Origin of the sequence: Bradyrhizobium sp. 521_C7_N1_3, from assembly GCF_052075975.1 — a bacterium.
Lineage (GTDB): Bacteria > Pseudomonadota > Alphaproteobacteria > Rhizobiales > Xanthobacteraceae > Bradyrhizobium > Bradyrhizobium japonicum.
The window spans coordinates 2803698-3250546 of sequence record NZ_CP197232.1 but is presented as its reverse complement, the minus strand read 5'-3'; the positions used below and the strand labels follow the sequence as shown (position 1 = coordinate 3250546).

Genomic DNA, 446849 nt, shown 5'->3' with positions numbered 1-446849 from the left:
TCGCGCCCCATTCCGGATTCAACTCGCAGTGCTTGCGGAACGCATCCGCCGAGCAAATCGGCGGTTCGCCGGCGCCGCCTGTGAGCATCCGAAGCGAATGCCCGGTTTCTAGCCTCGCCATAAACGTGTCAGCTTCGGTCGGGTTCATGGTGAACACTTCACCATTCACTATTGCGGAAAAGCAGCCGTGACAGAACCTGCGAGGACGAGAACGGCCTCCATAACCGAAGCTCGACAGCGGCAGGTTCTGCTCGCATCGACGACACTGCTGCATCATGACTGTCTCCATTTTTTTGACAGGAAGCGCGGAATGCGCGTCGCGAAGCCGAATCCTGAATCGCGGCGAGGCAGCGACAGCAAGAGCCATCGGGATTTCACATTGAGAGAGTAGGCGCCGAGTGAGTCGTAGGGCTGCTTAGCCAACTCACCGGCGGCCGGCGCCGCGCGTTAAGCATCAACCGACGTGGGTGATTTAACGATGCTAAATACGGGCGCGGTTCTTGGGGCTTCATCTGGTTCGGCCAGAAAGCCCGTCACTAGCTGAGTTGCCAACCGCAAGACGGTCAAGGCATCCTCTGTCTCTTCCGGAAGGCAGGCCACTACCTGAACCGCATGGCGGCGATGCCAGTTTTCCGGCCTCATGCCATCGCCCCGTGCCGCCAATCCTGCGTACCGACCTGTTCAAGCAGGCCGTCGTGGTCGACAATGCCGCTCTCCGAGGGATCCTGCTCTTTGTCGAGGAAGGCCTGCAAAGCGTTGGTGGTCCAAGCGACATCCTGGTCGTGGTGTCCCTCGAAAGCCCCGAGCGACGGCTCCTCGTCTTCGCCGGGCTCTCGCCCGTCGTGCTCGTCCTCCAGGTCTTCGGTGCCGCCGCCCGCCCACACGGTCTGATCGCCCGACCAGTTGCGGCCATCCGGTTCGTAGCAGCTCGGGTGACGCTCGATCGCGCCAAGCGACGGTTCGGCGTCGCTTGTATCGGCCCCCTCGTCCTCGCAGCCTTCCTCCCCGCCGCCCCCCTCGCACTGGCCTCCTTCGTCCTCGCACGCTTCCTCGAGCTCAGTGGTGACGTAGGGATCTGACTGGTCAAGAAACAGGATCAGCCGGGTAATCTCGTCACGAGCCTCACGCCGTAACCTTTGAAGAGTGGCTATCGTTTCTTGGCGGCTTCGCTCTTGAGCAATCAGATTTGCGTTCAGCATGACCGCACTCCCGATCGCGTGACGACAACGCCGACGGCAACGGCAAGGAGATCTTTCTCAACGTCATCGCGATCGATCAAGATCGAGATTTCGATTGTCAGACCGGCACCGCGCTCGGTGTCGTTATAAAGGGTGATGGAGTTCACGGGCGAACCAGGCACGCACGCCCGTTGCCTCGCGATTGATACCGCGTTGCTCATATCGTCTCTCAATGTTGATGGGAGTTGGATCACTTCGCGAACGACCGAGCGGTAGGTTCCGCCCTCGCTCAGCCTTCGCGCTGTTCAGGCGGTCTAGGGTTGCTTCACCTCCTTTTGAGCTTGCCAACCAAACAGTTGGGGCCAAATGGGGTCGAAGTGATCGCACAAATTCTGAAATGCGGACTGCGCTGCACTCGCGACCAGTTGGATATGCAGGCGCGGCCAGACTGCCGTTGCCTGAACCTGAGGAGTCCAATGGCTAGAAGCGAAGCCGTTGCGAACGTCCTCAATGGTTTCGTGGAAATACTCATCGCACTGCCCGACAGTGCCGAACCTGAGCGCGAGCACGCCAATTTCGCGCTGCTGTTCGGGCGATAACTGGTCCCATGCTCTGCCGGCGTCGAAGCGGGCCAGCTCATGAAATGTGGGCAGCCGGTCAGAGAGGGGAATTTCGGCGGTATCGTCGACCACCCCAGGGGCGGCAGCCCCGGGAGTATCGCGGCGCACGACGATGATTGTCCCGGCGTTCCAGACCGCCACGCGGCCGAAATGGCCCTTGCTCAGAGAAACCTCGACCTTGCCGCGCGGCGTAGCAACGCCAGTGCTCACACCAAGGACGGTTTCGCCCGAGCTGGTGACGTCGCCGCTCATGAGGGCACGGGCCGGTACGCGGACACGCCGGGCATTTGGGGTGATGGACAGCATGGGTTGCTCCTCAGAAGGCCGAGCGACGCACGCCATCGGCAGGGGCACCGAAGGCAGAGACGAGCGAGGTCTCGATGGTCAGGCCGTTGCGCTGGCGCCAAGCAAGGCGCTGCTGGGCGACGTGGTCGCGGTAGAGCTTGGAGGCCTCGCGAAGGTATCGGGGGGCAGTGCTGCCAAATGTCCGCATCGCCTCGCGGCGCACCAGCCCCTCATAGACCGCACGATTAAGCTTGCCGGTTTGGGGATCGGTGAGGTTGGCAACGCCGAGGATGGCTGAAGACATAGCTCCGCCGTTCACCGGAAAGGTGTTTTTGCTCACTGGGGTTGCTCTCGCCTTGTCTATTTGATAGAAATTCTATTATCATGCTGCGACGATGCAATCAATAGAAATTCTATCAATGGAGTCGAAAGTGTTTTCCGTCCGTCAAATGAAGGCCGCCCGAGCGCTGCTCGCCTGGTCTCAAGGCGATCTAGCAAAAGCGTCTGGCGTGTCGGAGCCGACCATCGCGCGATTGGAATCTGAGGATGGAGAGGTAGGCGGCCGTGCAGAAACAGGCGACAGGTTACGCGCCGCTCTTGAGAAAGCCGGTGTAGAGTTTATCCCCGAGAACGGGGGTGGCGCTGGCGTCAGAATGAAGAAACGAAAGCGGTAGGCCGGAAGGCACCAGGAGGTTTCAAGGTGAAGAGCCGACCTACAAAGCCGACTAAGGCAAAGAAGCGATTTAAGAAGCTCAAGCAGTTGTCAGGGGAGAGTGCCGAGCTTTCGCAAATCTTCAACGCTGCCTGCGAAGCGGTTTTTCCGATCCTGAAGAAGATTGATGGTCGGGACGCCATCATTGGAACGGGCTTCTTCATTGCGCAAAACATCTTTGTCACAGCGCGACATGTGCTGGAGGATGAGTTTGCGGAAGGCAGACTAAAACACCCAATAGGAGCCATCCACATCCACTCTGGAGGGTGGGCCACAAGATGGATGACGAGAGGGGCTTGGGACGCGAACTCTGACGTGGCGGTGTGCGTTTTGCAGCCGATGCATAAAGATGGCGACCCGCTAACGAACAAAGTGCTGCCTCTACGAGCTTCTATTCCCGAGATAGGAGCTTTTGCGACAGCTTTTGCATACCCGAATCACGACTACTTCGATGGTGCCATCAGCCTTTGGCCGTCCGCTTACCCTGGGAAGCTCTTAGAGGTGCACGCTGATCGGGGTCCTTCCGTCAAGTTGAAGCCGCCCTATTTCCAGACAGACATGCATCTGCATCCCACGGCTAGCGGAGCACCTGTTTTTGATGATCACGGCCGGGTATGGGGCGTTTGCTCCTGCAGTTACGATGGCGCGACCGACGTAAGCTTTGTCACTGCAATCGCTCCCATATTAGGCTTGTTGGTGGACGACGTCGTTCTCCCACCGGAGAGCTCCCCTAGAAGCGTCACAGTGGCAGAACTTGCACATCGTGGACACATCACGATCCACGACTTCGTGGCGCCCGAGGCCGAGCAGGGGTAAGAGGGGGGCGAGCATGGTCCGAACGCGAAGCCGCTTCCTATGTCTTAGCGTATGAAGTCGCCCGGCTTGAATATCGGAAACTTGTCGACATGATCTTCAAGCCAAATGGAGCAGTCTTGTGCTGTAACTCCGGCCACCGCAAACGACTTGTTGAACGAGGCGAAGTAGAGCAGATGATCTCGTTCGCCATGGGCGAATGAATATTGGAACTGCTCACCCGAGCTCTTCCTGCCTTGCTGCAGCATCGAGGGGCTCGGCAGCAAGCTAAATAGCTCCTGTGGAATTTGATCGTTCATAGCCTGAACGTTGGAGAACCACATGACCTGCGCCCCTCCCCTCGCAGGGATAAGTCCTCCGTGTACTTCGTAGTGGAGCGCAAATCCGAGTTTTGCAGCGAATGTCAAAATGTGACCGCTCAAAATCGGACCATCGGCACGAAGCGGATGCATGTCATCAGGTATTCCGAGCCTCTTGCGAGCGAGCTTTTCAGCTCCGCGCCCGATATTCATCTCGTGCAGCAGGCCGGCTACATTGTTTGAAACAGCCGAAAGTATCTTGGTGAGGTCTTTTCGATGCAGGTCCGTGTCCGCATGAGGCATCACCCTCGCAAGCATCGAGGCTACTAGATCGGAGTGGCCAGTACCACTATTGCACCGGTGACAGGCCGGAAACTCAAAGCCGCCTGGCCGCTGCCTCCCCTCGAACATCTGAATGGGGGGCATGTGTTCAATCGTGGTCGCGACGTTAGCTCCGGCGCAGTAGATACATCCTGGCGAGCCCGCCAAAATGTGCCGGTGAGCCCGCTGCCTGCGCTTCGCCTCACCCACGAGACCCTCCCCCAGCGATCCACTTAATCTTCTCGCAGATTAGCGCTGATGACCCAAGCCGATTCCAAGGTTGCGGGCCTTTTGTCTCAATGAGCCCTCGGACCATTTCATCAGCTTCGCAAGCTTTGCCACTGGGGTGCGAGCCTTGGAATGTGCCTTGAGCAGCTTGACGCCGTCTTTGGTATACTCTTTGCGCTTGCTCTTCGTCTTTTTTGCCACTTGGTCTTCTCCACGTGATCACGCTCCGAGTTAAAGTGGTCATGCGAATGGGTCAAGCGCATGTCCCATTGGATGGGGCGTTTCAGAGAAGCTGCGAAGATATGTGCGCGCCAAGCCGACGCTGCCTGCTGTAATCTTATTCGGTCAAATGGGCCGGGCCACCTCGACCCTCGCGTTTACATTTCATTTCCAGTCGTGCCGCTGATTGGTCGCACTTGAACAGCGGTGCCGCCGATCGAACGAGTGAAGCATGGGCGGCTGAGACTGCCAATGTTCGGCGAGTAGAGTAAGGCGCGCAGAGCCTCAATCTGTTTTCGGGGTGATGTCCGACTAGCATCAAAGGTCCCGCGGGAGCCAAAATCCCGCTTTCGCGCGGCGCCACGACATGGCGCTAAGGTCCACGGAGCCTAAATCCGTTTTCGACTGGCGCCCGATACAGCGCCACGCCTGCACTGGGGCGGAAAAACTTCGGTGTTGAGCTCGATCGCGGCGGTTCGCGGCCAAATCGTCATGAGTTGAAAAACCGCGCCACTCGTTGCGCGCGCACAAGGACGCATGCCCGTAATTGACCTCCATGGAAACGTTCGCCAGAGATACTGCAGACGAACAATCCACAAAAAAATATGCTGGGATCCTATCCGTCTGAGACAGCGGGTGTTTTTGGATTTTCGGCTCCAATTTTTTGGATGTTCGGCGCCTTCATCCACAGCTGCCCCGCGAAATCCTCGGCCCCAGGAAGAATCACTAGTTAGCGAGGCGTAACCCGTGTGTGCCCGCGCACGTTCGCGCAAACCACAGCGGAGCCTACGGATGTTGAAAGCCGCACTTAGCATTGATGATTTTTGCCGGTCATACGGCGTCGGCAAAACGACTGCTTACGAGGAAATAAACGCAGGCCGGCTTCGCGCGGTAAAGGCGGGCCGGCGCACTCTCATTCCAGAGCAGTCCGCCGCCGATTGGCTCAAGTCTCTTGAGCCTGTTGCTGGTGGCGCTGAGCGCGCTGCTTAAGCCTCAATGAAAAACCCGGCGGCACGATTCCTTGGCGGGATCAGCGTGCGCACCGGGCTTCACGAACAGGCAAGATACCGTGAAATCACATAATCGAGTTGGCTCCGGAAGCCAAGCCCAAGACGCGCTTTGGGATGAATTTTGCCGACTGCGATCGCAGTCTAGTGCCTATCGAGCCGTTGACGACCCGTTGGTGGCCCGCGCGCATGCTGAGTGGCTCGCTAGCTATTTGGCGGACAGTGAAGCCCCCTCCCATGCATCAAACGTCGTCCCGTTTCGCAGATCGGGGGTGCGCGCATGAACGCCCCCGTAAAGATCGATAACGGAGCGCTGTGCAGCATTGAACTTGAGCAAGAGGTCCTGGGCGCGGCGCTTGTCACTAACTCCGCCTTCGATGTTATCGAAGGCGCGGTTTCCTCTGACGACTTTTCCGAACCGCTGCACTCGCAGCTTTTTGAAACATTCGGCAAGGTCCGCGACGCCCACGGAATCATCACGCCCGCGCTTGTCATTGCCTCAATGGGTGGTGACGCCAGCGTAATGGTTGTTGAGGGGACAACCCTTAGACAGTACGTCGCGCGGATTGCCGCGGCGGCCTCAATCCCTCGAAACGTCGCCGCCTATGCCAAACAAATCCGCGAGTTTAGCGCCCGTCGGAAGATATTGGCGATGGCGGAAACAATGTCGATGGGGGTTCATAGCAACCAGCGAGCCGCAGACATCGCGGGCGGTGCAATCGAGTTGCTGGACGAGATCGCTACGACAGCGTCTGCCGGCTCAACGCCGCAAATTTCGATCCGCGAAGCGGGCGAAAAGGCGATTGAGCGGATGCAGTACGGAATGCAGAACCCGGGGAAGTTGGCGGGCATGAGTTGGGGTCTTAAGGGCCTCGACATCAAAACCGGCGGCCTAAAGCGCGGCGAACTGTTCATTCTTGCCGGACGTCCCGGCATGGGCAAAACGGCGCTTGCCATCTGCATTGCCCGCGCAACCGCCTCGGCTGGCGAACCAACCTTTCTTTCGTCATTGGAAATGGGTGGCGTCAGCGTGGCGGACCGCAGCCTAGCCGATCTTGCTTATGATCAGCGCGACCGTATCCCGTACTACGACATTGCGAACGGCACGCTCAGCGACGCCCAAGCAAGGCGAGTTATTGAGGCGGCACGGTTGCAACGTGAATGGCCGTTGCAGATCGATCCGGCGCCGGGCCTCACTGTCTCGCAGATCGCGGCGCGAGCTCGCAGGCATAAGCAGGCCTTGGAACGTCAAGGGCGCCGGCTGGGCCCCGTGATTGTCGATCATATGCACATAGTGAAACCGTCAAACCGCTACTCAGGGGCGCGCGTCAATGAGGTTGGCGAAATTTCCGCCGCATTGAAGGGCCTTGCTAAGGAGCTGGACGTGCCCGTCATTGCCCTGGCGCAATTGTCCCGCGCTCTCGAAAGCCGCGATGACAAGCGGCCGACCATGTCGGACTTGCGAGATTCCGGCACGATTGAGCAAGATGCGGACGCGATCATTTTTGTGTATCGCGAGGCTTATTATCTTGAACGATCGACCGGCGCCAACGCGGAGCAAGAAAGCGCCAGAGTTGACCGGCTGGTGGACGTAAAAGATCAGCTAGAGGCCATTGTAGCCAAGCAACGCAACGGCCCGACTGGCACGGTGCACTTATTCTGTGACATCGCTTGCAATGCCGTCCGCGATTTGGGGGGCGAGCGATGAGAAAGGGCTATCTTCTAATTGCGCGGGGGCTTTTGAAGCATCCGAGATTTAAGCCGCAGGGACCTCTAACTCAATTCGAGGCTTGGTATTGGCTCATTGAGTCCGCCGCGTATGCGCCGCACGATGTCACCATTACCAGCGGACGAAACAGGCTCACGGTTTGCCTGGAGCCCGGGCAATTGACCCATTCAATCCGCTATCTCGCGAAGGCTTGGCAGTGGTCGGACAAGCGCGTTCAACGGTTTTTGAGCGCCCTTCAACTTGACCAGTCAGTGACTACACAAACGACTACAGGTCAAACCGTCATAACCCTTTGTAATTGGGCCAAATATCAGAGGCCAGATTTCGAGGCGACTACGCAAACCGCCACGGCAACGACTACAGCAACGACTACAAAGAAGAAAGAAAGGAAAGAAAGAAAGGATATATCGCCCTCAGGTTCTGGCGAACCTGAGGACTTTGCAGCCTGGTATGCGATCTATCCGAGAAAGAAACAGCCGCAAGACGCAAAGCGGGCTTTCGCCAAGGCGATCGGATCGGGGGCGATAACCCTTGAAGCCTTGATGGCAAAAACCCGGACGTTTGCTGCGAGCTGGGCTAACGAACCGAAGGACAGGCGGAAATTTATTCCGTATCCGGCGAGTTGGCTTAACGCTGGCGGCTATGACGATGAACCGGACGGCGGCGACGGCGAACCCGCGCGAGCTGTCCGCGACCCCCGGTCATTCACTGACGCCGATTGGCAAAAGCGTCTGACGTATTTGCAGGACAGCGAAACATGGCTTGAAGCCTGGGGGCCAAAGCCCGGCGAACCCGGCTGCCTTGTCCCCTCGCATTTGCTCCTAACTCCCGTTTCAAGCGCCAAAGGTGCAGCATGAGCAGAATGTCAGAGCTGATTTATCCTGACGCGCCAGGCTTCAAAGTCTCGGGGCCTTCCGAACAAGCCGCGGAGGCCATGGGCAGCGCAGCAAACAAAATGCAGGCTGCGGTACTCGAACAGTTCGCCCAGTATCCCGGCGGCGCTACTGCGGATGAAATCGCCAAGGATCTCAACCTTTCGATTTTGAGCGTTCGGCCGCGCGTTAGCGAACTGCACCGGCGCGGCGCCCTCGCCAAAACAAGCCAGCGACGCAAGAACGCCAGCGGCATGAGCGCCACGGTCTGGTGCTTCGTGGCGCGGCCGGCGGGGGCGGTTTGAACCGAATGAGCAAACCAGCATCTATTCCGATTGGGGCTTGGCCCAGGCGTATGCCGGTCGATCTGGCAGCGGGGTACTGCGGCGAACGGACAACTGACGACTTCCTAAAGCGGGTCGGCAAAGAGTATCCTCTGCCAAGAGTCAGCGAGGGACGGCGGCGGCTATGGCTGAGGGACGACCTGGACAGGGCGATAGCGCCGGACGGCGGACACGGCGACCTCGCAGAGGAGCTGTGATGATCGAGCTCCCGCGCCACGTTATCCCGAAGAAGCTCGCGAGCGGCGCGACGGCCTACTATTACAATCTGCCGACGAAGTACCGAAAGCTTAAGTGTCCAGTTGGGAACGAGCCGCTAGGCACCGATTTCGCCAAGATGAAAACGCGCGCTGACGTGCTGAATGGTCAGTTCGATGAATGGGACCAACAGCGCAAAGGGCTCCCTGTCAGCGCACCCAACGCGCCGAAGTACGGTACGGTCGACTGGCTGTTCCGGGAGTACAAGGCCAGCAAGGCTTATCTCGAGAAGGTCGCGCAGCGCTCGCGCCGCGACTACGAGTGGGCGATGGATCAGATTTGCGACATCAAAACCAAGGCTGGCGATCGCGTAGGCTCGCGGCCGGTCAAATCGATCAGTCCGCGCGCGGCCGATAAGCTCTACGACAAATTCCTCGCTGGCGAGGTCAAGGAGGACGGTGACAAGAAGGACGGTGCGCCAGAAAAGCTTCGGTTACGTACCGGCGAAAAGCTGGTCGGTCTTTGCCGTAAGGCGTGGCGCGTCGTACACCGGTTGTTCCCGGACGAGTTCGACAAGGCTATTTCAAATCCATGGACCGGCGTCACACTGAAGGTTCGCACAAAAAAGAAGAAGGCGGCGGTGACGCGCGATGAGGTTTACGTCTTCGCTGAGGGCGCCATTGAGCTGGGCGAGATCGAGGCTGCGGCGGTCGCGGTGATCTGCTTTGAGTGGCTGCAGCGTCCGGAAAACGTGGTCGCGGGCCATATCAAGTGGAGCGGGTATCGCACCGGTCCAAGGCCGACCATCCGCATCGAGCATCACAAGACCGGCGAGATCGTCGACCACCCGCTCGAAGCCGACGGTGTGAAGTTTTACGAAGAGGCCGAGGAGGTGCTATCGCGCCTGTCCCGCCTCGGCACGCCGATGATCCTCTATGAGGTCGGGCCCGGAAAGGCAAAGACCTTTGGCATGAGCACGATGCAGCACAAGGTGCAGCGCATCCGTAAGGCGCTCAACCTGCCGAAGCACTTCACTTTCGATGCCTGTCGGCATGGCGGCATGACCGAACTCGAAGAGGCGGAGCTGACTGACGGCCAGGGGCGCGCGCTGTCAGCCCATCGCACGCAGCAGAGCTACGCCGGCTACGCCAAGCGCACAGAGAAGCGCATGCTGGCGGCGACGAGGAAACGGCACGCGCATAGGCTGGCGAACGAAACGGCGACAGACGTTCAGAATGAGCAGCAGAAAAGCGTTCAGAATGAGCACCCTGAACAAAGCGCGATTGGTGAGTGATCTCAATTGGCTGGGGCGGGAGGGATCGAACCTCCGAATGGCGGAATCAAAATCCGCTGCCTTACCGCTTGGCTACGCCCCAACAGGCGACCAGGGAACGGGCGGAAGAACCGGCTACCGCAGATTCCCGCTGGTCGCAGCCGGTCTATAGGGAGCGGCGCGGCATTTCAACCGCCTGGAGGGGCAAAATACCACGGGTCCAGGACCGGACCCGGCGCTCGCGGCGCCACCCTTTATTATACGCCCGGCGGCGGCGCCGTTCCCGGCCGGTGCTGTCCCGGCGTTCCGGCCATTGAGACCTCACCCGTTTCATGGGAATACGGCGCCAATAGCTGTCCATGGGAGTGAGTCATGACCTACCGCGCGCCGATCTCAGACATGCTGCTGTCGCTCAACCATGGCGCGGGCCTGAAGGCTGCCGTGGAGGCCGGGCATTACGGCGATTTCGACGGCGACATCGTGAGCGCCGTGCTGGAGGAAGCCGGCAAGTTCGCAACCGACGTGCTGGCGCCGCTCAACCGTATCGGCGACGAGCACGGCATCAAGCTCGGCGATGGCAAGGTCACGACTGCGCCGGGCTGGCCGGACGCCTACAAGCGCTGGACCGAGGGCGGCTGGAATGCGGTCTCCGGCCCGGAGGATTTCGGCGGCCAGGGTCTGCCGCTCGCCATCAATGCCGCCTGCACCGAGATCTGGAGCGCCTCGAATCTCGCCTTCGGCCTCTGCCCGCTGCTCACGGCGTCGGCGATGGAAGCGCTGGATGCGCATGGCAGCGACGAGCTGAAGAAAATCTATCTGGAAAAGCTCGTCTCCGGCGAATGGACCGGCACGATGCAGCTCACCGAGCCGCAGGCCGGCTCCGACGTCGGCGCGCTGCGCACCCGCGCCGACCGGCAGGCCGATGGTACCTATCGCATCAAGGGGACGAAGATCTTCATCACCTATGGCGAGCACGACATGACCGACAACATCGTGCATTTCGTGCTGGCACGCCTGCCCGATGCGCCCGCCGGCACCAAGGGGATCTCGCTGTTCCTCGTGCCCAAATTCATGGTCAATGCCGACGGCTCGCTCGGCGCGCGCAATGACATCTACGCGTCGGGCGTCGAGCACAAGCTCGGCATGCATGCCTCCCCCACCTGCACCATGACCATGGGCGATCATGGCGGCGCGATCGGCTTCCTCGTCGGCGAAGAGAACCAGGGCATGCGCTGCATGTTCACGATGATGAACCAGGCCCGCCTCGGCGTCGGGCTGGAGGGCGTCGGCGTCGCCGATCGCGCCTACCAGCAGGCGCTGGCCTATGCGCAGGAGCGCAAGCAGGGCCGCGCCATCGGCAAGACGGGCGACGGCTCGGACGCGATCTTCGTGCATCCCGACGTCAAGCGCATGCTGATGCGGATGCGGGCGCAGACCGCGGCCGCACGCACCATCTGCTATGCGACCGCGGTCGCGATCGACGTCTCCACGCGCGCCAGGGATCCGAAGGTCCGCGCGGACGCCGCCGCGCGCGCGGCGCTGCTGACGCCGATGGCCAAGGGCTATTCCACCGATATCGGCAACGAGGTCGCCTATCTCGGCGTGCAGGTGCACGGCGGCATGGGCTTCATCGAGGAGACCGGCGCCGCGCAGCACTATCGCGATGCGCGCATCACCGCGATCTACGAGGGCACCAACGGCATCCAGGCGATCGATCTCGTCACGCGCAAGCTCGCGGCCAATGGCGGCGCTGCGGTGTGGGCGCTGCTCGACGAGCTCTCGGCGACCGTGAAGCAGGTCGAAGCCTCCAACGATCCCGCTTTCGGCACCACGGGTACCAAGCTGCGCGAGGCGCTGGAGGCGCTGACGCGCACCAGCAAGTGGCTTCTGGAGCGCGTGACCTCCGCGCCGAACGAGGCGCTCGCCGGCGCGACGCCGTATCTGCAGCAGTTCGGCTCGACGCTCGGCGGCTGCATGCTGGCGTCCGAGGCGCTCGCCGCCAAGTCCGACGGCAACACCGACGCCGCGCGCTACGTCTCGCTCGCGCGCTTCTTCGCCGAGAACATCACGGTGCAGGCCGGCGCGCTCGAGCGCACGGTGACGGAGAGCGCGGAGTCGGTCGCGGCGGCGGATGCGGTGTTGCTGTAGCCCGGACGCTACCGCGATGTGAGGCGAAGCGTCTCCTCCCCTCCGCCATCATTCCCCGCGAGAGCGGGGAATCCAGTACGCCGCGGCCTCTCGATAAGACAACAGGCGTCTCGGAGTACTGGATCGCCCGGTCAAGCCGGGCGATGACACCGAGTGTGACGGCTACGACGCCGCAAGCTTCGCCCTTCTCCCCGGCCGCCACAGCACGATTCCCGCCGCCACGAGATCGAGCATCACGCACATCGCAAACGCGCTCGTGTAGTTGCCGGTGAAACTCCGCACGAGGCCGATGATGCCGGGGCCGAAGGCGCTGACGACGCCGCTGATCGACGTGCCCAGTCCCATTGCGGCTGCAAAGGCGGCAGCACCGATCTCGCGCTGGATGATCAAGGGCGGGAACGTGATCATGTTACCGATCGAGAAGCCGTAGACGGCGCAGCAGACGAGCAGCACGGTCGGGCTCGTGCTTTGGAGAAGCACGAACAGCGCCGCCGCCTGGCTCGTCATCGACGCCGCGCAGGCGAGCCGCGGATCGAGCCGGTCGACGAACAGGCCGAGCGACAGGCGGCCGACCACCGCCATCGCCGCCATGATGGTGACCGCAAGGCCTGCGGCATAACGCCCGATCAGCGGCTCGAGGAACGTCACCTGGTGGATGATGAATCCCATCTGCGCCAGCAGCGCGATCGCGATCGGCAGCACCATGGTCCAGAACGCCGCGTTGGCGAGCAGCGTCTTGCGGGAATGGGCCGGTGCGGACATGCCACCGGACGAACGGCCGCCCGACGCCGGCGACATCTGCGTCGGCCAGCCGATGAAGACGACGACCACCGGCAGCACCAGCACCACCATCGCCATCGTGGCGGCGAGCATGGCGGACCGGAAGCCGATGCTGCCGGTCAGCGACAGCAACAGCGGAACGAGGACGATGCCGCCGCAGGTCGCGCCGTTGAAGGCGAGGCTGAGCGCGAGCCCGCGGCGCCGCTCGAACCAGGCGTTCAGCACGGTGGCGATCACCACGGTGCCCATGCCGGTCCAGCCGACCGACATCAGCGCATAGGCGAGATAAAGCTGCCAGGGCGTCTGCATCAGCGCCAGCAGCACGGTCGAAGCGCCGAGCGCCGACAGCCCGCACAGAATCAGCGCGCGCAGCCCGATGCGGGCGAGCAGATCGTCGGTGAAGATGACGAGCACGGAGGTGAGGAGAAACGAGAAGGTGCTGGCCGCGGAGACCAGCGTGCCCGGCCAGCCATGGGCGCGCTGGAGCTCGGCGAGATAGACGCCCTGGCCATAGAGGCCGAAGCCGAACATGAAGAAGGCCATCAGGAAACAGGCCAGCACGACGCGCCAGCCGCGATAACGCAGCGAGGATTCGTCAACGCCCGCTGCGGCAATCATCAAACGAACAATCGGCCAAAGGAACCGGCATCGGGCAATCGTGCCCTACAACCCCCGGTTTTTCAAATGAAACATTGTAGCCATTTGTTGCAATGCGCAACTGCATGTGCGAAGCAATGCAACCGGCATAATCCGGTGCGGTGCGGTTCCCGATCAGAAAAACGACAACGCGCCATGCGGCGGACTCACGGGGACGTTTTCGAAAAGGTCGAGCGGGCGGATTGGCACGCCTGCAAGATAATGTAGGCTGAGGCTTGCGAGGCTCGCCAAGGCAAGCGTCGCGGCGACCGCAGGGGGCTCTCATGCCGAATGGCAACATCATCGTCACCGAAGAGCGCGGAACGCGCGTCATCACCCTGCGCCGTCCAAGCAAGAAGAACGCGATCACGCAGGACATGTATCGCGAGATGAGCCGCGCGATCGACACCGCACAGAACAACCCCGACATCCGCTGCATGATCATCACCGGCGGCTCCGGCGTGTTCACCGCCGGCGACGATATCGACGACTTCATGCAGGCCGAACCGAATTCCGAGACGCTGTCGGACGGCGCAAAATTTCTCTATTCGCTCGCCCTCAACGTCAAGCCCATCATCGCGGCCGTCGATGGCGCCTCGATCGGCATGGGCACCGTGATGCTGTTTCATTGCGACTATGTGCTCGCCTCGAACGCCGCGACCTTCTCCGCGCCCTATATCCATCTCGGGCTCGTTCCGGTCGGCGCGGCCAGCCTCCTGATGCCGAACACGATGGGCTACCAGCGCGCCTTCGCGATGCTGGTGATGGGGCGGACTTTCACCGCCGCAGAGGCGCACGCGGCAGGCTTCGTCAACACCGTGGTCTCGCCGGGACATACCGAGGTCGAGGCGCGCAAGGTGGCGCGCGATATCTGCCGGCTGCCGGCCGAGGCGGTCGCGGCCTCGCGCAAGCTGCTGCGCGCCGCACCCGAGGAGCTCACCCGCCGCATCGACCAGGAGGCTCATCTGTTCGGCGAGCGGCTGAAGTCGGGCGAGGCGATTGCCGCGTTCAAGGCGTTTGCAAACCGGAAGAAGCGGTAGGGGCTCTTCCCCTCGCCCCTTGTGGCAGAGGGTGTCTCGCCGCGTAGCGGCGAGACGGGTGAGGGGTCTCTCTCTGCACGTTCTCCTCTCGCAGCATGACTCGCTGAGACAACCCCTCATCCGGCGCTTCGCGCCACCTTCTCCCACAGGGGGAGAAGGGAAGAACGGCGGCGCGTTCACGACAATGCTTCGTGAAATCTTCGCGCGGACCGTTTACTCTGGTTCCATGCGACATCTTTTCCGCCTGACTGCCTTCACACTCGCCCTTGCCACCCACCCCGCCTCGGCCCAGACCGCCGCGCCCGTCGAGCTGCGCATTCTCGCGATCAACGATTTCCACGGCAATCTGCGTCCGCCGCCGGGCGGCATCCGGATCGGGGATCCCGAGGACAAGAGCAAGAAGGTGACGGTCGCGGCCGGCGGCGCGGAGTACATGGCGACGCTGGTCAAGCAGCTGCGCGAGGGGCACACAAACACGATCTTCGTTGCCGCCGGCGACCTGATCGGCGCGAGCCCGTTCCTGTCGGCAATGTTTCACGACGAGCCCTCGGTCGAGGCGCTCTCGATGATGGGACTTGCGATCACCTCGGTCGGCAATCACGAGTTCGACGAGGGCAAGACCGAGCTCTTGCGGATGCAGAACGGCGGCTGTCATCCGGTCGACGGCTGCCAGGGGCCGCATCCCTTCACGGGCGCCAAATTCCATTATCTCGCGGCTTCCACCATCGAGACCGCGACCGGCAAGAGCGTACTGCCGCCCTACGAGATCAGGGAGTTCGAGGGCATCCCCGTCGCCTTCATCGGCCTCACCTTGAAAGAGACCGCGGGCATCGTCTCGCCCTCAGGCATTGCCGGGCTCGAATTCCGCGACGAGGCCGAGACGGTGAACGCGCTGGTGCCGCAGCTGAAGGCGCGTGGCGTCGAGGCGATCGTGGTGCTGATCCACCAGGGCGGCGAGCCCTCGGGCGACTACAATGAATGCCCTGCCATTACGGGGCCGATCGTCGACATCGTCAAGAAATTCGACCGTGCCGTCGACGTCGTCGTCAGCGGCCACACCCACCGCGCCTATGTCTGCGACATCGACGGGCGGCTCGTCACCAGCGGCGACAAATACGGCACGCTGGTCACCGCGATCGACCTCAAGCTCGATCCTGCAACCCGCGACATCGTCAGCGCCAAAGCCGAGAACGTCATCGTCGCCAATGCCTCGCTGGCGAAGGATCCCGAACAGACCGCCCTGATCGAAGCCTATGACAAGCTGTCGGCACCGATTGCGAATCGCCCGGCCGGATCGGTGACGCAGACGCTGTCGCGTGTGCCGAACGAGGCCGGCGAGAGCGCGCTCGGCGACGTCATCGCGGACGCGCAGCTCGCCGCGACGAAGGACGCCAAGGATGGCAGCGCTGTCATCGCGCTCACCAATCCCGGCGGCATCCGCACCGACATTGTCCCGAAGGAGAACGGCGCGGTGTCGTTCGGTGAACTGTTCGCGAGCCAGCCGTTCCGCAATCGCCTCGTTACGATGACGCTCACGGGCAGCCAGCTCAAGGACATGCTGGAGCAGCAATGGCTCGATCCGAAGCGCCCGCGGATTCTCCAGGTCTCGAACGGGTTCAGCTACAGCTGGGATGCGACGAAACCGTTCGGCGAGCGAATCAGCCTTGAGAAGATGACGCTCAACGGCAAGCCGATCGAGCCCGGAAGCGGCTACCGCGTCACCGTCAACGATTACCTCGCCGTCGGCGGCGACGGTTTTACGGCCGCCAAACAAGGCACAGCGCAGCAATATGGCGGCTACGACGCGGACGCGCTGTTCGCCTTCTTCAGGGCACACGGACCGATCGGTCCGCTGCCACCCACCCGCATCCTGCGCGTGAATTGATCCGGATCAAACGGACTTGTCCGGAACCACCCTTTGCCATCCCCGCCCAAGCGCCTAGATTGCGTTTTGCATTTGCGTTTTGGCTCGGGATGCGCCAAGCGACGTCAAGAGCCCGTTCCCTGTGAGGCCGACCTGATGAGCACGCTTCTCCTCTCCCACAAGGCCTGCCTCGACCACGTCACGCCGCCGGGACACCCTGAAAGGCCCGACCGCCTGCGGGCGGTGGAGGAAGCGCTGTCGCAGGAGCGCTTCCAGTTCCTGGCGCGCGACCTGGCACCGGAAGGCGATCTCGATCTCGTGACGCTGTGCCACAACGAGCACTACGTCACCGAGCTGCGCCACATCGCGCCGAACAGCGGTCAGGTCTATATCGACGGCGACACCTCGATGTCTCCAGGCACGTGGGAAGCGGTGATGCGCGGCGTCGGCGGCGCAGTGGCTGCGACCGAAGCGGTGATGAATGGCGAGCATCGCAACGCCTTCGTCGCGGTGCGCCCGCCCGGACATCACGCCGAGATCGGCAAGCCGATGGGCTTCTGCTTCTTCGACAATGCCGCGATCGCCGCGCGTCATGCGCAGCGCAAATACGGCATCCAGCGCGCCGCCATCATCGATTTCGACGTGCATCACGGCAACGGCACGCAGGACATCTTCTGGTCCGATCCGACCGTGATGTACTGCTCGACGCATCAGATGCCGCTGTTTCCGGGTACCGGCGCGAAGGGTGAGCGCGGCGACCACGACACCATCGTCAATGCGCCGCTCGCTTCCGAAGACGGCGGCCCCGAATTCCGCGCCGCGTTCGAGCATCTGATCCTGCCGCGCCTCGAAAAATTCAGCCCCGAGCTCCTCGTCATCTCCGCGGGCTTCGATGCGCATTACCGCGATCCGCTGGCCTCGCTGAATTTGCGCGCGGAGGACTACACCTGGGTCACGCGCAAGCTGATGGACCTTGCCGACAAGTCCGCAGGGGGCCGCATTGTTTCGGTGCTCGAGGGCGGCTATGACCTGCAAGGATTGAAAGAATCTGTTACGGCGCATGTCGGCGCCCTGATGGGCGCTTGACGCACCCGCCACATTAGGCCCGCAAAACTGAGCTTTTTCTCACGCGAAGCGAACCGGGCAATCGGAAACGGATATGGCCGAAAATACCCAAGTCGACGTCTCCAGGCTCACCTTCGAACGCGCCATCGAGGAGCTCGAAACCATCGTGAAGCGGCTCGAGGACGGCAAGGTACCGCTCGAGGAATCCGTGACGATCTACGAGCGCGGCGAGGCGCTGAAGCGCCGCTGCGAGGAATTGCTGCGCCAGGCCGAGGCACGCGTCGACAAGATCACCACCGATGCCAGCGGCCAAGCCACCGGCACCGCACCGCTTGACGTGCAGTAAGGTCCCCGTTTCAAGCCGCCCGCCTCAAGCATCGGCCACCTGCAATTTTTCATGATCGCACGCCGCTGTTTGGGCTTACATCCCTCGGCGGCCAGGTAATGACATCGACGAGTTCCCCGGCCGGGGCCGCTCGGGCTCGCGAATCTGGCCAAAACGGCCTTGCTCTTGCCCAAAATGCAGCCGAGGAACCGGGCAAGACTGGAACCCATCCGCCGGCGCCAGGATTAACCAAGCTGGCCCGCGGGTTGCAGGTGCATACCCCTAAACGACCCTGCGGGTTGGCTTTGGCCCAAGCTTTGGTGTAAAGCTGCGCGGAGTGTGGCTTTTTGCAAGCCTTGCGTGGGCACAAATTACCGACGACAAGCGCTTCAAACTGCTAATGAAATTGGCTGGGACGGACGAAGCCGATCTAAGTGACAGGGATCACAGAGACTGAACCGGAGCGCACCTAAGCTCACCTAAGCTTGAATACGGGGCCCTGCCCCATGCAGGTGGCTCCGACGGTTTAAGGACTCGCGCTGCGCCGATATTGTGCAAACCCATCGCGCACCGGAACGATCTTCCGGCGCTGACAAATTGGAAATCGCCGTGAACGCATACAGTAAAACGCCGCTTCTCGACACCATCCATACGCCGGATGACCTGCGCAAGCTCAAGATTGAGCAGGTTCGCCAGGTCGCCGACGAGCTGCGGCAAGAGACCATCGACGCCGTCTCGGTGACCGGGGGTCACTTCGGCGCGGGCCTCGGCGTGGTCGAGCTCACCACCGCGATCCATTACGTCTTCGACACGCCGCGCGACCGGCTGATCTGGGACGTCGGCCATCAGGCCTATCCGCACAAGATCCTCACCGGCCGGCGCGACCGCATCCGCACGCTGCGCACCGGCGGCGGCCTGTCCGGCTTCACCAAGCGCAGCGAGAGCGATTACGATCCGTTCGGCGCAGCGCATTCCTCGACCTCGATTTCCGCCGGCCTCGGCATGGCGGTCGCGCGCGACCTCTCCGGCGGCAAGAACAACGTTATCGCGGTCATCGGTGACGGCGCGATGTCAGCCGGCATGGCCTATGAAGCCATGAACAACGCCGGCGCCATGAACTCGCGCCTGATCGTGATCCTCAACGACAACGACATGTCGATCGCGCCGCCGGTCGGCGCCATGAGCGCCTATCTGTCGCGCCTCTACTCCGGCAAGACCTATCGCACGCTGCGCGATGCGGCCAAGCAGATCAACAAGCGCCTGCCCAAGATCATCGCCAACCGCGCCAACCGCGTCGAGGAATATTCGCGCGGCTTCATGATGGACGGCGGCACGCTGTTCGAGGAGCTCGGCTTCTATTATGTCGGCCCGATCGATGGTCATAACCTCGACCATCTGCTGCCCGTGTTGAAGAACGTGCGCGACATGGAGACCGGCCCGATCCTGGTCCACGTCGTGACGCAGAAGGGCAAGGGCTATGGCCCGGCGGAAGCTTCCGCCGACAAGTATCACGCAGTCGTCAAGTTCGACGTCGCGACCGGCACCCAGGCCAAGGCCAAGCCGAATGCGCCGGCTTACCAGAACGTGTTCGGCCAGAGCCTCGTCAAGGAAGCGCAGAAGGACGACAAGATCGTCGCCATCACCGCGGCGATGCCATCGGGCACCGGCGTCGACATCTTCAACAAGGCGTTCCCGGACCGCACCTTCGACGTCGGCATCGCCGAGCAGCACGCGGTGACGTTCGCCGCCGGTCTTGCGAGCGAAGGCTACAAGCCGTTCTGCGCGATCTACTCGACCTTCCTGCAGCGCGGCTACGACCAGATCGTGCATGACGTCGCGATCCAGAACCTGCCCGTCCGCTTCGCCATCGACCGCGCCGGTCTCGTCGGCGCCGATGGCGCGACGCATGCCGGCTCGTTCGACAACGCCTATCTCGGCTGTCTGCCGAACATGGTGATCATGGCGGCGGCCGACGAAGCCGAGCTCGTGCACATGGTGGCGACCCAGGTCGCGATCGACGACCGTCCGAGCTCGCTGCGCTATCCGCGCGGCGAAGGCCGCGGCATCGAGATGCCCGAAGTCGGCGTTCCGCTCGAGGTCGGCAAGGGCCGCATGATTCGCCAGGGCAGCAAGATCGCCTTGCTCTCCTTCGGTACGCGCCTCGCCGAATGCGAGAAGGCGGCCGACGAGCTCGCCGCCCACGGCCTCTCCACCTCGATCGCCGATGCGCGCTTCATGAAGCCGCTCGACACCGAGCTGGTTCTCAAGCTCGCCCGCGACCACGAGATCCTGATCACGATCGAGGAAGGCTCGGTCGGCGGCTTCGGCTCGCATGTCGCGCAGTATCTGACCGATCAGGGCGCGCTCGACAGCGGCATGGTCAAGTTCCGCTCGATGGTGCTGCCCGACGTGTTCCAGGACCACGACACGCCGGCCGCGATGTACGGCCGCGCCGGTCTCGACGCCAAGGGCATCGTCGCCAAGGTGTTCGAGGCACTGGGCAAGGACGTCAAGGCCGAGACGGTCAAGCTGGCCTGAGGTTGATTCACCTCTCCCGCTCGCGGGAGAGGTGGGATCGCGCATGCGATCCGGGTTAGGGTTCTCTCCTCTCGGGGGTTCTCGATTGAGGAGGCACCCTCTCCCCGGCCCTCCCCCGCAAGCGGGGGAGGGAGCAGAGCGTGCGCTGCGGCTCACACCTCGATCCAAACTTTCGGCTTTGGCGCCATGAAAATCTATCTGGCAGGCCCCGACGTGTTCCTGCCGGATGCGGTTGAGATCGGCCGGCAAAAGGCTGCGATCTGCGCTCGCTACGGGCTCACCGGCCTCTATCCCCTCGACAACGCCATCGATCTCACCTCGCCCGACGCCTCGCGGCAGATCTTTTGCGGCAACGAGGTGATGATGGACGAAGCTGATGCCATCATCGCCAACCTCACCCCGTTCCGCGGTGCCGGCGCCGACCCAGGCACCGTCTACGAGCTCGGCTACATGGCCGGCCGCCGCAAGTTTTGCCTGGCCTATTCCAACGACGGCGCCGTCTATGCCGACCGCGTCGGCCGCTTCATGGACGTGACCTCCGAGGACGGGCGGCTGGTCGATGCACAGGGGCTGACGGTCGAGGATTTTGGCCTCGTCGACAACCTCATGATGATCCATGCGCTGGAGCTGCACGGCTGCCCGCTGGTGACGCCGGCGCAGATGCCGATCGACGTCTGGCACGATCTGGCCGCGTTCGAGGCTTGCGTCCGGATGGCGGCCGCGCGATTGATCGCACCATAGACGTTTCAGTCGCCTTTCGGAGATCCGATGTCCCCTGCCCGCAAGCGTGCGGATGTTCTGCTGGTCGAGCGCGGCTTGTTCGAGAGCCGGGCGCGGGCGCGCGCGGCGATCGAGGCCGGGCTCGTCACCGCCGACGACAAGCAGGTCGCCAAACCCTCGGAGACGATCGCCGAGGACGCGGTGATCGTGGCCGAGCCTGCGCATCCCTATGTGTCGCGCGGCGGCGTCAAGCTCGCCGGCGCGCTGGAGCGCTACCCCATCGAGATCGAGGACCATGTCTGCCTCGATGTCGGCGCCTCCACCGGCGGTTTCACCGAGGTGCTGCTGGCGAACGGCGCCAGCCTCGTGTTCGCCATCGATGTCGGCACCAGCCAGCTGCATGCCTCGCTGCGCGACCATCCCAAGATCGTGTCGATGGAAGAGACCGACATCCGCAGCTATGACGGCAAACGGCTGCCGGCGCGGCCCGACGTCGTCGTCATCGACGTCAGCTTCATCTCGCTCAAGACGGTGCTGCCCGTGGCGCTGTCACTGGCAGCGGCACCGATGAGCCTGCTGGCGCTGATCAAGCCGCAGTTCGAGGCTGAGCGAAAGCACAACAAGAAGGGCATTATCCGCGACGCCGCTGTGCATCAGGAGATCTGCGACGACATCGCGGCCTTTGCCGCTTCGCTCGGCTGCACCGGCATCGAGGTGTTCCCCTCCCAGATCACGGGCGGTGACGGCAATATCGAATTCTTCCTGGGCGCGCGCCGTGGTTGAGCGCGTGAGGATCGATCACGTCGGCCATCGCGGCGACGGCGTCTCGCTCGCAGCGGGCGATGCCGTCTACGTGCCCTACGCGCTTGGCGGCGAGACCGTCGAGGTCGACCACGTCGCCGGCAACCATCCCGACCGCCGCAAGCTGCTCGCGGTCGATGTCGCCAGCCCCGATCGCATCGCGCCGTTCTGTCCGCATTTCGGCATCTGCGGCGGCTGCGCCATCCAGCACTGGGCGCCCGCGCCGTACCACGCCTGGAAGCGCGGCATCGTGGTCGAGACGCTGGCCCAGGCCGGCATCGATTGCGGGGTGGCGCCGCTGGTCGATGCCCATGGTGCCGGCCGCCGGCGCGTCACGCTGCACGGCCGGTTCGGCACGCATGACGTCCTCAAGGTCGGCTTCTCGGCGGCGAGCTCGCACGACGTGATCCCGATCCATCGCTGCCCGATCCTCGATCCCGGGCTCGAGCGCGCGCTCGATGCCGCCTGGGCGCTTGCCGAATCCCTGACGTCCAGAATGTCGGTGACGAAGCCGCTGGACATCCAGGTCACCGCGACCGCCAACGGCCTCGATGTCGACGTGCGCGGCTCCGGCCCGCTGCCGACGCCGCTGGTCACGGCGCTCTCGCGCGTCGCCGAGCAGCATCGGCTGGCGCGGCTAACGCGTCATGGCGAGCTGGTGCTGCAACGCCTGCCGCCGACGGTGCGGATGGGCCGCGCCGAGGTGACGCTGCCGCCGGGCTCGTTCCTGCAGGCAACGGTCGCGGGTGAGGAGACGCTGGCGTCGCTCGTCGCCGAGCGTGTCGGCAAGGCCAAGGAGGTTCTCGACCTCTTCTGCGGCGTCGGGCCGTTCGCTCTCCGGCTCGCGGAAAAGGCGCGCGTCACCGCCTATGACAACGACGCCGGCGCCGTCGCGGCGCTCGTGAAGGCTGCGCGCACACCAGGGCTGAAGCCGATCAAGGCCGAACCGCGCGACCTGTTCCGCCGCCCGCTGGTGCCGCCGGAGCTGCGCGACTTCGACGCTGTCGTGTTCGATCCCCCGCGCCAGGGCGCGCAGGCGCAGGCGCTGAAACTCGCTGCGAGCAAGGTCCCTGTCGTGATCGCGGTGTCCTGCAACGCCGCAACCTTCGCCCGCGACGCCCGGCTCCTCATCGACGGCGGCTACAGGATCGAGACCGTGGTCCCGGTCGACCAGTTCCGCCACACGCCGCACGTGGAATTGGTGGCGCGGTTCACGCGCTGAGGCCGTGCTTCCAGACTGCTATGCCGACGGCCCGAATTGCGGCTGCCATCGCAGCAGGTAGGACTGCAGCGAGCGGACCGCGATCGCCAGCAGGATTCCGACGAACATCATGACGAAGATGGCAACCATCATCTCGCTGGCATTGGCGCGCGCCTCGGCTTCGATGATGAGCTTGCCGAGCCCGCGCTCCGCGCCGATGAACTCGCCGACGATGACGCCGATCAGCGCGAAAGACACCGCCGGCAACAGCGACGCGAACACCCAGGCCAGTGCGGAAGGGATCACGACCGTGCGCAGCACGGTGAATTCGCTGGCGCCGAGCAGACGGGCAGCGGCGATCTGGTCGCGGTCGACCGCACGCGTTCCCTCGAAGGTGTTGAAGAACACCACGAAGAACACGACGAGCCATGCCGTGGCGATCTTGGAGAGATCGCCGAGGCCGAAGATCAGGATGACGAGCGGCACCAGCGCGATGCGCGGTATGGAGTTGAGCGCCACGACGTAGGGCCCGAACACGCGGGCCAGGAAGTCCGAACGGCCGAGGACCAGGCCGGCCGCTACTCCGCTCGCGGAGCCGAAAAGAAATCCCCACCAGGTGTTCTTCAGCGTGACGAGCGTGGCGAGCCACAAATTGTTGTCGTTGCCGTTGATGCAGGCGGCGAAGCCGGCGGGATCGGCAAAGCAGCCAAGCCGCAGGAAGCTCTGCCAGATCAACGACGGCTTGGCGACGAAATACGGATCGAGGATTTTCGGCACATAGGCCTTCGGCAACAGCGCCTTGCTCCATTCGAAGCCCCACTGCCAGACGACGAGAACCACCACGAGAATAGCCACTTGCCAGAACAGGACGGCGCTACGGCTGTTGGACATGATCATTCGGCCCTGGTGCGGCGGAATTCTTCGCCGAGCGAATGCCAGATGTGAGAGTAGAGGCGGCCGAATTCGGCGGTCTCGCGCACGGCCACGGGGTCGCGCGGCCGCGGGATGGCGACGTCGAAATCTTCCTTGAGCCGCCCGGGCCGGGCCGAGAGCAGGATGATGCGGCTCGCCAGCGTCAAGGCCTCGCCGAGATCGTGGGTCACGAACAGCACGGTCTGCCGCTCGCGTTCCCAGATCTCCAGCAGCGTCTTGTGCATCTCGAGCTTGGTGTGGGTGTCGAGCGCGCCGAACGGCTCGTCCATCAGCAGGATCTCGGGCTCCATGATCAGCGTGCGCATCAAGGCGACGCGCTGGCGCATGCCGCCGGACAGCGTGCTGGGGAAGCTCTGTGCAAAGCCGGAGAGCCCGGCCTTCTCGACGGCCGAAGCGACGCGCCCGGCGCGCTCGGTCCTTCGCAGCCCCGCGATCTCCAGCCCATAGCCGATGTTCTGCTCCACGGTTCGCCAGGGAAACAGCGTGTCGCGCTGGAAGACATAGCCGACCCTGGGGTTGACCTTGCCGGTCTCAACCATGTCCTCATCGATCAGGATGCGTCCGCCCGAGCGCGGCAATAGCCCCGCGACCATGTTGAGAATGGTGCTCTTGCCGCAGCCGGATGGACCGAGCAGCGCGACGAACTCGCCCTGCTTGACCTCGAAGGAAACGTCATCGACCGCCACGAACTCGCGGCCGGATGCGTTGAAGCGCTTGGCGAGACCTCGCACCGCGATGCGGGTTCGCGTCTCCGCTCTCTCAACCTCGCCTCGCGCGAGCGCGAATCCCGGGCCTGGCGCGGCGATCATTTGTATTTCACCCTCGCCGCCTGGAGGAAGCTCATGTCGACGACGTCCTCGTATCTCGTCTCGGGAATATCCGTTCCCTTGCGGTACCAGGGCTTGGCGCCGCGTTCGAACGAGGACTTGTCGATGACGCCGTCATAGGCCCAGGTCGACTTGTCGAAGCCGAGCTCGGCGCTGACCGCATCGGGATCGATGCCCGAGAAATATTTCGGCGTGACCAGTGCTTGCACGTCGGCGAGCGGCGTCGCCTTCACGAAGGCCATCGCGCGGTGGATCGCGTTCACGTAGGCCTGCACCATCGCCTTGTCCTGCTCGATCGTGTCCTGGAGCGTGTAGATCACCAGCACGGGCAGCGTCCCGCCGAAATCCTTCTCGAATACGCCGGGCTTGGAGGTGTCGTAGATCGTCCTGCCGAAGCCCTTCTTCTCGACCTCGACGATCCAGCTTGGCGGCGCCATGATGGCGTCGAACTGCTTGGTCTGCAGCGATGGAAACATCGTGTTGGGCCCGCCGCCAGCGACCCAGTTCGCCCTGTCGCCGAGCCCGCGCGTTTCGAACACATAGGTGCCGAACACCCAGGTGCCCGACCCGATCGCGGTGGCAGCTACGATCGGCTTGGCGCCATCGGGCCGCTTGTACTCGGCGAGCTTCTCGACTGAATTGATACCGCCGTCGTAAAGGTCCTGCCGGACCACGATGTTGGCGTAGGAGCACACCATCTCGGTTGCGAGCAGAATCTTGCAGGGCTTGCCGCGCGCACTGAGCTGCAGCGGGTGGCTGGCATCGCCATGCGCGAACACGGCTTGTCCCGCCGCCAGCGTCTGACGGCCGAACGTGCCGGCGTTACCGGTGACGAGCTTGGAGTCGAGACCTTCGTCCCTGAAGTAACCCTTCAGCTCGGCAATCATGCCGATGGCGTAGACCGGCGACACCGGCCCGAAGGCGAGCGATACCTGCTTGGTCTCGGCGCGGAGCCGCCCGGGCAGCATCGATGCGCCGGCCAATGTGGAGCCCGCGATCAGCGCCTGGCGCCTGGTGATGTTCATGTGCTCCTCCCCTGATTCTTGTTTGATCGATCGGTCGTCAGGACGGCCCAGGCGCGATCCGGATCGTTCCTGCCTTTTGCAGCGTCTCGATTTCGCTCGACGAAACGCCGATCTCACCCAGGATCTCGCGCGTCTGCTCGCCGATCTGCGGCGGATCGTAGCGGTTGGGCAGGCGGCGGCCGTCCATGGAGATCGGCAACAGCGGCGTTTTTGCCTCGCCGCCATCAGGCAGGTGAATGTTGGTCAGCCCGCCCGACTGGTTCAGATGCGGGTCGTCGAAGAGATCGCCGGGCTTGTTGACCGGCGCGTAGGGCAGATCGAGCTGCTCGAGGCGTGCCGCGAGATCGGCCTTGTCCCATTGCTTGAATATCTTCGCGATCTCGGGGATCAGCCAGCCGCGATGGTCGACGCGGTCGTTGCTCGTCGCAAAGCGCGGATCGGCAAGCCAGGATTCGCGATCGAAGGCGCGGCAGAACGCCTCCCACTGCTCTTCGCCGACGATGGTGACGAACAACTTCGAGCCGTCCCCGGTGTCGAAGAGATCGTAGACTGGCCAGGGGCTGTCCTTGATCGAATAAGGGATCGAGGGCTGGCCGCTGACCACTTCGCACATCATGGCCTGCGCCATCAGGAAAACGTTGTTCTCGTAGAGCGCGCTCTGGATGTAGCGGCCGCGGCCGGTGCGCTGCCGCTCGGCCAGCGCAGCCTGGATCGCGATCACACCGAACATGCCGCCCATGATGTCGTTGACCGAGGCGCCGGCGCGCATCGGCCGGTCCGGCAGGCCGGTCATGTAGGCAAGGCCGCCCATCATCTGCACGACCTCGTCGAGCGCGAGGCGATTCTCGTACGGGCCGGGCAAGTAGCCCTTGAGCGAACAGTAGATCAGGCGTGGCGCAAAAGCGGCAACCGACTCGTAGTCGAGACCGATCCGCTTCAGCAGGCCGGGTCGGAAATTCTCGATCAGGACGTCGCTGCTCTCGATGAGCCGCCGCGCGACGTTCTGGCCTTCCGCGGTCGACGTATCCAGCGCGATGCTGCGCTTGTTGCGGCTGTAGGTGGCGAAGAAGCCGGCAGCCGGCCCCTTGAAATAGCGGGTGCGGTCGCCCTTGGGCGGCTCGACCTTGATCACGTCGGCGCCGAGATCGGCGAGGATCAAGCCGCAGCTCGGCCCCATCACCATCTGGCTGAACTCGATGACACGAAGGCCGGCGAGCGGACGGAGCTCCGATGCCGCCTCGGGCGCGGCCGCCGTCATGCCGCCCTCCGCAGCACCTTGGGAATTCCGGCCTCGTGCAGGTGCCCGGTCAGATGTTGTGCCGGGATATGGCGGGCCAGAATCTCGCGCGTTTGCATCAGGCGATCGAGGTCGATGCCGGTCGAAAGTCCCATCCGTTCCAGCATGAACACGAGATCCTCGGTGACGATGTTGCCGCGGGCACCGGGCGCGAACGGACAGCCGCCAAGTCCTGATACTGCGGCGTCGAAACGCCGGATCCCGGCGTCGAGGCCGGCGACGGCATTGGCGAGGCCCGCACCGAGCGTGTCGTGCAGATGCAGCCGCAGCGTCATCTGCGATCCGACTTCGCGCCGGACGGCTTCGACGATCTGCCTGACCAGTTTCGGGGTGGCATAGCCGACGGTGTCGGCGAGGCCGATCTCGTCGGCACCGGCCTCGCCAAAGGCGCGCGCGACCCGGCACACGGCCGCTTCGCTCACCTCGCCTTCCAGCGAGCAGCCGAAGGAGGTGGCGATCGCGCCCATCAAATGCGGCCGCTGGTCCGCCGGACTGGCGTCGATCGCGGCGCGGACCGCGCGAAACCCGTCGAGCTGCTCTTCAATCGAGCGGCGCACATTGGCGCGGTTGTGCGTCTCGCTGGCGGAGATGACGAAATATATGGCGTCGACGCCGGCGGCGATGGCGCGCTCGGCGCCCTTCACGTTCGGCACAAGTGCACCGATGGTCGCGGTCTTGTGCGCAAGTGCGTGCGCAATCACCGCGTCGACATCGGCGAATTGCGGCACGACCTTCGCCGGCACGAAGGATCCCGCGTCGATCTCGCGCATGCCGGCGGCGGCGATCGTATCGATCAGCGCGCATTTGGCTTCGGTGGGAACGAACACGTCCAGGTTTTGCAGCCCATCGCGGGGGCCGACCTCGCAAATCAGGACATCCGGCGCATGCGCCATCGGGCTCTCCCTGGCTTGATTGTATATTATTGCATTAAAGAACAATCCGTGGGACAGTCTGTCAAGTTCAAAATCTGCGTGCACCGCAATGACCGCTTCCGACAGTTCTCGACCGCCCGCTTCGAGCAAAGGCGGTTCCGAGCGCGCCGAGCACCTCGCCGGGCTGATCATGGCGCTCGCCCGACGCGAAGGCATGAAGGCTGGCGATCGCTTGATCGAACAAAGGCTTGCCGATGCGCTCGATCTCTCACGCGCACCGATCCGGCTCGGCCTCAAGGCTCTCGAAGCGGCAGGGCTCGCGCGCGGCGAGCCGCATCGCGGGTTTGTGCTGGCCAAGCATCCGACCAGCGGCGCCGCCCAGCCGGCCCTCGCGGCAGTCAGGCGCAGCGAACAGGTTTATACGTCCATCGCAGGCGACGTGCTCGCAAGCCGGCTGCCGGCCGACGTCACCGAGGCGGAGCTGATGCGCCGCTATGGCCTCAGCCGGGCCGAGCTGCAGCGGCTGCTTGACCGGATCGCTGCCGAGGGCTGGATTGCACGCCTGCCGGGTTATGGCTGGCGCTTCGCGGAGACGGTCTCTAGCCCCGAGGCTCAGGCCAAGGCCATGGCGTTTCGCGCGGTGATCGAGCCCGCGGCGATCGCGCAGCCCGGCTTTGCGCTGCCGCAGGAGGTGATTGCACGCTTGCGCGAGCGCCAACTGCGCGTGTTCGAAGGCGAGCTCGAGAAGATGACGATCGGCGAGGTCTTTCTTTCCGGTTGCGAATTCCATGAGGAGATCATTCGCGGCGCCGGCAATCCCTTCTTTCTTGAATCGCTCAAGCGCGTGAATTCGATCAGACGCCTGTTCGCCTATCGCAGCTTCGCCGACCGCGACGGCATGCGGCGGCACGTGCGCGAGCATCTGCGCCTGCTCGAGGTTCTGGAGACGCGGCGTTACGCCGAAGCGGCAGAGCTGATGGCGAAGCACCTGCAACGCCCGCTGGTGGCGGGCTTGTCGTAGGCGGCCGTGGTCAAGCGGGCGGTGAAAGCGACGCGTGAACGCTCAGCGACGCAAGCCGCCCAACGCCGGTGACTCGCCGGGCAGCATTGACGAATTGATGTCGCTGTCCATGCGCCCCGATTGCTGCTGGGTGAAACCGGCGCCGAACGACAGGCTGAGGTTGGAGGTCGGCTTGAACTCGACACCCGCGAACGCGCCGTAGCCGGGCGAGGCGCTGGAGGTGAGCGGGGCGAGCGAGCTGCCGATGCCGTCGCCGTATTTCTGCGCGTTGAAGCCGGCAAAGAACGTGACGGGCATGCCGCCCGCGGTCTTGGTGTTGTAGCCGAACTGCGTGCTGTCATAGGACAGCGCGCTGAAATTGCCGGCAATGCCGGTCTGGCCGAGGCCGCTCCAATTCACATTGCCGCGCTGATTGCCGACGAAGAAGCCGTTGGCAAAATTGGTGCGCGCTGCATCGCCGGCATTGAAGCTCGGGAAATTGCCGTAAGCGTCGGAGGTCTGGCCTGCATCGCCGGCGAAGCCGAAAGGTCCGCCAGGGATCCAATATTGCAAGGGCGCGACTTGCGCATGAGCCGGTGCTCCGCCGAGGCAGAGCACGACAAGAAGAGGTGCAAGACCGCAAGAACGTGCAAGGATGGGCATTCGGAAACCGTCAAAAAGGTCACAAATCATACCCTCAGGACGCCGCGAATGCCAGCCGACCGATACCGGCGATCACGCCATCCGGTTCCCCGATCACCTCTTCCTGACGCGTTGAACCTCCCCCGTGGCGGCTGGACCCACATTGGGGGCACCTCAGCATGGAGGCTGTCATGGAGGTCAATTCCGACAGGTTGAATGCCTTTATGGGCAAGATGATCACCGAGGTCGGGGCCGCGATGAATGCATCGCTGGTCCTGCTGGGCGACAAGCTCGGCCTCTACCGCGCCCTCGCCGCCAAGGGACCCATGAACTCTGCCGAACTCGCAAGCGCCACCGGAACGAACGAACGCTACGTCCGCGAGTGGCTGGCGAGCCAGGCGGCTTCTGGCTACGTCGAATACGACTCCGCTTCCGGCAAGTTCTCGATGCTGCCGGAGCAGGCGATGGCGCTTGCCGATGACGACAGCCCGGTCTTCCTCGGCGCGGTCGGCAATGTCATTGCCGCGGCGTTCCTCGACGAGCCGAAAATTACGGATGCATTCAAGTCCGGCAAGGGCGTCGGCTGGAATCGTCGCAGCGAGTGTCTGTTCTGCGGCACCGCCCGGTTCTTCCGTACCGGCTACATGCATCATCTGGTGCAGGAGTGGCTGCCCGCGCTCGAAGGCGTCGTGGACAAGCTGAAGCGCGGCGCCAAGGTCGCCGATGTCGGCTGCGGGCACGGCGTCTCGACACGGCTGATGGCCGAGGCCTTCCCGAACTCCCGCTTCTACGGCTTCGACTATCACGAGGGCTCGATCGCGGCCGCACGAAAGGCGGCCACTGAGGCAAAGCTGGGCGATCGTGTCAGCTTCGCGGTTCACTCGGCGAAGACCTATCCCGCCGAGGGCTATGATCTCGTCTGCTTCTTCGATTGCCTGCACGACATGGGCGATCCCGTCGGCGCCATCAGCCACGTGCGCAAGACCATGGCCAAGGACGGCACCTGCATGCTGGTCGAGCCGTTCGCAGGCGACCGCCTCGAAGACAATCTCAACCCGGTCGGGCGCGTCTACTATGCGGCGTCCACCATGATCTGCACGCCGGCCTCGCTCGATCAGGAGGTCGGCCTCGCGCTCGGCGCTCAAGCCGGGGAGGCAAGGCTGCGCAAGGTTGCCAGCGAAGGCGGCTTGTCGCGCTTCCGCCGCGCCGCCGAAACACCCTTCAACCTGATCCTGGAGGCCCGGATCTGATGCAACGGCGGACGCGCGCGGCCGGCGATGTCAGGCCGCGTCGTCCGTTCCCATGCCGAACGTGAGCTGATTGCCGTCGGCATCGACGACGTCGAAATCGCGCATGCTATAGTCACGGTCCTCCGGCCGGTTGAGCAGCCTGGCGCCGCGTCCCGATAGTTCGGCATAGACCTGATCGACGTCCGTGACGAAGATGCAGATGCCGCCGTGCCCGGGCATCCGCTTCGTTGCCGCCGCCGCAAGCAGATGCAGGCCGACCTCGTCACGACACAGGCAGGCGTAGGACGGAGGCTGACCGTATTCGAAGGTGACCTCGAAGCCGAGCACATCGCGATAATAGGCGAGGCTGGCTGTGATGTCGGACACGACGAAGACGGTGGCGGAGCCGGCCATCATCGGGTGTTCGTCGGTCATTGGTCCCTCCATCCGGCAAGCAATCTCGTGCACGCAGTCTAGCATGCGCGCCGGAGGTCTTGCACGGCCCAAGCTGCACCGTAAGCTGTCGCCCGAACAAGGCGGAAGCGCCGAACGACAGCGTGCCGCCACCGCTCGCCGCGAAATAACCGCGCCACCACCGCGATCGATGCCGCACGTTTCCTGAAAGCATGGAGAACCCGGTGACATCTGACAATCCCGTCGCCTACGAACGCGCAGGCAGCATCGCCCGCATCACGCTGCGCCGCCCGCCCGTCAATGCCCTGAACCTCGAGGTCATCCGTGCGGTGGTCGCGGCCCTGCGTCGCGCAGCGAACGATCCGGAAGCGCGCGTTGTCGTGCTGGCGAGCGCGATCGCCAAGCGCTTTTCAGCCGGCCTCGACCTCGACATCCTGCTGGGCAAGTCCGGCGCCGAGATCCGCGAATTCCTCCAGGCGCTCTATATCGACCTTTACGACGCCCAGTATGGGCTCGGAAAGCCGTCGATCGCCGCGGTCGGAGGCGCAGCGCGCGGCGGCGGCATGACCATGGCGGTGTCCTGCGACGTGGTGCTGGCGGCCGAGAGCGCGACGTTCGGCTATCCCGAGATCGACGTCGGCGTCATTCCCGCGATCCACTACGCACACCTGCCGCGCATCGTCGGACGTCATCGCGCGTTCGAGCTGCTGTTCACCGGCCGCGTCTTCAAAGCTGCGGAGGCGCGCGAGCTCGGCGTGGTGAACCGCGTCGTCGACGATGCCGCGCTCGAGGCTGAGGTGTTGAAGCTCGCGGCGCAATTCGCCGGCAAGTCGGCCGCCGTGCTGCGGATGGGTCGCGCCGCCTTCATGCGCCAGATCGATCTCGACTACCGGCGCAGCATCGCAAGTGCAGTGGACGATTTCTGCAATGTCGCGACGTCGGACGAAGCCCAGGAGGGTTTGAGGGCGTTCATCGAGAAGCGGGCGCCGAAATGGTGAGGGGCCGCAGGCCGCCCAGGGCGGCTGAGGTTCAGGCCGTCTTGTCCACCGAGGATGACGAATCCGCAGGCGGATATTTCGTCACCGGCACAGTGAAGGATTTGGAGCCGACCTGGTAGATGATCTTGCCGCTTTGTCCGTCGTCGGTCGAAATCTGCGACTGCCCGAACATGATGACGTTCCTGTAGACGTAGCCGGTGCCCTGGCGGGTGATACCGTCGGTGGTGACGCTGACCGTCGCCTCCTTGCCGTTGATGGCCAGCACGCGAAAGCTCGCGCTCTTGCCGATGTCGGCAGAATAGCCGCCCCAGCTTCCCATGAGGATGCTGTCGGAACCCGGCGCCGCCTGTTTCTGCAAAGTTGCGCTCTGCTTGCCAACGCCCGAGGAGAACAGGAGCACCAGGTTCTTGCCGTCCTTGGTGCCGACCGTGACGTTGCCGTAGCTTATGGTTGCACCATTGACCTCGCCGATACCGCGCTCGGTGTACCCGTTATGGGTGTACTCGATCTGGGCCCTGGCCCCGCGGATGTTCACGACCTTGAAGCCGACGGCCTGGTTGTTGCCTGCCCAATTGCCCTTCCAGTCACCTATCAGACCGCTCTGGTGATACACCCGCTCGTTTGCGGGCGAAATCTGGCTGGTGCTCGATGTGACGATGGCCATTGGATTGCTCGGCGGATTTGTCTGACAGACCCGCTTCTGTTCGCGCGCCGGACGGCGAAGTCAGAACTTTATCCGGAAACAACGGGAAGCAAGCCGATTAGGGCCACGCAGCAGTTAACGCGTGGTTAAATTCGACCGCGCGCGGGACAGGGCAAAAGGTCTCATTCGGGGAGCGCGGATCAGCGCCCCCAGCGGTCCGACCAGATCTTCTCGCCGATCAAGCAGCTGACCCGTGGCTCCTTGTCGGCAACGCGCCTCACGGGGCGCTCTGGCACGCGGCCGGCGACTTCCATCAGGAGCTTGGTGCGGATCGCTTCCTTGAACTTGTCGCGATCCTTGATGGTGATGACGAAGGAGCCGGGACCGCCGATGACGCAGTCCTCGTAGTAGTAGTCGAGATTGTCGATATCCATGGTCGAATAGGACGGCTCCTTGACCATGATCGGCAGGCCGTTGATGACGATGCCCTTCTCGAGCGCGGCGTCGCGCGCCGCCGTCACCGGGCCGCCATTGTTGTTGGGACCGTCACCGGAAATGTCGATAACGCGGCGCAAGCCGCGATAGGGATCCTCGTCGAACAACGGCATCGCGAACGTGATCGCTCCGGAGATCGAGGTGCGCGAGGCGCGCCGGATCGGGGTCTTCAAGATCTCGGCGGCGACCGCGTCCGCCGTCTCCGGTCCGTCGACCAGCCGCCACGGGATGATGATCTTCTGATCGCTGGATGCGGCCCATTCGAAGTAAGTCACCGCGATCCGGCCATTGGGCCCGAGCTTCAGCGCCTGGAGGAATTCCTTCGACTGGATCGCCTGCGCATAGCCTTCGCGCTGGATCGCGAGCTCGTCCATGTCCATGGAGTAGGAGACGTCGACCGCGAGGATCAGCTCGACATCGACCGTCTGCGCGTCCCGGTCGGCCGCAAGCCGTTGTGACGGATTCCTAGCCGGTTCAAATTTGGGCCCTGGTGCCGCGATGCCCGCGACGTCCCCTCCGGCGAGCACGCCGGCCACCAGCACAGCCCCGATCGAGAACAGCATGCGCATCGCAGTCTCCCGTCGTATGACGCGATGGTGACATGCAATCGCCTTGCCGCAAAGTGCGAAGATCGCTTGCGCTTCACATTCCGGTTAGGAATTCGCGAGTTGGGAATACGCACGTCACGCAAAGCTGCCGCCGTGTTGCCGCGCTTGCGCCACGGGGACACTCGCGATCGCTCACACCATCATTCCGGGGCGTCCAGCACCATCGAGCCGAGGACAGACCTTCCCCGCCCACTTGTCCGGTGCGATTTCCATGCTAGGCTGACCATACAGATGGGGATGGAGTCCCCCGACAACCGCCCGTCGGCCTGTAACCGTAGTGGGCTGATGACTCCTGCTCGAGGAGGGGCAATCTCAAAGCCTCGGCCTTTGGCGGGAGCATGGACAAACCCGCCGATGGCGGGTTTTTTGTTGCCTGAAGGCGAAGGTCAGGGCGTGACGACGACGACACCGAATGCTGCGCGTGCGGGGCTGCCCAGGGGGATCTGGGTGCTCGGCTTCGTCTCGATGCTGATGGACGTCTCCTCCGAGATGATCCACGCGCTGCTGCCGGTCTATCTCGTCACCGTGCTCGGGGCCTCCACGCTCACGGTCGGCTTCATCGAGGGCATTGCCGAAGCGACCGCCTCGATCACGAAGATCTTCTCCGGTGCATTGTCCGACTGGCTCGGCCGGCGCAAGCTCCTCGCGGCGCTCGGCTACGGGCTGGCCGCGCTGACAAAGCCGCTGTTCCCGCTTGCCCCCAGCGTCGGTTGGCTGATTGCCGCGCGCTTCATCGACCGCGTCGGCAAGGGTATTCGCGGCGCACCGCGCGATGCGCTGATCGCCGATATCGCACCTGCGGGTCTGCGCGGCGCGAGCTTCGGCCTGCGGCAGTCGCTCGACACCATCGGCGCCTTCGTCGGACCGCTCGTGGCGATCGGCCTGATGTGGTGGACGGCGGATAATTTTGCCCTTGTCTTCTGGGTAGCAGTGCTGCCGGCCTTCCTGTCTTTCGGCCTGATCGCATTCGCGGTGAGCGAGCCGGAGCCGGACCCCAGCCGGGAGCCCGTGAAGAATCCGCTGAACACCTCCGCCATGCGGCAGCTCGGATCCGTGTACTGGCGCGTCGTCGCGGTCGGCGTGGTGTTCACGCTCGCGCGCTTCAGCGAGGCCTTTTTGATCCTTCGCGCGCAGAACATCGGTCTCTCGGCGATGTGGGTACCGGCGGTGCTGGTGCTGATGAACGTGGTCTATGCGCTGTCGGCCTATCCGGCCGGCGTGCTGTCGGACCGGATCAACCGGACCGGCCTGCTCGCGCTCGGCCTCGTCTTCCTCGCGGCCGCCGACCTCGCGCTCGCGCTGCTGCCGAGCCTCACGGGCCTCGCGCTCGGCGTCGTGCTGTGGGGGCTGCATATGGGATTGACCCAGGGCCTGCTGTCGGCCCTCGTCGCCGACGCCGCGCCGCCGAGCCTGCGCGGCACCGCATTCGGCTATTTCAACCTGTTCACCGGGCTTGCCTTGCTGGCCGCAAGCGTGATCGCCGGCGCGCTGTGGGATGCCTACGGTCCGGCAGGCACGTTTTTGGCGGGGCTCGGCTTCGCGCTGGTCGCGCTCGCAGGGCTGCTCGCCGTCGGCAATGGCCTGGCAGCGGAGGACAAATGATGATGGGGGGTCGTTCGTCGTGTTGAGCGGAGTGATCGCAATCGTGGTCGGCAGCGTTCTCGGCGGCTGCGCGCGCTATTTCGTCTCGGGCGCGATCGCGCGGCGACTGGGCGAGACCTTTCCCTGGGGCACCATGACCATCAACATCACCGGCGCCTTCCTGATCGGCATTTTCGGCGCGCTGGCAACCCATCCCGGCTCGCTCTTCGCCGCGCCCAATCCATGGCTGTTCGCGGTGACCGGGTTCCTCGGCTGCTACACCACGGTGTCCTCGTTCAGCCTGCAGACGCTGACGCTCGCCCGCAACGGCGAGCCGCTGCATGCGCTCGGCAATGTCGTGTTCTCGGTCGGTCTGTGCCTTGCCGCCGTCAGTTGCGGCTTTGTCCTGGCTGACGGCCTTGGAGGCTAGACGGATGGCTGTTCCCTCCTCCACCGACCGCTGGCGCAGCGCGATGCTCTATGCCTGGGTCTCCTTCGGCAGCATCCTTGGCGGCCTCGCGCGCTATTTCGTCTCCCTCGCGCTCGACACCGGCCCGGGCTTCCCCGTCGCGACGCTGTTCATCAATGCCACGGGATCGCTGATCATCGGCTTCTACGCAACGCTGACCGGCCCCGACGGCCGCGTGCTGGCGCGGCCCGAGCACCGGCAGTTCATTATGACCGGGTTTTGCGGCGGCTACACCACCTTCTCGGCCTTCAGCCTGGAGACCTTCCGCCTGTTCCACGGGGGCATGAAATACACGGCACTCGCCTATATCGCGGCATCCGTCATCTGCTGGCTGGTGTCCGTGTGGCTCGGCCATATGATGGCAAGCCGCTACAACCGCTTGACGAGGAGCTGACCATGCAAATCCCCAATCAGGCTGTTTCGCTCCGGATCTTCATCGGCGAGAGCGACCATTTCGGCGGCAAGCCGCTTTACGAAGCGATCGTCACGACGGCGCGCGAGCGGCATCTCGCGGGCGCCACCGTGCTGCGCGGCCCGATGGGGTTCGGCAAGTCGAGCCGGCTGCACACCTCTAAGATCCTGCGGCTGTCGGAAGACCTGCCGCTGCTGATCGAGATCGTCGACAGCGAGGACAGCATCAACGCATTCCTGCCCATCCTGGATGGCATGATGTCGAGCGGCCTGATCACCTTGGAGAAGGTGCAGGTCCTGCAATATGGTGAGAGGGCCGCACACTGAGCACCGCGGCTGGACCGAGCCCGCCGTTTCCGGGAGGCGGAATGAACGACACCGTTACCAAGCCGAAAACCAGGACGAAGACCAAGGTCGAGCGGCCCAAGCTGCACAAGGTCATCCTGATCAACGACGACTTCACGCCACGCGAATTCGTCACGATGATCCTCAAGGCCGAGTTCCGCATGACCGAGGATCAGGCCTACAAGGTCATGATCACCGCGCACAAGCTGGGAGCCTGCGTGGTCGCCGTGTTCACCAGGGACGTCGCCGAAACCAAGGCCACCCGCGCCACCGACGCCGGCCGCGCCAAGGGCTATCCGCTACTGTTCACGACGGAGCCCGAGGAATAGGGCTTCATCTTGCGGCGATGAATGATCTTGACCTCATCGCGCATCAGGCCATCACCACCGGCGTCTCTTCGGCAAGCCCATACACGCGCTGCGCCTTGGAAAACCCCGCGATCGGAAATTCGCCGAGCTCGCGCCAATCATGGCGACAGGCGTTCGCAAAGCCTTCCGAGGCGACGACAGTCCGCCCCAGCCGGCCCGTGATCTTCTCCAGTCGCGCCGCGAGATTGACGGCGGGGCCGATGCAGGTGAAGTCGAGGCGATTGCCGCCGCCGATATTGCCGTAGAGGATGTTGCCAACGTGGAGTGCGACGCCGAAGCGGAAGCGCTCGACGACATCGCCGACCGGAAAGGCGAGCGCCTCGACGCTGGCGCGGGACTCGCGCGCGGCCTCCAGCACGCGCGCGCAGACATGCGCGGCATCGCCGATATATTCGTCGATCGGGAACACCGCGAGCAGGCCATCGCCCATGAATTTCAGCACCTCGCCGCCATGGCCCCGGATCGCGGTGACCTGGCAGTCGAAATACTGGTTGAGGATCTCGACCACGGTCTCGGCCGGCAGCCGGTCCGACAGCGCGGTGAAGCCGCGCAGATCCGAGAGCCAGATCGCCGCCTGCATGGTGTCGTTGTGGCCGCGGCGGATCTGGCCGCCGAGGATGCGCGCGCCGGCACGGTTGCCGACATAAGTGTCGAGCAGCATCTCGGCGGTGCGGCGCAGGCTGATGATCTCGCTGACGCGTGCAAGCGGTGCCACGAGGGTCCGGATCGCTGTGATGTCGTCGTCGCTGAAGCCGCCGGGCTGCCGCGTGACCCAGCTCGTCGCGTGGATCGAGCCGTCGAGATAGGGCATCGGCATCGCGAGGTAATCAGTCACGCCTTCGGCGCGCATGTCGTCGAGGAACGGAAACCGCTTGCTGTCCGGATCGTCCATCCGTCCCCGGACCTCAAGCCCCTCCTCGAACACGATCCGGAGCGGGCTCCGGGCGAATTCGGGCGTGTCCAGGATCTCGAAATCGACGGTGCCGATCTCGACCTTCTGGCCCTGCCGCCAGATGAAGTTGCGGCCGAAGATTTCCGGATGCAGCGTGCGAATGAAGATGCCGAACCGCGACAGCGGCAGGCCGGCCGCGACCAGATGCTCGCAGACCTCGGCAATCATCTCGGAAGGGGTCCCGGACGACCTCGCACCGTCGATCAGCCAGTTGGTGATGCGCTGGATCTCGGAGTTTTGCATGTCCGCATTTGCGGACGAAGTTGTGGGGACGTCAAGCTGCGCGGTGGACCAGTACCGCGACACGAACGCCCTGCTCGGAGCTAGCGCCCCACCTGCCCGCGATCCCGAATGAAATGATCGGCGAGCACACAGGCCATCATGGCTTCGCCGACGGGGACGGCGCGGATGCCGACGCAGGGGTCGTGGCGGCCCTTGGTGAAGATCTCGGTGTCGGCGCCCTTGCGATCGACAGTGAGGCGCGGCTGGAGGATCGACGAGGTCGGCTTCACCGCGAAGCGCACCACCACCGGCTGTCCCGTGGAGATGCCGCCCAGAACACCGCCGGCATGGTTGGAGAGGAAGCGCGTGCCGTCATTGCCGGTGCGCATCTCGTCGGCGTTCTCCTCGCCGGTGAGCTCCGCCGCGCCAAAGCCGGCGCCGATCTCGACGCCCTTCACGGCGTTGATGGTCATCATCGCAGCAGCGATATCAGAATCGAGTTTTGCGTAGATTGGCGCGCCGAGGCCTGCCGGCACGCCTTCGGCGACGACCTCGATCACCGCGCCGATCGACGAGCCGCTCTTGCGAATGCCGTCGAGATAGGTCTCGAAGAACGCGGCCTTGTCCTTGTCCGGACAGAAGAACGGATTTTTCGCAATCTCGTCCCAGTCCCATTTGTCGCGGTCGATCTTGTGCGGGCCAATCTGCACCAGCGCGCCGCGGACCTTGACGTCGGGCAGCACTTTTCGCGCGATCGCACCGGCGGCGACGCGCATCGCGGTCTCGCGCGCCGAGGAGCGGCCGCCGCCACGATAGTCGCGCAGGCCGTACTTGGCCTCGTAGGTGAAGTCGGCGTGGCCGGGCCGAAACTTGTCCTTGATCTCGGAATAGTCCTTCGAGCGCTGGTCGGTGTTCTCGATCAGGAGCCCGATCGGGGTGCCCGTCGTCACCTGCACGCCGGTCTCCGGATGCGCCATCACGCCGGACAGGATTTTCACCTGGTCCGGCTCTTGGCGCTGGGTGGTGAAGCGCGATTGGCCGGGCCGGCGGCGGTCGAGATCCTGCTGGATATCGGCCTCGGTGAGCGGGATCATGGGCGGGCAGCCGTCGACCACGCAGCCGATCGCTACCCCATGGCTCTCGCCGAAGGTGGTGACGCGGAACATGTGGCCGAAGGTGTTGAAGGACATTCTTGGCTGTCGCCTGTGCTTACTTTTTACATAAACGTTGTATGTCAACGTCGTAGCCCCGAGGGCCGCGGCATTCAACCCTGTTCCCGTCATTCCGGGGCGATGCGCAGCATCGAACCCGGAATCTCGAGATTCCGGGTTCGCCCTTCGGGCGCCCCGGAATGACGGTGGGTGGGCTTAACTAAACTTCTCAAGCCGCCCGTCGCGGAAGACGTAGACGGCGCCCTGCTCGATATAGAGCTCGGCAGCGCTGGCGGGTGTCTCCAGGCCGAGCGAAACCATCAGGGCCCGGCAAGTCCCGCCATGGGCAACCGCAACGGTGTCGGTCCGGAGCTCATCGTACCAGGCCCGCACGCGGACCTGCACATCGGCGTAGGTCTCCCCGTCCGCGGGGCCGACCGTCCATTTGTCGGCGAGGCGCCGGGCGTAGACGTCCGGATCGGCCGCCTCGCTCTCGGCCAGCGTCAGCCCTTCCCAGCTGCCGTAGCCGATCTCGCGCAGGCGATCGTCGAGCGCGTAGTCGGCCGGCGGCAGCTCGAGCTTGCCGCGCGCGAGTTCCATGGTCTGGCGTGCACGCCCGAGCGGGCTCGACACGTAGGGTAACGTCGCCTTGTCCTTGCCGTCGCGCTTGAAGAGATCCGCCAGCACGCCGCCGGCCTGCACGGCCTGACCGCGTCCACGCGCGTTCAGCGGAACGTCCTTGGTGCCCTGAAGCCTCCCGAGCGCATTCCACTCGGTCTCACCGTGGCGAAGATAATAGATCGTGGGCACCGGCATTCCAGATTTATAAGCTAGTCCTTGCCGCCGAACGAGATGTCCGGCGCGTCCGGGCGCTTCATGCCGAGCACGTGATAGCCCGAATCGACGTGATGCACCTCGCCGGTGACGCCGCGCGACAGGTCGGAGAGGAAATACAGCGCGCTGCCGCCGACGTCGTCGATCGAGACGTTGCGCCGCATCGGCGCGTTGTTCTCGTTCCACTTCAGGATATAGCGGAAGTCGCCGATGCCGGATGCCGCGAGCGTCTTGATCGGGCCGGCCGAGATCGCGTTGACGCGGATGTTCTTCTCGCCGAGATCGGCCGCGAGATAGCGCACGCTGGCCTCCAGCGCTGCCTTCGCCACGCCCATCACGTTGTAGTGCGGCATCCACTTCTCGGCGCCGTAATAGCTGAGCGTGATGAGCGAGCCGCCATCGGTCATCAGCTTCTCGGCGCGCTGCGCCACGGCCGTGAACGAGTAGCAGGAGATCAGCATCGACTTGGAGAAATTCTCCGGCGTGGTGTCGACGTAGCGGCCGTCGAGCTGCTCGCCGTAGGCGATCGCATGCACCAGGAAGTCGATCTTGCCCCACTTCTCCTTCAGCACTGCGAAGGCGGCGTCGATGGTCGCGGCATCGGTGACGTCGCAATGGCCGAGCACGAGGCCGCCGATCTCGGCGGCGAGCGGCTCGACGCGCTTCTTGAGCGCATCGCCCTGATAGGTGAAGGCGAGCTCGGCGCCGGCTGCGTGGCATGCCTTGGCGATGCCCCAGGCGATCGAGCGGTTGTTGGCAAGGCCGAGGATCACCCCGCGCTTGCCCTGCATCAGTCCCTGCATCAGACCTGAATCCTGCGACATTTTTGAGCGTCCCGTCGAGCTCTCGTTGAGGTCTGGAGGTACACCAGCCCTCCTTCCCGGTACAGTCCTAATACGCGGCGTTAACGCTGTTTCGAGCGCCGGAATAGCCGTTCCGTTCGGGTGTTATGATGATTGAGGCGCTCGCGCCGGACACCAGGACGTCAAGACGGCATGAGTGCGTTTCGCCAGAGTGTGGAAGCCATGATCCCGGCGTTGCGCCGCTACGCCCGCGCGCTCACGCGCGATGCGGATGCGGCCGACGACCTGGTGCAGGATACGCTGGTGCGGGCGCTGCGTTCGGAGCGCCTGTTCCTCGGAGGCGATGTCAGGAGCTGGCTCTATACGATCCTGACCAACCTCAACAAGAACCGGCGGCGCTCGCTGGCAAGACGCCCGCAATTCACGCAGCTGACGGAGAACAATCCGGATGCCAGCGGGACCGAAGCCGAAGGGCGCGACATCGAGAAGGCGCTGGCGACGCTGGTCGAGGAGCAGCGCTCGGTGCTTCTGCTGGTGATGCTGGAGGGCATGAGCTACCGCGAGGTCGCCGACATCCAGGGCGTGCCGATCGGCACCGTGATGTCACGCCTGGCGCGGGCGAGAGCCCACGTCAAAGCCTCGCTGGAAGGTGAGCGGCCGGCGCTCAAGCGGGTGAAGTGATGGCAGTGTTGATGCATCGCGCAGGTCGCTTCGCCTGCATGGAGCGGGAAGCAGCGCAGTTGAACTGCGAAAGACATTTTGGGCCGCAGAGCCAGAGACGATCGATATGAACGACCATAATATTCCCATTACCGAAGACGAGCTGCACGCCTATGTCGACGGCGAGCTGCCGGCCGAGCGCCGCGCCGATGTCGAGGCCTGGCTTGCCGCGCACCCTGACGATGCTGGGCGCGTGCAGTCCTGGCGCGCCATGGCCGAGATGCTGCACGCGCGTTACGACTCTGTCGTCCAGGAGCCGGTGCCGGCCCGGCTGGAGCTCGAGCGGCTGGAGCGCCGTCCCCGGCAATGGCTCTATGGCGCCGCGGCGGCTGTGCTGGTCGCCTTCGTGGCGGGCGGCACCGCCGGCTGGGTGGCGCATGGCGCCGCCAACGCCCCCTCGACCTTCCAGAGCTTTACGGCGGACGCGCTCGACGCCCACCGGCTCTATGTCGTCGAGGTTCGCCACCCCGTCGAGGTCGGCGGCAACGAGCGCGACCATCTCCAGGCCTGGCTGACCAGGCGCTGCGGCTGGACCGTGTTCGCGCCGAACCTGGAGGCGAGCGGGCTGAAGCTCGTCGGCGGCCGGCTCTTGCCGGGGCCGAACGGTCCGGCGTCGTTCCTGATGTATGAGGGCGCCTCGGGCGAGCGGTACACGATCTACACCGCCAAGACCGAGACCGGCGCGACTCAGATGCGCTACGCCAAAGCCGACAAGGACGGCGCGCTGTTCTGGGCCGAGCGCGGCGTCGGCTACGTCGTCAGCGGCGGCAGCGATCGCGATCGCCTGACCAAGGTCGCGCAGGCGGTCTACGACCAGGCCGAGAAAAACGGTACCTGAGCAACCGCTTGAAGGCGGTGCCTCGATTCCGACATTGAAAATTTGGAATCAAGACATGGGTGCGTCTCATTATCGCACCGGATGCTCACGAGAAAATGAGTAGCGTTCGATCCGCCGATCGACGCGGGCGGCCTCGATTGGGGTTTTTGGTACCGCGCTGGTCCCCCTCTCGAGGCCGCACCTATTTGTCGACTGCCCCGCCGGACAGCCGACACGTCGAACCACATAGGCCGAGAGGCGCTATCACGCCTCAGGTGTATGACGAGCATCATCCGCCGAGAGATGCTCTGGTCGTTTGGGAGAACCCCCTTTAGTTGCGATCTCGCCCTAAAGCGCGATGACTCGCGCTTCAGCAGTTTTCTCTGCAGCGGTTTTCTCTGCGGATGATCTTTCGGAGAATCGCTGAACGCCCAATGAACGCCTCGCGCTCACGCGGCCCCCCGGGTCCGGATCATGCCTTAGCCAAGCCCGCTACGTGGATTGTAGGGGTGTTGGTCCCGCCACTTCTCCATCAATGCCTCAAGCTCGGCGTCGTTCCCGTCCGGTAGCATAATCCTGATCGTGACGAAGAGATCCCCGGTTCCGCCAGTTTTTGGCAATCCCTTGCCCTTGAGGCGGAAGGTCCGGCCGCTGGAGGTGTTTTTCGGGACCGACAGTTCCACGGCATTGCCGAGGGTCGGCACGCGGACCTTGCCGCCGAGCACCGCCTCGTAGAGCGTGACCGGCAGGTCGATCCTGAGGTCGGCACCCTCGATCTTGAAGAAGGGGTGCGGCGCGATGCTGATCGTGATCAGGAGATCGCCCGGCGGATGGCCTTGAGCGCTCTCGCCCTGCCCCCGCAACCGGATCTGCTGGCCCTCGGTGACGCCGGCCGGAATCTTGACGTTGAGCTCCTTGCCCGTCGGCAGCCGGACGCGCTTCTCGCCGCCCTTGACCGATTCTTCCAGCGAGACGGACATCGCGACATTGACGTCGAGATCGAGGCCGATCCCGCCGGTGTCGAATTCGAACTGCCCGGCGCCGCCAGCCCCGGGCCGCGCACCACGCGTCCCGCCGCCGAACATGCTGTTGAGGATGTCCTCGAACGCGCCGCCGCCCTGACCGGGGCCCGCGCCGCCACTGCGGAACGTATAGCTTTCGAACCCGCCGGGACCCGCACGGCCGCGCGGCCCGCCGCCGCCCGGAAAACCCTGAAAGCGCGGCTTGCCGTCGGCATCGATCTCGCCGCGGTCGAACTGCTTGCGCTTGTCCTCGTCGCCGATGATCTCGTTCGCCGAATTGATCTCGGAGAAGCGCTCGGCGGCCTTGGGGTCATCCTTGTTGCTGTCGGGATGGTGCTTCTTGGCAAGCTTGCGATAGGCGCTCTTGATCGCGGCAGCGTTGGCGCTCCGCGGCACCCCCAAGACCTCATAGGGGTCGCGCATCCGTCACGTCTCCTTCAAGAAATCGAATTGTTCAAAGGGCTCCCCGCCCCATCTGCTGGTCATGTGGGAGGCGAGTGGCATTTTTGCAACTAGCCGCAGAGCCGATTCCTAGCTCCGCCACGGCTTTAGCGTATGAATCTCCCAACGGCCACGGCTGCTTTGGCAGCCGGCGCCCTGGAGCCAGCTTTCGGTGCTCCCGTTGACGTAGCTCGCCAGGAAGTCCCGGCACTTCCGGCCGTCCTCGGCGGCGTAGGACTGCGCGATCGGCGTCACCGAGCCGCGCGCTCCGGTTTCCGGATTCTCCCAGTGCTGGCTGGAATCCTTGTCGCCCTTGCTCAGGACGTCGGAGGCGGCGTTACGGGCGAAGGCAAGATCGGTGTCAGTCGGCGGGGCGTCCTTTGCCGGCCGTGCGATCGAGCCGGTCAGGTCGCTGTCGTCGGCCTTGGCGTAGGCGCTGGTGTCGTTGCGGGAAAAGCTGCAGCCGCCGGAGCCGAGCCCAATCAGAATCATTGTCATGACAAAGCCGGACGGCCGGATCGCCGATAGGCCAACGCGTCCCCATGCCCTATATAGGGCGGTAGCGGACAACAACGCGTTTTGGGCCGCGGGACGCAATTCGGACTCCAGACATGACCGACACGACCTCGATGAAACACCAGACACCCTTAACATCCGGTGATTTCACCGCCGCCGACGAGCCATTTGCGTTGTTCGAGGCCTGGCTGAACGAGGCGATCAAGAGCGAGCCGAACGATCCGAACGCCATGGCGCTCGCAACCGTCGATCGCGACGGGCTGCCAGACGTGCGCATGGTGCTGATGAAGGGCTTCGACACCGACGGTTTCGTCTTCTACAGCCACATCGCGAGCCAGAAGGGCCGCGAACTCGCCGCAAATCCTAAGGCGGCGTTACTTTTTCACTGGAAGTCACTGCGCCGTCAGGTCCGAATCCGCGGCAACGTGACGCCGGTGACCGACGCCGAGGCCGACGCTTACTTCGCCACCCGCCCCAAGCAGGCGCAGATCGGCGCCTGGGCGAGCAAGCAGTCCGAGGCGCTGGAAAGCCGCTTCGCCTTCGAACAAGCCATCGCCAAAGTCGCGGCCAAGCACATCATCGGCGAGGTGCCGCGGCCGCCGGGCTGGAGCGGCTGGCGCATCACGCCCTCGCGTATCGAGTTCTGGCACGACCGCCCGTTCCGCCTGCACGACCGTATCGAATTTCGCCGTGACGCGGCCGGCCAGCCATGGTCCAAGACGCGGATGTATCCCTGAGCTTAGGCCGACCTGAAAGATGTCCATGCCGCATTCGTCCAATGCGCCCCGCCGCACGCTGCTCCTGACCGGAGCGAGCCGCGGCATCGGCCACGCCACCGTGATCCGCTTCTCGTCGGCGGGCTGGCGCGTCATCACCTGCTCGCGGCATCCCTTCCCCGAGGACTGTCCGTGGGACGCCGGGCCCGAGGATCACATCCAGGTCGACCTCGGCAACCCCCAGGACACCGCGCGCGCGATCACCGAAATCCGCAACCGGCTCGAAGGCGGCATGCTGCATGCACTCGTCAACAACGCCGCGATCTCGCCGAAGGGTCCGGGCGGCTCGCGGCTTGGCTCGGTCGACACCGACCTCGACACCTGGACGCACGTCTTCCACGTCAATTTCTTCGCGCCGATCATGATCGCGCGGGGATTGATCGAGGAGTTGAAGGCGGCCAGGGGCTCGGTCGTGAACGTCACCTCGATCGCGGGCTCGCGCGTGCACCCCTTTGCGGGCGCCGCCTATGCCACATCGAAAGCCGCGCTTGCATCCCTGACGCGCGAAATGGCCTCCGATTTCGGCCGCGTCGGCGTCCGCGTCAACGCGATCGCACCGGGCGAGATCGACACCTCGATCCTGTCGCCGGGCACCGAGAAGATCGTCGACCAGCAGATCCCGATGCACCGGCTCGGCACGCCCGACGAGGTCGCCAAGATCATCTACGTGCTGTGCACGGACACCAGTTCCTACGTCAACGGCGCCGAGATCCACATCAACGGCGGCCAGCACGTGTAAGGCCAGGCAGGCGAAGCATGGGCCGGTTCGCGAGCACAGCCTCACTCTACGAGCATTTGCGGCCGCCCTACCCGAGCGAATTCTTTCGCAGCGTCGCGCACACGCTTGGTCTCACCAAACAGAGCAGCCTGATAGACCTCGGCACCGGACCCGGACTCCTGGCGCTCGGGTTCGGTCCTTACGTCGGCCGCATTGTCGGCGTCGATCCCGAGCCCGAGATGATCGAGGCGGCGCGACGCGCCGCAGCGGGCGCAGGGCGGGATATCACGCTGATCGAAGGCAAGGCCGAAACGCTTGCTCCCGATATCGGCAGCTTCGATGTCGTGACGATCGGGCGCGCCCTGCATTGGATGGATCGCGACCTGACGCTTGCTCTGCTCGACCGGCTGGTCGCGCACGACGGCGCAATTGCCATCTGCGCCTCGTTCTCGGCCACCGACGGCCGCAACCCGTGGCTTGACGGTTACAATGAAGCGCGCCGCCGATGGTCACCAGCCAAGCTGTGGGAGGAGGCCGGTCGGGGCACGCGGACTCACCGCGACCTCCCGGCATTCTTTCGCGGCAGTTCGTTTCAGCCCGCTGAACTCGTCTCAATCGAGACCAGCCATCTGGTCGGCCTGCACGACCTGGCGGAACGCACGCTCACCTACTCGTCGTCATCGCCGGAAGCGCTTGGCGAAAATGCCGACGCGATGCTGCGCGATGTCGGGCAGCATCTCGCTCCCTTCAGTCGCGACGGTGCCATCGCCGAGACCGTCGTCTCGACGGCCCAGATCGTGAAGCGCTAGATGATTTTCCCGCTCGAAGGGCGGGAAGCAAGGCGATCCAGACAACGCCGCCGCAGGACCTGGATCGCCTTTACCCTTCCGTTCCTCAATCGACTCGAATCCGACGCGACCGATCGCGCAGCCGCGGAGCGGCCGTGCTGAACGCAGTCGAGCAGTCGTCGTCGTTCTCACCGTCGAGCAGCGGAGCACCACAGTGCCGGCACATGCGTGCCGACATCGACGACGCCTTGCCGCTCGCCAGGACCTGACGATAATTCGCCAGATCGATGACGTTGCGGGGCGACGTTATGTGTTTTTCAACCATGGCTGTTCCTCGCGGCTAACACGCTGCTTATCGCAGACAAGTTTCGCGCAAACGTTCAGCCCACTGCTCAAATTTTACCGGAGGAATTGGGGCGGCGGGCACACATCACCGCGTGGCCTCAATCCCGCTCTATTCTGCGACACCAACCACCGTGTCTCGTTGAACGGCGTAAGGTCTCGGTAGGTATCAAAGCCACTTCTTCCACTTGAAGAGCCAGTACGGGACGATCGCGGCGGCGAGCATCATCACCAGCGCCATCGGATAGCCGTGGACCCATTCGAGTTCCGGCATCGCCTTGAAATTCATGCCGTAGATCGAGGCGATCAGCGTCGGCGGCATCAGGACAACGGCCATGACCGAAAACAGCTTGATGATGTTGTTCTGCTCGAGATTGACGACGCCGAGCATGGCATCGAGTACGAAGGTGATCTTGCTGGAGAGATAGGAGGCGTGGTCGGTCAGCGAGGCGACGTCGCGCTGCATGGTCTTGAGCTGCTCGCGCATGTCCTTCGACCATTTCACACCCTCCACCACCGCGGAGAGGAAGGTGACGACGCGCCCGATCGACACCAGGCTTTCGCGAACCTTCGAGGTCAGATCGCCCTTGCGGCCGATCGAGATCAGGATCTGGGAATATTGCTTGGCGTGGCCGTGGCGCTCGCTCTCGGGCTCGAAGATGTCGTGCGAGACCTGGTCGATCTCCGCGCCGCAGCGCTCAAGGATGTCGGCGCAGCGGTCGATCACGGCGTCCAGCAGTTCCATCAGCACCATCTCGCCGGTGATCGCGGGCGCACAGAACCGGGCCAGCTTGGCCTCGACCAGCGCAAACGGCTTGGGCTGGTCGTAGCGCACCGTCACCAGGCGATGGTCGCCGAGAATGAAGGTCACGGCCGTGGTCCGGGGCATGTCGGTGTCGGACTGGCACATCAGCGTCGCCGTCATGTAGCGCGCGCTGTTCTCGATATAGAGGCGGCTGGAGATCTCGATCTCCTGCATGTCCTCCCGGGTCGGGATCGCAATGCCCGAGAGCCGCTCCACCGCCTTGTCCTCAGCCGCGGTCGGGTTGACCAGGTCGATCCACACGGCGTGCTCGGGAACTGCCGCGAGGTCCTCGACGACCGCTTTCTTGAGGGAGGAGTCGGAGGGAACGAACACAGAAAACATGCACAACTCCAGCAGGGGCCTGCGACAGACTGACAGCCCTTAGCGCGATTCTGACAAGTTCATGATGACAAGCACATTAACGGGGCGTTTGCATTTGTGGCGACGCCGAGGCCCAACCGTGACACGGAATCGACAGTTCGGCGTTCTTTGCCCAAAAACCAGCACAGGAGCGCAAAACTTGCGGCAAAAAAGCCACAGCTTGGCTCTTGCAGCGCGGGAAAAGGTCCGAAACGCTGGAATTGTGGCAGATTTCAACGATAATAGGGCCCAACGGAGTCGTGGTTTGGGCGTGTCTCAAGCCCCGCGAAAGCTTGTTGTTGTCGATTGGAACCGAAACATGTCGTCGCTGAAAGTTATGCTGGGTATTTTGGCCGCTGGCCTGATGCTGTCGGGCTGCATGCAGGCCACACATTTTGAAGCGACCGACACCAAGGCCTTCAAGCCGAAGGACAAGGAACTCCTCGCCAAGGTCCGGTATGAGAACACCCCGGTCGCCGAGCCGTTCCGCCGCGCCATCGTCGATTACCATCGCAAGGAATCGCCGGGCTCGATCGTGGTCGATTCCGACAACCATTACCTCTACTGGGTGATGGATGGCGGTAAGGCGATCCGCTACGGCATCACCGTCGGCGAAGAAGCCATGGCCTGGTCGGGCATTGCCAAGGTTGGCAGCATGACCGAGTGGCCGGCCTGGCATCCGACCCCGGGCGAGATTTCGCGACTGGGCGTGCCGACCTATGTTGCACCGGGTCCGGACAATCCGATGGGCTCCCGCGCGATGTATCTCTACTCCGGCGGCAAGGACACGCTGTTCCGCATTCACGGCACCAACCAGCCGGAATACATCGGCGCCTCGATCTCGTCGGGCTGCATCCGCTTGACCAACGAGGATGCCATCGACCTCTATAACCGTGTCAAGGTTGGCACCATTGTCGTGGTGCTTGAGCCCAAGCACGGCGACTCGCCCTACAATTCGCGCCTCGCGCTCGGCGGCAGCCAGACGGGCCAGGCGGGCAGCTACTGATCGCCTCCTGCTCTCGGACATTCAAAAGCGCCGGTTTTACCGGCGCTTTTTTGTTGCCGGCTTGTGCGGCTCGGCTTTGGTGCCATTGGCGGCCGACTTGTCCGCGGGCGCAGGGGACTTCTGCACCGCCTCGTCATCAGCTCCATCCTTGGCTTCATCCTTGGCCTCAGGCCTGGCCGCGACTTCGCGCGGCGGCGCCTCCTCGGGCCGTCCCGCCGGCAGCAACGGGGCGACCTGCGGCAGGGGATCCCAGACGTTCCACTGACAAATCCGGTAGTCATTGCGCCGCTGCGCCAGGTCGAGATGGATGTGGTCCTCGTGATACCAGTCCGAGCCCGGACCGAGCACGGTGGAAAAGCGCGCGCAGACCGAATGCAGCACGCGCTCGCGCACATCGCGCGGCATGCTGCGGTCGGTCAGGCCGATCGACTGCCCGTTGGCGAGCTTGATGGCGCGGACGTCGAGCGCGTTGGCCTTGCCGTGCTCGGACAGCATCGCGCCGGCGATGCGGTTACGGCCTCTGCATTCGAAGCTGTCGAAATTGTCGAGGTCGCTGATGGTCGAGCCGAGGCTCGCCGCCAGCGGCACCATGTCCTTGCGCACCCAATCGGCGATCGCGGAGGCCATGGTGCAGCGGAGGATGGCCGCCGGCTTGACCGCCACCTTGCGCTTGTCCGGCAGCACAATCGCCTCCAGCCGTACCAGATCCTCGCCGCCGCAGGCGCCGGGGCCGCGGATATCGGGAATGGACGGCGCGATGGCGATCTGCTCGGTCAAGGCGAGCCGGCAGGCCGAGAGCTGCTTCTCGGGAGAAGGCTTACCTTCCGCCTCCGGCGCGGCCTCGTCCGTTGCTTGGGGGGCCTCCTCCGGGCGGGGTTTTGGTAGCGGTATCCTGACGGAGTGCACCTTCGCACGTGGCCGTAGTGTCCCGAGGCCAAAGATATCCAGCGGCGCAGCATATTTTCGCGCTTCTGCCCGCTCCGCCAGCACAAGCGACAGCCCGAGCGCAGCGGTAACCATTGCCGCGCCTGCGGACATATAGCCGCGACAAGACCATTTGCGGCGAAAGTCCGGCAGGCTAAAACTCATGACAATTCTTTGGCCCAGCGCTGAGAGCTATAAAAAGTCCAGCCCACCTCGGAGGAATGTCTGAATGCTTGGTTTGATGCAAGATTGGCCCCTGCTCTGCCACCGGATCATCGAACACGCCGCCAAGATTCATGGCAAGCAGGAGGTCGTTACGCGATCGGTCGAGGGACCGATCCATCGCACCACCTACGGCGAAATCCACAAGCGGGCGCTCAAGGTCTCGCAGGTGCTGGAGCGAGACGGCATCAAGCTCGGCGACCGCGTCGCAACGATCGCCTGGAACACCTGGCGCCATCTCGAGGTCTGGTACGGCATCATGGGGATCGGCGCCATCTGCCATACCGTCAATCCCCGCCTTTTCCCCGAGCAGATCGCCTGGATCATCAACCATGCGCAGGATCGCATCGTGATGACCGATCGCACCTTCGTTCCGGTCCTGGAGAAGATCGCCGACAAGCTGCCAAGCGTGGAACGCTACGTCGTGCTCACCGACAAGGCGCATCTGCCTGAGACCACGCTGAAGAACGTGGTCGCCTACGAAGACTGGATCGCGGAGGCCGACGGCAAATTCGAATGGAAGGACTTTGACGAGAACACGGCCGCCGCGATGTGCTACACATCCGGCACCACGGGCGATCCGAAGGGTGTTCTGTATTCGCATCGCTCCAACGTGCTGCACGCGCTGATGGCTAACAATGTCGATGCGCTCGGCACCAGCGCGTCCGAGACAATGCTGCCGGTGGTGCCGCTGTTCCATGCCAATAGCTGGGGCATCGCCTTCTCGGCCCCGTCGCAAGGCACCAAGCTGGTCATGCCCGGCGCCAAGCTCGACGGCGCCTCCGTCTACGAGCTGCTCTCGGCCGAGAAGGTGACGCACACGGCGGGCGTGCCCACGGTGTGGCTGATGCTGCTGCAGCACATGGCCGCCAACAATCTGAAGCTGCCGGACTTGAAGATGGTGATCTGCGGCGGCTCGGCGATGCCGCGCTCGATGATCAAGGCCTTCCTCGACATGGGCTCGAACGTGCGCCACGCCTGGGGCATGACCGAGATGAGCCCGATCGGCAGCGTCGCGGCGCTGAAGCCACCGTTCCAGAATGCGACCGGCGAGGCGCGGCTCGACGTGCTGCAGATGCAGGGCTATGCGCCCTTCGCGGTGGAGATGAAGATCACCGACGATGCCGGCAAGGAGCTGCCCTGGGACGGCAAGACCTTCGGCCGTCTCAAGGTCTCCGGCCCCGCCGTTGCCAAGGCCTATTACCGCGTCGACAGCAACATCCTCGACGAGGAAGGCTTCTTCGACACCGGCGACGTCGCGACCATCGACGAGGCCGGCTACATGCGGATCACCGACCGCTCCAAGGACGTGATCAAGTCCGGCGGAGAGTGGATCTCCTCGATCGACCTCGAAAACCTCGCGGTCGGCCATCCGGCCGTGGCGGAGGCCGCCGTCATCGGCATCTATCATCCCAAATGGGACGAGCGTCCGCTGCTGATCGTGCAGCTCAAGCAGGGCCAGCAGGCCAGCCGCGAGGACATCCTGAAGTTCATGGACGGCAAGATCGCCAAATGGTGGATGCCCGACGACGTCGCCTTCGTCGACGGCATTCCGCACACCGCGACCGGAAAGATCCTGAAGACCGCACTACGCGACCAGTTCAAGGATTACCGTTTCCCGAACGCGGCGGCGTAAGGCGGTGCCCCCTCCCCTGGTGGCGCGGGGCGCTTAGTGCACTGAAGCTTCCACAACGTCATGGCCGGGCTTGTCCCGGCCATCCACGCCTTGCCCCGCGGCACGGAGAACGTGGATGCCCGGGCATGACGGTGTGGGCGCATGCGGAACCCTTGAATTTGCCCCCGGGCCGTGGTCTCAACGGCCCATCGTCGCGCCAAAATCGGCCGATACCGCCCCCAACACCCCGGCAGAGCTTCACCCAATGGCCCGCAGGTTTTCCGCTCCCTATCAATCGGAGCCCGTGTCCAGCCTCGCGAGCTGGGCGCGTAATCTGGCCGTGTTCGCGGTGGTGGCGGTGGTGGTCTCGATCATCATCGTCCGCTTCGACTTCCTGGAGATGAAACCGGCGCTGATGACGTTCTTCGGCGGGCTCGCGATCGCCGGCCTCTCGATCCTCTTTGGGCTCGCGGGCTTTGCCGCGATCTGGCAGAACGGCTCGCGCGGCATGGGGCGCATCCTGCTCGCCTTCCTCATCAATGGCGCGATCCTCGCTTATCCCGCTTATCTCGCCCTGCAATACCGCAAGCTGCCGCCGATCTACGACATCACCACCAACCCGATCGACCCGCCGCGCTTCGACGCGCTCGCGCACCTGCGCACCGGCGATGGCACCAACACCGCGGTCTATGCCGGCCTCTATTCGGCCGAGCAGCAGCGCCAATTCTACCCGGACATCGAGCCGATCGAGCTGGAGATCCCGGTCGATCGGGCCTATGCGATCGCGCGCCAGCTCGTCATCAAGCGCAAATGGCTCGTCATCGACGAGCGTGAGCCGCAGCCGCCGCGCCGCATCGGCCGCATCGAGGCGGTGGCGCGGACGCCGATCATGGGGTTCCGCGAGGACATCTCGATCCGGGTCGTGCCCGACGGTGACGATTCCCGCGTCGATATCCGCTCGGCGTCGCGCTATTTCGACAGTGATCTCGGCAGCAACGCCGCGCGCATCAAAAAATTCATCGACGATCTCAACACCGCCGCCGACGCCGACGCGCTGAAACCGGTAAAGAAGACGCCGGTCGCGCCGCCGAAGGCACCGGCGAAGACGGTGAAGAAGTAGCCCCGCTGTCATTCCGGGGCGATGCGCAGCATCCAGCCCGGAATGACGAGAAGCTAGGCCCCCGCCATTCGATACGTTCCACCGATCACGGGATCGCCGTCCGTCGCCACCACGCCGCGCGCGACCAGATCTTCCAGATGCGCCAGAACGGAATAGCCGGCGGCCGTCGTCAGCCTGGGATCGATGCCGATATAGATCGCGCGCACCATGGTCGGGATATCGGCCTCGCCCTTGGCCAGGCGGTGCAGGATCGATGCTTCGCGCGCCTTGCGGTGGCGGATCAGGAAGCGCACGAAGCGCTGGCCGTCCGGGATCTCCGGGCCGTGGCCGGAGAAATACAGATCCTCCTCGCGCGCGGCGAGACGGTCGAGCGACTCCATGTAGTCGATCATCGAGCCGTCGGGCGGCGCCACGATCGAGGTCGACCAGCCCATCACGTGATCGCCGACGAAGTTGAATTTCCGTTCGGGCCAGGCGAAGGCGAGATGATTGGCGGTGTGGCCGGGCGTCGCCACGGCCTCCAGACGCCAGCCGGCACCCTCGACGACATCGCCATGGGCGATCCTGATATCGGGCGCGAAATCGCGGTCGGCGCCGGACTCCGGATTGTGCTTCTCGCTCTCGAAGCGCGGTCGCGAGGCACGGTGTGGGCCCTCGGCATAGACAGGAGCGCCGGTCGCCTGCTTGATCCGCGCGGTGTTCGGCGAATGGTCGCGATGGGTGTGGGTGACGAAGATATGGCTCACCGTCTCGCCCCTGACGGCATCGAGCAGCGCCGCCGCATGCGCCTCGTCGTCCGGACCGGGATCGATGATCGCGACGTTGCCTTGGCCTACGATGTAGCTGACCGTGCCGGTGAAGGTGAACGGGCTCGGATTGTTACAGAGCACGCGCCGCACGTCGGGACGGACTTCCTCGACGACACCGGCTTTGAGCGGAAAGTTGCGGTTGAACGGGATGTCGTCGTTGTCGGACATGGGACTTCCTGTGCACTGCAGCCCCAACCCTCGCCGTCATACCCCGCGAAAGCGGGGTATCCAGTACGCCGCGGCGCCTGAGGCGAAGGCGAGGTCTCTGGGATACTGGATCGCCCGCCTTCGCGGGCGATGACAGCGGAGCAAACTAACCGCGGCCGAAGAACGCTGCGACTAGAAAAACGCCTGGATGCCCGTGATCGCACGTCCCAGGATCAGGGCGTGGACGTCGTGAGTCCCCTCGTAGGTGTTGACGGTCTCGAGGTTATGGACGTGGCGCATCACGTGGTACTCGGCCGAGATGCCGTTGCCGCCGTGCATGTCGCGCGCTACGCGGGCGATATCGAGGGCCTTGCCGCAATTGTTGCGCTTCATGATCGAGATCATCTCGGGGGCAAACTTGCCTTCGTCCATCAGACGGCCGACGCGAAGCGAACCCTGGAGGCCCAGCGCGATCTCGGTTTCCATGTCCGCCAGCTTCTTCTGCACGAGCTGGGTCGCGGCCAGCGGCTTGCCGAACTGCTTGCGATCGAGCGTGTACTGGCGGGCGCGGTGCATGCAGTCCTCGGCGGCGCCGAGCGCACCCCAGGAGATGCCGTAGCGGGCGCGGTTGAGGCAGCCGAACGGGCCCTTGAGGCCAGACACGTTGGGCAGCAGCGCGTCCTCGGGAACCACGACGCCGTCCATCACGACTTCACCGGTGATCGAGGCGCGCAGCGACAGCTTGCCGCCGATCTTCGGCGCGGAGAGCCCCTTCATGCCCTTTTCCAGCACGAAGCCGCGGATCTGGTTGTCGTGCTCGGCCGACTTGGCCCAGACCACGAACACGTCGGCGATCGGCGCGTTCGATATCCACATCTTGCTGCCGGTCAGGCGGTAGCCGTCCGAGACCTTCTCGGCGCGGGTCTTCATGCCGGCCGGATCGGAGCCGGCGTCGGGCTCGGTGAGACCGAAGCAGCCGACCCATTCGCCGCTGGCGAGCTTCGGCAGGTACTTCTTGCGCTGGTTCTCGTCGCCATAGGCGTAGATCGGGTACATCACCAGAGAGGACTGCACCGAGTTCATCGAGCGATAGCCGGAATCCACCCGCTCGATCTCGCGCGCGACGAGGCCGTAGGCGACGTAGCTCGCATTGGCACAGCCATATTCCTCAGGCAGCGTAATGCCGATCAGGCCGAGCTCGCCCATCTCGTTGAAGATCTCGCGGTCGGTCTTCTCCTCGAGATAGGCCTTGGTGACGCGCGGCAGCAGCTTGTCCTGGGCATAGGCGCGCGCGGTGTCGCGCACCATGCGCTCGTCTTCGGTGAGCTGCTCGTCGAGCAGGAACGGATCGTCCCATTGGAAAGAAGCCGCAGCCGGCTTGTCCTTGGCCTGAGGGCGCACGCTCATGAAACGTCCTTTCGTCTGGTTCCGTCAAAATTTGCCCGACAAAGTAAAGCGCCGCGGCAACAAGTGCAATTGCATCCTGGTTTCGGTCATTCCGGGGCGATGCGGAGCATCGAACCCGGAATCTCTTTATCCAACACTTCGCGATTCCGGGTCTGGCGCCTTCAGCGCCATCCCGGAATGACACTACGTGTCAGCTTTCAAGCTGCTCGTTGGCGACGATCTCGATGCCGAAGCCTGACAGGCCCTTGTAGTCATGCACCGATGAGGTGAGGTGGCGGATCGAGGTGACGCCGAGATCGCGCAGGATCTGTGCGCCGACACCGACCTCGCGCCACTGGCGGTTGCGGTCCGCCTCGGTCGCGCTCTCATCGGGCAGCGGGGCAACGGGGACACCGGCGGCGCCGTCGCGCAGGTAAACCAAGACGCCACGGCCGGACTTCTTGAAGTGCTCGAGCACCGCCGCCATGCGCTTGTGGCCGGTGAAGATGTCCTTGACGATGTTGGGCTTGTGGAAGCGCGTCAGCACGTTCTTGCCGTCACCGACGCCGTTATAGACGAACGCGACGTGCGCGATGGAATCGAACGGCGAGCGGTAGGCATAGCCCTGGAGCGGCCCGATCGGGCTGTCGGTGACGAAGGTCGAGACCCGCTCGATCAGCTTCTCGCGCACCTGGCGATAGGCGATCATGTCGGCGATGGTGACGTGCTTGAGCTTGTGCTGGGCCGCGAAGCGGGCGACCTGCTCGCCCTTCATCACGCTGCCGTCGTCGTTCATCAGTTCGCTGATGACGCCGACCGGCGGCAGGCCGGAGAGCTTGCACAGATCGACCGCGGCCTCGGTATGGCCGGAGCGCAAGAGCACGCCGCCGTCCTTGGCGATCAGCGGGAAGATGTGGCCCGGACGGGCGAAATCGTTGGCGCCGACATTGGGATTGGACAGCGCGCGGCAGCACGAGGCGCGCTCCTCGGCCGAGATGCCGGTGCCGCCGTCGGGCTTGTAGTCGATCGAGACCGTGAACGCGGTGGTGTGCGCGGAATCGTTGTGGGCCACCATCGGATCGAGCCGGAGGCGGCGCGCGTCCTCGGTGGTCACGGGCGCGCAGACGATGCCGGAAGTATGGCGGATGATGAACGCCATCTTCTCGGCGGTGCAGAGCGAGGCGGCGACGATCAGATCGCCCTCGCCCTCGCGGTCCTCGTCGTCGGTGACGACCACGAGCTCACCCCGGGCAAAGGCCTGCAAGACTTCCTGAACGTTATCGGGCATTTCCCAATCTCTATCGGTTATGGCCGGGAGGCTTAGCCGGACGCCTTAGCCGGACTTGGCCCCAAGCGCTAGTGTCCTGGACGCAACCGCATATGCCTGACGGCGGGCCGGCCCGCGGGTCTAAGGCTTGCACCGAAGATACCAGGGATATAGGCGCACACGGCCCGGACGGAAAGCGGCCGCGCCGCCTTCAGGGCAGCACTTCGCGCCGCTCGCCGAGCCGGACATCGAGCTCGGTCCGCTTGTCGGCCAGCAGCCCGGCCTGGGCCGCTTCGATCACGGTAAACAGCTCATGAGCGTCGCTGAGCCGGGTCACCGTGACGTAGCTGGCGCCGGCCGCGTAGAGCTCGCCCACATCCGACAAAAGATCGGCCGTGGCGACGATCATGGCGGTCGGGTTGAGGGTGCGGACATGGCGGACCAGCTTCTCGTTGCTGGCGCCCTTGAGAAGGGCGTCCGGCACGCTGAGGATGATCATCTCGGACTTGCCGACGCCGGCATGGAGCAGCGTGTCGGCGCTGCTGATGTCGCCATAGATCACGTGCAGGCCGCGCGACAGCAGCGTCTTGTACACATTGGGGTTGAAGTCGATCACGGTGATCTGCTCGAGCAGCACCGGCGCCTGCCGTTCGATCTCGGCCAGCAGCGCGCTCGCCGCACGGAAAAAGCCGAGAATGACGATGCGGCGGGCCTCGCCATGGCCGCCCTCGTGCCCCTCCTCGGCATGGCCGTTGCCATGGTCGAGGTCGCGCAGGCCGATCCGCTTCAGGGGGCCGATCGCCCAGCGGGTGATCTCGTCGCTGCGGGTCATCACGAAGGTCGAGAGCACCGCCAGCACCACGAAGGCGAAGGAGGCTGCGTTCGCCGTTTCGGCCGCGATGTGATGGTCGGCAACGCCGGTCTGGATCACCACCAGCGAGAACTCGGAGATCTGCGCGAGGTTAAGGGCCGGCAGCAGGCTGGCGCGCAGGCCCTGCTTCATCAGGTAGAGCGGGGCGAAGGTGGTGACGAGGCGGCTCACCACCGTGAACGCCGCGATCATCAAGGCAAGCCCGATCACGGAGAGGCCCGGCACGGGAATGGTCATGCCGAGCGCGACAAAGAACAACGTGATGAAGAAGTCGCGGAGCGTGGTGACCTTGGCGGTGACGTCGAGGGCGTAAGGGAAGGTCGACAGCGAGACGCCGGCGATCAACGCCCCCATCTCGCGCGAGAGTGAGAGCCGCTCCGCGGTCTCGGCGACGAGGAAGCACCAGGCGAGCGCGCCAAGCAGGATCAGCTCGGGGCGGCGGGCAATCTGATGGAATAGGCGCGGCAGCACGTAGCGGCTGACCAGCAGCGCGGCGGCGACCAGCACCGCGACGCGGCCGATCGACAGCAGGATGACGCTGACCTCGAGATTGGCGAGGCTCGGCTGCACCGCCAGGAACAGGATGGCGAAGATGTCCTGGAGCACCAGCACACCGAGCGTGATGCGGCCGGGCAGCGTGTCGAGCTCGCGTTTCTCGTAGAGCACCTTGACGATGATCACGGTGCTCGACAGCGCGCAGGCGACGCAGAGATAGACCGCATCGAAATGCCCACCGCCGAGCGACAAGCCGATGCCGACGAAGAACAGCACCCCGAGCAGGCAGCCGCCGATGAGCTGGCCGCCCGCCGCGAACAGGATCACCTTTCCCGCCCGCACGATCTTCTTCAGGTCGATCTCGAGCCCGATCATGAACAGCATGAAGATCAGGCCGAGCTCGGAAATGACGCTGATCGATTCCTGTGATTTGACCCAGCCGGCACCGAATGGACCTATGCAGAAGCCGGCGATAAGGTAGGCCAGGATCAGCGGCTGCCGGGAGAAATGGGCGAGCAGGCCCAGCATCCAGGCAAACAGAATACAGAGAGTGATGTCGCGAATGAGTTCGTGCATACCAAATTGGTCCGTTTTGCCGCACCCTAGAGCCAGGTTGCGGCGCGGCAAGCGAGCAATTCGTCACATGCGAGCAGGGCTTTTCGCAGCAATGCTGCTATGTCCCCTCGCCTCTGCGGCGCCCGCAGCCGCGCAATCCAAGGTCAATATCGAACAAAACTTTGCCGATTCGCTCACCACACTGCCGAAGGAGGAACTCGCCGTCTCCGGCGGGTTCTACGTGCCCGCCTATTCCAGCGTCGCGATGAGCCTTGGCAAACTACGTGTCGACTTCTCGGTGACGCTGAGCGTTCACAACGCCTCCGAGACCCAGCCGCTGGTGGTCAAACGCATCGCCTATTTCGACACCGCAGGCAAGCAGGTCGAGACCTACCTGAAGGGTCAGGTGGCGCTGAAGCCTCTGGCCACCGTCTCGATCTTCATTCCGACCGACGACGTGCGCGGGGGGACCGGGGCCAACTTTCTCGTCGACTGGGCCGCAACAGGCGAGATCGCCGAGCCAGTGGTCGAGGCCTTGATGGTTGGCGGCGTCGCCAATGCGCATTACGCTTTCATCAGCCAGGGTCGTCCGACGAGGACGGCCGGCAAGAAGTAAGGCAGGCCGGCGCAAGGCCGGCTGCTCAACAAGAACAAAACGAGGAACGCTCCCATGACGTCCAGCTTCGATTTCGCGCCCCTGTTTCCCGCAGGGCTGCCGGCCCCTTCCGCGCGCTGGACGGGCCTCGCCAAGTACAGTTTCGTCGGCGGCAACAACGACTCCGAGCAGTTGCCGCTCGACGGCCTGATCGAGGCGACCAATTCCGCCCTGCAAAAGGAAGGCCGCTCGCTCGCGACCTACGGCCTGGCGCACGGGCCGCAGGGCTACCTGCCCTTGCGCGAATTCCTGGTGACAAAACTGAAGCGCGACGCCGGCATCAACTGCACGGTCGACGATCTCCTGATCGTCTCCGGCTCGCTCCAGGCGCTCGACCTCGTCAACGCGACGCTGCTGACGCGCGGCGATACCGTGATCTTCGAGCAGGACAGCTATCAGGGCTCGTTGACCCGACTGGCACGGCTCGGGGTCAACGTCGTCGGCATCCCCCTCGACAAGGACGGCATGCGTATGGACGTGCTGGCCTCGACGCTGGCCGATTTGAAGAGCCGCGGCATCCGGCCCAAGTACATTTACACCATCCCGACCGTGCAGAATCCGACCGGCAGCATCATGCCGGAAAGTCGTCGCGCCGAACTGGTGCGGCTCGCGGCCGAATATGGCGTGCCCATCTTCGAGGACGATTGCTACGCCGATCTCGTCTGGTCGGGGCAGCGGCCACCGGCCATCCACGCGATGAGCCCGAACGGCGGCGTGATCCATATCGGCTCGTTCTCGAAATCGATCGCACCGGCGCTGCGCGTCGGCTTCATCGTCGCGCCCTGGGATGTGATGTCGCGGATGCTGGCGCTGAAGACGGATGCAGGCTCCGGCGCGCTGGAGCAGATGGTGCTGGCCGCCTATTGCAAGCCGCATTTCTCGACCCACGTGCCCGCGTTGACGAAGGCGCTGCGCACCAAGCTCGATACGCTGATGGAGGCCCTCAACGAGCAGTTCGGGACGGCGGCGGAGTTCGAGGAGCCCAAGGGCGGCATCTTCCTATGGGTGAAGCTGCCCGACCAGGTCGACACGCTAAAACTCTATCAGGCCGCGCTCGCCGCCGGTGTCTCGATCAATCCGGGGCCGGAATGGTCGACCAACAAGCCCCATTCCAGCTCGCGCCTTAGACTCTGCTTTGCGAGCCCCTCGCATCAGCAGATCCGTGAAGGCGTCGCCGTGCTCGCCGAGGTGTGCCGCAAGGAGTTCGGCGTGCCGGCCCGCAGCGCCAACGTGGAGAAGCGGGCCTAAGGCTCGCTTCAAGCCACCTGAGGCTGGCTGCCGTGGATCGCGGAGGCCAGCCGCAGCAGCAGGACGATCGAGACATTGCCCTTGCCGGCCTCGATCTGGGCGATGTAGCGCTCGGAAATCCCGGAGCGGCGAGCCAGCTCCCGGCGCGACAGCTCGCACCGCGCGCGCGAGGACCTCAAGCGCTCGCCCAGCTCGGCCAGGAACGCGGTCTCGGAATAAGGCGGCACGGCACAGCTCCCCGGCAGTACCTCGCCCGCGAAATCCACGACTTGATTCAGCATCGCTCTCACCAACTTCGCCTTCGGGAGCGCCATCCTACCCTTGATACGGCCGGCCTCATTGACGCGGATCAAATTCGTGAGTGATTGCCGGCTCGCGTGGACGATCGCGCGCGGGATGCTACACTTGGACTCGTTCGAGGCGGGGTTTTTCAGGACATGACGCGTTGTCTAGGCTGCTGGATCGCGGCGGCGATGCTGTGGATTGCGTTCACGCCAGCGGCCGGCGCCGAGACGCTTGCGGCAACGGTCGAGCAATGGGGCCTGCTCGGCTCATGGGCCGTCGATTGCGCGGCCCCGCCCGACCGCGACAAGGGCACGCTGTTGACTTACGAGATCAGGAAGGACGGCCGGGTGATGTACCGGCGCGATTTCGGCGAGGCCAGGGACGAGAACGAAGTGGTGTCCGCCACGGCCGACGCCGAGGGCCTGCTCAATGTGATGGTTTACTTCCCCTCGCTGCACCAGGCGCGTGAATTCGGGCTGCTGCTGGCGAAGGATGGCAGCCTGCGTGCGATCTACAATCGCAGCGAGCGCGGTGTGTACACGATCAGGGACGGCAAATACGTTGCGACAGGCGCGCCGACACCAGCGCAGCAACGCTGCGATTGAGCATCACGTTTGAGCATGATCGCTCCGAAAACCGCGTCGCACTTTTCCGGATCATGCTCCGTCTGAACATCCATTCAGAATTCTCTTCCAGTTTCTCCGGAACGTTCGCACAGATGCGCCGTTCTCATGTGCATTGGAGGAGAACATCATGAAGAAGCTTGGTTATGTGGTTGCGGCTCTCGGCGCGCTCGCGATCGTTGCACCGACGATGGCGAATGCCGAAACGGTGGTGATCAAGAACGGCTACCATCATGGCTACGGCGCCCGCGCCGAAATGCGCGAGCATCGCGACCACGGCTGGCATCGCGGCTGGCACCATCGCGACCGGGTCGTCGTGGTCAAGCGCGGTCACCATCACCATTGGGATTGATGCGCAACGCATCATGGGAAATGGCCCCTTGCGGGGCCATTTCTTTGCGTGTTCGAAGCGTTCGGCGAGACTAATCCCACACCGGCGCAAAGCCTGGATTGACGCAACGCCTGTCCTTGGGCAACGCCGCGATCTTCTTGCGGTCGGCATCGTCGAGCGTGATCCTCAGCGCATCGAGATTGGCCTGCTGGCTCTCGCGGCGCGAGGCCTTCGGGATCGCAGCGACACCGTCCTGGTCGAGCAGCCATTTCAGCGCGACCTGCGCGGCGGTCGCGTTGTGCCTGGCGCCGATTTCGGCCAGCACCGGATCTGACGCGATGCGTCCTTGCGCGAGCGGACAATAGGCGACCAGCGGGATCGACCTGGCGTTGAGATAGGTCAGCACCTTCGATTGATCGAGCATGGCGTGATATTCGACCTGGTTGCAGGCGATCGGCGCCTTGATGTCCTCGACCGCGATCTTGAGCAGCGCCGTGGTGAAATTGGCAACGCCGATCGCTCGCGTACGCCCCTCCTCCTTCAGCTTCATCAGCGTCTCGAACACCGCGCCCCAGTTCGCGGATTTCGAGGGCCAGTGCACGAGGTAGAGATCGACATGGTCGAGCCGGAGCTTGGTCAGGCTGGCGTCGAAGGCGCGGCGGATCGCATCGGGGCTGAGATTCTCGTGCCAGACCTTGGTCGTGACATGCAGCTCGCCGCGCGGCAGCCGGGCCGCAGCGAGCGCGGCACCGATCGGTTCTTCATTGGCGTACATCTCGGCAGTGTCGATGTGGCGATAGCCGATCGACAGCGCGCTCTCGACCGCCGCGCGACAGGCATCGCCCTGCATGCGGAAGGTGCCGAGGCCGAGCTTGGGCATGCTGATGCCCTGTGTCTTCAGATTATCCATGAGCTAACTCCTGACGTATTTCAGCCGCCGAACACGCGGTGGGGCCGCGAGGGAAGACTCTTCGGTGATGGAAAAGAGGTGGCGGGAATGAAGACTATAGCGCATGAGACGCGAGGCGGCCAATCAAGATCGGATTAGTGCTGGGATGCGCGATCCCTCCCCCACCGTCATGCCCGGGCATAGCCGTCCGAAGGACGGCGTCGCTTCCGCTCGCCTATGCCCGGGCATCCACGTTCTCAGGGCCGAGCAGCAGAGCGTGGATGGCCGGGTCAAGCCCGGCCATGACGACGGAGAGCGTTGCCCACTCACGAATGCTGCGCGACCACGGCCGGGCGCGCCTGCGGCTGCGGCATGATGTCGACCGACCAGAGGTCGCGGTTGTCGACGTCTTTCAAGGTCACGGTCATCACGCCGCTCGCACCGTCGATATCGACCCTGCCGAAGAACTGCAGGCCGAAACACGGCGCGAGGTTCTCCCCCTGCGCCTCGCTGCAGCCGTTCTGATACATCGCGACGGGCCCAAACGTATTGTCGAGCTCGCCCGGCCCCCAGGTGCCGGCATGGAGCGGGCCGGAGACGAACTCCCAGAACGGCTCAAAATCCTGGAATTGCGCCTTGTTCGGATCGTAATAATGCGCGGCGGTGTAGTGCATGTCGGCGGTGAGCCAGACGATGTTGCGCACGCTTGCGCGCTTGATGGAGCCGAGGAGATCAGCGATTTCGTGCTCACGCCGATCGGGCGCTCCGTTGCCGAGCGCGACGGCATCGAGACTGACGAGGCCGATCGGCAGGTCGGCCGCGATCACCTTCCAGGTCGCACGCGACGCGGCGAGCTCCCGCTTCAGCCATGCGAGCTGCTCGGCACCGAGAATCCAGCCGCGATGGTCCTCGCCCTTGTTCCAGCTGTCGTCACGGTAGCTGCGCATGTCGATCATGAAGACGTCGAGCAGCGGACCGTAAGCGATCTTGCGATAGACCCGGCCCTGTCGCGTGCCGACGTCGCGGATCGGCATGAAATCGAAGAAGGCGCGGCGGGCGCGCGAAACCAGGCGCGGCGTGCCGTCGTCCTCATAGCCGGCGTCGTCATAGCTGCCGGTCGGCGACCAGTCGTTGGTGACCTCGTGGTCGTCCCACTGCGCGAACATCGGCACCTCCGCGTGGAAAGCGCGAAAATGCTCGTCGAGATGGTTGTATTTGTAGTTGCCGCGGAATTGCGCCAGCGTGTGCGCGGCCTCGGCTTTCTCCTCGGTCACCAGATTGCGCCAGGTCTCGCCGTTCGGCAGCTTCTGCTCGGAGGGAATCGTGCAGTCGGCGTAGATGTGATCGCCGGAGTGAATGAAGAAGTCCGGGCGGTTCTCGAGCATGGTGCGATAGCTGCGATAGCCGCCGCGCGAGATATCGATGCCCCAACCCTGCCCCGCGACGTCGCCCGACCACACGAACGAGATCGACTGCCCCGCCGCCGGCGCGGTACGGAAATGGCCGACGCGGCTTTCGCCGGCAATGCCGGTCGCGATGTCGTCGAAGCGCACGCGATAGAAGATGTCCTGCCCGGACGGCAGATCGTTCAGCAGCAGTTTTGCGGTGAAGTCGGCATCAGGCAGCGCGTCGCGCGAAGCTGACGCCATGATCGTCTTGAAACTCTCGACGGTCGCGCATTCCACCTGCATTCGCGCGGGCCGGTCGGCGCGCGCCCAGATCACGGCGGAGCCATCCGAGACATCGCCGGACTGAATGCCGCCCGCGATTTGCGGGCGATCGGCGGCGCGACTGATGGATGGCTTTGCGAGTGTGCCGAGCGCGGCAACGGCGAGGCTTGAAGTCGAGCGGACCAGGAACTGCCGCCGGGTCCATGCGCGCGAGGCGCGGAGCGTTGCCATTCAGGAAACCTTCGTCGAATCGCGACGGAAGGTGCCTGCGCCGTTTGACTCCTATCCTGACGGTTTCTTGACTCCAGGCCTACGGTTTTACGACGCCCGGATGACGCGACAGACCCGGCTAACGCTTCCAGTTGCAAATGCCGCCGGTGCGGCACGGCCAGGTCTGGATGCGGGTGTCCATCGCCTGCGCATCCAGCGGATTGCCGCGACGATGTGCGAGCTTGGCGCGCGCTGCGCCGCGTGGCTGAGCACTCCTGGCATGAACAACCTTCGGCTCGGCCACGTGCACGCGTTCGGCCGCGACTTTCTTCGGTACGTCCATCGGCTCGGCGCGCGCCTGCGCCTCGTTGCCACCCTTTGCCTCCAACGCGACCGGGGCAAATTGCGTCTCGGGCCCGAGCCGCTTCGGCGACAGCACCGCCTTGGAGAGATCGAGACCGAAATATTCGTCAGGCTTGTAGTCGTCAGCGCGTGCGATGCCACCCCATGCGAGCACGAGGGCAATGGCAACTGCAAAAGGAACGCTCTTCAGGACCACGGACGCCTCCTGAAATTGCTTATTTCAAGGGTAATTTACCCCTATTTAGGAGGCGTCACGCGTAATTCCAGCGGCCAAGTGCCGCCTTGGTTAAGAAGTTTGGAGCTGTCAGGCGACCTTTCGCGCCGCCCCCGTCCCGTCCAGGAATCCCATCAGGCGGCTGCGGATGATCCGTTCCGCCTCATCCATGATGCGATCGACGAGTTCCTTGCAGGAGGGGATGTCGCGGATCAGCCCTGCAACCATGCCGCAGCTCCAGGCGCCCGCGTCCATCTGGCCGTCCAGCATGATCTTGGGATAGACGCCCGCGACCTGGTCGTGGATATCGTCGATGCTCAGCTTGGCGCCCTTCTCGCGCTCGATATCGAGCAGACGATCGACGTTGGCGTTCTTCAGCACGCGCTCGGTGTTGCGCAGAGCGCGCATGATCAGGCGGGTGTCGAGCTCGGTTGCCGCAACAAGCGCGTTCTTCACGTTCTGATGCACCGGTGCTTCCCTGGTGGCGATAAAGCGCGTGCCCATGTTCATGCCGGCCGCGCCCAGCGACAGCGCCGCCACGAGGCTGCGCCCGTCGGCCATGCCGCCGGAGGCCACGAACGGAATCTTCAACTCCTCCGCCGCGCGCGGCAGCAGGATCATGTTGGGGATGTCGTCTTCACCGGGATGGCCGCCGCACTCAAAGCCGTCGACGCTGACGGCGTCGCAGCCGATGCGCTCGGCCTTCAGGGAGTGGCGCACGGACGTGCATTTGTGGATCACCTTGATGCCGGCGGCCTTCAGCGCAGGCATGTATTGCTCCGGGCTGCGCCCCGCCGTCTCCACCGCCTTGATGCCGCCTTCGACGATGGCCGCGATGTATTCCGGATAAGGCGGCGCCGAGAAGGTCGGCAGGAAGGTGAGATTCACGCCGAACGGCTTGTCGGTCATGTCGCGGCAGCGCGCGATTTCTTTCGCGAGCAATTCCGGCGTCTTCTGCGTGAGGCCCGTGATGATGCCGAGCCCCCCGGCATTGGAGACGGCAGCGGCGAGCTCGGCAAAGCCGACGAAATGCATGCCGCCCTGGATGATCGGGTGCTCGATGCCGAACAGTTCGGTGATCGCGGTCTTCACGTAGGGGCCTCCCGGATTTCAGTTTGTATTGGGATCAGTCTAGCCGCAGTCTTGCGCCGCGGTCACCATTTCTCTCCGAACGGGCGGATCTCCATCTCGAAGGTCCAGGCGCTCTTCGGCTGCTGATAGAGCTGCCAATAGGCATCCGCGACAGATGACGGCGGCATCAGAAGATCGGGATTATCAAGCGCATTCGCCCCGAGCGCTTCAAGCCGGCGCTGCCGCACCCACTCGGTGTCGACGCCGGAATCGATGATGAGATGGGCGACGTGGATGTTCTTCGGCCCGAGCTCGCGCGCCATCGCCTGCGCCACCGCGCGCAGTCCGAATTTTGCGCTGGCAAAGGCAGCAAAGCCGCTGCCGCCGCGCAAGCTCGCCGTCGCGCCGGTGAAGAAGATGTTGCCGCCACCGCGCGGCAGCATCAGCCGCGCCGCTTCCCGGCCGGCGAGGAAGCCGGAATAGCAGGCCATCTCCCACACCTTCCGGAACACGCGCTCGGTGGTGTCGAGGATCGGGAAATTGACGTTGGCACCGACGTTGAAGATGCAGACGTCGAGCGGCGCGTGCTGGTCGGCGTCATTGAGGAAGGAGATGACCTCCTCCTCTTTGCGTGCATCGAGCGAGCGCGCGTGAATCTCGCCGCCGGCGGCCTCGATGTCCTTCACCAGCGGCGCCAGCTTGTCGCCGTTGCGGCGCCCGGCGAAGACCGTGAAACCTTCGGCGGCAAATTTCTTGGCGATCTCGGAGCCGATGAAATCGCCGGCCCCGATGACGGCGGCTGTCGCGTTTCGCTTGGGCAAGGTCACCTCCTCCGGTGAGAACGGCATGTGATTGGGCCGGAGGCTATAGTTCTAAAATAGAACTGTCAAACTACAGGGGTGAATGATATTCTTCAGTAGAAATAGCGCTGATCATTCAAGTCAGTTCCTTTTTCTGACTTACTATCCTTTGCCGGAGATCGCTACATGAAGTGGGACACGCTGGACGAAGAGCCCTGCTCGCTCTCCCGCACCGTCGCCGTGGTCGGCGACCGCTGGACGCTGCTGATCCTGCGCGAATGTTTCTTACGCGTGCGCCGGTTCGAGGCGTTTCAGTCATCGCTCCAGATCACGCGGCACCTGCTCTCGGAGCGTCTGAAGAAGCTGGTGCGGTTCGGCATCCTGCGCCGCGTCCCCTATTCCGAAGCGCCCAAGCGCTACGAATACATCCTCACGCAGAAGGGCCTCGACCTCTATCCGATCATCATGGCGATGGTGCATTGGGGCGACACCCACATGGGCGACGAACGCGGCCGCCCGCTGCTGCACCAGCACAAGACTTGCGGCAAGGAGTTCGACCCCGTGATGGTCTGCTCGGAATGCGGTGAGCCGCTGCATGCGAAACAGGTACATGTGCATGCGGGGCCGGGGCGGAAGGAGGCGGTGGGGTAGAGTGGCGCGAGGCGCATCCTTCAACCGCCACTGCTCAGTGCGTCCTAGTCTCTTGCCACGTCTCGAGGTCAGGCTTTGTCTCGCCCGACTTCTGCTCCTTCTCCGGATTGCCCTTCCAGGGCTTGTCGGTCTGGGCGTGCGATCCCCAGTCGTTCTGACGCCGGGAATCGTCGGTGGGCCGCTCCTTGCTCATCGGATCATCGGATCTCGCTTTCCATGGGAGCTTACGCGAAGGGAACGCCGTAATAGGAGTTGATGCCGCGTACTGCCGCGTCGTCACCCCAGTTCCAGTCGCTGCGTTCGCCGTATTTCGGCGCGCCTTCGAGCGTCTTGGCGGTGATCCCGGTGACATAGCCGCCGAGCTCCGTATCGTATTTCAGCGACTGCCAGGGCAGCGGATAGTGGTCGTTGCCGAGGCCCAAGAGACCGCCGAAGCCGAGCACGGCGTAGGACACCTTGCCGCTGACCTTGTCGATCATCACGCGTTCGATCGAACCGATCTTGTTGCGATCGGCGCCAAAGACCGACGTTCCCTCGACCTTGTCGCTGCCGATCAACCTGCCCATCTCGCTGCGGTCCAATTCGCCTTGTTTCAGCATTCCAATTCTCCACTCAGCCCAATTCTCCACTCAGCCAACGTGTGAACCAACCGGGTCGGCGAGCGAACGTTCCGACGCATGCTCCATGCGGTCGCGTCAGACACGGAGCGCGGACGCCAGGGGCGATCAGCGCGCGGCCGCGGCCTCCCGTAGCATCAGGAACTCATGCATCGCGGCAGCGGTCTGAAGCTGATCGATGCGCGCCATAATAGAATCGCGCTGCTGTCCATCCGGCAAGCCCGACAGTTCGTGCTCGAGCCGCAGCTGCTCTGCCTTGAGACGTTGTTCGAACGTGTGGGGCTCAGATCGTCTTCGCATCTTCCGTCCTCGGTGGTTGCAGCCCCGAGCTGTTGGCCCAGCGCTCGACTTGCTCGATGACCTTCTGGTGACTCGGACGCACCGGCTTGGGCGCCTCGGGCTCCTCGGAAAGCTTGCGAGGTAACCTGACTTGCTCCGTCATGGCCTGTTCTCCCTCTCTTCCGAAAGAATGCGCCATAGCCAGAGTTGTTTCAATAATAACTTATTGATTTTGTTGATTATTTTTACTCATCTGGCGATTTTTCCGACTCTTGTGGAACTCGCGCCAAACTCGTTCGTTGAGCAAACTACTCAACTTACTCACTTTGCGTGATCGACCATGAATGACCTTCGCGCCGAGCGCCTCCAGGTCATGCTCTCCCCGGAAGAGCTGGCCGCCATCGACGATTTCCGGTTCAAACATCGCATGCCGACGCGAGCGGCAGCGGTCCGCGAGCTCCTGAAGTTCGGACTGGCATCCGTGGGCGTGGATGCGAAAGCCGGTGTGAAATCGAGCAGCTTCGGCGTGTTCGGCCGTGGCCCTGAGGGACACACCCAGGGCGATCCTGAAAACGGCAACGAATCTGATCTGTAGAAGCCATCCTTAAGCAGAGGCCATCCATAAGCAAACGACCCCGGCACGGTGGTGCCAGGGTCGTCCTTGGAGATTGCTTCCGGCTCACCGGGGGTATGACAACCGGAAGCACATCCTGTCGACGCTTCGCGCGGGGATTCGTTCCTCGCGAGAAATCTTCTACCTTTCGAGCACGCTCTACCCACTCGGCGCTGCGCCGGAATCATCCGGCGTCATGCCGGAGCCCGGCGTCTTGCTATCGTCGTTGAGCTTGGGATCGCGCGTCGCTTCGCGCGACGGCGAGCCCTTCGAATCCGTCTTGTGCACGGTTTGCGCGCGCTGCTTGTCGCGCGGTTGATCTTCCGCCCGCTTGTCCTTGACGATGCCGTGGTCGGAATGCGCCATGATGTCCTCTCGCTTCTCCAGATGTCCTGAAGCGCTTACGCGCCGGCACAACGAATGTTCCAGCGTGCGAGGCCCGCAGCGCTAACTATGCGTGGCGTGGATCGCCGCCGATGCATTCTCCAGATGCACCTGCCGCACTGTCGTCACTGTCGCGAACGCGACCGAAACGCCAAAGGCGAGAATGAGCGAAAGAAGAGCCAGACGTGGAGCCATCGCAAAACCTCCTTCTGGAATCAAAATCAGCGCGATCGACTGTTCGTGGATGATCCTGGATTGGTTGCTTGCATTCCGTGAGCGGTCTCACACGCAGATTCACGAAGATGAGAGCGTTCACGCATCCTGCGTTCGAAGGACGCGGACCTTTACGGGCGGGATTTCACCGTCCAGCCAGTCCTGCTCGTTCGCCAATGCCGTCCAGGCATCCGCCATACGCAAATAGCGCTTGTGGGCGGGCTGCCCTTCCGCACGCTCGGCGAGCTGAAGGCAGTTGTCGGCGTTATCCCTGAAGATGTCAGACTGTTTCATGCAGAAGATCTGGGAACGGAACTCCCGCTCCGCAACCGCCCTTACCGGATGGTAACGCCGGGGAACTTCGCGCGCCATCGGTCATTGGAGATACATGAGGATTCTCGTCGCGATCATCCTGGCTCTCGTCAGCACCTCGGCGTTCGCCGACAGTACGGGCGAGCGAACGACCGGCGACCACGTGCCCACCGCAACCGATGTCATCACCGGCCTCTACAGCTTCAGCCGTTTCCAGCAGGGCCTGCTGGAGAGCACCGACCTGAAAGGCAATGCGGAGGTGAAAAATCTCGCGGCCCTGCGCGCCGAGGAGGCAGGCAAGCGCGACAAGACCCTGAAGCAGATTCAGGACGCGATCGGCGCGGAGCCGCACGCCGGCAAGACGACGTCGGTGAGCGCAAGCCTCGTCGAACCCGAAAACGCGGATGGACCAACCTACGTCAGAAGCTTCTATGCCGCGCAAATCCCCGAATACGACTCCGCCATCAGCCTGCTCGAGCGCTATCTGAAAGCGCCCGACAATCCTGCCCTCGCCGCCTTCGCGCGCGAGCAATTGCCGATGCTGCGCACGCAGGTGAAAGATGCGGAGCGCACCATGGCGGACAAATAGCAGCCCTATTTGTCCTCCGGGTGATGCTGTTCGCTCTCCGGCCGCACCGTACGGTTACTCTCGGGCATCTTGTCCCCGCCGGCGTCGCCGTTGTCGTCCTTGCCGCCCGAGGTCGAGGTGCCGCTGCCGCCGGGGTTCGATCTGGTCGCGGTCCCCGTGGTCAGCGAATCAGCGCGTGACGTGGCGGAGCTTGCTGCGGGGTCGCCGGTCATCGCGCCGCGCCCGCTAGGCGCGCCAGCCTCCCTCTCCTGGGACGGCTGGGAGCTCTGGCGCCGGCCACAAGGCCAGCATCCGGCCGGCTTTTTCCTGACCGGGATGGAACCATCGTCACTCCTCACCGTTATTTTGGCCGGGCTGAGCACGGCAGGTTCCAATTCCAAGCGCTGCAGCGTTGGCGCTTGATTTCGAATTTGGCTGACGCTCTATTTTGACAACTGCGTCACGCCTTGGATTCGGCCGACGCTGCGGGGGAATCAGTATGAGCGACCTCGATCCCGGAACTGCATCACGCTCCGGTCGTCGCGTCCCAAAGCCAAAAACCAACGGTATGTCGGACCCGGATTCGCGGCCGGAATTGCTGCTCGCCTTGCAGGCCATGCGGAGCGGCGATTTTTCGGTGCGGATGAGCGGGGACTATCTCGGCATCGACGGCAAAATCGCCGACACTTTTAATGAAATCATCGCTGCCAACCAGCGCATGGCGCAGCAGCTCGAGCTGGTCGGTCAGGTCGTGGGACGCGAGGGCAAAACCCGCCAGCGCGTGAAGTTCGGCCTCGCCAGCGGCTCCTGGGCCGACATGGAAGGCTCCGTCAACACGCTGATCGACGACCTCCTGTGGCCGACGCGCGAAGTGACGCGCGCGGTGGCCGCGGTGGCGCAAGGCGACCTGCTCCAGACCGTCAAGCTCGACGTCGACGGCCGCCCGTTACGCGGCGAATTCCTGCAGTCGGCGACCATCGTCAACACCATGATCAAGCAGCTCGGCGTGTTCACCTCCGAGGTGACGCGCGTGGCGCGCGAGGTCGGCACCGAAGGCAAGCTCGGCGGCCAGGCCCAGGTGCCGGAAGTGACCGGCGTCTGGAAGGATCTGACCGAGAGCGTCAACTCGATGGCGAACAACCTGACCAACCAGGTTCGCAACATCGCCGAGGTCACGATCGCGGTCGCCAACGGCGACTTGTCCAAGAAGATCACCGTCGACGTCCGCGGCGAGATCCTTCAGCTCAAGGAAGCCATCAACACGATGGTGGACCAGCTGCGCTCCTTCGCCTCCGAAGTGACGCGCGTGGCGCGCGAGGTCGGCACCGACGGCAAGCTCGGCGGCCAGGCGATCGTGCCCGGCGTCGCCGGCACCTGGAAGGACCTGACCGACTCCGTGAACGCGATGTGCGGCAACCTCACCGCCCAGGTCCGCAACATCGCCAACGTGACGACCGCCGTGGCGCGCGGCGACCTGTCGCGCAAGATCACGGTGGACGTGCGCGGCGAGATCCTGGAGCTGAAGGACACCATCAACACCATGGTGGACCAGCTCAACTCCTTCGCCTCGGAAGTGACGCGCGTGGCGCGCGAGGTCGGCACCGAGGGCAAGCTCGGCGGCCAGGCCCAGGTGCCCGGTGTCGCCGGCACCTGGAAGGACCTCACCGACAACGTCAACTTCATGGCGTCGAACCTGACCGCGCAGGTCCGCAACATCGCCGACGTCGCGACCGCGATCGCCGGCGGCGACCTGTCGAAGAAGATCACGGTGAATGTCTCGGGCGAGATCCTTCAGCTGAAGGAAACGCTCAACACCTGCGTGGACCAGCTCAATGCCTTCGCCGGCGAAGTCACGCGCGTGGCGCGCGAAGTCGGCACCGAGGGACGGCTCGGCGGCCAGGCCAACGTGCTCGGCGTCGCCGGCACCTGGAAGGACCTGACGGAAAGCGTCAACTCGATGGCGTCGAACCTGACCGCGCAGGTCCGCAACATCGCCGAGGTGACGACGGCGGTCGCCGGCGGCGACTTGTCGAAGAAGATCACCGTGGACGTGCGCGGCGAAATCCTGGAGCTGAAGGACACCATCAACACCATGGTGGACCAGCTCAACGCCTTCGCCGGCGAAGTCACGCGCGTCGCGCGCGAGGTCGGTACCGAAGGCAAGCTCGGCGGTCAGGCCGTCGTGCGCGGCGTCGGCGGCACCTGGAAAGATCTCACTGACTCCGTCAACTCGATGGCCTCGAACCTCACCGGCCAGGTCCGCAATATCGCCGAAGTCGCAACCGCGGTCGCCAAGGGCGACCTGTCCAAGAAGATCACCGTGAACGTGTCGGGCGAAATCCTTCAGCTGAAGGAAACGCTCAACACCATGGTGGACCAGCTCAACGCCTTCGCCGGCGAAGTCACGCGCGTCGCGCGCGAGGTCGGCACCGACGGCAAGCTCGGCGGCCAGGCCGACGTGCCCGGCGTCGCCGGTACCTGGAAGGACCTGACCGACTCCGTGAACTCGATGGCGGGCAACCTCACCGCGCAGGTTCGCAACATCGCCGAGGTCGCGACCGCCATCGCCGGCGGTGACCTGTCACGCAAGATCACGGTGGACGTCCGCGGCGAGATCCTTCAGCTCAAGGACACGCTGAACACGATGGTCGACCAGCTCAACCGCTTCGCGGGCGAGGTGACGCGCGTGGCGCGCGAGGTCGGCACCGAAGGCCGCCTCGGCGGCCAGGCCAACGTGCCCGGCGTCGCCGGCACCTGGAAGGATTTGACCGACAGCGTGAACTCGATGGCGGGCAACCTCACCGCCCAGGTCCGCAACATCGCCGAAGTGACCACCGCCGTGGCGCGCGGTGACCTCTCGCGCAAGATCACCGTTGACGTGAAGGGTGAAATCCTCGAGCTCAAGAACACCATCAACACCATGGTGGACCAGCTCAACGCCTTCGCCGGCGAAGTCACGCGCGTGGCCCGCGAGGTCGGCACCGAAGGCAAGCTCGGCGGTCAGGCCGAGGTGTCCGGCGTCGCCGGCACCTGGAAAGACCTCACCGACAACGTCAACTTCATGGCCTCCAACCTGACGGCCCAGGTCCGCAACATCGCCGAGGTCGCGACCGCGATCGCCGGCGGCGACCTGTCGAAGAAGATCACGGTGGACGTGCGCGGCGAGATCTTGCTGCTCAAGGACACCTTGAACACGATGGTGGAGCAGCTCCGCTCCTTCGCCGCCGAAGTGACCCGCGTCGCGCGCGAGGTCGGCACCGAAGGCCGGCTCGGCGGTCAGGCCGTCGTGCCCGGCGTCGGCGGCACCTGGAAGGACCTCACCGACAACGTCAATTTGCTCGCGGCGAACCTCACGACGCAGGTCCGCAACATCGCCGAGGTCACCACCGCGGTCGCGCGCGGCGACTTGTCCCGCAAGATCACCGTGGACGTGAAGGGCGAAATCCTCGAGCTCAAGAACACCATCAACACCATGGTGGATCAGCTCAACGCGTTTGCCGGCGAAGTCACCCGCGTCGCGCGCGAAGTCGGCACCGAAGGCGAGCTCGGCGGCCAGGCCCAGGTGCCCGGTGTGGCCGGCACCTGGAAGGACCTCACCGACACCGTCAACTTCATGGCGGCGAACCTCACCGAGCAGGTCCGCGGCATCGTCAAGGTGGTGACCGCGGTCGCCAACGGCGACCTCAAGCAGAACCTCACCGTGAAGTCGAAGGGCGAGGTCGCCGCGCTCGCCGACACCATCAACAACATGACCGAGACGCTCGCGACCTTCGCCGACCAGGTGTCGTCGGTGGCGCGCGAGGTCGGCGTCGAAGGACGGCTGGGCGGTCAGGCCGATGTGCCCGGCGCGGCCGGTACCTGGAAGGACCTCACCGGGAACGTCAACCTGCTCGCGGCCAACCTCACCTCGCAGGTGCGCGCGATCGCGGAAGTCGCGACCGCGGTGACCAAGGGCGACCTCACCCCGTCGATCCAGGTCGATGCTCGCGGCGAGCTCGCCGAGCTCAAAGACAACATCAACACGATGATCACGAACCTCCGTCTGACGACGGACGTGAACACCGAGCAGGACTGGCTGAAGACCAACCTCGCCAAGTTCACCAACATGCTCCAGGGCCAGCGCGATCTCACCACCGTCGGCCGGCTGCTGCTGACCGAGCTGTCGCCGCTGGTGAACGCCCATACCGGCGTGATCTACCAGGTCGAGAACGAGGACAATCCGCGGCTCCTGCTGCTCGCCTCCTATGCCGGCGACGGCGTCTATCCCTATCAGCGCGTGCTCCCGCTCGGCGACGGCCTGATCGGCCAATGCGCCCTCGATAGACGGCCGCGCGTCATCGCCGATATTCCACCCGACGTGGTGCCGATCAACTCGGCGCTGTTCCGCGTCGCGCCAAAGAACCTCGTCGTTCTGCCCGTGCTGTTCGAAGGCCAGGTCAAGGCGGTGATCGAGCTCGCCTCGCTGACCTTCTTCACGACCTCGCAGATGACGTTCCTCGAGCAGCTTACCGACTCCATCGGCATCGTGCTCAACTCGATCGAGGCGACGATGCAGACCGAAGGCCTGCTCAAGCAGTCGCAGCAGCTTGCCGGGGAGCTTCAGACCCAGCAGCGCGAATTGCAGCAGACCAACGACCAGCTCGAGCAGAAGGCGCAGCAGCTCGCCGAGCGCAACGTCGAGGTCGAGCGCAAGAACCAGGAAATCGAGCAGGCCCGCCGCGCGCTGGAGGAAAAGGCGACCGAGCTCGCGCTGACCTCGAAGTACAAGTCCGAATTCCTCGCCAATATGAGCCACGAGCTGCGCACGCCGCTGAATTCGATCCTGATCCTGGGACAGCAGCTCACCGACAATCCGGATGGCAACCTCTCGGCCAAGCAGGTCGAGTTCGCCCGCACCATCCATGGCGCCGGCACCGACCTGCTCAACCTCATCAGCGACATCCTGGATCTCTCCAAGATCGAATCCGGCACGGTGACGGTCGACGCCGAGGAGATTTTGACCGCGAACCTGCTCGAAACCGTCGGGCGGCCGTTCCGGCACGAGGCGGAAAACCGCAACCTGTCGTTCAAGATCGACGTCGACCCGAACCTTGCACGCAGCATCGTCACCGACTCCAAGCGCCTGCAGCAGGTCCTCAAGAACCTGCTTTCCAACGCCTTCAAGTTCACCGCCGAGGGCGAGGTGCGCCTGAAGGTCGTCGCCGCGGTCGGTGGCTGGGGCACTGATCACCCCGTGCTGAACTCCGCGCCGGCCGTGATCGCGTTCGAGGTGACGGACACCGGCATCGGCATTCCCCTGGAGAAGCAGAAGCTGATCTTCGAGGCGTTCCAGCAGGCGGACGCCGGCACCAGCCGCAAATACGGCGGCACCGGTCTCGGACTTGCGATCAGCCGCGAGCTCGCGAGCCTGCTCGGCGGCGAGATCCATCTGCGCAGCGCGCCCGGCAAGGGCTCGTCCTTCACGCTCTATCTGCCGCTGAAATATTCCGGCCCGACGCTTGCGCCGCGTGCGCCCGCGCCGCAGCAGTACAGTCAGCCACCGGCGTTGCAAGCGGCTGCACCGGAACAGCAGCGCGTCATCGAGCAGATTGCCGACGACCGGCTCGATCTCGAGCCCGGCGATACCATCCTGCTCATCGTCGAGGACGATCCGCATTATGCGCGCGTGCTGGTCGATCTCGCCCGCGACAAGGGCTTCAAGGTTCTGGTCGCCGCGCGTGGCGCGGAGGCGCTGGAGCTTGCGAAGCAGTACCAGCCGCGGGCCGTTTCGCTCGACGTGTTCCTGCCTGATATGCTGGGCTGGACGGTGCTGAGCCAGCTCAAGCACAATCCGCTGACCCGCCACATCCCCGTGCAGATCATCACGCTCGACGAGGACCGGCAGCATGCGCTGGCCCGCGGCGCCTTCTCCTTCGTCAACAAGCCGACCACGACCGAGGGCGTCTCAGCCGCGCTGACGCAGATCAAGGAATATGCGCGTCCCAGGCGCAAGCGGCTCCTGATCGTCGAGGACAACGAGGCCGAGCAGCTTTCGATCCGCGAACTGCTGCATCACGACGACATCGAGATCGTGACGACGGATACCGGCGCCGGCGCGCTCTCGACGCTGCGCGAGGCGCCCTGCGATTGCGTGGTGCTCGACCTGCGGCTTCCCGACATGAGCGGCTTCGAAGTTCTGGACCAGATCCGCAACGACGAGAGCCTGTCGAACGTTCCGGTGGTGGTCTTCACCGGCCGCGAGCTCTCGGCGGAGGAAGATGCGGAACTCCACACCATGGCGCGCAGCATCGTGGTCAAGGGCGTGGAATCGCCGGAGCGCCTGCTCGACGAGACCGCCTTGTTCCTGCATCGCGTGATCACGGAACTGCCGATCGAGAAGCAGCGCATGCTGGAGAAGCTGAACAGTTCCGACGAAGACCTGATCGGCAAGACCGCCCTGCTCGTCGACGACGACGCCCGCAACATCTTCGCGCTGTCGAGCGTCCTGGAACGGCGGGGCATGAAGGTGCTGACGGCCACGACCGGTCGCGAGGCGGTGACGCTGGTCGAATCCAATCCGGAGATTGCCATCGTTCTGATGGACATCATGATGCCGCAGATGGATGGCTATCAGACCATCGGCGTCATTCGCGAAAATCCGGCCTTCGCCCGCCTTCCGATCATCGCGCTGACAGCCAAGGCGATGAAGGGCGACCGTGAGAAATGCCTGGAAGCCGGTGCGTCCGACTACCTCGCCAAACCCGTCAACACCGATCAATTGCTGCTTGCAATCCGCATGTGGCTGCATCGTTGAGTTTGGATCCGCGAATGGACCACGAAAAGGTCAACATCCTCCTCGTCGACGACCAGCCGGCCAAGCTGCTCGCCTACGAGGTGATCCTGAAGGAACTCGGCGAGAACCTCGTGATCGCATCATCGGGCCGCGAGGCGCTGGAGGTGCTGCTCAAGACCGAGATCGCGGTGATCCTGGTCGACGTCTGCATGCCCGAGCTCGACGGCTTTGAGCTGGCCGCGATGATCAGGGAGCATCCGCGCTTCCAGAAGACCGCGATGATCTTCATCTCGGCCATTCAGGTAAGCGACATTGACCGCCTGCGCGGCTACGAGATGGGCGCGGTCGACTACGTGCCGGTGCCTGTGGTGCCGGAGGTGCTGCGCGCCAAGATCAAGGTGTTTGCCGAACTCTACCGCAAGACGCGCGAGCTCGAACGCCTGAACCAGGAGCTCGAGGACCGCGTTCGCGCGCGCACGGCCGAGCTGGAGAATTCCACCGCGAAGCTGCGCGAGAGCGAAGAGCGACGCAGCATGGCGATCGCCGCCGGCAAGATGGGATCCTGGGACTGGGACTGGGTCAACGGCGACTGGATGTGGGACGAAGGCCAGTACCGCATCTTCGGCGTGACGCCGGAGACCTTCAATGTCACCTCGGCCAACATCCAGGCGCTGCTGCACCCCAATGACGTCGACCAGTTCAGCAAGGCGATTGCCGCGTTCAATACCGGCGCGCACGCCTATGAAGGCGAGTTTCGCGTCAGCCGGCCCGATGGCGAGGTGCGCTGGTGCGTCGGCACGGCAGCCGCGACGGTGGACCAAAGCGGCCGCGTGGTGCGCGTCAGCGGCGTCACCGTGGACATTACCGAGCGCAAACGCGCGGAAGAGAGACAAAACCTGCTAGCCCGTGAGGTGGATCATCGCGCCAAGAACGCGCTGGCGCTGGCGCAATCGATCGTGCGCCTCACCCGCGCCGACGAGGTCAAGGCTTACGTCAACGCCGTCGAGGGGCGCATCAACGCGCTGGCGCGCGTGCACACGATCCTGTCGCTGTCGAGCTGGCAGGGCGCCGAGCTCTCGAGGCTGATCGACGAGGAGCTCGCGCCCTACTCGCTCGGCGGCCAGATCAAACTGGCCGGTCCGGAAGTTCAGCTGGCGCCGGCGACAGCGCAGACACTGGCGCTGGCGCTGCATGAGCTCTTCACCAACTCGGCGAAATATGGCGCGCTCTCGACGCGGTCGGGGCGGCTCGCGATCGGCTGGCAGGTCGAGGACGACCACCTCACACTGACCTGGGACGAAACCGGCGGTCCGCTGGTGAGGACGCCGAAATCCCGTGGCTTCGGCACGCGGAGCCTGCTTGCCAGTGTGGAATCGCAACTCGGCGGACAGGCGGAGTTCGACTGGCGTGCCGAAGGGCTGTTGTGCCGGCTCGAGGTGCCGCTGACGCGGAAGACCGTAGCGCCGTCGGCCGCGAGCAAGTTCGACGCGGCTCCGTCCGGCCCCCTTCAACGGGCCTCAGGCTAGAGCGCTTGCGCGCGAGGTGGGCTCCGGTTCGCGCGTAACGACAAGAATCTGGAGCTTCGGCCCTGATTCACTCAGAACCGATACTGCTCTAGCGCGCCGCAGCGACCCTCATGCGCGGCATCGCCTGCGGTTCGTCAGCGACCCGTCCTTCCAGCCAGGCTTCCGTTTGCGAAAGCTCGCGCAGCGCCCGCGCGTAACGGCGGGCTGCGCTCCGCTCGGCGCCGCGCGGCAGCTTGCGCGCCTTGCGCAGCATGTCCGCAGCCGCGTTGCGATAGGCCAGTGAGCGATAGAGAAAGACGACCTTACCCATATCGAATGTTCCCGTGTTGATGGCATTCATCCTCGCAAGACCGCCATGAACGTCGGATGAAGCGGGGAATGACAAAATCGTCATGACAATGGAACCCGCAATCGTCGCGCGCGTTTTATGCCACACCGCGAGGCGGTTCCATGCGCGGGAAAAAGTCGCCGAGCCTCATCTCCCCGACCGGCGCCATCAAGTTGATGACGCATGCGATGATGGGCGCGGCCCTCGGCCTTGCCTTCGGTCTCGCCCTCGTCCTGTTCAATCCGACGGTCGCAAATCTGCTGAACCACGGCGGACATTCGGCCGCCATGGTCTTCATCATCACACTGGTGACGACGTTCGCGATCGGCGCAACGCTCACGGGCCTCGTGTTCATCCTCGCCGAGGACAAGGAATTTTGAAGCGCGCGTGATGCACACCGGACGCTTTCGTTCGGAACTCCTGCGGCAAATGACGGTTGGCTGCCTGCGTCAATTTAGCTCAGGGAGTTCCCGCGCATGAAAACCACCAAGCTCGCTCTCACCGTGATGTTGGCAACCGGCCTCGCCGCCGCTCCGTTCGCCGCGCAGGCCAAGTCGCATAAGGCCAAGCATGGATCCGCGATGTCCTCGTCGCAAACCACGGGCGCCAACACCAAGTCCTCAAAGGGCGCTGATCCCTCCGGTCAAGGTGGTTCTGGCCCGGGCTCCGACCAAGGCGGCACCATGACGAACAACAAGGGCGGCATGAGCAACACCAAGTGAGCTCCGGCGCCGATAATCAAAGGCCTCGCGGCAACGCGGGGCCTCTCACTTTGGAGCTGGAGCCTGGAGCTGGATTGGGAGTCCTTCCAGCGTCACATCGCTAGAGCGGCCGTCCCGCAGCATTCGCCTTCACGAGATGCTCGAGCTGTGCACGTTTGCGTGCAATCAGGAGCTGGGCTGCGGCATCGTCGAGACCCTCGCGCTGCAATTGCCGGATGGCGGAGCCGAGTTCGAGAATTTCGGCGCGCAGTTTTAGAATCCGGTACGTGTCCGGGTCTTCCTCCACTGCACGCTCCCAAAATTCTCAGCGGCGCGCGATCACGCGCAGCGGATTGCCGGATGTCGTTGCAGGACGAAGGCGTACCCGCTCGCGGACGTCAGGCAAGACATCGCCTCCACCTGCCGCCTTCCATTCGCCGATCAGCAGGTTGATTTTCCGGCGCAGATCCATCTGCGCCAGGGCCTTTTCTGTGCAGTCACGGTCGCGATCGACGAGGTCGCGCACAGACACCTCGATGTCTGCCATTTCGAGCCTCAAGGCGCTGATTTTGCGTCGAATTTCATTAATTCTGTTGTCCATGGCTTGTTAGAACAAAATAAGAACATATAGTCAAGTCACGATTTGGGAACGGAGAGGCCAGATGCAGGTTCAGGGTAAATACGACGCCAGGGTTTTCCTCACGGAGCAGATGACGCGCGCGCAGGGGCTAAGGCTGAAGCGTCTGAGCGAGGAGGCCTATCAGCCCGCTCAATACGATCGGGCTCTGTCCTCCACTGAGGCTGCGCGCCGCATTCGAGCGCTGGAAGACGAGATCGAGTTGGCGAACTCCTTCTGAGGAGCGCGGCCAGCGCCGTTGGAACGTTGGGTCAGTGATGCGGTTCTTTCCCCCGGGCCGAGGGAGAGAGTTGATGGCACGCAAGGCAAAGAAACGCCGCTACTCACGCAGCGCCAGCAGTGATGTCGAGCGCGAGATGCGCCGGTACAAGAAGGGCACCGCGAAAAGCGGCCCCGGCGGTCGTGGCGGACGCGTGAAGAGTCGCAAGCAGGCGATAGCAATCGGCCTGTCGGAAGCGCGCGCAAAGGGTAAGAAGGTCCCGAAGAAGGCCTCGAAGCGGAAAACGTCCAAGAAGAAGACGGCCGAGAAAACGACCAAGGCAACGAAGAAGACCTCGAAGCGCAAATCCAGCAAGCGGTAACGCCGATCCGGGTCAGATCATGCTGCCCGGCATGAAGCAGCGGATCGAAATCCCGAACGCAGTCTTCACCGGCCATACCATGGTGTGGCCAGCCCGGTTTGGCTCGGTGATGACGGCCTCGTCAGGCACGTCCACCCACTGCCCGTCGAGCCGCACGCGATAGTGCCCATCGTGCGATTCCCAATCGGGGTCGGATACAGCAAAGCCATCTGCATCCGAGCAGCAGGGCCCGAGATGGCTGCGCAGACTGTCGAACCATGGTTTCAGGGGCGAGTTTGCGTAGCGGCCATCGTCGCGCCCCAGGGCGCTTCCGGTCGTCAGGACAAGCGGCGCCACAAGCAGCGCACACCTCAGCGAGAGCTTCAATCGATCCATGTCGGCACCGATCAAATGCGAACCACCGGTTCCACAAGAAGGCCGGGCGTTCGAAGTTATACTCCTGCAATTCGCTCGGGCGTCTTCATTGACGCCCAAGCCCAACACGCGATTCTGAACTGTGACGAGCGAACGCGGCTTTTTCGGACGAACCCGTCATCAACGCTGCCGTTAACGAGAATGTTATCGACACCTGTGGGAATCTTCCAGACGCGCACGAAAAAGGCGGCCCGCAGGCCGCCTTTTGAGTTTGCCGCCGGAAGCGCGAGGCTACGCCAGCGGCACCGCGACGAACCGCGTCGCTTCCGCGCCCTTCACCTGCAACAGCACGCTGTTCTTGCCGGACGATTTGGCCTGCGCCAGCTCGGAACGGACGTCGCCGACATTGGCGACGGCCTTACCGCCGACGTTGAGGATGACGTCGCCGGTCTGGATGCCGCGCTGCGCGGCGGGTCCCTGCGGATCGACATCGGTCACGACGACGCCCTTCTGGCCCGCGCCCTGAACGTCGCCGGCCGGCGCCAGGCTGAGACCGAGGCGCGGCGTGCCGGTGTTCGGCTGCGCCTTGCCCTCGCCGGCCTTGGCCTGCCGCTCGTTCGGCAACTCACCGAGGGCGAGTGTCACCGTCTTGCTCTCGCCTTTGTGGAAGACGTCGAGCTTTACGGAGGTGCCCGGCGCCAGGGTGGCAATGGTGCGGGCGAGATCGCGGGAGTCCTTGATCGCGGTACCGTTGACGGCGGTGATGACATCGCCAGCCTCGATGCCGGCCTTCGCCGCAGGGCTGCCGTCCTGCGGGTTGTCGACGATCGCGCCGCGCGCCTCCTTGAGGCCAAGGCTGTCGGCGATCTCGGCGCTCACCGGCTGCACCTGCACACCCAGCCAGCCGCGGGTGACCGAGCCCTTGTCCTTCAGCTGCGCAACGACGAGCTTCGCGGTCGAAGCCGGAATGTCGAAGCCGATACCGACCGAACCGCCGGAGGGTGAGAAGATCGCTGTGTTCACGCCGATCACGTTGCCGTTCATGTCGAAGGCCGGACCGCCGGAATTGCCCTTGTTGATCGGCGCGTCGATCTGGATGAAGTCGTCATAGGGACCGTTGCCGATGTCGCGACCGCTGGCCGAGACGATGCCGGCGGTCACGGTGCCGCCGAGGCCGAAGGGATTGCCGACCGCGACCACCCAGTCGCCGATCCGCGGCTTCTGGTCGGAGAATTTGACGAACGGAAAGTCCTTCTTGCCATCGACCTTGATCAGCGCGAGATCGGTCTTCGGATCGGTGCCGACCACCTTCGCGGTGTAGCTCGTGCCGTCGTCCATGGTCACCTGCACCGACTCGGCGTGATCGACGACGTGGTTGTTGGTCACGGCATAGCCGTCGGCGGAGATGAAGAAGCCGGAACCCTCGCCCGTGATCACCTGGTGGCGCTGGCGCGGCATGCCGTTCATGCCACCCGGGCCGCGGAAGCCGAACTGCCGCGAAAACTGGTCGAACGGCGAATCCTCGTCCGAATCCATCCGGTTCTGCTGCAGCATTGCGCTCTTGTCATTGTCCCGGTCGATCTTGACCCGCACCGAGATGACGGCGGGTTTGACCTTGCTGACGAGATCGCCGAAGCCCGGCGGGGTCGCGGCGGCTTCCGCGGCCTGGGCCGGCGCGACGAAGGAGTTCAGACCGAACTGCGACGAAGCGGGAGAGGCAGCCAGCACGGCCACGCCAAGCGCGGCCACGGTGCCCAGCAGCGCAAGCCGGCGCGGCTTCAAGATCTTGCGGGACGTGGTGGTGTCGGAATTGACGCGGTCGTTCATGTCGAAATGTCCATGTTGGGTAAGTCGCCTTGCACCCAACATGGACATCGTCACCTTACGGCGTCCCGTCCGCCCGATTAAATCTTGGCAAAGGTGCAGCGAAAATCAGGGCTGCATATTTGATGCGGCTCAACACGGGCCACGTGCGCCGTGATAGACTGCCGCCACTGGATGATGTCCATTGGAGGCACGCCATGTACAAAGACATTCTCGTCCACATCCCGACCGAGCGCCCGATGCACGCGGTGATCGACGGCGCGATCGCGCTCGCGGCGAAACTCAACTCACACGTCGACGCCGTCGCTGTCGGGTACATCGCCAGCAGCACTGCCTACGTCCTGGATGGCGGAGCCGCCGTAGCGGCCGTGTTCGAGATGGAGCGCGAGCGCGCGGTGGAGCGCGCCGAGGCCGCCTTGGCGATATTTCAGAGCGAAGCCAGGAACGCCGGCATCTCCTGCACCTGCCACCCGCTCGGCGCAATCCCGGCGGATGCAGCCGGCTCGCTCGGCGAGATGGCGCGGCTCCACGATCTCAGCATCGTGCTGCAGCCCGATCCGGCGCAAGGCTCATTCGACAATGATATGCCCGGCGAGATCCTGTTCCAGGCAGGCGGACCGGTGCTGTTCCTGCCCTACACCTTTCGCGGTTCATTCAAGGCGAACCGGATCGGCATCTGCTGGGATGGCAGCCGCCTCGCCGCCCGCGCGATGCGCGACGCCGCTCCCCTCCTGGCCCGCGCGGAGGAGATCGTGATCATCACGATCAACGAAGCCGACGCCGTTCGCGACGAGGTCTCGGCAAGCCATCTGGCAAGACACCTCGGCCGGCGCGGGTTGTCGACCCGCACGGTCAGCCTGTCGGCAGCGCGCGCCGACATCCAGCCGACCATCCTGTCGCTGGCCGCCGACGAGGGCCTCGATCTCCTGGTCATGGGCGGCTACGGCCACTCACGGTTGCAGGAACGCTTCCTCGGCGGCGTCACCCGCGCCATGCTGGAAGCCATGACGGTCCCGACGCTGATGTCGCATTGATCGGCGACGGACCGATCACACGCCCCTGTCGTTGGGATTGGCGACCGCATCCTTGAGCGGCGCCGGCATCGGGAAGTTCAGGTTCACGTTCTTCGGCGGAATGGGCTTCGTGAACCATTTCGCATAGAGTTCAGCAAACTGACCGTTCTTCATCATCGCGCCGAGCGTTTTGTCCACCAGCGCCTTGAAGTCCGGATCGCCCTTGCGGATGATCAGCCCGTAGGGCTCGGTCCGCAGACTGTCATCGATGATCCGCCAATTATCCGGCGTCTGGCTGCTCGCGATCAGCCCCGCGAGCAGGATGTCGTCCATCACGAAGGCGTCACTGCGGCCGGTGGTGAGCGCGAGGAACGACGCGGCGTGGTCCGGCGACAGCACTTGCTTGACTTCAAACCTCTTCTCCTGGCTGCGTGCCAGCAGCAAGGTGATCGACGTCGAGCCGGTGGTCAGCGCAACCGGCTTGTCCTTGAGATCCTCGAACGTCTTGATCGGTGCGTCTTTCCGGACGACAGCGCGGATGCTCGAAACGAAAATGGTGTTGCTGAACGCCACCACCTTCTGGCGCTCCAGCGTGTTGGTGGCGGGACCGCAGACGATGTCGATGGTTCCGTTCTCGATCAGCGGGATCTGCGTGCTGAGCTGGATCGGCTGCAGCCTGGTCTGAAGCGTCGGGAGCTTCAGTTCGTCCTTCACCGCATCGACGATCCGCGCGCACAGATCCATCGCGAAGCCGACCGGCTTCTGGTTGTCGTCGAGATAAGAGAAGGGGACCGAGACGTCGCGATGGCCGAGCCGGATCTCACCAACACCCTTGATCTTGGCCAGCGTCCCGCCAGGCGTCTGGGCCAGCGCGGGCGCCACGACCGCGGTCAAAAACATCAGCGAAGACAACAGCCTCTTCATGGTCTTCATGGCCCTACTCCTGCAATGGATACAATCACGCGATATTTTATACATGTGATTGCATAATCTACAAAATGATTTTATACAATCCAGCTTGAGGCCAACCGCAACGAGATGCCGGATGAAATCGGGAGCAGTGGCAAAGCAACGCAGTGGCAGCAGTCACGGCTCGACGCCCGACACGGTGCGCGAGGCGCTGCGGCGCGCGATCAGCGCGGGCGAACTGGCGCCCGGCATTCAGCTCCGGCAGGACGAGCTCGCCGAGAAATTCGGGACCAGCCGCATCCCCGTCAGGGAAGCGCTCCGGCAGCTCGAAGCCGAAGGCTTCGTGACATTCCTGCCCAACCGCGGCGCGGTCGTCTCCGATCTCTCCATCGACGAGGTCGTGGAGCTGCTCGAGATCCGCATTGCGCTCGAATGCCACGCGCTGCGCCTCGCCATCCCGGCAATGGGCGAGGTCGATCTCGACGACGCCAGGACAATTCTGCGCTCATACGACGAGGAGCCTGATCCGGAAAAATGGGGCGCTTTCAACTGGCGCTTCCACAAGGCGCTCTACGCACCCTGCAATCGCCCCCGTCTGCTTGCGATGATCGAGGCGAACTACGGCCATGTCGGCCGCTTCACCCGCGCCCTCGTGTCGCGCGCGACCGGAAAGGATCGGCCGCAGCGCGAGCACTATCAGCTGCTCGAATATTGCCGCGACGGCGAAGTCGAGAGGGCCGTGCGCCTGCTGCGCGAGCACATCGTGCAGACGCAAAAGACGCTGCGATCGGCACAGCGCCAAGCATCACGGAACAAGATGGATTGATCCCAAGACGGATCGTCTCGCCGAGTTGAGGAGAGTACGTTGAAGACGAATGACGTCGAAATCCTGGTCATTGGCGCCGGCATGGCAGGCCTTGCCACGGCCTATTACCTCGCCGTCGAGCACAAGCGCTCGCGCCTGCTGATCGTCGACGAAGGCCAGCCGATGGCGCTGACATCTGCGCAATCCGGCGAAAACTATCGCAACTGGTGGCCGCATCCGACCATGGCCGCGTTTACCGACCACAGCACCGATTTGATGGAGGACATCGCGCGCCGCACTGACAACCGCATCCACATGACGCGGCGCGGCTACCTCCTCGTGACGCGCGATGACCAACCGGACGAGCTGCTGCGGCAATTGCATGCCGGCTACGGTGCTTCGGCCTCAAAACTGATCCGTGAGCACGAGGGCACGAGCCAGACCTATCTACCTCCGCTGTCGGCGGACTGGCAGACCGCACCCGACGGCGTCGATGTGCTGCGCGGCCACGATCTCATTCAGCGTTACTACCCGGCGTTCGACAAGGAGGTTGCGACCGCGCTTCACATCCGCCGGGCCGGCGACATCAGCGGCCAGCAACTTGGCCAGTACATGCTGGAGACGATGCGCCCGCTGGGAGCGCAGTTTCAGCAGGCGCGCGTGGTCGGCATCGCCAGGACCGACCGGTTTCTGGTCGACGTCATCGCCGACGGCGAGCGCCAGACCATCAAGGCCGATATCATCGTCAATGCGGCGGGCCCGTTTGCCGCGAATATCTCGGCGATGCATGGCGAGAAGCTCCCGATGCACAACGTGCTTCAGCAGAAGATCGCCTTCGTCGACCGCAATCGTGCCGTCGACCGCAAGATGCCCTTTGCAATCGATCTCGACGGCCAGACGCTCGCCTGGTCACCGGAAGAACGCGAGGTGCTGGCGGCCGCGCCGGAACTGGCCCGGCTGCTGGAGCCAATGCCGGGCAGCATTCATTGCCGCCCCGACGGCGGCGATCACGGCCAATGGATCAAGCTCGGCTGGGCCTTCAACTCAGACCCGTCCGAGCCGACCCGCGAACCCGAGCTCAATCCCTATTTCCCGGAGATCGTGCTCCGCGCCGCAAGCCGGCTGCAGCCTGCGCTCCGGCAATACCTCGGCGCCCTGCCCCGCGACCGGGTGCATTACGGCGGCTTCTATCCGATGACGAAGGAAAACTGGCCGCTGATCGGCGCCGCCAGGACGTCGAGCGTGTTCCTGACGGCGGCGCTGTCGGGTTACGGGACGATGTCTGCCTGCGCAGCCGGCGATCTATGCGCGCGGGCTGTGGTCGGCGCCCCCTCGCCCGCTTTCGCAGGTGTTCTTTCGCTCGCGCGTTACGAAAACACGGGACTCATGGACGAATTGGAGAGCGCCGAAAGCCGCGGCCTGCTCTGATCGCCGGACACCCTCACGCCGCGGCGGGGGTCTCAAATGGCGCGGTGGCGATGGCGTCGTCCTCGGGCTGCGCATTGCACGCATCGAAATGCGCCTTCAGCGCAATCTCGGCGAGATATTCGAAATGTTCGGCTTGGCCAAGGAGTTGCCAGTTCTGAAGCGGCCGATAGGCCGCCTGCTGACGACAGAGAGACGCCAGCGCCCGGTAGCGACGTACGTTCTCCATGAGACTCTCCCTCGCATTCACTGAGCTTATTGCCCTGATTTACGTCAGGCCGATGGCGGTTATGCAAAACATTTACTGCGTGCGAGGCACCCCGCGCAACCTGGGTTAACGTCTGGGAAACGCGCAGGCCCCCATTGGTTCCTATCGGAGAACTCCACGTGGAACTCATTGGCGAGGCTTAGCGCCGGCGCGCGACGGAGATGCCGATCAGATCAAGATACCGTTCGATCGATTCCGGCCACCCGATGAGATTGTCCTCTCGCGCGAGGAAGGCCCGCTGCTCTGTGCGGCATGCCCTGTAGAACCTCGGACGGAACGGCGCGCCATGGCACAACCAGCGCGACGCCGGCTCTGCCATGCCTGTCTGCCGTATTCTACCGGGCGAGCGCGGTCTCGCCGGCCCGGATCGTCTGCGCCGAACCATGTTGCAGCTTCGGAACCCTGCCGGCTTCCGCAGCAGCGCGGATGGCGGCGATGTTGCCCGCATAGTCGGCGCTGCTCTTGCCGCGGAACACGGCCGATCCGGCCACGAGGGTGTCGGCGCCCGCGGCAGCCACGGCGGCGGCATTGTCGCGCGTGATGCCGCCATCGACCTCGAGCCGGATCGGCTGGCCGCCGATCATGCTTCGAATGCGCCTGATCTTCTCGATCTGGGAGTCGAGGAAGGACTGGCCGCCGAAGCCGGGATTGACCGTCATCACCAGCACGAGGTCGAGACGATCAAGCACGTATTCGATTGTAGCTTCCGGCGTAGCCGGACACAGGCTGACACCAGCCTTCTTGCCGAGCGCGCGGATGGCCTGGAGCGAGCGGTCCAGATGCGGGCCGGCCTCGGCATGAACCGTGATGACGTCGGCGCCTGCCTTTGCGAACGCCTCCAGATAGGGATCGGTCGGCGCGATCATCAGATGCACGTCAAAGATCTTCGCCGTCGCCGGCCGGATCGCCTTGATGACGTCGGCGCCAAAGCTGATGTTCGGCACAAAATGTCCGTCCATGACGTCGCAGTGGATCCAGTCGGCGCCGGCAGCATCAATAGCCCTGATCTCCTCACCGAGGCGCGCGAAATCTGCGGCCAGGATCGAAGGCGCGATGAGGATTTCTCCCGTCATGGCTTCGCACTCCTCTGCGCGTCCGCACCGCCGCTGAAAACGCGGCTCGCAAGGACATCCGTCGGATCGATCGTTTCGAGATCGACGACATCGAGCATCCGGTTGAGATCAGACACGAGGCGATCGGCCTGCCGAAGGCGGATGCGGTCGACCGCGTTGCGGATCGAACGCGCATTGGAGAAGAACGGCTGGGTCCGGCGCAGTTCGATGTATTTCTCGAAGGCCTCGCGTGCCGCAACCGAGAAGCGATAGCCGCGCTCCTTCAGCATCAGCTCGGCGATGACCAGCAGCTCGGCTTCGGCATAATCCGGAAATTCGATGTGATGGGCGATGCGCGAACGAAAGCCCGGGTTGGAGGCAAAGAAGCTCGTCATCCGCTCGCCATAGCCGGCAAGGATCACGACCAGGTCCTCGCGCTGGTTCTCCATCACCTGGAGCAGGATCTCGATCGCCTCCTGGCCGTAATCGCGCTCGTTGTCGGGCCGGTGCAGATAGTAGGCCTCGTCGATGAACAACACGCCGCCCATCGCCTTCTTCAAGATCTCCTTCGTCTTCGGCGCGGTATGGCCGATATACTGGCCGACGAGATCGTCGCGCGTCACCGAGATCACCTGCCCGCGCCGCACGAAACCGAGACCATGCAGGATCTTCGCCATGCGCAGCGCCACCGTGGTCTTGCCCGTGCCGGGATTACCGGTGAACGACATGTGCAGCGTCGGTGGCGACGATGCCAGGCCTGCACGCTGGCGGATGCGCTCGATCAGCAGCAGTGACGCGATCTGGCGCACGCGGTTCTTGACCGGCCGGAGGCCGATCAGCTCCTGCTCGAGCTGCTGCAGCGTGTCGGTGATCCCGGCCGCCTCGGCCTCCTTGCGGAGATCGAAACTGGTCTCGCTCGTTTCAGCGGTCGTCGCATGAGGGACATCAAGCATCGGCACCTCGAAGAAAAGGGCTTCGCCGCGGGGGGAGCGGCGAAGCAGTGGTCCGCCAAGGAAACGGAGCAGGGAGTGCTCCGCGCGGAGAGGAGTGACTACGTCGACGCGTGCGCTGCCGGCCGGCGCACGGTGGTGTAGCGGATCGCACGTCCGCCCACCTCCTGCCGCACGAGCTCGAACTCGGCTTCCTGCGGCGGGCGGTTGACGAGGAACGAGATCCGCACCGATTCCCAGCCATGGCTGGAGTCGAATCCACTGATGCGGATGTAGCGGTCGCCGTAAACCCTGCGGCATTCAGCGAGCTCCATCATCACGCCGGCAGCGTCCTGGAGGTCGAACATCGGCAGGCCCCACATCTCCCAATAGGTACTGCGAGGATGCGGATCGTCGGTGAACTCGATATTCACCGCCCAGCCGTTGGTCAGGCAATACTGCACCTGCTTATAGATCTGGTCGTCGGTCAGATCAGGCAGGAACGAGAAGCAGCCCTGGGTCAGTTTCATGTCAATACTCCTCAAACGGTTTCCAGCACGGTCGGCACGAAGTCCGGCGTGTCGGTGGATTCATAGTTGAAGGTGACGTCCTTCCAGACCTCGAGCGCGGCCTTCAGCGGTGTGCAGGTCTCGGCCGCCCTGGCCAGGATCTCCGGACCTTCATGGACGTAGTCGCGCCCCTCGTTGCGGGCGAGGATCATCGCTTCGAGCGCCACGCGGTTGGCGATCGCACCAGCCGCAATGCCCATGGGATGGCCGATGGTGCCGCCGCCGAATTGCAGCACGACGTCCTCGCCGAGGAGGTCGAGCAGCTGGTGCATCTGGCCGGCATGGATGCCGCCGGAGGCGACCGGCATCATCTTGTTCAGGCTCGCCCAGGACTGGTCGAAGAACAGGCCATGCTCGAGCTTGGTCGGGTTGAAGTCTTCGCGGCAGACGTCGTAATAGCCGCGCGTCGTGTTGGGATCGCCTTCGAGCTTGCCGACCACCGTGCCGGCATGGATGTGGTCGACGCCGGCGAGCCGCATCCACTTCGCGATGACGCGGAACGACACGCCGTGGCTCTTCTGCCGCGTATAGGTCGAGTGACCGGCGCGATGCAGATGCAGGATCATGTCGTTGCGACGCGCCCATTTGGCCATAGACTGGATCGCCGTGTAGCCGATCACGAGGTCGATCATGACGATGACCGACCCGAGCTCCTTGGCGAACTCCGCGCGCTCGTACATGTCCTCCATCGTGCCCGCGGTGACGTTCAGATACGTGCCCTTCACCTCGCCGGAAGCTGCCTGCGCCCGGTTCACGGCCTCCATGCAATAGAGGAAGCGGTCACGCCAATGCATGAAGGGCTGCGAGTTGATGTTCTCGTCGTCCTTGGTGAAGTCGAGCCCGCCCTTGAGTGCCTCGTAGACCACGCGGCCATAGTTGCGCCCGGACAAGCCGAGCTTCGGCTTCACCGTCGCGCCCAGCAGCGGCCGGCCGAACTTATCGAGCCGCTCACGCTCGACCACGATGCCGGTCGCCGGCCCCTGGAACGTCTTCACATAGGCGACCGGGAAGCGCATGTCCTCCAGACGCAGCGCCTTCAGCGGCTTGAAGCCGAACACGTTGCCGATGATCGAGGCAGACAGGTTGGCGATCGAGCCCGGCTCGAACAGATCGAGGTCGTAGGCGATGTAAGCGAAATATGAGCCCGGCGTGCCGGGCACCGGATCGACGCGGTAGCACTTCGCACGATACTTCTCCGCTGCGGTCAGGCGATCGGTCCACACCACCGTCCAGGTCGCGGTCGAGGATTCGCCGGCAACAGCCGCTGACGCCTCGATGGGGTCCACGCCCTCCTGTGGCGTCACGCGGAACAGCGCGATGACGTCGGTGTCCTTCGGCGTGTAATCAGGCTCCCAATAGCCCATGCGCTTGTATTCCATCACGCCTGATCGATAGCGCTCTTTGCCCCGGACGGTTCCTGCGTGTGCATTCATGGCTCTCTCTCCTGCTCTTCTCTCTCTGAATGATTAGGCGGCGACCGGTTCGCGGGTGCCGATACGCGGGTCGAGATCGCCGGCGCGATAGCGCCGCGCCATCTCGCTCAAGGGAATGACCTTGATCTTGCTGGCGTGGCCCGCGGTGCCGAACTGCTCGAAGCGATCGCGGCAGAGCTCGCGCATCGCATCCATCGCAGGCTTGAGGAATTTGCGCGGATCGAACTCCGAGCGCGTTTGCGCGGCGACCTTGCGGAACACCGCGGTCATCGCCAGGCGACAATCGGTGTCGATGTTGACCTTTCGCACGCCGCTCTTGATGCCGCGGACGATCTCCTCCACCGGCACGCCCCAGGTCTGCGGCATCTCACCGCCGAACTGGTTGAACATGTCCTGGAGCGGCTGCGGCACCGAAGAGGAGCCGTGCATCACGAGATGCGTGTTCGGCAGGCGGCGGTGAATCTCCTCGACAACCCGCATCGCCAGGATGTCGCCATCAGGCTTGCGGCTGAACTTGTAGGCGCCGTGGGACGTGCCCATCGCGATCGCGAGCGCATCGACGTTGGTGGCGCGGACGAAGTCGACGGCCTGGTCGGGATCGGTGAGGAGCTGGTCGTGGCTGACCTTGCCCTCAACACCGTGGCCGTCCTCCTGCTCGCCGCCACCATGCTCGAGCGAGCCGAGCACGCCGAGCTCACCTTCGACGGAGGCGCCCACCCAGTGCGCGAGATCGACGACGCGGCGGGTGATCGCGACATTGTAGTCGTAATCGGCGGCGGTCTTGGCGTCGGCCTTGAGCGAGCCGTCCATCATGACCGAGGTGAAGCCGTGGGCGATGGCGGAGGCGCAGGTCGCCTCGTCATTGCCGTGGTCCTGGTGCATGCAGAGCGGAATGTCCGGATAGGTCCGCTCCAGCGCGTCGATCATGTGCGAGAGCATGAGATCGCCGGCATAGCTGCGCGCGCCGCGCGAGGCCTGGATGATCACGGGCGCATCGACCTCGGCGGCGGCCTGCATGATCGCAATACCCTGCTCCATGTTGTTGATGTTGAACGCCGGCACCGCGTAGCCGTGGCTGGCGGCGTGATCGAGCAGCTGACGAAGGGTGATACGGGCCACGAAAGTTCCTCCTGTTATGGCTTGCCGGCGCGGGTGATCGCCCGCCGGGCGGCTTCGGCAACGCTTTGCGGCGTGATGCCGAATTCGCGGTAGAGCACGGGCGCAGGCGCAGAGGCGCCGAAGCCGCGCATGCCGACGAACTCGCCGTCAGTGCCGATCCAGCGATGCCAATCGCCGGCGACTGCGGCCTCGATGCCGACGCGCGGAGCGGTGCCGAGCACGCAGGCGCGGTAGTCCTCCGGCTGTTCCTCGAACAGCGCGAAGCATGGCGCGGAGACCACGGCGGCGCGGATATGTTCCGTCGCGAGCAGGCGAGCGGCTTCCAGTGCGATCGAGACTTCGGAGCCGGTCGCCATCAACGTGACGTCGCGACCGCCGTCCGGCGAGACGATGAGGTAGGCGCCGCGCGCGACACGGTTCCTGCCGCGCACGTCGCTGCGGAATGTCGGCAGCGCCTGACGCGACAGACACAGCACGGAGGGGCGATCTTCCGCTTCGAGCGCGCATCCCCAGGCTTCCAGCGTCTCGACCGCGTCGGCGGGGCGGAAGACCAGAAGATTCGGGATGACGCGCAGGGCCGCGAGATGCTCGACGGGCTGATGCGTGGGACCGTCCTCGCCAAGACCGATGGAGTCGTGGGTCATCACATGGATGACGCGCAGCCGCATCAAGGCCGCAAGACGGATCGCCGGCCGGCTGTAGTCGGAGAAGGCGAGAAAGGTGCCGCCATAGGGGATGAATCCGCCGTGCAACGCGAGGCCATTCATCGCGGCGGCCATGCCGTGCTCGCGAATGCCGTAGTGGATGTAGCCGCCGGCGAACGTCCCACGCGTCACCGGAGTCTGCGCTTTGGCGTGCGTGAGGTTCGAATGCGTCAGGTCCGCCGAGCCGCCGACCAGTCCGGGAATTGTCCCGGCGATGCCGTCGAGCACCTGTTGCGAGGCTTGCCGCGTCGCCAGCTTCGGACGCTCGCTGGCGAAGCGCTCGCGCAATTTCGCCGAGGCCTGGGCATAGGCCTCCGGCAGGGCAACGGCCTTGCCCTCGATGAACAGCTCGCGCTGCGCGGCCGTCGCGCATTCGTAGCGGTCGAGCCAGGCAAGTCGCTCGACCTGCCCGCGCTGTCCGATCATCCGCCATGCCTTGAGGATCGGGATCGGGACCACGAAGGGCTGATAGTCCCAGCCGAGCGTCCGCCGCGCCGCCGCCGTTTGCTCGGTCCCCAGCGGCGCACCATGCGCCTTCTCGGTGCCCTGACGGTCCGGTGCGCCATAGCCGATGATGGTGCGGCAGGCGATCAGCGACGGTTTTGCGCTTTCACGCTCTTCGGCAATCGCCCGCGCAACCGCTTCGGGGTCGTGGCCGTCGACACTGCGGACCGACCAGCCGGACGCCGCAAAGCGCGCGAGCTGATCATCGGAAGTGGCCAGCGACGTCGGCCCGTCGATGGAGATGCCGTTGTCGTCGAACAGCACGACCAGCCGGCCGAGCTGGAGATGGCCGGCGAGCGAGATCGCCTCCTGGCTGATGCCTTCCATCAGGCAGCCGTCGCCCGCGATCACATAGGTGAAGTGATCGACCAGGCCGTCGCCGTGCCGTGCATTGGCCATGCGCTCGGCGAGCGCCATGCCGACCGCGGTCGCGATCCCCTGCCCCAGCGGGCCGGTCGTGGTCTCGACACCGGGCGTGTGGCCGTATTCCGGATGGCCCGGCGTCTTCGAGCCCCACTGCCGGAACGCCTTGATGTCGTCCAGGCTGACATCGCCGCCGGTGAGATGCAGCAACGCATAAAGCAACATCGAACCGTGGCCCGCCGACAGCACGAAGCGGTCGCGATCCGGCCAGTTGGGATGCGCGGAGTCGAATTTGAGGAACCGCGAGAACAGCACGGTTGCGACGTCGGCCATGCCCATGGGCAGGCCGGGATGGCCGGACTGCGAGGTCTCGATGGCGTCAACCGCGAGGAAACGGACTGCGTTGGCGAGATCGTTGTGTGTGACTGCCGTGATGTCGGCTTCGGCGTGGACGGAGATGTTCATCGGATTCTCTCCCTGTTCACTTCAGATTTCGCTTGCGCTCGATCAGCTGCATGATCAGCGGCGTCAGGATCAGCTGCATCGCCAGATCGAGCTTCGCGCCGGGACACACGATGGAATTCGCGCGGGACATCCAGCTGTGGGGAAGCATCGACAGCAGATAGGGAAAGTCGATGCCGCGCGGATTCTTGAAGCGGATCACGACCATCGATTCGTCGGGCGTCGGGATCCAGCGCGCGATGAACGGATTGGAGGTATCCACCGTCGGCACGCGCTGGAAGTTGATGTCGGTCTCGGTGAATTGCGGGCAGATGTAGTGGATGTAGTCGGGCATCCGCCGCAGGATGGTGTCGGTGACGGCCTCGGTCGAATAGCCGCGGGCGCTGCGGTCGCGGTGCAGCTTTTGGATCCATTCGAGATTGATGACCGGCACGACGCCGATCTTGAGATCGGCGTAGCGCGCGACATTGACCTTGTCGGTGACGACGGCGCCGTGCAGGCCCTCGTAGAACAACAGGTCCGAGTTTTCCGGCAGCCGCTCCCATTCGGTGAAGGTCCCGGGCGCCGCACCGTGCAGTGCGGACTCCTCGGCATCGTGGACATAGTGCCGCGTCGTCGCGGTGCCGGTCTCGCCATAGTCGCGGAAGGCACGCTCCAGCTCCTCGAACAGGTTGGTCTCGGGGCTGAAATGGCTGAAATGCTTGTTGCCGCGTTCGGCTTCCTTCGCCATCTGCGTTCGCATCTCGGCACGGTCATAGCGATGGAAGGCGTCACCCTCGATGTAGACGGCGTTGACCTTCTCGCGGAAGAAGATCTGCTCGAACGTCTTCTTGACCGAGGTGGTGCCGGCGCCGGAGGAGCCGGTGATGGAGATGATCGGATGCTTCCTGGACATGGGTCGCCTCGCTCACAGCCGGAAGAAGCCGCGCCGCGCGAACAGCGGTGCGGAGATGCTGGCGACCAGCAACGGATCGCAATGCAGTTCCTCGACGCGACGCACCTCGTTGCTCGAGCCCATGATCAGCGGCACGCGCTGGTGCAGGCTCTGCGCCGATAGCTCGAGGATGCGCTCGCGCCCGGTCGTGGCGGAGCCGCCGGCCTGCTCGATGATCATGGCCATCGGGTGCGCCTCGTAGGTGAGGCGCAGGCGGCCGTCGCCATAGCCGGGGCGCGCGTCCGAGGGATAGAGGAACACGCCGCCGCGGGTGAGGATTCGGTAGGCCTCCGCAACCAGCGAACCGATCCAGCGCATGTTGAAATTGTGGTTGGCGGGCCCTTCGACGCCGGCAAGACATTCGTCGACGAAGGCACGGATCGGCGAATCCCAGTGGCGGCGGTTCGACGCATTGATCGCGAATTCTTCGCAGGTCTCGGAGATCTGCACGGCGCTGCGCGCGAGGCGGAAGCAGCCCGCCTTGCGGTCGAGCGTGAAGATGTCGACGCCGTCGCCGAGCGTCAGCACCAGCGAGGTCTGCGGCCCATACGTGACGAACCCCGCAGCAAGCTGCGCCGAGCCGCGCTGGTGGAAGGCGAGAGCCAGGTCATCCGGGGCGGGCAGGATCGAGAAGATCGTGCCGACGGTCATGTTGATGTCGATGTTGGAGGAGCCGTCGAGCGGATCGATCGCGACGCAGATTTTTGCCTCGCGGTCGCCGATTTGCGGCTCGCGCATCTCCTCCGACGCGAGCGCCGCGATCGGCAGTCTGCTGAGACAGCGGCGCAGGATCGCATCGGCCTGGAGGTCGAGGTCGCGCTGGAGATCGCCGTCGCTGTTGCGGCCGGTGGTCAGGCCCGATGCGTCCGCGAGATCGCCGGTGGCAATGAGGTCGGCGATCTCGATCGCCGCCGCTGCGATGGCGTCGACTGCGGCGGCCACGGCCAGCGCGTGCGGCGCCGTCTCGGAATACCGTTGAAGGTGGTCGTCCAACCTGAGTTGCCCGGTCATCTGCGTCCATCCCCTTGCGGGCGCCGCATCCAGTTCCCTCCCCGCTGGAGGTCGGTGCAGTCGGTCCCAACACGAGGAGATTGACAGGGGCGGCTTAATAAGGAAAATTTCTATTCATAATGAGCGCCAAAGAATTTTCTTATAATGGCCCCGGGCACGCAGCGGCCCAGCTCCGGCATCTGACGATCCGGCAGCTGCGCTCGCTTGCGGCGCTCTCGGCGAAAGGCAGCGTCACCGCGGCCTCGGGCCAGCTCGGCCTGACCCAACCTGCGGTCACCCAGCAGCTCCGGCAGCTTCAGGACCTCGCCGGCCTGCCGCTGGTGCAGCGGACCGGCGACGGCATGCTGCTGACGGAGGCAGGCAGGGAGGTGCTGGCGCTCGCCGAGCGCGTCGAGGCCGCGATCATGGACTGCCAGGGCGCGCTCGATCTGCTCGCTGGACGGACCGGCGGCACGGTGCATCTCGGCGCGGTCTCGACCGCGAAATATTTCGTGCCGCATGCGATCGCGGCGTTCTCGAAGCGGCATCCGAAGATCGAGATCAAGCTCACGATCGGCAATCGCGAGGAGATCCGCGAGGCCATGCACGGCTACGATCTCGATTTCGCCGTGATGGGTCGGCCACCGGCCGACGTCAGCGTCGACGTGCGTCAGCTCGGGCGCAATCCGCACATCATCGTCGCACGCAAGGGACACTGGCTGGGGAAGGATTCCGGCCTCAACCTGACCGACCTCGTGCACGAGACCTTCCTCACCCGCGAGCCGGGGTCAGGGACGCGCACGCTGATGGAAGGCATGTTCCAGAGATCCGATCTCGAGCCGATCATCGGCATGGAGATGAGCAGCAACGAGACCATCAAGCAGGCCGTCATCGCCGGGCTCGGCATCGCCTTCATCTCGGCCCACACGGTGGCGCATGAGCTCGCCGAAGGTCGCCTCATCGTGCTCGATGTCGCCGGCTTGCCGATCGTCCGGCAATGGTACGTGATCCGCCGCAGCGACAAGGTGTTGCTGCCACCGGCGCAGGCGATGTTCGATTTCCTGGGCTCCGAGGGCTCGAACTATTTGCCCGACGTGCCCGAGTTCGGCGGGCAATAGTCCGCCAATACTCACCCCATCAGCTTCATCGCAATCGTCGCGGCCAGAATGACGATGATCTGGAGCAGACGCTCCGTCGTGAAGATACGGTTGAAGGTGGTCATCGCTTGCCCGGCCGACGCAGGAGATCTCGATCGGTCCGGTGCTAGCACACGCGGGCGCCGAGATAACTCCGTAGTCGCCACGGATCCTGCCGGCGCGCCGAAACATGTGATCGCTTGGAACCCGACGAGTTTCGAACGATTCAAATCATCCTGCGCGGAATGGCCGCGGGGTCACCGTGTTCATGCACACAGTGACTTCGCGTGCACGGATGCGCCTTGCCCCGCATCCGGCCGCGCAATGGGGAATTCGGGTGAGTTTTGCAGAGTGAGGGGGGGCGCGATGAGCCACATCGCCGCCGCGGGAGAGCTGTTGCCTGCCGCAAGCTACATGTCCAAGCGCAATTTTTCGGGTATCGGAGGCGTGTTGACCGCGCTGATGACGTCAGTTGCGTTCTTCGCCAGTCCGCAGGCCCTTGCGCAATCCACGCCCGCACAGGGCGTGACGATTCCCTCCGTCACCGTGACCGCGCCGGAAACACAGCGCCGTACCAATCCCGCTTCGGCCGCACGCCGGTCGAGCGGTACGCGGACGCGCCGGACGCAAACGGCACGGCGGCCGGAGACGACCGCCGCGCCACAGCCCTTCGCGCCATCGCAGGACGCGCGCACCGGCACGGTCGGCTATTTCGCCAACAGCACCTCCGTCGCCACCAAGTCCAACACGCCCATCGTCGACATCCCGCAATCCCTGTCCGTCATTACCCAACAGCAGATCCGCGACCAGAACTACCAGGGCCTGACCGATGTCACCCGCTACGTTCCGAGCGTTGCCGTCCACCAGGGCGAAGGCAATCGCGACGAGCTCGTCATCCGCGGCGTCGATTCCAGCGCGAACTTCTTCGTCAACGGCTTCCGCGATGACGTGCAGTATTTCCGCGACATGTACAACGCGCAGAGCATCGAGGTGCTGAAGGGCCCGAGCGCGCTGACCTTCGGCCGCGGCGCCGGCGGTGGCGTGCTCAATCGTACCCTCAAGGAGGCCGACGGCAACCGCATCTACCAGGCCACTGCACAGACGGGATCATGGGGCGACCGCCGCGTCACGCTCGATGCCGGCCAGGCCATCAACGAGAACGTCGCGGCGCGGCTGAACGTATTCTACGAGGGCAGCGACGCCTTCCGCGACTTCAATCATCTCGAGCGCTACGGCATCAACCCGACCGTCACGCTGAAGCCTGATGATTTCACCAAGATCAAGCTGTCTTACGAATATTACCACGACGGCCGCACCGCAGATCGCGGCAATCCCTCGCAGAGCCTTCCCGGCGGTGTCACGCGCTTCAATCCGACGACGCCGTTTGCGCCGAACGGCAATCTCCAGACGTTCTTCGGCAGCCCCAGCCTCAATACCGCGCAAGCGACGGTGCAGACCGGCATGGCGATCATCGAGCACGATTTCCAGAACGGACTATCGGTGCGCAACGGCACGTTCGCGGCCGACTACCAGAAGTTCTATCAGAACGTCTATCCGACCGGCGGGCCGCTCGCCGGCGCCGTCAATGCGGCCGACACCGCAGTCAACCTTGGCGCCTATCAGCACACGACCAACCGCGACAATTTCTTCAACCAGACCGACTTCACCTACAAGGGCTGGACCGGCCCGATCGCGCACACGGTGGGCTTCGGCACCGAGTTCGGCCGCCAGACCGGTGTCGACATCCGCAACACCGGCGTCTTCCCGAACGGCACCAGCACCATCGTTCAGAACCCGTTCGCGCCGACCTATTTCGGGCCGGTCAACTTCGTTCACCACTTCACTGGTACCAACACCGACGGCGTCACGACACCGGATTCGAACAGCAAATATGCGTTGAACGTCGAGTCCGGCTACCTGCGCGATACCATCGAGTTCTCGCGCGCGCTCCAGCTCATCGTGGGCACGCGGTTCGACCGCTTCGAGATGTCGGCACTGGACATGAACACCAACCTCAACCGCAATCGCACCGACAATTTGGTGTCGCCGCAGGCGGCCGTGCTCCTCAAGCCGATGGAGACGATGTCGGTCTACACCGCCTACAGCATCTCGTATTTGCCCGCCTCCGGCGACCAGTTCTCCTCGCTCAACGACGGCACGCTGATCCTGCAGCCGCAGAAGTTCGAGAACACCGAGGTCGGGATGAAGTGGAACATCAACCCGAAGCTGTTGTTCTCGACGGCGATCTACAACCTCAACCGCACCAACCAGCCGATCGCGGACGGCAACAATCCCGGCTTCTTCCTGCCCTCCGGCAGCACGCTGACGCGCGGCTTCGAGGCGAGCCTCGTCGGCTACGTCACCGAGCAATGGCAGTCCGTGCTCGGCTACGCCTATACCGATGCGAAGATCACCAGCGCGACGTCGGCGACCGTGGTGCCGGGCAATCGCGTGCAGCTCGTGCCGTACAATCAGTTCGCCTGGTGGAACAAGTACCAGTTCACGCCGATGTGGGCGGCCGCGCTCGGCATCATCTATTTCGGCGATTCCTTTGCGTCGTCGGATGACACGGTGAGACTGCCGGGCTTCGTGCGCTTCGATGCCGGCGTCTACGCCACGATCGATGCCAACTGGCGGGCGCAACTCACGGTCGAGAACATCTTCAACCGCGGCTATTGGGCGTCCGCCGACGGCAACAACAACATCTCGCCCGGCCAGGGCCGCACCGTGAGGGTTCAGGCGAGCTACCGGTTCTGACGGCCATGGCGCGAACGTCTGCGTCCCATCGCGTGTCGTTCGCGCCGTTCGTCATCGATACGAATACCTGTGATGGTTAACGATCAGGCAGCGCGCTGGACGGCGGCGTAATCCGCGCGCGCGGCGAAATAGGCTTCCAGCTCCGACAGCGCCCGCGCTTCCCACTCGCTCGCCTGCTCCAGAAGCGACCAGCTCTGGCCCGGGCGGAATGCAGCGGTCTGGCGATAGAGCGATGCGATGCCGCGATAGCGGCGCACGTTCTCAAAGATGGCGTGACCGTTCATGTTCAAAAACTCCCTCGTCATTCCCGGGGGAGAAATTGCGGCTAAATCTTTTTCGAAAAGTTAGCGGCGCGGACCAAGCTCGCGGATGGTTGCCGGACTGTTGCGCCGGCGCAACGCGCCGCTTCCGCGCGAAGCGGATTTATTGCGAGTTCGTTGCCGTGCTCTCGCCCGAGGGCTTCAACCCGCCGCGGCTGATCATTGCCATCGTCTCGCGGCAGAGATCGGCAAGGCCGATCAAGAGCGCCGCGAGCAGGCAGAACAGGTTGATGGAATCCGCGCCCGCGCTGGAGAGCGGCATGAACTGGAAGAATGGCGGGATGAACGCCCACCATACCAGCGGAACGGTGAGCAGCGCGGCGAACGCCGCTGCCGGCGCGCCCGCGATGATTCCGAGCACGAACAGGCTGGGCAGGAACGCCGCGAAATAGAGCTTGGCGCCGAGCGCGACGCAGACGCCTTGAAGCGCGGCCGACATGGCGACGACGACAAATCCGAGCAGAAACGCCTGCCATGACCATGGCCGTACTCGCGGTACGCCAACCAGTCCCGCACGCCTCATCAGCCTCCCCCTGCCGCCCGTTAACCGGGCTCGCTTGCGACCAAAGTACTACAGCCGCAGGGAAACCGCGAGACGGAAATCGCACGGTGTTGGGCTGCGTATCCAGGGCTTGGTAAACGGCCGCGGGCACGATCGTACCGCTACTCTGTCGCCGCATAGAGCAAGCCTGCGACGGGCAGAGCAAGGCCAATGGCCGACGCCAGCGTCCAGCCGCCTTGCGCGAAGGCCCAGGCGCCGACCGCAGAACCGGCAGCGCCGGCGGCGAAGAACGTCGCCATATAGAGGCCGTTGAGGCGGCTGCGGTGCTCATGCCCGAGCACGAAAATGGCGCGGAAGCCGAGCACGACGTTCCCCTGGACACCGATATCGATGGCGATCGCGGCCACGACCAGGCAGGCGAGATTCAGCGTCGAGCCGGCCGCGCCGACATAGGTCACCAGGAAGCCGGCGGCCGCCAGCAGCATGGCGACCAGCGTCGCGATGCGGCTATGGCCGCGGTCGGCGAGCCGTCCCGCGATTGGCGCGGCGAACACGCCGGCGACGCCGGCGAGCGCGAACAGCGCGATGCCGCGCTGGGAGAAGCCGAATTCGCTGGCGAGCTGGAGTGGCGCCACCGTCCAGAACAGGGTGAAGGCACCGAACAGGCTCGCCTGATAGAGCGCGCGGCGCCGGAGCAGCGGCGTGGTCCGGGCCAGATGCGGCATCGACAGCAGCAGCGTGCCGTAATGCATGCGCGCGACCGGCTTGCGCCTGGGCAGCGTCGTCCATAGCACCGCCGCGAGCACGATCATCAGCGCGGCGGAGATGAAGAACACCGCGTGCCATGACAGCGCTGCCGTGACGAAGCTCGACACCGGCCGTGCCAGCATGATGCCCAGCATCAATCCGGTCGAGACGTTGCCGACGACGCGGCCGCGAATGGCTTCCGGCGCAAGGTGCGCCGCGTAGGGAATGATGATCTGCACGGCGACCGAGCCGAGGCCGATGAATAGCGCGGCGATCAGGAACGGCAACGCGTGGGTGGCGAACGCGGCGGCGAGCAGTGAAGCCGCGCCGAGCGTGATGACGGAGCAGATCAGCGCGCGGTTCTCGACGAGGTCACCGAGCGGCACGATGAAGAGGAGCCCCACGCCGTAGCCGATCTGCGTCATGGTGACGATCAGTCCGGCCGCCGCGTGCGAGAGGCCGAGCGCGGCGCTGATCGGGGCGATCAGCGGCTGGGCGTAGTAGATGTTGGCGGCGACCATGCCACAGGCCGCGGCCAGCACGAAGGTCAGTCGCTGCGACACCGCATCCGGCCCGGGCGCGGTCTCGATCGTGGCATTCATCGTCATTCCAACAGACTCCAGATATCGGGAATGATCATTCCCTAATAGGACATGAATTCAGGCGAGCAGTTTCATCGCGACGCCGACCAGGCGCTCGCCGTCGAGCGGCAGGCGCGCCTTGCCGACGACGCGCATTCCCTGCGTGATGCAGATCATCAGCCGCGCGGTGTCGTCGGTCGCAACATGGGCGGGAATCGAGCCATCGGCCTGGCCCTCGCGGATGAGGCCGGCGATGAAGGCCTCGTTGGTCTCGAGCTGGGCGTTGACGCGGGCACGGACGCCCGGATCGAGCGCGGCGAGCTCGACCGCGCCGCCGACCACGATGCAGCCGCGACGGCCCTCGATCCCCTGGGAGTGCTCGACATAGGACAGCAACATATGGCGCAGTCGCTCGCGACCATTGGTGCCGCGCGCGGCCGCGCTGCGGGTCTGCTCCCGGCGCACCGTGGCATAGCGCTCGAAAGCGGCCAGGAACACGGCCTGCTTGTCGCGAAACGCCTTGTAGACGCTGCCGGTGGCAAGCCGCATCGCGGCGGTCAGGTCGCCGATCGAGGTGGCATGATAGCCCCGCTCGCAAAATACGCGTACGGCGCGGTCGAGCGCGGTGTCCATGTCGAATTCCCGGGGACGGCCGGGTGGACGGGCGGCAGGCTCGGGACGGCGCGCGGCTTTTTGCATTGCGGTGTAATAGGGAATGATTGTTCCCGAATCAAGGCACGGAGTTGTGATGGGGACGGATGGAGGGCACGCTCTCTTCCCATCGTCATTGCGAGCGCAGCGAAGCAATCCAGAATCCCTCCGCGGAAAGCCTCTGGATTGCTTCGCTGTGCTCGCAATGACGGAGCAAGGGGCATCGGCGTCGTCCTCTCAGTACCACTGTCATTCCCCGCTAAAGCGGGGAATCCAGTACGCCGCGGCCTCTCGGCTCAATCGCAGCCGTCTCTGGAATACTGGATCGTCCGGTCAAGGCCGGGCGATGAAAGCGAGTGTTACAGACACACCATCGCCTTCTCGCGGCGCATTTCGCCCGAGCTTTGCCTGGTCACTCCACCCTCGAAGCCAAGAGGGCGCAGGGAAGGCCGGGTGCTGACCTCGCACCCGCGGTCCGCTGCGCGAAAGGTAGCGCAAGGAAACCGCACAGCAGCATACAGGTGGCGCCAATCACTCGGCCTTCCCTGCGCGATGGTTGGACGGCTTATGCCGTGCTCTCCCGGGAGCCGAATTCCTTCTGGCCTCCCTCACGCTTGCGAAAGTCGCCGACAGCGCGCCGGTTGACGCGACTGCCGCATCCGCAAAGCACTTGACCGTAGCAACGACGGCCAGGACCACACGGTTTTGCCGTACGCACGGCCCGCCATGTCGCCGCAGTTTTTCCAGCCCTGTCGACGGAGCCGGAAACTTACAGACGAGACGAACCTGGCAGCGCCGCTCATCCGGCACGAAGTCTTGGGCTCACGGAGAGCAATCCGCCCTGCCTAGCCTCTCGCGCCCAACGCTGCCGCGTCCACCGCAACCCGGCTCGCGTATCGTGACGACACAAGATCGCCCCTCTTGGTGAGCCGGGATGCGCGACACATACGCCGTTTCCGAATTTCGGTAAAGCGGAATATTCTTGCAGGCGCGGCTTGACACCGGCGCAGCTCGGAATGCCCCGGTGTTTTGCCCGACGGCCGGGGCCGGCGGCACGCCTGTGCGGAGTGGCGGCGGCATGCCCCACCGCATCAACACCATCCTGCGTCTGCGTTGCCGACGACCGGCGCAGGATAGTCGGGAAACACGTCGGCCATCGATGCGAGGTTGCCGACGTATCGGTTGGCGACGCGAAACACTGCGGCGATCGCTACCTCGCGCACCGGGCAGGATAGATGCCATCAAAACGGTGTCAGCAATGCCGCTTTAGCCACACTTACCCGTAAGGACCTGATCTTGAAACATAGGAGAGTACGTCATGCCGTCGAGCGTTCAGCCGCGAAAGCATGTTGGCGAACTGAACGAGAGAAAAAATTGCGAGGAATTCCAAAATCATTTCGAAAAGCCTCCGGGTTCGAAAATTAGCTGTCGTAAAACACGCCCCAGCCCGGAGACCGCAAATCTAAAACTGTTTGTTGCGGCGTAAACGTAAAATGGAACAGTTCAACGATGAAACAATAAATCAGTTGCTTTTCGGCAACAGCATGAGGAGATTGCAGTGTTCTCGAAAACACGCTGTCATTGCCGCCGATCGCCACCGTCGCGCCAGCATCATCCGTACGGTTCATCGAGTGGCGGCTCGCCGCACTTGTCGGCCATCTCCTGACCGACGCGAGCGATTTCGGTGCGCACCTCGAACACGACGCGCTCGATGCTGCGACGGATAGCAAGATCGCCGCGCGGCGCACACCGCGAAGGCATGCTCGACAACGCGGTCAGGGTGACGCCAGCGATGTCGTCGACCAGGGCGTCGACATCGATCCGACGCACAAGTTCGCGCTTCTTCTCCATCAGCCGGAGTTGCAGCATCTCGGTCTTGACCCTGACGTGATCGGCATCAGCCTCACTGCGCGGCGATTGCCGCCGCTCGCGCCGCAAGTAGCGGGGGTAGGCAACGCGGCTCTGGTCGAGCGGGAAGCCGTCACCTTGCCGCTGTATCACGCCTTCGGCTTCGAGCTTGTCGATGTAGGCCCGGCTGCAATCGAGGTGCAGCGCCAGTGCCGACGCGCTGACGATCTCGGTCTTTCTGGGTCGCGGTCGAGGGACAGGCTTGGTGGCGAGCGCGACGGTCTCGGTCATCAGCGTCATTCCTATTGCGTCGCGGTAGGATAGCTCACTTCCGCTTTCGGCGGCAGAGCAGACCATGCCCGGACTTGCCGCTGGCCAACCCGGTCGCGAATGACCAAAACGGAGGCTGGGCTCCGCTGCATCACATGAGATGCCACGGCTCAAACCCGTTCAACCATCGGTTTACATGTTTCATGCCAGCGGCTTATCCTTTGGGTGCGCAAAGATGCCTTCCTGCGAAGGGAGGACACCGTAAGGGGTTCGCAACTTGCGCTATCGCTTCGAGGAATTCGCATTTGACATCGACCGACGCGAACTGCATCGCGGGGCAGAGGTCGTTTCCATTACACCGCAGGTGTTCGATCTGCTCGAATACCTGCTCCGAAACAGGGAGCGCGTCGTCAGCAAGGACGACCTTATCAACGCCGTCTGGAGCGGCCGCATCGTATCCGATGCCGCACTTACGACACGCTTGAATGCCGCGCGAAGTGCAATTGGCGACAGTGGAGAGGAGCAGCGCCTCATCAAGACGCTTCCGCGCAAGGGCTTCCGTTTCGTCGGACAGGTGCAGGAGACGCGAGAAGTTGCGGCCTCAAATCCGGGTGAAGTCGCGCCCGAGAGCGCTCCTGCGCTTCCCGACAGGCCCTCCATCGCCGTGCTGCCGTTCGAGAACATGAGCGACGATCCCGAACAGGAGTATTTTGCGGACGGAATGGTTGAGGAGATCATCACCGCGCTTTCGCGGTTCAAATGGCTGTTCGTGATCGCCCGCAATTCCAGCTTTACCTACAAGAGCAAGGCGGTGAACGTGAAGCAGGTCGGGCACGAGCTTGGCGTGCGCTATATCCTTGAGGGGTCTGTGCGCAAGGCAGCGGGGAAAGTTCGCATCGCAGGGCAGTTGATTGACGCGGTGACCGGCGCACACATCTGGGCGGATCGGTTCGAGCGCGACCTGACAGACGTTTTCGCGCTTCAGGACGAAGTGACGGTCGCCGTTGTCTCAGCTATCGAGCCAAAATTGGTTCAAACGGAAATCGCAATGGCGGCGCGGCGCCGACCGGAGAGCCTCACCGCCTATGATTTTTATCTCCGCGCTCTGCCGCAGTCTTACCTGGCGACCCGCGAAGGGTTGGCCGACGCGATCAGGTTGGCTCACCGCGCCTTGGAACTGCACCCTCGGTTCAGCGGTGCCGCGGCTCTCGCAGGTCTCTGTCACATGCGAAACGTCCTTTTCGGCTATGCTGACGATCCCCAATTCGGCCGCAGGGAAGCCGTTCGGCTTTCTCGCTTGGCATTGAGCGTCGACGATAGTGATCCAGATACGTTAGCAGCGGCTGCTGTAATCTCGGCGTTCATGATTGGCGATTGTGAAAGTGAGATCGAACTGGCTGACCGGGCAGTTGCGCTCAATCCCAATTCATTTGGCGCATGGTCCGCCAGAGGCTGGGTCTGTAGAACTGCGGGGCTACCGCAGGAAGCTGTCCAGAGCTTCGAACGTGCCATTCGCGTGAACCCGATAGACCCGCTGCTACATTCGTCGTTTGTCGGGATGGGCATAGCTTTGATCGAGCTTCGTCGCTTTGACGAGGCCATCGTCGCAGGCAAGAAAGCCCAACGCCAGAGATCCTCCTATTGGCCGGCTTACTGCTGTCTCGCGTCCGCTTTCGCCCATCTCGGGCGCGAGGCTGAGGCCCGTGAGTTGGTGGCGCGTCTGCTTGAGTTCGATCCCGCCTTTACAATATCAGCGTTCATCGTGCGGGGCGGGCAATCAAACGCGAAGCTGTTGATCGAGGGCCTTCGGAAAGCGGGCTTGCCCGAATGAACCTTGCTCGCGGCATCACGAATTAGAATGCAACTGCAACCACGGGTTTTCTCGAGCGAGATTGCCTCGAGGGGAGCGGTCGCGCGGTCCCCGCGCTTTGGGGCGCTCTCCAAAGGACCCTGCCGACCGATTGCGGAGGGACCGCTACAACTTCACACGCCCGGATAGCGTCACGCGCCGCACGTCATCACGATCACGAAAACTGCCAAGTTTACCTGTTCCGTTAATTTTTCATTAACCGGGTCCGCGCACCATCGATCCCGTTCTGAGGGGACACTGCGTCGCTTCTTGTCTTGTCGCCACGCATCGTCACCACGACGCGACCGTGCGTCAGCATCAAGCGCACGACCCTCACCAATCCCTCCCGCTGGTTTCCGGCGCGGACTTTGGCCGCCATGGACGCATAGCGGACCATGCCCGGACGAGCCGCTGGCCATCCCGCTCGCGAGTGCCCCATCTTCGAGCGGCCTGCACATTCACCGACAAACCAGTACGGGGGTTTTCGCGTAGGTCAGCACCTTGTTTGTCACACTGCCGATCAGAAGCATGGGAAGTCCGCTGAGCCCATGCGATGACATTACAATGAGATCGCAGCCTTTTTCCTCGGCTGTTGCGATGATGGCTTCATGAGGTGGCACGTTCTCCAGCTGAATTGTCTCGCAGGAAACGCCAGCCTCCTTGGCCGCATTTGCCGCGCAATCCAACACGCTCGCAAAGTCGCCCGTCACTGCAAGAAGCGAGTCCACAGCGTAGATTACGGAGACCTTGGCTCCAACGGATTTCGCCAACGCCAACCCATGCGCAACCCCACGCCCCGCTAGCTTCGACCCATCTGTCGGAATGAGAATATGCCGGTACATGCTTCACCTCCCGATTGTCTGGACGTATCGCTGAGCCCGTCACATCGGCGTTGTGCGAGCCACCGCGCGGGCGTGTCACCATTACACCGGGCAGAGCGGCGAACCCCGTGCGCTCCTCGATCTCAGAACGAGAACACCACGATTGCCGCGAGCACCGTCGAGCCGATGCCAGACAGCACGATCAGAGTCACAAACAACCGGTCAGCCACAACACCACGCTACCACTTGCGCGTTTTGCGAGCATACATCCCCTGCGTGAGGCCTGCACTGTCACGAACTGGAACACGGTCGTCAGATCGTGGGGCGGATGTTCCTAAGGAGTGGGCCGCCGATAACTCCCTGCAATTCCCGGCGGCCCCTGTCGGTCACTCCCAATGCCTCTGCCCAATGACAGTAGGCGTGACCGCCCACTGAGGCTCAGCATACCGAGCGAGTATGACGGGTGAAATTGATCTCGATCAATTGTCCCCCGGAGGCGGCAGACGTCAGCACCAAGCAGCCCGGCAGGCCTTCGCCCTCAGCCGGCGCGCTGGCACTCTCCTTGCTGCTCGTCCGCCAATCCCTCAGACCCGCAGTGGGTCTGTTTCATAGTGAGGCGATCCCATGCAATCGACGTCCCGTTTCGAAGCGACCATCCCGGCACAGCTCCACGTCCTGATCTCCGATCTGCGTTGGCGGACGCAAATGCTCGACGCCGACATTCTGGAGGAAGAGCGGAGGGCCGGGATCTCCGATCCAAACAATCTCGCCTACCCGATGCTCGCGCAGAACCTGAGAGCCCGGCGCGACAATCTCCAGGTGAGCATCGCGATCCTGGAAAACCGCATTGAAAAGCGATCAACCGAGTGGCCGAGCGCCGCCTGACGCGGATCGTGCCGGGCCCGACCAGGCAACGCGACGGCATATGCATAAGGGCGCGGGCGATGGGCGATAGCCCTGTCCGCGCCGGTCAGCGCGCGGGAACCCGCGTTGCCGTTTTGCAACGGTTCCCCACCGTCTGAAGCCGGACAAAAGAAACTCCCATTCCAGCCACGAACCCCGCTCACAACGCCGTGAGACTAGCAGGGGAACTACGATGCGTGCACAGCGCGTTTGGAAAGTGAATGGGGCCGCCAGCATCGGGCAGCTCCAATCGAGACTGGATGACCTGAACAAGCGTCTCGGTCAGCTCGAAAGCCAGCATCCGGAGAGTTGGAAGCTCGAAGAACTGAGATCCAGCGCGCTCAACCTGTCGCGCGAGATCGACGACATCCGCTGCGCCGAGGCGACGGCGGCCTTGAGCGAGCTGCTGCGGAAATAGCCAGGCGTGCGGTGCGCAGAACGCGACGATTCGCGAGCGACGCGAGGAACCAACGCCGCGCACCGCCATTGCCATGCAGAGCATGGAGCAAAATCATGACCAGGCACCTGACGCGAGCCCATCTCGCGCGCGGGGTGGCCGGCGCTGTGTCCACGCTGGTCCTGTGCGCGACGGCGGCATTCACCATCGCGCACCACTTCGCGCTGTGAGGGATTTCGCATGACGTCCGATCCCGAGGAGTCGGTAAGGCTGCTAGGTTTTGGCGAGATGACGTTGCGCACCGCCGTCGCGACGCTGATGGCGCTCGCGCCGCGCGAGCGATCCGACGCCGCCATCTTCCGCGTCCGCGACGGCGTGCGTTTGGCCTCGAGCGAGATCGCCGAGCTTGCCTCCGACTGGGGCATGACACCAATGGCTGAAGTCAGGTCTCCAAGCCTCGTCCCGGACCAGCACTGGCCGGACATCGTTCGCGGCATGGTGCGCGAGGCGCCACTGCCGGCACTGATGGTGGCGTTCCTGGTGGGCGTGCTGGTGGCGCGGCGGTAGGCAATACTACGGGCGCGCCGACAGCCTGCTCCAGATTCCGATCGCTTCGAGCGTGTAGCTGTCCTTGATCTCACGCAACAGGATTTTCGACCAGATTGCATCGGCCGGCATCAACAGGGTCCGGGTGATGACCTCGCGTATCTCGGGTAACCGCTCCCGATGGCCGATCACCGACGCATGCACGATGTGGACTTCGTTGTCCATCAGGCCGGTATCCGTCAAGACGGTTCCGATCAGCCGCGGCTCGACGCCGACGTACCCGGTCTCCTCCTCCAATTCCTTCAAGGCATTTGCTTCCAGCCCGATGCCCGGTTCGGCGAATCCGCGCGGCAGTTCCAGCATAAGCCGCCCGATCGCATGCCGCTCCTGCTCGACCATCACGATGTCGCCGACGTTCCCCAACTTCGGATCGGCGATCGTGGCAACGACCACGACATTGTGCCCACCCAGCAATTGACCGCGCGAGACGACCCGAAAATAGGGATGGACGATCGTGGCCGGGCCCTCGCCCACCTCGACCAGGTCGACGAGCACGAGCACGTAGTCATTGGAGAAGGCAAGCCCGAGCGCGACGCCATGCTCGCGCGCGTAGTTCTCCAGGCGAGCACGGTCGAGCACAAGCCGGCGATAGCGGCGCGGCTCGAACAATTGGGGGTATTTGGCGAGCACGTCGAGATAGGCCTCGATGCCGGCTGCTGGATCGACCATGATTTTCCCTGGTCAGAGATGAAGAGACGTGGGCCTGCGAAGATTGGCATGGGCTGTGAAGATTGACATGGCCTGTGAAGATTGACATGAGCCTGCCGCTGCCACCAGCAGGCCAGTGAGCCACGATCACGGTCGAGCGGCTTCTTGTCGTTTTGGCGGCGATGCCTTGCGGTGCCGCCCGGTTTTGGCAGGGGTACACCGCAGTTCAATTGTCCCGATCCTTGACCTCGAGCCCGCCGCCCTGCTGATCCGGACGCAATTGATCCCTCGACGGCGCTATCTCGGTGCCCTCGAACGACAGGCGGCTACGAACCTCCCGAGCAATCTTTGCGGCGGTTTCCGCCCAGATTTTGCCCTGGAAGACGGGCTGCTTCATTTCATATTTCAACCCGCCTCCCTCGAGATAGACGACTGCGTGAGCGACGAGAGGCACCATTCCTCGCGACAGCGAGTGTTCGCTGACCGGATCCTCGGGCAGATGCGGCAAGCCGAACGCGTGCCCAGCTTCCGAGGCGACCATCTCGAAAATGCCCAACGCACTCAGCCGAACCTCCCAACGCTCGGTGGCTTCGCGGAGGCGAGTGTCGCGCTGGATCTGGCCCAGACGCTCAACCACGTTTCCCAGCGAACCGGAGACGCGCCGAATGGACTCCAATGGATCCTGAACGAATTTCTGCTCCGACATCGGCCGCTTGTTGTCCGGCAGATTCTCGACGGCGATCTCATGATGCAACGCCCATATCGGATCGTTCCTGACCGCTATGATGTCGTCCAGGCTGACCGAACCGATATCGGTCAATTGAACGGCCTGACTGGCGATGTCCAGACCGACCCCGGCAACAGCCATCATGAGATCGTGCAACTCCTTCTCGTCCACCTCCTTGATGCCTTCCGTGAGTTCCTTGATCTCCTGCAAACACTCACGACTGGTCGATCCCTGGGACGTGACGACATATCGGTTGAGAACATCGGGCAGATTGACGTTGTACTTGAGGTCCGCGAGCGCCTTGATCTGCATCGCCAGCGGTTTCTTGAGATCAAAAACCAGGTGATCCTTGTGCAGGCCGTCCACGCAGACGAACTTTTGGTAGATTTCCTTGCGTTTGACCGGACGACCGGTCTCGTCCTGCACCCGATTGGCAAAATCGCGAACGTCCTTGAGCATCTGCTTGATGCTCTCGTCATCGAACGTTGAAAGCGAGAAATCCTTGCGAAGGAGATCGGGCCTCAGATCGTCGATCGTCTTGAAGAAACCTCCGAAGCGCTTGGAAATGTGGTCCGTGATCAGGGTTCCGTTTCGCCTGTCGTCCCAGCTCAATCTCAGCTTGTTCGTGTTTTTTGACTCGGCCCTGGTCCAGTAATCCTCGACGTCGCGCGACAGGTCCGTGCCCTTGAAGTCCGAGAGTTGCCGCTCGTCGTAGAGGAAAGGGACGATCGCGCGATCCTGCACGAGTCTTTCAAATGACTCCGGCTGCGAACCTGCGCCGAGATAGAGTGCCTTGACCGCCTCGTTGTGGAGGAGGTACGCGCGATTGACCACCACCGAACGCAGCGTCAGCAGCGCCTTGAAGAACTCCGTCTTCATCGCCGGCTGAATCCGCTCGGCGTAGGCGGACAGCGGCTTGGCGCTCTCCGCAGCTTCCTGGGCGATGTCAGGCGGGGCCCATTGGTCATCGAGACATTGGGCAATCCCGGAAAGCTGGTCCAAATTGTTCGGGGTCAATTCCATGGCGCAAGGCCTTAAGAAGAAAAAAACAATGCGTCATTGTGTATTACAAAATGAATGCGAGCTTAAGTTGAAATTGCCGACCGCCCGAAAAATTGAAGCGAACCCGAATCCAACGACTGTATTCGAACCCGGTGCCCCCGCACCGCACGTCACGCCATCAAAGCGCTGCTCGAAGGGATGAGCGTTGCGAGCCATGCCGCTTGAACTTTAGGAGTGACGCGACCGGCTTACCGCACTTTCCGCCACCACAGGCGGTTCGCTGGAACCGCCAGCGCACCCAGCAGCCTTCATGCGACCTCTCCGGTTTCGGTGCGGATCAATCCGAGATGATGAACCGGCTTTGGCGCGGCCACACCGTTCCGATTCGAAGCGCCTCTCAGCAGAAGCAGACAAACGGCCGTTCTCAGGAGATAGCCGATGGCTCCGCCAGCAGACATTGCGTAGATGATATGCAGCGGATCCCATTTGTCGTAAACGCCGAGCAGGATAGGCGCGAACACAAGGAAGGTTCGCACCGAGTCGATTATGAGCCCGAGACCTTGCCGACGCAGCAGGCTCGGCACCTCCTGTACCGGAGTTGACAGGGCCTGTGCGGCGCCCGTCAGCGCCAGCGCTGTCATCAGGTTTCCTGTCAAAATCCAATCGGGGCCCAGTAGCGGACCGACAAAATAAGGCGCCGCGGCTCCGATCGCCAATGCCGGCAAAGTTATGAGAGCGCCGGCGAGCAAGACAAGAAATACTCCACTCTTGTAGGAATGTTCACTTTTGCAGCGCTCGTTTCCCTTGGTTGCCTCGCTGACAAATACATTGCTAAGCGGCAGCGCAACCAGGCTGATGGGACTCGAAAACAACCGCGCGGCGACACCGAAGTGTCCTGCCATGGATGTACCGAACAGCGACCCGATGAGAATGGCCGGGAGGTTGATTATCCCGAAGTTCAGGATTGTCCCAGGCAAGTCGAACAGAGGAAATTTGTATTCGCCTCTGGCGACGGCCATCAAGTCCTTCCATGGAACTCGCGTCACGCGACACACCTCGTTCCATGTGAACACGCGGATGCTGAGAAAACCGATCAGCACCAGCTGGCTCAGTATGTGTGCCAGCACCATTGAATCGCCGCCCCACTGAAGGAGACCAAAGCTCACTTGCGATAACGCCATGAAAACCGGAGCGACAAGTTTGCCAATGGCAAAATCGCGAAGTCGACCGCGGCTGAGGCTCCAGCAGTTCAAGGCCTCGACGATGCCCGTTGTTGCCATGCCAATTGGCACAAGATAGACGAGCGCAAGCAGCCGCTCCGGCGCTGACGGCGCCAACAGAACGCCTGCCCCGGCGGTGAGCAGGCTCGTCGAAGCGATTGTCACAATTACAAGCTTGAACGCGGCATATGCCTGCTCCCCTATCGCGACCACATAGAGCGATACGTTAAGCCGGAGTGCAGCGGCTGCCGCCAGGATATTCACGATCCCGAGATAGATGGTGAAAACGCCAAAATCCGACGGTGAATAGAGCCTCGTCAGGAGCGGAATGCTTGCAACTACCGTGAGCTGGCCGATGATGGAGAGAAGGGAGACACCGGATGCGGCATAGACAAGTCGTCCCATCAACTGACGAGTCGGACTCATTTCGGCATTGCTTTCATCGGTTGTGGGCATCGAAAGACTATCGCGGGCGCACTCCTCGCTGGCATCATTCATTCGCATGAGGCGTCGATATCGGGATACCCCATAATCTTGGGGCGGTCGGGCAGTGTGCTTGTCCCGTACCGCATTGGAAATTTGCGGCCGGAACCATGTGGCGCCCGCTTGTGCCGGTTACTTCGTGTATGCACTTGCGACCCGTCTGACTGAGAAGGATTGGCGACGATGATCAACGTCCAACTTCGGGGATTGCTCAAGCGGACAGTCAGACTGTGCGGCTACGACGTTCACCGCTTTGACCCGGTACGATACGAGCCATACGATCAGTCGAGTGTTACCGAGGGCAAGATCGTTCGATGTGCCATTGACGGGAGCGAGGTGTTTTTTTTCGTGGTCGATGAGCAAGACACAATACAGCAAGAGCACCTGCATCAACGGTTCTATGAACCGGAAGAACTCGAGATCATCAAAGGCGCGTTTCGTGGCGGGGTCTTCCTGGACGTTGGAGCCAATGTGGGAAACCATTCACTGTTTGCGGCAATGTACCTTGGCGCATCCAAGGTGATCTCCGTCGAACCAAACCCTATTGCCCACGGCATTCTTCGCGCAAACATCGGTCTCAACGGCCAACACGACAAAGTCACCCTTCTCCCCGTTGGCTTGTCGGACGAGCGCTGCCTTGCGTCCATAAATATTCCACTCCACAATCTCGGTGGCGGAATGCTCGCTCCAGGCGCTGCCGATGCACGCATTCAGGTTTACACTGGAGACGAATTGCTGAGCGGATCAACTGTCGATTTCATCAAGATCGATACAGAGGGGATGGAACTGAACGTTATCAGGGGATTGGCAAATACGATCAGACGCGACCGTCCAAGTTTGTTTGTCGAAGTTGAAGACAAAAACGTCGATGCGTTTCTGCAACTGATGAAGACATTTGAATACACGATTAAAGGTCGGTATCGCCGCTACAACACCAACGAGAATTTCCTCGCTGTTGCCTGAGCAGGGCTTGCTGAACAGGTCTTGACCGACAGGTGTTGCTAAACAGGTGTTGGGGCATGCCGCCCGAGGTGGCGGAGATCCTCCACAAGACCGTCGACAAGGCGGGGAGCAACCGAAGCTGACGGCGCCGCTGTACGGCGGCATCGAGGGCTGACGACCCGGGCCGAGTTCGGCAAGCTGGTCGCGGACGGGACCGAAAAGTGGCGCAGGCTGGCGGTTCGCCAGTAAGTCGGTCGACCAGGCAGGCCCCCGCGGGGCGGGTAATTCGCCAACGAGACATCGACGGACGGCCAGTCCCTTCCAATCGAAAATCTCGAAAAACCCCGTTCACAGGTGAAATGACGGCTTTGGCACTGTTGGCGGCACCGCGAGAAACAGACAATTCATTCGGGGCTATCAAAGGGAGACCCGGTAGCCACAAGCCGGAGACCTCTGCGTCATATCGCGCGGTTCATCCTGATCGGCCTGTATACGGGCACTCGGGCAGGCGCGATCGCATCTGCGTCGCCATATGCGGTAACTGGGCGCTCCTACGTGGATCTGGAGCGCGGAATCTTTTGTCGCAAGGCCATTGGCAAGCGCACGACCAACAAGAAGCGCCAGACGCCAGCACCGATACCGCCACGGCTGCTCGCCCACCTTCGGCGCTGGTGGAACCGTAAGCTGCTCGCGGAGTGCTTCGTTGAATTCAACGGCAAGCCGGTCGCCTCCGTGAAAAAGGGCTTTAAGACCGCCGTAGGCTTGCCGGCCTACCCGGGAAGGTGCCCCCCCCACACCCAGCGCCATACCGCTGCGACATGGCTCATGCAGCGGGGTGTGTACCCATCTGGGAGGCGGCAGGGTTCCTGGGCATGTCTCCCGAAGTCCTGCAGGACACCTACGGGCACCACCACCCAGACTTTCTGCAGGGGGCGGCCACGGCCATTGGCCAAAAAGGCCGATATGTTCGGTGGTTGAAACGATGGTTGACTCGGGAACGACCAACGATCAGAAGGAAAAACCTAATGATTTCTGGTCGGAGTGGCAGGATTCGAACCTGCGACCCCTGCGTCCCGAACGTAAGTAGCAATCAGAAAATCCAACAAAAACAAACAAGTTCGATCCTGATCGACCACCTTTACCGCCGTTTGTTCACGGGGTTTCGGTGGTCAATCGGTGGTCAGCCTACGGCGTGATTCGACAGGCGGGCCACGCCGAACGTGGAGAGCACTCCATTGGTAATGGAGAGGTCGACAGTTCAATCCTGTCTGGCAGCACCATCAAATTCAAATACTTAGCCTGATCGTGCTCTGCTCGAAAATTGAGCCGGAAGCACACCGGAAGCACGGTGGACGGTTTGGCCGCCCACCGGCATACATCGTTCAGTGAAGCTGCAAGCGAGCTTCCATCTCGTCTTTCGCCTTGAGCATTCGCATCGCCATCGGCAGCGTCACTGCGGCGTCGACCTCAACCAGGTTGCCTGCCAAGGGACGAAATTGGCCGGCGGCCTTGCCTTTGAGAGGGCCTAACATCGCCGCGGCTACTGCGGAGCTCACCTGGCACTCAATGAGGGCGTACGGCCCATCGATGGTAAGAAGAATATCCACTTTCCTGCAGCGAGCGTGCGGCCGATATAGGTTTCGCAAGGGGTAACCGAGCAGCAACCGCTGCACATCCATCATTGCAATATCGCGAGCTAGTCCTGCAGCTCGCGTCTCGACTTGCCCGCCAGCGTTCCAACTGGCGGGTTTTCTTTTGGGATTGTGCCGATCACTTCAGGCGCTTCATTGTCGGCAGTGCCGGCTTGGGCGGCCGCTTCTTCGGATTCTTGTGGTTGAAGTGCCCGCGGGCGGGAAGCGGGATCAGATAGCGCTTGCAGATCTTGCGGAGCGTGAACTCTGACATGCCGAGGTCGGCGGCCGCCCGGATCATCGTCTTGCTCCAGACGAGATCACGGAGCTCAGTGCGGCTTAGCTCCCTTCGAAACACTCCTCTGCCGAGCCGAAGCTTCTATTCCCGCGCTTGCGCGGCCGCTTGATTCCGTGCGCTCTCTCGAACGCTTTGGTGGCTTTGTCCTCCATCCTCGACCGATAGCGCGCTAGCCGCTCCGGATACGGATAGGGAAACGGCGCACACGCGTTCCTGAGCTTGTAATACCGCCTCACCCAAGACTGCTGCTCCTCGTTGTCGAACGGGTAGAAGGAGACGTCCGGCGATGTCACGGGAGATGCGTCGGGAGGAAGCCCGGTCGTTTGAGATCAAAGTCCCACCAAATCGCACAGCCCATCCGAGTGTGATGGTAATCAGTCGCCAGAGCATCGATCGTCCCCGCGCAATACATCGGATCGCTGCCTCGACGCGCGACCGGCGCGATCATGCCGATGTTCTGGAGGTCGTGTAGTTCCGATGCTCTGAGCTTCAGACGCTTGAGCACCTGATATTCTTCGTAGAGCGGTGGCCCGGACATGACGCTCCCCCTGTTTCGGAAGAAGCCGGCCATGAGCCAACGTTGTCTGTCAAATTGTGAGAGTTGCGATTTTCTATCGCAGGAAAATAGACGTCAGTTCAATAAGTCGCGGCAGTTGTCGGGTTTGTTGAGCTCTCCTTGCGAAACCCCTTGGCTTTCTGATTCGCCCCTCTACCCCCCAACCGGCCCCGACAGCGTCTGCAGCCCCGCCTCGATGGCCGCGATGTCCTGCTCGACCAGAGCGATCGACGACCGGCAGTCGAAACCCTCCCTGGCCTTCAGGTCGACCGCCAAGCGCCGCCGGTGCATCCGTAGATCCTCGAGCGACTGGCGATCCTTCAGTCGGGCATAGCCGTCCACAATCAACTCAATCGCACTCGACATAACGCTACCCCACAATGAAATTCGCATTTGCAATGCGGACAGGCTAGCGGGAAACGGGACCGGAGTAAATCGACAGCGAGACATCAGCCGAGGCACACGGTGATCTGGCAGATAGACCGCAGACGATCGGCATCCGCGCTGGCGTGCCGATAAGCGCTGATCAATGGGGCTGGAGCCTTGTGTTTATCTAGGCATGGAACCCAGCACCCAGCGCTCAGGCTCGGCTCCAACATTCGACCAAGCCCGCGCCGTATTCGAGCGGCAGCAGGTGGAGCCGACGCTTCGCGAGGACGATTGAAGTTTGGCGGCGCGACCGCGATTTCCACGCATGGAAGTGCCGCATGCAAGCTGAGGGGTCCCGGATGCCGACGCAAAACTCCAACGGCTGGTCGAGGTGCTTCTGCGGCGAGCCGATCCCGATTGCGTACGAGGTGCACATCTCACCGTTCACCGGGGGATCGGCGCATGAACAAACACGTCGAGAAACGCCCCTTCGCCGAGCCCGAAACCGCCGCGCGCAAACTTAGTTCCGTCAGCTCTCTCCGGGAAAACTCGGCAGTCGGCTGTAGAAAAATCCAGGCAGCTCGACCAGAGGCATTGCCAAGCCTCCGGGAAAACTAGGAACCCGGCCCGGCAGTGCAAGTTGGTGCGGCATGCCAAGGTTTTACTTCGACTACCGCAGTCCGGCCGTCGTTATTGATCATGAGGGTATCGATCTTGCGGACCTTAAGGCCGTCGAACGGTTAGCGCGCGAATTATTAGGAGAAACCATCATTTGTGGTGCTGGCACAGGACCTATCGAAGTCGAGGCAAGAGACGAGTTTGGTCCAATACTGCGCGTGACCGCTACGATAGAGGTCAAAAGGCGCACCGAACACGGCGGCCGAGCGTGATCGCGCTTCGGAAGCGACCATTGTTTTTCCTGATAGGTGCGGGAACATAGCGTAGGCGCAGCAGTGCGCAGGTTCGATTGATCTACATCAACCTCCTGCGCGGAGAGAGCCGCAATCTCGCGAGCGGGGCTTAAGGACTTCATAGAAGGGTTTCGGTCATGCTCCGCTATATTCTCGCTCCTCTTGCCGCTTTCGTTTTGCTCATCGCCTGCCTGATCCCCGATGATGCTGAGGCTCGGCGCGGCGGAGGTGCCTATCGGGGTGGCGGCGGTTACCGCGGCGGTGCGGTCGCAGTTCGAGGACCGCGGGGCGGCGGCGCTGTTGCAGTGCGCGGCGCAGGCTATCGCGGCTACGGCTATCGGGGCTACGGTGTCGGAGCGGCAGCGGTAGGCGCTGCTGCCGTCGGCGCCGCTGCGTACCGCCGCAGTTGCTACGATGCGTACGGAAACTATATTTGCGCCTATTAATACGTGGCGACGCCTGATAGCGCGGCTTGGCCCTCTGCGGGTCTTCTGAGGGCGCGGGTTTATGCGGGGACCGCGCGACCGTGATTGTCGAGAATATCTGCTGCTAGAGAATCCGTGGTTGCAGTTGCAGGACCGGCCGGACGTGACAGCTACGGACAGTACATTTGTCCGGAGCAATACCCTTACTGGTATTGATGCAGCCGAAGTTCAGGACGGCGGTTCGCAGCCGCCGTTCTCCCTATGCTTCGGCCAAGCATGCAGCTCGTCAACGGCCGTAGTGAATTTGTAAGATGGCCAAGACGCCCACTGCGCGGCGGCTTCTGCAATTTCAGACTGGGAACTGATTTGCAGTTTCTGCAGCAGGCGTTTCCGCTATTCGCCAACTTGTTCTGGTCTTCCGCCGATCTGAACCGCAATGGCACGATCAGAGTAGCCTCGGGCTAGACGCCGCAAGATGCGCTTCTCACGCGGGCTCAAAATAGGAACGCTACCGTTGATCACTTTGACCTCTACAATGCACGGGATCGAGCATATCCCAGTGGGCCACCGGCAGTCACTGAAATTCCGGTGGCCGGTCGAACCCGCTCCCAATTTCCCCTGTTTGGTAGAGACCCGAACCGACAAGCATACCAGTGCAGGCCGCCCCTCCGAAATTGACGCAGATCAATTGCAACGTGGCAGACCTCCCGCTTTAGTGGGCGATCAAAGTGCCAGCATGGACGAATGGTGATTGTGCCCCAGCGAAGTTGAAGCACGGGGGTCGTCATGAACGTACGAGAATTAATTGAGACGTTGAAGGCACTCCCAAATCAAGATGCGATGGTGGTCATTGGCGAAGGCCAAATGCCCGAGGTTTGGCTTATTGTTTCAGGTGTGGTGGAGCGTCGCATTCATGTAAGTGAGACCACACTCGATTGTGTGGGGCCGGGCAACGATATCGCTATCGAAATTGTCTGATCGCGCCGACCGGACGACCGGCGTACGGGCTGCATGAGCGCGCCTTGGCCGTCGGCCCGCCTCACTGCCGCAAATCCTCGCAGAGCTTGATCAGGATCATGACCGTCGAGCCGACTGCAACCACCACGGCGCAGACAAACGGCAACTCCAGGCCGACAAGGACCGCTCGAACACGGAGCGATCTTTTCAATTGCGCGAAGCGCAAGCCTGCCACACCCATCGGACATCTCCGTTTGGCCCCCAGCAGCAGCGGTCTATACTCAGCGCGCGAAATGAGGCCCGGCTATTGCCGCTTCGGCTGTTCCCTACATCAAGGTGAACAAACCGTAGCGAAGCCGTGGCTCGGTTCACTTTTGAACTTAGGTGATCCACACCTCGCGCATTTCGCGCATGCGACCCGAACGATGTCGAACAGGCAGAATTGCTATACGTGACGGCAGCAATCTCGCTTTCGTCACGGATATTCCAAAGCAGCGCGGAGCGCACCAACGCTGGGCGAAGATACGTGCCGCGCTCGGCATTCTTCGACTGAGGTTACCTAGCACCTATGTGCGCCTGCTGACGTCGAGCGAAGAGCTGCTCGCCGGACATAGGAACGACGGATGACAGGGCGCGTTTGCATCCGCTGGCCGCTGCATGGGCCAGCAAAGGGCGGCCCCGACCCACATTTTCTTCAGCCCTTGTGGGCGGGGCCGTTCCAATCCATTGCGCATAACGCCCATCACCGCAGCCGATCTTGACGCCCTTGCTGCGCCCCGGTTGGATTGATGCTCCGGCTCGGTGGAGAGTGTTATGCGTTCTTCCCCGTCATGGATCGCGAAGACATCACGGCGCCGCCGATGCCGAAGCCGGGCATCGTGCAGCACGAGGAGAGCTTCGAGGTCGTGAAGGCCGACGGCTCGGTCGAGTTCGTCTATTTCGATGAGAACCCCGGCCGCCGCGTAATCAACGGTCGGCTGTCGAAAGAGGCCGCGTTCGCCAGGGCGCAGGAACTGCTCAAGGTCGTGGACGATCCGCATTTGCGTCCATCCCTTTGCCGGAGCGGCCTGCAGTTATCGTCCCGGCAGAGTCGTGGGCTGCCCGGGCGGCTCGATGCGCCAGAACGGATATGCCGCCAGTTCTCTCGAATGCTGCCCGAACATATCGACCCGTCTACTTGTAAACTCCGTAAATGACGCCGAAAAATTCAGTTGGTGACCTGATCGTCGCAAGTCTTAGGCCGAATTCAAGCGCAAATTGCGCGTTGGCCCCGGCCATCTCAAGTAGCTTCGCTTGATACGCCTGCATGTTTGCCGTCGCTAAAGCAAAGCCTTTCGTTGGATCGCTACCCGTCATTCTCTGACTGACGTCATCTGGTAAGGCATTCACCCGAGGCTCAATGACAGGAACCTCGTGTTTACGATCATCATGAAGCTCAGGAGGCGGTTCAATAGAGACTGCCGCAACAGAGCGAAGTAAATTCTCTTTCGGGCTTCTGACAATGGCCTGCTTGTTCCGTTGGGCCCGCGCGGCCATTTTCGGATTGCGGGCGCGCTTTGGTACTGTCGCCGGTTTGCGCTTGCTCATCTGACGCTCCAAAAAAAATGGGGGGGGTGCGACCACAACGGTCATTTCTGGAAGGACAACAGGCTTTGTGACGTGGTCGTTCCAAACCCGTGCATTGTTGCGGTCCGGGATGAACTGGAGATCAATCGCACGTTCTGCGATGTCGACGATGAGTTTAGGTAGCAACTTCAACCAACAAACGTCTAACTGGCGATCCCCAACGACCAAACTTGACGCCCCCCGGCACGACCCGCTTGGATTAGCGGGTTGATGGAGCAAGCGTCATGCGTATCTCGCCGTCGATCGTGCCCGGTTCCGAGCGGGACATCTATCTGGTGCTGGATGATTTCGGCGGCCGTCTTGGCCGGGCCTGGACCGAGACCGACGAGGAGCACACTGACCGCGAGACACTTCTGCGCCACCTGATGGAGGGGCAATACAGCAACCCGGCCCGCATCGTGAGCTTCAACACTGGTGAGGGCTGGTCGCGGGATGCCTCCGAGGACATTACCGAGGCGCTGCAACAGCGATGCGCCGTGCGCGGCGAGGTTCCGCCATCCCTTGAGGCGTTCCTCGAAATCCACGGGCCCGGGGCCACCGTCCAACTATCCCTGCTTTGAGCAGCCATGACCCCTTTCGGCCTGGTCATCGTCGCGGTCATCGTCACGCTGTTTGTCGTCGCGCTGGCGACGCCCGCCGGACGAGTCGCCTTAATCGGACGCGCCCGCGGGATGGTCCTCACGCTGGTCTGGCTCGCCCTGCTCGTGCTGCTCGGTACCATGTGGGCGCGGCTCGGCTGGTGATTGGTGGCCCCACCTCCTATTCTGGTGGACTTGCGCACCGCCTTGATGGTCCGCACCGTAACTGGAACGACGAGACGGCGCGTGCATTGGCGTCCATGGATGATAGGAAGTGGATCGCCATCATGGTCTCGTCGATGCTGCTGCTAGTTGGTGCGGCCGCAGTGCTGGTGTCACGGCCCGAGCTGCTCGGCGCGGTGAGGTGAAGAGCGGGTTCGCGCGCGGCATAGTCGTCATGCTGGGCTGGCTCGCCCTGCTCGTGCTGCTCGGCGCCCTGTGGGCGCGGCTCGGCTGGTAGTGGCCTACTTCCTATTCTGCTAACTGGTCTGGCCCGCCCGATGCAAGAATGCCAGCCCGTCCGAAAGAGAAACAAGTTCCGGCAACGACCGAACCTGCATTTTCGTCATCACGTGAGAGCGATGCGCCTTGATCGTGCGCTCGGTCGTGCCCAGAGCGCTGGCGATCTGCTTGTTGATTTGGCCGCGAATGACCAGTTCAAAGACTTGCCGCTCGCGTGGGGTCAAGGTCGCAAGATGAGAAAGAAAGGCTTCGCGCATGCTCTTCAGGGGACGCGCCGCGTCGTGTTGCTCTAAGGCTCGGTCGACCGCTTGAAGAAGCTGGTCCGAAGATATCGGCTTGATCAGAAAATCTTGCGCACCTGCCTTGATGGTCCGCACCGTAGCTGGAAAATCAGCGTATCCAGTCAGGAATATAATGGGCAGCGTTGAGCCTAGTTCGATTAAGCGCTCTTGCAGCTCTGGACCGCTCATTCCCGGCAACCGCACGTCAAGAAGGATGCAACTCGGCACCTCGTTGCTCGGCAAGCGATCCAATAAATGCTGTGCCGAAGGATAGGTCGAAACCTCGTAACCGAAATCCTTTAGGCGATCTCCTATCGTTTTGCAGAAGGTCGCATTGTCATCGACAATATGCACGAACCTCGGACCGAGCTTCACCTCCACTGCTTCCGACCTCCGGCTTTAGGAAAATGTTGCACGTGCCACCATAAGTGTTCGTTCAATACAACGTTAGCGCGAGCTCGCCAAGAGCTTGAAATCACGCCTCATTAAATGAGACCCCAGTCCAAATGGGGCGATGAGCTGGGGCCCTTGAATTTGCCCTAAAAGTTTGAGGGCGTTGGGAAAACTTGGCAAAAGCCGCGGTGTTCCTGTGCGCGTCAGAACAGCGCACGCGGTGCCCTGGGGCGGTGCGGGAAACGCCATGGCGGGCTCTAACCAGCTCTTTCAACTTGCGACTTTCTGCCCTGGTACATAGATCGCGGCTCATGGCACCGCGTATTGAGTTCGCCATCCCGGTCAAAGGCATCAAGGTTCCGACCGGCCCCGATTGGCTCCACGATCAAGCATGACGGTTACCGCATCCGACTGCTGCGGGAGGGCAAGCGCGTGCGCCTCATCACCAAGGGCGGCCACAACACGCGCGGCTCTGGCATCCCTTCCGCCCAAGTCGAAGAGAGCAACGCAGACCCGAACCAATGGGGTCAACGGCCCGGCGCTGATCCGGCTGCTGAAGGTCGACGCTTTGGCATGGCGTGGTATCGCAAAGAGATACCGAGCTGATGCGCTTTGACAGCCACCGACGAGACGCCTCGGTTCAAGTCAGCGGCTATCGTTTCGCGGCGGTGATTCCCGGCCATCGCCTTGAGCTTCTCAAGGTCTTCTGAGGTCCATGGGTGGCGAACAGAATTGGCCATATGCTGATCCTCCGAAACGAAAGATTTGGCCCGTATAATTTCCGCTAGGACCAAAAGTTTCATTGGATCGGCCCGCGGACCGTGCGCAATGGCCGCGCCTAGCGCGATGCGCTCGAGATCCCGTGCGCCATCGAGATCCTGCTGCCGCTGCTGACGCAGACGAAAGCGCGGCGCCTGGTCGCCGAGGCCGGACTAGGGCACAACTGGCATCTGCGCGCCGCAGCACCATCTAGCCGGCATGTCACCGCCGCCTTGCCGTTGCTGGTCCAAACTCACTGGTTCTTAAGCGCGCCAAGGGATGTGCTGGCAACCTTCGCTTGGTAGAAATAGCCCAAGCTGGACACTGCAATGAGCACCATCCACGGGAACCAATATCCTTTGATGAACACGCGTTCGCGGATGACGAACGACAAGCGATAGCGAGGACTCAAAGCGATCAGAATCGCTGTGCACCGGTACGGCGGCTCCTGGTCTATTGACCAACCTCTTGGGCTCGGCCTAAGACCACGCGCAAGCACCAGCGGCTGGCTCAAGGCTCGGCTAGCCCCTATCCTGTCGCCATGATTAACACCGCCCTCACCCGCCGCCGCGCGTAAGCTCGTCGAGATCGCAGCGAGCGTCGAAGCTGTCCAGGACGGCCGCATCTATATCGAGCGGATCAATGCGCCCTTCTTGTTCAAGCTGACGGGCAGCGGCAGCGAATTCGGCGCCGGGCTCAAACACGCGATCGAGCGCGGCTGGCTACAGCTGCACGAGAGCGGGACTTACGTGAAGCTGATGCCGTCCAGTGAAGACCTGCTGGCCCGCAAATAAAAGCATTCTGAACCTGCGGCACGCATCTGCGCGATCGTCACGGACGCGGCGCCTGGCCGATGGCGGCTGGCGTCTTTTTCGCGTAGATCTTCCATGGAATGGCGAAGTCGTTCGCCGACCGGATGACCGACGACTAGACCGAACTGACCTAAGCTTCCCTGAAAATCCCCGCTCTCCATGTACAGCCCCGAAAAACGACCAGCAAGGGCGCTGTGCGGCGCTGGGACGCACCCGAACCTGAGCTGCGGATCGCTGACGCCATGAACGGCGGGAAGTGGAGCGCCCGCCATCTTCAGGAGCGGGCCAGCAAGTCGTGGGGTTGTTGTGTTTCCAGTAAAATGAGTAGTTAGCACAATTGAGTAGTTCTCAAGATAAATCAGTGAGTTAACGCAGATATAGAAACCAACCACGACTCTGGTCAGTTTAGACGTCATCACCGCGCGGATTGTGGCAAACATCGGTGATGAGAACGCGACAATGCGCTCCCGCCTTCCTCTGACGGCAAAGGCGCAGCGCATGATCAAGCGTCGCAACCGAACCAAGCACACGAAAACATTTGAAGAGCGATTGGCTGAAGAGGCTGCGCGCTTCAAGGAGGCCGCAGCACAGTTGCCGCCAGGCACCCAGCGCGAGCTATATCTCCGGCGAGCCCGCCAGGCCGAAACGGCCTCACACATCAACGAATGGTTGACGTCGCCGGGGCTACAATCGCCGACCGCGTTGGAGAGTTTGCAGGCAGGAAGACAGGCGAAGCGAGATCGAGGCGCATCGGACTAGAATCCGGGTGCAAGTTGCCGCATTGAAAGAAAATGGCGGAATCCTTCGGTAATAGCTTCACCGTCGTTCAAGTGACTGCGGACGACACAACAACGCAAATTTGGATCGCGCTCGCTAAACCGAGCCAAGCGCTGACGTTGGTGCTCGCCGCCGTTCCTGAGGGATGGACTGCGGAAGTATTGAGTGTCGCGATAACTTCCAAGCAGCAGCGACTGTTCGAAGGGCTTAAACTACAGCCCGGGGATGTTCATAGAGTTGGATAAGCGAGGCTCGACGATGACACGGCGGTCGTTCACGACCGCGTAGCGATACTCGGTGTAGTTCGGCACCGGGCGCAAGACCACGGTCGGGGGCAAGGGCTCGCCGACGACGACGCGCTCGTGGATCACGACGGAGGAGGCATCTACTTCCGCTACGTTGGTGAGACCCGCCTGATCAAGCCGGGCGAGCTTCGGCAGATCATCGCCGGGCGGGAGCAGCGGGCGATTGCGGAGTTCAGCGCTCGCATGGGCCGCGTCGCAATTGGCAAGGAGGCCACGATAGATCTCGACTCCGGCGAGGTAGCCGGCACCAGCGGCAAATTCGTCATCGACAAGGCTTTGCTGCCGAACATCCAGTTCGTGCGAGAGGGTGACTTCAGCCAGACGACCGGTGCGCCTGCGCTCAGGCTTATCGGCGACGTCGAGTCGGTGTCGGAAGCGGAACGAGAGCGGACGAGAGTCATCCGCGAGAACGTGACGCCCGACGCTGTCGTCCGCAACTTTCTACGCAACGAAAAGGTCGCCGAACCCATGCAGTACATCCACTTCCAGGCGCACGCCCAGCGGAAGTGGTTTCCCGTCTGGTTCTACGTCGATCAGACCAAGCTGACCGTCAACGGAGTCGTCGAAGATCTTCGCGGGCAAGTCGCGACCTACCCGTCGTCCCGAGATGCACTGGTCAACCGGCTCGCCGGGAAGGACGCAGCGTTCCGTCAGTCGACCGGCAAGGCCGAGGCCCTGCGCGCAAAGCTTGTTCGCGGCGAAATAACCGCGCCGACCGACATCGATCAGGACGTCGTCTTTGCGGCAGCCGTACAGGCGCTACCCACGACGGTCAAACCGAAGGATCTCGAAACCATCCGAAAAACGCTTCTGCACTGTCTCGATCGGGCGCAAGGCGCTGACGCTCGAAGCAGCAATCGACGGGGCTCAATCTATCGCGCCGCTTGCCGCCTTGACGAGTTGCTGTACGCGAAGAAAACGTAGCGACACGATCCGATGTGACGGCGAGCTCAGCGACGTTGCGCGATAGATCATCGCGCAAACGCCTAGCGCCCGAGGCGCTTCTCCACGCGCTTGCGGCTGTTGCCGACTTTCTTGACCGCCTTCTTCACGGCTGGGACCGAGCGGCCGGTCTTCTTGGCCTCATATCCCACTTCGTATTTCTGTCCGCCGGCTACGCGGGCCCGATCATGCCGTGCAGGCAGGACCAGCAGTGGCGCACGCCTAGGCGGCGAACCGATCGTGAAGGTTTCCGCGCAGCTCATTGAGCAGCCACTGCTCCCGCTCGATCCGACTTCGACAGAGTTCGCGCTCCTTCTCACGCTTTGCGCTCGCCAGCAGCAGCCGGTAGTGCCCGATGACCTTCTCGCTGCCGCGGATGAGGAGGTCGCGGACGTCTCTCATGGCTCGGCCCCCACTCCTTCGGAGCCAGCCGAATCATTCGGCACGGCATGACGGAGAACGACGTCCAGATCGAAATCGCGAACGGGGTGCTGACCATCCGCGGCGAGAAGAAGAGCGAGCACAAGGACGAAGACAAATACTTCACCGAGCGCTACTACGGCTCGTTCCAGCGGCAGATCGCGCTACAGGACGTCGAGGAGGACAAGGCCGAGGCCTCGTTCAAGAACGGCGTCCTGACCATCTCGCTGCCGAAGTCGGAGAATCCGCGAGCGGGCGTCAAGCGCATCGCCATCAACACGAAGTAAAGACCGTCACGGGCGGCGGTCGCCGCCGCCCGTGCTCACCGAATCCGTCCCGAGGAAAGGAGCGTAAAGGGAGGCAATCGATGACCAACGCCAACACGAACGCAGGTAATCTCAATCCCCTGTTCCATCCGGCCGCATACTATGCGTCTCCGGAGGATGTCCTGAACGACAATGAGCTATCCGCGCCGGAGAAACGGATCATTCTGTCGTCTTGGGCGTCCGACATGTTCGCGGTCGAATCCTGTCCCGCTTTGCGCGAGATCCCAGGCATGGGCCAACCCATCCCGCTCGCCGATATCCTTGCGGCCTTGCGCAAGCTCGATGGCGACGACGACCCGCCGCCCGGTGGAGGGGTGCCCATGCGGCTGCGGCGGTCCTGGGCCGCCGCGCCGGCGAGGCGCCCGTGATGCTCACGCAACGGCAACGTGCTAGGTTTTTCGTGCGAGCACATTTTTGAGAGCTCAGAGGGTGGGTTCGGTCATGCGGCAAGTCGATACGGCAAAGCTGACCGTAGCTGTCGATTCAGCTTTGGCGCGTCTGCGCGGATACATTCCTCCCGGGTCCTTGCAAGCCTACGCGTTCGCTGCCGTCTGCGCCCTCGGCGCCGGACTGTTCGAAGTCTGGCTGAAGTGGCTCGACCAGAATGCGTCTCCACTCATCGCATATTACCCGGCCGTGGCCTTCACCGCTCTACTCGGCGGTATCGGCCCGGCGGCTCTGGTTGCAATCTTCGGCGGCGTGACCGCCTGGTGGGCCTTCATGCCGCCCGCCTTCAGCCTTTCCCTGGAACGCCATGGCGACCAAATTAACCTCATCACGTTCGCCTTTGTGTCGATGCTTCTGGTGTTGGCGGCCGACCATTTCCGTCGGGTGGCGAAGCGCCTCGAGGACGAGGAGCAGCTTCGGCAATTAGCCGTGCAGGAACTGGCTCACCGGCTCAAGAACAAGATTGCAACCATACAGGCGATCATCAGCGTCCAATTGCGCGATCAGCCACAGGTCCGCGACGGCATCCTGAGCCGCCTCGCAGCCCTGACAGCGACGGATCACCTGGTCGAGGAAGCGAATGGACGCGGCGCATTCGCTCATGACATCGCGAGGACCGAGCTCGGTCCGTACGCCGCTTCGCGGGTCGTGATCCAAGGTCCGAACGTACTGCTTCCGCCCAAGTACGCTTTGACCGTTGCGCTGCTCGTTCACGAACTGGCGACCAACTCGGCAAAATACGGCTCACTGTCTGTACCTGACGGCATCGTGATGCTGACCTTGAGAATGACGGACGCACTTCTCGAAGTCGACTGGCAAGAGAAAGGTGGACCAACAGTAAGCGCTCCCCAAAGACAAGGCTTCGGACTGCGGCTCTTGTCGCGAGCACTCGAACAGTTCGGTGGCGGCACCGATATCCTGTTCGAGCCATCAGGGGTGATCTGCAAGATGAAGATCAAACTACCCGTTGGCACCACGTCTGAGCCGGTCGACGAAGATGGCAAGCCACTCACTGTGACTGCAATGTAGCGGTGCCGCGGGAATAGGTAGGAGCGAGATGCCTTGGCGTCCGGCTTCGCTTCGGCGACTGAGTACGCCGCCGCCGAGATCCTGCTGCCGGCGCTAAGCTCCTGCCGAAGTACCCCGACATCCACGTCGAGGTGATCATCGACTACGGCCTTACCAACATAGTGGCGCAGCAGGTCGACGCCGGCATACAACCGGGCGAGCTCGTCGCCAAGGACATGATCGCCGTGCGCATCAGTCCCGATCTTCGGATGGCCGTGGTCGGCTCGCCCTCCTACTTCGCCAATCGCAAACGGCCGAAGACACCGCAGGATCTGACACAGCACAACTGTTTTAACCTTCGCTTGTCAACGCATGGCGGCAGCCTCTACGTATGGGAGTTCGAGAAGAACGGGCGCGAACTCAACGTGCGGGTCGACGGGCAGTTTGTGTTCAACAGCGCTGGCATTCTTCTGGATGGAGCACTGAAAGGTCTGGGCCTCGCCTACCTTACCGAGGGACACGTCCGGCCGCACGTCTCGGAAGGTCGGCTCGTTCGCGTGCTGGCGGATTGGTGTCCGCCGTTCTCGGGCTATCACCTCTACTATCCTAGCCGGCGGCAACCCTCGCCGGCGTTCACACTACTGGTGGAGGCTCTAAGATACCGCGGCAAGTAGGACAACATTTCGTCCTCTGCCGCAAAATTGCAATCGAAAGGCTGCGACGTCCGCTTCTAAGACGACATGAGCAGACGAAAGACGACCAGCCTGCCTGGGGCAGCTTGTAACCCCATAGCGGGCGTCACGACCGTACGGCATTATCTGTGAAAAATGCTATGCCTAAAGCCCGCTGGCTGATGGAGCCGACGATGTCCTTGAAAACGGAATTCTCTGATCTGCGCCTGTCGTTCGAGCCGCTGACGCTCTACCAAAAATTCGAGCAAGTCTGCATCCTGATGCTGACCACGCTGATCGCCATCATCATTGCCCTCGCGCTGTGGAATCTGACGCTGAAAATCCTGCTCAGCATCTGGGCAACCAATTTCGATCCGACCGATTATGGTGTGTTCCAGACGGTGTTCGGTATGATCTTTACCGTCCTCATTGCACTTGAGTTCAAGCGCTCCCTGCTGGTGGTGGCGGAACGGCGCGACAGTGTTGTGCAAGTACGCTCTGTCATCCTGATTGCGTTGCTGGCCGTGGTACGCAAATTGATTATTCTCGATCTGTCGAGCACGGAGGCCTTCCATCTGCTGGCGCTCGCCGCAGCCATCCTTGCGCTGGGCGCCGTCTATTGGCTGGTGCGCGACCAAGGGCAGCCGCGCGAAATCATCGCGGCGGGAGACGGATGAGATTGCATTGCAAGCGGTCGCACAAAAGCTGACAAAATGGGTTCAAAATCGAAGTTCCTGGCCTGACGCGAGGAAACAGGTTGCCAGCAAACCGACCTGCACTTCTGTTGTTGGCCCGTTTGAGATCTCACGATGGGCACCGAAGATGTCCGCTCGCCGAGGTTGACCGGAAGTCATCGCGGCAGAAGCAAATCGACGCGATTGATTCCAAGCGGTCATCGAGCGCAGCGAAGCGCTGCGATCCGAAATATCCCCAATCGATCAGCGATGACGTGGCGCGGGCGCCCCAGCCGCGAATGACGGCGGCGATCGATAGGCGAAGAACACCGTCGGAGTCCGCCGTCAGGGCGCTAAAATTTTTCGCCGCCCTCTTGAAACTTTTTTGCTCGTTGCAGATTTTTTGGTCGCTGCAGACATGGCGGCCGGGGCGCCTTCGGGCCCCGAAATCAAGGCGGGCGCCGGAAGGTGTCCGGTGCCAGCTCGTACCCAACTTGCTCTTTGGAGGATTTGGCTATGAGGTATGATTGGACTCCCCTATGGAGGTCGACCATTGGATTCGACCACCTGTTTGACGTGCTCGACGAGGTCCAGCGGACCGCCGAAGAGACCTATCCCCCCTATAACATCGAGCGGCTCGACGAGAACCGCTTTCAAATTTCGGTGGCACTCGCCGGATTCACACCGGACGAGGTGACCCTTACGGTGGAGCAGAATGTCCTGACGTTGGAAGGCCAGAAGGCCGAGAAGGACGAGAAGACCTTTTTGCATCGCGGAATGTCGACACGCTCGTTCAAACGGCAGTTCACCCTGGCTGACCACGTCGAGGTCAAGGGCGCCCACTTCGAGAATGGTCTGTTGGTCATCGAGCTCCAACGCGAGATTCCCGAGGCCATGAAGCCGCGGCGCATCGCCATCGCGGGCGCAAGTGCCGGGCAGGTCAAGCAGATCGAGGGCAAGGCCGCCTGACCAACCCGCGGCTTGGTTCCGATCGCCGCCGCGCGGGTTCTCCCGCGCGGCCACCTTAATGCGTCTTATGATGGGAGGTTAGCCATGCGGACGACGCCCGCACACGACAACGTCTTCGATTTCAATGCTCTTCTTCACCCCGGCACGGTGTTCTCGCATCCGCGCGATGTCGTCGCCGACCCGAATTTCAGTCTGGCCGAGAAGCGCGCCATCCTCGCGTCATGGGCCTCTGATGCTTCGGTGATCGCGTCCTGTCCAGCGTTACGCGCGCCGGACCGACTAAAGGCGCCTGTCCATATCGATGAAATTATGGAAGCGCTACGCGCGTTGGATGGGAACGGTCCGCGCAACCCGCCGGGCGGCAAGCCCATGCGTCTGCGCTCGACCGACCGTCGGGCGGCGGCGCGAGCGAGGGTCTGCGAACGATTGCATGACTGACGTCACACAGTTGATTCCAGGTTGCTTCTATTGGGTCCTGGTGCGCTCAAGCACGAAACATCCCGAGTGGCAGCCGGCGCGCTTCACCGGCGTATCCTGCCAAAGCGCCAGCGCGAAGTGGGACTTCATCGGCTTCAATAGCGACGTCGGTCATTATTTCGTCGAGGTCGTCGACATCGGCCCAGAACTAGTGTCCTAAACGCTCTTTGGGGGCGCACCGCAAGTGTCGCTGTTGCGTGTATTGGAAAGCGCGCCAACCCCTGCCACCTTCCAAATTGCTCGCTCATTGGCGGTGAGAACACGAGGACGCGTTAAGATGCCTAGGAAGCCTAGAGACAGCGCAGCTATCGATCCACTGCGCGGATTCCCTGTTTCTGTACAACCGCCGCGGCCCTGTCCTTTCTGCGGCGGTTCGGAGGTTTGGATCAACAGCGACGTCGATCCGAAATTCGTAGTATGTAAGGAATGTTTAGCTTTCGGCCCCAATGCGCCCACCGTTAAGCAGGCGGTCGAGCGCTGGAACAAACGCACCACGCCTCCTAGAGCGAACACAGCTGCAGCGACCTCTGGCTAATTCAGCGGTCGAACGACCTGGCTCGGAGCGTGCCGGTCGCCGCTGCCGCACCGCTGCGCCGAGAGGATCTCGGGCATCGCCTGCTTGCCCACGCGCAATTTCGCGATACATGCCTGCACCGCGCCGCTCGATCTCCGCATAGATTTGTTTGCAGTTTTTGAAATGGCGCAAACGCGCCGCAGCACGGCCGTTCGTGGCCCACAGCCGGCCTCACATCGTGCTCGCCCTTGGTCTGTTTTTGAGCCAAAAGGAGAAAGTGCCCACGCCTGCTAGGCCGCGCAATTCCAACATGACGACCTCGCGCCGAATGTGGTAATCCTTATCGCGCAGCGCCCCTCAAGAGTGCCACACAAAAACAGATCGCCGGACCGAAAAGTACAATAAAATCAACGAGATGCGGGATTGCTACATCAGTTCAACCCTGTCGGACAGCGGTTGACTTGCTCCCCTCTCTCCGCCTTCGAGTTTGCTGTGTATGGCGGTGATGCTTCCATCCCCAAAACTCGCGATCGCCGCAGTTGGCGAGCCTAATTGTGGATTTGTACGCGATGCGCCACATCCGACGATTCTTGCGCGCCTGGCGAGTCAGCCCGGCTGCATCAAGTACGCCGAACCAATCGCCGATCCTCGAAGGCGATGCCAGTGACCATCACGACGCCCGACGAGGTCGACCGGATGACCGCTCCTACGGACGAAGCCCACTGCACATACACAACAAGTGAACAAGCCCTAGCCCTGACGATTGCGAATCCCTGCTCTGTGCTAACCGCTCGGAACGAGCAGGCGGGTGAAAGGATTCGTCCTGGCAGGGAGTGATTTCGATGCTGATGACGAAGGAACGACGGCCGGCGATCCGCACGCTGCGCGGCTGGGCCATCTCAGTGTTGAACGAGGCCGGCGCCATCCGAGAATGCGAGGAGCACGGTTGGGCGCAGGACCGGGCCGACCCGCACGCCCGCGATCGCGCCATCGATCTTGCCCGGCAGGACCCGCCGACCGGCATCTCCGCGGAAGGAGCCGTGGCGGAGGTCCGCGACGTCCTTGATTCGATCGGCGACACCTGCCCGGAGTGCCGGCCAGACGAAGGCTAGGTCGCTTCTTTCACCCGCAACTCGCTCTTGCGCCGAGACGCGTCTTCGCCAGACGCGGATGCTTTAGGCCCGAGCGCGGCGCAGCGCGGCCGTCAGCCTTTCCCTTTCCTTCTCCCACCGCTCGTCTTCGGACCGGACCCGCTTCTCGATCGCGGCCCGTTCGGCGTGGAGGGTCTCCGACCGTTCTTCGTGCTCCCGCTGCGCCGCGTCCAGCGTCGCCTGCGCTTTCGCGACCAGCTTCTCGCGCTTGGCCCGCTCCTTCTCCCTCTCCGCCTCTTCCCTACGACGCTCGGCCTCCCGCCGCTTCTGCTCTCGCTCGAACTCCGCAGCGGCCTTGCGTGCATCCTTGTCGCTGATCTTGGGGGGGGCGTGCACCTTGGGCTCAGGACGACGGCTCTTCTTCCGCCCGCCCGCTTCGTCCTTCAGATCCGGCAACTCGGCCTGTTCGGCGAAGCGTCCGTTCGATCCCGCCGGCCGCTTGAGAACCATGCCCGGCTTCGACATGGTCGCGGCAACCACCTCGGGATCGTCGGTCTCCCTGGCGGCGCCCTGGTGGAAAAGGTTGCTGCCGGCACCCCATGCCTCCAGCGCCGCCTTCATCGACGGCGCCGCAATCGCGAGATCGTAGAAACCGAGCGAGGTCTGAAAGGTCTTGAGCTTTCTGGCCATGTCGCGCGCCGGCTCGCGGATCTCCTAGCCTCGTCGCGCGACCCAGATGCCGAGCAGGAAGGCGACGAAGAGCGACTGCAGCGGCGCCTCAATGGTTACCTTGCGCAGCCGCTCGGCGCAGCGGATCGCGAAATCTTGCGAAGCGGACTCGATCGGTCGCGCATCGGAGGCTTGCTCGCTGATTAGTCCGGATGCCTCCGTCATCGCTGAGGCTTCTTTCATATCCATCTGGCTCTCCTGTTCTCGCGTCAGGCCGACTTCCGCTGCCTGGCCGTGGGCTTCTTCGCCGACGTTTCCTTCGCCTGTTTCTTGCCCGCGATAGGCATCAGCATCTCCTACTGACCGGAGGAGGCCTTCTTCGCCTTTTTCGCGGGCTTCTTCGGCGCAGGCGCCGTTTCCGTGGACCTCGCGCCGCCGACACTGCGGCGCAGCGCTTCCATCAGATCGACGACATTCTCGCCACGGGGGCGTCCCTTCCGCACGATCGGCTTGCCGGCCCGCTTCTGGTTGATGAGATCGACGAGAGCGGTTTCGTACTGATCCTCGAACTTGTCGGGCTCGAAGTTGCCGGACTTCTGATCGACGATGTGCCGAGCCAGGTCCAGCATGTCCTTCGTGACCTTCACGTCCTGGATCTCGTCGAAGTATTCGGCCGGGTCGCGGACCTCATACGGATAGCGCAGCAGCGTGCCCATCAGGCCCTTATCCAAGGGCTCCAGCGCGATGATGTGCTGGCGGTTCGTCAGCACGACGCGCCCGATCGCGACCTTGTCCATCTCGCGGATGGTCTCGGGGATTACAGTGAAGGCGTCGTGGCCGACCTTGCCATCCGGACGCAGATAGTAGGGGCGGATAAGGTACCGCGGATCGATCTCGCTGCGGTCGACGAACTCGTCGATCTCGATCGTCCGGGTGGATTCCAGGGCGACATTCTCGAGCTCTTCCTTGGTGACCTCTATGAAAGTGTCCGTGTCGACCTTGTAGCCCTTGACGATGTCCTCGTTGGCCACCTCCTCGCCAGTGTCCGCGTCGACCTTCAGATACTTGATCCGGTGGCCAGTCGCCCGGTTCAGCTGGTTGAAGCTGATCTTCTCTGAGTCGGACGTCGCCGGGTATAAGGCCACCGGACAGGTGACGAGGGACAGCCGAAGGAAGCCTTTCCAATTGGCGCGTGGGGCCATGTACGCGGAACTCCGAAACGGTTAATGCGGATTCAAGACGAACGTCGCCCCTCGGTTCCGACAGGCGCCGGGCGCCGGGCCGCAGAAAAGTCGGCCGGCCGCCGCCCGCGCAGCGTCACCTGACCGGATCACGACCGGCTTGGACAAAATTTCCCGAAAAGGCCGTGAATCGCTCGTTTTCCCAGTACCTCCTCGCCGGCACCGCCGGTATTGTGTCCCGGCATGACCGCATCAACCCAACCCTACCGAGACGAGATTATTCAGGACGCGGCGGACCTGGCGGCGATGGCGGAGGCGCTGGGGCGGTCGACGGACTACCGGGTTCTGCGGCGCCTGGTACCGCGAACCGCGTTCGCCGTGACCAACGGGCAGACAACCAAGACCGGGGTCCTGCTTGACACCGAGACGACCGGTCTCGATCACAGCAAGGATGAGATCATCGAACTGAGGATGGTCAAGTTCGATTATCTGCCGGATGGCCGGATCGCCGGCGTCAGGGACACGTTCTCCGCCTTCAAAGAGCCATCGATCCCGATCCCGGTCGAGATCACCGCGCTCACCGGCATCACCGACGACCTGGTGGCCGGTCACAGGATCGACGAGGCTGCCGTCACTGCGTTCGTCGACGACGGGGTGATCATCATCGCGCACAATAGCGGATTCGACCGGAAGTTCGCGGAACGGTACTGGCCGATTTTCGAACGGAAGGCTTGGGGTGTTCTGCGACCGAGGTTCAATGGCGCCAGCACGGCTTCGAGGGCTCTCGTCTCGACTATCTGCTGCACGGTGCCGGCTTCTTCCACCAGGCCCACAGGGCCGTCGACGATTGCCACGCACTGCTCGAGATACTGGCGCTAGACCTACCGGCGACGGGGGCGCCGGCGCTCGGCGCGCTGCTTGAGCAAGCGCGGAAAAAGACGATGAGGGTGTGGGCAGAGCAATCGCCATTCGATATGAAGGACGCTTTGAAGCGTCGCGGCTACCGTTGGTCGGACGGAAGCGACGGCCGACCCCGGTCTTGGTACGTCGACGTCGAGGAGAGCGCGCTGGCGGATGAGATCGCGTTCCTCAAGACCGAGATCTACCTTCGAGACGTCGAACCCCGGCTTCAGACCTTGACCGCTTTCACCCGCTTTTCCGTCCGGGCCTGAAGCGGTCGGCCGACGCCCTTGGCCCGCAACCTAGCGGGCAAGCCGCTTCTCCACGCGCTTGCGCGCGTTGCCGATGACGGCCTTCTTCACGGCCGACGCCGAGCGGCCGGGCGCCGGCTTTCACCTAATCTTGTTTCCAAGTCTCGACCAACAATCGCTTCAGCTCCAGACCTATGCGAACCCTGCTAGTTGATGGATGATGTTACAACCGCGGGCGGAGGCGTGTACGTTTCCGGTGGATCGGGCCGCGTCACAAGATAGAGTTCGCCCGCCACCAGCATGACAGCAGCGATCGCCGCCGCAAACATGCCCAGCACCAGATCGTGTGGATCATCCATCGCTCTCGATCGCAAGGTTCTATTCGAACCTAAAGGCATCCGCAGCGCGACGCGCGCGTCTGATAATCGCAGGTATGTCTCTCTGACCGGAGAACTGCACATGGCGCCGGCTGACAGATCTACCCTTCTCGCCGGTCCATGCTTTAGCGTCCTGTTGCAGTCGGTTCGCCCAGCGATGCTCTAAACGATCGATCACGTGGCGAGGTAAACGGATGTCGTCCATTCGTCCCTCCTCAAGCTGCCAGCGCTCGCGATACGGAAAAGCGGCGCTTCGGCTTGCCGCCCGGCGGATGTCGGGGGCCGCCGTCGAGCTCGCACAAGGCTTCCAGGATGGCGTCGATGCTGACGGGTCCCTTGAGTCTTTCCGGGGCCCGCAGTGCCGGACATGAAGCGATCGCCGAAGCATCGGATGCCCAGGAGGCGAGGATCGCCCGTTTCTCGGCAAGGGTAAGTGACGGGTGCGTCACCACGTCCTTGGGATGCTCGAAGACGGTGCCAGGATGCAGGAGCGCTTGAAAATCGAAGACGTTGTCGGTCGCGGTCGTCGGCCGCATGTTTTCCTCCATTCGAAGACGGTGAAGCGGCAGCCCGTCACAACGGGGGCCGGGTTGCCGCAGGCGTATTCGCTCAAGCCGCCTTGGCTTCGAGCTGGTGCAGGTTGTCCGGCGCGGTGCCGTTGATCGCGATCCGCCGCGGCTTCATGGCCTCGGGAATCTCGCGGACCAGTTCTATCTTGAGCAGTCCGTTGTCGAAGGACGCGGTCTTGACCTGGACGTAGTCGGCCAGGTTGAACTGACGCTTGAACCCTCGGGTCGAGATGCCGCGGTAGAGGTATTCGCGTTCGGTCTTTTCGGCCTTGTTGCCTTCGATTGTCACGACGTTCTGCTCGGCCGTCACCGAGATCTCGTCGGGCGAGAAACCGGCCACCGCGAGCGAGATCTGGTAGCGGTCATCGCCGAGCCGTTCGATGTTGTAGGGGGGATAGTGGTCCTCGCTCGTCCGCTGGGCGGATTCCGCGAGGTCGAAAAGGCGGTCGAAGCCGATGGTCGAACGCCAAAGCGGTGAAAAGTCGTAACTGCGCATAGCCAGATCCTCCAAAGAGCAAAATGGTTACGAGCGGCACCGGACACGACCGGTGCCCGTCTCTGGTCCCGGGCCCATGAGGCGCCCGGAAGCCACCCTCCGGTGGCGATTGGAAAATTAGAAAAGCCGGATTTGGTTTCAAGGACCTACCGAAAAAATTTTGGGCCGGCCAGATCGGGGACCGGTCCTCTCGCAGGTGCGGCCCCCCGCAGGAGCAATGAGCCCATTCGGCTAGGTGACGAGCATCATCCGGACGCGCACTCCATACGCGAACTGGACAACATGAACTTGGGGGGCGAGATGGCGCGCGAAGTCGGCGTGCCGGTGACCGCTCCTGAATGCAACGATGCTGTCGAGATCCAGCAACCTTTCAGGCGTTGGCGAAGTGCGCTGGCCCGGGCAGCCTGTCATGGACTCGGTGGCGATCGGCGAGCAGTCTTCGCAGTGGCCGCGGACGGACACCTCGCCCGCACTTGGCCACGAAGGATAAGCTATCGGCGGCAGGCGCCGCATGAACGGCCAGTCTCCGCAACCAACGGGCATCGACCACGTTTCCTTGCCTGTTGGCAGCGCCGCACATCACCGCAAACAAGAGGGGCGTGGGGTTTTCAGTCCCCCGCTACAAGCCGAGCGCCCCTAATGCCGTCAAATATGAACTGGACAGCGAGGGTCGCCAAGATAACGCCGGCGAGTCTCGCCAACACGTTGGAGCCGGTGGCCTCCAGCATTCGGTGCAAGACGTCGGTGAAGATCATCCCGAAATACGTCAGTAGAAGGCAAAGCAGCATAGCTGCCAATACTATCATCGCGCCGATCGGATCACCGGCGGCTTGCCCCATAAGCAGAACGACCGCAGTGAGGCCGGCGGGTCCGGCGATGACCGGAAACGCCAGGGGGAAAATCGCGATGTCGCCCGGCTCCATGGCCTCGCGCCGTTCCAGGGCAGTAAGCGAGGAAAGGCCCGAGGGATGGGCGAAGATCATCTGGATGGCCTGCAACAACAGCAGGATGCCGCCCGCAACTCGAAAGGCGTCCAGAGAAACCCGAAGTGCGGCCAGCAGCCGGTTGCCGAAGAGGGCAAAACCCAACAGGACGATTCCGGCGATCAGCACGGCCTGCCAGGCCAAGCGAAACCGCTCCGGCCGGTGAACACCCGCCGTCAGGCCACCGAACACGATTGCCGTATCGATCGGTCCAATCGCCACGAACAGAGTTGCAAAGGCGGTGATGGTAAAATCAGAGAGCATGACGGGCGCATCCCGCGATTTTTGCGGAGAATCCGGCCATTGAGCAGGCTTGCGGAGAAAGAGAGCCAGTCCAGCGGATCAAGGGACAAGGGAGGCCAGCGGAGCCTCCCTTGCCGAGTATCAGGCCGTCACGCGGGGATAGCTCCGGTGCAGATACCACAGTCGCCAAGCCGCAACAGCCGCCACCAGGATTCCGGCGATGACGTAAAGCGATGCAACGGTTCTCGTAGCCGAGAAATGCAGCACCCACGGTGACAGCGCCACCCAAACGCCAGCGGCAAGAGCCATCCATTCATGCCATTCGGCGAAAATCGCCAGCGCTGCTACCGCAAGCGCAGCGATCAGGATGCCAGTCAACCAGGCATTCCAGTTTGTGGGACTTTCGGCGGCGAACCCGAAGGCCCATGGCGACGCGAACAAGCCCAGGCCGATCACAAGGTTGACCGCATCGGCGATCATGTCCTTTTTCCAGTCGGTGTTCATGGTTTCAACTCCTCACATTGACTCCTTTCATTCACTCGCTGCACAAACGGTCCGCCCCAGGTCGATCGACCCCTCGACGGTTGATCGGCACCGCCTCCGGCGCAGGCGGGAGCAAGGCTCCCGCCCGCCCCGTGGTTACTTGCCGTTGATGGCGATCCGTTTCACCTTATGCTGCGCGGCGGGTAACTTCGGCAGCGTCACGGTGAGAACGCCATTCTTGAACGACGCCTCGACCTTGTCCTGATCGACATCCTCGACCGGGACCGCTCGCTCGAAGCGCCCATAGTAGCGATCGCTGAAGCGGCGCTCCTTGTCTTCGGTCTCGCTCCTCTTCTCCCCGCTGATGGTCAACCAGCCGTCTCTCAGTTCGAGTTGGACGTCCTTTTCTTCGAGACCGGGGAGTTCAGCGATGACCTTGACTTCGCTCGCGGTCTCGTTGACCTCGACGTTCGGCCAGCCCATCGCCTGGGAGCTGAACGGGGCGATATCGAACGAGCGGAACGCATCGTCGAATAGCCGATTCATCTCGCGATGAAGGGCCAGGAACGGACTGGGTTGATTGCGGTGCAGGCTCACGTCGCGAGAGCCGTTGTTCAACGGAATGAGATCGCGTGGTGCCATGACTATCTCCTTTCTGTTCTTCATGTTCACTGGACAGGACTCCTCGCGCGCGGCCAAGCCGCGCACGGGAGCGGTCCGACGGCTCGACGAAGCTCCGTCAGGCCGTCTGTTTCCGTTCGATTTGCTGGTTGTCGTTGCCGGCGGTTTCGATCGCGATGCGACGCGGCTTCATCGCCTCCGGCAGTTCCCGAACCAGAGCGATCTTCAGCATGCCGTTTTCGAAAGTCGCATCCTTGACCTGGACATAGTCCGCCAGGTTGAAAACGCGGCGGAACGGCCGCAGGGAGATTCCCTGGTACAGGTAGTCGAGATCACCCTTGTTGCCCTCGCGGCCCTCGACGGTCAGCATCGATTGCCGCGGTGATGGTGATCTCCTCGGGGCTGAAGCCGGCCAGCGCCAGTGTGATCTGGTACCGGTTCTCGCCGGTGCGCGCGATGTCGTACGGCGGATAACTATCGATGTCGTTCATCGTGCCGTCGGCGAGGTCGAACAGGCGATCGAAGCCGACGCTCGAACGCCAAAACGGGGACATTTCGTAGTTTCTCATAACCACATCCTCCCTTGAGCAACATGGATAGGAGCAACGCCGGGAGATTGCCGGCGGCCTTGGCCGGACCCGGATGGCGTCCGGCGCCACGCACGGTGGCACCACAAGAACTAGAAGGGTCCGGCACGCTTTCAAGAGTGCCACCCGCATCAGAATCACATTTTCCCATGCGCAACCACTCGCGCGCGCGCCGTCGCGCACCACCTCTTGACCCGGCGCGGGGCTTCCCTAGATCGACCGCTGCCAAAGCCTTCGTAGGATTCGCCCGGGATCCGGAAGGCGAAGGCGATTGAGAGTCCGACAGGCTTTCTCCTAACGGTCAAGAGCGATGCGTGCCTTACTCGCAGCTTTGGTCGTGTTCGCCGTGCTCCGCGGTGCGTGCGAAGCGACCGGTGCTGAGCGCCTCAAACCGAAGCGGCATGGCAGTGCGAACGCGGCCGTTCAGACGGCAGCACCGAAGCAGATGGTGCCCGGTCGGGGTAAGAGGTCCAATCCCGCTACCAGGACGGACCCGACTTTCCGCACCGATGACATTGTCCCGGATATCTGCAACGGGTGCTCTTCCTGACCGGGCGCGGCCTGGTCGCAGATACGGATGAATCACACGGGCGCGGCTTGACGAGCGCGCATGGTCCTCCTTCGCCAGAACGGGAAGTACAAGATGGATATGGTCACAATCGGCGAAAGGACATCGACGCCACCGGAGGCGGCATTCTCCGCGAACGACGCTCATCGGCCGGACCGGCGCTTGACCCCCTCCCCCTTCCCAACGGATGCGGTAGCCCGCATCTTCCGGGCGGGACGATCAGCCATGACCTCGGGAAAGGCCGGCGGCAAGGATTGGCGGCTCATCTTCGAACGGCGAAGCGCACCGTATGTCGAGCCGCTGATGGGATGGACCGGCGACGATGATCCGTTCGCTACGGTCGAGCTCAGCTTTCCGACGCTGAGGGCGGCGGTCGATTACGCCGAGCGGCAGGGACTTCCGTATGTTGTTCAGGCCGGTCGGGAACCGAACGCAAGCCAGCTACAGGCGACGCCCCGTAGGATGACCCGCGCCTTCTCCGACGAGACCCTCGAACGCCTTGGACTTGGTCCCCTTCAGGAGAGCTATGACAAGGCCGTTGCCGGTGCGGAAGCCCGCACGATCGCCGGGGCGAGGAAGGTTGGACTTCGCCGATGGCGGTGGTGCGCAAAGGGAGCCTGTCGCTGGATGCGAAGCGCGCGATCCTGATCGACTGGGCCTGGACGGTATCTGATCGATCAGGCAATCAGCACTCGAACGTGGCAACGCTCCGGCGGGGAGCCACACGCTGCGCCATTACAGACTTCAAGTCGTCGCGGCGTGAGCGCTTCCGACGTCCTTCCCCGATGCCGCTCTGACGCGCGGCCTTGGAGGGCCTAGGCCGAACTCCGCTCGATATCGGCCGGGCTATTGACCCCGACGGGTTTTCTCAGGGGCCGTGCTCCCGGTCATCTGGTTCGACGGCTTTCAAATCTCGAAGGAACAATTCGCCGGCTTAGACATTTTGTGGGCGCCGCCGGCATGACGCGCATGGGCGCCGTTTCCGGGCCCAGGCGCATGCTCGGTAGCTCAAACCCACTTTGCTCTGAGGAGGAATTGGATATGAGCACCCTGTCAGTTCTATCGAACCTGCCCGCGATCCGCTCGGACGGCGGGCTCTCCCGCTACCTGACCACCATTCGCAAATTTCCGCTGCTGAGTGCGGCCGACGAGGCCATGTACGCGCAGCGCTGGCACGAACACGGGGATCGCGACGCGGCCTATCGCTTGGTCACAAGTCACCTCCGGCTGGCTGCGAAGCTGGCGCTGCGGTACCGCGGCTACGGCCTTCCCGTCGCCGACCTGATCTCGGAAGCCAACGTCGGCCTGATGCAGGCGGTGAAGCGGTTCAAACCGGAAAAAGGCGTTCGGCTCGCGACCTATGCGATGTGGTGGATCAAGGCGACGGTCCATGAGTACATTCTGAGGTCGTGGTCCCTGGTGAAGATAGGCACCACGGCCGCCCAGAAGAAGCTGTTCTTCAACCTTCGGAAACTCAAGAGCCGGATTTCTGCAGGCGAGGATTTCGACCTTTCGCCGGAGCAGGCCAAATACATCGCCGACGAACTGAAGGTGGCCCCCCGCGAAGTCGTCGAGATGAACGGGAGAATCCGGGGTGACACTTCCCTCAACCTGACCATGACTCGGGAGGAAGGTTCGGAGGAAGTACAAGACTGGCTGGTCGATCCGGCGCCCGACCCGGAAACACGGCTGGCTGAATTGGAGGATCGCCACCGGCTAGGCAGCGCGCTGAATGACGCGCTCGCTCTCCTTAGCCACCGCGAGCGCCATATCGTCGGAGCGCGATTCCTGGCCGAACCGCCGAAGACCTTGGAGGAGCTTGGTGCCACCTTCGGCGTGTCGCGCGAGCGGGTCCGCCAGATCGAAGTTCGCGCCCTGCAAAAGATCAGGAGCGCGCTGGGCGCTCGCTTGGATGGATCTGCGCGCCTTCCGACGGCGGCCAATGGAGGCTCCAGCCCAGCGAAGAGGCTGTAGCGGAGCGACAGACATGAGGATTGCGCAGATTGCTCCGCTATTCGAGAGCGTTCCGCCCCGGCTCTATGGAGGAACGGAGCGAGTCGTTTCCTGGCTGACCGAGGAGCTGGTGCGACAGGGGCACCAGTTGACGCTGTTCGCGAGCGGGGACTCCATCACCTCCGCCGAACTGGTGCCCTGCACGGCTCGCGCCTTGCGGCTCGATCCTGATGTGCGCGATGCGATTCCGCACCAGATGATCACGCTCGACGAGGTGCGCGAGCGCGCGGACGAGTTCGACATCCTGCATTTCCACACCGACTATCTGCACTTTCCGCTGTTCCGATCCGAGCGCAGGCGGACGCTAACTACGCTCCACGGCAGGCAGGATCTTCCGGATCATATGCTGTTCTACCGGCGGTTTTCGGACATGCCCCTGGTTTCGATTTCGAACGCGCAACGGTCGCCGCTTCCAGGCGCGAACTTCGTGGCGACGGTCCACCATGGCCTTCCGCTCGACCTGCACGCCCCGAGCTTCAATCCGCAAGGCAGCTATCTTGCGTTTCTCGGCCGCATCTCGCCGGAGAAACGTCCCGACCGAGCCATCGCGATCGCGCGGGCGGCCGGCCTTCCGCTCAAGATAGCGGCGAAGGTCGACAAGGCGGATCACGCCTATTTTCGTGACGTCATCGCCCCGATGCTGAACGGGCCGGAAATTGAGTTCATCGGCGAGATCAACGAGAATGCCAAGAGCGAGTTTCTCGGCCAGGCCGCAGCGCTGGTCTTCCCGATCGACTGGCCGGAGCCCTTCGGCCTGGTCATGATCGAAGCCATGGCCTGCGGCACGCCGGTGCTTGCCTTCGGCTGCGGCTCGGTCCCGGAAATCGTCGAGGACGGACTGACCGGACGCATCGTGTCCGACGTCGATGAGGCGGTGCGGGCTCTTCCCGGATTGCTGAAGCTCGACCGCAAGGCCGTCCGCTCCCGGTTCGAAGAACGTTTCTGCTCCGCCCGCATGGCGGCGGAGTATGGGCGGATCTACCAGAGGATGCTTCGCAGGCTTCCCGCGCCGGACTCCGGCTATCGGCACCCGCCGCGCGTTCGGCCGCCGTCCATGGACAGGGCTCCGGAAGCACCACCCACGGCCGCCTGATTGAAAGACTGGGCCGCTTCGCTGGCAATCCGCGCGGAAAGCAATTTGTGCTTGCGAGGCCGGCATGGGCGCCGCGCCTCCCGCCGGAGAGCCGTAAACCAGGGGGCGCAGAGCTTCTGCCGGCGGCTGCGAAAATTTTTCGTTAGCCCCTCTTGACCGCATCTTCGCTGCGCCTAGGTCGATTTTGCCGGGGGCCGGTTACGGCCCCGGTCCTACGACATCGCTGAATTGCAGGGAGGATGTGCATGCATTTTCGTCCATTGCACGACCGCGTGCTGGTGCGACGCATCGACGCCGAGGAGAAGACCGCCGGCGGCATCATCATTCCGGACACCGCAAAGGAAAAGCCGCAGGAGGGCGAAGTGATCGCCGCCGGGCCGGGTGGCCGTAACCAACAGGGCCAGCTGGTGCCGCTCGACGTAAAGCCTGGCGACCGGGTGCTGTTCGGCAAATGGTCCGGCACCGAGGTCAAGATCGACGGCAAAGAACTTCTCATCATGAAGGAGAGCGACCTGCTGGGCGTCGTCGAGAACACCTCTGCGGCGAAGAAGGCCGCTTGAAGCGCTGACAGTCATTGAAAGGGCTGACAGTCATTGAAAGGGGAAAGGAGACAACGTCATGGCTGCCAAGGACGTAAAATTCTCGACGGAAGCCCGCGACCGCATGCTGCGCGGCGTCGATACGCTGGCAAACGCCGTCAAGGTGACGCTCGGACCGAAAGGCCGCAACGTGGTACTGGATAAATCGTTCGGCGCGCCGCGCATCACCAAGGACGGTGTCACGGTCGCCAAGGAAATCGAACTCGAGGACAAATTCGAGAACATGGGCGCTCAGATGGTCCGCGAGGTCGCGTCCAAGACCAGCGACATCGCCGGCGACGGCACGACGACCGCGACCGTGCTGGCGCAAGCGATCGTCAAGGAAGGCGCGAAATCGGTTGCGGCGGGCATGAACCCGATGGACCTCAAGCGCGGCATCGACCTCGCAGTCGAGGCGATCGTCGACGACCTCAGATCGCACGCCAAGAAGATCACCGCGAACGACGAGATCGCCCAGGTCGCCACGATTTCTGCGAACGGCGACACCGAGATCGGCCGATTCCTCGCCGAAGCCATGCAGAAGGTCGGCAATGAGGGCGTCATCACCGTCGAGGAGGCAAAGAGCCTCAACACCGAATTGGAGGTGGTCGAGGGCATGCAGTTCGACCGCGGCTATATCTCGCCCTATTTCGTCACCAATACTGAGAAGATGCGGGCCGAGCTCGAAGACCCTTACATCCTGATCCATGAGAAGAAGCTGTCCGGGCTGCAATCGATGCTTCCGCTGCTCGAGTCGGTGGTGCAGTCGGCCAAGCCGCTGCTGATCATCGCCGAGGACATCGAAGGCGAGGCTTTGGCGACGCTGGTCGTCAACAAGCTGCGTGGCGGCCTGAAGATCGCAGCCGTCAAGGCGCCGGGCTTCGGCGATCGCCGCAAGGCGATGCTGGAGGACATCGCGATCCTCACCGGCGGAACGATGATCGCCGAAGATCTCGGCATCAAGCTCGAGAACGTCACGCTCAACATGCTCGGCCGGGCCAAGAAGGTGGTGATCGACAAGGAGAATACGACCATCGTCAATGGCGCCGGCGCCAAGAAAGGCATCGAGGCGCGCGTCGCGCAGATCAAGCTGCAGATCGAGGAGACCACCTCGGATTACGATCGCGAGAAGCTGCAGGAGCGGCTTGCCAAACTCGCCGGCGGCGTGGCCGTGATTCGTGTTGGCGGCGCCACCGAAGTCGAGGTCAAGGAGCGCAAGGATCGCGTCGACGACGCGATGCATGCGACCCGCGCAGCGGTGGAAGAAGGCATCCTACCGGGCGGCGGGGTGGCACTTTTGCGCGCGCTTAAGGCGCTTGAACGCGTCGAGACCGCCAACGCCGACCAAAAAGCCGGCGTCGACATCGTACGGCGCGCGATTCAGATGCCGGCCCGCCAGATCGTCGAGAATGCCGGCGAAGACGGCTCGCTGGTGGTCGGCAAGCTGATCGAGAAGCGCGACTACAATTGGGGCTTCAACGCCGCGACCGGCGAGTACCAGGATCTGGTGCGGGCCGGCGTGATCGACCCGGCCAAGGTCGTTCGCACAGCCTTGCAGGATGCCGCGTCTATCGCTGCCCTCCTGATCACTACCGAAGCGCTCGTCGCCGAGAAAGCTAAGAAGTCGGAAGCCCCGGCCGCGCCACCCATGGACTTTTAGTTTGGCGCAACGGGACCCACGCCTCGAACCCAGGAAAGGACACATCGACTGTTTGGAGGTTTCAGATGAGCAGGAATCTTCAGCGAAGGCTGCGTAGAAATGGAGCGGCGGTCGTGCACCGGCTGATGTTCACGATGAGCTGCGCCACGATCGCCTGGATCAGTCTTTTTCGAACGATAGGAGGATGAGATGATCGCCGATCACACCATTATCTCCGCTCGGGCGGAGAAATCCCGGCGGGTCCCCGCGCAACGCCTGCTCCGACGGATACTCACGCCGCACATGGCTGCGATACTTCTGCTGCCGTCGCTGGCAGCTTGGGGAATGGATCGTGTGCCGGGCAAACCTGTTTCGGCCGACGCCTTCGAAAAGAAGATCGCCCTTCCGCCGATTCCCCATCTCGACTCGATGCCATGGATGAAATGGAACGCCGGCCTCAGCGCGCCGAAGGTCGATACGCTGATGCCGCAGAAGCCGTCATACTGGCTCGCGCCGGCACCACGCGTGCTACCGTCGGTCGGCTCTTGACTCCGATCACCGCGAGGGCCAACGGCTCGCCGACATTCTCGCAGCGTGGCGCAAGCTCGATGGCGACAGGGCTCCGCCCCCGGGGCATTTCGATGCGGATGAGGCGGCCCTGGCCGGTGGGCGATCTCACCCAACGTGGAGGGTCGTTTGCACGCTATGCAGAGCAGCAACTATTCGAGCGTCTGGATCGTAAGCCGGGAGAGCGGGAGGAGATTGAGCGGCTGCTAGATCAGGTCAATAAGGCGGTTGACCTGCGTGAAAAGATGGAAGTCCCGTGCCAAGCGTCGGGAAGTTGATGCTGAGCTCTGCAGGAACATCGGGACTTCCGTGGGGCTCGTGCGCGGTGTTGATGAAGAAGGTCAGATTTCTATAACGGCGGCATTTCAGCCCGGCGGATCTGTTCGTGAACCAACGATCGCTCTTGCCGTTTGTGCTGCATCCGCGATGGGGCCCGCCCATGGCAACCATGAGGACCAATTCGCGCCAGCAACTCGATTTAATAAGCGAGCTCGATCCGACTTACCTCGAGTCGCTGATCCGCGAGGATTTCGAGCGGTGCCATCCTGGCGAGACGCTGGAGGATCTCCAGCGTCGCGCTTCCTTTTCGAAAGAGGACAGAGGCCTACTGCGGGACTGGATGGCGGTAGCGGCCGTTCGCGCCGCAGCCGCATGCAAGGCGAAGGCATTACCACCGCACCCGACGATCTCATCCGGAACGAAGTCGATCCCGGCGCTGGATCTGACTTTGCCTCCGGATGAGAATGGCCACTTGATGGAGTGCAGCGACCTCACGTAGGCTACCCATGCGGGATCAAGCAGACTCCCGGCGAGACTTCGGTCCAAGTTCTGCGCAGCACGCAACAGTGGAGCTTGCGCATGGATACCGAAAGACAACCCTCTCCCCGACGTACCGTCGCCATCCTCTCGCGAGGAGATGCCGCCACGCGTCGAGATGCGACCCCGAAAAACGGCCGCTTTGTCGACGTTTTCGAAGCGCTCGCGGCCGTCGGCGTCGATGGGCGCCCCGCGATCTACGACGAAAGCTTCGCCGACGCCGCCCGCGAACAACTGCTCGCGGTGGACGGCGTGCTCGTCTGGGTCAACCCGATTCAAGACGGCCGAAACCGCGCCGGACTTGACACCCTGCTGCGCGACGTCGCCGCGCAGGGCGTATGGGTGAGCGCCCATCCCGAGGTCATCCTCAAGATGGGCACCAAGGAGGTCCTCTATCGCACCCGCTCGATGGGCTGGGGATCGGAGACGGCGCTGTATCGAACCGCCGAGGCGATGCGTGCCGAGCTACCGACCCGGCTCGCCGCCGGTCCGCGCGTGATCAAACGCAACCGGGGCAACGGCGGCCAAGGCGTCTGGAAGGTCGAGAAGCTGCCGACTTCTTCCATGATTAAAGTGCTGGACGCGACCAAGGACGCGCCCGAGGAGGTGACGCTGGATGATTTTCTCCGTCGCTGCGCGGAGTATTTCGAGAACGGCAGCGTGATCGATCAAGCGTTCCAGTCTCGCCTGAGCGAGGGCGTGGTGCGGTGCTACATGGCAGGCGATCGCTGCGCCGGCTTCGGCTATCACAAAGTCAAAGCCCTGGTCGACTCGCCGGCGCGTTCCGAGGCCGGGCCGCGGCTCTACACGTCGAACGCGGACCCCCGCTTCCAGCGGCTGCGTCGGTTGATGGAGGACGAGTGGACGCCCCAGCTAACCTCGCTGCTGGACATCGCGCGAGGTGACCTGCCCGCGATCTGGGACGCCGACTTCATGCTCGGCCCCGTCAAGGCCGACGGGAGCGACAGCTACGTGCTCGGCGAGATCAATGTCAGCTCGGTACATCCCTACCCGAACGAGGCGCCGGCGGAGATTGCCCGGCGGGTTGCCGATCGGCTGCAGCTTAAGCTCTGACGCATGCTGTCGGTCAGCGGGCTCAAACGCCTGCACATCTCCGTGTCATTCGACTTGCAGGACGGCGAATGCATCGCCCTGCAAGGGCCTTCCGGGGCCGGGAAGACCTTGCTGCTGCGCTCCATCGCGGACCTCGATCCCAACGAAGGAACGGTCAAGCTTGACGGAATGCTGAGGGAGGCGATGCCCGCCCCTGCCTGGCGAAAACGAGTGACTTACCTCGCCGCCGAGCCCTGCTGGTGGTCCGACACCGTGCAGGAACACTTCACGGTCTGGATTGATGCTCTTCCCCTGGTCACGCGCTTGGGGCTGCCGGACGACTGCGGACCGTGGCCGATCCAGAGACTTTCGACCGGCGAGAGGCAGCGATTGGGGATAGTTCGGGCGCTCATGCTGCGATCGCGGGTGCTTCTGCTGGACAAGCCGACCTCGGCACTCGACTCGGCATCCGCTGCGGCCGTGGAATCCTTGATCGCCGAACGCATTGCGAATGGGACGAGCGTCGTCTGGAGTACCCACGACGACGCTCAAGCCCGCCGCGTCGGGTCAAGGATATTCGCGATGGGCCCAGATTGGTGGCATCCAGGAAAGCCAGCCATGACCTACATCCAGCTTTCGTACGGTGATCTGGCCCTACCCGCTCTCCTTGTCGTCATGGACGGCGTTCTCTCGCTGGTTCTCCGCCTCAAGCTAGAAAAGCAACTCGCCATCGCGACCGTCCGGATGGTGGTTCAGCTCGTCCTCGTTGGATACGTGCTGACGTTCCTGTTTGCCGCGGTGTCGCCGCTCTGGACCGCCCTCGCCGCCTTCATCATGGTTCTCTTCGCCTCGCGGGAGATCGTCGCCCGGCAGAAGCGGCGCCTACCGGGTGTTTGGCGCTACGGCCTGGGCGCGGGATGCACGCTACTCGCCGCCGGTACGGTCACGATGTTCGCGCTCCTGACTGAGCTACGCCCCGATCCGTGGTATCACCCGCGCTACTCGCTGCCTTTGCTGGGCATGATCCTGGGCAACACCATGACCGGGATAAGCCTCGGCTTGGACGTGCTGACGAATAGCCTGGTGCGTGAACGCGCCGCCGTAGAAGCTTGTCTCGCACTCGGCGGCACCCGATACCAAGCCCTGCTGCCAATCATACGGGACGCGCTGAGAAGCGGCTTCATGCCGATCATGAACAGCATGGCAGCGATCGGCCTTGTTTCCCTGCCGGGCATGATGACTGGACAGATTCTTGCCGGCGTCGAACCGGTTGATGCGGTAAAATACCAATTGCTGATTATGTTCCTGATCGCAGGCGGCACCGGGCTCGGAACGCTGGCCGCTGTCTTGGGTGGCGCACACCTGCTAACCGATCATCGACACCGGCTACGTCTCGACCGAATTTTGAGCGAAGAGTAGGAGTGCTGCTCCCACCTCTCGAACCAGGTGGCAGATTGAGCGAGATCTATGGAGATCGCCGCGAACGCGACCTCCATCAACGGATCTGTCAATTCCGCTCGTGATGCTGTGGACGGCTCCTCCACCGGCACAGGAGTGCCAAGGAGTGGGCGCCGTTTTGAAGCTCCCACGATTCGGAGGAGCATCCTATGCAGTCAATTTCGACAAACGGTCTGGATATCGCGAAGTCGGTCTTTCAAGTGCATGGCGTTGATGCAGCCGGCCAGGTGGTCATACGCCGTCGCTTGAGGCGCCAGCACGTCCTGGCATTTTTCCGGAAACTGCCGCCATGCCTGGTGGGGATCGAGGCTTGTGCATCATCGCACCATTGGTCCCGTGAGCTGGAGACATTGGGGCATACGGTGCGGTTGATGCCTCCGGCCTATGTGAAGCCCTATGTCAAGCGGCAGAAGAACGACACCACGGACGCGGAGGCGATTTGCGAGGCGGTCACGAGACCCAACATGCGGTTCGTGCCGACCAAGACGGTCGAGCAGCAGAGCTGTCTGATGCTTCATCGAGCGCCATCTGTTCATCCGCCAGCAGACTGCCGTCATCAATTCAATCCGCGCCTATCTTGCCGAGTTCGGGATTGTCGCCCCCGTCGGGCGCAGGGGTGTCGAGCAGTTGCTGGAAGTCGTGGCCGATACAGCTGATCCCGCGCGTGTCTTGCGGCTCTCGGCAGCCAATTGCGGGTCCTGAAGGTCCAAATCCTGGAGTTCGACCGACGCATCATCGCCTGGCATCGATCAAGTGCGACGAGCAAACGGCTGGACGCTATCCCGGGCGTCGGGCCGGCGCTGGCAACAGCGCTGGTCGCGAGCGTTGCGGATGCCAACGCCTTCCGATCGGGACGGGACTTCTCGGCCTGGGTTGGGCTCGTGCCGAAGCAGAACTCGAGCGGGGGCAAGGACAAGCTTGGCAGTATCAGCAAGCAAGGCGATCGCTATTTGCGCAGCCTGTTCACGGCAGGCGCACTCGCCGTGATCCGCTATGCTAAAATCCATGGCACGGGCCATCGGCCCTGGCTCACCTCGTTGTTGGCGCGGCGCCCCACCAAGGTCGCTGCCATCGCACTCGCCAACAAGCTCGCCAGGATGGCATGGGCGATGATGGCCAGGAACGAATGCTACAAGAACCCGCCGCTCTTACGGCGTGAACGAGATCACAGCCGGTCATCCGGGTGTGACGTAACGGTTGGAAGGGTGAACAGCACTAATGCAGCGCCGGGTCGATCCGGCGATCAGGACAACCCACTTGGGCCACAGCATCGTCGAATGCGTGCTATTGACCGGGACCTGATCCGCGGAGGGCATTATGGCCAGCGGTCACGTGAACCGCGCTAACAGGCCGAACACATGGCTGCTCCGACCAATGCTGCAAAGTGAAGTTTCTTCTTGCCAACCCGGAGCCGTCCACACATGGCCCATCGCGACCTATTGCGATGCCACACGAACTTAGTCGCTATAGGGGCAAAGCAGACGTAATCTTCGTCACGTCACGCCCGGTGGGTCTACCCCTCCTCCGCAGTTGCATCTGAATCCCCAGCACGCCTTCCACCGGCTCGGTGTCGCATCCGATTAGCGATTGCGGATTGCTATCGAGTGAGCGCTATGCGTTGCGCTCGTGATCGTCGGAACTTTCGCGCTCATTTTTCTCAGCTTTGATTTTCCGGACGAGCCTAAGGGTTAAGTTTGGCAGTGAGGTGCGTTAAAATGGTCGTTGGGCAATGAATCTCCTCACGCGGGTTTGCACGCCACGCCTCATGTGTTAGACGGCGCCCTTCAACATTGAAGGAGCGCCGAAGTGGCCAAGAAGAAGAAGAAAACTGTTCGTCGCGAATGGACGAAAGATGATGTGAAAGCACTGAAGTCGCTGGCCAAACAAAAGGCTGGTGCCACAAAAATTGCAAAAGCGCTGAAGCGGACGCCAGGCGCGACGATGGTGAAGGCCTCATTGCTGGGCGTTTCGCTCAGCAGGCGATAGCGCTCCCCCCTTGCGCTCCACTTGCATGCTGGCGCCTTCGGCCAGGCTCAGCCAATCCGCCGCCAGGCTCAGCCAGGCTTTGTTGTCGTCCGGCTGTCTCATTGCTCTATCGGCCAAACGGCGGCATTCCTCAGCTTCGATAGCGATCGGCTTCTTCCTCGCTCATCATTCTGACTCCGCAGCGAACCATGCGCGGATGGCCGACGGGGAAACCGAACGGAATTCAACGATAGGCCATGACGAGCTATCCAAGTGATTTGGAATCGTCAGCTGCTATGTCACCAGTGCGCAGCGGGGGCGAGATACGTTCGGTTGACCGCAATGAAGTCCGACGAACTGTGGCCGACGTTCGCAGCAATCTCAGCAAGAGCCGGACGGTTGGCTATGCGCGTTTCTGATTGACGCGACGATTCGCCAAGCAAACTTCCTGTGGCACCGGACGAAGTATGACCGGTATCCCGGCATGGGCCAAGCACCGTGCAAGCGTCTGTCGATCCCGCTGCCGACCCGTGGTCACTTCAATCAAATAGAGCCGAAGCAGCGGCCGGCCAAGCCGGCGCTAACACCACTCGTGCTGGCGCACCCCGATGGACGCAGACGATTAATCGGCGCCGCGGAATTGGTATCTTCCTAGTGCCCCTCTGATCTTTCTGACCGCGCAGCGGCCGTTGCAGGTCTAGCGCATGCGCCCTTAACCCTTGACGGCCCGGCGCCGCGCTGGGACCTGCCCGTGTCCCGAACGGTCCCGCTGAGCCCTGAAGCCGTGAAGCTAATCAAGCAAGCGCTTGTGGAGCGACTATAGGACGATAGCCCCTACGCTTTTCCGTCTACTCGTGGCAAAGGCTACAAGCCTATTGACCGTCCCGCCCTTTCGCAGACTGTCCGCCGATCTGCTAAAGCTAAAATGGCCGAGTGGTTCCCGCACGACGCGCGCCGGTCAGCCACGACCTGGGCGGGGGCTACGGGTATCCCGCGCGACACGACGGAGGCCGCTGACCCATCACGCCATCGTCGGCAGCGGGAAGACCTATGACCGCTACGACTTGAGAGCAGCGATGCGCCAAGCTGTCGACGCGATTGCTAACTATATCTCACGATGTTCGACAACGTGAAGCCGCCCAAGATGCTGCTTGATCGGTTGGCCAAGCAGCTAAGCGTCAGGCCGCGGTGCGGGCCAAAAACTCATTCAGCAGATGCGCTTCTGATCGCACCAGGCTCCCATTCCCCTTGCGAAGCAAGCCAGAGAATGCGCTCCGCAACTTCAACCGCTGGACGATTTCGCTGCCTGGTGAAGATGGGGCTAGGAGCACTTCATCGAGAACGGTGCGGAGCACCTGCACTGTAGGTGTGTCGTACGACATTGCGGAATATCCCAAGCACTGATGCAAGTTATACGATAGCCCGCCAACGTAATATGTATTGCAGTCGCATTGGTAACCTGGCTAGCAATCTGCCGGAATGGCGACATCTACAATGGTTAGTTTGCGATTTTGTGACGGACCTCCCGTTCGGCCTGAAGCCAGAATTCAAGCTCCCTGCCCTCCGGGCGCCCGGCGTTCTCCCAAAGCTCGTACGCCCGCCGTCTCGTCTCCTCCACCAAGCTTGCGGCTTTCGGTCTGCGGAGCCTATCGCTGATCTCCCGGGCGAATGCTTCGAGTCGCTCTACGGTCGCCCCGTCGGAGATGAGCGAGACAGCCCGACGAGTCAATTCGAGCTGATGCTCAAGCCGCCGAAGTTCGGGCAGATAGTCCATCAACGCCACTCCACACCGACCGGCCCGGGCGTCAGAGAGTGTCTGGCGTCTTAAGCTCGCGGCGGATTGTTTCTTCCTTCAACTGTCGCTCCGCCTCGTGCCAAAACTCATCTAGTCGACCTTGAGGCTTTCCGGCCTCCTTTCAAAGTTTGGAAGCGCGAGCGCGTCTCTCGTTTAAATCCGCCACGGACATGGACCGAGGGTCCGCCTCAGGGCCTGGAGACTTTGGGCCCACTGTTCGCTGCGAGTAACTCGACTGGATCACGGAAGGTTCCAAATTCCCGAAAACGCTACACTTGCAATGCCACATATGGCCTTCACGCATTGCCGGGCAGGCTGAGGAACACTGGGCGGAGTTTCGTCCTTCTTGTTAGCGCTGAGCAAATTGCCTCTTTTCAAATCACCTCACGGCATAACCACCATCAGCCATCGTTCTTCGGCGGAGAGACGGTGCTTGCGCAGTCGGCCGCGACTCAGGCGCCCTCCGCCGCGCAATCTGCGCCAAGCGGGTGACCTGCTTCGGGCAAGAAACGGGACTGAACGGTGCAGCCGGCGGCCGTAATATCAAAACATCGGCTTGCTTGAGGGAGAACTAAGCCATACCAGCGCGGTTTTCCTCACTCGCTTCCGCGAGGCAGTCGGTATACTGTGATTTGCAGATGCGGATCTCGAAGCTATAGTCCTGATGTCGATGGTTTGCGCACCATAGCCGTTTTCGCTGTGGTCCTATTTCATGCTTTTCCCGAGTACATACCCGGTGGCTTTATCGGGGTTGACGTCTTCTTTGTGATCTCTGGATATCTAATTTCCGGGATTATTTTTGACGAAGTCGGGAATGGCACATTCACGCTCTCCCGGTTTTACGCGAGGCGGATAAAGCGGATCTTCCCCGCTTTGATGCTCGTGATCTCTATAGTGATCGCGGCCTCCTGGTTCATACTGCTCCCAGACACCTTCGCCCGACTCGGAAAACAGGTGGCATCGAGCGCCGTCTTTGGCGTTTCTTGACTCAGACATCATCGCAAATGCGGCAATGCCAGTAATTCATAGCCAGAAAAAAGCCCCGGCGAGCCGGGGCTTTGGTTTGCGCAGACTGAAGCGATTAGTATCTGGCCGGAGAGTAACCGCCGAAGCGATAGTTCAACCGGACGGTGACCATGTCGACATCCTGACTGAACCTTTCGCCAACGAGAGTGACACCACCGGGCGTGACCAAGCCTGCACCCACAAAGGTGCGGGTGTCATTCCCCATCCAGAGGTGGTCGTATTCAACACCAACCGTCCAGTTCGGCGTGAAGCCATATTCCCAGCCGACTCCCAAGGCGCCGCCCCAGCGCGTATGACTCGCCGAGTCCAGACCCACGCCGGTGAAGTTGTTGAAGACATCAAGACGATTGTGCGTCACAGCCGCACCACCCTTCACGTAGAGCAGCGAGGCGTTCCACGCCCAACCGAGTTGAGCCGTGAAGAGACCAATAGCGTCGGTTTTCCCTGTGGTCGAAATGAGTGGATCGACTAGGCTGACGCGCGTGTTGTTGATGTCGGCCCAATCGCCCTGCGCTTCCAATCCGAAGACGAACTGGTTGGTTTGCCAGCGATACCCGATCTGTCCGCCGACAAGGCCGCCGGAGCGATCCGCGCAACCACCTGCGACTGTTCCAAGAGCAGTTACGAAATCCACGCAACCGCGACTTTGGCCCCATCCGCCGTTGGCGCCAATGTAGAAGCCAGTCCAGTCATAGACCGGAGAGACAATCGGGGGCGGCGCCTTGGTGTACGGACGTGCCGCCATATCAGCCGCCGACGCAGGAGCAGATAGACCCATGGCCGTCATCCCGGCCGCGATAATTAGAAGCTTTTTCATTACGAGAAATCTCCCCAGAAAGAAGTTCAAAAAGGCACGACGTCCACTTAAGGCGATGCTATCCCGTTCGCCCGCAGGTTGATGTAGCCTAGCCGCAACACTGGGCTCAGATGTTTAGCGGGATTTCTTGAATCTTGTTAAGGACTTACAAGGAACCAAATGCTCGGCAACGTGCATATATTAAATGTGCGGAGTCTTGTGCCCGCTACAAGCCGAAGATTATTCTGTAGCGGTCATGCGGGCGTGTTCGGCCGGTTGAATGCCCCTTGGTGCAATAACCTAAGAGACAATCCCCAATTTTGGTCTTAGGAGCTATCGCCGCAATCTGGGACGACTTAGGGGGAGTTCACCAATGTTAGCGCGCGTACCGGATCGACGAAAGACCAGCACACTCGGTGATCTCGGCTTTGATAGTGCCTCCAACCCAATTCTCAGTTTGCTCGAGGTTGAATACCGCAAGGAAGCCGAAATCTTTCGTGAAAAGGACCCCGCCGAGCATGTCTATCAAGTAAAGTGGGGCGCCGTTCGCAGTTACAGGCTGCTCCTGGATGGTCGCCGACAGATCGGGGTGTTCCATCTGATGGGCGACATCTTTGGCCTCGAAAATGGGGAACGGCACAGGTTCACGGCCGAGGCTGTCGTAGACACCGGTGTGCGCATGATCAAGCGAGAAAGCCTGCGAGCGGTGGCCGAAACAGACGCTGTGGTCGCGCGCAACCTGCTTACATGACCACCAGCAACCTTGAGCATGCGGAAAATCACATGCTGCTTTTGGGACGCAAGTCCGCAGTGGAACGGGTAGCCGCCTTCATAGCCGAAATGGATAACCGAACCGGCGCAAACACCATGTCTCTGCCAATGTCTCGGCGCGACATTGCCGATTATCTGGGCTTATGCATCGAGACCGTTTCGCGAGAATTGTCGCGGCTTCATTGTGAAGGTGTTATCGCCTTTGTAGGCAATCAGACGACGCACCGCGAAATTGTTGTCCTCAATAGGCAAAAGCTCCATAGTTTCGATCTGCCAAGCTAGGTGCGCAAGAGCGCATTCCCGTCGAAAGGTGCCACAGGGTGCCCAGCGCTGACGGCGCAACAATGCTCGTGGCCCTTTGCGGACCTTAGCGCCCTCTCCTGCCATGTCTGCAAAGTGCCCCGAACCAGACAATCGACGGGGACGAGTGTTTGGCTCGAGCCTCTTCAAAGGCCTCGTTATGCGTCCTATCTGAGCTCTCCCGACCCGTTCACTGGCTCTCTTTGCCGTGCTCGGGCGTCGCCTCACAGATGCGTCTTACGAGCGATCGAGACAGGTCCGCTCTACGCGCCCCCAATCTACGGTCTTACGGTGCGGCGGTACCCCGTAGTGGCGGAGGCGCTTTGACGCAGCGGGAATTTTCAGCAATACTCGCCGCATGGTTGCTCTTGATGAGATTGCGGATGCCCGTCGCCGCGAAGTTGATCGCGCGCATCGACTGCGATTGGAGGGCCTCGTCGACGATACCCGGAAGGCCATCGAGGGACCGAGCAGCGCCAAAGAGAAGGTAACATTGATCAGAGCGTTGCTCGCCGTCCAGGGCTAACGCACTCAAGGGTAAGCCATTGAGGTGGCCTAGTCTGGTTACGCCCTCCCAAAGCTCAACCGCGTGCTCGTCTACAATCAATTTGGCTCGCTCCCGAGCCTCCTCCGGGTCATGCACGTCAAGGTCGATTCGAAACGTTATGTGCCCCTCGCCATCGATCAAGTATGCGCGAAACTCTCGCATGATCCCGCTCCAAAACACCGCCTCGCTCAGAAGCAGAACCGAGTTTAGAGCCGATCTAAAGTCACGTCACTAATTAGGCCCGCCAGCGTGAACCGGCGGGCGTTGTCGACACCCACGTAGCTCGCGCGCTACCTGTCGATAATTTGACGCAGATTTTGCCGAGTGGCTTCGGAACGCTTAGGTGGTCCGACATTTGGAGAGCGATGACGAGCACAACCGTAGTTCTCATTCCCGGCATGCTGAAAACGCTTCGTCTGGTGCGCATCTACGGCTTTATAGTCGAGCGCAGAGACGGCCTGTATTACCCCGGCAGCAACCAGCCGGCATGCCCGAAGGCCTTGGCAGAGAAGATGGTTGAAGGAGGCTGGCTGATGAAACAGGGGGAGCGTTATCAGCCTACAGAGAAGGGTTGGAAAGCAGGGGAAGCCGGTTGAGAAGTTTGGCTGCTCGTTAACTCCTCGCGTACAGGAATACGCCCTCAAGCGTCCCGATTGTAGCGAAACGTGCAGCCGTGGGCGCGAGCGAAAGCTTCGAGCTCGGCAATTGCGATTGCGCCGGCACCGCCGAAGGCTCGCTCGATGTAGCGCTTTTTCAGTCTCAACGCTTGATCCAGCCTAAGGTCATCCAAGACAGCCGCTAGCCGGATCAAATACTCTGCCGGTAACTCCAGAAGGGCAAGGTGCGCTTGTAATAATGAACAGTGGTTGACGGTGGCGAACTTCCGCTCCAGACAGAAAGGCAACGCAGGCTCGAAACAATCAAGTTAGCGGCCCGGCGCTGACTGAGTTGTCGACGCTTTGGCGTCGGCGTGGTATCGCAAAGAGATACCAAGCTGATGCGCTTTGAGGGCCACCGCCGGGGCGCCTCGGTTTAATTCAGCGGCTATCTTTTCGCGCCGGTGATTCCCGGCCATCGCCTTGAGCTTCTCAATCTCTTCTGAGGTCCACGGGCGGCGAACAGGATCCGACATGGCGGCCTCCCAAGTAGTTGGCTCCTCAGCACAATATCCTCCCTGACCAAAAGTTTCATTCCGCCATCTTGGTTCGGCTCGGGCCGGTGTCATTTTGTCCCGATCTTTGACCGTGAAATGGCGGCTTCTGCAGCGCTGTTCGCGAGGATCTCGGATTTATCGTACCGCCCTAAGAAGCAGGCCTGCCGCACTTTCCTACCCGCGTGAGAGCTTAGAAGACGGGAGTGTTCGCTCGACAGCGTTGCGAGGTTACTTTGGCTTCTCAGCTTGAATGTGCAGCGCGTAGAGCGTGTTCTGAAACTCGTCCGTTACTTCCATGCGCCAATCGTGCCCCGGCCTCAGCTTTCCGTCCATGTCCTGAAGCATCTGCCCGGCCGCGATGGTGGCCTCCTTCCAGGCGGCGTGCTTGTCCGGGAGCTCCTCTCCCACGTCATCGATCTCGGTGTGCTCGTGCGTAATGTGGAAGAAGTACTTGGGCATGACCAATAATGCGTTATGGCAGGTTAGCGTTCGGCTCGGCTGAGTCTGATTGCCGCAACCCTGGGAGACGTCAGCCAATCACCCAGGTGAGCGCCGGTCTCAGCGATCCGTGCTCGCTTAAGCAGCGCTTCACGTTCCGCCCCGGCGGGCTGGCTGGCCAGTTCTTTAAGCTTAGCGGCCTGCTCGGCCATTCGTTCGTCAAACGAGCGGGTCTGCTTCACTCTGCGGCGCATGGCGCACCTTTGAATTTGTTAAAAAACGAATCCTCAACTGCTGCAGCCGGATTGAGTTCCTAAAATTGAACTCTGGTCGCCGCCGGGGCCCGCGTGGCCTCAGTGCACGGAAAGCCTTTGTCGTTGAGCTCTGCGCGCCATCTCCATCCATTCTTCCCCAAGCCTCAGCCACGCCTCCCTGTCGACCTCGCGCGTCGCCTTCTCAGCATCATCCAGGCAATTCCGCGCTTGATGCAAGTATCTGACAAAATCAGCGTCGACCATCGCGTCCAACGTGGCGGCGAAAAGAACGTGCCAAATGAGGGCCGCAGGCCGCCGCTTGCCCCCCTTTGAGCTCGGGCCTTCTCTTGCGGGACGAGGGATCAGGGGGAACGGAGCGGCTCCGACCTAGCCGCAGCCTCTTTGGCCCACGTATCATCGCAAATTTACCGCCCGAGACCACCGGCGGCGAATGGCGTATTGACGCCACGCGGCAGAGGGTTCCATATTGCCGGTAGTTCCCGTTACCTGCCGGAGATGTCGGATGGAGCTGTCCGACCGCATCAAGTCAAACATGGAAGTAGTGCTGGAAGAAGCCTGCTGCGAGCTGCCAAATGGCGGCGACCATGAAAGCCGGAGGCTGATCGCCGAACAGCTTTTGGAAGCGGCAGAATCGGGCCACACGACTTTGAACGAGTTACGGAGCGCGGCGCTAAGAGCGTTTGCGAAGGCTGTGCTCATCAATCGCCAATAGGCTGACCTTGTGGCTTCAGTATTGCTTGTAGAGGACGAAGCATTGATCCGCATGATGGTGGCGGACATGCTCGAGGAGCTTGGCCATACAGTGTCGGCTGAAGCCGCGAATTTGGCGCAGGCTCTTGCGTTGGCATCCAGCGCAGAGTTTGATTTTGCCATCCTTGACTTTAGCCTCGGTGCGGAAACGAGCGTGTCCGTCGCCGACGCTTTACAGGTCCGCAATATCCCATTCGCCTTCGCAAGCGGCTATGGCAGCGATGGCGTACCCGAGAAATTCCTGTCCCGGCCTAGGCTTAGAAAGCCTTTTCAGATCGACCAACTTCGAACCTGCATCACCGACTTACTGAACGTGCCCTAATCGCTCGGCCCGGGCGCGGGCAAACCGTAACGTGGATTATCAAGTATGAGGTCCTATGAGCGGTTCGCTCGACTTAATCGATAATGCGCAATCTCGGAGCGGCTTGGCGCAGGTAGTCCGTAATCCTTTGGCTCGTTTGGCGGCGAGCCCTCGATAAGCCGATGCCTGTGAAAGTAGCTGACTTTTAAAATTTGTATCGCGCTCGCTTGACGCTAATCGCTCAAGTTGCACCGCGCGATCTAGGTATTCCACCAACATTTCATGAAACCGATCTCCCAACGCGGCGCTAACGACCACCTCGTGCGGGAGTTCCTACAGGGAGCGCGCCTCGTCTCCACGTTGTGCTTGGTGCGCCACCTTTCCGCTGCGCTGCAAGGTTCGCATCGCTCAATTTGCTGAGACACTAACATTGGCGGAAACTCGTAAGATTTCACCGCGTCGCGGATTCTGACGGACTTTAGTCCGTACTGATCTTCGAAGCCATTATCGATGATGATCTGCCCTAGTGCTTCGGTCGCCAAACGACGCGCCGACGTCAAATCATGGAGCTCGATTCCTTCGTCATCGCGAAGCTCCCCGTCACTACCATGAAGATCAACGTAAAACACCGCCATGGCGGGAAAAACCAGCAGTCGCGCTCTAACAGCGTCATTGAGGTGCGATATCAGGGCTGCAGCCTTAACAGGAGACGTTGTCGATCCAGCTCCCGAAGTCGCTGATCTGCGCGCATCCGTTCAAGTTCGGCCTCAGCTTTGGTCGTCTCTTGGCGCTGACGCTTTAGTTCGACAATAAGCGCCTCTTGCTTTGCGAGCTGTCGTTCTCCCTCGACGACATCGCGCTCTATCTGTCGCAGCTCATCGAACGTCACAGTCGTGTCCATCAGGATACTCTCGCGGCCATGCTGGCAATTCACGGGACTGGTTTGCCGCCTCTCCAGGCTACGCGCTCGGCGCCGATTACCGGGGCGCGAGGTTCATAATTCAACTCCGCCAACTTCTTGTGCGTTCCGCGCCGGTGCCATTTTTTCCCGATCTTGCGGGCTCTCAGGAACCACAAGGGCAGGCGACTATTTGTGCCGTCGCTGGCTCTTGCCAAAGCCGGCGGAGCGGTCCTGGCCTAACCCCCTTGTCCCCTAGCCGGGGCCGCGCTCTTATCTGCTGGTGCAATTTGCCCAGGCCAGGGCCGCCAAGGATTACCGCGTACCGGAGTATTGGGTGCGTACCTCGCCCTCAATCGCGCCGCTCGACCGACTTAATCGTCATCTCTATTTGGTGCTGGAAGACTTTGGATCTCGCGCCGGCTTTAATAGAGAGCGAACTCGGCACCGTCAGCCGCCAGCAGAGAGCTGGCTCTTTTTGAACGCCGGCAACACGAACTGAGGCTACCTACCGCAACGCGCATCCACGAAGTCAAGGACACATCCGTGCATCGATCGATCGCAATCGCTTTCGCGCTGACCTTGTTCTGCATCGCCGCCACCGCGTCGGCCGAGCAATGCGAGGACAAGCTCCAGCAGGACAAATCCCAGCAGAACTCAGCCGACGAGGCTCAAGTGAGGGGCGATCTCAAAGCCGGTTCGCAATGCGCCACTCCAGGCGATAAGGAGGAGTCAGCCAAGAAGAACGATGACAGAGCTGCAAAGCTCAAGAGCGAAGGCAAGGTGAAAGACCACACCCCACGGGCCAGGCACATACCAAGGATAGAAGTCACCCCGTTACCGCGTGCAACCGCAATTTGTGAAGCGAGGCGCGAGCTCTCGCTCTTGCCCGATCACCGGACATAGCCGACCGGGTGCATCAGGCCGGACGCGCTGAGCTACCTATACAGGAACGACCCGAGCAGCATGACCAAGGTCAACGTGCTCAGCGCGACAGTCACCAGCGCACGCTCAGACTTGCGAGAAAGCTCGTCCTCGGTCATTTCACCCTGCTCCATGGGAGTATCAAGTTGTTCCGTGGCCTCAAACAAATCAATCGCCGGTGCCTGGTTGGGGGAATCAGGCGTTGCGAGAAACCCGCCACAGGCAACGGTGCCGAGTTCGCACCAATTCGCCCCTGACGAACTAGGGCCCCGCGGAGTGACGCTCCGCAGGGCCCGGCTGTCAAAGCCTTCGCGCTCTGACCGATCAGTCGATGATCTTGACCACGCGGCGCGTGCGCGGTTCGACGATGACGCGGCGATCGTTCACGACCGCGTAGCGATACTCGGTGTAGTTCGGCACGGGGCGCAGCACCACGGTCGGGGGCAGTGGCTCGCCGACGACGACGCGCTCGTGGATCACGACGGAATCGTCGCGCGGGATTCCGCCGAGCACGGCATTCGGAATTTCGAGGCCGGCGCCGACGGCCGCACCGACCGTGCCGCCGACCATCGCGCCGATCGGTCCGCCGATGTCGCCACCCGCGCGCGCGCCGTCCCTGGCGCCCTGTTCGGTCGTCGACTGGGCAAAGGCTGCACTCGACGCCAGCAGCGACACGGCAGCCCCGCACGACGAAAGACAGGCCAAGTCTGGAGAGTGTTACCGCGTAACACTTACGCTGCGGCGATCTCGTGCCCCGCCATCAGTTCCAGTGCCCGCACCATCGCGGAATGATCCCAGGCTTTGCCGCCATGCGCGCCGAGCGTGCGTGCGCGCCTACCGGGCCGACAGTGCAACGCCGCCCGCTAGATCAATTCCGCCCGACCAGCGAGCCGGGTCTCGACAGCCCAAGGCCGGTGCAAGTTGGCGGCTGTCCCACTAGTCTCGAAATTAAACGCTGCCGGGCTCGAAATACATGTCCCGGCGGCGTCTCATTCTCAAACTGAGCTCTGAAATCCCAGTTATGTTTTGGTTTGCAATGGCTGTGCCACAGGTTTGTGACACGAGACAGCAAAACGGCCTCAAGCAGTTTCCGGGGCTGGCCGGAGGCTTAGGCCGTTCGGCGCAGCCCTCAAATAGGCGCGCATTGCAAATTTTTCCCGATCGCGCCAGATTCGCAAGGAACACTTGGACTAGCTGTACAATAATAGGCTTTTTACTGACCGCGTGGCGGATAGCTGGCGATCTTGCGCGCCAATTGCCGCATAGGTCTCGGCTGGCTGCTCCGCTCGCTCTTTGGCGGCGTCCACATCCGCGCAAATAAGACTTACGCGTTGCACAATATGCCCATCGGGCCCGAACAAGTAGGCCGTAAATTCTTCCATCGAAAGGCGTCCCCGCTGCTCGGCTTACGGCCAAGCAACATCGATTTAGAGCAAGTCGGAACGGGATGTCACCGGGAAAAACATGCAATCCTGCATTGAGGCCGCACCCGGTCGGATGGCAGCCTCTCAGTGACCCCGCCGGTTGACGCCGGCGGCCCCCTTGCACCAAAGAAGAAGACCCCGGCCATGGGACAGCATCCAACGGCCCCCTTGCGAGAGCAGGGCCGGCCTCGGTTGGCGACCTCTGCTCACCGCCGATCCAAGCGGGCGGGCGTCGTTACCGGCCCTAATTTCAAAAATGCAGTGCCCTAAATGTTTAGGGAACGATTGGTCATGGTAGTGGTTCGGCATTGGATGAACGTGAACGTGCAGATCTACTGATGACAGACGCTGACAAAGAAGCTCCTCCCGAACCGCAAGACAGAGGCCCATATCCTTCATGCCCCCATTGCCATGGGGAGCTGGCTCTTGCTTTTTCGACATCGATCCCCGCGCGAACCAAAACGTTCGGGTGTTCGAATGTCAGAGGTGCCACTGGCAAGTTTGGGAAGACGAGATAGCGTGAGGCCGCCTGGGTAGGAGCTATAAATTCTCGGCGTTAGCTCTTCGGCAAGGGCTCCTTGTGTTCGACTTGGATCTATTTTCCAAACGCGCCGTCGTTCGGCTATGCTCTCATAAGCGAATAAGTGGCTGCAAGTTCCTGACGGGGGGAGCCGTGCCTGCGGTCCAGCTCCGTTGACCATGGTTTCTCGGGGGCGGGCCTTTACTAGGAACAAGTGGCAAATGACCGGTTTGTTGCTGTGCTCTGGATGTTTGGTCCCCTGCCAGCTCTGAGCGAACCCAACGGCCCCAGCCGCCCGGCAGCAGCTGGGGCCGTCTCTTTTGTGCTGGTGAGTGCAAAAAAAGCCGCCCCCAGGCGGCCTTAGTTTTGAAGCGCCGATCTAAACTCTCTGCTGAAATATGCCGCCGCCAAACTTGCAGGTGCGAGCCGCCCCGGGTGCGCAATAGATCCGAAATCAAAGAACCAGCCCGGCTTCCGGAGGCTATCAAGGCGCCGCTCGAAAGTTAATAACATATGTAAGCTGATCCGGGAAAAATAGGCAATTTTTTTTGGCTGCGCAATGTGCTCAAACGAACAGATACATTGCATGCACCTAGTAATCTGGAAACCGCTTGGTCTTGCCAAGGGCCAAGCATCCCCAAGCGGCCCCGGCCTTCACACACCCCAAAAGCCCCACGGCCGGGGCCGTCTTGGCAACTGGCCTGTTCGCGACCTAAGTGATCTACTTTGATTTTCCCAGTGGCCTAGGATAGTGACGTGATTTTAGATCAGCTCTAAAATTGTCCCCGCTTTGGAACGAGGCGGGGTTTTGGAGTTGGATCATGCGAGGATTTCGGGCTTACCTCATCGGGGAAGACGAGTACATAGCTCTGCGAGTTGACATTGAGGCGTCGGACGAAACGGCCGCAAGGGAGCGAGCCAAGCAGCTTGTAGACGGGCACGCAGTAGAGCTTTGGGAAGGGGCAACCAAGATCGCTAGGTTCGAACCCATCCGGAGGCACTAATGGCAGGTAAGGCGCCTTCTCATCGCTGGCGCATTGTTCGCGATGGGCGAAGATGACGCTACATTCGGGAGGGCGAGGCCCGGCGGTAACGCCAACCGCCAACCCTAGCGGGCTCGCTTGGCGGTTTTCTTAGCTTTCTTCTCGATCCGGACACCTTTGAATTTTTTCGCGGCCTTCTTCGCCGCGCTCGGCTTCTTCACAGCCATGAACTCGCCGGATGTCCTGTCGCGCTTCGTGAAGCCGGTAGCGCCGCCGATCGTCGTTTTGGTCTGCGAGCGTTTCTTCACGGCGCCCTTGCGGGCGTTATCGCCGGTCGGTTTGTTGACTGCCATGTTTCCTCCGCTGATTGCCCTCGCTATAAGGCGCAGCTGTAACAAGCAGTTCCGAGCCGGAACGAATCCTCTCAATTCCAATTGAATCCCGGTCTGTTGCGTGGAGTTGCGTATGCGTCAGTCCGGATGGACTCCTTCCATCGTGCCGGCCGATGAGCCGACCGTGTATCTGGTGGCGGATGATTTTGGGCGCGCAGGCAGCGCCTGGCGCGAAGCCGACATGGAAACGGCAGACCTCGAAACCGTCATTCAGGACCTGCTCACAGGCGAGTATCGCAGGTCAAGGTCATCGCGTTCAACACGTCAGAGCGCTGGTCTGAAGACGTCTCTGAGGACATTGCGCGCGAGATCCAGCACCGCTGTAACCTGCAACTGAGCGACGTCCCCTCGCACCTGCAGGAGTTCGTCCATCGCTACGCTGCCCAGGACACCCGGCAGTACAGCTTGCGCCTGGTGTAGACCATGGCGTTTCAACGAAAGAAGCCTGAAGCGCTCGGCGTCAAGGCGCCCTTCCCCGGCTTCGTTGAACCGGCGCTGGCGTCCTCGATCGACCGCGTGCCGGCAGGCGGGCGATGGATTCACGAGATCAAGTTCGACGGGTATCGCGTCCAGGTTCATCTCGCCAACGAAGCAGTGAAGGTTTTCACCCGCCGCGGTCACGACTGGACCCGCCGCTTCAAGAAGGTCGCCGACGACGCCTGGCACATCAAGGCGAGCTCGGCCATCATCGACGGCGAGATCGTGGTGCCGGCCGCCGATGGCAGCACCGATTTCTCCGTCTTGCAGAACGAGCTAAAGGGCACCTCGACCAAGATCGTGCTCGTCGCCTTCGACTTGCTGTAACTACGGCAGCGACATCCGGAAGGTGCCGCTATTCGAGCGCAAGGCGGCGCTGAAGAAGATCATCACCGGCAGCGACGTCCAGTTCAGCGAGAGTTTTGAGATCGACGGGGGCGAGATCTTTGCCCATGCCTGCAAGGTTGGGCTCGAAGGCGTCGTCTCCATCCATTCTTCAAGGGGCTTCGGGAGGACCTGTGATGGATGCCTGGCCGGCGCCGGAGTAGCTGAATGCCGCCTTACGCCGCGAACCGTTCCGAGAAGCCGCCGCCCGTGAGATCACCCGGTAGCCGCCGCTCCCGCTCAATCCGGCTTCAGAACTCGCGCTCAGGTTCGGTTTTTGCGCTTGCGAGGGAAGCGCCATGCGCAAAGGACGTCTTGAAATCGCGCGTGTTCCTCATTGTTACTTTTCTTTATAGTTTGGAGCAGCGAAGGGCTGGCGGACGGCTTCGAAGTGGGATCAGACGTACATCGCGGCACGGCCGTTCCGACCGATAACGAGAAATTCACGTTGTTGAGGGGCTGCAGGTTCAGGTGCGAAATCGACGTCCTGATCCGGGTCCGTTCCTGGTCGTTGACGTTCACAAACGCATTCACGTTCGTGTTCGACGAGCGATCGGCCGTGGTCTGCTGGCTGTTCGGCTGCTGGGCCGTGGTGGTTCCTACCCGTCGGGGACTGGGCCTGATTGGTGCCCGAAGCCGGAGCGTCCGGTTGTTCGCAGGCGCGTTGGTCTGCGCCTGGTTCGAAGGCGGATTGGTCTGGTTGGAGGGCTCCTCGTCTGCACCTTCTGGTCAAGTTGTTTCGAAGTCGGCGCCTGCGTGGTGTTGGTGCCGGAGTTGGACGTCTGGCCCGCAGCGCTCTGGCCGGCCGATGACGGAGGCTGCGTCTGGGCCGATTTCGTCGGAGGATTGGTCTGCGCGGATCCCGAAGAGGAGCTGGACGACGGTGTCGACGTCAAAGAGCACGGCGGCGGTGCCGATGTGGAATCCTGCTGACGCTGCGTAACCGACGGATTGGAGCTCGACGTGCTCGGAGAATATTGCGCGAGCGCCGAAGTCGCGAGCGCGACTGCGGCGGTCCCGAACAACACTGGACGAAGAGTCAGGTTCCAGAACGGGAAGTTTCGGCAAATGGGCTGAGACCGCGCTGCCGAAAATTCTTCAGTTTTCGGCGGAATCAGTCCGCGACGGAGCGGCGTCCCCTTCCAACTATCGGGAATAAACGGAACTTCGCGCGAGCCCCCTCGTTGGCAGTGACTACTTAAAAGCCATTGGAGGAAAACCATGAAGAAGCTCATCGTGTGCGGCGCTCTCGCTGCCTTCGCCCTCGGCACCCAGGCCGCCAGCGCCGCCGAGTTCTATATCGTTCGCGACGCGACCACCAAGAAGTGCACCGTCGTTGACACCAAGCCGACGACGACCACCACGACGGTCGTTGGCGACGGCGTCTTCAAGACCAAGACGGAAGCCGAGTCCGCCGTGAAGACCACTAAGGTCTGCACCGAGCAGTAAACGGCTATCGCAGGGCCAAAGCCGGCCTCGCGAAAACGTTCTGACAGCAATTGGAGGAGAGGATGCCTGTGCTAATTTTGTGGGCGTTCCCGCCGTGCTCGTTGTTGGCGGCGTCGGCTATTGGATAGTTCACAGGCACTGAGCGAACAGCAGCTGAAGGCTCGCCCGCACACCGGGCGAGCCTTTTTTGGGACCCTCTAGGCCGCTGGCCGCGACAGGCAGAAAACAGGGCCCCAGCATGGGGCCCTTTTTTCCGTAAGCTCTTGTTGCACTAATTGTAGTCCGAGTATTTGAACTGCGGGAGCGCCTTCAATTGCTCCTTGTTGCCGCTCATGACGGCGTGGTCGGGGACCCAATCGTTCGCATTGCGGTTCGTGGTGGTCGAAGCGGCGCCGGTGGTGGTGTCGCGCGAGGTGGTCGAAGTGCTGCTCGAGCTGGTCCGGACCGGCTCTTCGACGAACTTCAGCTTGTCCATTGATACGGCGATGTCGTGCTCGCCCATGCCGAGGAAGCCGCCGACGCCAATCACGACCGCGTTGATCTTGCCGCTCTTGTCGACGAGCAGTTCATTGATGTCGCCGAGCTTCTCGTTGGTCTCGTTGTAGACGTTCAGGCCCATCAGCTTCGAAGCGCGCCAATTTCCCTTGAGCGCCATCTTCGCATCGGCCGACTGGGCGCTGGCCGCCGCCGGCACGCCGCGATCGGCCGGCTGAGTGGACTGCGCGAACGCGGCGCCGCCGATCACGGCAGTGCCAAGCAGAGCGACGGCAAGAAAGTTTTTCATCGATTATCTCCTCAAACGTGAGCCGCACCCGTTCAGATGCCGAGCTCCCAACGTCCGCGATTGCCACTTGTTCCCAATCGCTATTTCAGTCGGAATATGTCCCCAAGGCTTCGATCCTGACCCAACCATTAGCGACGTTCGGTGGTCACGAGCCGGACGGAAGTTCCCTTGCCTTCAGAGCGGAGGCAAGCCTGCGAGAAATGCGGCCAAACCTGCTTCGAACAGTCTTCCGCGGGCTTCGCGGAGTCGCCGACCTGCTGGATCTTCGGCTGCGGAGGAGGCACCTCGTCCGCAAGAGCCGCCGTCGCGAGAAGAACAAAAGCCGCCGTCGCGGAAAGAATGGTTTTCATGCGAGCCTCCTGATCGGCAACTCAACGAAGAGACTCCGAAGCCGTTCCGACTGCGGGGCGAGATATGGCTGACCCTTTCTCGAATTCTTCGCGTCCGCCGCGAGCGAGCATCTCGCGATATCGGCTTTCGTACAGCTTCGCCATTCGGTTTGCGGCGAAACGCTCCTCGAACCGGGCGCGGACCACTCTTCTGTCCAGCCGGCCCAGTTCGTACACCGCCCTGATCGCCTGCTCCTCGTTATCCACGATAAAGCCAGTGACACCGTCTTCCACTACTTCGGGCACCGAACCCGCTCGGTAGGCAATCACAGGCGTCCCGCACGCCATCGCTTCGATCATGACGAGCCCGAACGGCTCGGGCCAATTGATCGGAAACAGCAAGGCAGCGGCCTCGGCAAGGAACGGCTGCTTCCTGATTTCGTCCACCTCGCCCACAAGTTGGATCTCCCCGCCATCGATGTCCGGCTCGAGCTTCTTCTTGAAGTAGGCCGTCTCTGCGCGAGGTATCTTGGCCGCGCCCTGGTTCAGAAAATGCGCGCTCTGAAAAATGAGATATTCGAAGCCTATATTACAGATAAAGCTCGAGCACTTTTCCAATGATTGGCCTTGCACCGGCAGAATTGCCTCCCCAGGCGGTCGCCCCGGCTCGCTCGCGCGGCCAGGATGTCACCCATACGCGCGGTTTCAGCAAGAGCTCGTCTGCGCTCGAAGAGCGCCTCAAGGGACTTCATCGCTCGTCGCCTTCGGCCACGTCGACGCGAGCAGCACCGAAATCGGTGGAGGAGCAGCTCTTCGATAGTCTTGCTTCGTTCAAGCTCCAGACGGCGGCTGTGGCGAGCCGTGTCAGCACTGGTCTCAGACTTCAGCGCGCCATCCTGTAAATAAGCGCCGAACTTTGACCCTAGGGGCTTGATCTTGGCCGCTATGTCCGCGTCCGTCTCGATGTCGAGCTGCGACATCTCGAGCATGGTCTTGGACGTGAAATTCTCCGACATGATCTCGGCGGCAAGCCTCGTCTATTCTGCGCTTCCCGGTGTGCGGGCTGACTGCCGTCCACACTGCCTTGCGGGCCTGCGTGAACTCGGGCAGGCAATGCCAGTACGACGCGACCCGCTCATGCGCGGCAATGGCGGTGCGATGCAAGGCCACATCGTCTTTGCCCCAGCGCGATGAGCGATCTCGATAGCCCGCTTGCCGCCCCTCTCCAGGTAATTCCACAGTGGCCGCTGGTACCGCCGAGGCTCCCAGCCGTTCGGCAGGCTAATCCGCAAAGCGCTTGATCTCGACGACCACAGCGCCGCCATTCTCGCCCGTCACCTGCATGGGCAGCACCTTACCCACCAAGGCCAAGAACGGGGCGTTGTTCTCTTTCTTCGCCTGCTTTTCCAAGAAGGCGACCAAACCGCCCTTCCCTCCAGCCTTCGTAGCGGCCTCGAGAATGGCATCCTTGAGCAGGGCCGTGGTCTTGTTTACCGAGCCCTTCGGGCGACCTGGGCCAGGCCCTGATAGGTTTTTGGCGCTTTCTTTATTCACATCGGCTCAGGCGGTTTGAGCGCCTGCCTCCGGTTACTTGATGATGGTGTCCCGCAGAGTGTCGATCGCGAGTTGCTGTTCCGGCGTCCGCGGCGTGTCGTCGATGATGGTGTAGGGCAGGATGACGAACCGGTCCGGCCCACGGTCGGCGACCGGGCCCTCTTGAGGCTGCCGCTCCACGACCATGGCAACGACGCTAGGAGCGACGGGAGCCGGCTTTCCAGGTCTCCCCATCATGTGGGCTTCCAGCGCATCACGGTAGGCCGTGACGGCCTTCGCGAAGACTTCCGGGATTCCTGTGAGGCTGAGCGGCACTTGGACAATCAGGTAATCGCCCGCGCTGAGCGCATCCTCCGGCAATGTAGCCGAGACCGAAAGCAGCCCCGACCATCATGACCGGCCGAAACGACAAAGCCCGCCGCGGAGGTCCGGGCGGGCGCAGTTCGGCATTCAATGTGATTTGCAGGTCAATAATAGCCGCGCGGCTGCAAAGGTCAAGATGGCGTTTAAGTTGTTGCCATATCGACTATCCCCGAGCGAGCGCCGATAGGCATGCGAAGATGGCCGCCCACATAGTCCATGCGCCCGCTAAGGCGTCAGCGCCAACGGCCGACCGGCCATTTGCTCTCGTATTGATTGGACGATCAAGCCTACAGCTTGCGGGTCGTCATAGATCTTCACGTGATTGAACAGCGCCCGCCCTTCGATCAGTTCAGAACGGGCACCTCCATCCGGAATCATCGAAATGGCAACACCGCCTACTGCAGCATTGAAGAACTCGCTCCGATTCCGCACCTGATCTAGCACACCCATTGCGACGAATATTGCAACGCGAATTGCGCCGACGACCATCAAGCTAATGAATACTGTTTCGATCAGTATCGCGACGATGAACATACTGGCGATCAGCAACGATACCGAAAATTCGAACGCGACCCAGACGTAGTGATCAAACTCTCTGAGAGCGGCGAAAAGAATCGATTCGCGTACGCCGAGGCTTGGCCAAATGGCATTGACGATCCCCAAGAGCGTTCCTGCTCCCACCCGTATTGCAAGCATTGCAAGAATTGCAAACCGGACAACCAGACCAAGCCCGATTAAAAGCCAATCGATAGGCTTGGCCTTCGAAAGAGCCCATGTAAATCCCAAGACGCACATAAAGAACGTTTGATGGACCAAGGACATAAGGTTAACGACAATCGATAGGGCTTGGAAGGCCTCATCCTGCGAGTATGCAAGTACGAGGGTCATCTGTTGGCCAGCGCGATGCTTCCTATCGTCCTCCACACCGGAAGCTAGGAGATCAACAAGAATGCGCCAGAGACGCTTGAAAAGGACGAACGGCGCAACCCAAATCAACACCAAGATTGGAAATTGCCAAAAGTGGAAAGTCCCACCCATCAGCGGGATCTGATAATCTCTTGGGACGAACTTTTCCTGGAGCAGCGAGACCAATAGGAAATAGGTTATCAAGAAGCCGAGCAGGCAAAAGCTGGGGAAACTCGACTGAATATCTGCCGGCAACAACCTGAAGATTTCCCTGACGTCAAACCGACGTACCGTGTTCAAAAACGGCGTTGCCATTAGGATCGGTCTAACAGACCTTCTATGATCATCGGAAAGACCCTCGAGAGCCCTCATGGCGACATTGCCGCCATGGCTGTGCGCTAGGAGAAACACTAAGCGCCCCGGCGCTTCCAATTCACGCTGAATAAGCCGGGTAAGACGATTGGCCGCTTCGATTCGATCGCGAACACGGTTACGACCCGACCAGCAATATCGATGAAATGCAACCACGCCAGGAATTTCCCGCGTAATAGCTGCTACGAGCGTGGACCTGTCCGGCATTGTCCAAGAAGACTTTGTTGCCCAGGTCCCGTGAATCAAGATGATCAGCGGCTCCTGCGCACGCGGAAACTGATCTTCGACGTTCGCCACTTGCCTACTCGCGCGACAATATTACGAACCGCAAATTCGCCACTCATGCGGTCTCGCTTTTCGTCTATGGCTATTGACGAATGACAGTCCAATCGACTGTCACGCGATGACCCGCGAGAATTCCATGCTCGTTGAAGTAGCGACTATAGAAATGACAATTGTACGCAATCAAGATGCCTTACCGCTTCTGCGTTCATCCGTCGCAGTTACGTAAGAATCGATGGCTGACCTACCTCTTCGCGGTCCAAAACGTCGCACCAAGGTAGACTTGGAAAGACCGAAGTTCGAGCCCACATCGATCCAGCTCACCAGGAGGTTGGCAATGGGTGACAAGCGCGACAAGGACGCCGAGGCCGACGCGAACTTTCTCAAGGAGCTCACGTCCAACGATGAAGCCTTGGCAAAACGCTGGGAGAAGGCGACGGGCGGAAAACTTAGCAAAATTATCACGGCGAAGACCCTCGACGATATTGTTTTTCCGACTGTAAGCGCAGAGGAAGGAATCACGGGAAAGCAGGGAAAGGCCCTGGCTATGCTGTTCAGGGCTAAGTTGAGCGAACAGGCAAATGCTGACCTGCAAGCATGGGCCAGAATCGCTTACAAAAGGGATCTCTTTTTCAAGTCCTCAGCAAGAGCGTTAGTTAAAGCCGAAGACCTGAAGCTATTCAACGCCGCCTTAGGAATGGGAAATGTGGGTAAGATCAATTTCACCAGCCCTAAAACACACCTGGAATATACGCCTGATCTGTACGGCGCGATCAAGCTGCTCGTGAAAGACAGAAAGATCGATGTCTTCGAGGTAGACGCCGGACTCCTGTCAAATTTAGGTGGCCACTATCGCAGCGACATCGATCGTCTGATCTTGTATAAGGGATTTGCGCCTGACATGGCTATGATGCACGCAGTGCATGAATCCACGCATGCGATCCAGGACTGGCGGAACCTCTCCTGCGACGAAAATAACTTCATCGAAGCCGACGCCTTTATTGCAGGGGCTGTTGCTGCCCTGAGCGCAAATAAGAATTTCGTAGGGTTGGAGTATGAGGCCGCGCAAAAAAAAGCCGCGAACTTGGTCATGGACGGACAAGCCACCCGAATGAGCAAGGACTGGAGCAAGGCTTACGATGGTGTGTTGAAAGCGGTGAACGCGGACCCCACCTATAAAGGCACGATAGGAGTTAGGTACGAGGGATCTGACCAAGAGAAGTCTAAAGACGAGGAAGCAGCTTTGAAAGATGCCTCCCTCTACTTCCAAACGAAGCAACTTTTGAGAGGTCGTCGGCCTCGATAACATCAGTCAAGCCGCGCCGCGGGCCCGCCATTGGTCAATAAGCTGATTATGCCACACCATGATTGCGCTCGGATATATGCGGAACGCAGCGATGCCGAGCGCGACAGTTGCGCGATCCGCCGTTGTATCGAACCAGCCTCCCGGTTTTTGATGTGGAGCCAAATCACATTGGACCGCTCTGGCCACCACCATTGCTATTCCCTTATCGGGCACCCATAGCGCGCTGTCCACCGTCACAGGCGAAGGTGACGAGCGCTGAAGTCTGGGGACCGCTGCGATCAGATCTTCCGCATAACCGATCCTGCAAAACGATTCGACCGCCGCCACGTAGACGCAGCAGAACCTGCCGCGCTTCAGAGTGTCACGGATCAGCCTGGTGTAGTCAGCTAGATCAACCGGCATGCGCAATCCCTGCCACCTTGTCATAACCGTTGCGCCAGCGCTTGCCAGCTTTCATGTAGCCGAGCCCGTCAAGCCACACTTTGCCATGCTGATTGATAGGCACTGCTGGGCCGGGCGTCGGCCGCTCTGTGAGGAAATTCGGCGGGTGGGCGCGCTCCGGCTTTTCGTCAACGGTCTCCAGCTCGAGTTCGACGCCGCCGAACTCCGGCGTGACTAGATGCTGCAGGCCCGGCATCAGATGAAGGGCTTCCCTCCGGTCACCGCGACCGTGGTGCCGGAGGTGTAGCTCGATAGGGGATCGGCAAGCATCACATAGGCCGTCGCCAGCTCGGCCGGCTGCCCGGCCCGCTTCATCGGCACCTGCTTGCCGAAATTCTTCACGGTATCCTCGGGCATGGTCGATGGGATCAGCGGCGTCCAGATCGGCCCGGGCGCCACCGCGTTCACACGGATGCCTTTGTCCGCCAGCATCTGGGCCAACCCGCCTGTGAAGTTCTGGATAGCGCCCTTGGTTGTCGCATAGGCTAGGAGCGTGGGGTTGGGCATGTCCGAGTTCACGGAAGCCGTATTGATGATCGCGCCACCCGGCTCCATGTGCGGCACGGCGGCCTTCGCGAGGAAGAACATGGCGTGGATGTTGACGTCGAACGTCATTCGCCATTCCTCGTCGCTGATGTCGCCGAGATCCTTGAATGTCGCTTGATGCGCGGCATTGTTGACGAGAATGTCGACGCCGCCGAGATCCCGGACCGCCCGATCGACGACCTTCCTGCAATGGTCCGCAGACCTCAGATCGCCTTCGACTAGAACGGCCTTGTGTCCCTCCGCCTCGACGAGGGCCGCAACTTCCTTGGCGTCGTCGTGCTCATCGAGATAGGCGATCAGAATATCTGCGCCCTCGCGGGCGAAGGCGATAGCGACCGCCCTTCCTATTCCGCTGTCGCCACCGGTGATGATGGCCCGCTTGCCGTTCAGGCGGCCCGCCCCCTTGTAGCTGGTCTCTCCGTGATCGGGGCGCGGGTCCATTTGCGCGGTCGACCCGGGCATCGGCTGCTTCTGACTGGGGTAAGGCGGCTTCGGATAGTCAGGCATCGGAATCGGTCTCCGCGGGTCGAGAACCCGACAACCGGCTGACGACAACCAAGGTTCCTAGCCGGTTGCCCGTCATCCTCCTCCGGCCGCCGCCCGCGACGCGCTTGCGCAAAGCAGAAGAAAGAGAGCGCGCTCGGCCCTGTACCTCGCGCCTGCGCGACTGCACTCCGAGCCGGACATGACGACCTCGCCCGCGGCGGTGGAAACGGCCCACTTCCATCGGCTCCGCCCGCGCCGCTTCAGCACGACGTCGAACCCCGCAAATCGATCCTCGCCGTCCGGAGAAGTCACGCCGCCACCCTGTTCGGCACCCCACCCTGGAGCTGACCCAGAAGCCGTTCCTCGCGCTCGATCCGACCCAGGTAGAGCTGGCGCTCCCGCTCCGTCTTCGCGCTCGCCAGCAGCAGTCGATAGTGGTCGATCACCTTCTCGCTGCCGCGGATCAGCAGGTCCCCTGACATCGGTCATGACGCCACCCCCGCGCTCGGCCTTTGAGGCGGGACAAATGCGATCGGGAAGGTTTCGGAAGTCAGCGCCTCGAGCGAGGCAGTCTCCTCGGCCAGGCGCCGTTCGATGAACCGGCGCTCTAGGTCCGACAGCTTCGTCTTCAGCAGGCTGCGATAGCGGTGGATGTTGTTGCGGTGCGCACGGATACGGGCAAAATCTTCGTCGAGCATCGTCGCCTCTCCTGACGGTCTTCCATGTCCTTTGCGGTTCGAGAAATGGGAAAGCGAGCTCCCCGCGGCAGAAAATATTCGGTGCGGAAAACCTGTCAAGACAGTAGTGGTGCAGCCGATCCTTCGGGCCACCGCGCGTTAACCATCGGCACCGCCGGACCTCCGGACGCAAGAAATTTTCAGCCGACCTCTTGAACCATTCTTGCGTTTTTCTAGGTCATTTTTCGCCGCGAGAGCGGTGTGCCGGACGCCTTCCAGGGTCCGCCACGGGCGCGGCCGGCGTGTCTCGGACAGCCGTCCCTGCGCTTCTTGTAACCATCTTGCTCCTAGGAGGACTTGGATATGAGGACCACCTTCGACTTCGCGCCCCTCTGGCGCTCCACCATGCTTTGACCATTTGGCCGCCCTCGTCGACAGCGCGTTGCGCCAGGCGACCGAAGACAACTATCCGCCCTACAACATCGAACGCTCTGGCGAGGACAACTACCGGATCACGCTCGCGGTGGCCGGCTTCGGCTCCGACCACATCACGGTCACCGCCGAGCAGAACGCGCTGACGATCGAGGGCAGGAAGCCCGACAGGCCGGCCGGCGAATTCCTGTATCAGGGCATCGCCGCGCGACCGTTCCGGCGCGTCTTCAACCTCGCCGACTATGTCCAAGTGAAGCAGGCCTCTTTCCAGGATGGGCTGCTGATCATCGACCCGGTCCGCGATGTGCCCGAGGCCATGAAGCCGCGAAGGATTCAGATCGCGCGCGCCTTCTCGACGCAGATCGAGCAGAAGAAGGCGGCCTGACCGCTTCCGGATCGAAGTCCAGCGACGGCGGGTTCGCGCCCGCCGTCCATCACACCTACCCATTGAAAGGAGCGTAAGGGAGGCCGGCGATGACCAATGCCAGAACGAATTCCGGCGATCTCAATCCCTTCTTCCACCCCGCCGTGCACTATGCGTCTCCGGACGACGTGCTGAACGACGAGACCCTCTCGGCACCCGAGGAGCGCGTCATCCTGTCGTCCTGGGCGTCCGATATGCGGCCGCCTCGATCGCAAGGATGCGGGTGCGCTCGCCAGTCGCGCCCTCGACGCGCAGCTGCGTGCAGAGATCGCGGTACGCAGCCGCAAGCTCGGCGAGTGTGGTCGTCGCTGCCGCGGCGGCCGGCGCCGTGGACGTTTGCACCGGAGCCGGCGGAGGCGCGGGCGGGACTTGCAGGGCAGTCGTCGTCGCGGCCGCAGCGAGATGCACGGCCGCCAGTCCAGAAGTGATCATGGCTTCTTCTTGTGATGGCCGTTTGGCGAAGGGCCGATTCCGCTCGCGATCAAGCGGTATCGGCTGAGCACCGCGTGTAGGCGCCGATTTGGTCCTACCCAATCAGGACTGGGCAGCAGGATTGCGGCGCCTGTTCGGTTCGCACTTCAAGGTTGGTCGGGACGTTACTCTCTCGATCTGTCGTCCCTATCTTTAGTCTATGCACCGATGAAGGCTCGCAGTTGGGGGCTGTGCTTGCCCTGCCAGAGGGAAGCTACATGCACCGACGTTAGGACCGTCGAGAGCTTTCGTCGGATCGACACAACCCTGTGACGGGTCAGCCCGGGCTACGTTGTGGGCTTTACGTGCGCTTGCCGTCGCAGCGGCAGACATCGCTCCAAACCGATCCGACAGTGGGGAGCCGTCCTGCAGGTCACGCGAGGTGCCTGCATCCTGGCCGCGCAGTGAATGCCGATCCTACGGCATCCTGGACGACGCGTCCTTCAGTTCTTCGCCGGCGCGAGCCGGGTTGATCCTCCCAGGTCCGCCCCCGGGTTCGGCCTTTGATTGCAGGCGGATCTATCGCGGTGAACAGCGCGACGACCTATGCCCGCCCGCGATAGGCGTGTGAGTGCCTGCCGCGTGCGAGTAACACGCGACTTCAGCGCGGTGCGCTGGCCGCCCCTCTCCTTTGAGCCGGGATTAGCGAGGCCGTCCACTTAGTCACGGCCGCCTTGGCTTCGCGCCCGCGAACGTCGAGCATCTGCGTCGGCTTGCGCGGCTTGCCGCGGTCACATTTTATGCAGACACCGCTCATGACAGCCCCCGTGCTCGGGTGCGTCGTTTTATGTCTCGCCGGTCAGGATCGTCCGGGGGCCCCGCAGGAGAGTTTGCGAGGCCGGCGGCTAGGGATATAGCGGCCCCATCGGAAAAACGTACAGAAGCGCAGAGCGCCGACGAAGAAAAGGCCTTCCAACGAGCGAACAGGTCTTAGTCTCATCCACCGTCAGCTTGGCGGCTTCTCCGAGCGTCGCTCTAAGCGCCCAGTTGGCGCTGCCTCTCCGCCAACCGATCAGCACCGAGTCGGGGGCGAAGCCGGCTGTCCCAATAGTCCTCGTTGTCATTCGCGACTGATACACAATCGAACAGGCGGTCGAGGTCGTTTCGGTCCCACAGCACCACGCCGAGCATCTGCTTCGGCGCCGGAATATTGCCGGCTTTGCGCTGGGCATCGAAATGGCTGGGGGACATTCCCAAATACCGCGCGGCATCGGCACGGCGTAGGCCGCGCGGATGTAGTACGCGCTGGTTGTCGTTTGCTGGATTGGGCAGGAGCGCGCCCCTGAGAAGGATTGCTCTGCTTACCTCGCCGGCCGACGCCGACGGCCGTGGCGAATCAACTGCCTGATAAGACTATTCCACACACCGCACGGGCCCTTGGGCCGGGTAATGTTGTGTTTCCAGTAAAATGAGTAGTTAGCACAGTTGAGTAGTTCTCAGAATAAATCAATGACTTAACAAAGGATATAGAAACCAATCATGACCCTGATTAGTTTAATGCCATCACCCATCACCGCGCGGTATTGTGGCAAACATCGGTGATGAGAACGCGACAATGCGCTCCCGCCTTCCTCTGACGGAAAGGTGCAGCGCATGATCAAGCGTCGCAACCGAACCAAGCATACGAAAACATTTGAAGAGAGATTGGCCGAGGAGGCTGCGCGGTTCAGGGAGGCTGCAGCCCAATTGCCGCCCGGCACCCAGCGGGAGCTCTACCTCAGGCGAGCTCGCCAGGCCGAAACGGCCTCGCACATCAATGAATGGTTGACCTCTCCCGGTCTGCAGCCGCCGACGGCGCTGGAGAATATACAGTCCGGCCAAACGGAAAAACGGGGCCCGGGGGGCGGTGCTTCCGGTCAGCGTTAGACGAGCTACGGAAGAATCCTGCCGAGCGACCTTACTCGTCCATCTCGCGGAGCTTGCGGTCTAGCCGCTCTATCTCTGCGCGTAGCCGTTCGGTCTGTTCCACGTCCCAGCCAACCCGCCGCAACTTTTGGCGACACGCCAGAATCTTCATCGCGAGTTCTACGCGCTCGTTCTGGTTGGGCACGGCGGACATTCCGATGGTCTTTTCTATAAGTCCATCGAAAGCTCGATTCGTTCAACGGGCTACTCTCACTCAATAGCCCAATCGGCCATGCTGCGGTTTCTTATCTGCGCAAGTAGAAACGAGTAGCGAGCTGTTGAATTGGGGGTGGATGGCGGAGTCGTTCGGCAAAAGTTTTACTGTCGTTGAGGTAGCCTCGGACGACGCAAAAACTGAGATCTGGATTGCGCTGGCCAAGCCGAGCCAGGCGCCGACCCTGGTTCTCGCTGCCGTTCCAGAAGGCTGGACCGCGGAAGTGTTGGATATCCCAATCACCGCAGAGCAGCAGCGAATGTTCGAAGAACTCAACCTAGAGCCCGGCGATGTCCGCAGGTTGGACAGAGCCTACATAGGCTGACGTCGCTCGCTTTCAGCCCTGTTGACCGCCCTCAGAAGCTCTTCGATATAGGCGGCGATGTCGCCAATCGCGGCCCGCAGGTCGGCCTCTGAAATGCCCTGCCCCTTGGCAGCCTCGATGAGACGCCGCGAGAGTTCCGGCAAATCCTGCGACGCGCCCGCAGTATGGTCCTGTTCGACTGCATGTATGCAGTTCTCTACCCAGAAATCGATAAACTCGCGGGCCCTGTCTGACATGTGACGTCCCCTGCTGGGACACGCTTAGCGCGCCCTTCTCAAAAGGGACAATCGAAATCACGGTTCCCGTGTGACTAAATGAAAGGCTCTTGGGAAAGCGGCAGCCCGCCCCCGGAAGCGGACTCGGTTCGTTGCGCAGGATAGCTACCGGCGGGCGCCGAGCAGGATGATCTCGTCGTCCGCCCGGGCGTGCTCTAGCCGCAGCGTACCCTTCGGGTCGTGGCGCGCGGCCCAGTCGCCCGCACCAATAATGGGATCGCAACCCTCGGCTCGGAGATGGACGTAATAGGTTTGGGCGCAAAAAGGCGTGGAGAGGTCAATTTTGATGGTGGCGGCATCGCTGAGATTAGTCATTGGTATTATTTCCTCACAAAAGCGTCCTAGCGTGACCGGGGACCCGGTTATGGTTCGTATCCAGCCCGACATGGCCAAAGAACTATACGACTGGCGCCGCAAGCAAATCCACATCACCACGTAGACCCTTTGACTTTGCTGATGATCTAACGGTGTTTCTCCGACGTTCGAAGAAAAAGATCGAGGCTGGCGCGGCTGAAATGGCGCTATTAATCAAGATCGAAAGACTGCTGGACGAATGGTCCCGCCGATTCTAGCGCGCCCTGGTCTCGCCAACCTAAAACTGGAGTGAAGCGATGCGTTGCGCAGTCTGCGCGAAACCTGCTGAGCCGCTGCCGAAAACTCATGACGGCGATGGTTTTCACTGCGCTGCATGCGGCGATTATGTAGTCTCTGGGACCGTCATCACTTCCAGATGGCTGGAGGGGCGGTCACCCACCGAGCGGCTGAAAGCGCTAGAGAATGCGAAGCGGCAAGCCCAAACCGGCAAGCTTCCAGTGATTACCACCTACTCGCTTTGACCTTAGGCGATCGCGCGTTTAGCCGTACGCGTTATGCAAGAGCAAGCCGCGTGAGCCGATCAATGATATGCCGCTCTAACCCACGGGCGACTCGGACTGAAGGCCAAGAAATAGATGCCAGCGCGTGCCAGCCATCTGCCGACCAGCTCGGAGCGAGATGCATTGCAAAAACTGCGGGCGGGTCGCGAGCTGACGCTGAGAGCCCTTGAGCCCACCGGCCAGCGCACCATCGTAAATATGCTGTCCAAGGTCTGGATTGAGCGTGGGAGCACGGCAGGGACGTACCGAATCACGCCAGCGGGCCTCGCTGCCTTGCGCGTCAAGATACCCTAACGCCGAGAGCTGATTCGCATTTCGCCGTCAAAGGCAGGAACCATCCTGCGGGCCAGAGATTTCTCTCTAGCTTCAGGTTTCCCCGGCCTGAGGCGCCTCAACAGCAGCCTCCGCGTTGCCCCCGCGGGGGCCGTCCTGTATGCGAGGTACCATGGACGAGAGCTTGAGGGTGATGCTTGCGATCGACGCGGCGGCACGCGCGGCCTGCTGAACTACTGTGCCGACTATCGCTGCGGCCACCACATCACCCTGGCGCCGGAGACGGTCGACCAATGGCCTGACGACGTTCGGTTGTCAGATCTCGAGCCGAAGTTTATCTGCAGCAAGTGTGCGGTTGGACGTCCAGGCCGGATTTCGATGCCCCATGGGCGGGAAAGGTTTAGCTCCACGACCGGAAAGGCCCTGGTCTCTACGTCAGCATCACCGCGGTGGTGTCGCCACGTTCTTGTTCAAGTTAACGGACAGGTTGACCGGGGAAGCAGCGCACTGGCTGGCTCGGCATCTATAATCCCGAAACCTTCACCGTCGAGGACGCCCGCAGCAAGGTTTACGGCCTCAAGGCCATGGGTGGCGGCGCCCTCGTCGAGACCTTCCGTGACCGGAAAGTCGCAAAAGCCAAGCGTGGCAAGACCGTCTCCGAGATCATCGACGAGCGAATGACGTGGATGAAGACGCCGGTCAAGAAGCCCGACGGCGAGATGCGGCCCCGACTGGAGAACTGGGAGAACACGGCAAGCCACCTCAAGGCAATCCTTCATTAACGAGCTCAAGTGTTGCCCTTAGGAACGGAGCCAAATCTTCCGAGTTCGACCTGTCTAATACTATCACGGAGTTCCAGGATGAACCGCGGAATGCCGTCCATGACTGCCCTTCTCGGACTGCTCGCCATCGCCGGGTATCAGCATCGAGACAAGCTGGCAGAGTTTCTCAGAGGTCCCGGCGCTGGATCTCTCGAGCCAGCCAATGCCCAACAACCGCTGGGCGGCCTGCTAAGCAATCTATTGGGCTTGCTGAGCGGAGCAGGCGTCGGAGGGCTGCTGCAGGGCGGTATCGGCGAGCTGCTGGAGAAGTTCGACGAAAATGGCCACGGGGACGCGGCGCGGTCTTGGGTCAGCTCGGGTCCCAACAAGGAAATCTCGCCCTTGCAACTGCGGCAAGCAATCGGCCCCGACATGTTGGACAAGCTTGAGAAGGAAACCGGTCTTTCTCAAGAGGAGATTCTCGCCAGGTTGTCGCGCGAGCTTCCCCAGGCAATCGACAGGTACACGCCTGAGGGGGGTCTATCCGCCTCCTAGCTAGTGTCGTGGTCATCGATTCAGGAGAAACGCAGAATGAGCATTATCTGGACCATTATTATCGGCTTTATCGCCGGGGTGATCGCCAAGTTCATCATGCCAGGCGACAACGAACCCTCCGGATTCATCCTTACGACCATCCTCGGGATCATTGGTGCCTTCGTCGCCACTTACCTTGGCCAAGCTCTCGGCTGGTACCGTCCTGGAGAAGGCGCGGGACTCATCGGTGCAGTGGTTGGCGCTATCATCGTGCTCTTTGTTTATGGTTTCGTCGCCGGCAGGCACCGGCGCGCAATCTGAAGAGCAAAAGGCAACCGAGCGGGAAGCATCCCGCCTGACCACGTCCATGAAGGGGGCACGCGGTTGATGCTTAGCACGCCCCTCGCGTTGTTCGTCTCATCAAGGAGACTTCACCTCCGCACGGGCGGCTGCCATGGCGTCCATGCCGGTCTGCTTCACCCGATCTAAAACTTCGGCACTGGTGTCGCTGATTTCTGCAACAACCGTGTCCGAGGCTTCACGTAGGGCCTGCGAGATCGCACCGGCGCGCCTATTCAGATCAGCCTTCACGTCGTCGCTGACTTCCCCGACATACTTGTTCTCGATCTCGGACGCGCGAAACGCGCCCGCAACCGCTGCACCGATCGCGATCCCCACGACCCCAAGCACGAGGGGTTGCCGTTCAAGCATATCTGCGAGTGACGATTTCGCGCTGTTTATAGCTTCTCTGTCCGGAAACGTTTTGCCTAGCTTGCTGAAGGTCTCCTGCGCGAAGGCGACGCCCTCGCCCAAACTATCTCGGACGCTGTCGGCAGCTCCCGAAACCGCATCGGAAGCGGCAGCGGCCGCGCCTTGAAAAGTTTCTCCGGCGTCGAACGACCTCTCGTCCTCCATTTCAGGTGCGGTCGGAGGCGCGACGGCCTGCTTGACGGCGGATGCCGCCGCCCTCAGACCGCTTGTCCCAATACCGGCGTTGGGTGCGACGGCCTCCGCGGCCGAAGGTGCCGTCGTCTTTACCTTCTGATCGCCGGCCAACAGCCAGAGTGCTCCGCCTCCGATCAGGGCGGCGGCAAGCGGGTTTTCCCGGGCAGCGGCCACCAGATTGTCCATAAAACTAGTATTTGTGCTGCTCATCGCACCATTCCCTTCATAGTGTCCTTATCTTTCTCCAACTGGCCAATCGTTTCCCGGGGGGCCAGATGCCGCACGTCAAGCTGGTTGATGCCGACGGCGACGAGCACGGCGGCGATGGCCGCCGCGATAACTGCCGAGATCAGATATGAGACCGGCTGCGACCATCCCCCGGAGATCAATGCGGCGGATAGGGCGAACAGAGCCATCACGATCGCCGGGATGACCAGAACGGCGCCGCCGACGATCAAGCCCAGGGCGCCGCCGATCTTCTGAAGCTTGTCGCCAAGCTCCGCCTTTGCGAGGTCTATCTCATTCTGGAACAGCTTGGCGAACTGCGACATAGCATCACCAACCAGGGTCGAGATCGCTTTAAACTCGGTTTGGGTAGTTTTAATATCACGCTCGATGCTCATGGTACCGTGCTGCCCTGTGAGGTTGGGTTTTGCTGGGTATTAGGGTCGCGCCGCACGGACTCCGGGGCCCGGGCTTGTCCTCCCGCCGAGAACGAGGTTCCCCCCGTCTTTTGACTGCTTCCCGACGACGATCTGCCCTTTGTCTCGCGCTGCCCTGCGGATGAGGACTGTCCGCCGGATGCCTTCAAGAAGCGGACGGCAGCAAACCCTGCCAGCACTGAAATCCCGAGAAAGGCCGCAGGCTGACGCTTGGCGAAATCAGTCGCGCCTTCGACGAGATCTCGGAAGCTGCCTTCCCGAATCTTCTGGGCGGCATCCTCGACATAGTCGGCGGCGGAATCGATGCCACGTGCGGCGAACGGCACGTCAGTTTCAAAGGCTCGGCCGGCATCGCGGATGTTGCCTGCGAGGCGCTCGATGAAGTCGGCGCCCGATCGTTGCTGCTCGCGCGCCTGACTCTGGATCTGATCCACAGTTCCCTCAGCGACACCCTTTGCTGCATCCGCAGCCTCGCCGAACTTCTCTTGCGCAAGATCGGCCGAGGCTTGGAAGGCATCGCCCGTACGCTGCTTCACCTCTGCTCCAGCATCGCCGATCTGCTCTTTCAGGTCTTTCGCGGGGCCTTTGTTCTGATTTTTTGCAAACTGCGTCACGTTGTGCGGGTCTAAATCGCTCATGATATTTTCCTTTAACTGTTGGTCGGAGAGGGACTAAAGGCGGCTTTGACCACGTCGTCGGCAGCCTCTTTCAGTGTGTCCGCCATGTTTTGCGTCATACGGCTGGCGTGGCTGCCGAGATCAGCATCGGCGACCTTTTGCGCCGCAGCATCGGCTGCCGAACTGGTTGCGTCTTTCGCTGCCTCGAAACCGGATTGCGCCGCTGCGGCCGCGGCCTGCTTCACTTCGTCGCTTGCCGCTCCCATCACCTTGGCCTCAGCCTTGGTTTCGGGAAGAGCGGCGGCAACGATGGCACCGATCGCGATGCCCAGACCTGCGATGAGTGCGGCATTGTCGCCAACGACCTGTCGCGCCTGATCAGGCGCCTTCGCAGCGGCATCCTTGGCTGCATCCATGCCGCTCTTGAGCTTTTCACTTGCGAAATCGGCGCCCCCCGAGGCACTCGCCCGGAGATCAGCGGCGAGACCAGCGGCCTTCTCCTGCGCTTCACCAGCCATGCCGGCGGCTCGGGCTTGAGCGGAGGATAGCGTCTCCTTGGCGTCACTCCGCATGTCCAGGGCGCCTTCCGTCGTCTCCTCAAGCATCCGACCGGCTTTGTCCATGATCGGATCGGCGGCATCGGCAGCGCGATCCCGCACCGTCTTCGAAGTCAGGGCAAGTCCGGCGCCGATCATAAGAAGGGGCAACGGCGCACCCCGCACCAAACGCAGCAACGGAACGCCCAATGCAGTGCCGGCGGCCACTGCCCGCATCGGATTGTCCATGATCTGTTGCTTGAGCCCGTCGAGCCAGCTCTGGGTCTTGTGGCTGACGTATTCGGTGACTTCGGCTTTAATGTGCGCTGGCGAGACTTTATGGCGAAGGTCGTCGGCGGTGTCCGACATCTGATCCTTCAATTGACTTACCGTCGCCGCCAGCTCCGCGCGGCTGCGCTCGGACTCGCGTCTCAACTCCACCACAGATCGTGTCATCGATTCATCCTCTTGCTTTCTTCCTTAATTTTATGACGAACTCACGCTTTGTTGAATCGTTCCTCGCGCGGCCTTGCGGTTGCTAGTCACGACAAGAAGGAGTGCGACAGCGCAACGGAGAGCGGCGATTGACCACCGTAAATTGCTGGCCTGGAAGCCACCCCCGCTGCGACGGGTCTGGTGGTGCGGTTGGCTTGACGTCGGTTAGATGTCCAGCATCCGATTACAGGCGTGCTCGGCTTCACCGAAGGTCTTTGAATGGGTGATCCGCCGATCTTGATCGCGGGACTAACGGCGCCCGCGTTGCTCTCATAGCTGATCACGAACGCGAAGCCGCCGCTTCTCGCGCTCATATTTCCTTTCAACCGCACCGAGATGTAGGGACCGTCGTTCTTCCCTTCGCTTACAGGGAATGGGAAGATCGCCAACTGGGGCCGCTCTTCACTTCGGAACGTCCCGGCGAGACCAGGCAGTCTCTCAGGTGAGAAGCGGCCTTAGCTCGTCGTGTTGGGCGGACCAATCGGCCCCTGCCGGACGAAATTCCTGTCCGCTCCCGCAGACGCTGCCCCGCCACGAGCAGCTCTTCCAAAGTTGTATTTTTGAAACGAAGCCGTCTCAGCATTGTGTTGCTCCCTAAGGAGCGCGATCGCTCTCTCAGCCACCTTAGCTACCGAAAGTCAGCCTTAGCCGGTGATCTGAGGCAACTGTCTGCAGGAGCGAAAGTTGCTAAGCTGAGCTCACGAAGCAGCTTAAGAGCCCCGCTCCCACTCAGTTACCTCATCTCGAGTTGTTCGATAGCCAGACGCGCAATCTCTGCCGGATCATGGACGCCGCTTTGGGCGATCTTGATGATCTTGTTTGCAATCATTTCCGTCAGCGGGTCGTCGCGATCCTTGACACAAAGCGCGTGCAACGCTTGCTCATAAGCCGCGTTGATGCGGTTGACTTTCGGATGCAAATTGAGTTTGTGTAAACGTAGGTAGGTAGACATTTTGATATCTCCCCAGCCAGGGGGAAAGTATCATATCGCGGAAAACCATTCGCAGTCGGAGAACCACGGGGCTGTTTGCGCCGGGCGGATGAGATTACGCGAAATAATGGTGGCTTGGTCGGAGCTAGGACTAGTCTCGCGCGTTAAAGACCGCAGAGTGCCATGCATCAACGGACAGCGGTGGCAGCCATGGCCGACCTCCGTCCCTCCCGTCTGCAAGATCCCTCTCCGAGCCGGGCGATCTGCGAGGAGATTGGTGAGCGCCTTCGCGATAGGCTGGCGGACGATACTCCCCCACTACGTAACAGATAGTCGCGCCGTCATCGCTCGGCCGTAGGTCATCGAGATCCGGACATCCGCAAGCGGCACCTACCTTTGCTCGTTCCGCGCAAGGGACGCCAGTCTATCGAGTTGGCCGGCCAAACCGACATAGGTTCGGGCAATGTTTCTCAGAGCGGTGGCGCGGTCCTTGGAGATGCCGCTCGCGGAAGAAAGTCTCTTGTAATGGTCAGAAAGTCTCTTGTAGTGCTCAGCATGTTCGCGGCACTCAGCAATGTTGCGGTCGAGGCGGTCGGCCGGCGGGATCGAGGGCAAGGAACGCATACGCTTCTCCGATATGACAACGGTAGAGATACGGCCCCGGCTCCAGGGGGGCTCCGGCAATTCAACAGGCGCCTCGCTACCCGCGTGGGAACCGCAGGCCGTTCGCCGCCGCCCAGTTAACAATCTCGTTAACGTCCGCCGGCCAACGCCCACGAGCATAAAGAGGTCGCGCTGCGTCAGCGACTGGACGTTATCCCGCGTGGCCGTGCGGCCCGCCAAGGCGCGGCGCAAGGCAGCCTGCGGTCGGGGGCTCAATTCAGCAATCGACACGTCCTGCCGGGACGCATCCATCGCTAATCCCGGCGGAAAATCTGGCCCCGCTCGGCAGCGAGCGCGAGCTCCGTCCATTCGTGCGCAAGCTTCAACCAGCCTTCTCGATCGACCTGGTCTAGGCACCGAGTCGCTTCCTCGCGGCAGGCCGTCGCCTCCTTGAAAAATTGCTGAGCGGAGGCGTCCATCTTAGCGTGGTGTGACAACTTCCCGGATAGCTTGGTCTTCATCGTTGCCTCGGCGCATAACCATGCAACACGAACGGATCGAAAACCCGTGGAATTGCCACTTGTTCCCGCATCAATCGCCACGAGATTTTCATTTTCGTCGGACTGAACTTGAGCCGTTCCGTTACTTCATTTTGAGGATCTCCTGCGCGGAGAAGCCTCCCGCATCGCAAAGGACAGCGATCGCCGCTCATTGCACGCTCACCTTGGCCGAGCACTTCCTGCAAGCGCTGCTCCTGAATGCTGCTGCTGGTCGCAGTGGCAGCGCTCCTGGTGCGCCGGACCGCCAGGCGAAGCCACAGCGCGCCAGAGCTGCACGTAGGCCCTACTCTCTTAGGTCTTCAACACCATGGCGAGATACCACACCGCTCTGGCGGCGCAACTCAGCCCGGCGGCGCCATTTCAGCCAGGTCATGATCCGGCGCGGCCTATCGTGCCGGCGCTGCTGTAGCAGACGGTCGACCTCGGCGCGCAACTCGATCAGCCTGTGCAGCTCCTCCAGATCGAAGCCTGCGATCTCCATGGGGCCCTCCCGTCGAGGTAGTTAGTCAGCGCGGAGCGCTCGCTGCAATTGCCTTTGTAGGTTCGCCACTTCGACATCTGTCGATGCTTGCGAGCTGCAGTGAGTTTGCACAATCCTGCCAGATTGCTCCGGCAGGTCCCTGCTAGTTCAAAATGGAGACGACAATTGCTACCTAAGAAGAAGCAGACCCAAATTCGCAGGGCCTACACCCGCGACGATCTCAAAGCTCTGAAGCAGTACTCGAAGGCGCGCACGCCGATCGGCAAGGTGGCGAAGACGATGAAGCGCAGCGTCCCCGCATTGCGGGCGAAAGCGCATCAGCTGGGCATTGGACTGGGCGAAGCCCACCGCGGCTAATTTGCATTTTCTGCAACGGAGTGGTCCCAAGATCCTCTTCCAAGACCCGTTGCATTTCCACAAAATCGATGTGTCCTACTAAGGAGAGCCCCCCGAAAAGGGGGTCTTTTGTTTCAGGGGGCGGGACGATGCGGCTCTGGCTGTCGATCATTGCGATCTGCTTTGCGAGTCCGGCTCTCGCTGGCCAGGCCGGAGTCATGACGCTCGGGGTCGGGCAGAGATCCTGCGGCCAGTTCATCGCCGCCGTGGGCCAGGCTCCACTTGGCGCAACCGTTCAGCGGAAGTCACAAGATGGCTGCACGTTCTACGCCGAGCTGATCCTACCACGAATGGATCATGGGCTTCGTGACCGGCTACAACCCGGCCTACGAGGAGAACACCGATACCCAGATCAGGGTCGACATATCAGCCCTGGATCTCTGGATGCGGAAGTGGTGCAACGACCACCCAACGAAGATGTTCGTCGAGGGCGCCCAGTCCGTCCGCGACGAGAACGCCCCCAAGAGATAGAGTCAGCGCGTAGCGCTCGCCACGCACGTCCGGTGTGGTACGATGGTCTCGGCTTAACCGAGGACATGACGATGAGCGAAAGCTCCGCCGAGACGGCCAGGCTAATGAACGTGGTCGAGGCGATCGTCGCAGAGCTGGAGCGCCAGGGCGTCGCGCAACGCTCGACGATCTGGGCTTCGACGTGATGGCGATGGCCAGGGCCGTCATCCGCGCGGCCGATGGCGACGTCGTCCCCCTTTTCCCGAACCAGAGGAGGCCGGAATGACAACGTTCATTGCACTCACCGACTCTAACGACGTCACATGCGAGATCAAAAGGTACGTTAACACGGACAACATCACGTTTATCAGCCGCGCGGCGACTGACAGGGACACAACGATCCATTTCTCTGCAAGTAGTGGAATGGACAGCATCTCAGTCAAGGAAACGCCGGATGAAATCTTCCAGTTGATTGCGTCTTAGCTCGTGCCGCGACGCACCCCGCGCCCGCAGGACTGAAATCTTCACCGACCAAGCCGCTGGCGCGGCAGGAATACGCCGGTGAAAACTGAAGAGGAGCAAGCACAGTGACTGACCGCTACAAAGAACTTAAGCACGAAATGATCGGCGAGATCGTCAGTTTGATGAACACCGTCGAGGCGCATGCCACCGTAGACGAGCTTCGCGAGATGCTGGCCTTACAACGCACCGGCATCATCCAGATCATCGAAAAGCTGGCGACATCCCCAGAGCACGGTCATGCCTTGGTCGACCAAGTAACCAAGGAACTCAGGGACGAATGGGAGGAAGTGATCAACGAGGGTTTTGAGGTGGCCGAGGTGACCAAGGTGTGATCACCGAAATCCTCGCCCAACTTCACCGCCGGCATCGTGCTGTTCGATGACAAGGTGGTCGAGGCCGCGCCGATCGTGCGGCGAAGCCCTCGCCGGCCTCGGCCCTTCACGATCAGCCCAGCGACGCAGAAGCTCTCCTGAGCGCTCGCTACACTTGGCCGCTGCGGCCCACCTACCAGCGTTCGACCAGGATGTTGCTGTAAGTCTCTGTCAGGCGCAAATCCCAGCCAGCGGCTCCGGCGCTTGCGCTGACGCAGTGGAGACGGAAGGCCCTGCCGCGGCCATCCAGCCTCGAAGGTGATGGGCCCCAAAACAGGGTGGGGTCTTTCAGCTTGGCCACCCCCCGTCCGAAATTTGTGCCTTTTTCCGACAGGAGCCCAGGGAGCGGCCTACAATCCAGGTCCGGGCGGGCCGTTTATTCTTGGGCGAATTAACATAGATTGAGGACGGAACCGGCTTACTTCACCAACCTGATCGTGTCCGGTAAGCTCCCCAGCTTCCTGACGCGCCGAAATGGAACAGCCTTCCAAAGCCCCGCTTAGGCGGGGTTTTTTGCGCTCTGCGCTCCGCGTCCGGTGATCCTGCGCGGGGCGCTTGGTCGTTTGTGGTGAATTGCGCGGCGGGGCTGGATTGTGCGGTGGGCGCGCATATCGCCGATCGCGCCTATGATCCGATCGCATCGGCGCCGGCGCGGCCGAGATCGACGCGGCGCAGCCCGGGTACGCTCCAGACGTCGCCCTGGAGCACGCCGGCCTGGATCGGCGAGCAGCTCGGCGCCTTTCTTGACGCTGCTGGTCGCAGTGTGACAGATGCGCGAGCACTCCCTGCAGGCGCTGCTCCTGCTCGGTAACATCCCGGTCGTCGCGACTGTCGAACCAGGTCTCGACCGCTCAGGGCCCGTGCAAATTGGCGGCTGTCCCACTAGTCTCGAAATAGAACGCTGCCGGGCTCGAAATACATGTCCCGGCAGCGTCTCATTCTCAAACTGAGCTATGAAATCCCAGTTAGCTTGAATTGTGCAATGGCCGTGCCACACGTCTGTGACGCTTGCGAAGTGCCGGTTCACGCTGGCCCGCTCACTAGGCGCACCGTGCATCACGTTCACCGGTCGTGATCCTCTTGCTGGGTCTCGGTGTCATCTTATTCTTCCGGCTCCAGCAACCGGTCCGCCCCAGTTCGGAGCGATCTGCGTCAGCGGCATCGTGCCTGCCAACGTCCTAAGCTTTTCGATTTCCTCTGCGGTCCAATCCTGCTTCCAGCGCGCCATTTTTTCCGACCTACGAATTTCGCGGTTCCAGTGAATTCACCATCGGCACACGGCTTTCCGTGAGCGCAACATCGCTTGGCACAAACTGCACTTGCCCCGGAGCGCGATGTCTCCACCATCAGTGAGCTTGCCGCCACGATGTTCTATCTCCGATAGCACGATTCGACGGGCGAGAGCGCTGGCCCCGGCGTACAAACAACCCCCTATATCCCCGGCGCCGGGGCCAGTTTCCGCGAGCGAAATTTCGCTCGTGTCCGCCACCAAAGTTGAGGCATCGGCGGAGTAAGATTATGAGAAAGGCTCCGCTATTCACCTGCGCGCACTGCCGAGTGCAAGACGCGGGTGTGGTCAGCATTACCGTCTCCTACAAGAAGGGAGAGTCGGTCCATGGCGAGTGGCACCCGGCATGCTTCGAGCAGGTCAGGCCGACGCTGATACGCAAGGGCGACCCCATGGTCGCCATCAGCAGCAACGCACCGCCGAGCGACCCGCGTAGTCTTGATCATCCTAGCCACCGTGAACAATGGTCGGCGCTGGCCAGGGCAATCGGGCAGCATATCGCGAGAGATGAACGTAATGGCGTCAGCGGGCCGCTCATAGGAGACGCGGACCTCGACGAGGACAAGTCATGACATTGCCAGCCCCGAAGCCTGATGAGGGCACGACCCTCGGCCTCGCCATGGGCGTCGTCGAAGAATGGAAGAAGCCAACAGGTTGACCTACCTGCCGCCGCGCCTCTCGCCCGATCTTGCCAAGCGGATCGAGCGCGCCATCCTAAAGTCCGCTTAGACCCGTAGCGGGCCACACGAGGGGCCCGCTTACGGCGAGCCCTTTCCTTTGCGACGGAAGTTCCATGAAAAACTGCCCAGTCACCCCGGTGCTTTCAAGGCAGGTTTTAACAAACTCGACGCTACGGTCGATGATGCGTGGCAGGTTGATAATGATACCCCGGCCGCGATGGGCAAATTCCACGTCACCGGCAGAAACGACAAAGGTGACGCGCTGGATGCATCGGGTATTTGGACCGCCGTCTACGTCAAAGTAGACGACAAATGGAAGATCCGAATGCTGGCACATCGCCAGCTCCACCCAAGAAAGACTGATCGTTAAAGCGGAGCGCCCATCTACCCGATACGAAAGAGGCCGCCTGGTTGCGACACCATGTCGGCCTCTCGCGCGGGCACGGCGAGGCTGCACCTTCAATCGCACACGACGTCGAACACCAAGTCGGCCCGATGCACCGGCTTCCGCAAGCCATGACTAAAGACGCGGCACAGCTACACCGCGGCGGGGCGATTGCGGAACTTAGCACCAGCGGCACCGTCCCCAGCGCGCGCAGCAGCCGCCGCATCCCCCGCAACCGCGCCAAGCTCGGCAACCACGGCAACCACCGCAACCTCGGCACCCGCGAACAACAACCGCCATTTGCACGTTGCTGCCAACGTCCTCCTTATCGAAGAGATGGAACGTGGCGAGACTGACGTCCGCCATCTCCTCTTCGCTAAGAACGAAGCGCTGGTTGGGCGCGAAGTCGTCAAAATGTGGAGTAGCGGCCGGGATCGTGGTTGCGGATGCATTTCCCGCCAGCGAAAGACCCTGGCTGTGTGAAAAGGCTGCTGGTTTGCTAAGATTCTCTCGTGATTCTGCGGGGGAAGCTGATGAGACGCTTCGTTGAGCAGGTGGACCGTGGGCAATCGGCGCTATTGCCCGAATGCCTCGATGATTTCATTGACGAGAACAACCCTGTTCGGGTGCCCGAGATCACGACGGGGGCGCCAGCGAGACCAAAAACACGCTGACGCGCTGCGTCTGCGGGACCACGTTCGACAGCTGGAAGCCGGCGGGGAGTTACCTGCACCGCGCGCACTTCGCCGCCGCGCACGCGCCGCCGTGGGGACTGTCCAGGACGGCCGCATCTACATTGAGCGGATCAACGCGCCTTTCATGTTCAATCTGAAGGGCAGCGGCAGCGAGTTCGGCGCCGGGCTCAAATGCGCGATCGAGCGCGGCGGGACGTATGTAAAGCTGATGCCACCCGGTGAAGATCTGCTGAGTCGCAAACAGGAACATACCAGCTGAAAGGACCGCCAACTGAGGCTGAACCAAAGCTGCCAACTGAGGCCCCTCCCGACGACAACTCATTGAAGCCCCGCTCTAATTCCATCGAACTTGGCTGTAAGCCGATGGGTGGTAATCGCTTCGATGGAGAGTTCACGGCCTATTTGTTCGGGCTCGACGGGCAAATTGTGCAGCGGGTAAGGCTCAATTGCGCCGATGAGGAAGCCGCTAAGCAGCGAGCACAGCATTTAGCTGAGACCCATACAGGATTTAGCTGAGACCCATGTAGTCGAACTTTGGCAGCTCACGCGCAAGATCGCGAGCTTTCCGTCACGCGCAAACTGAGGCGTTACGGAGTTGCTCACGTTTGAGCGCGTGGTATCGATCGATCTGGCCGGCGACTCTCATCCAACTGTTGGCGAGTTCTTTAAGATTTTTGGCCTCAATCTCACTCTGGGCTGATTTTACCAAGCGATGGCATTCGCTGGCTTGATCTTGGCAGTGCTGCGCGCTGTCCATACGTAAGTTCCTACGGCCAGGAACGGCCCCAAGTGGGCCCGCCAACCCCTCTGATGCGGGCTTTCCTCCGGCGGTTGGCGGTCGACCTTTTTGGCTCGCCACAAATCGACGCGGCAATGCGCTGATCGTTCCTACCGTTGCCAAGTTTTCCCGATGCCCTTCCCCAAGGGTAACTCTGGTTGGCCCCGCTCCAATGTCCCCAATACTGGCCTTAATTCAGCTTCCGGCGTAGCTTCTGCATGATCTCGCGAAGATCGGCCGCATATTCTTCGATGGTGCGGTAGCTCTCGTCCGAGTGTGACGGCTTGAAGATGCCGAGTACCTCGCCGTCTACGTTTCGGACCGTCACCCTTCGACCGGTCTCGGCCGCAACCTTCTCGCCGACCACGAGGGCCCGTTTGTCGTTGTCGGGGGCGAGAGCAATCAACGTGTATTCGACCGCACCATGGGCCGCGTCATTCTCGGTTTTGGTCATGGCGCATCACTTCGGCGGCTGTAAGCCTGGCGATCTCAGCCATTCGCTCACGTGCGCGCCAGACTCGCACTGGCGGGCTCTGCGCAGCAGGTGCTCACGCTCAATGCCTCGCGGGAGAGCCGCAGCCTCTTGACGGAGCCGTTCCGCTTCCTGACCCAATCGCACTTCTAGTGTTTCTGTTTGCTTGAAGCGGTGCGTTTAACGCTCATTGGAACCTCCCGATTTTTCGCCAGAACCCGCGGGATAGACGGTCCGTTCCTAAGGTTCTTATTTTCCCGTCCCTCTCCTTGGTTTCCAATCCGACACTGCCGCTCAATTTGCAGGAAAGAAGGCGCTGGCCGATTTTCCTTCTGTCTGCCGAGAAAGTAAGGCCTAGCGTGAGGCTGCCTCGGTAGGAAACGGCTATACATTTTCGGCGTTAGCTCTTCGACAAGGGCTCCTTATGTTCGACTTCGATTTATTTTCCAAACGCGAATGGGCGACGATGATTGTCGCTTTCGTGGCTGAACCGCTCTTGCGCTCTACGGTTTTTTCAAGGCGACTACCTGGCGCCGCACCTGTAAGGCCGCCTCAGTTGGCGGCTTCCTCTCGGCGGGAAGATGACCCCACTCGCGCCGGGCCCATCACATCATACTCGAATGCTACCCCCTCGGGATCGTTCTCATCGAGCCAATCCTTGGCAGCGTCTTCGGTCGCGAAGACCTTCAGATGCTCGACGTCACCGGCCTGCCTAGCGGTGTTCACGCAGATGAAAACCTTCATTGATCTTTTTTACCTTTCGGCGTGCCAAAGGCGGAGAGTCGGCCCCGACTTCAGGGGAGATTGCGGGATAGGTCGGGGCCGCTCCGTCAGCTCGGCGGCGAGCCAGCAAAGCCGTAACAGTGTCTGAGGTCGCTGGTTCCTGAGCGGCCATACTCCGCCGCGAAACTGTGAGAACACTGGCGCGATTCACCGGCCCTGCACGGTAAGCAAACGTGCGGATAGCAACCCCATGGTTTGCCGGCAGTTGACCGTCATCACCGAGCGGACCGTGGCAGATATCGGTGTGAGATTGCGCGTAGCGCTTCCCGCCAAACCCAGGGGAGCGGCTATGTCTGACAGCAAGGCAAATATTGCGATCATCGGGACCGGTCCCCGAACCTGCTCCTTGATCTCGCTCGACCTCCCGGACGTTAAGACCGCGCTGTCGCTCGGTCGGAAGCTCGCTAGCGATACTGGTCGCAAAGTGATAGTCCACGATCAAGACGGCGCTGTGCTGGACGAGTTCGAGCCGCCCCCGACGAATTGATCAACGTCAAACTATCACCAATCGGCAGCGCGACGTTCTTACCATCCCACATTATCGCGCCTTCATCGCGTCGCTAGTCTGGCTCGTAGTCGTTCGCGGGCTACTGCCGGTCGCGGGTGTGGGAAAAGCTACGGCGCGTCGGTCACTCCGAGACCGCGACCAATGGCGCCGCTTATGTCCGAAGGCATACAGACCCCATTGCCGAATCTTCCTAGACCTTAGCCATGCCTTGGCGGCTCCCCATTACCGTCGAGGCCTCCAACGGCTCCGGCGGGTTGTGCCGGGGCCGTTTTTTGCGACCTGCAACATTGCGTGCGCGCGTCGTGGGGCGTGGAAAACCTTTGGTTCAGCTCCTATTCCATCCAATCCTTGCGCCTTTCGGGTGGAGGTCGATAAGAACGGCTGGCGGCACTGACGGCGTTTCAGAGCCTTAACCCCGCCATGATCCCTCGGTTGAGCCATATCCAAACAACTTACCTGCCACGAAGAGCACGCGCCCGACTTACCTGCCGCTCAGCGAGAGGCTGATGCGCGTAACGATGTCATCCCAGTCGCGCTCTTCGCTGGCCGGATAATTGATCAGGACGCAGTGAACCAATCCCCTCGAGAAGTTGCAGCGATCGTACCAGACCTTGTCGCCCTTGTAGCTCGACACCGCAAAAAACCCAGGCGTCACGCGCTTATATTGAATGCGCGGAGGCGGATGCTTTTTCGCGAGAAAAGCAGCGGGTGAATCGTTCGAGACATTGGGTACCGCCTGTATTGTGAGGTCGGCTCGGCCGTCAGCGGTTTGGAATCGCTGTCCGTAGCCGTCCGGCCGGCCCGCTTCTTCGGAAAAGATCGAGGCGGGAAAATCGACCGAGGTACCGGTCTCCGGGATTGAGTATGTCGACCATCCCGCGGGTTGCGCCGAGACCATGGATGTCACGGCAGCTAGTCCAAGACCAAGAGCCGGCACTGTCGATTTCATCCGATCTCCTCAGTCGCGCATGGAGGCATAGACCCTGCGTTCGCGTTCTTCGGTCAATGGAAAAAGCGGCAGGGCAAACTACGTTCCTCAAAGAAGCCCTCCGCCGAGAGATTTTTGGCTTCCAAGGCGGCCCGCGCCCTCAGACCATCGGATCAGCGTTCTCTCCGACGGGATCAGGGTCGATGCAGTCGACCAGTCCTGGCCGGCGGTTTTAGTGGTGTCAAACGTGCAGCGGATCCCGTCGCAACGAGGGTAGACACGGTGCTCGCGATCCGCCTCTTCGCGGGCGAGCCTGATCGGCTGACGGCACCGTCAAATCTCAGCCTCTCTCCGCGGACCGCTCCTAGACTGCCGTGCCGCCGACAGGAACATGCCGCCAAAACAGTTCGTTGCCTTCCATGGACCGTTTCCTGCTTCGCTTCATGACCGTTACACCCAAATACCCTGTGTGGGCGCGATACCTTTTGACCCTGGGGTTGGTTGGCCTGGCCTTCGTGGTCACCCTTTTGTTGGATGACCAGTTGAGGCCCTATCCTCTGGCGCTTTTCATCCCCGCGATTTCCCTCGCCTCAGTCATCTTCGATCGCGGCTCCGGGTTTCTGGCCACCGGCGCGAGTGCGGCGCTGGCCGCGCGATACTTCATGCCACCGCCTCCGATCGCCGCTATCCTGCCCCTCCTAATTTTCCTGGCGAGCGGACTGTGCATTTGCCGCGGTAACGGAAGCTTTGCGCACGACGCTGGAGAAGCACTCAGAGGCGAAGGCGTACGCGGACGTGCTAATGATGGAGCTTGCCCACCGGACCAGAAACGACCTGGCGACGATCATCTCGATCCTACGGCTGCAGGCGCGCTCGGACGCTAATCCCGCCGTGCAGGCGGCGATCGCGTCCGCCCTAGCCCGGATCGAGGGTGGTCGCGAAGGTCCACGACAGGCTGCGCGACACGGCGGTCAACAGCACAGTCGATCTTGCGGCCTACCTGGAGACATTGTGCGGGAGCCTTTCCGACTTTCACCGTGGCGTGCTGTCGATTGCGATACGGGTTTCGTGCGACGAGATTACCGTGAAGAGCTCGCAAGCGGCATCGATCGGCTTGATTGTCAACGAGCTCGTGACGAACGCCTTCAAGTACGCGTTTCCGGAGGGACGATCCGCTACCGTGGAAAGTCGACGTGCCGTCGAGAAGCGAGAAAGTGGTGATCACGGTACGAGACGACGGCATCGGATGCCCGGCCGAAACGAAAAGCGGCCTGGGGACGCGCCTGGTCAATCTGATGACGGCGGAGATGCACGCTGTCTTCGTCATTTCTGCACCAGCTTGATCGTTGAGACAGGCCACTTCCCAGGATGGCCAGCGATGGAAAGCCGCAAGCCGTGCGCTTCGTCCAAATATAGTCCCTCGACGGTCCCGGCCTTCCGTCCGTAAGCACGACAGCCCTGCCGATCAATTCCGTCTCGGCCTTGTGATATTCTCGCATAATCGCGGCGGCATGCTCTTTAGCTCGGGGCATTGCCTCTCAATCGCATTAGAGCGACGGTGCAGATGCAAACTTGGAAAATTAAGCAGCGTTCCCTCTGAGCACCCTCGGCCAACGGAGCCAGCTCTTTTACCGGGTTCGACGGCGGCCCCGGCGCCGCTTCGGCAGCGGAACACAACGAGGAGGGCTGACTGTTCTCAGGCCAAGCGCCGTCAAACATTGATCTCTCGGATTGCAAGTTCGGCGTTCGTGGTTCGGAGTGCTACCTAAAATATCATATGTGCGATTGAGCTGGGACATGCGGGACTGGCATGCGCCTTTGGAACGCCGTCTTCCAAAGCCTGTTGTCTTTTACAGAAAGGACCCCATCCCTTGGAGCGTCAGATGAGCAAACGCAAGCTGGCAACAGGATCGAAGCGCGGCCGCAACCCGAAAAAGGCTGCGCGGGCACAACGAAACAAGCAAGCCGTTGTTAGAAGTCCGAGAGACGATCTGCACTCTGTGGCTGCAGCCGCAATTGGACGGCCTCCTAAGCTACATGACGATCCAAAACGCGATGCTCCCCTCATCGAGACTGTTAGAAGTCCAAAAGACGATGTTCTGCACTCTGTGGTTGCAGCCGCGATTGAACGGCCTCTTATGCTTCATAACGACCCAAAGCCCGACGCTCCACTCAGGGAGCCTCGGGTGGAGGCGTCACCAGCTGACCTCAGTGAGAGGATGAGAGATAGCGATTCAACGGCAGGCCTCGCGTTGGCGACGGCAAACCTGCAGGCTTATCAGGCGAAGCTTCTTGAGATGGCCCAAGACAACGGGCAATTTGCTTTTGAATTCGGCCTGAGGCTTGCCGCGATCAGGTCGCCAATTGAATTCTTCGCCGTTATTACCGAATTTTCAAGAAGACGGATCGACATGTTCGGGCAGCATTCGAGAGAAATTGCCGCATATCCGTTCTGGTCCGGAAGCTGATGACTCTGCCGGGTCGATGACGGCAAGCCGCAGCGCTGCGGCAAACGGACGGACGCAAGCGGATCGCGCACACCACGACGGTTTGCTTGCTTCCGCTGAAGGGCTATTCGCTTCGACGTGAGCTTACGCGCGACCATAGTGAGCTCTCCGGTGTCAAGGGTCCTCGTTTGTTCCGCCCATTCGATGTACCGCGCCAGCGCGGACGATCTAAGGATTGACCAATGTCCACAACTGAAACGGTCCTGCTGATCGCTTTGGCCGGACTTGTCATTCTGATACTCGGCAATATCGCGTTTCAGATGGCCGCGGAGCGAAAAAATCCGCCAATCGGCATCTTCATCGAGTGCGACGGAGTGCGCCTGCACTATATCGATTGCGGTGATGCCGGCGCGCCTTGCGTGGTCCTGTTCCACGGGAATGGCACCATGATTCAGGATCTCATCCTAAGCGGTCTGGTCGACCGCCTGGCGCACAACTTTCGCGTCATTTGCTTCGACCGGCCCGGTTTTGGCTACAGCGACCGTCCGCGGACGCGCATCTGGACGGCCACAACGCAAGCTTCCTTGTTCGCTAAGGCTCTTGATCAGCTTGGAGTGCGCAAACCCGTGGTGCTCGGCCACTCCTGGGGAACGCTAGTGGCGATCGCGCTATCGCTGAGAAGCGGCTACGCTGTAAGCGGGCTCGTGCTTGTGTCCGGTTATTATTTTCCAACCTCTCGGATGGACTTTTGGCTCATGTCGGTTCCGGCATTGCCACTGCTCGGCGATCTGATGCGCTACACCATCTCACCGATCATATCGTGGGCCATTATGCCGAAGCTGATGCGCACGCTGTTCGCGCCGCGCGCTGTTCCGCGGGAATTCAAGAACGAATTTCCGATCTCGATGGCTCTGCGGCCCAAGCAGTTGAGGGCGGCCGCCGAGGAGAGCGCGTTCCTCATCTCAGCTGCCGCGCAGTTGCAGCGTCAATATCAGGACATACGGTGCCCCGTTAGGATCGTGCATGGAAAGGCTGACCGGCTCATCGAGGCCGACCAGTCGCGCCGCCTGCACGAGGCGTTGCCCCGTTCCCTGCTACATCTGGTCGAGAATGCCGGTCACATGGTTACCTATGCAGATCCGCCGGCAATAGCGGATGCCGTGGCGACGCTAGCGCTCACCGCACCGACGAGGATCGCGTAAGGCTTTCCGGTTGCAAAGCCGCCCTCATGGGGCTCCGCCACATTTGGCGGAGCCTTTGCGACCCGCTGAAGCCCTTTGCGACTCCCGTTACTGGTGTTCGAGGACGCGGAGATCGTCCAGCAGCTCGGCCTCCTGCTCCTTGATGTGCTGAGCTTGTCGGACCTTCCGGAAACTCCTTGGCGAACGGCAGGCAACGCTCCAGTCGCTCCTGCAGAACCGGCTTGTCTCGGTCCCGATTAAAAGAACGCTGCTGAAGGGCGATAAGGATAGGCATGCTTTTCCGCAATTTTTTCCCTCCCCTACCCCGCCCAAGATTTCACTGCGCTGGCTTGCGGATTGAGGCACGCGGCAACGCACCCACTGCGGCAAACCGTTGACTTGCAGCATACGCAAAATGAATTTGTCCGTCTCAAAGAAAGTGAATTTTTCATCAGCGGACTGATGGTGCGGCGTATTCATTCATCGTACCGAGCTCGGTCCCGACGTGGAGCCGTTCACGCTGCATATTATTCATAGCCGAGAAGAGTGCGAAGGCATCGCTCAACGCACCACCTCGCAGGGGCCGAGGCGCGAGGTCAGAAGCTCGGTGATTCTGAGATCGGCAGCGCGACCAGCGGCGTCGTGAAGTCCGACTATTCACCAAGCGAATGCTTGAGGAAGAAGCGCAGCATTTCCCTCGTCGCATCCGGCCCTTGAGGGTCGGTGTAGGAACCTGCGGGGCTGCCGCCCGACCACGCGTGCCCGGCGCCATTGATATTCCAGTGTTCGGAGATTTCCCGACCGCCCGCGTCGCTCAGGACGGTGCGAGTATAGGCATGACCGTTGGGTACGCGTCCGCGAAGTACCTTCGTTGTCAGTCTCGTCGCGCTGGCGGACTGCTCGATGATCTGATCGCCATTCTTTGGATGCACCGTAGTGTCCCGATCGCCGTGGAAAACGATGGTCGGCACAAAAGTTTTGCCGTCCGCAATTGCCTTGGAGCCGCCTCCCTGCCGCATGGCGACGAACGCGGAGGGAAGATCGCTCGCGGCTCCACACGCGAGACCTGAATGAACACCGACGGCCGCGTACAGGTCGCTATACGTTGAGCCCATGATGGCGGCGGCGGCCCCGCCGGCCGACAGACCCGCGACGTATACGCGCTTCGGATCGATCGCATGGTCACGCATGATCTGGCGGGTAATGCCGGCGATCATCGAGGGCTCGCCCCCGCCGCGGCGCTGGTCGCCCGTGCGAAACCAGTTCCAGCACTTCGAATGGTTGGCTCCGCTCGGCTGCTCAGGATAGACCACGAAGCAATTCTGCTCTTCCGCCAGGAAGTTCATCCGGGTACCGGCCGCGAAATCGTCCGGCGACTGGGTGCAGCCATGAAGCATGACGATCAGGGGAAGCCGTTGTCCCCGGCAGCGGCTTGGGATGAACAGCTTATAGGTCCGGCCTCCCGCGGCGTTACTGAAGGTACCGGCGATAAACCGTGTGCCCTCGGGCACGATGTCCGATGGCGACAGAGGAGCGCGCGTAATTGGACTTCGCAGGCCGAGCCCGGAAAAATCCCGAATGCCGTCGAGCGGTAAGGAGAGTCTGCGTCCCTGAGCAGAGCGGGCCGGCGCAATCTGCGGAGCTTCCCGCTCCTCGACAACGTCGGCCGTGGCGTCGATGGTAAGCGGATCGAGCCGCGGCAGCCGAGCCTGAGAGGCGCTGCGAGACTCCGGTCTTGGAGCGCTACCGCCCTGGAGCATGCGCTGCAGCAGCGCGGTGGCCTCGACCAGTTGGCCGGCACGCGTGAGGCGGGTCGCTTCGCGGACTATGTCTTGATTCAACATCGTTCACCTTGTTCTGTCGGCGAGAGCGGCCTTGACCGCGGGAGTGGCATGAAGGGCCCCCAGCACCGAAACCGACCCGATGGCAGCGCGGGCCAACTCGGGAGTGACGTCCCGGGCGATGGTGGCCAGGCCCAAAACGTTGATCTGAAGCATCTCGCCGGTCCGCCGCGCCGCTTCGAGATCATCGCGGGTATAGTTGCGCAGCCCGAGGTCCATGCTTTTCCGAGCCGTGGATTGCCTCACGACGTCTGCATGGCGTTCTAGCTGGTTCCGTATCGCCGTCCGGATGAAATCGGTGCGGTTCGAATAGAACCCTTCCTGCACCATGAGATCGACGTGACCGAGGTCCACATAGCCAAGGTTGATCGTGAATGATCTTCTCCGTGTCGGGGGTCTTCGGCCGCAGCTCGCGCACGTTACCGGTCATTATTCCTTTCTCCATCCATGTGGATGGTATACGGATGTTACATGGATGTTGCAGAGCTGAGTTCAAGGGCATGAGCGCGGTTGCGGAACCCGCCGCCATCACCGATGATTTTGAGATGCCCATCAATCAGCATCGGTAGGTGCCTTTTTCGGGACACCGGCATCGCCGGCATGTCGGAGGGAGTGGAGCGCCCTGACGAGCGTCGGCGGCAGGGGCACCTCGACGCTGTCGATCTTCGAACGTTCGGGCTGCAGCAGCCGGCCCTGACCTGCAGGTGCCGGAATTCGTGGCAAGGATCGATCAGCTTACGCTCCGTCTTGAGCGCAAACGCATAGCCCCGACGTTGTAGTGGATGACCCCTCGGTCGGCTCGCGTTGTGAGTTCTCGCTCGCCTGACCGGCTTCGGATCGACAGCCATGAGAGAATCCCCACCTCTCGGAGAAGCCTGTCCGTTTTTAGCAACCAATTTATCGACGAGGCTCAGTCACATAAGCATGCTTCTTGGCGAGACTTTTTCCCTCCCCCTACCCTCGGCCAAAAATCCCTGGTCGAACTTCTGGATGACGCTCGCCGACCACCACTCATCTTTGTCAAATCACAAGCTTGGGTGCAGCGTCCCTGTGCCGGGCAAGTCTTGCTCGATCCCCTGGTAGCTTCTTCCTCCTATTTGAAGAGGCTATCATGAACACACATCGCATACGTGGCTTTCGCAACAGTCCCCTTCCTCGTCGGCTATTTTGCGACCGCGCTTGTCATCGGCGCCTACGTCCCTCAGATCTGGCGCCGCTGGAGTGAGCAATGCTCCGCCGGAATCAGCGTGCGCGCCTACGCACTACGGATGTTGTCGTCTGCGCTCTTTCTGCTCGGGGTTATCCTGGTGCTTGCGCGGCGTTTCCGCAACTAGATCTGCGCCGCACATGCGCGCCAGCTTCAGTCATACGAGAGTAGTTTCTGGACAACGCACAAGCCGCGACACTGGCTTCCAGCGCACCAAGCGGCCGAGCCGCAAGCTGGATATGGTGCCTAGCGCTTAGTCGAGAAAATCACCGATTGGTCATCGAATTCACTAGTCGGGAGCTGGCCTGCAGCGACTGTTAGCTCTCCGATCAGCATCGAGTTCGTCGCCACTACGGCGCGGTGGGCAGAGGGCCTGACTATTGCTGCGGTCGTGGCGGCAGCAACGAGAGCAACAGCGACAAATCCAGTGATCGTACGATGCTTCGTCATAGGAAAAGCTCCGTTTCCACCCCTCGGACGTAGGTCACGAGAGTCCTGCAAAGGTTCAACAACGCCGGACGGATCACGAGTTTTATAAGCTTCAGAGTGACTGACTAGGGCAATTGCGGTAATGAACTGGTGGGCGTGCGGCACGTTTGCCATTACCGGCCGCCCGCGAACGGCTCGTCGAGAACGTTGGGCTTATTCCCCCATTGATCAGCGAGAAAGGGAGGACACCATGGTCCGTGACCTTTTGCTCCTCGTCGCCGTTTCGATTGTTATCTGGAGCGTCTTTGGAAATTCACCACCGAGGCCCGCGCACCCGCGTGTTGGCGCAATACTCTCCTTGAATGCCGCTCCGGAGCCGGCGCCTGAGTTCAGTCCGTATATGAGGACAGAGCGCTGATAGGTTTCCCCTGTGCCCACTTCAGCACCGGCAGGCCGGTCTTAAATCGCCGTCGCGCGCTCTCATGAGCCCAGCAGGTTGCGCACAGGGTCAGCGGTGGATGTGTGCCGCGGTAGGTCCTGACCTCGCCTCGGGAGTAGCGGCACCTGTCACTGTCGCAATCGGGGTTTTTGTTCGGATTGTTCACCTCGGGCGAATGCGAGTGCACGCTCGGGTGACTGGCAAAACGGCCTCACAGCGCGCCGTTGCCGGACAGTGCGCTGTGAGGCCAGTCACGACGGGTCGCCCTCGTGGGGGGCTCGGGAAAACTCGGCAATCGGCCGGTCGTTCCTAAACGAGGGCACTCCTTAAACGAGGCGCTCGGCTCGCAGCTTCGCAGGTGCCGCGCGCTCGAAAAGCTCTGCGCTCACTCGTGGCTTCGACGGCCACCGCCGCCGGCCTTGCCGAAGGCAACCCTGCGGCTCTAGGGGCGGGCGTCCGTAGTGGCACGTCCGCCCCGACCCATTTGAAACAGAACCCGGCGTAATCCGTTAGGGTCGCGCCTCCACGGCCGCCTTGCCCCCAAGCTTCCGGCGCCGTTGGAGGGGCGGCTGCGCTCAAGGGCGTGCCCGTCTTATCAATCTGGTTTTGCTCTACGCGCCCGGTCCCGAAGCCCCACTCAAATGAAACGGAGGCGACCATATGGAGAATCCCGATCTCAAAGCGTGGGTCGATGGCTGGATGGAGAAAATGAAGCAAGGCGCTGGAGTCCATCGCCAGCAAGGTCTGTCGCCGGAGGGCGCCGAAGCGCGCGACTATGCCCCCGCTGACGTCAAGATCCTCACCATCGCCCACGTCCCGGAATCCCTGCAACAGGCGTGGCTGCAATTCTGCGCGACTTCGACGTCGCGCATCCCGGCTGCCATTTTGAGGTGATGGTAGATGCGCCCGAGATGCCGCTGCCCGACATCATCAATATGCTGGCGATCAATCCGGGGCTGACCTTCACCAAACTGCTCGAACGCAAATGAGCTGGCCCGACCGGTTCCCCCTTCAACCTCCACCCCTGCAGGTGTAGCCTGCCAGCGCGTCCCTCTTCCGTGTGAGGCGATTGCAGTGCCTAGGCCGGGGCCGGTTGGACCACGGTGTGCTCCCGGCCTCGGTGCCGCCCATGCGCCCGCCGTCCGCTCCGGCCCCAACAGCCCGCCCCAACCGCCGACGCGCCAGCGGCCTCCGCAAGCCCGTTTCAAAATCCTGCGGCGTGCAATCGGGGTAAAATTTTTTTGAGGAATTCCACCAGCTTGCATCTGGAGACGCCGCAGGATTGTCTCCGAGGGAGATCATTTTCGCATCGTGCCGCTGAACTAGTCGCCGAACGCCAGATTAATTGATAGCCGGCCAACTGAGCCAAGGCTTACGTTCGCTTCTCGGCATTAATACGCAGGACATAGAGCGTGTTTCGGGACTCATCCACGACTTCCATCCGCCATTCGCGGTCGGGCGTTAACTTCCCATGGAGGCCTTGGAGTATCTGCCCAGCCGTTACCGTGGCTTCCATCCAAGCGGCGTGCTCGTCAGGTAGCTCATAGCCTTCGCGGTCGAGTTCGCGGCGTTTGTGGATGACGTGGAAGAAATAGCGCGGCATGGTGCTGTCCTGCCCACAACGAATTCGCGGCGAATTGGCATCTAAGACGTTGATTTGGATCAACCATCCCGTGAATAAGCGGGACGCCTAGGGTATACAAGTGAACAGATGGAACAGGCGGTAGTGGGACATGCTCGCTTCGGTGCGCTGGGCACTCTCGGCGCGCTCGCGGCCCCGGCGCCCCGCCTCCCTCAACCGGCCCACGGCGTTGGGGCCGTCGCGCGTTAGCAGTGGCCGGAACGATGCGCAACTTGCTCAGTCCGCGTGAGAAGCGATTATTGAGGCGCTTGGCCGCTGGGAAGACTGACGCCGAGATCGCGGAGCGACTCGGCGGCACCGCCAAGCAAGTCCCAGAGCAGAAAGCCCGGCTGCTTGCGCGATGGCAGATCAAATCGCCCGACGAGATCGCCTATGCGGCAGAGCGGTGGGCGACTGGCCGGGCTATGTCGGCGCACAGGGGACGATTCATTGGGCTAGGATCGAAGATCATCTGCGCCGCTGCCACTGGTCCAGGGTTAACGAATGGTTAGGCCCAGTCTGAGAGATTGCAATGGGGGTGACCTAAAACGAGGTCCACCATGTTGAGGCTGAAGGAAGCTGCCCCGGTTTCTCGCGAGTTGAACATCGGCCAGATCGACACCGCCGAGTTGCTGCTGCACCACGTGTACGCCTTTGGAGCGGCCGAGGGAAACGCCCCCGGCGAGTCGGTGGCGCAAGACCCGGCGGGCTGGGAACGGGCAGAAATGGCTCTGCTACAGGCGGAGATCGACACCCAGCGCCAAATTCTCAAGCTGCTCCGCAACGAATTGTCAGACATGAAGAAGGAACGGGACGCTTGGCGCAGCCGGGCTCACAGGCTTTGTCGATCAGCTTCGACTGACCTCACAGCCGCCCCGCGCCCCGGATCGTTTGCGGCATCTCTCCAGCAACGTCGAATACATTTCCGGCGGCATTGACTCAAACATCGGGGACGGAGGATGCGTCGCGGCCCTTTGCTAAGCGGCCGCGACGAGCAGGACGTTGGTTGCGCCGTGGGTTTACTTCCCGCCGGATCCGCCCGCTCCCCCGGCCCCACCGCCCGCTTGGCTGCCCATATTGTTGGTGTTGGACCCGCCGCCCGTTGGCTGCCGTCCCATGCTGTCTCCAGCTTGGTTCTTCGTACTCGAAGCGCCGGTCGTTATCTTCTTCTTGCCGGCGGACGATGGGCCGACTTCACCCTGCCCGGAGGCGCCCGGCGCGGGCTGGTTGGATTGCGCATATGCGCCCGTTGTTGCGAGCGCGAAAATGCAGGCGGAGGCCATAGCAATTTTCTTCATGAACGTCGTCTCCCTTTGGTTTCTAAGTTCTCGACAACGGCATAAAGGATGGCGGCGTTCCTATTGACATCGCGACGCGGCCGATTGAGACGAGTGCATGGGTGACCGAGAAAGCACCTTAGCGCGCCCTTGCCTGAAGCGCGCTGAGGCGTGGTCGAGCCGCCCCTTGTGTGGGGCTCGGGGAAACCCTGCACCAGGCCGGACGTTAAAGATGGGCAAGTGAGCGACCGTAGAACGAAGGGAGCGTCCCATATACGGAGCGCTGACTGAAGGGAATTGAGCTAATATAGCGATTCTGGAGGACGCCCCATGGACACCGAAAAGCACCCCCCTCAAGGTCAGGCCAAAAACTCTTCTGAGCAGAAGCCGATCATCGACCAGATGACCGACCTTGCTGCCAACGCGGCCGGAGTGCTGGCCGAGACCGCCGTGAAAACGGTGGCGGACAAAGCAAAAAAGGCGGCGGCTAGACGCATCCCCAAGTCAGTCAAGAAGGTGGCGACAACAGTCGCCAACGCTGCCGCGAAGAAGAAAGCAGTCAACAAAGCCACCAAAAAGAAATCTACCAAGAAGTCCGCCAAGAACGCCGCGCCCAGGAAATCAAAGAAGGTCGCTAAAAAGAAGGTCGCGAAGAAGACCTCGAAAACATCAGCAAAAAAGAAGACCGCGAAATCGAGGCGCTGATCACCAGCGGCATCCGCAACCAAGCGCTGGTCGTCAGAGCGTGCGCCCGCGCACCGACGACAGATTGCTTCAGACGGGTGTCTGAGACATTTCCTCGGCTTCTTGTTTTGCCAACACTCTAAGCATTTCGATGCCGATCTCGCCTTCCTGCGGCGACCTGATGAAGTCGAGCTTGCCCATGGACTGTTCGACGGTTGCGATGACTGCAAGCGCATGGTTGGCCGTCGGCACTTCGGTGGTTAAAACCGCGACATTGCTTCGCTTCCGAATTCCGATGGTGTAAGTCATCTCTGCTTCCGAAGTTTCGGGACGGTCATGACGTCCGCCTGCTGAAACGGCGGCCCCAGCCTACGGTGCCTGCTGCTCGCTGGAGCCGCACTTCGAGCAAAGGTTGTGATACTGGCCCGAAGCGCGATGCCAATCCTGGTCGAGAGCCAGCGTTCCTACTGAAGACGTGTTGGAGGCAGGCTACCCGGGAATTTAATGTGGCGACGTATCATTTGTTAGCGCGCGAGCGCGCCGAAAGCAGAGCATGGCGTCAGTGCGCTTGACAAGCCGCGCGCTCGCGACCCCACCGTCCCGGCCTCCTTTGTCCCAAAAGCCCCCGGAGACGCGTGGGGCCGTCGCGCTTCGTTAGCGATAGCTCGTTCACGGCGGCCGTCGCCGGATGAGAATCGACTTGGGGCGGGACGCCTTGAGTACACAAGTGAACAGATGGAACAGGCGGTGGTGCGACATGCTCGCTTCGGTGCGCTGGGTAAGCGGCGCGCTCGCGGCCCCAGCGTTCCGGCTCCTGTCCCAGCCTCCCGGATGCGGGGCCGTCGCGCGCTGATTATGTACGTGGCGCGAAACAGCGCGACAAATGCGCGTGGTTATCGGCAGTGGAGATGTTCCGATGCGCGACCTGCTTAGTCCGCGAAGCGACTTATTGAGGCGCTTGGCTGCGGGGAAGACTGACGCGGAGATCGCGGTACGACTGGGCGGTACCGCCAAGCAAATCTTAGAGCAGAAAGCCCGGTTGCTTGCGCGATTGCAGATTAATTCGCCCGACCAGATCGCCGATGCAGCCAAGCGATGGACGAATTGGCCCCGCTATCGAGGCATCACGTAGAAATCTCGCAGGCGAAACCAAAGCGCAGGATTACGGGTCACGGAGGTCGTCAATTTCCTTGTGCCGAAGTGCTTTTCGCTTTTTTCTCTGATGTACCACAACCACAAAAAACCAATGGCGGTGAGCACCATCGCGTAAAAAAAATCTCTTCAATCATCACCAGAGGGCCCCGAGTTGAGAATAGTTTTCAGTCACACTCGGTGCCGTTGATCCACATCAAGTGTCGAGTAAACGATAGCGGTGGGTCTCCCTTCAGCACACCCCACTATGGGGGGACAGGGGTGAAGCTCGGTAAAGGCTGTTGCAACAGCTCTTGCTCTCCGCCCTGCGAACTTTTTGAGATTTGCGCTGACCAGGGCCGTGACCCCAGAGCGAACTTCCTGAATTGGCGGTGACGTCGAGGCGTCCTGGCTGAGGCCGCCGCGGCAGGCTTGGTGCATTGCGGTGCGAATTCTCGACAGCTTACGCGAGCGCGGTCGAATGCCTGCAGGGTGTCATCGACACGCCAGCGGCTGCCGTCAAAAACGAACCAGCGTCCCGACGCGGCAATGTATTGGGAATCGGCGGCGTGCCGCTCCGCGTAGACGAGCGCGAGTGCGTCCTCCGAGCTGGCTGGCGGCCCCTCAGCATCCTGGAGCGCGGCCAGCTTGAAGATGTTGTTAACCATTTCCGCGCCTCCGCAGCTCCCTGCCGGCGATGCTCTAAACGATGCTCTCGACCTCACCGGACGGCAGCGGGGGCGTACAGTGCGTGGCGTTCCACGACTGCAGCAGACCAACGACGACGAAAGGGTTGATGTTATGACGCAGGAGATGGCCGGCAAGCTCCGCAACGCCGCAGTCGCGGGCACCCTCACTAACCCCATAAACCAGGGTGCGCCATTCCGAGGATGACGTTGCGCTGGCAGTCGCACCTTTTTGTTTGGACAACAGCCAGCCGGGCGCGTCCGCGATTTGAGTTGCGCTATTCACGCTCCAGCAATAGGGACGGCCGGTGGGGCGGATCGACGGTGGGCTCAACACATAACCACCCTCCCCACGCATATCGATATGCCGGGCAATCTTGCCCGCCGAGTTGCGCACGGGATCATGCGGCCATCTGAAGTAGATGTGACGCCCGCGAGCAGTGATGACCTCAACGCCCCGGCAAGGGCCAAGCTCCACCTCAAGCTGTCGCAGCAGGGCCTCGGCATCGAGACCATCCACATCGACTACGAAAATGCCGGACGCCGCGCCGGTTGCGATGGCAATGTTGTTGTCGGGCTGTTGTCGCCACCATTCTGAGATGATGTTGGGATCCGTGGTAGCCTCCTTGAGACCGTTCGCCGTTGCCGGCCGCTTGTCGCGCGGCCGGCACGGGAGGATGTAAAGTCCCGGCGCCGCGGGTGGCAAGCGGTTTGGATCACGGCGCGTCTCCTTTGAAGGGGTCTTTTCGTCGGGCTCCGCAGCCGGCGGTGCCTTTGGGCTTAGTGCGCGGATGCGGATGCAATCGACGGTGATACCGCGCAGCGTCGTCGTGGTCGGGTAGAGCTCGACGCGATGGCCGGGCCAGTAGTCGGTGTCGTCACCCAAGGCGATGGAGCGTGATCTCGATCATTTCCGCAATGAAGGTGTGAAGCTCGTACCGGAGCCGACCGATGATGATCCCTACGAGGACCAAGCCGACCGGCTCTGGGCGCTCAACCAGCAAGGCAAGTAGTACATCTTTGCCTTCACATGGTAGCTGTCTGTGCCGAGGGGCGTCGCATGAAGTATAGGTCGGGAACGACTACTAGCGGGAGGCATTGAGCATAGGCGCTACGAGCATTAAGCGCGGCGCGGGCGGCGTGTCAGAGCAGCTTGTGCTCGGGGCTGCGAAGCGCCCGGTGAGTGCCCATGGATCGCATTTTCCTCGCCATCATCGCTTCGGCGTTGATACTACTTCTCGGTGCAACCGGCCTGTCCGTGATCAAGTATGCTGACCTGTCTCACGACCGCACCGTCGGTTTCGTCGGCTCACGATAGAATAGCCGCGAGAGCCCTCTGCTCAGAGCACCGCACGTCGCGGCGGGAACGAGCTGCAGTAGACACTAGACGTCTCGCTTATAGGTCCTTAGTGACATCGGCCCAAGTGGAAAGAGAGTGGGTAGGCTCAGGAACGGTCTCATCAGGATCGCGTTTCTGCACAATAGGCTGAGGGCAGTCATCTACACAATCATTGGAGAACTAAAGATGGCAAACCCGCGTCCGGAAGAGAGATCGACACAAAACATGGAAGACGCAGCCCGCCGTACAGGCGAGAGGGCTGCGGAGCAGACTACGCGCATCGGGCAAGCTGCGGCTGAAGCCGGCGAGGAAGTGGCACGGGCCAGCGCTGATATGCTCAGGCAAAATGTTGAGACGTTACAGCAGACCTGGCGCTCCGGCCTCGAAGCGGCGACCTCGGTAATGGGACGGTCAAGCGAGCAGTTTAGTCGCACGCTTGGCTTCTCTGAAGAAGATGCGCAAAAGGCAACGGCGGCAACCGAACGGTCAGCTCGCAACGCGCAGACGCTCCTTTACAGTGGTACAGCCGCCGCCAAAGTGATGGGGGGAATATCCCAAGAGTACCTCCAGATGGTTCGGCAACAATTTGAGAAGCACATCGACCACTTGAATAGGTTGTGGACGTGCCGAACTCCACAGGACTTTGCAGCGGTGCAGAGTGACATGGTGCGGGAGACCGTGGAAACGGCTCTGGAAAGCAGCCGTCGTATCGCCGACTTGTCGCTCAAAATGGCCGACGATACCGGGAAGCAAATTAAAAAAACCATGGATCAGATCCCACGCTAAGCGGGGCGGACTTGTTCAACGGAGAGCGGCTAAGGCAAGCCGCTCTTGCCGCACCGACGAATTCACGGGATTTTGCGTTTGCCGCCACCTTTCTTCGATATTGCTCAACAATCTCGTCGCCGGAAGCGCCCGCCATCAGGCTGGTGCCCACCTTCGCGTCCGCAAGCATTTTTTCACTGACCTTGCGGTGGGCTTCACGTTGGGCGCCTTTGCCGCCGCGCATGAGCTTCGCAATCCGCAGCTCGATTACGCGATTGCTTTCTAGCGCCAGGAGCATCCAGTTCAACATTGCAGTGATCCCACCTTGGTGACGTGACCTTCTCCTTCAGCAGCCCACAATGCTTGAAGAAGTGACCAAGCTCCACAGGTTCGCCGGTATCTCGCCAGAACAGTCTTTTACCCGTGCTGCCCGCCACCGCGAGGCGAGCAGCGGCGTTGTCAGGGCGCCGCACACAAGCACCGCTTTGCTCATGCCTCTACCTATATTCCTGCCGGGCCGCGATCGGCCTCGCAGGATCGCCACGGAAGAAAACGCTCGGCCTCGCGCAGGCTGCGCAGCATGTATTACTTCTTGAGAATGCCGATGTCGGTGTTGCCCAGGTTCTTTATGGCGCGTTCGGCGGCGGGCGTATCCACCGCGTTGTCGTGAGAAGTTGGAGCCGGACTAACCGAGGAAGCATCCACGTCGCCGGTTGCTGCGTGGCTGAGCGCGTTGCCCACGTTGGGACTGGAGTAGCCCCCAGTGCCGCTTATGGTATGCCCGGTCGATAGGGTGCCGCCCGCATAACCTTTCGAGCCGTTGGCCGCAGTTCCACTCGCCGCCGAGCCGCCACTGCTCGATCCACCTGTACTCTGGGCCAAGGCGAGCGAAGAGCCGCCAACGAGCAAGATCAAGATAGCGGCGATGTGGTTCAAGAGCGGTCCTCTACTCGAATGACCGCTCAATGGGTTGCACCTCCGAAAGTTCCTAGGGACCTCCCGCTCTCCAAGCCACCACGTTGACGGTGGATCGCTCGCCGAAATCTTGCTGCGCCGGAGCGCCAAGAGGTGGCCTCGCATGCACGGATAGCCCCACCGCCGAGCAATCCTTCCGTCGTGAACCGGCCGCCTCAGGATGTTCAGACCCTGCAGTGCCGCCGGTGGCCAAGCCGAACAAGGCGGTCTCCGCTCAAGAATAGAGGGCGCTGATTCACATAGGTTAGGGAAAGGATTTGTTAACCGGGACAAAATGACATGCCGGGGCTGGTTAAGCCATTTCATTTCGGAATTATTTAAACCCCGAAAGCGTGAGGGCCGCTGTGGACGACAGCGGTCCTTTGCCTTGTTGTGCGAGCTACTTCGGGGCCTGCGAGCCCGGGAATCGCAACCCCTCGCTCACATGCAATCCAGTCTCGGCTTGTCTGGCTTTGCGGAGGATCGTTTCGCGCTCGTATCTCGCAAAATCTGCGTCGGCCATCGCTAACAATCCGGCGGCGAGCCCCGCGCGAACCAAAACGTTCGGGTGTTCGAATGTCAGAGGTGCCACAGGTAAGTTTGGGAAGATGAGATAGCGTGAGGCCGCCTCGGTAGGAAACGGACATTCTCGACGTTAGCTCTTCGGCAAGGCTCCTTATGTTCGACTTCGATCTATTTTCCAAACGCGAGTGGCGACGATGATTGTCGCTTTCGTGGCTGTAACCGTTCTCGCCCTCTACGGTTTTTCAACTTTCTCGACTACCCGGCGCCGCGCCTGTAGGGCCGCCTCACTCGGCGGCCTCTCGGCTGCCGGTGGCGGACCCTAACACCTCGTACTCGAAGGCCACCCCCTCGGGGTCGTTCTCATCAAGCCAATCCTTGGCAGCGTCTTCGGTCTGAAAGATCTTGAGGTGCTCAACATCGCCGATCTGTTTCGCGGTGTTCACGTAAACGAAGACGCTCATTGATCTCTCTTCAGCTTGCGCCGGTCTCAACGCCGTTTCTTTGCCCTTCGGATTGAACTCTGAGACAAAGTGACGGTTCAACGCGCGCATGACGCCGATCCGCGCAAACATCGTCGTGCCGCCAGTCGACCCCCGTTTCGTTCGGTCATTCCTTCCGCTTCAGCTCATGTCACGCAGCTACTCCGTTCTCGCCGATGGAACCTGTAACTAATGCACAACAGTGACGATTGCCGAATTTTCCTAGGCTTGCGGCGCTTGGCCTTCCCCAAGGTGCAAGCACCTCCAACGGCCCCGGCCCCACACCTCAAAAGCCCCATGGCCGGGGGCCGTCTTTAAGTGGCGACCGATAGCCCGGCGCAGGCGAGCTACTGAGCGTCGTGGGTGTGGAAAAGCTCAGCTTCAATCACCCAGAGAGCGCAACCAGTGGCGCCGCCTATGTCGGAAGGCATACAGACCCGATTGCCGAATCTTCCTAGACCTCAGTAAACCTCGGCGACCCCATTACCGCCGAGGTCCAACGGTCCCGGCATGTAGGGGTGCTGGGACCGTTTTTTTGCGGACGCTCATCATGGTAAGGCCGCCTCACTGGCGGCCTTAGCCGAACACCGAGCCCGCGCGGTAACGCCGTCAATCCTAGCGGGCTCGCTTGGCGGTTTTCTTAGCTTTCTTTTCGATCCGCACGCCCTTGAATTTTTTCGCGGCTTTCTTCGCCGTGCTCGGCTTCTTGACAGCCATGATCTCGCCGGACGTCCTGTCGCGTTTGGTATAGCCGGTAGCGCCCCCGATCGTCGTTTTGGTCTGCGAGCGTTTCTTCACCGCGCCCTTGCGGGCGTTGTCGCCAGTCGGTTATTGACTGCCATGTTACCTCCGCTGACTGCCCTCACTATAAGGCGCAGCTGTGACAAGCAGTTCCAAGAGCTGGAACGAATTGGCCCAGTTCAAATTGAATCCCGGTTGTTGCGTGAGTTGCTTATGCGTCAATTCCGATGGCTTTTGTCGATCGCTCCGAACAGCGACGAGACTATCTACCTGGTCGCAGACAACTCCGGCCGCAATGGCAGCGCATGGTGCAAAGCAGACTTGGAGCGGGCGGTGGAAATCGTCATCCAGGATCTGCTTACCGGAAAATATCGCCAGCCGATCCGGGTAGTCGCCTTCAACACGGCCGAACGCTGGTCGGAAGATGTTTCCGAGGACATTGCCCGCGAGATCCGGCGTCGTTGCAATCTTCAACTGACCGATGTGCCGTCGAATCTGCGCGAGTTTGTGGATCGCTACTCACCACAAGACCTGCAGCAATTCAGTCTTCGCCTGGTGTAACCGTGGCGTTTCAACGAAAAAAGCCGGAAGCGCTGGGCGTCAAGGCGCCGTTCCCCGGCTTCATCGAGCCGGCCCTGGCAGCCTCGATCGACCGCGTGCCATCCGGCGAACGTTGGATTCACGAGATCAAGTTCGACGGATATCGCTTCCAGGTGCATCTCGCCAACGAAGCAGTGAAGATTTTCACCCGCCGCGGTCACGATTGGACCCGCCGCTTCAAGAAGGTCGCCGACGACGCCTGGCACATTAAGGCGAGCTCGGCCATCATCGACGGCGAGGTCGTGGTGCCGGCCGCCGATGGCAGCACCGATTTCTCCGTATTGCAGAACGAGCTAAAGGGCACCTCGACCAAGATCGTACTCGTCGCCTTCGACCTGCTTTATCTCAACAGCAGGGACCTCCGGAAGGTGCCGCTATTCCAGCGCAAGGCCGCACTGAAGAAGATCATCACTGGCAGCGACATGCAGTTCAGCGAGAGCTTCGAGATCGACGGCCGCGAGATGTTCACCCATGCCTGCAAGGTCGGGCTCGAAGGCGTCGTCTCGAAGGTCCGTGACAGTGTCTACGCGAGCGGCCGGGGCAACAATTGGGTCAAGAAGACGTGCGACCGAGACGCTGAGGATTGCCGGCTTCGCGCTCGATGATGGCAAATGGGACGGCATTTATCTCGCGCGGCGCAAGGGCAACGACCTCATCTATGCCGGCAAGGTCGACCACGGCTTCGACAAGACATCGGCGGCCGAGCTGCGGCGGCGCCTCGAGCCGCTGGTTCGGAAGACACAGCCCTATGCCAAGAGGATTGCGCACAAAGGCATCTGGGTCGAACCGAAGCTGCTTGCTGAGATCGAGTACCGAGCGAAGTCGGCCGAGGGCAAGGTGCGGCATCCGTTCTTCAAGGGGTTGCGCGACGACCTGTAACGGCTGCCCTCGGCCGCGAAATTTTTTCAGCCCCCTCTTGAAACCAAAACCGGCTTTGCTAATTTTTTTGTCGCCATCTGACGATGGCGTCCGGGCGCCTGACGGGCCCGGGCCAAGAGACGGGCACCGGTGGTGTCCGGTGCCGCTCGTAGACATCTTGCTCTTAGGAGGATTTGGCTATGCGCACCTACGATTTTGCCCCGCTCTGGCGCTCGACCATTGGTTTCGACCGCCTTTTCGACCTCGCAGAAGTGGCTCAACGGGCCAGCGAGGACAACTATCCACCCTATAACATCGAACGTATGGGCGACGACCGCTATCAAATCTCATTGGCGGTTGCGGGTTTTGCGCCCGAGGATATCGTCATCACCGCCGAGCAGAACGTGGTGACGGTCGAAGGCAGCAAATCCGACAAGAACGAGCGTGATTTCCTCTATCGCGGTATCTCGCACCGCGGTTTCAAGCGGCAGTTCAACCTCGCAGAATATGTTCAGGTGAAAGGCGCCGCGTTCGACAACGGCTTGCTGACCATCGAACTCGTTCGCGAGGTCCCGGAAGCCATGAGGCCCCGCCAGATTGCGATCGGCGATGTCTCGGCCGGCAACATGCGTAAGCTGGAAGCCAAAGCTGCCGCATAGTGCTGACGCCCTTGGAGCCGTGCGACGCATCGTGCGGCTCCCATCCATTCGTCAATGAAAAGGAGAGGACCATGCGGCCGACGACCGCTGACGAAAATGTTTTCGACTTCAACGCTCTGCTTCATCCCGGCACGGTGTTTGAAGCACCGAGAGACGTGCTGGATCATCCGGCCCTCACGTTGGCCGAGAAGCGCGCAATTCTGGCATCATGGGCGTCCAAGGCGTCCGCGATCGCCTCTTGCCCGTCGATGCGCCCCTGCCGGCCTCAAGAAGCCGGTGTCGATCGACGAGATCTTGGACGCCTTGTGCGCCCTGGACGGTGGCCCCGAACGCCACCCGGCGGGAAGCCTTACCGTCTCCATTCGACCGAACGAGCGGCGCCGCGGCGTAGTTTAGGAGGCCCAGATGATGATGGACGAGAACCTGGTGCCCATCACAACAACATCAGCCGCTACCGCCGGCTCCTGCGTACCAAGCTTTCGCCTTTGGAGCGCCAGTTCATCGAGCGGCGACTTTCCGAGGAGGAGGCTGCTCTGCAAAGCCTTTCCGCTTCGACCTTCCCAATCGTCCTCAAGGAGCCACGGCCTGGTCGACCACTGCCAACGAGAGGTTTGTTGCTCGTGCCGCAGGATGACTTCACGCTCTAAATGAACGAGGTCGCCAACTGAGGGGTCTTATTCACGTCCATCGGGTGTGCGGGCGCTTCTTGACGCGCCAGTACCCGACCAACGCGCGCCACTCGAAGGCGATGACTATGATGCCCATCAGAGCTGCACCGAGCCCTGCCATTATCAAAATCATTTGGAGCATCGAACCACCCGCGTGACATGTCGATGTTCCTAAGTATCAAAGTGAACAAATGTTCCGAAGTCTCATCTGGGCGGCTGCAACCGGGGCCGTCTCTCCGCCCTTGTCGTATCGGAGTAGCGTACGCGTTCGTCGCCCTCGATCGTGCCGGCCGACCGCCTCAATCGCGACATCTCGAAGACTTCGGCGCGCGCGCCGGTTGCGCCTGGCGGGAGACGGAATGAGGCGGACACGGGCCTCGAGGGCGTCCTCCGATCTCCTGTCCGCCCAGTACGCTTAAACGAGCATGCTCACAGGGAAGAGCAGGACCGCTAGTCGGCTTGAGAAGTGGGCGACCTTCCGATCGGAGACCGCCGACGTCGAGCGAAATCGTGCGAGGTCGCCTTTTGCCCTGAGCGGTCTTCTGCTGGCCGGCCCAAGGATCGGGGCCTCAGACAACGGTCGCGTAGCGACACTCGCATCGGGTCACCGGCTCCCAACTTGCTTGGATCATTCGCTACCCGATTTGCGGTCAGAGGCTTGCCCCGCTTGGTCGCATGCTCGACGGAATTAAGGAGCTTAGGCACCATACGGCAAGCAAGAAGTTAAAGGCTAATGAAAGACCGCTCGATCGAAGCGACTAAAGGCGACGCCCTGGATAAACTCCGGCGCCACATCCGCATTTTGGTCGATATTGGTCGTCTTTCGATGGAAGACGCCGATATCGAGCGCTTTTTGGACCAAGCTGTGCTCCAAATTGCCCGAGCCGTGGAAATCCACCACGTAAAGGTTCTTCAATATCGTCCAGACTCGTCCGACCTACTGGTGATTGCGGGTGTCGGCTGGAAGGAGGGTGTCGTCCGCACCGCCGCGCTCTCGGCTGACCTTCGGTCGCCACCTGGCCGCGCATTCCAAACGGCCGAGCCTGTCAGCATCAGAGATTTCGCCGAGCAGGAGGAGTTCGTTCGCTCCGAGCTTTTGGCGGAGCATGGCATTGTCGCCGTCAGCAATGTTCCGGTGCTGATTGGCGGGGCGGCCTGGGGCGTGTTGGAAGTGGATAGCACCACACCGAGAGACTTCTCGCAGGATACGACCGAGTTTCTGACCGCCGCCGCCGCGCTGATAGGAGCAGCGCTGCGCCACGACGCGCGGCCGGATGAACATGCGCGCCTAATGGCCGCGATCGCCGCAGCTCAAAAGGGGCAGATTCTGCTTCGGGAAATGCAACATCGGGTCAAGAACAACTTTCAGCTCGTTCTATCGTCGATCTCCATTCAAAAGCGCCGCTATCTTGATCCAGAATCTCACCGCGCTCTGGACCACGTGGCGAGCCGCATCAACGCCATCTCGTTGGCACATGATCAGCTTGCTCCTCGTCAAGAAGGCCAGATTGTCAGACTCTCCCATTACATCCGGGCTTTGTGCAGCGCAATCCGCAATCAAGTTGAGGAAATCGAAGTCGATGTCGAGTGCGACGAACTCGAATTGACCATCGACCGGGCCTTGCCGGTTGGCCTCATCTTGAATGAGACCGCCATGAACAGCATCAAGCATGCGTTCGGCGCAAAGGGCGGCAGGATCAAAGTGAATTTGGTAGGAGGCGTCGGCTTTGGCGAGGCCCGTTTGACGGTGTCCGACAACGGACGCGGCATTCAAAACCCTAACAAAAATGGGTCGGGCCTCAAGTTGATTGCCTCTCTTGCGAGACAGATTGGTGGCACCGTCGATCAGGAAAGCGGTGACGCGGGCACAACAACCAGGCTCACATTTCCTCTGATTGCGTGATAAAGGGGGACTGCTGGAAGCCGGCTACGCGCGGCGCCCGTTCTAGAGCGTCGACTTTTTTGCAACTACCTGAGCTGAAAGCCCATGGCGGGATCAGCCGAACTTCATGGCCAAGCTGGGCGAGCTGCCGGGCCCAGTAATGAGCTCCGCCACATGCCTCCAGAGCAACCGCGCAACTCGGCTGGTCGCGCGATGCGACTTCCTAGGTCACCGACGCACTGGCCCAGCGAGCAGCCGATACCGACGCTGATGTCCCTTCTGCACAGCAAGACTTCATCGCTACCAACGCCACAAGGTGCTTCGACTACCGCTGCATTTGTGCGGAGTCGCCTGATGCCCAACAATTGAAATCACGGGTTGGTGCAACGACCACGAAATGCGTCAACTGAGACGATTTCGGCTGGGTGCGAGAACCATCCGGCCCCCGGGGGCGCTGTCGCACCCTGCCCGGCCTGCAACGCTGCTGGCGAAGGTGAATGCCGCGCATGCCGGAAGGTTTTCGGGTGGAGTCGACAGGGACGACTGGCGGCACTGCGGTGCCTCTATCGCACCGATGTGCTGAACCGTCTGGAGTACCTCTTGAGAACGGCATCGCGGAGCTAGGAAACGTCGGACAGCTCGTGCGTGTTAAAAGGATTGGGGCGACGCAGTGGAGAAGAAGCATGCGAATCGCAACTCTCGCGATGATTTTAGTTGCCCGAAGCGCGGCTACCTTCCAAGCAACGCGAGCAGACCAACGAGGAAATTCACCGTGATGTAGACAAAGGGCTCAAGCTAGCGAGCCGAATGAGCAGATGCAGCGTGATAGACCAAGGAGTAAAGACACGCAATTCTGGAGAGTCCGGATATGTGGCGGATCGAGACAAGCCGGGTGCTTCGACCTATCCTCCGGGCCGACCGGGGGTGAGCGGACCACGGGTTCGAGTAGCCAGACCGGCGCTCCGAAATAGGGCCGTTAGCAACACGCTACGTCGATGGCAGCTGGTCACCCCCGGGTCCGCGCGACGTTTAGGTGATGATCCCAGGGCTTTAACTGTGGGCTCTAACTTTGCCGCAAACTCGACGAAAGAGTTCCTGTTGCTCGCTTCTGACCGGCGTCATGACTTTGGACAGGCTGCCTCACAAGCGACCCTTTCTTCTGCGGGCTTCACACCACATCTGCGGCGTATGCGTACCGCGTTCGACCGCTATGCCGCGCCTTCGGCAGTTCAAGCCTCACTTCCCGCGCGGAAACCGAAGGCCCTTTGCCGCCGCCCAGCTAACTATTTCCTTCAAGGTCCGCGGGCCAACGCCCGCGCATAAAGAGGTCGCGCTGCGTCAGCGACTGGACGTTTCCCCGCGTGGCCGGGCCGCCCGCCAAGGCGCGGCCTAGCGCAGCCTGCGCTCGGGGGCAATCCGCAAGCGGCACCTCCTGATGGGACGCATTCACCGCTAACCCCGGCGGAAAATCGTGCCCCGCTCGGCTGCGAGCGCAAGCTCCGTCCATTCGCGAGCAAGCTTCAACCAGCCTTCCTGATCGGCCTGGTCGAGGCTGCGAGCCGCCTCCTCCCGGCACGCCGCCGCCTCCCTGTAAAATCGCTGAGCGGAGGAGGTCATCTTTGGCATAGTGTGACAACTTCCCAGGTAGCTCGGTCTTCATCGCAATCGGTGTCATTCTGTTGGTGTTGGGGCCGGCCTCTAGCCTCAGCCACCCACCGAGCTGCCCGCCTGGATGATAAGTTGGTATCGACGTTTCAGCAGATGGCTTGTGGTAGTAGCGGCGTTTTGGAGGCGATCAAGGTCCGCACCGTCTTTAGCAATCACGAGCAGTCGCCAATTCAGACCATCGGGTTCCGCGTCCCCGTGTTCAATCTCGACTGAGATAACGAGCTCCCCGCCGGAAACGTGCCGGATCTCCTGAAGAGCGATCAATTCGAGATCGGACTTAGACACTAACGTTCTTGCCACCGGTCTCCCCTCGTTTCGGGCTGCTCGACGCCCCTTGACCGCTGGTCGCGGCTGGAGAATTGCCGCCGCCCCCAGATCCCGCACCTGCGCCGCCGGCTCCGCCCGATCCAGCGCCCGCGCCTGCCCCTGCTCCGCCTGCATCACCCGCACCGCCGGCCCCGCCTCCAGCGCCACCCTGCCCCGAGGCAGCAGCGATCGATCCGAGTACAAGGGCAGGTGCAATGACCATCTTACCAAACTTCATTTGTTTGCAACCGACCCTCCCGTGCATCGTTCCAATGCGGTGCAGACGCGTCGAGGTGCCACACGGCCACGGACACTTCTTCTCAAACCGGACGATTTCCTCTTGAGGTTGAAGACTAAAAGCTGAGAAAGGGCGATCCGGTCGCAACGGCTTCGTCGAATAAGCTCGCTGACCAGATTGCCGAACTGTTAAACGAGCATGCCCACCGGGAAGAGCAGGATCGCTGGTCGGTTTGAAACGCTTCGTTGCCCTAGCGCGGCCGTCGCTGGGAGCGGTTTTCTTCATGCAAGAGAGCTAGGGATAGCGCTTCTGCGGATCGTCGCGCCTTTTGCGCAGCTTGGGTGTTGCGATCCAGCTGCGCTCGCTCGCCGCGGCGCAAGAAGGCCAGACTTCATCACACCGTACAGAATCGCGCCGCCTAATACGAAAGCGCCAATAAACCACACCCACAAAAGCGTGGCCGAAGTGTCGCCGAGCAGCATACCGACGCCGCTATTGCCCATCTGATTACTCCCTGGCTTCGCGCGAGAGTAATAATGCGCCAGGGCGGATGTTCCTAACGCAACGCATGAGATGAGGCGAGCGTCAATATTGCCTATCGGTCTGGTCTAGCGGCTTCAGGCTGAATTCGAGCAATGGTCGCCGCGCGGCGCTCTCTCGGACGACGGTCTCGGAGATCCACCCGATTGCGATATACTTCGCGCCGGCGGCGCAGGTTTGATAACGGCTTCCTCAGAGGTGCCCTGGTTGCGACGTCGTCGCCCGGCAGTACCGGCGTGGTCGGCCACGCCATGCGAGCGGCGGCCGCTTCCTCACCTCTTGGGATAAGACGCGCCCTTGACGAAGCGGTCGGCGAATATCTTGACGACCGATGACGTAGCGAAGCTGGAGCGGAATAGTCGCGCAGCGCGGCTCAGTGGCCATCATCGCTGGCGAGCCTTGCATAGCTCGACCGCAGCGTTCTCGGCGCCGTTGAAGAAGCGGCCGGCGGTCTCGCCCGGGGTCGTGGCGCCGCAACTAAGCTCGCCGGCGGCATTCTGACCGCCACCATCGATCGCCTTAGTGAACTTGGCGGCTCCAAACGGAAAACGTTCCGCATACTTGCCGTAATTGGCGTTGACCACCGCGTAGCCGGGGGACTTCTTCGATCGTGCGAATGACCGCGCGCCGGAGCGCTTACAGGTGGGCCAGATCGAAGTTGCCGCAAGTCTGCGCGCGTTCCTGAGCCGGCCCGATAAACTTCCGAGATCTGCCAGATCGCCCAACGCGGTACCGGACCGACGATATTGGCGCCGGTATCAGTGTCGATCCGAAGCCGCAGCAGCATGCGGCAGTGTCCTCCGCGCTAATCGTTCGCGCTGGCTAAAGTTGTGAAGCGGTTCCTTTCAGCATATCAAGCATAAGGCGCGTAGGCTGCAGTCGCGCTGCCCTTTCTGAGTGATCTCCATTCCATAGGCCCTGACTCGAAACCTCTCCTAAGCGCCAAGCATCCGGTCTAGCGGGTTCGGCGCGTTTTCTACGTCCGGAAGATCGGTAAACGCCGCCTCGACGCGCAGCCGATCCCAAATCACTCGCCCATCGATTTTCTTCGGCTTTGGCATGCGGCCGTCGGAAACCATCTCGTCGAACTTGGTCGTGCCGACGCCAACATTGCGGGCCGCCTCGTCACGGGACATGCCGCGCGGGGCATAGGAGAAAGCGTCTTGCTGGCGGGTGATCAACCGCCTCTTTGCCTGTGCTTCAATATCGAGGGCGTCGGCTTGCGCGGCGCACGGCCCGCGGCGGAAATCGGGGTAGACCACAAGACGGTTTCGAAGGCCCGAAAGTGAACCGGGGACCAGTTGAGAAGCGCACCGGTCGCGCCGCAAGAGGCGAAAGGCAACTGGTTGTCTTTAGGTGGCTGGGCTTACAAGTGCATACCCATGCTTGATCGCAGCTTGGAACACTCGCTTCAGGTCTGCATCGCGCAAAACTTCATCTGCTGGGCTGAAGTCGCGTACGGGCCGCCAATCGAGACCCTTCGTTGCTTCGGGTAGAGTTGTTACATCGAAGGCGTAGGCGGTGCGCCCCGGTCGTTCGCCATATGCACCCTGCTCGATGAACTTCTGCAATCGGTTCATATTCGCCCCACTACTCCGCGCATCCCTGATAGCGGGAATTTAAGCTCAAAAGTTCAATTGAGACAACTGGCGACTTGGATCAAGGCGCCGAACTTGCGTCCAGTTCGGCGCCCTTCTCCAGCGATGTCCGGCGACGCGGTCTAGATCGGAGCCCAGCGCTTTCGCGCCGGTCGCGTCGCGTTGGATCGTCCTTTCTGGCTTGCCAGTCTTGGCTGCCGTGTCGGCGGTGAAGCGGGCGACATCGTCGCCACCTTGGCGACGATTGCGACCACCCGCCTTCGTCGGCTTCGTCTCCGGATGCACCGGTTCATAAGCCGCCTTCCGCTTCGCGATAAGCTTCGCGCGCTGGGCCGGCGTCAGATCGCGGCGGATAAGGTCTCGATTTCGAGCGTCGCCAGACGAATTGACAGTTACCCGAAAGGCACGCCGAATTTAGGAACACTTTTTAGCGCCGCGAGGTTTCTTACCTCATCAGAGGCTAGGCATTGCGGAGTTCTCTTCCATGGCTTCCCAAATCGTGATGAACGGCAGAGGCGACAGCAGACATTTTTTTGAGCAGAAAGACCCCAAGCGGCTGGCCGAAGCTGAGCGACGCTTCAAGAAGCTGACCAGTCAGGGATTTACCGCTGCCGCTCGCACGGTGGGGGGCGACCTCAAGGTTGTGCGGATATTTGATCCGATTGCGGATGAAACGTTGTTCTATCCGCGCCTCGTCGGCGGTTAGACGACTTCGCGGCGCGGCAAATGTTTCTGTTCAGACGCAGCGGCGCGAGCAGCACCCGGGCGAGCTTGCACGCCTTGCGCGCACTCTATCGAAGCTTCGTCGAAGAAAATGGGCCGGAAGCGCGCTCGTGTCGTCTTCTCCGGGATTGGTTGTCGCCAGATCAGCGCGCACAGTTTGACGCGGAAGGCTGTTTCGAAGTCACTGGCTCTCACACTGGCCGCCGATATCGCGTTCATTATGGCACCGTCAGTAATGTTGTGCGACTTGATGAAGCCGGACAGCCCGAGACCGGCTGGTGCTTCATTCCGCAAGGCGCTTTAGCGGCCGGCGATGTGATGCTCGCCCAGAAAATCGCGCTCGAAACCGACGAAATGGCCGCCCTCGCGCTTGCCAACAGGTTCTCTCCGAAGGTCCCGCGGCCTAGAGTAGTGCGCAGGGCCTACTGATGGTAGCTCACGCGGGAGCCCCCTCGCCGCGAGGCGCCAGTACTCGAAACAAGGACGACCTCGCGACTGCATTGAGCATCGACGCCGCCAATGAGCGCAAGGAGACACGATCGTTAGCGTTACTTTGATGGCTTAGTGACGGCTGCCCCCCTTCGCAGGTGGCGACGTGATCGCCTGAACCTTCTTAATGGTCTCCGCAAACTCGGATCGGAGATACTGTTCATGTTTCCGGTCTTCGGGCTCCGAGAGGAACGCGACCTTCACCAGGAAGCGGTTCAATAGCGATGCTATCAAAAGGTTGTCCGAGTATTGCGATCCAGGGCTGTGAGCTGCCGACGCATCTCGATCAGATCAAGCGTTCCGTCGTACGTCTGCTGCTTCAAATGAATGATCTGCAATAAAACGAAGCCGCCGCGTCGAATATGATGGCGCGACGGCTTCGCCACTTGGGGACCCGGACTAGGGGCAATGTCCGCGTAGGTAAGCTAGCGCTCCGTAGCTGCGATGCAATCGAAGACGCGGACTAAGCTTGATGTCGTCGCGCTGGGTTAATTCAGGAACTAAGCTGCGATCCTTGGCATCCTACTTGCTCAGTCCCACGACCGGCTTAAACTTCGCCAACCTCCCCTGACTTCTCAAGGAAGTCCCAAGCGATGTTGAACGAGTCCTCAATAGTGCTGCCTATATATATATATATATGACGAGACAACGTAGTCCGGCGGTCGTGTTCCTGTTTGCGAGTGAGGCCTTTGAAGGAGCTGGCCCGTAACAGCCCTTCTGACGTGATGTCCCGGTACTCCACCTCCGCATAAGACTTCGGCTCGACCCATATGGCCTTGGGCTTCTTGACAGGCTTAGTGAGTTTCGTTTTCGGGCTGACTACAGTGTCGAGCGCCTTGCGGATCTTTGCAGATTTGATTCGGCTCCTGTCCCAACCTTCCCCATGTACAGCAGATCTTTCCCGTCCTGCTTGCCCAGAGCGCGGCAACGCCGGTAGGATCTTTGGTGAAACCGACAACGGGGAATTTGTCGCGCTGGACCGTCTTCACCTTCCACCAAGCTTCGGTCCGCTCCGATCGATACGGTGCGTCAACACGTTTTTGTGGCCGGGTTGGATGTATTTGTCCGTGGAACGCCATGGCAGCGTGGTTCTGTTCGGCCCGATGCTGTGCGGCTTGTTGAGGAACAACTCCCGATTGCCGGGGGCCGCTTCCGCGTACTGATCGATCGCTCAATGTGCCCGCAGGAACTATAAGTGGCAACCATGGTTCTCCGGGTGACGCAACGTAATGGCTGTCTCGATGTTCAAGGATGTCGCGGGCGCGTATGTGACGCAGGCCTCCTCGCCCGCTCAAGTGCGGCACCTGATCGACCGCGCGGTGCGCATCGCGCTCGCACGCCGGGCCCCGACCGCGATCATCCTGCCCAGCGACCTTCAGGAAGAGCCTTACGAAGGACCGCCCCGCGCGCACGGGACCCTGCATTCCGGTGTCGGCTATAGCGCCCCACGCGTGATACCGCGCGAGCCCGAGCTCGATCATGCGGCGGCGGTGCTCAACGCCGGCAAGAAGGTCGCGATGCTGATCGGCGCCGGCGCGCTGCACGCCACCGACGAGGTGATCGCGGTCGCCAACCGCCTCTCCGCCGGCTGCGCCAAGGCGCTGCTCGGCAAGGCGGCCCTGCCCGACGATCTTACATGGGTGACGGGCTCCATCGGCCTGCTCGGCACCGAGCCAAGCTACAACATGATGATGGAATGCGACACGCTGCTGATGGTCGGCTCCGCATTCCCCTACGCAGAATTCCTCCCGAAAGAGAGCGCCGCGCGCGGCGTACAGATAGATATCGATGCAGGTATGACGTCGATCCGCTTCCCCATGGAAGTCAGCCTCGTCGGCGACGCCGCCGAGACACTGCGCGCATTGCTGCCGCGGCTCGCGCCCAAAACCGACGCCGCCTGGCGCAAGGGCATAGAAAATGATGTCGCCAAATGGTGGAAGACGCTCGACGGCCGCGCGCATCAGCCCGCCGCGCCGATCAATCCGCAGCTCGTCGCCTGGGAACTGTCGCCGCGTCTGCCGGAACGCGCCAACATCACCAGCGATTCCGGCTCCTGTGCTAACTGGTTTGCGCGAGACCTCAAGATCCGGCGGGGCATGACGGCTTCGCTCTCCGGGGGCCTCGCCTCGATGGGCGCGGCGGTCCCTTACGCACTCGCGGCGAAATATGCCCATCCGGACCGGCCTGTGATTGCGCTGGTTGGCGACGGCGCCATGCAAATGAACAACATGGCCGAGCTGATCACCGTCGCGAAATACTGGCGATCCTGGCGTGATCCGCGCTTCGTCGTCTGTGTCTTCAACAACGAAGACCTCAACCAAGTGACTTGGGAACAGCGGATCATCAATGGGGACCCTAAATTCGAGGCCTCACAGCGCATCCCCGACGTACGCTATTCGCGCTTTGCCGAGATGATCGGCCTTACCGGCATCTATGTCGATAGCCCGCAATTGCTCGGCTCGGCCTGGGAGCAGGCGCTAGCGAGCGAGATGCCGGTGGTACTGGAGGTGAAGACCGATCCTGAGGTGCCGCCGCTGCCGCCGCACATCACCTTGCAGCAGGCGAAGAATTTCTCACTGGCCATAATGAAAGGCGACCCCAACGAGACCGGGGTGATTAAGGGAGCAGCAAGGCAGGTCCTGGAATCCATACTACCCGGAAAGGAGTGAAGAGCGATTTCGTGACATCCCAGACGGCGTCGACGTGAACCGATAGATAGCACTGGTCTTCTACCATCATCCACGGCAGGAAATTGATGGGCATCCCGGAGGTGTAGTACCGGCCTTCCGGGCATTCCTTCTGCACAAGCCGATCCCACTCAGTACAGAAACCCTCGGCCTTAACCTTCATCCGCTGAAGAAGGGTTTCAGCCGAGGCAAAGTCGAGATGCCGGCGCGCTAGAGCTGCAGGATTCGTTCGGTGGCCGATTTGAATGCGCATGCGCTCTATTTCGGAGTGGAGGTAGTTGAGGTCAGGCAGGGTATCCTACCAAATGCCCACAAGAACAAAAGAAGAACTAGAAGTCAATAGGAACATGATTTCCGCGCTTTAGTTGGTCCTTACGAAGCCAAACAGGAGTTTTCGATGAAGAAAATGATTATTGCTACCGCCGCCCTCGGTCTCATGTCCGGCTACGCCTTCGCTCAGACTTCTGGTCCCGCTCCGCAATCCGGCAACATGCAAAAACCCGGCGTGCACAACACGGAGAAGGGTTCGATGACCGAGGGCACCACCGGCCTGAGCAAGGACGGCATGGCCAAAGGCGGGATGGTAAAACCCGACGCGTCCGGCCAAGGAGGCTCCGGTCCCGGCAGCGACCAAGGCGGCACGAAGGTGGCGCCTGGTAACATGAAGTAAGCTTAAGCTCCTATCTGGTTCAATTCTGGGCGGCGCCGCTTCGACAAGGCGGCGCAGCCGCACGGCGATCCGAAGGCGCCGGGCGACAAACGGCCACTGTGATGAGAACGCCGGTAGCGCTCCCGCCTTCTCTTACGGAAAGGAGCGCGCCGATGTTGAAGCGGCGCCGTTTCAAACAATCCCAATCGCTAAAGCAGAGGCTGCAATCTTTCGCGCAAGATGCTCGAGCTCGCGCGGCTGGCCTCCCGCCCGGCATCGAGAGAGATCAACTGTTGAGGAAGGCCAGAGAGGCTGACACAGCGTCTCATATCGAGGAATGGGTCAATTCTTCTAGCTTGCAGTCTCCAAAGTAGACCGGTGACTCAGTATTATTTCGACTTCAAGTCGACGGATTCAGCCTCGCGGGATAGCGAAGGCATGGAATTGCCGGACGCGGAAGCGGCGCACGACGTGGCGCTTGATGCGCTCGTGGACGCCGCCCGCGAAGCGGTTATCGAAGGATCTCTCAACCAGCATTTTGCGGTTGAGGTCCGCAATGAAATTGGGCCCGTGCTCGAGCTGACGGCGGTCTTCAATTCCAGGATCTTCAGCAAGCAATGACACGAGGCCGTTACCGCCCGGCCTCCTGATAGGTATCGCTTATGCCTCGGTTAAGCCGCGGCGCGATCGGAAAGGCCATGGAGCTGGTCGAGCAGCTTCTGCTCCCGCTCGATCCTGCGTTGATAAAGTTCGCGCTCCTGTGCGCTCGCTGCGCCTGCGAGAAGAAGCCTATAGTGCTCGATAATCTTCTCGCTACCGCGGATAAGCAACTGCCGGACGTCGCTCATAGCTCGCTCCTCAGGCCGGGGGAAGCGGATTGGCAGCTCGGCGAAGGAAGTATGATCGGGAATGTCTCGGCGGCTAGCGCGTCGAGCGCTGCCTGCTCGTCCGCCAGCCGTCCTTCAACGAACCGGCGCTCCAGCTCGGAGAGCTTCGTCCGTAGCAGACGCTGGTAGCGGTGGATGTTGTTGCGGTGCGCACGGATGCGGGCCAAATTTACATCAAGCATCGTCGTCACTCCTGACGGTCGTCATCATCCTTTGTGATTCAGGGGTCGGGAAGCGAATTTCCCGACCCAAAAATACGCGGAGCGGTTTGCGAGTCAAGCGCCTGCGATCAGGCTGCGGCGCACCGCTCGATTGACCGCCTACGCATTGGCTTGCCACCTGGCGGATGCCGCGGACCACCATCCAGCGCGCACAGCGCATTAAGGATTTCGTGGATCGTTACAGGCGCCTTCAGGCCTTTGGGAGCCCGCAGCGATGGGCATGACGCGATTGCAGACGCATCCGACGCCCATGAAGCCAGGATGGCGCGCTTTTCGGCGGGTGTGAGGCCTGAATGCGCGAGCACATCCGTCGGGTGATCGAACCTGGTGCCCGGATGAAGGAGATAGTCGAAATCGAAAACGTTGTCGGGGAGCGCGGTCGTCGGCCGCATGGTTGCCTCCTGTTCGAGACGGGTTTGAGGAAGAGCCGCGCGGGCTCGTCCCGCGCGGCCTGGATCAAGCTGAGGTCCTGGCCTCGTTCAGGCGGCCTTGGCCTCAATCTGGCTCACGCTTCTTGGGGCTGTGGCTGTGCCGATTGCAATCTGCCGGGGCTTCATCGCTTCGGGAACTTCGCGTTGCAGCTCGATGATGAGCAGGCCGTTCTCGAGGCGCGCACCCCTCACCTCCACATGGTCGGCAAGGGTGAACTGGCGCTTGAAATTCCGCGCCGAGATACCGCGATGCAGGAAGGTCTTTTCTTCCTTCTCGCTCTTGCGGCCCTCGAGGCTCAGGACGTTCTGCTCGACCGTCAAAGCAACTTCATCCGGTGTGAAGCCGGCGAGCGCCACCGAGATCTGAAAGCGGTTCTCGTCGAGACGTTCGATATTATAAGGGGGATAGCTCTCTTCGGCGGTCCGCTGGACCTCGTCGAGAACGTCGAACAGGCGGTCGAACCCAATGGTCGACCTCCAGAGGGGAGTCCAATCATACCTCATATCCAAATCCTCCTTGGAGCAAGATGGGTACGAGCAGGCTCCGGACACCGTCCGGCGCCCGTCTCATGACAGCGGGACCCGTAAGGCGTCCCGGTCGCCCGCGGCGACGACAAAAAAATTTGGTCGGCTCAAAAAAGTTTCAAGAGGCCGGCGCAATTTTTTTTTGCCGAGGAGTCGGCCGGGTGCGCCCGGTTGTCCGGACTTGGAAGGCCGGCTATGCCGACAGCAACGTATCCTGCGCCCCAACGTTATTCTTTGAAAGCGCGGCTTGGATGCATCGCGCCCAACAATGGCAAGGCAGATGGCGCGCGTTCTGATTGGCACATCCGGCTGGCACTACGCCTCCTGGCGAGGTCCGTTTTTTCCAGAAGGATTGCCGCTTAAGAAGCAGCTCCCCTACTATGCCGGGCGGTTTGAGACGACCGAGCTGAACGGCGTGTTCTACCGTACTCCTACGCCAGAGGCAGTGAAAGCATGGCGCGACCAGACCGGGCGCGACTTCGTCTTCGCCTGGAAGGCTTCGAAGTTTATCACGCACTGGAAGCGTCTGTCCGAACGCTCCGAGAACAGCCTCGACCTGCTTGAAAGTCGCATTTCCCTTTTGCGCGGCAAGGTCGGCCCGATCCTGTTTCAGCTTCCGCCGCAGTTTAGAGCGGACCCCGATCGCCTGGGGTCCTTCTTCAAGCTTCTCTCCAGGAAGCGCCGCTACAGTTTCGAATTTCGGCATCCGAGCTGGTATCAGCCGCGCGTTCTCCGGATGCTGTCTGACGAAAATATCTCACTCTGCCTGTCCGACCATCACGATGCGCCGGCTCCCTGGAAGCGCACGGCGGACTTCGTTTATGTCCGCGGACATGGCCCAGGCGGACGCTATCACGGCCATTATTCGCAGGCCACGCTCGCCCAATGGGCCAAGCGCCTCAAATCGTGGAAGCGACAAGGCTGCGACGCCTTTGTCTATTTCGACAACGACCAGAAGAGTGCGGCGCCGGCCGACGCGCAGGCCCTAAGAGAACTGCTATAGCGATTGTCGCAAGAACTCGGTCGCAGCATAACCGTGACGGAGGAACGTTTCTGGACGGTTTCGCTTGATGCCGTGAAAAGCCAGGGCTTCACGATCAATGTCCTGCGCCCCCTCCCGGAGGCTTGAACCGCACAATGCAGCTCATGGAAGCCGAGTCCGTCGCTCAACTGCCACGGGGGGCCCAGTGGCAATACGAGCCGAAATGGGATGGATTCCGTTGTCTTTTGATCCGCGAACGCAGCCGAGTCAGCATGCAATCCAAAAGCGGCCGCGATCTGGCTCGTTACTTCCCGGAAATTGCCGCAGCCGCGGCCGCCTTGTCGCCGAAGACGCTGACCCTGGATGGTGAGTTGATCATCGAGCTTGATGAGGGCTATTCGTTTGATGCGTTACTTCAACGCATTCATCCGGCCGCCAGCCGGGTCAAGCACCTTGCCAAAGAAACTCCCGCAACCTTCATGGTTTTTGACCTGTTGCGATCGGGCGCGAGAGATCTTTCGGGTCTGCCGCTTATGAAGCGCCGCGCCGCCCTTGAAACACTTGCGGGAAAGGCCTTCCAGGCGAGCGGGCTTTTCCGACTGACGCCGGCAAGCCGAAACTATGCCGATGCCGAGGCCTGGCTCAACAGCGTAAATGAAGATCATGACGGCGTGGTCGCCAAGCGCCTCGACCTGCCCTATCGAGGCGGCATCCGAGACGGCATGCAGAAGATCAAGCTGCTGCGATCGGCTGATTGCGTAGTCGGCGGATTTCGTTATGCCGAGAAGAAGCAGGGCAATCGAAAAGTCGTTGGCTCGTTGTTGCTCGGCCTCTACGACAAGGGTGGACTTCTGCACCATGTCGGATTTACGTCCGGCATCCGATCGTCCGATCGACTGGCTCTCACCGATCGGCTGGAGAAAATCGTCAGGTTGCAGAGCTTCACCGGCAATTCACCGGGCGGTCCAAGCCGCTGGTCGACAAAGCGATCGGCTGAATGGAAAGCCGTGCGTCCAACTTTCGTGGTCGAAGTATCCTATGACCGTGTGACGGGCGACCGCTTTCGGCACGGCACGAAAGTCATCCGGTGGCGTCCTGACAAGAAGCCCTCGCAATGTCGCATGGATCAGCTTCGGCAGAGGGCGGCCACACAAACCTTCCGAGCAGCGACGTAGCTCGGCGCGCTTTTAACAAAGGCCAGGACATCTCATCGACGTCCTGGCCTTGCTGGGTCAATGAAGCCTTAGGACTGGCCGCCTTTACGTCCGGCTTCGCTGGCCTTCTCGCGATCGTTGGCGAAATTGCCCGGATTGTCCGTCGAGCTCCCGCCCTGCTGGCCGGGCTTGCTTCCGCCCTGGGTCTGCTGTCCCCGCTGGCCGTGGCTTTGCTCGCCACCCTTCTTGCCGGCCTCAGACGCGCGCTGCGGATCGTTGGCGAAATTTCCGGAGCCACCACGTTGTTCGTCTGCCATCAATCTTCTCCTTGTTTGTTGCCCGGCCCATGAAGGCTAATGGCGAGATCAGAAGCTCGTTCCTGAGAGAAAGATTAAGGTTGGTCAGAGATTGTTGGCCAGCATGTTGCGCGTCGCCTGCCGCACGGCTTCGATGCCCGTGACGTGGTTCATCAAAGCAATCTCGCCTTGCTGCTCATGTCGTATGGCATGCGCCATCAGACGCAGGCGGGGATCGCCGGACGAATGCCATTGGTTATCCGCCATCTGGACGGCGCCGGCATGATGCAGGCTCATCAGACGGATAACCACCGCATCAAACTCACCATCGACCGCGTTGCGCGCATCGGCCATTTGTGCCGACGTCAGATAGCCGGGCATGGCCGCCCGCTCCTCGCTGGAGCAGAGCGCCATCGGCTCGCTGAACCACCCGCGCCACCAACGATCGAAGATGCGGTTTTCGCCTTGCTGGCTGGCGACCATCAAAGCCGCGAGCGCGCGCAGGTGCGGGTCTTGTGCGCGCTGCTGGCCTAGCTTTGCAAGCTCAATGCCTTGCTCGTGATGCGTCACCATATGGCGGATATAACGCTGATCACCGGCGACATCGCGGCTGAGGATTGGCAGCGGCCAACCCAACCCATCGATCACGGAAACAAGGCCGAACGTTGCGAGCACGAGAAGTGCTCCCGCTGCCCACCGTTTGGCAAAGCGTACCGCGGATGTTGGCGGCGCACGTCTTAGCGGCCAACGCAGCCAGGCGAACAAGGGATAGATCAAAGCGGACGAGAGATGAACGAGAAAGCCGATCCAGTAGGGTTGCTGCAAAGCGAAAATCGGCTGAAAAAACGGAAACAGCGGCACCAGCCCAAACCACTCGGTTGCCGAGGTAAAGACAGCCCACGGAATGGCCAGCCAGAAAAGAGTGCCGGGCGCGAGACGGCTCGTCCAGCGCCCAAACAGACCGAAGAAAACAAGCGCCCAGGAAAAGTCCGCCCATTGATGAAAAGCGATGCCAAGGGCAACGGCGTGAACCGAAGGCGACGCGCTCAGCATGGCGTCGCGACCTGGAATGGCAGCGACCGTTATCCAGTCGACCGCCGCATCCCGTCCCAACTGCGCTGCCGCAAGCTGACTGACGAGCGTCGAAAATGTGCTGCTGAGAAGCCCAGCTGAGCGGCCGCCAGCCAACGCGACTTCGGCTCTTTCGCGGCACCCTCTCCCATCAGCCGAACGGCTTCATCACGACCTTGATACAGCCATCCTGTTTGGCGCGGAACGTCTTGTAGAGATCGGGCCCTTCCTCAAGCGTCGCTCGATGGGTGATAACGAAGCTTGGATCGATCTCGCCCTTTTCGATGCGTTGCAAAAGCTTGGGCAGGTAGTGCTGAACAGGGGTCTGGGCCATGCGGAAGGTCAACCCGCGATTGATGGCGCTGCCCATCGGAATGTTGTCGAGCATACCGCCATAGACTCCGACGATCGAGACGGTACCGAAGTTGCGGCAGCACTGGATCGCCTGCCGCAAGACATGCGGGCGATCGGTTCCCATGAAAGTCGCGACCTTGATGCGATCGATCACAGAATCCTTGCTTGCGATGGTCTCAGGCTCGGTGCCGACCGCATCGATGCAGGCATCGGCACCGCGCCCCTGAGTAAGCTGCTGGATGCGCTCGTAGACATCTTCTTTCATAAAATCGAGCGTGATGGCGCCCGATTGCATGGCGAGCGTCAATCGCTCGGGCACCGTGTCGATGGCGATCACCCGTTCGGCGCCCAGCAGAAATGCGCTCTTGATGGCAAACTGGCCGACTGGTCCGCAGCCCCAGCGGCGACTGTCTCGCCGCCTTTGAGGTTGCAAAATTCCGCGGCCATATAGCCGGTCGGGAAAATATCCGAGAGAAACAAGACCTGTTCGTCCGTGAGACCCTCGGGGATCTTATAGGGGCCGACATCGGCGTAAGGCACACGCATATATTCGGCCTGACCGCCGGCAAAGCCGCCCAGCATGTGCGAATAGCCGAACAGGCCGGCGGGCGAATGTCCCCACATCTTCTCGGCCTGCTTGGCGTTAGGATTGGAGCGTTCGCAGCCGGAGTAGAAGCCGTTCTTGCAGAAAAAGCATTCGCCACAGGCAATGGTGAAGGGCACGACCACCCGGTCGCCCACCTTGAGCTTTCCTTGCCGACCTCGACCACCACACCCATTGTCTCATGGCCGAGCACATCGCCCTTTTCCATGGTCGGCATGATGCCGTCGAACAGATGAAGGTCCGAGCCGCAGATCGCGCAGGCCGTCACCTCGATGATCGCGTCACGTCCGTCCTGGATCTTGGGATCGGGAACTGACTCGCAGCGAATGTCGCTCTCGCCGTGCCAGGTGAGGGCTTTCATGGACCGCTCCAAAGGTTGCGCGACCAGACCAAGCGTCAATCTTGCGGCTGCTTCCTAGCTGCTTAGGAACGCTCGCGCCTGTGCCCCATTAGGCTCAAAGCCACGTAAAAAATCAAAGGGAATGCCCATGGCCGGACAGTTTGCAATCGTAACGGGTGCCTCGACCGGCATCGGCTTTGAGCTTGCCCGGCTCTGCGCCTCCAAAGGATGTGACCTTCTCATCGCCGCGGAGGAGCCCGAGATCGAGACGGCGGCGGAGGCGCTGCGCAAAGAAGTCAACAGCATCGCCGTTGTGGCGCTGAAAGCCGATCTCGCTACCATTGAAGGCGTCGACAAACTCTACGGGGTTGCACAAGGCCGCAAGGTCGACGTGCTGATGGCCAATGCCGGCCGCGGTCTGGGCCATGCTTTCCTGGATCAGGAGTGGGCGCGTATCCGGCAGGTGATCGACACCAACGTCATGGGCACGACCTATCTGCTCCATCGCGTGGGCCAGGACATGCGCCGGCGCAATGAGGGACGGATCCTTATTACCGGGTCGATCGCCGGCTTTACCCCCGGCAGCTTTCAGGCCGTCTACAATGCCTCTAAGTCGTACCTGAACTCCCTCTCTTTTGCACTACGCGAGGAACTGCGCGACACGAAGGTGACGGTCACCTGCCTGATGCCGGGTGCTACCGAGACCGAGTTCTTCGCACGCGCAGATATGCTCGACACCAAGGTCGGCTCCGAGGACAAGGACGATGCCGCGATGGTCGCCCGCAAGGGTTTCGAGGCGATGATGGCGGGCGAAGGCGACGTTGTGACAGGTCTGAAGAACAAGATTCAGTCCGCAGTCGCCAATGTGATGCCGGCCGAAATGCTCGCCAAGCAGCATCGCAAACAGGCGGAGCCGGGCACCGCAAAATCCTGAGGGCGCCTCAAGCTGTCATTGATCCGTTGCCCTCATAGCGGATCGCTGTCGCGCCATGCATCCGAGGGCAACGCCGAGAATGCGCGAGGCGGCGAGCACGCCCAGGCCTCGTACATCCGCATCCGGCACCAGTTCCACGAGATCAAAACCAACGATCCGCGCCCGCTGCGTGACGCCATGCAGCACCTCGGCGATATCGAGGTAGCCGAGACCGCCCGGCTGTGGGACCAGCACTGCTGGAATGACAGCCGGGTCGAGCCCGTCGCAATCGAGGGTGACGATGCAGTGGTTGCCAGGCGGGATGTGGTCGATGACCGGCTGCACGCCGTGTCGGCGCACGGTCGCCGCACTGAACAGTGTCGCGCCAAGCTCGGGCGTCGGCAAGATCCCGTTCCCGCGAACCACCGATGCCGCGCTGTCCAACCTGAATGATCCGCTCCACCCATGGCATTTCGCTGGCGCGGCGCATGGTACTGGAGAACGTATGCTTGAGGCCATCCCGCTCGTCAGGCCAGTCGAGATGCGCATCGATTTGCAGGATGGTGACGGGGCCAAATGGCTCGAACCCCGCGAAGAATGGAATGGGAACCGAGTCATCCCCGCCGAGCAGCAGGGGCACGGCGCCCGCACCGCCTTCAGGATGCTCACGGTTGTGGATGATCAGCGAGCGGTTCTCCTGCGGTGTTGCCGGATCGGTTGGAAGGTCGCCAAGATCAACCGCCGCAATCCTTCCGGGATCAAAGGGCCGTCCTGATCGAAATCCCACCGCAAGGGATCACGCGCAATTTGCTGGGTACTTTCCCGTAGAGCCGAAGGAGCCCGTGCGGCATGGCTGGTGGCGCCCGGAACATACGGCGTCGCGTCCGGCGCACCAAAGATCAAGACATCCGCGCTTGAGACCATGTCGGGCGCGCCCGCAGGAAGGATTAGAAAGGTGGCAGGGGTGACAGGTTGTGTCATGGCGTGTGTGGAAGGCCTAAATGCCTATTGGTATCGGCAACGGCAATTGTACGTCCGCGAAGCGTCCTTCATAGCGGTCGGTAAAGGCATGCAGGGCCTCCGGTATATCGCGGAGCTGGAGATCGCAGCGCCGCCGCAATTCGTGGACCACCTCGGCCGACGCATCGCGCACCCAACCTTGAGCGATAGACCGCGACCCGGTGCGGGCATTGATAGTTTCCCTCCAGCAGACATCACAACGGCCTCGAAGTCGTTGCCAAGGACGGGCGCCTCGCACCAGACAGGGCCCGAGGCGCCACGATCGTCTTCAACGAGATAGATGTCCCGCTCGTCACGCTGAGGGACGATGGACGACATCGGCAACGCCACCGACTACAGCAAGGCACGGCGGCTGACGCACGCAGTTACCGTGGCATTGCCCGGGACCGCCCTCATCAGCCTACTGTTCGGTCTGTTCGACGGCGGCCGGCATCTTGGCGACGGACATCAGGGACCGCGCGACCTGGTTGAGCAATTGGTCAGCGTTTTCCTCCTCTGCCAGTGACTTCGATAGGAGGCTGACGACGGCGCTATGGCGTAGCTGCTGGGCGAGGTTGCGTGCTGTCGTGTAGCCGGCAATCTCATAATGCTCGACCCTCTGCGCCGCGGCGATCAGGGCGAGGTCCGCCGCGGCGTCTTCCTTCTCCTCGCCCTCGGTCATGACTTCCTGACCTTCTTCGACAAGACCCATCATGCCCTTGCAGGGCTTGGCGCGCACGGACTTGCCGAGCAACTCAAAGCATTCATTGATGCGCTCGATCTGGGTTTCGGTCTCGCCGAGATGCAGCTCGAACAGCTCGCGCAACTGGTCGAACCGCGCCGCTTCCGCCATCTTGGGAAGCGTCTTCGTCAACTGCTTCTCGGCGTGAAGGATGTCGCGGAGCTCGTCGATCAGCAGGTCGCCAAGGCCGGCCTCGTCGACGGGCGGTGAGCTTTCGGTGACGATAGCCGACGCGGGTCCTGGTTCCCCGGCCTGAATGGCCGGCGATTCCGTAAAGACCCATTCGCCGCCCTCGTTCCAGGGCCCGCGGGTATCGATCTCGCCATGATCGCCAGTGCCCGTGGAGTCGTTGAAGAACTGGTCGACGAGACCCGGTGTGGGCGCGATGCGGCCAATGCTGAAGGCCGGCTTGCTCATGCTCTCGAGGGCGAGCGAGAATGCCTTCATATGGGTGATTTCGCGAGTCATAAGGAACTGCAAGGCGTCCTTGGTGCCGGCGTCATCGGTAAAATTGATCAGGCGCTCGTAGACGATCTTGGCCCGCGCTTCGGCGGCGATATTGCTGCGCAGGTCCACATCGAGTTCGCCGGTGATCTTGAGGTAGTCGGCGGTCCAGGCGTTGCCTTGCGAGTTGAAGAGGTTCACGCCGCCCCCGCCCGCGATCGCGATCAGCGGATCCGCCTCGGCCGCCTGGCGGTCGAACTTCGCGGGCTTGAGATGCATGCGCGCCAGCGTACCGACGACCTCCAGATGGCTCAGCTCTTCGGTGCCGATATCCATCAGAAGGTCCTTGCGATCGGGGTCTTCGCAATTGAGCCCCTGGATCGAATACTGCATGGCGGCCGCAAGTTCGCCGTTGGCGCCGCCAAACTGTTCAAGAAGCATATTGCCAAAACGCGGGTCCGGCTCATCGACGCGGACGGTGAACATCAGCTTCTTGACGTGGTGATACATGGAAGAGCCTCGGCCTTGGAGGGAGATGAGTCCCGAACGGCCTGGCACAGCGGTCGTTCCTATCGAATCGAAGTGTCGCTGTGGCGGGTCCAAGGTTGGTCGCGCCAATTCGCTTCCCGATTCATCGGCCAAAACGGTCCGGACCTCGTGCTTGCAGGAACAGATGGTTGCCCAGCACATTCATTGTGCAGGAGGCCCGCCTGAGGAGGATCAAATGGACAGCGCAGACGCCTTGGCAAAAGTGAAGGACGTGTCGGAAGGCGTGTGTGAGACTGCCCGCACGGTGCGGCAGAGCCTCGAAGAAGGGCGGCCGCCGGGCCAGGCGCTCGCCTTTCTGCGCGACGTGGTGCGAGAGGCCCCGCTGCCATCGCTGCTCGTCGCCTTCATGCTGGGCTGCCTGATCGCGCGTCGTTAGCCAGCAATATCGCGGTCAATCGCGAGATCATCGAGCAGGGGCGAAGAGCCTCCGGCAAGCAACGCGGCCAGAAGTTCCGCCGCAAGAAAGCTGAAGGTAATTCCGTTGCCGCCATAGCCAAAGGCGGCAAAGATATTCTTGCAGCCGGGCACCGCGCCGATTAACGGCAGGCCGTCATGGGTGGTATCGAAAGCGCCGGACCAGGTAAAGTCGACCCGGTCCGAGGCCTGCGGCCAAAGGGCCTTCAGATAATCCTTGAGCGCCGCAACCTTTGCCGGCGTGGCGTCATTACGAGCCTCGGGCTCGATCAGCGCATGATCGTCTTCGCCGCCAAGAATGATGCGGCCATCAGCAGTGGTCCGCGCATAATGATAGTTCCGGCTCGCTTCCCAGATCAGTGCCTGTTCGGGCCACAGATTGCCTGGCTGCCGCCGGGTCGCGATAGCCCAACTGGAGGCTGGTCGGGCTGTGAGCTTCACGATGTCGGGTACCACGTAGCCGGTCGCGAGCACGACATGGCGGCTCTCGATCGAAAGCCCGCTTTCGAGGCCGACGGTTACGCTTTGGGCCGCGCTGTCAAAGGCAACCGCATTGGCCTTGAGAACGCGTGCACCGCGCTGGACGGAGATATCGAGCAGGCCATGCGTGAGCAGCACGGGATCGGCATCAGCCGCGTCCCTTGACAAAAGGGCGCCCGCCCGCGCGATCCTGAAGCGCTTCAGCAGCGAGGCATGATCGAGATAGCGGGATGGCAGATCGGTGCGGTCCCTCAGCGCATATTCATCCTGAACAAGCTTCGGACTGTCATCGACGGCGAGATAGAGCGAAAGACGGGACCGCATCTGGCAGGCTATTCCATGATGGGCAACGAGGGACAGCAAGCCTTGCGCGGCATGGTGGCTGGCCCGATAACAGCGGACCGCCTTCTCGAAGCCATAGAGCTGAGCGAGTTCAAACAATGGCCGGTCGATTTCCCAGAGCAGCATGGCGGTGCTGGCCACCGTGCTGCCGAGACTGGGAAGCTCGCGATCGATAATGACAACCTGATGGCCTTGCCGTGTCAGACGCTCGGCCACCAGCGCGCCGGTGATGCCGGCGCCGATGATCAGAACCTCGCATCGAAAGCTGTCAGCGATCGGTTCAATCGGCCGCGGCGGCAGGACGGCCCACGGTGTGCGCAGGCTCCGCAGATCGTCCTGCTCGATGTCATCATCCTTGAAGATGGGACGCTCCCAAGTGCCTTGACCCGCTAGACCTTCACCGGGCGCAAGGCCGACACGGCCGGAGCATTGATCGGCTGTCCGTTGGGGGCGAAGATCGAACCGTGGCACGGACAGTCCCAGCAGCTTTCGAAGCTGTTCCAGTGCAGATGACAGCCGATATGGGTGCAGCTGGCTGAATGAAGATGTAGTTCACCGGCCTTGTCCTTATAGGCGGCGATCTTTTCGAGTCCTCGCCGCAGGATGGCTCCCCCACCCGGCATAAGCTCCTCAAGCGAAGCGATTTCACCCGGCGCCACGTATTCCGCGAGATTTTGCAGGATCGTCATGTTCTCGCGCAGGAAATTCTTGGCCGCCGCGAGCGGCTTGCGATCCGGCGCATAGACAGACTTCCACGGATGATCTTCGCCCAGAATAAGCGCTGTGTTCAACATCGCCCCCATCACGCCATGGGTCAGACCCTGGCCTGAATCGCCCATGGCAAGGTAGATGCGCTCGCTGCCGGGCTCGTGGCCGATGAAGCCGGCATAGTCGATCGTATCGAGAACCTGGCCAGACCAGCGATGGGTGATCCGGCCAAGGGCCGGGATCAGGTCGCGTGCCCAGCTTTCCAGCCCGACAAAGCGTTTGTCGGCGTCGTTGGCTTCGCCGCTTTTATGGTCTTCGCCGCCGACAAGAACGAAATCGTGATCGTCTGGGCCGGTTTGCAGCCGTACATAGTGGTAGGGATCTTCGGTGTCCCAATAGAGCGCATCGTGAAGTTCGCCCCGTTGAACGGCAAACGCGAGGACATAAGTGCGATAGGGAGCCACCTTCGTGTGCAGTTGAAAGCGATCGGCGATAGAGGCGTTGGTCGCGATAACGGCATGCGCGGCCGTGATCTGCCCTTGCGAGGCTCGCAGCGTGACGGCGCCGTCCTGTTCGGCAACTTCTTCCACTGGACTGTTGGCAAAGAAACGAACGCCGCCGCTCTCGCAAACGGCCGCAAGTCCGGCGAGATATTTAAGGGGGTGGAATTTTGCTTGGCGTGGATATCGAAGGACATGCCGGTTCTCGCAGCCGTTGAGCGGCACGCCGACCAGCCGGTGAACGGGAGCGCCGACCTCGCGCACCGCTTCCAGCTCCTCATCGAATATATCGGCCGGCATGCCGTTACCCTGAAAAAGATAGCCGTCAGTACGGAGGAAATCGCAGGCTATATTCTCGCCGGCCTGGATGTCCTCGATCCGGTCGACGGCGGCAGCCTGACTTTCGTAGAACAGCTTGGCGGCATCGGCGCCGCGCATCTTCTTGAATTCGCACATCAGATCATCACAAAGCGGCGCAAGGTGCGCCGACGTGCGCGCCGTCATACCGCTTGCGATGCCTTTGCGATCAATGACGACGACCGACAAGCCGCGCTTCATGAGTTCGTACGCCGTCGAGAGCCCGGCGATGCCGGAGCCGACCACGGCGACATCGCAGTGCACATCGCCTTTAAGCGCCCCCGCCTCCGGCAGGATCTCGGTCTCCATCCAGAGCGAGGTGCTGACCATGTTGAACTCCACCCAAAGAGGCAAAACGCGGCCTGTTCGCGCGAGTTCCTGCGGACGCGCGATACGCCATGTCATCATCTTCCCGGCCGGCTGCGGCGTTGTCGCATAGGAACCGGCACGCTGAGCGTGCGTTTCCCCGCTTTGGAGTAAGGAGTAAGCCATGGGACTATTCACCAAAGACATCAAGACGATGGACGACCTGCTGCTGCATGGCTTGCAGGACATCTATTATGCCGAACAGCAGATCACCAAGGCCTTGCCGAAAATGATCGACAAGGCCACCAACCGTGATCTGGCCACTGGCCTTAAGAATCATCTCGAGGAAACCAACAAGCAGATCGAACGGCTTGAGAAGGTCTTCGAGAAACTCGGCCAATCGCCAAGCGGCACGCAATGCCCGGCCATCGACGGCATCATCAAGGAAGCCGACGAAACGGCCGGCGAGATCGAAGACAAGACGGTGCTGGATGCGGCGATCGTAGCCAACGCGCAGGCCGTCGAGCACTACGAGATTTGCCGCTATGGCACGCTGATCGCCTGGGCAGAGGAGCTCGGCCACGACGATATCGTGCGATTCCTGACGACGAACCTCAACGAAGAGAAGGCGGCGAATACCAAGCTCAACACAGTCGCGTTGCGCAAGGGCGTCAACAAGAAGGCCTCCACCGCCGCATGATCCGGCAGGGCCGACGGATCGTTTTCCATCGGGCCTGCTACTCCTTGCGAGGCCAAGTCATCCGTCATGACCAATCTGATAAAACTGCCGAGTTGGGCTGACGATAACAACATCTTCGCCGTGGTCGAGACGCCGCGCGGTAGTTCGTGCAAGCTCGAATTCGATCCTAAGCTCGGTGCTTTTGCTCTGGCGAAGCCGTTGATGGCGGGCCTGACCTATCCCTACGATTGGGGTTTCATTCCCTCGACCAAGGCCGAGGATGGCGATCCGCTGGATGTGCTGATCCTGCACGACGCGCAAACCTATCCCGGTGTTGTGCTACGCTGCCGGCCGATCGGCATTCTCGAAGTCGAGCAGAAGAAAAAGGGCAAGAGCGAGCGAAACGACCGCATTTTTGCGGTGCCGGACCGATCACCGCTCGAAACGGATCTCAAGGATATCCGCAATCTTCCATCGCATGCGCGCGATGATCTCGAACAGTTCTTCCGGGCAACGAATGCCCTGGAGAACAAGGATCTGAAGTTTCTCGGCTGGCACGGGCCGAACCGTGCGGCCAAGACCATCAAGCGGCTGGCCCGCTGAGTTGCACGCAAACTAGAACTTCAGAGTCGTTCGCAGGCCAAGCACTGTCGCATTGTGAAGCGCCTTGCCGGGCATTGCACTGGAAGGGCTGGTGGCACCTCCACCCGGATGGATGATGTATTGAAGATTGGGCTGTAACGTCCACCCGTCCCTGATCTGATATTGATACACGGCTGTCAGAAGGCCTTCGAAACTTCGCATCGGCCAGGTTGGATCGACAAATGTGCGATAATCTGCATCGAGCGCCTGTGCGCGCTTCGATACATGTGCGTAGCCGGCCGCGATTCCGAACTTGTCGTCCGGACGGCGGTCGTCGAGTCCGATGAACTCGATGCCAGCATCGGCGTAGCGATCGATGAGATTGCGGTCGGCGGGCGCACCCGAGACGCGCGCAAAGATGCCGATGCCGCGATCATCGCTCTTCGGCACGCGATAGAGCTTCTGCTCAAACACCATCCAGCCGCCGATATCGCCGGAGAGGAGCAAGGGCTCACCACTGCTCGTTGGCGAGGCGAGCGAGACCCCATTGGAGGCAAATCTCTGATCGGCGAAAGACCCAAAATGTCGCCAGCCGCCAAACTTGATCTGGCCGGCCGGGTTCGGATCGCCCTTCGTGTTATTCCAGGCATACTGGATCTGGCCGAGCAGGAGGGGCGGATCGTTGACGCGGAAGTTGACGCCATAGCGGTTACGCTCCTGCGGATCCCCGGGGCCGGGCCCAGCCTGATCGCCATCGAAGATGCCGCCAAGAACGGACAACTGCTCAGTGACATTCACCAGAAGCCGGGCTCCCATGGCAGCCAAGGGAGGCGACGGACCGCCGCTCGGCAGATCAAGCGAGGTAATGGCCGGCCAGCCCATCGAGGCGTTTGTCAAGACGTCGGTGTATTTGGTATTGAAGAACTCGCTGTCGGCCGCGAGTTGCCCCACTTTGAGCGAGACTTTCTTGTCGCCCCACTGCTTTTCAAAATACGCCTCGTAAAGACGCGTGGACGGCAACGCCTCGATCCCGCTGACCACAAGATAATTCTGTAGACTGCCGCGCGACAACCCGCCGCCATGGATCTGGAACATGTTGGCATGGAATGTCAGCTGATCGAGGCCGGCGAGCTTTTGCAGGTCTAGGTCCACGGCGAGATTCAACCGACCTTCGTAGACCGAACCCTGTTTCAGTTCGCCGGAAGGGTTGCCCAGCACTTCGCCGATATAGGTGGCTGCGAATTTAACGCCGTATTTTTGGAAAGGGTTGGGAAGGAGACCCAGCGTCTTTTCCTCCACGGTACTTTCGCCCGTATCGGGATCGGCCGGCTTATCGTCGTCGGTCTTCTTGTCCGCCTGGGCAGCCGCTGCCCCCGCCGCTAGCAGCGCGGCGGCGAGAAGCAATTGGCCAAATCGCCTTTTGGTACGACTCACAGTTTCGATCCTGATCGGCGGGACGTCCGCCCATCGGGCCATGTGATCGGCTTCAATTCAAGCCCGTTGATCGAAGTGGTTGCTTTGCAATCGCAAGTCTAACCTATGTTAAGCGCGCCCAAAAGTTCCCTCGTACGCCTGCGCGCTCAGTCATCGACCGCCCAACTCGCTAGAATGCGGTCAACCGATGCCACCCCGATCTGCAGGCTGAAGCGCTTGGTATAGAGCTCGATCAGCGCGTCGTGGCTCTCATCGGATGAGCTGCACAGCGCGTCTTCGGCAAGGATCACGCGGTAGCCAATATCGACCGCGGCAAGCACGGTGGCCAGCACACAAACATCAGTCTCACCGCCGGAAACGATCAGCGTATCGACCTGATGCCCATCCAGAAAGCCTTGCAGCCGCCCATTGGCGAAAGCGCAGTAGGTTTGGCGGTCGATGACCGTGGCAGGCGGCGCGAAGCGCAGCAGGGCCGGCATCAGTTCCAATAGCGCCGGATCGACCCTATCACGCGTCACGCATTCCCATTTCTCGTAATAAGCCTTCCAGACGCCGCGCGCCTCGGCCTTGTTGCGGACCGGTATAAATCGCGTGAAAACGGTACGCTGTGGCGCATGTGCAATCAGCCTGACCGCCTCGGGTAGCGCACGTTCCATCCAGGGCGTTGCCCATGCAGCGCCGGGCGCGAACAGTCCTTGCATGTCGATGCAGAGATGGACGGCGTGCGGGCCAGGCGGCGAGAGCAATTGGCCCATGACTAGCCCGACCTTCCAAAGCCGGTCAGCCGCCGCATCAGGCGCTCGAGGACCGCGCCGATCGCCAGTCCCGCGATCACGTCGCTTGCCCAGTGCGCGAGCAAAACGATGCGCGTCGAGACGAGAACGGCACCAATGGCCCAGACAAGGTTTCTCTTGGCTGGCCGCAACTCGGTTGCGGCGGAAGCAAGGGCGCCGACATGCACCGCGTGCCCCGACGGAAACGCATCAAACGCCTTGCCAGAGAGCGGAATGCCATGAAGATGGCCGCGCACGGTCCGGCGATCGGGCCGCACCTGATCGAACTGCGTTTTCAAAAGGTGAGGCAGCAGAACCGCCGCGAACGTCGTCAGCAGCACATGATCGCCCGCCCGTCGCTGCGCTGGTGACTTGGAACGCGACCAGAGCCACCATCCGACGGCGAGCGCCGTCAGGACATGTCCATCGGCTCCCCAGGTGATGATCGAGGATACGTCTTCAGGCAGAGGCCGTGTGTTGCGCGCGATTATGCGTGCGAGCGCGGTGTCGGCTGGCAAAGGGTGCACGCGTATTGTCATCGATAGCCTTGACCTCCTTTCCACGATCGGCCTTGCCGCAATCCCCATAAAATAGCGATTGGCAAGCGGAGCAGGTCGTCTCGGTCTCTCAATCGACAGCCGCGAAAACCGTTCCCAGCGAGGAACTGTGCGGCGGACGGTGGCGTTGAAAGCGTGGGACAGATGATTGGAGGAGAGAGCCATGGGTTTTGGACGAGGCGCATTGTTGTGGTTGCTGGGCATCCCGCTGCCGATCATTCTGCTGCTGGCGATCTTCTGGCACCATTAGGCTGGCGAGCGGCGTCCCCGGCGGCACGGGCGTCCCCTATCGCGCGTTGAACTCTGACCGGAGAAGTCCTCATTGCTTCTTGACAAGGCAAACGGGACGCTGGCAGCCCTGATCCCGAGGAGCACATGGCAAAAGCCGAGGCCAAAACGCCGGCTGACAAAAAGCCGGATGAGAAGAATGGCCTTCTGAAACGGCTCGGTCCAGGACTGATTACGGGCGCATCGGACGATGATCCGTCCGGCATCGGCACTTACAGCCAGGCCGGCGCGCAGCTCGGTTTTGGCATCGGCTGGACGATGCTTCTCAGCTATCCCTTAATGGTAGCGATCCAGGAGATATCGGGCCGGATCGGAAGGGTGACCGGTCACGGCATCGCCGGCAATGTCTGCCGCAATTATCCCAGCTGGGTGATCTGGTCACTCGTCGGTCTTCTCTTTGTCGCCAATACAATCAATGTTGCGGCCGATCTCGGCGCCATGGCGGATGCCGCGAAGCTGGTGATTGGCGGCTCGGCGATCATCTATGTCGTTGCCTTCGCGGTCGTTTCGGTACTGGCGCAGGTCTTCATCGCCTACAAGCGCTATGTCGCGATCCTCAAATGGCTGACGCTGGTGCTTTTTGCCTATGTGGTTGCGCTGGCGGTCGTCAAAGTGCCCTGGGCTGACGCGCTCAAGGGATTGTTCATCCCAAAGGTCGAATGGAGCGGTGCCTTTCTGACGACGCTGGTCGCCATCCTCGGCACCACGATCTCGCCGTACCTGTTTATCTGGCAATCCTCGCAGGAAGCCGAGGAGCAGCGCATTCATCCTGACAAGAAACCGCTGAAGGAGGACGCGCGTACTGAAGAGCGCGAACTCTGGCGCATTCGGCTCGACACGATGATTGGCATGGCCTTCTCGAACATCATTGCGATCGCGATCATCATCACGACAGCCGCCACGCTACATCAGCAAGGGGTGACCGATGTGCAGTCATCGGCGCAGGCGGCCGCCGCCTTGAAGCCAATTGCGGGGCCGCTGGCCGAACTGGTTTTTGCGCTCGGCATCATTGGCACGGGTTTGCTCGCCGTGCCGGTGCTGGCCGGATCGACCGCCTATGCCATCGGCGAAGGCCGCAAATGGCCAGTTGGCCTCGCGCGCAAACCGAAGCAAGCGGTGGCTTTCTATTCGGTGCTTGCCCTCTCGGTCGGCCTCGGTGTTTCGCTCAATTTCACGCCCATCGATCCAATCAAGGCGCTTTACTGGAGCGCGGTCATCAATGGCGTGCTGGCGGCGCCGGTGATGACCATGCTGATGCTGCTGGTCAGGCGCCGTGACGTGATGGGCAAGCTTGTCGTCGAAGGCTGGCTGTACTGGCTTGGCTGGGCGTCAACGGCCGCGATGGCTCTTTGCATCGTCGGCATGGCCGTCAGCATGCTGATGCCGACAACGTCCTAAAAGCGAGAAGCAAGGAGCTGTCGTGGATTACGCATTGCGATTCATCATCGGCGGCCTTGTGGTCTCACTTTTCGCGGTCATAGGCGACATGCTGCGGCCCAAGAGTTTCGCGGGATTGTTTGGCGCCGCGCCATCGGTGGCGCTTGCCACGCTCGGCCTCGCTTTCTGGAAGCATGGCGGCGACTATGTTGCGATCGAAGCTCGCTCGATGATCCTCGGTTCGGTTGCGCTGGCCGCCTACAGCATGGTTGTTTGCCAGCTGCTGATGCGGGCCGACTGGTCGGCGCTCAAATCCACCCTCGCGGCTCTCGCGGTCTGGATCGTGATGGCGGTAGGCCTCAAGCAAGCCTTCATCGGGTAACGGTCATGGCGGTACATTTTAAGTTTTCCGCGCTCAAGCAGGGACGACCTTATGAATATGTCGTGCGCTTCGCCCTCGGCGGGTTGGCGACTGTTGTTGCCGGTCTCGTGGCGGACTGGGCAGGGTCCGAGGCCGGCGGGCTGATGCTGGCCTTTCCGGCGATTTTCTGCGCCAGTGCGACCTTGATCGAGAAGCATGAACGCGAGCGCAAGCAACAAAAGGGCCTGCGGGGCGAGCAGCGCGGCAAGGGCGCCGCCGCGCTTGATGCCGCCGGAGCTGGCTGGGGCAGCATCGGCATGGCCGGGTTCGCGCTGGTGATCTGGTGGCAGGCACCCCGTCTCAATCCAGCGCTCTGCCTGGCTGCCGCGTCGCTGACCTGGTTCGCCGTCGCGGTGTGCATGTGGAGAATACGGCGTGCGTTGCCAAAGCCTGCTACTCAGTAAAGGTACCAGACTTCTCGTCCGCATTGAGCGTCGGATCGGACCGCGTCAGCTCGCGCTCGGCTTCGAACCAAAACCGATCCTGCTGCCCTTCAGGCTCGCCCGCCGCTTGCCACAGCAAGTGAGCGCGCTCGCGTATCTGCTCGTCCGTCGGCTTTGCCATGCTGTCCTCCCACCGTATTACGCTAGCGCAACGCGAACCTCTGTGGCGAGTTCCAACTTAACCGCCGTTTGAGCGTTCTCATTCAATCACTCCGAAGCCTGGCTGAAGCGTTTCGCCGCGGCGGTCAGCGCCATGCCAGAGGTGATGGAATTCTACCGGATGGCGGGAGACGTCGACTACATGCTGCGCGTCGTCATTCCGGACATGCCGAGCTATGACGTGTTCTACAAGAAGCTGATCCACGCGGTCCCGCTCGAACGTCACCTCGCGTTTCGCGATGGAGAAGATCAAGTCCATCACGGCTCTGCCGGTGCCGCCGGTAGTGGCGGACTAAGCGGGAAGCGACTGCACCTCCAAGCAGAACGGCTGGGCGAACTACAGCACGGTGCCATTGCGCACAACGCTTAATGCCTACCCCTACGAAGGCCCTCAAGCGAGGCGTCGACAAGGAAGAGTGAAATTCGCTTCAAACCCTCCAACTTTGCCGCCACAATCAAAACATCCACGAGTTGGCTGTTCGAAATGAAGACGTTCTGACCGTTGATGAGGTAACCACCATCCACGAGTCGAGCGCGGGTCCGGATTCCGCGAAGATCACTTCCCGCCGATGGTTCTGTCATCGCCACTCCGGCGATCGATCTCCCGGTAGCCGCGCCCGAGATACGCGCGGCAACAAATACCCTGCAGCAGGCGCATCGCATGATTCAGATGTCCCACGAGGCTCCCACGGACCGTCCGCCTATCGGAAAAAGCGTGCCTGCGCTGTCGGGAGGACAACGCCATGGCGCGGCCAGCATACGGGCGGCGCGGCCTTGAACTAGTCGCTACCATGATGATCATGGGAGTGGGCACGATCGGTCTGAAGGTCTCCGAGGTCGACTGCGCTTCAGACCGATCGCTGACCGGCGTTGCTTCGATTCACCGAATTTCGTTCGGATAAACAGATATTCGACGGTTTATCCGCAGGGGTTCTAAGTTGTTGAATTCTGGCGCTCCCTGGGGGAATCGAACCGCCGCGCCTTAAACCGCTGTAACATCTACACAAAATCGACCTACTGCGAGGCGCTTGCTACCATCAACTCCTACCACTTGCAAACCAAACGTTCGCCCGAGGCGCCACTAAGGGGGAGCTGGCGGCAAGTTCATTGTTGTGTATCCTTTAGGTTGATTCTGTCGCGAGCAAGTGCCGAACATGTCCAACGCATCATGGGGTTCGTTTGAAGATAAGGTCCGTGCCGTCGCGGGCTCGATTTGGAACGGCAAATGCGAGCCTCAGAACATTGGGGGCGTCGATGTCGATGGCGTGATGATCCTTTCGAAGGACGCGCAAATCTTCGTCGAGATGACGGTACGCCGCGAACTCGACAAGGTGCGCGAAGATATCAACAAGCTGCAACTGGCGCGAACGGCCTACTTGAGCACCAACAATTCGTTCCCTCGTTGTTACTGTGTAGTAAACGGTGCGATCACGAGGGCGATGAAGGACGCAGGCGCCGCGCTGAACATTCAAGTTCTTTCATTTGATGAATTCGCCAATATCTTTTTTGACTTTCCAAAATACTCCCATGCGCGTCTCGCAATGGCCTTTGGCAGCGCGATCAACCCTTTGACCGGTGCAAGGGATGACCGTGCTTACGTTCCCGTATCGTATCTGACGGAGGACTCATCGAAGGAACTGAGTATTGACGACATCGCGGAAATGCTCCGCAGCGGAAAGAAGATTGTCTTGCTCGGCGAGTATGGCACCGGAAAGAGCCGCTGCTCACGCGAACTGTTCTCGCACTTAGCCGGCACCGCTTCAGCTTCCAACCTTTATCCTCTAGCTCTTGACCTGAGAGAATTTTGGGGCCTGAAGCGCGCCCCAGAACTGATCACGCGTCATATGAGCGATTTGGGCCTTGAACAATCACTTCAGACCGCCGCCGTCAGGGCGCGGGAGTCTTCGCTCGACAGCGTTGCGAGGTTACTTTGGCTTCTCAGCTTGAATGTGCAGCGCGTAGAGCGTGTTCTGAAACTCGTCCGTTACTTCCATGCGCCAATCGTGCCCCGGCCTCAGCTTTCCGTCCATGTCCTGAAGCATCTGCCCGGCCGCGATGGTGGCCTCCTTCCAGGCGGCGTGCTTGTCCGGGAGCTCCTCTCCCACGTCATCGATCTCGGTGTGCTCGTGCGTAATGTGGAAGAAGTACTTGGGCATGACCAATAATGCGTTATGGCAGGTTAGCGTTCGGCTCGGCTGAGTCTGATTGCCGCAACCCTGGGAGACGTCAGCCAATCACCCAGGTGAGCGCCGGTCTCAGCGATCCGTGCTCGCTTAAGCAGCGCTTCACGTTCCGCCCCGGCGGGCTGGCTGGCCAGTTCTTTAAGCTTAGCGGCCTGCTCGGCCATTCGTTCGTCAAACGAGCGGGTCTGCTTCACTCTGCGGCGCATGGCGCACCTTTGAATTTGTTACGAATCCTCAACTGCTGCAGCCGGATTGAGTTCCTAAAATTGAACTCTGGTCGCCGCCGGGGCCCGCGTGGCCTCAGTGCACGGAAAGCCTTTGTCGTTGAGCTCTGCGCGCCATCTCCATCCATTCTTCCCCAAGCCTCAGCCACGCCTCCCTGTCGACCTCGCGCGTCGCCTTCTCAGCATCATCCAGGCAATTCCGCGCTTGATGCAAGTATCTGACAAAATCAGCGTCGACCATCGCGTCCAACGTGGCGGCGAAAAGAACGTGCCAAATGAGGGCCGCAGGCCGCCGCTTGCCCCCCTTTGAGCTCGGGCCTTCTCTTGCGGGACGAGGTATCAGGGGGGACGGAGCGGCTCCGACCTAGCCGCAGCCTCTTTGGCCCACGTATCATCGCAAATTTACCGCCCGAGACCACCGGCGGCGAATGGCGTATTGACGCCACGCGGCAGAGGGTTCCATATTACCGGTAGTTCCCGTTACCTGCCGGAGATGTCGGATGGAGCTGTCCGACCGCATCAAGTCAAACATCGAAGTAGTGCTGGAAGAAGCCTGCTGCGAGCTGCCAAATGGCGGCGATCATGAAAGCCGGAGGCTGATCGCCGAACAGCTTTTGGAAGCGGCAGAATCGGGCCACACGACTTTGAACGAGCTACGGAGCGCGGCGCTAAGAGCGTTTGCGAAGGCTGTGCTCATCAATCGCCAATAGGCTGACCTTGTGGCTTCAGTATTGCTTGTAGAGGACGAAGCATTGATCCGCATGATGGTGGCGGACATGCTCGAGGAGCTTGGCCATACAGTGTCGGCTGAAGCCGCGAATTTGGCGCAGGCTCTTGCGTTGGCATCCAGCGCAGAGTTTGATTTTGCCATCCTTGACTTTAGCCTCGGTGCGGAAACGAGCGTGTCCGTCGCCGACGCTTTACTTCGGTCGCCAAACGACGCGCCGACGTCAAATCATGGAGCTCGATTCCTTCGTCATCGCGAAGCTCCCCGTCACTACCATGAAGATCAACGTAAAACACCGCCATGGCGGGAAAAACCAGCAGTCGCGCTCTTCCCCGCGCGATTAATTCTTCCTTGCCGGCGACGAATTGAGCACTAACAGCGTCATTGAGGTGCGATATCAGGGCTGCAGCCTTAACAGGAGACGTTGTCGATCCAGCTCCCGAAGTCGCTGATCTGCGCGCATCCGTTCAAGTTCGGCCTCAGCTTTGGTCGTCTCTTGGCGCTGACGCTTTAGTTCGACAATAAGCGCCTCTTGCTTTGCGAGCTGTCGTTCTCCCTCGACGACATCGCGCTCTATCTGTCGCAGCTCATCGAACGTCACAGTCGTGTCCATCAGGATACTCTCGCGGCCATGCTGGCAATTCACGGGACTGGTTTGCCGCCTCTCCAGGCTACGCGCTCGGCGCCGATTACCGGGGCGCGAGGTTCATAATTCAACTCCGCCAACTTCTTGTGCGTTCCGGCCGGTGCCATTTTTTCCCGATCTTGCGGGCTCTCAGGAACCACAAGGGCAGGCGACTATTTGTGCCGTCGCTGGCTCTTGCCAAAGCCGGCGGAGCGGTCCTGGCCTAACCCCCTTGTCCCCTAGCCGGGGCCGCGCTCTTATCTGCTGCTGCAATTTGCCCAGGCCAGGGCCGCCAAGGATTACCGCGTGCCGGAGTATTGGGTGCGTACCTCGCCCTCAATCGCGCCGCTCGACCGACTTAATCGTCATCTCTATTTGGTGCTGGAAGACTTTGGATCTCGCGCCGGCTTTAATAGAGAGCGAACTCGGCACCGTCAGCAGCCAGCAGAGAGCTGGCTCTTTTTGAACGCCGGCAACACGAACTGAGGCTACCTACCGCAACGCGCATCCACGAAGTCAAGGACACATCCGTGCATCGATCGATCGCAATCGCTTTCGCGCTGACCTTGTTCTGCATCGCCGCCACCGCGTCGGCCGAGCAATGCGAGGACAAGCTCCAGCAGGACAAATCCCAGCAGAACTCAGCCGACGAGGCTCAAGTGAGGGGCGATCTCAAAGCCGGTTCGCAATGCGCCACTCCAGGCGATAAGGAGGAGTCAGCCAAGAAGAGCGAGGACAGAGCTGCAAAGCTCAAGAGCGAAGGCAAGGTGAAAGACCACACCCCCACGGGCAAGGCACATACCAAGGAATAGAAGTCACCCCGTTACCGCGTGCAACCGCAATTTGTGAAGCGAGGCGCGAGCTTTCGCTCTTGCCCGATCACCGGACATAGCCGACCGGGTGCATCAGGCCGGACGCGCTGAGCTACCTATACAGGAACGACCCGAGCAGCATGACCAAGGTCAACGTGCTCAGCGCGACAGTCACCAGCGCACGCTCAGACTTGCGAGAAAGCTCGTCCTCGGTCATTTCACCCTGCTCCATGGGAGTATCAAGTTGTTCCGTGGCTCAAACAAATCAATCGCCGGTGCCTGGTTGGGGGAATCAGGCGTTGCGAGAAACCCGCCACAGGCAACGGTGCCGGTTTCGCACCAATTCGCCCCTGACGAACTAGGCCCCGCGGAGTGACGCTCCGCAGGGCCCGGCTGTTCAAAGCCTTCACGCTCTGACCGATCAGTCGATGATCTTGACGACGCGGCGCGTGCGCGGTTCGACGATGACGCGGCGATCGTTCACGACCGCGTAGCGATACTCGGTGTAGTTCGGCACGGGGCGCAGCACCACGGTCGGGGGCAGCGGCTCGCCGACGACGACGCGCTCGCGGATCACGACGGAATCGTCGCGCGGGATTCCGCCGAGCACGGCATTGGGAATTTCGAGGCCGGCGCCGACGGCCGCACCGACGGTGCCGCCGACCATCGCGCCGATCGGCCCGCCGATGTCGCCACCCGCGCGCGCGCCGTCCCTGGCGCCCTGTTCGGTGGTCGACTGGGCAAAGGCTGCACTCGTTGCCAGCAGCGACACGGCAGCCAGCGACATCGCAAGACGGGTCTTCATGTCCACACTCTCCAGTGTTTTGTTGATGCGCCGTCAACCGCGGGGCCGGAACATTGTTCCGGCTCCCCCATGATGAAAGGCACGTCAAAATCCGAAGACTGTTACCGCGTAACAGTTCAGGCCGCGGCGATCTCGTGCTTCGCGATCCGTTCCAGTGCGCGCACCATCGCGGATTGATCCCAGCCTGGCCGCCATGCGCGGCGCAGGACGAGAACAATTGCTGCGCCACCGCCGTGTTCGGCAGCGACAGGCCGAGCGTGCGTGCGCGCCTACCGGGCCGACAGTGCAACGCCGCCCGCTAGATCAATTCCGCCCGACCATCGAGCCGGGTCTCGACAGCCCAAGGCCGGTGCAAGTTGGCGGCTGTCCCACTAGTCTCGAAATTAAACGCTGCCGGGCTCGAAATACATGTCCCGGCGGCGTCTCATTCTCAAACTGAGCTCTGAAATCCCAGTTATGTTTTGGTTTGCAATGGCTGTGCCACAGGTTTGTGACACGAGACAGCAAAACGGCCTCAAGCAGTTTCCGGGGCTGGCTCGGACGCTGAGGCCGTTCGGCGCAGCCCTCAAATAGGCGCGCATTGCAAATTTTTCCCGATCGCGGCCAGATTCGCAAGGAATACTTGGACTAGCTGTACAATAATAGGCTTTTACTGACCGCGTGGCGGATAGCTGGCGATCTTGCGCGCCAATTGCCAGAGCTCGACTGCATAGGTCTCGGCTGGCTGCTCCGCTCGCTCTTTGGCGGCGTCCTCATCCGCGCAAATAAGACTTACGCGTTGCACAATATGCCCATCGGGCCCGAACAAGTAGGCCGTAAATTCTTCCATCGAAAGGCGTCCCCGCTGCTCGGCTTACGGCCAAGCAACATCGATTTAGAGCAAGTCGGAACGGGATGTCACTGGGAAAAACATGCAATCCTGCATTGAGGCCGCACCCGGTCGGATGGCAGCCTCTCAGTGACCCCGCCGGTTGACGCCGGCGGCCCACCTGCACCAAAGAAGCGACCCCGGCCATGCGACAGCATCCAACGGCCCCCTTGCGAGAGCAGGGCCGGCCTCGGTTGGCGACCTCTGCTCACCGCCGATCCAAGCGGGCGGGCGTCGGTACCGGCCCTAATTTCAAAAATGCAGTGCCCTAAATGTTTAGGTAGTGGTTCGGCATTGGATGAGGCGCAACTCTAACAGCCGCAGTTGCCGTCAAAATGCGGACAGTCTGGAGCGACATAGTCGCGGATGGGTCCTTTGCGGGGTGCCTATCGACCACTCCGACGCGAGACCATCATCAGTAGCCCGCCAACTTGCGGAAGTAGTGCCACCAGCATCAGCCGAAGCATCCCGAAATCTTCTGGGGTCGGTCGCAAGATACCGCGAGATGTCCAAGCGACGAGCTTGACGGCAGCATCGGTTTGAGGATCGGTCCCCTGGCCAACGGAGGCTACCGCAGCATCGAGGATCTGACGGCGCTCCGCGACGGCTGCTTCACGTTCCCGGCAGAACTTTCCAACTCCGCCCCGGCACTCTCGATCTCGAGACGCCATAGCGTCCGAAAGCCCGGCCTGCGCGGCCGTGACGGCCGGCGTAACGCGTGACGCCCGGGCGAGCGTCACGTCGCTGACATTGGTCGAGGCGAACCCCAGGACGCCGCTCAATCGAGATACGAGGGGCGCTGGACGCGCTGTGTGAATAAGCGCCGAATTTTGGCTCTGACGCAGTTTTGGTGCAGCTGGGTTTATTCTGCGCCGATTAGTCTGGCTTGAAGCAGATCGATTTTGCCACGGCCGTACATTTGGCGTCTGACGAGCTTGAGGCGCGTGATCTGCCCCTCAGTCTGTCCGTTGGACCAGGGCGAGGTGATCGCCGGGAACCGCCGCTTCATCGTTCGTTACGCCGCGGGCGAACGATGCAACAAGACTGGCGCGAGCGCGCTCGATCCATGGGACGAGGCCCGCCTCGGTCTTGCGTCGGATCATCAGGTGGAATTCGGCGATGATCTCGCGTGCCTCGACCAGGGGTGGCACGCCAGCTTCTACCGCAGCGACGTTCACCGTCTCTGCCTTCGATAGCGTATCCCGTCCGACGGTCATGAGACGCGCGAATCCGATGAAGGGTTTCGACATCAGTCTTTTCGGCCCGCCGTCTACGAGTCGTCCACTCGCCGACAACACGAAGGGAGCCTCGGAAACCGCGCGCCCGTAAGCGGCGCCAAAGTTCAGCGCCGTTTCGGCAACCGGCTGCCCATTGGTCGTCGAGCCATGGCAGGTGCTGATCGAGAGAGCTCTCCCGGGTCCGGAAGACATCATGGCGTTCGCCGCGGATCACCTGTCGCACCAGCCCCCTGCTGTGGCCCGTCTGGCGCACTATCTGCTTGATCGGCGTCCCACCTTTCGACAGGCTCAAGATGGTCGCGTTAGCCTCCTCGCGCCGGAGATAGCCCTCATATTGGAGACGCTCCGCAGCTGTTAGCAGCTCGGGATTGATCGTAGTTGCTCCGATTGCGCTGCGGATCTGGCGCATCGATTTTCGGACGGCATCGAGGTAGGCCCGGCTGGCGTTCTCCATCAAATGCCAACGATCTGCAACCTGTACCGCGTGCGGCAGGGCCTTTGCTGCGGCTTCGCCATATCCTCCGCCGCGGTCGCGGGCGACGATCACGATCGTGGGATGGGCGGCGAGCCAGGCCTGGGCGGTCGCGGGCTCACGGTCCGGCAGCAGGGTGACCACCCGGCGCCTTTCCAGGTTGCAGATGATGCTGGCGTATCGGTGATTGCGCCGCCAGGCCCAATCATCAATGCCGATAATCCTGAGCGGGTCAGCCGGCGGACGGCTACGGCGTCGAACCACGCGAAGGAGCGTATCCTTGCTCACCGGCAGCATCAGCCGTTTTGCGAAGCCTGCCGCCGGTCGTCCGCCAAGAGCCAGACCGAGGTGATGGACAATGGAGTCCAGCCTCGCCGTGCGTCGCGCTGATGGAGCCAGCAACCCTTCGTCGAAGCGCTCAGTAAAGATTTGGCGCCCGCACAGGACGGCGTCGCAGCGGAAGCGGCGGGCGACCACCAGGAGCTGTACGATCCGCCCCGAAAGCGGGAGGTCAGTCACGCGTCGCCGATACCGGCTATGGACACGCCGAGAAACTGTTCCGCACAAGGGACACAGACCGACGCTTCCGGACGCCCGGATCTCAATCACGGCCTTATCACCTTCGTAGTACGCACTCTCTACAACAAGCCCACGCGGCACCAGACTGGAGCGGTGGAGTGCTTGCTGCATGGCGTTGATTCTCCTCCAATCAAAGCGCCACGCATCCCCCAAACTGCATCAAAAGTGAGTCAGAGCCAACCTTCGACGCCGATAAGGGGTCAAACAGCGCGCCGAATGACAGTCCGCGGCGCGCTATCTCTCACCGGTTGAGTTGGCCGAGGAGTTTCCACCGTCAGGAATACGAAAGCCGGCCCATCGCCGTGCAGTCATGTGCACAGGACGATCGCGAGCTCGCTAAAGCGACCGGCGCGAACCAGACTGGTCGAAGCACCCTTTACCCGACTGCGAGCTCTCGGTAACGTCGAGGCAACGCGAGGCGTCTCCACACATCGTCTAACGCTTCAACAAGCGCCTGTATCAGGGCGTCATCGTGGTAGGGCGTCGCGGTAATGCGCAGCCGCTCGGTGCCGCGCGGAACGGTCGGATAGTTGATCGGCTGGACAGTTTCCCAATCAGGAAATGGGGGAATCGTAGCTGACTCGTGGCTCTTCACACAGCCAGGGTCAACAGCAGCAGTCAGCTCAGCGATCACATGGCGCACGCTCTGCCGCAGACAGCCGACATAGCGACGGCTCTTGCGTTGTTCTGCTCAGGAGATCATCAGCCGACTTCGGTAAACGTCCGCATTGTCTTGGCGCTGCAAAATCTCGGGGCCTAAGGTCCTGTGGGCTATTCGATCGGGTATTCGGTATTGGCGGCACGGCGGCCGTCATGGCTATGATTTGGCTGGTCCTCACTTAAGCGCGATACGACTCCTAAAATACCGTGCCCGTTGGGGACCGCGGCTTGCGCTGCCCCAAACCGACGGCGAGCAAAGCACCGCCGACATGGCAGATGGCAATCCCGACAAGGGTGACTGAAAAGGCTCGCGTCACGGTTGCCGGAACGGCATGCGCGCCAATGACGGAATAGAACAGGCCGCCGAGCACGGCGATGCCGACCGCGGCACTGACCTGCAACGTAGAATTGACAATGCCGCCGACAAGACCTGCGTGGCGCGGCTCCACGCGCTCGACAATCGTCCGCATCATCGTCGGCATGGACATGCCCATGCCGAGCCCGACGACCGCCACCGCTGGACCCAGCAACGTCCACGGCGGAGCGACGCCAGCGGCGAAATGGGAAGCAATCAACGCGATCGCGATAGCGCCGGTCGCCGAAAGAGAATAGCCGAACGACGTCGCTGCCCTTCCTAACCAGCGACCGAACAGCGGACTGAAGGTCGATCCGGTCACGAAGCCGATGGAAAACGGAATGACCCCGAGCCCGGCCTGCAGGGCGGTAAAGCCAAGCGCAGCCTGGAGATAGATCGAATAGATCAAGAAGAACGTGGAAATGGCGTAGAGCGTCATAATGGCGCCCAGGCCGCGCATCAGGCCAGGCTGTTGAAAGATTTCAAGAGCGATGAGCGGATCGCCACCGGCCCCAGCCAGCCGGATTTCGTAGCGTCGGAACCACTCGACGAAGATCGGCGTGGTCAGCAACATGACGATCGACCACACCGGCCAGCCGCGCTCGCGCCCTTCGACCAGCGGCAGCACGAAAGCCGTAAGTGCTGCGCAGGACAAAACGACGCCGCCCCAGTCGAGGCGCGGACGGCGTTCGCTACGCGTGTCCCGCAGCACGCGGAGCGTGGCGATGAATGCGACAACCACCATCGGCACATTGATCAGGAAGATCAACCGCCAGCTCAATCCGCCGATATCGGCGGCAACGAGGGCGCCGCCCACAAGTTGGCCCACGGCCGAGGAGAGGCCGAGGGTGATGCCATAAATGCTGAGCGCGCGTCCGCGCTCGCGCGGCGGAAACAGGGCATGCACGGACGCCAGCGCTTGCGGGGCCATGGCGGCGGCGGCCATCGCCTGCAACAGGCGCGCCATGATGAGCGAGGATGGCGACCAGGCGAGGCCGCAGAATGCGGAAGCCAAGGCGAAGCCGGCAAGGCTGATCAGGAAGATGGACTTGCGCCCATAAATATCGCCAAGCCGTCCGCCGGTGATGAGAAAGACCGCATAGACCACTGAGTAACTTGAAATGATGAGCTGCGCGTCCGCCGCCGTGGCTTGCAGACCCGACGTGATCGACGGCATTGCGACAATGACGATGAAGAAGTCGAGCAGCGCCAGAAATGAACCCACCAGCAGACACGCGAGCGCCCACCACCGCTTTGGATCGAGATTTTGGACCTCACTCGAGGTCGCTGATTCCGTGGTAGTTATCGACCTTTCGTGCTTCATTTTTTGCTTTCGTTCGATCCATGTCCGGTGGGGCGACGGCGAGCCCGCCGCGGAAACCCGTCGCGCGGCAGACAATACAGCCGTGCCGGCATGCGTGGACATGATCTGCTCGGGGAAGATCGGACGAATGAATTGCCTCGCCCGCGTATGAACTTTCCGAGCAATTGACACGAAGCGCGCCTCGATACCGACGGCGGCCTTGTCGATAGCAAGCTGCCACGGATAGCCGCGGCGTTTCTTGTCCGCGAGGTGGTGCTCTATCGCGCTCTTGGAGTGAAGAGCCAACGCGCCTTACCTGCTATCCTTCGGTCGCACTAGCTGTTGGCCATGAAGGCACGTCTCCAGTTCGGCGTAGCTTGGCGGGATAGAAGCGACGTCCGTTGTTAATGCCATGCATATTTTCTTTTCGGACGGTGCATATTGCGTCCATTGCGTTTGAAGTTGATCCTTTGCGCTTTGCTCGTCGTCCGCACATTTCTTTATCGTTGCGTTCAAACCTGCATTCGGGTCGATTGCGGAGGTGCTTTCGATTTTGCACCCCCGTTCAATGTTGAAGTTTGGAACATGATCCGCGACCGTGACGATCAGTTGCGAAGCCAGGACTAGGGCTGACAGTAACATTATCATCTTCTTTCTCCTCATGGTGATGGTTGGGTTCGTGCAAACCTGTCGCGTGAGATCGCGACATCGACTTACAATGATCCGGCTCCGGGACAGACGACCTCAAGGCTGGCGGCGTTGACTACCGACATCATCCGCTTATGGAGGTTGAAAAGGAGCCACAGCATTCGTGGGTTCATAAGGGTAACTAGCGCCCCCGAGAACAACATCAGGCACAACGCCAGGACGATTAGCGTGACCAGCGTGATCAACCACAAATGATGATACTCTCGCTCCAAGACAGGTGTGCCTGGTGCCAGGAAGCTCTGATCTTTGCAGGAGCAGCCAGACAGCGACGCTATAGATACTGAAGCCAATAGCCAGAATGATCTGAAACCAAATGCGACTCGCGCCGTCCGATTCCGTTCGGGCCACGCAATCGGCTCGTCAGATCTCAAAAGACTTGAACCACGATCTTTGGCAAAAGACATGCGAGCACCCACTCTGCGAGCCAGAAAGTTGTGCGCGTAAGGACTCATTCAAACCTCATCCGCGCATCGAACTGTCTAATTGCGTTTGCACGGATTGAAGTAGCGATCCGCCTGCCGCAAATAAAGCTCGCTACGATGACAGTGTATGGACCGAGGACCTGCAGGCGATAAAAGAATCTGCATTCAGCGTAGGCCAACGCAGTCGAGCGGTCTCGATAGATCAGAACCGCCGTCGGGTACTTCAGTTGCGGGAGGGAGTACTGAGCGGCTCGTATTAGCGACGACGCAGTTGGTTCGACTGGGTTGAGTCAGACTGCCTTGGTCAATTGATGATTCAATGCGGCGGCGACGAGATTCAACGCTCTGATGAGATCGGATCGACTGGTGGCGGCGCCGAGCGAGATGCGAACAGCGTGCGGCGGAACCCTATCGACGGCGAATGGTTCGGAGGTGACGACCGCAAGACCTTGACCCTGAACATGCGACGCGAATTCGGTGCTGGTCCAGTCACCGGGCAACGGAATCCAGATGTGATGGCCGTTGGGATGTGCGTAATAGGGGTGCCGCGCGAGCGCGCTGGCGGCCAGCTTCTGTCTTGCTGCCGCTTCGGCGCGGACGGCATCAATGATCGCAGTGGCGCTGCCGTCATGCAGCCACCGCGTGACGAGCCCGACTGTGAGGGGCATCGGCATCTGAACGCTGGCTCGCAGCGCGGCCGCCAGAAGCTCTTTGGACGCGTGGTCGGGGGTCAGGACAAATGATACACGGAAGCCGGGGGCGATACACTTTGAAAGGCTCGCCATGAAGTATGTCCGCTCCGGAATCAGTGACGCAAGCGGCACCGCCTCCGGCTCGAGTGCGCCGTAGGCATCGTCTTCCAGCAGCAATACGTCGTTTCTCCGCAATACCTCGGCCACCTCCTGGCGCCGCGAAAGCGGCATTGTCGCGGTCGTCGGGTTGTGGATCGTCGGAACCAAATATACCGCCTTGGGGGCATATCGCCGACACGCCTCTTCGAGCGCGGCCGGAACGACGCCGTCCTCATCCATCGGGACCCCGACCAGCCGAACGCCCGCATATCCGGCCGCGGCCCTTATCCCGGGATAGGTCAGCGCTTCGGTGAGAACCACATCACCTGGCGACGTCAGCGTTTCAAGCAGATTGAAAATTGCGTTCTGAGTTCCGGGGCAGATCACGAGGCGATCACCACGCGCGTCCGCAATGCGCGAACGGAGCCACTCCGCAGCAATGTTGCACTCGGCCTGGCATGTTCTAGGGTCCCGATAAGTGAGAAGCGCGGAGATCCCAACCTCGCGCTGGATCGCCGCGAGTCCGCGCGTGAGCCGCCCTTCCAGGTCGCTGTTCAGCGGTTGAGGCGGAAGAATCATCGAAAGGTCGACGTCCGGCGCCTGGTACGAGCTGCGCCTCGGGAACGATAGACACTCGACGACGAACGTGCCTTGCCCGGCGCGGGTCTGCGTCAGCCCGCGGTGCCGAGCTTCCGTGTAGGCGCGTGTCACCGTGGTGAGATCGATGCCGAGCATCTTGGCCAGCTCCCGATGCGTGGGGAGCTGTTGTCCGCGCACTAGCCTTCCGCTCTCGATGTCCGCGGCCAAGGCTGCCACAATGCGCAAATAAACCGGGCCTTCGCGATCGGTTAGTGTAGGAGTCCAGCTCATACAACTGCCCCTCGTGTTCGGACCAAGACTGAATTCCGAGGCCACCAACGTGATGGGGCTACGTGTAGCTGATCGATATCCTTCGGTAGTATTTTTACTTCCACCTTGAGGGAGCCCTCCTCATGAACTTGGTAGATGTGGTCCATCTCCTCAAAACCTTTTTTGAGGAAATTGCACGAACACGACTTCGTTGCTGCCATCTCGATACGGGCTCGAACGGGCAACGCAGTGGTCGTTCACCGTTGTCCGACTGATCGATACAGCGGGCTTGTCGCTTTAATACGTCTGCGAAAGATACTCGACGATCTTGTCGACGTCCGCTTCGTCGATCGGTGCGCCGTACACCTTGATCATCTTCATGACCTCGGCGTGCCAGAAATCCTTCTTGAATTTGGGGCCCTGTGGCTGAGTCTTGATGTAGTCGGCTGAATGACATGCGGTGCAGTTGTTCTGGACGACTTCCAGGTTTGGCCCTGGCTTGAAAGCAGCTGTCTCCTCGGGAAGGTTGTAGGAGACAGGCTTGGCCTTCGCCAACATCGGAGCGTAAGCAATTCCTGCCAAGGCCATCGCACTCAGGAGGCCAGTCATAACCACGAGCTTCATGACCACTCTCCTCAAGCTGCCACAATACGATAGGTTTCGACGACGTTGCGCAGGTAGCCAGCGGGATTCCACAATGGCTGCAAGGGCTGCGTTTGTCCATCATTGCTGGTCGCGCGGACCTTCAACTCATGCGCGCCGGCCGGCAATTTGACCATCAACGTCCATTCGCGGAATGAGTACCGGCCGAGATTCTCGCCGAGGCGTGACGGCGTCCAGGTTTGTCCGCCATCGGTCGAGACCGCGACCTCTTTGATGCCGCTTCCGCCATCGAATGCAATGCCTCTTAACGGCGTCTCAGCACCAGCCTTTACCTTGGCGCCGTCAACGAGACTGGTCAGAAAGGAGCGCACGGTGAATTTATTGATTGGAATGGTCGCCTTTGGCGCCGTTCCCGGCTTGACGCAGTTGCAGTCATTGTCCGGAATTCGATAGGCACTCTTCATCCAGAAGTTATCGAACACCGTGTCGATGACAGTGATTTCGTTGAGATGCTTGACCCAGTAGGTGCCATAGTAACCGGGCACGATCAGGCGCAGCGGATATCCGTTAAGGACCGGAAGGTCCTCTCCGTTCATGGCATAGGCCAGTATCACATCGCCGTCTCTCGCATGATCGACGTCGAGTGCCTTGGCAAAATCCGGCGTCCTGTCGCTGACCGGTCCATCGAGCGCACCGAATACGACTTGCTTAGCACCAGCCTGCATGCCGGCTTCGTCGAGGACTGCCTTTAGAGAAACGCCCTTCCAGCGTGCATTGCCCATGGCGCCGTTGGCGAGTTGACCACCACCGACACGCGGATCAAAAAATCCCCGGCTATTGCCGGAGCATTGATTGACTGCCACGAGCTCAATGGCCGGCATCTTTTTGATCTCGGCCAGCGACAACTTCAGCGGCTTGTCCACCTTCCCTTTGATCTCGACGGAGAAAGTATCCGGATCGATCTCCAGCGGAATATCGGCGAGATGGTAGCGTACGAAGAAAGCATCGTTCGGTGTGATCACACCTTCATTGAACACGGAGAACGGCGTCTCTAACTGCGGCGGCCGGCTGGTCAGGCCGATCAGCGGACGCTTCTGAGGGTATTTGATCAGCGGCCGCTCGCCATTGCCAAACGGCAACGTCACAGTCTCAGCCAAAGCTAACTTTGTTGAAAACGATATAGCGGCACCGGACGTTGCAAGCATCATTCCGGAGTGCATGAGGGTGCGTCTGTCGATCATGGTGGTCCTCTCGTTGCCTTCGTCCAAATGAAGTTCAGCTGTCGCTGATCTCAACCGGGTCGGAAATGATGTGGCTTCGAACGGCCTCACCTTGCGGAACGTCTCGCGGTGCCAGCGGCGAAATATCGGCGGAACTCATGCCGGTCGGCCACCGCGCAAACGTTGACGCTATGCTTTTCGAAAAAGTTGGCAGCCGACTGGCACGTGTGGACGGATCGCCCTCGAACGTAGATTGCACGACGTTCACGATGGGTCTTTCTGCGAACGTGCCGGAAGTCCTTCGTACACAAGCCTTGTGAAGAATTCCGGACCGATCACGAATCTTCCCCACTTCGCGTCGAAGGCGGCGGTCGGCTTCGCCGCTATGACTTCTTCGAGGGATTTTCCCTGTGACTTCAGTGCAGCGACCTTATCGCGCACCGCGACCAGCATATCGCGAAATTCAATCAATTGAGCGCGGTTGCCGACCTGCCCATGACCCGGAACCAGGATTGTTTTATCGGTGGTGTGTTCGATAATCTTATTGGCAAAGGCGATGGCCGAATTGACGTTGCCGCCGTCTTCGTTGTCGATAAACGGATAGTTTCCGTTCCAGAACGAGTCGCCGAGGGCCATCACATCGGCCTTTTCGAAATACACTACCACATCGCCGTCGGTATGACCGGGGCCGAAATGCTCCACCTTTATGGTGTCGCCCGCGAAGGTGAACTCTTTCTCATTTTCCACGAGGATCGTCGGGCGCGCGCCAGCTGGAACGGGAGCGAACGTCCAATTCCAATCATCGACGTGAGTGGTCTCGGAAAGATGCTTCAGCGTATATATCTGCGCAATGATCGTGGCGCCGACTGCATGCATCCACTCATTTCCGTCGGTATGATCCCAGTGCCAATGGGTGTTCACGACGTATTTCAACGGTGACGGGCCGATCTTATTGAGAGCCGCCTGCAATTTGTCTTTCGACGGCTTGATGCCGGCATCGACGAGGAACTTGCCCTCGTTTCCCGACAGAACCACGATATTCGCCCCGGATCCCATCAGGACATTGATGTTGCCGTGCAAGGGCACGGTGACGATGTCGCCCTTGGCTCGCTCCAGATAGTGCGCGCCGGCCCCGGTGTGGAAATAGTCTCCTTTTACCGGGGCGGTGGCGGTTGCGGGGGCCGCATATCCAAAAGCAAGAGCCGAAAGGAATACGGCGATCGATTGAATTGTAAGCCGGCTGATTGCCATGACTGGCTCTCCTTTCCTAACGCAACCGGCACAAAGAGTTGGCCATATGCGTCAGAGATGTTTTGCATGCGCTGCGTTTGCCTGGATTGAAAATAGCGTTCGCTGTCCGGAAATAAACCTGGCGCCGATGACAGTGTATGGACCGAGGACCTACAGGCGCGAGCGGCTCATCGCTTATGTCGGCGATCACGAAGTCATGGTGTGCGCAACACGGCCTGCTCATCTTCCGCAAGAGACCCAAGGCGACATGGTTGAATCCGTTTTATACCACAATCGAATACCGCGGCATGGGGGCCATCTCGTATTTTACGCCCAAGTCGATCTTCATTTGGACAAGGTATAAGTCACCTACGTGGGCCGCCCCAAGCGTCGTCGCGACCAAACTCGGCGCCAACCAGGTCATCGCCATCGATTCCCTTCCGGAGGGGCTCGGCGAACGGGACCCGCAGATATTCCGCCTGGCCGCCGGGATAACCGGCCGGTGAGATGCGTGTAACCGAACAGACCTGTCGTCGAATGCCCGAACACCTCGTCGGCGAGTTGCCAGACAAGACTGTGATGTTTCCGCCGGACCCCATCAGAACGGTGAGTCCTCCGCGCAAAGGCTCTACAACGAGAGCTGGCTCGGCTCGTTGAGATATCGAGCGCCCGCGCCTGTATGAAAGTAGTCGTGCTGCCTGACGTCGTCTTGGGTCGCCGGACCTGCATCGGCTGCCCTTGATACGAGCAGACTGATAAAAGCAGAACTGATCATTGGGCGTGAAGACCCCCTTGTCGAATACCTCGAGTGGAGTTTCGAGAAGCGGTGGACGGGTCCTCTGCAGGATCATCGGGCCCTTCTGTGGAAAGGAAGTCGTGATCTCCCGACCTCCCCCGCCGCCCGGTAGCGAAAGGTCGATGATCGTTTGGCCCCACGCGGGCTTTGAAAGCGCGAGCGCTCCTGCACCCGAAGCGGCAAGCACCTGCCGTCGCGTGAACTCGCGATGAAATGAAGCTTTCGCCGACATTCGAGTCTCCGCGGATGGTCGCAACATGAAAGATCTGCCGTCTGAACGAAATCGCCTTTCGCAGTGTCAGAATAGTCCTGCCAAGCCAGCGAATCGACGCTGCAAAAGGTAACTCAGATGACATATTGGTTGTGGACGGCACATACTTTCGGTTTAGCGCCGCAGTCGGGACCAAAAGACTGCGCAATCGGAGCGGCATCATTGGTGCGCCGCTAGCGGCGACAATTGAGAAGTCGATAGCAAGTAAAGGACGGGACGAGCGTTCATATCCCACCGTGTGACGGGCCTCTTCAATGACTACGATTTACGCTAAATGCGCGATAAATCTGGTTGCTCTCGGCACCCGTGCGCTCACCGCTCGAGTGTCCATGGCCTCACTGAAGAAGCGCGCGAACGGCCGGAGGTCGAAGGCGGCCTCATCCCCGTCGTCACGGCCAGCGCTTCACCTTGGATGAGACGCCGTGAGCGCAGGAAAGACTTTCGACCCCAAGGTAAGACGAAGTCCAACGTCCTCGCCATCGTTCATGACATAATTATCGTTCACGATGCTGCGGAACAGATCGTGGGTGATGGCGCGGTAGCTGAACGGCGCGACCGCCTTGTCCCACGCCTGTCTGGCCCATTGTCCAAACCCGTCACTTGCCACGACATCGACTGAAAAGCGCATGTCAGAAAAGCGATCGCCGCTAAACATAGCGGAAAGCCCAGGATAGAGACCGGCGTAGTCGGCCTGCAAATGAAGGCGCGTGACCATTCCTGACATCCTGTAGATCTGGCTAGCAAGTTGCGGTACAAAGAAATATTTTATCACGCTCGATGAAGTCAGTTCGAAGCGAATGGGCGTCTTGACAGGAATAACCGAGCCTGTTGACGCTCGCGATCCCGTACTCTGGATAGATGAGCAGCCACTTCCAATCGAGCGAGACTACTTGAAGGGCGATCGGCCTGGTTGCCGAGTCGATCGGCTGCGCACGTCAAGTTCGTGTGCGCCGATCCAGGCAACGCCACGGATGAGAAGTACGGTCATGGCCGGAATAGACCAGACAACAGTTCAACATGTCGCGACTATTCGCAATCTGCTACTAAGATGCTGTCTGCGCTATCAAACGACAGTTTATCGAATTGCATTTAGCGACCGCGTGACTGCCGCGTTGCAGGGCTTATTCACCCTCCTCGTGCAGAGTAAGTCCTGCCACTAGACGCTCGTTGATGCAGTGTGCTCTAGACCTGCTGTAGCGCGATTCAGCGGACCTTTAGTGTCCGACCGATCGGCTGGCGTCCAGAAGACGGATTGGGCTTCGGAGCCTTTTTTTCATTCGTCAAGAGCTGATCGTACAATCGATCGATTTCGCGCGCTTCGTCAGGTGTGACATCCTCCCGACCTAAAGCTCTGAGCTCTTGCGCCGTCGGCTGGTTATTATGACCATTCCGAATGGGCCAGGGCTCTTTGTCGGTCCGCGCGGTCTGACCGGCGGCCTCCAAACGGGTCGCCAACAGAATCGTGAAAGCCGCTGCGATCCACTTGCAAGACATGACTTATCCTCGATGGCTATCGATAGGGTACTCGCCAAACGCAACAATTTGGTCGGCCTGTCATCTCTGATTGACATGCGTTCGGTCTAAAGCTGCGACTTCATGCGGACCGGGACTCATCTCTCTATCATCTATGCTCTCGCGTTTGGCTCGATACGAAATCCGAAAACCTAGACTCCGGATACATCATCGGGCGGGAGTGGGCTGCGATGGGACCCGTTACCCACTCCAAGGCGACTGCAATATAAGTTTGCAGAAATCCACTCTCTGGAAGTGGGGGTCGCGGTAAGCTAGCACGTCGTCATTGACGGTCCCGAATGTACTGTTCGGCCTGTGCTTCATCCCGTTATAGAACGCTCCGATGATGTCGTTCTTAAACGAGTCGCCACGAGGATAAGCTGCCAGAACTGCGTTACGTTGGGCTTCGGTAAACTGCTCGTATGCGAGGCCCATAACGTCCATTTCTACTCCGGAAGTTAAAAGGGCCACCTCGGCTTGCTTATGCTCGGGGATTCCCGGCGTGGTATGCAGCGAGACCGCATCCCACACTGCTTCGACGTCCCTTTCGGGGATCCCGTGGCTTCTCAGGAAGTCTCGAGCGGCATTGGCGCTGTCGACTTCGAAACGGTTGGCGGATGCCTGATATCGTTCCGTAAGACCTATGTCGTGAAACATCGCGCCGACGTAGAGAAGCTCGTGGTCAAACCTCAGGCGACGTCGTTTTCCGGTCAGAGCTCCGAAAAAATAGACGCGCGTTGAATGATTGAAGAGAAGATCCGTTTCGGTGTGGCGGATCATCTCCCTTAATTCCTGGGCCATTTTGCTGTCCGGAATTCGCACCCCATCGATGGCCACGGACGTTGGATCACTTCCATGATCGCAATCCACACTGCATACATGTTGGGTGCCATCTTTTGGGGTCTTCGCACACATCTCTTTTCCTTTCAGAGTGAAGACGCGCGGAGCTCCCGCTTCAAAGCTAAGCGACCGCTGCGGTCGGAGAGCGCCTCATGCAACTTCTGTGCGATCCTCGTGTTGGATCGCTCGCTCCAGATCGTTCATCATTGATAGCGAGGCGACGTTAACTACAGAAATGAAACGATTGCAGCCGCCAGATGAGGACTCTGCACGACCGCTGGACTGCGAAGGGTACTGGAGCGCACCAGGCAACGAAAAACATCGTGGGACGGAGGTAGTTGGTCGAGGAAGGCGAAGCGCGAGAAGCGATCAAGCCGTTGAAACAGTGGTACGCGCTCGGACGCCAATCTACGGCCGCCATGACCTGCTTGCTTTTACGTGACTGCGCGCGCGAGACAGGCCCAAAAACGGCGCGAGAATGACCGCAACGAACACTCGTCGATCCATTGAGCACCCATTGTCTACGATTGTTAGGCGCCGCGCCGCTCTGCTAGACTTATAGTAACGCGGTCGGTCTTGAGACGAATGGTTGACCTCCCCATTCGTACTGTCCTGGGCGGTTGCCGAGTCAGATTCCGTGTCAAGTTGCATCGCAACATTTTTGCTAACCCAGGGAGAGATCACAGCGAGGCCTTGCCCGGAGTGCATAGAGGTCAAGGCCCCGCGCGAACACGACGGCGGCTGAACCGTCGAGGTGAGCTGCGGGTCAAAGCCGGCCTCTGCCACATTTTACAACACGGGCCGCTACCGTTTAGTGGCGGTCGCCGCGCGCTCGCGCTGACTGATCGCCTTGCTACTGACTGTTGCGCACCCCCATGACCGCAAGCTTAGCCAGCTCGAAGTCGGTCCGATCGTCGGCACCACGGCTCGCAGCTCCGACTGACGAAGCGTAGCTCGAGACGTGCAATCGAACATCGTCCGCCCAGCGAACCGCATTCAGAGCAATTGATGCCCCGCAATGGCGGCGTTCGTAGGCGTGTGGCGCGAGGATCACGCGCCCTAGATTCCGCCGAAGGAGCGCAGAGGCAAGCCGCGACTCCAGGAGCGCCTCTGCAGAACGCCAGCTTTTGGTCAAGCAGTCGCGCTGAGCTCGGGGAAGTCGGCGTGGCTCGTGGGAAGAGATCGGCAATCGCCGCCCGCAAAACATTTGCGCTCTGGTCCGCCCACTAAGTGCCATTATCAACGTTGAGGTCGCACGAGCAAGATAGGCGCAAACTCGGCGATCGGCTCATTGAGGACGACGAATTTCGGCTTTGCATCAACAAACGCTCGCGCATGCGCAAGCTACCGTGTCGCCGTGTAACTACCCGCGGCGCTCAGCTCTTCACTTCCAGCACCACGACAATCCTCGACTTGTACCGAGGGCAGCGTGCGTACCCGCGGCCCGTTACAGACCTGTCACAGCATCTCGATCTCGCTCTCACGCCACATGCGGGGGTCGCCTGCGACTCAACGAGCGCCCCATCCAGAGGCTTCGTCTGGTTTACTCGCCATCAATCCCGCAAAATGCCGGCCATCCGCTCACCTCGATGCACGCAGCGTCCGCTCAATGCATTCGACAAGATCTACTATTTCAAACGGCTTACGAAGCAAGCCCGCTGCACCGGCAGAGGCTGCTCTGCCCTCCAAGTTTTCTTCTGTGTGTGCAGTAATCAGCACAACTGGAACCGCTGATCCGCGAGCCATCAGCCACTTAATCAGCTCTAACCCACTCATTCCGGGCATATGAATGTCTGTGACGATGCAATCGCATGATACGATTGCAACTGTGCTAGTATACGCCTCCGCGGAAGCGTATCCATCAGCACCATACCCGAGCGAGGAAAGCGAATCCACCAGCGCCATCCGGAATGATTCATCATCATCAATCACTGCGATCTCAAGCTTTCTCGGCACTTTGCATTCAACTTGAGCTATGGAAGAGTGAAGCACGCAGTACACTCGCACGCGCCGAGGTTTGGCGAAATCATACGAGAGTGTTACGTTGCACGCCCGGCATGGTTGAGTCTTGATAGGTCCGTACTGCTACCCTTAGATAAGCCGTTGCTGCTCACAGTCCGATGCCCTTGTCTAAGCCATTGTCACCAGGCGACTTTTTCGAAGGATCTGGGGAGGCAGGCTTTGTCGGCCTATACCAGCTTTGATCGCAACGTCCGTGCCATTTTGATAGCAGTCGACCCGAGATAGGGTTTAAGCTACGCGCATGCTATCTGGAGAGAAGACAAAGCCCCTGGTGCATGTGGTTGATGACGACGCGTCTATGCGAAGCGCGTTGGCAGATCTCTTTGATTCAGTGGGCCTACAAACTCAGACGTATGCAACAGCGGAGGACTTTCTTTCGGCTGGGCGAGCCGACCGGCCAGGCTGTATTGTTCTAGATGTCCGACTGCCGGACGTAAACGGTCTAGAGTTTCAAGGACGTCTGAGTCAAATCGGAGTCGGCATGCCGGTGGTGATGATCACAGGCTTCGGCGACATTGCGATGTCGGTTCGTGCCATGAAGCACGGCGCTGTCGATTTTCTCCCTAAGCCGTTTCGCGACCAAGACATGCTGGACGCGGTCATTACTGCCATTGAGCGGGACCGCCAGCGCCGGAGTTCTGAGTACGATCTTTCTCAGCTAGAGGAGCGATACAAGGCTCTCTCGCGCCGGGAGCGGGAGATCATGTGGCACGTTACCGCAGGCAAGATGAATAAGCAGGTAGCTAGCGATCTCGGTATCAGCGAGATCACGGTCAAGATTCACCGCGGCGCGGTCATGCACAAAATGATGGCGCATAGCTATGCCGAGCTGGTTCGAATGGCCGACGCTTTGAAAGCTAGCTGTAGCAATCCTCGTGGCTAGCAGAAGTCGTTCGCCGCCTCCAGAGATGTACCGTCACAGGCAGCGCAGTCGCAAACACTTGTATTAGCACTCGATAAGGCGAGCGTCTTTTCTGAAATCATTTTCCGGCAGGCAGCAGCATGCAAAAGACAGCGCCCTGAGGCCTGTTCGGAGTCGCCCATAGCCGTCCGCCGTGCGCGTCGACGATCGATCTACAGATCGATAAGCCCATGCCTAACCCGGTTGATTTCGTTGTAAAGAACGGCTCGAAGATACGTTCGGCATCTCCCGCCGAGAGCCCCGGCCCCGAGTCGCTTACGGCTATAAGGACGCCGGCAGGATCGGCTGCACTCGTTCCGATCGATATCATGCGCGATCCTTCAGTAGCTGTGTTCATAGCTTCGATAGCGTTCATGATCAAGTTCAGGATCACTTGCTGCAACTGGATTCTATCTGCAAATATGTGCGGCAGATCTTCCGAGAGTACCATCTTAAGTGAAACGCTATGCTCGGACAGAACAACACGGGTTAGCCCGACGATCTCCAAAACCACTTTGTTGATGTCTAACTCCTCGGCTCGCGCCGGCGCTTTTCTGGAGAACTCACGGATGCGGCTAAGAATGTCAGCGGCGCGTTTACCGTCGGCGATAACGCGGTCGATCAACGGCTTTGCTTTTTCCAAGTTCGGTGGCTGACGATCGAGCCAGCGCGCTGCCGTTCCGGCATTTGTAAGCAGCGCAGCAAGCGGTTGGTTAACCTCGTGTGCTATGGAGGCAGAGAGCTGACCCATTGTCGCTACGCGATTCGCGTGCGCCAGCTCTTCCTGAGCGCGCTTTCGCTCTGTCAAGTCTAGGACAAAGGCTACACCCTGGTGTGGTGGCTCGCCGAACGATGCTCCCCCCACAAGTACTGGAACGCGACCGCCGCCTTTTCTCACAAAGACCTCTTCGGCGGGCTCCGAGCTTCCCGCCGACGCAATCTCGGATAACAGCCGCACGTCAGCACCACTCCTTTCCGGAGGTGCCAAGTCGTTAAAGCTAAGCCGACCAGAAGAGATGTCATCCGGGCTATAGCCTACGATGCTCAGAAACGCGTCATTCGCCTCTGTGATACGGCTTTGGCCGTCATAAATGCATATGCCGATTATGTTGGACTCGACCAGCCGACGAACCTTCGCTTCACGCTCCTGTAAGTCGCCATAGAGACGGGTGTTTTCGAGCGAAATCGCCGCTTGCGAACCCAGGAGCTCCAAGAGCCTCGCGCGCTCAGGCGTGAAGACGTGGGATGCGAGCGCGTTCTCCAGATAGATCACTCCTACCAGTGTTCCCTGACGAAGAAGCGGAACGCAAAGTACAGATCGTACCCCTCCAACTCGGAAATATTCCTCTGAGAATAGATGTTGTTTGGACCCATCGTCGAGAAGCACAGTCTCGTGTGTTCTCATTACGTACCGAACGACACCGACAGGAAGTACCCCACTTGCGTCTGAGCCATAATCCAGAATGATATAGTCACCATCACTCCGTGCCTCTGCTTCAATCCGGTAATCACCTTCGCTTGGGCGGATTAACAAGCCCCGATCTGCTCCCGCACTTTGCATGGCAATCGTCATTAAACGTTCGATCAAGCGCGGCAGAAAGATCTCACCGGACAAGGCTTGTGATGCCTTCACTACAGCGGCGACGTCGAGCTGTTGATCTGGCGTCAACATTTGTGTCTCTGCGCCGCGCAACTCACTCCTCGCCAAGTGGGGATAGAGGGACTCGAGTTGCCGTGCCTTCGCCTCGGCGCCCCACCGCAAATAGCCATCCCGGGCCTTTTCACGAAGGAGATCGGCCATCGCCGTGAGGCCCCGCGCTTCGTAAAAGCGCGCAGCCGTCTCGCACGCTAAAGCCTTGTTTTGCACAAACCCATTGAGCTGAGACGAACGGATGGCCTGATCGTACAGTTGCTGAGCATCAAGGTCGCGCCCCTCGAGGCGGGCCATTTCCGCGGCAATGAGCGCCGAGCGGTTCTCGAAATTTTCAGGACATTGTTGGGCCCAGATCTGAAGTTGCTTGTGATGGGCCATCAATGCTTCCTGTACCGCCCTCCTCTCGTTGGGTTCGACGTCTTCAAAACTGACGACCGCCCCCGCTCGCGCCAATGCGGAATAGAAGTGGTACTCGGCTCGCTCGACTGGAGACGGGCCGTTGAGCATGCCTTGCGCTTTCCTCGCGGCTTGAAGAGCCGACGAAAATTCTTGCGCGAAGACACAAGCCTGCAATTTTCTGGTCCAATATGCGTACGAAGGATTAGTTAAATTCGGATCTGCAGCAAGATAATTTTCATAGCCGGCCTGATCGATCTCGGTATTATCGAACAATCTTAGGTCTAAAGGTCGTCCCCGCAGAGTACGAACGAAGTAGAGCTTATTGAGGATGAGGAGGAAAACAAAACTGGAACCGGTCCTACGCGCGAAATCGAGCGCCGCCAGGGCTTCTCTTTCTACCACATCAAGAGGCTCACCAGAAGCAATCAAGCTCTTGATTGCATGTGAGCGGCAATGACTAGCGTAAAGGACGTCGCCGACCTTATCTCCCTCTTCGATGCCTCGTACCACGAGCAGGCGTCCAAAACGAAAGTGGCGGATCAAGGGGCTAATAGCTCCCCCGACCCTTAGATAAATGCGGGCTTTGAGCGGGTCCATTCCGCGCTTGTCGACTAGATCGAGGCTGAGCTGCGCTAAGCGTTCCGCGGTGGAATAATCGCCAAAGTCGGTAGCCAAAACCAAGGCTAGCGAAACATATCCGAGACAGGATGCATCACTGTTGCCGTGCAAGAGGCTCAGGTTCACCATGCGCGCGATCAGCAGGCAGTTCAGATTGTAGTCTGTATTGTTGCCGGACGGCATGAGCTTGGAGAGGACGTTCATCGTCGCAAGCGTACTGGCGTCCTCCATCAACGGAAGATCAAGCAAATCCTCGATAGAGTATCTTCTAAGTTGATCCCTAAGCCTTTCGTACTCTTGCCTCACCTCCTCGCTCGTTGGATGAGGCGACCATTCAATGCCCACCTTTCGAAGATACTCCAGTCCCACCTCGACGGAGCGCTCCGAACGAGCGAGCATCACATAAAGATCGACGCGGAGGGAAGCGACAGCGCCTAGATCGACGACATTCTTCACGCGGTTGGTAAGCAGGAGTAATTGCTCTTCGGCCGCCCCCAAATCGTTCGTCAGAAACTCGGATTCGGCGAGGTTGTATTCCAGCTCGAAAGCTAGGGTGTATAGCCGTGACCAGCAATCGCCCCCTAAGAGCGACCGGCCGACAGTAAGATAAGTCTGCGCAGATGAGTAGGCGGCTGCGTTCTTAGCACGTTTGCCTGCAAGTAGATTGAGCTCTGCAACTTGCTCCATTTCTCCTTGAGAGGTGATCAATGCCGCACTTCGATTGAAATGACCCACGATGTCGAAGATCGCGTCTTCGAGTCTGTGAGCCGGCGTATGCGCGAAGAGCAGTCTACCTATGCGTAGGTGGCCCTCGGCGCGCGCTTCCTCGGGGACGAGCAAATAGGCTGCTTCCTGGATGCGATCGTGTTGGAATACATATGCATCGTGTAAGCGAAGAATGAGCTCGGCTCGCACTGCCTCCCAGAGGCATTCATGAAGATCTTCCTGCGATATGTCGCAGACCGTTTCGAGTAGCCCGAACATCGCACCGGAACCGACACAAGCGAGCTGGCGGAGCGCTTCCTGAGTTCTTGCCGGTAATCGACCGAGTTGTTTGGCCATGAGATCGACGACGTTGTCCGTGTAGCCCTTGCCGTGAATGCAATTGAGATCCCAGCACCATCGCGCATTCGCGGCGTCGAACGTGAGTAAAGCTTCATCCGCGAGTGAAGAAAGAAAGCGAATTGAGAAAAATGGATTTCCGCCGGTCTTTACGTGAACCAATCGCACGAGCGGTTCGGCGACCTTCGCCTCGCAGCGCAAGGAGTCTGAGATCAGCTGCGAAAGGTCTGCGAAAGTCAACGGCGCCAATGAAATTTCTTGTATTGTTGCGCCACCTCCACGGATGGCGTCGATCTTTTCGAAGAGAGGGTGCGTAGCCGAGACTTCGTTGTCTCGATAAGCACCAATCAGCAACAGATGCCGCACATCCGATTGCGTCGTAAGGCTTTCGATTAGATCCAGCGTTGCGACATCGAGCCATTGCAGATCGTCAAGGAAAAGCGCCAGCGGGTGCTCCGGACGCGCGAACACAGCGATAAATCGTCGTAACACTGTCTGAAAACGGCGCTGCGCATCCTGAGGAGATAGATCAGCGACTGACGGTTGCTCGCCAATGAGGAGTTCTAGCTCGGGGATGAGATTCACGATCAGCCCGCCATTTTCGCCAAGCGCGCTGCGCAACTCATCTTGCCAGCGTTGGAGCTCCGCTTCACCTTCGCCGAGAATCTGGCGGACGAGAGTTCGAAACGCCTGCGCTACGGTGGCATAGGGAATGTGACGTTCATACTGACCGAACTTGCCAGAGGCAAACAGCCCTCGCGGCGGGACCAGGACCTTGTGAAGTTCATTAACTACAGATGACTTGCCGATGCCTGAATATCCGGAGACGAGAACTAGTTCGGGGACCCCAGTGGTTACGACTCGGTCAAACGTACTAAGCAGACAGTCTATTTCGTGCGCACGACCGTAAAGCTTTTCAGGGATCTGAAGCCGACCTATCAGATCGTGCTCCGCGAGCTGAAATTCGTCAATTCGGTGGCGTTTCTCAAATTCGGCCTGACATCGTCGAAGATCGTGTTCGACTCCCGCGGCCGTCTGATATCTCTCCTCGGCAGTCTTGGCGAGGAGCTTCATGACAAGTTGAGAGACCGGCGAGGGAATATTATCGGACCGCTGGTTCGGTGGTATTGGCGTTCGAGCAATGTGGCAATGAACCCATTCGATGGGATCGCACGCGCTGAAGGGGAGCGCCCCCGTGAGCATCTGATAGAGCGTGACGCCCAGGGAGTACAGGTCGCTCCTTGAATCGATCGAGCGGTTCATTCGCCCAGTTTGTTCCGGGGCCATATAGGCGAGAGTGCCCGCGATCGACTCCGGCGGAGATGGCGCCTGGCGTTCTCGCAAGAGGCGTGACGCGATGCCGAAGCCGGTGAGCCGGACCTCCCCCGTAGCCGAGTTGATCAGAATGTGACAGGGCTTGATATCTTTATGGACCAAGCCTTGCTCATGGACCTTTTGTAGGGCCGCCGCAATGCCATGGGCAATTCGCAGGAAAAGCTCTATGCCGATCGGAGCGTCGAGTAGTGAGCTGAGCAACTTGCCGCCGGAATCTTCAAACAGGAGAATGCTCTGACCGCAGTCCGTCAGGAGTTCACTCGGCTGCACCGCCCAGTCACCTTTAAGTTCATCCCTCAACGAATACTCATGCGCCAGACGGTTAAGGATGCCCGCTTCAGATCGTTTCGCAGCCGGAAGGGCAACCAATACTTGCTGGCGCTGCCCTCCTGCGGCTGACCGTGAACCTCGGCCGAATATGAGCCCGCCGTCTTCGGACAAAATCTCAAGGACGTCTATTCCGCTCGCGTTCACCATTGGAAATGGTCCCACTCGCAAACCATTGGCTCGTCAAGAGGCGCGGACAGCCCCCCAAAAAGGGTAAGAGCCACAAAAGGGCGAACCAGAGTTTGTGTCCGGTCAGAGTAGCATTTTCACGCAATCCCGTGGAAGCTTTCCTACGTCGAGCGCAAAACGGCAATTGACCTCACGCTTCGCCGATAATCTGCGCTTTCAATAGGATAGCCCAATAAGATTGGCTTAGACAGTTCGAGGGTGCCAAGTCGCCGCCCCGACGACGCAGACGACCGTACAGCTTCTTCTCCCGGGCCGGTAATGAGCGAGCACTGGCTTGCTTTGCCGCAGCGCCAAAAAGCCCTCCCGTCATACGTTGGTATAAACGGGACTAAGCCAAATGGAGGTGGCCGGGTGCGCGAAGATTTGTAAAAATACGGCTCTTGAAGAGACGCCTCGAGAAGGAACACTCAGTCCTCGGGACCAGAAGACAGTATTACGCGTCGCTCACAGTGTTGTCGCGCCACTTTTCCAAACGGCAAGGGGATGGTTGACATGATGCAGCTCCGCTTCATTCTGCTCGTATCCGTAGCGTTGACACTTGCGTTCACCGCAGGTCCGAGTGCTGCTCAGAAACATTATGACCCCGGCGCATCAGATACTGAGATCAAGGTCGGGAATATCATGCCGTATAGCGGCCCGTTGTCGGCTTACGCGCAAATAGGTCGAACACAAGCCGCTTTCTTTAGGATGGTGAACGATCACGGGGGCATCAACGGGCGCAAGATCAGTTTCATCAGTTATGACGATGCCTTTAGTCCGCCAAAAACTGTGGAGCAAGCGCGGAAGCTCGTCGAAGGGGACGAGGTGCTTTTCATCTTCGAGAGCTTAGGCACCCCTACAAACGCTGCTATCCAGAAGTACATGAACGAGAAGCACGTCCCTCATTTGTTTGTAGCAACCGGAGCGAGCAGGTTTGGCGACTACAAGACTTTTCCTTGGACTATGGGTTGGCAGCCGACCTATCAAACCGAAGGCCGCATTTATGCAAGATACATCCTGGAACATCACCCGGACGGCAAGATCGCCGTTCTGTATCAGAATGACGATTCCGGCCGCGACTACTTGAAGGGCTTGAAGGATGGGCTCGGCGAAGCCGCAGCAAAGCGAATGATCGTTGCCGAAATTTCGTACGATTTGACCGAGCCGACGGTGGACTCGAAGGTGGTGGCGCTGAAATCATCAGGCGCCGACATTTTCTTCGACGAGGCGTCGCCTAAGTTCGCCGCACAAGCGATCAAGAAGGCGGCGGAAATTGGTTGGAAGCCAACCTTGATTCTGGCCAACATCTCGAATTCGGTAGGTGCAGTCCTCAAGCCGGCGGGGCTAGAAAATTCGAAGGGCATCATTTCTGCAAACTACCTCAAGGACCCAACCGATCCAAGCTGGAAGGATGACGCGGCCATGAAGGAATGGGCGGCTTTCATGGATCAGTACTTTCCGGATGGCGACAAGAGCTCGACCTTTAACGTGTACGGGTACGCGACCGCGCAGACGCTTGTACGGGTTCTCAAGCAGTGCGGTGACGATTTGACGCGTGCTAACATCATGAAGCAAGCGGCCAGTTTGAAGGATCTTGAGCTCGGAGTGCTCCTTCCAGGCATCAAGATCAACACCAGCGAAATCGATTTTAACCCGATTGAGCAGATGCAGCTCTCGCGCTTCAACGGTGAGTACAACGAACTGTTCGGCAAACCGCTCTCTGGTGAAATCGGCACGCAGTAATGGGCGCTAGTTTGGTGTGAGTTGCTGCTGCTGCCTTATCCAACCGTGCTCTCCGGGAAACAATCGGCCTGTGCTTGCACCTGCGGGGACAGTTTGTTGGGACTGGTGTCCCCCGACCAACGCGAGGGAGGTCCGGACCTGCTTTTCAGATGAAGCATTTCCACTACTTCGTCTGCCAAGTTGACGACAGCACGTTTGGCAGGGCAGGAATTTCGTCGTCAGGAACAAAGAGCTTGACGAAGGTTCTCGGTACTTCTCTCCGGATCCGTAATCTTCCGATTTCGCCATTTTATCCGACGTAATCCTCTATCCTCCGTCGTTGCCTCCAAGGCTGCCCATGAAGGCTCCTAACGTAGGAATGCCCGATCACGTTGCACTGACGACGCGCTTTGCGGGTGGCCAGCAATGCGCCTACGCCTTCCTTCTGGGCATTCTGGTGTCCTCGCAATGTGGGACGCCGATGCGCCCACTGATCCTGCGCCTGCACGTCAAGCCTGAACGCTTCACTGTCCACGGAAGGATCTCGAAGATTCGATTCCAAGACATTGGAGAGAGTTTGGATGACGACCTTTGCTCCGAGAAGCACCCAACAGAGCCAACGCATTCCATCTGAAGCGACCATACCATTGTATAGGCTTTTTCATCTTACCCCCGCTCTTGGTCCCACCAACGTGCGATTGCGGCCCCGGACCTGATCGTTGTTTGATTGGCTGCGCCGAGAGGCATCATCCGATGGGCCATGGAACACAGGGAAATGCCATGCAAATCAACGAACTCCGACATGCCCGCATGCCGCCCCGACGAGATCTGTTAGGACAAATGCTGGATATGCCGATAACCCAAAAAGTGGAAGCTGTAACGTTTGGACCCTATTGTTTGATACCCGGCAGACGTCTTCTCCTCGAGGGCCAGGATCAGGTTGAGCTCGGAGGACGGGCTTTCGACATACTGGTGCTCCTGGTGAAGCGATCCGGAGAAGTTGTGACTCTTCGAGAGATTTTGGAGGACGTCTGGCAGGACTTAATGGTGAGTGAGTCAAACATCCGAGTTCAGGTATGCGAGCTTAGACGTGCATTAGCTCCGAAGTGTCAGCGCTTCATCGTGACTGTACCCACGAGGGGCTATGTGTTTGTTGCGCCGGTGCAGCGTCTCACCTCCCGTCAACTCAACGGGTATCCAGTGCCAACCTGAATTCGGGAGCAATCGGGGAGGACTTTTCTGTTTGTTGCGAGTCTTCTCGTGCAAATCGCATGAGCGAAGGAATTCCAAATCGTCTGCGACTGCGCGAGGTTCGTTCATAGAATCGATCATGGGCGCCCGTTGCTGCGATGAGCTTCTTGCCTGGCAGTCGGTCAAGGACACTCGGGGCTCATCTAAGAGGTGGCTGGCGCCGCCCGCGATGCGAGACCCAGTATCCGATTCAGATCACCAGCACGCCTTTCGCCTGCCTCGCTCAATTCGGCAGTAAAGAAGGCGTACTTGACAATCAGCACCGAGCCGTCGGGCCCCCCCCACTTGGCCGGGATCCCCTCCTCGGCCTGCTACATGGGATCGAAATCTATGCTCACATTGGCTTGGGAAAACGGCCTCGCCGCTCGCGCTCACGAGTGGCGGGCACCCGGACGAGTCGCGCCTGAGCTTGGATTGCCGCCGAGCTGGCGCCTGAAAAACGGCCCCGGCGCTATGAACTGGGCATATGCGTCAGATACTGGTAGATGGCTTCTAGCTCGTCATCATCCATTTTGCCGACCGAACGCCACGGCATTTGTTCGCTGATTTGATGGCCATTGGGATCGATACCAGTCCGCATGGCGGCACTGAAACCGGCGAGCGTCCAGTCCTTGACCAGATTCAGGTCGGGTCCGAGCGGCGCCAACTGCCCTGGTATGCCGCCGGTCAACTTCTCGCCGTGGCAAGGAATTTGCGTTTGGCCGAGTGAGACATCGAGCCCCGCGCCGGCCGTCTTATTCGATCTCCATGACCCCGGACAGCGGTACCCAGCGGGTGCCGTCGAAACGTCCCGGCCGGAGCGATTTTATCAGACGATAGTCTGAGGGGCTCGTATTGACAGTGATACCGGGTATTAGCCCCGGAAGCGCGAGGTTCTTCAGAGAGGTCGCGTGCTTCAAAATGTTCTCGCGCGAGAAGTCTGTCCCGCAGGCCTGGAGAACCTTGGTCATCAGCACGGCGACATTCCAGCCGGAAAAATTAAGCTGTTCCTCGACATCACCTTCCGGGTAGTACTTCTTCATAAAAGCTAGCACTCTCGGTAATCGGGATCACTGGCCCATTCGGGGTCTCCGACGGTCTTGGTCGGCGTGGCCGAAATCGCGCCCTTGGCATACTCGAGGCCCGCGGGGCGGAGGATCGTAGCGACAAGATTGCTGCCGATGGGGAGGAACCGCTGCGCTGTCCAGCCGAGTTCGCCTGCCCGACCAGTGCAATCGAGACGACCTTGACGGAACGCGGCAAGCGCGAAAGCGTCGCGCCCTCTCGCAGCTCTCAACCGGGCCGCGGATAGGTCACCCCGATCTTACGCACCAACCTACGACGTCTTGGTTGCGTCTGTGGGGACGCCCAGTGCGAGACCGAGGTCTTTGTCAATACGCGGACGTCGGCAACGTCAGGACCGACGTTCCATGGACAAGGATCCTACCTTCCGCCGAAGCAATTTCTGCAGAATTAATCGGTATTGACGGTGCCGGCCACCGAGCTCCGAGGCGCGGCCCTACGTTGAAAGGCTCTCGCCGTTCGTCCTCGAGAACTGCGACAGGGCAGCCGCGATCTCTCCCGTAAGTATCGGCCACCCTACCACGTCGGAGATGCCGGCGGCCAGAAGATCATCCGGCCTGACGTCAGACGAGATCTTCGCTGCAAGGACGATTGGCGTCGAAAGAAGTGCGCGACGCAGCTCGGCAGCTAGCTCAACAGTCTGCGCCAAGGTGCCAAGTTGACTTACAACCACGCAGTCGTAGCGATTTGGGTTCGCCTTGCAATCTTGCACTGCCGCTTCTGCCGTCGCGAAACCCACCGCCTCATACCCCAAGGCAGCAAGCTTTTCCTCCTCCCCTAGTAGCCGATCTCTATCGGAAACCACCAGCATTACGACTTCCCCGTGTCCTCCAGTTTGCACACTCACGCACTTCTCCGGTGAGAGGATTGTGGAAGCAACTGCAGGCAACCAAACGTCAAACCGGCTTCCCTCGCCAAGCGCGCTCTCGACGTTGATTTCGCCGCCATGATCGCGAACAATCTCGCGTACCGTTGCAAGGCCAAGCCCGTTGCCATCTGGCCTCGTTGTAAAGAATGGCTCAAATATGCGGTCAAGTACCGTCGCGTCCATTCCGACTCCCGTGTCTAGTATGGAAATCTTCACATACTTGCCAACGTGACCGAATGAATTCGCCGCGGAGCTGGCGCACAACTCTAGGATAACATGAATAGAGCCGCGGTCCGCCATTGCATTCGCCGCGTTCTGGCAAAGATTCATAAAGATCTGCTGCAACTGAGCCGCTTCTCCACTTACAATCAAGCCGCTTGGATCTGACTTCACCTCCAGCTCAATCTGGGACGCTAGGGAGGCTCGTAAGAGCGAGATAGTCTCCTTTGCTAGCTCAACCACGCTGACGAGCGTCCGACGAGGCTCCCGATGGCTGCCGAACATCAAAATTCCGCGAATAAGGTTCCGAGCGCGCTCCGCGCTCCTTCGTATTCCAACAAGATGACGCGAATTGCCCCCCGAACCGGCAGCCAGCTCTTCCATCATCTCTGCATGACCCAAGATGCCTCCAAGAATGTTATTGAAGTTGTGGGCGATGCCGCTGGTAAAGGTTCCGATCTTTTCCATTCGCCTTGCGTGCTGCAAGCGCCTGTGGAGGCGACTACGCTCCTCCTCTACAGATCCGCGGTTAACTGCGTGGATGAATGTGTCAAGCAACATACGCAAAAAGACGCATTCTTCGGGCTTGAGCAGTACGCTTTCCGAACCGACTACCTCCAGACCTAGCGCGATCTGTCTCCCCTGACGATCACTACCGGTTGCGTACGCCCATGCATTGATGCCCAGTTCTTCCAGAAGGGACCTACCAGGGCTCGCTGCGAGACGGCTGACTAGCGGCACGTTGATCGCGCGGTCTTCTCCGTATCCCATCTGTATCGCGAGATCCGGCGCTCCTTCCGGCCAACCAACTGGAAAAGGCTCGCGCGCCGCCTGCCAGAGATAAGACTTCCCGGTCGATTCAGGCATCAAAAGGTAGGCTCTCTGGCAGCCTAGATGAGACGCGAGTTGCGCTATGGCGCGTTGGATTTGCAAGTCGACGCTTTCCGGCCCTGCATTCACAAACTGCATTGAAATATCGGCCAGAAGGTGCTCCAAACCGGCGCGCCTGTGGAGGTCACCCACCAGGACCTTTCAACGAATCCCGAGGTGAGCGAGGAATGCTACCAGCAGCAATGACGTGACATACAATAACACACGATAAAAGCGGGCCTCATTCCTGGAAGAGAGTTGGCGCATCTGGATCAAGCCGCGAAGGGCGTCCTGATCTGTCTTTTTGGCGAGCGTCATTACCTGCCTCAGCGCGTTGTCCAGCGAAGGAAGGAGCCTCTGTAGTAAGCGTCCGTGGGCTAGTAGGGGCTGCACTTGAGCAAACTGCCCGGCCTTTTCTGCTTGGCGCTTTAGGTCCTCAAGTTGCATTGCCGCTTCGGCAAGAGCATCAGAAGATGTGTCCAGAGTGAGATGAAGAATTGCCGTCGCGGCAGCACCGATGGCCACATCGATCTCACGTTCATCGGTCCGAGTCGCGAAGCGTGCGAAGAACGACAGGGAATTGCGAAGAACGGCGTTCTCCCTCTTGAAGGATTCGATGAGCGTCTCTTCTCGATCAATGGAGATTTTCACACGGTTTATAGCCCGAGCGGTCTGCGTGTCGAAAGACGCGATCTCCTGCAATTGAGTGACCGACTGGTGTAACGCGCTCATTTCATGCACAAGCGGATCGTAGTTCCGCAACAAGCCGGTTCGCTCCGCAAGGAGATCGCGGTACAGGGCATCTTGAACAACCCCGAGCCGATCGAGTTCGTTCAGTGCGTAGTCGAACTGTTCAGCGTTGGGATTGATCGCGCGCCATGATAGCCACGTAAGCAGCAGTAGGAGGCCGACAATGATCGCTAACGAGCGGGCTAGGCTCATGGTCCGCCTTTCGCGACCGGCTTGCCCCTGAAGTTGCCAGTCAAAGTGTTCAAAAACGCTAGAATTGACGCAACCTGTTCGTCGGTCAAAATGCGGTCGAGTTGGGCGGCCGCCATCCGCCGCACCGCGTCCTCGAGAGTTGGTGCGCTGCCATCATGGAAATACGGAGCGGTTGCCTCGACGTTCCGTAGACTAGGGACACGAACCTGCCTTGGCCCCGATGGTACTAGCGGCAGAAAAATCCCCTGGCGGGTGATTAAATTAGCACCGACGTTGACGCCCTGATGACACGAACTGCAGCCAAGCGTATTGAATGTCCGGTATCCCTCTAATTCGGTCGCCGTGATGGCTGATGCGTCGCCCTGCAGCCATTTGTCGAAGCGGCTGCCGGGCGTGAGCAGCGATTTTTCGAACGTGACGAGTGCGTCAACAATGCTCTCGCTACCGATCGGACGTCCATACGCCTCGCGAAACGCCTCATCCAATGCTCTATCAGCCCTCAACTTCGGAACGATCTCCTCCAGCTTGCCGCTCATTCCGGAAGGGTCCTCAATCGATGCTCTCGCCTGCTCGGAAAGAGTCCGGAACTTCCCCGTCCAAGTAAGGCGGTAGCTCAGTGCTGCATTGAAGACGGTGGGAACGTCAAAACGCCCTGACTTGGGCTGTTTGTGGTCGACGTAAGCTCCATTTGTCGTTACATCATGACAGGTGGCGCATGAAAGTCGTTCGCCAGCGGACAGTCGCATATCCCCAAAAAGGCGCTCGCCCAGCGCTAACTTGCGCGCATCAGCTTGCGGAGATTCTGGAATGGGAGTGATCGGACCATCCTCCTCCGCTGAAGAGGAGCTAGCGCTTTCTGGCACCTGAGCGTTGGTGACGGTCACGAGCAACGCTGATGCTGCCGTGAAAGCAGTGAGGAGCATTCGGAACGCTTTCGGACTCCGCCAGAACATCATGTTAATGATCTCCGCCCCCTTGCCTCTTGGCCTGCCTTGGCAGTGAAACCACTACTCATCGCACTTCTTACGCAAACGCTGCGGATAGAGGGGTCGCACACCTCGCGAAGGTGTTGACGAAAACCGATGAGACGAGTGCGACTAAACACGAAGAAATTCTGCTCCGCAGTCCCCACAATAGTGCCGACAAAAGAGATGTAGAACACGCATCCGCAGTACTATGGACGCCTGTGTTTTGCGAGCGTTACCGCGCAGTGCATTAAAGCTACGTCGGCAATAAGCTTCTTCTCTCAACGCGACCTCGCCTTCCCGTTCTCACCTGCTAGATCCGCTCCACAGGTAGCGCAAAAACGTACCCGACGCCCCGCTCACTACGGATGATGGATGGCGCACTGGGATCCACTTCGAGCTTGCGTCGCAATCGAAGGACCTGCACGTCAATACTCCGGTCATAGATGTCGTCGTGGACGCGGGTTGCCTGCAGAAGATATTCACGTGATAGGGGCCTTTGCGGTGCATCAAGAAACGCGGTCAGTAGCGCGTACTCGCCCTTTGAGAGAGGAATATGCTCGCCGAGAGAATTGGTTAGCCGACGAGTTCGTCTATCAATCTGCCAGGAGCCAAAGCGCCACAGGCCCTTCTCTGCATCCCGTAGCGTTGACATCCCTCCCCTAGCTCGCCTCCTAAGAACGGCTTTTATGCGTGCAAGAAGTTCTCGCAAACCAAATGGCTTGGTTAGATAGTCATCGGCCCCCAGCTCCAGGCCGACTACTCGGTCAACCTCGTCTCGCCGATGACCTGTGACAATGATAACTGGCACGTCCGATTGCGCTCGGATCTCGCGCAAGAGGTCCAGACCGTCATCCTGTCCGAGACGAAGATCGAGAACAACGATATCTGGCTTGTGCCGCACAAGAATGCCTGTCACCTCCTCGCGCCGTGACGCCGAGATAGCGCGAATTCCATTTTCTTCGAGATAGTTCGTAACCAGTTGGCGCATTGTCAGGTCGTCTTCGACGATCACACATGTCAGCGTCTGGCCGGCCGCGCTGTCAAATGTACGCAATGGAGTCCACGAAGAGTTCGTCCCTATTAGGCGAGGATCCGCTGGAGAAGTCGAAAGCTCCTCCGGTGCGGCAGTTCGCGATCCTGTCCGAGATATTTATTGGGGCACCCAAGAGGGCCAACAGAGGCCAAAAGATGCCATCAGCTGAACGCCATCGCTTCAGATCATACGGCCGGCCTCAACAAGGCCCGAGTTGCGCTAGCTATGTCGGTTTGGCGCATAAGGCTCTCCCCGACGAGGAAAGTCGATATTCCGATACGCGCAAGACGGGCAACATCGTCTGGGGTTGATATCCCGCTTTCACCCACGATCAACCGATCCTTGGGCAGGTGTGGGGCTAAGTTCTCACTGACCGTGAGGGACGTGGTGAAGGTTCGCAGGTTTCGGTGATTGATCCCGATCATGGGCGAGTTTAGACGCAAAGCTCGGTCGAGCTCAGGCCGATCGTGGATTTCGATCAGCACGTCCATGCCAAGCTCGAATGCCGCCGCCTCAAGATCCCTTGCGGCCTCATCGTCGAGAGCGGCCATGATTAACAAAACGCAATCCGCTCCGTGGGCACGCGCTTCCACCACCTGGTAGACGTCGAAGATGAAGTCTTTGCGGAGTACCGGTAGATGTGTCGCCGCGCGAGCCAGTGCCATAAACTCCAGCTTGCCCTGGAAGGACGGCTCATCCGTTAAAACTGACAAACACGTGGCCCCCCCTGCTTCGTAGGCCTGAGCTAACGCAGATGGATCAAAATCCTCTCGGATGAGGCCTTTGGAAGGAGACGCCTTCTTAATTTCCGCAATCAAGGCGTATTCGTTCGACGCTTGCCTTTTGCGGATCGCTGATACAAAGCCTCTTGCGGATGGAGACGACTTTGCTCGCAAAAGCATTTTCGCCAAGGGATGCGCACTCTTTGCGCGCTCAATCTCCTCCTTTTTGTATGCCTCTATTCTCCTCAAGATGTCAGGTATCATATGAACCGCCTTGCGCATGAGTTGTTGAAAACGGACCCCACGGCGCGTTCTTTTCTGAGACCTGATCCAATATTTCTCATGTCCCATGCCAAGAGCCGGGAGGTCCCCGAATTGAGCCCCATTTCCGTCGAGAGTTCCTTTGTCCCAGATTGAGAGCAAGATCGTTCGCTCGGGGCTTCTCGGTGCGCGCCGATCAGCACTCGAGACGATACTGCATAGCTCGATCTTGTCGCGACGCGACAGCCCAAGTTTGCGCAGCGCTGGTATCCAGGCGCGCCGACGATCGCATCGTGCTCCTCACTTGGGCGTTCTCTGGTCCAGTACGCTTTCAGATCCATCATAAAGTTTTACCGGTGAGAGCAATGGCCTGCACCAATTGCCCTATTGTTCGATCCTGGCTTCACCTGAGTTCTCATTCGCGACAACCTTTTGAATCCGCGCGATCACTCAGCATCGCATCCACCTGGTCATCAGGTTGGATCGCTACAAATTAGCTACGTCAGTCAGGCATTTGACTTCAGTTGAAACCTCTCTCCGCATTTTTGACACACGCCTTTCTTGTTCTCATCGCAATCGGACTGGAGTGGCACGATGCTATGACTTCTCTGCACTTCACATGAGCGATGTCCACGGATCGCTCATAGCGTACCGCTAGTGGCCGCTCCGGCTGGGTTCGGATACTGGCCGCAAGCTGGTGGCAACCACCGATAGGCGCGCTACTTGACAGTCTCCGCGTCAGGTGCGGTGAGAGGTTTATCGTCCGTCCCGACGACAAACACAGCCAAAAGGCTTGCAGCATTCGTGTCGCTAGCGTTCTCGCTGACCAGATGATGCGCCTCGGGGTCTTCGTAGAAGCTTTCGCCGGCGCGATAAATACGAGCTGGCTCGGCACCAACAGCGCTTCGGATCTCGCCGGAGAGTACGAAGGCATAGATAAATGCGGATTTCGCGTGGTGATGAGGTCGAGACTTTGCGCCAGGTGGGTAATTCACGACGACTGCGATCAATTTCTTGTCAGGCAGATTTGGAATCGAGCGCTCGAACACCGGTTTAACGCTCTCAGATGGACGGTTGAACACCGCGACCGCTGTTTTTCCGGATCGGGCCGTGAAACTAGATGCGGACATCACGGGTGACTGGAGCGCGACATTGACGATCGCGCCGGCCAGGTCGGCCCCCCTCCGCTGCTGAGAGATTGCCCCCTCCAGCGCATCATCAAACTTTGCTTTTGGCGCGCTCTTAATGGGAGGGGAGAGGAATATGAGGATGGCGATAGCGCTGGCAAAGCGCATAGAGAGCGATCTAAATGGCATTCCGTGCATCCTCTAGTGAGTGCGCCAATGACGTCAACCTATCTTCTACATCCAGCAGTCGCGCAAGGTTGTAACCGAGGGTGAGGACCCAGAAGCGGATAGTGGGGCTTCTTAGAGCCTGCGGTCACATTGGCTATGACCATTCGATGCTCTTCAGTTTAAGCAGCATGTGCACCCATGGAAGTGAAACGATCTCAATATCAAATTGAGCGGGATGCACTTCAACTAAGGCCGCGCGTTCTCCTCATTTTTTCGCATCCGCTCTCTCCTCGTAACCTGAGTGCAATTCATGGAGTGGCTGCAGAAGCGCCATTTTGCTTCGGTGCCATTGTGCTTTAAGAGTTACTGCCTTCTTCCATAACTCTTGGAGAAGAACACAATGAATGAGCTACATGATTGGCTGTCACAACAGCACCACGGATTGCGCACATTTCAGCTCTTCCGACAGGAACTTACAAAGCTCACTATAGATGACCCGGACCACGCCGCCTTGTACACGCTGTTGAGCATGCTCGTAGCGCGCTATATCGAAGCCTTCGATGAGGAGCCGGTCCCAATATCGGTTGCAGACAGAGCCTTCGGAAATTTGCTAAGAGCTGTAGCCGGTCTCGATTTTTCTAAGTCTGCAGATGGCCGTCTGATTGATCTTAATCGCATTGCTACGCTGGACCTTCTGGACCCATCATTCGAGGTCGACTGTCACCGGTCCCGCGGCAGCTTATCACGCGAGGGTAGCACTGATGGGGTTCACCGGCCGAACTAAGGGTTGTCATCGGTGATTCAGAAGCTTTGCCTGGCCTCTGTAGACAAGTTGGCTCCTCAAGCTGCCGGAGTTTCATTCGCGCCGGGACCTCACACATGTTTGTTATCCTTCCCGGCTGGCGGGGGATGCGTGGCACTGGATGCTCCACTTGTATCCCGCCTGGAAAGTATCCATGAAACGGAGGCAAGAAGTGGCAGATAGGATTCCTTACAATTCCGCCCATCTTCGTACCTTGCCGGCTGAGATGAGCGCTTGGCGCGTGCACGCCTTTGGGCCGCCGGAAGCCATGACTTTCGAGACCGTTCCTCGCCCCAAGCCAGGCCCTGGCGAGGTGCTTGTGAAGGTTCATGCTGCGGGGGTCGGGCCTTGGGATGCGTGGATTCGGTCCGGGAGGAGCGCATTGCCCCAACCTCTTCCGCTGATATTGGGCTCTGATCTCGCCGGAGCGATTCAGGAGGTGGGCCCCGGCCCGCTCAACCTCGCCATAGATGATGAAGTCTACGGAGTAACCAACACACAATTCCTCGGCGCGTATGCCGAGTATGCGGTCGCGTCCGTTTCAATGTTGGCGAAACGACCGGCATCGCTATCACCGGTCCAGGCGGCATCGGTGCCTGTCGTTGCAGTGACCGCTTGGCAAGCACTTTTCGAGTACGCTCACCTTGGTTCGGGACAGACAGTGCTCGTCCATGGTGCCGCCGGAAGCGTCGGCAGCTACGCTGTACAGCTAGCCTGCCGAGCAGGGGTCCGGGTCATCGCGACGGCGGCTAGCAGGGATATGGAACATGTACGAAAGCTTGGCGCAGCTGAGGTTATCGATTATCGAACACGGCGCTTCGAACAGGAACTCCGGGAGATCGATGCAGTCCTTGACCTCGTCGGCGGCGATACTCAAGTACGTTCTTTCGCAGTTCTCCGTGAGGGCGGAAAGCTGATCTCCACAGTATCGGAGCCAGACCAGCGATTAGCTGCGGATCGCAAAGTCGGTGCTGAATTCTTCCTTGTGGCTGTAACCACTGAGAGGTTGAATCGAATCTCCGAGCTCATCGACCGTGGTGAACTAAAGCCCGAAGTGGCGGCGGTTCTTCCGCTGACAGATGCACGGAAAGCGCATATGATGCTCGAAGGCCAACTCACGCGCCCAAAAGGCAAAATTGTACTCCGGGTGGATTCATCCGAATAGACAGGTTGGCATATCTGTCGCGCAATGGGCTTTCCCTCTCGAGCGGTATCGATTGGGTTAAGAACCAAGCGGGGCTGGCAATGCCTTCCCAGGTATCGAGTTCGACCAATCTAAGACCACGGAACTGCAGTTCTCGGCCCCGCCGTACAGCTCTTCCGGAAGCTGGATCAGGAGCATGAACCGAGCGCGTTGAACGCGCTTCTCTGCACGTGCGGCGATTGCGGTACTGCGCCAACATTTTCGGACGGGGAGTTACTGCGCCATCTACTTCTCAGCGCGAGCCATTGTATGCAATCACTCGCGAGCCAACCGCCTTTTGAGCGAACGTCGATAAACTACACCCGCGTGTCCGACGCACCGGGGTTCCGGATAACCGAGAGTCGCAAAACTGGGCGTGTTTCGCCCGCCGATTGAAGCCAGGCCAGGCTCTGCCCTTGCGAGAATCTCTCTCCAATGTTCTTGGCATTGATCCTCCATTAGCATGGCGATATTCTCGGCCTCATTGCACTACGCGGCCTTCTTTGCGAGTTCAGATCAGCGGATTTGGACTATGAACGAATTGGCGACCGAGGCTCGTAAGCAGACCTTCGTCTTTGGGTCATTCCGACTGGACGTAACCGACAGAGTTTTGAGAAAAAGCGGTGAGCCGCTTCCGATCCGGGGGCGGGCTTTAGAGTTGTTGATAGTTTTACTAGAACGCGCTGGGGAAGTGGTCAGCCAAAAAGAGTTGATTTCTAAAGCCTGGCACGATGGCATCATCGGCCCGAGCAATTTGCGCGCCCACATCGCCTCTCTTCGCAGGACATTCGATCCGCATGGTGACGGCTCGCGCTACATCGCTACCGTTTCCGGGCGAGCTACTGCTTCGTTGCACCTGTGCAGCCCTCAACGGACGATCTGCTGCGACCGTTCGGTGAGCACCCGACCGCAAGCAAACCTAGTCAACTTCCTGCGTCCTTGACCCGAATGATCGGGCGGGAAGAAACGGTTGGGGATCTTTCCACCGAACTGATAACCCACCGATTGCAGCAAGTCCGGCAAGGGCGTCTTCGATGGAGCGTCGCCGCTCGCCTCCTGCTGGACAGATGGGGTGAAAATGATCCAGCACTAGATACTCCATCCAGCTGCGAGTGTAGCAGAGGTTAGCGAACGCACGGCGAATTCATAAGGAATTCGAATGGCGCGATAGGCTCATCAAATGGGGCATCGCCCTAGCTGGATGCGGCTCCAAAATTCGTGCTTATCCGAAAAACGGCTGATCCTGGTTGGCCCTCTTTACAGATTCTTAGCACGTTTAACTCGAACGCCGGCGTATGCGGGGTACCATTCGTCATAGTGAATGTTCTTTCACAGCCATTAGGCTGAAAGGAAACACTATGCACCCCACACACATTGCCTTGGATCGAGACGCGGCTGGCCGAATTGCGATTATGCCGGAGCATGCCAGTGAGGGAAGCGGCCAATCTCACATCGCAACGGAGTTCGAGACGGTCCTACTCGCTATCGCGGGGCACGATCTTCGTCAGCCGTTGCAAGTGATCCAGAGTGCACACGAGCTGCTTGGCATGGGAATTCGAACCAGCGCTGAGCTACGCCTGCTGCAGACAGGCCAGAACGCGATCGATCGCCTCAGGGAACAATTGGCATTGCTTACCACCGCGCTTCGAATCCAGGAGCATACGAAGTCTCTCAAGCTGACGCCGGTTTGCGTAGGAGAGGTCTTGCGGCAGGCGTACCAGGACAACGAGGAAACCGCATTGAGCAAAGGGGTCAGCGTTCGCTTAGTTAGTTCCGGTGCGATAGTGAGAAGTGACGGTCTGCTGTTGCGAGCGGCTTTGCGCAATTTGCTGAGTAACGCCATAAAGTACACGCAACCAGGTGGACGCATCCTTCTTGGTTGCAGGCGCTGCGGTTCAGACCTTCGGATCGAGGTGCACGACACTGGCATCGGCATTGCTAGCGAACAGATGCCAAGAATATTTGATGCGTTCACGCGGCTTGATCCGATGCGGAACGACGGCCTCGGCATCGGGCTTTTTATTGTCAGACAGGCGCTCGGCTTGCTGGGACACCGAATTTATGCGGCATCGCGCCCATCACTTGGATCTTTCTTCTCGATCTTTGCGACGAGGTCCGAGCTGCCGAAGTGTGACGATCGCCCCGTGGATCCGACTTGTCGCTGACCTATACTCCCGTAACCACCCTGGCTAATCATGACAACGATACTGAACAGGCTTGATTTAAACCTTCTAAGGGTCTTCGACGCGGTGATGGAGGAGCGCAGCGTACTCCGGGCTGGTCAGAGGATATGTCTGAGCCAGTCCGCGGTCAGTCATGCCCTTGCCCGATTGAGAGAAGTCCTTGGGGACGAACTCTTCATCCGCACTCCGAACGGAATGCAGCCGACTGCGCGCGCACTCATGATGGCCCCCCTCATACGTCAGGCATGGAGATCGTTAGAGACAGCAGTTGGCGTACCTAAGTTCGAGCCATCCAACGCAAATCGGCAGTTCACGATCGCCGTAAGCGATTTCGTGACGATTGTGATGGTACCTCGCTTGCTAGACCTCCTTAGGCATGAGGCGCCCCAAATCGACCTCGTTGTTCGGTCCGACAGCACCACCGAATTGGCTGAGCAGATCGACCTGGGACACGTTGACGCCGCCATCGGGACTTTCTCGCACATTGCACCCAGATTCAGGTCACGGTCGCTCTTCGCGTGCGACGATGTGCTAATCGCCGGATCTTCTCGACATCTTGGAAGGTTGTCTGTCGAGTCGCTTTCGGAACTCTCGATCGCGGCGATCTCGTTGCATGGTCAGCAGAATGAGCTTGCTGAAGGGTTCGTATCCGAACGCGGATTATTTCGGCGATCAGAAATGTACGATCGGGCTGCTTTGGAAAAGGCGCTTTCGACCTCGGGCCAGAGCGCCCGGATAATGGTCTCGCTGCCACATTTTTTTGCCCTACCGACGCTTCTTGAGCAATCGGAGTTGACCGCGATCGTGCCCCGCCCACTAGCCGCGTCAATGTCCCGCACACAATCGCTGACAACGTATGAGCTGCCCTACAAATCCGAGTCGGCCGAGGTCGGCGTTCTGTGGCACGAACGCACAACGAATGACGCGGCTCAGCAGTGGCTCCTCAACATAATATCGCGTGCTACTGAACATCTGCGCGATCGATCCGCAGGGCATATTGCAGGATCAAAGCGTTCGTTTATTGGCACCACATCAAGGAAAATGGCGGCCATTGATTGTCAGTTTTAGTTTGAGATCGCAAGCTTCTGCAGGTCTTTTCCGGAGCGCGACAAACCATCACTGCTACCGCGCTTCGCGCGCGATCGGACAGCCGCGCTGCCGAGGCGAGCCGCCAAAGCCGCTGTCGCACTTCGCCAGCGGATGCATATACATTCCAACGCTGCATATTGAGCCCCGGGGGAAAACCGCGCGCGTAAGATCTCACTGTAAATGCCGCGACTGTCGGCATGCAGCTTGGCGTCAATTGATGTGATCAACGCTCTCATGACTCGTCGCAGAACTCACTCAGATCAGCAATGACCAGCTCCTACCTTCGCGGAGTTGATTTCTTTGCAAGAGGACCTTGAATGTCGCTCATGAAGAAGAGCGACCCTCGCCAGGATTGTGTTCGCTGTGCGGAATATTAAATACCCCTCGTCCTCCAACGCGAAGCTCCACTTGGCAGGAAACGCAGTCGTGGCCGTATCCTTCAACACAATGGATCTAAACCTTCTTAAGGTGTTCGACGCCGTCATGGACGAGCGTAGCGTTTTGCGCGCAGGTCAAAAGCTCGCGCTGAGCCAATCCGCCGTTAGCCATTCATTGGCGAGGCTGCGAGAGATGCTGGAGGATGATCTGTTTGTCCGGACGGCAACCGGTATGCAACCCACGTCCCGAGCACTCGCAATGGCCGCTCAGGTGCGCAATGCACTAGGAGCCCTTGAAGCGGCTATAGAGTTGCCCACGTTCACTCCGGCCACATCGACGAAGCTATTCACGCTTGCCGCTAACGACTTCGTCACACTCGTGCTGGGGCCCCCGCTGTTGAAGTTGCTCGGTCATGAGGCACCTTCCGTTGATCTCGTAATCAAACCCGTTACGCGCATAGACCTCGCCGAGCAACTTGATTTAGGTCGGATTGATGTTGCAATCGGTGTATTCTCTTCTCCCCCGAGCCGATTTAGGACAGCGCTGCTGTTCGAGTATGACGACGTGCTCATTGTGGGTGCAAATAACAAGCTCGAGCGCATTGACAAGGCCACTCTTGAGCAGCTGTCACTCGTCGTTGTATCTTTTGGGGGAGAACAAGAAGGAGCAGTTGAAGGTTTTATCTCGGAGCGCGGCTTGGCACGGAGATCCGAGATGTACGATCGTGCCGCGCTCGAAAAGGCGTTCGTCCGTAGCGATCCGCCGCCACGAATGGCGATTAGTCTGCCCCATTTTCTTGCGCTGCCAGCCCTAATCGAAGAAAGCGGGCTTGCAGCGATCGTCCCACGCCCTTTGGCGGCGGCTTTCGAGCACACCTATGCGATTGCTATACACGAGTTGCCCTACAAGACCAAGTCGCTTGAGGTTCGCCTGCTCTGGCATGAGCGCCTTGACGAAGACCCATCTCATAAGTGGCTGCACAGCATGCTTCGCCGAGCAACTGAGTGCCTGCCTCATAGGCGATTCATTTTTGACAACGCAGACGCCGATCGCGAGCTCTCGCCCTAGCGCGGCAAGCGGGGTGTCAGCCTCACTCAGGATTTAGAGATGCATTAGATCAAATGTCTCCTTGCAATATCTTCATACGCGCTGAGCCTTAAATCTGGTCCAAGACGATCTATCTCTTATCTTGGATGCAGCGCTCGCTCTAGAAGGCAGACTGCTTCTGCGCGTGGACAGAGGAGTTCGGCATGGCCAACGAAATCTCGGGTATCAAGATTCCCGACAGCAAGCTTGCTCGCGAGGCTGCCGAGCTCGTTAGGCAGCACGAGAGCGACATGCTGTTCAACCATTCAGTGCGAGTGTTTGTGTTCGGCGCAATGAAGGGAATCCGACAGGATCTGAAATTCGACGCTGAATTGCTCTATGTCGCGGCGCTCTTTCATGACCTTGGGCTCGCCGATGCTTACCACACTCCGACGAAGCGCTTCGAAGTAGATGGTGCAGATGCCGCTCGTGATTTCTTAAAGAGCCATGGGATACCTGAACCGAAAGTGGATCTTGTTTGGGAAGCCATAGCGCTACACACAACTCCAGGTATTCCGCAATTCATGCGGCCAGAGATCGCGCTCACCAATGCGGGCGTCCTGGTGGATGTCGTGGGAATTGGATATGACGAGTACACACCAGAGCAACGGGAGCATGTTCTGGCAGCATGGCCGCGTGGGGACTTCAAAAACGAATTCGTGAAGGTTCAGACCTGCTCGGCATTGAAGAAGCCGCAGACAACCTTCGGGACGGTTAATTTCGATTATATCGAGCATCACGATCCCGGATTTCACAAGCCCAACGCTTGCATGCGGATTCGCAATACGCCCTGGCCAAGCTAGGGTCTGTTGGTGCCGTAGACCCTGGCTTGCGCAAATCGGATGTCTCTAGCTGCGACGCATTACGCGAGCTTCTGGGCACAGGGGGTATCATCCCGTGAACACCTCCAGGGCGCCGAGCCGTAGCAAGATCGTAGGAACGATGACAAGTGTCTCATAACAAGCTTCTCTGGCTAACCCTGGGTGCATTCTCTATCGGCACCGAGGGTTTCATGATCGCCGGATTGCTGCCGGATCTCGCACGGGATCTGAATGTAGGACTTCCGGCCGTAGGCCATCTGGTGACGGCGTTCTCGTTTGCCTACGCACTCGGAGCTCCCGTTATTGCAGTCCTAACCGCCTCGTTTGAACGGCGCAGCCTCCTCGTTGTGGCGATGCTATGCTTTGGCTTTGGAAATGCGCTTGCTGCGGTCACCCCTAACTACGTTGGATTGTTGATGGCTCGGCTACTATTGGCATTGTCCGCAGCAGGCTTTATGCCTGCAGCAAGCGGTTATGCTGCCGTTTTGGGAGGGCATCAGCGGCCGGGGCGCGCCCTCTCAATTGTTACCAACGGACTAACCCTTGCTATCATCGCGGGCGTCCCGCTCGGCGTCCTGATCGGCGAGCGGCTTGGTTGGCGAGCGACCTTTGCTAGTGTGGCTGGCCTCTCGGCGCTCTCTCTTATTGGGATCTTGAGCGGGATGTCCCGCCAGCCGCCCGGCACCGTTTCAACGCTCGGCGAACGCTTTGCACTGGCAAAGCGGCCTGACATGCTGGCGGTGCTGGCGACAAGCGTTCTGACGGTGGCGAGCACCTTTACGCTCTATACCTATCTGAGCCCGTTTCTCGCCGAAGCTGCCGGTATCGGGCCGTCGGGCCTCGTCATGGTGTTACTCGCCTTTGGGATTGCCAGCGCACTCGGGGCTTGGATCGGCGGTGTCATGACGGACAGGCTGGGAGCTGCTTTCACAGTCAAGGCCGGATGCAGCCTCACGCTTTTGGCCTACCTTATGCTATCTTTCGCCCCGATCCTGGCGACGCGAGACGCCGCGTTTGCCATCCTTCCTGCTCTGCTTCTTTGGGGACTTGCCAGTTGGGGGGCAATGACCGGACAGCAAGCGAGGTTGGTAGCGCTGTCGCCTGATATGGCGTCTGTCAGTCTCTCACTAAATTCATCCGCGATCTACCTGGGAAGCGCAGCAGGAGCCGCGACAGGTGCGATATTTGTTGCTGAAGGAGCCGTTGTACGCCTGGGTGTAGTGGCTACATTCTTCAGTTTAGGCTCTTTTCTAGCGCTATGGATCGCGCACAGGATTTCTTCAAGGGCTCAGTTAGGAGAGACTTCCTGAGCAGCCAAGGACCGTCAAAATGTCCGACCACCGGGCCTGCTGCGCCTACCGAGCTTGTGTTTAAGTAGCTTCCGATTAGCTTGCGATGATGAGGCGCAGCTTGGTCTACCGCCGTCCAATAATGCTCGTCCGACGGGCGCGCCGCGTCCTGTTGCACGCCGTACATGGCCGGCTTTCCGTTCTAGTCTCGACCAGCTTCCAAAATAGCTTGCGAAAGTCGTGCAGGGTTTGAGAAGCAAAGCTCGTGACTTCCTGCGGTTTGAACAAGCCGATATAGCCCGAGCTTTTCTGAAAGTCTCGGATGTAGCGGGAAGCTATGGGGAAGCGCGATGTCTTCCGTACAGTTGATGAACGATTTCGGCAAACTCATCTCAGTCGGGTTCGCGCGCACCGCAAGCTTGTCGGTGAACGACTTGAAGGGATGTGGGTTCAACTTGTCGTATGCCCGCTGAGCCGTTTCCGCATCTGCATCATTGATGTAGGCTTCTCACCAGAGAGGATACGGCAGTACCACGGAACCATCCCCAACATGCGTGAGGAAGCTGGGATAATGTGGCGGCACTAGGTCGCTCAAAGATTCGCCGCCATTGGCGACAAATGCACTGAGATAAACAAGTCTGCGCAGGCGATGTGCAATACGGTCTGCAACACCCGTGATGACGATGCCGCCATAGCTATGGCCGACCAAAACTACATCGCCGAGATTCCTTTCCGAGATGAACTCTACGACCGATTCGATCGACTCGGCCAGTCCGGTTGTCTTTTGATCCCCTAGCCTGTTGCCGCTCATAGTCGGGGTGAAGACGTGATGCCCCGCAGCTCTCAGCAAAGAGGCGGTGGGCCAATAATGCTCGCCAGTATGCCAGGCTGCGTGAATAAGGACGTAAGTTGACATAGTCTCGTAGGCTCCTTGTGCGCATGGCGATGCAAGCGGCGCTATATTGGGGTTCATCGATCCCGACGTACCTGCGTCTGATTGAAGAAAGGTGACTTACTTCCTGTTTGGACCTATTGGGTTGCCAAGAATGCTCTCTGCGATCGTCCTGCGATCGATATTCCCGAACGGGTCTCGCGGTACAGCGTCAACCGCCGTCAATAGCTCGGGAAGCTTGTGCTCGGGCAATTGAACCCGGGCCATCGCCAGAATTTCATCAATGATCGCGTCGTCGCTTTCGTTCTCAAGCTGAACGACTGCCGCGAGCCGGTGACCTAGCATTGGATCCGGTACGCCGAACGCCGCAGCATCTTGCACCATGGGGTGCGCGGTCAGCGCGCGCTCGACCTCCGCCAGCAAAATGGGCGAGCCGTCTCGCATGATGGTATCCGACTCACGATCAGGCAAAGGCGCAACGGTCTTGAATTCTATCAAACGCGCCACTTAGGCCTCCATCTTTAGGTAAGGTCAGCCTATCTTCTCTAAATGCAATCCATTCGCGTCCCCAGTGAAGTTCTTGCACTATCATCATTCCGTAACTTCACTGTCCTTGAGGAGATCGGCAGGCATTCGATCTGTTAGACCCACTGGATCTGTTGCACTTACCACCGCAAATGGACGCTCGGTCCTATCGCTCGTCAGCGCTACGACCGCGTTACAGGGATCCGCAATTTGATTGCAGCTGTAGCAAGATCCCGCTGCCCCGACATCGAGCTGAAACTGCAGCTGTTGAATTTCGTCTCGCAGTCACCTCGACTGCAGCGACGCTATGGGGCCGCTCTTTCGTTGCGGCTCGAAGAGAGGAATCATGAAAATTGTCATCGCGACCACGCCGGCGCCCGGGCACGTCAATCCTATGCTCGGCATCGCGCGAATTCTCTTGGCCGAGGGTCATGAGGTGCTCGCATTCACGGGCCGCGCCTTCAGAGAACGCATCGAGGCGATGGGAGCCACCTTCCGGCCTATTCCCGCCAGCGCAGATCAGGACATCGTCGATCCATTCTCAAAATATCCCGAGTTCAAGACACTGCCTCCCGGGCTGGACTTGCTTCGCATCATTCTCGAACGATTGTTCGTCGACCACATTCCAGCGCAGCACCACGGATTGAAAGACGTGCTTGAAGACGTGCAGGCCGATGTCGTCATTGGTGACGACTGCTTCCTCGGCCTTCTTCCGATGCTCCTGGAACCTCGTTCGACCCGACAACCTGTCGTCTGCTTCGGCACATCCATCCTGCATTGGCCGCGGGAGGACGGAGCGCCCGACTTTCTCGGATTGCCGCCGGCGCCCAGCCCGGCCGACCATTCCCAAACGATTCAGGACTATGACAGGATCGTCCATCAACCGCTTGCCCGGCGGCTGAATGGGTATCTGGAAGAACTAGGGACGAAGCCGCTTGCAACCCCTCCATTTGAAGCGATGGTGCGGATGGCCGACATCTACTGGCAGTTATCAGTTCCGAGTTTTGAATTCCCCAGGGCTCTACCGCGCTCCGTGAAGTTCATCGGGACACCGCCGATCATCCCAAACCAGGCGTCGCTTCCGCAGTGGGCCGCAGACTTGGACGGCAAGCGCAAGGTCGTTCTCGTCACTCAGGGGACGGTGGCCAACCATGACTTCAATCTCCTGATCGTGCCCACTCTCGCAGCGCTGGCTGAAGAGCCTGATCTCCTCGTCGTCGTCACCGCGGGCGGGCGGCCGGTCGCGGACATCCCCGGTCCGATCCCGGCTAATGCGCGTCTTGCGAGCTACCTGCCGTTTGACTGGATATTACCCAGAGCCGACGTATTCATCACAAACGGCGGCTATGGAAGCGTCAATCAAGCCATGAGCTTTGGCGTTCCTTTGGTTTGCGCCGGGTTGACCGAAGACAAAGCCGACGTGAACATACGCGTCGGATGGTCCGGAGTCGGAATTGATCTCAGGTCAAACGCGCCAACGCCTCAGGCCATACGCCAGTCCGTGCGGACCGTCCTTGATACCGACAGATTCCGCCGACGGGCTTTATTGATGTCCGAAGAATTCCGCGGGATCGACACTCGGACTGAGATCAGCTCCGACATCAGACGATTGTCTGCCCATTTTGGCAATCGAGAGCACGCAGCTTGAAGTGACGAATTCGCCGGGGCTGGCACAGTGCCACCCTGGAGCGGATTGCCACATGCTCCGACCTCGTGCCGCCATCCCGATGCGCGGATGCGGCACGAGTTGCAGTAGACGCATCTGGCGGCTGAAATGGTTTCACTTCCACCGCACTTCCAGACCGCCCAACATCCCAAGCATCGCTACGTCCGATTGGCAACTGACGCATCGATCAGCAATCGACAAGGACCCATGTCCGCATGATGCTCGTCGATGACATTGACTGGAAGGATCACATGACCACGATTTCTCGTCGAAAAATGCTCGCCGCAACTGCCGCTACTGGGATATTGACAACAGCTGCGGCCGCGCAGCCGCAACAAAACAACCCCATCCCCCAGCCACAGCGTCCGGGCCGCGGCGGTTCCGATCTCGGACCTCGCAATCTGGCGCGAGACCAACAGAACCCCGATATACTTGTACCCCCTTCGACCGACCGCGGGTCTCTGCCCAACCTGCGGTTTTCGTTCTCTGATGCGCATATGCGACTTGAGACCGGCGGCTGGACACGCCAGGTCACACAGCGCGAGTTGGGAGCAGCGACAGCTTTGGCAGGCGTGAATATGCGTCTCAACGCTGGTGGCGTGCGCGAACTACACTGGCACAAGGCCTCCGAATGGGCCTACATGCTTCAAGGTACTGCCCGGATCACGGCAGTCGATCCGGATGGCCGGTATTTTGTCGATGATGTCGGCGTAGGCGATTTGTGGTTCTTTCCATCCGGTACACCGCATTCGATCCAAGGACTTGGTCCGGACGGCTGCGAGTTTCTTCTCGTGTTCGACGATGGAGATTTCGACGAAGACAATACCTTTATGATCAACGACTGGTTCAAGCACACACCGAACGAGGTGCTCGGCAAGAATTTTGGAGTTTCACCCTCGCTGTTTGGCCATACCCCGGACGAGAGCGAGCGGTATATCTTTTCGGCTCCTTTGCCCGGCCCACTTAACTCTGAAAACATTCGGGGAGCGAACCCCGTAGAGACCAGCTATACGTGGCGTTTGATGGCGCAAGAGCCCATTCGCACCAAGGGCGGCACGGTGCGCATCAACGATTCCCGGCTCTTTCCGATCAACACGACAACCGCCGCTGCGCTGGTCGAAGTCAACCCGGGCAGTATGCGCGAGTTGCATTGGCATCCAAATGGCGACGAGTGGCTCTATGTCATCGAGGGCGAGGCTCGCATGGGTGTATTCGCAGGTCAGGGCCAAGCGCGCACGTATGACCTTAGAGCTGGCGACGTCGGTTACGTCCCGGTCGCCATGGGGCACTACCTTGAGAACACCGGATCTGGTCCATTCCGCTTTCTTGAGACGTTCAAGAGCCGCTACTTCGTTGATTTCTCTTTGGACACTTGGATGGCATCGACCCCGCCCGAGCTCGTTGACGCGCATCTGAAGTTGCCCAAGGACGTCATGGACTCCTTGCGGAAGAGCAAGGCTCTGGTCGTTCCGAATTAGGTGGCTTTCTGTTGAGGCGCGCCGTCGGACAAGTGACGGTGCTGCCATCGCAATGAGATGATTATGTGGCATCGGGATATTCGTGCTATCGTGAAGGCCGAAATGTCGAAAGCTATCCAACCTAGCTGAACTTGCAGGTGCGCCTCGCAAGTCGAAACTCGGATAACGTAAGCGATGACCAAAGGCAGCGAAAGACGACTTCATCGCCGCGATCTGCTTGGCTGGGGTCTGACAGGGGTGGCCGCAACCGTGGTCGGTTCGCAGCCTTTGACGGCCGCTCGCGGGTCCGCCGCCGGCGACAAGAGCAAGCGGAGAGCTCGCTACCAGCCGACCTCCCCGGAAATTCGTAACTTTTATCGCGTCAACCGATACCCTGCTCGATAGGGACGCTCCTGTGCTCGTAAAGACATCAAAGCTGTCTTTCTCGAAGAGGTTAAGCGGTGCAGAACGCTCATCCCCTTGCTATGAGCAGGACCGCCGTGCCTTCCTGAAGCGATCCGGGCTCACCGCTGCAGGCCTGTCGGTGTTAGGCTCGCTTCCTTTGGTGTTTGTAAGGCCGAGGCTGGCGCTCCGCCTGCCCCGGGAGCAGGTGTGGTTACCCGCAAGAACATCTGCACGCATTGCTCAGTTGGATGTTCCGTAATCGCAAAGGTTTCGAACGGAGTTTGGACCGGTCAGGAACCTGACTATGACAGTCCGATCGCGGCTCACATTGCAAGGCAGCCGCGGTTCGCGATGACGTCTTGAGCCAGCGACGCCTCCGCTATCCAGTCAAGCTTGTGAACGGGCAATGGATCCGGATCTCCTGGAAAACGGCGATCGATGAGATCGGCGACACGTTGTTTACAATCAGTGAGGGCAGGGCCCGATTCCGTCTATTGGCTTGGGTCTGCAAAATTCACCAACGAGGCGGCCTATCTCAATCGCAAGCTAGCGGCCTTTTGGGGCACGAATAATTCGGATCACCAGGCCGCATCTGCCATTCGACCACTGTTACTGGCGTAGCCAACACATGGGGCTACGGCGCCATGACGAACAGCTACAACGATATCCGCAGCGCCAAGACAATATTGCTCATGGGAGGGAATCCCGCCGAGGCACATCCAGTCTCTCTGCAGCACATTCTTGAGGGCAAAGAGCTCAACCGAGCCAACATGATTGTTGTGGATCCGCGCATGACACGGACCGCTGCTCACGCAACCAAGTACGTCCGGGTTCGACCGGGCACTCACATTGCAACCATCTACGGAATGCTGTGGCATATCTTCGAGAATGGCTGGGAAGACAAGGAATTCCTCAACCAGCGGGTATATGGCGCGGAAGAAATCCGTAAAGAAGCAGCTAAGTGGCCGCCGAGCGAAGTCCAGCGAGCCACGGGACTTCCCGAGGCCCAGGTTCGCCATATTGCGCAGCTGTTCGCGACGCAAAAACCCTCGACCTTGATCTGGGCGATGGGCCAAACCCAATTTGCAACCGGTACAGCCAACGTGCGAGCCAGCTGTCTTCTGCTACTCGCCACTGGGAATGTGGGTCGACCAGGCACTGGCGCCAATATCTTTCGAGGTCACACCAACGTTCAGGGTGTCCGCTTTGGCCTTCGCCGTGGCTGCCGTGTTCGCCGCGGTCTGGCTCTGAAGCTTGTCGAGCTTCTGCTCAAGCAACTTTAACTGTTGCTTTAGCAACGCGATCTCCTGTTCGCTGCTGCTTGCCATTGGGCTTGGGCTTGCGAGGTCGCCAGCGCGGCGGCAAGATCCAGTGCGGCGCTTGCATACTTTGTGCATGTCACGCTTCCTCCGCTTGTTATGTGTCTACCCTAGTGGGAGCCGTGTTGATTGGCTAAGCCTCGCGCGGCCCCCACTTTTGCGCAACCCGACTTTGGGTGATGAGCTTGCATCGCCGAGCTATATCAGCGAGGTTGCAGCGACGGACGCTGTGAGAAAAGGCGTCAGCGCGTCAGCGGTCCGCAGCAGCCCATACACGGTCCAGGGTTGTCGTCCCACCTCAGCCGTGTACCAGCCGGTTATGATGGCAATCCAAGGCAGGGGAAAGCTGAGAAATATGCACCACAGGGGCACGGCCGCTTTGCTCAAGAGCGTGTCTTATGCTCAAGGTTAAGCCCAACCAAGAGACTGCAAGCATGATGATCCCGCAACCGACCATAATGCGAAAAGTAAAAATGGTAATCGCGACCGGGCGTCCTGCCGCGAGAAGCTGGTTATGCCGACCTCCTTTGAGGTCAGGCTCAGACTTCCTTCCAAACACCGGGATCGCGACTTCGTACCGACTCGACTCTGTTTCCGCGTTGGGGATCGCGATCAATACCTCAGAGGCCGGCTGCTGGTCATGCCACCTGCCCTCAATGGCCGCGAATTTCGCTGGCTGGTAATCATGAACATAATCGCCAACAAGATGCCCAACGTAGAGCTGAGCTGGCAGGAGCGTGGCAGCTAACGCAAGGCCCATGCGCAGCATCACGAGCGATTCGCTCCGGTGAAATTGCCGCAACAGATACCAGGCGCCGGCAGCCGCCACACAGACGGCGCCCGTTAGGTACGAGGCCAAAAGCATATGCGGGAATCTGGTCCAGACCACTCGATTGAAAATGATCTTCGACCAATCATCAGGTACGAATTGGGCATCCTGCAGGACGTACCCCACCGGCACTTGCATCCAGCTGTTATTGACCATGATCCAGAACGCGGACAGCGCGGTACCGAGCGCCACCATTGCGGTCGAGGAAAGATAGAACCAGGGGGGCACACGAGGGCGTGCGAAGATTAGGATGCCGAAGAAGCCAGCCTCCAGCGCAAATGCTGTATATGAAAGGAGTGCCCCCTGAACAGGACCAGGCATTCTCGAGAGCACGCTCCAATTCGTTCCAAACTGGAATGCCATCACAACTCCCGAGACGACACCAATCCCAAACGCTACGCCAAGGACCTTCAGCCAGAACTCAAACAATAAGCCGTATACATTCTTTCCTTTGTACATATGCATCGCTTCGAGCACTGTCAGCCAAGCCGCCAGACCAATCGTGAAGGCAGGAAAGATGATGTGGAATGAAATGGTGAATGCAAACTGGAAGCGAGATAGAAGAAGCGCTGTCGGATCCATTCACCACTCCTTGCTTGTTCCACCCGTTCCTCGCCTCAAGATCACGCTGGGGCACATAGGTTTTGGCGAGCCAGTCTTTCGAGCCAAATCCGACGCTGGTGGAGCAAGCGGTATTCGCCGCGTCTTTCAAACCCACTGCGCCTGGCACCAGCCGCCAAGATTGTCGTTGCACCGCTCAGCAGCCGAGCACCGTCCATCTTGACAGCCTGCCTGCGGCCTCGTCCGAGCAGGGCAACATACGACGTAAACGTGACCTCGCCTCTTCGAAAGCCAGATCAGGCGCTCGCATCTATGTTCTGTTATACATGCGATCCACCACGCTGCGCCGCATGCACCATGGCTGCGCCCGACCGAATCGCGCGGCTGCGGAGGGCGCCGCGAACAGAATCGACGACGACCAACCAAGATCCCGCGAACAGCGCCACATCCTTGATGACCAATCGGCCGGCGCCAGAAAGGTATGGGAAGCCATACTCCGCGTCTCCAAGATCAGGAACCCATGCTTCCGGAGTCGTGAACAAGAATGACAAAGTGACAAGTGGCGTCAGGAACGAAAGAACAGCTCCAAGCAGTCCGTAACGAGGCGATGCCAGACCGATCAGAGTGAGAAAACCGATGGCCACCTCGACAATTCCAAGCCCTTGCGAAAAGCCGTAGGTGTTATTCTTGGTTTGCCACTCCCGCTCGGCAGCGACGAATTGCCCTTCGCGCGCGAGATGGGCCTTGTATTGTTCTGGGTGGTTATAAAACAACCGCATCACTGCATTATTTGCTACGAAGGGCGTGATGCTGTCCGCCTCATAGGGGACAAATTTGAGCCCACCGATCCATAGGAAAATGATCGCGATTGCAATGCGCATTGCATGGATGCCAAGTCTTTCGGATTGGCTTCCGGCAACCCAGTGAGCCGCATGCAGAACGTCTTTTCTTACTCTTGCTGCTTGGTCATTCATGCCAGATCCTTTCTCTCGAGCGTTTGTAGAGGTAGGTAGCGCTGAGAGTGCGACATCACCTCTCATCGAACACCGGCGACATCTCGCTCGCAACGTGAGCACTCCAGAAACGAATGCTTCAGCCCGGGCTAGACGGCATGACGGTAATTGGGAGTGACCCACTAGTGGAAGTGAAGTTGGTGCTTTTGTCGGTTGAAGAAGATTCACTTGTCGCCGACCGCCGTGCTCCAATCGGGAGTGAACTTCCCCCGACGAACTCTTCGCGGCCTTCCTTGTGAAAGTTCATTCCTATTAGCCCTGGATAGTTTTGGCCAAGGACGATGTACTTCACGAGCAAGATCCCGGTGGGCACGGCAGCGATAACGGACGCAATCACCACAATGAACGCGGCCGTGTACGCCGCTAAGAATCGGGACCGGGGCCCTTCAATTCTAAGCAGATGACGGAGATTGCGACTTTCTTGTTGTGGCGTTTCCCTGACCGCACCAACACTGGGGCCGCTGTTTGGTTTCGACCCGCAGCCACGTCGATTCATCAGAACTGTCGCAGCTCCCGTTGACAGGTTTGCAGGCTGCAGGGCCTCGGCTACGCGGGGTCGCTTCGCTTCAATCACTGCGTCCAAGAACCTGCTTGCTGATTTCGGTGCTATTCCCGGGTCGAGGGCTCGCGCTGTCGCTCTGATTTGTGGCAGACCGAGCTGGAATGCGCCCGGTGCTTGAGGGGCCAAGAACTGGGGCCAGGTGTCCTTGACTAGCCTTCTTCTTGGGTGAGCTGCGGCGGAGCAGCACATGCCGAATAGACGACAGTGAGCCAATCGCGCATCTCACGATAGAGTCCTTCAGATTGCTTGGCGTCTGGAGCCGGCCCGCAGGTTCATCGTCATTCCCTCACCTCGATGACACCCATCATACCTTTGTCCTCGTGATCGACAGCGTGACAATGGTAGACAAACCGACCAACGATTTCAGGATCGGTGAACGGAATCTTTACCTTGATCAAGCCCGGCCCCTCGTGCGTCGCTGGAGGTACTGAAAAAGTATCGCGCAAGCTATCGTCGTGCCGGGTATCGCTACCCACCTGCGTTACGAGAAACGCCGTCTGATGGATATGAAAGCTGTGATATTGTTGGTCAGTATTCACCACTGTCCACTCTTCAGTGTCCCCCAGCCTAACGGTCTGATCCGTTCGGGCTTCGTCAGTCAGTTTGCCGTCGATCAAGAAGGCCGTCCGGTCAGGGGTTCGTGAATAGAGCAATGTCCGGTGTTGCGCGATGTCTGCCTGCCGAACCTCCTCTATCCACCCGCCATCATGTAGCCGTTGGGCCAGAACCGCTGCTTCGACCGAGGTAGTGCTTGCTGGCCCCGTGGACCGGACTACAGCCATGGGAATACTGGGCTCTTCGGCTCGCCAAGCCTCATTGCGAAATGGAATTGTTTTCAATGGGTAAGTACCGGCCGGCGGGCCGATTGCTATCGCATCCACTCGCTCCCCCGGTCCAAGAAAGAGCTCCGCCGCCTTTCGTGGACACGACAACATATGTCCGTCTGTTGCCACGATGTAGAGCGGCATGCCGGAAATACCTATTTTATAAAAGCTCGAGGCCCCAATGTTTGCAATCCGCCACAGCTGCATCTCTCCTGAGCGTGTCTCAACCAACGGGTTGAGTTGGCCATTTATCGAGACGAGCTCGGTCCCGTCCGGGGCTCTCGCATGCTTTATCAGAAAGAAGCGTTCCGGCATCTCGGCCAATAGAGGAAGCAATTGCTCGCTGCCATCGACGACGAGAGCGCCCGACATGCCGGCCATGATCTGATCATTTACGGTGCCGTGCGCATGGGGGTGATACCAGAATAGGCCCGGACCCTGGCGTCCATTCGCTGGTATCCGCACCTGGTACTCAAACGTCTCACCAGGTTGAACATGAACGAAGACATTGTCGCTGTTTCCGCTCGGAGAGACGCTCAAGCCGTGAAAGTGCATGTTCGAGGAGGTGCCAATACCGGCGCAAATTGGACCGAAGGAATTTCCACCGTCAGGCTTGGCAGCGAGGTCATTGCAGAAAGTAATCCGCAAGACGTCGCCGACGCTGGCTCGTAAGGTCGGCGGTATATAGCAGCCATTGTAGAGGAGCCCGGGGAATGTGGTTGGGCCAAGGTGTACGTCTCCTGGCGCCGCCCTGATCGTTGCCTGGAGCACGCGATGAGAGCTGCGTAGCTCGGGCGGATAGCGGAGTAGCTCGGAGCCCGGCGCGATGGCCTGCGAGTGAGCCCAAGGAGCATACATGGAAGCTCCTCCTGAAAGTAGACACGAGGCGGGAGCCGCCGCAATCGCGGCTTTGACGAACTGGCGTCGGTCCATAGCTGAGGACATTACGATCCCTTTGGTTTTCCGTCGTTCGCTACGTCGCCACAGAACGGACCTACTAGCTGTCGGCCGAGGTCCGGAGTTGAAGCTGGACCGCAGCGCTGCGCACCAGCCTTGAAAGTCTCAAAAGTTACGGGTTTTCTTGCATCTAGGAAGTGAAATCCGCTCATGAGCAACATGCCGCATGGTGCAGCTGCGCGGCATGCTGCTCCGACCCGAAACGCCGTCATGGTAATGAAACGTCGAGTGTGGGGCCAACCTGCTGGCCAACCGCCATACAGAAGCCATGTAAAGAAGTGAGTGCCTGGAAGATTGCACTACGAGTTGGGCATATGCGTCAGATACTGGTAGATGGCTTCTAGCTCGTCATCATCCATTTTGCCAACCGAACGCCACGGCATTTGTTCGCTGATTTGATGGCCATTGGGATCGATACCAGTCCGCATGGCGGCACTGAAACCGGCGAGCGTCCAGTCCTTGACCAGATTCAGGTCGGGTCCGAGCGGCGCCAACTGCCCTGGTATGCCGCCGGTCAACTTCTCGCCGTGGCACTCGCGGCAGTCTTGGTACGACAGGATGTACTCGCCAAATTCTGCGGTCGGCCCCTTCGCCGGACCCGAGACATGGCCAGTGATCACCGGCTTGGCAGGTGGCAACATGCCCGCACCAAGCATGACGAGCCCGAGCACATTCATCCGGTCAGGCGGATCCGGCGTCGGGGTTCCTGCCGCAGGCACATTGCGAATATAGGCGATGACGGCTTTGATGTCGTCGTCGCTCAACCGCCCGGCCCTGATATAGGACATCATGGTCAGCCACCGCCCATCCGCATCGATGCCGTTTCGAATGGCGCGGAAGATCTCGCCATCGGACCAGTGTTTCAATGGACCGGCCGTAGTCAGGTTCGCAGCCACGAACGATCCAATTGGAAACTGGAGTTCAACAGCCAGATCGTAGCCGCCGGTGAGCGTGCCGGTGTGTGAATGGCAGGCGCCACACAGACCGTCTGCGATGCCTTTGCCACGTGCAAGCATTTCCGGCGTCGACGAAACCTTAACGTCCGGGACCGGGGCCGAGCGCCTATGCTGCTCAAACATCCCAATGGACATGAGCGTGGCGACGGACGCCGCCGAAGCGGACAGCCCCCCAAACAGACCTGCACCGCCCCATTTGATGGCACGGGTTTCAGCATGCCAAGTGCGGACTGCCGACCAGGCCAAGATCGCTGCAACGGCAATCAACGCCAGCAATTCAACTATGTTCTGCATGGTACCCTTAGATAAGGTGGTACGTGGATGGATCGGAGCAGGACGACGTTTGCTGCTGGTCTATGCTGTTGACAGCGCGCCCACGTGAAGCCGCGGGGCGCGCGGATGGCACAAAGGGTGACGGCTCAAGGTTCTGCACGGCTATTCTCTCGAACTCCAACGCGGGCGGTTCTGAGCCGCTATCGCTACGGAACAATTGCAACCTTCGGAATTGGGTTACAGCCGTAATGTCGGAACCCGTCCGCTCGATGAGAGCGAGCTGATGCGTGTAAGCAGCTGCCGATGGCTTCAGTTGAAGCAACCAGACGTCGCAGACGTCATACAGGCAGGCGATGGATCAATATGCTCGTTGCTCTTGGCACGGCCTTAGATGCAAGCGGGGCGAGAAACCGATTCCCGGTGGGGGCCGTTGCTGGCGAGAGGCAGCCAGCTCGATTTCGGCAAAATGGTTGTTCGGGCCAACGGTTGATCGCGATGGTCCAGGCGCGGGCTGTTGCCTTCAAGGACCTGGTTCAAACTGATAAGGTTTGTCGCTTTTCCTTATCAGTTGGCCTACTAGCTCCAGTTGCGGCCAATTCGGCTCAGCCGACGTTAGCCATCAGCTGGTCCAAAAAGTACAGTCCTATAAATATCAATCGCTTTTCACAATTCGAGACCGCCCGACCGCTGGGAGATGGCGGCAAGAAGAACTTGGTCTCTCGATCGCCAATCTTGATCCGGTCAATCGGCTGGATCCGGTCGATAGTACGATCATTACGCAGACGTTCGCGGTAGAGGCGGAGGCGAGCTGACTGCCCCATTGCCTTAAGCGATCATTCAAACGCTCTATGGCTCGTGAAGGCCAAAGCCTCTATTGACGGGTGCTGCACCAAGACCTCAGCAAAATTTACGCACTCGCCAGGTAAAGGCAAGGGCAGACTGCCGGCGACGCCGGTCCGCGAGGACCAGCCGAGGCTCGACATAGAGAATTTCTATTACGCGCAGGAAGACGAGGTTTTCGCGGCATCGAAGCGCGACGGGTTCGGCTGGAGCGTGTACCGGCCGCACACCATCGTTGGCTACGCCGTCGGCAACGCCATGAACATGGGCGTACGCTGGCGGTGTACGCGACGATCTGCCGGGAAACGGAACGGCCATTTTCCTTTCCGGGCGGCCACGCAATGGAATGGCCTTACTGACATGACCGGCGCGACCCTGCTGGCCCGGCATCTTGAATGGGCCGCCAAAACAGCGGCTGCACGCAACCAGGCCTTCAACGTCGTCAACGGCGACGTCTTCCGCTGGAACTGGATGTGGACCCGGCTGGCCGATTGGTTCGGGATTCGCCGGCGACCTATTCCGGCGACGGAATTCCGCTGGAGCGCCAATTGATCGATGCGGGTCCGGTCTGGGCCGACATCGCACGCAAATATCGCCTGGCGGAGCCCGATCTCGGTCGGCTTGCGTCGGCCTGGCACACCGATGCAGATCTCGGACGCCCGATCGAGGTGGTGACCGACATGAGCAAGAGCCGGCGTTTGGGCTTTTTGGACTACCAGGCGACCGACGACAGCTTCTTCAATTTGCTTGAACGGCTGCGCGAAGCTCGCATCATTCCGTGATCGTTACGTCGCGAGCAGAGAGGCTTCAAATCGGGCAAACAGCGCAGCCGGTCCGGGATACACCTCGACGCAACCTGCTGCCCGCAGCGAAGCCTCGGTGAAGCCGCCCGAGAGCACTCCGATCGCTGCGATGCCGGCTTTGCCTGCCGCCGAAGCATCGTAGGGCGTGTCGCCGATCGCAATGGCCTCGGCGCCGGCGATATCGAGCTTTTTCAGCACGGCCTCGAAGAGGTCCGGAGACGGCTTGGATTTCTCGGCATCCTCCGACGAGGTCGTAGCGTCGACCAGATCGATTATTCCTGCGATGTCGAGATACTCGTTCAGCTCATCCTCCTTTGCGGACGACGCGATCGCAACCTTAGCGCCAGAGTTCCCGACGCGCCGCAGCAGATCGGGGACAGCCGAGAAGGACGTACCAGCGGCAAGTACGTGCTCTTGAAGCGCTTGCCGCGCCACTCCTGTGTTTCGGCGTGGAATAAGGACCCCGTATTCGGGGTGATCGGCATCCAATCGGGGCTCTGACGCAGTTTTGGTGCAGCTGGGTTTATTCTGCGCCGATTAGTCTGGCTTGAAGCAGATCGATTTTGCCACGGCCGTACATTTGGCGTCTGACGAGCTTGAGGCGCGTGATCTGCCCCTCAGTCTGTCCGTTGGACCAGGGCGAGGTGATCGCCGGGAACCGCCGCTTCATCGTTCGTTACGCCGCGGGCGAACGATGCAACAAGACTGGCGCGAGCGCGCTCGATCCATGGGACGAGGCCCGCCTCGGTCTTGCGTCGGATCATCAGGTGGAATTCGGCGATGATCTCGCGTGCCTCGACCAGGGGTGGCACGCCAGCTTCTACCGCAGCGACGGTCACCGTCTCTGCCTTCGATAGCGTATCCCGTCCGACGGTCATGAGACGAGCGATCGTTCTGGCCGATGGAATCCGATGAAGGGTTTCGACATCAGTCTTTTCGGCCCGCCGTCTACGAGTCGTCCACTCGCCGACAACACGAAGGGAGCCTCGGAAACCGCGCGCCCGTAAGCGGCGCCAAAGTTCAGCGCCGTTTCGGCAACCGGCTGCCCATTGGTCGTCGAGCCATGGCAGGTGCTGATCGAGAGAGCTCTCCCGGGTCCGGAAGACATCATGGCGTTCGCCGCGGATCACCTGTCGCACCAGCCCCCTGCTGTGGCCCGTCTGGCGCACTATCTGCTTGATCGGCGTCCCACCTTTCGACAGGCTCAAGATGGTCGCGTTAGCCTCCTCGCGCCGGAGATAGCCCTCATATTGGAGACGCTCCGCAGCTGTTAGCAGCTCGGGATTGATCGTAGTTGCTCCGATTGCGCTGCGGATCTGGCGCATCGATTTTCGGACGGCATCGAGGTAGGCCCGGCTGGCGTTCTCCATCAAATGCCAACGATCTGCAACCTGTACCGCGTGCGGCAGGGCCTTTGCTGCGGCTTCGCCATATCCTCCGCCGCGGTCGCGGGCGACGATCGCGATCGTGGGATGGGCGGCGAGCCAGGCCTGGGCGGTCGCGGGCTCACGGTCCGGCAGCAGGGTGACCACCCGGCGCCTTTCCAGGTTGCAGATGATGCTGGCGTATCGGTGATTGCGCCGCCAGGCCCAATCATCAATGCCGATAATCCTGAGCGGGTCAGCCGGCGGACGGCTACGGCGTCGAACCACGCGAAGGAGCGTATCCTTGCTCACCGGCAGCATCAGCCGTTTTGCGAAGCCTGCCGCCGGTCGTCCGCCAAGAGCCAGACCGAGGTGATGGACAATGGAGTCCAGCCTCGCCGTGCGTCGCGCTGATGGAGCCAGCACCCCTTCGTCGAAGCGCTCAGTAAAGATTTGGCGCCCGCACAGGACGGCGTCGCAGCGGAAGCGGCGGGCGACCACCAGGAGCTGTACGATCCGCCTCGAAAGCGGGAGGTCAGTCACGCGTCGCCGATACCGGCTATGGACACGCCGAGAAACTGTTCCGCACAAGGGACACAGACCGACGCTTCCGGACGCCCGGATCTCAATCACGGCCTTATCACCTTCGTAGTACGCACTCTCTACAACAAACCCACGCGGCACCAGACTGAAGCGGTGGAGTGCTTGCTGCATGGCGTTGATTCTCCTCCAATCAAAGCGCCACGCATCCCCCAAACTGCATCAAAAGTGAGTCAGAGCCCCAGTCCAACGCCGATTGACAGCACCGCCCGCGGTTTGCGCGTGCGCCAACGCAACGCTCGTTAGAAGACCTCCGGTAGCGGTCGCTGCCAGCATATTCTCCTATGATTCCAAGATACAGTGCTTCTGCGCACCGACGTCTCTCTCATATGGAGTTTGCGCTGCTCGTACAGTAGTGAAACGATTTCACGCGCGAGATGACGACGGTTCACATCGACCGCTCCGGCGCACACGGGCGGGGGCGCGGAGCATCTGCCCGAGGATCACACAGTCGTGTTCAACAGGGGCCTCGACTCATGCGGGATGAACTACAGACGAAGCTGGAAGCTCGGGCAAGCCTGTCGATTTCAAGCAACTGCTCGGGATCGAGCCGGATTGCGGCACGACCAATATTCGCAACGTGAAGAGCAACACTGGATGTCATTCGGCCTGCAATATTTGAATGGCGGTTGACAGCCAGCGTCTAATCAAGCAGCCGGCACGACGTTGTGGTTCAGCCGGAACATATTGGTTGGGTCGTAGGCCTTCTTGATGGACGCCAACCGCTCGTAGCACCCCGGGCCGTAGATCGCCGCGGCGTCAGCCGCCTCATCCGGCGCGAGGTTGTTGACGTACCGCCGATCGGCCTGCCAAGGTCTCATGCCCTCGAGCAGCTCGGCGACCGATCTCTTGAGCTGCTCCTCCTGCGACAGCGGACCGGCTGCGACGGCTAACAGGCTGTACGGCAAGCCCCTGGTCACTACGGCATTAGGCACTGCCGGCTCGCGGTCCCATCCACCGCCCAGCGCGCGCAGCTCGGCGAGCACCAGGGCGGTCTCAGCGTCCGGACCGACGAGCTCGATCAGCTTATCCTGCGCCTGCGTGGGGAACTCTCGCAGCATGATGCTCCGCTCGTAGTATGGCAGCGGGTCGGTCGGCTCGTTGTGGATCGATGCGACCTCGCTGTACGGCATGTCCCGCACGGTATCCAGAACCGCCGGGGCTACCGCTCGAAGCGGCTCTACCATCCGCTCGCCGTCCGCAGTCGTGCCGTTGTAGGCGACCCGCACCGAAACAAGAAACTTCCCGCGCAGAGGCTCGGGCACTTCGAGCAATGATGGCATACGCATCACAGCGATTGACGTAGTCATTGTCTCCGGTGTGCCTGGATGCCAAGCGGCCCAGGCTCGCAGCACCTCGGCCATCCGCTCACCGGGGAAGTAGATGCCGCCGGCGTAGAGGCGAGACACCGGAAACAGGTTGAATTCCAGGGCCGTGACCACTGCGAAGTTGCCCTTGCCGCCGCGAAGGGCCCAAAAAAGGTCGGGCTCCGATTCCGCGTCGACGTGCCGCCGTTTGGCGTCCGCAGTGACCATCGTCTAGCGAGCGCACGTGATCGGCGGCGTAGCCGTGAGAACGGCCGAGGGTCGGGCTGAGCCCGCCACCCAGGGTGTAACCAGCGACTCCTACTGTGGGGTTCGTCCCGTTCAGCGGAGCTAGACCAACCTTGGCCGCCTTCGCAATCACTTCCGACCACAGCACGCCCGCGCCGACCCGCGCCGTGCGGCAGGCCGTGTCGATCGTTATATCGTTCATGCGGTTCGTTGCGATCATAACGGCGCCTTGCGCCTTGCCGACCATCTGATGGCCGGTGTTCTTCACCAGAACAGGCCGTTGCTGCCTCGCCGCGAAAGTAACCGCGGCCTGGACGTCGGCCGAGCTCTTCGGCACCACGATCACCGCCGGCTTCAGCTCATGATTGAGATTCCAGACGGCACGTTCGTCGTCGTATCCCGCTTCGCCCGGGAGTAGAACCGAACCCTCGATTGCGGCTGTGAGAGACGCCGCATCCGCCGGCAATACCGGCGACGAGCACGAATTGTTGAAAGTCATTGCATGCATACAAGACACCTCCGATGGGTCGAAAAAACGTCGCTCTTCATGAACCTAAGGAACGATACTGCCTGATGGTCTTGTCATGACATGCGACACCTGCCTCCGCTCGCCCACGCGCGAGACCCGGTTGTTTGCCCGAGCGAAAAGGCACGGAAGACGATCGCCACGATCCATGGGCGACGATGGTCCACCAGGCAGAACCATTCACTCTCGCCAAATCGTCAAGGACAAACGCGGATAACGGTTTTTCCCGCGCGTCGCTCGGTCGAGTTGAAGGCGGCAACAGCATTGTCGAGGGTTGAGACGTTTCCGATGTTCGTCCGCAGCCGTCGGTCGCGCAACCGCTGGACGATCTCACTCAGTTGGGTACGGTCGGATTCGACAACGAAGTCGACGGTCAGGCCGTCGACCGGCCGCGCGTCGGATGGCCCGACGACGGATACCAGCGTTCCTCCGGCTCGAATCAGGCGTGCGGACCGCCTTCCGATGTCGCCGCCGATGACGTCGAATACAAGATCGATTCCACCGACGTCTTCCAAAGCGTCGGTGCCAAGGTCGAAAAACTCCTGCGCGCCGAAATCGAGCGCCTTCTGACGATCGGCCGCGCGTCCGGTGCCGATGACGTAGGCGCCAGCCTCTCGTGCGAGTTGCGTCACCATCGACCCGACTGCGCCGGCCGCGCCGTGCGCGAGGACGGTCTGCCCCGCCCGAAGGCGCCCGTGCACAAACAGTCCCTGCCACGCGGTCAGGCCCGAGATCGGCAGACTCGCGCCCACCGTGAAGTCGACGTCACCCGGCAACGGCGCGAGGTTGCGCGCCTCCATGGCTATATACTCTGCCAAGGTGCCGTCGCGATACCAGTCAGCGAGGCCGAACACCCGCTGTCCCACCGACAACCCGGTTGTGCCGTAGCCGAGAGCAGTGACCACTCCGGACAGCTCATGGCCGGGGATCGCCGGCGTTCGGTCACGCTCGAGCCGATCGGTCCAGGTCGAGGGCCACTCCAGCTCAGTCGGGACGAAGCCCGATGCTTGAACCTGAACGATGACGTCGTTTATCGCTGCCTGCGGCTTGGGTCGCTCCACCAGCTTCATTCCAGCCGCTCCGGCTGCCTGGTCAGTCACAGCGACCGCCCTCATGGTACTTTTCTCTTTGGTCATCTGTCACCCTCGGTTTGGAAGCGCGGCGCGTCGGAGATCGACAAAACGTCATCCATTGTGGAATTCCTCTTCTCTTAGTCCGCGATCTGCTCCGTCAGCATTGATCCTAGGCGCCCACGAGCCGGATGGACTAGGATCGCCGCTGCTCGCTAGTTGGCGAAGAGATGCGCAGTGTTTGGTCGTATAACAGTACCAAGATTGTGGACTTCGACTGTACCATCACGCGATGACGGCGCTCCCGATCAACTCGATCGTGCCGCCGGGGCTCCGCAATGCCGTTGGCCGACCGCGATCGGTACGCGTATGGATCCAATCCATATCACTGCCTCCGGTTGGTTCAGCAGCATGTCCGCGAAGTGACAGACCAAGCAGTTGTCGTTGATCGCGTCGGCCGTCGAACCGCCCGGAAATGGTGGTAGATCGACGGTCATGGATTTGAATTCGGGCTGCCCGGGCCCCAGGCGTTGATCGGCGAGGCGTTAGCAGACTCCAGCCGCAGTCGCTCCTCCGACAAGGCGACCGACGGCCTTGATGAACAAACAACGGTCGAGCGTGGAAGACCGGCGCATTTGCATCGCTTGTCACGTGCATGACGGTAGGTTGTCGGCTCTTCCATCGGGCTAATTTCCATCTGCTATCAACGGACGGATGGCGGCAGCCGATCGAAACGGGTCGCAACGGCTATCGCCCCGTCACCCAGCGCGACACCCGCATGAGGCTACTGAAATCCCTGCGCTGAAAACTGGAGTCTTTATAGGCCATGACATCAGCCAAACCTGTGCCCTGGGTGGTCTCGGGACGGTGTTTGAGGCTGTCGTAGAGGGCTTGCAGAAACTCCTCGGCGAAGTGCAGCGGACGCGGGTAAGCCACCTGGACAGTGGCCCGCTGCTCCGCAGCAAAGTCGTCAAAGCCGGCCCCTACGAGATCCATGTTCGCGCCTTCGGCAAGAAGCGCCGCGATCGGGTACAAATGCGGAGAAATTCCATTTGTCGTATGTAGTGCGATCGCAAGCCAGACGCTTTGGCTATCAGCTTCCGAAATGCCGCGACTCCGCAAAAACGAACGTGCCGCGTTTGCCCCATCCACTTCATAGCGAAGGTGGCTATCTCCGTAGTTTGCGGTCAGGCCATAATCATGGAACATAGCCGCGACGTAAAGAAGTTCCTGATCAAAGGCCATGCCCTTGCGTCTACCCGCCAATGCAGCCCAACAATAAACCCGGATCGCTGGATGTCGGGAAGACGGCAGCTAGCGGGCGAGCAGCGCCCGCGTAGCACCGATCACATCATCCTGACGCATCAGGCTTTCTCCGACCAGGAATGTCGATATCCCGAGCAGGCCAAGCCGGGCCAAATCCGCAGGCGTGGATATGCCGCTTTCGCCGACGATCAGGCGATCTTTCGGAATCAGAGGCGCCAAGCTTCGCTCGTCGCAAGCGTTGTCTCGAAGGTCCTCAAGTTCCTATGATTTATACCGATCATCGGCGAACGCAGCCGCGAGGCTCGCTCGAGTTCGCCATGGTCGTGGATTTCGATCAGCACGTCCATACCATGGTCGAGGGCCGCCATGATGAGCAAAATGCAGTCCGCCCCATATGCCCGCGCCTCCACGACCTGATAGGTATCGAAGATAGAATCCTTGCGCAGCACGGGGAGGCTCGTCGCCGCGCGCGCCGTCGCCAGGAAGTCCAGGCTTCCCTGGAACGACGGCCTGTCGGTCAGCACGGACAAGCAAGCCGCGCCGCCTGCTTCGTAGTCTCGGGCAAGTGAAGGTGGATCGAAATTCTCGCGTATGAGCCCTTTCGACGGAGATGCCTTTTTGATTTCAGCGATCAGCGCATACTCGCCCGTCGCCAGCTTGCTACGGATTGCCGTGACGAATCCCCGCGGAGCCGAAGCGGCCTTGGCGAGCGACATCATTCGCCCTTCCGAACGGAGTCGCCTAGCAGTCTCGATCTCACGACGCTTGTAGAACTCGATTTTCCTGAGAATGTCTGGGATCATTCATCTGCTCCTTCGATCCGGCAAATCTACGACAGCCCATGACGCTTGCGCCGGCGCATAGCTCGCTTCAGCCTCCGCGTGATAAGGCGCGGCCGCTGACCGGCACCGCCAGCAGCACGGCCACACTAAATCCCGCCGCCACCCAGCCGAGCCGCATTACGCCCCCATCGGCGAGAACCAGCGCACCGACCGCAGCGCCGGCCGCGCTTCCGAGATAGATGGCTGACGAGTTGAGGGACAGACCGACCGCAGCGAGATCTGGAATCAGCGCGACCAAGCGCGCCTGCTGCGCCGTCATCACCCCCCAGCTGGCCAGCCCCCAAAGCAGGATGGCTGATAGCAAAACGAACAAGGCCCGCGCAGGCCCGAGCGTCACACCCAGCGAAAGGAAAAGGTAGGCCAGAACAGTGAGGCCGCCACTTACGATCACGGTAAAGTCCGCTCCCCAGTGGTCCGCCATGGCGCCGCCGAGCCGGGTACCGAACGCGCTGGCCAGCCCGAAGCCAAAGAGCACCAGCGCGAGGCCTTGTGGTCCAATCCCGGAAACATGCGCGAGAAAGACGCCAAGATACGTATAGAGCGTAAATGTGCCGGCGACCGTCAAGACGGTTGGTCACACGAATAGATGCGCCGCACTGCGCCGTGCAACAGTACCAAGATCGCCGATTTTCACTGTACCATAGCGTGGTGACTCGCTTTCAATCCGCGCAGCCAGCTGGATCCTTGTCTTTGACAACAAGGGCAAACCGAGGCCGACTTGGCGTTCTTGGTGCACCACTTCGCGTGCATTCTTGGTGCTATTTTTCATCACTGACGATCCTATCTCCGTGTAAAAGGAGAGTAACCATGAAGATGCGTATTTTATTCGGCGCAGCTTGCGCTGCCATGGCAATTGCTGTCGCAACGCCCGCCGCAGCCCATGACGGCGGCGAGACAGTCAAGCCGATCTTCCAGCAGACAATATCCAATATTCCCGGGAAGTCATTGATAGCCGTGGTTGTCGACTACAAGCCGGGAGGCGCGTCTCGGTCCCATACCCACGCCAAATCGGCTTTCATCCTCGGCTACGTCTTGTCGGGAGAAATCGAGTCGCAGGTGAATGACGGCCCCCGGCGCGTCTATCGTGCCGGCGAGAGCTTCTACGAACAGCCGGGCTCTCGGCATCCCGTCAGCCGCAATGCGAGCAAGAACAACCCTGCAAAGCTCCTGGCGGTGTTCGTTGTCGACGCTGACGACAAGGAACTGACCACTCCGGTCAAATGACGCGTCCTCTAGGACGATATAACCAACATTGATGAGTTAACCAACCGCCTTTCATTACGGCACTGTCCGACCCGAAGGGCTTAGGGACTGCCGATGTGTAAGGCTACGTTACGCAGAGCAGTCTTCATCGCGCCAATTCCAACAGTCGACGACAATCCATCTTCAGTCGTCGTTCATTGAGATTCGTCACGCCGAGTAGCAGTCCCTGTCGCCGGGAAGGCTGCATGTACCATGGCGACAACGGAGTTGGCGCCATGCCGAGCTGCAGAGCGCGCGAAGCGATGTCCAGGTCTGACATTGTGTCGGGAAGCAGGATCGCGACCGCTAGGCCGCCGGTTGCTTGCACCCTCATCGAGGCTGACACGGCATCTCTCAGGCAATTGAGCAAACTTTCCCGTCGGGTGGCGTAGAGCCGCTTCATTCGGCGTAGGTGACGAAAATAATGTCCTTGCCGAAGGAATTCCGCGACGGCGCGTTGCACGGCAGCGGCGGGCGCTGGTGCCAAGCAAGCAACGAGTTCACCGAACCGCCGACTCAGTTCCGATGGCACGACCAGGAAACCCAGGCGCAGCGAAGGACTGATCGTCTTGCTGAAACTGCCAACATGTAGAACCCGCCCGCCATGATCGAATGATGCGAGCGCGGGAGCCACCCGTCCTGTCAACTGCAGCTCGCTCAGATAATCGTCCTCGATGATCCAAGCGTCGTTTCGTCGAGCCCAGGCGAGTAGCGCGAGCCGCCGCGACAGCGACATGGTCACACCGAGCGGCGCCTGTTGGCCTGCCGTCACGACCGCCAGTGACGCCCCGGCTGCGGCCCGCACACCGGCGAGTACGTCCAACCCCTCCGCATCGACCGGAACCGCCGTAACAATCATTCCAGCTAGGTTGAGCGCAGTACGGGTGAGCGGAAAGCACGGATCCTCTATCCAAGCTCCTTTCTTACCAAGCTGAAGCCCCTGGATCACCAGACCGAGCGCCCCGGAAAACCCGCCGGTTACGATAACCTGAGACGGGTCGCAGCGAATGCCACGGGCCAGCGCCAAGTAAGCCGCGATCTCCTTTCGAAGCTGCGGATCGCCGCGCGGATCCGGATAAGTTACCGGCAGCGCCGCAGCCTCCCGGGCCTCGCGCACCAGGAGGCGTGACCACAGCTTGAATGGGAAGGCGTCCTGAGAGGGCACGCCCATCTGAAAGACCCGCGGCGCAAGTCCGAAATCATGGAAGAGCTCTGACAGAAGCGGCTCTTCCCGCGACCGATCGGACATTGAGGATCGGAATTGTCGGGCGGCCACACGAGTTCCAGCTGGCCCAAGACCAAGCGCGAACTGCTCCGCGACGAGACGACCATAAGCTACACGTACGGTCCCGCGAGACACACCGAGCTGAGCGGCCAGATTCTGCCAAGAGGGCAACCGCGAGCCCGAGGCGAGCCGTCCATTCTCGATTCCCTCTCGGATAGCTGAATAGATCTGGGTCGCCAGAGGGATCTTTCTGGCATGATCGAGTTGGATGGAAAGGCCAGCCATCACCGGGCGCCGCGACCGATCTGACATATGAAAGCTCAGCTTAGCGCGCCTATTTTACACACTTAGCACGATCTTTCCCTGCGGCTTCGGTCGTCGGCCATCCAGCATCATATGTGCTTCTCGCGCATCAGCGAGAGGCATGATGGCGGTTACTCCCGTCTTCAGATCGCCGCGATCGATAAGCGCTGAGATTTTGTTCAAATAAGCCGTCGTGACGTCTACCAAAAAGAAGGTCGCGGTGACGCCATGCTTTTCCGCCAAAGCTTGATCTGGTTGGGAACCAGTCGATATCAGCTTTCCGCCCTGCCGCAGAACCCGAAAAGAACGGGCTTGTGTTTCTCCTCCTATGAGGTCGAACACCACATCAACGTTCCTTACTTCATCTTCAAACGGTTGCATTTGATGGTCTACGACTTTGTCAGCACCAAGTGCTCGCACGTATTCGATGTCTTTCGTACCAACGGTGACCACCGAGCGCACCTTGGCTCGACAAGCGAGTTGGACAGCGAACGCTCCAACGCTGCCGGCCGCGCCGTGGATGAGAACCGTCTGGCCGGCTTCGAGCCGCGCGTGGTCAAACAAGCCTTGCCAGGCGGTCACAGCGACGACGGGAACCGCGGCAGCTTCGACGTAGCTGAGCGAATTTGGCTTTCGGGAGAGCATCGCAGCCGATGCGATCGCATATTCGGCATAAGCGCCAAGAAACTGGGTATTGGTTACCCCGAACACTTGATCGTTCACCGCCACGGACGAGAAATCCGGATCAAGAGCCGTCACCTCGCCGGCGAGGTCCGAGCCGAGTGTGAGAGGAAGGGGCTGAGGCAAGGCGCTTTTCCCGGCCCTGATCCATGAGTCCCAGGGGCCGACGCCCGCCGCATGCACTTTAACAAGGACCTGGCCTGCAACCGGACGGGGTCGAGCGGTCTTTTCAAAGACCATCTTTTCTGCAGCACCAAACTCGTGGACTCGCCACGCCTTCATTGAAGGTTGGTCCGCTTTCTCTCTGTAGGACGTGGTTGCCATGTAATTGCCTTTTCATCGTCTTCGGAGACCGCTCATCTCATTTGACCAAGAAGCGCTTTCTTCAACCGGTTGCCAGTTTCACTTACCCAATACCCGGCCAATCCATTCCGCTACGGTGATCGCGGGCCGCAGTGCGATCAGGATTACGGCGATCACCATCAGAAATCCCGCACCGTACACTGTGACGAATTCGCATCGCAGATACGAACCTGAAGCGCGCCTATTACGCCTCCGGGGATTCGGACGAACATTTATCACAAGTGGATCTGTTGCATCGTCGATACCCCTCGACTCATCCGCCCGCCTAACGCTGGAGGCGCAGGTAGTGAGCACTCAATACTGACTGCCTATTACGGATAGGCAGGTGCTATCGCCACAAAGACGGCCAGCATCGACGTTGTCCCTAGGGCGATGCCACCCGTCACGGTCGCGAGCTGGCACAGCGAAGCGCGGCCTGAAATCCGCCCGCTTTGAAGGTCGACCTCGCCCTCGATGAACTCGCGAAAGCTTCGAGTAGCTGCCCGATAGGGTTCCATGTTTCGGCTTGAATATCCACACCCGGTCATTAGCCCTAGCATCATATGAGGGTGACCATCGTCAGGACCACTGAAGTCTCGCCGCCTGCAAACGCGATCCAGAATGTCAAAACGATATAGGCTATACCAACCAACGTTATTGCGATTGCGAGCGGATGAACGCAGGTCGCCGGCAGCGAATTTGCGACGACAGTTTCTCCTTCATGCAATGGCGGCGCCTCGCGATCCATTTGTTCGATGTGGGCGAACCGTCGTACCTGCGGATAGCGCGACATCATCAATCTCCCGTTTGGCCGCTGGTAAGATGGCAGTGCGGCACGTCAGGGCCCAGTTTGAGCAGTCTTTAGCGAGAAGGAAGTGAAAGAAGGTCAACCGATGTATGAGCACGCTGCATCATCGTCAGTTTTTGCATCAACTGCGCGTCGGCCAGCCGGCGTTAGCCCTTGGGACTGAGCAACGTTCGAAACACGTGCATCGGAGCTTCGTTCCGATCGAGATTTGAATTGCCCTAGTGAGGTCGATACAAAGCAAAATCGCTCACCAAGAATTAGACGACATCGTCCCTACGTTCACCATAAAGGTCACATCATCGTTCAAGCTACCTCTAAGACGCGCCGCGGTGGTACCGGCGCGGGTAGTCGGAGCGAATGTACACTTACCAGCTGCTCAGGCTGGAGCGTCGATTTTAGTCCGCTCGCAGCAACGAGGTTAGTTCGGCCAGGCTGAACCGACGATGATCGAGCGGAAGTTCTGGCGGACATAGGTCATGTCCTTGAGCGCAAGGACGTCAGCCTTCACGTTCCCGAACGTCGTCATGGGCTTCAATGATGATCCCTTTGGCGAAGTGATCTATAATGTTCTCCTTGAAGTTCGTCTCGCGGGGATGATGGACGCAGACATGGTCACGCTGCTCATGCGTGAAATCGTGATAGGCGATCCCAAGCACATCCATCGCCACACCCGCGGTCACCAGCGCGATGGTGGGACGCATATGCTCGGGGATACCAGGCGTGGTGTGGAGCGCGATCGCGGTCCAGACATCTTCGATTTCACGCTCCGGCAGGCCGTAGCTCTTCATGAAATCGCGCGCGGCATTGGCACCGTCGACTGAAACGCAGGTTGGGACTGGAATATTTCTCTGTGCGGCCCACGTCGTGGAACATCGCACCGAGGTAAAGCAGCTCCGGCTCGTACTTTAGGCCGTGGCGCTCGGCGGTGAGCGCGCCCCAAAGGAAGACACGGCGACTGTGGTTGTAGAGCAGGTCGTCCTCGGTATCGCGCACGAGCTGCGTAGCAGCGCGCGCGAGGGCGTTGTCAGGTACGTGGATGCCGGCGATGATCTCAGACATGGAGCAATCTCCTTGTTCGCGTAGCGGGCTGGTTGCTCGTCGCTAATTGCCAATGGAGAATCGCTCGCACAAGGAAGGGCCTCCTTTGGATCAGGACAGCCGTACGTCTTTTTCTGACATGACGGTTCTAGCGGAAGCAGGCCGCGCCAGCGTTCTCTTGCCGGGCCCAGCGCGGTCTATCCCGGTCCCGACCGTCGGAAGCTCGCGCGGTATTGGATGGGGCTCACACCAAGACGGGCGGTGAACACGATCCTCATCCGATCCGCCGAACCGAAACCGCAGTCGAATGCAACCGCCTTCAGCGGCCGGTCGCCTCGCTCCAGCATCATGCGCGCCGCATCAACGCGGGCGCGCTCGATGAACTCGTGCGGTGTGATCCCGGTCGCCTGCACGAAATGTCGGGCAAGATTTCGGGGACTCATGCCAACCAAAGTTGCAAGCGACCGCAGCGAGTGGCGATCGCCGACGTTCGCCATGACACGATCCTGGATACGTGCGATCGGCGATTCCGGATCGGCAGGCGCTGTCAGATAGGGGCTGAACTGTGATTGTCCGCCCTGGCGCTGCGCAACCACGACCAGCCGCTTGGCCACTTTGAGCGCCGTTTCGGCGCCGTGTCGCTGCCGACCATCGCCAAACCCAGATCTATTCCCGCCGTCACATCCGCCGCGGTGATCAGCCGCCCATCGCGCACATAGATCAAATCAGGTTCGACTTTCGCTCTTGGGAACCTAGCCGCCAGCGCCTGTGCATCCTGCCAATGGGTTGTAACACGCCGATCGTCCAGCAGACCGGCGGAGCCAAGGACAAAAGCGCCGGTGCAGATCGAGCCATAGAGGCTCGACCGCCAGGACAGCTCCCTGATCCACTGGAGCAGGCGCGGGTCGAGCTCGGTTTCCGGTGGCGCCGGAGTACCCGCCACGAGAATGATGTCGAAGCCGCCCATCGCCTCCTCGAAGGTGAGGTCAGCCAGCATTTGGATGCCGTTCGAGGCACGCAGCGGGTTGCGGTCCGCAGCAACCAATACTGTTTGATAACGATCGGCACTATTGAGGAAGGTGTTCGCCTCGCTGAACATGTCCATCGGTCCCGCCACGTCCAAGGCCTGGACCCCCTCGTAGACGACGATCGCAACAGCTTGTACCGGCACCTTTACTGCCTCTCCAGTCAGGCGCCTTATTATGCATGTCGTTCACACAGTGCAAAGGCCTGGCGGTGTCTGAACAGGCGAGCGGGCGCCGTTGTTTCGCTGCTGCGTTCTTGTCGGGGATCGTCGATGCACCGTCTTTGCGCGCGCAGTGTAGCCCCCGCTGTCTGCATCCCCCTTACAACTGCTTAGACCGCGGATGTTACAACACCTTGTGGTTGATGTTGCACTAGACCTTGTTGATTGCTTCTCGCGTTGTTGAGCAGAGCTCCCTTTGACCGTGGCGCACGCAAAGCCTGCATCATGCAGAGGAGGGCCGTTGCTGTCATAGTCGCATCAGCTTTTAGCGACATGCCGCGAGCAACGGCAGGCCGCGGCGACCAAATTGCCCGCGGAAGTCTGCAATCCGGTCCGCCGTACTGATAAGCTTTCGTATGAAACCTTATCAGTCGAAGAATTGACTCCGTTTGCGACCAAACCTTATCAGTCGACGACTGACATTTGCGACCAAATCTTTTCAGAGGTCAGAATGGCTCGCTTAGCCATTTTGAGATGGAGCCTCAGCGAGACTCAAAAGCAACTCTGCGCCGTCGAGCAGTCCATCTAACATAGCTTCACGCCGAATTGAGTGGAATTGAGCTGCGGCACTCCAGCAATGGGATAAGAGGCCGGAGCGAAACGAACTCTACGGCGCGGTGATCGCGCCCATAGCCAGTTAGTGAAATGGATGTCCACGCGAGACCTGCCGGAGACTCACTATACCCGGAGCGGGAATCGAAAATGGAAAGTATCTAGCCTCGCATATTCCGGGTGCCAAATTGGTCGCATACACAGATTGCAGCGATCATCTGATTTTCCCAGGCGACCGGCTACGCCTGTGCGGCGTATATCCAGTGGGGCTCGTGCCGAAGCAGAACTCGAGCGGGGGCAAGGACAAACTTGGCAGTATCAGCAAGCAAGTCGATCGCTATTTGCGCAGCCTGTTCACGACTGGCGCGCTCGCCGTGATCCGCTATGCCAGGATCCATGGCACCGATCATCGGCCTTGGCTCACTCGATGGTTGGCCCGGCGCCCCACCAAGGTTGCCGCTATCGCACTCGCCAACAAACTCGCCCGGATGGCTTGGGCGATGATGGCCAGGAACGAACGTTACAATGAACCCGCCGCTCTCGCGGCGTGAATGAGATCACACGGGGAAGCCCGGCGTGACGTAGTGGTTGGGAAGGCGAACAGCACGTAATGCAGTGCCGGTCGATCCGGCGATCAGGACAACCCACATGGGCCACGGCATCGTCGAATGCGAGGTATTGAGCGGGACCTGATCCGCGGAGGGCATTATGGCCAGCGGTCAATGAGTACCGCGCAAACAGGCCGAACACATGGCTGCTCCGACCACGCTGCAAAGTGAAGATTCTCCTTGCCAACCCGGAGCCGTCCACACATGGCCCATCGCTTCCGTTAACGCGGTGCAGCTACACGTCAGTTCATAGGGGCAGACCGGTAATTTGCCGAGCGCCAAGCCGACGCTTTTGACCCTAACCGGTCCTGTGCCCATCCGCCGCATGTGCCTGTATTGAACGTGACGATTGTCCAAACGTGATACCCTACGCATCGTCGTCCTCAAGCTACGATGAGGAACGAATGAAGCGGCGGGAGTTCATAGCGGGCACTGCGGTGGCGCTCATTTCGCCACGGCGTTCGCGAGCCCAAGGTACGCCTCGTCGCATCGGTTTCTTGGGCGGATTCCTAGATTCTCAGGGGCGCGATGCGTGGCGCAGCGGTTTGCGCGAAAAGGGCTAGACCGAGGGCAAGAACTCGCGGGAAACTCGTCACGACAATCGGTGAGGTATTTGCCGCAGATCACGCCGAGTTCCAGCATCTGCTTCGGCGTCAAATCGGGCCGGAATTGCGGCTCGAAATCGCGCCCGGCCGGCGCAGACAATACATAGCGGTAGCCTCTTTGCATCTTGTCACTGACGATGACAATGCGGCGGCGTCCGGCCTCCTGTTAGTTCAATAGCCAGATTGCGCCGTTCAGAACCGAAGCGAATGCCACCCACACCGCGTAAGGCGCGAACAGCAGAGATGCGATCTTATCCCATCGCCAGGTTATCATGATGAAGCCAACGATCGTCATCAGAAGCAGCACGATTACGCCAAGGGCGATATCGATGCGATGGCCTGAGAAGAATATGGGTGACCAAACGAAATTCAGAGCCAGTTGTCCCCACCATAGCTTCATCAGTAAGTTGTTGCGGCCCTCTCTCCAAACACGCCACCCAGCGATCGCGATGATAATATAAAGCGTGCTCCAAACCGGGGCAAAGATCCAGTTAGGCGGACTGAAAGGCGGCTTGCTTAGCGCCGCATACCATGCACCGGGGGCGGTCGCGAAACCGATGATAAGGCCGCCACCCAGAACGAGCGCAACAAACAAAAGTAAACTACCGAGTTCGGCCGCGCGCATTTTCATTTCGAATGGATCTTCGTCGCTGTTGTTTGGCAAAAGAATGTCAGTGGTTCTCTTGTCTCGGATGAGCAGTAGCGATCGCATCTCGTGGGGGGGGCCTTGTCGAGAAGGCGCCAGTCCGCTTTGGGGCAAGGCGGACCGGCGGTCGATCGGTTGAGGGATATGGCCGATCAGTTCTGGGGCGGCAGGATGACCTTGTCGATGACGTGAATCATTCCGTTCGAGGCCGGGATATCAGCCTTTACGACGGTAGCATCGTTGATCGTCACCTTGCCTCCTTTGGTCGTGACCTTCACCATTGCTCCGTTGACGGTCTTGGCCTGGTCCAGCTTAGTTACCTGCTCAGCTTTCACTGCGCCCGGCACCACGTGGTAGGTGAGGATGGCCGTGAGCTTCGCTTTGTTCTCGGGCTTCAGCAGGTTCTCCACCGTGCCGGCCGGCAACTTGGCAAATGCCTCGTCCGTCGGTGCGAACACCGTGAACGGTCCGGGACCTTTCAGGGTAGCAACTAGGTCGGCCGCCTTGAGCGCCGCCGCCAGCGTCTTGAACTGGCCGGCACCGACCGCCGTGTCGACAATGTCCTGATTGCTGGCGCGCGCGAAAGTGCTGCCGATCGCCAAACCTACCACGGCCATGACGATCGCGGCCTTCGACGCAATACCTACTCTGCTCATCTTTTAGCTCCTGTAACTTGCGGGGGCCGGCTTGGCGGCCCGCGTTCCGGTTTCGAGGGACGGGAGAAACGTGTTTTGCCTTACCCGTCTTGAATGGTAGTAAAACAAGTTTTCATCAAGGGCATATTATCGTGATATGCAAAGTAGTTTTCGTGAAAATAAAACTCACGTTCCATCCTTGAACTGGGATGAAATGAGACCGGAAGAGCCATGCTATCGGAGACTCTGATCACGGCCCTTAAGGGCTACGCCATCGGCCCAAAGATCCGCCGGCTGCGGCTGCGCAAAAAGCTGGGGCTGGTCCAGCTAAGCGAGCACACCGGTCTCTCGCCGGCGATGCTGTCGAAAATCGAACGCGGGCATCTGTTTCCGACGCTACCGACCTTGTTGCGGATCGCTTTAGTGTTCGGCGTCGGGCTCGATCACTTTTTCAGAGAGGACAGCGACCGGCCGGTACATGCGGTCGTGCGCAAGGCGGACCGCATTCGTCTTCCGGAGAAGGCCGGACGGACTTCGCCCGCTTACTGCTTCGAGTCGCTCGACTATCCGGTCAGCGACCGCAAGCTCAACGGCTATTACGTCGAGTTTGTGAAGGAAGACGAGCAGTCGGAGCCTCACGAGCATCCAGGCGCGGAAATCATCTACGTTTTGGATGGCGAACTTGTGGTGAACCTGGAGGGAGAGGACTTCACGCTGGGCCAAGGCGATTCGATGTATTTCGATTGCGCTCATCCGCACACTTACCGCCGTAAAGGGTCGTTGCCGTGCGCGGCCATTATCGTCGTGACGCCGAAATCAGCTTCAATGTGACCGGGATCGCAAGACAATCCCCGACGAACAGGAACTATCCCCTGCTCGCGAGCGCTAGCCGAAACGATTATCCGCTAGTTTGCTCCGCACGTCCGGCGTTGGCCCATTGCTTCGTTGACGTGATGCAGCCACACGTCGGTTCATGGGAGTAGAGCGGAAGTTTGCCGCTCGCCGCCAGCGACGTTTTTGACTCTAAGACGACATATCCTGTCCTCAAGGAATTCGTGTTTTCCTGTTGCTTCTTTTGCGATCTGATTAAAAAAGCGGGAGGCAGCTTGTTTCACCCACGTTCATGCGTGGTCGCGAGACGATTGAAGCCATTTGCGGGGGGATTTCTTTCAGATGACGCGCTGCTACTTCGACCTGAAAGACGCCCAGAGGTTTTCACTGATCAGGAAGGGGCTGAACTACCCAACCCACAGTCCGCAGAACTCGAAGCTGCCCGCGACTACGCCCACAGCCGAACAACGCGATCTAGCAATTGCGGTCCGGGGCGAGAAACGGGCCGCTATTCCACGTAAAAAGGCTCGTGAAAGGCGCCGGCTACACTGTGCCGGACTGGCCAGTCTAAAAAGAAAAAAGCCGCCAGAAGCGGCTAGTTTTTGGTCTTCTTTCTTCTGCTTATTTCTTTAGGGCGTCAGCGGCGTCCCGCGCTGCGTCCTTCACGTCTCCCACTGCGTTGTGTGCAGATCCCTTGGCCTTATCAATCTTGCCTTCGGCTTCCAAGTCCTTGTCGCCGCTGAGCTTGCCGGCACCTTCTTTGATGGCGCCTTTCGCCTTGTCGGCAGCGCCCTTCACATGTTCGCGGTCCATGATCGTATCCTTTGCTATTGGAAGGATAAACAACGAAAGCGTTGCGCAGTGGTTCCTCCAGCGGACGCTGCCACGTTCCACAAGGTGAAGGTGGATCCGTCGATATCCATGAACCGCCCCCTTGTGGCGAGTTATCGCGCTCCGCCTTCTTGGCAAGCTGCCGATTCGCCATAGCGCCAGCAGAATGGCTGATCCGGCAGCTACCGTAAGCGCTGGATGTCGGTAGCCCAGGGCCGCCCGCCACAGACCAGCGGTAGCGAAAACGCGACTTCGGTCTCGGGCCATGTGAAAACGTCGAATGGTCTGCACGATGCCCCACGCAATTGAAAAGTCTGGCTTAGAACGATGACGAGGAAACTTCCTTCCGACAGGGCAAGTATTTCGAGCTTGGCCGGCTATGCCGACGACGTGGCCGAAATTGGCGGAGAGCTGGGCCTTGAGGCGGTACTGTCGCTCCCTTCATGCAGGTTCGCCGCCAAACCCGTCTAGATGGCCCGACGGCTTCGACTAGTTACCATACCGTTCGACACGGGCCAGCATGCGAAGAGCCTCCGGCCTAAGGAGGCCGTGCGTATCCGAGATGATGCCGATCGTGAAGGTCATTGAAGTGTCACGAGTAATCGGCAGGGTGCGCAGAGGACAGTGCTATCCCGGGCCTAAGAGCTAGAATCTCAATCGAGGGTACCGCTGCGGGGCGTGGTACTCCGGTGACGGGATGACCGGGCGCATCGTCTCGAGCGCCGTGAGCATAGGTCTGGAAGATCGCCAGCTAGACGTTTGTTGGTTGGAGTTGCTACCTAAAATCATCGCCGACATCGCAGAACGTACGATTGATCTCAGTTCATACGGAACTCCCACGATGCGGGGTTTGGAACGCCACATCACAAAGCCTGTTGTCTTTTCTCAAATGACCGTTGTGGTCGCCCCCCCTATTTTCTGGGAGCGTCAGATGAGCAAACGCAAACCGGCAACAGCGCCAAAGCGCGCCCGCAATCCGAAAATGGCCGCGCGGTCCCAACGGAACAAGCAGGCCATTGTTAGAAGCCCGAAAGAGAATTTTCTTCGCTCTGTTGCGGCAGTCTCGATTGAACCGCCTCTTAAGCTTCATGATGATCCCCAAACACGAGGTTCCTATCATTGAGCCTCGGGTGGATGCCTTACCGGATGACCTCAGTCAGAGAATGACGGATAGCGATCCAACGAAAGGCTTTGCTTTACCGACGGCAAACATGCAGGCGTATGAAGCGAAGCTGCTCGAGATAGCCCGGGCCGACGTGCAATTTGCTTTTGAGTTCGGCCTGAGACTTGCGACGATCAGGTCACCCACTGAATTTTTCGGCGTCATTACGGAGTTTACAAACAGACGGATCGATATGTTCGGACAGCGTTCGAAAGAATTGGCGGCATATCCGTTGTGGCGCATCGAGCCGCCCCGAGAGCTCACGGCTCTGCCGGGGCGATAACTGCACGCCGTACCCGCTGCGGCGAAGGATGGTCGCAAACGGGGATCACGCACGCGCCGATCACGGCTGCTTGCTTTCACGTCTGGGAGCGCTGCTCACAACGAGGGAGCGGAATCAGCATCTGCCATGGCCATTGGCCCTCAGCGGGCTCGCTGCCGCCGATTCGAAGTACCCCGCCATCGCGGAAATAGGTTGACCCCATGCCTACAACTGAAGCCGTGCTGCTGATCGTTTTGGCCGGACTGGTCGTTCTGACTCTCGGCAACATTGCGTTTCAGGTGGCAGCGGAGCGAAAGAATCCGCCGATTGGCGTCTTTATCGAGTGCGACGGAGTGCGCCTTCACTATATCGAACGGGGTGATGCCGCCGCGCCTTGCGTGGTCCTGTTTCACGGGAATGGGACCATGATTCAGGATCTCGTCCTAAGTGGTTTGGTCGACCGCCTGGCCCACCACTATCGCGTCGTTTGCTTCGACCGGCCAGGGTTCGGCTACAGCCACCGTCCGCGTACGCGCATCTGGACGGCCACAACCCAGGCTTCCTTGCTCGCGAAGGCTCTTGATCAGCTTGGAGTGCGCAATCCCGTGGTGCTCGGCCACTCCTGGGGAACGCTGGTGGCAATCGCGCTGGCGCTGCGAAGCGGTTATGCCGTGAGTGGGCTCATGCTTGTGTCCGGCTACTATTTTCCAACCTCTCGGATGGACCTTTGGTTCATGTCAGGTCCGGCACTGCCGCTGTTCGGGGATCTGATGCGCTACACTCTCTCGCCGATCATATCGTGGGCCATTATGCCGAATTGATGCGCACGCTGTTCGCGCCGCGTGCTATTCCGCCGGAATTCAAGAACGAATTTCCGATCTCTTTGGCTCTCCGGCCCAAGCAGTTGAGGGCGGCCGCCGAGGAGAGCGCGTTCCTAATTCCGGCTGCCGCGCAGTTGCAGCTTCAGTATCAGGGCATCCGGTGTCCCGTTATGATCCTGCATGGAAAGGGTGACCGGCTCATCGAGGCCGACCAGTCGCGCCGCCTGCACGAGGCGTTGCCGCGCTCCCTGCTACATCTGGTCGAGGATGCCGGTCACATGGTTACTTATGCAGATACGCCGGGAATAGCGGATGCCGTGGCGGCGCTGGCGCTCACCGGACCGGTGAGGACCGTATAGGCCAAGTGGCCCCTTAGCCGATTTTGATCGCGCCGGCCGATGCGGTTGCTCAGCAAAGGACGTCTATTGGCTGCTCAATCCGCAGCCCATGGCAAAACTGGACTGCAGAAAGGTTCGTTGCCGCAAGATTATTTATGACGGCATCACCGGTCGAATGGCGCGCCTTGTGACGCGTCGGTTCACCGGGAGGAGTGACCCAAGCATCCTTTGACTATAAAAAATGGATCTGTCCGCAGCGCGGGCATTTGAGAGGGATTGCAAGATCGGGGCAAGCTTTCAAAAACGACAGTCCAGTGCCCAAATCCGGTCGGTACAGCCTGCCCCGACAATAAGACAGTGGATGAAGCCCAAAGATTCGGGTCAGCCAATGAGTTGGTAATGAGAACCGTGGTGACCGTCTTAAAGATGCCGATGCGTGGTGGAAATCGGGGCCGAAGATGTCGAACACCCTCCGTGAGCGCTACGGACTCTACGGGCTTTGGACATGACCTTCCGTTTCGACTGGCGGTTTACCGCGATCCCAACACTAGCCGGAGCTTTTCTGCCAATTCATCTCTGCGGTAAGGCTTGGTCAACAATGGCAGGTTGTCTTCCACCACTTGGCTGTTTCCGGCTTCGCCGACATATCCTGACGTGAGCAATACCTTCAGTTCAGGCCTTAACGCTCGGGCTTCGGTCGCCAATTGCGCGCCATTCATGCCACCCGGCATCACAACATCCGAAAACATGATGTCGATGCGTTCCGGACCGTGTAAATGCTTGAGCGCCTCGCGCGCATCACGCGCGACGATCACTCTGTAGTGCAGTTCTTCTAGGCTTTCCACCGCCATGTCGAGCACTTGCTCGTCGTCCTCCACCAGCAGCACGGTTTCACCGGTCGTGGCCCGTCTCAAAGGCAATTGCGCCAACGAGGACGCTTGGTGGTCCGAGAGGCCTTCCTCGGATCGAGGGAGGAAAAGCTGGACGGTCGTGCCACGTCCTTTTTCCGATTCTATCGCAACGTACCCGCCTGCACTGCGGGTAAATCCATAGACTTGGGCCAGGCCAAGTCCCGAACCCTTGCCTATTTCCTTGGTCGTGAAAAATGGCTCGAACACGTGATCCAACGTTTCCCGATCTATCCCCGTTCCCTCGTCAGTAACGCTAATTTGCACATAGGCACCCGGGCTCACTCCCTTTCCAGCTACTGCCTCCGATCCGCAATGAACGTTCTTGCTGGCGATCGAGATGGCGCCACCTTGAGGCATAGCATCGCGCGCGTTCACGACGAGGTTCAAAATTGCAGATTCCAGCTGCGCAGCGTCTACGCGAATGGGATGAGCGCCCGGGTCGCAGTCGAACTTCAGAGTGATTGAATCTCCGACGGCGCGTTCGGCTAAACCCTTGAAATCGAGCAGCAGGCGATTTGGATTCAACGTTTCCGGGCGCAACATCTGGCGACGGGAGAATGCAAGAAGCTGTTGCGTGAGTTGCTCGCCGCGGCGGGCGGCAGTCATGGCCGCTTGTGCCAATCGTGCCACGCGTTCCGGCTGGTCCGGACGGCGGCCGATCATGTCGAGCCCGCCGACGATGACCGTCAGCAAATTGTTGAAATCGTGAGCAACGCCTCCGGTGAGTTGACCGATGGCTTCCATCCGCTGCGCCTGATGAAGCGCGGCTTCTGTTTGCTTGCGCTCTGTTATGTCCATTAGAATTCCAGCCAAGCGGAGTGGACGATTATCAGCGCCGTAACCCACGCGGCCCATGGCTGCAATCCATCTCACCTTGCCGTCGCGACGATTGATACGGCACTCGGTTTCGAAGCCTCCGCTTTGCGCGGCCTTGCTAAGGGCGGCTTCCACCATTTGCCGATCTTCATCAACCACGTGCGAGAGGAATTTGCGCGTGCTCCATGATGAAACCGGAGTTTCATATCCGAAGATCTGGTCGTGCCTTCCGCCGCGGCGAGCCGTATTGCGAATCAAATCGAAATCCCAGGACCCCATGCCTGCGGAATCCAATGCGAATGCCAACGTTTCACGCGCCTCGGTCAACTCGCCGGTGCGTTGTTCTACACGTTGTTCGAGCGTATCGTTGAGAGCGCCCAATTCCGTGGAGAAGCGCTTTTGCTCAGCCAGGAGGCTCTCAACCTGGTATTGTCGCCGGCGCGCGCGCAATGCGGATTGAGCGGCACTTGCGAGCGTTTCGATATTGATAGGCCGCTCAAGAAGTATAACGTTCCCGAGCCGGCGGAGCAGGTCGGAAGAACTTTTTGAACGGTGACCCGCCTGCTTGGTGGCCAGCGTTATAATTGGAAGATCGGACCATGGTGGTTGGCAAGCCAATCCGTCAAGCAGGTCATCGAGGCCAGCCCCAGCTAAAGACTCCTCAGTCAAAATGACCCCGCCGGCAGATTCGGTCGAAAGTCGGTCCTGAAGGGTTCGCAAGGAAGTGCAGATGCTCGATTTCACACCGTTTCGATTGAGAGCCTGACGGATGACTTCAGCGTCCCTTCCACGCGGCGCCAATATCAGCAGGGTCTCGTGCACGAACAGGTCCATTGACTATTTTGTCGACGATTTTAGCAGCGCTGTGTCGCCCTTGTAGGAGGGCAAGCCCGACAACACGCCTTCGAAGTCGCGTAGCGCTTCCCCAACCTCGAGACCGCCGGGGCCAAGCTTGAATTCCCTGATCGAGCGTTCGTGAGAACTCGTGCGACTCTTCACAACGGAAATGGCAGTGCGGACCTCTGCCTTCGCCTCAAAAAACCGGAAGAGCAAGATCGTGTCGCTCAGGTAGCTCAGATCGATTTCACTGCGCATGTCCCCAACCAGTCCATGCTGGCCAAGGATCAGCATGGTGGTGATGCCGGACTGATTGAGATAGTTGAGCAGTTCATGCATCTGCAAAAGGAGGAATTGCTCGCCTGGCATTGCCTGCAGGTAGGCGTTCAAACTGTCGATACAGACAAAAGACGAACCACTCTTTTCCACCGCAACTCTTGCTCGACTTGTGAACTCGCCGGGCGAAAGTTCGGCTGGATCTATCTGCTGAATGTCGAGAACTCCGCGCTCGATGTAAGAAGCGAGATCCATTCCGAGAGCTTTGCTTCGGACAAGTAGAGTTTTGATTCCTTCGTCGAATAGAAAGTACGTTGCCTTCTCGCCGCGATCGAGCGCTGCCCGGATACAAAACATCGCTGTCGTCGTTTTGCCGACACCTGAGGGGCCGCTCAAGAGTGTGTTGGTTCCCGGCATCAAACCACCGCCGAGCAAGTCATCGAGCTCGGCGTTGCCGGTAGACGCCGCCTTCGATGAAAATTCGGCGCCGTGCTCAGCCGCGACGAGTCTTGGGAATACTGTGAGGCCGCCGCGATCCAGAATGAAATCGTGATAACCGCCGCGGAACTTGATTCCACGCATTTTGACGACGCGAAGCCGTCGCCGCTCCGCGCCAAAGTCTCGCGCAGCCTGTTCAAGCGATATTACGCCATGAGCGATGCTGTGCAACTGAAGGTCGTTGGGATCCGAGGTTCGGTCGTCCAGCATGAGGACCGTGCAGTCGCGGCTGGCGAAAAATTGCTTTAATGCCAAAATCTGCCGACGATAGCGCAGCGGATTCTGCGCCAAAAGTCTCATCTCCGACAGACTGTCGAAGACGACGCGGGAGGGCCGCAGCTCTTCGACACGCTTCATCACCTCGCGGGCCGTTTCCCCCAATTCGACTTCCGATGGATGGAGTATGGTCTGCTCCCGCTCCGGATCGAGGTCTCCCTGGTTGACGAGCTCGAATAGCGAGAGCGGCTCCAAGGACCAGCCGTGTGTGGCGGCGACCGCACTGAGTTCTTCAGAAGTTTCCGAAAGGGTGATGTAGAGGCCCGCTTCGCCCCGGCGGGCCCCCTCCAGCAGGAACTGAAGCGAGAGCGTTGTTTTGCCGGTGCCTGGTGTTCCTTCAACCAGGTAAACCCGGTGCTTCGTAAGGCCACCCCCAAGAATATCATCTAGCCCGCTTATGCCGGTGGGGATGCGCGTTGGATCATCGGCCGAACTAATCACTGTTCGCCCCCTTTCTGAACCAAATGGAAACGCTGCAACGTTACGCAGGTTCCAGGCTTCCAACGCCATGGGACGATCGCCGTTAAAGGCCGGTTGTTCTCACGAGTGCTGCAATCTGCATTCTCGTTGGAACCAGCGTACCGCCCCGCCTGATGCCCTCGGAAGCGCTTCGCGCGGGCCACGAACACCGACGCCGACCGAGAGCGCTTCGTTCGCGACTGATAAGCTTTGCGGCCAAACCTGATCAGTGAGCGAACTGACTCCGTCTTGCTGCTTAAAGATGCCACACAAAAGCGGTCTTCCAGATCCAAAATGGAATAGGATCAAGACGACAGCAAATTGAGGCAGCAGTCCATGCCCGTGAGGCAGAGCGACTGTCATGATGCCGACTTCGGCACAATTTCATCGGCGCGTCGCATGCCGAGATTGAATTCGAGAAACTCGTCGAGGATCCCTGGCCTGCCGCCATGACCATCCGCTGGCATCGCGCAAACAAGTGAGCTGGTCGGAGATTGTGCCGAACCGTGTCATCACCGTCGGTCGCAACAGCGGCAATCGCGCGCTGATTGACAATGCGCTGGCTCGACACGGTCTGCAGCTCAACTGGTCCTACGATGTCGCTCACATCTCCGGTTCGCTTGGCTCGGTCGAAGCGGGGCTGGGCGTCGCCGTCCTGCCGAGGCTGGCGACCCCGGCCGCCGGCCATCCGATCATTCACACCATTCAGTTAGCCGAGCCGGAGGTATCGCGAACGATCGGAATCGTGCGCGGCACGGGTCGACGCTGTCCCCTCATGCCAGCCAATTTCTCAAGACGCTCCTCGAAGCATGGCGTTCGCCGTGTCGGTCATCGGTCAGAGCCGGTCGCGGCCCGATCCTGAGGCCACGACCGCCGACCTCACACAGCAAGGACGGTAGCGACTAGGACGCCAGAGAAGGAGACTGAAAAGCTCTCATGATCGTTTGCGAAGGCTTCCTGGCAAAAGCAAAGCAATATAAGTTTGCCGAACCCTCTACGCCCGGGGCCAGCCTGCGCTGGTCGTTGAGAGCAGCAGAAGAAATAACGCGCTATGCGCATCATATCTCGCAGCGGCACGTGTGCTTCGCGAACCCTGCATAACGATTGTTCCATTCGTTGAACATACGCGCCAGCGCCATCGCCGGCCCTTAGGCTGCAGAATGATCTCGAAAGTAGGAAATTCATGCGACACAGGATTATGCAACACAGTTCGAGCCCCGGAGATTGCCATCGGTTGCGTGAGCCGGAGCAGCACCAAAACAGCCGGAGATGAGCTGATCTACTGCGCCCAGGTCCACAGACAAATGTCGCTCAACCAACTGGCGCTCCGAAGCCGTTAGTTTGGTTCGGAGCAAGTGAAGATAACGTTCAATGTTGTCGTGGTGCACTCGAACCAGAGCAGCCGATTTCGCTCGGCTGGTCTTCTTGACAGAAGCACCCAACGCCTGACACTCGCGAACATCCGCTTCTCGTTCGGTTCTGTTCTTCAGATCCTCAATCATTGGGGTCCTTATCCTAAGATGCTAGGTCGATGTCCCGGAGGGGTGATTGGGCCCTGTAAGCCCGGCCGACGGTCGTCGGCTCGTCAGCCCGAAGTCACCTGGGGTAGCTGCCGCGCCCCGTTCCATTCGCGGCGCCACATTGACAACGACACTGCTTGTGACCTCCCTTCGCTGAAGCGTTAATTTCAACTCCTGTCCAACTCGCGCCAAGCCGACCTTCTTCGTAAATTCCTTGGTCGCGTCTTTGATATTGTCGGCAAAACCTTTCATGTTTTCAAGCATGTCGGCGAACTGCATCGATGCGCGTTCGCCGTTGCGGAGAATTGAGCGCTCAAATCGCTTGTCCCCTACCGCCGCGCGCCACCGCCTGTTGCACCACCTGCGGAAGGATTTTGTGCCACGACCACTCGTCATTCGCTTCTTGCGCCCCTTTTCCTTTCCCTTGAGCGCAGAGACAGCCGTAATCGGTTTGACGATGTGAACCTGCTTGGGAAACTCGGCTAGGATCTCTGTCGATTTTAGGATGTTTTTGAGGGCGTTTCCCTTCAACATCTCAAGATGCGCATAATCGGTCACGACCACGATGTGCTCCTTCGACGCGGCAAGCCAAGCACGGAGCGGATGCTTCGCTCCAAGATCTTGTGAGTCTTCCAGCATGTTCTTGTCGACGACGAAGCGCTTCATCAAACTTTTCCTTGTCCGCGACATCTTCATTGGATCAATGCACGCGAAAATTGCGTCCGCAATGCGTGGCGAGATCGCTTCCCCAGTACAATCCCCGCAGGTCACCGCGTGAAAATGGCTCCGAGGTGCCTTGGCGATAATCTGCGTGGGATGTCGCAGGCGAACACAACCGGCATGGTCGTCTCCCGCGGCATCACGAGTGATCGAAAATTCCTTCGATATTTCAGAGCATTGCGCTGCATTATCGAATAGTGCGAGCTGCGCTTACACTTCATTTGTTCTTTTTTTGTTCCTGTGATAATCTGCGCGTTATGGCTTCTAGGAGACCTCCCGCCGCCTTAGGTTGGCAGCCTCTGCGACAAGTCGTGGATTTGATTTGAACCCGCCGTTGTCGGCCGAGGCCTGAGTGACTGCACGATATTCCAAAGAGCTGGCAAACCTTCACGAGGTGTATGAGGCCGCAAACCTCATTGACGTCGCCCCGTTGAGGGCAGCGATTGAGGGCGCCGCCACACGCTCTGCCGTCATGCTGGGCTCAGGCGGATCCTATTCGGTGGCATCGTTTGCGGCCTACATCCACCAACTACGGACGGGTCGCTTAGCGAGCGCCTGTACACCGCTCGACTACATGACACTCCCGCTGCGCGATGCATCGGTGATGTGTTTCACCGCCAGCGGTCGTAACAAGGATATTTGCGCCGCCTTCGATGAAGCCGCACAGCGAGAAGCCAAACCCTTGGTCGGCCTCGTCATGCGGGAGCAATCGCCCCTTCATGATCTCGCAGCACGCTACACATACAGCCGAGTCGTCTCGGCGGCGTCTGACCTGTTCGAGGATGGCTTTCTGGCAGTTGCCTCCCTACTCGGCGCCTCAATTCTTCTTCTGAGAGCTTACCGGGATTTGGTCGGTGAGCGCGCGCCTCTTCCGGCGACCTTTAGCGCGTTCATGGAGAGCCGCGTGAGCGTTTCGCTCGATGAGCTTGTCGCGCATACCCTCCCGGCAGTGGCACGCGAAACAACGAGCGTCCTATGTTCCTCGGCCTTGCGCCCCGGTGCGGTCGACATTGAGTCGCGTTTTGTCGAAGCGGCTCTCGGCAACGTGCATGTCACGGATCTGCGCAATTTTGGGCATGGCCGGCACCATTGGTTCGCAAAGCGGCCTGAGACGACTGCTATTCTGGCGCTGATCGGCGACGATCAGGAGGCGCTTGCGACCCGGACACTCGAGCTCGTTCCAACCGAAGTGCCTCAGGCCCGCATCGATTTCAGGGGCCCGCGCGATGAGCAGGCGCTGGCCGGATTGGTTGTCAGCCTCCACCTTGCTGCGGCCGCCGGGCAGGTTCGGAAGATAGACCCGGCTAAGCCTGGCGTCCCCGAATTCGGACGTAAGCTCTATCATCTGGCTCCTGCGCGCAGGCGCCAAGCGCGCCGTGTGGATGTGACCGATGTTGCGGTATGGCGAAAGGAAATGGCTGGAGGTTTGCGCGGGTCTACGCAAATTGAGGAGCTGCGTGAATTTTGCAAGCGCGGCATCGATAAGATCAATCGGGCCAGCTTTGCAGGCGTGGTCTTCGATTATGATGGAACGCTGTGCGAACCGGATGCGCGTTTCAAGCCGCTGTCAACGGATGTCGCAAACAGCTTGAACAAGCTGCTCGGTGCTGGAGCACTTGTTGGGATCGCAACCGGACGCGGCGGCTCTGCCGCCGACGGCATCCGCGAAGCGATCAAAAAGACCTATTGGTCGAATGTTATTGTCGGGTTCTATAACGGCGCGATCGTTCAGCCCCTGTCAGACGGCCCTCCGAACAGCGGTGACCCGTCGCCTGCGGTACTCCGGCTCGAAAATATCCTGCGATCGACCCGCTATTTTTCGACCTGCTCGTTTCGGTCGAACACAAGCCAGATTGCGATATCTCTCCCTACTCTTGAGGAAGCGACCACCTCCGTTCGCGTCGCGGCCGCAATTATTGAGCAGTCAGGTGTGAAGGCGTCGGTTGCGTGCTCCAATCATTCGGTTGATGTCATTCTCAAAGGTGGCGGCAAGACGGCGGTCGTGCGGGCCATTCGGGAGCGCGCGCAATGTGACGCTAATTCCCCCGTGCTCCGATTGGGAGACAAGGGACGATGGCCGGGCAATGACTGCGAGCTACTTGACGACCCGTTTGGGTTGAGCGTCGATGAGGTGAGCGCGAGTGCCGAATCTTGCTGGGGATTGTCGCCACGCGGCTTCCTTGGCGTACAGGCGACCCTTTACTATCTAGATCGAATCGATTGGCACGGTGGAGCGGGTTGTATCCAGCTGGAATAGGAATTAACGGATGAGGGACGAGCTCGCAGAAGCTCTCCTGGCCAAGGTTATGGGCTGGACGGACGAAGAAAAGGCGCGGGAACGTCCGATCCTGCAGGACTTTGCACGCTATAAATACGACGAGTACCAGCAATATGCTCCTGGCCGGCGATTTATCGAGAGCCTCGCGCTCTGGCTGCGACAATTTGAGACCCTGGCCGAACGCAAGGTTGCGTACGATTTCTTCCGAAAGCGCCTGATCTTCATTTCCACCGCGGAAATCCGCCATCTCGTTGAGCTGGCTTTCCCCGTGGTCATCCAGCCGGGCTTAATCGCAAAAGCAGCAACCGCCCTGTCCGTCGATCCACAGCGATCCAAGTATGTGGTGTCGAGCCCTGTCTATACGCAGGTGCTGCGACAAACGCTGTTCCTGGGCTTGAGCGATGGCGCGCGGACCGACGTGTTTCGCAGGTCGCATCCGCAGATCAGCAACGAGCAGCTTTGGCATGCCTATGACATCTCGGATGAGAAGGCAGCCTCGATGCATAAGAAGCTGAAGAAGGCGCTGGAGCAGCAACTGGGACGTGAGCCGACCGAGGACGAATGTAAATTCCACACGCTTTGCCTGCTAGATGATTTTACCGCCAGCGGGACATCCTATATTCGCCTCGAGAATGGCCAATGGGACGGAAAGATACCGAAAATCTTGCAAAAGCTTTGCGAGGACAATGGCGCGCTGAGTAAGATTTTCGCCAAAGACGATATTGAAGTCGTCGTGTGCATCTATGTGGCAGCGCATCAGGCAATTGACCACATCCAGTCAGACCTGAAAGCATTCAACTTCCCGAAAGGGCGCGTGCGGCTGAAGGTCGTTCATGCGTTGCCGCAGGAGGCGCGCCTGCGATCGCCCGACGACGACAAGATCATCGCGCTTGCAATGGACGATCGATATTTTGACAAAGTGGTCGACGACGAACACGCTGACGTCGGCGGCACTTCTATGAGATTTGGCTACGCCGATTGCCGGCTGCCGCTGATTTTGCCTCATAATGCGCCGAACAACTCGCTCTATCTTCTGTGGGGAGAGTATGAACAGACTTTCACCGGGCTGTTTCCCCGGGTGAGCCGGCATAAGCGAGGAGGCTGAATGCGAAATCCGTTTCGTCTCCGGGCTTCCAAACGCTCGGTGCATGATGAGCAGTTCGTTCGGCTGTTTGCAGCTGGTGCGCTGGATCTGTTGAACGATGTCGATGATCCCTGGTCGGGTGTCGTGTTTTTGCGCAGCGCGCCTGGCGGCGGCAAGACGACGCTACTTCGGCTCCTGACGCCCGGTCCCTTGCGCAAGGTCTTCCGGATGCAGGACGACCAGGACATTCGGCCGACACGCGACGCCCTTTTCAAGGCCGGTGCAATAACGGCCGACGGCCCTGCAATTTTGGGAGTCGTGATCGGCTTCACCAACGAATACCGTGACCTCGAAGAAATTGGCGAAACCGGCGCGAGAGCGACGGCCGTCTTCCGCGCGCTCGTGAATGCACGAATCGTGCTTGCGACGCTGCGCGCGGCGCTTGAGCGTTCGGAAAAAGCTTATCCAGACGACCTCGGACAAATTCATTCGGTATGGCAACCAGTCGACGGCGCCACCCTGCCCGCCAACGCAACTGGCAGCGACTTGCACAAATGGGCATCGCATATTGAAGAAGGCGTCTTCGATATTCTCGACGACCTCGGTGGCGAGAACAAGTCGGTCCCACGCGCGGCCTCCGGACTTGAAGCGCTGCATTGGCTGGCGACCGCGACCCTCACGGATGCGTCGGGGCCGATCAATCAAAAGCGCGTTTTGCTGCTGGACGATCTGCAGTTCCTCAGCGACGATCAAAGCAACTGGCTACGCGAGAGTCTGACGAATGCTCGCCTGTCGTGCGGCATATGGATCGCCGAGCGGCTTGAAGCGTTGCCGGCAGAAGACTTGCTTGCCGAAGGCGCCCTTGAAGATCGGGACTATGACGGCGAGATCCGGCTTGAACGACGCTGGCGCAAGCGAAGTGTCGCTTACGTCAAATTTGTCGATCAGATCGCCGACCTGCGGGCGCGCGATGCCGACGGTTTTCAGGGACGTGCGTTCTTCCCAGCACTTGCAGAGGAGCTCGACTCTCCATCCTGGGATGCGGTGTTCGATGCCCAAAGTGGAGCGATTGAAAAACGCCTGGTTCTGCGGGTCGGCCATCAGCAGCGCTATGAACAATGGATGGCGCAACGCCGGGCGGTTCCGGGAAGTCCTCGAGATCGAGCGCTTGGCTGGCGCGAGCTTGAGATTCTCATTGAGCGCGATCTCGGCAAATCACAGCGGACGTTCGATTTCGATGCGCTGACCGAGCAAGATCTTGACGACAAGGAAAACGCCGGGGTGAAGTCGGCTGCTGAGCTTTTCCTCTCGCGCGAAGCGAAAGCGCCGATCTATTTCGGTCGGCAAAAGCTTGCATCGCTGTCGTCTTCGAACGTCGATCAATTCGTCGAGTTGGCCGGCGATCTCTTCGAAGAGCTTGCTGCCAAAACGGCCGTTCGGCGCGGTGCTGACTCGGTGCTGAGCGCCGAGCGACAGCATCAAATTCTGAAACGCGCGGCTGAACGGCGCTGGGACGGTATTCCACGACGTGTTCCGCGCGGGTATGAAGCGCGGCGTTTCCTCGAGGCTGTTGGTGCATTCTGTGAGGGCCAGACCTACCGTCCGTCCGCACCTTATCCGCCAGGCGTGACTGGCTTTGGAATTACGATGCAAGACCGCGCCCGCCTCATCGACGGAAGCCGGGACTCGGTCGCATTCGCCGAGTTACGGACCATGCTCGCAGCGCTTGTGTCGCAAAATTTGCTTGAGCCCAATCTGGATCACAAGAACAAGGGCGAGAGCCTGATCGTGTTCTATCTCAACCGGGTTCTTTGCGCCCATTTTGACCTTCCCCTTGGCTATGGCGGCTGGCGCAAGAAAAGCCTCAAGGACTTATCCGATTGGCTCGCGCATGGGCGTTCGGCGGTGACGGAGAAGTCGCTTGTCTAAAATCAAACGGACAATGCGGTGGGATCCGTATCAACTCTACGCGGGTAGTGAATTCGACAGGTTCTGGACCAAGCATCTAGCGGATGGATCCCGCAAGCTCCTCTTCATCGTAGGACGCGGATTTGACGCGCGCGCGGCGGTGGTCCCGCAGCGCATTCTTGGGCGCGGGAAGGTTGCAGCGTTGCATGGATGGGTGCTCCACTATCAAAATGGCCAACCGAACAGTGCGCAAGCACAGCAGCGTATCCATGCCAATGCTGCTGCGTTCCATCAGATCTTCGGCAGTGGGCTGACCGAGATCGACGTCCACATGCGAGGGGCAGGCAACAGTCACGCAACGTCTCGCAACACGCGTAGGGCCGTGACGCGTCGGGATGAGCTTGTGCAATATACGGATGTGATCGTCGACATTAGCGCGATGCCGCGCACAATCGGATTGACGGCCATTGCTCAACTCATCGCACTGCTTGATGAGTTCGCGTTCAGAGGCGGCCCGTCAATTAATCTCCATGTCGTCGTCGCGGAGAGCGTCGTTGCAGACAAGCGCCTCACGGCGGGGAGCTTGAGTGATACTGTGACATCCCTGTCTGGCTTCTCAGGCCAGTTGACCGCGGAAAGCACGATCAACCTTCCTCGCGTCTGGTTCCCCGTCCTGGGCGAAGGGCAGAGCGCCCGGCTAGAGCGCATTCGCGATGAGCTGGATCCGGACGAAATCTGCCCGACCATCCCTTTTCCAAGCCGCGACCCGCGACGCGGCGACCGGTTGATCGAGGAGTACAGGCAGCTGCTCTTCGACGATTTCCGTGTCGAGCCCGCCAATGTCCTCTACGCCTCCGAGTACAACCCGTTCGAGGCCTATCGCCAGATTTATAGTGCGATCGATCGCTACCGGGACTCGTTGAGCGACCTTGGTGGATGTAAGGTTTACGTCTCGCCGTTATCGAGCAAACTGCTGTCAGTCGGGGCGCTGCTGGCCTGCTATGATCACAAGGGCGACAGCGCCGGGCCCGACCGGGTGAATGTCGGCATTCCCTACGTCGAATCGGTTAGTTACGGCGAGCCGATTGATGCCGTGGACCCCGGCATTGACGTGTATTCGCTTTGGATACGTGGAGATTGGGAAAAATGACACGCGTCGACCTGAGACTGAAACCCGCCTCCCGTCATCCCATCTGTGTCGGTGCCGGCTTCGTCGCGGCTGACATCGTGGAAGGCAGGACCGAAGAGTTTGTGGCAGCGGGAGGATCGTGCGGCAATGTGTTGGCGATCCTGGCCTGGCTAGGCTGGAAGAGCTACCCCGTGGCGCGCCTTGGTCGTGATTGGGCAGCCACCGTGATCCGAAAGGAATTCAAAAGCATCGATGTCGAAGACGACTTCCTGTCCGACGAAAAAGCCGTACAGACCCCAATCGTGATCCAGCGGTTCGTGGAAGATAAAGCGGGCAAGCGCGTCCATCGGTTTTCTCTTGCCTGTCCGGAATGCGGTGGTTGGCTGCCTCGCTTTCGCGCTTCCACACTGCAACAGGCCACCGAAGTGACAGAATCTGCAATCGCCCCGAAGGCGTTCTACATGGACCGGCTCTCGCCAGCTGCGCTGAAGCTTGCGGGGTGGGCAAAAGACAATGGTGCTCTGGTTGTCTTCGAGCCGTCGTCCATCGGGGACGAACGGCAATTTCAAAAAGCCGTCGATCTTTGCCACATCTTGAAATTTTCCCATGACCGTCTCGGTCATATGCGCGACCTGCGTGAGGCGCAGCAGCCGAAGGTCATTGTGGAAACACTCGCTGAAGAAGGCTTGAGGGTCAGGTGGCGCGGCCACTGGGGTGAGCTGCCTGCCTTTAAGACGCCCGCTTTTGTCGACGGCGCCGGCGCCGGCGACTGGACTAGTGCAGGTCTTTTGCACCAGCTGGGTACACAAGGCGTTAAGGTGTTCGAAACGCTGCAAAAGCCGCGGTTACTTTCGGCTTTGCGGTTTGGACAGGCGCTTGCCGCAGTCAATTGCGGATATGAAGGCGCGCGCGGCGTCATGATGGCAATGACGCGCGATCAGCTGGCCAAACGTTTGACGGCGCTTGCGAGCCGAAAGGCCGAAGCCTCAGACGACCTTCAAGACACGACGCCTCATGAGAGCGACATTCCAACACGCCTGTGCGCAACCTGCGCCTCCGACGAAAAGGGCGCACCAAAGCACAAAAAGGCCGCGAGCGGTTAGACGTCTTCTTGCTAGGGCGGACGCCGCGCGGGACTACGGCCGCGACACGGCCGCTAGGTGGTCATCGCCCCATCCGGAGTATTCTGATTGCGTCGGCGCCCAAAAGCATAACATGAACTTCTGGAAAGGCCCCTCCAAGTTCCATGTCCGATTCAGCGATCGAAGATGATCTTGGTTTCGTCCCAGCACCTGGCACAGAGCGCCTGTGGCTGATCGAGCTCGCATTCTGGCGACCATCGACACTCACGGATGACGAGATGGAAGCGTTGTTCCGCGACCGCGACGGGCGTTGGAGCCAGCAAACCAAGCGGGCGATGCTCAACCATGGTGCGAAGGGATTAGATCTCAATCAAAACTGGGCGCTGGTGCCACGCGGCTGGTCGTGTCCGGTATGCCGCCGCAGCAAGCTTGATATTTTTCGCCTTTCAAGCCGCGGCATCCTGCTCGCCAATCTGGAAGAGCATCATGATCACCTACGCGACTATGTTGGACGCCGCGGGCGGGCACTCTTTGGAGATCATTGGGCAGTAGATTTGCCGCTTGGATGCGCCGAGATTTCCGACACTTTGGAGCATCTGGTGTCAAGTTTTTCAACCGAGCTCCTCTGCTCTGAATGCAACGCCGCAGACGGCAAGGCCAAATTGCTATTGAAGGGTGTGATTCCGCCTTACTTCAGTTTCTCTCCGGCAGAGATCCGCACCTTTATCGTTCCTCAGGCGAATGCAGACCACCGGATCGATCAAGACAAGGTAAAGGCCACCTGGCGTGCAGGTGAGGCGTCCCTCACAGCGCGTGTCGCATTGATCGATCAAATGCTGCACATGATCCATTCCGGCGCGCTTCACCGCGAACGGGTTACGTCAGGATCCCGAGTGCTGCTGAACCAGCTTGACCAGCAGCATCAGCTCTACCAGGCCTTCCGGCAAGAGTCGGATCACGACCAGCGTGGGCGCGAGCTCATGTTGATGACCACTGAATTTCTGGCGCGCTCTGTCCAGAAGGATTCGCCTGTTCTGGCGCCGCGCGCCAAGGCCGCCGCCTCCCCGGCAACGGCTCCGAGTGCGGCGGAGTTTGCCTCGTATCATGATGTGGTGTCGCCAAGGCGATGGCGCGAAACCGATAATGTCTGGTCGTGCCCGATCTGCGAGCGAACCAAGCGCGATGTCGTCCGACGGTCAGGCAACCGCAAATGGACGGGCGGTATCCGAGATCTCATCGAGCCTCTCGAGGAACAAGATGCTGTCGCGGTTGAGCACAGGCGTCGCGCCCTTCCGGGTTTTCCGCACGCATTTGTCATAAAGGGATCGCGGTCGTGCCGCATATGTTCAGACTGCGCGGATATCACACATCAACTGAAATCCAGACGGCGTGATCTGACGGACGTATATTTGTCCGCAGATGATTTGCGATCTTGTCTAATGGCTGCCACGCCAAACGCACCGCACGACGTCGACTGGGAGGAAGCCGCACGCCGGGCAAAGGCCAACACGATCATTGGGCCGGCGTGGGATGCGTTCTGGAAACACCGCGCACTCGCCTCGCGGTTGGGCAACACGTTCAGGATTTACACCCGCTGTCTCGGCAAACAAAGGGGACTCGAAGCGGCCGTCGACGAGCTGATATCGATCTCGCAAATCGACGATCAAGCCGAAGCCACTCGGCTGATGCACTGGCTGCTCCAGGAGAACATCCGCCTCTGCGAAGAAGATGAAAACGCGAGGACGGAGCGTCGGGGTGAGAAGCCTGCGCAGGACAGCTGATGTTGCATGGAAGCGTTTTTTTAGATCGTCACGTTATTGCGCCTGCTTTGCGCGTTTCAACCGCTCTTAAGGGTGGCTTGAGAATTCGTCAATACCGCATTGCAACAACGCCAACTACAGTTAGCCCACACGCTGATAAGACCACCTACCGGCCCGGATTATCGGACGCAACAGCCAGACCATAGACTCGTGCTGCTGCCCTCGACCCATGTCCGGAGCTCGTTCATATTGAGCTGGAAGAGATTCGCGACCATTTCGGTCATGACCTGTGATGCAACATGAGCCCATCAACGCCCATTCCCGCCAATGTCCCTATCCCCGTCATTTTTGCCCGGGACATGAATGCGGCGGTTTCGGCTCAAGTCCCGCGCCCCGCCGTCGCGGTGGTTCCGCAACCCAGCACCTTCAATAATTTCGGCAACCTGTTTTATGCCCGCATGCTTGTGCTGCCACCGCAGCCCACCCTGACGGTTCAGCAATTTTCCATGAGCCTCATGTTCGCTGGTGAGTTCAACACGAGCGCGTTCTTTGAACGCCTGCTTGCCAATTATGCATGGGTTTTGAGCTCCTCTGTCCCTCCCCTTTATGTCGGTATCCTCGGTGAGGCCGGATCGTATGGCGAGATAGTTCAATTGCTCGGATTTGAGAGAGCCGTAACGGCGCTGCGGCAACTCGGTGATGCTGTTGTTCTGCGCCTTGAAGGATCCGACACAGAACGCCTAAAACTCATCGACAGCGACGACTTCCATCTCGGTGCGTTACGATCGAGCTCAGCTTATGTCGCCTTTCGGCACGGCAGCCGTTATCTGCGACCCCAACCGCTGAATAAGGCGCTTGATTCGGCCAGCAGCTTTCACATCTCGGCAAGACTTCCCTCGGCAAACAATTCTTATGAGATTGATTTCGACTTTCAGCCCGACGAATTGCACCGAGACCGCGTCGCGGTCCTGATTGGACGCAACGGGACCGGGAAGACGCAGCTCATGCTGAAACTGATCGAGGCGCAACAGCCAGGTCACCACCAGCAGGATGAAGTGCCGGCGTTTATATCTCCGCCGGCCATGTTCAATCGCCTGCTCATGTTCTCGTCAGTCGCCTCTGACACTTATCCGAGATCCATTCCACCTTGGTCAGGTGTTGACTATCAATATTTCTCGATGATCGGCGGGACTGACGCCGAGGACGACGCCTTGACGGGTGCGCTGATTGACTGTCTTCGTGACCACACCCAGTTTCATTTTCCGACCATTGAAAGGCCATTTGGAACAACCAACCGCCTGAGTTTGCTGCAAAGGGCGCTTGAATCGTTGTCGATGTCAGAGCACATCCACCTCCCGCTGAAGGAGCAACCAGATCCGCACGACCTACCCGACACACGTGTTTGGAATGGGCGGCAATATTTTCCTCTGTTCAGATCTCTCAATGAGCAGCGCAATTTGTTGTTGGTGCGCAAAGTTGATTGGTCTCGCTCTCCCGTCGCTTTCGGGTTGGGCACCGCTCCGCGAACATTAAGCAGCGGAGAACTCGCCATGCTGAGATTTGCAGCTCAAGCAGCAGGCTCGATCGAGACGGGGTGCTTGCTGCTGTTCGACGAACCAGAAACGCACCTGCATCCTAACTTTGTCTCCGAATTTATGACAATCCTCCACACGCTTCTTGCTATCACGCGTTCGGTCGCGATCATCGTTACGCATTCTGCCTACGTCGTCAGAGAGGTGCCCCGTCAGCGGGTACGGATTCTGTCTGTGAACGACAGAATCGTCTCGGTTGATCAGCCTCGGCTTCAGACTTTTGGAGCGAGCATTGACGGCATCTCGCAGTTCATCTTCGGCGATAGCAATATATCGCATCGTTACGAAGAGGTTCTGGAAAACTGGCTCAACCAACTTGGTCACGGGGTCACGATCGAGCGTGTTATCCAGGACCATGGTGAAAGGTTAAATCCTGAAACACTCTCCTACATCGCTCATCTTCTGCGAACACGCCTGCAATGATTGCCCTCCGTGCTCCCTCGCCGACCGAGGACGATAACTACCTGCTCAAGATCTGCAAGGAACCGCCATGGGCTGCGCATCACGGCGTGTGGCTATGGTGCTATCAGCTGTACCGGAACCATGGTGGCAATCCTTGGAGCATCGCCAAGTCGCAGTTTTCTGCTGGTGTCGGCAAGGAACAGCGGCAATTATACGAAAGCCGCAAGAGCGTGAAACGCTTCGCGGACATTCGCAATCAACAATTAGCGAGTTGTCCGATGTGCGGATCGCCAGCGACCGGCACGCTCGATCACTTCCTTCCCAAGGAAACTTTCCCCGAGTTTTCGGTGATGGCCGCTAACCTCATTCCCGCCTGCACGCATTGCAATTCGTCTGCCAAGGGGCGCAAGTATCAAGGGGCCGATGTGGATGAATGGCCCCTTCATCCTTATTTCGACACTCTGGCGCAATCAGCTATCTGGTGGGTACGTGTCATTCCTCCCTACCAGGCGGCAACATTTGAGGCGATACCTTGTTCGTTTCATCCGCCGGCCGTTCATAAGCGCCTGGCGTTTCACTTGAAGTTCGTCTTGGGCCCGCAATTCACACGATCTTGCACCAATCTTTGGGCGACACTTCCTCAGGTCATTCGTGACGTGACCGAAAATACGCCTGTCTCTGCGATCGACGTCGCGTCTTTGCTCGAAATGCGCCTAAAAATAGATCAAGCCAGTTTGGGCATGAACGCCTGGCAGACTGCATTTCATCGCGGACTGCTCGGAGATTTGTCGGCACAAGGTTATCTGGCGTCCCAGGCGTCGATACTGGCCAAAGGCTAGACCGTCGACTCCAAAATTGGTTTGGTTATGTCCCGCATTACGCCAGACCGACCGCCGCACCTCCTGGCTAGTTCACGATTGTTTGGCCACCGCTCTAGTTCAAGTGATAGGGCGGACGAACGACGTGCCCGGGGACTGAGATTCTATCCAATTCTTCGACGCCATCTGTTTGTACCTTCACTTCGCGAAGAGAATGGCTTTCGTCGACGGCGGTCCGGTCTTGCGACCGCTTAGAAGTGCAGCTGGGATGATGAAACGAGTGGAACAGCTCCCGCTCACTGTTGAGCGGCTGGAAAGAGCGCTGGTGCTGCTCGCCTAATTCATCGAGCTTGATGGCGATGTGCACCTGCCGATGTACGAAAGGTTCGAGGCTGAACTCAGCGAGCTGAAAACTAAAGAGTCCATTAAATCTCGCGCGCGCAACCGCCTTGAGTCTTATTTCAATGAGGGCGGCTGCCCCATAAGACTATCGATCAAGGAATCTTGGGCTTCGGCCGCGATAAGCCGATCTTTGAAGCTGTGCCTCAGCGAATAGACTGTGTGCTCTTCCGTCGGACGCAATCCGTTTTCCAGCAGAAACTTGTTGGCCGTCGCGGAGAACGTGGAGGAATTGACACGATACCGGGGGAACCTGCCTGGCTTCGCTCTCAGAGCCGCCAGCGCCGCGCCGACGAGAGGAATTTCCCGCAAAGCTGTCATCCGTCTTTAGCCGCCGACCATCGGGAAGCACGCTGACGTAAGCTCGAACGTGTTGGAGGTTTTGTTGGACGAAACGTTGGACGCAAACTCTATCGGGGGATAGAGCGGAGCGAACCGAACTTTGATCCAACAACGATAAGCTTTCTCTCAAATCCTATCCAGTTTAAGAACTGATAAGGTTTCTGCGAAACCCTTGTCGGTACGAGCAATCGAAGGAACAATTGAAAGGCAGGCCGAGCCGAAACTTGGCTCGGCCTGCCTTGATACCAATTTCGCCAACTAGAGCCGACGCGAGCAACGAATGTCCAACGTCGCGCACTAGCGACTACACTCATGCACAATAGTGGACCAACTTTTTTACCGCCCGCAACGGCACATCAAGCTCTTGCGCAAGCTCATCCATCGCTCGTAGTAGATCTTCAGCGACTTCCATAAACGAGAAAGGTTCACTGGTGCTATCCATTTGGCGATAATATTTCCGGATTCGCTCCAACATCGCGCGTATTTTCTTCTGCTGTTCTAAATTCACATCCTCTTCGTCAGTGGCCTTAGCTAATTCTTCTAAGTGGACCACAGCGTCCTCTATCGAAACTTGAAGGCCGACAATGTCGTCGTACAAGCTAGAGGCACTGAAATGCGATTGCTGCAACAATTCCGAAGCATGCTTAACTTCAGTCCACAGCGCATGCCTACGCAACTTTTTCGGCTTCTTTTTCGATTTCATTTTGGTATTCCAATCTTTGATAGGGGTGATGTTCACAACGGTTTTTGTCGTCGCGAACTACTTTACAAGATTGATTTTGACCTATGCGTCCGACTTGGTATCGACCTTGCCCAGGGCGTACGAATTGAACCAACCGCTTCATGACTGATAAGAAAATTCTGAAAACCTTATCAGTTGCGGCCTGCCGAAGACGGCAGGACGGATCTTCTATCGATCCGTCCCGGCTTTTCCCGCGCAGCCATCTGAGGCGGTCGATGATGATGGCGTCTCACCGAATCCAGTCGATGATGCGCGCCAGGCCGCTAACTTCTGTGCCCAGAATTCACGACGCTTGCTTTTTACGCGGCCTGCCAGAAGACGCACGGACGACAAACAGCTTCTCGGCCGACCGCGGTATGAATTGGCTACGCCGCGTAAACAGATCGACGACGCTAGAGTTTTGCCGCCATGCAAAGACGCGCTGTGGCACCAGCAGCGATAGGTGGTTCTTTGCCCTCGTCATCGCGACGTACAGGAGCCGCCGCTCTTCCTCGACCTCTGGTGGCGTTCTCGCTTTCGACGAGGGAATGCAGCCATCCACCGCGTTCAAGAGGTAAACGTGGTCCCATTCCTGGCCTTTGGCAGAGTGAATCGTCGAGAGGACCAGGCAATCATCATCTGACCGGCCTGGCCTGTTCGGGCCGACGGCACCATCGGGCGGCTCCAGGGTGACCTCCACAAGAAATTGCTCACGCGACCTATAAGTGCTGGCGACAACGCAGAGCTGGCCAAGGTCTGCGGCACGAAGCTCCGGGTTGTCGTGCTTCATCAGCGGCAAATACCATTTCACCACCTCCGGAAGGCTGGCCTTCCAAGGTCGCTTCTGCAGACGCCTTATCAGCCGAACAAATTGCTCCCAATGATGACCGCAGCCGCGAGGCCGGTCGGCGTCTCTGAGCACCAGTCGCCCCGTCCGTCCTTCTAACCGCTCTATCACCTGCATGGCGGCGCTCGGGCCGATGCCCGGCAGCAGCTTCAGGGCTCTCATGGCGGCAACCTCATCGCACGGATTCTCCAGCCAACGTAACAAGCTGAGCACGTCCTTGATGTGAGCGGCTTCGAGAAACTTGACGCCGCCCCACTTCTCGAACGGTATGTTGCGCTTCGCCAGCTCGATTTCGAGCTTTTGACTGTGGTGAGACGAGCGCATCAAGACAGCTTGCGCGCGAAACGGAACGCCGTTCTCCTTTGCGCAAAGAATCTGATTGGCGATATAAGTGGCTTGCGCCGCATCATTCTCGACGACGGCCAACCTTGGCTTGCCCAAACGCGGCCGGTCGGACCAGAGGTTCTTGGCATATGCACGCGTCGAAAGGTTGATGACCGCGTTGCATGCCTTGAGGATCTGGTTTGTCGAACGGTAGTTCTGTTCGAGGTTGATGACGCGGACCTTCGGCAGCATCCGAGGAAAGTCCAGAATGTTCTCGACTGTCGCTGCCCTGAACGAATAGATCGCTTGGGCATCGTCGCCGACAACGGTGACGCCTCGGCCATCAGGTTTGAGGCCGAACAGGATCTTGGCCTGAAGACGGTTGGTGTCTTGGTATTCGTCCACCAGCACATGGCTGAAACGAGTTCGTAGCTGCTGGGCGATGCCGGGCTGGTTCAGCATCTTCACCCAGTAGACCAGCAGATCGTCGTAGTCGAAGACGTTCTGCTTGCGTTTCGCCGCCCGGTACTCAGTGAAGAGGTGCCGGAGCTGCCTAGTCCACCTCTTGCTCGTTGGAAACTCTGATTGCAGGACCTCCTTCAGACGCATACAGCCATTGGTTTTGTAGGAGTAAATGTCGAGGCATTGGTTCTTATCCGGGAAGTTCACGTCCAGGGTCGAGAAACCAAGCTTGTGTCGAACCATGTCGAGCAGGTCGGCGCTGTCGCCTCGGTCCTTGATCGTGAAATTGGGCGACAAACCCAGTTGCTCGGAAAATTCTCTGACAAGCCGCGCGCCGACAGCGTGGAATGTACCTGAGTACGGTATCTCTCCGACATTCGTGCCCAGGACGCGGCCAGCCGTGGCAATCGCGCGACGCGTCATTTCCTGGGCCGCCTTCCGGGTGAACGTGAGTAACAAGATGTTGTCAGGGCTCACGCCGCTGGCCAGAAAATGAACGACCCGGTTCGACAGCGTCTCCGTTTTGCCGGTCCCCGCTCCTGCGATGATCAACAGGGGCCGACCAGGCTTTGCTGGGTCGGATTTGTACCCATGCACAACAGCAGCGCGCTGCATTTCATTCATATGTTTCAGATGGTCGAGAGTCATGATCTTTCCTTCGCGAGATATTCGACTTGCGATCATTTACAGGTTCGTTTTCTCGCGAAGCTCGATAGGCAGAACCGCCCTAGCACGGGGCGTTCGGCGTGGCTCCCACCGGTTCTGAACTCCGATGCGTGACCGAGTGAACAAAACCGGCCGACCACGCGCCACCTTTCGACGGCCGCTTCGATGACGCCGTACAATTGGATTTGCGATGTAGTGCGATGACCCCAAAATATCGGGTTTTGAAACACGCAAAGATGAGACAACAAGCTGGCTGCTGAGACTCGCCTCAGAGCAGGCGGCCATTAGCCCACGTTGAGGTCCAAGACCTGGCGTTGACACGCGGCGTCAGGCGCGCCGCCGACGTGAAGTTTTTGTTGCACGCCAAGCCAAATGTTCTATATTTGTTCTCGCAACCTGGTTTGAGTGAAATGCCTGGCAAGCAAGCCAAGACTCTTTCGGCTGATCATATCGACGACCTCTTGTTTCTCGCCGAGCGATCTCGGCATCCACTCCGCAACCGGTTGATTGTTCTGCTCTCAGTCAAGGCTGGCCTTCGCGCGGCCGAGATTGCCAAGTTGGGTTGGGACATGGTTCTCGACCCAAGCGGTGAAGTCGGCCGCACGCTTGCGCTTCGGGATCAGATTGCAAAGAAGCGCAGCGGACGAACGATTCCGATTCACGCGGATCTTCGACAGGCACTGGTCGAGGCGCGGCAGCTTTGCGATGGGCATGGTCCCATCGTTCGCTCCGAGCGCGGCGGCGCGATGACGCCAATGACAATCGTGGTCTGGTTCAACCGCGTCTACAAGGAGCTTGGGTTCGAGGGATGCTCATCGCACTCCGGGCGTCGAACTTTCATTACGCGAGCGGCTCGAGCAGTTCACAAGGCCGGTGGCTCGCTGCGGGACGTTCAACTGCTGGCTGGCCACCGGTCAATTCAAACGACGCAGCGCTACATTGACGGCGATAGCGACGCCCAGCGGAGGCTGATATCTCTGATTTAGCGACCAGTCGCCCTTCCCGCGGCAAAGAGAGGGGCCCCACCGTCAAGGCGCCGGTCGCTGCCACGATAAAGACCAACACGCTGACCCACGCCGAAGGCTTGGTCCGAACTGTCTGCACCGTTGCAGGATCGATGTCGTTTCTCGACGAGATCGACGAGGAGTTCGAACGGGCAGGCTTAGACCGGGCGGTAGCGCTGGGTGATACCGGTCCAATCGTGGACTGGCTTCTGACGACATTCAGCTTCCAGGGCATCTCCGACCGGGTCGCTCGCGACTACATTGAGAAACACGGAACAGCTTCCTGGTCGGTTATTGAAGGAAGCTTCAGGAAACAGCCCTCTTGTCCTAAGCTTCGCAGCTACTGGCATTTCGACCACTGCCGATACGACAAGACGAGTATCACTTGTTCAGAGCCCGATCACATCGATGCTTGTCCCCTACCCCGTCCTCACCTCCGTAACGGGCGGTTGAACCAGACGGCCTATAGCCTTTTCTTATTCGTCCGCGACCTCACCGACCACGACCTCGTCGGGTGGATCGACCGCCAACTGGAAGCTGCGACAGCCGCGCCCGGCATCACTGTAGAGGCCGCTCGTCAGGAAGCCCTGGTCGGTCCCCTTCGAAACATCTACGGCGTATCCGACAAGATCCTGATGATGACGCTTTCAACGCTGCTGATTGGTGCGCGCAATCAGCGGCCTATTTGGTTCGAAACCGGCAAAGCGATGATAGCCGTGGATACGCTGGTCCATAACTTTTTACATCGCACAGGGATCCTCGGGACCTGCGGTATCCCTCACAGCTATGGTGCGGCTTGCTACGCGCACGGTGGCTGCGCCGAAATCATTAGAACCTTAGCTGACCGAATTGACGCGAGCACATTGAACCGCGCATTTCCGCAGAAGTTTCCGCGTTTCGTGCAGAACGCCGTTTGGCGTTTTTGCGCGGGCGACGGTTTGAATCTGTGCAACGGCAACCGAATTGACGACCGGCAGGCCTGCGAAATCGACTATTGTTACCTGTACCATAAATGCAGCCGAGAGCCGCTAAAAAAGTCGAAAAACGACAATGAAATCAGCTATTTATAGCAAAAAATAAGCAAAATTACGGTTTTATCTAGATGTCATTTCAGCTATACTGAGCGTGCAAAGTCTCAAAACGACTTTGTACTTTTTAGACACTTGGAGATACTTCCATGACTACTTGCTATCTGAAAGACACCGGCTCGCCACCACTAGGGTCAACTTCCACCTCTATAACTGCAGATCACGGGGCCCTTTCGGGCCCCGTCTGCTTTTAAGGAGGGCAAACATGGGAAAACCGCATGAAAAGAAGCCGACCGTCGCTCCGGACCACCTGTTTGTGTTCGGCATCGATGACGAGGGCAAGCCGCGCGGTGCGCGCTTTGCCGAGCTCAACGACAAGGTCGTGACTGCTGCGGGCAATATGAACCTAAAGTCCGTTCATTCGGCGTCTGCAGCCTTCAGTGGGATCGCAATGAAACTGCCAGTGGGCAGGCTCTACGCCAGTGGCAAGGCGTTCGTGCCGCCGATCCGGCGCGACCTCGTCGATAAGTTAAATGCCGTCCTGGCGACACCGGGTGACGGAAGTCAAACTCAAGGGCCTAACTCTGCGTCAACCGATGAGCCGACGGGTCCCTCCGACGAGCCGAAGGTTCGCGTCGCCGGACTGCCTAAAACCTGGGACAGCGTTGACGTGGGCTCTGTTGTGTTGGCGATGGACGGCCCGGAAGACGGCTGGTGGGAGTGCGTTGTTCTGAAGCGCGAGGACGCAGTCCTAACCTTGCGCCTGCGCGACTACCCGAAGCAAGGCACCTATATCCGGCATCTGACCCAAGTGGCCCTCATCAATCCTGGGGCGGAGTGACCATCAGCAACTAAACTTGAAGCTCGGACCACGGCCCGAGCTCCGACACCGCCTGGCAGCAATAGACACGAGCCCAGGCCCCCAAACATCAATCAAAACATACCGGAGAAATAACCATGTCCATGCAAACGGACGCGGAGAAAACGCGTGCGCTCAACGATGAGCTGCGGCAACACCTGCTCGGCGGCGGTGCGGTCATCACCGCAGGCATCGCCGAACTAGGACCCGACGCAGTCAAGCGTCTTGTCCAAACCATCGCAGTCTTCGACGACTTTTGCCACGCCAACGACCCTTACGGGGAGCATGATTTCGGCATCTTCGATTTCGACGGGACCCGAGTCGCGTTCAAGATCGACTACTACGACAAGTCCCTCAAATTCCATTCGCCGAACCCGGCAGACCCCGCCGTAACCGAGCGGATTATCACGATCATGAGGGCGGACGAATACTAGCGCCCACGCAATCGACCAAGCATACCCTCACTGTTCGCTCAAGAGTTTGACGAGCGGCACCGACAAGGCCTCAGCAATTCGAGCCATCGCTAAGAGGCTGGGGTTACGCCGCCCTCGCTCGATCCCGCCGATGTAGGTCAAGTCCAGGTCAGCTTCGAACGCCAACCTCTCCTGGGTTAGTCGACGCTGCTGGCGAATACGCCGGACATTCTTGCCAACAATGACGCGCCAATCCTGCATTGCCGGATGGAGCACCATCGGGCATATAGTCTCTAGGGACTATATTCCCTATTTGCGAGAATCTGGGTCCAAGCGAGGGCGACCTTCAAAAACCTTCTCTAAAAAGAGGAAAGCTAAAGTGACTGAAGAACTCTCTGCACCACCGCCCCTGCCGGATCTCGGCGCTGCGAACCAGCCCGCACCAAACGAGTGGTACTATGTCGTGAACGGCGCTCGGCGAGGCCCGACGACCGCTCAGACCGTCAAGGATCTCTTGAACAAAAAGCAGATCGAGGCGGATACCCAGGTCTGGCGAAAGGGAATGCCGGAATGGAAGCCCCTCCGAGAGAGCGACCTTCGTGACTTAGTGGCTACCGAGCCACCTGCGATCTCAACCAAGCACATTGGCAACGGCTATGTCTGGACACTTGCCCTCCTGCCTCTCGTGATCGGGGTGATCGAGGCCGTGGTGAGCGCCAGCAACCAGGAGGCCGCAGTTCGCTCTTTATCGCTTGGCTTCCCGTACCATCCAAGCAGAGGACTGCCGTTCCAAGTGCCCCTTGCGATCAACGCTCTTTTGGGTTGGCTCGATGACCGTAGGCTGCAGCAAGCGGGCTATGGCTCTCGGACAACCCGTGTCACAGCCGTGCTGCTTGCGCCGGTTCACCTGTTCCTGAGGGCGAAACGCCTGAAGCAGAGCCCATACTACGCGGTCGCGTGGATCATCAGCATGATTGCGGGATTCCTCATCTACGCATCCGTTGAAGGATAACGCGGCCCATCTGGTTCCGCATCCGCCTATCGCATTTCACCACCGCACAACACTTAACTCACACCAGAGATCACAAATGATGAAATGGATTGCTCTCCTCTCAATGTTAGCGTGTTCATCGGCCTTTGCGCAGACTGCGCCGCCCGACCCCATAGCTGTCATCCGCGCCCAAATCATGCAGCGGTGGTTTCCGGCACCGCAAGTCCCGCTCGATTTCGCTGTTAGCTTCGACCTGGATCGACAAGGCAGACTTGTCGGGGAGCCGGTCATCGTTGCAAGGGGACATGGCGGCGACTCCGCTCTGGAGATGAGTTACGCCGTCAAGGGCGCTCAGCCATTCTTTTTACTCCGCCCGGAAGACTACGACCACTGGAAGCACGTTGAGACCAACTTTACCCCGGCGGACAAGCGGTCAACGGACATCTACGCCTATAACAAACGTGACATCCTGGGCGTTGCGACGGGCATGACCGATACTGCGACGAAGGCCGCGATGGCGGCAACGGGATGCAGTGTCTTTTCGCCAAAGCCAGCGATCTTGGAATGTACCAACAACAAGGGCAATCAGCTCGTCGCCCGATTGACCGAGAACATGTCGCCCAACGTGGTGATGGCCGTAACATATGTCTTTCAATCCGGCGCACCAGCCCAAGAAATCGTTGGCTCAATCTCCGCCCAGTTTCACACCCGGCCATTCAACCAGGTTTGGCATCTCAGCAAATCCGCAACAATGGAATTTGGTCCATACTCCGGCGAACCGCGATCCGCAAATTCTCCCATCCCGTCATGGGTGATCATTATCAACGAGCCTCAATTTTTGGACAAAGATCGTGACGCCCTCGTGGAGAAGCAACGGGCTGCTGCCCCACCTCCAAAATTCTAGCGCATTGTTTTTCGCATCGGGGAATTGATACATACCTTGTTGCTGCGACCGCCGCTTCCGGGAGTCTTCATGGGCCAGAAAGAAGAGCCGTCAGGGGCGAACCAAGTCTATGTCCTCGGTTTAGACGATGATGGAAATCCCCGCGGCGCCCGCTTCACCATTTTGAAGGACAGCATTGTCTCCGCGGCAATTGACATGAATTGCCATGTCCTGATCAGCCAGCCTCCTGCAGTATTCTCGCTTGGAATGACGTTACCAGTGGGGTACGTGCGCGGGGCTGGTAAGGTAGTGACGCTGCTTGTCCCAAACATCGGATGGAAGCTTTACAAACAGATATTGCGAGCTTCGCGTGTTGCTTCGATCCACGAAGCCACCAGGATCGAAGCAGCGATTTCACACACCATCCACTGAGCCTCAACAAAACGGGAATATTCTTCTTTTTTGTTTCTGAAACCACTTACGATCTCAATCTAATTTTCAGCGGCCAAGGAAGCAAAGTTGGTGAAAAACGTCGCACCAACAACTGCGAACGAGTGCTAATGCCGAGAGCATTATTAGCAACAACGCCTTACGAGCGACGGTGATGGGTCTGGTGGCTGACTGCTCGCCGAAACTACACGATCATGGATCCTTGGCAATCTGCGCAGAGGGCCCATAAGCGCAAGCGCTACGGCTTGATGTAGGATCCCAGTGGTGAGGCTTAGCCTGCTCCGGTAGACCATCGGAGCGGGCTTTCCTTTGTTGTCGTCGGTATTCTCAAGCGTATCGCAAAGCAGAACTCAACCGCGACCGCAGAAACAAATATCGTGCAAGCGATCCGCTTTCCAGACTGCTCCGCCGAGCCACTCGAGGACTGCTAATTTCGGTCTGGGAATTCACGAACGAGTTTCCCATCGACCAACCCACCACCTTTTCCTTCTGAATCGATTGCTCGGGCTTCACGAGCTGTCATGCCTTTCTCAGCCACAAGCGGGTTGCTGTCGTAAGTTCCCCACTGCTTATGAAATGGCGCAACACCAAGGCGACGGCAATCGGCGATAACATCGCGAACCCAATGCGGCCTCACTGCACGAGCACCGGCACCACTTTCTCCCCCAGATATCACCCAATCCGGCAAAAGCCCGTTGGTCGGAAACCGCACGGGACCAAGGGCAGGCTCGTAGGAAATGAAACGAATAACCGCAGGTACCTTCTTTAGGCGCTTCCACCGGAAATCAAACCGTGTCTGGTCTTCGGCCGTTGTTCCGAGCCACACGTTGGAATACCCATCGCGCCAATCGGAAGGCAGCATTTTTTCTATATTTTCTGGTCTTTTCGTAAGCACCAGCCAGTCTAATGCATCGCATTTGCGGATTAACGCGAACAAGTCCTTGCGCCACGAAATATCAACCTGATTGTCAAAGACGTCGGCGAGCGAAGCGCAAAATACCCGCGGTCGATGGCCATTTTCCTCTCTAAACGTGCGGGCTTGCGCGTTCCACTGGATAGGCTTTTTCCAATTTTGTTCTGACGTTCGTTTGCGCTCGCCGTGCGCGCCCCACCGCACCTTTCTATAGCGGTGATCCATCATTGCTTCCGCATAGCAATTGTCACAGCCCGGCGACACTTTTTGGCAGCCAATCCACGGATTGAATGTATGATCGCACCATTCGATCTTTGAATTTTCACCCATCACAGACCTCCAAGGTTCAGAGCATCGCTCTGCCCGAAACAACGGTCTCGGTGGAATCCTTTACAAGTTCGTTTTTCGCCATGGCCGATGGATAAACGCCAATATCAAGGGCGAATGATGCCTTCTCAAAAGGTGATCGATGGTGGCGCATCGATAATGGCTGACGCGTTGCTACGCCGCCTTCAGGCAACGCAATTTCTGTCGTCGGTACTCGGCCATGCCAAGAAAGCGACTTGGTCGCCTCATTAGCATCAGCCTGTCATCCGGCCTCAACGCAACACGCTTGGCCGCTTTCAGGAGCTTTGCAGCGTCGCCACCGGCTACAGCGAGCCGATCCAGGTGAAGATGCTTCATCGCGTGGAAGAGCACGATCCTGTCGCCATGCCGGAGATCAGCTTTCTTCTGTTCGAATCGACGCGAGACCACACCACTCGCATCGATAACCGGACGGTCAAACTTGTCCTTGCGGTCCCGCACCAATATTCGAGAACCGGTGGATGGCGATTTCAAGATATACGCCACGCAATTGGGTAACCGTCCCTGCTTGATTTTTCGGGTATGGGTGGCTTTTAGGCCATCGGCGATAGCGCTGTAGTGGCCCGCTCTCGCGAGCTTGGCCAGACGCTTCTTCAGCTCCTTGCGCGAAACACCCCACACCAGGGCATGCAAGTGCCAAAACAAACACCGCTTCCCGTCGTATCGAACGCCGTGCGGCAAATCGACGTAATAGGCTGGCTCGACCATACCGAAATACGAATACTGCCGTAAGCCATACCTGAGCCGGTTCTTGATGCCTTCAAGATCCTCTTCAGTTAGTCGCTCCTCCGGAGACCTGCCGCAGGTAACGTCCATCAGAGATACGAAATAGACATTCCGGTCGTGTGTGGTCCCATCCCCGCCGTCGCAGAAAAAGCGTGACATTTCGTTGCTGACGGTTCGGCCCCAGATCCGGCGTGAGAAGGAGTTTACGGCTAGGAGATCGTGCCGATATCGGCCCTTCGGCAGTTCTCGATCACCGCGCGATAGGGTACGACGCTTGCGAGATTCCTGAAACGCCACGCGTAGAGCTGATCGTTCCAGTGACTGCCAGTATTCAATCCCGGTGTTTTGATAGAATGTCATACCCAACTTTCAATTCAGTGCTGGGAATGCTTTACAAGTGGTCGCGTCACGCAGATTTCGTTGTAGGTGGTTCAAACTGCCCATTTAAGGACTGTAGAAGGTCTGTTGGTCGATTGGTGTGTTCAAGCAAGCAGCGGCAAGCGACAACCGGCTGAATGTCTCCTCAGAGCCCTAGACGGCGCATTCTCGCTCCCGATGAACGAGCAAAATCTGGCAGCTCTTCTTGTGTCACGCGGGGCAACGTAAGGTCCCGAAGCGCGGGATGGGTTCGCTTAAAGCGAACCCATCCCTTGTCTATCAGTCCTCCCAATCACTCGCCGATTCGGCGGGGCGCTCATTGGACGCTACGTTCTTCAGTTTGGTGATTTTTTTGATGTCAATTGTGGGCGATCCGCCGGCTCTTGTTCGAATAAAGCCGGTAAGTCTTATTCTGCTCCTATCAGCGAAGCGATCCAACTTGGCTCCCAACTTCGGAGAGAGACCAATTTTTATCTGCTTGCCGAAGTTGACCACTTTTTTTTCAGGCTGACTGGCGGCAGCTCCAGCGCCTATATCGTCCGGTTCATCATCCCCGCTAGGCCCGCTGGATTCCTGATCTTCATCAACAGATTCCAGCTTTGCAACTCCTCTGCCCTTCTTTCGTGGCAGCTTCTGCGCGGCAAGCCTCGCAAGCTTCTCAATTCCGCCGTGCTCCCGGATGGCATCAGCGATGTCTTCCGATGCCGTGCCAAGCTCTTCTACCAGATAGCGCAGGGCTCGAGCCCTCTTCGAGGCCTTCTTTCTAGCTGCCTCGGATTTCGCGTCGGTGATGAAGATTAGAACGGCGTAGACGGTGTCTTCCGATCGACCGACCTTCTCGTGAAAGCGAGCCTTCAGCTCCTTGTCGGCCTCAACGGCAAAGGAAATCGCCATCGCTTCCGCCATCAGACTATTGAGGGCCGCCCGATACCCGTCTTTGATCACTCGGTACTGCCGCTGCAGGTGATCGAGAGTGACGAGAAGATCGATATCTGAACGTGGTTTTACTGCTACTCGTGCCATCGGATTCCATTCCCTTACTTGGTGTAAGTAAAAGCCTGCCGGCACTTCGTCGCTCGCGCAGCTTCTCGCTACCCGACGATTTGAATGCGAGAATCGGAATCGCCCGCCTTGATACCTCTAGCCGCGCCGCTTGCGGTGCTGCCGTTTGGGCAGCTGGGGTATCGTCTCTAACAAGAGAGCGGTGTTGGACCAATCTCCCCTGCTTCTTCCACTTCCGACACAGAGCAATTTCGATGTGAGGACAAAGCCCCGACATCAGCATTTTTAGTTCTATGAGCTAATTTTTATTGTGTCAATCACATTTTTATGCGATATTCGTCTGATGACAGGATCAGAGACCTTACGGTTACTTTCCGCGCGAGAGTGCGCCATCCTACTTTTGCGGCTAATCGAGCTTCGAAACCAGGATGGTACGCCGACCAGTCGTGTGCGGATTTCTGAACTCACGCTGCGTCGTTTATGGGGGCGTCATCGGCTTGACGGGGACTTCGTAACGGAAGTTCAGGAGTGGTTATTTCGGGGAGGCTGGGCCATTTTTTTTGCGGGCTCGACCTACGCGGCCATCAAGACTTCCGCCGTGATGAACTGGGCTCGCCTTTCGTCGAAACGATTGTTCGAAGATATCGGCCTCGACGATCTCGACTTCGTTGAGGATCGTAATTTTGATTTCGCGACGCACGCTCGGTTGCTCAGGAGCGAGGCCGATATCTATGACAGCGACTAGCCGAGAGACACGACAGCCGGCGAACAAAACCGATTTGAGGTTTTGCTCGTTCATTCTATATTCAAGTAGCTATAGCGGTCCGTTAGACGCGACTCGCTGCTTCTTTCTACACCAAACCCAAAACTCAAAAAGACGGCCTATTCCGCTCCCGCGACTGACCGCCGTCCAGTCCTCAACTGAAGTCCTCCGGACTTCGGAAGACGATTGGATATGGACGATAGTCTTGTTGCTAACCGGCTAGCCCCTGACGCGCCGCTCCGTCTTTCCATCGCTGCAAAATTGGCTTTTCCCGACGGTTCGATGACGGCATCGGGCCTGCGGCGCGAAGCCCTGCGCGGTCGGCTACAAGTGGAGCGCATAGCCGGCAAAGACTACACCACCCTCGAAGCCATCAACGAAATGAGGAAATTATGCCGCGTCCAAGCAAAGGCGCCAGACTATACAAACGAAAAGCGCGATACACTGACGGCAAACTCGTCCACCAAGCTGTCTGGATCATCAAAGACGGAGATCGCCATATCGCCACGGGATGCCTTGCGGACGCGGCTGGAACAAAGCCGCCTCGAGAAGCAGAGCAGGCGCTCGCGGACTACATCGCGCGCAAATATCAACCCGAACGAAACAGACGAGACATAGAGGACATCGACTGCGCCGATGTGCTCTCAATCTACCTAACCGACATTGGCGAGCCCGGCGAACAACACGAGATTGAGCCGAGGATCGAACGGCTCAACGAGTATTGGGGTGGCAGGAAGCTGGCACAGGTTAATGCCCAGACTTGTGCGGGCTACACCAAGCATCGTGGCAGTCCGGGTGGTGCTCGCCGCGACCTCGAGACACTGCGCGCCGCGATCAATCACCACGCAAAGGAAGGCTTTCACCGCGGCATGGTACGGGTGTCGCTCCCTCCCAAAGGTGAGGCACGCGACCGATGGCTGACTCGCAAAGAGGCCGCAGCGTTGCTTTGGCATTGTTGGAGGTATCGTGAGAAACAGACGATACACTCAGGAACGTCGAAGGGCGGCACGGTCGCCACGAACCGAAGGCCTCTGCGCCATATCGCGCGGTTTATCCTGATCGGCCTGTATACTGGCACTCGGGCAGGCGCGATCGCATCGGCGTCGCCATATGCGATAACTGGGCGCTCTTACGTGGATCTGGAGCGCGGCATTTTTTATCGTCGGGCCATCGGCAAGCGCGCGACAAAGAAGCGTCAGACACCAGCCCCTATCCCGCCTCGGCTGCTCGCCCACCTTCGACGGTGGTGGAACCGTAAGCTGATCGCAGAGTGCTTCGTCGAGTTCAACGGCAAGCCGGTAGCTTCGGTGAAAAAGGGCTTCAAGACCGCCGTGGGGCTTGCCCGCCTGCCCGGGAGGGTCACACCCCACACCATGCGCCATACAGCTGCGACGTGGCTCATGCAGCGTGGTGTGCCAATCTGGGAGGCGGCAGGGTTCCTGGGCATGTCACCCGAGGTCCTGCAGGACACTTATGGCCATCACCACCCGGACTTCCTCCAGGGGGCGGCTGCGGCCATTGGCCAAAAGAGCCGGTACGTTTCGGTGGCCGAAACGGTGGTCAACTTGACCGAGGATCGAAATCAGAAGAAAAAGCCTAATGATTTCTGGTCGGAGTGGCAGGATTCGAACCTGCGACCCCTGCGTCCCGAACGCAGTGCTCTACCGGGCTGAGCCACACTCCGACAAGAAGGCGGCTTATAGCGTCGGGTTTGACGCACCGCAAGCGGCCGGTATGAGGAATTTTGTCCCTGTGAAAACGGGTCTTGAAACGTCGATTTTACCGGCCGGCGCGGCCGGCGCGGAAGCTGCCGCCCGGATTTTGGCCGCCGGCGGGCTGGTCGCGTTTCCGACCGAGACGGTCTACGGGCTCGGGGCGGACGCCGCCAATGCCAACGCGATCGCCCATCTTTACGCCGCCAAGGGGCGGCCGGCCTTCAACCCGCTGATCGCCCATGTCGCCGATCTCGCCGCCGCGCGCCGGATCGGACGGTTCGACGCGCGTGCGTTGAGGCTTGCGGAAGCGTTCTGGCCGGGGCCCCTGACGCTGGTGGTGCCGAAGACGGACGACTGCCCGGTGGCCGAGTTGGCCACCGCCGGGCTCGACACGGTCGCGATCCGCATTCCCGCCCATCCAGTGGCGGAGGCGATCCTGCGCGCCTTCGGCGGGGCCGTGGTGGCGCCGTCCGCCAACATCTCCGGCCATGTGTCGCCGACGCTGGCAGCTCATGTCGAAAGCGACCTTGCCGGGCGGATCGACCTGATCGTGGACGGCGGGCCGGTCAAGGTCGGCGTCGAATCGACCATCGTCGGCTGCTTCGATGCCCCGATGCTGCTCCGCCCCGGTGGGCTGTCGCGCGAACGGATCGAGGCCGTGCTCGGCGCATCGCTGGCGCGGCCGCCCGTGGAGGCCGAGAGCGACGACAGCCAGCCTCTGGCGCCGGGCATGCTGGCCTCGCATTACGCGCCGCGCGCCAGCGTGCGGCTCAATGCGCGCGATGTGGCCGCGGGCGAAGCGCTGCTGGCCTTCGGACCCGATCGCCTGCCAGGCCAGGAGGCCGCCGCCGCTGTCATGAATTTGTCGTCCGCGGCTGATCTCGATGAAGCCGCCACTAATCTGTTCGGCTATCTTCGCGCCCTCGATGCGAAAAACCCGCGAGCGATCGCGGTGATGGCGGTGCCGGAAGAAGGACTTGGCGAGGCCATCAACGACCGGCTGCGCCGGGCCGCGGTCGCCCGATAGCGCATGATCCGGAAAAATGAGCAGCGGTTTTCCGATAAGATCATGCGCAAGAGATAAAAGCGAAGAAGAGACAAGAGCATGAACGTCAATAAATCTGCCACCCCGCCGCTTGCGCCCGAGCTGATCGAACAATTCCGCAAGATCGTCGGCGACCGCCACGCCATCACCGACGCGGTCGACATCGAGGCTTACGTCACCGAGGAGCGCAACCTGTTTCACGGCCGCTCGCCGCTGGTGCTGCGCCCGGGCTCGACGGCGGAAGTCTCGGCGATCTGCAAGCTCGCCTCCGCGCACGGAATCGCGCTGGTGCCGCAGGGCGGCAACACCGGGCTCGTCGGCGGCCAGACGCCGCACAACGGCGAGGTTGTGGTGTCGCTGCGCCGGCTCGACAAGATCCGTGAGGTCGACACCGCTTCCAACACCATGACCTGCGAGGCCGGCGTCGTGCTCCAAGTCGCGCAGCAGAAGGCGGCCGACGCGGACCGGCTGTTTCCGCTCTCGCTCGGCGCGGAAGGAAGCTGCACCATCGGCGGCAATCTCTCGACCAATGCCGGCGGCACCGCCGCGCTCGCCTATGGCGTTGCGCGCGAGATGGCGCTGGGGCTCGAGGTAGTGCTTGCCGACGGTCGCGTGCTCAACGTGTTGTCGAAGCTGAAAAAGGACAACACCGGCTACAATCTGCACAACCTGTTCATCGGCGCGGAAGGCACGCTCGGCATCATCACGGCGGCCACGCTAAAACTGTTTCCGAAGCCGCGGGCGGTCGAGACCGCCTTCGTCGGGCTGAAATCGCCGGCGGCGGCGCTGAAGCTGCTGACCATCGCGCAAGGCGAAGCCGCCAACGCGCTGACGAGCTTCGAGCTGCTGTCGGAGATGGCGGTCGACTTCTCGGTCCGCCACGGCATCGACGTGCGCGATCCGCTCGAAGCAAAACATCCCTGGTACGTGCTGATGGAATTGTCCTCGCCCGGCGACGATGCCCGCACGCCGCTGGAGACGATCCTGACGCGTGCCATGGAAGACGAGATCGTCGACGACGCCGTGATCGCGGCCAACCTCACCCAGCGCAACGGCTTCTGGAAGCTGCGCGAGGAGATGTCGTCGGCGCAGAAGCCCGAGGGCGGCTCGATCAAGCATGACATCTCCGTTCCGGTGGCCGCCGTGCCCGCCTTAATCGACGAGGCCAATGCCGCCGTCGTGAAACTGATCCCCGGCGCGCGGCCGGTACCGTTCGGCCATCTCGGCGACGGCAATCTGCATTACAATGTCAGCGAGCCCATCGGCGCCAACACCGCAGATTACCTGGCGCGCTGGCACGAGATGAACGCAGTCGTGTTCGAGATCGTGCTGCGCATGGGCGGCTCGATCTCGGCCGAGCACGGCATCGGCGTGCTCAAGCGCGACGAACTGCCCGAGGTGAAGGACAAGACCGCGATCGAGCTGATGCGCGCGATCAAGGCGATGCTGGATCCGCACGGCATCATGAATCCGGGGAAGGTGCTGTGAGCGTGTCTCTCACGATCGATGCGATTGCCGATGCCGATGTCGAGAACGTCGTCGCGCTGTGGCAGCGCTGCGGCCTGACGCGGCCCTGGAACGACCCGCATGCCGACATCGCGCTGGCGCGGCGGCGCGACAATTCGACCGTGCTGATCGGCCGCGACGGCGGCGCGATCGTCGCCACCGCCATGGTCGGCCATGACGGCCATCGCGGCTGGGTCTATTACGTCGCGGTCGATCCCGATGGGCGCAAACGCGGCTATGGCCGCCTCATCATGGCCGCGGCCGAGGACTGGCTGCGCCAGGCCGGCATTTTGAAGCTGCAGCTGCTGGTCCGTCGCGAGAACGCGCAAGCCAATGCGTTCTACCAGTCGCTGGGTTTCGAGGAATCCACCTCGGTGATGTTCCAGAAGTGGCTCGACGGCCGCGCTTCCACAACGTAGCTGGAAAACAGCAATGACCATTTCCGACCGCGTCCGCATCAAGGACGTCCGCGTGCTCTCGGACGGCTGGACCACGCTGAAGACCACGACGTTCGAGTACCGGCGCGCCAATGGCGAGTGGCAGACGCAGCACCGGGAGACCTATGAGCGCGACAACGCCGCCGCCGTGCTGCCGTATAATCGCGCACGGCGTACGGTGATCCTGGTGCGCCAGTTCCGTTTGCCGGCCTTTATCCGCGGCTACGACGATCTCCTCATCGAAGCGGCCGCCGGCGTGCTCGACGACGCCTCCCCCGAGGTGCGCATCCGCGCCGAGGCCGAGGAAGAGACCGGCTATCGCCTGCACCACGTCCACAAGGTGTTCGAGGCCTTCATGAGCCCCGGCGCCATCACCGAGAAGCTGCATTTCTTCGTCGCCGAATACGAGCCGGAGATGCGGGTCAGCGACGGCGGCGGCCTGGAGCATGAGGGCGAGGACATCGAGGTGCTGGAGCTCTCGATCGACGAGGCCTTGGCGATGATCGCGGACGGCCGCATCATCGACGCCAAGGCGATCATGCTGCTGCAATACGCGGCGCTGCACGTGTTCAGATAGGTGCGCGAGCTGTCTTCTTCCCTTCTCCCCTTGTGGGAGAAGGTGGCGCGAAGCGCCGGATGAGGGGTACGCGTCCGCAAATTCAGAAAGAACGGACTCGCGGAGAGATACCCCTCACCCGTCTCGCCGCTCCGCGGCGAGCCACCCTCTCCCGCAGGGGGAGAGGGGAAAGAGCACGGCCCGCTCTATCAGCGCCGCAATTCTGCCCTGCGCCGCCCCGCCCCGGTTGAGCAACTCCAAAACTATCTCTAGTCTGGCGCCAACCAAGAACCAGGAGACGCGCCCCATGTCCGCTTCGCGCGACGACGAATTCGGCTTTGCGCCCGACTATGACTCTCCCGTCCCCTATATGCAGCGCACGCGCGACTATTACACCGCGATCGGCTACACCACGCCGTATCGCTGGGCGCACTACACCCAGGCGCCGTTCCAGCCGCTGAAGAAACCGCTGTCGCAATCGCGCGTGACGATCATCACCACGGCCGCGCCTTACGAACCCACTAAGGGCGACCAGGGGCCGGGCGCGGCGTATAATGGCGGCGCCAAATTCTACCAGGTCTATGACGGCGACACCTCGAAGCAGCACGACCTGCGCATCTCCCATATCGGCTACGACCGCAAGCACACCACGGCGACCGACAACGGCACCTGGTTTCCGCTGCCGCAGCTTTTGAAGGCATCTGCCGCAGGCCGGATCGGCGAGGTGAGCCAGCGCTTCTTCGGCGCGCCGACCAACCGGAGCCATCGCGTCACGCTCGACACCGACGCGCCGGAAATCCTGGCGCGCTGCCTCGCCGACACGGTCGATGTCGCCGTGCTGGTGCCGAACTGCCCGGTCTGCCACCAGACCACCGCACTGGTGGCGCGGCATCTGGAAGCCAACGGCATCCCGACTGTGGTGATGGGCTGCGCCAAGGACATCATCGAGCATGCCGCCGTGCCGCGCTTTTTGTTCTCGGACTTCCCGCTCGGCAATTCGGCCGGCAAGCCGCACGACGTCGCCTCGCAGGCGCAGACGCTGGAGCTCGCGCTGACGCTGCTGGAAAGCGCGAGCGGGCCGCAGACCACGATGCAGTCGCCGCTGCGCTGGAGCGAGGACGCCTCCTGGAAGCTCGACTACAACAACGTCGCACAGCTCTCGCCTGAAGAGCTGGCGCGCCGCCGCGCCGAATTCGACAAGCAGAAGGAGATCGCGCGCGGCAACCGCGCCGCCTGACGTCCTCCGATAACAACAAACGAAGGGGAGAGCGACGTGACGCGACCGTTCGAGGGCGTGAAGATCCTGGACTTCACGCAAGTGCTGGCCGGCCCCTATGCGAGCTACCAGCTCGCGCTGCTCGGGGCAGATGTCATCAAGGTCGAACGGCGCGAGGGCGAAGACATGCGCCGTACGCCGCTCAGCCGCGAATGGGCCGAGCGCGGGCTCGCGCCGGCCTTCCAGGCCATCAACGGCAACAAGCGCAGCCTGACGCTCGATTTGCAAAAGCCCGACGCCATCGCGATCGTGAAGAAGCTTGCCGCGCAAGTCGACGTCGTCATGGAGAACTTTCGCCCGGGCGTGATGGACAAGCTCGGGATCGGCTATGAGGCGCTCTCCGCGATCAATCCGAAGCTGATCTATTGCGCCGTGTCCGGCTTCGGCCAGACCGGCCCGGACCGCCTGCGGCCCGGCTATGACGGCAAGATGCAGGCGCTGTCGGGCATCATGGCGATCACGGGCCATCCCGAGACGGGGCCGACGCGCGCGGGCTTTGCAGTGTGCGACGTGCTCTCGGGCGCCACGGCTGCCTTTGGCGTGTCGAGCGCGCTGTATCAGCGCGACCGCACCGGCAAGGGGCAGCTGATTGACGTCTCGATGCTGGAGGCGACGATGGCGTTTCTCTCGGGGCAGATCGCGGACTGGTCGGTCGCCGGCCATCGCCAGCAGCTGTCGGGCAACCAGGCCGTGAGCCGCCGGACCACGGCAAATCTGTTCAGATGCGGCGACGGCCACATCCTGCTCGCCGTCAATAACGAGAAGCAGTACCGCGCGCTGATGTCCACGCTCGGCCGCGAGGACACGCTGTCAGACCCGCGCTTCGCCGACTGGTTCGCGCGCAACGAGAACGAGAGCGCGTTGCGCGCCATCATCGAGGAGGCGCTGGCGGCCAGGCCTGCGCGCGAGTGGGAGACAATCCTGGAAGATGCCGGCGCGCCCTGCGCCAGCATCTGGAAGGTCGAGGAGGTCATCGATCATCCGCAAATCAAGGCCCGCGGCGCGATCCAGGAGCTAGACACACCCTATGGCCGCCTGCGCTTTGCCGGCAGCGGCTTCAAGCTCGCCCATGGCGGCGGCAAACTCGATCGGATGGCGCCGGAGCTGGGCGCGGATACGGATGCGGTGCTGGGTGAGCTCGGATTCGATGCGGCGGAGATTGCGGCGCTGAGGGCAAAAGAGATCGTGTGAGAGCGTAACCTCACAGACACCGTCGTCCCGGGGCGCGCGCAGCGCGAACCCGGGACCCATAACCACAGAATTTAATTTGACGAAGACTCGTGGTTGCCGGATCGCACCACACCTCTCCCTGTGGTTATGGGTCCCGGATCTGCGCTTTGCTTGTCCGGGACGACAGCGGAGCAAAAAGCACTAGCTGGGCTAGAACAACGACCCCTGCCCGTCATCTGACGAGCTAGCGGCAACCTTCCGGGCCGCCTTCTTCGGTTTCGCAGCCTCTGCCTCGGCCTCCATCTCCTCCGCGCTGATCGGCAACACGAGCTGATCGTCGTCATTGGCGACGCGGTTGACGCGGGTGGAGACCGGGTGCCAGGCGAATTCGCCGATGCGCGGCGCGGACATCAGCGGCAACACGGCATCGACATCGTCGCCGCGGCTGTCGAGCCAGCGCTCGAAATCGCGCGGGCTGATGGTGACGGGCACGCGGTCGTGCAGGGCGGCGAGATCCTCGCCCGCCGCCGCCGTGACGATCGCGACGGTGTCGAGTTCCTCACCATTCGGCCCGACCCAGGTCTCGAATACCGCAGCAAAGCCGAGCGGCTGGCCATCGGCGCGGTGGATGAAGAAGGGCTGCTTGCGGCCGCCCTCCGCCTTCCATTCATAATAGCCGTCGGCGGGAATCAGGCCGCGGCGCCTCCGAATCGCGTTCTTGAAGGCGGGCTTTTCCAGCACCGTCTCGGAGCGCGCGTTGATCAGGAGCGTAAATCCCTTGGGATCCTTGACCCAGCTCGGCAACAATCCCCAGCGCATCAAGCGGAAATGGCGCGCGCCGTTCTCGAGCAGCACGACCGGAATCGGTTGTGTCGGAGCGACGTTGTACCGTGACGGGAAATTCGGCTGCTCGACATAGCCGAACAGTTGCCGCAAAGCCGCGGGGGCCGAAGTTATGACGAAGCGTCCACACATCCTTGGATATCTATATAGGGTCCGTTCAGGTCCTTTTAACCCCGAATGCTAACACTGCGGCAGATGAGCTCAATGGCCTCCCAACCCGCGCGGACACATGTACAGACGGGCCCCGAGGCCGCCGCCTGGGCCGAGCGGCTGCGCGTGGCCAACATCAACCCGCGAACCGGGCTTGCCACCGACTATCTCAACCATTTCAATGAAGCCGTGATGCTGCTGGAAATGGTCCCGGACATGCCTGAATGCGCCGAAGATTTTTTGACCTGGTCGCCGCTGTCCTATGCCGAGCATTTCACCGCGTCGAATTTCAAGGCACGGGATCTGGCCATCGAAGCCTATGAGAAGGCCGATCCGAACGTGCGCGCCCAGTTCGACCACATCACTGATACCATGACCTCGATCCTGACAGCGGTCGGCTCGGCCATGCGCGAGGTCGAGAAGGACACGACCCGCGTCCGCCTCGCCGAGCAGGCCACGCTCTGGGTCAAGCCGCTGATCGCGGCCTGCGGCGGCATCATCAATGGCGGCGCGGAAGCCGACGTCGACACCATCATGGCGAATTGAGCCAAGGGTTGTTGAAGATATGTCCGCGGTCATCCAGCCCACCCACCCCCAGATCGCGGTCAGTGCCGCCATCTTCCGTGACGGCAAGGTGCTTCTGACCCGCCGCGCCCGCTCGCCCGCCAAGGGGTTCTATTCGCTGCCGGGCGGCCGGGTCGAGTTCGGCGAATCGCTGCACCAGGCGCTGGCGCGCGAGGTCGACGAGGAGACCGGGCTCGCCATCGAGATCATTGGCCTCGCCGGCTGGCGCGAGGTGCTGCCGGCCGCCCCCGGCGCCGGCCATTATCTGATCATGTCCTTTGCCGCCCGCTGGGTGGCCAAGGAGCCCGCTCTCAACGACGAGCTCGACGATTACCGCTGGATCGCCCCCGACGCCCTGGCGAGCCTCGGCGACCTCAAGCTGACCGGGGGGCTGGAGGAGGTCATCCTATCGGCCGCCCGGCTGATCGGGCCCTGACCCCCCGTCTTGCGTCATCCGCCCCGAGGGGGCATACACCCCGCCGATGTCCACGCGATTTCTGGCCATTTTTGCCCTGATTCTCGCCTGCGCCTCCGTGCCCGCGAGGGCCCAGGACGTGGCGGCGCCGTTTGACGCCGATTTGCAGCGGCTGGCGGAGATCCTCGGCGGGCTGCATTACCTGCGTGGCATCTGCGGGTCCAACGAGGGCAACAAATGGCGCAACGAGATGCAGGCGCTGATCGATGCCGAAACCCCCTCGGGCGAGCGCCGCACCCGCATGATCGCCGGCTTCAACCGCGGCTATAACGGCTTCCAGCAGACCTACCGGAGCTGCACGCCGGCCGCGACGGTGGCGATCCGCCGCTATATCGAGGAAGGCTCGAAGATCTCGCGCGATCTCACGGCGCGTTACGCCAACTGATTTCTCTTTCCGTCATTCCGGGGCGCGCGAAGCGCGAGCTACGATGCGCAATTGCGCATCTGAGAATCCATCGGGCCCCCACGATGGATTCCGGGCCCGCGCCTGTCGGCGCGTCCCGGAATGACGAGAGAGATGAACGCAAACGCGCATCCGGAACCCTGTCATCGACTTTGTTCACAGCCGTTAACCGTTCCTAAAGATGTGGCCTAGCGGGCGTTAATACGCGTGCTACACCTTTCGTACAGCGCATCGCCGTGGATCGCGCCCCAGCCCTGATCGAGTTTCATGAGCCATTCAGTGTCCTACGCCCCCGCCCGCGCGCCGCTGCCCGATCACGAGCAGAAACAGGCCGCGCTGAGCTATCTCAACGAGGCCTGGGCCGAGGCGCGCCATGATGGCGTCGACGGCGACTGCCTGGCGCAGGCGAGCCTGTTTGCGGCATTCGCCGAGCTCGTCGGCACCTACGGCGAGGATGCGGTGGCGAAATTCGTCGAGGGTTTTCCGGGCCGCATCCGCAACGGCGAATTCTCGGTCACTCTCGCAAGGCAGTAAGCTTCTTGCGAAAAATGACCCCGCCACGCGGGCGGGGCCAGTCTACGGATGAATGACCTGGCGAACGGGCTCTGGCGAACTGGTTCGCGAAGTCTGCCTCGTTTATCGCACGGAAGCCGCCTCCCCCGGACAAGCATTAGTCTCGCGATGACCGGGAGATATTCCCGCCACGATTGGGAATGCGCTCCCTCCTCCCTCACGGCACGACCTTGAGCGTCGCTTTCATGTTGGGATGATAGCGGCAGTAATAATCGACTGTTCCCGCCTTCTTCAGAACAAACGTTGCCGACTCCTTCGGTGGCAGCATCACGTCGAAATCGCCGTTCTTCGCCGTGGCGGTGTGCGCGAACACGTCCTTGTTGATCCATTCGATGGTATCGCCGACCTTCGCGGACGTTTCGGCCGGTGAGACCACGAGATTTTCCATTGTGATCTGAATGGTCGCGGCGCGCGCCGGGACAAAGATCGACAGCAAGGCGACCGCAAGCGCGATCGAAGCGAGGTGTCCCGGCTTCATGCCACACCCCCTATTTCAGCTCGGCCGCGACATGCTCGGCGTGCTGCTGATGGCCTTGAAAAATCTTCAGGCCGGTCTGCAACAGGCTCTTGAGCTCGGCGTTGCCGGCGGACGGGATGAGCTGGGTTTCCAGCGCGCCGTTGACCGCCTTGTGGTAGGCGACCTCGTTCGCGACATAGGCCTTGTCGAAGGCCGCGCCGCTCAGCTTGCCGAGCTCCGCCAGCTTGTCGCTCGCCTGCTTCGACAGCGCCTTGCTGGTATCGTTGTCTTCAGGCGTAACGTTCAGCTTCTTGACGAGCGCCAGCGCCTGCTTGTTGACCGCCTCGTGGTCGCGCAGCATGTCCTCGGCAAACGCCTTGACGTCCTTGTTCTTGGCCTTTTTCTGCGCCTGCTTGGCCGCGTTGATGTCGATCACGCCCGCGGTGTAGGCGATGTGAGCGATCTGCGGATCGGTGGGCTTGTCGGCTGCGCTCGCGGCTTGCGGCAGCGCCGGGCTCGACAACAGAATTGCCGCGGCGATCGCCGTGCTCCATCGGGTGAACATGTCTGAAACTCCTGTGCTGCCGGACGGTTTGCCGGCGTTGCTTCACAGGCATTGGATGGGATTTTCGCGCAAACGTTCCCGAAAAACTTCAGCCGCCGCTGCCGAGTCGCCTCAGCACCGATACGGTCAGCCGCTCGCAGCGCCACCCGGCGAACGGGAACGCATCCATCACCACCGGACCGATCTCCTTCTCGACGTTCTCGCGCAGCATGGTGCGCGCACGGTGCAGCCGGGTCTTCACGGTCTCGGGCTTGACGCCGAGCAGATCTGCGGTCTCCTCGATGTTCATCCCCTCCATGACGCGCGCGACGAAGACCATGCGGAAGACATCCGGCAGTTCGTCGATTGCGCGTTCGACGACGCGCTGGATTTCACGTTGGGCCATGGTCCTTTCCGGATCGCCTGCGGGAGAAACGGGAAATTTTATGATCTGCGCGTCGAGCGCCTCCTCCGGCAGAGCGCCGAGCTCGACATGCGGCTTGCGGCTTCGCGCCCGGCCAAGCGCCTCGTTGATGGCAATGCGCGACAGCCAGGTCGACAGCCCGGACTCGCCGCGAAAGTCGTCCAGATGGGTAAAGGCCCGGACATAGGTTTCCTGCACCACATCCTCGGCTTCGCTGTCGCTGCGCAGGATACCGCGCGCCAGACGGTAGAGCCTGCGGTTGTTGGCCTGCATGATCTCGCGCAACGCGAGCTCGTCACGGCCCCGCGCGCGGTCGACCAGTTCGGCTTCCGATGCTCTGGCGCCGGCGGGCAGGCCGGCTGCGGTCCGCTGCATGGTGGTCACCTGTTTCAATTCGATCCGGACATTGGATGCGGGGGCAGCGAAAAGGTTCCCGACTTTCTTACCCCCTCCAAGCGAGGGTAAGAGCTAGTCCGTCTCGATCGGCAGTGCCGGATCCCTCGCCCATTCGCCCATGGAGGCATCGTACAGCGTCAGCTTGTCGTAGCCGAGCTGCGTCAGCATCAAGAGGTCGATCGTCGCCGAGATGCCGCCGCCGCAATAGCAGATCACATTCCTGTCGCGCGTAACGCCCTGGGCCGCGAATTTCGCTTCAGCATCGGCAAGCGTCGTCAGCGTCTTGTCGGCCTTGGCGAGCATGGCCGCGGGCACGTTGACGCTGCCGGGCACGCGGCCGGGCCGGCCGTAGCGGCTCGGCTCGAGGCCTTGATGAAATTGCGGCCCCAGCGCGTTGACGATCACGGTCGAGGGATCGCCGATCTGCGCCTTCACGGCGGTCTTGTCGACGAACAAGCCCGCGCGCGGCGCGGCCTTGAAGGTGGTGCCGGGATAGCCCTTCGGCGCGCCCGTCTCGACCGGCCGCCCCTCGTCCTTCCATTTGTCAAAACCGCCGTCGAGCACCTGTGCATCGACACCGAGCGAGCGCAGCATCCACCAGAACCGTGTCGACCACATCATCGTGCCGATGCTGTAGAGCACGATGGTCTTGGATGCGTCAGCACCGTGGCGGCCGAAGGCGGCCTCCAGCTGGGCGACGCTGGGCATCATGAATAACTGTTGCGCGGAGGTGTCGGAGAACTCGCCTTGCAGGTCGAGGAAATCGGCGCCGGGGATGTGGCCGGCCGCGAACGTCTTGTCGCCGGGCACCGCGCGATAGGGCACATCGCTGCCCGGCGGCACCGGCTCGTTGTAGGTCGTGCAGTCGTAGAGGCGGAGGTTGGGATCACCGAGTATCGCGGCGAGTTGCGCGGTGGTGATGAGGGGGGTCGGTTGGGACATTGCTCTCTCCCAATTTGAGCGAGCGCTTCCTGGCACTCTGTCATTGCCCGCGAAAGCGGGCAATCCAGTATTCCAGAGGCGGCAATCGTATCAACCAACTATCGCCGCGGCGTACTGGATGCCCCGCCCCAGTGCGCAATTGCGCACAAGGCGGGGCATGACACCGGGAGTGAACGGCGCAGCCCTGCCCCTTACTGCTTCAGCGTCTCCAGAAACCGCACCGGCTCGCCCTGCGAGGCCGTCACCAGTTCGCCCTGCCACATCACGCGGCGGCCGCGGATGAAGGTGCCGACGGGCCAGCCGGTGACGCGGACGCCGTCATAGGGGGTCCAGCCGGCTTTGGACGCCACCCATTTGTTGGTGATGGTTTCGCTGCGCTTGAGATCGACGACCGTGAAGTCGGCGTCGTAGCCTGCGGCAATGCGGCCCTTGCAGGCCATGTTGTAGAGACGCGCGGGGCCCGCGCTGGTGAGGTCGACGAAGCGCGCCAGCGACAGGCGGCCGGCGTTGACGTGGTCGAGCATGAGCGGCACCAGCGTTTGCACGCCGGTCATGCCGGAGGGCGACGCCGGATAGGTCTTCGACTTCTCTTCCAGCGTATGCGGGGCATGGTCGGAGCCGAGCACATCGATGATGCCCTGCTCGATGCCGCGCCAGATGCCGGCGCGGTGATCGGCCCCGCGCACAGGCGGGTTCATCTGCGCGAGCGTGCCGAGCCGCTCGTAGCATTCGGGTGCGACCAGCGTCAGATGATGCGGCGTCGCCTCGCAGGAGGCGACATCCTTGTGGTCGCGCAGGAACTCGATCTCTTCCTTGGTCGAGATGTGCAGCACGTGGATGCGCTTGCCGGTCTCGTGCGCGAGCTTGACCAGCCGCTGCGTCGCCATCAGCGCGGCGGTCTCGTCGCGCCAGACCGGATGCGAACGCGGATCGCCCTCGATGCGCAGCGACTTGCGGTCGTTGAGGCGGTATTCGTCTTCGGCGTGGAAGGCGGCGCGGCGGCGGATCACCTGGAAGATGCGGCGCAGGCTCTCGTCGTCCTCCACCAGCAGCGCGCCGGTCGACGAGCCGATGAACACCTTGACGCCCGCGCAGCCGGGCGCGCGCTCCAGCACCGGCAGATCCTGCACGTTCTCGCGGGTGCCGCCGATGAAGAACGCGAAATCGCAATGCATGCGATGATGGGCACGCTTCACCTTGTCGGTGAAGGTGGCCTCCGTCACGGTCAACGGCGACGTGTTCGGCATCTCGAACACGGCGGTGACGCCGCCCATCACGGCACTGCGCGACCCTGTCTCTAGGTCTTCCTTCTGCTCCAGCCCGGGCTCGCGGAAATGCACCTGGGTATCCATCACGCCGGGCAGGATGTGGAGACCCTTGCAGTCGATCACCTCAGCGGCGGAGGCCTGCGACAGCGGGCCCAGCTCCGCGATGCGGCCGTTGGTGATGCCGATATCGCGAACACCCTCGCCGTCCTGGTTGACGACGGTGCCGCCTTTGAGGATCACATCGAAGCGCTGGGTCATGGCTGAAGGCCTCTCTCATCCCCAAGCGCGGGGCTTGAGGTCTTGTCGTTTATGCCCTGCGGGCTTACGTTCCGGAGCAACATGTCGCAAGAGATTTTCACATGAAATCAGCGTTTCTTCCCGACCGGAGCGTGGTCAAGGTCGCGGGCGAGGACGCGCGCAACTTCCTCAACGGCCTGATCACGACCGATCTCGACAGGCTGAAGCCGGGCCTGGGGCGATTCGGCGCGCTGCTGACGCCACAGGGCAAGATCATCGTGGATTTCCTGATCACCGAGGTGCCCGCAGGCCATGGCGGCGGGTTCCTGATCGACTGTCCGAAGGCGCTGGCCGAGGGCCTCGCCACCAAGCTGAAGTTCTACAAGCTGCGCGCCAAGGTCACGGTGGAAAACCTCGATCTCGGTGTGCTCGCGGCCTGGGACGGCCAGCTTGCGGCGCAGCCGGACCTCGCGTTCGCCGATCCGCGCAATGATGCGCTCGGCACTCGCATCCTGATCCCCGAAGATCTCAAGCAAAAGCTGTCCGATCTCATCGGCGCCGAGCTGGTCGACGCCTCCGACTACGAGGCGCATCGTATCGCGCTCGGCGTGCCGCGCGGCGGGCTCGATTTCATGTACAGCGATGCGTTCCCGCACGAGACCAACATGGACCGTCTTGCCGGCGTCGATTTCGACAAGGGCTGCTATGTCGGCCAGGAGGTCGTCTCGCGCATGCAGCATCGCGGCACCGCGCGCACCCGCAGCGTCAAGGTGCTGCTCGATGACCTCTCGCCGGAGGCCGGCGTCAGTGTTATGGCCGGCGACAAGCCGGTCGGCACGATGGGCTCGTCCGCGCAGGGCAAGGGCATCGCGCTGGTACGTATCGACCGCGTTGCGGACGCGCTCGATGCCGGCCAGTCGCTTACCGCCGGCGGCCTCGCCGTGAGGCTCGCCGAACCCGACGTCGTCCGCATTCCCCTGAAGCAGCCCATCGCATGAGCCGAGCCCCCCGCCTGCATCCCGACGGAAAGACCCGCTGCCCCTGGCCCGGCGAAGACCCGCTCTATGTCGCCTATCACGACACCGAATGGGGCGTGCCGGAATATGACGACCGTGCGCTCTATGAAAAGCTGATCCTCGACGGCTTCCAGGCCGGCCTTTCCTGGATCACGATCCTCCGCAAGCGCGACAATTTCCGCAAAGCCTTCGACGATTTTCAGCCGGAGAAGATCGCGCGCTACAACGACAAGAAGGTGCACGCGCTGATGAACGATGCCGGCATCGTGCGCAATCGCGCCAAGATCGACGGCGCGATCCTGAGCGCGAAATCGTATCTCGACATCATGGAGAAGGGCCCGGGCTTCTCGAAGCTGTTGTGGGACTTCATGGACGGACGGCCCAAGGTCAACAATTTCAAGACCACTGCGAGCGTGCCGGCCTCGACGCCGCTGTCGGTGCAGATCTCCAAGGAACTGTCCTCGCGCGGTTTCAAATTCGTCGGTCCGACCATCGTCTACGCCTTCATGGAGGCGACCGGCATGGTCAACGACCATCTCGTCGACTGCCATTGTCACGCGAGCTGCGGCAAGACGCAGCGCAAGCCGCGCCTCAAGGCCAAATGACCGCGAAGAAAACGGCACGCGACGCGGCATCCCGCGCCTGGCAGCGCATGCTGTCGGGGCGGCGGCTCGATCTGCTCGATCCCTCTCCGCTCGATGTCGAGATCGCCGACATCGCGCATGGGCTGGCACGCGTGGCGCGCTGGAACGGGCAGACCACCGGCGCGCATATCTTCTCGGTCGCGCAGCATACGCTTCTGGTGGAGACCGTGATGCGGCACGAGATGCCGCGCGTCGACGCGCGCATGCGGCTCGCCGCCCTGCTGCACGATGCGCCCGAATACGTGATCGGCGACATGATCTCGCCGTTCAAGGCCGTGCTCGACGGCCACTACAAGGCGGTGGAGAAGCGCCTGCTCGGCGCCATCCACATCCGCTTCGGCCTGCCGCCGGCGCTCCCCGAGGAGATCACGCAAGCCATCAAGGCCGCCGATCGCGGGGCGGCCTATCTGGAGGCAACCGAGCTTGCCGGCTTCAGCGAAAGCGAGGCGAAGCGCCTGTTCGGCAGGGACCCCGGCCTCTCCGACAGCGTCCGCCGCGACTACCTCACGCCCTGGACCGCGGCGCGGGCCGAGAAGCAGTTTCTGGAGCGGTTCAACGCGGTGTTCGCGTAGCATCATCCCTTCGTAGGGTGGGCAAAGCGACGCGCGCCCACCAAACTAGCCGCGGTGTGCGCGGTGCGAAACGGTGGGCACGGCGCGATGCGCCTTTGCCCACCCTACGAGCGCTCGCTATAATCAGCGGCAAAAAGGTCCGCCATGATCCACGTCTGTTCCCTCGCCGCCCTTCCCGAAACCGTCCGCCTCACCAGGGCCAGCCATGTGCTGACCGTCATGGCCAATGTCGAGCAGGTGGCACGTCCGGTGTCGGTGCTGCCGGCCAACCATCTCAAGGTGTCGATGGACGACATCACCGAGGAGATGGACGGCTTTACCGCACCATCCGAAGCTCATATCGACCAGGTGCTGAATTTCGTGCGCGGCTGGGATCGCAGCGCCCCGCTGGTGGTGCATTGCTACGCCGGCATCAGCCGCTCAACTGCAAGCGCCTTCGCGGCCGTCTGCGCCCTCAATCCGGATCGCGACGAGATCGAGATCGCCAAGAAGATCCGCGCGGCTTCCCCGATCGCCTCGCCGAACCGCCGCATCGTCGGCCTTGCCGACCGCGCGCTTGGACGCAACGGCCGCATGCTGCGCGCGCTCGACGAGATGGGCCCGGGCGCCATGATGGTGGAAGGCCGCCCCTTCGCGATCGAAGTCGAATGACCGCTACGCGCCACAATGCAGGTGTTGCCGTCATGGCCGGGCTTGTGGCAGCACCTGCGATCATCATCGCATGAGCGACAAGTTCCTGACGCCGATCGAGATCGGCCTGACCGCGGCGATCGTCGCGATCGAGGACCATGAGCCGCTGATCCTCACCGCACACAGCAGTGATGGGCTGGCGGGCCTGCCGTTCGGCCCGTTCGATGCGCTCAGCCATCGCACATTCGAAATCGGCCTGCGCGCCTGGGTCGAGGCGCAGGCGGGCTTGCGGCTCGGCTATGTCGAGCAGCTCTACACGTTCGGCGATCGTGGCCGGCACGCCGAGGCCGGCGACACCGGCGCGCATATGGTGTCGATCGGCTATCTCGCGCTGACGCGCGCGGTGGGCGGCGAGCTCGCAGCGACCGGCGCGGGCTTTGAACCGTGGTATCGCTTCCTCCCCTGGGAAGACTGGCGCGAGGAGCCGCCCGCGATCATCGCCCGCGACATCATTCCGGCGCTGACGCTATGGGCCGAGGAGGAGACGCCGGAGACCACACGCGCGCTGCCGCGCCGGGATCGCGTGCGGTTCTATTTCGGTCTCGACGGCGCGCCCTGGGACGAGGAGCGCGTGCTCGACCGCTACGAGCTCTTGTACGAGGCCGGGCTGATCGAGGAGGCGCGGCGCGATGGCCGTCCTGCGGCATTGGCGCGCAAGGAGCTTCCCGCGCTCGGGACCTCGATGCGGTTCGATCACCGCCGGATTCTCGCGACAGCGATCGCGCGGCTGCGTGCAAAACTGAAGTATCGTCCTGTCGTGTTTGAACTTTTGCCCGCGGACTTCACACTCACTGAATTGCAGTACACGGTGGAGGCGATCTCCGGCCGGCACCTGCACAAGCAAAATTTCCGCCGCCTGGTCGAAACCGAAGCCCTGGTCGAACCGACCGGCGTGATGTCGACACAGACCGGCGGACGGCCGGCGGCGCTCTACCGCTTCCGCCGCGACGTGCTCCAGGAACGACCCGCGCCGGGCTTGCGCGTACGCTCCCGGCGCTAGATCCTGGGATTTGCGTGACCGGCCCCTGCCCGCCGGTTGCCTGGAGGCTTCATGTTCGACGGCCCGTTTGACGTCTTTGCGCTGATCATTGCGATCATCGCTGTCCTGATCGCGATCAAGGCCTCCAGCCAGGCGGCCGAGTTGCGCCGCCGGCTGGCCTCGCTCGAAGAGATGTTTTACGCGCAGCGGCAGGTGCAGCCGCCGCCGCTGATGCCCGCGCAGGTGCACGCCGAGGCGCCCGCGACGACGGCCGCCGAGCCGCCGCCGCTCGTGCCCGAAGCCGAGGTGGCTCCGCCTCCGCTCGTCACCGAAGAGGTTTCACCGCCGCCGCTCGCGGCGAGCACCGAGGCCGACGCACCGCCGCCGCTGCCCGCGCCGGCACCTGATATTAGAGAGCCTGGCTTCGAGGAGCGGCTCGGCACGCGCTGGGTGGTCTGGATCGGCGGCCTTGCGCTCGCGCTCGGCGGCTTCTTCATGGTGCGCTATTCGATCGAGGCGGGCCTCGTCGGCCCCGGCGTGCGCGTGTTCCTCGGCGGGCTGTTCGCAGCCGCGCTGCTGGGCGCCGGCGAATGGTCGCGGCGCAAGGAGAGCATCTCCAACATCGCGGCGCTGCCGATCGCCAACATCCCCGCGATCCTCACCGCGGCCGGAACGGCCGTGGCGTTCGCGACCATCTACGCGGCCTATGCGCTCTATGGCTTCCTCGTGCCCGCCACCGCGTTCGTGCTGCTCGGCCTCGTCGCGCTCGGCACGCTCGCCGCGGCGCTGTTGCATGGGCCCGCACTCGCGGGCCTCGGCGTGGTCGGCGCGTTCGTGACGCCGATCCTCGTCTCCAGCGGCAAGCCGGACTATTGGGCGCTCTATATCTATCTTGCGATCGTCACTGCTGCGAGCTTCGGTCTCGCCCGCATCCGGCTGTGGCGCTGGCTCGCGGTCACGACCATCGCCTTCGCCGTGCTCTGGATCTTCCCGGGGCTCGATACCAGCGAGCTGCAGGTTGCGCCGCACGCCTTCCATGCGATCGCGGGCTTCGTGCTCGCAGCCCTTCTCGTGGTCTGCGGCTTCATGTTCGGTCCGACCGTCGAGGACGGCGAGATCGAGCCGGTGTCGTCGAGCTCGCTCGGCGCCTATCTGTTCGGCGCGATGCTGATCGTGCTGTCGAGCGCGCATGCGGACCTTGCGCTGATCGCCTTCACGCTTCTCGTCGGCGCGACGCTGCTCGTCGCCTGGCGCGCGCCGGCGGCGACCGGCGCGCTGGGTGCGGCGGCTGCGACCGTCTTCATCGTGTTCGCCGAATGGGCGGTGCGCGCCAATCCCGACATGCTGGTGCTGCCGGGTGGTCCGATGCCCGACGTCGGGCCAACTGCGATCGACAGTTCGGTGACGCTGCATCTGGTGATGGCCGCGATCTTCGCGGCCGGCTTCGGCATCGCGGGCTTTCTCGCGCAGGGCCGCTCGAACTCGGCGGTCATCCCGGTGGTGTGGTCGGCGGCAGCGGTTGCGACGCCGATCGCGATCCTCGTTGCGCTCTACGCGCGCATCGCCCATCTCGACCGCTCGATCCCGTTCGCGATTCTCGCGGTGCTGCTCGCCGCCGCCTTTGGCGCTGCGACCGAAGCGCTGGCGCGCCGCGAAGATCGGCCGGGCGCTGCGACCTCCGTCGCGCTGTTCGCGACCGGCACGCTCGGCGCGCTGGCGCTGGCGCTGACCTTCGCCCTCGAAAAGGGCTGGCTCACCATCGCGCTGGCGCTGATGTCGCTCGGCACGGCCTGGATCTCGCTGCAGCGGCCGATCCCGGTCCTGCGCCGGCTCGCCGCCATCTTTGCCGCGATCGTGACCGCGCGCATCGGCTATGATCCGCGCATCGTCGGCGATGCCGTCGGCACCACGCCGATCTTCAACTGGCTGTTGTGGGGCTACGGCCTGCCGGCGGCCTCGTTCTGGGGCGCGAGCATCTTCCTGCGCCGCCGCGGTGACGATCCGCCGCTGCGCATCGTGGAGGCCGCCGCGATCCTGTTCACCGCGCTGCTCGCCTTCATGGAGATTCGGCATCTCGCCACCGGCGGGCTCATGACGTCACCGCCCTCGCTGCTCGAATTTGGCCTGCAAGTCTGCGTCGCGCTCGCCATGGCGATCGGGCTGGAGCGGCTACGGCTGAGGAGCCACAGCATCGTTCACAATGTCGGCGCGGTCGTGCTCACCGCGATCGCCGGGCTCATCAGCGTGTTCGGCCTGCTGATCCTGGAGAATCCGTGGCTGCTCTCCAGCGTCGATGTCGGCGGTCTCGTCTTCAACCTGCTGCTGCTCGGCTACGCTCTCCCGGCGGTGCTGATGCTGCTGCTGTCCTATGCGGTGGCCGGACATCGCCCCGTCGCCTATGCGAACACGATTGCCGGCGGTGCGCTGGTGTTCGCGCTGACCTATTTGACGCTGGAGATCCGCCGCTTCTATCACGGCCCGGTCCTGCTCTACGGCGCCACCACGGGCGCGGAGCAATACACCTATTCGATCGGCTGGCTCGGCTTCGGCGTCGTGCTACTCGGCGTCGGCATTCTCGTCAACTCCGAGCGGGCACGGCTGGCGTCGGCCGCGGTGATCGCGCTGACGATCCTGAAGGCCTTCGTGATCGACATGTCGACGCTGACAGGCGTCTATCGCGCGCTGTCGTTCATGTGCCTCGGCATCGTGCTGGTCGCGATCGGCGGGCTCTACCAGCGCATCCTGTTCCGGCGGCAGGTCGCGCCGCCGCCGGCTCCGCAGGCGAGCACTTGAGGATCAGGCCGCGCGGACCGACTCCAGGAACTGCGCGACCTCGACCTTGAGCCGCGTGCTGTCGGTTGCCAGCGATTTCGCCGCCGACAGCACCTCCGTCGACGCCGAGCCGGTCTCGATCGCACCACGCTGCACGTCCGTGATGTTCATCGAGACCTCCTGCGTGCCGACCGAAGCCTGCTGCACGTTGCGCGAGATCTCCTGCGTGGCCGCGCCCTGCTCCTCGACGGCGGCCGCGATGGCCGCCGACACCTCGGACAGCCGCTCGATGGTGCCGCCGATCTCCTGGATGGCGCTGACGGATTCCTGCGTCGCAGCCTGGATCCCGGAGACCTGCGCCCCGATCTCGCCGGTCGCTTTCGCGGTCTGCTCGGCCAGCGCCTTGACCTCGGAGGCAACGACCGCGAAGCCGCGGCCGGCTTCACCGGCACGCGCCGCCTCGATGGTGGCGTTGAGCGCCAGCAGATTGGTCTGACCGGCGATGGTGTTGATCAGTTCGACCACGTCGCCGATGCGCGATGCCGCCTGCGACAGCGCGTTGACGCGGTCGTTGGTCCGCGTCGCCTGCTCGACGGCCTCTGCGGCCATCCGCGCCGAATCCTGCACGCGGCGGCTGATCTCGGTGATGGAGGATGACAGCTCCTCCGACGCGGATGCAACCGCCTGGACGTTGGTGGAGGCTTCCTCGGACGCCGCAGCGACCACGGTTGCAAGCTCCTGTCCGCGCTGCGCCGTGTTGGTCAGCGTGGTCGCGGACGCCTCGAGCTCGGTCGAGGCCGACGACACGGTGCCGACGACCTCGCCGATCATGGCCTCGAATTTGCGGGTGATGGCGTCGACGCGGCGGCCGCGTTCGATCTTGGCTTCGGCGTCGGCCGCAGCGAGTTCGTCGGCGGCCTTCTTGGCGATCAACGCCTCCTTGAAGATCTGGAGCGCATCCGCCATCGAGCCGATCTCGGTCTTCTCGCCGCGATGCGGCACCTCGGCGGAGAGGTCGCCTTCGCCAAGCGACTGCATCGGACGGATGATCGAGGCAATCCCGCGAGAAACGTCACGCACGAGATAATAGGCGGCTCCGATCGCGATCACCACCGAGAACACGATGATGCCGACCAGCACGCGGAAGATCGTGGCGTAGCTGTCGGCCGCCTGCTTCGTCTCCAGCTCGGCGCCCCGGTTGTTCATCTCGATGCCCTTCTGGAGCAGCGGGTCGGCGGCCTGGGCCATCTTCGCGACCTTGGTCTGCAACAGCTCGTTGGCATCGGTCGGGAAGCGACCAACGCCCTTGCGCGACAGCGCCATGACGTCCTGCACCCCGTTCAGGTACTCAGCCCACGCCTTGCTCCACTGCTCATAGAGCGAGCGCTCCTCGGCTGAGGTGATCAGCGGCTCGTAGACCTTGCGGGTCTGGTCGATGCGACCCTGCAGCGAGGCGAGGCGCTTCTCGGCGGCTTCCTTGCCCTCGGCGGTGTCCTGCATCAGGTGCAGGCGCAGCGCGACGCGCAGCTCGTTGATGTCGGCGCGAAGCGAGCCGAGCGCACGCACGCTCGGCAGCCAGCTCTCGGCGATCTCGACGGTGTGGGAATTGATACTCTGCATCGTACCGATCGCCATCACGCCGACGCCGGCGAGCGACAACACGAGGACCGACAACACGGTCAGAAGCTTGAACACGATCGACAACTTCGACATCACGACAAATCCCGATGATACCTAGCAACGCACAAGTCACCCGCGCCGCTATCGTCGCGACGGACGAGAGGGCGGAAGTCATTCCAACAATGCTGGCTGGTTCTTATCCGGTAAGATTGCGCCCATAGTTGCAAACAGGCGTTAACAGGGACCTAGTGAAACTACGGAATTCGCTGTCGCTGCCGTTATATGTTCAGCAATCAAGCGTTGCAGCGCAATAAACATCGCGCAGCGCCACACCAGCACAAAGCGCAATGCGCGGCTCGCACAAGACGGCCGACGACCTCACGCCGCCCGGACCGACTCCAGGAAGCGCGCGACCTCACTCTTCAGCCGGTTGCTCTCCTGAGACAGCGATTGTGCTGCCGAGTGAACCTGCGCGGAGGCAGCCCCGGTCTCGCCTGCGCCGCGCTGGACGTTACCGATATTGGCGGAGACTTCCGAGGTGCCTTGCGCGGCATGCTGGATGTTGCGGGAGATCTCCTGCGTCGCGGCGCCCTGCTCCTCCACCGCTGCGGCGATGGCCGAGGAAATTTCCGACATCCGCGCGATGGTGTCGCCGATCTCCTTGATCGCGCCGACCGAATCCTGCGTCGCGGTCTGGATCGCGCCGATGTGCTGGCCGATCTCGCCGGTGGCCTTCGCGGTCTGCTCGGCGAGCGCCTTCACTTCGGTCGCGACCACCGCAAAGCCCTTGCCGGCCTCGCCCGCCCGCGCCGCCTCGATCGTGGCATTCAACGCCAGCAGATTGGTCTGGCTGGCGATCGTGTTGATCAGCTCGACCACGTCGCCGATGCGGCCTGCCGCCTTGGTCAGTTCGGCGACGCGCGCGTTGGTGCGCCGGGCCTGCTCCACCGCGACGTCGGCGACGCGGGCCGATTCCTGCACCTGGCGGCTGATCTCCGAGATCGATGTGGTCATCTCCTCGCTCGCCGAGGACACCGACTGCACGTTCGCGGACGCCTCCTCCGAGGCCGCCGCCACCGCCGTGGCGAGCCCGTTACCGCGCTCGGCGGCCTGGGTCAGCGTGTTGGAGGACGCCTCGAGCTCGGTTGCCGCCGACGACACCGTGTCGATGATCTCGCCGACCGCGCCTTCAAACCCGTCGGCGAGGCGCTGCATATCCGCCTTGCGCCGTTCGCGCCCGCGCGCGTCAGCCTCGGCCTGCTCCGCACGCAGCCGCTCGGCCTCCGCCATGTTGGTTCTGAACACCTCGACCGCGCCGGCCATCTCGCCGATCTCGTCCTTGCGCCCGACGCCCGGAACGGTAATCGAGAGATCGCCGCGCGCGAGCCGCGTCATCGCACCAACCATGCCGGACAGCGCCTTCGAGATCGACCGCCCGAGGAAGAAGCCGACCACGGCGAGCACGACGACAGTGACGGCGAAAGCAATCATCATCCACAGGCGTACGGCATCGCGCGTTGCGGCTTCCGCGGCGTCGGCCTGCTTGTACATGGCGTCGACGGCGGTCCGCACCTCGACCATGGAGGGTTCGAGCTCGCGGAATGTCTTCATCATGCTCGCGTCCAGCGCAGCGCTCTGCTGCGCGGTCTCGGCCCAGGCCGCGAACTCGGATTGGTACTTCTGGAGCTTGGCTGTGATGTCGTTCATCACCGCCGTCGGGACTGCGACCACCTCGATCGCCTTGGAGAATTCAACCGCGGCCTTCTTCACTTCGGCAATGTATTTGGGGTCGCGCCGCAGCATGAAGTCCTTCTCGTGCCGGCGCATCATCAGCATCCAGCTCGTCGTCCTGGGATCGTCGATCTCCTTGAGCCTCACCTCGATGTCGTGCACGGCGGCGCGGAGCGAGCCGGACAGGCCAAGCGTCTCGTTCAGCCCGATTCTGGTCTCGGCCACGACGAGCGCCTTGAAATGCTCAGCGTAGCGTTTGAAGCCGTCATGCGCCTGCCTGATCCTGTCGGACAGCGCGCTCATGCCGCCGGCCGCCATCAACCGCCCGACCTCGTCGAAATCGCGGTTGATCGGTCCCATCAGCTCGGCATGGGCCTTGGCGTAGCTTTCGTTGCGGCGCTGCTGAAAGTTCTTCTCGTTGCGGCGCGCCTCCAGCATCTCGATCGTGAGCTGATTGTTGAGGTCAGCGATCGCGCGGGCGCGGTTGGCAACGGTGCGGGAGGCGTCCTGAGAGAGGCTGCCGATCTCGTAGATAGCGCCGAAGACGACGAGACCGACAAGGCCGAAGAGTCCGATCGCCATGACCTTGTGGGTGAGGCGAATGGAAAAGCCGCTCATTGAATGTGCTCCGATACGTTCGATACGCAATACAGGGAGGGCGACTCGGCACCCGAATATTGCGAGATCATGACTGTATCGGTTTTCCGGAAGGTTAACCGTGCGGACCTTCTCACCGCGGCATCGGCCGCGGACGCATGCGAGCCGCCACGCGTCCTCGCGCGGCGGTTGCAAGCGACGGATGACGGGGTGAGGACGGCCGCCCTCAGGCGGCGCGTACCGTGGTGAGGAACTTCCCGACCTCGAGCTTGAGGCGGCTGCTGTCGCCGGACAGCGACTGCGCAGCCGAAAGCACCTGCGAGGACGCCGAGCCGGTCTCGCTCGCACCGCGTTGCACGTCGGTGATGTTGGACGACACTTGATGGGTGCCTTCCGCCGCCTGCTGCACGTTGCGGGAGATCTCCTGCGTCGCCGCGCCCTGCTCCTCCACCGCCGCCGCGATCGCCGAAGAGATCTCCGACAGTCGTTCGATTGTGTCGCTGATGTCCTTGATGGCGCCGACCGATTCCTGGGTAGCAGACTGGATGCCGGAAATCTGCTGGCCGATCTCGCCGGTCGCCTTCGCGGTCTGCTCGGCAAGCGCCTTCACTTCGGAGGCGACGACGGCGAAGCCACGGCCAGCTTCGCCGGCACGTGCAGCCTCGATCGTGGCGTTGAGCGCCAGCAGGTTGGTCTGGCCCGCGATGGTGTTGATCAGCTCGACGACGTCGCCGATCCGCGTTGCCGCCTTCGACAGTTCGCTGACCCGTTCGGTCGTGGTGCGGGCCTGGGTGACGGCCTCGCTCGCCACGCGCGCGGATTCCTGCACCTGCCGACTGATCTCGGTGATCGACGACGACAGCTCCTCGGTCGCGGAGGCCACCGACTGCACGTTGGTGGAGGCTTCCTCGGAGGCCGAAGCGACCACGGTCGCAAGTTGCTGCGCGTGCTCCGCAGTCGAGGTCAGCGTCGTCGCGGAAGCCTCGAGCTCGGTCGAGGCCGAGCTCACGGTCTCGATCACCTCGCCGACGGCGGTTTCAAACTGGTCGGCAAGCCGGAGCATGTCCTGGCGACGCTGCACCGCGCTGCGCTGCTCCATCTCCTTCTGCTCGGCTTCCATCCGGATCTTGGCAAGGCCGTTCTCCCGGAACACTTCCGCGGTCTTGGCGACTTCGCCGACCTCGTCCTTGCGATCAAGGCCGGCGATCTCGACCTGATAGCGGCCGGCGGCAAGCTCCTGGAGCACACCGACGATCATGCGGATCGGCCGCGCGATGCCGTACTGACCGATGATGAAGCCCAACGCGCCGCCGATGATGACACCGAGGCCTGCGAGGATGATCAGGAAGCGTGACGTCGTTTCATACTGCTCGCGCGCTTCCTTGCTCTTCTCCTCGACGCGCGCATTCAGCCGATCTGCGAGTTCGCGGATCTTGCCTTGAAGGTTCTCCGCAGCGGCCCTGCTCTTCATCGCGGTGTCGCGCAGCTTGTCGGCGCTGTCGCTGAGCTTCGCCGACTTCTCGGCATCGACGGCCGCGAGCGTCGTGTCCATCTGGCTCTTGTAGGCCGAGAACGCCTCGCGCACGCCCGGGAGCAGCGTCTTGGCCTTCTCGTCCGGGGTCTGGCTGACCTCGTCGAAACGTTCCTGATACTGCTTGAGCTGGGCGTTGATGACATCACGCGCGGCCAGGCGATTGTCGTCGCGCGGATCGAGCGCACTGCGGAATTCAGCGCGGTTCAGCGCGATGACGTTCTGGTTGGCGCGCGCGGCGAGCAGGGCCCGCTTGGCCGCGGTCGACATCACGTCGGCCTTTTCGCTGAGATCGCTGAGGGCGGAGACGCCAATCCAGGCGATCGCGGCGCCGATCCCGCACAGCAGGAGGACGATCCCGAGGATCTTGCTCAGGATGCGGAAGCGGCCGAGAAAATGCATGACTGGAACCCTTCATGGACGATGCCGCGCAAGCGGCTGAATTCCCATGAACTTCGTCCAAAACCATTCCGCTTCCCTTAACCACGTTTGCCGTAGAAACACGGAGTTTTCACCGCGATCGACGCCGCTCTTGCATCCCGAGAGTTGCGCAGGGAGCAAGGCTCTCCCTGCGGTTTTGCTTAGGCCGCGCGAACGGTACCCAAGAACTTGCCGACCTCGAGCTTGAGGCGATTGCTGTCGCCGGACAGCGACTGCGCCGCCGCCAACACCTGCGAGGATGCCGAGCCGGTCTCGCTTGCGCCGCGCTGCACGTCGGTGATGTTGGACGACACTTGATGGGTGCCTTCCGCCGCCTGCTGCACGTTGCGGGAGATTTCCTGCGTCGCGGCGCCCTGCTCTTCCACTGCAGCCGCGATCGCCGAGGAGATCTCCGACAGCTTCTCGATGGTGTCGCTGATGTCCCTGATGGCGCCGACCGAATGCTCGGTCGCGGCCTGAATGCTGGCGATCTGCTGGCCGATCTCACCGGTTGCCTTCGCGGTCTGCTCGGCGAGCGCCTTGACCTCGGAGGCGACCACGGCAAAACCGCGGCCCGCTTCACCGGCACGCGCGGCCTCGATCGTGGCGTTGAGCGCCAGCAGGTTGGTCTGGCCGGCGATGGTGTTGATCAGCTCGACGACGTCGCCGATCCGCGTCGCCGCCTTCGACAGCTCGCTGACACGGTCGGTGGTGGTGCGGGCCTGGCCGACCGCCTCGCTGGCGACGCGCGCCGATTCCTGCACCTGGCGGCTGATCTCGGTGATCGACGACGACAGCTCCTCCGTTGCCGAGGCCACCGACTGCACGTTGGTGGAGGCCTCTTCGGAGGCGGCTGCGACCATGGTGGTGAGCTGCTGCGTGCGCTCCGCGGTCGAGGTGAGCGTGGTGGCGGATGCTTCAAGCTCCGTGGAAGCCGATGACACCGTACCGACGATCTCGCCGACGGCGCCTTCGAAGCTGTCGGCGAGCCTGCGCATCTCGGACCTGCGCTGCTCGGCCGCGAGCTGATCCTGCCGCGACTTGGCTTCCGCATCCTCCCGCGCCTTCTGTTCGGACACGATCTTGAATTTTTCGACGGCACCGGCGACTTCGCCGACCTCGTCCTTGCGGCCGAGGCCCGGCAGCACCACGGAGAAATCGCCGCCGGCGAGCTTCTCCATCGCCGCGGTCAATGCGCGCATGGGCCGCGCAATGCTGAAGACGGAGAAGATGCATGCCCCGATCAGAACCAGCGCGACCAGCATACCGGTGATGAACGAGGTCCGCGCCACCGACGCCGCCTCTGCTTCGGCCTCAGTGCGGGCTTCGACGCTCTTCTGCTTGGCAAAATTGGTGATCTCGTTGGTCAGCTCCGAGATCTCTTCGTTGATCGGCGCCAGCGTTTCCTTGCGGATGCGGTCGATATCGGACACGAGCTTTGCGTACTGCGCCGCCGCTTCGCCGTCCTTCTTGCCTTCGAGCGCTAGCTCCTGCTTGCGGATCGTTTCGATTTGCTGCTCGCCCTTCTGGTAATTGCCGATCAGCACAGTCAAACGGTCGATTCGTTTGTGGTTCTCCGGCGAGTGCGACAGCTTCGCCATCTCGCCCGAGAACTTCAGCGCCGCCGTCAGGCGATCATTGAAATAGGTGGCGGCCTTCTGCATTTCGGCCGACGAGGATGATGTCAGGATGTCGCGAATGCCGATCTGCATCCCGCGCACCGAGGCTTTCGCTTCTGCAGCGTTCTGCGCGATCGCCTGCTGCGCCGATGCGGCATTGCTGAGCTTCTGAACCTCGGCGCCGCCGCTCATCTGGAGGAAGATCATCAGCGTGACGAGCCCGATGGTCAGCGCGGACGTGATGGCGAGCTTGGTGCCAATTCGCAGGTTCTGAATGAACATCATCGACGTAATCCCCGGATATGCATTGCCGCGCCAACGCGCGTGAACAATCCGGGAAGGCTAACCCGCGAGGTTGCTCATTAACGTTAAGGGCGGCAGCGGCAGCCTGGGTAGAAATACTGAAATGGCGCTTAAACTACTGCAGTTGCGCACTTTTCACGTGTAACGAGATGGATCTCGCGGATTTGCACGCACTGGCGTCCGTTAACGGTTTACCGTTCGCGGGCATCAGCATACGGTCTCACCGACCAGGCTGACGCGGAAGACCGGCTTCTTGTTCTCGTCGAGCAGCTCCATGCTCCACTTCGCATTCGGCTTCAGGTTGCGCGCGATGCTGCCGAGCAGGTTGGCGCAGACCTCGCTCATCTCGGCCCAGGCGGCGGCGCGATCCTCGAACTCGTACGGCTGGTCGGCGGCGCCGGAATAACGACCGGTGCTGATGCGAAAGAAATACAGCGACATCGTAGAACCCTTGCACTCCCCGGCCCTGCGCAAACTGGGACGCGAGTCGCTACCAAGGCATGAAAGCCGCCGTCCGTATGACTACGGCGCGACGGCTTGGTGACCGATGAATATCTTCAACGACAAAATGCGCGGGCGGTCCCGTGCAGCCAGCTCACTGGGTCGAGCGGCGCAATTCCAGCGGAGCGTCGTTCCTGGCGGGTTCCGATTTGGCTTCGGACTTCACCGGCTCGAGCCGGCCGCTCTCGACACGCGGCGTCTCGACGCGCGCGGCGACTTCAGTGTTGGACGCAGCGACCGAACCGGTACGCTCCGAAGAGCGCAGCGAACGCGGACGCGCCACGGCGCGGGCCATCAGCATCTGATTGCCGCCCTGGTGGCGGAAGTCGCAATAGGCGAAGCCCATGCCCGACACCGAGCCGCGGAAGCTGCGATCGTCGGTCTTTTCCAGGTTGAAGCAGGGCTCGAACGGAATGCCCTTGATCGAGGCGCAGACGTTCTGCCCGCGGATCTGGAGCGTGTTGCCGGGCAGGCGGAGATGCTTCACCGGGCCTGCGCCCGAGAACTGCACCGCGCCGGCGGCGCCGAGATCGTCCAGAATGCGGCCTGCGCCGCGGGTACCGTCGAAGCAGGTGAAGGCGAACACTTTACCGGCAACGAAGCGGCGCGCCTCGTCGGCGTTCATGCTTCCTGCAATGGCCGGCGCAAACGTCGCTGCCGCCGTGACAGCCCCCAACACAATACGCGCAAGCATGCTCAACTCCGAACCAACCCCAGCGCGGGCGATGCCTTATCTCTTTACCCGCTGCTTACCATACTAACCAAGGCAACATTGAAGCAGCTTGGTTGGTAAAGTCTGAACGCCGTTAGAGAATTTTTACCACGATGCGGCCGCGGACCTGGCCGGCGAGGATTTTCGCGCCCCATTCCGAAACTTCCTCGAGCGGAATTTCATGAGTAATTTCAGATAGTTTTGTCCGATCCAGATCCGAGGCCAGACGCTTCCAGGCGGCTTTCCGCGGCTCGATCGGGCACATCACGGAATCGATGCCGAGAAGGCACACCCCGCGCAAAATGAAGGGGGCGACAGACGACGGCAGGTCCATGCCGGCCGCCAGGCCGCACGCCGCGATCGCACCGCCATACTTCGTCATCGAGAGGAGATTCGCGAGCGTGGTCGAGCCGACGCTGTCGACGCCGCCCGCCCAGCGCTCCTTGGCGAGGGGCTTGGCCGCCGCCGACAATTCATTGCGGTCGATGATCTCGGCCGCACCGATCTCTTTCAAATAGTCGGCTTCCGAGGCGCGGCCGGTCGAGGCGATGACGTGATAACCGAGCTTCGAGAGCACGGCGGTGGCGACCGAGCCGACGCCGCCGGCCGCGCCCGTCACCACCACAGGGCCGCTCTTCGGCGACAGGCCGTGCTTCTCCAGCGCCAGCACCGACAGCATCGCGGTGAAGCCGGCGGTGCCGATCGCCATGGCGTCACGCGCCGACAGGCCCTGCGGCAAGGCGACCAGCCAGTCGCCCTTGACCCGCGCCTTCTCGGCATAGGCGCCGAGATGGGTCTCGCCCATGCCCCAGCCGGTGCAGACGACCTTGTCGCCCGCCTTCCATTGCGGATGGGCGGAGGTTTCAACCGTGCCGGCGAAATCGATGCCGGCGATCATCGGGAAACGACGCACCACCGGCGCCTTGCCGGTGAGCGCGAGGCCGTCCTTGTAGTTCAGTGTCGACCATTCCACGCGGACCGTGACATCACCGTCCATCAGCTCGGAATCGTCAAACTGCGTGAGTGCGGCGGTGGTGCCCTTGTCCGCCTTGTCGATCCGGATCGCCTTGAATGTGGCCACGACTGAACTCCCTGGACTTGTTTCAGGGGATGTTTAGCCGATCAGGCAGGCTGCGCAACCGCCCGCTGAACCGGTTTCTCCACGATCGGAAGATTGATCAGCGCGGAGAGCACGCCGAACAGGATCGAGAGCCACCAGATCGGCGTATAGGAACCGAACTTTTCGAACACGATGCCGCCAAGCCAGACGCCGAGGAAGCCGCCGACCTGATGGCTGACGAAGGCGAAGCCATAGAGCGTGGCGAGCCAGCGCGTGCCGAACATCAGCGCGACCAGCGCCGAGGTCGGCGGTACCGTCGACAGCCAGGTCAGGCCGGAGACCGCACCGAATGCGATCGCCGAGAACGGCGTGATCGGGAACGAGATGAAGGCGAGCGTCGCAAGCGCGCGCGTGAAATAGATCGCGGAGAGGATGTGGCGCTTGGGCAGCGAGTTCTGGAGATAGCCGACGCTCAGCGATCCCATGATGTTGAACAGGCCGATCGCCGCGATCACCCAGCCGCCGGTTTGCGTCGAGATGCCGCGATCGACCAGGAACGCCGGCAGATGCACGGTGATGAAGGCGAGCTGGAAGCCGCAGGTGAAGAAGCCGAGCACCAGCAGCACATAGGAGCGATGGCCGAAGGCTTCGGCGAGCGCTTTCGTGAAGGTCTGCTCATCCGCCGGCGTCGCATTGGCCGTGGTTGCGACCGGCGGCGTCGAGAGCGCCAGCGACAGCGGGATGATCAGCAGCATCAGGAAGCCGAACACGGTGAGTGCCTGCTGCCAGCCGAAATTGTCGATCAGCGCGACGCCGATCGGCGCGAACAGGAACTGCCCGAACGAGCCCGCCGCGGTACCGGCGCCGAGTGCAAGGCCGCGCTTCTCCGCCGGCAACAGCTTGGTGAAGGCCGACAGCACCAGGTTGAACGAGCAGCCGGCGAGACCGAATCCCACCATCACGCCCGCGCCGAGATTCAGCGACAGCGGCGTCGAGGAATAGCGCATCAGCAGCAGGCCGCCGGCGTAAAGCAGCGCGCCGACACACATCACCCGGAACAGGCCGAAGCGATCGGCGACGGCGCCGGCAAGGGGCTGGCCCAATCCCCACAGCAGGTTCTGCACGGCGATCGCGAGGCCGAACACGTCGCGGCCCCAGGCGAATTCGTGGCTCATCGGCTGCACGAAGAAGCCGAGCGCCGAGCGCGGGCCGAAGCCGAGCATGCCGATGGCACAGCCGCAGAGAATGATGATGGCCGGGGTACGCCAGGAGGAGGAACGCGAGACCGGACCGAGCTCGCCCGCTTGAGTGGACATGGGTTCCCCATCAGTCGCTGGCGGATCCGGAATAGGCAACCGCGAGTCACGCGTTTAATGCAGATGCATGAAGATCCCAAGCCAAAAATGATTGCGTTCCACGAAGGGCTGCCGCGGGAGCATTGCGTTTCAACGCGGCCTCGCCTGACGCGCTGGGTGCGACTTGACGGGAATGTGTGCGGCTGGGGCTAGCGGCCTGCGCGGGCGCGTGTTATCTTTGATTTACTCAGATTGAGTATATGTAAGCTCTGGTGAAACCCCACCGGCCTCTCGGCCGGATTTCTCAGGCTCCATATATACTCACATAGAGCATAATTAGATTCACGGGAGGCTTCGATGCCCATCACTGGAATTTACGGCCCCGACGACTTCGCCAACCGGCCGCAGGGCCAAGTCCCCGCCCCTCCGCGCGCCATAGCAGCGCGAACCGGCCCCGCGCTGCCGAAGCCCTCACTGGAATGGACTGCGGACGTCGAGCGGGCGACTGCGCCGCTCTACGAGCGCGTGAAGCACGTGATCCCCCCGATCGAGTGGCCGCTGATGGCGCCGACGATCAAGGCGATCAACGAGCTGAAGCAGGCCCGGGGCGCGGTCATCCTCGCGCACAACTACCAGGCGCCGGAGATCTTTCATTGCGTCGCCGACATCGGCGGCGACTCGCTTCAGCTCGCGATCGAAGCGACCAAGGTGAAGGCCGACATCATCGTGCAATGCGGCGTGCACTTCATGGCGGAGACGTCAAAGCTGCTCAACCCGGACAAAATGGTACTGATCCCGGACGCGCGCGCCGGCTGCTCGCTCGCGGACAGCATCACGGGCGCGGACGTTCGCCTGCTCCGCGAGAAATTTCCCGGCGTGCCCGTCGTCGCCTATGTCAACACGTCGGCGGACGTGAAGGCGGAGGTCGACATCTGCTGCACCTCGTCGAACGCGGTGCAAGTGGTCGAGAGCCTGAACGCGCCGAGCGTGATCTTCCTGCCCGATCGCTATCTCGCGACTTACGTCGCCTCGAAGACCGACGTGAAGATCATCGCCTGGAAGGGCGCCTGCGAGGTGCACGAGCGTTTTACCGGCGAGGAGCTGCGCGCTTATCGCGAGGCCGACCCCTCCGTGCAGATCATCGCGCATCCCGAATGCCCGCCTGATGTGCTGGCGGAAGCCGATTTCACCGGCTCGACCGCGCACATGATCAACTGGGTGCGCGAGCGGCGGCCGCGGCGGCTCGTCATGATTACGGAATGCTCGATGGCCGACAATGTCCGCGCCGAGCTGCCTGATGTGGAGATGCTTCGCCCCTGCAATCTCTGCCCGCACATGAAGCGCATCACGCTGGCCAACATTCTGGACAGCCTGCTCACGCTTGGCGAGCAGGTCACGATCGATCCCGCCCTCGCGGAACGCGCGCGGCGCTCGGTCGAGCGGATGATCAATCTGAAGAATTGAGCACAGAACATGCAAGACAACATTCACAACCTCACCCGCAGCACCGATGACGTCGTCATCGTCGGCGGCGGCCTCGCCGGACTCTTTTGTGCACTGAAGCTCGCGCCGCGGCCGGTGACGCTGATCTCGGCCGCGCCGCTCGGACAGGGCGCGTCGTCCGCATGGGCGCAAGGCGGCATCGCCGCGGCCGTAGCCGAAGGCGATAGCCCGGAGGCGCACGCCGCCGACACCATCGCCGTCGGCGGCGGTCTCGTCGATGAAGCGGTCGCACTCGGCATCGCGCGCGAGGCCGCACCGCGAATCCATGACCTACTCGCCTATGGCGTGCCATTCGACCGCGACCTCGAAGGCAAGCTCGCTGTCGGCCGCGAGGCCGCGCATTCGGCGCGGCGCATCGTGCATGTGCGCGGCGACGGGGCCGGAGCCGCGATCATCGCGGCGCTGAGCGGGGCCGTACGCCGCACGCCGTCGATCCGACTGATCGAAGGTCTCGTCGCCGAAGCGCTGTTGACCGAGGACGGCGCGGTCACCGGTCTTCAATTGCGCGAGGCCGGCAATCCCGCGGCACGTCCGCTCCTGCTGGCCTCTCGCGCGGTGGTGCTGGCGACCGGCGGCCTCGGCCATCTCTATGCCGTCACCACCAACCCGCTCGAAGCCAGCGGCTCGGGCCTCGCAATCGCAGCACGCGCCGGCGCCGTGATCGCCGACCCTGAATTCGTGCAGTTTCACCCAACCGCCATCATGGCCGGGCGCGACCCGGCGCCGCTGGCAACGGAGGCGCTGCGCGGCGAAGGCGCGACGCTGATCAACGGCGATGGCGAACGTTACATGACGACGCTCCATCCGCTCGCAGAGCTCGCGCCGCGCGACATCGTGGCCCGCGGCGTATTCGCGGAGATCGCGGCCGGGCGCGGTGCCTTCCTCGATGCACGGCAGGCGCTGGGTGCGCGCTTCGGCGACAAATTTCCGACCGTGCATGCAAGCTGCATCGCGGCCGGCATCGATCCCGCCACGCAGGCCATCCCGATCGCGCCGGCGGCGCACTACCACATGGGCGGCATCGCGGTGGACGAGCAGGGCCGCAGCTCGATCGACGGGCTCTGGGCCGCGGGCGAAGTGTCGTCCACCGGCGCGCACGGCGCCAACCGGCTGGCGTCGAATTCGCTCCTGGAGGCGGTGGTCTACGCCGCCCGCATCGCCGACGACATCGCCGGCCGCGCGATCCCATCGCCTGCCCGCCTTCCCGATGCGTTGGTGACGTCGCGTGGCGGCACTCCGGACGCTGCCGCCGTGAAACGGTTGCGAACGATGATGAGCGCGCAGGTTGGCGTGATCCGCAACGCTGACGGGCTTGCGGAGGCCGTGCGCAGCTTCGCCACAGTCGAACGCGGGCCCGCAAGCATCGCGCTCCGCAACATGGCGGCGTCAGCCCTGCTCGTCGCGGCTTCCGCCTGGAACCGATGCGAGAGCCGCGGCGCGCATCTCCGCTCCGACCATCCGGCGGAAGTCCCCGCGCTGGCGCAGCGAACGATGACGACGCTCACGGAGGCACGTGAGATCGCGGAGAGTTTGAGCGAGCGTCCGCTGCCACGCACCGCCCGACCGATGATCGCCTGATGGAGTCCTTCATGATCACCTCGACCTCACTGCTCTATCCCGACGCCTTCCTGTCGCCGCTTGCGATCGACGAGGCCGTGCACCGCGCGCTCGACGAGGATCTCGGCCGCGCCGGCGACATCACCTCGCTTGCAACGATCCCGGAGGCGACCAAGGCGCAAGCGATCCTAGTCGCGCGCCAGTCCGGCGTGATTGCCGGCCTTCCGCTGGCGCTGGCAACACTGCAAAAGCTCTCGCCCGACATCGAGGTGCGCGCGCATGTCCGCGATGCCGCGCGCGTCGCCCGCGGCCAGCACGTGCTGACGATCACGGGCCCGGCGCGCGCCATCCTCACGGCCGAGCGGACCGCGCTGAATTTCGTCGGCCGCCTCTCGGGCGTCGCGACGCTCACGGCCGACTACGTCGCGCGGACCGAAGGCACGACAATGCGCATCTGCTGCACGCGCAAGACCACGCCGGGATTGCGCGCGCTGGAGAAATACGCCGTGCGCTGCGGCGGCGGCTTCAACCACCGCTTCGGGCTCGACGATGCGATCCTGATCAAGGACAACCACATCGCGGTCGCCGGCGGCATCCGCCCGGTTCTGGAGCGCGCCCGCGCCCATGCCGGTCATCTCGTCAAGATCGAGATCGAGGTCGATACGCTCGCGCAATTGCGCGAGGTGCTCGGCACCGGGCTCGCCGATGCCGTGCTGCTCGACAACATGGACCTCGCGACGCTGCGCGAGGCCGTCAGGCTCAACGAGGGGCGCCTCCAGCTGGAGGCATCCGGCGGCGTCACGCTGGACTCGATCGCGGCCATCGCGGCGACCGGCGTCGACTACGCCTCATCCGGCGCGCTGACGCATTCGGCGCCGAATTTCGACTGCGCGCTGGATATCGAGGCGTGATTGGAGCACTAACACCCCCACGACGTCATGGCCGGGCTTGTCCCGGCCATCCACGTCTCGCCGCACAGCACAGAGAACGTGGATGCCCGGGACAAGCCCGGGCATGACGGTCTCTCTGTGGAGACGCTACCTTCGCTCGGTCACACCCATCTCGGCAGAGCTCTTGGCTTCCTGGGCGAGCTCGGCGGAGAGCGCGGCGGTCTGGGCCGGGGTGCCCCAGCTCGGTTCCTCGCTGCCGTCGCCCCAGGCGCGCGGGCGATAGAAGGTGTGAACGCCGGTCTTGTACATCTTCTTCATCTCGGCGACCCAGGACGGACGCACCCAGTAGGCGTGATAGTGCGTGGACTTGCCCACTTCGGGCAGCCAGATCTGGCCGTCGAGCATCGCCTTCGAAATCTTCTTCGCGCGCTCCCACATCTCGGGCTCACGGATCACGTCGGCATTGTTGTCGCAGGCGAAGGTGAACTGACACGCCAAATGGCGGTGCTTGTTCTGATAGACCGCGCCGCACACGGTGTCCGGATATTTGCCGGAGAAGACGCGGTTCATCACGACTTGCGCAACCGCCATCTGGCCACGCACGGCCTCGCCGCGCGATTCGAAATAGACGGCTTCGGCGAGACACTTCTCGGACTTTGCGCGCGACTTGTCGTCGAGCGCGAGCCGCTCCGCCGGCGATCTGGCGCGCTGGTTGTCGGCGTTGACCTCGCCCTTCGGCGCGACGCTCTCGCCGCTTTCGATATCCTTGGCGATCTCGGCCGACGGCGGCGACAGCGCGGCCGTCACCTTCATATCGGGATCGGGCGTCACGATCAGCGGCTCGGCGCCGGGCTGCCAGCTCTCGATGCTCTCGAGATTGCCGCCGAGCGAGGAGCTGCCGAAAAACAGGTTCGAGGTCTTGACGCGGAAGGGATCGCGGGGCGCCGCGTCCGGAAGGGTCGCCTGCTTCAGCGCCTCGAGCGGCTGCACCGCGAATGCGCGCGCTGCGTCACTGGCCTGTGGCGGATTGGCATATTGCGGCAGCGGCGGCGCACGCAGCGCTTCCTGAAGCTCGGGATCGAGCGCCGCCGCGGACTCCGGCGACATGATTTGCGGCAACGCGGCGGTCTTGGCGCCGAACACCGAACTGTTCGATGTCGCGGGATCTTGCTGAGCCGGCGCGGCCGACGGCGCGGTCGTCTCGGGCGCCTGCGTGGGTGTGACGCTTGCGAGGCGATCGCCCTTCATGGAGCGATCGACCTTGGGAAAATCGGCGGCCTGGTAGCGCGGCGGCACCTGAAGCGCGGGATTGCGGCTGATCGCGCCGGTGACGTCGCCACCATCGAGGCTCGCGAGGCGAACCATCGCACTCTGCGGAAGCGACGTGCCGATCGGACGGGAAAAGCTGTAAGTGGCGAGCTGGATCGAGGACGCGGCAGAAAACACCTGCTTCTGCCAGCGCTCGGCGACGCCGGGCTGACGCGCCAGCAACGACGCGATATCCTGATAGCCGGTCTCTCTCGGCATCAATGCGAAGATGCAGAGACCGATTCCGAAGGACGCGAACCGCGCGCCCTTCGGATGGTTACGCAACACTGACATCGACACGCTCACGCTACGCTTACGCCAGAAAAATCGAACCGCAGTACGTCCGTACAATTCGATCTTTATTGTAAGTATCCAATTTAGGTTGCCGGGGCGTTAATCGGCGTTGCGCGTGCGGCACACTCAAGCGATTGCAGGTGTTTTCACGGGCAATGATGCACGTTGGTAAACGCCGCCTCTCGTAAAGCGGTAAACATTCGGTCAACGCGAATGGTGAAGGAACTCTTGCGCGGGCGTCTCATTACGGGACGCGTGTGAGTTCCCGGTGTTGCACAAAGTGCTTCCACACCACCACCGCTGTCATGCCCCGCGAAAGCGGGGCATCCAGTACGCCGCGGCTTCTCGATTCAATCACAACCGTCACGGAGTACTGGATCGCCCGCCTTCGCGGGCGATGACACTGAGTGTGTGGCGGCTTGCGTATGCAACACACTTATCATCGTACAAAATGAAAGAGGCGGGGTTTTGCCCCGCCTCTTCGCATTCAACACTTCAACGCTTCGCTTACGCCTGGCTCGCGATCGCCTTGCCGAGTGCGGCCTGCGCCGCCGCGAGGCGGGCGATCGGCACGCGGTAGGGCGAGCAGGAGACGTAGTCGAGGCCGATGTTGTGGCAGAAGGCGACGGAGGCGGGATCGCCGCCGTGCTCGCCGCAGATGCCGACCTTGAGCTGCGGACGCGTCTTGCGGCCGCGCGCGACGCCGATCTTGACGAGCTCGCCGACGCCTTCCTGGTCGAGCGCGACGAAGGGATCAACCGACAAGATGCCCTTCGACACGTAGGGACCGAGGAAGCTCGCCGCGTCGTCGCGGCTGATGCCGTAGGTCGTCTGCGTGAGGTCGTTGGTGCCGAACGAGAAGAACTCGGCGCTCTCGGCGATCTCGGCCGCGAGCAGGCAGGCGCGCGGCAGCTCGATCATGGTGCCGACCTGATAGGTCAGCTTGGTGTTGGTGTCGCGCATCACGGCCTTCGCGGTGGCATCGATGCGCGCCTTGACGAGGTCGAGCTCCATCTTGGTGGCGATCAGCGGCACCATCACCTCGAGGCCGACGGCCTTGCCGGTGCGCTTCTCGGCCTCGACTGCGGCTTCGAAGATCGCACGCGCCTGCATCTCGGCGATCTCCGGATAGGCGATCGCGATACGGCAGCCGCGGAAACCGAGCATCGGATTGAACTCCGAGAGCTCGCGCGCGCGGTCGGCCAGGCGCCGCGGGTCGGTGTTCATGGCGCGCGCCACTTCCTCGACCTCGGCATGGGTGTGCGGCAGGAATTCATGGAGGGGAGGATCCAGAAGCCGGATCGTGACGGGCAGGCCCTTCATGATCTCGAACAGCTCGACGAAGTCGGCGCGCTGCATCGGCAGCAGCTTGGCCAGCGCGGCGCGGCGTGACTGCTCGTCCTCGGAGAGAATCATCTCGCGCACCGTGCGGATGCGCGTCTCCTCGAAGAACATGTGCTCGGTGCGGCACAGGCCGATGCCTTCCGCGCCGAACTTGATCGCGGTGCGCGCATCCTCCGGCGTGTCGCCGTTGACGCGCACGCCGATCTTGCGGACCTGGTCCGCCCATTTCATCAGCGTGCCGAACTCGCCGGACAGCTCCGGCTCGATCATCGGCATGCGGCCGGCGAGCACCTGGCCGAGCGAGCCGTCGATGGTGATGACGTCGCCGGTCTTGAAGGTGCGGGAGCCGATGCTCATGGTGCCGCGGCCGTAGTCGACGCGGATGGTGCCGCAGCCGGAGACGCAGGGCTTGCCCATGCCGCGCGCGACCACCGCCGCGTGCGAGGTCATGCCGCCGCGGGTGGTCAAGATGCCTTCGGCGGCGTGCATGCCGTGGATGTCTTCCGGGCTGGTCTCGATGCGAACCAGGATCACCTTGCGTCCGTCGGCCTGGAGCTTGGCCGCCTCGTCCGAGGAGAACACGATCTCGCCGGAGGCCGCGCCGGGCGAGGCCGGCAGGCCGGTCGCGATGACATCGCGCTTAGCGTCGGGATCGATGGTCGGATGCAGCAGCTGGTCGAGCGAGGCGGGATCGATCCGCGTCACCGCTTCCTTCTTCGAGATCAGCCCTTCATTGGCGAGCTCGACCGCGATGCGCAGCGCCGCCTTGGCGGTGCGCTTGCCGCCGCGGGTCTGGAGCATCCACAGCTTGCCCTGCTCGACCGTGAACTCCATGTCCTGCATGTCGCGGTAGTGCTTCTCGAGCAGCGTGTAGATCCGCGTCAGCTCCTTGAAGGCTTCCGGCATCGCCGCTTCCATCGACGCCTTGTCGGAACCGGATTCCTTGCGCGCTTCCTCGGTGATGTCCTGCGGCGTGCGGATGCCCGCCACCACGTCCTCGCCCTGCGCGTTGATCAGGAACTCGCCGTAGAGCTTGCTCTCGCCGGTCGAGGGGTTGCGGGTGAAAGCGACGCCGGTTGCCGACGTCTCGCCCATGTTGCCGAACACCATGGCCTGCACGTTGACCGCGGTGCCCCAGGATTCCGGAATGTCGTGCAGCTTGCGATAGGTCACCGCACGGGCGTTCATCCAGGATGAGAACACCGCGCCGATCGCGCCCCAGAGCTGGTCGTGCGGATCCTGCGGGAAATCCTTGCCGGTCTCGCGCGCGACCGCGTCCTTGTACTTGCCGACCAGTCCGACCCAGTCCTCGGCGCTGAGGTCCGTGTCGAGCGTATAGCCCTGGCTGTCCTTGAAGGTGTCGAGGATTTCCTCGAAGTGATGATGCTCGAAGCCGAGCACCACGTCCGAATACATGGTGATGAAGCGGCGGTAGCTGTCATAGGCGAAGCGACGGTCGCCCGACAGTTCCGACAGCGCTTCCACGGTCTCGTCGTTGAGGCCGAGATTGAGCACGGTGTCCATCATGCCCGGCATCGAGGCACGCGCGCCGGAGCGCACGGAGACGAGCAGCGGGTTTTTGACGTCGCCGAACACCTTGCCGGTCAACTTGCCGACATGGTCGAGCGCCTTCTCAACCTGCGCCTGCAATTCCTTCGGATAGGACTTGTCGTGCGCGTAGAAGTAGGTGCAGACCGAGGTCGGGATGGTGAAGCCGGGAGGCACGGGAAGGCCGAGATTGGCCATCTCGGCGAGGTTGGCGCCCTTGCCGCCAAGCAGGTCGCGCATCTCCGTCCGGCCCTCGGCCTTGCCGTCGCCGAACGTGAACACCCATTTGCCGGCCTTGGCCGCGGCTGGTGCCGCCTTGGCGGGCGCGGCCTTTTTGGGCGCGGGCTTCACGGCAACCTTCGGCGCGGCCGCCTTGGTCGCAGCCTTCGCCGCCGACTTTGGAGCGGCCTTCGCAGCCGGCTTTGCGACCGGCTTCGGGGCGCTCTTCAAGGTGCTCTTGGCGAGCGCCTTGCGAGCCGCCGGCGCGGCTTTCGCCTTGGTGGAGGGCTTTGATTTCGCTGCAGTTTTAGAAGGCTTCGAGGCGGCTTTGGCCATAGCTTGCACACAACCTGCGAGAGGAAAGGGAAATCGCGCGCCTTACACCACTTTGGGCAGGCCCGCGCAAGTCGAAGAGTTCCGGAAAATGAAGGCCTAGAGATGGAGCCACTTCAACAATCCGAGCCCGATCGCACCATTTATGATGAGAAAGATCGCGACGATCAGGTTGAGAAGGCGCGGCATGATCAGGATGAGCACGCCCGCAAGCAGCGACAGAAGCGGCGAGATGTGGGCGACGGTGATGTGCATGAATTGTCTTTCCGAGCGTTAAGGCGAATCGCGGCTGGATCATACCGGACCGGGTTCCGCGGGTAGAGACGCACAAGGCGCGAACAGGTTCCCGACTTCGCGAAAACTGCCCGAAATTGCCCCTGATGCGGCAGGGCCTTTCCCGGAACATTGCGAAGGGGACATGCATTGGCAACCGGTCGCGCCAGTGGCGCCGGCTGAAATCAGTTCGAAGGAGTTGCCCATGCGGAACAGGATTCTCGCCCTCGCCGCGCTTGGCGCCGCGCTCGGCTCGCCGATCGCAGCGTCTGCGCAATCCGGTCTCACGGTTGGCCGCGCGCCTGTTGTCGTCGACAGCGGTCCGACGATTGCGGTCGAACAGAGGCCGGCATTCCGCGAATATGTCGTCGAGCAACGTGTACCGGCCTTCAGTGTCCCGGATCGCGTGGTGGTCGGCGCTACCTTACCTGAAAGCGGCGTCACTTATTATGACGTGCCGCAACGTTTCGGCGCCACCACCTACCGCTACACCGTCGTGAACGGCGCAACCGTGCTGGTCGAGCCGCGCTCGCGGCGCGTCGTCGAGGTGATGGATTAGATTCTCGTCTGAACGCGTTTTCTTCACGCGAACCGGTATCCACTTCGCTTGAAAACGCTTCCGATCAACTCGATGTCCGGCGCGTCACTTCAATCAGGCTGGCGCGCATCGCGTAGTACGGACATCACGCCCCGCCCGGTTCTCCCCCCGCCGGGCGGGGCTTTTTGTACTCTCGTGTCCCGGACGCGACGCAGCGCGCAGCGATGCGGCGCAGAGCCGGGACCCAGAATCTTTGTGAGGCTAACATGGGCCCCGGCTCTGCAGCGCACCGCTGAAGTAGCGCTGCGCCGCGTCCGGGGCACGAGATCAATCCTGGATCTTCGAGAAATCCGCGACCGCACGCGTGGCGCTGCGGATCTCGTTGAGCAGCTTCAGCCTGTTCTCACGCACCTTCGGATCGTCGTCGTTGACGCGGACCTTGTCGAAGAACGCATCGACCGGCGGACGCAGCTTGGCCATCGCGCTCATCGCGGCGGCAAAGTCTTCCCTGGCGACGGCGGCGCTTGCTTCCGCCTGCACCTCGCCGATCGCCTTCGCCAGCGCCTTCTCCTCAACGAGGCCATAGAGCGCAGCATCCGGCGCGCCGTCGAACGCGCGCTTGTCCTTCTTCTCCTCGATGCCGAGGATGTTGCTGGCGCGTTTGATACCAGCGAGCAAGTTCTTGCCGTCATCGCTCTCGAGGAACTTGCCGAGCGCCTCGACACGGCGAACGATCATCAGAAGATCGTCCTGGCCGCCGAGCGCAAACACGGCGTCGACGAGATCGTGCCGTGCGCCCTGCTCGCGAAGCTGGACCTTTAGGCGATCGGCGAAGAAGGCGAGGAGATCGCTTGGAAGCCTCTCCGCATCAGCCGACTTCACCGACAAGCCGGCGAGTGCAGATGCCGCCACCTTCATGAGCGACAGACGCAGGTTGTTCTCAGCGATCAGCCTGATCACACCGAGCGCCGCGCGCCGCAGCGCATACGGATCCTTGCTGCCCGTCGGCTTCTCGTCGATGGCCCAGAATCCAACGAGCGTGTCGATCTTGTCTGCAAGCGCGACCGCAACGCTGACCGGATCGGTCGGCACGCGATCAGCCGGGCCTTGCGGCTTGTAGTGCTCCTCGCACGCGGCGGCGACAGAGGCATCCTCGCCCTGCGCCAGCGCGTAGTACTTGCCCATCAGGCCCTGCACCTCCGGGAATTCGCCGACGACTTCGGTCAGCAAATCGGCCTTGGCGAGACGCGCGGCGCGCGTGGCCTTGGCGACATCGGCACCGACCAAAGGCGCGATCTCCGCGGCGAGACGCTCGATGCGCTTGATGCGCGCAGCCTGCGTCCCAAGCTTCTCATGGAACACGATTTGCTCGAACTTCGGCAGCCGGTCTTCCAGCTTCGTCTTGAGATCGGTCTCATAGAAGAACTTCGCATCCGACAGGCGCGGGCGGATCACGCGTTCGTTGCCTGATACGATGGTCTTGCCGCCGTCGGCCGCCTCGATATTGGCGGTGAGGACAAACTTGTTGGTCAGCTTGCCAGTCTTGGAATCCCTGACGACGAAGCACTTCTGGTTGTTGCGGATGGTGGCGCGGATCACCTCTTCCGGGATCGCGAGATATTCCGGCTCGAACGACCCCATCATGACGACGGGCCATTCGACGAGGCCCGAGACCTCGTCGAGCAGCACCTGATCCTCGACCAGTTCGAACCCTTGCGCGAACGTCAGCTCCTTGGCGTCGGCGAAGATGATGTCCTTTCGCGCCTGCGGATCGAGGATGACTTTCGCGGCCTTCAGCTTCGCTTCATAGTCCTCGAAGCGGCGTACGGAAATCGCAGCCGGCGCCATGAAGCGATGGCCGTAGGTGGTCTGGCCGGTCTCGATGCCGTCGACCGAGAATTTGACGACATCGGGCTCTTCCGTCTCGGGTCCGAAGGTCGCGGTGATCGCGTGCAGCGGACGCACCCAGCTCAGCGAGCCGGGCTTGCCGGAGCGCGCGCCCCAGCGCATCGATTTCGGCCAGGGGAAGGTGCGGATGATGACGGGCAGGATTTCGGCGAGCACGTCGATCGCGTCGCGGCCGGGCTTTTCGATCAGCGCGATGTAGAAGTCGCCCTTCGGGTCGCGCTGGATCTTGGCTTCGTCGAGCGAATTCAGACCTGTCGCCTTCAGAAAACCCTGCACGGCCGCATCGGGCGCACCCATTTTCGGACCGCGGCGTTCGGTCTTCAGGTCGGGCTGGCGCGCGGGAATGCCATGCACAGTCAGTGCAAGTCGACGCGGCGTCGCAAACGCTTTCGCTCCCTCATAGACCAGGCCCTCGGCGACCAGCTTGTCGGTGACCATGCGGCGCAGATCGTCGGCCGCCTTGGCCTGCATGCGCGCGGGGATTTCTTCCGAGAAAAGTTCAAGCAAAAGATCGGGCATCAGGCCGCTCCGCCCGCTTCAGTATGGATCCAGGCCTCGCCGCAGGCCTTGGCCAGCTCGCGCACGCGAAGAATGTAGCTCTGCCGCTCGGTCACGGAGATCACGCCGCGCGCATCGAGCAGGTTGAAGACATGGCTCGCCTTGATGCACTGGTCATAGGCCGGCAACGCCATCAGGTGTGCCTCGCGCTTGCCGTCCTTCCAGCCGGCGTCAAGGTACTTCCGGCACGCGGCTTCCGCCATCTTGAACTGCTCGAACAGCATCGCGGTGTCGGCGACTTCGAAATTGTGCTTCGAATATTCACGCTCGGCCTGCAGGAACACGTCGCCATAGGTCACCTTGGCGTCGCCCTCGCGGCCGTTGAAGTTGAGGTCGTAGACGCGGTCGACGCCCTGCACATACATCGCGAGGCGCTCGAGCCCGTAGGTGAGCTCGCCGGCAACAGGCGCGCATTCGAAACCCGCGACCTGCTGGAAATAGGTGAACTGGCTGACTTCCATGCCGTCGCACCAGCACTCCCAACCGAGACCCCAGGCGCCCAGCGTCGGGCTTTCCCAGTCGTCCTCGACGAAGCGGATGTCGTGCACGGCGGAATCGATGCCGATCGCGGCGAGCGACTTCAGGTACAGCTCCTGAAGATTCGGCGGCGACGGCTTCATGATCACCTGGAACTGGTAGTAGTGCTGCATCCGGTTCGGATTCTCGCCGTAGCGGCCGTCCTTGGGCCGGCGCGAGGGCTGCACATAGGCGGCGTTCCAGGGCTTCGGCCCGAGCGCGCGCAGCGTGGTCGCCGGATGGAAGGTGCCCGCGCCCATCTCCATGTCGTAGGGCTGCAGGATCACGCAGCCCTGCTCGGCCCAGAACCGCTGGAGCGCGAGGATGAAGCCCTGGAACGAGCGTTCCGGGCGCATATGGGCGGGCAATGAGGCGTCCATCGTCAGATCAGGCTCTCGCGGGGGGTTTTGAATCGCGCGGGACCGTATCGACGGCGGGGATGGGAATCAAGGCAAAGGGGGCCCGGAAAGCGGCCCTGTGCTCCGTCATGGCCGGGCATAGCCGTCCTAAGGACGGCGTCGCTTCCGCTCGCCTATGTCCCGGCCATCCACGACCTTGGTCGCGGTACGAAGAACGTGGATGCCCGGGACAAGCCCGGGCATGACGCGAGTGGCGCGGCCTAGCCGGGCCGATACGCTCCGGTCACGGGGTCACGTTTCAGCTTCTGAATTTCCCCGGCATGGGCGGCTTCGGCGACGCGCGACAGGCGCATCTCCTCCAGCTCGTGGTTGATCCGGACAGCGGTCTTGTAGGCCCAGCGGACCACGGCAAGCCCGCCCAGGACGCCCGCGAAAGCGACAAACGGCGGCATCGGTCGATCCTTGTCTAGTGCTCAGCCCCCACAGACATTCTTGCGCAGACCGGGCCGCGCCGCAATTGGCTCGGCCCGGACCAAATGGCGCGGGAGGGCGTCGCCTAGAACCCGAATTTCGCCCAGATCGCCCGCGTCTCGATCGCCGAGATCAGCTCATCCGGCAGGCCGGCCATTGTTTCCATGGCCGAAAGCTGGCCCGCACCGGGCGATTTCCGCCCCAGAAGGCCCGAGAGCAAACCGGTCGGCTGCGCGATCACGGGGGTGAGAACCTTGTCGCCGTAGCGGGCACGAAGAGTTGAGCGGAGATCGCCGATGCCGTCGGCGAGCCCGAGCGCGATTGAACTCTCGCCGGCCCAGTACTCGCCGGTGAACAGGGTGTCGTCGGCGCCCTTCAGCCGCGCGCCGCGGCTCTCCTTCACCAGCGCGATGAAGATCTGGTGGATCTCGCGCTGGAGCGCCTTCAGCCTCGCGACATCGTCGGGGTTTTCCGGGAGGAACGGGTCGAGCATCGCCTTGTGCGCGCCGGCCGTGTAGAGCCGCCGCTCAATGCCGAGCCGCTTGATCGCCTCCTGGAAACCAAAACTGCCGCCGACCACGCCGATCGAGCCAAGGATGGAGGACGGATCGCAGATGATTTCGTCGCCGGCGCAGGCGATCATGTAGCCGCCGGACGCCGCGACGTCCTCGACGAACACCAGCACGGGCAGCTTCTTCTCCGCCGCGAGCTGCTTGATGCGCAGATAGATCTGGCGCGACTGCACCGGCGAGCCGCCGGGCGAATTGATCACCAGCGCCACCGCCTTGGCGTTCCGGTACGAAAACGCCCGCTCCAGCACCCGCGCGACGCCCGCAAGCGTCATGCCCGGGCGCAGCGGCGTCACCGCACCGATCACACCGGACAGCCGCACCACCGGCACCACCGCCGTGCCGGGTCGGAAGCGCGCCGGCAGATATTGCATGAGCTTGTCGGCCAGGCCGGAACCCTCACGATCGTTCAATTGTTCGGCCATGCCGTTACCTCTGCTTAACCATTTCTTATCACGCGACTGTCATTGGAAGTGCCCGGAACGTGTTTTGCAGATTCCCCGTTGGGAAGCTGCAATGAGGCAGCGGAGAACACCATGAAAATCTATCTGCTGTTGCTGCTGGTCGGTGCGCTGTTCATGGCGATCCGTCTGACGACCCCGCAAGAGCAGCAGTCGGAATCGCTTCCGCAGTAAGTCGTTGCAGCTCCGCCAGCGGCAAGAGCGCCCTCCCCTCCAGAATCTCCGTCACCTGATTTTTAGGCACGCCTGACTCGTCGTTCAGCATGAGGCCCGGCAGCAGTCGCGTCGGGGCCCGGCCGCCTTTGACCGCGCGCACCAGTACGCGGATCGCGGGCCGTCCCGCCTCGCCGTGAACCGGCAGGATCGACAGGCTGCCGAAGCCGCGTGACAGCGCAGTCAAAACCTCCGCGATCCCATCGGCGCGCCAGATCAGGGTCAGCGCGCCGTCCGATCGGAGAATGCGCCGCGCCGCATGCACCCATGCATTCAGCGTCTCCTCGCTCGCAACATGCGCGGTGCGGCGCGCCTGATCGGGCGAACCGCGATGGCGTGCGGGATCGTTGAAGGGCGGGTTCATCAGCACCACGTCGACGCTGTCGGGCACGAGGCCATTTGCCGCAAACGCCTGCGCGTCGGCCGTCACGTCGAGCACGATCGTCTCCGCGACAATTCCATTCGCCTCCGCATTGGCGCGCGCAAGCTCCGCCAGTTCCGGATCGATCTCGACCAGGCTCAGCCCGATACCGGCGACGCGCCGGCCGAGCGCCAGACCGGCGGTGCCGATGCCGGCGCCGAGATCGACGACACGGTCGCCCGCCCGGGCCTCTGTCGCCGCCGCGAGCAGGATGGCGTCATGCCCGGCGCGGTGGCCGGACCGCTTCTGCCTCAAGCGCAATTGCCCGCCGAGAAAGGCGTCCTCGGTGAAGTCTGTGACGACGTCAATCATCGCCGCGCAGTTCATGGCTGAGGCCGGCCTCGGTGAGGAGCTCCCTGGCCTCCTGGGCGTCATCCTCGTGGACCAGGATCCGCCGCGGCAGGATACCCAGCGAGCCCTCGATAATGCTCATGTTCTGGTCCAGCACCAGATGATGGATGTTGGCGCCGTCGAGCAGCGCACCGATCGCCGACACCAGCACCATGTCGTTGGTCCGAACCAGTTCACGCAAAACGCAGGTCTCCTGCCTGAAAGGGGCTAAAGCGGCAAATGTCAATGGTTCCGCGGCACTTGCCGCATCCGCTGCCAGTTTCTATTGTCTTTCCATCAGAATAGCCCCTCCGGGGCAAATATTGGAGACCGGCGTGGCCGTCATCGTACCTTTCGAAACTCCCGGCGCGTCGATCGAAGAGCTGGTTGCCCTTGTCGCCGGTGACATGGAGCGCGTCAACGCCACGATCCTGTCGCGGACCGGGTCCGACGTCACCATGATCCCGGAGGTCGCCAACCATCTGATCTCCTCCGGGGGCAAGCGCCTGCGGCCCATGCTGACGCTCGCCATGGCCAACCTCGCCGGCTACACCGGCGACGGTCACATCAAGCTCGCTGCCTCCGTCGAATTTATGCATACGGCGACCCTGCTCCACGACGACGTGGTCGACGAGAGCGAGATGCGCCGCGGCAAGCTGTCGGCGCGCATGCTCTGGGGCAACGAGGCGAGCGTGCTGGTCGGCGACTTCCTGCTCGGCCAGGCGTTCCGCATGATGGTCGAGGTCGGCTCGCTCCGCGCGCTCGACATCCTCTCCGCGGCCGCCGCCACCATCGCCGAGGGCGAGGTGATGCAGCTTGCCGCCGCCAAGAACACCGCGACCACCGAGGACGAATATCTCGCCGTGATCCGCGGCAAGACCGCCGAGCTGTTCGCCGCCGCCTGCGAGGTCGGCCCCGTCATCGCCAACCGCCCTAAGGCGGAGCAGACCGCCTGCCGCTCGGTCGGCATGAATCTCGGCATCGCCTTCCAGCTCGTCGACGACGTGCTCGACTATGGCGGCAAGAGCGCCAAGCTCGGCAAGAACACCGGCGACGATTTCCGCGAGGGCAAGATCACGCTGCCGGTCGTGCTCGCCTTCCGCCGCGGCAACGACACCGAGCGCGCCTTCTGGATCCGGGCGCTGGAGCGCGGCGAGATCGGCGACACCGACCTCGACCATGCCATCGGCCTGATGAACAAGCACCGCGCGCTCGAGGATACGCTCAGCCGCGCCCAGCACTACGGCGCCATGGCCGTCGACGCGCTGGCGCTGTTCCCGTCCTCGCCGATGAAGAGCGCGCTGGAGCAAGTGGTCGCGTTCTGTCTGGCCCGGTCGCACTGAGTGAAACGGCTTAGCGCTCCGCTTCCGCACCACTATTTGCCCCATCATCCTGCGGAGCTCGCATAGCGAGCCTCGAAGGATGAACGGCCCGGATGCAGCCGGGCCGCCGCCCTTCGAGGCCTCCGCTACGCTCCTGCGCCTCAAGGTGACGGTGATGGATATGCGCACGCTGCATCAACATCGTCGTTGCGAGCGCAGCGAAGCAATCCAGTCTGTCACCGCGGCAAGACTCTGGATTGATTCGCTATGCTCGCAATGACGGAGAGCCAGGCAGCGGTGCATTCCCTCTCTTGTCCCGGACGCGCTGCAGCGTGAAACGCTGCTGCGCAGAGCCGGGACCCACGCGACACGCAGCAATCAGCAACATGGCCCCCCGGCTCTGCAGCGCACCGCCAGGAGGCGCCGCGCTGCGTCCGGGGCACGAGAGCATTTGCGCAGGTCGCTGCCGCACATCCCACCACTGACCCGACCACGGCGTTCTCGCCGAACACTCCTCCACACCTGCTGCTCAGCCAGTAACTTGCATTTTGCAAGCCACTCGCCTACGCTTCCCGCCATGCAGCCCAAATCCCCCTCCATCCTGGAATGCCCGGTCGGCCGCGCCGTTGAGACGGTCGGCGAATGGTGGAGCATCCTGATCCTGCGCGATGCCTTCCAGGGCGCGACGAGGTTCGACGAATTTTCGCAAAGCCTCGGCATCGCGCCGAACATCCTGTCGCGGCGCCTTGCCCATCTCACCGAGAGCGGCATGTTCGTGCGCCGCCGCTATCATGAAAGGCCGCCGCGGTACGAATACGTGCTGACGGAGAAGGCGCGGGATTTCTTCCCTGTGGTCGTGGCACTGCTGGCCTTCGGCAACAGGCATCTCGCGCCCAAGGGCGAATCCATCGTGCTGGCGAACCGGAGCGACGCTCGCCCGTTCGATCCGATCGTGGTCGATGCCGCCGACATGCGTCCGATCACCCTCGCCAATGCGGTCGTCGTCCCGGGTCCCCGCGCCAGCCGCGGGATGCGCAAGCGGCTCGCCTCGCTCAAAGCCATGAACCCGGCCGTCGCGCCGGCTGGAGACTGACATGCGTCGTATCGTCGTGACGGGAATGGGCGCGGTGTCGCCGCTCGGCTGCGGTGTTGAACTGTCCTGGCGCCGGCTGCTGGCCGGCCAGAGCGGGCTGCGCCCTCTGCCGCAATGGGCGCAGGCACTGCCCGCGCGCATTGCCGGTCTCGTGCCCGACAAGGCCGACGATGCCGAAGGCGGCTTCGACCCCGCGCAAGCCGCCGCACCAAAAGACCAGCGCAAGATGGACCGCTTCATCCTGTTCGCGCTGCTCGCGACCGCAGAGGCGGTCGCGCAGGCCAAATGGACACCGCAGGACGCGAGCGCACAGGAACGCACCGCAACGATCATCGCCTCCGGCGTCGGCGGCTTCCCGGCAATGGCGGAGGCGGTGCGCATCACCGAGCAGCGCGGCGCGCGCCGGCTCTCGCCCTTCACCATCCCCTCGTTTCTCGCCAATCTCGCCGCCGGCCACGTCTCGATCAAATACGGCTACAAGGGCGCGCTGGGCACACCGGTCACGGCCTGTGCCGCCGGCGTCCAGGCGATCGGCGATGCCGCGCGCATGATCCGCGCAGGCGAAGCCGATGTCGCGATCTGCGGCGGCGCGGAGGCCTGCATCGATATCGTCAGCATCGGCGGCTTTGCCGCGGCCCGCGCGCTGTCGAGCGGATTCAACGACGCGCCCGCGCGCGCCTCGCGCCCGTTCGATTGCGACCGCGACGGCTTTGTCATGGGCGAAGGCGCCGGCATCCTGGTGATCGAGGAGCTGGAACATGCGCTGGCGCGCGGCGCCTCCCCGATTGCGGAAATCGTGGGCTACGGCACGACGGCGGACGCCTATCACATGACGTCGGGGCCGCCCGACGGCGACGGCGCGCGCCGTGCGATGGAGATCGCGCTGCGCCAGGCGAAGCTCGGGCCCGCGGATTTGCAGCATCTGAACGCGCATGCGACGTCGACGCCGGCCGGCGACGAAAGCGAGCTCGGCGCGATCGCCGCGCTGTTCGGCCGCAACCGGAACATCGCGGTCAGCGCGACCAAATCGGCCACCGGCCATCTGCTCGGCGCCGCCGGCGGCCTCGAGGCGATCTTCACCGTCCTCGCCTTGCGCGACCAGGTCGCGCCGCCGACGCTCAATTTCGAAAACGCAGATCCCGGCGCGGACGGCATCGACATCGTCGCAGGCAGCGCGCGGCCGATGCCGATGCGCAACGCCATCTCCAACGGATTTGGCTTCGGCGGGGTGAATGCCAGCGTGATCTTCCGCCGGATGGGCTGAACAAGAGGCCTTGCAATCGCAGCCCGCTTCGTTACCAAAACGGGATGATCGAAGCGAATTTCTGGCTGTTCCTGGCCGCAGCGTGTCTCATTGCCGCCGTTCCCGGCCCCGGCATCTTCTACGTCGCGGCACGGACCTTGTCGGAGGGGCGCGCCAGCGGCTTTGCGTCAACCGCGGGCACGGCGCTGGGCGGGCTGGTTCATGTCGTCGCGGGCAGCTTCGGCATCTCCGCGATCATCCTTGCGAGTGCGGAGCTGTTTGCCGTCGTAAAATTCATCGGCGCGCTCTATCTGGTCTGGCTCGGCATCAAGACCTTCCGCAGCGCCGGCCGTGCGCTCTCGCTGGAGAGCGAGCCCGTCGGCGACAGGCGCGCATTCCGCGACGGCGTGCTGGTCGAGGCGCTGAACCCGAAGACGGCCGCATTCTTCCTCGCCTTCATTCCGCAGTTCCTCGATCTCGCGGGGTCGAGCCCCACGCTGCAATTCATCGTGCTCGGCGCGATCTCGGTGATCCTGAACACGCTCGCCGATGTCGTCGTGGTGCTGATGGCAACTGCAACGCGCACGCAGCTGATTGGCAGGCCGCATCTGATGCGGCGTCTCACCCAGGGCTCGGGCGTCTTCATCGCCGGCCTTGGCCTCTCGCTCGCGCTGGCGCGGCGGCCGGTGCAGGGCTAGCGAAGGTTGGCAGATGCGCTTGCTCCATCTTCCATTGTACATTGGAAGACGATCCATGGAGCGAGGTCGACGATGACATCACGGGTAGAAACGCTAACTCCACCGAACACGCCAAAACCAATCGGCCCCTATAATCACATTGCCAAGGTCGGCGAACACATCTGGATCGGCGGGACCGCGGGCTTCGATCCGGAGACGGGACAGCTGGCCGGCGCCGATGTCGCCTCGCAGACGCGGCAGATCTTCAGATCGTTCGAGGCGATGCTGGCTGCGGTGGACTCCGACCTCAACCACGTCACCCACATCAACGTATTTCTCAAGCACATGTCGGACTTCGACGCGATGAACGAAGCCTATGTCGAGATGATGGGGGAGCACCGGCCCGCTCGTACCGTGTTTGCCGTGCAGGAGCTTCCGAAACCTGGCGTCATGCTGACCATGAATCTGACGGCTGTGACGAGACAGGCAGCCTCGCCGGCGACGCGATAGCCGAAGAAAGAAAGGAAGAAAGGGGCCGAAGCCCCTTTCTCAAATTTCACCAGTGGTGCCAATGATGCCAGCGGTGCCAGCGAGCCCAATGATGCCAGCGCCAGCCGTCACCCCAATGATGGTGCCAGCCGTAACCACCCCAGTCGTGCGGACGGTAGTAGCCTCGATGGTCGTGGCGTTGCCAGCAATGGCCCCATTCATTGCAGACATAGCCGATCGGCACCTCGACCGGTGCTGCTGACGCAGCCCCGCTCGACAGCGTGACCCCGCCAAGTGCGGCAAGGCCGACAAACGCAGATACAAGTTTCATGATGTTCACCTCCTAACATCCGTTGGAGGCGACGAGTGCGTCCTGCGTTCGGCGTCTTACGCAGGTTTAATACCGATGAACGATTTCGATGAGGCCGATCCGCTCGCGATGACGGCGTGCGCGCAACATTGTCGCCATCGGCCCGAAAGACTTTCCGACCCGTAATGACCAAGATGTAACGCGTGGAATTCGAACGACTCATCGCTCGCGGCTCACCCATGGTTGTTGCGATGGAGAGTTCGATGAGGATGATGTCCTGGTCGCGTTATCGCCTCCTGGCAAGGTCGTTGTCGCGCACCGCGCGTCGCTGTCACGACGCGAAGATGCGCAAGACCCGGCAGCGCCGACGCGCCATGCGCCGCCTAGCCGGCACGAGCTCGCCGCCGAAGCGCCCGTGACCTGCGGCTTGCTTGTGGAATGGCCAGCAGCAGGCTACTCCAGTCATGCTGTGTTCTCGTCCGGTATTTCGAAGGATCGACGCCCGATGCTTGCCCCGCAAAGTCGCACTTACGAGTCACACGGCCTGCGGCTGCATTATGCCGATTGGGGCAACGAGGGCGCGCCCGTCGCCATCCTGGTCCATGGCGGCCGCGATCATTGCCGGAGCTGGGACGCCATCGCCCGCTCGCTTCAGCCGCATTTTCACGTGCTCGCGCCCGATCTGCGCGGTCATGGCGATTCCGACTGGACCAAGGGCGGCAGCTACGCGCTGACCGAGTATGTCTACGACCTCGCGCAGCTCATTCGCAGCATCGCAGCGCCTCAAGTGACTCTGATCGGCCATTCCATGGGCGGCATGGTGAGCCTGATCTTTTCAGGATCGTTCCCCGAGCTGGTCTCGAAGCTCGTCGTGCTCGACGGGGTCACCATGTTGCCGGACACCCCCAAAGCGCCGACGCATGAGCGGATCAGCAAATGGGTCAGCCAGCTCGACAGGCTGCACGACCGCACGCCGCGCCGCTATTCGACCCTCGAAGACGCGGCCGCGCAGATGGTGCTTCACAACAAGCGCCTCGCCCGCGACCTCGCGCTGCATCTTGCAACGCACGGCTCGCGGCGGAATGAGGACGGCACCTATAGCTGGAAGTTCGATCCCTACCAGCGCGCCTCTGCGCCGCACCGGCTCTGGCCGGACGATCACGTGGCGCTGTGGTCGCGCATCACCAGTCCGACATTGCTGCTGAATGCCGGAGAAAGCTTTCTGGCGGGTGCCAGGGCCGCCGGCCTGGAGCGCTATTTCCCGCAGGCGCGTGTCGAGACCATCGCCGGCGCGGGGCACTGGCTGCAGCATGACAAGCCGCAAGAGGTGCTGGGTGAGATCCGGCGGTTTCTCGGGCTGGCCGAGGGCTAATCCAGACCAGCCGCGACATCGCTGTGCGCTTCCGCCAGAAATGGCGCCAGCGCCGGATTGAGATTGCCCGGCCGCCATGCGACGACGTGCTCGATGATCGGCGCATCTTCGAGATCGCGGAAGGCCAGGTTTGCAATTCCGAGCTTCGCCATCGACCGCGGTACCAGCGCAATGCCGAGATTCTCCGCCACGAGGCTGACGATGGTCTGCTGCAGTTCGACTTCGAGTCTGAACGTCGGCTCGAACCCGCCGGAACGACAATAGCCGGCGATCGACTGGCGCAGCCTCGGCGCGACTTCGGCCGGCGCGGCGATGAAGGCTTCACCATTGAGCTGCCCCGCAGATACCGTCTTCTGCGCGGCGAGCGGATGACTGACGTACACCGCAAGGCTGAGCGGCTCACGAAAGATGACTTGCGTCGCAAGACCGCGCACGGGACCGGGATCGAACAGGATCGCGGCATCGAAGCGCCCGGTCAGCACCGCGTCGCCGAGGATCCCCGGGATCACCTCGCGCAGCTCGACGCGCACGCCGGGATGGCTCGCCATGTAGCGCCGCGTCAGACCCGGCAGAACCGTGTAGGCCGCGTGCATCATGAAGCCGACCGAGAGTTCGCCGATTTCGCCCCGCTCGGCCATGCGCGCGTTTTGGCAGGCCTGATCGAAACCGATCAGCACCGCCCGCGCGTCCTCCAGGAAGCGCCGGCCCGCTGGCGTCAGCGTCGCACGCCGCGACTGGCGGTCGAACAGGCGAACCCCGAGTTCTTTCTCCAGGGCCGCGATCTGCCGGCTGAGCGGCGGCTGGCTGATGTGGAGGCGCTCGGCAGCGCGGCCGAAATGCAACGTCTCGGCGACGGCCACGAAATAGCGCATCTGTCTGATGTCGATCATTTTATACCGAAAAGGTATGAAGCAGTGCAGTAATCAGTATTGGATGATATCGATTGGATTGGATAGGGCTAATTCGTCCCTCCAATGCCTGGTTTCCCGATGCTCTCCACCCTCGCGGCCGTCCTCCCCATTTTCGCGCTCATCTTCGCCGGCTGGCTGGCCCGCCGGATCGGCGTCCTCGGCCCGCATGCCACCGGCGAGCTGAACCGCTTCGTCGTCTATCTCGCCCTTCCCGCTCTGCTGTTCGACATCGTCGCCCACGCGCAATGGGCCGAGGTCTGGCAACCGCGCTTCATCGCCGCCTTCGGCATCGGCGCGGCGCTGGTGTTCTGCCTGACCATCGCCGTTCGGCTGCGCCGCCCGCGCCATCTCGCCGACGCTGCCATCGACGCGCTCAATGCCGGCTACGCCAACACCGGTTTCGTCGGTTTCCCGCTTGCGCTCGCGGCGCTCGGCCGCGAGGCGCTGGCGCCGACGCTGATTGCCACGATCATCACGGTCTGCGTGCTCTTTGCGATCGCGATCGTGCTGATCGAGACCGGGCTGCAGACCGAGAAGCGGCGCAGGCACCTCGTCACCAAGGTCGGCGGCTCCCTGCTGCGCAATCCGCTTCTCGTTGCTCCCGCCGTGGCTGCGATCGTTCCGATCACCGGTCTCAGCGTGCCCGATGCCGCCGAAAGCTTCCTGAGACTCCTGGGGGGCGCGGCCTCACCCTGCGCCCTTGTTGCACTCGGGTTGTTCCTTGCGACCAGGCGCGAGAGTTCGGAAACGAACGTCGGATCGGCGGCGCTGCTCGTGAGCTTCAAGCTCGTGCTTCAGCCGGCTATCACCTGGGTGATGGCGACCGCCGTGTTCGGCCTCTCCCCGCTACTCACGCATGCAGCCGTGCTGCTGGCCGCGCTCCCGACCGGTACGGGCCCGTTCATGCTGGCGGAGTTTTACAAGCGCGAGGCGGCGATGACGTCCAATGTCATTCTGGCATCGACGATCACGTCGATCGTGACCATCAGTGGCTATCTGGCGCTGGCAAGGTAGCGATCGTAGCCCGGATGGAGCGAAGTGCAATCCGGGGCGCCGCGGCGGCGTAGCCCGGATGGAGCGAAGTGCAATCCGGGGCGCCGCGGCGGAAGAATCCCGGATTGCGCTTCGCTCCATCCGGGCTACGACAGCCTCGTCCCAGGGGAGACCTAGCTCAACGTCCCCGCATGCACCCACCAGCCGGAGTGGTCGCGCCGGATCTTTTCCGCGGCGGCATGCGCCTCGTTCGCTGCGCCGTAGATCGCAAAGCAGGTCGCGCCGGAGCCGGACATGCGGGCAAGCTTGACGCCGGCGGAGTCACGCAAGGCTTCCAGCACCTCGCCGATCACCGGCTCGATCCGCAGCGCAGGGGCTTCGAGATCGTTGGCCACGGTTTCGAGAACGTCGACCCAATCGGCAATGGAGGCGCCCTCGTCCGGCCAGGCCGGGGCGTCGAGGACGGAAGTGGCGCCCACCAGCAATTCGCCGTTGCGCAGGCCCAGCGCCTGGAACACGTCCTTGGTGGCGACCGGCACGCGCGGATTGACCATCACGCAGGGCATGCTCGGCAGCGCGAGCGGCAGCAGCTGCTCGCCGACGCCGGTCATGTCGCAGGCGCGCGAGACCAGGCACACCGGCACATCGGCGCCGGTCGCGAGCGCGACTTTTTGCAAGCGCGGATCATCGAGCGACAAATTGTTGAGACGCGCGAGCAGCCGCAGCGCCGCCGCTGCATCGGCCGAGCCGCCGCCGATGCCGGCCGCGACGGGAAGCACCTTGTCGAGCGCGAAGGCCCCGAGCTTCAGATTCGGCACGGCCTCGGCCAGAAGCCTGGCCGCCTTGACCACGAGATTGTCCGCGGTGTCGCCGCAGGCCGCGGCCAGCGGCCCGGTGGCGACGAGCTTCAGCTCGCCGCCCGGCTCCAGCGTCAGCTGGTCCGCGCAGTCGGCAAACGCAACCACGCTCTCGAGATCATGATAGCCGTCGGCACGACGGCCCACCACGCGAAGGCTCAGATTGACCTTCGCGCGCCCTTCTTCAATCAACGCCGACATTGGCGATCAGCCCCCAAACGCACTCTTAGCCGCCCTTGCCGTCGTCCTTCTTCTTGTCCGCCTGCGCGGCCGAAGAGTTCGAATCGTCGGTCATACCATTGGCGATCTTGGCCTCGATCTTCGGAAGCTCCTCCGGCTCGGGCTTGAGATCACGGGCGTGGGCCCACTGGAATTTCGCTTCCAGCGTGCGGCCGACGCGCCAATAGGCATCGCCGAGGTGATCGTTGATGGTCGGATCCTCAGGCTTGAGGTCGATCGCGCGCTCGAGGTTCTTCACCGCCTCTTCGTAATTGCCGATGCGGTAATAGGCCCAGCCGAGGGAGTCGACGATGTAGCCGTCGTCGGGACGCTGCTCGACGGCGCGCTTGATCATCTTCATGCCTTCGTCGAGATTCACGCCCTGGTCGATCCAGGAATAGCCGAGATAGTTGAGGACATGCGGCTGGTCGGGCTGGAGCTCGAGAGCCTTCTTCATGTCGGCCTCGGCCTTGCTCCACTCCTTGGAGCGCTCCTCGCAAATGCCGCGATAGTAATACCAGACGCTGTTGGCCTTGTCGTTGCCGGCCGGCAGCACGTCGATGCCCCGCGAATAGGTCGCGCCGCAATCGCCGAACTTCTTGCGGCCGCGCTCGATATTGCCGAGCGCCATGATGGCTTCGAGATCCTTGGAATCGTCCGATGTGACGCCCTTGAGGATCTTGATCGCCTCGTCGGTGCGGTCGGCGGAATCCAGATCGATCGCGAGCTGGATCTGCGCATTGCGCTTCAATGGCGAGGTCGCGGGCACCCGCTCATAAACCTTGATCGCCATCTGCGGCCGCTTCACCGATTCATAGAGATCGGCGAGCGAGAGCAGCGCCAGCGGATGGGTCGGCTGGAGATAGAGCGAGAGCTGGAGATAGACCAGCGCCAGATCCTCGCCGCCGCGGCGGGTCAGCGTGGCGCCGATGCCGTAGAGCGCTTCGGCCGCGCCGGCTTGCGCGGAGTCGGCCAGCGGCGGCATCTTCTTGCCGGCCTTGGTGTCGCGCAGGCCTTCCACGATCAGCGGATGGCGGGCGAGCTTCTTGTCGAAAGCCTGGTAGACGGTGGTCGCGGCCGCGGAATCCTTGTTGCGCGACAGCCAGCGAGCATAGGCCTCGGTGACGCGCAGCATGGAATCGTCGAGCTTGTAGGCGCGCTCGAAGCGGATGCCGGCGTCCTTCTCCTTGCCGGACAGCTCGAGGATCATGCCGGCATGGAGGTCCTTGAACAGCGGATACCATTCCGGACCGGCGAGCTTGTCGATGGTGGCGACGCCGCCCTTGGCATCGCCCGCGCCATAGGCGGCCCAGCCCGACAGCAGCGTGGCGACGAGATCGGTGATCGGACCGCGGATCGACTGGTTGATGTTGGTTTGCGCGGTCGCGTATTTCTTCATCTTGAGATCGTGCACCCCGACGACGAGACGCGCGACGCGGTTGGTCTTGTCGATGGTCAGGATGCGCTCGGCGAGCTTGACCGCCTCGTCGATGTCACCGTCGGCGACCGAAGAGATGAAGGCACGGTCGAGCAGCTCGTTGTTCTTGGGATCGGTGCGGAGCGCCGAGCGGTAGAAGGCGGCGGCCGAGGCCGCATCGCGCTCGACGCTGGCGTGGCGGGCAGCGAGATAGCTGCCGGAGGTCGTCAGCGACTTCAGATCGTTCCGGGTCGGAAATTGCGCCGCCGTGTCGGACGGATGGTCCGGCGTCTGCGCCAGGACCGCGCCGGGGACCGTCGCGATCGCGGTGCCCATGAGGGCGATGGCGGCAACAGTCCAGCGGTTGAAACGATTTGAGAACATCAGGGGCTCGCCTTGAGTTGTAGTGCCTGGGTTTGCAGCAGTAGGCCGTATCGCATGCGAACGCGGCCGGTGGCATGGGGACCCGGAACCGTCGGGCCGACAATGCCGCTTTTGGCGCTTCGCCGCAAGGATTCGGGCATGCGATCCCCTCCGCACGCCCCAAATCGGCCGACAACGCCCCAAGACGCTGCCAGTATGGCCTTATCGTGGCCGCGGACCGCACCCCCGGGCCGGTTCTCACGCGAACGTGCGTCACAATGCGGGGGGGCACGTCACTTTGGCCCCGGCTTGATCGCTTTGGTCCAATGATCCCGGCTTACATGGCCTGGCTTACATGGCCTCGTAGTTCGGACCGCCGCCGCCCTCCGGGGGAACCCAGGTGATGTTGCCGTTGGGGTCCTTCACGTCGCAGGTTTTGCAGTGGACGCAGTTCTGGGCGTTGATCTGGTAGCGCGGGCTCGAGCCTTCCTCGACCCACTCATAGACCCCGGCCGGGCAATAGCGATTCGAGGGACCGGCGAAGACGTCGTGCTCCGAGGTCTTCTGCAGGTTCATGTCGGCGACCTTGAGATGGACCGGCTGGTCCTCCTCATGATTGGTGTTGGACAAGAAGACCGACGAGAGCTTGTCGAACGAGATCTTGCCGTCCGGCTTCGGGTAGTTCTTCGGCGCGTGGCTCTTGGCCGGATCGAGCGTGGCGCGATCGGGCTTCGCATGCGACTGCGTGCCGAACAGCGAGGCGCCGAACAGCGTGTTGCACCACATGTCGAAGCCGCCGAGCGCGACGCCCAGCACGGTGCCGAACTTCGACCATAGCGGCTTGACGTTGCGGACCAGGAACAGATCCTTGCCGACCGACGAGGACCGCCAGGCGTTCTCGTAGTCGACGATCTCGTCATTGGCGCGATCGGCAGCGAGCGCCGCCGCGACATGCTCTGCGGCGAGCATGCCGGTGCCCATCGCATTGTGCACGCCCTTGATGCGGGGCACGTTGACGAAGCCGGCCGCGCAGCCGACCAGCGCACCACCGGGGAAGCTCAGCTTCGGCACCGACTGATAGCCACCTTCGGTGATGGCGCGCGCGCCATAGGCGAGCCGCTTGGCGCCTTCGAAGGTGCCGCGGATCGAGGGATGGGTCTTGAAGCGCTGGAACTCGTCGAACGGCGACAGATAGGGATCGTCGTAGTTCAGATGCACGACGAAGCCGACCGCGACGAGATTGTCGTCGTAATGATAGAGGAACGAGCCGCCGCCGGTCTTCAGGTCGAGCGGCCAGCCGAACGAATGCTGGATCATGCCCTTCTGGTGCTTGGCGGGATCGATCTGCCAGACTTCCTTGAGGCCGATGCCGAACTTCGGCGGCTCGCTCTTCGAATCGAGTGCGAACTTCGTAATCAGCTGCTTGGTCAGGCTGCCGCGCGCGCCTTCGGCGAACAGGGTGTACTTGCCGAGCAATTCCATGCCACGGGTAAAGGAGTCCTTCGGCTTGCCATCGCGGCCGATGCCCATGTCGCCGGTGGCGATGCCCTTCACCGCGCCCTGCTCGTCATAGAGCACCTCGGCTGCGGCAAAGCCCGGATAGATCTCGACGCCGAGCGCTTCGGCCTTGCGCGCCAGCCAGCGGCAGACATTGCCGAGCGAGCCGATATAGCAGTGATGGTTGTCCATCAGCGGCGGCATGATGAAGTTCGGCAGCTTGATCGCGCCGCCTCCCGTCATCCAGTAGAAGCGGTCGTCCTTCACCTGCGTCTTCAGCGGGCAGTCGGAATCCTCGCGCCAGTCCGGGATCAGCTTGTCGAGCCCGGCCGGATCGATCACCGCGCCGGAGAGAATGTGCGCACCGACCTCGGAGCCCTTCTCCACCACGACGACGTTGAGATCGGCATTGAGCTGCTTCAGCCGGATCGCAGCCGCCAGGCCAGACGGGCCGGCGCCGACGATGACGACGTCGAATTCCATGGATTCGCGCGGGGGAAGTTCTTCGGTGCTCATCTGATCTCAGCCCTTGAGACGGTTCCTCGTCATTTGCGCCCCCTTGTTTCCGATTTTTCCGGGTAGGACAACCACGGAAATGCGTTCCACTGGGATGCAAGGCACCCCAAACTGATATAGTAAAAGTCTGACTTCCAAATGATCCCCGAACCCGCACCCACCGTCCGAGAGCTTCTCGCCTTCTATCTGGAGGCCGGGGTCGACTGCGCGCTCGCGGAGGAACCTGTCGACCGCCTGGCGGAATTGGATGCTCCGCCGCCGGCCCCGCGCGCCGCACCACCGGTCGAGGCACCACGGCCTGTTGCCGCGCCCGCGGTGATGCGCGGCGAGGCCGCACCTGCGCCGGACATTGCGATCGCCTCCGCGCGCGAGGCGGCGCGTACCGCGCCGACGCTCGAGGCACTGCGCGAGCTGATGCAGAATTTTGAAGGCTGCGCGCTGAAGCATACCGCGACGCGGCTGGTGTTCGCCGACGGCAATCCGCAGGCGCGCATCATGTTCGTCGGCGAGGCGCCGGGCCGCGACGAGGACATCGAGGGGCTGCCTTTCGTCGGGCGCAGCGGCAAGCTGCTCGACCTCATGATCGGCGCGATCGGCCTCAACCGCACCACCGCCTACATCGCCAACGTGATTCCGTGGCGGCCGCCCGGCAACCGCACGCCGACGCCGCAGGAAACGCAGATCTGCCTGCCGTTCATCCAGCGCCAGATCGAGCTGGTGAATCCCGACGTGCTGGTGACGCTCGGCAATCCCTCGACGCAGACGCTGCTGTCGACGCGCGAGGGCATCATGCGCACCCGCGGCCGCTGGTTCGACTACGAGACGGGAGGGCGCACCATCCGCGCGCTGCCGACGTTCCACCCGGCCTATCTCTTGCGCTCGCCATCGTACAAGCGGCTGGCGTGGCAGGATCTGCGCGCGATCGCGAAGGTGCTGGCGGGATAGCGAGCTGTCGTAGGGTGGGCAAAGCGAAGCGTGCCCACCATCTCCATTTCAACGACGGATAGACTTGACGGTGGGCACGGCGCTTTGCGCCTTTGCCTACCCTACGATTTCTGCGTTTGTCGCTACGTCCCCTTCGGCCGCACGATGGCCCAGCCGATGCGCAGCAGCTGCTGGCGGCCGGTCACCAGCCATTCGAAGGCGCGCGGCACTTCAGGAACGATGCCGGGAAAACGCGCGAGGATTTCCGGCGGCGGCGTGCCGGCGGTGTCGGAGGCGCGCCAGACCACGACGCCGCCGGTCTCGCTGAACTTGGCCTGATTGATCCACGGCGTGCGCGCGGGCTGGGCATCGATGAAGAGATGCGGCCGGCCGGAATGCAGCGTGATCAGGCTCGCGAGCTGAGTCTCGCCGGCGACTGCGCGCAAGCGATGATTGGTGCGGCGGGCAAAGCTCTCATCGAAGAAGTCCGAGATCGCGCGCGCCGGCATCGAGGTTCCAATCTCTTTGGCGCCGGTCCAGGGCAGGAACAGCACGGCGAGCACGACGCCGGCTGCGGGCGCCACGACGGCGGCAGCCCATACCGTCCGCAGTACGCGCGCGCGGCGCATTGCGATGAGGTCGCCGGCCGTCACGACCACGGCAAGTCCCGACATGACCAGCACGACGCCGGCGCCGCCGACGACGGCATCGAGCCCGAGCAGGCCGGAGATCAGGACCGCGCCGAGCGCAGGCGCCAGCGCGAAGAAATAGACGAAGTTGTGCGCGAGCGGCTCGACCGGCGGCCGGTAGATGATCGGCGCTTCCTCGCCCTTGGCGACGAACAGGCCGCTATTGAGAAAGGTCAGCGCCGGGATCGCCGCCGCGCCGAGCACGAGCCCGCCGAGCAGCCAGGCCGCGTGCAGCGCGCGGGCGTTCAGCTCGGCGACCACTGGCAGGGTCGGCATGACAAGCGTCTCGGCGCGCATCAGCCAGACCGCATAGGGCAGCGCCAGCACGGCGACGACGATCAGCGCGAACAGCGGATCGAGCGCGCGCAGGGTGCGGCGACCGCCGGCGGTCGAGACCGAGAAGACGACGAGCAGGAGGAGAAGGAAGATCGCCGCGGGCGTCGTCAGCAGCAGGAGGCCCGCTTCAATCGACCAGGCGAACCAGGCATTGCCGCGGCGCTGGCCGATGATCTGCCAGGAATGCAAGAGAAGCAGCGCCCAGAGCGGCCGCGCCAGCACCAGCGGGCCGAAGTCGAGCGCCGGCGAGGAGAAGGCCAGCACCGTCATCGTCAGCAGCACGGCGAGCACCGCCTGCTGTGAGCCGACCACGGCGCGGGAGAGATGATAGAGCGCGATGAAGGTCGCGACCTCGCAGAGCTGGGCGAGGACGTAGACGCCGAACATATGGCCGCCCGCGGCGCGATAGGCGATGTCGGCGAGCCAGATCGGTAGCGGCGGGCCCAGATCAGTCCCGATCTGGTACTCGCGACCGAAGGCCAGCAGGGTCGCGAGCGTACCGGGCGGGCTGCGGTAAAACACCAGCGCCACGAACAGCCACATCGCGGCCTGGAGCAGCACGGCGATCCACACGATCAGCCGCGGCCGGGCGCGTATGAGCTCGATGACCAGGGAGGTAAACCGCATGCAACGTCCGAAAGATGCAGCCAACCCGTCCAGCCGGCCCTATTCGCTCACATCTGTTTTGATAAAGGGCGCTGCGCGTCGTGGCAACGACCGTCTGCCCTACAGGCCTGCTGACGCATCAATTTCAACGCTTGCTTCAACCTGCACCTCGACCTCGGTCACCGCAAACAAGTCCCGCACCGGCTCGACGGTCCAGGGCATGTGCTTGGCGCGGGCGGCGGCGACGGGGGCGAAGAAGCTGCGGTGGTGGATCGTGGGACCGAGGCGGTCGAGCGCGTCGAGGTGCTCGGGAACGGCGTAGCCCTTGTGCTGCTCGAAACCGTAGCCGGGGCAGTCCTGCGCCAGCGCGCACATCAGCCGGTCGCGCGTCACCTTGGCGATGATCGAGGCGGCGGCGATCGACAGGACGATACCGTCGCCGCCGATCACGGCCTCGCAGTCGCAGGCGGTGTCGAGCCGATCGCGGCCGTCGACAAACACATGACGCGGCGCGTCGGGCAGCGCCACCACGGCGCGCTTCAGCGCCCACAGCGAGGCACGCAGGATGTTGTCGCGGTCGATCCGGGAACGCGAGGCGACGGCGACCGAGACCTGCGCGGTGGCGCAGATCTTGTCGAACAGTCTTTCCCGTTCCTCGGCCGTCAGGCGCTTGGAATCGTCGATGCCGCGAGGAATGCGGTCGGGATCGAGAATCACGGCGGCCGCGACCACGGGTCCGGCGAGCGGCCCGCGGCCGGCCTCGTCGCACCCGGCAACCGGCCAGACGCCCCGCTTGATCAGCGCGCGCTCGCGGCGGAAGGTCGGCGATGCGACGGCGATGATGGCGCCCTGCCTGCCGGCCCGCGCCTTAATGGCCGCCCCCTTGGCCGCCTTCGCGGGCGCTGCCTTTTTGGCGGCATCCTTTTTCGGCGCGCCCTTCTCTGGCGCATCTTTGGCCGGCTTCGTGGTGGACTTATCCCGAATCATGGCCGGGATCGTGCGCAAGCGGCCCGGCCGGCGCAACCTGGAACCCCGGACAATTCCCGTTATTCAGACCAGCCGCCTACTCCGCCAGATGCACCCGCCGGTCCTCACCGACCTCGATGCCCGGCGCGACCACGACCTCCCAGGGATGGCCGTCGGGGTCGGCGAAATAGCCGGAATAACCGCCGTAGTCGGTCTCATGCGCCGCTTTCAGCAGCGCCGCGCCCTTGCCGACAGCGAAGGCCAGAACCGCATCGACCTCGTCGCGCGTGGCGCAGTTCCATGCGAGCGTCATGCCGCGGAAGGTCGCCGGCCTCGGATTGTCCGGCAAATTGGCGTCGGCCGCGAGTTTATCCCAGTGAAACAGGGCCAGCACCGGACCACCGGTATCGTAGAAGGCGACGGCCTCGCCGGTCGCCTTCAGCCGACGCGCGAAGCCGAGCGCGTCATAGAAGGCGATGCTGGCACGAATGTCGCTCACACCCAGTGTGATGACGGTGAGCCGCGGCACCGGCGCGGCAAGTTCCTGGCTCATGCTACGCCTCGTCCGTTTCCCGATCAGAACAGGCTGAGCTGATCGCCGTTCCGCTTCGGCCTCGCAAAGTGATCCGTCGTCAGCTTGGAGCGCCGCTTGTTCAACCCAAGCCTGTCGCAGGCGATCTCGAAGCGGCGACCGATGGTCCATGCCATCGGTCCGGTGCCCTTCATCCGCTCGCCCCATTTCGCGTCGTAGTCGCGGCCGCCGCGCATGTCGCGGATCAGGGTGAAGACGTGGCGGTAGCGGTCCGGATAATTGGCCATCAGCCATTCGCGGAAGAGATCGCGAACCTCGAGCGGCAAGCGCAGCAGCACGTAGGAGGCTTCCTTGACGCCGGCATGGGCGGCGGCATCGAGAATGCGCTCGATCTCGGAATCGTTCAGCGCGGGGATCACCGGCGCGACCATCACGGTGGTGGGAATGCCGGCCTCCGAGAGCTGCTTCAGCGCCTCCAGCCGCTTCGGCGGCGTCGCCGCGCGCGGCTCCATGGTGCGCGCCAGTTTCGGGTCGAGCGACGTCACCGAGATCGCGACCTTGGCGAGGTTGCGCTTGGCCATCCGCGCGAGAATGTCGATGTCGCGCACCACCAGCGCCGACTTGGTGACGATGCCAACGGGATGGCCGGCGCGCTCCAACACTTCGAGAATGCCGCGCATGATTTTGCGCTCGCGCTCGATCGGCTGATACGGATCGGTGTTGGTGCCGATCGCGATCATCCGCGGCTCGTAGCCGGTCGCGGCCAGCTCCTTCTCGAGCAGCGCCGGCGCCTCCGGCTTGGCAAACAGCTTTGACTCGAAGTCGAGCCCCGGCGACAGGCCGAGATAGGCGTGTGTCGGCCTCGCGAAGCAATAGACACAGCCGTGCTCGCAGCCGCGATAGGGATTGATCGAGCGGTCGAAGCCGATATCGGGGGATTCGTTGCGGGTGATCACCTTGCGCGAGGTGTCGAGGCCGACGCTGGTCTTGAACGGCGGCAGTTCCTCCAGGCTCTGCCAGCCGTCGTCGAAGGCGACGCGGGCCTCGGCCTCGAAGCGGCCGCTGGCATTGGACTGGGCGCCCCGCCCTCGCCTGCGCTGTTTGTCGATGGCGACCGCTAGTTCCGGAAAATCAGAGTCCGCACCCGCCGGCTCGGAGGGCGCCGTGACCGGCGGGTGCTTGAGAGCATGAGAGGATGCTGGACTCATGAAGCGAAGATAGCACGCCAAAGGAACAAATCAAGAACACAAACAAAAAACTGAAAAACAACCCCATGCACAGTAGCCGCCCAAATTTCGGGCGCAGTCCCTTGACCTCGCGCAACACACCCGTCGCGGCGATCCCGTTCGATGCCGGACAGGGATCAATCGCACCGGAACAAAGTTGGTGACGATCGCCGGGTGAAGGTCAGCAGGAACATGACAAATCAACGACAATCGGCCTCAGGGAGCAGCGAGCTCGATCTGCTCGATCGCTATTGGCGCGCCGCGAACTACCTCTCCGTCGGACAAATCTATCTGCTCGACAATCCGCTGCTGCGCGAGCCGTTGCGGCCGGAGCACATCAAGCCGCGCTTGCTCGGCCATTGGGGCACGACGCCGGGTTTGAACTTCATTTACGCCCATCTCAACCGCGTCATCCGCGCGCTCGATGTCAGCGTGCTCTATATCTGCGGTCCCGGCCATGGCGGCCCGGGCATGGTGGCCAACACCTATCTCGAAGGCAGCTACAGCGAGATCTATCCCGACGTCGCGCGCGATACGGACGGATTGCGAAAACTTTTCAGGCAGTTCTCCTTCCCCGGCGGCATTCCGAGCCACGCGGCGCCGGAAACGCCGGGCTCGATCCACGAAGGCGGCGAGCTCGGCTACGCGCTGGTGCACGCCTATGGCGCCGCATTCGACAATCCCGATCTGATCGTCGCCTGCGTCGTCGGCGATGGCGAGGCCGAATCCGGCCCGCTCGCGGCGTCCTGGCACTCGAACAAGTTCCTCAGTCCCGCGCATGACGGCGCCGTGCTGCCGATCCTGCACCTCAACGGCTACAAGATCGCGAACCCGACCGTGCTTGGACGGATGCGCGACGCGGAGATCCGCGACCTGTTCCGCGGGTTCGGCCACGAGCCGCTGTTCGTCGAAGGCGACGATCCCAAATTGATGCACCAGGCCATGGCGGATGCGCTCGACGTCGCGCTCGCCAGCATCCGCTCGATCCAGCAGCATGCCCGCGACGGCCGCAAGAGCGTCGAACGGCCGCGCTGGCCGATGATCGTGCTGCGCAGCCCGAAGGGCTGGACCGGCCCGAAGGAGGTCGACGGCAAGAAGGTCGAGGGCTTTTGGCGCGCGCATCAGGTTCCCGTTGCGAGCTGTCGCGAGAACCCGGCGCATCTGAAAATCCTCGAAGACTGGATGCGCAGCTACGAGCCCGAAAAGCTGTTCGACGGCAGCGGCGCGCTCATTCCCGAGCTCCAGGCTCTCGCGCCCGAAGGCATCCGCCGCATGGGCGCCAATCCGCACGCCAATGGCGGCCTGCTGAAGAAGGAACTGAAGCTGCCGGACTTCCGCAGTTTTGCGTTGGACGTGCCGCAGCCCGGCGGCGTCACCGGCGAAGCAACGCGCGAGCTCGGCAAATTCCTGCGCGACGTCATCCGCCTCAACGCCGAGGCGCGCAACTTCCGCATCATGGGCCCGGACGAGACCGCGTCAAACCGGCTCGATGCCGTGTTCGAGGCGACCGAACGGGTCTGGATGGAGCCGACGGAGCCTTACGACGTGCATCTCGCCCAGGATGGCCGGGTGATGGAGGTTCTGAGCGAGCATCTCTGCCAGGGCTGGCTCGAGGGCTATCTGCTCACCGGACGGCACGGCTTGTTCTCCTGCTACGAGGCCTTCATCCACATCGTCGATTCCATGTTCAACCAGCACGCCAAATGGCTGAAGGTGACGCGACATCTGCCCTGGCGGCGACCGATCGCCTCGCTGAACTATCTCCTGACCTCGCATGTCTGGCGGCAGGACCATAACGGCTTCAGCCATCAGGATCCCGGCTTCGTCGATCTCGTCGCCAACAAGAAGGCCGACATCGTCCGCATCTACTTCCCGCCCGACGCCAACACGCTGTTGTGGGTCGCCGATCACTGCCTGCGCACCTACGACCGCATCAACGTGATCGTCGCCGGCAAGCAGCCGGCGCCGCAATGGCTGTCGATGCAGGACGCCGCCACGCATTGTGATGCCGGCATCGGCATCTGGACCTGGGCCGGCACGGAGGATGCGGATGGCGAGCCCGACGTGGTGATGGCCTGCGCCGGCGACGTGCCGACACTGGAGACGCTCGCCGCCGTCGATCTGCTGCGCAAGGCGCTGCCCAACCTGAAGATCCGCGTCGTCAACGTCGTCGACCTCATGACGCTGCAGCCGAAGGACCAGCACCCGCACGGCCTGCCCGACCGTGACTTCGACAGCCTGTTCACGTCAGACAAGCCCGTGATCTTCGCCTATCACGGCTATCCCTATCTCATCCACCGTCTCACCTATAACCGCACCAACCATGCCGGAATGCATGTGCGCGGCTTTGCCGAGGAAGGCACCACGACGACGCCGTTCGACATGGTCGTGCTCAACGGACTCGACCGCTATCACCTCGCGATCGAGGCGATCGCGCGCGTGCCGGGTCTGGCGACCAAGGCCGCGCAGGTGCAACAGCAATTCCGCGACAAGCTGATCGAACATTCGCACTATGTGCGCGAGCACGGCGAGGACATGCCGGAGATTCGCGACTGGGTCTGGCCCAGCAAGACGGGCTGATGTGATGACGGCGTCGGTCCTCGTCCTCAACTCGGGCTCGTCGAGCATCAAGTTCGGCCTGTTTGATATCTCGGCGGACGAACCTGTCCTACTTTGCAAGGGCCAGCTCGACGAGCATGAAGCCAAGCCTCGACTCGTGGTGAAGAGCCCCGCTGGCAAAGACCTGTTCGAGACGGGAAGGGAAATGTCCGACGCAGACAGCGGCCATCTGTTCGCGGACGTGCTCGGCTTCATCGAGGAGCGTTTTGCCGACCACCGCCTGCGCGCCGTCGGTCACCGCATCGTTCATGGCGGGCCGGATTATTCGGGCCCGGTTGAGCTGACTGACGACGTCTACGCAAAGCTGGACGCACTGACGCCACTGGCGCCGCTGCACCAGCCGCGGTGCCTTGAACCAGTCCGCACCATCAGGGCAATAAGGCCCGACCTGGCGCAGATCGCCTGTTTCGACACCGCCTTTCATCACAGCATGGCGGCGCCCGCGAGCTGGTTCGCGCTCCCGCGGCGCTATGAAGAGCGCGGTATCCGGCGCTACGGCTTTCACGGCCTCTCGTTCGAATATGTCGCGGGGCGCCTCGCGAAAATCGCGCCGCAGTTAGTTGCCAAGCGCACCGTCATCGCGCATCTCGGGAATGGCGCCAGCCTGTGCGCCCTGCGCGATGGCCGCAGCGTCGACACCACGATGGGGCTGACGCCGCTCGATGGGCTCGTGATGGGCACCCGGAGCGGCACGATCGATCCCGGCGTGCTGCTCTATCTGCAACAGCACGAGAACATGTCGGTCGGGGATGTCCAGCACCTGCTCTATCATGAGTCCGGCCTGCTCGGCGTCTCCGGGATCTCGGCAGACATGCGGGTGCTGCTTGCGAGCCGCGAGGCTGCGGCGCGCGAGGCGGTCGATCTGTTCGTCTTCCGCACAGTGCAGGAGATTGCGGTGATGGCGGCCTCGCTTGGGGGACTGGACTGTCTGGTCTTCACCGGCGGCATCGGCGAGCATGCGAAGGAAATCCGCGCTGCGATTGGTAAGCGGCTTGGTTGGCTCGGCGTGCATATTGACGCGGGTGTGAATGACGCGGCACCCGAGCGGATCAGCGGCGATGGCAGCACCGTCAATGTGTTCGTCATTCCGACGAATGAGGAGCTGACAATCGCTCGGCATTGCGCGGCTGTGCTGCGAGCGAAATGAAAGCCCGGTCGACCGCTGCATCTTTCCCTTCTCCCCCACGGGAGAATTTCAGCGGGCCATGACTTGTCGGGCCATGACTTGTCGCGGCGCTGCTGCGCCACTGTCGAAATGACCATGGTGCGCAAAGCAAATGATTTCGCCATCGCTTCGAGCACCATGGCCAACTACGTCGCTCTGCTCAGTACGGAGAGTACCCGCCCGGGCAAACATAGTTTCCGTAAGCGTCATAACCGCAGCCGCTGCGGTAGTAGGCCCCCGTTGCAGCTGCCCCGATCGCGGCGGCCCCCACTGCCGCCGCACCGACGCCGTAGCGGTATCCACGATACCCTGCATAGGCGCCCCGATAGCCGTAACGCCCGCCGCGGACGGCGACGGCGCCGCCCCGGTATCCACGAGCCGCGACCGCGCCCCCGCGATAGCCCCCTGCTCGCACGGCACCGCCGTGGAAACCTCCTGCGCGCACGCCGCCGCCGCGACCGCCGCGACCGAATGCGTCATCGGGAGTGAACGTGACAAACAGCATAGCTGCGGCTGCCGAAGCGATGAGAGCTTGACGCAACATCAGCGTACTCCTTCTTCGAGGGAGGAAGCCGCGGACACCTGCACATCGCGTTGACCGCGGGTCCGATCGAAGTCTCGTGCGCTGGAGCTTCGCGCCTTTGATTTGGATCAAACCTGAACGTTCATTTGCATGAACAACGGTTCCTTTTTTCGCGCCGCCCGCACAATGGCGTGCAGGCCGGTCTAATGCGTGCCCGACAATATCTGAATGCACCCGATCACGACCTCGATGACGATCAGAACCACCACTGCGATTTCGAGGCGGAGCGAGCGCTGGGTGTCGATGATGTCGGTGAGCGCGTTGGCGGTTTCCGACACGGCTGTGAGCTTGCGCTCAAGCGTGTCGAGGCGCTCCTTCAATTCGTACTCGTCTTCGAGACGGGCATAGAGGCGGTCGAGCTCGGGCTTCTCCCAGAGCACGTCCGGTTTCTCGGCCACCGCGACACGGCCGGCGACGCGCTGCTGGACGAGAAGCGCATTGCCGATCAGTTGCAGGATGCCCTTGCGCCGGGGCGGCGTGCGGCCCTGCTCGGCGAGCTTGCGCGCGAAGGGCTCGATCACGTCGAAGACCGCGGCGACGCGCCGCTCGTCGCGGGCGAGCGAGGTGCTCTTGGCGAGCGCATCCGCAATCAGCAGCAGCCGGTCGTCGGAGAATTTTGCGAGGCAGATCGGCCCGCCCGGCTGGATCGCTTCGGTGCTTTCATCCTTGCAGAGCTGCGCCTGCGCGATCTCCTCCTCGAAGGGGCTGAGCGCGCCGGTCACGCGGGATTTCAGGCTGTCGATCAGCACCTTTTCCTCCGAGGGAAGGAGGCCGATCAGCACCACGACGCCGTAGCGGAAGATCACGACGAGGCCGGCATGGACGCGAAAGGCGGCCGGCGTCGAAGAAACGGCCGCGCCAAGCTCAAGCCCGGACGGATTGATGCGTTCACCCAGCATCACAGCGCGAATCCGCAGGATCGGTGCGGCTTCCGGCTTCGGCGATGTTGGCGTTACGCCAACGGGAAGTTGATCTGCGTTCACTGGACTATCTCACTTTGCGCGGCGAGCGTTGCACGTTTTTCCCGTCGTAAGGTTTGTGTCAGACCGCCGGTGCAGCCTTGCGGACGTGCCGTCCTCGTCCCGATCATACCGGCAGAGAATGCCCCGTTTGAGGCTCACGAAAACGAGATTCGCTGAAACATTCGGCAACAACGCCACCGCGCGCGCGACATATTCGGGTGCGATGGACTGCCCGTGGCGTACCTTTGCGGACCGAGGCGCCGTCCAAAAGTTGCACTCGGCGATGCCGCGTGTTTATGACAATATCATAACGAGCTACGCTTCTCCCGAAGTGCGGACACCGAAGCCTCAATCATGCTGAGCGTCATCATTCCGACCGACGGCGTCGAGCAGACGGCGGTCGCAACCCTCGCCGCGCTGGTGCCCGGCGCCGCCGCGGGCGTCATCCGCGAAGTGCTGCTGGTCGACGGTACCCGCAACGGCGTCATCGAGCGCGTTGCGGACGTTGCAGGCTGCCGTTTCATCGGCTTCGAGGGATCCTCGCAGGGCGCCGCGCTTGCCGCCGGCGCGCTCCAGGCTCGTTCACCGTGGCTGATGTTCCTCCCCGCCGGCGCGGTGCTGGAAACCGGCTGGATCGAGGAGACCACCCAGTTCATCCAGGCCGTCGCGACCAGCGGCCGGGATCGTGCGGCGGTGTTCCGCTACGCACGCTCGCCCTACGCCGATACCGGATTCCGTGACATGTTCCGCGCCGTGGCGCGCAAGCTCGTCGGCCCCCTCGGCGATCAGGGACTTTTGATCGCCCGCGATCATTACGACCGGATCGGCGGCTACCCGCCCCAGGCCCGCCGTTCCGAGGCGCGGCTGCTCCGGCGGCTCGGCCGCTCGTCCCGGACCATGCTGCGCAGCCGGATCGTCATGGTCGGCTGATGTCACCGATCTGATACTTGCCATGGTCAAATAATTATTTGACAATGGCAAGTATCGAGGTGACCCATGCCATCAGCCCTTTCGTCATCCAGCCCTTCGCCATCCGGCCCCGCTTCGACCGAACAGGTCGCTGACGACCAGGTCCAGGCGGTTCGCGCCTTCAACCGCTTCTATACCCAGAAGCTCGGCGTGCTCGACCAGCAGCTCCTGAAGAGCCCGTTCTCGCTGAGCGAGGCGCGCGTGCTCTACGAGCTGGCCCATGGTGGCGAGCAGTCGGCCAAGGAGATCGGCATCGCGCTCGGGCTCGACGCCGGCTATCTCAGTCGCATCGTGCAGAACTTCGATGAAACCGGCCTGATCGCGCGCAAGCCGCTTCCGAGCGACCGCCGGCAGGTTCAGTTGAGCCTGACCGCGAAGGGCCGCCAGGCGTTTGCCAAGCTCGAACGCTCGTCCCAGGACGACGTCGCCGCGATGCTGCGGCCGCTGCCCGGTGAGGAGCGCAGCAAGCTCACCGGCGCGATGGAGACGATCGAGCGGCTGCTCGCCATGCCGCGCACGCCATCCCCGCGCGCGACCTTGCGCGAGCCCCGCCCCGGCGACATGGGCTGGGTGGTACAGAGCCACGGCGCACTCTATGCCAGCGAATACGGTTTCGACTCCGGCTTCGAGGCGCTGGTGGCCGAGATCGTCGCCAAATACATGACGTCCTACGATGCCTCGCGCGAGCGCTGCTGGATCGCCGACATCGAGGGCCGTCCGGTCGGCTCGGTGTTTCTGGTCAAGGCCAGCGACGACGTCGCCAAGCTGCGCCTGTTGCTGCTCGATCCGGCCGCACGAGGCCAGGGGCTGGGCCAACGGCTGGTCGCCGAATGCGTCTCGTTCGCGCGCGCCTGCGGCTATCGGCGGATGACACTGTGGACGCAGAGCAATCTGGTCGCTGCGCGAAAAATCTATCAGGATGCAGGTTTCAAGCTGACCGCCACCGAGCCGCATCGCAGTTTTGGCCAGAACCTCACCGGCGAAACCTGGGAGCGCGATCTCTGATGCGGCGGCACGCGCTCATCACGGGAGAGCTCGTCGATCTCTACAAGCGCCGCGCGCGACGGCTGCACGCGGAAGCGTGCCGGACTATGTGGCGCGTGGTGTGGGGCTCGCTGCGGCGGAAGAGGTAGTCGCTGACGCAGCGGGCGCGATGCGCATTGCTGTGCCCTCGCCCCTTGCGGGAGAGGGCAGCGACGCCGGCAAATGCAAGCTCACTTGGGTGAGGGGTATGTCTCCACGGACGCAACTCTCTCGCATCGCACTCGCCGATAGATACCCCTCATCCGGCGCTTCGCGCCACCTTCCCCTACAAGGGGGGAAGGGAAGAAAGAGCCTCAGCGTCCGCCCTCACACCGTCGCGCCCTGCGCCTTTGCCCTTCGCAGATGCTCGTCCAGGCGCGGCATGATCTCGACGAAATTGCAGGGACGCGTGCGGTAGTCGAGCTGGGCGGCGAGGATGCCGTCCCAGCCGTCGCGACAGGCGCCGGGCGAGCCCGGCAGGCAGAAGATGTAGGTGGCGCCTGCGACGCCGGCGGTGGCGCGGCTCTGGATCGTCGACGTGCCGATCTTGGCGTGGCTCAGCATGTGGAAGGCGATCGAGAAGCCGTCCATGCGCTTCTCGAACAGCGGCTCGATCGCCTCCGGCGTGACGTCGCGTCCGGTGAAACCGGTGCCGCCGGTGGTGACGACGACGTCGATGCCGGTATCGGCAATCCAGCGGCGGATCACAGCGCGGATCGCCTCGACGTCGTCGGTGACGATCTCGCGCGCGGCAAGATGATGGCCCGCCGCGGTGAGGCGGTCGGCCAGCGTCTGGCCGGATTTGTCGTCGGCGAGCGCGCGCGTGTCGGAGACGGTGAGCACCGCGATGTTGAGCGGGATGAATTGTTTTGACTCGTCGATCGAGGCCATTGCGCTGCACCTTCTATCCCGCCCACCGCCGTCATCTGAGGTGCGCGCCCTTGCGCGCCTCGAAGGATGGGCCGGAGACTCCGCCATCCATCGAGGCTCGCCAAAAGGCGAGCACCTCAGGATGACGCCACCAATAGCTTACTACGACCCGTTGCCGAACGTGTTGCAGGCCTGGACGGTGCCCTGCTGGTAGCCGGTCATGAACCACTGCTTGCGTTGCGCCGCCGAGCCGTGGGTGAAGGAATCCGGCACGACGCGTCCCGTGGCCTGGCGCTGCAGCGTATCGTCGCCGATCGCGCTCGCCGTGGTCAGCGCGGCGTCGATGTCACCGGGCTCGAGGAAATTCGGGCGCTTCTTCGACTCGCGGTTGACCCAGACGCCGGACAGGCAGTCGGCCTGCAATTCGACCCTCACCTGGAGCGCATTGGCCTCTGCCTTGCTGCCGGCCTGCTGCTGCAGCCGCGTCACGCGCGGAATGATGCCGAGCAGGTTCTGGATGTGATGGCCGGCCTCATGCGCGATGATGTAGGCGGTGGTGAAGTTGCAGGCGGACTTGCCGGAGCAGCCGCGGAAGCGCGTCTCGACCTCGCGGAAGAAACTGGTGTCGAGGAAGATGGTACGATCCGGCGGACAGTAGAACGGCCCCATCGCCGACTCTGCCCGGCCGCAGCGGCCGCCATTGGTGACGTTGCGGAACAGCACCACCTTCGGACCGGTGTAGGACTGGCCGCTGGCCTGGAAGATCTCGCTCCAGCGGTCGTCGATCTCGCCGAGGATGCCGGAGATCATGCTGCCCATCTCGTCGGTCGGCGCGCCGCGCTTGGCCGAGCTCGACTGACGATCGGTCTGGTAGGAAGGCGCCTGGCCGCCGCCGGTGAGGATCTCGGCGCCGCCGATCAGGATGCGCGGATCGATGCCGAAGGCATAGCCGACCAGGCCGAGCACGATGATGGTGCCGATGCCTAGACCGCCGCCGCCCATCGGCAGGCCGAACCCGCCTCCGCCGCCGCCCATACCGCCGCCGTCGCCGCGGCGATCCTCGATGTCGTCGCTGCGGCGGAAGTCATCGTAACGCATGGCGGGCTTCCTTCAGTTGGCGCAAGAACCTGGACGCAAAAGCGCGAAAGCTCAACGTGCCACACACGTAAAATTTCCGTTGCATTAATCAATATCGCGGTCGGCAAAAATTGCCTAGTGCGACAGCATGCCGATGCCAGCAATTTTTTCCGGGGTCGTGCAATTTTTTCCGAGAGAAATTTGGGGACCTGACTGCTCCCGCAACGCGAAGAAATACGAAATACACTGGAAAACACGACGAATGCGCAGAGCGAAACGCGCACCATGCGCGATGCGAGGGCTGCTCACGAAAGCGGCGGGTTAAGTCGATTTTTACTTTGCCGCTCCATTGTAACGGTCAGTCGGTTGTTTGGTCCCGCGTCGCCGACAGCGTCGCCTGAGTCAGAGTTCTTGAGTCATGGTAGTGTCGCGTCGCGGGGCGTCTGCAAGGGCGCCCCGCACAAATTTTGAGTCCGCTTCGCACAGCATCATCCTCGGTGATTGCGTCGCCGAGATGTCGAAGCTTCAGGCAGGTTCGGTCGACCTCGTGTTCGCCGATCCGCCCTACAATCTCCAGCTCAAGGGCGATCTGAAGCGCCCCGACGAATCCCATGTCGATGCCGTCAACGACGACTGGGACAAGTTCGATTCGTTCTCCGCCTATGACGATTTCACCCGCGCCTGGCTGCTTGCCGCCCGCCGCGCGATGAAGCCGTCGGCGACGATCTGGGTGATCGGCTCCTATCACAACATCTTCCGCGTCGGCGCGATCATGCAGGATCTCGGCTTCTGGCTCCTGAACGACATCGTCTGGCGCAAGTCGAACCCGATGCCGAATTTCCGCGGCCGCCGCTTCACCAACGCGCACGAGACCATGATCTGGGCCGCGCGCGACGAGAAGGCCAAGGGCTACACGTTCAACTACGAAGCGTTGAAGGCGGCGAACGAGGACGTGCAGGCACGATCCGACTGGCTGATCCCGCTCTGCACCGGCGAGGAGCGACTCAAGGGCGCCGACGGCAAGAAAGTGCATCCGACGCAGAAGCCGGAAGGCCTGCTGGCGCGCGTGCTGCTGTCGTCGTCGAAACCCGGCGATCTCGTGATCGATCCCTTCAACGGCACCGGCACCACCGGCGCGGTCGCCAAGCGTCTCGGCCGCTCCTATATCGGCTTCGAGCGCGACAAGACCTACGCGAAGGCGGCCGAAGCCCGCATCGCGGCGGTCGAGCCGCTGCCGGAAGAAAGCCTCGCTCCGTTCATGACCGCGCGCGAAGCGCCGCGGGTCGCGTTCTCCGAGCTGATCGAGCGCGGCATGATCATGCCCGGCACGAAGCTGTTCGACGCCAAGAAGAAGCTCGGCGCACTCGTGCGCGCCGACGGCGCCATCATGCTGGGCGACAAGGTCGGCTCGATCCACCGCATCGGCGCGGTGGCGCAGGGGGCGCAAGCCTGCAACGGCTGGACCTTCTGGCATGTCGAGACCAAGAAGGGTCTCAAGCTGATCGACGAGCTCCGCGCCGAGATCCGCGCCGGGATGGGGGCGGAGTAGTTTTCTCCGCGATCCCGTAGGGTGGGCAAAGCGAAGCGTGCCCACCACCTTAGAATATGCCGCAAGCGACGCGGTGGGCACGGCGCTCCGTGCCTTTTACCCACCCTACCGCTCCTTGAATGCCGCCACGGCCAGGACTAGATTCGTCGGATCAGCCCCGTCCTGACCGGTCCGGCTCCGATGCGACGACAGTCCGAGACTTTGCTGCTGGTGCCACTGCTGCCGATCTTCCTGCTCGGCATGTTTCCGATGTTCCTGATCGCCCTGCTCGGCTTTTTCGGCCTCGCCATCTTCGGCGTGCTGGTGGTCTGCGTCGGGCTCGCCAGCAGCAACGAGGCGCATGACAATTTCAATCACGACGTCATCGTGCACGGCTACGCGCGCGGATCGGAGCGCAAGGCGCGGGCCTCCAGCATGCACGCCGCAACGCGGCTCGCGATGCGGCTGGACGCTGTCGGCGCCGGGATGATCGTCATTGCCGTCGTCGGCCTGCTCTATTCCAGTTGAGCGTCGAGGCGCGGCCTCACGGCGCCAGACGTGCGATCAATCGATCGGAGGCATCCATGAGCGCCGTCGCATAGGATCGCTCCGCAGACGAAGGGCTCGGCAGGATCGCCTCAGCCTTGTTGTTGAACATGGCACCGCTACGGCCGTTGAGATCAGGCGACACCACGAGCGGCACCAGTCGCTCGGCATAGACGTCCGGCTCGACCATCATGAAGCTGGTCAGCCAGTTGATCAGCGAGACGAGCGCACGCGACCCGAGCAGGTTGGCGCGAATATCGGTCTTCACGAAGCCGGGATTGAGGCCGAACACATCGACATCGGCAAGGCGCCTGGCGGCCTCGAGAACGAGCACTTCGTTGCCCGCCACGGTGTTCGAATGGGCTGCGAACCGTTTGTAGCGCCGTTCCGAATTCAGATCGGCGACATCGGCCCGCTGCTCCGTCCCAGGGAATCCCAAGACGAATATCCGAGGCTTGAATGTGGCCGTGGCCCTGTCCTTTCCAAGACGAGAGGCGATCGCGTTCAGGATGACGAAGCGGCTCAGGTAGCTGACGGCAAGAGATCGTGGCCGACGAAGTGGCGGATGGCCGGCTGCGTCGCATCATGCCGCAATGGCAGGGCTCGCCCGTCACCGTCTACGCAGTCACCGAGACGCGCCTGCTGCCAGCCAAGACGCAGCGCTTCATCGAATTCCTGCGGGAACGGCTCAGCCGGACTTGAACCGCCATTACGGCGGCGATCGGCCCTTGTTACGCCGGCTGATCTGCGTACCGCGCAGACACCGCCCGGCAAACTCGCCGGTTGCTCTCCCGGGCCATGTTCAGGCAGAGAAAGCCACGACGCTGCAATCATTCTCTAAAAAGGGAATCGGGGAGACAAACATGCTCAAATTCTATTTCAACGGATCGCCGAACCCGACCAAGGTCGCGCTGTTCCTCGAAGAAGCCGGCCTGGCCTTCGAGCCGGTCAAGATCGACACCCGCACGGGCGAGCAGTTCGCGCCGGACTATCTGAAGATCAATCCGAACGGCAAGGTGCCGGCGATCGACGACAACGGCACCATCGTGTTCGACTCGAACGCCATCCTGCTCTACCTCGCCGAGAAGACCGGCAAGTTCCTCCCCGCCGCCAACGTCCGCGGCGAGACGCTGTCATGGCTGATGTTCATTGCCACCGGCGTCGGGCCGTATTCGGGTCAGGCCGTGCACTTCAAGCACTTTGCGCCGAAGGACCAGAACCACGATTACGCGCATAACCGCTACCAGTACGAGACCGATCGCCACTACAAGATCCTGGACGCTCACCTCAAGGGCCGCAGCTACATGGTCGGCGACAGCTATTCGATCGTCGACATGGCGCTGTGGGGCTGGGCGCGGATGGTGCCGTTCAAGCTCGGCGACGATGCCTTTGCGCGTTACCCGAACGTGAAGCGGCTGGTCGACGAGATCTCGGCGCGGCCGGCGGCGGCGCGCGCGATCGCGCTGAAGGACAAGTTCACCTTCAAGGCCGAGATGGACGACGAGGCGCGCGCCAACATGTTCAAGCACATGACGACCAAGGTCGCCTGATCGCGCGACGCCGCGATTTAAAGGCCACGCGCACGCGCGTGGCCTTTTGCGTTCAGGCGGCGTGGACCGAGTTCAGGAACTTCGCGACTTCCTGCTTCAGCCGGTTGCTGTCTGAAGACAGCGAGCGCGCCGCCGAGAGCACCTGCGAGGAGGCCGAGCCGGTCTCGGAGGCGCCGCGCTGGACGTCGCCGATATTGGTCGAGACGCGCTGCGTGCCGTGAGCGGCCTGCTGGACGTTGCGGGAGATGTCCTGCGTCGCCGCGCCCTGCTCTTCCACGGCGGCGGCAACCGCCGACGAGATTTCCGAGAGCCGCTCGATGGTGCCGCTGATCTCCCTGATGGAGCCGACCGACTGCTCGGTCGCGGCCTGGATGCTCGAAATCTGCTGGCCGATCTCGCCGGTCGCCTTCGCGGTCTGCTCGGCCAGCGCCTTGACCTCGGAGGCGACCACCGCAAAGCCGCGGCCGGCCTCGCCGGCGCGCGCGGCCTCGATGGTGGCGTTGAGCGCCAGGAGGTTGGTCTGGCCGGCAATCGTGCTGATCAGCTCGACCACGTCGCCGATGCGGGCGGCCGCCTTGGACAGCTCGCCGACGCGCTCATTGGTCTTGCTCGCCTGCCCGACGGCCTCGTTGGCGATCCGGGCTGATTCCTGCACCTGGCGGGCGATCTCGGTGACCGAGGAGGACAGCTGCTCGGTCGCGGACGCCACCGCCTGCACGTTCGCCGTGGCCTCCTGTGACGCCGACGCCACCTCGGTCGACAGATTCTGCGCACGCGTCGCGGTCGCCGTCAGCGTGCCGGCCGAAGCCTCCAGCTCGTTCGATGCCGACGACACGGTGTCGACGATCTCGCCGACCGCCTGCTCGAACTGGTCGGCGAGCCGGACCATGTCGGCCTTGCGGCTCTCCGCCTGCCGCGCCTCGGTCTCGGTCTGCTCCGTGCGCAGCCGTTCGGTGTCGATCATGTTGGTCTTGAATACCTCGATCGCCTTGGCCATGTCGCCGATCTCGTCGGCCTTGCCGCGCCCGGGAATCTCGACCTCGAGATTGCCGCCGGCCAGCAACCCCATCGCGCGCGTCATCGAGGTCAGGGGACCGACGATGCTGCGGGCGATCAGGAAGGCGACGATCAATCCGAACAGGGTGGCAAGGCAGCCCGCGATCGCCTGCACGGTGGTCGTGCCGTCGATCACGGCTTCGGCCTGGCTGCGCGACTCCTTGTAGTCCTTCTTCAAGGCGGCTTCCGCGACCTTGAGCTTGGCGATGCTGTCGACGATTAGGGGCGCGAGGCTCTTGTGGTAGATCTCGTCGGCCTGGAGCATCGCAGCCGACGTCGTCTCGAACGCGGATTTGTAGATTCCGAGCGAGGTCTTCACCGGCGCGAGCGTGGTTCGCAATTCCGCCGCCTGCGGGCTCTTTTCGAGCGCCGAGAGGCGCTGCGACGCCCTGTCCACATTGGTTCTGAAGTTGGCGGGCCCCTTGCTGTCGCGCAGGGCCAGGAAACGCCAGTTCGCGATCTGGACGAGAAGGAGCCTGGATTCGAGGTCCGCGACGAGGGCCCCGGTGTCTTCGTCGACGGCTGCGCGCGCCACATCGACCAGCTTGCCCATCTTGACGGTCA

At 61.5% G+C, this 446849-nt stretch carries 453 protein-coding genes, 2 tRNA genes, 35 pseudogenes and 1 riboswitch (2 of these 491 cut by a window edge); of the genes and pseudogenes, 225 read left to right on the top strand and 265 right to left on the bottom strand.

All coding sequences use genetic code 11. The features are described from left to right. The 5 genes from AB7008_RS15125 to AB7008_RS15105 form a co-directional block, all read right to left on the bottom strand. On the bottom strand, nucleotides 1-367 hold the beginning of the coding sequence (locus tag AB7008_RS15125; RefSeq protein ID WP_441258978.1) for a hypothetical protein. Its footprint begins 1145 nt before the window's first position; 367 of the gene's 1512 nt are visible here — the first part of the coding sequence; its start codon is at nucleotides 365-367; its stop codon lies beyond the left edge, outside the window. 271 nt (nucleotides 368-638) lie between these two features. Further along, the gene (locus tag AB7008_RS15120) at nucleotides 639-1199 is read right to left on the bottom strand and encodes a hypothetical protein (protein WP_441258977.1); all 561 of its coding nucleotides are present in this window, start codon (nucleotides 1197-1199) and stop codon (nucleotides 639-641) included. Continuing rightward, nucleotides 1193-1399: a hypothetical protein gene (locus AB7008_RS15115; protein ID WP_441258976.1), complete on the bottom strand. Its 207-nt coding sequence runs from the start codon at nucleotides 1397-1399 to the stop codon at nucleotides 1193-1195. Before AB7008_RS15115 ends, AB7008_RS15120 begins: the two co-directional genes overlap by 7 nt. Before the next feature lie 93 nt (nucleotides 1400-1492). Further along, on the bottom strand, nucleotides 1493-2104 hold the full coding sequence (locus AB7008_RS15110; RefSeq protein WP_441258975.1) for a hypothetical protein: 612 nt from the start codon (nucleotides 2102-2104) through the stop codon (nucleotides 1493-1495). Nucleotides 2105-2114: 10 nt separating this feature from the next. Then, nucleotides 2115-2423 carry a hypothetical protein gene (locus AB7008_RS15105; protein ID WP_441258974.1) on the bottom strand — a complete coding sequence of 103 codons (309 nt, stop codon included), beginning with the start codon at nucleotides 2421-2423 and terminating at the stop codon, nucleotides 2115-2117. 55 nt (nucleotides 2424-2478) lie between these two features. Here AB7008_RS15105 and AB7008_RS15100 point away from each other — a divergent pair, with 55 nt between their 5' ends. Further along, the gene (locus AB7008_RS15100) at nucleotides 2479-2757 is read left to right on the top strand and encodes a helix-turn-helix domain-containing protein (RefSeq protein WP_441258973.1); all 279 of its coding nucleotides are present in this window, start codon (nucleotides 2479-2481) and stop codon (nucleotides 2755-2757) included. A gap of 26 nt (nucleotides 2758-2783) precedes the next feature. Next, a complete protein-coding gene (locus AB7008_RS15095; RefSeq protein WP_441258972.1) occupies nucleotides 2784-3611 on the top strand; it encodes a S1 family peptidase in 828 nt (275 codons plus the stop codon). Nucleotides 3612-3655: 44 nt separating this feature from the next. Here the strand turns inward: AB7008_RS15095 and AB7008_RS15090 are convergent, their stop codons facing one another. Both AB7008_RS15090 and AB7008_RS15085 read right to left on the bottom strand, forming a co-directional pair. After that, nucleotides 3656-4333, bottom strand: a complete 678-nt coding sequence (locus tag AB7008_RS15090) for a hypothetical protein (RefSeq protein ID WP_441258971.1) — start codon at nucleotides 4331-4333, stop codon at nucleotides 3656-3658. Between the two features lie 144 nt (nucleotides 4334-4477). Next, nucleotides 4478-4657, bottom strand: coding sequence for a hypothetical protein (locus AB7008_RS15085; RefSeq protein ID WP_441258970.1), 180 nt, complete (start codon nucleotides 4655-4657; stop codon nucleotides 4478-4480). Nucleotides 4658-5467: 810 nt separating this feature from the next. Between AB7008_RS15085 and AB7008_RS15080 the strand changes: the two genes are divergently transcribed. The 5 genes from AB7008_RS15080 (at nucleotide 5468) to AB7008_RS15060 (ending at nucleotide 10116) form a co-directional block, all read left to right on the top strand. Further along, nucleotides 5468-5665 carry a helix-turn-helix domain-containing protein gene (locus AB7008_RS15080; RefSeq protein WP_441258969.1) on the top strand — a complete coding sequence of 66 codons (198 nt, stop codon included), beginning with the start codon at nucleotides 5468-5470 and terminating at the stop codon, nucleotides 5663-5665. Nucleotides 5666-5962: 297 nt separating this feature from the next. After that, nucleotides 5963-7390, top strand: coding sequence for a replicative DNA helicase (locus tag AB7008_RS15075; protein ID WP_441258968.1), 1428 nt, complete (start codon nucleotides 5963-5965; stop codon nucleotides 7388-7390). Beyond that, nucleotides 7387-8268: a hypothetical protein gene (locus tag AB7008_RS15070; protein WP_441258967.1), complete on the top strand. Its 882-nt coding sequence runs from the start codon at nucleotides 7387-7389 to the stop codon at nucleotides 8266-8268. The genes AB7008_RS15075 and AB7008_RS15070 overlap by 4 nt, the downstream gene beginning before the upstream one ends. A 5-nt stretch (nucleotides 8269-8273) precedes the next feature. Further along, nucleotides 8274-8588: a hypothetical protein gene (locus tag AB7008_RS15065; RefSeq protein ID WP_441258966.1), complete on the top strand. Its 315-nt coding sequence runs from the start codon at nucleotides 8274-8276 to the stop codon at nucleotides 8586-8588. A 235-nt stretch (nucleotides 8589-8823) separates the two neighbouring features. Then, on the top strand, nucleotides 8824-10116 hold the full coding sequence (locus AB7008_RS15060; protein ID WP_441258965.1) for a hypothetical protein: 1293 nt from the start codon (nucleotides 8824-8826) through the stop codon (nucleotides 10114-10116). 7 nt (nucleotides 10117-10123) lie between these two features. Here the strand turns inward: AB7008_RS15060 and AB7008_RS15055 are convergent. Next, a tRNA-Gln gene (locus tag AB7008_RS15055) sits at nucleotides 10124-10198 on the bottom strand. Nucleotides 10199-10467: 269 nt separating this feature from the next. Here AB7008_RS15055 and AB7008_RS15050 point away from each other — a divergent pair. Continuing rightward, the gene (locus AB7008_RS15050; RefSeq protein WP_248881807.1) at nucleotides 10468-12243 is read left to right on the top strand and encodes an acyl-CoA dehydrogenase; all 1776 of its coding nucleotides are present in this window, start codon (nucleotides 10468-10470) and stop codon (nucleotides 12241-12243) included. Nucleotides 12244-12405: 162 nt separating this feature from the next. On the opposite strand, the gene AB7008_RS15045 is transcribed toward AB7008_RS15050, so the two are convergent. Further along, on the bottom strand, nucleotides 12406-13641 hold the full coding sequence (locus tag AB7008_RS15045) for an MFS transporter (RefSeq protein ID WP_039151778.1): 1236 nt from the start codon (nucleotides 13639-13641) through the stop codon (nucleotides 12406-12408). A 302-nt stretch (nucleotides 13642-13943) separates the two neighbouring features. Here AB7008_RS15045 and AB7008_RS15040 point away from each other — a divergent pair, with 302 nt between their 5' ends. The 8 genes from AB7008_RS15040 to AB7008_RS15005 all read left to right on the top strand — a co-directional run bounded on the left by AB7008_RS15040 (nucleotide 13944) and on the right by AB7008_RS15005 (nucleotide 23234). Further along, nucleotides 13944-14699 carry an enoyl-CoA hydratase-related protein gene (locus tag AB7008_RS15040; RefSeq protein WP_304493170.1) on the top strand — a complete coding sequence of 252 codons (756 nt, stop codon included), beginning with the start codon at nucleotides 13944-13946 and terminating at the stop codon, nucleotides 14697-14699. A gap of 226 nt (nucleotides 14700-14925) precedes the next feature. Then, nucleotides 14926-16584 carry a bifunctional metallophosphatase/5'-nucleotidase gene (locus AB7008_RS15035; RefSeq protein WP_304493169.1) on the top strand — a complete coding sequence of 553 codons (1659 nt, stop codon included), beginning with the start codon at nucleotides 14926-14928 and terminating at the stop codon, nucleotides 16582-16584. 135 nt (nucleotides 16585-16719) lie between these two features. Beyond that, nucleotides 16720-17649, top strand: coding sequence for a histone deacetylase family protein (locus tag AB7008_RS15030; protein ID WP_304493168.1), 930 nt, complete (start codon nucleotides 16720-16722; stop codon nucleotides 17647-17649). Nucleotides 17650-17722: 73 nt separating this feature from the next. Further along, complete coding sequence (locus AB7008_RS15025; RefSeq protein WP_008132970.1) at nucleotides 17723-17974, top strand: exodeoxyribonuclease VII small subunit; 252 nt, start codon at nucleotides 17723-17725, stop codon at nucleotides 17972-17974. Between the two features lie 588 nt (nucleotides 17975-18562). Further along, complete coding sequence (dxs, locus tag AB7008_RS15020) at nucleotides 18563-20491, top strand: 1-deoxy-D-xylulose-5-phosphate synthase (protein WP_014497197.1); 1929 nt, start codon at nucleotides 18563-18565, stop codon at nucleotides 20489-20491. Between the two features lie 186 nt (nucleotides 20492-20677). Continuing rightward, the gene (locus tag AB7008_RS15015; protein ID WP_304493167.1) at nucleotides 20678-21232 is read left to right on the top strand and encodes a nucleoside 2-deoxyribosyltransferase; all 555 of its coding nucleotides are present in this window, start codon (nucleotides 20678-20680) and stop codon (nucleotides 21230-21232) included. Between the two features lie 27 nt (nucleotides 21233-21259). Further along, nucleotides 21260-21994, top strand: coding sequence for a TlyA family RNA methyltransferase (locus tag AB7008_RS15010; protein ID WP_304493166.1), 735 nt, complete (start codon nucleotides 21260-21262; stop codon nucleotides 21992-21994). Continuing rightward, nucleotides 21987-23234: a class I SAM-dependent RNA methyltransferase gene (locus AB7008_RS15005; RefSeq protein ID WP_304493165.1), complete on the top strand. Its 1248-nt coding sequence runs from the start codon at nucleotides 21987-21989 to the stop codon at nucleotides 23232-23234. The genes AB7008_RS15010 and AB7008_RS15005 overlap by 8 nt, the downstream gene beginning before the upstream one ends. Before the next feature lie 18 nt (nucleotides 23235-23252). On the opposite strand, the gene AB7008_RS15000 is transcribed toward AB7008_RS15005, so the two are convergent. The 5 genes from AB7008_RS15000 to AB7008_RS14980 are packed head-to-tail and all read right to left on the bottom strand — an operon-like array spanning nucleotide 23253 to nucleotide 28359. Then, nucleotides 23253-24104, bottom strand: a complete 852-nt coding sequence (locus AB7008_RS15000; protein WP_028170162.1) for an ABC transporter permease — start codon at nucleotides 24102-24104, stop codon at nucleotides 23253-23255. Between the two features lie 2 nt (nucleotides 24105-24106). Next, nucleotides 24107-24955, bottom strand: a complete 849-nt coding sequence (locus tag AB7008_RS14995; protein ID WP_304493163.1) for an ABC transporter ATP-binding protein — start codon at nucleotides 24953-24955, stop codon at nucleotides 24107-24109. Beyond that, nucleotides 24952-25998, bottom strand: coding sequence for an ABC transporter substrate-binding protein (locus AB7008_RS14990; protein ID WP_441258964.1), 1047 nt, complete (start codon nucleotides 25996-25998; stop codon nucleotides 24952-24954). The genes AB7008_RS14995 and AB7008_RS14990 overlap by 4 nt, the downstream gene beginning before the upstream one ends. A 37-nt stretch (nucleotides 25999-26035) precedes the next feature. Continuing rightward, nucleotides 26036-27256, bottom strand: coding sequence for a CaiB/BaiF CoA transferase family protein (locus AB7008_RS14985; RefSeq protein ID WP_304494656.1), 1221 nt, complete (start codon nucleotides 27254-27256; stop codon nucleotides 26036-26038). Continuing rightward, nucleotides 27253-28359: a hydroxymethylglutaryl-CoA lyase gene (locus AB7008_RS14980; protein ID WP_304493161.1), complete on the bottom strand. Its 1107-nt coding sequence runs from the start codon at nucleotides 28357-28359 to the stop codon at nucleotides 27253-27255. Before AB7008_RS14980 ends, AB7008_RS14985 begins: the two co-directional genes overlap by 4 nt. Between AB7008_RS14980 and AB7008_RS14975 the strand changes: the two genes are divergently transcribed. Beyond that, nucleotides 28358-29188 (top strand): GntR family transcriptional regulator, encoded by an 831-nt coding sequence (locus AB7008_RS14975; RefSeq protein WP_039157361.1) that lies wholly within the window; start codon nucleotides 28358-28360, stop codon nucleotides 29186-29188. The two genes, AB7008_RS14980 and AB7008_RS14975, sit on opposite strands and share 2 nt — an antisense overlap. A gap of 42 nt (nucleotides 29189-29230) precedes the next feature. On the opposite strand, the gene AB7008_RS14970 is transcribed toward AB7008_RS14975, so the two are convergent. Beyond that, nucleotides 29231-29830, bottom strand: a complete 600-nt coding sequence (locus AB7008_RS14970; RefSeq protein WP_441258963.1) for a hypothetical protein — start codon at nucleotides 29828-29830, stop codon at nucleotides 29231-29233. A 170-nt stretch (nucleotides 29831-30000) separates the two neighbouring features. On the opposite strand from AB7008_RS14970, the gene AB7008_RS14965 reads away from it, so the two are divergent. Then, nucleotides 30001-31059, top strand: a complete 1059-nt coding sequence (locus AB7008_RS14965; protein ID WP_028158063.1) for a class I SAM-dependent methyltransferase — start codon at nucleotides 30001-30003, stop codon at nucleotides 31057-31059. Between the two features lie 30 nt (nucleotides 31060-31089). On the opposite strand, the gene AB7008_RS14960 is transcribed toward AB7008_RS14965, so the two are convergent. After that, nucleotides 31090-31473 carry a bleomycin resistance protein gene (locus tag AB7008_RS14960; RefSeq protein ID WP_304493159.1) on the bottom strand — a complete coding sequence of 128 codons (384 nt, stop codon included), beginning with the start codon at nucleotides 31471-31473 and terminating at the stop codon, nucleotides 31090-31092. Between the two features lie 203 nt (nucleotides 31474-31676). Between AB7008_RS14960 and AB7008_RS14955 the strand changes: the two genes are divergently transcribed. Next, nucleotides 31677-32450, top strand: coding sequence for an enoyl-CoA hydratase/isomerase family protein (locus AB7008_RS14955; RefSeq protein WP_441258962.1), 774 nt, complete (start codon nucleotides 31677-31679; stop codon nucleotides 32448-32450). Between the two features lie 31 nt (nucleotides 32451-32481). On the opposite strand, the gene AB7008_RS14950 is transcribed toward AB7008_RS14955, so the two are convergent. Continuing rightward, on the bottom strand, nucleotides 32482-33114 hold the full coding sequence (locus tag AB7008_RS14950) for a hypothetical protein (RefSeq protein ID WP_028158066.1): 633 nt from the start codon (nucleotides 33112-33114) through the stop codon (nucleotides 32482-32484). A 179-nt stretch (nucleotides 33115-33293) separates the two neighbouring features. Beyond that, nucleotides 33294-34157 carry a DUF1194 domain-containing protein gene (locus AB7008_RS14945; protein WP_248881793.1) on the bottom strand — a complete coding sequence of 288 codons (864 nt, stop codon included), beginning with the start codon at nucleotides 34155-34157 and terminating at the stop codon, nucleotides 33294-33296. A 263-nt stretch (nucleotides 34158-34420) separates the two neighbouring features. Further along, a riboswitch (Fluoride riboswitch) is annotated at nucleotides 34421-34498 on the top strand. Between the two features lie 52 nt (nucleotides 34499-34550). Between AB7008_RS14945 and AB7008_RS14940 the strand changes: the two genes are divergently transcribed. The 5 genes from AB7008_RS14940 to clpS are packed head-to-tail and all read left to right on the top strand — an operon-like array spanning nucleotide 34551 to nucleotide 37331. Next, nucleotides 34551-35798 carry an MFS transporter gene (locus AB7008_RS14940; RefSeq protein WP_304493157.1) on the top strand — a complete coding sequence of 416 codons (1248 nt, stop codon included), beginning with the start codon at nucleotides 34551-34553 and terminating at the stop codon, nucleotides 35796-35798. Then, entirely contained in the window at nucleotides 35773-36207 is a 435-nt protein-coding gene (crcB, locus tag AB7008_RS14935; protein ID WP_304493156.1) for a fluoride efflux transporter CrcB, read from the top strand. The genes AB7008_RS14940 and crcB (AB7008_RS14935) overlap by 26 nt, the downstream gene beginning before the upstream one ends. Nucleotides 36208-36211: 4 nt before the next feature. Continuing rightward, nucleotides 36212-36640 (top strand): fluoride efflux transporter CrcB, encoded by a 429-nt coding sequence (gene crcB / locus AB7008_RS14930; protein ID WP_248881791.1) that lies wholly within the window; start codon nucleotides 36212-36214, stop codon nucleotides 36638-36640. Nucleotides 36641-36642: 2 nt separating this feature from the next. Continuing rightward, nucleotides 36643-36984 (top strand): DUF190 domain-containing protein, encoded by a 342-nt coding sequence (locus AB7008_RS14925; protein WP_014497216.1) that lies wholly within the window; start codon nucleotides 36643-36645, stop codon nucleotides 36982-36984. Between the two features lie 41 nt (nucleotides 36985-37025). Continuing rightward, on the top strand, nucleotides 37026-37331 hold the full coding sequence (gene clpS / locus AB7008_RS14920) for an ATP-dependent Clp protease adapter ClpS (RefSeq protein WP_014497217.1): 306 nt from the start codon (nucleotides 37026-37028) through the stop codon (nucleotides 37329-37331). Nucleotides 37332-37374: 43 nt separating this feature from the next. Here the strand turns inward: clpS and AB7008_RS14915 are convergent, their stop codons facing one another. The 4 genes from AB7008_RS14915 to fabI all read right to left on the bottom strand — a co-directional run bounded on the left by AB7008_RS14915 (nucleotide 37375) and on the right by fabI (nucleotide 41353). Then, complete coding sequence (locus AB7008_RS14915; protein ID WP_264620841.1) at nucleotides 37375-38565, bottom strand: adenylate/guanylate cyclase domain-containing protein; 1191 nt, start codon at nucleotides 38563-38565, stop codon at nucleotides 37375-37377. Nucleotides 38566-38645: 80 nt separating this feature from the next. Continuing rightward, nucleotides 38646-39734 (bottom strand): chorismate synthase, encoded by a 1089-nt coding sequence (aroC, locus tag AB7008_RS14910; protein WP_304493154.1) that lies wholly within the window; start codon nucleotides 39732-39734, stop codon nucleotides 38646-38648. Nucleotides 39735-39911: 177 nt separating this feature from the next. Continuing rightward, complete coding sequence (locus tag AB7008_RS14905) at nucleotides 39912-40511, bottom strand: histidine phosphatase family protein (RefSeq protein WP_041954445.1); 600 nt, start codon at nucleotides 40509-40511, stop codon at nucleotides 39912-39914. Nucleotides 40512-40525: 14 nt separating this feature from the next. Continuing rightward, on the bottom strand, nucleotides 40526-41353 hold the full coding sequence (fabI, locus tag AB7008_RS14900; RefSeq protein WP_028158072.1) for an enoyl-ACP reductase FabI: 828 nt from the start codon (nucleotides 41351-41353) through the stop codon (nucleotides 40526-40528). A gap of 171 nt (nucleotides 41354-41524) precedes the next feature. Between fabI and AB7008_RS14895 the strand changes: the two genes are divergently transcribed. Continuing rightward, nucleotides 41525-42013 (top strand): sigma-70 family RNA polymerase sigma factor, encoded by a 489-nt coding sequence (locus AB7008_RS14895; protein ID WP_014497222.1) that lies wholly within the window; start codon nucleotides 41525-41527, stop codon nucleotides 42011-42013. A gap of 106 nt (nucleotides 42014-42119) precedes the next feature. Beyond that, entirely contained in the window at nucleotides 42120-42890 is a 771-nt protein-coding gene (locus AB7008_RS14890; RefSeq protein ID WP_014497223.1) for an anti-sigma factor family protein, read from the top strand. A 458-nt stretch (nucleotides 42891-43348) separates the two neighbouring features. On the opposite strand, the gene AB7008_RS14885 is transcribed toward AB7008_RS14890, so the two are convergent. Then, nucleotides 43349-44314 (bottom strand): DnaJ C-terminal domain-containing protein, encoded by a 966-nt coding sequence (locus tag AB7008_RS14885; RefSeq protein ID WP_014497224.1) that lies wholly within the window; start codon nucleotides 44312-44314, stop codon nucleotides 43349-43351. A gap of 108 nt (nucleotides 44315-44422) precedes the next feature. Next, nucleotides 44423-44830, bottom strand: a complete 408-nt coding sequence (locus tag AB7008_RS14880) for an RT0821/Lpp0805 family surface protein (RefSeq protein ID WP_028158074.1) — start codon at nucleotides 44828-44830, stop codon at nucleotides 44423-44425. A gap of 113 nt (nucleotides 44831-44943) precedes the next feature. On the opposite strand from AB7008_RS14880, the gene pdxH reads away from it, so the two are divergent. The 3 genes from pdxH to AB7008_RS14865 are packed head-to-tail and all read left to right on the top strand — an operon-like array spanning nucleotide 44944 to nucleotide 47151. Further along, complete coding sequence (gene pdxH / locus AB7008_RS14875; protein WP_304493153.1) at nucleotides 44944-45585, top strand: pyridoxamine 5'-phosphate oxidase; 642 nt, start codon at nucleotides 44944-44946, stop codon at nucleotides 45583-45585. Between the two features lie 25 nt (nucleotides 45586-45610). Next, nucleotides 45611-46363: an SDR family NAD(P)-dependent oxidoreductase gene (locus tag AB7008_RS14870; RefSeq protein ID WP_014497227.1), complete on the top strand. Its 753-nt coding sequence runs from the start codon at nucleotides 45611-45613 to the stop codon at nucleotides 46361-46363. Nucleotides 46364-46380: 17 nt separating this feature from the next. Next, complete coding sequence (locus AB7008_RS14865) at nucleotides 46381-47151, top strand: class I SAM-dependent methyltransferase (RefSeq protein WP_304493152.1); 771 nt, start codon at nucleotides 46381-46383, stop codon at nucleotides 47149-47151. An 85-nt stretch (nucleotides 47152-47236) separates the two neighbouring features. Here the strand turns inward: AB7008_RS14865 and AB7008_RS14860 are convergent, their stop codons facing one another. Continuing rightward, nucleotides 47237-47455, bottom strand: coding sequence for a hypothetical protein (locus tag AB7008_RS14860; protein WP_028148212.1), 219 nt, complete (start codon nucleotides 47453-47455; stop codon nucleotides 47237-47239). Nucleotides 47456-47641: 186 nt separating this feature from the next. Further along, nucleotides 47642-48619, bottom strand: a complete 978-nt coding sequence (locus AB7008_RS14855) for a magnesium transporter CorA family protein (RefSeq protein WP_014497229.1) — start codon at nucleotides 48617-48619, stop codon at nucleotides 47642-47644. Nucleotides 48620-48956: 337 nt separating this feature from the next. On the opposite strand from AB7008_RS14855, the gene AB7008_RS14850 reads away from it, so the two are divergent. Beyond that, a complete protein-coding gene (locus AB7008_RS14850) occupies nucleotides 48957-49643 on the top strand; it encodes a L,D-transpeptidase (protein ID WP_014497230.1) in 687 nt (228 codons plus the stop codon). A gap of 36 nt (nucleotides 49644-49679) precedes the next feature. On the opposite strand, the gene AB7008_RS14845 is transcribed toward AB7008_RS14850, so the two are convergent. Further along, a complete protein-coding gene (locus tag AB7008_RS14845; protein WP_441258961.1) occupies nucleotides 49680-50732 on the bottom strand; it encodes an extensin family protein in 1053 nt (350 codons plus the stop codon). Nucleotides 50733-50796: 64 nt separating this feature from the next. Here AB7008_RS14845 and AB7008_RS14840 point away from each other — a divergent pair, with 64 nt between their 5' ends. Both AB7008_RS14840 and AB7008_RS14835 read left to right on the top strand, forming a co-directional pair. Continuing rightward, complete coding sequence (locus AB7008_RS14840) at nucleotides 50797-52425, top strand: fatty-acid--CoA ligase (RefSeq protein WP_441258960.1); 1629 nt, start codon at nucleotides 50797-50799, stop codon at nucleotides 52423-52425. A 244-nt stretch (nucleotides 52426-52669) separates the two neighbouring features. Next, on the top strand, nucleotides 52670-53524 hold the full coding sequence (locus AB7008_RS14835; protein WP_028158078.1) for a DUF1499 domain-containing protein: 855 nt from the start codon (nucleotides 52670-52672) through the stop codon (nucleotides 53522-53524). A gap of 53 nt (nucleotides 53525-53577) precedes the next feature. On the opposite strand, the gene AB7008_RS14830 is transcribed toward AB7008_RS14835, so the two are convergent. From AB7008_RS14830 to AB7008_RS14815, 4 genes are all read right to left on the bottom strand, one after another. Continuing rightward, nucleotides 53578-54501 (bottom strand): MBL fold metallo-hydrolase, encoded by a 924-nt coding sequence (locus AB7008_RS14830; protein WP_441258959.1) that lies wholly within the window; start codon nucleotides 54499-54501, stop codon nucleotides 53578-53580. Nucleotides 54502-54672: 171 nt separating this feature from the next. After that, nucleotides 54673-55887 carry an acyl-CoA dehydrogenase gene (locus AB7008_RS14825; RefSeq protein ID WP_014497235.1) on the bottom strand — a complete coding sequence of 405 codons (1215 nt, stop codon included), beginning with the start codon at nucleotides 55885-55887 and terminating at the stop codon, nucleotides 54673-54675. 190 nt (nucleotides 55888-56077) lie between these two features. Next, nucleotides 56078-57154 (bottom strand): 3,4-dihydroxy-2-butanone-4-phosphate synthase, encoded by a 1077-nt coding sequence (gene ribB / locus AB7008_RS14820; RefSeq protein WP_014497236.1) that lies wholly within the window; start codon nucleotides 57152-57154, stop codon nucleotides 56078-56080. Between the two features lie 190 nt (nucleotides 57155-57344). Beyond that, complete coding sequence (locus tag AB7008_RS14815) at nucleotides 57345-59075, bottom strand: cation:proton antiporter domain-containing protein (protein WP_248881784.1); 1731 nt, start codon at nucleotides 59073-59075, stop codon at nucleotides 57345-57347. Between the two features lie 67 nt (nucleotides 59076-59142). On the opposite strand from AB7008_RS14815, the gene AB7008_RS14810 reads away from it, so the two are divergent. Continuing rightward, on the top strand, nucleotides 59143-59670 hold the full coding sequence (locus AB7008_RS14810) for a DUF3124 domain-containing protein (RefSeq protein ID WP_028158082.1): 528 nt from the start codon (nucleotides 59143-59145) through the stop codon (nucleotides 59668-59670). A 54-nt stretch (nucleotides 59671-59724) separates the two neighbouring features. Next, nucleotides 59725-60957: an aminotransferase-like domain-containing protein gene (locus tag AB7008_RS14805; protein WP_028158083.1), complete on the top strand. Its 1233-nt coding sequence runs from the start codon at nucleotides 59725-59727 to the stop codon at nucleotides 60955-60957. 8 nt (nucleotides 60958-60965) lie between these two features. On the opposite strand, the gene AB7008_RS14800 is transcribed toward AB7008_RS14805, so the two are convergent. Beyond that, nucleotides 60966-61238, bottom strand: coding sequence for a helix-turn-helix domain-containing protein (locus tag AB7008_RS14800; RefSeq protein ID WP_014497240.1), 273 nt, complete (start codon nucleotides 61236-61238; stop codon nucleotides 60966-60968). Between the two features lie 156 nt (nucleotides 61239-61394). Here AB7008_RS14800 and AB7008_RS14795 point away from each other — a divergent pair, with 156 nt between their 5' ends. Beyond that, complete coding sequence (locus AB7008_RS14795; protein WP_028158084.1) at nucleotides 61395-61847, top strand: hypothetical protein; 453 nt, start codon at nucleotides 61395-61397, stop codon at nucleotides 61845-61847. Nucleotides 61848-61995: 148 nt separating this feature from the next. Further along, entirely contained in the window at nucleotides 61996-62217 is a 222-nt protein-coding gene (locus AB7008_RS14790) for a hypothetical protein (RefSeq protein WP_028158085.1), read from the top strand. A gap of 70 nt (nucleotides 62218-62287) precedes the next feature. Here AB7008_RS14790 and AB7008_RS14785 read toward each other — a convergent pair whose 3' ends face one another. The 5 genes from AB7008_RS14785 to AB7008_RS14765 form a co-directional block, all read right to left on the bottom strand. Further along, nucleotides 62288-63106 (bottom strand): aldo/keto reductase, encoded by an 819-nt coding sequence (locus AB7008_RS14785; RefSeq protein WP_264620832.1) that lies wholly within the window; start codon nucleotides 63104-63106, stop codon nucleotides 62288-62290. A 305-nt stretch (nucleotides 63107-63411) separates the two neighbouring features. Next, nucleotides 63412-64986, bottom strand: coding sequence for an alkaline phosphatase D family protein (locus tag AB7008_RS14780; protein WP_441258958.1), 1575 nt, complete (start codon nucleotides 64984-64986; stop codon nucleotides 63412-63414). 118 nt (nucleotides 64987-65104) lie between these two features. Continuing rightward, on the bottom strand, nucleotides 65105-65524 hold the full coding sequence (locus tag AB7008_RS14775) for a hypothetical protein (RefSeq protein WP_304493144.1): 420 nt from the start codon (nucleotides 65522-65524) through the stop codon (nucleotides 65105-65107). A 108-nt stretch (nucleotides 65525-65632) separates the two neighbouring features. Beyond that, nucleotides 65633-66634 (bottom strand): NAD(P)H-dependent flavin oxidoreductase, encoded by a 1002-nt coding sequence (locus AB7008_RS14770; protein WP_028158089.1) that lies wholly within the window; start codon nucleotides 66632-66634, stop codon nucleotides 65633-65635. Between the two features lie 62 nt (nucleotides 66635-66696). After that, on the bottom strand, nucleotides 66697-67434 hold the full coding sequence (locus AB7008_RS14765; RefSeq protein ID WP_248881777.1) for an SDR family oxidoreductase: 738 nt from the start codon (nucleotides 67432-67434) through the stop codon (nucleotides 66697-66699). Nucleotides 67435-67599: 165 nt separating this feature from the next. Between AB7008_RS14765 and AB7008_RS14760 the strand changes: the two genes are divergently transcribed. Continuing rightward, nucleotides 67600-68064 (top strand): winged helix-turn-helix transcriptional regulator, encoded by a 465-nt coding sequence (locus AB7008_RS14760; RefSeq protein WP_014497248.1) that lies wholly within the window; start codon nucleotides 67600-67602, stop codon nucleotides 68062-68064. Between the two features lie 34 nt (nucleotides 68065-68098). Here the strand turns inward: AB7008_RS14760 and AB7008_RS14755 are convergent, their stop codons facing one another. The 4 genes from AB7008_RS14755 to AB7008_RS14740 all read right to left on the bottom strand — a co-directional run bounded on the left by AB7008_RS14755 (nucleotide 68099) and on the right by AB7008_RS14740 (nucleotide 69123). Continuing rightward, a complete protein-coding gene (locus AB7008_RS14755) occupies nucleotides 68099-68257 on the bottom strand; it encodes a hypothetical protein (protein WP_248881775.1) in 159 nt (52 codons plus the stop codon). 31 nt (nucleotides 68258-68288) lie between these two features. After that, nucleotides 68289-68663 (bottom strand): PRC-barrel domain-containing protein, encoded by a 375-nt coding sequence (locus tag AB7008_RS14750; RefSeq protein ID WP_304493143.1) that lies wholly within the window; start codon nucleotides 68661-68663, stop codon nucleotides 68289-68291. 126 nt (nucleotides 68664-68789) lie between these two features. After that, a complete protein-coding gene (locus AB7008_RS14745) occupies nucleotides 68790-68981 on the bottom strand; it encodes a hypothetical protein (protein ID WP_248881773.1) in 192 nt (63 codons plus the stop codon). Next, on the bottom strand, nucleotides 68965-69123 hold the full coding sequence (locus AB7008_RS14740; protein WP_167541711.1) for a hypothetical protein: 159 nt from the start codon (nucleotides 69121-69123) through the stop codon (nucleotides 68965-68967). The genes AB7008_RS14745 and AB7008_RS14740 overlap by 17 nt, the downstream gene beginning before the upstream one ends. Nucleotides 69124-69300: 177 nt before the next feature. Here AB7008_RS14740 and AB7008_RS14735 point away from each other — a divergent pair, with 177 nt between their 5' ends. Next, a complete protein-coding gene (locus AB7008_RS14735) occupies nucleotides 69301-69555 on the top strand; it encodes a hypothetical protein (RefSeq protein WP_014497251.1) in 255 nt (84 codons plus the stop codon). A gap of 177 nt (nucleotides 69556-69732) precedes the next feature. Here AB7008_RS14735 and AB7008_RS14730 read toward each other — a convergent pair whose 3' ends face one another. The 3 genes from AB7008_RS14730 to AB7008_RS14720 form a co-directional block, all read right to left on the bottom strand. Beyond that, a complete protein-coding gene (locus AB7008_RS14730) occupies nucleotides 69733-69939 on the bottom strand; it encodes a hypothetical protein (RefSeq protein ID WP_014497252.1) in 207 nt (68 codons plus the stop codon). An 81-nt stretch (nucleotides 69940-70020) separates the two neighbouring features. Then, the gene (locus AB7008_RS14725; protein ID WP_256376429.1) at nucleotides 70021-70152 is read right to left on the bottom strand and encodes a hypothetical protein; all 132 of its coding nucleotides are present in this window, start codon (nucleotides 70150-70152) and stop codon (nucleotides 70021-70023) included. Nucleotides 70153-70269: 117 nt separating this feature from the next. Next, nucleotides 70270-70464: a hypothetical protein gene (locus AB7008_RS14720; protein ID WP_304494142.1), complete on the bottom strand. Its 195-nt coding sequence runs from the start codon at nucleotides 70462-70464 to the stop codon at nucleotides 70270-70272. A 94-nt stretch (nucleotides 70465-70558) separates the two neighbouring features. Here AB7008_RS14720 and AB7008_RS14715 point away from each other — a divergent pair, with 94 nt between their 5' ends. Further along, nucleotides 70559-71071, top strand: coding sequence for a DUF4142 domain-containing protein (locus AB7008_RS14715; RefSeq protein ID WP_441258957.1), 513 nt, complete (start codon nucleotides 70559-70561; stop codon nucleotides 71069-71071). A 5-nt stretch (nucleotides 71072-71076) separates the two neighbouring features. Here AB7008_RS14715 and AB7008_RS14710 read toward each other — a convergent pair whose 3' ends face one another. Further along, nucleotides 71077-71283, bottom strand: a complete 207-nt coding sequence (locus AB7008_RS14710) for a hypothetical protein (RefSeq protein WP_304493140.1) — start codon at nucleotides 71281-71283, stop codon at nucleotides 71077-71079. Between the two features lie 266 nt (nucleotides 71284-71549). Here AB7008_RS14710 and AB7008_RS14705 point away from each other — a divergent pair, with 266 nt between their 5' ends. Both AB7008_RS14705 and AB7008_RS14700 read left to right on the top strand, forming a co-directional pair. Continuing rightward, nucleotides 71550-77843 carry a HAMP domain-containing protein gene (locus tag AB7008_RS14705; RefSeq protein WP_028158095.1) on the top strand — a complete coding sequence of 2098 codons (6294 nt, stop codon included), beginning with the start codon at nucleotides 71550-71552 and terminating at the stop codon, nucleotides 77841-77843. Between the two features lie 14 nt (nucleotides 77844-77857). Then, on the top strand, nucleotides 77858-79348 hold the full coding sequence (locus tag AB7008_RS14700; RefSeq protein ID WP_304493139.1) for an HWE histidine kinase domain-containing protein: 1491 nt from the start codon (nucleotides 77858-77860) through the stop codon (nucleotides 79346-79348). A gap of 88 nt (nucleotides 79349-79436) precedes the next feature. Here AB7008_RS14700 and AB7008_RS14695 read toward each other — a convergent pair whose 3' ends face one another. Continuing rightward, nucleotides 79437-79742, bottom strand: a complete 306-nt coding sequence (locus AB7008_RS14695; protein WP_245285707.1) for a hypothetical protein — start codon at nucleotides 79740-79742, stop codon at nucleotides 79437-79439. A 56-nt stretch (nucleotides 79743-79798) separates the two neighbouring features. On the opposite strand from AB7008_RS14695, the gene AB7008_RS14690 reads away from it, so the two are divergent. Both AB7008_RS14690 and AB7008_RS14685 read left to right on the top strand, forming a co-directional pair. Then, entirely contained in the window at nucleotides 79799-80056 is a 258-nt protein-coding gene (locus AB7008_RS14690; protein ID WP_441258956.1) for a hypothetical protein, read from the top strand. A gap of 96 nt (nucleotides 80057-80152) precedes the next feature. Further along, nucleotides 80153-80398, top strand: a complete 246-nt coding sequence (locus AB7008_RS14685) for a hypothetical protein (protein ID WP_028158099.1) — start codon at nucleotides 80153-80155, stop codon at nucleotides 80396-80398. Nucleotides 80399-80498: 100 nt separating this feature from the next. Here AB7008_RS14685 and AB7008_RS14680 read toward each other — a convergent pair whose 3' ends face one another. Together AB7008_RS14680 and AB7008_RS14675 are read right to left on the bottom strand one after the other, a co-directional pair. After that, the gene (locus AB7008_RS14680; protein WP_014497260.1) at nucleotides 80499-80684 is read right to left on the bottom strand and encodes a hypothetical protein; all 186 of its coding nucleotides are present in this window, start codon (nucleotides 80682-80684) and stop codon (nucleotides 80499-80501) included. Between the two features lie 18 nt (nucleotides 80685-80702). Beyond that, nucleotides 80703-80924, bottom strand: coding sequence for a hypothetical protein (locus tag AB7008_RS14675; protein ID WP_014497261.1), 222 nt, complete (start codon nucleotides 80922-80924; stop codon nucleotides 80703-80705). A 115-nt stretch (nucleotides 80925-81039) separates the two neighbouring features. On the opposite strand from AB7008_RS14675, the gene AB7008_RS14670 reads away from it, so the two are divergent. Together AB7008_RS14670 and AB7008_RS14665 are read left to right on the top strand one after the other, a co-directional pair. After that, nucleotides 81040-81234: a DUF3072 domain-containing protein gene (locus AB7008_RS14670; protein WP_028158100.1), complete on the top strand. Its 195-nt coding sequence runs from the start codon at nucleotides 81040-81042 to the stop codon at nucleotides 81232-81234. A gap of 73 nt (nucleotides 81235-81307) precedes the next feature. Beyond that, entirely contained in the window at nucleotides 81308-81595 is a 288-nt protein-coding gene (locus tag AB7008_RS14665) for a DUF6496 domain-containing protein (RefSeq protein ID WP_304493137.1), read from the top strand. Nucleotides 81596-81607: 12 nt separating this feature from the next. On the opposite strand, the gene AB7008_RS14660 is transcribed toward AB7008_RS14665, so the two are convergent. Together AB7008_RS14660 and AB7008_RS14655 are read right to left on the bottom strand one after the other, a co-directional pair. Next, a complete protein-coding gene (locus tag AB7008_RS14660; protein ID WP_028148242.1) occupies nucleotides 81608-81970 on the bottom strand; it encodes a hypothetical protein in 363 nt (120 codons plus the stop codon). A 270-nt stretch (nucleotides 81971-82240) separates the two neighbouring features. Beyond that, nucleotides 82241-83776, bottom strand: coding sequence for a Do family serine endopeptidase (locus AB7008_RS14655; protein ID WP_304493136.1), 1536 nt, complete (start codon nucleotides 83774-83776; stop codon nucleotides 82241-82243). Between the two features lie 194 nt (nucleotides 83777-83970). On the opposite strand from AB7008_RS14655, the gene AB7008_RS14650 reads away from it, so the two are divergent. Further along, nucleotides 83971-84807 carry a universal stress protein gene (locus AB7008_RS14650; protein WP_304493135.1) on the top strand — a complete coding sequence of 279 codons (837 nt, stop codon included), beginning with the start codon at nucleotides 83971-83973 and terminating at the stop codon, nucleotides 84805-84807. Nucleotides 84808-84822: 15 nt separating this feature from the next. On the opposite strand, the gene AB7008_RS14645 is transcribed toward AB7008_RS14650, so the two are convergent. Further along, nucleotides 84823-85719 carry a transporter substrate-binding domain-containing protein gene (locus AB7008_RS14645; RefSeq protein WP_304493134.1) on the bottom strand — a complete coding sequence of 299 codons (897 nt, stop codon included), beginning with the start codon at nucleotides 85717-85719 and terminating at the stop codon, nucleotides 84823-84825. Between the two features lie 112 nt (nucleotides 85720-85831). Between AB7008_RS14645 and AB7008_RS14640 the strand changes: the two genes are divergently transcribed. Both AB7008_RS14640 and AB7008_RS14635 read left to right on the top strand, forming a co-directional pair. Further along, nucleotides 85832-86521: a GntR family transcriptional regulator gene (locus AB7008_RS14640; RefSeq protein WP_304493133.1), complete on the top strand. Its 690-nt coding sequence runs from the start codon at nucleotides 85832-85834 to the stop codon at nucleotides 86519-86521. Nucleotides 86522-86560: 39 nt separating this feature from the next. Then, nucleotides 86561-87928, top strand: coding sequence for an NAD(P)/FAD-dependent oxidoreductase (locus tag AB7008_RS14635; protein WP_441258955.1), 1368 nt, complete (start codon nucleotides 86561-86563; stop codon nucleotides 87926-87928). Between the two features lie 13 nt (nucleotides 87929-87941). Here AB7008_RS14635 and AB7008_RS14630 read toward each other — a convergent pair whose 3' ends face one another. The 9 genes from AB7008_RS14630 to AB7008_RS14590 form a co-directional block, all read right to left on the bottom strand. Continuing rightward, entirely contained in the window at nucleotides 87942-88154 is a 213-nt protein-coding gene (locus AB7008_RS14630; protein ID WP_028148245.1) for a hypothetical protein, read from the bottom strand. A 374-nt stretch (nucleotides 88155-88528) separates the two neighbouring features. Beyond that, a complete protein-coding gene (gene rpe, locus AB7008_RS14625) occupies nucleotides 88529-89266 on the bottom strand; it encodes a ribulose-phosphate 3-epimerase (RefSeq protein WP_441258954.1) in 738 nt (245 codons plus the stop codon). Beyond that, nucleotides 89263-90198 (bottom strand): CbbX protein, encoded by a 936-nt coding sequence (cbbX, locus tag AB7008_RS14620; protein WP_441258953.1) that lies wholly within the window; start codon nucleotides 90196-90198, stop codon nucleotides 89263-89265. Before cbbX ends, rpe begins: the two co-directional genes overlap by 4 nt. Before the next feature lie 98 nt (nucleotides 90199-90296). Beyond that, a complete protein-coding gene (locus AB7008_RS14615) occupies nucleotides 90297-90704 on the bottom strand; it encodes a ribulose bisphosphate carboxylase small subunit (protein ID WP_014497270.1) in 408 nt (135 codons plus the stop codon). Nucleotides 90705-90715: 11 nt separating this feature from the next. Next, nucleotides 90716-92176, bottom strand: a complete 1461-nt coding sequence (locus tag AB7008_RS14610; RefSeq protein WP_264622086.1) for a form I ribulose bisphosphate carboxylase large subunit — start codon at nucleotides 92174-92176, stop codon at nucleotides 90716-90718. 33 nt (nucleotides 92177-92209) lie between these two features. Continuing rightward, nucleotides 92210-93295, bottom strand: a complete 1086-nt coding sequence (fba, locus tag AB7008_RS14605) for a class II fructose-bisphosphate aldolase (protein ID WP_441258952.1) — start codon at nucleotides 93293-93295, stop codon at nucleotides 92210-92212. 14 nt (nucleotides 93296-93309) lie between these two features. Then, a complete protein-coding gene (gene tkt, locus AB7008_RS14600) occupies nucleotides 93310-95331 on the bottom strand; it encodes a transketolase (RefSeq protein ID WP_441258951.1) in 2022 nt (673 codons plus the stop codon). Nucleotides 95332-95347: 16 nt separating this feature from the next. Next, nucleotides 95348-96223 carry a phosphoribulokinase gene (locus tag AB7008_RS14595; RefSeq protein WP_028158112.1) on the bottom strand — a complete coding sequence of 292 codons (876 nt, stop codon included), beginning with the start codon at nucleotides 96221-96223 and terminating at the stop codon, nucleotides 95348-95350. A 12-nt stretch (nucleotides 96224-96235) separates the two neighbouring features. Beyond that, nucleotides 96236-97273 carry a class 1 fructose-bisphosphatase gene (locus tag AB7008_RS14590; RefSeq protein WP_041954402.1) on the bottom strand — a complete coding sequence of 346 codons (1038 nt, stop codon included), beginning with the start codon at nucleotides 97271-97273 and terminating at the stop codon, nucleotides 96236-96238. A gap of 119 nt (nucleotides 97274-97392) precedes the next feature. On the opposite strand from AB7008_RS14590, the gene AB7008_RS14585 reads away from it, so the two are divergent. Both AB7008_RS14585 and AB7008_RS14580 read left to right on the top strand, forming a co-directional pair. Then, nucleotides 97393-98370: a LysR family transcriptional regulator gene (locus AB7008_RS14585; RefSeq protein WP_264622083.1), complete on the top strand. Its 978-nt coding sequence runs from the start codon at nucleotides 97393-97395 to the stop codon at nucleotides 98368-98370. 384 nt (nucleotides 98371-98754) lie between these two features. Continuing rightward, entirely contained in the window at nucleotides 98755-101145 is a 2391-nt protein-coding gene (locus AB7008_RS14580; RefSeq protein ID WP_441258950.1) for a TonB-dependent receptor, read from the top strand. Nucleotides 101146-101228: 83 nt separating this feature from the next. Here AB7008_RS14580 and AB7008_RS14575 read toward each other — a convergent pair whose 3' ends face one another. The 6 genes from AB7008_RS14575 to AB7008_RS14550 form a co-directional block, all read right to left on the bottom strand. Then, nucleotides 101229-101429 (bottom strand): hypothetical protein, encoded by a 201-nt coding sequence (locus AB7008_RS14575; RefSeq protein WP_014497279.1) that lies wholly within the window; start codon nucleotides 101427-101429, stop codon nucleotides 101229-101231. 139 nt (nucleotides 101430-101568) lie between these two features. Then, nucleotides 101569-101988 (bottom strand): DUF4118 domain-containing protein, encoded by a 420-nt coding sequence (locus AB7008_RS14570; RefSeq protein WP_441258949.1) that lies wholly within the window; start codon nucleotides 101986-101988, stop codon nucleotides 101569-101571. Between the two features lie 140 nt (nucleotides 101989-102128). Beyond that, nucleotides 102129-103322 carry an MFS transporter gene (locus AB7008_RS14565; RefSeq protein WP_441258948.1) on the bottom strand — a complete coding sequence of 398 codons (1194 nt, stop codon included), beginning with the start codon at nucleotides 103320-103322 and terminating at the stop codon, nucleotides 102129-102131. Nucleotides 103323-103373: 51 nt separating this feature from the next. Continuing rightward, the gene (locus AB7008_RS14560) at nucleotides 103374-103994 is read right to left on the bottom strand and encodes a TetR/AcrR family transcriptional regulator (RefSeq protein WP_441258947.1); all 621 of its coding nucleotides are present in this window, start codon (nucleotides 103992-103994) and stop codon (nucleotides 103374-103376) included. A 1373-nt stretch (nucleotides 103995-105367) separates the two neighbouring features. After that, nucleotides 105368-105574 carry a hypothetical protein gene (locus AB7008_RS14555; RefSeq protein ID WP_248881754.1) on the bottom strand — a complete coding sequence of 69 codons (207 nt, stop codon included), beginning with the start codon at nucleotides 105572-105574 and terminating at the stop codon, nucleotides 105368-105370. Next, a complete protein-coding gene (locus tag AB7008_RS14550) occupies nucleotides 105558-106085 on the bottom strand; it encodes a hypothetical protein (protein WP_248881753.1) in 528 nt (175 codons plus the stop codon). Before AB7008_RS14550 ends, AB7008_RS14555 begins: the two co-directional genes overlap by 17 nt. 256 nt (nucleotides 106086-106341) lie before the next feature. Between AB7008_RS14550 and AB7008_RS14545 the strand changes: the two genes are divergently transcribed. Further along, the gene (locus tag AB7008_RS14545; protein ID WP_441258946.1) at nucleotides 106342-107895 is read left to right on the top strand and encodes a winged helix-turn-helix domain-containing protein; all 1554 of its coding nucleotides are present in this window, start codon (nucleotides 106342-106344) and stop codon (nucleotides 107893-107895) included. A 476-nt stretch (nucleotides 107896-108371) separates the two neighbouring features. Here AB7008_RS14545 and AB7008_RS14540 read toward each other — a convergent pair whose 3' ends face one another. Next, nucleotides 108372-108755 carry a universal stress protein gene (locus AB7008_RS14540; RefSeq protein WP_014497285.1) on the bottom strand — a complete coding sequence of 128 codons (384 nt, stop codon included), beginning with the start codon at nucleotides 108753-108755 and terminating at the stop codon, nucleotides 108372-108374. Between the two features lie 684 nt (nucleotides 108756-109439). Between AB7008_RS14540 and AB7008_RS14535 the strand changes: the two genes are divergently transcribed. The 3 genes from AB7008_RS14535 (at nucleotide 109440) to AB7008_RS14525 (ending at nucleotide 110601) form a co-directional block, all read left to right on the top strand. After that, nucleotides 109440-109619, top strand: coding sequence for a hypothetical protein (locus tag AB7008_RS14535; RefSeq protein ID WP_430649097.1), 180 nt, complete (start codon nucleotides 109440-109442; stop codon nucleotides 109617-109619). A 211-nt stretch (nucleotides 109620-109830) separates the two neighbouring features. Further along, complete coding sequence (locus AB7008_RS14530; RefSeq protein ID WP_248881750.1) at nucleotides 109831-110055, top strand: hypothetical protein; 225 nt, start codon at nucleotides 109831-109833, stop codon at nucleotides 110053-110055. A gap of 219 nt (nucleotides 110056-110274) precedes the next feature. Then, complete coding sequence (locus AB7008_RS14525) at nucleotides 110275-110601, top strand: hypothetical protein (protein ID WP_028158120.1); 327 nt, start codon at nucleotides 110275-110277, stop codon at nucleotides 110599-110601. A 6-nt stretch (nucleotides 110602-110607) separates the two neighbouring features. Here AB7008_RS14525 and AB7008_RS14520 read toward each other — a convergent pair whose 3' ends face one another. The 3 genes from AB7008_RS14520 to AB7008_RS14510 form a co-directional block, all read right to left on the bottom strand. Continuing rightward, the gene (locus AB7008_RS14520) at nucleotides 110608-111309 is read right to left on the bottom strand and encodes an NUDIX hydrolase (RefSeq protein WP_441258945.1); all 702 of its coding nucleotides are present in this window, start codon (nucleotides 111307-111309) and stop codon (nucleotides 110608-110610) included. A 205-nt stretch (nucleotides 111310-111514) separates the two neighbouring features. Further along, nucleotides 111515-112852, bottom strand: a complete 1338-nt coding sequence (locus AB7008_RS14515; RefSeq protein ID WP_441258944.1) for a hypothetical protein — start codon at nucleotides 112850-112852, stop codon at nucleotides 111515-111517. 473 nt (nucleotides 112853-113325) lie between these two features. Further along, nucleotides 113326-114735 (bottom strand): lipopolysaccharide biosynthesis protein, encoded by a 1410-nt coding sequence (locus AB7008_RS14510; protein ID WP_441258943.1) that lies wholly within the window; start codon nucleotides 114733-114735, stop codon nucleotides 113326-113328. 168 nt (nucleotides 114736-114903) lie between these two features. Here AB7008_RS14510 and AB7008_RS14505 point away from each other — a divergent pair, with 168 nt between their 5' ends. After that, the gene (locus tag AB7008_RS14505) at nucleotides 114904-115683 is read left to right on the top strand and encodes an FkbM family methyltransferase (protein ID WP_248881746.1); all 780 of its coding nucleotides are present in this window, start codon (nucleotides 114904-114906) and stop codon (nucleotides 115681-115683) included. A 1361-nt stretch (nucleotides 115684-117044) separates the two neighbouring features. On the opposite strand, the gene AB7008_RS14500 is transcribed toward AB7008_RS14505, so the two are convergent. The 4 genes from AB7008_RS14500 to AB7008_RS14485 all read right to left on the bottom strand — a co-directional run bounded on the left by AB7008_RS14500 (nucleotide 117045) and on the right by AB7008_RS14485 (nucleotide 118513). After that, on the bottom strand, nucleotides 117045-117344 hold the full coding sequence (locus tag AB7008_RS14500; RefSeq protein WP_039151929.1) for a hypothetical protein: 300 nt from the start codon (nucleotides 117342-117344) through the stop codon (nucleotides 117045-117047). A gap of 88 nt (nucleotides 117345-117432) precedes the next feature. Next, entirely contained in the window at nucleotides 117433-117594 is a 162-nt protein-coding gene (locus tag AB7008_RS14495; protein ID WP_158332905.1) for a hypothetical protein, read from the bottom strand. 286 nt (nucleotides 117595-117880) lie between these two features. After that, nucleotides 117881-118129, bottom strand: coding sequence for a hypothetical protein (locus AB7008_RS14490; RefSeq protein WP_148312130.1), 249 nt, complete (start codon nucleotides 118127-118129; stop codon nucleotides 117881-117883). A gap of 171 nt (nucleotides 118130-118300) precedes the next feature. Next, a complete protein-coding gene (locus AB7008_RS14485) occupies nucleotides 118301-118513 on the bottom strand; it encodes a hypothetical protein (protein WP_039146965.1) in 213 nt (70 codons plus the stop codon). 653 nt (nucleotides 118514-119166) lie between these two features. On the opposite strand from AB7008_RS14485, the gene AB7008_RS14480 reads away from it, so the two are divergent. Then, nucleotides 119167-119406 carry a DUF6894 family protein gene (locus AB7008_RS14480; RefSeq protein WP_374762046.1) on the top strand — a complete coding sequence of 80 codons (240 nt, stop codon included), beginning with the start codon at nucleotides 119167-119169 and terminating at the stop codon, nucleotides 119404-119406. 1232 nt (nucleotides 119407-120638) lie between these two features. Next, complete coding sequence (locus AB7008_RS14475; RefSeq protein WP_041953490.1) at nucleotides 120639-120830, top strand: hypothetical protein; 192 nt, start codon at nucleotides 120639-120641, stop codon at nucleotides 120828-120830. Between the two features lie 61 nt (nucleotides 120831-120891). Here the strand turns inward: AB7008_RS14475 and AB7008_RS14470 are convergent, their stop codons facing one another. After that, complete coding sequence (locus AB7008_RS14470) at nucleotides 120892-121050, bottom strand: hypothetical protein (protein WP_166350952.1); 159 nt, start codon at nucleotides 121048-121050, stop codon at nucleotides 120892-120894. Between the two features lie 547 nt (nucleotides 121051-121597). Here AB7008_RS14470 and AB7008_RS14465 point away from each other — a divergent pair. After that, nucleotides 121598-122005, top strand: a complete 408-nt coding sequence (locus tag AB7008_RS14465) for a hypothetical protein (RefSeq protein ID WP_039146957.1) — start codon at nucleotides 121598-121600, stop codon at nucleotides 122003-122005. Here AB7008_RS14465 and AB7008_RS14460 read toward each other — a convergent pair. Continuing rightward, a complete protein-coding gene (locus AB7008_RS14460; RefSeq protein ID WP_224517037.1) occupies nucleotides 121983-122567 on the bottom strand; it encodes a hypothetical protein in 585 nt (194 codons plus the stop codon). The genes AB7008_RS14465 and AB7008_RS14460 overlap by 23 nt on opposite strands. A 92-nt stretch (nucleotides 122568-122659) precedes the next feature. On the opposite strand from AB7008_RS14460, the gene AB7008_RS14455 reads away from it, so the two are divergent. Together AB7008_RS14455 and AB7008_RS14450 are read left to right on the top strand one after the other, a co-directional pair. After that, nucleotides 122660-122995 carry a hypothetical protein gene (locus AB7008_RS14455; protein WP_041953487.1) on the top strand — a complete coding sequence of 112 codons (336 nt, stop codon included), beginning with the start codon at nucleotides 122660-122662 and terminating at the stop codon, nucleotides 122993-122995. Between the two features lie 6 nt (nucleotides 122996-123001). After that, nucleotides 123002-123178 carry a hypothetical protein gene (locus tag AB7008_RS14450; RefSeq protein WP_158332875.1) on the top strand — a complete coding sequence of 59 codons (177 nt, stop codon included), beginning with the start codon at nucleotides 123002-123004 and terminating at the stop codon, nucleotides 123176-123178. 314 nt (nucleotides 123179-123492) lie between these two features. On the opposite strand, the gene AB7008_RS14445 is transcribed toward AB7008_RS14450, so the two are convergent. Further along, nucleotides 123493-124137: a response regulator transcription factor gene (locus AB7008_RS14445; RefSeq protein WP_441258942.1), complete on the bottom strand. Its 645-nt coding sequence runs from the start codon at nucleotides 124135-124137 to the stop codon at nucleotides 123493-123495. 1358 nt (nucleotides 124138-125495) lie between these two features. Between AB7008_RS14445 and AB7008_RS14440 the strand changes: the two genes are divergently transcribed. Both AB7008_RS14440 and AB7008_RS14435 read left to right on the top strand, forming a co-directional pair. Continuing rightward, nucleotides 125496-125702, top strand: coding sequence for a hypothetical protein (locus AB7008_RS14440; RefSeq protein WP_051664523.1), 207 nt, complete (start codon nucleotides 125496-125498; stop codon nucleotides 125700-125702). Nucleotides 125703-126218: 516 nt separating this feature from the next. Further along, nucleotides 126219-126479, top strand: coding sequence for a hypothetical protein (locus AB7008_RS14435; protein WP_200889975.1), 261 nt, complete (start codon nucleotides 126219-126221; stop codon nucleotides 126477-126479). 230 nt (nucleotides 126480-126709) lie between these two features. On the opposite strand, the pseudogene AB7008_RS14430 reads toward AB7008_RS14435, so the two are convergent. Next, nucleotides 126710-126877 (bottom strand): annotated as a pseudogene (locus tag AB7008_RS14430) (DUF1236 domain-containing protein); the annotation flags it as partial. Here AB7008_RS14430 and AB7008_RS14425 point away from each other — a divergent pair. After that, a complete protein-coding gene (locus tag AB7008_RS14425; protein WP_212102515.1) occupies nucleotides 126860-127726 on the top strand; it encodes a hypothetical protein in 867 nt (288 codons plus the stop codon). The pseudogene AB7008_RS14430 and the gene AB7008_RS14425 overlap by 18 nt on opposite strands. A gap of 62 nt (nucleotides 127727-127788) precedes the next feature. Here AB7008_RS14425 and AB7008_RS14420 read toward each other — a convergent pair whose 3' ends face one another. Both AB7008_RS14420 and AB7008_RS14415 read right to left on the bottom strand, forming a co-directional pair. Beyond that, entirely contained in the window at nucleotides 127789-127956 is a 168-nt protein-coding gene (locus AB7008_RS14420; protein WP_232208719.1) for a DUF3606 domain-containing protein, read from the bottom strand. A 10-nt stretch (nucleotides 127957-127966) separates the two neighbouring features. After that, nucleotides 127967-128146 carry a hypothetical protein gene (locus AB7008_RS14415; RefSeq protein WP_039146942.1) on the bottom strand — a complete coding sequence of 60 codons (180 nt, stop codon included), beginning with the start codon at nucleotides 128144-128146 and terminating at the stop codon, nucleotides 127967-127969. Between the two features lie 47 nt (nucleotides 128147-128193). On the opposite strand from AB7008_RS14415, the gene AB7008_RS14410 reads away from it, so the two are divergent. The 10 genes and pseudogenes from AB7008_RS14410 to AB7008_RS14365 all read left to right on the top strand — a co-directional run bounded on the left by AB7008_RS14410 (nucleotide 128194) and on the right by AB7008_RS14365 (nucleotide 134362). Further along, nucleotides 128194-128451 carry an Hsp20/alpha crystallin family protein gene (locus tag AB7008_RS14410; protein ID WP_441258941.1) on the top strand — a complete coding sequence of 86 codons (258 nt, stop codon included), beginning with the start codon at nucleotides 128194-128196 and terminating at the stop codon, nucleotides 128449-128451. A gap of 80 nt (nucleotides 128452-128531) precedes the next feature. Next, nucleotides 128532-128858 carry a hypothetical protein gene (locus AB7008_RS14405; protein WP_039146937.1) on the top strand — a complete coding sequence of 109 codons (327 nt, stop codon included), beginning with the start codon at nucleotides 128532-128534 and terminating at the stop codon, nucleotides 128856-128858. A gap of 73 nt (nucleotides 128859-128931) precedes the next feature. Further along, nucleotides 128932-129966, top strand: coding sequence for a sensor histidine kinase (locus AB7008_RS14400; protein ID WP_212102416.1), 1035 nt, complete (start codon nucleotides 128932-128934; stop codon nucleotides 129964-129966). Nucleotides 129967-130064: 98 nt separating this feature from the next. Beyond that, nucleotides 130065-130619, top strand: a pseudogene (locus tag AB7008_RS14395) (LysR substrate-binding domain-containing protein); the annotation flags it as partial. Nucleotides 130620-130798: 179 nt separating this feature from the next. After that, nucleotides 130799-131293, top strand: a complete 495-nt coding sequence (locus AB7008_RS14390) for a phosphate-starvation-inducible PsiE family protein (RefSeq protein WP_080703847.1) — start codon at nucleotides 130799-130801, stop codon at nucleotides 131291-131293. Nucleotides 131294-131806: 513 nt separating this feature from the next. Further along, nucleotides 131807-132259 (top strand): Hsp20 family protein, encoded by a 453-nt coding sequence (locus AB7008_RS14385; protein ID WP_039146930.1) that lies wholly within the window; start codon nucleotides 131807-131809, stop codon nucleotides 132257-132259. 84 nt (nucleotides 132260-132343) lie between these two features. Beyond that, the gene (locus AB7008_RS14380) at nucleotides 132344-132697 is read left to right on the top strand and encodes a hypothetical protein (RefSeq protein ID WP_039146927.1); all 354 of its coding nucleotides are present in this window, start codon (nucleotides 132344-132346) and stop codon (nucleotides 132695-132697) included. Then, on the top strand, nucleotides 132690-132896 hold the full coding sequence (locus AB7008_RS14375) for a hypothetical protein (protein WP_039146925.1): 207 nt from the start codon (nucleotides 132690-132692) through the stop codon (nucleotides 132894-132896). The genes AB7008_RS14380 and AB7008_RS14375 overlap by 8 nt, the downstream gene beginning before the upstream one ends. A gap of 117 nt (nucleotides 132897-133013) precedes the next feature. Next, on the top strand, nucleotides 133014-133271 hold the full coding sequence (locus AB7008_RS14370; RefSeq protein WP_080703846.1) for a Lar family restriction alleviation protein: 258 nt from the start codon (nucleotides 133014-133016) through the stop codon (nucleotides 133269-133271). A gap of 821 nt (nucleotides 133272-134092) precedes the next feature. Beyond that, nucleotides 134093-134362 carry a hypothetical protein gene (locus AB7008_RS14365; protein WP_039146923.1) on the top strand — a complete coding sequence of 90 codons (270 nt, stop codon included), beginning with the start codon at nucleotides 134093-134095 and terminating at the stop codon, nucleotides 134360-134362. Between the two features lie 63 nt (nucleotides 134363-134425). Here AB7008_RS14365 and AB7008_RS14360 read toward each other — a convergent pair whose 3' ends face one another. The 3 genes and pseudogenes from AB7008_RS14360 to ku all read right to left on the bottom strand — a co-directional run bounded on the left by AB7008_RS14360 (nucleotide 134426) and on the right by ku (nucleotide 136212). Continuing rightward, nucleotides 134426-135031, bottom strand: coding sequence for a hypothetical protein (locus AB7008_RS14360; protein WP_039146921.1), 606 nt, complete (start codon nucleotides 135029-135031; stop codon nucleotides 134426-134428). Nucleotides 135032-135055: 24 nt separating this feature from the next. Then, nucleotides 135056-135259 carry a hypothetical protein gene (locus tag AB7008_RS14355; protein ID WP_039146918.1) on the bottom strand — a complete coding sequence of 68 codons (204 nt, stop codon included), beginning with the start codon at nucleotides 135257-135259 and terminating at the stop codon, nucleotides 135056-135058. 20 nt (nucleotides 135260-135279) lie between these two features. Further along, a pseudogene (ku, locus tag AB7008_RS14350) lies at nucleotides 135280-136212 on the bottom strand (non-homologous end joining protein Ku). Between the two features lie 285 nt (nucleotides 136213-136497). Here ku and AB7008_RS14345 point away from each other — a divergent pair. Beyond that, nucleotides 136498-137363 (top strand): annotated as a pseudogene (locus AB7008_RS14345) (3'-5' exonuclease). Nucleotides 137364-137393: 30 nt separating this feature from the next. Here the strand turns inward: AB7008_RS14345 and AB7008_RS14340 are convergent. From AB7008_RS14340 to AB7008_RS14300, 9 genes and pseudogenes are all read right to left on the bottom strand, one after another. Then, nucleotides 137394-137471, bottom strand: a pseudogene (locus AB7008_RS14340) (DUF3606 domain-containing protein); the annotation flags it as partial. 77 nt (nucleotides 137472-137548) lie between these two features. Further along, nucleotides 137549-137701, bottom strand: coding sequence for a hypothetical protein (locus AB7008_RS14335; RefSeq protein ID WP_200875137.1), 153 nt, complete (start codon nucleotides 137699-137701; stop codon nucleotides 137549-137551). Between the two features lie 19 nt (nucleotides 137702-137720). Then, nucleotides 137721-137924 (bottom strand): hypothetical protein, encoded by a 204-nt coding sequence (locus AB7008_RS14330; RefSeq protein ID WP_210165492.1) that lies wholly within the window; start codon nucleotides 137922-137924, stop codon nucleotides 137721-137723. A 10-nt stretch (nucleotides 137925-137934) separates the two neighbouring features. After that, the gene (locus AB7008_RS14325; RefSeq protein ID WP_039156730.1) at nucleotides 137935-138255 is read right to left on the bottom strand and encodes a hypothetical protein; all 321 of its coding nucleotides are present in this window, start codon (nucleotides 138253-138255) and stop codon (nucleotides 137935-137937) included. A 73-nt stretch (nucleotides 138256-138328) separates the two neighbouring features. Next, a complete protein-coding gene (gene hspD / locus AB7008_RS14320) occupies nucleotides 138329-138784 on the bottom strand; it encodes a small heat shock protein HspD (protein WP_039146915.1) in 456 nt (151 codons plus the stop codon). A 608-nt stretch (nucleotides 138785-139392) separates the two neighbouring features. Next, nucleotides 139393-140031, bottom strand: a complete 639-nt coding sequence (locus AB7008_RS14315) for a MarC family protein (RefSeq protein WP_039146909.1) — start codon at nucleotides 140029-140031, stop codon at nucleotides 139393-139395. 120 nt (nucleotides 140032-140151) lie between these two features. Beyond that, nucleotides 140152-140514 carry an SPW repeat protein gene (locus AB7008_RS14310; RefSeq protein ID WP_051664522.1) on the bottom strand — a complete coding sequence of 121 codons (363 nt, stop codon included), beginning with the start codon at nucleotides 140512-140514 and terminating at the stop codon, nucleotides 140152-140154. 135 nt (nucleotides 140515-140649) lie between these two features. Next, nucleotides 140650-141135, bottom strand: a complete 486-nt coding sequence (locus AB7008_RS14305) for an Hsp20/alpha crystallin family protein (protein WP_039146907.1) — start codon at nucleotides 141133-141135, stop codon at nucleotides 140650-140652. A 97-nt stretch (nucleotides 141136-141232) separates the two neighbouring features. Further along, nucleotides 141233-141683 (bottom strand): annotated as a pseudogene (locus tag AB7008_RS14300) (Hsp20 family protein). An 811-nt stretch (nucleotides 141684-142494) separates the two neighbouring features. On the opposite strand from AB7008_RS14300, the gene AB7008_RS14295 reads away from it, so the two are divergent. The 12 genes and pseudogenes from AB7008_RS14295 (at nucleotide 142495) to AB7008_RS14240 (ending at nucleotide 153472) form a co-directional block, all read left to right on the top strand. Beyond that, on the top strand, nucleotides 142495-142917 hold the full coding sequence (locus AB7008_RS14295; RefSeq protein WP_232674627.1) for an NADH dehydrogenase ubiquinone Fe-S protein 4: 423 nt from the start codon (nucleotides 142495-142497) through the stop codon (nucleotides 142915-142917). A gap of 393 nt (nucleotides 142918-143310) precedes the next feature. Beyond that, nucleotides 143311-144243: an RNA polymerase sigma factor RpoH gene (gene rpoH, locus AB7008_RS14290; RefSeq protein WP_051664938.1), complete on the top strand. Its 933-nt coding sequence runs from the start codon at nucleotides 143311-143313 to the stop codon at nucleotides 144241-144243. 13 nt (nucleotides 144244-144256) lie between these two features. Beyond that, complete coding sequence (locus tag AB7008_RS14285; RefSeq protein WP_080703845.1) at nucleotides 144257-145375, top strand: glycosyltransferase family 4 protein; 1119 nt, start codon at nucleotides 144257-144259, stop codon at nucleotides 145373-145375. A gap of 245 nt (nucleotides 145376-145620) precedes the next feature. Then, the gene (groES, locus tag AB7008_RS14280) at nucleotides 145621-145935 is read left to right on the top strand and encodes a co-chaperone GroES (protein WP_039146904.1); all 315 of its coding nucleotides are present in this window, start codon (nucleotides 145621-145623) and stop codon (nucleotides 145933-145935) included. A 58-nt stretch (nucleotides 145936-145993) separates the two neighbouring features. Continuing rightward, entirely contained in the window at nucleotides 145994-147613 is a 1620-nt protein-coding gene (groL, locus tag AB7008_RS14275; protein ID WP_039146901.1) for a chaperonin GroEL, read from the top strand. A 189-nt stretch (nucleotides 147614-147802) separates the two neighbouring features. Beyond that, on the top strand, nucleotides 147803-148141 hold the full coding sequence (locus tag AB7008_RS14270; RefSeq protein ID WP_148311909.1) for a hypothetical protein: 339 nt from the start codon (nucleotides 147803-147805) through the stop codon (nucleotides 148139-148141). 403 nt (nucleotides 148142-148544) lie between these two features. Continuing rightward, a complete protein-coding gene (locus AB7008_RS14265) occupies nucleotides 148545-148937 on the top strand; it encodes a hypothetical protein (protein WP_232707728.1) in 393 nt (130 codons plus the stop codon). Between the two features lie 80 nt (nucleotides 148938-149017). Continuing rightward, nucleotides 149018-150049, top strand: coding sequence for a Cj0069 family protein (locus tag AB7008_RS14260; RefSeq protein ID WP_039146895.1), 1032 nt, complete (start codon nucleotides 149018-149020; stop codon nucleotides 150047-150049). Nucleotides 150050-150052: 3 nt separating this feature from the next. Beyond that, nucleotides 150053-150650: pseudogene (locus AB7008_RS14255) on the top strand (ABC transporter ATP-binding protein). After that, complete coding sequence (locus AB7008_RS14250) at nucleotides 150647-151447, top strand: ABC transporter permease (RefSeq protein ID WP_039156711.1); 801 nt, start codon at nucleotides 150647-150649, stop codon at nucleotides 151445-151447. Before AB7008_RS14255 ends, AB7008_RS14250 begins: the two are co-directional and overlap by 4 nt. Nucleotides 151448-151635: 188 nt before the next feature. Beyond that, a pseudogene (locus AB7008_RS14245) lies at nucleotides 151636-152628 on the top strand (IS110 family transposase); the annotation flags it as partial. A gap of 664 nt (nucleotides 152629-153292) precedes the next feature. After that, nucleotides 153293-153472: a hypothetical protein gene (locus tag AB7008_RS14240; RefSeq protein ID WP_080703844.1), complete on the top strand. Its 180-nt coding sequence runs from the start codon at nucleotides 153293-153295 to the stop codon at nucleotides 153470-153472. Nucleotides 153473-154949: 1477 nt separating this feature from the next. Here the strand turns inward: AB7008_RS14240 and AB7008_RS14235 are convergent. Continuing rightward, on the bottom strand, nucleotides 154950-155225 hold the full coding sequence (locus AB7008_RS14235; protein WP_441258940.1) for a DUF2934 domain-containing protein: 276 nt from the start codon (nucleotides 155223-155225) through the stop codon (nucleotides 154950-154952). Nucleotides 155226-155256: 31 nt separating this feature from the next. After that, nucleotides 155257-155361, bottom strand: a pseudogene (locus tag AB7008_RS14230) (DUF2934 domain-containing protein); the annotation flags it as partial. Between the two features lie 560 nt (nucleotides 155362-155921). Here AB7008_RS14230 and AB7008_RS14225 point away from each other — a divergent pair. Beyond that, nucleotides 155922-156233 carry an acyltransferase family protein gene (locus AB7008_RS14225; RefSeq protein ID WP_039146890.1) on the top strand — a complete coding sequence of 104 codons (312 nt, stop codon included), beginning with the start codon at nucleotides 155922-155924 and terminating at the stop codon, nucleotides 156231-156233. A 94-nt stretch (nucleotides 156234-156327) separates the two neighbouring features. On the opposite strand, the gene AB7008_RS14220 is transcribed toward AB7008_RS14225, so the two are convergent. Next, nucleotides 156328-157089 carry an outer membrane protein gene (locus tag AB7008_RS14220; RefSeq protein ID WP_039146887.1) on the bottom strand — a complete coding sequence of 254 codons (762 nt, stop codon included), beginning with the start codon at nucleotides 157087-157089 and terminating at the stop codon, nucleotides 156328-156330. A gap of 352 nt (nucleotides 157090-157441) precedes the next feature. Between AB7008_RS14220 and AB7008_RS14215 the strand changes: the two are divergent. Further along, nucleotides 157442-158121: pseudogene (locus tag AB7008_RS14215) on the top strand (helix-turn-helix domain-containing protein). Between the two features lie 304 nt (nucleotides 158122-158425). Here the strand turns inward: AB7008_RS14215 and AB7008_RS14210 are convergent. Then, on the bottom strand, nucleotides 158426-158848 hold the full coding sequence (locus AB7008_RS14210) for a hypothetical protein (RefSeq protein WP_148311908.1): 423 nt from the start codon (nucleotides 158846-158848) through the stop codon (nucleotides 158426-158428). A 203-nt stretch (nucleotides 158849-159051) separates the two neighbouring features. On the opposite strand from AB7008_RS14210, the gene AB7008_RS14205 reads away from it, so the two are divergent. After that, nucleotides 159052-159282, top strand: a complete 231-nt coding sequence (locus AB7008_RS14205) for a hypothetical protein (RefSeq protein ID WP_039146883.1) — start codon at nucleotides 159052-159054, stop codon at nucleotides 159280-159282. 44 nt (nucleotides 159283-159326) lie between these two features. Here the strand turns inward: AB7008_RS14205 and AB7008_RS14200 are convergent, their stop codons facing one another. From AB7008_RS14200 to AB7008_RS14190, 3 genes are all read right to left on the bottom strand, one after another. Beyond that, complete coding sequence (locus tag AB7008_RS14200) at nucleotides 159327-159590, bottom strand: hypothetical protein (protein ID WP_039146881.1); 264 nt, start codon at nucleotides 159588-159590, stop codon at nucleotides 159327-159329. Between the two features lie 21 nt (nucleotides 159591-159611). Continuing rightward, nucleotides 159612-159818: a hypothetical protein gene (locus tag AB7008_RS14195; RefSeq protein ID WP_100214065.1), complete on the bottom strand. Its 207-nt coding sequence runs from the start codon at nucleotides 159816-159818 to the stop codon at nucleotides 159612-159614. A gap of 249 nt (nucleotides 159819-160067) precedes the next feature. After that, on the bottom strand, nucleotides 160068-160298 hold the full coding sequence (locus AB7008_RS14190; protein WP_039146878.1) for a DUF6894 family protein: 231 nt from the start codon (nucleotides 160296-160298) through the stop codon (nucleotides 160068-160070). Nucleotides 160299-161054: 756 nt separating this feature from the next. Between AB7008_RS14190 and AB7008_RS14185 the strand changes: the two genes are divergently transcribed. Both AB7008_RS14185 and AB7008_RS14180 read left to right on the top strand, forming a co-directional pair. Continuing rightward, nucleotides 161055-161264 carry a hypothetical protein gene (locus tag AB7008_RS14185; RefSeq protein WP_028156219.1) on the top strand — a complete coding sequence of 70 codons (210 nt, stop codon included), beginning with the start codon at nucleotides 161055-161057 and terminating at the stop codon, nucleotides 161262-161264. Between the two features lie 9 nt (nucleotides 161265-161273). Next, on the top strand, nucleotides 161274-161624 hold the full coding sequence (locus tag AB7008_RS14180) for a response regulator (RefSeq protein ID WP_039146875.1): 351 nt from the start codon (nucleotides 161274-161276) through the stop codon (nucleotides 161622-161624). Nucleotides 161625-161863: 239 nt separating this feature from the next. On the opposite strand, the gene AB7008_RS14175 is transcribed toward AB7008_RS14180, so the two are convergent. The 4 genes from AB7008_RS14175 to AB7008_RS14160 form a co-directional block, all read right to left on the bottom strand. Next, on the bottom strand, nucleotides 161864-162238 hold the full coding sequence (locus AB7008_RS14175) for a DUF6894 family protein (protein ID WP_028156217.1): 375 nt from the start codon (nucleotides 162236-162238) through the stop codon (nucleotides 161864-161866). Between the two features lie 50 nt (nucleotides 162239-162288). After that, complete coding sequence (locus AB7008_RS14170) at nucleotides 162289-162504, bottom strand: hypothetical protein (protein ID WP_028156216.1); 216 nt, start codon at nucleotides 162502-162504, stop codon at nucleotides 162289-162291. A gap of 1245 nt (nucleotides 162505-163749) precedes the next feature. Beyond that, nucleotides 163750-164130: a DUF1236 domain-containing protein gene (locus tag AB7008_RS14165; protein ID WP_051664520.1), complete on the bottom strand. Its 381-nt coding sequence runs from the start codon at nucleotides 164128-164130 to the stop codon at nucleotides 163750-163752. Between the two features lie 2347 nt (nucleotides 164131-166477). Further along, a complete protein-coding gene (locus AB7008_RS14160; RefSeq protein ID WP_249147036.1) occupies nucleotides 166478-166750 on the bottom strand; it encodes a hypothetical protein in 273 nt (90 codons plus the stop codon). 67 nt (nucleotides 166751-166817) lie between these two features. Between AB7008_RS14160 and AB7008_RS14155 the strand changes: the two genes are divergently transcribed. From AB7008_RS14155 to AB7008_RS14140, 4 genes and pseudogenes are all read left to right on the top strand, one after another. Beyond that, nucleotides 166818-167081 carry a hypothetical protein gene (locus AB7008_RS14155; protein ID WP_249147037.1) on the top strand — a complete coding sequence of 88 codons (264 nt, stop codon included), beginning with the start codon at nucleotides 166818-166820 and terminating at the stop codon, nucleotides 167079-167081. Nucleotides 167082-167167: 86 nt separating this feature from the next. Next, nucleotides 167168-167723 (top strand): annotated as a pseudogene (locus AB7008_RS14150) (ATP-dependent DNA ligase); the annotation flags it as partial. 656 nt (nucleotides 167724-168379) lie between these two features. Continuing rightward, nucleotides 168380-168538 carry a hypothetical protein gene (locus AB7008_RS14145; protein WP_212101995.1) on the top strand — a complete coding sequence of 53 codons (159 nt, stop codon included), beginning with the start codon at nucleotides 168380-168382 and terminating at the stop codon, nucleotides 168536-168538. Between the two features lie 288 nt (nucleotides 168539-168826). Continuing rightward, nucleotides 168827-169054 carry a hypothetical protein gene (locus AB7008_RS14140; protein ID WP_028156201.1) on the top strand — a complete coding sequence of 76 codons (228 nt, stop codon included), beginning with the start codon at nucleotides 168827-168829 and terminating at the stop codon, nucleotides 169052-169054. 271 nt (nucleotides 169055-169325) lie between these two features. Here the strand turns inward: AB7008_RS14140 and AB7008_RS14135 are convergent, their stop codons facing one another. The 6 genes and pseudogenes from AB7008_RS14135 to AB7008_RS14110 form a co-directional block, all read right to left on the bottom strand. Beyond that, nucleotides 169326-169838, bottom strand: coding sequence for a PRC-barrel domain-containing protein (locus tag AB7008_RS14135; protein ID WP_212101997.1), 513 nt, complete (start codon nucleotides 169836-169838; stop codon nucleotides 169326-169328). A 128-nt stretch (nucleotides 169839-169966) separates the two neighbouring features. Further along, on the bottom strand, nucleotides 169967-170188 hold the full coding sequence (locus AB7008_RS14130; protein ID WP_212101999.1) for a hypothetical protein: 222 nt from the start codon (nucleotides 170186-170188) through the stop codon (nucleotides 169967-169969). Between the two features lie 21 nt (nucleotides 170189-170209). Beyond that, a pseudogene (locus tag AB7008_RS14125) lies at nucleotides 170210-170704 on the bottom strand (glycosyltransferase); the annotation flags it as partial. Between the two features lie 744 nt (nucleotides 170705-171448). After that, on the bottom strand, nucleotides 171449-171721 hold the full coding sequence (locus AB7008_RS14120; protein ID WP_212102001.1) for a hypothetical protein: 273 nt from the start codon (nucleotides 171719-171721) through the stop codon (nucleotides 171449-171451). Nucleotides 171722-171754: 33 nt separating this feature from the next. Further along, nucleotides 171755-172036 (bottom strand): hypothetical protein, encoded by a 282-nt coding sequence (locus AB7008_RS14115; RefSeq protein ID WP_148311907.1) that lies wholly within the window; start codon nucleotides 172034-172036, stop codon nucleotides 171755-171757. A 273-nt stretch (nucleotides 172037-172309) separates the two neighbouring features. After that, entirely contained in the window at nucleotides 172310-173659 is a 1350-nt protein-coding gene (locus AB7008_RS14110; RefSeq protein WP_080703842.1) for an alpha/beta fold hydrolase, read from the bottom strand. 322 nt (nucleotides 173660-173981) lie between these two features. On the opposite strand from AB7008_RS14110, the gene AB7008_RS14105 reads away from it, so the two are divergent. Then, nucleotides 173982-174950 (top strand): hypothetical protein, encoded by a 969-nt coding sequence (locus tag AB7008_RS14105; RefSeq protein ID WP_148311906.1) that lies wholly within the window; start codon nucleotides 173982-173984, stop codon nucleotides 174948-174950. A gap of 6 nt (nucleotides 174951-174956) precedes the next feature. Here the strand turns inward: AB7008_RS14105 and AB7008_RS14100 are convergent, their stop codons facing one another. The 5 genes from AB7008_RS14100 to AB7008_RS14080 form a co-directional block, all read right to left on the bottom strand. Beyond that, nucleotides 174957-175352: a hypothetical protein gene (locus tag AB7008_RS14100; RefSeq protein ID WP_039146854.1), complete on the bottom strand. Its 396-nt coding sequence runs from the start codon at nucleotides 175350-175352 to the stop codon at nucleotides 174957-174959. After that, nucleotides 175342-175587: a hypothetical protein gene (locus tag AB7008_RS14095; RefSeq protein WP_039146851.1), complete on the bottom strand. Its 246-nt coding sequence runs from the start codon at nucleotides 175585-175587 to the stop codon at nucleotides 175342-175344. The genes AB7008_RS14100 and AB7008_RS14095 overlap by 11 nt, the downstream gene beginning before the upstream one ends. After that, a complete protein-coding gene (locus AB7008_RS14090; protein ID WP_039146849.1) occupies nucleotides 175587-176444 on the bottom strand; it encodes a glucose 1-dehydrogenase in 858 nt (285 codons plus the stop codon). Before AB7008_RS14090 ends, AB7008_RS14095 begins: the two co-directional genes overlap by 1 nt. A gap of 287 nt (nucleotides 176445-176731) precedes the next feature. Next, entirely contained in the window at nucleotides 176732-176905 is a 174-nt protein-coding gene (locus AB7008_RS14085; RefSeq protein WP_200875136.1) for a hypothetical protein, read from the bottom strand. A 3-nt stretch (nucleotides 176906-176908) separates the two neighbouring features. Continuing rightward, nucleotides 176909-177121, bottom strand: coding sequence for a hypothetical protein (locus AB7008_RS14080; RefSeq protein ID WP_039146847.1), 213 nt, complete (start codon nucleotides 177119-177121; stop codon nucleotides 176909-176911). Nucleotides 177122-177463: 342 nt separating this feature from the next. On the opposite strand from AB7008_RS14080, the pseudogene AB7008_RS14075 reads away from it, so the two are divergent. Continuing rightward, nucleotides 177464-177917 (top strand): annotated as a pseudogene (locus AB7008_RS14075) (Hsp20 family protein). 207 nt (nucleotides 177918-178124) lie between these two features. Here the strand turns inward: AB7008_RS14075 and AB7008_RS14070 are convergent. Continuing rightward, nucleotides 178125-178388: a hypothetical protein gene (locus AB7008_RS14070; protein ID WP_039146844.1), complete on the bottom strand. Its 264-nt coding sequence runs from the start codon at nucleotides 178386-178388 to the stop codon at nucleotides 178125-178127. Nucleotides 178389-179402: 1014 nt separating this feature from the next. Continuing rightward, nucleotides 179403-179618, bottom strand: a complete 216-nt coding sequence (locus tag AB7008_RS14065; RefSeq protein ID WP_039146841.1) for a hypothetical protein — start codon at nucleotides 179616-179618, stop codon at nucleotides 179403-179405. A 402-nt stretch (nucleotides 179619-180020) separates the two neighbouring features. Between AB7008_RS14065 and AB7008_RS14060 the strand changes: the two genes are divergently transcribed. Together AB7008_RS14060 and AB7008_RS14055 are read left to right on the top strand one after the other, a co-directional pair. Further along, nucleotides 180021-180293, top strand: a complete 273-nt coding sequence (locus AB7008_RS14060) for a hypothetical protein (protein ID WP_249155477.1) — start codon at nucleotides 180021-180023, stop codon at nucleotides 180291-180293. Nucleotides 180294-180625: 332 nt separating this feature from the next. Continuing rightward, a complete protein-coding gene (locus tag AB7008_RS14055; RefSeq protein ID WP_039146837.1) occupies nucleotides 180626-180871 on the top strand; it encodes a hypothetical protein in 246 nt (81 codons plus the stop codon). Here AB7008_RS14055 and AB7008_RS14050 read toward each other — a convergent pair. Then, complete coding sequence (locus AB7008_RS14050) at nucleotides 180859-181107, bottom strand: hypothetical protein (RefSeq protein ID WP_039146834.1); 249 nt, start codon at nucleotides 181105-181107, stop codon at nucleotides 180859-180861. The genes AB7008_RS14055 and AB7008_RS14050 overlap by 13 nt on opposite strands. 144 nt (nucleotides 181108-181251) lie before the next feature. Beyond that, complete coding sequence (locus AB7008_RS14045) at nucleotides 181252-181461, bottom strand: hypothetical protein (RefSeq protein ID WP_038958498.1); 210 nt, start codon at nucleotides 181459-181461, stop codon at nucleotides 181252-181254. A gap of 1417 nt (nucleotides 181462-182878) precedes the next feature. Between AB7008_RS14045 and AB7008_RS14040 the strand changes: the two genes are divergently transcribed. The 3 genes from AB7008_RS14040 (at nucleotide 182879) to AB7008_RS14030 (ending at nucleotide 183910) form a co-directional block, all read left to right on the top strand. Further along, complete coding sequence (locus AB7008_RS14040; protein WP_039146830.1) at nucleotides 182879-183076, top strand: hypothetical protein; 198 nt, start codon at nucleotides 182879-182881, stop codon at nucleotides 183074-183076. A 78-nt stretch (nucleotides 183077-183154) separates the two neighbouring features. Beyond that, entirely contained in the window at nucleotides 183155-183610 is a 456-nt protein-coding gene (locus AB7008_RS14035; protein WP_039146829.1) for a YidB family protein, read from the top strand. A 36-nt stretch (nucleotides 183611-183646) separates the two neighbouring features. After that, nucleotides 183647-183910 carry a GlsB/YeaQ/YmgE family stress response membrane protein gene (locus AB7008_RS14030; RefSeq protein WP_039146826.1) on the top strand — a complete coding sequence of 88 codons (264 nt, stop codon included), beginning with the start codon at nucleotides 183647-183649 and terminating at the stop codon, nucleotides 183908-183910. A 99-nt stretch (nucleotides 183911-184009) separates the two neighbouring features. Here AB7008_RS14030 and AB7008_RS14025 read toward each other — a convergent pair whose 3' ends face one another. The 8 genes from AB7008_RS14025 to AB7008_RS13990 all read right to left on the bottom strand — a co-directional run bounded on the left by AB7008_RS14025 (nucleotide 184010) and on the right by AB7008_RS13990 (nucleotide 189419). After that, on the bottom strand, nucleotides 184010-184744 hold the full coding sequence (locus tag AB7008_RS14025) for a hypothetical protein (RefSeq protein ID WP_039146823.1): 735 nt from the start codon (nucleotides 184742-184744) through the stop codon (nucleotides 184010-184012). Continuing rightward, a complete protein-coding gene (locus AB7008_RS14020; protein WP_039146820.1) occupies nucleotides 184741-185157 on the bottom strand; it encodes a phage holin family protein in 417 nt (138 codons plus the stop codon). The genes AB7008_RS14025 and AB7008_RS14020 overlap by 4 nt, the downstream gene beginning before the upstream one ends. Continuing rightward, complete coding sequence (locus AB7008_RS14015) at nucleotides 185154-185834, bottom strand: hypothetical protein (protein WP_212102010.1); 681 nt, start codon at nucleotides 185832-185834, stop codon at nucleotides 185154-185156. Before AB7008_RS14015 ends, AB7008_RS14020 begins: the two co-directional genes overlap by 4 nt. An 11-nt stretch (nucleotides 185835-185845) precedes the next feature. Further along, nucleotides 185846-186805: a DUF3618 domain-containing protein gene (locus AB7008_RS14010; RefSeq protein WP_039146814.1), complete on the bottom strand. Its 960-nt coding sequence runs from the start codon at nucleotides 186803-186805 to the stop codon at nucleotides 185846-185848. Nucleotides 186806-187577: 772 nt separating this feature from the next. Then, nucleotides 187578-187796 carry a hypothetical protein gene (locus AB7008_RS14005; RefSeq protein WP_039146811.1) on the bottom strand — a complete coding sequence of 73 codons (219 nt, stop codon included), beginning with the start codon at nucleotides 187794-187796 and terminating at the stop codon, nucleotides 187578-187580. Nucleotides 187797-188165: 369 nt separating this feature from the next. Continuing rightward, complete coding sequence (locus tag AB7008_RS14000; protein ID WP_051664935.1) at nucleotides 188166-188399, bottom strand: hypothetical protein; 234 nt, start codon at nucleotides 188397-188399, stop codon at nucleotides 188166-188168. 293 nt (nucleotides 188400-188692) lie between these two features. Beyond that, complete coding sequence (locus tag AB7008_RS13995; protein WP_158332873.1) at nucleotides 188693-188899, bottom strand: hypothetical protein; 207 nt, start codon at nucleotides 188897-188899, stop codon at nucleotides 188693-188695. Nucleotides 188900-189221: 322 nt separating this feature from the next. Further along, the gene (locus tag AB7008_RS13990; RefSeq protein ID WP_212102012.1) at nucleotides 189222-189419 is read right to left on the bottom strand and encodes a hypothetical protein; all 198 of its coding nucleotides are present in this window, start codon (nucleotides 189417-189419) and stop codon (nucleotides 189222-189224) included. A 165-nt stretch (nucleotides 189420-189584) separates the two neighbouring features. On the opposite strand from AB7008_RS13990, the gene AB7008_RS13985 reads away from it, so the two are divergent. The 7 genes from AB7008_RS13985 (at nucleotide 189585) to AB7008_RS13955 (ending at nucleotide 194465) form a co-directional block, all read left to right on the top strand. Continuing rightward, nucleotides 189585-189776 (top strand): hypothetical protein, encoded by a 192-nt coding sequence (locus AB7008_RS13985; protein WP_212102014.1) that lies wholly within the window; start codon nucleotides 189585-189587, stop codon nucleotides 189774-189776. 336 nt (nucleotides 189777-190112) lie between these two features. Next, complete coding sequence (locus tag AB7008_RS13980) at nucleotides 190113-190286, top strand: hypothetical protein (RefSeq protein WP_212102016.1); 174 nt, start codon at nucleotides 190113-190115, stop codon at nucleotides 190284-190286. Between the two features lie 261 nt (nucleotides 190287-190547). Continuing rightward, nucleotides 190548-190748 carry a hypothetical protein gene (locus AB7008_RS13975; protein ID WP_212102018.1) on the top strand — a complete coding sequence of 67 codons (201 nt, stop codon included), beginning with the start codon at nucleotides 190548-190550 and terminating at the stop codon, nucleotides 190746-190748. Nucleotides 190749-190852: 104 nt separating this feature from the next. After that, nucleotides 190853-191119, top strand: coding sequence for a hypothetical protein (locus tag AB7008_RS13970; protein WP_212102020.1), 267 nt, complete (start codon nucleotides 190853-190855; stop codon nucleotides 191117-191119). A gap of 1557 nt (nucleotides 191120-192676) precedes the next feature. Next, nucleotides 192677-193018 carry a hypothetical protein gene (locus AB7008_RS13965; protein ID WP_441258939.1) on the top strand — a complete coding sequence of 114 codons (342 nt, stop codon included), beginning with the start codon at nucleotides 192677-192679 and terminating at the stop codon, nucleotides 193016-193018. A 205-nt stretch (nucleotides 193019-193223) separates the two neighbouring features. Beyond that, nucleotides 193224-193496 carry a nuclear transport factor 2 family protein gene (locus AB7008_RS13960; protein WP_212102023.1) on the top strand — a complete coding sequence of 91 codons (273 nt, stop codon included), beginning with the start codon at nucleotides 193224-193226 and terminating at the stop codon, nucleotides 193494-193496. Nucleotides 193497-194105: 609 nt separating this feature from the next. Then, a complete protein-coding gene (locus AB7008_RS13955) occupies nucleotides 194106-194465 on the top strand; it encodes a hypothetical protein (protein ID WP_249155478.1) in 360 nt (119 codons plus the stop codon). A gap of 309 nt (nucleotides 194466-194774) precedes the next feature. Here AB7008_RS13955 and AB7008_RS13950 read toward each other — a convergent pair whose 3' ends face one another. The 4 genes from AB7008_RS13950 to AB7008_RS13935 form a co-directional block, all read right to left on the bottom strand. Beyond that, nucleotides 194775-194963 (bottom strand): hypothetical protein, encoded by a 189-nt coding sequence (locus tag AB7008_RS13950; RefSeq protein ID WP_212102024.1) that lies wholly within the window; start codon nucleotides 194961-194963, stop codon nucleotides 194775-194777. A 211-nt stretch (nucleotides 194964-195174) separates the two neighbouring features. After that, entirely contained in the window at nucleotides 195175-195438 is a 264-nt protein-coding gene (locus AB7008_RS13945; protein ID WP_212102036.1) for a hypothetical protein, read from the bottom strand. Nucleotides 195439-196008: 570 nt separating this feature from the next. After that, nucleotides 196009-196200 (bottom strand): hypothetical protein, encoded by a 192-nt coding sequence (locus AB7008_RS13940; RefSeq protein ID WP_441258938.1) that lies wholly within the window; start codon nucleotides 196198-196200, stop codon nucleotides 196009-196011. A gap of 1028 nt (nucleotides 196201-197228) precedes the next feature. After that, nucleotides 197229-197696 (bottom strand): hypothetical protein, encoded by a 468-nt coding sequence (locus tag AB7008_RS13935; protein ID WP_039146806.1) that lies wholly within the window; start codon nucleotides 197694-197696, stop codon nucleotides 197229-197231. Between the two features lie 398 nt (nucleotides 197697-198094). Between AB7008_RS13935 and AB7008_RS13930 the strand changes: the two genes are divergently transcribed. Continuing rightward, nucleotides 198095-198559: a DUF4118 domain-containing protein gene (locus AB7008_RS13930; RefSeq protein WP_051664519.1), complete on the top strand. Its 465-nt coding sequence runs from the start codon at nucleotides 198095-198097 to the stop codon at nucleotides 198557-198559. Further along, nucleotides 198477-198896 (top strand): histidine kinase dimerization/phosphoacceptor domain -containing protein, encoded by a 420-nt coding sequence (locus AB7008_RS13925; protein ID WP_148311905.1) that lies wholly within the window; start codon nucleotides 198477-198479, stop codon nucleotides 198894-198896. Before AB7008_RS13930 ends, AB7008_RS13925 begins: the two co-directional genes overlap by 83 nt. Nucleotides 198897-198998: 102 nt before the next feature. Here the strand turns inward: AB7008_RS13925 and AB7008_RS13920 are convergent. Further along, nucleotides 198999-199207 (bottom strand): annotated as a pseudogene (locus AB7008_RS13920) (PRC-barrel domain containing protein). Nucleotides 199208-199558: 351 nt separating this feature from the next. On the opposite strand from AB7008_RS13920, the gene AB7008_RS13915 reads away from it, so the two are divergent. Together AB7008_RS13915 and AB7008_RS13910 are read left to right on the top strand one after the other, a co-directional pair. Next, complete coding sequence (locus AB7008_RS13915) at nucleotides 199559-200143, top strand: Phasin protein (protein WP_148311904.1); 585 nt, start codon at nucleotides 199559-199561, stop codon at nucleotides 200141-200143. A gap of 221 nt (nucleotides 200144-200364) precedes the next feature. Continuing rightward, entirely contained in the window at nucleotides 200365-201324 is a 960-nt protein-coding gene (locus AB7008_RS13910) for an alpha/beta fold hydrolase (RefSeq protein WP_039146803.1), read from the top strand. Between the two features lie 632 nt (nucleotides 201325-201956). Here AB7008_RS13910 and AB7008_RS13905 read toward each other — a convergent pair. Together AB7008_RS13905 and AB7008_RS13900 are read right to left on the bottom strand one after the other, a co-directional pair. Then, a complete protein-coding gene (locus AB7008_RS13905) occupies nucleotides 201957-203147 on the bottom strand; it encodes an extracellular catalytic domain type 1 short-chain-length polyhydroxyalkanoate depolymerase (RefSeq protein WP_039146797.1) in 1191 nt (396 codons plus the stop codon). Between the two features lie 3 nt (nucleotides 203148-203150). Beyond that, nucleotides 203151-203574, bottom strand: a pseudogene (locus tag AB7008_RS13900) (CopG family transcriptional regulator). Between the two features lie 700 nt (nucleotides 203575-204274). Between AB7008_RS13900 and AB7008_RS13895 the strand changes: the two are divergent. Continuing rightward, nucleotides 204275-204478 carry a PQ-loop repeat-containing protein gene (locus AB7008_RS13895; protein WP_039146794.1) on the top strand — a complete coding sequence of 68 codons (204 nt, stop codon included), beginning with the start codon at nucleotides 204275-204277 and terminating at the stop codon, nucleotides 204476-204478. Between the two features lie 1577 nt (nucleotides 204479-206055). Then, on the top strand, nucleotides 206056-206208 hold the full coding sequence (locus AB7008_RS13890; protein WP_158332871.1) for a hypothetical protein: 153 nt from the start codon (nucleotides 206056-206058) through the stop codon (nucleotides 206206-206208). A gap of 383 nt (nucleotides 206209-206591) precedes the next feature. Here AB7008_RS13890 and AB7008_RS13885 read toward each other — a convergent pair whose 3' ends face one another. After that, nucleotides 206592-206822, bottom strand: a complete 231-nt coding sequence (locus tag AB7008_RS13885) for a DUF6894 family protein (RefSeq protein WP_039146790.1) — start codon at nucleotides 206820-206822, stop codon at nucleotides 206592-206594. 242 nt (nucleotides 206823-207064) lie between these two features. Here AB7008_RS13885 and AB7008_RS13880 point away from each other — a divergent pair, with 242 nt between their 5' ends. Continuing rightward, nucleotides 207065-207352 carry a LuxR C-terminal-related transcriptional regulator gene (locus AB7008_RS13880; protein WP_039146787.1) on the top strand — a complete coding sequence of 96 codons (288 nt, stop codon included), beginning with the start codon at nucleotides 207065-207067 and terminating at the stop codon, nucleotides 207350-207352. Between the two features lie 48 nt (nucleotides 207353-207400). Further along, nucleotides 207401-207778: a hypothetical protein gene (locus tag AB7008_RS13875; RefSeq protein ID WP_039146785.1), complete on the top strand. Its 378-nt coding sequence runs from the start codon at nucleotides 207401-207403 to the stop codon at nucleotides 207776-207778. An 81-nt stretch (nucleotides 207779-207859) separates the two neighbouring features. On the opposite strand, the gene AB7008_RS13870 is transcribed toward AB7008_RS13875, so the two are convergent. Then, nucleotides 207860-208138, bottom strand: a complete 279-nt coding sequence (locus AB7008_RS13870; RefSeq protein ID WP_039146783.1) for a hypothetical protein — start codon at nucleotides 208136-208138, stop codon at nucleotides 207860-207862. Between the two features lie 309 nt (nucleotides 208139-208447). Between AB7008_RS13870 and AB7008_RS13865 the strand changes: the two genes are divergently transcribed. Then, entirely contained in the window at nucleotides 208448-208822 is a 375-nt protein-coding gene (locus AB7008_RS13865) for a hypothetical protein (protein ID WP_080703838.1), read from the top strand. Nucleotides 208823-208891: 69 nt separating this feature from the next. Here the strand turns inward: AB7008_RS13865 and AB7008_RS13860 are convergent, their stop codons facing one another. After that, nucleotides 208892-209110: a hypothetical protein gene (locus AB7008_RS13860; RefSeq protein WP_039146781.1), complete on the bottom strand. Its 219-nt coding sequence runs from the start codon at nucleotides 209108-209110 to the stop codon at nucleotides 208892-208894. A 607-nt stretch (nucleotides 209111-209717) separates the two neighbouring features. Here AB7008_RS13860 and AB7008_RS13855 point away from each other — a divergent pair. Continuing rightward, a complete protein-coding gene (locus tag AB7008_RS13855; RefSeq protein ID WP_148311903.1) occupies nucleotides 209718-209933 on the top strand; it encodes a hypothetical protein in 216 nt (71 codons plus the stop codon). 701 nt (nucleotides 209934-210634) lie between these two features. Here AB7008_RS13855 and AB7008_RS13850 read toward each other — a convergent pair. Next, entirely contained in the window at nucleotides 210635-211504 is an 870-nt protein-coding gene (locus tag AB7008_RS13850; RefSeq protein WP_051664517.1) for a bifunctional DNA primase/polymerase, read from the bottom strand. Between AB7008_RS13850 and AB7008_RS13845 the strand changes: the two genes are divergently transcribed. The 3 genes from AB7008_RS13845 (at nucleotide 211491) to AB7008_RS13835 (ending at nucleotide 212743) form a co-directional block, all read left to right on the top strand. Continuing rightward, nucleotides 211491-211631 carry a hypothetical protein gene (locus AB7008_RS13845; RefSeq protein ID WP_158332870.1) on the top strand — a complete coding sequence of 47 codons (141 nt, stop codon included), beginning with the start codon at nucleotides 211491-211493 and terminating at the stop codon, nucleotides 211629-211631. The genes AB7008_RS13850 and AB7008_RS13845 overlap by 14 nt on opposite strands. A 176-nt stretch (nucleotides 211632-211807) precedes the next feature. Next, on the top strand, nucleotides 211808-211936 hold the full coding sequence (locus AB7008_RS13840; RefSeq protein ID WP_259195981.1) for a hypothetical protein: 129 nt from the start codon (nucleotides 211808-211810) through the stop codon (nucleotides 211934-211936). 207 nt (nucleotides 211937-212143) lie between these two features. Beyond that, nucleotides 212144-212743, top strand: a complete 600-nt coding sequence (locus tag AB7008_RS13835) for a phasin family protein (RefSeq protein WP_039156700.1) — start codon at nucleotides 212144-212146, stop codon at nucleotides 212741-212743. On the opposite strand, the gene AB7008_RS13830 is transcribed toward AB7008_RS13835, so the two are convergent. The 4 genes from AB7008_RS13830 to AB7008_RS13815 all read right to left on the bottom strand — a co-directional run bounded on the left by AB7008_RS13830 (nucleotide 212712) and on the right by AB7008_RS13815 (nucleotide 215478). Then, nucleotides 212712-213032: a hypothetical protein gene (locus AB7008_RS13830; RefSeq protein ID WP_232208659.1), complete on the bottom strand. Its 321-nt coding sequence runs from the start codon at nucleotides 213030-213032 to the stop codon at nucleotides 212712-212714. The genes AB7008_RS13835 and AB7008_RS13830 overlap by 32 nt on opposite strands. 275 nt (nucleotides 213033-213307) lie before the next feature. Beyond that, nucleotides 213308-213658: a hypothetical protein gene (locus AB7008_RS13825; RefSeq protein ID WP_039146774.1), complete on the bottom strand. Its 351-nt coding sequence runs from the start codon at nucleotides 213656-213658 to the stop codon at nucleotides 213308-213310. Between the two features lie 827 nt (nucleotides 213659-214485). Further along, entirely contained in the window at nucleotides 214486-214773 is a 288-nt protein-coding gene (locus tag AB7008_RS13820) for a hypothetical protein (protein ID WP_039146771.1), read from the bottom strand. A 522-nt stretch (nucleotides 214774-215295) separates the two neighbouring features. Next, complete coding sequence (locus AB7008_RS13815; RefSeq protein WP_051664516.1) at nucleotides 215296-215478, bottom strand: hypothetical protein; 183 nt, start codon at nucleotides 215476-215478, stop codon at nucleotides 215296-215298. Nucleotides 215479-215520: 42 nt separating this feature from the next. Here AB7008_RS13815 and AB7008_RS13810 point away from each other — a divergent pair, with 42 nt between their 5' ends. The 5 genes and pseudogenes from AB7008_RS13810 to AB7008_RS13790 all read left to right on the top strand — a co-directional run bounded on the left by AB7008_RS13810 (nucleotide 215521) and on the right by AB7008_RS13790 (nucleotide 220109). After that, the gene (locus AB7008_RS13810; protein ID WP_232208658.1) at nucleotides 215521-215982 is read left to right on the top strand and encodes a hypothetical protein; all 462 of its coding nucleotides are present in this window, start codon (nucleotides 215521-215523) and stop codon (nucleotides 215980-215982) included. 2 nt (nucleotides 215983-215984) lie between these two features. Then, nucleotides 215985-216900: pseudogene (gene ligD, locus AB7008_RS13805) on the top strand (non-homologous end-joining DNA ligase). Between the two features lie 179 nt (nucleotides 216901-217079). Further along, entirely contained in the window at nucleotides 217080-217538 is a 459-nt protein-coding gene (locus tag AB7008_RS13800; RefSeq protein ID WP_039146766.1) for an Hsp20 family protein, read from the top strand. Between the two features lie 71 nt (nucleotides 217539-217609). Next, nucleotides 217610-217915 (top strand): annotated as a pseudogene (locus AB7008_RS13795) (hypothetical protein); the annotation flags it as partial. A gap of 1024 nt (nucleotides 217916-218939) precedes the next feature. Continuing rightward, complete coding sequence (locus AB7008_RS13790) at nucleotides 218940-220109, top strand: sensor histidine kinase (protein WP_039146764.1); 1170 nt, start codon at nucleotides 218940-218942, stop codon at nucleotides 220107-220109. A gap of 1683 nt (nucleotides 220110-221792) precedes the next feature. On the opposite strand, the gene AB7008_RS13785 is transcribed toward AB7008_RS13790, so the two are convergent. From AB7008_RS13785 to AB7008_RS13770, 4 genes are all read right to left on the bottom strand, one after another. After that, nucleotides 221793-222197: a hypothetical protein gene (locus AB7008_RS13785; RefSeq protein ID WP_232208657.1), complete on the bottom strand. Its 405-nt coding sequence runs from the start codon at nucleotides 222195-222197 to the stop codon at nucleotides 221793-221795. Between the two features lie 1026 nt (nucleotides 222198-223223). Beyond that, complete coding sequence (locus tag AB7008_RS13780; protein ID WP_039146762.1) at nucleotides 223224-223424, bottom strand: hypothetical protein; 201 nt, start codon at nucleotides 223422-223424, stop codon at nucleotides 223224-223226. A 351-nt stretch (nucleotides 223425-223775) separates the two neighbouring features. Beyond that, the gene (locus AB7008_RS13775; protein WP_051664933.1) at nucleotides 223776-223976 is read right to left on the bottom strand and encodes a hypothetical protein; all 201 of its coding nucleotides are present in this window, start codon (nucleotides 223974-223976) and stop codon (nucleotides 223776-223778) included. A 216-nt stretch (nucleotides 223977-224192) separates the two neighbouring features. Beyond that, nucleotides 224193-224420: a hypothetical protein gene (locus AB7008_RS13770; protein ID WP_232674629.1), complete on the bottom strand. Its 228-nt coding sequence runs from the start codon at nucleotides 224418-224420 to the stop codon at nucleotides 224193-224195. A 502-nt stretch (nucleotides 224421-224922) separates the two neighbouring features. Here AB7008_RS13770 and AB7008_RS13765 point away from each other — a divergent pair. Beyond that, a complete protein-coding gene (locus AB7008_RS13765; RefSeq protein WP_039146759.1) occupies nucleotides 224923-225144 on the top strand; it encodes a hypothetical protein in 222 nt (73 codons plus the stop codon). Between the two features lie 20 nt (nucleotides 225145-225164). Continuing rightward, nucleotides 225165-225590, top strand: coding sequence for a hypothetical protein (locus AB7008_RS13760; protein WP_039146756.1), 426 nt, complete (start codon nucleotides 225165-225167; stop codon nucleotides 225588-225590). A 607-nt stretch (nucleotides 225591-226197) separates the two neighbouring features. Here the strand turns inward: AB7008_RS13760 and AB7008_RS13755 are convergent. Beyond that, a complete protein-coding gene (locus AB7008_RS13755; RefSeq protein ID WP_232208660.1) occupies nucleotides 226198-226578 on the bottom strand; it encodes a hypothetical protein in 381 nt (126 codons plus the stop codon). A 301-nt stretch (nucleotides 226579-226879) separates the two neighbouring features. On the opposite strand from AB7008_RS13755, the gene AB7008_RS13750 reads away from it, so the two are divergent. The 3 genes from AB7008_RS13750 (at nucleotide 226880) to AB7008_RS13740 (ending at nucleotide 229607) form a co-directional block, all read left to right on the top strand. Next, complete coding sequence (locus AB7008_RS13750) at nucleotides 226880-228319, top strand: thiamine pyrophosphate-requiring protein (RefSeq protein WP_232208656.1); 1440 nt, start codon at nucleotides 226880-226882, stop codon at nucleotides 228317-228319. Between the two features lie 415 nt (nucleotides 228320-228734). Then, entirely contained in the window at nucleotides 228735-229007 is a 273-nt protein-coding gene (locus tag AB7008_RS13745; protein WP_039146754.1) for a hypothetical protein, read from the top strand. A 357-nt stretch (nucleotides 229008-229364) separates the two neighbouring features. After that, complete coding sequence (locus tag AB7008_RS13740; RefSeq protein WP_051664515.1) at nucleotides 229365-229607, top strand: DUF6894 family protein; 243 nt, start codon at nucleotides 229365-229367, stop codon at nucleotides 229605-229607. A 50-nt stretch (nucleotides 229608-229657) separates the two neighbouring features. Here the strand turns inward: AB7008_RS13740 and AB7008_RS13735 are convergent, their stop codons facing one another. From AB7008_RS13735 to AB7008_RS13720, 4 genes are all read right to left on the bottom strand, one after another. Then, nucleotides 229658-229834 (bottom strand): hypothetical protein, encoded by a 177-nt coding sequence (locus AB7008_RS13735; RefSeq protein ID WP_200875135.1) that lies wholly within the window; start codon nucleotides 229832-229834, stop codon nucleotides 229658-229660. Further along, on the bottom strand, nucleotides 229831-230055 hold the full coding sequence (locus AB7008_RS13730; protein ID WP_039156685.1) for a hypothetical protein: 225 nt from the start codon (nucleotides 230053-230055) through the stop codon (nucleotides 229831-229833). Before AB7008_RS13730 ends, AB7008_RS13735 begins: the two co-directional genes overlap by 4 nt. 107 nt (nucleotides 230056-230162) lie before the next feature. Next, on the bottom strand, nucleotides 230163-230486 hold the full coding sequence (locus AB7008_RS13725) for a hypothetical protein (protein ID WP_080703833.1): 324 nt from the start codon (nucleotides 230484-230486) through the stop codon (nucleotides 230163-230165). An 87-nt stretch (nucleotides 230487-230573) separates the two neighbouring features. After that, a complete protein-coding gene (locus AB7008_RS13720) occupies nucleotides 230574-231029 on the bottom strand; it encodes an Hsp20 family protein (RefSeq protein ID WP_039146751.1) in 456 nt (151 codons plus the stop codon). A gap of 301 nt (nucleotides 231030-231330) precedes the next feature. Here AB7008_RS13720 and AB7008_RS13715 point away from each other — a divergent pair, with 301 nt between their 5' ends. After that, nucleotides 231331-232053 carry a DUF72 domain-containing protein gene (locus AB7008_RS13715; protein WP_039146748.1) on the top strand — a complete coding sequence of 241 codons (723 nt, stop codon included), beginning with the start codon at nucleotides 231331-231333 and terminating at the stop codon, nucleotides 232051-232053. A 134-nt stretch (nucleotides 232054-232187) separates the two neighbouring features. After that, on the top strand, nucleotides 232188-233207 hold the full coding sequence (locus tag AB7008_RS13710) for an ATP-dependent DNA ligase (RefSeq protein WP_080703832.1): 1020 nt from the start codon (nucleotides 232188-232190) through the stop codon (nucleotides 233205-233207). 68 nt (nucleotides 233208-233275) lie between these two features. On the opposite strand, the gene AB7008_RS13705 is transcribed toward AB7008_RS13710, so the two are convergent. The 3 genes and pseudogenes from AB7008_RS13705 to AB7008_RS13695 form a co-directional block, all read right to left on the bottom strand. Further along, entirely contained in the window at nucleotides 233276-233503 is a 228-nt protein-coding gene (locus tag AB7008_RS13705) for a general stress protein (protein ID WP_039146746.1), read from the bottom strand. A gap of 84 nt (nucleotides 233504-233587) precedes the next feature. After that, complete coding sequence (locus AB7008_RS13700; RefSeq protein ID WP_080703831.1) at nucleotides 233588-234670, bottom strand: DUF305 domain-containing protein; 1083 nt, start codon at nucleotides 234668-234670, stop codon at nucleotides 233588-233590. A gap of 34 nt (nucleotides 234671-234704) precedes the next feature. Then, nucleotides 234705-235872, bottom strand: a pseudogene (locus AB7008_RS13695) (zinc-dependent alcohol dehydrogenase). Nucleotides 235873-235993: 121 nt separating this feature from the next. Between AB7008_RS13695 and AB7008_RS13690 the strand changes: the two are divergent. Continuing rightward, nucleotides 235994-236785 (top strand): SDR family NAD(P)-dependent oxidoreductase, encoded by a 792-nt coding sequence (locus AB7008_RS13690; RefSeq protein ID WP_039146743.1) that lies wholly within the window; start codon nucleotides 235994-235996, stop codon nucleotides 236783-236785. A gap of 15 nt (nucleotides 236786-236800) precedes the next feature. Here AB7008_RS13690 and AB7008_RS13685 read toward each other — a convergent pair whose 3' ends face one another. From AB7008_RS13685 to AB7008_RS13675, 3 genes and pseudogenes are all read right to left on the bottom strand, one after another. After that, the gene (locus AB7008_RS13685) at nucleotides 236801-237169 is read right to left on the bottom strand and encodes an arginase family protein (protein ID WP_259195989.1); all 369 of its coding nucleotides are present in this window, start codon (nucleotides 237167-237169) and stop codon (nucleotides 236801-236803) included. Between the two features lie 55 nt (nucleotides 237170-237224). Further along, a pseudogene (locus AB7008_RS13680) lies at nucleotides 237225-237551 on the bottom strand (arginase family protein); the annotation flags it as partial. A 633-nt stretch (nucleotides 237552-238184) separates the two neighbouring features. Next, the gene (locus AB7008_RS13675; protein WP_039146739.1) at nucleotides 238185-239459 is read right to left on the bottom strand and encodes a DUF892 family protein; all 1275 of its coding nucleotides are present in this window, start codon (nucleotides 239457-239459) and stop codon (nucleotides 238185-238187) included. Between the two features lie 214 nt (nucleotides 239460-239673). Here AB7008_RS13675 and AB7008_RS13670 point away from each other — a divergent pair, with 214 nt between their 5' ends. Next, nucleotides 239674-239874: a hypothetical protein gene (locus AB7008_RS13670; RefSeq protein WP_039146737.1), complete on the top strand. Its 201-nt coding sequence runs from the start codon at nucleotides 239674-239676 to the stop codon at nucleotides 239872-239874. Here AB7008_RS13670 and AB7008_RS13665 read toward each other — a convergent pair. Next, complete coding sequence (locus AB7008_RS13665; protein WP_039156675.1) at nucleotides 239871-240953, bottom strand: NAD(P)/FAD-dependent oxidoreductase; 1083 nt, start codon at nucleotides 240951-240953, stop codon at nucleotides 239871-239873. The genes AB7008_RS13670 and AB7008_RS13665 overlap by 4 nt on opposite strands. A gap of 170 nt (nucleotides 240954-241123) precedes the next feature. Further along, nucleotides 241124-242629: an FAD-dependent oxidoreductase gene (locus tag AB7008_RS13660; protein WP_039156670.1), complete on the bottom strand. Its 1506-nt coding sequence runs from the start codon at nucleotides 242627-242629 to the stop codon at nucleotides 241124-241126. Nucleotides 242630-242789: 160 nt separating this feature from the next. On the opposite strand from AB7008_RS13660, the gene AB7008_RS13655 reads away from it, so the two are divergent. Together AB7008_RS13655 and AB7008_RS13650 are read left to right on the top strand one after the other, a co-directional pair. Further along, complete coding sequence (locus AB7008_RS13655) at nucleotides 242790-243305, top strand: YciE/YciF ferroxidase family protein (RefSeq protein WP_039146734.1); 516 nt, start codon at nucleotides 242790-242792, stop codon at nucleotides 243303-243305. Nucleotides 243306-243371: 66 nt separating this feature from the next. Beyond that, nucleotides 243372-243887: an inorganic diphosphatase gene (locus AB7008_RS13650; RefSeq protein ID WP_039146731.1), complete on the top strand. Its 516-nt coding sequence runs from the start codon at nucleotides 243372-243374 to the stop codon at nucleotides 243885-243887. Nucleotides 243888-243899: 12 nt separating this feature from the next. On the opposite strand, the gene AB7008_RS13645 is transcribed toward AB7008_RS13650, so the two are convergent. The 3 genes from AB7008_RS13645 to AB7008_RS13635 form a co-directional block, all read right to left on the bottom strand. After that, a complete protein-coding gene (locus tag AB7008_RS13645) occupies nucleotides 243900-245342 on the bottom strand; it encodes a carbohydrate porin (RefSeq protein WP_232674630.1) in 1443 nt (480 codons plus the stop codon). A 104-nt stretch (nucleotides 245343-245446) separates the two neighbouring features. After that, nucleotides 245447-246055, bottom strand: a complete 609-nt coding sequence (locus AB7008_RS13640) for a cysteine hydrolase (protein ID WP_039146727.1) — start codon at nucleotides 246053-246055, stop codon at nucleotides 245447-245449. Between the two features lie 2 nt (nucleotides 246056-246057). Further along, nucleotides 246058-246849 (bottom strand): phosphatase PAP2 family protein, encoded by a 792-nt coding sequence (locus tag AB7008_RS13635; protein WP_148311899.1) that lies wholly within the window; start codon nucleotides 246847-246849, stop codon nucleotides 246058-246060. A 156-nt stretch (nucleotides 246850-247005) separates the two neighbouring features. Between AB7008_RS13635 and AB7008_RS13630 the strand changes: the two genes are divergently transcribed. The 3 genes from AB7008_RS13630 to AB7008_RS13620 all read left to right on the top strand — a co-directional run bounded on the left by AB7008_RS13630 (nucleotide 247006) and on the right by AB7008_RS13620 (nucleotide 249120). Next, complete coding sequence (locus AB7008_RS13630) at nucleotides 247006-248316, top strand: Nramp family divalent metal transporter (protein ID WP_051664514.1); 1311 nt, start codon at nucleotides 247006-247008, stop codon at nucleotides 248314-248316. 22 nt (nucleotides 248317-248338) lie between these two features. After that, the gene (locus tag AB7008_RS13625) at nucleotides 248339-248677 is read left to right on the top strand and encodes a DUF3147 family protein (RefSeq protein WP_039146722.1); all 339 of its coding nucleotides are present in this window, start codon (nucleotides 248339-248341) and stop codon (nucleotides 248675-248677) included. Nucleotides 248678-248739: 62 nt separating this feature from the next. Further along, complete coding sequence (locus tag AB7008_RS13620; RefSeq protein ID WP_245289541.1) at nucleotides 248740-249120, top strand: DUF3147 family protein; 381 nt, start codon at nucleotides 248740-248742, stop codon at nucleotides 249118-249120. Here the strand turns inward: AB7008_RS13620 and AB7008_RS13615 are convergent. Next, on the bottom strand, nucleotides 249110-249280 hold the full coding sequence (locus tag AB7008_RS13615) for a DUF2934 domain-containing protein (protein ID WP_080703829.1): 171 nt from the start codon (nucleotides 249278-249280) through the stop codon (nucleotides 249110-249112). The two genes, AB7008_RS13620 and AB7008_RS13615, sit on opposite strands and share 11 nt — an antisense overlap. 78 nt (nucleotides 249281-249358) lie before the next feature. Here AB7008_RS13615 and AB7008_RS13610 point away from each other — a divergent pair. Next, nucleotides 249359-249614: pseudogene (locus AB7008_RS13610) on the top strand (Lrp/AsnC ligand binding domain-containing protein); the annotation flags it as partial. A gap of 70 nt (nucleotides 249615-249684) precedes the next feature. On the opposite strand, the gene AB7008_RS13605 reads toward AB7008_RS13610, so the two are convergent. From AB7008_RS13605 to AB7008_RS13595, 3 genes are all read right to left on the bottom strand, one after another. Continuing rightward, nucleotides 249685-249900 carry an acyl-CoA dehydrogenase family protein gene (locus tag AB7008_RS13605; protein ID WP_158332869.1) on the bottom strand — a complete coding sequence of 72 codons (216 nt, stop codon included), beginning with the start codon at nucleotides 249898-249900 and terminating at the stop codon, nucleotides 249685-249687. A gap of 584 nt (nucleotides 249901-250484) precedes the next feature. Next, nucleotides 250485-250790 carry a hypothetical protein gene (locus AB7008_RS13600; protein ID WP_148311898.1) on the bottom strand — a complete coding sequence of 102 codons (306 nt, stop codon included), beginning with the start codon at nucleotides 250788-250790 and terminating at the stop codon, nucleotides 250485-250487. Between the two features lie 453 nt (nucleotides 250791-251243). Beyond that, nucleotides 251244-251474: a DUF6894 family protein gene (locus tag AB7008_RS13595; protein WP_039146878.1), complete on the bottom strand. Its 231-nt coding sequence runs from the start codon at nucleotides 251472-251474 to the stop codon at nucleotides 251244-251246. Nucleotides 251475-252225: 751 nt separating this feature from the next. Between AB7008_RS13595 and AB7008_RS13590 the strand changes: the two genes are divergently transcribed. Together AB7008_RS13590 and AB7008_RS13585 are read left to right on the top strand one after the other, a co-directional pair. Next, entirely contained in the window at nucleotides 252226-252435 is a 210-nt protein-coding gene (locus tag AB7008_RS13590) for a hypothetical protein (RefSeq protein ID WP_039146710.1), read from the top strand. 9 nt (nucleotides 252436-252444) lie between these two features. Further along, nucleotides 252445-252828, top strand: a complete 384-nt coding sequence (locus AB7008_RS13585) for a response regulator (protein WP_080703825.1) — start codon at nucleotides 252445-252447, stop codon at nucleotides 252826-252828. Between the two features lie 21 nt (nucleotides 252829-252849). Here the strand turns inward: AB7008_RS13585 and AB7008_RS13580 are convergent, their stop codons facing one another. Beyond that, nucleotides 252850-253065, bottom strand: coding sequence for a hypothetical protein (locus AB7008_RS13580; protein ID WP_028156216.1), 216 nt, complete (start codon nucleotides 253063-253065; stop codon nucleotides 252850-252852). 542 nt (nucleotides 253066-253607) lie between these two features. Between AB7008_RS13580 and AB7008_RS13575 the strand changes: the two genes are divergently transcribed. Further along, nucleotides 253608-253889, top strand: coding sequence for a hypothetical protein (locus AB7008_RS13575; protein WP_039146705.1), 282 nt, complete (start codon nucleotides 253608-253610; stop codon nucleotides 253887-253889). A 421-nt stretch (nucleotides 253890-254310) separates the two neighbouring features. Here the strand turns inward: AB7008_RS13575 and AB7008_RS13570 are convergent, their stop codons facing one another. The 15 genes and pseudogenes from AB7008_RS13570 to AB7008_RS13500 form a co-directional block, all read right to left on the bottom strand. Beyond that, nucleotides 254311-254694: a DUF1236 domain-containing protein gene (locus AB7008_RS13570; protein ID WP_039146703.1), complete on the bottom strand. Its 384-nt coding sequence runs from the start codon at nucleotides 254692-254694 to the stop codon at nucleotides 254311-254313. A 116-nt stretch (nucleotides 254695-254810) separates the two neighbouring features. After that, nucleotides 254811-254959, bottom strand: a pseudogene (locus tag AB7008_RS13565) (2-hydroxy-3-oxopropionate reductase); the annotation flags it as partial. A gap of 384 nt (nucleotides 254960-255343) precedes the next feature. Continuing rightward, on the bottom strand, nucleotides 255344-255523 hold the full coding sequence (locus AB7008_RS13560; protein WP_039146701.1) for a hypothetical protein: 180 nt from the start codon (nucleotides 255521-255523) through the stop codon (nucleotides 255344-255346). Nucleotides 255524-256424: 901 nt separating this feature from the next. Continuing rightward, nucleotides 256425-257962, bottom strand: a pseudogene (locus AB7008_RS13555) (ISL3 family transposase). A gap of 265 nt (nucleotides 257963-258227) precedes the next feature. Further along, nucleotides 258228-258395: pseudogene (locus tag AB7008_RS13550) on the bottom strand (5-aminolevulinate synthase); the annotation flags it as partial. Between the two features lie 313 nt (nucleotides 258396-258708). Further along, on the bottom strand, nucleotides 258709-260475 hold the full coding sequence (locus tag AB7008_RS13545; RefSeq protein WP_080703823.1) for an MFS transporter: 1767 nt from the start codon (nucleotides 260473-260475) through the stop codon (nucleotides 258709-258711). Between the two features lie 6 nt (nucleotides 260476-260481). Next, on the bottom strand, nucleotides 260482-260811 hold the full coding sequence (locus AB7008_RS13540) for a hypothetical protein (protein ID WP_212102299.1): 330 nt from the start codon (nucleotides 260809-260811) through the stop codon (nucleotides 260482-260484). 778 nt (nucleotides 260812-261589) lie between these two features. After that, nucleotides 261590-262960 (bottom strand): aminotransferase-like domain-containing protein, encoded by a 1371-nt coding sequence (locus tag AB7008_RS13535; protein ID WP_039146693.1) that lies wholly within the window; start codon nucleotides 262958-262960, stop codon nucleotides 261590-261592. A 276-nt stretch (nucleotides 262961-263236) separates the two neighbouring features. Then, on the bottom strand, nucleotides 263237-263527 hold the full coding sequence (gene sorB, locus AB7008_RS13530; protein ID WP_232208739.1) for a SorB family sulfite dehydrogenase c-type cytochrome subunit: 291 nt from the start codon (nucleotides 263525-263527) through the stop codon (nucleotides 263237-263239). Nucleotides 263528-263574: 47 nt separating this feature from the next. Next, nucleotides 263575-264783 (bottom strand): SorA family sulfite dehydrogenase catalytic subunit, encoded by a 1209-nt coding sequence (gene sorA, locus AB7008_RS13525; protein WP_039156661.1) that lies wholly within the window; start codon nucleotides 264781-264783, stop codon nucleotides 263575-263577. A 243-nt stretch (nucleotides 264784-265026) separates the two neighbouring features. Next, nucleotides 265027-266013 (bottom strand): MBL fold metallo-hydrolase, encoded by a 987-nt coding sequence (locus AB7008_RS13520; RefSeq protein WP_051664513.1) that lies wholly within the window; start codon nucleotides 266011-266013, stop codon nucleotides 265027-265029. 428 nt (nucleotides 266014-266441) lie between these two features. Beyond that, nucleotides 266442-266553 (bottom strand): annotated as a pseudogene (locus AB7008_RS13515) (alcohol dehydrogenase catalytic domain-containing protein); the annotation flags it as partial. 909 nt (nucleotides 266554-267462) lie between these two features. Then, entirely contained in the window at nucleotides 267463-267876 is a 414-nt protein-coding gene (locus AB7008_RS13510; RefSeq protein WP_259198735.1) for a hypothetical protein, read from the bottom strand. Between the two features lie 896 nt (nucleotides 267877-268772). Continuing rightward, nucleotides 268773-269372 carry an HD domain-containing protein gene (locus tag AB7008_RS13505; protein WP_051664930.1) on the bottom strand — a complete coding sequence of 200 codons (600 nt, stop codon included), beginning with the start codon at nucleotides 269370-269372 and terminating at the stop codon, nucleotides 268773-268775. 1620 nt (nucleotides 269373-270992) lie between these two features. Then, nucleotides 270993-271343 carry a response regulator transcription factor gene (locus tag AB7008_RS13500; protein ID WP_232208736.1) on the bottom strand — a complete coding sequence of 117 codons (351 nt, stop codon included), beginning with the start codon at nucleotides 271341-271343 and terminating at the stop codon, nucleotides 270993-270995. A gap of 331 nt (nucleotides 271344-271674) precedes the next feature. Here AB7008_RS13500 and AB7008_RS13495 point away from each other — a divergent pair, with 331 nt between their 5' ends. Beyond that, nucleotides 271675-272316, top strand: a complete 642-nt coding sequence (locus tag AB7008_RS13495; RefSeq protein WP_039146681.1) for a response regulator transcription factor — start codon at nucleotides 271675-271677, stop codon at nucleotides 272314-272316. A 97-nt stretch (nucleotides 272317-272413) separates the two neighbouring features. Here the strand turns inward: AB7008_RS13495 and AB7008_RS13490 are convergent, their stop codons facing one another. Further along, nucleotides 272414-277879 (bottom strand): AAA family ATPase, encoded by a 5466-nt coding sequence (locus tag AB7008_RS13490; RefSeq protein WP_441258937.1) that lies wholly within the window; start codon nucleotides 277877-277879, stop codon nucleotides 272414-272416. Nucleotides 277880-278413: 534 nt separating this feature from the next. Between AB7008_RS13490 and AB7008_RS13485 the strand changes: the two genes are divergently transcribed. The 3 genes from AB7008_RS13485 (at nucleotide 278414) to AB7008_RS13475 (ending at nucleotide 280831) form a co-directional block, all read left to right on the top strand. After that, a complete protein-coding gene (locus AB7008_RS13485) occupies nucleotides 278414-279640 on the top strand; it encodes an ABC transporter substrate-binding protein (RefSeq protein WP_232208709.1) in 1227 nt (408 codons plus the stop codon). 358 nt (nucleotides 279641-279998) lie between these two features. Next, the gene (locus AB7008_RS13480; RefSeq protein WP_212110607.1) at nucleotides 279999-280253 is read left to right on the top strand and encodes a hypothetical protein; all 255 of its coding nucleotides are present in this window, start codon (nucleotides 279999-280001) and stop codon (nucleotides 280251-280253) included. A gap of 119 nt (nucleotides 280254-280372) precedes the next feature. Continuing rightward, the gene (locus tag AB7008_RS13475; protein ID WP_354268424.1) at nucleotides 280373-280831 is read left to right on the top strand and encodes a winged helix-turn-helix domain-containing protein; all 459 of its coding nucleotides are present in this window, start codon (nucleotides 280373-280375) and stop codon (nucleotides 280829-280831) included. 490 nt (nucleotides 280832-281321) lie between these two features. On the opposite strand, the gene AB7008_RS13470 is transcribed toward AB7008_RS13475, so the two are convergent. The 8 genes from AB7008_RS13470 to AB7008_RS13435 form a co-directional block, all read right to left on the bottom strand. Further along, nucleotides 281322-281561, bottom strand: a complete 240-nt coding sequence (locus AB7008_RS13470) for a c-type cytochrome (RefSeq protein WP_323670434.1) — start codon at nucleotides 281559-281561, stop codon at nucleotides 281322-281324. A 43-nt stretch (nucleotides 281562-281604) separates the two neighbouring features. Next, nucleotides 281605-281892 (bottom strand): hypothetical protein, encoded by a 288-nt coding sequence (locus AB7008_RS13465; RefSeq protein ID WP_212102294.1) that lies wholly within the window; start codon nucleotides 281890-281892, stop codon nucleotides 281605-281607. Between the two features lie 476 nt (nucleotides 281893-282368). Beyond that, the gene (locus AB7008_RS13460; protein WP_441258936.1) at nucleotides 282369-284015 is read right to left on the bottom strand and encodes an ATP-binding protein; all 1647 of its coding nucleotides are present in this window, start codon (nucleotides 284013-284015) and stop codon (nucleotides 282369-282371) included. A 36-nt stretch (nucleotides 284016-284051) separates the two neighbouring features. Further along, nucleotides 284052-284831 carry a DAHL domain-containing protein gene (locus tag AB7008_RS13455; protein WP_232208705.1) on the bottom strand — a complete coding sequence of 260 codons (780 nt, stop codon included), beginning with the start codon at nucleotides 284829-284831 and terminating at the stop codon, nucleotides 284052-284054. Beyond that, on the bottom strand, nucleotides 284828-285787 hold the full coding sequence (locus AB7008_RS13450; RefSeq protein WP_232208706.1) for a cytochrome-c peroxidase: 960 nt from the start codon (nucleotides 285785-285787) through the stop codon (nucleotides 284828-284830). The genes AB7008_RS13455 and AB7008_RS13450 overlap by 4 nt, the downstream gene beginning before the upstream one ends. Before the next feature lie 322 nt (nucleotides 285788-286109). Next, complete coding sequence (locus tag AB7008_RS13445) at nucleotides 286110-286853, bottom strand: response regulator (RefSeq protein WP_259196001.1); 744 nt, start codon at nucleotides 286851-286853, stop codon at nucleotides 286110-286112. Between the two features lie 164 nt (nucleotides 286854-287017). Then, nucleotides 287018-287815, bottom strand: coding sequence for an indole-3-glycerol phosphate synthase TrpC (gene trpC, locus AB7008_RS13440; RefSeq protein WP_039156646.1), 798 nt, complete (start codon nucleotides 287813-287815; stop codon nucleotides 287018-287020). A gap of 719 nt (nucleotides 287816-288534) precedes the next feature. Further along, complete coding sequence (locus AB7008_RS13435) at nucleotides 288535-289110, bottom strand: cupin domain-containing protein (protein ID WP_309248189.1); 576 nt, start codon at nucleotides 289108-289110, stop codon at nucleotides 288535-288537. Nucleotides 289111-290138: 1028 nt separating this feature from the next. Between AB7008_RS13435 and AB7008_RS13430 the strand changes: the two genes are divergently transcribed. The 7 genes from AB7008_RS13430 (at nucleotide 290139) to AB7008_RS13400 (ending at nucleotide 297962) form a co-directional block, all read left to right on the top strand. After that, a complete protein-coding gene (locus AB7008_RS13430) occupies nucleotides 290139-291077 on the top strand; it encodes an NADP-dependent oxidoreductase (RefSeq protein WP_039146678.1) in 939 nt (312 codons plus the stop codon). Nucleotides 291078-291627: 550 nt separating this feature from the next. Further along, the gene (locus AB7008_RS13425; protein ID WP_158332868.1) at nucleotides 291628-292038 is read left to right on the top strand and encodes a winged helix-turn-helix domain-containing protein; all 411 of its coding nucleotides are present in this window, start codon (nucleotides 291628-291630) and stop codon (nucleotides 292036-292038) included. 415 nt (nucleotides 292039-292453) lie between these two features. Next, a complete protein-coding gene (locus tag AB7008_RS13420; RefSeq protein WP_167768236.1) occupies nucleotides 292454-293260 on the top strand; it encodes a sensor histidine kinase in 807 nt (268 codons plus the stop codon). A 30-nt stretch (nucleotides 293261-293290) separates the two neighbouring features. Beyond that, a complete protein-coding gene (locus AB7008_RS13415; RefSeq protein WP_064741610.1) occupies nucleotides 293291-294346 on the top strand; it encodes a LysR family transcriptional regulator in 1056 nt (351 codons plus the stop codon). A 447-nt stretch (nucleotides 294347-294793) separates the two neighbouring features. Next, entirely contained in the window at nucleotides 294794-295813 is a 1020-nt protein-coding gene (locus AB7008_RS13410) for a LysR family transcriptional regulator (protein WP_200875134.1), read from the top strand. Between the two features lie 182 nt (nucleotides 295814-295995). Further along, on the top strand, nucleotides 295996-296634 hold the full coding sequence (locus AB7008_RS13405) for an HD domain-containing protein (RefSeq protein ID WP_039146673.1): 639 nt from the start codon (nucleotides 295996-295998) through the stop codon (nucleotides 296632-296634). 146 nt (nucleotides 296635-296780) lie between these two features. Further along, complete coding sequence (locus tag AB7008_RS13400; protein ID WP_039146671.1) at nucleotides 296781-297962, top strand: MFS transporter; 1182 nt, start codon at nucleotides 296781-296783, stop codon at nucleotides 297960-297962. 487 nt (nucleotides 297963-298449) lie between these two features. Here AB7008_RS13400 and AB7008_RS13395 read toward each other — a convergent pair whose 3' ends face one another. Together AB7008_RS13395 and AB7008_RS13390 are read right to left on the bottom strand one after the other, a co-directional pair. After that, the gene (locus AB7008_RS13395; RefSeq protein WP_232208707.1) at nucleotides 298450-298857 is read right to left on the bottom strand and encodes an alpha/beta fold hydrolase; all 408 of its coding nucleotides are present in this window, start codon (nucleotides 298855-298857) and stop codon (nucleotides 298450-298452) included. A 96-nt stretch (nucleotides 298858-298953) separates the two neighbouring features. Then, the gene (locus AB7008_RS13390; protein WP_148311897.1) at nucleotides 298954-299340 is read right to left on the bottom strand and encodes an AMP-binding enzyme; all 387 of its coding nucleotides are present in this window, start codon (nucleotides 299338-299340) and stop codon (nucleotides 298954-298956) included. 364 nt (nucleotides 299341-299704) lie between these two features. Here AB7008_RS13390 and AB7008_RS13385 point away from each other — a divergent pair, with 364 nt between their 5' ends. The 3 genes and pseudogenes from AB7008_RS13385 to AB7008_RS13375 all read left to right on the top strand — a co-directional run. Beyond that, nucleotides 299705-301006, top strand: coding sequence for a glycosyltransferase (locus AB7008_RS13385; RefSeq protein ID WP_039156629.1), 1302 nt, complete (start codon nucleotides 299705-299707; stop codon nucleotides 301004-301006). Between the two features lie 269 nt (nucleotides 301007-301275). Next, on the top strand, nucleotides 301276-302502 hold the full coding sequence (locus AB7008_RS13380) for a cupin domain-containing protein (protein WP_039156626.1): 1227 nt from the start codon (nucleotides 301276-301278) through the stop codon (nucleotides 302500-302502). A gap of 415 nt (nucleotides 302503-302917) precedes the next feature. Beyond that, nucleotides 302918-304085 (top strand): annotated as a pseudogene (locus AB7008_RS13375) (molybdopterin-dependent oxidoreductase); the annotation flags it as partial. A gap of 318 nt (nucleotides 304086-304403) precedes the next feature. On the opposite strand, the gene AB7008_RS13370 reads toward AB7008_RS13375, so the two are convergent. The 5 genes and pseudogenes from AB7008_RS13370 to AB7008_RS13350 form a co-directional block, all read right to left on the bottom strand. Continuing rightward, nucleotides 304404-304577 (bottom strand): cytochrome ubiquinol oxidase subunit I, encoded by a 174-nt coding sequence (locus AB7008_RS13370; RefSeq protein WP_253575071.1) that lies wholly within the window; start codon nucleotides 304575-304577, stop codon nucleotides 304404-304406. Beyond that, nucleotides 304504-305616 (bottom strand): cytochrome ubiquinol oxidase subunit I, encoded by a 1113-nt coding sequence (locus AB7008_RS13365; protein WP_441258935.1) that lies wholly within the window; start codon nucleotides 305614-305616, stop codon nucleotides 304504-304506. The genes AB7008_RS13370 and AB7008_RS13365 overlap by 74 nt, the downstream gene beginning before the upstream one ends. Before the next feature lie 299 nt (nucleotides 305617-305915). Continuing rightward, entirely contained in the window at nucleotides 305916-306569 is a 654-nt protein-coding gene (gene rclC / locus AB7008_RS13360) for a reactive chlorine resistance membrane protein RclC (RefSeq protein ID WP_148311896.1), read from the bottom strand. Nucleotides 306570-307448: 879 nt separating this feature from the next. Next, entirely contained in the window at nucleotides 307449-308375 is a 927-nt protein-coding gene (locus AB7008_RS13355) for a multicopper oxidase family protein (RefSeq protein WP_232208712.1), read from the bottom strand. Nucleotides 308376-308396: 21 nt separating this feature from the next. Then, nucleotides 308397-308549, bottom strand: a pseudogene (locus AB7008_RS13350) (multicopper oxidase domain-containing protein); the annotation flags it as partial. Here AB7008_RS13350 and AB7008_RS13345 point away from each other — a divergent pair. After that, entirely contained in the window at nucleotides 308490-308666 is a 177-nt protein-coding gene (locus tag AB7008_RS13345; protein ID WP_232208713.1) for a hypothetical protein, read from the top strand. The pseudogene AB7008_RS13350 and the gene AB7008_RS13345 overlap by 60 nt on opposite strands. 584 nt (nucleotides 308667-309250) lie before the next feature. On the opposite strand, the gene AB7008_RS13340 is transcribed toward AB7008_RS13345, so the two are convergent. Beyond that, a complete protein-coding gene (locus tag AB7008_RS13340; protein ID WP_039146665.1) occupies nucleotides 309251-310201 on the bottom strand; it encodes a c-type cytochrome in 951 nt (316 codons plus the stop codon). A gap of 900 nt (nucleotides 310202-311101) precedes the next feature. Here AB7008_RS13340 and AB7008_RS13335 point away from each other — a divergent pair. Further along, nucleotides 311102-311802: pseudogene (locus AB7008_RS13335) on the top strand (NAD-dependent dehydratase); the annotation flags it as partial. Nucleotides 311803-311805: 3 nt separating this feature from the next. On the opposite strand, the gene AB7008_RS13330 reads toward AB7008_RS13335, so the two are convergent. Both AB7008_RS13330 and AB7008_RS13325 read right to left on the bottom strand, forming a co-directional pair. Then, the gene (locus AB7008_RS13330; protein ID WP_232208708.1) at nucleotides 311806-312312 is read right to left on the bottom strand and encodes an HAD family hydrolase; all 507 of its coding nucleotides are present in this window, start codon (nucleotides 312310-312312) and stop codon (nucleotides 311806-311808) included. Between the two features lie 34 nt (nucleotides 312313-312346). Then, nucleotides 312347-313901, bottom strand: a pseudogene (locus AB7008_RS13325) (ISL3 family transposase). Between the two features lie 391 nt (nucleotides 313902-314292). Between AB7008_RS13325 and AB7008_RS13320 the strand changes: the two are divergent. Then, nucleotides 314293-314376: pseudogene (locus tag AB7008_RS13320) on the top strand (SOS response-associated peptidase); the annotation flags it as partial. A 58-nt stretch (nucleotides 314377-314434) separates the two neighbouring features. Here the strand turns inward: AB7008_RS13320 and AB7008_RS13315 are convergent. The 7 genes and pseudogenes from AB7008_RS13315 to AB7008_RS13285 all read right to left on the bottom strand — a co-directional run bounded on the left by AB7008_RS13315 (nucleotide 314435) and on the right by AB7008_RS13285 (nucleotide 319813). After that, on the bottom strand, nucleotides 314435-315322 hold the full coding sequence (locus AB7008_RS13315) for an FAD-binding oxidoreductase (protein WP_441258934.1): 888 nt from the start codon (nucleotides 315320-315322) through the stop codon (nucleotides 314435-314437). A 16-nt stretch (nucleotides 315323-315338) separates the two neighbouring features. Beyond that, nucleotides 315339-315839: pseudogene (locus tag AB7008_RS13310) on the bottom strand (FAD-binding oxidoreductase); the annotation flags it as partial. 224 nt (nucleotides 315840-316063) lie between these two features. Further along, nucleotides 316064-316981 carry an NADP-dependent oxidoreductase gene (locus tag AB7008_RS13305; RefSeq protein WP_039156615.1) on the bottom strand — a complete coding sequence of 306 codons (918 nt, stop codon included), beginning with the start codon at nucleotides 316979-316981 and terminating at the stop codon, nucleotides 316064-316066. A gap of 702 nt (nucleotides 316982-317683) precedes the next feature. Then, nucleotides 317684-318226 carry a phosphohydrolase gene (locus tag AB7008_RS13300; protein WP_323980666.1) on the bottom strand — a complete coding sequence of 181 codons (543 nt, stop codon included), beginning with the start codon at nucleotides 318224-318226 and terminating at the stop codon, nucleotides 317684-317686. Nucleotides 318227-318250: 24 nt separating this feature from the next. Further along, nucleotides 318251-319005 (bottom strand): annotated as a pseudogene (gene trpC, locus AB7008_RS13295) (indole-3-glycerol phosphate synthase TrpC). A gap of 67 nt (nucleotides 319006-319072) precedes the next feature. After that, nucleotides 319073-319609 carry an MFS transporter gene (locus AB7008_RS13290; protein WP_051664500.1) on the bottom strand — a complete coding sequence of 179 codons (537 nt, stop codon included), beginning with the start codon at nucleotides 319607-319609 and terminating at the stop codon, nucleotides 319073-319075. 9 nt (nucleotides 319610-319618) lie between these two features. Continuing rightward, a complete protein-coding gene (locus AB7008_RS13285; protein ID WP_148311895.1) occupies nucleotides 319619-319813 on the bottom strand; it encodes a hypothetical protein in 195 nt (64 codons plus the stop codon). Nucleotides 319814-319851: 38 nt separating this feature from the next. Between AB7008_RS13285 and AB7008_RS13280 the strand changes: the two genes are divergently transcribed. Continuing rightward, a complete protein-coding gene (locus tag AB7008_RS13280) occupies nucleotides 319852-320268 on the top strand; it encodes a cupin domain-containing protein (protein ID WP_039146662.1) in 417 nt (138 codons plus the stop codon). Between the two features lie 124 nt (nucleotides 320269-320392). Here the strand turns inward: AB7008_RS13280 and pdxR are convergent, their stop codons facing one another. The 6 genes and pseudogenes from pdxR to AB7008_RS13250 all read right to left on the bottom strand — a co-directional run bounded on the left by pdxR (nucleotide 320393) and on the right by AB7008_RS13250 (nucleotide 325854). Next, nucleotides 320393-321799 (bottom strand): MocR-like pyridoxine biosynthesis transcription factor PdxR, encoded by a 1407-nt coding sequence (gene pdxR / locus AB7008_RS13275; protein ID WP_200875166.1) that lies wholly within the window; start codon nucleotides 321797-321799, stop codon nucleotides 320393-320395. Nucleotides 321800-321850: 51 nt separating this feature from the next. Continuing rightward, nucleotides 321851-322819, bottom strand: coding sequence for an NADP-dependent oxidoreductase (locus tag AB7008_RS13270; RefSeq protein ID WP_232208699.1), 969 nt, complete (start codon nucleotides 322817-322819; stop codon nucleotides 321851-321853). A 350-nt stretch (nucleotides 322820-323169) separates the two neighbouring features. Next, complete coding sequence (locus AB7008_RS13265) at nucleotides 323170-323355, bottom strand: hypothetical protein (protein ID WP_148311894.1); 186 nt, start codon at nucleotides 323353-323355, stop codon at nucleotides 323170-323172. A gap of 41 nt (nucleotides 323356-323396) precedes the next feature. After that, a complete protein-coding gene (locus tag AB7008_RS13260; protein WP_210165491.1) occupies nucleotides 323397-323630 on the bottom strand; it encodes a hypothetical protein in 234 nt (77 codons plus the stop codon). Nucleotides 323631-324063: 433 nt separating this feature from the next. Then, nucleotides 324064-324704: pseudogene (locus AB7008_RS13255) on the bottom strand (HD domain-containing protein). Nucleotides 324705-324880: 176 nt separating this feature from the next. Then, nucleotides 324881-325854 (bottom strand): annotated as a pseudogene (locus tag AB7008_RS13250) (GlxA family transcriptional regulator). An 815-nt stretch (nucleotides 325855-326669) separates the two neighbouring features. Here AB7008_RS13250 and AB7008_RS13245 point away from each other — a divergent pair. Next, nucleotides 326670-327032, top strand: a complete 363-nt coding sequence (locus AB7008_RS13245; RefSeq protein WP_158332867.1) for a transposase — start codon at nucleotides 326670-326672, stop codon at nucleotides 327030-327032. An 828-nt stretch (nucleotides 327033-327860) separates the two neighbouring features. Here the strand turns inward: AB7008_RS13245 and AB7008_RS13240 are convergent. Together AB7008_RS13240 and AB7008_RS13235 are read right to left on the bottom strand one after the other, a co-directional pair. Beyond that, on the bottom strand, nucleotides 327861-328325 hold the full coding sequence (locus tag AB7008_RS13240; RefSeq protein ID WP_080704069.1) for a TspO/MBR family protein: 465 nt from the start codon (nucleotides 328323-328325) through the stop codon (nucleotides 327861-327863). Nucleotides 328326-328492: 167 nt separating this feature from the next. Beyond that, nucleotides 328493-328996 carry a fasciclin domain-containing protein gene (locus AB7008_RS13235; RefSeq protein WP_080703814.1) on the bottom strand — a complete coding sequence of 168 codons (504 nt, stop codon included), beginning with the start codon at nucleotides 328994-328996 and terminating at the stop codon, nucleotides 328493-328495. Nucleotides 328997-329206: 210 nt separating this feature from the next. Between AB7008_RS13235 and AB7008_RS13230 the strand changes: the two genes are divergently transcribed. Continuing rightward, nucleotides 329207-329806, top strand: a complete 600-nt coding sequence (locus AB7008_RS13230; RefSeq protein ID WP_039146657.1) for a helix-turn-helix domain-containing protein — start codon at nucleotides 329207-329209, stop codon at nucleotides 329804-329806. Between the two features lie 621 nt (nucleotides 329807-330427). Here AB7008_RS13230 and AB7008_RS13225 read toward each other — a convergent pair. Continuing rightward, the gene (locus AB7008_RS13225) at nucleotides 330428-330619 is read right to left on the bottom strand and encodes a CsbD family protein (protein WP_039146654.1); all 192 of its coding nucleotides are present in this window, start codon (nucleotides 330617-330619) and stop codon (nucleotides 330428-330430) included. 715 nt (nucleotides 330620-331334) lie between these two features. Between AB7008_RS13225 and AB7008_RS13220 the strand changes: the two genes are divergently transcribed. The 4 genes from AB7008_RS13220 (at nucleotide 331335) to AB7008_RS13205 (ending at nucleotide 333241) form a co-directional block, all read left to right on the top strand. Continuing rightward, complete coding sequence (locus AB7008_RS13220; protein ID WP_232208697.1) at nucleotides 331335-331760, top strand: hypothetical protein; 426 nt, start codon at nucleotides 331335-331337, stop codon at nucleotides 331758-331760. Nucleotides 331761-331800: 40 nt separating this feature from the next. Then, the gene (locus AB7008_RS13215) at nucleotides 331801-332082 is read left to right on the top strand and encodes a hypothetical protein (protein ID WP_232208696.1); all 282 of its coding nucleotides are present in this window, start codon (nucleotides 331801-331803) and stop codon (nucleotides 332080-332082) included. A gap of 200 nt (nucleotides 332083-332282) precedes the next feature. Beyond that, nucleotides 332283-332882: an alpha/beta fold hydrolase gene (locus AB7008_RS13210; RefSeq protein WP_232208695.1), complete on the top strand. Its 600-nt coding sequence runs from the start codon at nucleotides 332283-332285 to the stop codon at nucleotides 332880-332882. Continuing rightward, a complete protein-coding gene (locus tag AB7008_RS13205; RefSeq protein WP_232208694.1) occupies nucleotides 332861-333241 on the top strand; it encodes an alpha/beta fold hydrolase in 381 nt (126 codons plus the stop codon). The genes AB7008_RS13210 and AB7008_RS13205 overlap by 22 nt, the downstream gene beginning before the upstream one ends. Nucleotides 333242-333750: 509 nt before the next feature. On the opposite strand, the gene AB7008_RS13200 is transcribed toward AB7008_RS13205, so the two are convergent. Together AB7008_RS13200 and AB7008_RS13195 are read right to left on the bottom strand one after the other, a co-directional pair. After that, entirely contained in the window at nucleotides 333751-335781 is a 2031-nt protein-coding gene (locus AB7008_RS13200) for an ATP-binding protein (protein WP_039146651.1), read from the bottom strand. A gap of 3 nt (nucleotides 335782-335784) precedes the next feature. Further along, complete coding sequence (locus AB7008_RS13195) at nucleotides 335785-337344, bottom strand: ATPase domain-containing protein (RefSeq protein ID WP_080703813.1); 1560 nt, start codon at nucleotides 337342-337344, stop codon at nucleotides 335785-335787. 427 nt (nucleotides 337345-337771) lie between these two features. On the opposite strand from AB7008_RS13195, the gene AB7008_RS13190 reads away from it, so the two are divergent. Then, complete coding sequence (locus AB7008_RS13190) at nucleotides 337772-338155, top strand: LysR substrate-binding domain-containing protein (RefSeq protein WP_232208693.1); 384 nt, start codon at nucleotides 337772-337774, stop codon at nucleotides 338153-338155. A 334-nt stretch (nucleotides 338156-338489) separates the two neighbouring features. Here the strand turns inward: AB7008_RS13190 and AB7008_RS13185 are convergent, their stop codons facing one another. Continuing rightward, nucleotides 338490-338795, bottom strand: a complete 306-nt coding sequence (locus AB7008_RS13185; RefSeq protein ID WP_148311892.1) for a hypothetical protein — start codon at nucleotides 338793-338795, stop codon at nucleotides 338490-338492. 21 nt (nucleotides 338796-338816) lie between these two features. Continuing rightward, nucleotides 338817-339479 carry a hypothetical protein gene (locus AB7008_RS13180; protein ID WP_441258933.1) on the bottom strand — a complete coding sequence of 221 codons (663 nt, stop codon included), beginning with the start codon at nucleotides 339477-339479 and terminating at the stop codon, nucleotides 338817-338819. 406 nt (nucleotides 339480-339885) lie between these two features. On the opposite strand from AB7008_RS13180, the gene AB7008_RS13175 reads away from it, so the two are divergent. The 8 genes from AB7008_RS13175 (at nucleotide 339886) to AB7008_RS13140 (ending at nucleotide 351607) form a co-directional block, all read left to right on the top strand. Next, a complete protein-coding gene (locus tag AB7008_RS13175) occupies nucleotides 339886-341790 on the top strand; it encodes an HAD hydrolase family protein (RefSeq protein WP_039146643.1) in 1905 nt (634 codons plus the stop codon). A 10-nt stretch (nucleotides 341791-341800) separates the two neighbouring features. After that, nucleotides 341801-342916, top strand: coding sequence for a phosphoribosyltransferase-like protein (locus tag AB7008_RS13170; RefSeq protein WP_039146642.1), 1116 nt, complete (start codon nucleotides 341801-341803; stop codon nucleotides 342914-342916). After that, nucleotides 342917-344824: an ORC-CDC6 family AAA ATPase gene (locus AB7008_RS13165; RefSeq protein WP_039146639.1), complete on the top strand. Its 1908-nt coding sequence runs from the start codon at nucleotides 342917-342919 to the stop codon at nucleotides 344822-344824. Beyond that, nucleotides 344817-345953, top strand: a complete 1137-nt coding sequence (locus AB7008_RS13160) for a hypothetical protein (protein ID WP_148311890.1) — start codon at nucleotides 344817-344819, stop codon at nucleotides 345951-345953. Before AB7008_RS13165 ends, AB7008_RS13160 begins: the two co-directional genes overlap by 8 nt. Then, nucleotides 345950-347035, top strand: coding sequence for a PfkB family carbohydrate kinase (locus AB7008_RS13155; RefSeq protein WP_039146632.1), 1086 nt, complete (start codon nucleotides 345950-345952; stop codon nucleotides 347033-347035). Before AB7008_RS13160 ends, AB7008_RS13155 begins: the two co-directional genes overlap by 4 nt. A gap of 143 nt (nucleotides 347036-347178) precedes the next feature. Next, on the top strand, nucleotides 347179-348795 hold the full coding sequence (locus tag AB7008_RS13150; protein WP_148311889.1) for a hypothetical protein: 1617 nt from the start codon (nucleotides 347179-347181) through the stop codon (nucleotides 348793-348795). A 278-nt stretch (nucleotides 348796-349073) separates the two neighbouring features. Next, nucleotides 349074-350789 (top strand): AAA family ATPase, encoded by a 1716-nt coding sequence (locus AB7008_RS13145; protein WP_039146629.1) that lies wholly within the window; start codon nucleotides 349074-349076, stop codon nucleotides 350787-350789. Then, a complete protein-coding gene (locus tag AB7008_RS13140; RefSeq protein WP_039146626.1) occupies nucleotides 350786-351607 on the top strand; it encodes an HNH endonuclease in 822 nt (273 codons plus the stop codon). Before AB7008_RS13145 ends, AB7008_RS13140 begins: the two co-directional genes overlap by 4 nt. Before the next feature lie 1030 nt (nucleotides 351608-352637). Here the strand turns inward: AB7008_RS13140 and AB7008_RS13135 are convergent. Both AB7008_RS13135 and AB7008_RS13130 read right to left on the bottom strand, forming a co-directional pair. Continuing rightward, nucleotides 352638-353030 (bottom strand): hypothetical protein, encoded by a 393-nt coding sequence (locus AB7008_RS13135; RefSeq protein ID WP_039146620.1) that lies wholly within the window; start codon nucleotides 353028-353030, stop codon nucleotides 352638-352640. A gap of 322 nt (nucleotides 353031-353352) precedes the next feature. Continuing rightward, nucleotides 353353-355329 carry an ATP-dependent helicase gene (locus AB7008_RS13130; RefSeq protein WP_212109028.1) on the bottom strand — a complete coding sequence of 659 codons (1977 nt, stop codon included), beginning with the start codon at nucleotides 355327-355329 and terminating at the stop codon, nucleotides 353353-353355. A 332-nt stretch (nucleotides 355330-355661) separates the two neighbouring features. Here AB7008_RS13130 and AB7008_RS13125 point away from each other — a divergent pair, with 332 nt between their 5' ends. From AB7008_RS13125 to AB7008_RS13110, 4 genes are all read left to right on the top strand, one after another. Beyond that, nucleotides 355662-356333 carry a tyrosine-type recombinase/integrase gene (locus AB7008_RS13125; RefSeq protein ID WP_249164714.1) on the top strand — a complete coding sequence of 224 codons (672 nt, stop codon included), beginning with the start codon at nucleotides 355662-355664 and terminating at the stop codon, nucleotides 356331-356333. A 131-nt stretch (nucleotides 356334-356464) separates the two neighbouring features. Continuing rightward, nucleotides 356465-357421 (top strand): hypothetical protein, encoded by a 957-nt coding sequence (locus AB7008_RS13120; RefSeq protein ID WP_148311888.1) that lies wholly within the window; start codon nucleotides 356465-356467, stop codon nucleotides 357419-357421. A 223-nt stretch (nucleotides 357422-357644) separates the two neighbouring features. After that, nucleotides 357645-358220 carry a hypothetical protein gene (locus AB7008_RS13115; RefSeq protein ID WP_039146617.1) on the top strand — a complete coding sequence of 192 codons (576 nt, stop codon included), beginning with the start codon at nucleotides 357645-357647 and terminating at the stop codon, nucleotides 358218-358220. Between the two features lie 116 nt (nucleotides 358221-358336). Beyond that, nucleotides 358337-358672 (top strand): DUF3768 domain-containing protein, encoded by a 336-nt coding sequence (locus AB7008_RS13110; RefSeq protein WP_039146616.1) that lies wholly within the window; start codon nucleotides 358337-358339, stop codon nucleotides 358670-358672. A 27-nt stretch (nucleotides 358673-358699) separates the two neighbouring features. Here the strand turns inward: AB7008_RS13110 and AB7008_RS13105 are convergent, their stop codons facing one another. Beyond that, complete coding sequence (locus AB7008_RS13105; RefSeq protein WP_039146614.1) at nucleotides 358700-358930, bottom strand: helix-turn-helix domain-containing protein; 231 nt, start codon at nucleotides 358928-358930, stop codon at nucleotides 358700-358702. A 100-nt stretch (nucleotides 358931-359030) separates the two neighbouring features. Between AB7008_RS13105 and AB7008_RS13100 the strand changes: the two genes are divergently transcribed. The 3 genes from AB7008_RS13100 (at nucleotide 359031) to AB7008_RS13090 (ending at nucleotide 360957) form a co-directional block, all read left to right on the top strand. Beyond that, nucleotides 359031-359663: a DUF4339 domain-containing protein gene (locus AB7008_RS13100; protein ID WP_441258932.1), complete on the top strand. Its 633-nt coding sequence runs from the start codon at nucleotides 359031-359033 to the stop codon at nucleotides 359661-359663. Nucleotides 359664-359739: 76 nt separating this feature from the next. Next, nucleotides 359740-360546, top strand: coding sequence for a hypothetical protein (locus AB7008_RS13095; protein ID WP_212109022.1), 807 nt, complete (start codon nucleotides 359740-359742; stop codon nucleotides 360544-360546). A gap of 69 nt (nucleotides 360547-360615) precedes the next feature. Next, nucleotides 360616-360957, top strand: coding sequence for a hypothetical protein (locus tag AB7008_RS13090; protein WP_212109021.1), 342 nt, complete (start codon nucleotides 360616-360618; stop codon nucleotides 360955-360957). A gap of 445 nt (nucleotides 360958-361402) precedes the next feature. On the opposite strand, the gene AB7008_RS13085 is transcribed toward AB7008_RS13090, so the two are convergent. From AB7008_RS13085 to AB7008_RS13075, 3 genes are all read right to left on the bottom strand, one after another. Then, the gene (locus AB7008_RS13085; protein ID WP_212109019.1) at nucleotides 361403-362218 is read right to left on the bottom strand and encodes a DUF5131 family protein; all 816 of its coding nucleotides are present in this window, start codon (nucleotides 362216-362218) and stop codon (nucleotides 361403-361405) included. A gap of 171 nt (nucleotides 362219-362389) precedes the next feature. Beyond that, nucleotides 362390-363340, bottom strand: coding sequence for a hypothetical protein (locus AB7008_RS13080; protein WP_441258931.1), 951 nt, complete (start codon nucleotides 363338-363340; stop codon nucleotides 362390-362392). Between the two features lie 297 nt (nucleotides 363341-363637). Then, nucleotides 363638-364381 (bottom strand): hypothetical protein, encoded by a 744-nt coding sequence (locus AB7008_RS13075; RefSeq protein WP_212109016.1) that lies wholly within the window; start codon nucleotides 364379-364381, stop codon nucleotides 363638-363640. Nucleotides 364382-364703: 322 nt separating this feature from the next. On the opposite strand from AB7008_RS13075, the gene AB7008_RS13070 reads away from it, so the two are divergent. The 3 genes and pseudogenes from AB7008_RS13070 to AB7008_RS13060 form a co-directional block, all read left to right on the top strand. Further along, on the top strand, nucleotides 364704-365105 hold the full coding sequence (locus AB7008_RS13070) for a hypothetical protein (RefSeq protein ID WP_212109014.1): 402 nt from the start codon (nucleotides 364704-364706) through the stop codon (nucleotides 365103-365105). A 210-nt stretch (nucleotides 365106-365315) separates the two neighbouring features. Next, a complete protein-coding gene (locus AB7008_RS13065) occupies nucleotides 365316-365741 on the top strand; it encodes an excisionase (RefSeq protein WP_312017881.1) in 426 nt (141 codons plus the stop codon). A 251-nt stretch (nucleotides 365742-365992) separates the two neighbouring features. After that, nucleotides 365993-366559 (top strand): annotated as a pseudogene (locus tag AB7008_RS13060) (tyrosine-type recombinase/integrase); the annotation flags it as partial. Between the two features lie 171 nt (nucleotides 366560-366730). Here the strand turns inward: AB7008_RS13060 and AB7008_RS13055 are convergent. Beyond that, nucleotides 366731-366807 (bottom strand) — tRNA-Pro (locus AB7008_RS13055). A 68-nt stretch (nucleotides 366808-366875) separates the two neighbouring features. On the opposite strand from AB7008_RS13055, the gene AB7008_RS13050 reads away from it, so the two are divergent. The 6 genes from AB7008_RS13050 (at nucleotide 366876) to AB7008_RS13025 (ending at nucleotide 372849) form a co-directional block, all read left to right on the top strand. Further along, nucleotides 366876-367865: an L-threonylcarbamoyladenylate synthase gene (locus AB7008_RS13050; RefSeq protein WP_441258930.1), complete on the top strand. Its 990-nt coding sequence runs from the start codon at nucleotides 366876-366878 to the stop codon at nucleotides 367863-367865. 78 nt (nucleotides 367866-367943) lie between these two features. Next, nucleotides 367944-369371, top strand: a complete 1428-nt coding sequence (locus AB7008_RS13045; RefSeq protein WP_441258929.1) for an FAD-binding oxidoreductase — start codon at nucleotides 367944-367946, stop codon at nucleotides 369369-369371. After that, nucleotides 369368-369808, top strand: a complete 441-nt coding sequence (locus tag AB7008_RS13040; RefSeq protein WP_441258928.1) for a GNAT family acetyltransferase — start codon at nucleotides 369368-369370, stop codon at nucleotides 369806-369808. The genes AB7008_RS13045 and AB7008_RS13040 overlap by 4 nt, the downstream gene beginning before the upstream one ends. A 13-nt stretch (nucleotides 369809-369821) precedes the next feature. After that, on the top strand, nucleotides 369822-370403 hold the full coding sequence (locus AB7008_RS13035; protein WP_014497298.1) for an NUDIX domain-containing protein: 582 nt from the start codon (nucleotides 369822-369824) through the stop codon (nucleotides 370401-370403). Between the two features lie 286 nt (nucleotides 370404-370689). Continuing rightward, entirely contained in the window at nucleotides 370690-371619 is a 930-nt protein-coding gene (locus AB7008_RS13030; protein ID WP_441258927.1) for a glycine reductase, read from the top strand. A gap of 36 nt (nucleotides 371620-371655) precedes the next feature. Next, complete coding sequence (locus AB7008_RS13025) at nucleotides 371656-372849, top strand: CaiB/BaiF CoA transferase family protein (RefSeq protein ID WP_441258926.1); 1194 nt, start codon at nucleotides 371656-371658, stop codon at nucleotides 372847-372849. A 189-nt stretch (nucleotides 372850-373038) separates the two neighbouring features. Here AB7008_RS13025 and AB7008_RS13020 read toward each other — a convergent pair whose 3' ends face one another. Further along, complete coding sequence (locus tag AB7008_RS13020) at nucleotides 373039-373803, bottom strand: SOS response-associated peptidase (RefSeq protein WP_441258925.1); 765 nt, start codon at nucleotides 373801-373803, stop codon at nucleotides 373039-373041. Nucleotides 373804-373866: 63 nt separating this feature from the next. On the opposite strand from AB7008_RS13020, the gene AB7008_RS13015 reads away from it, so the two are divergent. The 4 genes from AB7008_RS13015 to AB7008_RS13000 all read left to right on the top strand — a co-directional run bounded on the left by AB7008_RS13015 (nucleotide 373867) and on the right by AB7008_RS13000 (nucleotide 375797). Beyond that, the gene (locus tag AB7008_RS13015; protein ID WP_028158159.1) at nucleotides 373867-374367 is read left to right on the top strand and encodes a hypothetical protein; all 501 of its coding nucleotides are present in this window, start codon (nucleotides 373867-373869) and stop codon (nucleotides 374365-374367) included. Nucleotides 374368-374386: 19 nt separating this feature from the next. Beyond that, complete coding sequence (locus tag AB7008_RS13010; RefSeq protein ID WP_041960376.1) at nucleotides 374387-374821, top strand: NUDIX hydrolase; 435 nt, start codon at nucleotides 374387-374389, stop codon at nucleotides 374819-374821. 46 nt (nucleotides 374822-374867) lie between these two features. Next, nucleotides 374868-375245 (top strand): TIGR02301 family protein, encoded by a 378-nt coding sequence (locus AB7008_RS13005; protein WP_094892124.1) that lies wholly within the window; start codon nucleotides 374868-374870, stop codon nucleotides 375243-375245. A 285-nt stretch (nucleotides 375246-375530) separates the two neighbouring features. Continuing rightward, entirely contained in the window at nucleotides 375531-375797 is a 267-nt protein-coding gene (locus AB7008_RS13000) for a hypothetical protein (RefSeq protein WP_014497305.1), read from the top strand. Between the two features lie 196 nt (nucleotides 375798-375993). Here AB7008_RS13000 and AB7008_RS12995 read toward each other — a convergent pair whose 3' ends face one another. From AB7008_RS12995 to AB7008_RS12975, 5 genes are all read right to left on the bottom strand, one after another. Further along, nucleotides 375994-376314 (bottom strand): cupredoxin domain-containing protein, encoded by a 321-nt coding sequence (locus tag AB7008_RS12995; RefSeq protein ID WP_441258924.1) that lies wholly within the window; start codon nucleotides 376312-376314, stop codon nucleotides 375994-375996. Nucleotides 376315-376324: 10 nt separating this feature from the next. After that, a complete protein-coding gene (locus tag AB7008_RS12990) occupies nucleotides 376325-376858 on the bottom strand; it encodes a DUF4142 domain-containing protein (RefSeq protein WP_441258923.1) in 534 nt (177 codons plus the stop codon). Nucleotides 376859-376946: 88 nt separating this feature from the next. Further along, nucleotides 376947-377636 carry an RNA polymerase sigma factor gene (locus tag AB7008_RS12985; RefSeq protein ID WP_441258922.1) on the bottom strand — a complete coding sequence of 230 codons (690 nt, stop codon included), beginning with the start codon at nucleotides 377634-377636 and terminating at the stop codon, nucleotides 376947-376949. Nucleotides 377637-377729: 93 nt separating this feature from the next. Continuing rightward, nucleotides 377730-378599: a sulfurtransferase gene (locus AB7008_RS12980; RefSeq protein ID WP_028158164.1), complete on the bottom strand. Its 870-nt coding sequence runs from the start codon at nucleotides 378597-378599 to the stop codon at nucleotides 377730-377732. Between the two features lie 191 nt (nucleotides 378600-378790). Then, nucleotides 378791-380125: a dihydroorotase gene (locus AB7008_RS12975; RefSeq protein ID WP_014497310.1), complete on the bottom strand. Its 1335-nt coding sequence runs from the start codon at nucleotides 380123-380125 to the stop codon at nucleotides 378791-378793. A 101-nt stretch (nucleotides 380126-380226) separates the two neighbouring features. On the opposite strand from AB7008_RS12975, the gene ygfZ reads away from it, so the two are divergent. The 6 genes from ygfZ (at nucleotide 380227) to AB7008_RS12945 (ending at nucleotide 386798) form a co-directional block, all read left to right on the top strand. Continuing rightward, complete coding sequence (gene ygfZ / locus AB7008_RS12970) at nucleotides 380227-381102, top strand: CAF17-like 4Fe-4S cluster assembly/insertion protein YgfZ (RefSeq protein ID WP_441258921.1); 876 nt, start codon at nucleotides 380227-380229, stop codon at nucleotides 381100-381102. Next, nucleotides 381099-381725 (top strand): DNA-3-methyladenine glycosylase I, encoded by a 627-nt coding sequence (locus tag AB7008_RS12965; RefSeq protein WP_028158167.1) that lies wholly within the window; start codon nucleotides 381099-381101, stop codon nucleotides 381723-381725. Before ygfZ ends, AB7008_RS12965 begins: the two co-directional genes overlap by 4 nt. Then, entirely contained in the window at nucleotides 381722-382336 is a 615-nt protein-coding gene (locus AB7008_RS12960; protein WP_014497313.1) for a YfbR-like 5'-deoxynucleotidase, read from the top strand. The genes AB7008_RS12965 and AB7008_RS12960 overlap by 4 nt, the downstream gene beginning before the upstream one ends. A gap of 144 nt (nucleotides 382337-382480) precedes the next feature. Continuing rightward, entirely contained in the window at nucleotides 382481-382987 is a 507-nt protein-coding gene (locus tag AB7008_RS12955) for a tyrosine phosphatase family protein (RefSeq protein ID WP_441258920.1), read from the top strand. Between the two features lie 70 nt (nucleotides 382988-383057). Then, nucleotides 383058-384026, top strand: a complete 969-nt coding sequence (locus AB7008_RS12950; protein WP_041960392.1) for an NUDIX hydrolase — start codon at nucleotides 383058-383060, stop codon at nucleotides 384024-384026. A 51-nt stretch (nucleotides 384027-384077) separates the two neighbouring features. Continuing rightward, a complete protein-coding gene (locus tag AB7008_RS12945) occupies nucleotides 384078-386798 on the top strand; it encodes a DUF2339 domain-containing protein (RefSeq protein ID WP_441258919.1) in 2721 nt (906 codons plus the stop codon). A 3-nt stretch (nucleotides 386799-386801) separates the two neighbouring features. Here the strand turns inward: AB7008_RS12945 and AB7008_RS12940 are convergent, their stop codons facing one another. The 8 genes from AB7008_RS12940 to AB7008_RS12905 all read right to left on the bottom strand — a co-directional run bounded on the left by AB7008_RS12940 (nucleotide 386802) and on the right by AB7008_RS12905 (nucleotide 398187). Further along, entirely contained in the window at nucleotides 386802-388490 is a 1689-nt protein-coding gene (locus AB7008_RS12940) for a methyl-accepting chemotaxis protein (RefSeq protein ID WP_441258918.1), read from the bottom strand. Nucleotides 388491-388775: 285 nt separating this feature from the next. Further along, the gene (locus tag AB7008_RS12935) at nucleotides 388776-390746 is read right to left on the bottom strand and encodes a methyl-accepting chemotaxis protein (RefSeq protein WP_441258917.1); all 1971 of its coding nucleotides are present in this window, start codon (nucleotides 390744-390746) and stop codon (nucleotides 388776-388778) included. Between the two features lie 205 nt (nucleotides 390747-390951). Continuing rightward, nucleotides 390952-392658 carry a methyl-accepting chemotaxis protein gene (locus tag AB7008_RS12930; protein WP_304493029.1) on the bottom strand — a complete coding sequence of 569 codons (1707 nt, stop codon included), beginning with the start codon at nucleotides 392656-392658 and terminating at the stop codon, nucleotides 390952-390954. A 179-nt stretch (nucleotides 392659-392837) separates the two neighbouring features. Then, on the bottom strand, nucleotides 392838-394580 hold the full coding sequence (locus AB7008_RS12925) for a methyl-accepting chemotaxis protein (protein WP_441258916.1): 1743 nt from the start codon (nucleotides 394578-394580) through the stop codon (nucleotides 392838-392840). Nucleotides 394581-394805: 225 nt separating this feature from the next. Next, nucleotides 394806-395039, bottom strand: coding sequence for a DUF6894 family protein (locus tag AB7008_RS12920; protein WP_028152150.1), 234 nt, complete (start codon nucleotides 395037-395039; stop codon nucleotides 394806-394808). 154 nt (nucleotides 395040-395193) lie between these two features. Further along, entirely contained in the window at nucleotides 395194-395793 is a 600-nt protein-coding gene (locus tag AB7008_RS12915) for a hypothetical protein (RefSeq protein ID WP_028158177.1), read from the bottom strand. A 112-nt stretch (nucleotides 395794-395905) separates the two neighbouring features. Then, on the bottom strand, nucleotides 395906-396892 hold the full coding sequence (gene acuI / locus AB7008_RS12910; RefSeq protein WP_441258915.1) for an acrylyl-CoA reductase (NADPH): 987 nt from the start codon (nucleotides 396890-396892) through the stop codon (nucleotides 395906-395908). Nucleotides 396893-396933: 41 nt separating this feature from the next. Continuing rightward, the gene (locus AB7008_RS12905) at nucleotides 396934-398187 is read right to left on the bottom strand and encodes an MFS transporter (protein ID WP_441258914.1); all 1254 of its coding nucleotides are present in this window, start codon (nucleotides 398185-398187) and stop codon (nucleotides 396934-396936) included. A 336-nt stretch (nucleotides 398188-398523) separates the two neighbouring features. Between AB7008_RS12905 and nadA the strand changes: the two genes are divergently transcribed. Genes nadA through nadC form a run of 3 tightly spaced genes read left to right on the top strand, consistent with a single transcriptional unit; the run spans nucleotide 398524 to nucleotide 402137 of the window. Then, the gene (gene nadA / locus AB7008_RS12900; RefSeq protein WP_248881727.1) at nucleotides 398524-399630 is read left to right on the top strand and encodes a quinolinate synthase NadA; all 1107 of its coding nucleotides are present in this window, start codon (nucleotides 398524-398526) and stop codon (nucleotides 399628-399630) included. A gap of 9 nt (nucleotides 399631-399639) precedes the next feature. After that, complete coding sequence (locus tag AB7008_RS12895; RefSeq protein WP_441258913.1) at nucleotides 399640-401247, top strand: L-aspartate oxidase; 1608 nt, start codon at nucleotides 399640-399642, stop codon at nucleotides 401245-401247. Nucleotides 401248-401258: 11 nt separating this feature from the next. Continuing rightward, nucleotides 401259-402137 carry a carboxylating nicotinate-nucleotide diphosphorylase gene (nadC, locus tag AB7008_RS12890; protein WP_248881725.1) on the top strand — a complete coding sequence of 293 codons (879 nt, stop codon included), beginning with the start codon at nucleotides 401259-401261 and terminating at the stop codon, nucleotides 402135-402137. A 126-nt stretch (nucleotides 402138-402263) separates the two neighbouring features. On the opposite strand, the gene AB7008_RS12885 is transcribed toward nadC, so the two are convergent. The 3 genes from AB7008_RS12885 to AB7008_RS12875 all read right to left on the bottom strand — a co-directional run bounded on the left by AB7008_RS12885 (nucleotide 402264) and on the right by AB7008_RS12875 (nucleotide 407417). After that, nucleotides 402264-403718 carry a cell wall hydrolase gene (locus AB7008_RS12885; RefSeq protein WP_441258912.1) on the bottom strand — a complete coding sequence of 485 codons (1455 nt, stop codon included), beginning with the start codon at nucleotides 403716-403718 and terminating at the stop codon, nucleotides 402264-402266. 507 nt (nucleotides 403719-404225) lie between these two features. Beyond that, nucleotides 404226-407165: a pyruvate, phosphate dikinase gene (ppdK, locus tag AB7008_RS12880; protein ID WP_441258911.1), complete on the bottom strand. Its 2940-nt coding sequence runs from the start codon at nucleotides 407163-407165 to the stop codon at nucleotides 404226-404228. Between the two features lie 96 nt (nucleotides 407166-407261). After that, nucleotides 407262-407417, bottom strand: coding sequence for a DUF3096 domain-containing protein (locus AB7008_RS12875; RefSeq protein ID WP_014497329.1), 156 nt, complete (start codon nucleotides 407415-407417; stop codon nucleotides 407262-407264). Between the two features lie 223 nt (nucleotides 407418-407640). On the opposite strand from AB7008_RS12875, the gene AB7008_RS12870 reads away from it, so the two are divergent. Beyond that, the gene (locus tag AB7008_RS12870; protein ID WP_441258910.1) at nucleotides 407641-407994 is read left to right on the top strand and encodes a DUF1236 domain-containing protein; all 354 of its coding nucleotides are present in this window, start codon (nucleotides 407641-407643) and stop codon (nucleotides 407992-407994) included. A 306-nt stretch (nucleotides 407995-408300) separates the two neighbouring features. On the opposite strand, the gene glyS is transcribed toward AB7008_RS12870, so the two are convergent. The 6 genes from glyS to AB7008_RS12840 all read right to left on the bottom strand — a co-directional run bounded on the left by glyS (nucleotide 408301) and on the right by AB7008_RS12840 (nucleotide 413981). After that, on the bottom strand, nucleotides 408301-410400 hold the full coding sequence (gene glyS / locus AB7008_RS12865; RefSeq protein ID WP_441258909.1) for a glycine--tRNA ligase subunit beta: 2100 nt from the start codon (nucleotides 410398-410400) through the stop codon (nucleotides 408301-408303). Then, a complete protein-coding gene (locus AB7008_RS12860) occupies nucleotides 410400-411335 on the bottom strand; it encodes a glycine--tRNA ligase subunit alpha (protein WP_028158187.1) in 936 nt (311 codons plus the stop codon). Before AB7008_RS12860 ends, glyS begins: the two co-directional genes overlap by 1 nt. Before the next feature lie 239 nt (nucleotides 411336-411574). Beyond that, the gene (locus AB7008_RS12855) at nucleotides 411575-411766 is read right to left on the bottom strand and encodes a hypothetical protein (RefSeq protein WP_014497333.1); all 192 of its coding nucleotides are present in this window, start codon (nucleotides 411764-411766) and stop codon (nucleotides 411575-411577) included. Nucleotides 411767-411870: 104 nt separating this feature from the next. Continuing rightward, nucleotides 411871-412779, bottom strand: a complete 909-nt coding sequence (locus AB7008_RS12850) for a S49 family peptidase (RefSeq protein WP_304493022.1) — start codon at nucleotides 412777-412779, stop codon at nucleotides 411871-411873. Nucleotides 412780-412930: 151 nt separating this feature from the next. Further along, complete coding sequence (locus AB7008_RS12845; RefSeq protein WP_304493021.1) at nucleotides 412931-413761, bottom strand: tRNA1(Val) (adenine(37)-N6)-methyltransferase; 831 nt, start codon at nucleotides 413759-413761, stop codon at nucleotides 412931-412933. Further along, nucleotides 413754-413981 (bottom strand): putative signal transducing protein, encoded by a 228-nt coding sequence (locus AB7008_RS12840; protein WP_014497336.1) that lies wholly within the window; start codon nucleotides 413979-413981, stop codon nucleotides 413754-413756. The genes AB7008_RS12845 and AB7008_RS12840 overlap by 8 nt, the downstream gene beginning before the upstream one ends. Nucleotides 413982-414114: 133 nt before the next feature. Here AB7008_RS12840 and AB7008_RS12835 point away from each other — a divergent pair, with 133 nt between their 5' ends. The 6 genes from AB7008_RS12835 (at nucleotide 414115) to AB7008_RS12810 (ending at nucleotide 418624) form a co-directional block, all read left to right on the top strand. After that, nucleotides 414115-415122, top strand: coding sequence for a polyprenyl synthetase family protein (locus AB7008_RS12835; RefSeq protein ID WP_014497337.1), 1008 nt, complete (start codon nucleotides 414115-414117; stop codon nucleotides 415120-415122). Between the two features lie 79 nt (nucleotides 415123-415201). After that, nucleotides 415202-415381 carry a hypothetical protein gene (locus AB7008_RS12830; RefSeq protein ID WP_248881720.1) on the top strand — a complete coding sequence of 60 codons (180 nt, stop codon included), beginning with the start codon at nucleotides 415202-415204 and terminating at the stop codon, nucleotides 415379-415381. A 297-nt stretch (nucleotides 415382-415678) separates the two neighbouring features. Further along, entirely contained in the window at nucleotides 415679-416194 is a 516-nt protein-coding gene (locus AB7008_RS12825) for a winged helix-turn-helix transcriptional regulator (RefSeq protein WP_014497338.1), read from the top strand. Between the two features lies 1 nt (nucleotide 416195). Then, entirely contained in the window at nucleotides 416196-417458 is a 1263-nt protein-coding gene (fabF, locus tag AB7008_RS12820) for a beta-ketoacyl-ACP synthase II (protein WP_304493020.1), read from the top strand. 44 nt (nucleotides 417459-417502) lie between these two features. Continuing rightward, nucleotides 417503-418135 (top strand): LysE family translocator, encoded by a 633-nt coding sequence (locus AB7008_RS12815; protein ID WP_304493019.1) that lies wholly within the window; start codon nucleotides 417503-417505, stop codon nucleotides 418133-418135. A gap of 72 nt (nucleotides 418136-418207) precedes the next feature. Continuing rightward, entirely contained in the window at nucleotides 418208-418624 is a 417-nt protein-coding gene (locus tag AB7008_RS12810; RefSeq protein WP_304493018.1) for a RidA family protein, read from the top strand. A gap of 46 nt (nucleotides 418625-418670) precedes the next feature. Here AB7008_RS12810 and AB7008_RS12805 read toward each other — a convergent pair whose 3' ends face one another. Then, the gene (locus tag AB7008_RS12805) at nucleotides 418671-418934 is read right to left on the bottom strand and encodes a hypothetical protein (protein ID WP_441258908.1); all 264 of its coding nucleotides are present in this window, start codon (nucleotides 418932-418934) and stop codon (nucleotides 418671-418673) included. Nucleotides 418935-419418: 484 nt separating this feature from the next. Between AB7008_RS12805 and AB7008_RS12800 the strand changes: the two genes are divergently transcribed. Beyond that, entirely contained in the window at nucleotides 419419-420285 is an 867-nt protein-coding gene (locus tag AB7008_RS12800) for an alpha/beta fold hydrolase (RefSeq protein WP_304493016.1), read from the top strand. On the opposite strand, the gene AB7008_RS12795 is transcribed toward AB7008_RS12800, so the two are convergent. Next, a complete protein-coding gene (locus AB7008_RS12795; RefSeq protein WP_039146555.1) occupies nucleotides 420282-421175 on the bottom strand; it encodes a LysR family transcriptional regulator in 894 nt (297 codons plus the stop codon). The two genes, AB7008_RS12800 and AB7008_RS12795, sit on opposite strands and share 4 nt — an antisense overlap. Before the next feature lie 99 nt (nucleotides 421176-421274). On the opposite strand from AB7008_RS12795, the gene AB7008_RS12790 reads away from it, so the two are divergent. Beyond that, nucleotides 421275-422210, top strand: a complete 936-nt coding sequence (locus AB7008_RS12790; RefSeq protein ID WP_028158197.1) for an AEC family transporter — start codon at nucleotides 421275-421277, stop codon at nucleotides 422208-422210. A 152-nt stretch (nucleotides 422211-422362) separates the two neighbouring features. Here AB7008_RS12790 and AB7008_RS12785 read toward each other — a convergent pair whose 3' ends face one another. From AB7008_RS12785 to AB7008_RS12775, 3 genes are all read right to left on the bottom strand, one after another. Then, on the bottom strand, nucleotides 422363-423247 hold the full coding sequence (locus AB7008_RS12785; RefSeq protein WP_028158198.1) for a 4-(cytidine 5'-diphospho)-2-C-methyl-D-erythritol kinase: 885 nt from the start codon (nucleotides 423245-423247) through the stop codon (nucleotides 422363-422365). Nucleotides 423248-423272: 25 nt separating this feature from the next. Further along, nucleotides 423273-425066 carry a tetratricopeptide repeat protein gene (locus AB7008_RS12780; protein WP_028158199.1) on the bottom strand — a complete coding sequence of 598 codons (1794 nt, stop codon included), beginning with the start codon at nucleotides 425064-425066 and terminating at the stop codon, nucleotides 423273-423275. Nucleotides 425067-425396: 330 nt separating this feature from the next. Continuing rightward, on the bottom strand, nucleotides 425397-427058 hold the full coding sequence (locus AB7008_RS12775) for an electron transfer flavoprotein-ubiquinone oxidoreductase (RefSeq protein ID WP_248881712.1): 1662 nt from the start codon (nucleotides 427056-427058) through the stop codon (nucleotides 425397-425399). A 138-nt stretch (nucleotides 427059-427196) separates the two neighbouring features. On the opposite strand from AB7008_RS12775, the gene AB7008_RS12770 reads away from it, so the two are divergent. After that, on the top strand, nucleotides 427197-428003 hold the full coding sequence (locus AB7008_RS12770) for a uracil-DNA glycosylase (RefSeq protein WP_071916142.1): 807 nt from the start codon (nucleotides 427197-427199) through the stop codon (nucleotides 428001-428003). A gap of 122 nt (nucleotides 428004-428125) precedes the next feature. Here the strand turns inward: AB7008_RS12770 and AB7008_RS12765 are convergent, their stop codons facing one another. The 4 genes from AB7008_RS12765 to AB7008_RS12750 all read right to left on the bottom strand — a co-directional run bounded on the left by AB7008_RS12765 (nucleotide 428126) and on the right by AB7008_RS12750 (nucleotide 432319). After that, the gene (locus AB7008_RS12765) at nucleotides 428126-429634 is read right to left on the bottom strand and encodes a glycosyltransferase family 39 protein (protein ID WP_441258907.1); all 1509 of its coding nucleotides are present in this window, start codon (nucleotides 429632-429634) and stop codon (nucleotides 428126-428128) included. A 99-nt stretch (nucleotides 429635-429733) separates the two neighbouring features. Continuing rightward, on the bottom strand, nucleotides 429734-430600 hold the full coding sequence (locus AB7008_RS12760; protein WP_304493014.1) for a ribonuclease HII: 867 nt from the start codon (nucleotides 430598-430600) through the stop codon (nucleotides 429734-429736). Between the two features lie 76 nt (nucleotides 430601-430676). After that, nucleotides 430677-431132, bottom strand: coding sequence for a VOC family protein (locus AB7008_RS12755; RefSeq protein WP_304493013.1), 456 nt, complete (start codon nucleotides 431130-431132; stop codon nucleotides 430677-430679). A 23-nt stretch (nucleotides 431133-431155) separates the two neighbouring features. Next, a complete protein-coding gene (locus AB7008_RS12750) occupies nucleotides 431156-432319 on the bottom strand; it encodes a PA0069 family radical SAM protein (protein ID WP_248881707.1) in 1164 nt (387 codons plus the stop codon). A 210-nt stretch (nucleotides 432320-432529) separates the two neighbouring features. Here AB7008_RS12750 and AB7008_RS12745 point away from each other — a divergent pair, with 210 nt between their 5' ends. Beyond that, complete coding sequence (locus tag AB7008_RS12745) at nucleotides 432530-434917, top strand: phosphoketolase family protein (RefSeq protein WP_304493012.1); 2388 nt, start codon at nucleotides 432530-432532, stop codon at nucleotides 434915-434917. Nucleotides 434918-434921: 4 nt separating this feature from the next. Beyond that, nucleotides 434922-436103 (top strand): acetate/propionate family kinase, encoded by a 1182-nt coding sequence (locus AB7008_RS12740; protein ID WP_304493011.1) that lies wholly within the window; start codon nucleotides 434922-434924, stop codon nucleotides 436101-436103. 178 nt (nucleotides 436104-436281) lie between these two features. Here AB7008_RS12740 and AB7008_RS12735 read toward each other — a convergent pair whose 3' ends face one another. After that, a complete protein-coding gene (locus AB7008_RS12735) occupies nucleotides 436282-436665 on the bottom strand; it encodes a hypothetical protein (RefSeq protein ID WP_080669582.1) in 384 nt (127 codons plus the stop codon). A gap of 182 nt (nucleotides 436666-436847) precedes the next feature. Continuing rightward, complete coding sequence (locus AB7008_RS12730) at nucleotides 436848-437687, bottom strand: RMD1 family protein (protein WP_304493010.1); 840 nt, start codon at nucleotides 437685-437687, stop codon at nucleotides 436848-436850. Between the two features lie 333 nt (nucleotides 437688-438020). Here AB7008_RS12730 and AB7008_RS12725 point away from each other — a divergent pair, with 333 nt between their 5' ends. Together AB7008_RS12725 and AB7008_RS12720 are read left to right on the top strand one after the other, a co-directional pair. Further along, a complete protein-coding gene (locus AB7008_RS12725; RefSeq protein ID WP_028158210.1) occupies nucleotides 438021-438596 on the top strand; it encodes a glycosyl transferase in 576 nt (191 codons plus the stop codon). A 66-nt stretch (nucleotides 438597-438662) separates the two neighbouring features. After that, the gene (locus AB7008_RS12720) at nucleotides 438663-439640 is read left to right on the top strand and encodes a bifunctional helix-turn-helix transcriptional regulator/GNAT family N-acetyltransferase (RefSeq protein WP_304493009.1); all 978 of its coding nucleotides are present in this window, start codon (nucleotides 438663-438665) and stop codon (nucleotides 439638-439640) included. A gap of 345 nt (nucleotides 439641-439985) precedes the next feature. Here AB7008_RS12720 and moaB read toward each other — a convergent pair whose 3' ends face one another. Then, nucleotides 439986-440549, bottom strand: a complete 564-nt coding sequence (moaB, locus tag AB7008_RS12715) for a molybdenum cofactor biosynthesis protein B (RefSeq protein ID WP_041960408.1) — start codon at nucleotides 440547-440549, stop codon at nucleotides 439986-439988. A gap of 141 nt (nucleotides 440550-440690) precedes the next feature. Beyond that, nucleotides 440691-441626 carry a KPN_02809 family neutral zinc metallopeptidase gene (gene ypfJ, locus AB7008_RS12710; protein WP_028158212.1) on the bottom strand — a complete coding sequence of 312 codons (936 nt, stop codon included), beginning with the start codon at nucleotides 441624-441626 and terminating at the stop codon, nucleotides 440691-440693. A 397-nt stretch (nucleotides 441627-442023) separates the two neighbouring features. Here ypfJ and AB7008_RS12705 point away from each other — a divergent pair, with 397 nt between their 5' ends. Together AB7008_RS12705 and AB7008_RS12700 are read left to right on the top strand one after the other, a co-directional pair. Then, a complete protein-coding gene (locus AB7008_RS12705) occupies nucleotides 442024-443154 on the top strand; it encodes a site-specific DNA-methyltransferase (RefSeq protein ID WP_028150731.1) in 1131 nt (376 codons plus the stop codon). 180 nt (nucleotides 443155-443334) lie between these two features. After that, entirely contained in the window at nucleotides 443335-443661 is a 327-nt protein-coding gene (locus tag AB7008_RS12700) for a hypothetical protein (RefSeq protein WP_028158214.1), read from the top strand. Nucleotides 443662-443677: 16 nt separating this feature from the next. On the opposite strand, the gene AB7008_RS12695 is transcribed toward AB7008_RS12700, so the two are convergent. Further along, a complete protein-coding gene (locus AB7008_RS12695) occupies nucleotides 443678-444118 on the bottom strand; it encodes a hypothetical protein (protein WP_441258906.1) in 441 nt (146 codons plus the stop codon). Between the two features lie 98 nt (nucleotides 444119-444216). On the opposite strand from AB7008_RS12695, the pseudogene AB7008_RS12690 reads away from it, so the two are divergent. Together AB7008_RS12690 and AB7008_RS12685 are read left to right on the top strand one after the other, a co-directional pair. Then, a pseudogene (locus AB7008_RS12690) lies at nucleotides 444217-444381 on the top strand (LysR family transcriptional regulator); the annotation flags it as partial. Between the two features lie 161 nt (nucleotides 444382-444542). Further along, nucleotides 444543-445229, top strand: a complete 687-nt coding sequence (locus AB7008_RS12685; RefSeq protein WP_028150727.1) for a glutathione S-transferase family protein — start codon at nucleotides 444543-444545, stop codon at nucleotides 445227-445229. A 52-nt stretch (nucleotides 445230-445281) separates the two neighbouring features. Here the strand turns inward: AB7008_RS12685 and AB7008_RS12680 are convergent, their stop codons facing one another. Continuing rightward, nucleotides 445282-446849, bottom strand: the 3' portion of a protein-coding gene (locus tag AB7008_RS12680) for a HAMP domain-containing methyl-accepting chemotaxis protein (RefSeq protein ID WP_441258905.1). The gene runs 442 nt beyond the window's last position; only the last 1568 of its 2010 coding nucleotides appear in the window; its start codon lies beyond the right edge, outside the window; it ends in the stop codon at nucleotides 445282-445284.

Bases quoted from the DNA above. Each gene is read 5' to 3' on its own strand.
- AB7008_RS15120 (WP_441258977.1), bottom strand. From the start codon at position 1,199: ATGCTGAACGCAAATCTGATTGCTCAAGAGCGAAGCCGCCAAGAAACG.
- AB7008_RS15115 (WP_441258976.1), bottom strand. From the start codon at position 1,399: ATGAGCAACGCGGTATCAATCGCGAGGCAACGGGCGTGCGTGCCTGGT.
- AB7008_RS15110 (WP_441258975.1), bottom strand. From the start codon at position 2,104: ATGCTGTCCATCACCCCAAATGCCCGGCGTGTCCGCGTACCGGCCCGT.
- AB7008_RS15100 (WP_441258973.1), top strand. From the start codon at position 2,479: ATGCAATCAATAGAAATTCTATCAATGGAGTCGAAAGTGTTTTCCGTC.
- AB7008_RS15090 (WP_441258971.1), bottom strand. From the start codon at position 4,333: ATGCCCCCCATTCAGATGTTCGAGGGGAGGCAGCGGCCAGGCGGCTTT.
- AB7008_RS15080 (WP_441258969.1), top strand. From the start codon at position 5,468: ATGTTGAAAGCCGCACTTAGCATTGATGATTTTTGCCGGTCATACGGC.
- AB7008_RS15075 (WP_441258968.1), top strand. From the start codon at position 5,963: ATGAACGCCCCCGTAAAGATCGATAACGGAGCGCTGTGCAGCATTGAA.
- AB7008_RS15070 (WP_441258967.1), top strand. From the start codon at position 7,387: ATGAGAAAGGGCTATCTTCTAATTGCGCGGGGGCTTTTGAAGCATCCG.
- AB7008_RS15065 (WP_441258966.1), top strand. From the start codon at position 8,274: ATGTCAGAGCTGATTTATCCTGACGCGCCAGGCTTCAAAGTCTCGGGG.
- AB7008_RS15060 (WP_441258965.1), top strand. From the start codon at position 8,824: ATGATCGAGCTCCCGCGCCACGTTATCCCGAAGAAGCTCGCGAGCGGC.
- AB7008_RS15050 (WP_248881807.1), top strand. From the start codon at position 10,468: ATGACCTACCGCGCGCCGATCTCAGACATGCTGCTGTCGCTCAACCAT.
- AB7008_RS15045 (WP_039151778.1), bottom strand. From the start codon at position 13,641: ATGATTGCCGCAGCGGGCGTTGACGAATCCTCGCTGCGTTATCGCGGC.
- AB7008_RS15040 (WP_304493170.1), top strand. From the start codon at position 13,944: ATGCCGAATGGCAACATCATCGTCACCGAAGAGCGCGGAACGCGCGTC.
- AB7008_RS15035 (WP_304493169.1), top strand. From the start codon at position 14,926: ATGCGACATCTTTTCCGCCTGACTGCCTTCACACTCGCCCTTGCCACC.
- AB7008_RS15030 (WP_304493168.1), top strand. From the start codon at position 16,720: ATGAGCACGCTTCTCCTCTCCCACAAGGCCTGCCTCGACCACGTCACG.
- AB7008_RS15025 (WP_008132970.1), top strand. From the start codon at position 17,723: ATGGCCGAAAATACCCAAGTCGACGTCTCCAGGCTCACCTTCGAACGC.
- AB7008_RS15015 (WP_304493167.1), top strand. From the start codon at position 20,678: ATGAAAATCTATCTGGCAGGCCCCGACGTGTTCCTGCCGGATGCGGTT.
- AB7008_RS15010 (WP_304493166.1), top strand. From the start codon at position 21,260: ATGTCCCCTGCCCGCAAGCGTGCGGATGTTCTGCTGGTCGAGCGCGGC.
- AB7008_RS15000 (WP_028170162.1), bottom strand. From the start codon at position 24,104: ATGTCCAACAGCCGTAGCGCCGTCCTGTTCTGGCAAGTGGCTATTCTC.
- AB7008_RS14995 (WP_304493163.1), bottom strand. From the start codon at position 24,955: ATGATCGCCGCGCCAGGCCCGGGATTCGCGCTCGCGCGAGGCGAGGTT.
- AB7008_RS14990 (WP_441258964.1), bottom strand. From the start codon at position 25,998: ATGAACATCACCAGGCGCCAGGCGCTGATCGCGGGCTCCACATTGGCC.
- AB7008_RS14985 (WP_304494656.1), bottom strand. From the start codon at position 27,256: ATGACGGCGGCCGCGCCCGAGGCGGCATCGGAGCTCCGTCCGCTCGCC.
- AB7008_RS14975 (WP_039157361.1), top strand. From the start codon at position 28,358: ATGGCGCTCGCCCGACGCGAAGGCATGAAGGCTGGCGATCGCTTGATC.
- AB7008_RS14980 (WP_304493161.1), bottom strand. From the start codon at position 28,359: ATGATCAGCCCGGCGAGGTGCTCGGCGCGCTCGGAACCGCCTTTGCTC.
- AB7008_RS14970 (WP_441258963.1), bottom strand. From the start codon at position 29,830: ATGCCCATCCTTGCACGTTCTTGCGGTCTTGCACCTCTTCTTGTCGTG.
- AB7008_RS14965 (WP_028158063.1), top strand. From the start codon at position 30,001: ATGGAGGTCAATTCCGACAGGTTGAATGCCTTTATGGGCAAGATGATC.
- AB7008_RS14960 (WP_304493159.1), bottom strand. From the start codon at position 31,473: ATGACCGACGAACACCCGATGATGGCCGGCTCCGCCACCGTCTTCGTC.
- AB7008_RS14950 (WP_028158066.1), bottom strand. From the start codon at position 33,114: ATGGCCATCGTCACATCGAGCACCAGCCAGATTTCGCCCGCAAACGAG.
- AB7008_RS14945 (WP_248881793.1), bottom strand. From the start codon at position 34,157: ATGCGCATGCTGTTCTCGATCGGGGCTGTGCTGGTGGCCGGCGTGCTC.
- AB7008_RS14940 (WP_304493157.1), top strand. From the start codon at position 34,551: ATGGCGGGTTTTTTGTTGCCTGAAGGCGAAGGTCAGGGCGTGACGACG.
- crcB (WP_304493156.1), top strand. From the start codon at position 35,773: ATGGCCTGGCAGCGGAGGACAAATGATGATGGGGGGTCGTTCGTCGTG.
- crcB (WP_248881791.1), top strand. From the start codon at position 36,212: ATGGCTGTTCCCTCCTCCACCGACCGCTGGCGCAGCGCGATGCTCTAT.
- AB7008_RS14925 (WP_014497216.1), top strand. From the start codon at position 36,643: ATGCAAATCCCCAATCAGGCTGTTTCGCTCCGGATCTTCATCGGCGAG.
- clpS (WP_014497217.1), top strand. From the start codon at position 37,026: ATGAACGACACCGTTACCAAGCCGAAAACCAGGACGAAGACCAAGGTC.
- AB7008_RS14915 (WP_264620841.1), bottom strand. From the start codon at position 38,565: ATGCAAAACTCCGAGATCCAGCGCATCACCAACTGGCTGATCGACGGT.
- aroC (WP_304493154.1), bottom strand. From the start codon at position 39,734: ATGTCCTTCAACACCTTCGGCCACATGTTCCGCGTCACCACCTTCGGC.
- AB7008_RS14905 (WP_041954445.1), bottom strand. From the start codon at position 40,511: ATGCCGGTGCCCACGATCTATTATCTTCGCCACGGTGAGACCGAGTGG.
- fabI (WP_028158072.1), bottom strand. From the start codon at position 41,353: ATGTCGCAGGATTCAGGTCTGATGCAGGGACTGATGCAGGGCAAGCGC.
- AB7008_RS14895 (WP_014497222.1), top strand. From the start codon at position 41,525: ATGAGTGCGTTTCGCCAGAGTGTGGAAGCCATGATCCCGGCGTTGCGC.
- AB7008_RS14890 (WP_014497223.1), top strand. From the start codon at position 42,120: ATGAACGACCATAATATTCCCATTACCGAAGACGAGCTGCACGCCTAT.
- AB7008_RS14885 (WP_014497224.1), bottom strand. From the start codon at position 44,314: ATGCGCGACCCCTATGAGGTCTTGGGGGTGCCGCGGAGCGCCAACGCT.
- AB7008_RS14880 (WP_028158074.1), bottom strand. From the start codon at position 44,830: ATGACAATGATTCTGATTGGGCTCGGCTCCGGCGGCTGCAGCTTTTCC.
- pdxH (WP_304493153.1), top strand. From the start codon at position 44,944: ATGACCGACACGACCTCGATGAAACACCAGACACCCTTAACATCCGGT.
- AB7008_RS14870 (WP_014497227.1), top strand. From the start codon at position 45,611: ATGCCGCATTCGTCCAATGCGCCCCGCCGCACGCTGCTCCTGACCGGA.
- AB7008_RS14865 (WP_304493152.1), top strand. From the start codon at position 46,381: ATGGGCCGGTTCGCGAGCACAGCCTCACTCTACGAGCATTTGCGGCCG.
- AB7008_RS14860 (WP_028148212.1), bottom strand. From the start codon at position 47,455: ATGGTTGAAAAACACATAACGTCGCCCCGCAACGTCATCGATCTGGCG.
- AB7008_RS14855 (WP_014497229.1), bottom strand. From the start codon at position 48,619: ATGTTTTCTGTGTTCGTTCCCTCCGACTCCTCCCTCAAGAAAGCGGTC.
- AB7008_RS14850 (WP_014497230.1), top strand. From the start codon at position 48,957: ATGTCGTCGCTGAAAGTTATGCTGGGTATTTTGGCCGCTGGCCTGATG.
- AB7008_RS14845 (WP_441258961.1), bottom strand. From the start codon at position 50,732: ATGAGTTTTAGCCTGCCGGACTTTCGCCGCAAATGGTCTTGTCGCGGC.
- AB7008_RS14840 (WP_441258960.1), top strand. From the start codon at position 50,797: ATGCTTGGTTTGATGCAAGATTGGCCCCTGCTCTGCCACCGGATCATC.
- AB7008_RS14835 (WP_028158078.1), top strand. From the start codon at position 52,670: ATGGCCCGCAGGTTTTCCGCTCCCTATCAATCGGAGCCCGTGTCCAGC.
- AB7008_RS14830 (WP_441258959.1), bottom strand. From the start codon at position 54,501: ATGTCCGACAACGACGACATCCCGTTCAACCGCAACTTTCCGCTCAAA.
- AB7008_RS14825 (WP_014497235.1), bottom strand. From the start codon at position 55,887: ATGAGCGTGCGCCCTCAGGCCAAGGACAAGCCGGCTGCGGCTTCTTTC.
- ribB (WP_014497236.1), bottom strand. From the start codon at position 57,154: ATGCCCGATAACGTTCAGGAAGTCTTGCAGGCCTTTGCCCGGGGTGAG.
- AB7008_RS14815 (WP_248881784.1), bottom strand. From the start codon at position 59,075: ATGCACGAACTCATTCGCGACATCACTCTCTGTATTCTGTTTGCCTGG.
- AB7008_RS14810 (WP_028158082.1), top strand. From the start codon at position 59,143: ATGCGAGCAGGGCTTTTCGCAGCAATGCTGCTATGTCCCCTCGCCTCT.
- AB7008_RS14805 (WP_028158083.1), top strand. From the start codon at position 59,725: ATGACGTCCAGCTTCGATTTCGCGCCCCTGTTTCCCGCAGGGCTGCCG.
- AB7008_RS14800 (WP_014497240.1), bottom strand. From the start codon at position 61,238: ATGCTGAATCAAGTCGTGGATTTCGCGGGCGAGGTACTGCCGGGGAGC.
- AB7008_RS14795 (WP_028158084.1), top strand. From the start codon at position 61,395: ATGACGCGTTGTCTAGGCTGCTGGATCGCGGCGGCGATGCTGTGGATT.
- AB7008_RS14790 (WP_028158085.1), top strand. From the start codon at position 61,996: ATGAAGAAGCTTGGTTATGTGGTTGCGGCTCTCGGCGCGCTCGCGATC.
- AB7008_RS14785 (WP_264620832.1), bottom strand. From the start codon at position 63,106: ATGGATAATCTGAAGACACAGGGCATCAGCATGCCCAAGCTCGGCCTC.
- AB7008_RS14780 (WP_441258958.1), bottom strand. From the start codon at position 64,986: ATGGCAACGCTCCGCGCCTCGCGCGCATGGACCCGGCGGCAGTTCCTG.
- AB7008_RS14760 (WP_014497248.1), top strand. From the start codon at position 67,600: ATGAAGTGGGACACGCTGGACGAAGAGCCCTGCTCGCTCTCCCGCACC.
- AB7008_RS14755 (WP_248881775.1), bottom strand. From the start codon at position 68,257: ATGAGCAAGGAGCGGCCCACCGACGATTCCCGGCGTCAGAACGACTGG.
- AB7008_RS14750 (WP_304493143.1), bottom strand. From the start codon at position 68,663: ATGCTGAAACAAGGCGAATTGGACCGCAGCGAGATGGGCAGGTTGATC.
- AB7008_RS14745 (WP_248881773.1), bottom strand. From the start codon at position 68,981: ATGCGAAGACGATCTGAGCCCCACACGTTCGAACAACGTCTCAAGGCA.
- AB7008_RS14740 (WP_167541711.1), bottom strand. From the start codon at position 69,123: ATGACGGAGCAAGTCAGGTTACCTCGCAAGCTTTCCGAGGAGCCCGAG.
- AB7008_RS14735 (WP_014497251.1), top strand. From the start codon at position 69,301: ATGAATGACCTTCGCGCCGAGCGCCTCCAGGTCATGCTCTCCCCGGAA.
- AB7008_RS14730 (WP_014497252.1), bottom strand. From the start codon at position 69,939: ATGGCGCATTCCGACCACGGCATCGTCAAGGACAAGCGGGCGGAAGAT.
- AB7008_RS14725 (WP_256376429.1), bottom strand. From the start codon at position 70,152: ATGGCTCCACGTCTGGCTCTTCTTTCGCTCATTCTCGCCTTTGGCGTT.
- AB7008_RS14720 (WP_304494142.1), bottom strand. From the start codon at position 70,464: ATGAAACAGTCTGACATCTTCAGGGATAACGCCGACAACTGCCTTCAG.
- AB7008_RS14715 (WP_441258957.1), top strand. From the start codon at position 70,559: ATGAGGATTCTCGTCGCGATCATCCTGGCTCTCGTCAGCACCTCGGCG.
- AB7008_RS14710 (WP_304493140.1), bottom strand. From the start codon at position 71,283: ATGACCGGCGACCCCGCAGCAAGCTCCGCCACGTCACGCGCTGATTCG.
- AB7008_RS14705 (WP_028158095.1), top strand. From the start codon at position 71,550: ATGAGCGACCTCGATCCCGGAACTGCATCACGCTCCGGTCGTCGCGTC.
- AB7008_RS14700 (WP_304493139.1), top strand. From the start codon at position 77,858: ATGGACCACGAAAAGGTCAACATCCTCCTCGTCGACGACCAGCCGGCC.
- AB7008_RS14695 (WP_245285707.1), bottom strand. From the start codon at position 79,742: ATGACGATTTTGTCATTCCCCGCTTCATCCGACGTTCATGGCGGTCTT.
- AB7008_RS14690 (WP_441258956.1), top strand. From the start codon at position 79,799: ATGCGCGGGAAAAAGTCGCCGAGCCTCATCTCCCCGACCGGCGCCATC.
- AB7008_RS14685 (WP_028158099.1), top strand. From the start codon at position 80,153: ATGAAAACCACCAAGCTCGCTCTCACCGTGATGTTGGCAACCGGCCTC.
- AB7008_RS14675 (WP_014497261.1), bottom strand. From the start codon at position 80,924: ATGGCAGACATCGAGGTGTCTGTGCGCGACCTCGTCGATCGCGACCGT.
- AB7008_RS14670 (WP_028158100.1), top strand. From the start codon at position 81,040: ATGCAGGTTCAGGGTAAATACGACGCCAGGGTTTTCCTCACGGAGCAG.
- AB7008_RS14665 (WP_304493137.1), top strand. From the start codon at position 81,308: ATGGCACGCAAGGCAAAGAAACGCCGCTACTCACGCAGCGCCAGCAGT.
- AB7008_RS14660 (WP_028148242.1), bottom strand. From the start codon at position 81,970: ATGGATCGATTGAAGCTCTCGCTGAGGTGTGCGCTGCTTGTGGCGCCG.
- AB7008_RS14655 (WP_304493136.1), bottom strand. From the start codon at position 83,776: ATGAACGACCGCGTCAATTCCGACACCACCACGTCCCGCAAGATCTTG.
- AB7008_RS14650 (WP_304493135.1), top strand. From the start codon at position 83,971: ATGTACAAAGACATTCTCGTCCACATCCCGACCGAGCGCCCGATGCAC.
- AB7008_RS14645 (WP_304493134.1), bottom strand. From the start codon at position 85,719: ATGAAGACCATGAAGAGGCTGTTGTCTTCGCTGATGTTTTTGACCGCG.
- AB7008_RS14640 (WP_304493133.1), top strand. From the start codon at position 85,832: ATGAAATCGGGAGCAGTGGCAAAGCAACGCAGTGGCAGCAGTCACGGC.
- AB7008_RS14630 (WP_028148245.1), bottom strand. From the start codon at position 88,154: ATGGAGAACGTACGTCGCTACCGGGCGCTGGCGTCTCTCTGTCGTCAG.
- rpe (WP_441258954.1), bottom strand. From the start codon at position 89,266: ATGACGGGAGAAATCCTCATCGCGCCTTCGATCCTGGCCGCAGATTTC.
- cbbX (WP_441258953.1), bottom strand. From the start codon at position 90,198: ATGCTTGATGTCCCTCATGCGACGACCGCTGAAACGAGCGAGACCAGT.
- AB7008_RS14615 (WP_014497270.1), bottom strand. From the start codon at position 90,704: ATGAAACTGACCCAGGGCTGCTTCTCGTTCCTGCCTGATCTGACCGAC.
- AB7008_RS14610 (WP_264622086.1), bottom strand. From the start codon at position 92,176: ATGAATGCACACGCAGGAACCGTCCGGGGCAAAGAGCGCTATCGATCA.
- tkt (WP_441258951.1), bottom strand. From the start codon at position 95,331: ATGAACATCTCCGTCCACGCCGAAGCCGACATCACGGCAGTCACACAC.
- AB7008_RS14595 (WP_028158112.1), bottom strand. From the start codon at position 96,223: ATGTCCAGGAAGCATCCGATCATCTCCATCACCGGCTCCTCCGGCGCC.
- AB7008_RS14590 (WP_041954402.1), bottom strand. From the start codon at position 97,273: ATGACCGGGCAACTCAGGTTGGACGACCACCTTCAACGGTATTCCGAG.
- AB7008_RS14585 (WP_264622083.1), top strand. From the start codon at position 97,393: ATGAGCGCCAAAGAATTTTCTTATAATGGCCCCGGGCACGCAGCGGCC.
- AB7008_RS14580 (WP_441258950.1), top strand. From the start codon at position 98,755: ATGAGCCACATCGCCGCCGCGGGAGAGCTGTTGCCTGCCGCAAGCTAC.
- AB7008_RS14575 (WP_014497279.1), bottom strand. From the start codon at position 101,429: ATGAACGGTCACGCCATCTTTGAGAACGTGCGCCGCTATCGCGGCATC.
- AB7008_RS14570 (WP_441258949.1), bottom strand. From the start codon at position 101,988: ATGAGGCGTGCGGGACTGGTTGGCGTACCGCGAGTACGGCCATGGTCA.
- AB7008_RS14565 (WP_441258948.1), bottom strand. From the start codon at position 103,322: ATGACGATGAATGCCACGATCGAGACCGCGCCCGGGCCGGATGCGGTG.
- AB7008_RS14560 (WP_441258947.1), bottom strand. From the start codon at position 103,994: ATGCAAAAAGCCGCGCGCCGTCCCGAGCCTGCCGCCCGTCCACCCGGC.
- AB7008_RS14555 (WP_248881754.1), bottom strand. From the start codon at position 105,574: ATGAACCGTACGGATGATGCTGGCGCGACGGTGGCGATCGGCGGCAAT.
- AB7008_RS14550 (WP_248881753.1), bottom strand. From the start codon at position 106,085: ATGACCGAGACCGTCGCGCTCGCCACCAAGCCTGTCCCTCGACCGCGA.
- AB7008_RS14540 (WP_014497285.1), bottom strand. From the start codon at position 108,755: ATGTACCGGCATATTCTCATTCCGACAGATGGGTCGAAGCTAGCGGGG.
- AB7008_RS14535 (WP_430649097.1), top strand. From the start codon at position 109,440: ATGCTCGACGCCGACATTCTGGAGGAAGAGCGGAGGGCCGGGATCTCC.
- AB7008_RS14530 (WP_248881750.1), top strand. From the start codon at position 109,831: ATGCGTGCACAGCGCGTTTGGAAAGTGAATGGGGCCGCCAGCATCGGG.
- AB7008_RS14525 (WP_028158120.1), top strand. From the start codon at position 110,275: ATGACGTCCGATCCCGAGGAGTCGGTAAGGCTGCTAGGTTTTGGCGAG.
- AB7008_RS14520 (WP_441258945.1), bottom strand. From the start codon at position 111,309: ATGGTCGATCCAGCAGCCGGCATCGAGGCCTATCTCGACGTGCTCGCC.
- AB7008_RS14510 (WP_441258943.1), bottom strand. From the start codon at position 114,735: ATGAATGATGCCAGCGAGGAGTGCGCCCGCGATAGTCTTTCGATGCCC.
- AB7008_RS14505 (WP_248881746.1), top strand. From the start codon at position 114,904: ATGATCAACGTCCAACTTCGGGGATTGCTCAAGCGGACAGTCAGACTG.
- AB7008_RS14500 (WP_039151929.1), bottom strand. From the start codon at position 117,344: ATGATGGATGTGCAGCGGTTGCTGCTCGGTTACCCCTTGCGAAACCTA.
- AB7008_RS14495 (WP_158332905.1), bottom strand. From the start codon at position 117,594: ATGATCCGGGCGGCCGCCGACCTCGGCATGTCAGAGTTCACGCTCCGC.
- AB7008_RS14490 (WP_148312130.1), bottom strand. From the start codon at position 118,129: ATGTCCGGGCCACCGCTCTACGAAGAATATCAGGTGCTCAAGCGTCTG.
- AB7008_RS14485 (WP_039146965.1), bottom strand. From the start codon at position 118,513: ATGTCGAGTGCGATTGAGTTGATTGTGGACGGCTATGCCCGACTGAAG.
- AB7008_RS14480 (WP_374762046.1), top strand. From the start codon at position 119,167: ATGCCAAGGTTTTACTTCGACTACCGCAGTCCGGCCGTCGTTATTGAT.
- AB7008_RS14475 (WP_041953490.1), top strand. From the start codon at position 120,639: ATGAACGTACGAGAATTAATTGAGACGTTGAAGGCACTCCCAAATCAA.
- AB7008_RS14470 (WP_166350952.1), bottom strand. From the start codon at position 121,050: ATGGGTGTGGCAGGCTTGCGCTTCGCGCAATTGAAAAGATCGCTCCGT.
- AB7008_RS14465 (WP_039146957.1), top strand. From the start codon at position 121,598: ATGCTCCGGCTCGGTGGAGAGTGTTATGCGTTCTTCCCCGTCATGGAT.
- AB7008_RS14455 (WP_041953487.1), top strand. From the start codon at position 122,660: ATGCGTATCTCGCCGTCGATCGTGCCCGGTTCCGAGCGGGACATCTAT.
- AB7008_RS14450 (WP_158332875.1), top strand. From the start codon at position 123,002: ATGACCCCTTTCGGCCTGGTCATCGTCGCGGTCATCGTCACGCTGTTT.
- AB7008_RS14435 (WP_200889975.1), top strand. From the start codon at position 126,219: ATGATCAAGCGTCGCAACCGAACCAAGCACACGAAAACATTTGAAGAG.
- AB7008_RS14415 (WP_039146942.1), bottom strand. From the start codon at position 128,146: ATGAGAGACGTCCGCGACCTCCTCATCCGCGGCAGCGAGAAGGTCATC.
- AB7008_RS14410 (WP_441258941.1), top strand. From the start codon at position 128,194: ATGACGGAGAACGACGTCCAGATCGAAATCGCGAACGGGGTGCTGACC.
- AB7008_RS14405 (WP_039146937.1), top strand. From the start codon at position 128,532: ATGACCAACGCCAACACGAACGCAGGTAATCTCAATCCCCTGTTCCAT.
- AB7008_RS14400 (WP_212102416.1), top strand. From the start codon at position 128,932: ATGCGGCAAGTCGATACGGCAAAGCTGACCGTAGCTGTCGATTCAGCT.
- AB7008_RS14390 (WP_080703847.1), top strand. From the start codon at position 130,799: ATGGAGCCGACGATGTCCTTGAAAACGGAATTCTCTGATCTGCGCCTG.
- AB7008_RS14385 (WP_039146930.1), top strand. From the start codon at position 131,807: ATGAGGTATGATTGGACTCCCCTATGGAGGTCGACCATTGGATTCGAC.
- AB7008_RS14380 (WP_039146927.1), top strand. From the start codon at position 132,344: ATGCGGACGACGCCCGCACACGACAACGTCTTCGATTTCAATGCTCTT.
- AB7008_RS14375 (WP_039146925.1), top strand. From the start codon at position 132,690: ATGACTGACGTCACACAGTTGATTCCAGGTTGCTTCTATTGGGTCCTG.
- AB7008_RS14370 (WP_080703846.1), top strand. From the start codon at position 133,014: ATGCCTAGGAAGCCTAGAGACAGCGCAGCTATCGATCCACTGCGCGGA.
- AB7008_RS14365 (WP_039146923.1), top strand. From the start codon at position 134,093: ATGCTGATGACGAAGGAACGACGGCCGGCGATCCGCACGCTGCGCGGC.
- AB7008_RS14360 (WP_039146921.1), bottom strand. From the start codon at position 135,031: ATGGCCAGAAAGCTCAAGACCTTTCAGACCTCGCTCGGTTTCTACGAT.
- AB7008_RS14355 (WP_039146918.1), bottom strand. From the start codon at position 135,259: ATGGATATGAAAGAAGCCTCAGCGATGACGGAGGCATCCGGACTAATC.
- AB7008_RS14335 (WP_200875137.1), bottom strand. From the start codon at position 137,701: ATGGATGATCCACACGATCTGGTGCTGGGCATGTTTGCGGCGGCGATC.
- AB7008_RS14330 (WP_210165492.1), bottom strand. From the start codon at position 137,924: ATGGACGACATCCGTTTACCTCGCCACGTGATCGATCGTTTAGAGCAT.
- AB7008_RS14325 (WP_039156730.1), bottom strand. From the start codon at position 138,255: ATGCGGCCGACGACCGCGACCGACAACGTCTTCGATTTTCAAGCGCTC.
- hspD (WP_039146915.1), bottom strand. From the start codon at position 138,784: ATGCGCAGTTACGACTTTTCACCGCTTTGGCGTTCGACCATCGGCTTC.
- AB7008_RS14315 (WP_039146909.1), bottom strand. From the start codon at position 140,031: ATGCTCTCTGATTTTACCATCACCGCCTTTGCAACTCTGTTCGTGGCG.
- AB7008_RS14310 (WP_051664522.1), bottom strand. From the start codon at position 140,514: ATGAACACCGACTGGAAAAAGGACATGATCGCCGATGCGGTCAACCTT.
- AB7008_RS14305 (WP_039146907.1), bottom strand. From the start codon at position 141,135: ATGGCACCACGCGATCTCATTCCGTTGAACAACGGCTCTCGCGACGTG.
- AB7008_RS14295 (WP_232674627.1), top strand. From the start codon at position 142,495: ATGACCTCGGGAAAGGCCGGCGGCAAGGATTGGCGGCTCATCTTCGAA.
- rpoH (WP_051664938.1), top strand. From the start codon at position 143,311: ATGAGCACCCTGTCAGTTCTATCGAACCTGCCCGCGATCCGCTCGGAC.
- AB7008_RS14285 (WP_080703845.1), top strand. From the start codon at position 144,257: ATGAGGATTGCGCAGATTGCTCCGCTATTCGAGAGCGTTCCGCCCCGG.
- groES (WP_039146904.1), top strand. From the start codon at position 145,621: ATGCATTTTCGTCCATTGCACGACCGCGTGCTGGTGCGACGCATCGAC.
- groL (WP_039146901.1), top strand. From the start codon at position 145,994: ATGGCTGCCAAGGACGTAAAATTCTCGACGGAAGCCCGCGACCGCATG.
- AB7008_RS14270 (WP_148311909.1), top strand. From the start codon at position 147,803: ATGATCGCCGATCACACCATTATCTCCGCTCGGGCGGAGAAATCCCGG.
- AB7008_RS14260 (WP_039146895.1), top strand. From the start codon at position 149,018: ATGGATACCGAAAGACAACCCTCTCCCCGACGTACCGTCGCCATCCTC.
- AB7008_RS14250 (WP_039156711.1), top strand. From the start codon at position 150,647: ATGACCTACATCCAGCTTTCGTACGGTGATCTGGCCCTACCCGCTCTC.
- AB7008_RS14235 (WP_441258940.1), bottom strand. From the start codon at position 155,225: ATGGACTATCTGCCCGAACTTCGGCGGCTTGAGCATCAGCTCGAATTG.
- AB7008_RS14220 (WP_039146887.1), bottom strand. From the start codon at position 157,089: ATGAAAAAGCTTCTAATTATCGCGGCCGGGATGACGGCCATGGGTCTA.
- AB7008_RS14210 (WP_148311908.1), bottom strand. From the start codon at position 158,848: ATGCGAGAGTTTCGCGCATACTTGATCGATGGCGAGGGGCACATAACG.
- AB7008_RS14205 (WP_039146883.1), top strand. From the start codon at position 159,052: ATGACGAGCACAACCGTAGTTCTCATTCCCGGCATGCTGAAAACGCTT.
- AB7008_RS14195 (WP_100214065.1), bottom strand. From the start codon at position 159,818: ATGTCGGATCCTGTTCGCCGCCCGTGGACCTCAGAAGAGATTGAGAAG.
- AB7008_RS14190 (WP_039146878.1), bottom strand. From the start codon at position 160,298: ATGCCCAAGTACTTCTTCCACATTACGCACGAGCACACCGAGATCGAT.
- AB7008_RS14185 (WP_028156219.1), top strand. From the start codon at position 161,055: ATGGAGCTGTCCGACCGCATCAAGTCAAACATGGAAGTAGTGCTGGAA.
- AB7008_RS14175 (WP_028156217.1), bottom strand. From the start codon at position 162,238: ATGGCGGTGTTTTACGTTGATCTTCATGGTAGTGACGGGGAGCTTCGC.
- AB7008_RS14170 (WP_028156216.1), bottom strand. From the start codon at position 162,504: ATGGACACGACTGTGACGTTCGATGAGCTGCGACAGATAGAGCGCGAT.
- AB7008_RS14155 (WP_249147037.1), top strand. From the start codon at position 166,818: ATGCGTCAGTCCGGATGGACTCCTTCCATCGTGCCGGCCGATGAGCCG.
- AB7008_RS14140 (WP_028156201.1), top strand. From the start codon at position 168,827: ATGAAGAAGCTCATCGTGTGCGGCGCTCTCGCTGCCTTCGCCCTCGGC.
- AB7008_RS14135 (WP_212101997.1), bottom strand. From the start codon at position 169,838: ATGAAAAACTTTCTTGCCGTCGCTCTGCTTGGCACTGCCGTGATCGGC.
- AB7008_RS14130 (WP_212101999.1), bottom strand. From the start codon at position 170,188: ATGAAAACCATTCTTTCCGCGACGGCGGCTTTTGTTCTTCTCGCGACG.
- AB7008_RS14105 (WP_148311906.1), top strand. From the start codon at position 173,982: ATGGGTGACAAGCGCGACAAGGACGCCGAGGCCGACGCGAACTTTCTC.
- AB7008_RS14100 (WP_039146854.1), bottom strand. From the start codon at position 175,352: ATGCCGGTTGATCTAGCTGACTACACCAGGCTGATCCGTGACACTCTG.
- AB7008_RS14095 (WP_039146851.1), bottom strand. From the start codon at position 175,587: ATGCCGGGCCTGCAGCATCTAGTCACGCCGGAGTTCGGCGGCGTCGAA.
- AB7008_RS14090 (WP_039146849.1), bottom strand. From the start codon at position 176,444: ATGCCTGACTATCCGAAGCCGCCTTACCCCAGTCAGAAGCAGCCGATG.
- AB7008_RS14085 (WP_200875136.1), bottom strand. From the start codon at position 176,905: ATGTCAGGGGACCTGCTGATCCGCGGCAGCGAGAAGGTGATCGACCAC.
- AB7008_RS14080 (WP_039146847.1), bottom strand. From the start codon at position 177,121: ATGCTCGACGAAGATTTTGCCCGTATCCGTGCGCACCGCAACAACATC.
- AB7008_RS14070 (WP_039146844.1), bottom strand. From the start codon at position 178,388: ATGATCACTTCTGGACTGGCGGCCGTGCATCTCGCTGCGGCCGCGACG.
- AB7008_RS14065 (WP_039146841.1), bottom strand. From the start codon at position 179,618: ATGTCCCCCAGCCATTTCGATGCCCAGCGCAAAGCCGGCAATATTCCG.
- AB7008_RS14060 (WP_249155477.1), top strand. From the start codon at position 180,021: ATGATCAAGCGTCGCAACCGAACCAAGCATACGAAAACATTTGAAGAG.
- AB7008_RS14055 (WP_039146837.1), top strand. From the start codon at position 180,626: ATGGCGGAGTCGTTCGGCAAAAGTTTTACTGTCGTTGAGGTAGCCTCG.
- AB7008_RS14050 (WP_039146834.1), bottom strand. From the start codon at position 181,107: ATGTCAGACAGGGCCCGCGAGTTTATCGATTTCTGGGTAGAGAACTGC.
- AB7008_RS14045 (WP_038958498.1), bottom strand. From the start codon at position 181,461: ATGACTAATCTCAGCGATGCCGCCACCATCAAAATTGACCTCTCCACG.
- AB7008_RS14040 (WP_039146830.1), top strand. From the start codon at position 182,879: ATGGGTGGCGGCGCCCTCGTCGAGACCTTCCGTGACCGGAAAGTCGCA.
- AB7008_RS14035 (WP_039146829.1), top strand. From the start codon at position 183,155: ATGAACCGCGGAATGCCGTCCATGACTGCCCTTCTCGGACTGCTCGCC.
- AB7008_RS14030 (WP_039146826.1), top strand. From the start codon at position 183,647: ATGAGCATTATCTGGACCATTATTATCGGCTTTATCGCCGGGGTGATC.
- AB7008_RS14025 (WP_039146823.1), bottom strand. From the start codon at position 184,744: ATGAGCAGCACAAATACTAGTTTTATGGACAATCTGGTGGCCGCTGCC.
- AB7008_RS14020 (WP_039146820.1), bottom strand. From the start codon at position 185,157: ATGAGCATCGAGCGTGATATTAAAACTACCCAAACCGAGTTTAAAGCG.
- AB7008_RS14015 (WP_212102010.1), bottom strand. From the start codon at position 185,834: ATGAGCGATTTAGACCCGCACAACGTGACGCAGTTTGCAAAAAATCAG.
- AB7008_RS14010 (WP_039146814.1), bottom strand. From the start codon at position 186,805: ATGACACGATCTGTGGTGGAGTTGAGACGCGAGTCCGAGCGCAGCCGC.
- AB7008_RS14005 (WP_039146811.1), bottom strand. From the start codon at position 187,796: ATGTCTACCTACCTACGTTTACACAAACTCAATTTGCATCCGAAAGTC.
- AB7008_RS14000 (WP_051664935.1), bottom strand. From the start codon at position 188,399: ATGCGTTCCTTGCCCTCGATCCCGCCGGCCGACCGCCTCGACCGCAAC.
- AB7008_RS13995 (WP_158332873.1), bottom strand. From the start codon at position 188,899: ATGAAGACCAAGCTATCCGGGAAGTTGTCACACCACGCTAAGATGGAC.
- AB7008_RS13990 (WP_212102012.1), bottom strand. From the start codon at position 189,419: ATGGAGATCGCAGGCTTCGATCTGGAGGAGCTGCACAGGCTGATCGAG.
- AB7008_RS13980 (WP_212102016.1), top strand. From the start codon at position 190,113: ATGGGCTTCGTGACCGGCTACAACCCGGCCTACGAGGAGAACACCGAT.
- AB7008_RS13975 (WP_212102018.1), top strand. From the start codon at position 190,548: ATGACAACGTTCATTGCACTCACCGACTCTAACGACGTCACATGCGAG.
- AB7008_RS13965 (WP_441258939.1), top strand. From the start codon at position 192,677: ATGAGAAAGGCTCCGCTATTCACCTGCGCGCACTGCCGAGTGCAAGAC.
- AB7008_RS13955 (WP_249155478.1), top strand. From the start codon at position 194,106: ATGATTTCATTGACGAGAACAACCCTGTTCGGGTGCCCGAGATCACGA.
- AB7008_RS13950 (WP_212102024.1), bottom strand. From the start codon at position 194,963: ATGGACAGCGCGCAGCACTGCCAAGATCAAGCCAGCGAATGCCATCGC.
- AB7008_RS13945 (WP_212102036.1), bottom strand. From the start codon at position 195,438: ATGACCAAAACCGAGAATGACGCGGCCCATGGTGCGGTCGAATACACG.
- AB7008_RS13940 (WP_441258938.1), bottom strand. From the start codon at position 196,200: ATGAAGGTTTTCATCTGCGTGAACACCGCTAGGCAGGCCGGTGACGTC.
- AB7008_RS13935 (WP_039146806.1), bottom strand. From the start codon at position 197,696: ATGAAATCGACAGTGCCGGCTCTTGGTCTTGGACTAGCTGCCGTGACA.
- AB7008_RS13930 (WP_051664519.1), top strand. From the start codon at position 198,095: ATGGACCGTTTCCTGCTTCGCTTCATGACCGTTACACCCAAATACCCT.
- AB7008_RS13925 (WP_148311905.1), top strand. From the start codon at position 198,477: ATGATGGAGCTTGCCCACCGGACCAGAAACGACCTGGCGACGATCATC.
- AB7008_RS13915 (WP_148311904.1), top strand. From the start codon at position 199,559: ATGAGCAAACGCAAGCTGGCAACAGGATCGAAGCGCGGCCGCAACCCG.
- AB7008_RS13910 (WP_039146803.1), top strand. From the start codon at position 200,365: ATGTCCACAACTGAAACGGTCCTGCTGATCGCTTTGGCCGGACTTGTC.
- AB7008_RS13905 (WP_039146797.1), bottom strand. From the start codon at position 203,147: ATGTTGAATCAAGACATAGTCCGCGAAGCGACCCGCCTCACGCGTGCC.
- AB7008_RS13885 (WP_039146790.1), bottom strand. From the start codon at position 206,822: ATGCCGCGCTATTTCTTCCACGTCATCCACAAACGCCGCGAACTCGAC.
- AB7008_RS13880 (WP_039146787.1), top strand. From the start codon at position 207,065: ATGCGCAACTTGCTCAGTCCGCGTGAGAAGCGATTATTGAGGCGCTTG.
- AB7008_RS13875 (WP_039146785.1), top strand. From the start codon at position 207,401: ATGTTGAGGCTGAAGGAAGCTGCCCCGGTTTCTCGCGAGTTGAACATC.
- AB7008_RS13870 (WP_039146783.1), bottom strand. From the start codon at position 208,138: ATGAAGAAAATTGCTATGGCCTCCGCCTGCATTTTCGCGCTCGCAACA.
- AB7008_RS13865 (WP_080703838.1), top strand. From the start codon at position 208,448: ATGGACACCGAAAAGCACCCCCCTCAAGGTCAGGCCAAAAACTCTTCT.
- AB7008_RS13860 (WP_039146781.1), bottom strand. From the start codon at position 209,110: ATGACTTACACCATCGGAATTCGGAAGCGAAGCAATGTCGCGGTTTTA.
- AB7008_RS13855 (WP_148311903.1), top strand. From the start codon at position 209,718: ATGCGCGACCTGCTTAGTCCGCGAAGCGACTTATTGAGGCGCTTGGCT.
- AB7008_RS13840 (WP_259195981.1), top strand. From the start codon at position 211,808: ATGGATCGCATTTTCCTCGCCATCATCGCTTCGGCGTTGATACTACTT.
- AB7008_RS13835 (WP_039156700.1), top strand. From the start codon at position 212,144: ATGGCAAACCCGCGTCCGGAAGAGAGATCGACACAAAACATGGAAGAC.
- AB7008_RS13830 (WP_232208659.1), bottom strand. From the start codon at position 213,032: ATGTTGAACTGGATGCTCCTGGCGCTAGAAAGCAATCGCGTAATCGAG.
- AB7008_RS13820 (WP_039146771.1), bottom strand. From the start codon at position 214,773: ATGTTTGCGCGGATCGGCGTCATGCGCGCGTTGAACCGTCACTTTGTC.
- AB7008_RS13810 (WP_232208658.1), top strand. From the start codon at position 215,521: ATGTTACCTCCGCTGACTGCCCTCACTATAAGGCGCAGCTGTGACAAG.
- AB7008_RS13800 (WP_039146766.1), top strand. From the start codon at position 217,080: ATGCGCACCTACGATTTTGCCCCGCTCTGGCGCTCGACCATTGGTTTC.
- AB7008_RS13790 (WP_039146764.1), top strand. From the start codon at position 218,940: ATGAAAGACCGCTCGATCGAAGCGACTAAAGGCGACGCCCTGGATAAA.
- AB7008_RS13785 (WP_232208657.1), bottom strand. From the start codon at position 222,197: ATGCAGGCGGAGCAGGGGCAGGCGCGGGCGCTGGATCGGGCGGAGCCG.
- AB7008_RS13775 (WP_051664933.1), bottom strand. From the start codon at position 223,976: ATGTCCCGTGACGAGGCGGCCCGCAATGTTGGCGTCGGCACGACCAAG.
- AB7008_RS13770 (WP_232674629.1), bottom strand. From the start codon at position 224,420: ATGAACCGATTGCAGAAGTTCATCGAGCAGGGTGCATATGGCGAACGA.
- AB7008_RS13765 (WP_039146759.1), top strand. From the start codon at position 224,923: ATGGCTTCCCAAATCGTGATGAACGGCAGAGGCGACAGCAGACATTTT.
- AB7008_RS13760 (WP_039146756.1), top strand. From the start codon at position 225,165: ATGTTTCTGTTCAGACGCAGCGGCGCGAGCAGCACCCGGGCGAGCTTG.
- AB7008_RS13750 (WP_232208656.1), top strand. From the start codon at position 226,880: ATGGCTGTCTCGATGTTCAAGGATGTCGCGGGCGCGTATGTGACGCAG.
- AB7008_RS13745 (WP_039146754.1), top strand. From the start codon at position 228,735: ATGAAGAAAATGATTATTGCTACCGCCGCCCTCGGTCTCATGTCCGGC.
- AB7008_RS13735 (WP_200875135.1), bottom strand. From the start codon at position 229,834: ATGAGCGACGTCCGGCAGTTGCTTATCCGCGGTAGCGAGAAGATTATC.
- AB7008_RS13730 (WP_039156685.1), bottom strand. From the start codon at position 230,055: ATGCTTGATGTAAATTTGGCCCGCATCCGTGCGCACCGCAACAACATC.
- AB7008_RS13725 (WP_080703833.1), bottom strand. From the start codon at position 230,486: ATGCGGCCGACGACCGCGCTCCCCGACAACGTTTTCGATTTCGACTAT.
- AB7008_RS13720 (WP_039146751.1), bottom strand. From the start codon at position 231,029: ATGAGGTATGATTGGACTCCCCTCTGGAGGTCGACCATTGGGTTCGAC.
- AB7008_RS13715 (WP_039146748.1), top strand. From the start codon at position 231,331: ATGGCGCGCGTTCTGATTGGCACATCCGGCTGGCACTACGCCTCCTGG.
- AB7008_RS13710 (WP_080703832.1), top strand. From the start codon at position 232,188: ATGCAGCTCATGGAAGCCGAGTCCGTCGCTCAACTGCCACGGGGGGCC.
- AB7008_RS13705 (WP_039146746.1), bottom strand. From the start codon at position 233,503: ATGGCAGACGAACAACGTGGTGGCTCCGGAAATTTCGCCAACGATCCG.
- AB7008_RS13690 (WP_039146743.1), top strand. From the start codon at position 235,994: ATGCCCATGGCCGGACAGTTTGCAATCGTAACGGGTGCCTCGACCGGC.
- AB7008_RS13675 (WP_039146739.1), bottom strand. From the start codon at position 239,459: ATGTATCACCACGTCAAGAAGCTGATGTTCACCGTCCGCGTCGATGAG.
- AB7008_RS13670 (WP_039146737.1), top strand. From the start codon at position 239,674: ATGGACAGCGCAGACGCCTTGGCAAAAGTGAAGGACGTGTCGGAAGGC.
- AB7008_RS13660 (WP_039156670.1), bottom strand. From the start codon at position 242,629: ATGGTCAGCACCTCGCTCTGGATGGAGACCGAGATCCTGCCGGAGGCG.
- AB7008_RS13655 (WP_039146734.1), top strand. From the start codon at position 242,790: ATGGGACTATTCACCAAAGACATCAAGACGATGGACGACCTGCTGCTG.
- AB7008_RS13650 (WP_039146731.1), top strand. From the start codon at position 243,372: ATGACCAATCTGATAAAACTGCCGAGTTGGGCTGACGATAACAACATC.
- AB7008_RS13645 (WP_232674630.1), bottom strand. From the start codon at position 245,342: ATGGCCCGATGGGCGGACGTCCCGCCGATCAGGATCGAAACTGTGAGT.
- AB7008_RS13640 (WP_039146727.1), bottom strand. From the start codon at position 246,055: ATGGGCCAATTGCTCTCGCCGCCTGGCCCGCACGCCGTCCATCTCTGC.
- AB7008_RS13635 (WP_148311899.1), bottom strand. From the start codon at position 246,849: ATGATCGGCAGCGGGATGCCCAGCAACCACAACAATGCGCCTCGTCCA.
- AB7008_RS13630 (WP_051664514.1), top strand. From the start codon at position 247,006: ATGGCAAAAGCCGAGGCCAAAACGCCGGCTGACAAAAAGCCGGATGAG.
- AB7008_RS13615 (WP_080703829.1), bottom strand. From the start codon at position 249,280: ATGGCAAAGCCGACGGACGAGCAGATACGCGAGCGCGCTCACTTGCTG.
- AB7008_RS13605 (WP_158332869.1), bottom strand. From the start codon at position 249,900: ATGACAGAACCATCGGCGGGAAGTGATCTTCGCGGAATCCGGACCCGC.
- AB7008_RS13595 (WP_039146878.1), bottom strand. From the start codon at position 251,474: ATGCCCAAGTACTTCTTCCACATTACGCACGAGCACACCGAGATCGAT.
- AB7008_RS13590 (WP_039146710.1), top strand. From the start codon at position 252,226: ATGGAGCTGTCCGACCGCATCAAGTCAAACATCGAAGTAGTGCTGGAA.
- AB7008_RS13580 (WP_028156216.1), bottom strand. From the start codon at position 253,065: ATGGACACGACTGTGACGTTCGATGAGCTGCGACAGATAGAGCGCGAT.
- AB7008_RS13570 (WP_039146703.1), bottom strand. From the start codon at position 254,694: ATGAAGACCCGTCTTGCGATGTCGCTGGCTGCCGTGTCGCTGCTGGCA.
- AB7008_RS13560 (WP_039146701.1), bottom strand. From the start codon at position 255,523: ATGGAAGAATTTACGGCCTACTTGTTCGGGCCCGATGGGCATATTGTG.
- AB7008_RS13540 (WP_212102299.1), bottom strand. From the start codon at position 260,811: ATGTTACTGTCAGCCCTAGTCCTGGCTTCGCAACTGATCGTCACGGTC.
- AB7008_RS13535 (WP_039146693.1), bottom strand. From the start codon at position 262,960: ATGAGCTGGACTCCTACACTAACCGATCGCGAAGGCCCGGTTTATTTG.
- sorB (WP_232208739.1), bottom strand. From the start codon at position 263,527: ATGGCCTTGGCAGGAATTGCTTACGCTCCGATGTTGGCGAAGGCCAAG.
- sorA (WP_039156661.1), bottom strand. From the start codon at position 264,783: ATGATCGACAGACGCACCCTCATGCACTCCGGAATGATGCTTGCAACG.
- AB7008_RS13520 (WP_051664513.1), bottom strand. From the start codon at position 266,013: ATGGCAATCAGCCGGCTTACAATTCAATCGATCGCCGTATTCCTTTCG.
- AB7008_RS13505 (WP_051664930.1), bottom strand. From the start codon at position 269,372: ATGGCCCAGGAATTAAGGGAGATGATCCGCCACACCGAAACGGATCTT.
- AB7008_RS13495 (WP_039146681.1), top strand. From the start codon at position 271,675: ATGCTATCTGGAGAGAAGACAAAGCCCCTGGTGCATGTGGTTGATGAC.
- AB7008_RS13490 (WP_441258937.1), bottom strand. From the start codon at position 277,879: ATGGTGAACGCGAGCGGAATAGACGTCCTTGAGATTTTGTCCGAAGAC.
- AB7008_RS13485 (WP_232208709.1), top strand. From the start codon at position 278,414: ATGCAGCTCCGCTTCATTCTGCTCGTATCCGTAGCGTTGACACTTGCG.
- AB7008_RS13480 (WP_212110607.1), top strand. From the start codon at position 279,999: ATGCCCGATCACGTTGCACTGACGACGCGCTTTGCGGGTGGCCAGCAA.
- AB7008_RS13475 (WP_354268424.1), top strand. From the start codon at position 280,373: ATGGGCCATGGAACACAGGGAAATGCCATGCAAATCAACGAACTCCGA.
- AB7008_RS13465 (WP_212102294.1), bottom strand. From the start codon at position 281,892: ATGAAGAAGTACTACCCGGAAGGTGATGTCGAGGAACAGCTTAATTTT.
- AB7008_RS13455 (WP_232208705.1), bottom strand. From the start codon at position 284,831: ATGAGCCTAGCCCGCTCGTTAGCGATCATTGTCGGCCTCCTACTGCTG.
- AB7008_RS13450 (WP_232208706.1), bottom strand. From the start codon at position 285,787: ATGATGTTCTGGCGGAGTCCGAAAGCGTTCCGAATGCTCCTCACTGCT.
- AB7008_RS13435 (WP_309248189.1), bottom strand. From the start codon at position 289,110: ATGCGCTTTGCCAGCGCTATCGCCATCCTCATATTCCTCTCCCCTCCC.
- AB7008_RS13430 (WP_039146678.1), top strand. From the start codon at position 290,139: ATGAGCGCTTGGCGCGTGCACGCCTTTGGGCCGCCGGAAGCCATGACT.
- AB7008_RS13425 (WP_158332868.1), top strand. From the start codon at position 291,628: ATGAACGAATTGGCGACCGAGGCTCGTAAGCAGACCTTCGTCTTTGGG.
- AB7008_RS13420 (WP_167768236.1), top strand. From the start codon at position 292,454: ATGCACCCCACACACATTGCCTTGGATCGAGACGCGGCTGGCCGAATT.
- AB7008_RS13415 (WP_064741610.1), top strand. From the start codon at position 293,291: ATGACAACGATACTGAACAGGCTTGATTTAAACCTTCTAAGGGTCTTC.
- AB7008_RS13405 (WP_039146673.1), top strand. From the start codon at position 295,996: ATGGCCAACGAAATCTCGGGTATCAAGATTCCCGACAGCAAGCTTGCT.
- AB7008_RS13395 (WP_232208707.1), bottom strand. From the start codon at position 298,857: ATGTCAACTTACGTCCTTATTCACGCAGCCTGGCATACTGGCGAGCAT.
- AB7008_RS13385 (WP_039156629.1), top strand. From the start codon at position 299,705: ATGAAAATTGTCATCGCGACCACGCCGGCGCCCGGGCACGTCAATCCT.
- AB7008_RS13380 (WP_039156626.1), top strand. From the start codon at position 301,276: ATGACCACGATTTCTCGTCGAAAAATGCTCGCCGCAACTGCCGCTACT.
- AB7008_RS13365 (WP_441258935.1), bottom strand. From the start codon at position 305,616: ATGGATCCGACAGCGCTTCTTCTATCTCGCTTCCAGTTTGCATTCACC.
- rclC (WP_148311896.1), bottom strand. From the start codon at position 306,569: ATGAATGACCAAGCAGCAAGAGTAAGAAAAGACGTTCTGCATGCGGCT.
- AB7008_RS13355 (WP_232208712.1), bottom strand. From the start codon at position 308,375: ATGGCCGGCATGTCGGGCGCTCTCGTCGTCGATGGCAGCGAGCAATTG.
- AB7008_RS13345 (WP_232208713.1), top strand. From the start codon at position 308,490: ATGAACGAAGACATTGTCGCTGTTTCCGCTCGGAGAGACGCTCAAGCC.
- AB7008_RS13340 (WP_039146665.1), bottom strand. From the start codon at position 310,201: ATGCAGAACATAGTTGAATTGCTGGCGTTGATTGCCGTTGCAGCGATC.
- AB7008_RS13315 (WP_441258934.1), bottom strand. From the start codon at position 315,322: ATGGTCACTGCGGACGCCAAACGGCGGCACGTCGACGCGGAATCGGAG.
- AB7008_RS13305 (WP_039156615.1), bottom strand. From the start codon at position 316,981: ATGAGGGCGGTCGCTGTGACTGACCAGGCAGCCGGAGCGGCTGGAATG.
- AB7008_RS13285 (WP_148311895.1), bottom strand. From the start codon at position 319,813: ATGAAAAATAGCACCAAGAATGCACGCGAAGTGGTGCACCAAGAACGC.
- AB7008_RS13280 (WP_039146662.1), top strand. From the start codon at position 319,852: ATGAAGATGCGTATTTTATTCGGCGCAGCTTGCGCTGCCATGGCAATT.
- AB7008_RS13270 (WP_232208699.1), bottom strand. From the start codon at position 322,819: ATGGCAACCACGTCCTACAGAGAGAAAGCGGACCAACCTTCAATGAAG.
- AB7008_RS13265 (WP_148311894.1), bottom strand. From the start codon at position 323,355: ATGGAACCCTATCGGGCAGCTACTCGAAGCTTTCGCGAGTTCATCGAG.
- AB7008_RS13260 (WP_210165491.1), bottom strand. From the start codon at position 323,630: ATGTCGCGCTATCCGCAGGTACGACGGTTCGCCCACATCGAACAAATG.
- AB7008_RS13240 (WP_080704069.1), bottom strand. From the start codon at position 328,325: ATGAAAATGCGCGCGGCCGAACTCGGTAGTTTACTTTTGTTTGTTGCG.
- AB7008_RS13235 (WP_080703814.1), bottom strand. From the start codon at position 328,996: ATGAGCAGAGTAGGTATTGCGTCGAAGGCCGCGATCGTCATGGCCGTG.
- AB7008_RS13230 (WP_039146657.1), top strand. From the start codon at position 329,207: ATGCTATCGGAGACTCTGATCACGGCCCTTAAGGGCTACGCCATCGGC.
- AB7008_RS13225 (WP_039146654.1), bottom strand. From the start codon at position 330,619: ATGGACCGCGAACATGTGAAGGGCGCTGCCGACAAGGCGAAAGGCGCC.
- AB7008_RS13220 (WP_232208697.1), top strand. From the start codon at position 331,335: ATGACCGGGCGCATCGTCTCGAGCGCCGTGAGCATAGGTCTGGAAGAT.
- AB7008_RS13215 (WP_232208696.1), top strand. From the start codon at position 331,801: ATGACGGATAGCGATCCAACGAAAGGCTTTGCTTTACCGACGGCAAAC.
- AB7008_RS13210 (WP_232208695.1), top strand. From the start codon at position 332,283: ATGCCTACAACTGAAGCCGTGCTGCTGATCGTTTTGGCCGGACTGGTC.
- AB7008_RS13200 (WP_039146651.1), bottom strand. From the start codon at position 335,781: ATGGACCTGTTCGTGCACGAGACCCTGCTGATATTGGCGCCGCGTGGA.
- AB7008_RS13195 (WP_080703813.1), bottom strand. From the start codon at position 337,344: ATGGCGTTGGAAGCCTGGAACCTGCGTAACGTTGCAGCGTTTCCATTT.
- AB7008_RS13185 (WP_148311892.1), bottom strand. From the start codon at position 338,795: ATGATTGAGGATCTGAAGAACAGAACCGAACGAGAAGCGGATGTTCGC.
- AB7008_RS13180 (WP_441258933.1), bottom strand. From the start codon at position 339,479: ATGAAGCGCTTCGTCGTCGACAAGAACATGCTGGAAGACTCACAAGAT.
- AB7008_RS13170 (WP_039146642.1), top strand. From the start codon at position 341,801: ATGAGGGACGAGCTCGCAGAAGCTCTCCTGGCCAAGGTTATGGGCTGG.
- AB7008_RS13165 (WP_039146639.1), top strand. From the start codon at position 342,917: ATGCGAAATCCGTTTCGTCTCCGGGCTTCCAAACGCTCGGTGCATGAT.
- AB7008_RS13155 (WP_039146632.1), top strand. From the start codon at position 345,950: ATGACACGCGTCGACCTGAGACTGAAACCCGCCTCCCGTCATCCCATC.
- AB7008_RS13150 (WP_148311889.1), top strand. From the start codon at position 347,179: ATGTCCGATTCAGCGATCGAAGATGATCTTGGTTTCGTCCCAGCACCT.
- AB7008_RS13145 (WP_039146629.1), top strand. From the start codon at position 349,074: ATGAGCCCATCAACGCCCATTCCCGCCAATGTCCCTATCCCCGTCATT.
- AB7008_RS13140 (WP_039146626.1), top strand. From the start codon at position 350,786: ATGATTGCCCTCCGTGCTCCCTCGCCGACCGAGGACGATAACTACCTG.
- AB7008_RS13135 (WP_039146620.1), bottom strand. From the start codon at position 353,030: ATGAAATCGAAAAAGAAGCCGAAAAAGTTGCGTAGGCATGCGCTGTGG.
- AB7008_RS13130 (WP_212109028.1), bottom strand. From the start codon at position 355,329: ATGACTCTCGACCATCTGAAACATATGAATGAAATGCAGCGCGCTGCT.
- AB7008_RS13120 (WP_148311888.1), top strand. From the start codon at position 356,465: ATGTCGTTTCTCGACGAGATCGACGAGGAGTTCGAACGGGCAGGCTTA.
- AB7008_RS13115 (WP_039146617.1), top strand. From the start codon at position 357,645: ATGGGAAAACCGCATGAAAAGAAGCCGACCGTCGCTCCGGACCACCTG.
- AB7008_RS13110 (WP_039146616.1), top strand. From the start codon at position 358,337: ATGTCCATGCAAACGGACGCGGAGAAAACGCGTGCGCTCAACGATGAG.
- AB7008_RS13105 (WP_039146614.1), bottom strand. From the start codon at position 358,930: ATGGTGCTCCATCCGGCAATGCAGGATTGGCGCGTCATTGTTGGCAAG.
- AB7008_RS13095 (WP_212109022.1), top strand. From the start codon at position 359,740: ATGATGAAATGGATTGCTCTCCTCTCAATGTTAGCGTGTTCATCGGCC.
- AB7008_RS13090 (WP_212109021.1), top strand. From the start codon at position 360,616: ATGGGCCAGAAAGAAGAGCCGTCAGGGGCGAACCAAGTCTATGTCCTC.
- AB7008_RS13085 (WP_212109019.1), bottom strand. From the start codon at position 362,218: ATGGGTGAAAATTCAAAGATCGAATGGTGCGATCATACATTCAATCCG.
- AB7008_RS13080 (WP_441258931.1), bottom strand. From the start codon at position 363,340: ATGACATTCTATCAAAACACCGGGATTGAATACTGGCAGTCACTGGAA.
- AB7008_RS13075 (WP_212109016.1), bottom strand. From the start codon at position 364,381: ATGGCACGAGTAGCAGTAAAACCACGTTCAGATATCGATCTTCTCGTC.
- AB7008_RS13070 (WP_212109014.1), top strand. From the start codon at position 364,704: ATGACAGGATCAGAGACCTTACGGTTACTTTCCGCGCGAGAGTGCGCC.
- AB7008_RS13065 (WP_312017881.1), top strand. From the start codon at position 365,316: ATGGACGATAGTCTTGTTGCTAACCGGCTAGCCCCTGACGCGCCGCTC.
- AB7008_RS13045 (WP_441258929.1), top strand. From the start codon at position 367,944: ATGAACGTCAATAAATCTGCCACCCCGCCGCTTGCGCCCGAGCTGATC.
- AB7008_RS13035 (WP_014497298.1), top strand. From the start codon at position 369,822: ATGACCATTTCCGACCGCGTCCGCATCAAGGACGTCCGCGTGCTCTCG.
- AB7008_RS13030 (WP_441258927.1), top strand. From the start codon at position 370,690: ATGTCCGCTTCGCGCGACGACGAATTCGGCTTTGCGCCCGACTATGAC.
- AB7008_RS13020 (WP_441258925.1), bottom strand. From the start codon at position 373,803: ATGTGTGGACGCTTCGTCATAACTTCGGCCCCCGCGGCTTTGCGGCAA.
- AB7008_RS13015 (WP_028158159.1), top strand. From the start codon at position 373,867: ATGAGCTCAATGGCCTCCCAACCCGCGCGGACACATGTACAGACGGGC.
- AB7008_RS13010 (WP_041960376.1), top strand. From the start codon at position 374,387: ATGTCCGCGGTCATCCAGCCCACCCACCCCCAGATCGCGGTCAGTGCC.
- AB7008_RS13005 (WP_094892124.1), top strand. From the start codon at position 374,868: ATGTCCACGCGATTTCTGGCCATTTTTGCCCTGATTCTCGCCTGCGCC.
- AB7008_RS13000 (WP_014497305.1), top strand. From the start codon at position 375,531: ATGAGCCATTCAGTGTCCTACGCCCCCGCCCGCGCGCCGCTGCCCGAT.
- AB7008_RS12995 (WP_441258924.1), bottom strand. From the start codon at position 376,314: ATGAAGCCGGGACACCTCGCTTCGATCGCGCTTGCGGTCGCCTTGCTG.
- AB7008_RS12990 (WP_441258923.1), bottom strand. From the start codon at position 376,858: ATGTTCACCCGATGGAGCACGGCGATCGCCGCGGCAATTCTGTTGTCG.
- AB7008_RS12985 (WP_441258922.1), bottom strand. From the start codon at position 377,636: ATGCAGCGGACCGCAGCCGGCCTGCCCGCCGGCGCCAGAGCATCGGAA.
- AB7008_RS12980 (WP_028158164.1), bottom strand. From the start codon at position 378,599: ATGTCCCAACCGACCCCCCTCATCACCACCGCGCAACTCGCCGCGATA.
- AB7008_RS12975 (WP_014497310.1), bottom strand. From the start codon at position 380,125: ATGACCCAGCGCTTCGATGTGATCCTCAAAGGCGGCACCGTCGTCAAC.
- ygfZ (WP_441258921.1), top strand. From the start codon at position 380,227: ATGAAATCAGCGTTTCTTCCCGACCGGAGCGTGGTCAAGGTCGCGGGC.
- AB7008_RS12965 (WP_028158167.1), top strand. From the start codon at position 381,099: ATGAGCCGAGCCCCCCGCCTGCATCCCGACGGAAAGACCCGCTGCCCC.
- AB7008_RS12960 (WP_014497313.1), top strand. From the start codon at position 381,722: ATGACCGCGAAGAAAACGGCACGCGACGCGGCATCCCGCGCCTGGCAG.
- AB7008_RS12955 (WP_441258920.1), top strand. From the start codon at position 382,481: ATGATCCACGTCTGTTCCCTCGCCGCCCTTCCCGAAACCGTCCGCCTC.
- AB7008_RS12950 (WP_041960392.1), top strand. From the start codon at position 383,058: ATGAGCGACAAGTTCCTGACGCCGATCGAGATCGGCCTGACCGCGGCG.
- AB7008_RS12945 (WP_441258919.1), top strand. From the start codon at position 384,078: ATGTTCGACGGCCCGTTTGACGTCTTTGCGCTGATCATTGCGATCATC.
- AB7008_RS12940 (WP_441258918.1), bottom strand. From the start codon at position 388,490: ATGTCGAAGTTGTCGATCGTGTTCAAGCTTCTGACCGTGTTGTCGGTC.
- AB7008_RS12935 (WP_441258917.1), bottom strand. From the start codon at position 390,746: ATGAGCGGCTTTTCCATTCGCCTCACCCACAAGGTCATGGCGATCGGA.
- AB7008_RS12930 (WP_304493029.1), bottom strand. From the start codon at position 392,658: ATGCATTTTCTCGGCCGCTTCCGCATCCTGAGCAAGATCCTCGGGATC.
- AB7008_RS12925 (WP_441258916.1), bottom strand. From the start codon at position 394,580: ATGATGTTCATTCAGAACCTGCGAATTGGCACCAAGCTCGCCATCACG.
- AB7008_RS12920 (WP_028152150.1), bottom strand. From the start codon at position 395,039: ATGTCGCTGTATTTCTTTCGCATCAGCACCGGTCGTTATTCCGGCGCC.
- AB7008_RS12915 (WP_028158177.1), bottom strand. From the start codon at position 395,793: ATGCTTGCGCGTATTGTGTTGGGGGCTGTCACGGCGGCAGCGACGTTT.
- AB7008_RS12905 (WP_441258914.1), bottom strand. From the start codon at position 398,187: ATGTCCACTCAAGCGGGCGAGCTCGGTCCGGTCTCGCGTTCCTCCTCC.
- nadA (WP_248881727.1), top strand. From the start codon at position 398,524: ATGCCCATCACTGGAATTTACGGCCCCGACGACTTCGCCAACCGGCCG.
- AB7008_RS12895 (WP_441258913.1), top strand. From the start codon at position 399,640: ATGCAAGACAACATTCACAACCTCACCCGCAGCACCGATGACGTCGTC.
- nadC (WP_248881725.1), top strand. From the start codon at position 401,259: ATGATCACCTCGACCTCACTGCTCTATCCCGACGCCTTCCTGTCGCCG.
- AB7008_RS12885 (WP_441258912.1), bottom strand. From the start codon at position 403,718: ATGTCAGTGTTGCGTAACCATCCGAAGGGCGCGCGGTTCGCGTCCTTC.
- ppdK (WP_441258911.1), bottom strand. From the start codon at position 407,165: ATGGCCAAAGCCGCCTCGAAGCCTTCTAAAACTGCAGCGAAATCAAAG.
- AB7008_RS12875 (WP_014497329.1), bottom strand. From the start codon at position 407,417: ATGCACATCACCGTCGCCCACATCTCGCCGCTTCTGTCGCTGCTTGCG.
- AB7008_RS12870 (WP_441258910.1), top strand. From the start codon at position 407,641: ATGCGGAACAGGATTCTCGCCCTCGCCGCGCTTGGCGCCGCGCTCGGC.
- glyS (WP_441258909.1), bottom strand. From the start codon at position 410,400: ATGCCCGATCTTTTGCTTGAACTTTTCTCGGAAGAAATCCCCGCGCGC.
- AB7008_RS12860 (WP_028158187.1), bottom strand. From the start codon at position 411,335: ATGGACGCCTCATTGCCCGCCCATATGCGCCCGGAACGCTCGTTCCAG.
- AB7008_RS12855 (WP_014497333.1), bottom strand. From the start codon at position 411,766: ATGCCGCCGTTTGTCGCTTTCGCGGGCGTCCTGGGCGGGCTTGCCGTG.
- AB7008_RS12850 (WP_304493022.1), bottom strand. From the start codon at position 412,779: ATGGCCGAACAATTGAACGATCGTGAGGGTTCCGGCCTGGCCGACAAG.
- AB7008_RS12845 (WP_304493021.1), bottom strand. From the start codon at position 413,761: ATGATTGACGTCGTCACAGACTTCACCGAGGACGCCTTTCTCGGCGGG.
- AB7008_RS12830 (WP_248881720.1), top strand. From the start codon at position 415,202: ATGAACGGCCCGGATGCAGCCGGGCCGCCGCCCTTCGAGGCCTCCGCT.
- AB7008_RS12825 (WP_014497338.1), top strand. From the start codon at position 415,679: ATGCAGCCCAAATCCCCCTCCATCCTGGAATGCCCGGTCGGCCGCGCC.
- fabF (WP_304493020.1), top strand. From the start codon at position 416,196: ATGCGTCGTATCGTCGTGACGGGAATGGGCGCGGTGTCGCCGCTCGGC.
- AB7008_RS12815 (WP_304493019.1), top strand. From the start codon at position 417,503: ATGATCGAAGCGAATTTCTGGCTGTTCCTGGCCGCAGCGTGTCTCATT.
- AB7008_RS12810 (WP_304493018.1), top strand. From the start codon at position 418,208: ATGACATCACGGGTAGAAACGCTAACTCCACCGAACACGCCAAAACCA.
- AB7008_RS12805 (WP_441258908.1), bottom strand. From the start codon at position 418,934: ATGAAACTTGTATCTGCGTTTGTCGGCCTTGCCGCACTTGGCGGGGTC.
- AB7008_RS12800 (WP_304493016.1), top strand. From the start codon at position 419,419: ATGCTTGCCCCGCAAAGTCGCACTTACGAGTCACACGGCCTGCGGCTG.
- AB7008_RS12795 (WP_039146555.1), bottom strand. From the start codon at position 421,175: ATGATCGACATCAGACAGATGCGCTATTTCGTGGCCGTCGCCGAGACG.
- AB7008_RS12790 (WP_028158197.1), top strand. From the start codon at position 421,275: ATGCTCTCCACCCTCGCGGCCGTCCTCCCCATTTTCGCGCTCATCTTC.
- AB7008_RS12785 (WP_028158198.1), bottom strand. From the start codon at position 423,247: ATGTCGGCGTTGATTGAAGAAGGGCGCGCGAAGGTCAATCTGAGCCTT.
- AB7008_RS12780 (WP_028158199.1), bottom strand. From the start codon at position 425,066: ATGTTCTCAAATCGTTTCAACCGCTGGACTGTTGCCGCCATCGCCCTC.
- AB7008_RS12775 (WP_248881712.1), bottom strand. From the start codon at position 427,058: ATGAGCACCGAAGAACTTCCCCCGCGCGAATCCATGGAATTCGACGTC.
- AB7008_RS12770 (WP_071916142.1), top strand. From the start codon at position 427,197: ATGATCCCCGAACCCGCACCCACCGTCCGAGAGCTTCTCGCCTTCTAT.
- AB7008_RS12765 (WP_441258907.1), bottom strand. From the start codon at position 429,634: ATGCGGTTTACCTCCCTGGTCATCGAGCTCATACGCGCCCGGCCGCGG.
- AB7008_RS12760 (WP_304493014.1), bottom strand. From the start codon at position 430,600: ATGATTCGGGATAAGTCCACCACGAAGCCGGCCAAAGATGCGCCAGAG.
- AB7008_RS12755 (WP_304493013.1), bottom strand. From the start codon at position 431,132: ATGAGCCAGGAACTTGCCGCGCCGGTGCCGCGGCTCACCGTCATCACA.
- AB7008_RS12750 (WP_248881707.1), bottom strand. From the start codon at position 432,319: ATGAGTCCAGCATCCTCTCATGCTCTCAAGCACCCGCCGGTCACGGCG.
- AB7008_RS12745 (WP_304493012.1), top strand. From the start codon at position 432,530: ATGACAAATCAACGACAATCGGCCTCAGGGAGCAGCGAGCTCGATCTG.
- AB7008_RS12740 (WP_304493011.1), top strand. From the start codon at position 434,922: ATGACGGCGTCGGTCCTCGTCCTCAACTCGGGCTCGTCGAGCATCAAG.
- AB7008_RS12735 (WP_080669582.1), bottom strand. From the start codon at position 436,665: ATGTTGCGTCAAGCTCTCATCGCTTCGGCAGCCGCAGCTATGCTGTTT.
- AB7008_RS12725 (WP_028158210.1), top strand. From the start codon at position 438,021: ATGCTGAGCGTCATCATTCCGACCGACGGCGTCGAGCAGACGGCGGTC.
- AB7008_RS12720 (WP_304493009.1), top strand. From the start codon at position 438,663: ATGCCATCAGCCCTTTCGTCATCCAGCCCTTCGCCATCCGGCCCCGCT.
- moaB (WP_041960408.1), bottom strand. From the start codon at position 440,549: ATGGCCTCGATCGACGAGTCAAAACAATTCATCCCGCTCAACATCGCG.
- ypfJ (WP_028158212.1), bottom strand. From the start codon at position 441,626: ATGCGTTACGATGACTTCCGCCGCAGCGACGACATCGAGGATCGCCGC.
- AB7008_RS12705 (WP_028150731.1), top strand. From the start codon at position 442,024: ATGGTAGTGTCGCGTCGCGGGGCGTCTGCAAGGGCGCCCCGCACAAAT.
- AB7008_RS12700 (WP_028158214.1), top strand. From the start codon at position 443,335: ATGCGACGACAGTCCGAGACTTTGCTGCTGGTGCCACTGCTGCCGATC.
- AB7008_RS12685 (WP_028150727.1), top strand. From the start codon at position 444,543: ATGCTCAAATTCTATTTCAACGGATCGCCGAACCCGACCAAGGTCGCG.